This window comes from Blautia coccoides (assembly GCF_034355335.1).
In the GTDB taxonomy this organism is placed as follows: Bacteria; Bacillota; Clostridia; order Lachnospirales; family Lachnospiraceae; genus Blautia; species Blautia producta.
The window spans coordinates 685001-1146373 of the sequence record NZ_CP136422.1 but is presented as its reverse complement, the minus strand read 5'-3'; the positions used below and the strand labels follow the sequence as shown (position 1 = coordinate 1146373).

General features: G+C 44.7%; 375 protein-coding genes, 10 tRNA genes, 1 rRNA gene, 4 pseudogenes, 1 riboswitch and 1 other annotated feature (2 of these 392 only partly in view). Of the genes and pseudogenes, 105 read left to right on the top strand and 285 right to left on the bottom strand.

From position 1 onward, the window contains the following. From BLCOC_RS04905 to BLCOC_RS04895, 3 genes are all read left to right on the top strand, one after another. Window positions 1–1171, top strand: the 3' portion of a protein-coding gene (locus BLCOC_RS04905) for an MATE family efflux transporter (protein WP_115624597.1). It extends 233 nt beyond the left edge of the window; only the last 1171 of its 1404 coding nucleotides appear in the window; its start codon lies off the left edge, out of view; the stop codon is at window positions 1169–1171. Window positions 1172–1259: 88 nt separating this feature from the next. After that, window positions 1260–1898, top strand: coding sequence for a TetR/AcrR family transcriptional regulator (locus BLCOC_RS04900; RefSeq protein WP_115624596.1), 639 nt, complete (start codon window positions 1260–1262; stop codon window positions 1896–1898). Then, window positions 1891–2463, top strand: a complete 573-nt coding sequence (locus tag BLCOC_RS04895; RefSeq protein ID WP_115624595.1) for a DUF6320 domain-containing protein — start codon at window positions 1891–1893, stop codon at window positions 2461–2463. Before BLCOC_RS04900 ends, BLCOC_RS04895 begins: the two co-directional genes overlap by 8 nt. Window positions 2464–2687: 224 nt before the next feature. Here BLCOC_RS04895 and araA read toward each other — a convergent pair whose 3' ends face one another. From araA to BLCOC_RS04755, 28 genes are all read right to left on the bottom strand, one after another. After that, complete coding sequence (gene araA, locus BLCOC_RS04890; RefSeq protein ID WP_115624594.1) at window positions 2688–4184, bottom strand: L-arabinose isomerase; 1497 nt, start codon at window positions 4182–4184, stop codon at window positions 2688–2690. Between the two features lie 95 nt (window positions 4185–4279). Next, window positions 4280–5548 (bottom strand): AfsR/SARP family transcriptional regulator, encoded by a 1269-nt coding sequence (locus BLCOC_RS04885; protein WP_115624593.1) that lies wholly within the window; start codon window positions 5546–5548, stop codon window positions 4280–4282. Between the two features lie 106 nt (window positions 5549–5654). Then, window positions 5655–5909 carry an HPr family phosphocarrier protein gene (locus BLCOC_RS04880; RefSeq protein ID WP_018597868.1) on the bottom strand — a complete coding sequence of 85 codons (255 nt, stop codon included), beginning with the start codon at window positions 5907–5909 and terminating at the stop codon, window positions 5655–5657. Then, window positions 5906–6865 (bottom strand): DNA-binding protein WhiA, encoded by a 960-nt coding sequence (gene whiA, locus BLCOC_RS04875; protein WP_115624592.1) that lies wholly within the window; start codon window positions 6863–6865, stop codon window positions 5906–5908. Before whiA ends, BLCOC_RS04880 begins: the two co-directional genes overlap by 4 nt. Next, the gene (rapZ, locus tag BLCOC_RS04870) at window positions 6844–7734 is read right to left on the bottom strand and encodes an RNase adapter RapZ (RefSeq protein ID WP_115624591.1); all 891 of its coding nucleotides are present in this window, start codon (window positions 7732–7734) and stop codon (window positions 6844–6846) included. Before rapZ ends, whiA begins: the two co-directional genes overlap by 22 nt. Before the next feature lie 21 nt (window positions 7735–7755). Then, window positions 7756–8667: a UDP-N-acetylmuramate dehydrogenase gene (gene murB, locus BLCOC_RS04865; RefSeq protein ID WP_242999037.1), complete on the bottom strand. Its 912-nt coding sequence runs from the start codon at window positions 8665–8667 to the stop codon at window positions 7756–7758. Between the two features lie 94 nt (window positions 8668–8761). Next, window positions 8762–9529, bottom strand: a complete 768-nt coding sequence (locus BLCOC_RS04860) for a tRNA threonylcarbamoyladenosine dehydratase (RefSeq protein ID WP_018597864.1) — start codon at window positions 9527–9529, stop codon at window positions 8762–8764. Between the two features lie 240 nt (window positions 9530–9769). Further along, window positions 9770–10126 (bottom strand): stage V sporulation protein AE, encoded by a 357-nt coding sequence (spoVAE, locus tag BLCOC_RS04855; RefSeq protein WP_018597863.1) that lies wholly within the window; start codon window positions 10124–10126, stop codon window positions 9770–9772. A gap of 162 nt (window positions 10127–10288) precedes the next feature. Next, on the bottom strand, window positions 10289–11314 hold the full coding sequence (locus tag BLCOC_RS04850; RefSeq protein WP_018597862.1) for a stage V sporulation protein AD: 1026 nt from the start codon (window positions 11312–11314) through the stop codon (window positions 10289–10291). After that, window positions 11311–11820 (bottom strand): SpoVA/SpoVAEb family sporulation membrane protein, encoded by a 510-nt coding sequence (locus BLCOC_RS04845; RefSeq protein ID WP_081732719.1) that lies wholly within the window; start codon window positions 11818–11820, stop codon window positions 11311–11313. The genes BLCOC_RS04850 and BLCOC_RS04845 overlap by 4 nt, the downstream gene beginning before the upstream one ends. Before the next feature lie 116 nt (window positions 11821–11936). After that, on the bottom strand, window positions 11937–12527 hold the full coding sequence (locus tag BLCOC_RS04840; protein ID WP_018597860.1) for a GTP pyrophosphokinase: 591 nt from the start codon (window positions 12525–12527) through the stop codon (window positions 11937–11939). Between the two features lie 157 nt (window positions 12528–12684). Beyond that, window positions 12685–15210, bottom strand: coding sequence for a beta-mannosidase (locus BLCOC_RS04835; RefSeq protein ID WP_115624589.1), 2526 nt, complete (start codon window positions 15208–15210; stop codon window positions 12685–12687). 108 nt (window positions 15211–15318) lie between these two features. Further along, entirely contained in the window at window positions 15319–16002 is a 684-nt protein-coding gene (locus tag BLCOC_RS04830) for a D-lyxose/D-mannose family sugar isomerase (protein ID WP_018597858.1), read from the bottom strand. Between the two features lie 83 nt (window positions 16003–16085). Then, window positions 16086–17582 (bottom strand): ABC transporter substrate-binding protein, encoded by a 1497-nt coding sequence (locus BLCOC_RS04825; RefSeq protein WP_029470407.1) that lies wholly within the window; start codon window positions 17580–17582, stop codon window positions 16086–16088. Window positions 17583–17629: 47 nt separating this feature from the next. Then, window positions 17630–18589 (bottom strand): carbohydrate ABC transporter permease, encoded by a 960-nt coding sequence (locus BLCOC_RS04820; protein WP_029470408.1) that lies wholly within the window; start codon window positions 18587–18589, stop codon window positions 17630–17632. A gap of 16 nt (window positions 18590–18605) precedes the next feature. After that, on the bottom strand, window positions 18606–19559 hold the full coding sequence (locus tag BLCOC_RS04815; protein ID WP_029470409.1) for an ABC transporter permease: 954 nt from the start codon (window positions 19557–19559) through the stop codon (window positions 18606–18608). 356 nt (window positions 19560–19915) lie between these two features. Next, window positions 19916–20122 carry a hypothetical protein gene (locus BLCOC_RS04810; protein ID WP_115624588.1) on the bottom strand — a complete coding sequence of 69 codons (207 nt, stop codon included), beginning with the start codon at window positions 20120–20122 and terminating at the stop codon, window positions 19916–19918. 130 nt (window positions 20123–20252) lie between these two features. Further along, the gene (locus tag BLCOC_RS04805; RefSeq protein WP_115624587.1) at window positions 20253–20585 is read right to left on the bottom strand and encodes a PD-(D/E)XK nuclease family transposase; all 333 of its coding nucleotides are present in this window, start codon (window positions 20583–20585) and stop codon (window positions 20253–20255) included. A 179-nt stretch (window positions 20586–20764) separates the two neighbouring features. Further along, window positions 20765–22339: a hypothetical protein gene (locus BLCOC_RS04800; RefSeq protein WP_115624586.1), complete on the bottom strand. Its 1575-nt coding sequence runs from the start codon at window positions 22337–22339 to the stop codon at window positions 20765–20767. Window positions 22340–22343: 4 nt separating this feature from the next. Then, a complete protein-coding gene (locus BLCOC_RS04795) occupies window positions 22344–23714 on the bottom strand; it encodes a M17 family metallopeptidase (RefSeq protein WP_115624585.1) in 1371 nt (456 codons plus the stop codon). Continuing rightward, window positions 23711–26926, bottom strand: coding sequence for an alpha-mannosidase (locus BLCOC_RS04790; protein WP_115624584.1), 3216 nt, complete (start codon window positions 26924–26926; stop codon window positions 23711–23713). The genes BLCOC_RS04795 and BLCOC_RS04790 overlap by 4 nt, the downstream gene beginning before the upstream one ends. A 3-nt stretch (window positions 26927–26929) precedes the next feature. Further along, window positions 26930–28294 carry a family 4 glycosyl hydrolase gene (locus tag BLCOC_RS04785; RefSeq protein WP_115624583.1) on the bottom strand — a complete coding sequence of 455 codons (1365 nt, stop codon included), beginning with the start codon at window positions 28292–28294 and terminating at the stop codon, window positions 26930–26932. Window positions 28295–28310: 16 nt separating this feature from the next. Next, entirely contained in the window at window positions 28311–29273 is a 963-nt protein-coding gene (locus BLCOC_RS04780; protein ID WP_165907159.1) for a carbohydrate kinase family protein, read from the bottom strand. A 94-nt stretch (window positions 29274–29367) separates the two neighbouring features. Continuing rightward, window positions 29368–30279 carry a carbohydrate ABC transporter permease gene (locus BLCOC_RS04775; RefSeq protein WP_018597848.1) on the bottom strand — a complete coding sequence of 304 codons (912 nt, stop codon included), beginning with the start codon at window positions 30277–30279 and terminating at the stop codon, window positions 29368–29370. Between the two features lie 22 nt (window positions 30280–30301). Beyond that, window positions 30302–32038: an extracellular solute-binding protein gene (locus BLCOC_RS04770; protein ID WP_115624581.1), complete on the bottom strand. Its 1737-nt coding sequence runs from the start codon at window positions 32036–32038 to the stop codon at window positions 30302–30304. A 31-nt stretch (window positions 32039–32069) separates the two neighbouring features. Then, window positions 32070–33026, bottom strand: coding sequence for an ABC transporter permease (locus BLCOC_RS04765; protein ID WP_029470418.1), 957 nt, complete (start codon window positions 33024–33026; stop codon window positions 32070–32072). Window positions 33027–33102: 76 nt separating this feature from the next. Continuing rightward, the gene (locus BLCOC_RS04760; RefSeq protein ID WP_115624580.1) at window positions 33103–33894 is read right to left on the bottom strand and encodes an endonuclease/exonuclease/phosphatase family protein; all 792 of its coding nucleotides are present in this window, start codon (window positions 33892–33894) and stop codon (window positions 33103–33105) included. 21 nt (window positions 33895–33915) lie between these two features. Then, a complete protein-coding gene (locus tag BLCOC_RS04755) occupies window positions 33916–34830 on the bottom strand; it encodes a CehA/McbA family metallohydrolase domain-containing protein (protein WP_115624579.1) in 915 nt (304 codons plus the stop codon). Between the two features lie 200 nt (window positions 34831–35030). Here BLCOC_RS04755 and BLCOC_RS04750 point away from each other — a divergent pair, with 200 nt between their 5' ends. The 5 genes from BLCOC_RS04750 (at window position 35031) to BLCOC_RS04730 (ending at window position 41174) form a co-directional block, all read left to right on the top strand. Next, window positions 35031–35492, top strand: a complete 462-nt coding sequence (locus tag BLCOC_RS04750; RefSeq protein WP_115624578.1) for a DUF6669 family protein — start codon at window positions 35031–35033, stop codon at window positions 35490–35492. A 10-nt stretch (window positions 35493–35502) separates the two neighbouring features. After that, window positions 35503–36441, top strand: coding sequence for a CehA/McbA family metallohydrolase (locus tag BLCOC_RS04745; RefSeq protein WP_115624577.1), 939 nt, complete (start codon window positions 35503–35505; stop codon window positions 36439–36441). 4 nt (window positions 36442–36445) lie between these two features. Then, the gene (locus BLCOC_RS04740) at window positions 36446–38224 is read left to right on the top strand and encodes a cache domain-containing sensor histidine kinase (RefSeq protein ID WP_115624576.1); all 1779 of its coding nucleotides are present in this window, start codon (window positions 36446–36448) and stop codon (window positions 38222–38224) included. Next, a complete protein-coding gene (locus BLCOC_RS04735; protein WP_165907158.1) occupies window positions 38196–39815 on the top strand; it encodes a response regulator transcription factor in 1620 nt (539 codons plus the stop codon). The genes BLCOC_RS04740 and BLCOC_RS04735 overlap by 29 nt, the downstream gene beginning before the upstream one ends. A 93-nt stretch (window positions 39816–39908) precedes the next feature. Further along, the gene (locus BLCOC_RS04730) at window positions 39909–41174 is read left to right on the top strand and encodes an MFS transporter (protein WP_115624574.1); all 1266 of its coding nucleotides are present in this window, start codon (window positions 39909–39911) and stop codon (window positions 41172–41174) included. Window positions 41175–41227: 53 nt separating this feature from the next. Here BLCOC_RS04730 and BLCOC_RS04725 read toward each other — a convergent pair whose 3' ends face one another. Beyond that, entirely contained in the window at window positions 41228–42778 is a 1551-nt protein-coding gene (locus BLCOC_RS04725) for a response regulator transcription factor (protein ID WP_115624573.1), read from the bottom strand. Further along, window positions 42693–44483, bottom strand: a complete 1791-nt coding sequence (locus BLCOC_RS04720) for a sensor histidine kinase (RefSeq protein ID WP_029470427.1) — start codon at window positions 44481–44483, stop codon at window positions 42693–42695. Before BLCOC_RS04720 ends, BLCOC_RS04725 begins: the two co-directional genes overlap by 86 nt. Before the next feature lie 259 nt (window positions 44484–44742). On the opposite strand from BLCOC_RS04720, the gene BLCOC_RS04715 reads away from it, so the two are divergent. Further along, window positions 44743–45918: an IS110 family RNA-guided transposase gene (locus BLCOC_RS04715; RefSeq protein ID WP_115622538.1), complete on the top strand. Its 1176-nt coding sequence runs from the start codon at window positions 44743–44745 to the stop codon at window positions 45916–45918. Between the two features lie 245 nt (window positions 45919–46163). On the opposite strand, the gene BLCOC_RS04710 is transcribed toward BLCOC_RS04715, so the two are convergent. The 3 genes from BLCOC_RS04710 to dcuC all read right to left on the bottom strand — a co-directional run bounded on the left by BLCOC_RS04710 (window position 46164) and on the right by dcuC (window position 49698). Further along, window positions 46164–47153 (bottom strand): uroporphyrinogen decarboxylase family protein, encoded by a 990-nt coding sequence (locus tag BLCOC_RS04710; RefSeq protein ID WP_115624571.1) that lies wholly within the window; start codon window positions 47151–47153, stop codon window positions 46164–46166. A gap of 22 nt (window positions 47154–47175) precedes the next feature. Beyond that, window positions 47176–48231 (bottom strand): uroporphyrinogen decarboxylase family protein, encoded by a 1056-nt coding sequence (locus tag BLCOC_RS04705; RefSeq protein WP_115624570.1) that lies wholly within the window; start codon window positions 48229–48231, stop codon window positions 47176–47178. Window positions 48232–48330: 99 nt separating this feature from the next. After that, window positions 48331–49698 (bottom strand): C4-dicarboxylate transporter DcuC, encoded by a 1368-nt coding sequence (gene dcuC, locus BLCOC_RS04700; RefSeq protein ID WP_029470430.1) that lies wholly within the window; start codon window positions 49696–49698, stop codon window positions 48331–48333. A 239-nt stretch (window positions 49699–49937) separates the two neighbouring features. Between dcuC and BLCOC_RS04695 the strand changes: the two genes are divergently transcribed. Further along, window positions 49938–51515: a PucR family transcriptional regulator gene (locus BLCOC_RS04695; RefSeq protein ID WP_029470431.1), complete on the top strand. Its 1578-nt coding sequence runs from the start codon at window positions 49938–49940 to the stop codon at window positions 51513–51515. A 24-nt stretch (window positions 51516–51539) separates the two neighbouring features. Here the strand turns inward: BLCOC_RS04695 and BLCOC_RS04690 are convergent, their stop codons facing one another. The 19 genes from BLCOC_RS04690 to BLCOC_RS04600 all read right to left on the bottom strand — a co-directional run bounded on the left by BLCOC_RS04690 (window position 51540) and on the right by BLCOC_RS04600 (window position 73123). Beyond that, on the bottom strand, window positions 51540–52811 hold the full coding sequence (locus tag BLCOC_RS04690) for an SLC13 family permease (RefSeq protein ID WP_131918388.1): 1272 nt from the start codon (window positions 52809–52811) through the stop codon (window positions 51540–51542). Window positions 52812–53092: 281 nt separating this feature from the next. Further along, a complete protein-coding gene (locus tag BLCOC_RS04685) occupies window positions 53093–53761 on the bottom strand; it encodes a DUF624 domain-containing protein (RefSeq protein ID WP_018597836.1) in 669 nt (222 codons plus the stop codon). Window positions 53762–53861: 100 nt separating this feature from the next. Beyond that, a complete protein-coding gene (locus tag BLCOC_RS04680) occupies window positions 53862–56984 on the bottom strand; it encodes an alpha-mannosidase (RefSeq protein ID WP_115624568.1) in 3123 nt (1040 codons plus the stop codon). A gap of 125 nt (window positions 56985–57109) precedes the next feature. Then, on the bottom strand, window positions 57110–58393 hold the full coding sequence (locus BLCOC_RS04675; protein WP_115624567.1) for a glycoside hydrolase family 125 protein: 1284 nt from the start codon (window positions 58391–58393) through the stop codon (window positions 57110–57112). A gap of 189 nt (window positions 58394–58582) precedes the next feature. Next, on the bottom strand, window positions 58583–59407 hold the full coding sequence (locus BLCOC_RS04670; RefSeq protein WP_029470435.1) for a DNA-formamidopyrimidine glycosylase family protein: 825 nt from the start codon (window positions 59405–59407) through the stop codon (window positions 58583–58585). 15 nt (window positions 59408–59422) lie between these two features. Continuing rightward, a complete protein-coding gene (locus tag BLCOC_RS04665) occupies window positions 59423–59692 on the bottom strand; it encodes a zinc ribbon domain-containing protein (protein ID WP_018597832.1) in 270 nt (89 codons plus the stop codon). A 57-nt stretch (window positions 59693–59749) separates the two neighbouring features. After that, complete coding sequence (locus BLCOC_RS04660; protein ID WP_115624566.1) at window positions 59750–60655, bottom strand: helix-turn-helix transcriptional regulator; 906 nt, start codon at window positions 60653–60655, stop codon at window positions 59750–59752. Further along, on the bottom strand, window positions 60633–60767 hold the full coding sequence (locus BLCOC_RS04655; RefSeq protein WP_256180446.1) for a hypothetical protein: 135 nt from the start codon (window positions 60765–60767) through the stop codon (window positions 60633–60635). The genes BLCOC_RS04660 and BLCOC_RS04655 overlap by 23 nt, the downstream gene beginning before the upstream one ends. A 201-nt stretch (window positions 60768–60968) precedes the next feature. Beyond that, a complete protein-coding gene (locus BLCOC_RS04650) occupies window positions 60969–61385 on the bottom strand; it encodes a stage V sporulation protein AB (RefSeq protein ID WP_115624565.1) in 417 nt (138 codons plus the stop codon). A gap of 1 nt (window position 61386) precedes the next feature. After that, complete coding sequence (locus BLCOC_RS04645) at window positions 61387–62001, bottom strand: stage V sporulation protein AA (protein ID WP_018597827.1); 615 nt, start codon at window positions 61999–62001, stop codon at window positions 61387–61389. Between the two features lie 126 nt (window positions 62002–62127). Beyond that, a complete protein-coding gene (locus BLCOC_RS04640) occupies window positions 62128–62841 on the bottom strand; it encodes a SigF/SigG family RNA polymerase sporulation sigma factor (RefSeq protein WP_018597826.1) in 714 nt (237 codons plus the stop codon). Window positions 62842–62852: 11 nt separating this feature from the next. Further along, window positions 62853–63296 carry an anti-sigma F factor gene (spoIIAB, locus tag BLCOC_RS04635; RefSeq protein WP_018597825.1) on the bottom strand — a complete coding sequence of 148 codons (444 nt, stop codon included), beginning with the start codon at window positions 63294–63296 and terminating at the stop codon, window positions 62853–62855. 14 nt (window positions 63297–63310) lie between these two features. Continuing rightward, window positions 63311–63646 (bottom strand): STAS domain-containing protein, encoded by a 336-nt coding sequence (locus tag BLCOC_RS04630; RefSeq protein WP_018597824.1) that lies wholly within the window; start codon window positions 63644–63646, stop codon window positions 63311–63313. 133 nt (window positions 63647–63779) lie between these two features. Beyond that, the gene (locus BLCOC_RS04625) at window positions 63780–65402 is read right to left on the bottom strand and encodes a tetratricopeptide repeat protein (protein ID WP_115624564.1); all 1623 of its coding nucleotides are present in this window, start codon (window positions 65400–65402) and stop codon (window positions 63780–63782) included. 11 nt (window positions 65403–65413) lie between these two features. Further along, a complete protein-coding gene (locus BLCOC_RS04620; protein WP_018597822.1) occupies window positions 65414–65563 on the bottom strand; it encodes a hypothetical protein in 150 nt (49 codons plus the stop codon). Continuing rightward, window positions 65556–66857 (bottom strand): bifunctional folylpolyglutamate synthase/dihydrofolate synthase, encoded by a 1302-nt coding sequence (locus BLCOC_RS04615; RefSeq protein ID WP_115624563.1) that lies wholly within the window; start codon window positions 66855–66857, stop codon window positions 65556–65558. The genes BLCOC_RS04620 and BLCOC_RS04615 overlap by 8 nt, the downstream gene beginning before the upstream one ends. A gap of 223 nt (window positions 66858–67080) precedes the next feature. Next, window positions 67081–69249: an LTA synthase family protein gene (locus BLCOC_RS04610; RefSeq protein WP_029470438.1), complete on the bottom strand. Its 2169-nt coding sequence runs from the start codon at window positions 69247–69249 to the stop codon at window positions 67081–67083. Between the two features lie 28 nt (window positions 69250–69277). Continuing rightward, window positions 69278–71926, bottom strand: coding sequence for a valine--tRNA ligase (locus tag BLCOC_RS04605; RefSeq protein WP_115624562.1), 2649 nt, complete (start codon window positions 71924–71926; stop codon window positions 69278–69280). Window positions 71927–71969: 43 nt separating this feature from the next. Continuing rightward, window positions 71970–72194: a binding site (T-box leader), on the bottom strand. Window positions 72195–72529: 335 nt separating this feature from the next. After that, a riboswitch (cobalamin riboswitch) is annotated at window positions 72530–72721 on the bottom strand. Window positions 72722–72916: 195 nt separating this feature from the next. Next, complete coding sequence (locus BLCOC_RS04600) at window positions 72917–73123, bottom strand: small, acid-soluble spore protein, alpha/beta type (protein WP_018597817.1); 207 nt, start codon at window positions 73121–73123, stop codon at window positions 72917–72919. A gap of 198 nt (window positions 73124–73321) precedes the next feature. Between BLCOC_RS04600 and BLCOC_RS04595 the strand changes: the two genes are divergently transcribed. Next, a complete protein-coding gene (locus BLCOC_RS04595) occupies window positions 73322–74248 on the top strand; it encodes a CAP domain-containing protein (protein ID WP_115624561.1) in 927 nt (308 codons plus the stop codon). Window positions 74249–74397: 149 nt separating this feature from the next. Here BLCOC_RS04595 and BLCOC_RS04590 read toward each other — a convergent pair whose 3' ends face one another. The 4 genes from BLCOC_RS04590 to BLCOC_RS04575 form a co-directional block, all read right to left on the bottom strand. Next, window positions 74398–74586 (bottom strand): PspC domain-containing protein, encoded by a 189-nt coding sequence (locus tag BLCOC_RS04590; protein WP_018597812.1) that lies wholly within the window; start codon window positions 74584–74586, stop codon window positions 74398–74400. 207 nt (window positions 74587–74793) lie between these two features. After that, complete coding sequence (locus BLCOC_RS04585; protein WP_115624560.1) at window positions 74794–75663, bottom strand: DUF4097 family beta strand repeat-containing protein; 870 nt, start codon at window positions 75661–75663, stop codon at window positions 74794–74796. Next, window positions 75660–76547 carry a DUF1700 domain-containing protein gene (locus BLCOC_RS04580; RefSeq protein ID WP_029470444.1) on the bottom strand — a complete coding sequence of 296 codons (888 nt, stop codon included), beginning with the start codon at window positions 76545–76547 and terminating at the stop codon, window positions 75660–75662. Before BLCOC_RS04580 ends, BLCOC_RS04585 begins: the two co-directional genes overlap by 4 nt. After that, complete coding sequence (locus BLCOC_RS04575; RefSeq protein ID WP_018597809.1) at window positions 76544–76867, bottom strand: PadR family transcriptional regulator; 324 nt, start codon at window positions 76865–76867, stop codon at window positions 76544–76546. The genes BLCOC_RS04580 and BLCOC_RS04575 overlap by 4 nt, the downstream gene beginning before the upstream one ends. 317 nt (window positions 76868–77184) lie before the next feature. On the opposite strand from BLCOC_RS04575, the gene BLCOC_RS04570 reads away from it, so the two are divergent. Then, the gene (locus BLCOC_RS04570) at window positions 77185–77784 is read left to right on the top strand and encodes a DUF4230 domain-containing protein (protein ID WP_115624559.1); all 600 of its coding nucleotides are present in this window, start codon (window positions 77185–77187) and stop codon (window positions 77782–77784) included. A gap of 175 nt (window positions 77785–77959) precedes the next feature. On the opposite strand, the gene BLCOC_RS04565 is transcribed toward BLCOC_RS04570, so the two are convergent. The 21 genes from BLCOC_RS04565 to BLCOC_RS04465 all read right to left on the bottom strand — a co-directional run bounded on the left by BLCOC_RS04565 (window position 77960) and on the right by BLCOC_RS04465 (window position 112294). After that, window positions 77960–79738: an ABC transporter ATP-binding protein gene (locus BLCOC_RS04565; protein ID WP_115624558.1), complete on the bottom strand. Its 1779-nt coding sequence runs from the start codon at window positions 79736–79738 to the stop codon at window positions 77960–77962. Between the two features lie 2 nt (window positions 79739–79740). Continuing rightward, the gene (locus BLCOC_RS04560) at window positions 79741–81477 is read right to left on the bottom strand and encodes an ABC transporter ATP-binding protein (protein WP_115624557.1); all 1737 of its coding nucleotides are present in this window, start codon (window positions 81475–81477) and stop codon (window positions 79741–79743) included. A gap of 94 nt (window positions 81478–81571) precedes the next feature. Beyond that, the gene (locus BLCOC_RS04555; protein WP_165907285.1) at window positions 81572–83263 is read right to left on the bottom strand and encodes a sensor histidine kinase; all 1692 of its coding nucleotides are present in this window, start codon (window positions 83261–83263) and stop codon (window positions 81572–81574) included. Next, complete coding sequence (locus BLCOC_RS04550) at window positions 83256–84050, bottom strand: glutaredoxin family protein (protein WP_115624555.1); 795 nt, start codon at window positions 84048–84050, stop codon at window positions 83256–83258. The genes BLCOC_RS04555 and BLCOC_RS04550 overlap by 8 nt, the downstream gene beginning before the upstream one ends. A 17-nt stretch (window positions 84051–84067) precedes the next feature. Continuing rightward, a complete protein-coding gene (locus tag BLCOC_RS04545; RefSeq protein WP_115624554.1) occupies window positions 84068–85132 on the bottom strand; it encodes a glycoside hydrolase family 172 protein in 1065 nt (354 codons plus the stop codon). 57 nt (window positions 85133–85189) lie between these two features. Continuing rightward, window positions 85190–86158: an ABC transporter ATP-binding protein gene (locus BLCOC_RS04540; RefSeq protein ID WP_115624553.1), complete on the bottom strand. Its 969-nt coding sequence runs from the start codon at window positions 86156–86158 to the stop codon at window positions 85190–85192. 2 nt (window positions 86159–86160) lie between these two features. Further along, window positions 86161–87126 (bottom strand): ABC transporter ATP-binding protein, encoded by a 966-nt coding sequence (locus tag BLCOC_RS04535; RefSeq protein WP_115624552.1) that lies wholly within the window; start codon window positions 87124–87126, stop codon window positions 86161–86163. Beyond that, window positions 87119–87973: an ABC transporter permease gene (locus BLCOC_RS04530; protein WP_029470453.1), complete on the bottom strand. Its 855-nt coding sequence runs from the start codon at window positions 87971–87973 to the stop codon at window positions 87119–87121. Before BLCOC_RS04530 ends, BLCOC_RS04535 begins: the two co-directional genes overlap by 8 nt. Before the next feature lie 11 nt (window positions 87974–87984). Further along, on the bottom strand, window positions 87985–88983 hold the full coding sequence (locus BLCOC_RS04525; RefSeq protein WP_029470454.1) for an ABC transporter permease: 999 nt from the start codon (window positions 88981–88983) through the stop codon (window positions 87985–87987). A 39-nt stretch (window positions 88984–89022) separates the two neighbouring features. Further along, window positions 89023–90957 (bottom strand): ABC transporter substrate-binding protein, encoded by a 1935-nt coding sequence (locus tag BLCOC_RS04520; RefSeq protein ID WP_242999036.1) that lies wholly within the window; start codon window positions 90955–90957, stop codon window positions 89023–89025. A gap of 163 nt (window positions 90958–91120) precedes the next feature. Further along, a complete protein-coding gene (locus BLCOC_RS04515; protein ID WP_165907284.1) occupies window positions 91121–92629 on the bottom strand; it encodes a response regulator transcription factor in 1509 nt (502 codons plus the stop codon). 326 nt (window positions 92630–92955) lie between these two features. Further along, window positions 92956–94347 carry an alanine/glycine:cation symporter family protein gene (locus BLCOC_RS04510; RefSeq protein WP_115624550.1) on the bottom strand — a complete coding sequence of 464 codons (1392 nt, stop codon included), beginning with the start codon at window positions 94345–94347 and terminating at the stop codon, window positions 92956–92958. Window positions 94348–95237: 890 nt separating this feature from the next. Beyond that, a complete protein-coding gene (locus BLCOC_RS04505) occupies window positions 95238–99041 on the bottom strand; it encodes a UvrD-helicase domain-containing protein (RefSeq protein WP_115624549.1) in 3804 nt (1267 codons plus the stop codon). Between the two features lie 2 nt (window positions 99042–99043). Beyond that, window positions 99044–102475 (bottom strand): helicase-exonuclease AddAB subunit AddB, encoded by a 3432-nt coding sequence (gene addB / locus BLCOC_RS04500; RefSeq protein WP_115624548.1) that lies wholly within the window; start codon window positions 102473–102475, stop codon window positions 99044–99046. Between the two features lie 17 nt (window positions 102476–102492). Beyond that, window positions 102493–103305, bottom strand: coding sequence for a Cof-type HAD-IIB family hydrolase (locus tag BLCOC_RS04495; RefSeq protein WP_115624547.1), 813 nt, complete (start codon window positions 103303–103305; stop codon window positions 102493–102495). 203 nt (window positions 103306–103508) lie between these two features. Continuing rightward, the gene (locus tag BLCOC_RS04490) at window positions 103509–105134 is read right to left on the bottom strand and encodes a response regulator transcription factor (protein WP_115624546.1); all 1626 of its coding nucleotides are present in this window, start codon (window positions 105132–105134) and stop codon (window positions 103509–103511) included. Window positions 105135–105140: 6 nt separating this feature from the next. After that, on the bottom strand, window positions 105141–106952 hold the full coding sequence (locus BLCOC_RS04485) for a cache domain-containing sensor histidine kinase (RefSeq protein ID WP_165907283.1): 1812 nt from the start codon (window positions 106950–106952) through the stop codon (window positions 105141–105143). 59 nt (window positions 106953–107011) lie between these two features. Next, window positions 107012–107854 carry a carbohydrate ABC transporter permease gene (locus tag BLCOC_RS04480; RefSeq protein WP_115624544.1) on the bottom strand — a complete coding sequence of 281 codons (843 nt, stop codon included), beginning with the start codon at window positions 107852–107854 and terminating at the stop codon, window positions 107012–107014. 24 nt (window positions 107855–107878) lie between these two features. Then, window positions 107879–108757: a carbohydrate ABC transporter permease gene (locus BLCOC_RS04475; protein ID WP_115624543.1), complete on the bottom strand. Its 879-nt coding sequence runs from the start codon at window positions 108755–108757 to the stop codon at window positions 107879–107881. 77 nt (window positions 108758–108834) lie between these two features. Further along, on the bottom strand, window positions 108835–110205 hold the full coding sequence (locus BLCOC_RS04470; RefSeq protein ID WP_115624542.1) for an ABC transporter substrate-binding protein: 1371 nt from the start codon (window positions 110203–110205) through the stop codon (window positions 108835–108837). Between the two features lie 142 nt (window positions 110206–110347). Beyond that, window positions 110348–112294, bottom strand: a complete 1947-nt coding sequence (locus BLCOC_RS04465; RefSeq protein ID WP_115624541.1) for a hypothetical protein — start codon at window positions 112292–112294, stop codon at window positions 110348–110350. 240 nt (window positions 112295–112534) lie between these two features. On the opposite strand from BLCOC_RS04465, the gene BLCOC_RS04460 reads away from it, so the two are divergent. Beyond that, the gene (locus BLCOC_RS04460) at window positions 112535–112972 is read left to right on the top strand and encodes a hypothetical protein (RefSeq protein WP_018597792.1); all 438 of its coding nucleotides are present in this window, start codon (window positions 112535–112537) and stop codon (window positions 112970–112972) included. Window positions 112973–113103: 131 nt separating this feature from the next. Here the strand turns inward: BLCOC_RS04460 and BLCOC_RS04455 are convergent, their stop codons facing one another. From BLCOC_RS04455 to BLCOC_RS04405, 11 genes are all read right to left on the bottom strand, one after another. After that, window positions 113104–114315, bottom strand: coding sequence for a LysM peptidoglycan-binding domain-containing protein (locus tag BLCOC_RS04455; protein WP_115624540.1), 1212 nt, complete (start codon window positions 114313–114315; stop codon window positions 113104–113106). A gap of 268 nt (window positions 114316–114583) precedes the next feature. Beyond that, on the bottom strand, window positions 114584–115435 hold the full coding sequence (locus BLCOC_RS04450) for a carbohydrate ABC transporter permease (RefSeq protein WP_115624539.1): 852 nt from the start codon (window positions 115433–115435) through the stop codon (window positions 114584–114586). A 16-nt stretch (window positions 115436–115451) separates the two neighbouring features. Continuing rightward, window positions 115452–116333, bottom strand: a complete 882-nt coding sequence (locus BLCOC_RS04445; protein ID WP_115624538.1) for a carbohydrate ABC transporter permease — start codon at window positions 116331–116333, stop codon at window positions 115452–115454. Window positions 116334–116402: 69 nt separating this feature from the next. Then, on the bottom strand, window positions 116403–117710 hold the full coding sequence (locus BLCOC_RS04440) for an ABC transporter substrate-binding protein (RefSeq protein WP_165907282.1): 1308 nt from the start codon (window positions 117708–117710) through the stop codon (window positions 116403–116405). 280 nt (window positions 117711–117990) lie between these two features. Continuing rightward, window positions 117991–119583, bottom strand: coding sequence for a response regulator transcription factor (locus BLCOC_RS04435; protein ID WP_115624536.1), 1593 nt, complete (start codon window positions 119581–119583; stop codon window positions 117991–117993). 11 nt (window positions 119584–119594) lie between these two features. Then, window positions 119595–121382, bottom strand: a complete 1788-nt coding sequence (locus BLCOC_RS04430; RefSeq protein WP_115624535.1) for a cache domain-containing sensor histidine kinase — start codon at window positions 121380–121382, stop codon at window positions 119595–119597. An 87-nt stretch (window positions 121383–121469) separates the two neighbouring features. Next, a complete protein-coding gene (locus BLCOC_RS04425; RefSeq protein ID WP_115624534.1) occupies window positions 121470–122213 on the bottom strand; it encodes an amidohydrolase family protein in 744 nt (247 codons plus the stop codon). Between the two features lie 39 nt (window positions 122214–122252). Further along, window positions 122253–123932 (bottom strand): dihydroxy-acid dehydratase, encoded by a 1680-nt coding sequence (gene ilvD / locus BLCOC_RS04420; protein ID WP_115624533.1) that lies wholly within the window; start codon window positions 123930–123932, stop codon window positions 122253–122255. Window positions 123933–123962: 30 nt separating this feature from the next. Then, window positions 123963–126611, bottom strand: a complete 2649-nt coding sequence (locus BLCOC_RS04415; protein WP_115624532.1) for a family 78 glycoside hydrolase catalytic domain — start codon at window positions 126609–126611, stop codon at window positions 123963–123965. A gap of 7 nt (window positions 126612–126618) precedes the next feature. After that, window positions 126619–127620 (bottom strand): zinc-binding dehydrogenase, encoded by a 1002-nt coding sequence (locus BLCOC_RS04410; protein WP_018597782.1) that lies wholly within the window; start codon window positions 127618–127620, stop codon window positions 126619–126621. Between the two features lie 421 nt (window positions 127621–128041). Then, window positions 128042–129217: an IS110 family RNA-guided transposase gene (locus BLCOC_RS04405; protein ID WP_115622538.1), complete on the bottom strand. Its 1176-nt coding sequence runs from the start codon at window positions 129215–129217 to the stop codon at window positions 128042–128044. 262 nt (window positions 129218–129479) lie between these two features. Here BLCOC_RS04405 and BLCOC_RS04400 point away from each other — a divergent pair, with 262 nt between their 5' ends. Then, entirely contained in the window at window positions 129480–130535 is a 1056-nt protein-coding gene (locus BLCOC_RS04400; RefSeq protein WP_115624531.1) for a Gfo/Idh/MocA family protein, read from the top strand. 99 nt (window positions 130536–130634) lie between these two features. Here BLCOC_RS04400 and BLCOC_RS04395 read toward each other — a convergent pair whose 3' ends face one another. From BLCOC_RS04395 to BLCOC_RS04270, 25 genes are all read right to left on the bottom strand, one after another. Then, window positions 130635–131492 carry a carbohydrate ABC transporter permease gene (locus BLCOC_RS04395; RefSeq protein ID WP_018597779.1) on the bottom strand — a complete coding sequence of 286 codons (858 nt, stop codon included), beginning with the start codon at window positions 131490–131492 and terminating at the stop codon, window positions 130635–130637. Further along, a complete protein-coding gene (locus tag BLCOC_RS04390; protein ID WP_018597778.1) occupies window positions 131492–132532 on the bottom strand; it encodes a carbohydrate ABC transporter permease in 1041 nt (346 codons plus the stop codon). The genes BLCOC_RS04395 and BLCOC_RS04390 overlap by 1 nt, the downstream gene beginning before the upstream one ends. Before the next feature lie 96 nt (window positions 132533–132628). Beyond that, window positions 132629–133963 (bottom strand): ABC transporter substrate-binding protein, encoded by a 1335-nt coding sequence (locus BLCOC_RS04385; protein ID WP_115624530.1) that lies wholly within the window; start codon window positions 133961–133963, stop codon window positions 132629–132631. 381 nt (window positions 133964–134344) lie between these two features. Next, window positions 134345–135361, bottom strand: a complete 1017-nt coding sequence (locus BLCOC_RS04380; RefSeq protein ID WP_115624529.1) for a LacI family DNA-binding transcriptional regulator — start codon at window positions 135359–135361, stop codon at window positions 134345–134347. A 19-nt stretch (window positions 135362–135380) separates the two neighbouring features. After that, on the bottom strand, window positions 135381–137444 hold the full coding sequence (locus BLCOC_RS04375) for a glycoside hydrolase family 31 protein (protein WP_115624528.1): 2064 nt from the start codon (window positions 137442–137444) through the stop codon (window positions 135381–135383). Window positions 137445–137768: 324 nt separating this feature from the next. Then, window positions 137769–138323 (bottom strand): hypothetical protein, encoded by a 555-nt coding sequence (locus tag BLCOC_RS04370; protein WP_115624527.1) that lies wholly within the window; start codon window positions 138321–138323, stop codon window positions 137769–137771. An 85-nt stretch (window positions 138324–138408) separates the two neighbouring features. Next, window positions 138409–139389 (bottom strand): Gfo/Idh/MocA family protein, encoded by a 981-nt coding sequence (locus BLCOC_RS04365; RefSeq protein WP_174717642.1) that lies wholly within the window; start codon window positions 139387–139389, stop codon window positions 138409–138411. 102 nt (window positions 139390–139491) lie between these two features. Beyond that, window positions 139492–140586 (bottom strand): alcohol dehydrogenase, encoded by a 1095-nt coding sequence (locus BLCOC_RS04360; RefSeq protein WP_115624526.1) that lies wholly within the window; start codon window positions 140584–140586, stop codon window positions 139492–139494. Between the two features lie 26 nt (window positions 140587–140612). Further along, window positions 140613–142526, bottom strand: a complete 1914-nt coding sequence (locus BLCOC_RS04355; protein WP_115624525.1) for an NAD(+) synthase — start codon at window positions 142524–142526, stop codon at window positions 140613–140615. Between the two features lie 18 nt (window positions 142527–142544). Beyond that, window positions 142545–143429: an Hsp33 family molecular chaperone HslO gene (gene hslO / locus BLCOC_RS04350; RefSeq protein WP_029470479.1), complete on the bottom strand. Its 885-nt coding sequence runs from the start codon at window positions 143427–143429 to the stop codon at window positions 142545–142547. Between the two features lie 27 nt (window positions 143430–143456). Next, window positions 143457–144218 (bottom strand): class I SAM-dependent DNA methyltransferase, encoded by a 762-nt coding sequence (locus BLCOC_RS04345; protein WP_115624524.1) that lies wholly within the window; start codon window positions 144216–144218, stop codon window positions 143457–143459. Window positions 144219–144444: 226 nt separating this feature from the next. Continuing rightward, on the bottom strand, window positions 144445–145293 hold the full coding sequence (locus BLCOC_RS04340; RefSeq protein ID WP_115624523.1) for an alpha/beta hydrolase: 849 nt from the start codon (window positions 145291–145293) through the stop codon (window positions 144445–144447). 436 nt (window positions 145294–145729) lie between these two features. Beyond that, a complete protein-coding gene (gene bglX, locus BLCOC_RS04335) occupies window positions 145730–147937 on the bottom strand; it encodes a beta-glucosidase BglX (protein ID WP_115624522.1) in 2208 nt (735 codons plus the stop codon). Between the two features lie 633 nt (window positions 147938–148570). Then, a complete protein-coding gene (locus BLCOC_RS04330; RefSeq protein WP_115624521.1) occupies window positions 148571–150172 on the bottom strand; it encodes a response regulator transcription factor in 1602 nt (533 codons plus the stop codon). Next, window positions 150153–151943, bottom strand: coding sequence for a sensor histidine kinase (locus BLCOC_RS04325; protein WP_115624520.1), 1791 nt, complete (start codon window positions 151941–151943; stop codon window positions 150153–150155). The genes BLCOC_RS04330 and BLCOC_RS04325 overlap by 20 nt, the downstream gene beginning before the upstream one ends. 7 nt (window positions 151944–151950) lie before the next feature. Beyond that, complete coding sequence (locus BLCOC_RS04320) at window positions 151951–152853, bottom strand: carbohydrate ABC transporter permease (RefSeq protein ID WP_115624519.1); 903 nt, start codon at window positions 152851–152853, stop codon at window positions 151951–151953. An 11-nt stretch (window positions 152854–152864) separates the two neighbouring features. After that, window positions 152865–153788, bottom strand: coding sequence for an ABC transporter permease (locus BLCOC_RS04315; RefSeq protein ID WP_018597761.1), 924 nt, complete (start codon window positions 153786–153788; stop codon window positions 152865–152867). A gap of 158 nt (window positions 153789–153946) precedes the next feature. Further along, entirely contained in the window at window positions 153947–155455 is a 1509-nt protein-coding gene (locus BLCOC_RS04310) for an ABC transporter substrate-binding protein (RefSeq protein ID WP_115624518.1), read from the bottom strand. A 418-nt stretch (window positions 155456–155873) separates the two neighbouring features. Continuing rightward, the gene (locus BLCOC_RS04305; RefSeq protein ID WP_018597759.1) at window positions 155874–156047 is read right to left on the bottom strand and encodes a DUF4250 domain-containing protein; all 174 of its coding nucleotides are present in this window, start codon (window positions 156045–156047) and stop codon (window positions 155874–155876) included. A 15-nt stretch (window positions 156048–156062) separates the two neighbouring features. Beyond that, window positions 156063–158645, bottom strand: coding sequence for an ATP-dependent chaperone ClpB (gene clpB, locus BLCOC_RS04300; RefSeq protein WP_018597758.1), 2583 nt, complete (start codon window positions 158643–158645; stop codon window positions 156063–156065). Between the two features lie 682 nt (window positions 158646–159327). Next, window positions 159328–160590, bottom strand: coding sequence for a redoxin family protein (locus BLCOC_RS04290; protein WP_115624516.1), 1263 nt, complete (start codon window positions 160588–160590; stop codon window positions 159328–159330). A 44-nt stretch (window positions 160591–160634) separates the two neighbouring features. After that, window positions 160635–161606, bottom strand: coding sequence for a 4Fe-4S binding protein (locus BLCOC_RS04285; protein ID WP_115624515.1), 972 nt, complete (start codon window positions 161604–161606; stop codon window positions 160635–160637). Window positions 161607–161615: 9 nt separating this feature from the next. Continuing rightward, the gene (locus BLCOC_RS04280) at window positions 161616–161762 is read right to left on the bottom strand and encodes a CD1871A family CXXC motif-containing protein (RefSeq protein WP_165907321.1); all 147 of its coding nucleotides are present in this window, start codon (window positions 161760–161762) and stop codon (window positions 161616–161618) included. Next, the gene (locus tag BLCOC_RS04275; RefSeq protein ID WP_115624514.1) at window positions 161762–162445 is read right to left on the bottom strand and encodes an ABC transporter ATP-binding protein; all 684 of its coding nucleotides are present in this window, start codon (window positions 162443–162445) and stop codon (window positions 161762–161764) included. Before BLCOC_RS04275 ends, BLCOC_RS04280 begins: the two co-directional genes overlap by 1 nt. Before the next feature lie 16 nt (window positions 162446–162461). Then, on the bottom strand, window positions 162462–163838 hold the full coding sequence (locus BLCOC_RS04270; protein WP_115624513.1) for an ABC transporter permease: 1377 nt from the start codon (window positions 163836–163838) through the stop codon (window positions 162462–162464). Between the two features lie 181 nt (window positions 163839–164019). On the opposite strand from BLCOC_RS04270, the gene BLCOC_RS04265 reads away from it, so the two are divergent. The 3 genes and pseudogenes from BLCOC_RS04265 to BLCOC_RS04255 all read left to right on the top strand — a co-directional run bounded on the left by BLCOC_RS04265 (window position 164020) and on the right by BLCOC_RS04255 (window position 167120). Next, window positions 164020–164688, top strand: a complete 669-nt coding sequence (locus BLCOC_RS04265) for a response regulator transcription factor (RefSeq protein WP_115624512.1) — start codon at window positions 164020–164022, stop codon at window positions 164686–164688. After that, window positions 164676–165719 carry a sensor histidine kinase gene (locus BLCOC_RS04260; protein ID WP_115624511.1) on the top strand — a complete coding sequence of 348 codons (1044 nt, stop codon included), beginning with the start codon at window positions 164676–164678 and terminating at the stop codon, window positions 165717–165719. The genes BLCOC_RS04265 and BLCOC_RS04260 overlap by 13 nt, the downstream gene beginning before the upstream one ends. Before the next feature lie 160 nt (window positions 165720–165879). Next, window positions 165880–167120: pseudogene (locus BLCOC_RS04255) on the top strand (IS256 family transposase). Between the two features lie 223 nt (window positions 167121–167343). Here the strand turns inward: BLCOC_RS04255 and BLCOC_RS04250 are convergent. The 9 genes from BLCOC_RS04250 to BLCOC_RS04210 form a co-directional block, all read right to left on the bottom strand. Further along, the gene (locus tag BLCOC_RS04250) at window positions 167344–167994 is read right to left on the bottom strand and encodes a TM1812 family CRISPR-associated protein (RefSeq protein WP_115624510.1); all 651 of its coding nucleotides are present in this window, start codon (window positions 167992–167994) and stop codon (window positions 167344–167346) included. 74 nt (window positions 167995–168068) lie between these two features. Continuing rightward, a complete protein-coding gene (locus BLCOC_RS04245) occupies window positions 168069–169604 on the bottom strand; it encodes a TM1812 family CRISPR-associated protein (protein ID WP_115624509.1) in 1536 nt (511 codons plus the stop codon). Between the two features lie 169 nt (window positions 169605–169773). Continuing rightward, window positions 169774–171789 (bottom strand): TIGR03986 family type III CRISPR-associated RAMP protein, encoded by a 2016-nt coding sequence (locus BLCOC_RS04240; RefSeq protein WP_165907349.1) that lies wholly within the window; start codon window positions 171787–171789, stop codon window positions 169774–169776. Between the two features lie 11 nt (window positions 171790–171800). Beyond that, window positions 171801–172175, bottom strand: coding sequence for a hypothetical protein (locus tag BLCOC_RS04235; RefSeq protein ID WP_018597751.1), 375 nt, complete (start codon window positions 172173–172175; stop codon window positions 171801–171803). Continuing rightward, window positions 172159–173535 carry an RAMP superfamily CRISPR-associated protein gene (locus BLCOC_RS04230; RefSeq protein ID WP_115624507.1) on the bottom strand — a complete coding sequence of 459 codons (1377 nt, stop codon included), beginning with the start codon at window positions 173533–173535 and terminating at the stop codon, window positions 172159–172161. The genes BLCOC_RS04235 and BLCOC_RS04230 overlap by 17 nt, the downstream gene beginning before the upstream one ends. Beyond that, on the bottom strand, window positions 173525–175075 hold the full coding sequence (locus tag BLCOC_RS04225) for an RAMP superfamily CRISPR-associated protein (RefSeq protein ID WP_115624506.1): 1551 nt from the start codon (window positions 175073–175075) through the stop codon (window positions 173525–173527). The genes BLCOC_RS04230 and BLCOC_RS04225 overlap by 11 nt, the downstream gene beginning before the upstream one ends. Further along, on the bottom strand, window positions 175068–175646 hold the full coding sequence (locus BLCOC_RS04220) for an RAMP superfamily CRISPR-associated protein (protein ID WP_018597748.1): 579 nt from the start codon (window positions 175644–175646) through the stop codon (window positions 175068–175070). Before BLCOC_RS04220 ends, BLCOC_RS04225 begins: the two co-directional genes overlap by 8 nt. A 21-nt stretch (window positions 175647–175667) precedes the next feature. Next, window positions 175668–177200: a Cas10/Cmr2 second palm domain-containing protein gene (locus BLCOC_RS04215; protein WP_115624505.1), complete on the bottom strand. Its 1533-nt coding sequence runs from the start codon at window positions 177198–177200 to the stop codon at window positions 175668–175670. A 520-nt stretch (window positions 177201–177720) separates the two neighbouring features. Next, entirely contained in the window at window positions 177721–179010 is a 1290-nt protein-coding gene (locus BLCOC_RS04210) for an IS110 family RNA-guided transposase (protein ID WP_115623341.1), read from the bottom strand. A gap of 528 nt (window positions 179011–179538) precedes the next feature. Between BLCOC_RS04210 and BLCOC_RS04205 the strand changes: the two genes are divergently transcribed. From BLCOC_RS04205 to BLCOC_RS04195, 3 genes are all read left to right on the top strand, one after another. Then, window positions 179539–180252 carry a MurR/RpiR family transcriptional regulator gene (locus tag BLCOC_RS04205; RefSeq protein WP_029470496.1) on the top strand — a complete coding sequence of 238 codons (714 nt, stop codon included), beginning with the start codon at window positions 179539–179541 and terminating at the stop codon, window positions 180250–180252. Window positions 180253–180353: 101 nt separating this feature from the next. After that, window positions 180354–180956, top strand: a complete 603-nt coding sequence (locus tag BLCOC_RS04200) for a sugar O-acetyltransferase (protein WP_018597745.1) — start codon at window positions 180354–180356, stop codon at window positions 180954–180956. Further along, the gene (locus tag BLCOC_RS04195) at window positions 180949–181593 is read left to right on the top strand and encodes an HAD family hydrolase (RefSeq protein WP_029470497.1); all 645 of its coding nucleotides are present in this window, start codon (window positions 180949–180951) and stop codon (window positions 181591–181593) included. Before BLCOC_RS04200 ends, BLCOC_RS04195 begins: the two co-directional genes overlap by 8 nt. Before the next feature lie 54 nt (window positions 181594–181647). Here BLCOC_RS04195 and BLCOC_RS04190 read toward each other — a convergent pair whose 3' ends face one another. From BLCOC_RS04190 to BLCOC_RS04155, 8 genes are all read right to left on the bottom strand, one after another. Next, window positions 181648–184173, bottom strand: coding sequence for an FAD-dependent oxidoreductase (locus BLCOC_RS04190; RefSeq protein ID WP_115624504.1), 2526 nt, complete (start codon window positions 184171–184173; stop codon window positions 181648–181650). Window positions 184174–184700: 527 nt separating this feature from the next. Continuing rightward, window positions 184701–186059 carry a C40 family peptidase gene (locus BLCOC_RS04185; protein ID WP_115624502.1) on the bottom strand — a complete coding sequence of 453 codons (1359 nt, stop codon included), beginning with the start codon at window positions 186057–186059 and terminating at the stop codon, window positions 184701–184703. A 332-nt stretch (window positions 186060–186391) separates the two neighbouring features. Further along, window positions 186392–187819, bottom strand: a complete 1428-nt coding sequence (locus BLCOC_RS04180) for a C40 family peptidase (protein ID WP_115624501.1) — start codon at window positions 187817–187819, stop codon at window positions 186392–186394. A 345-nt stretch (window positions 187820–188164) separates the two neighbouring features. After that, window positions 188165–189727, bottom strand: coding sequence for a sodium:solute symporter family transporter (locus BLCOC_RS04175; RefSeq protein ID WP_018597739.1), 1563 nt, complete (start codon window positions 189725–189727; stop codon window positions 188165–188167). 190 nt (window positions 189728–189917) lie between these two features. Further along, entirely contained in the window at window positions 189918–190352 is a 435-nt protein-coding gene (locus BLCOC_RS04170; RefSeq protein ID WP_018597738.1) for a hypothetical protein, read from the bottom strand. Between the two features lie 56 nt (window positions 190353–190408). Beyond that, a complete protein-coding gene (locus BLCOC_RS04165; RefSeq protein ID WP_018597737.1) occupies window positions 190409–190981 on the bottom strand; it encodes an indolepyruvate oxidoreductase subunit beta in 573 nt (190 codons plus the stop codon). Next, entirely contained in the window at window positions 190981–192720 is a 1740-nt protein-coding gene (iorA, locus tag BLCOC_RS04160; RefSeq protein WP_115624500.1) for an indolepyruvate ferredoxin oxidoreductase subunit alpha, read from the bottom strand. The genes BLCOC_RS04165 and iorA overlap by 1 nt, the downstream gene beginning before the upstream one ends. A 61-nt stretch (window positions 192721–192781) precedes the next feature. Further along, window positions 192782–194086 carry a phenylacetate--CoA ligase family protein gene (locus BLCOC_RS04155; RefSeq protein ID WP_018597735.1) on the bottom strand — a complete coding sequence of 435 codons (1305 nt, stop codon included), beginning with the start codon at window positions 194084–194086 and terminating at the stop codon, window positions 192782–192784. A gap of 254 nt (window positions 194087–194340) precedes the next feature. On the opposite strand from BLCOC_RS04155, the gene BLCOC_RS04150 reads away from it, so the two are divergent. Then, window positions 194341–194745 carry a phosphate-starvation-inducible PsiE family protein gene (locus BLCOC_RS04150; RefSeq protein ID WP_018597734.1) on the top strand — a complete coding sequence of 135 codons (405 nt, stop codon included), beginning with the start codon at window positions 194341–194343 and terminating at the stop codon, window positions 194743–194745. Between the two features lie 38 nt (window positions 194746–194783). On the opposite strand, the gene BLCOC_RS04145 is transcribed toward BLCOC_RS04150, so the two are convergent. From BLCOC_RS04145 to hisD, 3 genes are all read right to left on the bottom strand, one after another. Next, window positions 194784–196373 (bottom strand): ATP-binding protein, encoded by a 1590-nt coding sequence (locus BLCOC_RS04145; protein ID WP_115624499.1) that lies wholly within the window; start codon window positions 196371–196373, stop codon window positions 194784–194786. A 508-nt stretch (window positions 196374–196881) separates the two neighbouring features. Continuing rightward, complete coding sequence (locus tag BLCOC_RS04140; RefSeq protein WP_115624498.1) at window positions 196882–198369, bottom strand: APC family permease; 1488 nt, start codon at window positions 198367–198369, stop codon at window positions 196882–196884. Between the two features lie 29 nt (window positions 198370–198398). Continuing rightward, window positions 198399–199676: a histidinol dehydrogenase gene (gene hisD, locus BLCOC_RS04135; protein ID WP_115624497.1), complete on the bottom strand. Its 1278-nt coding sequence runs from the start codon at window positions 199674–199676 to the stop codon at window positions 198399–198401. A 227-nt stretch (window positions 199677–199903) separates the two neighbouring features. Here hisD and BLCOC_RS04130 point away from each other — a divergent pair, with 227 nt between their 5' ends. Next, a complete protein-coding gene (locus BLCOC_RS04130; protein ID WP_115624496.1) occupies window positions 199904–201136 on the top strand; it encodes a MerR family transcriptional regulator in 1233 nt (410 codons plus the stop codon). 103 nt (window positions 201137–201239) lie between these two features. On the opposite strand, the gene BLCOC_RS04125 is transcribed toward BLCOC_RS04130, so the two are convergent. The 10 genes from BLCOC_RS04125 to BLCOC_RS04080 all read right to left on the bottom strand — a co-directional run bounded on the left by BLCOC_RS04125 (window position 201240) and on the right by BLCOC_RS04080 (window position 215014). Further along, a complete protein-coding gene (locus BLCOC_RS04125; RefSeq protein WP_115624495.1) occupies window positions 201240–201818 on the bottom strand; it encodes a helix-turn-helix transcriptional regulator in 579 nt (192 codons plus the stop codon). A gap of 305 nt (window positions 201819–202123) precedes the next feature. Continuing rightward, window positions 202124–203473 carry an MFS transporter gene (locus tag BLCOC_RS04120; protein ID WP_029470504.1) on the bottom strand — a complete coding sequence of 450 codons (1350 nt, stop codon included), beginning with the start codon at window positions 203471–203473 and terminating at the stop codon, window positions 202124–202126. Between the two features lie 29 nt (window positions 203474–203502). Beyond that, a complete protein-coding gene (locus BLCOC_RS04115; RefSeq protein ID WP_018597727.1) occupies window positions 203503–204420 on the bottom strand; it encodes an alpha/beta hydrolase in 918 nt (305 codons plus the stop codon). A gap of 211 nt (window positions 204421–204631) precedes the next feature. Beyond that, window positions 204632–207088, bottom strand: a complete 2457-nt coding sequence (locus tag BLCOC_RS04110) for a GH39 family glycosyl hydrolase (protein ID WP_115624494.1) — start codon at window positions 207086–207088, stop codon at window positions 204632–204634. A gap of 43 nt (window positions 207089–207131) precedes the next feature. Next, a complete protein-coding gene (locus BLCOC_RS04105) occupies window positions 207132–208130 on the bottom strand; it encodes a hypothetical protein (RefSeq protein WP_115624493.1) in 999 nt (332 codons plus the stop codon). 336 nt (window positions 208131–208466) lie between these two features. After that, window positions 208467–209735, bottom strand: coding sequence for a M18 family aminopeptidase (locus BLCOC_RS04100; protein ID WP_029470507.1), 1269 nt, complete (start codon window positions 209733–209735; stop codon window positions 208467–208469). Between the two features lie 171 nt (window positions 209736–209906). Beyond that, window positions 209907–211325 carry an APC family permease gene (locus BLCOC_RS04095; RefSeq protein ID WP_115624492.1) on the bottom strand — a complete coding sequence of 473 codons (1419 nt, stop codon included), beginning with the start codon at window positions 211323–211325 and terminating at the stop codon, window positions 209907–209909. A 95-nt stretch (window positions 211326–211420) separates the two neighbouring features. Next, window positions 211421–213730 carry a xanthine dehydrogenase family protein molybdopterin-binding subunit gene (locus BLCOC_RS04090; RefSeq protein WP_115624491.1) on the bottom strand — a complete coding sequence of 770 codons (2310 nt, stop codon included), beginning with the start codon at window positions 213728–213730 and terminating at the stop codon, window positions 211421–211423. Beyond that, on the bottom strand, window positions 213727–214206 hold the full coding sequence (locus BLCOC_RS04085; RefSeq protein WP_115624490.1) for a (2Fe-2S)-binding protein: 480 nt from the start codon (window positions 214204–214206) through the stop codon (window positions 213727–213729). Before BLCOC_RS04085 ends, BLCOC_RS04090 begins: the two co-directional genes overlap by 4 nt. Then, a complete protein-coding gene (locus tag BLCOC_RS04080) occupies window positions 214196–215014 on the bottom strand; it encodes an FAD binding domain-containing protein (protein WP_018597720.1) in 819 nt (272 codons plus the stop codon). The genes BLCOC_RS04085 and BLCOC_RS04080 overlap by 11 nt, the downstream gene beginning before the upstream one ends. 282 nt (window positions 215015–215296) lie before the next feature. Here BLCOC_RS04080 and BLCOC_RS04075 point away from each other — a divergent pair, with 282 nt between their 5' ends. From BLCOC_RS04075 to BLCOC_RS04065, 3 genes are all read left to right on the top strand, one after another. Beyond that, complete coding sequence (locus BLCOC_RS04075) at window positions 215297–216331, top strand: serine hydrolase (protein ID WP_018597718.1); 1035 nt, start codon at window positions 215297–215299, stop codon at window positions 216329–216331. 100 nt (window positions 216332–216431) lie between these two features. Then, on the top strand, window positions 216432–217799 hold the full coding sequence (locus BLCOC_RS04070) for an MATE family efflux transporter (protein WP_115624489.1): 1368 nt from the start codon (window positions 216432–216434) through the stop codon (window positions 217797–217799). A gap of 82 nt (window positions 217800–217881) precedes the next feature. After that, window positions 217882–218529, top strand: a complete 648-nt coding sequence (locus BLCOC_RS04065; protein WP_115624488.1) for an SH3 domain-containing protein — start codon at window positions 217882–217884, stop codon at window positions 218527–218529. Window positions 218530–218587: 58 nt separating this feature from the next. Here BLCOC_RS04065 and larB read toward each other — a convergent pair whose 3' ends face one another. The 9 genes from larB to BLCOC_RS04020 form a co-directional block, all read right to left on the bottom strand. Continuing rightward, complete coding sequence (gene larB, locus BLCOC_RS04060; protein ID WP_018597715.1) at window positions 218588–219334, bottom strand: nickel pincer cofactor biosynthesis protein LarB; 747 nt, start codon at window positions 219332–219334, stop codon at window positions 218588–218590. A 13-nt stretch (window positions 219335–219347) separates the two neighbouring features. Further along, entirely contained in the window at window positions 219348–220355 is a 1008-nt protein-coding gene (gene asnA / locus BLCOC_RS04055) for an aspartate--ammonia ligase (protein WP_115624487.1), read from the bottom strand. An 80-nt stretch (window positions 220356–220435) separates the two neighbouring features. After that, window positions 220436–221785, bottom strand: coding sequence for an MATE family efflux transporter (locus tag BLCOC_RS04050; protein WP_115624486.1), 1350 nt, complete (start codon window positions 221783–221785; stop codon window positions 220436–220438). Between the two features lie 170 nt (window positions 221786–221955). After that, window positions 221956–223470 carry an arabinosylfuranosidase ArfA gene (gene arfA, locus BLCOC_RS04045; RefSeq protein ID WP_115624485.1) on the bottom strand — a complete coding sequence of 505 codons (1515 nt, stop codon included), beginning with the start codon at window positions 223468–223470 and terminating at the stop codon, window positions 221956–221958. 89 nt (window positions 223471–223559) lie between these two features. After that, window positions 223560–224420 (bottom strand): carbohydrate ABC transporter permease, encoded by an 861-nt coding sequence (locus tag BLCOC_RS04040; RefSeq protein WP_018597711.1) that lies wholly within the window; start codon window positions 224418–224420, stop codon window positions 223560–223562. Window position 224421: 1 nt separating this feature from the next. After that, window positions 224422–225315 (bottom strand): carbohydrate ABC transporter permease, encoded by an 894-nt coding sequence (locus BLCOC_RS04035; RefSeq protein WP_026255710.1) that lies wholly within the window; start codon window positions 225313–225315, stop codon window positions 224422–224424. A gap of 135 nt (window positions 225316–225450) precedes the next feature. Then, on the bottom strand, window positions 225451–226815 hold the full coding sequence (locus BLCOC_RS04030) for an ABC transporter substrate-binding protein (RefSeq protein WP_018597709.1): 1365 nt from the start codon (window positions 226813–226815) through the stop codon (window positions 225451–225453). 170 nt (window positions 226816–226985) lie between these two features. Beyond that, entirely contained in the window at window positions 226986–228938 is a 1953-nt protein-coding gene (locus BLCOC_RS04025) for a glycoside hydrolase family 127 protein (RefSeq protein ID WP_115624484.1), read from the bottom strand. Between the two features lie 440 nt (window positions 228939–229378). Continuing rightward, entirely contained in the window at window positions 229379–230479 is a 1101-nt protein-coding gene (locus BLCOC_RS04020; RefSeq protein ID WP_018597706.1) for a LacI family DNA-binding transcriptional regulator, read from the bottom strand. Window positions 230480–230709: 230 nt separating this feature from the next. Here BLCOC_RS04020 and BLCOC_RS04015 point away from each other — a divergent pair, with 230 nt between their 5' ends. The 3 genes from BLCOC_RS04015 (at window position 230710) to BLCOC_RS04005 (ending at window position 235201) form a co-directional block, all read left to right on the top strand. After that, on the top strand, window positions 230710–232413 hold the full coding sequence (locus BLCOC_RS04015; protein ID WP_115624483.1) for a family 43 glycosylhydrolase: 1704 nt from the start codon (window positions 230710–230712) through the stop codon (window positions 232411–232413). 348 nt (window positions 232414–232761) lie between these two features. Further along, a complete protein-coding gene (locus tag BLCOC_RS04010) occupies window positions 232762–234183 on the top strand; it encodes an MFS transporter (RefSeq protein WP_115624482.1) in 1422 nt (473 codons plus the stop codon). A 28-nt stretch (window positions 234184–234211) separates the two neighbouring features. Next, complete coding sequence (locus tag BLCOC_RS04005) at window positions 234212–235201, top strand: uroporphyrinogen decarboxylase family protein (protein ID WP_029470523.1); 990 nt, start codon at window positions 234212–234214, stop codon at window positions 235199–235201. Between the two features lie 64 nt (window positions 235202–235265). Here the strand turns inward: BLCOC_RS04005 and glyA are convergent, their stop codons facing one another. The 4 genes from glyA to BLCOC_RS03985 all read right to left on the bottom strand — a co-directional run bounded on the left by glyA (window position 235266) and on the right by BLCOC_RS03985 (window position 238386). Continuing rightward, window positions 235266–236504 carry a serine hydroxymethyltransferase gene (gene glyA, locus BLCOC_RS04000; RefSeq protein ID WP_029470524.1) on the bottom strand — a complete coding sequence of 413 codons (1239 nt, stop codon included), beginning with the start codon at window positions 236502–236504 and terminating at the stop codon, window positions 235266–235268. A 123-nt stretch (window positions 236505–236627) separates the two neighbouring features. Next, a tRNA-Phe gene (locus tag BLCOC_RS03995) sits at window positions 236628–236700 on the bottom strand. 215 nt (window positions 236701–236915) lie between these two features. Next, window positions 236916–237809, bottom strand: coding sequence for a fumarylacetoacetate hydrolase family protein (locus BLCOC_RS03990; RefSeq protein ID WP_115624481.1), 894 nt, complete (start codon window positions 237807–237809; stop codon window positions 236916–236918). A 145-nt stretch (window positions 237810–237954) separates the two neighbouring features. Then, entirely contained in the window at window positions 237955–238386 is a 432-nt protein-coding gene (locus BLCOC_RS03985) for an Lrp/AsnC family transcriptional regulator (protein WP_018597678.1), read from the bottom strand. Between the two features lie 272 nt (window positions 238387–238658). Here BLCOC_RS03985 and BLCOC_RS03980 point away from each other — a divergent pair, with 272 nt between their 5' ends. Continuing rightward, on the top strand, window positions 238659–239594 hold the full coding sequence (locus BLCOC_RS03980) for an agmatinase (protein ID WP_115624480.1): 936 nt from the start codon (window positions 238659–238661) through the stop codon (window positions 239592–239594). Between the two features lie 64 nt (window positions 239595–239658). Next, window positions 239659–240345, top strand: a complete 687-nt coding sequence (locus tag BLCOC_RS03975; protein WP_115624479.1) for a site-2 protease family protein — start codon at window positions 239659–239661, stop codon at window positions 240343–240345. Between the two features lie 43 nt (window positions 240346–240388). On the opposite strand, the gene BLCOC_RS03970 is transcribed toward BLCOC_RS03975, so the two are convergent. Both BLCOC_RS03970 and putP read right to left on the bottom strand, forming a co-directional pair. After that, on the bottom strand, window positions 240389–240892 hold the full coding sequence (locus BLCOC_RS03970; protein WP_115624478.1) for a DUF2798 domain-containing protein: 504 nt from the start codon (window positions 240890–240892) through the stop codon (window positions 240389–240391). 247 nt (window positions 240893–241139) lie between these two features. Further along, window positions 241140–242696 carry a sodium/proline symporter PutP gene (putP, locus tag BLCOC_RS03965; protein WP_115624477.1) on the bottom strand — a complete coding sequence of 519 codons (1557 nt, stop codon included), beginning with the start codon at window positions 242694–242696 and terminating at the stop codon, window positions 241140–241142. A gap of 261 nt (window positions 242697–242957) precedes the next feature. On the opposite strand from putP, the gene BLCOC_RS03960 reads away from it, so the two are divergent. Continuing rightward, on the top strand, window positions 242958–244133 hold the full coding sequence (locus tag BLCOC_RS03960) for an IS110 family RNA-guided transposase (RefSeq protein ID WP_115622538.1): 1176 nt from the start codon (window positions 242958–242960) through the stop codon (window positions 244131–244133). A 306-nt stretch (window positions 244134–244439) separates the two neighbouring features. Here the strand turns inward: BLCOC_RS03960 and BLCOC_RS03955 are convergent. Both BLCOC_RS03955 and BLCOC_RS03950 read right to left on the bottom strand, forming a co-directional pair. Then, a tRNA-Gly gene (locus BLCOC_RS03955) sits at window positions 244440–244512 on the bottom strand. A 5-nt stretch (window positions 244513–244517) separates the two neighbouring features. Beyond that, window positions 244518–244588: transfer RNA gene (locus BLCOC_RS03950), tRNA-Gly, on the bottom strand. Window positions 244589–244873: 285 nt separating this feature from the next. Between BLCOC_RS03950 and BLCOC_RS03945 the strand changes: the two genes are divergently transcribed. Genes BLCOC_RS03945 through BLCOC_RS03935 form a run of 3 tightly spaced genes read left to right on the top strand, consistent with a single transcriptional unit; the run spans window position 244874 to window position 247187 of the window. Continuing rightward, window positions 244874–245248, top strand: a complete 375-nt coding sequence (locus tag BLCOC_RS03945; protein WP_026255474.1) for a metal-dependent transcriptional regulator — start codon at window positions 244874–244876, stop codon at window positions 245246–245248. 17 nt (window positions 245249–245265) lie between these two features. Next, on the top strand, window positions 245266–246465 hold the full coding sequence (locus BLCOC_RS03940) for a glycosyltransferase (protein ID WP_115624476.1): 1200 nt from the start codon (window positions 245266–245268) through the stop codon (window positions 246463–246465). Continuing rightward, window positions 246429–247187: a lysophospholipid acyltransferase family protein gene (locus BLCOC_RS03935; RefSeq protein ID WP_115624475.1), complete on the top strand. Its 759-nt coding sequence runs from the start codon at window positions 246429–246431 to the stop codon at window positions 247185–247187. The genes BLCOC_RS03940 and BLCOC_RS03935 overlap by 37 nt, the downstream gene beginning before the upstream one ends. Window positions 247188–247216: 29 nt before the next feature. Here BLCOC_RS03935 and BLCOC_RS03930 read toward each other — a convergent pair whose 3' ends face one another. Next, entirely contained in the window at window positions 247217–250444 is a 3228-nt protein-coding gene (locus BLCOC_RS03930; protein ID WP_115624474.1) for a YhgE/Pip domain-containing protein, read from the bottom strand. Between the two features lie 281 nt (window positions 250445–250725). On the opposite strand from BLCOC_RS03930, the gene BLCOC_RS03925 reads away from it, so the two are divergent. Continuing rightward, the gene (locus BLCOC_RS03925; protein ID WP_018595272.1) at window positions 250726–251298 is read left to right on the top strand and encodes a TetR-like C-terminal domain-containing protein; all 573 of its coding nucleotides are present in this window, start codon (window positions 250726–250728) and stop codon (window positions 251296–251298) included. 177 nt (window positions 251299–251475) lie between these two features. Here the strand turns inward: BLCOC_RS03925 and BLCOC_RS03920 are convergent, their stop codons facing one another. From BLCOC_RS03920 to BLCOC_RS03910, 3 genes are all read right to left on the bottom strand, one after another. Next, window positions 251476–252201 (bottom strand): DUF975 family protein, encoded by a 726-nt coding sequence (locus BLCOC_RS03920; protein ID WP_242999035.1) that lies wholly within the window; start codon window positions 252199–252201, stop codon window positions 251476–251478. A 73-nt stretch (window positions 252202–252274) separates the two neighbouring features. Continuing rightward, window positions 252275–253222: a carbohydrate kinase family protein gene (locus BLCOC_RS03915; RefSeq protein WP_115625542.1), complete on the bottom strand. Its 948-nt coding sequence runs from the start codon at window positions 253220–253222 to the stop codon at window positions 252275–252277. A 146-nt stretch (window positions 253223–253368) separates the two neighbouring features. After that, window positions 253369–254454, bottom strand: coding sequence for a helix-turn-helix domain-containing protein (locus BLCOC_RS03910; protein WP_081732729.1), 1086 nt, complete (start codon window positions 254452–254454; stop codon window positions 253369–253371). A 253-nt stretch (window positions 254455–254707) separates the two neighbouring features. On the opposite strand from BLCOC_RS03910, the gene BLCOC_RS03905 reads away from it, so the two are divergent. Together BLCOC_RS03905 and BLCOC_RS03900 are read left to right on the top strand one after the other, a co-directional pair. Continuing rightward, window positions 254708–255220, top strand: coding sequence for a ferritin (locus tag BLCOC_RS03905; RefSeq protein ID WP_018595268.1), 513 nt, complete (start codon window positions 254708–254710; stop codon window positions 255218–255220). A 1-nt stretch (window position 255221) separates the two neighbouring features. Continuing rightward, entirely contained in the window at window positions 255222–255410 is a 189-nt protein-coding gene (locus BLCOC_RS03900; RefSeq protein ID WP_029470535.1) for a (2Fe-2S)-binding protein, read from the top strand. 60 nt (window positions 255411–255470) lie between these two features. Here BLCOC_RS03900 and BLCOC_RS03895 read toward each other — a convergent pair whose 3' ends face one another. Further along, window positions 255471–256502: a YeiH family protein gene (locus BLCOC_RS03895; protein ID WP_018595266.1), complete on the bottom strand. Its 1032-nt coding sequence runs from the start codon at window positions 256500–256502 to the stop codon at window positions 255471–255473. Between the two features lie 245 nt (window positions 256503–256747). Here BLCOC_RS03895 and BLCOC_RS03890 point away from each other — a divergent pair, with 245 nt between their 5' ends. Beyond that, on the top strand, window positions 256748–257623 hold the full coding sequence (locus BLCOC_RS03890; protein ID WP_018595265.1) for a LysR family transcriptional regulator: 876 nt from the start codon (window positions 256748–256750) through the stop codon (window positions 257621–257623). Window positions 257624–257632: 9 nt separating this feature from the next. Here the strand turns inward: BLCOC_RS03890 and BLCOC_RS03885 are convergent, their stop codons facing one another. The 3 genes from BLCOC_RS03885 to BLCOC_RS03875 all read right to left on the bottom strand — a co-directional run bounded on the left by BLCOC_RS03885 (window position 257633) and on the right by BLCOC_RS03875 (window position 260233). After that, window positions 257633–258706, bottom strand: a complete 1074-nt coding sequence (locus BLCOC_RS03885; protein WP_115624473.1) for an FUSC family protein — start codon at window positions 258704–258706, stop codon at window positions 257633–257635. Between the two features lie 30 nt (window positions 258707–258736). Continuing rightward, window positions 258737–259183, bottom strand: a complete 447-nt coding sequence (locus BLCOC_RS03880) for a MarR family winged helix-turn-helix transcriptional regulator (RefSeq protein WP_115624472.1) — start codon at window positions 259181–259183, stop codon at window positions 258737–258739. Between the two features lie 180 nt (window positions 259184–259363). Beyond that, window positions 259364–260233, bottom strand: a complete 870-nt coding sequence (locus BLCOC_RS03875; RefSeq protein ID WP_029470538.1) for a helix-turn-helix domain-containing protein — start codon at window positions 260231–260233, stop codon at window positions 259364–259366. A gap of 173 nt (window positions 260234–260406) precedes the next feature. Here BLCOC_RS03875 and uxuA point away from each other — a divergent pair, with 173 nt between their 5' ends. Both uxuA and BLCOC_RS03865 read left to right on the top strand, forming a co-directional pair. After that, window positions 260407–261474, top strand: a complete 1068-nt coding sequence (gene uxuA, locus BLCOC_RS03870; protein WP_115624471.1) for a mannonate dehydratase — start codon at window positions 260407–260409, stop codon at window positions 261472–261474. 2 nt (window positions 261475–261476) lie between these two features. Next, window positions 261477–263087 (top strand): mannitol dehydrogenase family protein, encoded by a 1611-nt coding sequence (locus BLCOC_RS03865; protein WP_115624470.1) that lies wholly within the window; start codon window positions 261477–261479, stop codon window positions 263085–263087. A 143-nt stretch (window positions 263088–263230) separates the two neighbouring features. Here BLCOC_RS03865 and BLCOC_RS03860 read toward each other — a convergent pair whose 3' ends face one another. The 5 genes from BLCOC_RS03860 to BLCOC_RS03840 all read right to left on the bottom strand — a co-directional run bounded on the left by BLCOC_RS03860 (window position 263231) and on the right by BLCOC_RS03840 (window position 272272). Further along, the gene (locus BLCOC_RS03860; protein ID WP_115624469.1) at window positions 263231–263590 is read right to left on the bottom strand and encodes a YccF domain-containing protein; all 360 of its coding nucleotides are present in this window, start codon (window positions 263588–263590) and stop codon (window positions 263231–263233) included. A 21-nt stretch (window positions 263591–263611) separates the two neighbouring features. Beyond that, a complete protein-coding gene (locus BLCOC_RS03855; protein ID WP_115624468.1) occupies window positions 263612–264040 on the bottom strand; it encodes a hypothetical protein in 429 nt (142 codons plus the stop codon). Between the two features lie 318 nt (window positions 264041–264358). Further along, window positions 264359–268858, bottom strand: a complete 4500-nt coding sequence (locus tag BLCOC_RS03850; RefSeq protein ID WP_115624467.1) for a diguanylate cyclase domain-containing protein — start codon at window positions 268856–268858, stop codon at window positions 264359–264361. A 223-nt stretch (window positions 268859–269081) separates the two neighbouring features. Then, entirely contained in the window at window positions 269082–269918 is an 837-nt protein-coding gene (locus BLCOC_RS03845; RefSeq protein ID WP_165907291.1) for a MerR family transcriptional regulator, read from the bottom strand. Window positions 269919–269995: 77 nt separating this feature from the next. Further along, a complete protein-coding gene (locus tag BLCOC_RS03840) occupies window positions 269996–272272 on the bottom strand; it encodes a bifunctional diguanylate cyclase/phosphodiesterase (protein WP_242999034.1) in 2277 nt (758 codons plus the stop codon). A 189-nt stretch (window positions 272273–272461) separates the two neighbouring features. Between BLCOC_RS03840 and BLCOC_RS03835 the strand changes: the two genes are divergently transcribed. Continuing rightward, on the top strand, window positions 272462–273949 hold the full coding sequence (locus BLCOC_RS03835; RefSeq protein WP_115624465.1) for a GntR family transcriptional regulator: 1488 nt from the start codon (window positions 272462–272464) through the stop codon (window positions 273947–273949). Window positions 273950–273994: 45 nt separating this feature from the next. Here BLCOC_RS03835 and BLCOC_RS03830 read toward each other — a convergent pair. After that, window positions 273995–274068: transfer RNA gene (locus tag BLCOC_RS03830), tRNA-Arg, on the bottom strand. A 359-nt stretch (window positions 274069–274427) separates the two neighbouring features. On the opposite strand from BLCOC_RS03830, the gene BLCOC_RS03825 reads away from it, so the two are divergent. The 4 genes from BLCOC_RS03825 to asrC all read left to right on the top strand — a co-directional run bounded on the left by BLCOC_RS03825 (window position 274428) and on the right by asrC (window position 279207). Beyond that, window positions 274428–276173 carry an ABC-ATPase domain-containing protein gene (locus BLCOC_RS03825; RefSeq protein WP_115624464.1) on the top strand — a complete coding sequence of 582 codons (1746 nt, stop codon included), beginning with the start codon at window positions 274428–274430 and terminating at the stop codon, window positions 276171–276173. Window positions 276174–276421: 248 nt separating this feature from the next. Then, on the top strand, window positions 276422–277435 hold the full coding sequence (gene asrA / locus BLCOC_RS03820) for an anaerobic sulfite reductase subunit AsrA (protein WP_115624463.1): 1014 nt from the start codon (window positions 276422–276424) through the stop codon (window positions 277433–277435). Continuing rightward, window positions 277432–278226 (top strand): anaerobic sulfite reductase subunit AsrB, encoded by a 795-nt coding sequence (gene asrB, locus BLCOC_RS03815; protein ID WP_115624462.1) that lies wholly within the window; start codon window positions 277432–277434, stop codon window positions 278224–278226. Before asrA ends, asrB begins: the two co-directional genes overlap by 4 nt. A gap of 12 nt (window positions 278227–278238) precedes the next feature. After that, the gene (asrC, locus tag BLCOC_RS03810) at window positions 278239–279207 is read left to right on the top strand and encodes a sulfite reductase subunit C (protein WP_115624461.1); all 969 of its coding nucleotides are present in this window, start codon (window positions 278239–278241) and stop codon (window positions 279205–279207) included. Window positions 279208–279336: 129 nt separating this feature from the next. Here the strand turns inward: asrC and BLCOC_RS03805 are convergent, their stop codons facing one another. Together BLCOC_RS03805 and BLCOC_RS03800 are read right to left on the bottom strand one after the other, a co-directional pair. Further along, window positions 279337–280350, bottom strand: a complete 1014-nt coding sequence (locus BLCOC_RS03805; protein ID WP_115624460.1) for an aldo/keto reductase — start codon at window positions 280348–280350, stop codon at window positions 279337–279339. A gap of 6 nt (window positions 280351–280356) precedes the next feature. After that, window positions 280357–281439: a zinc-dependent alcohol dehydrogenase family protein gene (locus BLCOC_RS03800; protein ID WP_207660200.1), complete on the bottom strand. Its 1083-nt coding sequence runs from the start codon at window positions 281437–281439 to the stop codon at window positions 280357–280359. Between the two features lie 304 nt (window positions 281440–281743). On the opposite strand from BLCOC_RS03800, the gene BLCOC_RS03795 reads away from it, so the two are divergent. Next, a complete protein-coding gene (locus tag BLCOC_RS03795; RefSeq protein ID WP_115624459.1) occupies window positions 281744–282607 on the top strand; it encodes a TraX family protein in 864 nt (287 codons plus the stop codon). 108 nt (window positions 282608–282715) lie between these two features. Here the strand turns inward: BLCOC_RS03795 and BLCOC_RS03790 are convergent, their stop codons facing one another. Then, window positions 282716–283951, bottom strand: a complete 1236-nt coding sequence (locus tag BLCOC_RS03790) for a M23 family metallopeptidase (RefSeq protein ID WP_242999033.1) — start codon at window positions 283949–283951, stop codon at window positions 282716–282718. Window positions 283952–284106: 155 nt separating this feature from the next. Between BLCOC_RS03790 and BLCOC_RS03785 the strand changes: the two genes are divergently transcribed. Both BLCOC_RS03785 and BLCOC_RS03780 read left to right on the top strand, forming a co-directional pair. Then, window positions 284107–284784 (top strand): helix-turn-helix domain-containing protein, encoded by a 678-nt coding sequence (locus BLCOC_RS03785; protein WP_115624458.1) that lies wholly within the window; start codon window positions 284107–284109, stop codon window positions 284782–284784. Next, a complete protein-coding gene (locus tag BLCOC_RS03780) occupies window positions 284781–285746 on the top strand; it encodes an IS3 family transposase (protein WP_165907292.1) in 966 nt (321 codons plus the stop codon). The genes BLCOC_RS03785 and BLCOC_RS03780 overlap by 4 nt, the downstream gene beginning before the upstream one ends. A gap of 238 nt (window positions 285747–285984) precedes the next feature. Here BLCOC_RS03780 and BLCOC_RS03775 read toward each other — a convergent pair whose 3' ends face one another. The 19 genes from BLCOC_RS03775 to BLCOC_RS03685 all read right to left on the bottom strand — a co-directional run bounded on the left by BLCOC_RS03775 (window position 285985) and on the right by BLCOC_RS03685 (window position 305556). After that, window positions 285985–286299, bottom strand: coding sequence for a hypothetical protein (locus BLCOC_RS03775; protein WP_115624456.1), 315 nt, complete (start codon window positions 286297–286299; stop codon window positions 285985–285987). Window positions 286300–286326: 27 nt separating this feature from the next. Beyond that, on the bottom strand, window positions 286327–286887 hold the full coding sequence (locus BLCOC_RS03770) for a Fe-S-containing hydro-lyase (protein ID WP_115624455.1): 561 nt from the start codon (window positions 286885–286887) through the stop codon (window positions 286327–286329). Then, window positions 286888–287730 (bottom strand): fumarate hydratase, encoded by an 843-nt coding sequence (locus tag BLCOC_RS03765; RefSeq protein WP_018595180.1) that lies wholly within the window; start codon window positions 287728–287730, stop codon window positions 286888–286890. A 26-nt stretch (window positions 287731–287756) separates the two neighbouring features. Beyond that, window positions 287757–289358 (bottom strand): FAD-dependent oxidoreductase, encoded by a 1602-nt coding sequence (locus BLCOC_RS03760; RefSeq protein ID WP_029470549.1) that lies wholly within the window; start codon window positions 289356–289358, stop codon window positions 287757–287759. An 11-nt stretch (window positions 289359–289369) separates the two neighbouring features. Next, a complete protein-coding gene (locus tag BLCOC_RS03755) occupies window positions 289370–290044 on the bottom strand; it encodes a 4Fe-4S dicluster domain-containing protein (protein ID WP_026255460.1) in 675 nt (224 codons plus the stop codon). A gap of 125 nt (window positions 290045–290169) precedes the next feature. Further along, window positions 290170–291024, bottom strand: a complete 855-nt coding sequence (locus BLCOC_RS03750) for an FAD/NAD(P)-binding protein (RefSeq protein ID WP_018595177.1) — start codon at window positions 291022–291024, stop codon at window positions 290170–290172. Next, on the bottom strand, window positions 291024–292064 hold the full coding sequence (locus tag BLCOC_RS03745; protein ID WP_115624454.1) for a 4Fe-4S dicluster domain-containing protein: 1041 nt from the start codon (window positions 292062–292064) through the stop codon (window positions 291024–291026). The genes BLCOC_RS03750 and BLCOC_RS03745 overlap by 1 nt, the downstream gene beginning before the upstream one ends. Before the next feature lie 3 nt (window positions 292065–292067). Continuing rightward, complete coding sequence (locus BLCOC_RS03740; protein ID WP_018595175.1) at window positions 292068–293042, bottom strand: 4Fe-4S dicluster domain-containing protein; 975 nt, start codon at window positions 293040–293042, stop codon at window positions 292068–292070. Further along, a complete protein-coding gene (locus BLCOC_RS03735) occupies window positions 293030–293473 on the bottom strand; it encodes a hydrogenase iron-sulfur subunit (RefSeq protein WP_018595174.1) in 444 nt (147 codons plus the stop codon). The genes BLCOC_RS03740 and BLCOC_RS03735 overlap by 13 nt, the downstream gene beginning before the upstream one ends. Continuing rightward, complete coding sequence (locus tag BLCOC_RS03730) at window positions 293464–295452, bottom strand: CoB--CoM heterodisulfide reductase iron-sulfur subunit A family protein (RefSeq protein WP_018595173.1); 1989 nt, start codon at window positions 295450–295452, stop codon at window positions 293464–293466. Before BLCOC_RS03730 ends, BLCOC_RS03735 begins: the two co-directional genes overlap by 10 nt. Before the next feature lie 6 nt (window positions 295453–295458). Further along, window positions 295459–295848 carry a 4Fe-4S dicluster domain-containing protein gene (locus tag BLCOC_RS03725; protein ID WP_018595172.1) on the bottom strand — a complete coding sequence of 130 codons (390 nt, stop codon included), beginning with the start codon at window positions 295846–295848 and terminating at the stop codon, window positions 295459–295461. Further along, window positions 295845–296645 carry a CoB--CoM heterodisulfide reductase iron-sulfur subunit B family protein gene (locus BLCOC_RS03720; protein ID WP_115624453.1) on the bottom strand — a complete coding sequence of 267 codons (801 nt, stop codon included), beginning with the start codon at window positions 296643–296645 and terminating at the stop codon, window positions 295845–295847. The genes BLCOC_RS03725 and BLCOC_RS03720 overlap by 4 nt, the downstream gene beginning before the upstream one ends. A gap of 87 nt (window positions 296646–296732) precedes the next feature. After that, complete coding sequence (locus tag BLCOC_RS03715; protein ID WP_018595170.1) at window positions 296733–297680, bottom strand: L-lactate dehydrogenase; 948 nt, start codon at window positions 297678–297680, stop codon at window positions 296733–296735. Window positions 297681–298325: 645 nt separating this feature from the next. Beyond that, a complete protein-coding gene (locus tag BLCOC_RS03710; RefSeq protein ID WP_115624452.1) occupies window positions 298326–300596 on the bottom strand; it encodes a histidine kinase dimerization/phospho-acceptor domain-containing protein in 2271 nt (756 codons plus the stop codon). Continuing rightward, the gene (locus BLCOC_RS03705) at window positions 300571–301269 is read right to left on the bottom strand and encodes a response regulator transcription factor (protein ID WP_018595168.1); all 699 of its coding nucleotides are present in this window, start codon (window positions 301267–301269) and stop codon (window positions 300571–300573) included. Before BLCOC_RS03705 ends, BLCOC_RS03710 begins: the two co-directional genes overlap by 26 nt. A gap of 261 nt (window positions 301270–301530) precedes the next feature. Continuing rightward, on the bottom strand, window positions 301531–302910 hold the full coding sequence (locus BLCOC_RS03700) for a M56 family metallopeptidase (protein WP_115624451.1): 1380 nt from the start codon (window positions 302908–302910) through the stop codon (window positions 301531–301533). Window positions 302911–302918: 8 nt separating this feature from the next. Then, the gene (locus BLCOC_RS03695; RefSeq protein ID WP_018595166.1) at window positions 302919–303278 is read right to left on the bottom strand and encodes a BlaI/MecI/CopY family transcriptional regulator; all 360 of its coding nucleotides are present in this window, start codon (window positions 303276–303278) and stop codon (window positions 302919–302921) included. A gap of 35 nt (window positions 303279–303313) precedes the next feature. Next, the gene (locus BLCOC_RS03690) at window positions 303314–304747 is read right to left on the bottom strand and encodes a C40 family peptidase (protein WP_115624450.1); all 1434 of its coding nucleotides are present in this window, start codon (window positions 304745–304747) and stop codon (window positions 303314–303316) included. 533 nt (window positions 304748–305280) lie between these two features. Beyond that, window positions 305281–305556 (bottom strand): helix-turn-helix domain-containing protein, encoded by a 276-nt coding sequence (locus BLCOC_RS03685; protein WP_115624449.1) that lies wholly within the window; start codon window positions 305554–305556, stop codon window positions 305281–305283. Between the two features lie 123 nt (window positions 305557–305679). On the opposite strand from BLCOC_RS03685, the gene BLCOC_RS03680 reads away from it, so the two are divergent. Then, window positions 305680–306846 carry an AIPR family protein gene (locus tag BLCOC_RS03680; protein ID WP_115624448.1) on the top strand — a complete coding sequence of 389 codons (1167 nt, stop codon included), beginning with the start codon at window positions 305680–305682 and terminating at the stop codon, window positions 306844–306846. A 198-nt stretch (window positions 306847–307044) separates the two neighbouring features. Here BLCOC_RS03680 and BLCOC_RS03675 read toward each other — a convergent pair whose 3' ends face one another. From BLCOC_RS03675 to BLCOC_RS03665, 3 genes are all read right to left on the bottom strand, one after another. Further along, a complete protein-coding gene (locus tag BLCOC_RS03675; RefSeq protein WP_115624447.1) occupies window positions 307045–316980 on the bottom strand; it encodes a cadherin-like beta sandwich domain-containing protein in 9936 nt (3311 codons plus the stop codon). A 605-nt stretch (window positions 316981–317585) separates the two neighbouring features. After that, window positions 317586–318086, bottom strand: coding sequence for a GrpB family protein (locus BLCOC_RS03670; protein ID WP_165907354.1), 501 nt, complete (start codon window positions 318084–318086; stop codon window positions 317586–317588). 262 nt (window positions 318087–318348) lie between these two features. Further along, window positions 318349–318765, bottom strand: a complete 417-nt coding sequence (locus BLCOC_RS03665) for a helix-turn-helix domain-containing protein (RefSeq protein ID WP_115624445.1) — start codon at window positions 318763–318765, stop codon at window positions 318349–318351. A 163-nt stretch (window positions 318766–318928) separates the two neighbouring features. Here BLCOC_RS03665 and BLCOC_RS03660 point away from each other — a divergent pair, with 163 nt between their 5' ends. From BLCOC_RS03660 to BLCOC_RS03630, 7 genes are all read left to right on the top strand, one after another. After that, window positions 318929–319249 carry a hypothetical protein gene (locus BLCOC_RS03660; RefSeq protein WP_033143642.1) on the top strand — a complete coding sequence of 107 codons (321 nt, stop codon included), beginning with the start codon at window positions 318929–318931 and terminating at the stop codon, window positions 319247–319249. Window positions 319250–319410: 161 nt separating this feature from the next. Next, window positions 319411–320244, top strand: a complete 834-nt coding sequence (locus BLCOC_RS03655) for a rolling circle replication-associated protein (protein ID WP_174717641.1) — start codon at window positions 319411–319413, stop codon at window positions 320242–320244. Then, the gene (locus BLCOC_RS03650; RefSeq protein ID WP_072522834.1) at window positions 320237–321493 is read left to right on the top strand and encodes a tyrosine-type recombinase/integrase; all 1257 of its coding nucleotides are present in this window, start codon (window positions 320237–320239) and stop codon (window positions 321491–321493) included. The genes BLCOC_RS03655 and BLCOC_RS03650 overlap by 8 nt, the downstream gene beginning before the upstream one ends. Before the next feature lie 435 nt (window positions 321494–321928). Then, entirely contained in the window at window positions 321929–323095 is a 1167-nt protein-coding gene (locus BLCOC_RS03645) for a MarR family transcriptional regulator (protein WP_165907351.1), read from the top strand. 1 nt (window position 323096) lies between these two features. Next, window positions 323097–323627 carry a hypothetical protein gene (locus BLCOC_RS03640; RefSeq protein ID WP_115624444.1) on the top strand — a complete coding sequence of 177 codons (531 nt, stop codon included), beginning with the start codon at window positions 323097–323099 and terminating at the stop codon, window positions 323625–323627. A gap of 62 nt (window positions 323628–323689) precedes the next feature. Beyond that, the gene (locus tag BLCOC_RS03635; protein ID WP_115624443.1) at window positions 323690–324616 is read left to right on the top strand and encodes a tyrosine-type recombinase/integrase; all 927 of its coding nucleotides are present in this window, start codon (window positions 323690–323692) and stop codon (window positions 324614–324616) included. A gap of 65 nt (window positions 324617–324681) precedes the next feature. After that, window positions 324682–325683, top strand: coding sequence for a D-alanine--D-alanine ligase family protein (locus tag BLCOC_RS03630; RefSeq protein ID WP_115624442.1), 1002 nt, complete (start codon window positions 324682–324684; stop codon window positions 325681–325683). Here BLCOC_RS03630 and BLCOC_RS03625 read toward each other — a convergent pair. Continuing rightward, the gene (locus BLCOC_RS03625; RefSeq protein ID WP_115624441.1) at window positions 325651–327924 is read right to left on the bottom strand and encodes a tetratricopeptide repeat protein; all 2274 of its coding nucleotides are present in this window, start codon (window positions 327922–327924) and stop codon (window positions 325651–325653) included. The genes BLCOC_RS03630 and BLCOC_RS03625 overlap by 33 nt on opposite strands. Window positions 327925–328279: 355 nt before the next feature. Between BLCOC_RS03625 and BLCOC_RS03620 the strand changes: the two genes are divergently transcribed. The 6 genes from BLCOC_RS03620 (at window position 328280) to BLCOC_RS03595 (ending at window position 335561) form a co-directional block, all read left to right on the top strand. Beyond that, window positions 328280–328807, top strand: coding sequence for a DUF5697 family protein (locus BLCOC_RS03620; RefSeq protein WP_115624440.1), 528 nt, complete (start codon window positions 328280–328282; stop codon window positions 328805–328807). Window positions 328808–328813: 6 nt separating this feature from the next. Further along, complete coding sequence (locus tag BLCOC_RS03615) at window positions 328814–329479, top strand: DUF6100 family protein (RefSeq protein ID WP_115624439.1); 666 nt, start codon at window positions 328814–328816, stop codon at window positions 329477–329479. Window positions 329480–329615: 136 nt separating this feature from the next. Beyond that, window positions 329616–330743, top strand: coding sequence for a hypothetical protein (locus BLCOC_RS03610; RefSeq protein ID WP_242999032.1), 1128 nt, complete (start codon window positions 329616–329618; stop codon window positions 330741–330743). An 81-nt stretch (window positions 330744–330824) separates the two neighbouring features. Further along, window positions 330825–332111 carry an IS110 family RNA-guided transposase gene (locus tag BLCOC_RS03605; RefSeq protein ID WP_040198432.1) on the top strand — a complete coding sequence of 429 codons (1287 nt, stop codon included), beginning with the start codon at window positions 330825–330827 and terminating at the stop codon, window positions 332109–332111. A gap of 537 nt (window positions 332112–332648) precedes the next feature. Next, window positions 332649–334610, top strand: coding sequence for a VirD4-like conjugal transfer protein, CD1115 family (locus tag BLCOC_RS03600; protein ID WP_115624438.1), 1962 nt, complete (start codon window positions 332649–332651; stop codon window positions 334608–334610). Window positions 334611–334628: 18 nt separating this feature from the next. Further along, window positions 334629–335561: an RNA-binding protein gene (locus tag BLCOC_RS03595; protein WP_115624437.1), complete on the top strand. Its 933-nt coding sequence runs from the start codon at window positions 334629–334631 to the stop codon at window positions 335559–335561. Between the two features lie 169 nt (window positions 335562–335730). Here the strand turns inward: BLCOC_RS03595 and BLCOC_RS03590 are convergent, their stop codons facing one another. The 4 genes from BLCOC_RS03590 to BLCOC_RS03575 all read right to left on the bottom strand — a co-directional run bounded on the left by BLCOC_RS03590 (window position 335731) and on the right by BLCOC_RS03575 (window position 338127). Next, window positions 335731–336666, bottom strand: a complete 936-nt coding sequence (locus tag BLCOC_RS03590; protein ID WP_115624436.1) for an HNH endonuclease — start codon at window positions 336664–336666, stop codon at window positions 335731–335733. A 32-nt stretch (window positions 336667–336698) separates the two neighbouring features. Continuing rightward, window positions 336699–337286, bottom strand: a complete 588-nt coding sequence (locus BLCOC_RS03585) for a hypothetical protein (protein ID WP_115624435.1) — start codon at window positions 337284–337286, stop codon at window positions 336699–336701. Window positions 337287–337379: 93 nt separating this feature from the next. Next, window positions 337380–337544 (bottom strand): hypothetical protein, encoded by a 165-nt coding sequence (locus tag BLCOC_RS03580; protein ID WP_165907324.1) that lies wholly within the window; start codon window positions 337542–337544, stop codon window positions 337380–337382. Between the two features lie 265 nt (window positions 337545–337809). After that, window positions 337810–338127, bottom strand: coding sequence for a hypothetical protein (locus BLCOC_RS03575; RefSeq protein ID WP_131918424.1), 318 nt, complete (start codon window positions 338125–338127; stop codon window positions 337810–337812). 714 nt (window positions 338128–338841) lie between these two features. Between BLCOC_RS03575 and BLCOC_RS03570 the strand changes: the two genes are divergently transcribed. The 25 genes from BLCOC_RS03570 (at window position 338842) to BLCOC_RS03455 (ending at window position 366150) form a co-directional block, all read left to right on the top strand. Continuing rightward, entirely contained in the window at window positions 338842–339219 is a 378-nt protein-coding gene (locus BLCOC_RS03570) for a fimbrial protein (protein ID WP_174717640.1), read from the top strand. A gap of 21 nt (window positions 339220–339240) precedes the next feature. Then, window positions 339241–339951 (top strand): hypothetical protein, encoded by a 711-nt coding sequence (locus BLCOC_RS03565; RefSeq protein WP_115624433.1) that lies wholly within the window; start codon window positions 339241–339243, stop codon window positions 339949–339951. A gap of 10 nt (window positions 339952–339961) precedes the next feature. Then, window positions 339962–340927 (top strand): hypothetical protein, encoded by a 966-nt coding sequence (locus tag BLCOC_RS03560; protein WP_115624432.1) that lies wholly within the window; start codon window positions 339962–339964, stop codon window positions 340925–340927. Window positions 340928–340930: 3 nt separating this feature from the next. Further along, on the top strand, window positions 340931–342745 hold the full coding sequence (locus BLCOC_RS03555; RefSeq protein WP_115624431.1) for a lysozyme family protein: 1815 nt from the start codon (window positions 340931–340933) through the stop codon (window positions 342743–342745). A gap of 9 nt (window positions 342746–342754) precedes the next feature. Further along, window positions 342755–343330 (top strand): DUF5038 domain-containing protein, encoded by a 576-nt coding sequence (locus BLCOC_RS03550; protein ID WP_115624430.1) that lies wholly within the window; start codon window positions 342755–342757, stop codon window positions 343328–343330. Next, complete coding sequence (locus BLCOC_RS03545) at window positions 343327–346473, top strand: TraG/VirB4 family ATPase (protein WP_115624429.1); 3147 nt, start codon at window positions 343327–343329, stop codon at window positions 346471–346473. The genes BLCOC_RS03550 and BLCOC_RS03545 overlap by 4 nt, the downstream gene beginning before the upstream one ends. Before the next feature lie 53 nt (window positions 346474–346526). Next, window positions 346527–350180 (top strand): VaFE repeat-containing surface-anchored protein, encoded by a 3654-nt coding sequence (locus BLCOC_RS03540; RefSeq protein ID WP_242999031.1) that lies wholly within the window; start codon window positions 346527–346529, stop codon window positions 350178–350180. Window positions 350181–351069: 889 nt separating this feature from the next. Then, a complete protein-coding gene (locus tag BLCOC_RS03535) occupies window positions 351070–351483 on the top strand; it encodes a zinc-finger-containing protein (protein ID WP_115624426.1) in 414 nt (137 codons plus the stop codon). 15 nt (window positions 351484–351498) lie between these two features. Continuing rightward, complete coding sequence (locus tag BLCOC_RS03530) at window positions 351499–352077, top strand: sigma-70 family RNA polymerase sigma factor (RefSeq protein ID WP_115624425.1); 579 nt, start codon at window positions 351499–351501, stop codon at window positions 352075–352077. A 20-nt stretch (window positions 352078–352097) separates the two neighbouring features. Beyond that, window positions 352098–352787, top strand: a complete 690-nt coding sequence (locus tag BLCOC_RS03525) for a cell division protein (RefSeq protein WP_115624424.1) — start codon at window positions 352098–352100, stop codon at window positions 352785–352787. 615 nt (window positions 352788–353402) lie between these two features. Next, window positions 353403–354647: a DNA polymerase Y family protein gene (locus BLCOC_RS03520; protein WP_115624422.1), complete on the top strand. Its 1245-nt coding sequence runs from the start codon at window positions 353403–353405 to the stop codon at window positions 354645–354647. Window positions 354648–354734: 87 nt separating this feature from the next. Then, on the top strand, window positions 354735–355370 hold the full coding sequence (locus tag BLCOC_RS03515; RefSeq protein ID WP_242999030.1) for a DUF6088 family protein: 636 nt from the start codon (window positions 354735–354737) through the stop codon (window positions 355368–355370). Then, window positions 355357–356268 carry a nucleotidyl transferase AbiEii/AbiGii toxin family protein gene (locus BLCOC_RS03510; protein WP_115624420.1) on the top strand — a complete coding sequence of 304 codons (912 nt, stop codon included), beginning with the start codon at window positions 355357–355359 and terminating at the stop codon, window positions 356266–356268. The genes BLCOC_RS03515 and BLCOC_RS03510 overlap by 14 nt, the downstream gene beginning before the upstream one ends. 229 nt (window positions 356269–356497) lie before the next feature. Beyond that, window positions 356498–357154, top strand: coding sequence for a single-stranded DNA-binding protein (locus BLCOC_RS03505; RefSeq protein ID WP_115624419.1), 657 nt, complete (start codon window positions 356498–356500; stop codon window positions 357152–357154). Between the two features lie 85 nt (window positions 357155–357239). Further along, window positions 357240–357998 (top strand): hypothetical protein, encoded by a 759-nt coding sequence (locus BLCOC_RS03500; RefSeq protein WP_115624418.1) that lies wholly within the window; start codon window positions 357240–357242, stop codon window positions 357996–357998. A 20-nt stretch (window positions 357999–358018) separates the two neighbouring features. Beyond that, window positions 358019–359836 carry a P-loop NTPase family protein gene (locus BLCOC_RS03495; RefSeq protein WP_115624417.1) on the top strand — a complete coding sequence of 606 codons (1818 nt, stop codon included), beginning with the start codon at window positions 358019–358021 and terminating at the stop codon, window positions 359834–359836. Between the two features lie 12 nt (window positions 359837–359848). Further along, on the top strand, window positions 359849–360109 hold the full coding sequence (locus tag BLCOC_RS27725; protein ID WP_115624416.1) for a helix-turn-helix transcriptional regulator: 261 nt from the start codon (window positions 359849–359851) through the stop codon (window positions 360107–360109). Continuing rightward, window positions 360106–362184, top strand: coding sequence for a vWA domain-containing protein (locus BLCOC_RS03490; protein WP_115624415.1), 2079 nt, complete (start codon window positions 360106–360108; stop codon window positions 362182–362184). The genes BLCOC_RS27725 and BLCOC_RS03490 overlap by 4 nt, the downstream gene beginning before the upstream one ends. An 18-nt stretch (window positions 362185–362202) precedes the next feature. Then, the gene (locus tag BLCOC_RS03485) at window positions 362203–362880 is read left to right on the top strand and encodes a hypothetical protein (protein ID WP_115624414.1); all 678 of its coding nucleotides are present in this window, start codon (window positions 362203–362205) and stop codon (window positions 362878–362880) included. Window positions 362881–362945: 65 nt separating this feature from the next. Beyond that, window positions 362946–363470 (top strand): AbrB/MazE/SpoVT family DNA-binding domain-containing protein, encoded by a 525-nt coding sequence (locus BLCOC_RS03480; protein WP_115624413.1) that lies wholly within the window; start codon window positions 362946–362948, stop codon window positions 363468–363470. A gap of 25 nt (window positions 363471–363495) precedes the next feature. Next, window positions 363496–364032 (top strand): helix-turn-helix transcriptional regulator, encoded by a 537-nt coding sequence (locus tag BLCOC_RS03475; RefSeq protein ID WP_115624412.1) that lies wholly within the window; start codon window positions 363496–363498, stop codon window positions 364030–364032. A gap of 14 nt (window positions 364033–364046) precedes the next feature. After that, a complete protein-coding gene (locus tag BLCOC_RS03470) occupies window positions 364047–365102 on the top strand; it encodes an SAM-dependent methyltransferase (protein WP_115624411.1) in 1056 nt (351 codons plus the stop codon). A 12-nt stretch (window positions 365103–365114) separates the two neighbouring features. After that, entirely contained in the window at window positions 365115–365351 is a 237-nt protein-coding gene (locus BLCOC_RS03465; protein ID WP_115624410.1) for a hypothetical protein, read from the top strand. Beyond that, window positions 365348–365593, top strand: a complete 246-nt coding sequence (locus BLCOC_RS03460; protein ID WP_115624409.1) for a hypothetical protein — start codon at window positions 365348–365350, stop codon at window positions 365591–365593. Before BLCOC_RS03465 ends, BLCOC_RS03460 begins: the two co-directional genes overlap by 4 nt. Continuing rightward, a complete protein-coding gene (locus tag BLCOC_RS03455; RefSeq protein ID WP_115624408.1) occupies window positions 365590–366150 on the top strand; it encodes a hypothetical protein in 561 nt (186 codons plus the stop codon). Before BLCOC_RS03460 ends, BLCOC_RS03455 begins: the two co-directional genes overlap by 4 nt. Window positions 366151–366555: 405 nt before the next feature. On the opposite strand, the gene BLCOC_RS03450 is transcribed toward BLCOC_RS03455, so the two are convergent. After that, window positions 366556–367731: an IS110 family RNA-guided transposase gene (locus tag BLCOC_RS03450; RefSeq protein WP_115622538.1), complete on the bottom strand. Its 1176-nt coding sequence runs from the start codon at window positions 367729–367731 to the stop codon at window positions 366556–366558. Between the two features lie 260 nt (window positions 367732–367991). Between BLCOC_RS03450 and BLCOC_RS03445 the strand changes: the two genes are divergently transcribed. The 14 genes and pseudogenes from BLCOC_RS03445 to BLCOC_RS03385 all read left to right on the top strand — a co-directional run. Next, the gene (locus BLCOC_RS03445) at window positions 367992–368159 is read left to right on the top strand and encodes a hypothetical protein (protein WP_165907344.1); all 168 of its coding nucleotides are present in this window, start codon (window positions 367992–367994) and stop codon (window positions 368157–368159) included. 414 nt (window positions 368160–368573) lie between these two features. Next, window positions 368574–369152, top strand: a complete 579-nt coding sequence (locus BLCOC_RS03440) for a hypothetical protein (protein ID WP_115624407.1) — start codon at window positions 368574–368576, stop codon at window positions 369150–369152. Window positions 369153–369182: 30 nt separating this feature from the next. Next, entirely contained in the window at window positions 369183–369404 is a 222-nt protein-coding gene (locus BLCOC_RS03435; protein ID WP_115624406.1) for a DUF4866 family protein, read from the top strand. A gap of 175 nt (window positions 369405–369579) precedes the next feature. Continuing rightward, window positions 369580–370065: an NADAR family protein gene (locus BLCOC_RS03430; RefSeq protein WP_115624405.1), complete on the top strand. Its 486-nt coding sequence runs from the start codon at window positions 369580–369582 to the stop codon at window positions 370063–370065. A gap of 410 nt (window positions 370066–370475) precedes the next feature. After that, window positions 370476–371123, top strand: a complete 648-nt coding sequence (locus BLCOC_RS03425) for a DUF5688 family protein (protein WP_115624404.1) — start codon at window positions 370476–370478, stop codon at window positions 371121–371123. Window positions 371124–371174: 51 nt separating this feature from the next. Then, window positions 371175–373157, top strand: a complete 1983-nt coding sequence (gene ligA / locus BLCOC_RS03420) for an NAD-dependent DNA ligase LigA (protein WP_115624403.1) — start codon at window positions 371175–371177, stop codon at window positions 373155–373157. 54 nt (window positions 373158–373211) lie between these two features. Next, window positions 373212–373379 (top strand): hypothetical protein, encoded by a 168-nt coding sequence (locus BLCOC_RS03415; protein ID WP_165907343.1) that lies wholly within the window; start codon window positions 373212–373214, stop codon window positions 373377–373379. 113 nt (window positions 373380–373492) lie between these two features. Then, window positions 373493–373810, top strand: a complete 318-nt coding sequence (locus tag BLCOC_RS03410; RefSeq protein ID WP_115624402.1) for a hypothetical protein — start codon at window positions 373493–373495, stop codon at window positions 373808–373810. A gap of 92 nt (window positions 373811–373902) precedes the next feature. After that, a complete protein-coding gene (locus BLCOC_RS27870; protein ID WP_465220629.1) occupies window positions 373903–374109 on the top strand; it encodes a DUF3791 domain-containing protein in 207 nt (68 codons plus the stop codon). Further along, window positions 374018–374584, top strand: coding sequence for a DUF3990 domain-containing protein (locus tag BLCOC_RS03405; protein ID WP_243125687.1), 567 nt, complete (start codon window positions 374018–374020; stop codon window positions 374582–374584). Before BLCOC_RS27870 ends, BLCOC_RS03405 begins: the two co-directional genes overlap by 92 nt. A 2-nt stretch (window positions 374585–374586) precedes the next feature. Next, window positions 374587–374823: a hypothetical protein gene (locus BLCOC_RS03400; RefSeq protein WP_115624401.1), complete on the top strand. Its 237-nt coding sequence runs from the start codon at window positions 374587–374589 to the stop codon at window positions 374821–374823. Window positions 374824–374936: 113 nt separating this feature from the next. Next, window positions 374937–375554, top strand: coding sequence for a YkgJ family cysteine cluster protein (locus tag BLCOC_RS03395; RefSeq protein WP_115624400.1), 618 nt, complete (start codon window positions 374937–374939; stop codon window positions 375552–375554). Window positions 375555–375590: 36 nt separating this feature from the next. Then, the gene (locus tag BLCOC_RS03390; RefSeq protein WP_330412156.1) at window positions 375591–375986 is read left to right on the top strand and encodes an ATP-binding protein; all 396 of its coding nucleotides are present in this window, start codon (window positions 375591–375593) and stop codon (window positions 375984–375986) included. Window positions 375987–376141: 155 nt separating this feature from the next. Then, window positions 376142–377152 (top strand): annotated as a pseudogene (locus tag BLCOC_RS03385) (IS256 family transposase); the annotation flags it as partial. A gap of 83 nt (window positions 377153–377235) precedes the next feature. Here BLCOC_RS03385 and BLCOC_RS03380 read toward each other — a convergent pair. The 5 genes from BLCOC_RS03380 to BLCOC_RS03365 all read right to left on the bottom strand — a co-directional run bounded on the left by BLCOC_RS03380 (window position 377236) and on the right by BLCOC_RS03365 (window position 382265). Further along, window positions 377236–378267 (bottom strand): tyrosine-type recombinase/integrase, encoded by a 1032-nt coding sequence (locus BLCOC_RS03380; protein WP_242999028.1) that lies wholly within the window; start codon window positions 378265–378267, stop codon window positions 377236–377238. After that, a complete protein-coding gene (locus tag BLCOC_RS03375) occupies window positions 378260–379216 on the bottom strand; it encodes a tyrosine-type recombinase/integrase (RefSeq protein ID WP_115624398.1) in 957 nt (318 codons plus the stop codon). Before BLCOC_RS03375 ends, BLCOC_RS03380 begins: the two co-directional genes overlap by 8 nt. Next, window positions 379213–379356 (bottom strand): site-specific integrase, encoded by a 144-nt coding sequence (locus tag BLCOC_RS27720; RefSeq protein WP_115624397.1) that lies wholly within the window; start codon window positions 379354–379356, stop codon window positions 379213–379215. Before BLCOC_RS27720 ends, BLCOC_RS03375 begins: the two co-directional genes overlap by 4 nt. Before the next feature lie 52 nt (window positions 379357–379408). Then, window positions 379409–380440: a tyrosine-type recombinase/integrase gene (locus BLCOC_RS03370; protein ID WP_131918435.1), complete on the bottom strand. Its 1032-nt coding sequence runs from the start codon at window positions 380438–380440 to the stop codon at window positions 379409–379411. A 538-nt stretch (window positions 380441–380978) separates the two neighbouring features. Continuing rightward, a complete protein-coding gene (locus BLCOC_RS03365) occupies window positions 380979–382265 on the bottom strand; it encodes an IS110 family RNA-guided transposase (RefSeq protein ID WP_040198432.1) in 1287 nt (428 codons plus the stop codon). Between the two features lie 269 nt (window positions 382266–382534). On the opposite strand from BLCOC_RS03365, the pseudogene BLCOC_RS03360 reads away from it, so the two are divergent. Continuing rightward, window positions 382535–382744 (top strand): annotated as a pseudogene (locus tag BLCOC_RS03360) (transposase); the annotation flags it as partial. 781 nt (window positions 382745–383525) lie between these two features. Here BLCOC_RS03360 and BLCOC_RS03355 read toward each other — a convergent pair. The 38 genes from BLCOC_RS03355 to BLCOC_RS03170 all read right to left on the bottom strand — a co-directional run bounded on the left by BLCOC_RS03355 (window position 383526) and on the right by BLCOC_RS03170 (window position 414172). Next, the gene (locus BLCOC_RS03355) at window positions 383526–384941 is read right to left on the bottom strand and encodes a hypothetical protein (protein WP_131918437.1); all 1416 of its coding nucleotides are present in this window, start codon (window positions 384939–384941) and stop codon (window positions 383526–383528) included. A gap of 66 nt (window positions 384942–385007) precedes the next feature. Beyond that, window positions 385008–385862 (bottom strand): KilA-N domain-containing protein, encoded by an 855-nt coding sequence (locus BLCOC_RS03350; protein WP_115624394.1) that lies wholly within the window; start codon window positions 385860–385862, stop codon window positions 385008–385010. 180 nt (window positions 385863–386042) lie between these two features. Next, entirely contained in the window at window positions 386043–386351 is a 309-nt protein-coding gene (locus BLCOC_RS03345) for a hypothetical protein (RefSeq protein WP_115624393.1), read from the bottom strand. Between the two features lie 12 nt (window positions 386352–386363). After that, window positions 386364–386591, bottom strand: coding sequence for a DUF5348 domain-containing protein (locus BLCOC_RS03340; protein ID WP_115624392.1), 228 nt, complete (start codon window positions 386589–386591; stop codon window positions 386364–386366). A gap of 32 nt (window positions 386592–386623) precedes the next feature. Further along, complete coding sequence (locus BLCOC_RS03335; RefSeq protein WP_115624391.1) at window positions 386624–387298, bottom strand: recombinase family protein; 675 nt, start codon at window positions 387296–387298, stop codon at window positions 386624–386626. 212 nt (window positions 387299–387510) lie between these two features. Continuing rightward, window positions 387511–387699, bottom strand: a complete 189-nt coding sequence (locus BLCOC_RS03330) for a helix-turn-helix domain-containing protein (protein WP_115624390.1) — start codon at window positions 387697–387699, stop codon at window positions 387511–387513. Beyond that, a complete protein-coding gene (locus BLCOC_RS03325) occupies window positions 387699–388124 on the bottom strand; it encodes a sigma-70 family RNA polymerase sigma factor (protein ID WP_165907348.1) in 426 nt (141 codons plus the stop codon). The genes BLCOC_RS03330 and BLCOC_RS03325 overlap by 1 nt, the downstream gene beginning before the upstream one ends. A 375-nt stretch (window positions 388125–388499) precedes the next feature. Beyond that, window positions 388500–388862: a helix-turn-helix domain-containing protein gene (locus BLCOC_RS03320; RefSeq protein ID WP_165907347.1), complete on the bottom strand. Its 363-nt coding sequence runs from the start codon at window positions 388860–388862 to the stop codon at window positions 388500–388502. Window positions 388863–389314: 452 nt separating this feature from the next. Beyond that, complete coding sequence (locus BLCOC_RS03315; protein WP_115624387.1) at window positions 389315–390067, bottom strand: hypothetical protein; 753 nt, start codon at window positions 390065–390067, stop codon at window positions 389315–389317. Beyond that, on the bottom strand, window positions 390064–390951 hold the full coding sequence (locus tag BLCOC_RS03310; protein ID WP_115624386.1) for an ABC transporter ATP-binding protein: 888 nt from the start codon (window positions 390949–390951) through the stop codon (window positions 390064–390066). Before BLCOC_RS03310 ends, BLCOC_RS03315 begins: the two co-directional genes overlap by 4 nt. Before the next feature lie 3 nt (window positions 390952–390954). Then, window positions 390955–392637: an ABC transporter ATP-binding protein gene (locus tag BLCOC_RS03305; RefSeq protein ID WP_165907346.1), complete on the bottom strand. Its 1683-nt coding sequence runs from the start codon at window positions 392635–392637 to the stop codon at window positions 390955–390957. A 687-nt stretch (window positions 392638–393324) separates the two neighbouring features. Then, the gene (locus BLCOC_RS03300) at window positions 393325–394614 is read right to left on the bottom strand and encodes an IS110 family RNA-guided transposase (RefSeq protein WP_115623341.1); all 1290 of its coding nucleotides are present in this window, start codon (window positions 394612–394614) and stop codon (window positions 393325–393327) included. A 189-nt stretch (window positions 394615–394803) separates the two neighbouring features. Continuing rightward, complete coding sequence (locus BLCOC_RS03295) at window positions 394804–395175, bottom strand: hypothetical protein (protein ID WP_115624384.1); 372 nt, start codon at window positions 395173–395175, stop codon at window positions 394804–394806. A gap of 4 nt (window positions 395176–395179) precedes the next feature. Further along, window positions 395180–396400 carry a radical SAM/SPASM domain-containing protein gene (locus tag BLCOC_RS03290; protein WP_115624383.1) on the bottom strand — a complete coding sequence of 407 codons (1221 nt, stop codon included), beginning with the start codon at window positions 396398–396400 and terminating at the stop codon, window positions 395180–395182. Continuing rightward, the gene (locus BLCOC_RS03285; protein WP_115624382.1) at window positions 396387–396848 is read right to left on the bottom strand and encodes a hypothetical protein; all 462 of its coding nucleotides are present in this window, start codon (window positions 396846–396848) and stop codon (window positions 396387–396389) included. The genes BLCOC_RS03290 and BLCOC_RS03285 overlap by 14 nt, the downstream gene beginning before the upstream one ends. 10 nt (window positions 396849–396858) lie before the next feature. Further along, on the bottom strand, window positions 396859–397470 hold the full coding sequence (locus tag BLCOC_RS03280) for a CPBP family intramembrane glutamic endopeptidase (RefSeq protein WP_115624381.1): 612 nt from the start codon (window positions 397468–397470) through the stop codon (window positions 396859–396861). Window positions 397471–397608: 138 nt separating this feature from the next. After that, entirely contained in the window at window positions 397609–398559 is a 951-nt protein-coding gene (locus BLCOC_RS03275) for a sensor histidine kinase (RefSeq protein WP_257414771.1), read from the bottom strand. 323 nt (window positions 398560–398882) lie between these two features. Next, window positions 398883–399620, bottom strand: coding sequence for a LytR/AlgR family response regulator transcription factor (locus tag BLCOC_RS03270; protein WP_115624379.1), 738 nt, complete (start codon window positions 399618–399620; stop codon window positions 398883–398885). A 120-nt stretch (window positions 399621–399740) separates the two neighbouring features. Next, window positions 399741–400103 (bottom strand): helix-turn-helix domain-containing protein, encoded by a 363-nt coding sequence (locus BLCOC_RS03265; protein WP_115624378.1) that lies wholly within the window; start codon window positions 400101–400103, stop codon window positions 399741–399743. Between the two features lie 134 nt (window positions 400104–400237). Then, window positions 400238–400570 (bottom strand): winged helix-turn-helix domain-containing protein, encoded by a 333-nt coding sequence (locus BLCOC_RS03260; protein ID WP_165907305.1) that lies wholly within the window; start codon window positions 400568–400570, stop codon window positions 400238–400240. A 62-nt stretch (window positions 400571–400632) separates the two neighbouring features. Continuing rightward, the gene (locus BLCOC_RS03255) at window positions 400633–401067 is read right to left on the bottom strand and encodes a DNA-directed RNA polymerase subunit alpha C-terminal domain-containing protein (RefSeq protein WP_115624376.1); all 435 of its coding nucleotides are present in this window, start codon (window positions 401065–401067) and stop codon (window positions 400633–400635) included. Between the two features lie 50 nt (window positions 401068–401117). After that, entirely contained in the window at window positions 401118–401903 is a 786-nt protein-coding gene (locus tag BLCOC_RS03250) for a DUF6612 family protein (RefSeq protein ID WP_115624375.1), read from the bottom strand. Between the two features lie 48 nt (window positions 401904–401951). Then, window positions 401952–403010, bottom strand: coding sequence for a hypothetical protein (locus BLCOC_RS03245; RefSeq protein ID WP_131918403.1), 1059 nt, complete (start codon window positions 403008–403010; stop codon window positions 401952–401954). A gap of 38 nt (window positions 403011–403048) precedes the next feature. Continuing rightward, window positions 403049–403366: a hypothetical protein gene (locus BLCOC_RS03240; protein WP_115624373.1), complete on the bottom strand. Its 318-nt coding sequence runs from the start codon at window positions 403364–403366 to the stop codon at window positions 403049–403051. 137 nt (window positions 403367–403503) lie between these two features. After that, window positions 403504–403785, bottom strand: coding sequence for a cell division protein SepF (gene sepF / locus BLCOC_RS03235; protein WP_115624372.1), 282 nt, complete (start codon window positions 403783–403785; stop codon window positions 403504–403506). A gap of 60 nt (window positions 403786–403845) precedes the next feature. Beyond that, entirely contained in the window at window positions 403846–404331 is a 486-nt protein-coding gene (locus tag BLCOC_RS03230) for a hypothetical protein (RefSeq protein WP_115624371.1), read from the bottom strand. 184 nt (window positions 404332–404515) lie between these two features. Then, window positions 404516–404686 carry a hypothetical protein gene (locus BLCOC_RS03225; protein ID WP_165907304.1) on the bottom strand — a complete coding sequence of 57 codons (171 nt, stop codon included), beginning with the start codon at window positions 404684–404686 and terminating at the stop codon, window positions 404516–404518. A 27-nt stretch (window positions 404687–404713) separates the two neighbouring features. Next, the gene (locus BLCOC_RS03220) at window positions 404714–404956 is read right to left on the bottom strand and encodes a hypothetical protein (RefSeq protein ID WP_115624370.1); all 243 of its coding nucleotides are present in this window, start codon (window positions 404954–404956) and stop codon (window positions 404714–404716) included. Window positions 404957–405017: 61 nt separating this feature from the next. Next, window positions 405018–405278: a hypothetical protein gene (locus BLCOC_RS03215; RefSeq protein ID WP_115624369.1), complete on the bottom strand. Its 261-nt coding sequence runs from the start codon at window positions 405276–405278 to the stop codon at window positions 405018–405020. A gap of 103 nt (window positions 405279–405381) precedes the next feature. Next, window positions 405382–405687 (bottom strand): hypothetical protein, encoded by a 306-nt coding sequence (locus BLCOC_RS03210; RefSeq protein WP_115624368.1) that lies wholly within the window; start codon window positions 405685–405687, stop codon window positions 405382–405384. Between the two features lie 10 nt (window positions 405688–405697). Next, on the bottom strand, window positions 405698–406141 hold the full coding sequence (locus tag BLCOC_RS03205) for a hypothetical protein (protein ID WP_115624367.1): 444 nt from the start codon (window positions 406139–406141) through the stop codon (window positions 405698–405700). 47 nt (window positions 406142–406188) lie between these two features. Then, a complete protein-coding gene (locus tag BLCOC_RS03200; protein ID WP_115624366.1) occupies window positions 406189–406470 on the bottom strand; it encodes an HU family DNA-binding protein in 282 nt (93 codons plus the stop codon). Between the two features lie 60 nt (window positions 406471–406530). After that, the gene (locus BLCOC_RS03195; RefSeq protein WP_115624365.1) at window positions 406531–406908 is read right to left on the bottom strand and encodes a hypothetical protein; all 378 of its coding nucleotides are present in this window, start codon (window positions 406906–406908) and stop codon (window positions 406531–406533) included. A gap of 15 nt (window positions 406909–406923) precedes the next feature. Beyond that, on the bottom strand, window positions 406924–408024 hold the full coding sequence (locus BLCOC_RS03190; RefSeq protein WP_242999027.1) for a transcriptional regulator: 1101 nt from the start codon (window positions 408022–408024) through the stop codon (window positions 406924–406926). A 37-nt stretch (window positions 408025–408061) separates the two neighbouring features. Then, window positions 408062–408802: a class C sortase gene (locus BLCOC_RS03185; protein ID WP_115624364.1), complete on the bottom strand. Its 741-nt coding sequence runs from the start codon at window positions 408800–408802 to the stop codon at window positions 408062–408064. Beyond that, window positions 408799–409632: a class C sortase gene (locus tag BLCOC_RS03180; RefSeq protein ID WP_115624363.1), complete on the bottom strand. Its 834-nt coding sequence runs from the start codon at window positions 409630–409632 to the stop codon at window positions 408799–408801. Before BLCOC_RS03180 ends, BLCOC_RS03185 begins: the two co-directional genes overlap by 4 nt. Before the next feature lie 50 nt (window positions 409633–409682). Next, on the bottom strand, window positions 409683–411278 hold the full coding sequence (locus BLCOC_RS03175) for a SpaH/EbpB family LPXTG-anchored major pilin (protein ID WP_165907303.1): 1596 nt from the start codon (window positions 411276–411278) through the stop codon (window positions 409683–409685). Then, window positions 411272–414172, bottom strand: a complete 2901-nt coding sequence (locus tag BLCOC_RS03170; RefSeq protein ID WP_115624361.1) for a SpaA isopeptide-forming pilin-related protein — start codon at window positions 414170–414172, stop codon at window positions 411272–411274. The genes BLCOC_RS03175 and BLCOC_RS03170 overlap by 7 nt, the downstream gene beginning before the upstream one ends. Before the next feature lie 415 nt (window positions 414173–414587). Between BLCOC_RS03170 and BLCOC_RS03165 the strand changes: the two genes are divergently transcribed. Then, window positions 414588–414890: a helix-turn-helix domain-containing protein gene (locus tag BLCOC_RS03165; protein WP_115624360.1), complete on the top strand. Its 303-nt coding sequence runs from the start codon at window positions 414588–414590 to the stop codon at window positions 414888–414890. On the opposite strand, the gene BLCOC_RS03160 is transcribed toward BLCOC_RS03165, so the two are convergent. The 30 genes and pseudogenes from BLCOC_RS03160 to BLCOC_RS03020 all read right to left on the bottom strand — a co-directional run bounded on the left by BLCOC_RS03160 (window position 414887) and on the right by BLCOC_RS03020 (window position 455604). Then, the gene (locus tag BLCOC_RS03160; protein WP_330412154.1) at window positions 414887–416410 is read right to left on the bottom strand and encodes a catalase; all 1524 of its coding nucleotides are present in this window, start codon (window positions 416408–416410) and stop codon (window positions 414887–414889) included. The two genes, BLCOC_RS03165 and BLCOC_RS03160, sit on opposite strands and share 4 nt — an antisense overlap. Window positions 416411–416940: 530 nt before the next feature. Further along, a complete protein-coding gene (locus BLCOC_RS03155) occupies window positions 416941–418275 on the bottom strand; it encodes a uracil-xanthine permease family protein (protein ID WP_115624359.1) in 1335 nt (444 codons plus the stop codon). Window positions 418276–418358: 83 nt separating this feature from the next. Further along, complete coding sequence (locus tag BLCOC_RS03150; RefSeq protein WP_242999026.1) at window positions 418359–420848, bottom strand: C40 family peptidase; 2490 nt, start codon at window positions 420846–420848, stop codon at window positions 418359–418361. Between the two features lie 32 nt (window positions 420849–420880). Then, window positions 420881–421429, bottom strand: coding sequence for a hypothetical protein (locus tag BLCOC_RS03145; RefSeq protein ID WP_131918401.1), 549 nt, complete (start codon window positions 421427–421429; stop codon window positions 420881–420883). A gap of 13 nt (window positions 421430–421442) precedes the next feature. Beyond that, a complete protein-coding gene (locus BLCOC_RS03140; RefSeq protein WP_115624357.1) occupies window positions 421443–422411 on the bottom strand; it encodes a glycosyltransferase family 2 protein in 969 nt (322 codons plus the stop codon). Window positions 422412–422441: 30 nt separating this feature from the next. After that, on the bottom strand, window positions 422442–424001 hold the full coding sequence (locus BLCOC_RS03135; RefSeq protein WP_115624356.1) for an ArnT family glycosyltransferase: 1560 nt from the start codon (window positions 423999–424001) through the stop codon (window positions 422442–422444). Beyond that, a complete protein-coding gene (locus tag BLCOC_RS03130) occupies window positions 423994–424398 on the bottom strand; it encodes a GtrA family protein (RefSeq protein ID WP_115624355.1) in 405 nt (134 codons plus the stop codon). The genes BLCOC_RS03135 and BLCOC_RS03130 overlap by 8 nt, the downstream gene beginning before the upstream one ends. A 10-nt stretch (window positions 424399–424408) precedes the next feature. Next, window positions 424409–425941: an NAD(P)/FAD-dependent oxidoreductase gene (locus BLCOC_RS03125; RefSeq protein ID WP_115624354.1), complete on the bottom strand. Its 1533-nt coding sequence runs from the start codon at window positions 425939–425941 to the stop codon at window positions 424409–424411. A gap of 24 nt (window positions 425942–425965) precedes the next feature. Then, window positions 425966–427039 carry a coiled-coil domain-containing protein gene (locus BLCOC_RS03120; RefSeq protein WP_115624353.1) on the bottom strand — a complete coding sequence of 358 codons (1074 nt, stop codon included), beginning with the start codon at window positions 427037–427039 and terminating at the stop codon, window positions 425966–425968. A 34-nt stretch (window positions 427040–427073) separates the two neighbouring features. Beyond that, window positions 427074–427859 carry a class B sortase gene (locus tag BLCOC_RS03115; RefSeq protein WP_115624352.1) on the bottom strand — a complete coding sequence of 262 codons (786 nt, stop codon included), beginning with the start codon at window positions 427857–427859 and terminating at the stop codon, window positions 427074–427076. Continuing rightward, window positions 427856–429883, bottom strand: a complete 2028-nt coding sequence (locus tag BLCOC_RS03110) for a WG repeat-containing protein (protein WP_165907302.1) — start codon at window positions 429881–429883, stop codon at window positions 427856–427858. Before BLCOC_RS03110 ends, BLCOC_RS03115 begins: the two co-directional genes overlap by 4 nt. Continuing rightward, window positions 429855–432617 carry a YfhO family protein gene (locus BLCOC_RS03105; protein WP_115624350.1) on the bottom strand — a complete coding sequence of 921 codons (2763 nt, stop codon included), beginning with the start codon at window positions 432615–432617 and terminating at the stop codon, window positions 429855–429857. Before BLCOC_RS03105 ends, BLCOC_RS03110 begins: the two co-directional genes overlap by 29 nt. Before the next feature lie 11 nt (window positions 432618–432628). Then, window positions 432629–433183 carry a signal peptidase I gene (gene lepB, locus BLCOC_RS03100; protein WP_165907301.1) on the bottom strand — a complete coding sequence of 185 codons (555 nt, stop codon included), beginning with the start codon at window positions 433181–433183 and terminating at the stop codon, window positions 432629–432631. After that, entirely contained in the window at window positions 433167–433766 is a 600-nt protein-coding gene (locus BLCOC_RS03095) for a hypothetical protein (RefSeq protein WP_115624348.1), read from the bottom strand. The genes lepB and BLCOC_RS03095 overlap by 17 nt, the downstream gene beginning before the upstream one ends. Window positions 433767–433785: 19 nt before the next feature. Continuing rightward, a complete protein-coding gene (locus BLCOC_RS03090; RefSeq protein ID WP_115624347.1) occupies window positions 433786–434403 on the bottom strand; it encodes a hypothetical protein in 618 nt (205 codons plus the stop codon). Window positions 434404–434475: 72 nt separating this feature from the next. Further along, window positions 434476–434901, bottom strand: a complete 426-nt coding sequence (locus BLCOC_RS03085; RefSeq protein WP_115624346.1) for a hypothetical protein — start codon at window positions 434899–434901, stop codon at window positions 434476–434478. A gap of 189 nt (window positions 434902–435090) precedes the next feature. Next, window positions 435091–436029, bottom strand: coding sequence for a hypothetical protein (locus BLCOC_RS03080; RefSeq protein ID WP_115624345.1), 939 nt, complete (start codon window positions 436027–436029; stop codon window positions 435091–435093). A 65-nt stretch (window positions 436030–436094) separates the two neighbouring features. Further along, window positions 436095–439646, bottom strand: a complete 3552-nt coding sequence (locus tag BLCOC_RS03075; protein WP_115624344.1) for an InlB B-repeat-containing protein — start codon at window positions 439644–439646, stop codon at window positions 436095–436097. 13 nt (window positions 439647–439659) lie between these two features. Further along, window positions 439660–443487, bottom strand: coding sequence for an InlB B-repeat-containing protein (locus BLCOC_RS03070; protein ID WP_165907300.1), 3828 nt, complete (start codon window positions 443485–443487; stop codon window positions 439660–439662). A 460-nt stretch (window positions 443488–443947) separates the two neighbouring features. Beyond that, on the bottom strand, window positions 443948–444796 hold the full coding sequence (locus tag BLCOC_RS03065; protein ID WP_115624342.1) for a tyrosine-type recombinase/integrase: 849 nt from the start codon (window positions 444794–444796) through the stop codon (window positions 443948–443950). Between the two features lie 575 nt (window positions 444797–445371). Further along, window positions 445372–446604, bottom strand: coding sequence for a GntR family transcriptional regulator (locus BLCOC_RS03060; RefSeq protein WP_242999025.1), 1233 nt, complete (start codon window positions 446602–446604; stop codon window positions 445372–445374). Between the two features lie 45 nt (window positions 446605–446649). Continuing rightward, window positions 446650–446790 (bottom strand): annotated as a pseudogene (locus tag BLCOC_RS27715) (GntR family transcriptional regulator); the annotation flags it as partial. Window positions 446791–446984: 194 nt separating this feature from the next. Then, on the bottom strand, window positions 446985–447353 hold the full coding sequence (locus BLCOC_RS03055; protein WP_115624340.1) for a hypothetical protein: 369 nt from the start codon (window positions 447351–447353) through the stop codon (window positions 446985–446987). Beyond that, a complete protein-coding gene (locus BLCOC_RS03050; protein WP_115624339.1) occupies window positions 447346–448296 on the bottom strand; it encodes a ParM/StbA family protein in 951 nt (316 codons plus the stop codon). Before BLCOC_RS03050 ends, BLCOC_RS03055 begins: the two co-directional genes overlap by 8 nt. A gap of 172 nt (window positions 448297–448468) precedes the next feature. Next, window positions 448469–448891, bottom strand: coding sequence for a hypothetical protein (locus BLCOC_RS03045; protein WP_115624338.1), 423 nt, complete (start codon window positions 448889–448891; stop codon window positions 448469–448471). A 27-nt stretch (window positions 448892–448918) separates the two neighbouring features. Beyond that, complete coding sequence (locus tag BLCOC_RS03040) at window positions 448919–450145, bottom strand: CHC2 zinc finger domain-containing protein (RefSeq protein WP_115624337.1); 1227 nt, start codon at window positions 450143–450145, stop codon at window positions 448919–448921. A gap of 54 nt (window positions 450146–450199) precedes the next feature. Beyond that, a complete protein-coding gene (locus BLCOC_RS03035; RefSeq protein WP_115624336.1) occupies window positions 450200–451075 on the bottom strand; it encodes a hypothetical protein in 876 nt (291 codons plus the stop codon). A gap of 82 nt (window positions 451076–451157) precedes the next feature. Further along, entirely contained in the window at window positions 451158–453389 is a 2232-nt protein-coding gene (recD2, locus tag BLCOC_RS03030; protein WP_115624335.1) for an SF1B family DNA helicase RecD2, read from the bottom strand. Window positions 453390–453411: 22 nt separating this feature from the next. After that, the gene (locus BLCOC_RS03025) at window positions 453412–454455 is read right to left on the bottom strand and encodes a YqaJ viral recombinase family nuclease (protein WP_115624334.1); all 1044 of its coding nucleotides are present in this window, start codon (window positions 454453–454455) and stop codon (window positions 453412–453414) included. An 18-nt stretch (window positions 454456–454473) separates the two neighbouring features. Then, on the bottom strand, window positions 454474–455604 hold the full coding sequence (locus tag BLCOC_RS03020; RefSeq protein ID WP_115624333.1) for a transposase: 1131 nt from the start codon (window positions 455602–455604) through the stop codon (window positions 454474–454476). Window positions 455605–456313: 709 nt separating this feature from the next. Between BLCOC_RS03020 and BLCOC_RS03015 the strand changes: the two genes are divergently transcribed. Continuing rightward, window positions 456314–456460 carry a helix-turn-helix domain-containing protein gene (locus BLCOC_RS03015; RefSeq protein WP_115625532.1) on the top strand — a complete coding sequence of 49 codons (147 nt, stop codon included), beginning with the start codon at window positions 456314–456316 and terminating at the stop codon, window positions 456458–456460. Window positions 456461–456561: 101 nt separating this feature from the next. Further along, entirely contained in the window at window positions 456562–458061 is a 1500-nt protein-coding gene (locus BLCOC_RS03010; protein WP_115624332.1) for a tyrosine-type recombinase/integrase, read from the top strand. Window positions 458062–458099: 38 nt separating this feature from the next. Here BLCOC_RS03010 and BLCOC_RS03005 read toward each other — a convergent pair. The 7 genes from BLCOC_RS03005 to BLCOC_RS02975 form a co-directional block, all read right to left on the bottom strand. Next, a tRNA-Leu gene (locus BLCOC_RS03005) sits at window positions 458100–458183 on the bottom strand. Between the two features lie 182 nt (window positions 458184–458365). Continuing rightward, window positions 458366–458439, bottom strand: a tRNA-Asp gene (locus tag BLCOC_RS03000). Between the two features lie 35 nt (window positions 458440–458474). After that, window positions 458475–458548, bottom strand: a tRNA-Ile gene (locus BLCOC_RS02995). A gap of 4 nt (window positions 458549–458552) precedes the next feature. Further along, window positions 458553–458625, bottom strand: a tRNA-Thr gene (locus BLCOC_RS02990). Window positions 458626–458698: 73 nt separating this feature from the next. After that, window positions 458699–458770, bottom strand: a tRNA-Glu gene (locus tag BLCOC_RS02985). A gap of 6 nt (window positions 458771–458776) precedes the next feature. Next, window positions 458777–458849: transfer RNA gene (locus tag BLCOC_RS02980), tRNA-Asn, on the bottom strand. An 89-nt stretch (window positions 458850–458938) separates the two neighbouring features. Then, window positions 458939–461373 (bottom strand): 23S ribosomal RNA (locus tag BLCOC_RS02975) (it continues 449 nt past the right edge of the window).

Sequence of the window (461373 nt, the reverse complement as noted above, 5' to 3'; positions counted from 1 at the left end):
TTCTTATATTTCACGTCTGTTGGGAAAAGGGGACAAAAATACGGCTGATCAGGCGGTAAGTACGGCTCTGTACAGCAGTATAGCTGTAGGTGCAGTAGTCATTGTGTGTACCGTTGTCTTTCTGCGTCCTGTACTGGAACTTCTGGGGGCTACGGAGAGTATACTGCCGTATGCAGAAGAATATGCCCGTATTTATGTGGTGTTTTCGCTTTTTAATGTGTTTAATGTGACTATGAATAATATCGTGACAAGTGAAGGTGCCGCAAAAACAACTATGCTCACACTGCTTGCCGGGGCTGTGCTGAATATCCTTCTGGATCCTATCTTTATCTATGTCCTGGATCTTGGCGTGGCCGGTGCCGCGGCCGCCACGGCTGTTTCCCAGATGCTCTCCTCTGTGGTGTATTTGAGTTATATTTTAAGAAAAAAGAGTATCTTCAGTTTCCGCGTCAAAGAATGCTGTTTTTCCCGGGAAATCATTTCTGAAATATTAAAAATCGGTATTCCCACTATGGTTTTCCAGCTTCTGACCAGTCTTTCTATCTCCCTTATCAATTTTCAGGCAAAGGAATATGGGGACTCTGTCATTGCAGGGATGGGTCCTGTTACAAGAATCATCTCCGTGGGCAGTCTCATGGTTTTTGGCTTTATCAAAGGGTTTCAGCCAATTGCCGGATACAGCTATGGCGCAAAAAAATATGGACGCCTCCACCAGGCAATACGTCTTTCTATTCTTTGGTCCACTGTTTTTTGTATCATCTATGGGGGAATTACCGCTTTGTTTTCCACAGCTCTTATCGCCCTGTTTACTAAGGGGGATTTGGAAATGATCCAAATCGGCGGCCAGGCGCTGAGAGCCAATGGCATTTCCTTTCTGCTGTTCGGATTCTACACGGTATATTCCTCCTTGTTTCTGGCACTCGGAAAAGGAAAAGAGGGATTTATCCTGGGTTCCTGCAGACAGGGTATCTGCTTTGTGCCTATTATCCTGATCCTCCCTCTCTTTACCGGTATCAATGGCATCCTCTATGCCCAGCCGGCCGCTGATGTCATCTCCGCTGTGGTAACTGTATTCATGGCACTGCGCCTTCACAGAGAACTCCACAGGATGGAAGACCATGTGACAATGCCGCTTAGTAATCATGCGGCCCACCTTGACAGAGAAATATAAAAGATATTTTAATGTGGTTGACTCCCGGCAGCTTTTATGGGATAATTAATTTAACGATGAGTTAATTAATTATAGAAGGGCAGTTTCTATGGCAAGAAAAAAAATACCGGAAAATTATGAAAAGATGAGGCAGTGTATTATACAGGCCGCAATAGAGATCATGGTAAAAAGTTCCATGGCAGAATTCAGTCTGACTGATGTGGCGGAAAAACTGGGATTGACAAAGGCCGCTATCTACTGGTATTTTCCGAATAAAAATGCTTTGATGGCCCAGGCCGCCCAAAGCATTTACAATACTTATATCGGCTATATAGAAAAAATCAGCAGCAGTGATCTGAGTTCCTATGAAAAGCTGCGCAGGATCGTTCTCGGAGAGGATGACACCATACAGGCTGCCCTCATGTGTTTATTTCCCATTAAGTTTTTCCTGGAATACTATTCGGAGAATCATGTGGTAAAAAACCTTATCCAAAACGGCTATGAGAGATACAACTGCCTTATCACTGCCCTGTTGGAGGAAGGCATCCGCAGCAAAGAATTCCGTTGTGATTTGCCCTCCGAGGAGCTGGCGAAGTTTATCACAGGCGCCATCGACGGACTGGCATTCCAGAACCTGTTGGTCTCATCTGAAAAAACAGAGGTATCCAGAACCATTATATTTTCCGTACTGGATCGTATCTTAAAACCCGGCCGCCAATCATCAGGAAGAGAGGAACTTAATGACTAAGAAAAGAAATCTATGGAGTATGATACTCGCAGTCCCGTTTATTCTTGCAGTTTTAATCTGTTTCATTGTAAACTTTGCCCTGGAACAAACGTTCAGTTGGTCTATCCTGGTGGCTGCCTCCTGCTTCTATGCATACCTGATGCTGTACACCCTGATATTCGGACAAAAGCACCGTATTCTACTCACTTACCTGGTCCTCGGTATTCTGCTGATACCCTTCCTGTACATCATAGAGTATACTGCTAATCTCTATATGACTCAGCCTATATACTGGGCAGCAAAGCTGGGAGTGCCCATAAGTCTTGCCTGGCTGGCCGCCCTTGCCGTTACCGGCCTTTTCAGGACCCTGACACATGCCAATGTTTTCCTGACTATGAGCTGCCTCATCCTTGTGTTTTACTATGCAGAACGTTATACCAATAACAGGATAGATGCTTTTACAGGTTCTTCCCAATCCTGGAGCCTTTCGGATCACTACCCCATCCTCTATTTTGGGGCTGCCGGACTTTTTCTCCTGACCGGCATCGTCATCTCTGCGGTGAAGCGCCTCAGTCCCCGTACATAACCGGGCCATCCGGAAACGAAAAAGAGATATGACATCTGCCTGAACGAAGGCTTCCCTCAAGGAAACTCCACTCATACGGCAATGCCATATCTCTTTTATAAGATCAATTTCCGCTCTCTTATGTTTCTCCTGATCCCCTCAGGTTCCCCATAAAAGCTTCGGTCCTGATTCCTCAGTGACAACAGCAGACAGAAATGCAGGAAACCGATCCTCTTTTTCAATCCTTATCTGAAAAATAATTCTCCTAACTGTAAGTCCCTCTTAAAGCTGCGGATTCTGGTATCCTCATCAATGTAAACCGCCTCAATACCCATAGCAGCAGCCCAGTCACCCATCTGCTCAGACGTGATATCATAAGAAAAGGCTGTATGATGTGCTCCTCCGGCCAGTATCCAGGCTTCCGCACCGGTAGCCAGATCCGGCTGCGGTGTCCAGAATGCTGTAGCTACAGGCAGTTTAGGCATAGGCTTTTCCGTCTTCTTACAGTCCACATCATTGATGATCAGGCGGAATCTGTTCCCCAGATCGATCAGAGAAGCAGCAATGGCCGGACCGGTTTTCGCTGTAAATACAAGACGTGCCGGATCTTCTCTGTCTCCCATGCTAAGGGGATTTACCTTAATGCTGATGGGGCCGTCAGAAATAGTCGGGCACACTTCCAGCATATGAGCCTGCAGTATTCCTTCCTTGCCCGGTACCAGATTATATGTATAATCCTCCATAAAGGAAGTACCTTTTGCCCCTTTCATTCCTGCTGTCATGATCTTCATCAGACGTACCATGGCGGCTGTCTTCCAGTCACCTTCGCCGCCGAATCCATATCCTTTTTCCATCAGTCTCTGGATAGCCAGTCCCGGCAACTGTTTCAGGGAACCTAAATCTCCGAAATGAGTCACGATCGCCTGATAGTTCTTCTCTTCTAAAAATCTCTCGAATCCGATCTCAATCTGTGCCTGTACTGCCACATGGCGTTTGAATTCCTCCGGGTCTCTTCCCTCCAGAAGAATCTCATATTTGTCGTAATACTCTTCCACAAGAGCGTCTGTATCACCCTTTGACACAGAACCCACTGCCTCTGCGATCTCATTTACAGGGTATGCGTCAATCTCCCAGCCGAACTTGATCTGAGCCTCTACCTTATCTCCCTCTGTCACAGCTACATTTCTCATGTTGTCTGCAATTCTCATAACACGGATATGGCTGCTCTCCATAATTCCCACTGCTGTGCGCATCCAGGACGCGATCTTTTCCTGTACTTTTCTGTCGCTCCAGTGGCCCACTGTCACTTTGCGCTCAATACCCATGCGGGATACGATATGACCATACTCTCTGTCACCATGGGCAGACTGATTTTCATTCATAAAGTCCATGTCAATGGTATCGTACGGAATCTCCTGATTGAACTGGGTGTGCAAATGCATCAGCGGCTTTCTGTACTCCTGCAGTCCCAGGATCCAGGATTTTGCCGGTGAGAAGGTGTGCATCCATGTGATAACACCTGCACATTCCTCATCCTGATTTGCCTCATTAAAGGTCTTTCTGATCACTTCATTTGTAATCAGAGTTGGTTTCAGTACCACTTCATAAGGGAGTACCCCTGATTTATTTAATTCTTCTACAATGATTCTGGAATGTTCCGCTACTTTTTTGAGACACTCATCTCCGTAAAGATCCTGGGAACCTGTTGCAAACCAAAACTTATAATTCCTGCCTGTTTTCATTAAACTCACCCTCCTGTTAGGTTTTATCTTTCTTCCATCATAAAACTTGTACGGTTATCTTTACAAGTTGTATTCACAGAAAGGATACAAGTTTTTCAGTTGTATGTTTTGGGCCGCATCCATCTCTCCGGGGAGGAAAAACCATCCTCAAAGTTTTCAAATTCCTCATTTACATCTATCAGGGAACTGATATAACAGCGGATCCTGTTGCTGCCCCCTCCTGCTTCCTTGAACAGACGAGTGATACGCTCCGCCACACAGAAGCAGTTTTCCTGAGTGATTCCCGGAAGCATGATGAGGAACTGACAGGAGCTGTACCTGGTGTACAAGTCCCCCCGGCGCAGGGACAGCTTGATGGCGGTCTGGAACTTTTCCGCTGCCTTGCTTATCTTATCTTCTTTTTCGATGGGAATGCCTGAACTGTCGGTCAGTGTGCACAGCATCAGGAACACGGACATTCCTGTCCTCTCTGTCATGCGCGTGATGATCCTGTAAGTATCAATAAAACTGGGCAGGGAGCAGAAATAAGCCCCTTTCCCTTTTGTCTTCTCTCTCAGATCCCTGCGGATTTCCCACATATCCGAGGGGACACCCTGTATCTGGCTGCTCATAGAATGAAAGCGCTCAAGCATTTTCTCTGAAGGCTTCAAACCAAACTCGTTAAAATACAGGGATGCGGTCTCCTCATAGACTTTCAGTGCCTCCTTGTGACGATTCAGAGCCAGCAGACTGTCGATCCGCCAGAGCTGCCATTCCTCATAGGGATATATGGACGCGGCGCGGGTGCTGATATGGAGTATATCCTCATATTCCCTGCGCTCCTTCAGAATGGAAAACAACTCGCGCATACAGTCAAAGTACAGATCCCTGTACTTTACACCTGCTATTACAGACCAGGCCTCTGCTGCTCCCGGAGGAAGAAACTCCCCTTTGTACAGGCTGCAGGCCTCTTTCAAAAGCTCTTCCTTCTTCTCACCGTTTTCCATGCGGGCTTCCTCAATGGCTGCCTCCATCTGATGAATATCCACAACTGCTTTTATCTTCTCATCCCATCTGCAGATTCCCTTTTGCACCGTTATGTATGAGCCATCCGGCATACCAGCCTTTTTCAGTTGTCTGCGCAGTCTAAAAATTGTATTGTTCAGACTGCTGTTTCCGTTTTCCACAGTATCTTTGCCGTAAAGTGCGTCGATCAGTTCAGCCTTGTCTATCCCATCCTTTAAGTGAAGCATGAGAAGCTGGAACAGTTGTACAAACTTTGCCGGGCTTTTTCTGTCAAAGACCACTGCTGCCCCCTCATAAGAAATAGAAAAACCGCCCAACATTCTTACCCTCATAATACCGGTATTTTTTTCTCTCTCCATCTTTTTATATCTCCTGCAATCCGAGTACCGTTAAAAAAGGCCGCCCTTCATCCAGGACGGCCTCTCTTTTTCATATCTGCTCTCTTTTTCCTTAAATGTTCAATATTTATTTGTTGCTCAAATATTCCTCGATGCTTTTCATAGCTTCGACTTCGTCTTCGCCTTCAACTGATACAGTCACGCTCTCACCAGCGTCTAATCCCAAACTCATCATACCCATGATGCTCTTTGCATTTACCTTCTTTTCCTGACTCTCCAGATAGATATTGCTGGCATACTGGCTAGCTACCTGCACGAGTAATGCAATCGGTCTTGCTTCCAAGCCGTTTGAAATACCGATGGTAATTGGTTTACTGATCATATCTGTTCCTCCTTGTTCCCTCTGAGCTCTTCTGCTATGCTGCCGATCCTACGCAGTCTGTGATTGACCCCTGACTTTCCCACTGGCGGTGTTAAAAACATGCCAAGTTCTTTCAATGAGGCCTGTGGATATTCTAACCTTATCCGTGCTATCTCTTCCAGATTGTCCGGAAGTCTTTCCAATCCAATGGTGTCACGGATAAAAGCTATATCTTCCGTTTGTTTTACTGCAGCATTTACAGTCTTGCTAATATTCGCCGTTTCGCAGTTAACCTTGCGGTTCACGCTGTTGCGCATTTCTTTCAGAATCCTGACATTCTCAAGATTCATCAAAGATACATTTGCCCCCATAAGGCCTAAAATTTCTACGATCTGCGCGCCTTCTTTTACATAAACAACCTCATGCTTCTTGCGGCTTACAACTTTTGCATCTACCTCAAAGGACTGCACCAGTTCCTGAAGCTGCTGAGCTTTTGACAGTGTGGAACATACGATTTCAAAATGATAAAATTTCTCTGGGGCACTGATAGAACCAGCACATAAAAATGCACCCCTCAGGAAAGCCCTCCTGCAGCAATTCTTCTGAATAATCAGAGGATTCACAAGAGCGGCACAGGGCATTGGCTGCCTGTCTGCTGTCAGATACTTTGCTGCCTGCAAAATTCTCACTGTATCTTCCTGACCTCGTACTTCAATCACAAATCTGTTGTTTCTTTTTATTAAACGTTTATCTATAGAAATTTCTTTATCTATTTTAAATGTTTTTTGCAATAAAGTAAAGCACTTTCTTATAACACTTTCATTTTCTGTAGAAAAACAGAGAAACGGCTGGCCTTCCTCTGTCCTCTGTATCTCACCGCAAAAGCTGAAAATGGCTGAAAGCTCTGCTATCTGGCAATGCCTGGCAGGGCTGATACAGCGCTCCAGCTCCTGCTTTACGCTTCCGGAGAATGACATTTCTTCGCATCCTTTTCTATATCTCTATGTTCGATCCGTATCCCGTATTCTTCTGACTTTTTCAGCCGTCTGTATAGTTCATTGGCCAGAGTCACACTGCGGTGTTTGCCGCCGGTACATCCGATGGAAACCACAAGCTGGGATTTGCCTTCGGATATGTAGTTCGGGATCAGGAAACGCAGCATATCCTCCAGTTTATCGGAAAACTCCTGTGCCAGATCAAAGCCCATCACATAGTCACTGACCGGTTTATCATTGCCGCTTAAAAAACGCATTCCTTCTATATAATATGGGTTTGGCAGAAACCTCACATCAAAAACCAGATCAGAATCACCGGGGATTCCGTACTTGAACCCAAAGGAGAGAACTGTGATCATCAAGTTCTTAAACTTCTGGTTCTCCACAAAAATCTTTTCCAGCTCTTCCTTCAGCTCTCTGGTGAGAAGCTGGCTGGTATCCAGGATATAATCCGAAAATTCACGCAGAAAAGCCAGTCTGCTCCGTTCCAGTTTGATCCCCTCATCTACCCTTCCGTTGCCGGAAAGAGGATGAGAGCGCCGTGTCTCCTTGTAGCGCTTTACCAGAGTCTTGTCATCCGCATCTAAAAACAGGATCTCCAGCTGGAATCCCGGCAGCCGCAGCCTCTCCAGAACCTGCTCCAGTTCACTTAAAGCCTTGCCGCTTCTGATATCCACACCTACAGCCACACGCTCTATCTCTCCTGAACTTCCGTCCTTTACCAGTTGAGCAAACTTTTCTATCAGGAGTATCGGGAGGTTATCCACACAAAAATATTCCATGTCTTCCAACATCTTCAGGGCCGTACTCTTACCGGCACCTGACATTCCCGTCACAATTACAAAACGCATATAGAATCCTCTCTGCCTGTGTCAGAACTCACCCAGGAATTTCACTTCCGGCTCAAGTGTGACGCCGAATTTCTCCCTGACTCTCTTCTGTACTTCCTCTATCAGGTTCTTCACATCCTCCGCCGTGGCATCTCCGGTATTGACAACAAAACCGCAGTGCTTCTCTGAAATCTGCGCTCCACCTACCCGAAAACCGCGAAGGCCCGTATCCATGATCAGTTTACCTGCAAAATATCCTTCCGGCCGCTTGAACGTACTGCCTGCGCTTGGCATATCCAAGGGCTGCTTGCTGGTGCGCCTCTCTTTAAAATCATCCATCTGTTCCTTGATATGGGATGCCTCGCCTTTTTTCAGCCTGATCACTGCCTCCAGCACAATATAACCTTTTTCTTTTACAATACTTGTCCGGTATCCCAGATTCAGTTCCCCCCGCTTCAGGCATATTACATTGCCTTCCGCGTCCATGACAGTGACTTCCTCCAGAACATCCTTCATCTCTCCCCCGTAAGCGCCTGCGTTCATGACCACAGCACCTCCTAAGGTTCCCGGAATACCACTGGCAAAGGCAAACCCGGCCAGACTGTTATCCAGGGCTACCACTGCGATCTTAGAGAGGAGCGCTCCCGCTTTTGCCCGAATAACATGGGCATCCACCTCTATATCACTCATATTCTTCCAGAGCTGAATAACAACACCTTGATATCCTTTATCGCTCACAAGCAGATTGCTGCCATTGCCTAAAATGAAAAACGGCAGATTCTCTCTCTTGCAGATATGTAAAATCTTCCGCAGTTCATCCACGCTGTGAGGGCGCAGGTAATATTCCGCAGGTCCTCCGATGCGGAATGTGGTATGCTTCTTCATTGGTTCATAGACATTGACATTGTCACTGCCCAGACACTGACAAAACTCATTTTCTATTTTTTTATTCACTCTCTTACCTCTTGCTTTGATCATATTATATAAATCTTAAGTAACTGTCAGATACTTTGACAGTTACGAGCAAAAACAGTTTCAGACAGAAATTTTATTTTCTGTCTGTCTTCTGTCTCATCCCGATTAAATCTTTTACTACCTCTCCGGCGATCATCAGCCCGGCAACTCCGGGAACAAAGGAAATGCTGGAGGGCACAGGCCTGCCTGTTGACGGCCTGGTCTCTTCCGTCTGCACCTTTTCTTCTTTCAGGCCCATCCGGCGTTTTTTTTCTTTGGGCGCTATTTCCGTGGAAAAAAGCACCTTAACCTTTTTTATTTTTCTCTTTTTCAGTTCTGTGCGCATGACCTTTGCCAGAGGGCACACACTGGTTTTCGCAATATCCGCAATTTGAAAGCAGGACGGATCCAGTTTATTACCGGTTCCCATACAGGATATGACCGGCTTATTGCAGGCTTTTGCCTTCTCAATGAGAAGGATCTTGGCAGAAACAGTGTCCACTGCGTCTACTATATAGTCATAGCCGGAAAAATCAAATAAACTGGCTGTCTCAGCCGAAAAAAAAGTCTCATAGGTGTGAACCACTGCATCCTCATTGATATCGGCAATACGCTCTTTGGCAACCTGTACTTTTTTCCTTCCGATAGTAGAACGAAGCGCTACCAGTTGTCTGTTCAGGTTCGTCACTGCAACCTCATCGTGGTCAACCAGAATCAGGTTTCCCACACCGGCTCTCGCCAGAGCCTCCACCACATAGGACCCCACGCCGCCCAGGCCAAACACTGCGACCTTGGAATCGGCAAGAATCTCCAGCCCCTCTTTTCCAATTAATCCTTCCGAACGGGAAAATGCATGCAGCATACTTGCGGTTCCTCCTAAGTAAAAACTATTTAAGAATAACGGCTCGCTTCACGGGCTCGCTATTCTTTATTGTAACGCCTTGACTAAAAGTCAAGCCGTATCGAATAACGGCTCGCTTCACGGGCTCGCTATTCTTTATTGTAACGCCTTGACTAAAGTCAAGCCGTATCGAATAACGGCTCGCTTCACGGGCTCGCCGTTATTCTTCATTATACTATTAATTCTATCAATTGTATAGAACTAGTTTTTCATCTTTGGCTTAAAAATAATGCTGGCCAGATAGGCGAAGATCAGGGCTGCGGAGATTCCTACGGCACTGGAGGTAAATCCTCCCATGAAGATTCCTATGAATCCCTGCTCTCCGATGGCCTTTTTTACACCTTTCCAGAGAAGGTTGCCGAATCCCAGAAGGGGAACACTGGCACCTGCACCTGCAAAATCCATGAGCTTTTCATAAATCCCCACTGAACCCAGCACAGCTCCGGTACATACCAGAATTACCATGACACGGCCCGGCAGCAGTTTCGTCTTGTCTAAAAGTATCTGAACCAGAGCACAGATCAGTCCTCCGACCCAAAATGCATTGATATAATCCATATTTACTGCCTCCTGTTATCCTCTTTAACAATGCTCCACATAACTGTTCAGCCCCTTCACAGTTACAGGCAAAAATCCATTTAGAATCACCTTCGGCGATGGGATTTTTGCTTGCTGCGGAATGTTTTTTTACGGTCAGCGCAGTAATTGCGCAGACCTACTTTAACAATGCTCCACAACAACAGCCTGGGCGATTCCAGGCACACTTTGCCCCTCATTGTAGCTGACCTTTGACAAGAGTGCTCCTGTAGGGACAAAAAGAACGCGTTTCCACTCTCCCTTCTCAATCTTCGGAAGGATATAGGAAGCAAAAGTCACTGCTGAACAGCCGCAGCCGCTTCCGCCTGCGTGAGTGTCCTGGGACTCCTTGTCGTAGATTTCAATACCGCAGTCCATGTGCTGTTTTTCAATATCAAATCCCTTTTCCTTCAGCATGTCAAAGAGGATATGCTGCCCGATCTCACCAAGGTCACCTGTGATGATCCTGTCGTAGTCCTCCGGCATACGGTTAAAGTCCATCATATTCTGGTAGATGGTATCACAGGCCGCAGGTGCCATACATGCCCCCATGTTCAGGGAATCCTTGAGTCCGAAATCAATGATCTTCCCTGTGGTAATACCTGTGATCCTGGCCTTTCCGCCGTTTGTGCCCAATACACAAGCCCCGCTTCCCGTCACAGTCCAGGTGGCGGACAGGGGACGCTGGTTTCCGTATCCCAGGGGAAAACGGAACTCTTTCTCCGCGCTGCCGAAATGACTGGAGGTGACTGCCACCACATAGTCGCCATATCCCGCAGCTACGGCCATGGAGGACAGTGAGAGCGCTTCACCCATGGTGGCACAGGCTCCGTACAGACCATACACAGGGGTGTCAAACCCCAATATGCCAAAAGAAGAAGCAATGGTCTGTGCCAGAAGGTCACCTACATAAATAGTACGTATCTGCCACTTCTCCAGTTCTGCCTTTCCGATTGCCATGCTGACTGCCTCTTTTTGAAGAACGCTCTCCGCCTCCTCCCAGGACTGGCATCCGAACATGCCGTCCTCTTTGCCAACCACATCAAAATATTTTCCGAGAGGGCCTTCGCCCTCCTTTTTTCCCACAATGGAGGCTCCGCTTAGAATATGAACTGCGTGTTCAAACTGGATGCTCTGTTTCCCCACTGTCTGTTTTCTCACTTCTGTCATCCCACCATCCCCCATAATTTCAGAACATAATAGACAGCACCCAAAACCGCAGAGGTCAGAATACCATAAAGGATCACCGGACCTGCTATGATAAAGATTTTACAGCCAATTCCGAACACCTGTCCCTCTTTCTGATATTCAATAGCCGGCGCCGCCACAGAATTGGCAAAGCCTGTGATCGGCACTAATGTACCGGCACCGCCCCATTTCGCGATCTTAGGATAAATATTAAATCCTGTAAAAAGCACGCTCAAGAGCACCAGGATCAGGGAAGTCCAGCCTCCGCTGATCTCCTTGTCCAGTCCCTGGCTCATACAGAAATTCATGATTCCCTGTCCCAGCACACAGATCGCGCCGCCGCAAATAAAAGCACGGCACATGTTTTTAAAGAGGCTGTGGGTGGGTGTCACCTGTTTGACGTATTTTTCGTATTCTTTGGCCTTTTTCTGTTTTTCCTGCTCCGCCGCAGTTGCCATAACTCTCACCATCCTTTTTTCTGCTTCCATATCGAAAAGCTTTCTGATAGTATGAGATTGTTATGGAAAAAATATGTGCGTGAAAAAATTATTCAAAAAGAGAGGCAAGTCCGCGTATGTGCAGATTTGCCTCATCTGTAGGATTGTCAGCGCCTGTCGTTGTACTGCTCAAATCCCTCTTCGATCTCTTTTAAAATTTTTGCGTATCTCAGAAGTTCTTTCTGAACCTCTGCTTTGTCTTCACGCTCCTGCTTATAGCATACCCTGTGCTCCATACTGGCCCAGAAGTCCATTCCGATGGTTCTGATCTGTACCTCAACGGGATAGTATTCCGTGCTGTCAATAGTGCAGACCTGAATGCCCAGAACCATGTGATAGCTCCGGTATCCGTTCTTTTTCGGATTGGCAATGTAGTCTTTTTCTTTGATCAATATGAGATCATTTTGCTTTTTAAGCTGCTCGGCAAGCAGTTCCACATCTCTCTCAAAATAACAGATTACCCTGGCACCTGCAATATCCTGAAGGTTCTCCTTGGCATTTGTAAAACTGGCGCTGAGTTCCATGCGCTCCAGCTTCTCCTCAATACTCTGTTTCTGCTTGATTCTGGACTGGATATTGTGAATCGGATGGGACGCACTGCCATACATGGAATGGTTCAGCACATCCAGCCTGGCCTTTAAAAGGTTAAGCGCATCCTGATAGGGAACAATTAAATCATAGTATTGTTCATTAGTCATATACCGTCCTCCTTTATGGACAGACCATCCCCCTGTCTGCCCGCTCCTTCTACTATAACATAAACCGGCAGATCCATAAATAAAGACGGGCTGAACTTTTTCTAAAAGGCTTATAAACTGTTATTGTTCCCAGCCGGTTTGTCACTGCATAAAAGATTTACCGGATATCATACACACTGCGGAGTCTGAGTGTGTCCGCATTTCCGGATAGGATTTCCACTTCCTTCGTGTCACCATTCAGATCAAAATAATTGTCTGAGAGGACAAGATCCTCCTCTTCATTGAGGATTTCCACACTTTTCGCATAGGCAGAGGCTGAAACTCTGATAATATTTCCCTCTTTCTCCCAGGTGAGATTGGGATCCTCATACTTGAAATACTTTGGATAAGAGAATATGACTGTACCCTCTGACAAAACCTTTGCTCTGCCTTCCTTTTCCGGCATCTCATGGTCCGCTTCTATGGCCTGGAAGCTGACGTATTCCTGAAAGACATCCACCTTAGGAAACTCTGTCTTGTCCAGCCAAACGGAAGTGAGGGCAGGCACCGTGATCACCTGATCTTCCCTGCGCAGTACCCTTGCCTTCCTGTCACGAAGCTGCCAGCATACCCTTATTTGTCTGTCTTTTAAGGTTTCATTTGTCACATTCAAACGGATAGATTTTTCAAATGTAAAATGCTGCCTGTTCATGTTGGCCTCCCGGGTCATCCATCCCTCTTCCTGACAGGAGATCATCACCGGGGCAAAAAAGCGTTTCGCATAATAATGAAGTGCTTTCCATCTGCCGCCGTAATCGATAGAGGACCAGGACACCACAGGCCAGCAGTCATTTAACTGCCAGTACACAGCCCCCATACATCTTCCCCGGTTTCTCCTGAAATGCTCCACCCCATAGCGGATGGCATCTGCCTGCAAAAGCTGTGACGCATATAGAAGTGTGGTAAATTCCGTTGGATAGCGGTAGGTCTGCTGAAGATAGTTCATGATCTTTCCGTTAGCCCCGTAATTTCTCTGGTGTTTTTCCATCACATAGGAGAAGATATTAAAGTCGTCCGGGTCATCCGTAATCTGTTCCAGGGTCTTTTTAAATGGAAATGCCTGAAACCCGAATTCAGAAGCATAACGGAAAAAATGCTTCCTGTACTCAGAAAAAGGACGGTTTCCGTGCCAGACCTTCCAGTAATGCACGTCTCCTCTGTCAGGATCATTGGGATTGTCAAAAGAACCTCCTGATGAGGGACTGGCAGGCCAGTAAAAGGTCTGCGGGTCGTATTTTGCCAAAACCTCAGGAATGATGCGCTCATACATGAACAGGTAATCCCTCACCTCCGAGGGTTTTGTCACCCAGCATCTCTCATCCACAAACATCTCCATCTCATTATTGCCGCACCACAGGCCAAGGGATGCGTGATGCCGGATCCTTTTTATATTGTCCGCAAATTCCCTGCGGATATTAGCCTCAAACTCAGGCGTCAGTTCATACACGGAACAGGCAAACATAAAGTCCTGCCATACCAGAAATCCCATCTCATCACACAGATCGTAAAACCAGTCCTCCGGATAACAGCCTCCGCCCCAGACGCGGATCACATTAAAATTGGCCTCCCGGCAGGCTTCCAGCAGCTTTCTTGTCTTTTCCCTGCCGGTCCTTCCCAGAAGGTGATCCTCGGGAATGTAATCCGCTCCCATGGCAAATATACATCTTCCGTTTAATTCATGGGCAAAGCTCTCTCCCCACTTATCTTTCTCCCGGTGCATCGTCACCTGCCGCAGGCCTATCTTCTTTTCCCAGACATCTAACACCCTCCCCTGACAGAACAGTGTAACCTGCACATCATAGAGGGGCTGACCGCCCAGGTTGTTGACCCACCACAGTTTCGGGCTTTCAATGACCAGCTCTTTTGGGGAATTATCCAGTGTCCAGGTTCTGCCGCCCGGTTCTGTGATCCTGACTGTGTATGTGAATTCAGACCATTGAGGCTCTACCTGAAAAGAAAGGCGGACCCTTCCCTCTGTGTGGCTCTGCTGTATGTATACGCTGTCAATCCTGGCTTCACGGATACCCAGAAGGGAAATCTGACGGAATATACCTGCGTCGGGAAGGTGTGCGCCCCAGTCCCAGCCAAACATATAGTGGGCTTTTCTGAGATGCATAAAGCCCTCATAAGTGTCGTCATTTCCGATGTTTCCATATTTTTTATAGGCTTCGGCAATGTATTTCAGAGGAGAACGGAATATGATCCGCATCTCATTTTCCTCTTCATGCAGGATATCCTTCACATCGAATTCCCAGATGCGGTGCATATTAAATGCTTTTCCTGCATGTATTTGATTTACATAAATATCAGCAAGGGTATCCAGTCCGTCAAAGTGAAGGACAACTCTCTGGTTATCCAGCATTCCCGGAAGTAATGTAAAACGGCATTGGTATTCATAATCTTTTTCCATAAGCGCACAGATGCGGTCCTCATTATCTTTCCAGAATGGGTCATCTATCCGTCCGTTCCTGAGCAGGTCCGTATAGACCGTGCCAGGCACTTGGGCATCTATCCATGCGGTATCACCCAGACAACGCATCTGCCAGGCTGTTTCCTCTTGTATATGCACCTGTTCCTGACTCTGCCCGAAAGCTGTGTCCCGCTGCGGGGTGCCGCTGCAGGTATTTAAACTCTGTATTTTCATTATCTGCTCCTTCTATACTAAAATATTGGTATATTTCGTCTTCCTTTAAAATAAGCGCCCTGCTCAATGTAAGCGGGCGCTTTTTTTCTTTTCTGTCATGTCTTCAGATCATTTATCTGCCTTTGGGTACTCTGTGCAGAGGAGGCGGTACGGCTGTTCATCCTCCTCGATCTCAGGGAATCTTCCGATCGGCTCATAGAAACGGTTGTCGTTTTCATCGTCATTACACATGGAGACTTCACCTAAAAGCACAGCCCCGGTTCCCGGCTCCAGTTCAAAATCATGGTACATAAAAGGATAAACTGTTATGCTCTCACCGGGCTGCAGCTTCACCTGTGTTCCTGCGGGAACCGTAAATTCCCTGCCGTCGCAGTTTACCGTCACATCCGTATCCGCAAACTGGCCGTCCTCTGTGGAGTTGTAGACACGGATCAGCACATTGCCGCCGCCTCTGTTGATAATGTCCTCCATCTTATCCCAGTGAAAATGCATAGGCGCCATCTGGCCTTCTTTGATATAGAGAAGCTTTTCCGCATATGTCTTTGTGTATTTGTCATTCTTCAAGTTGCCGTTTCGCAGTGTAATCAGGGAAAAACCAACCTCATCGAATTTTCCCAGACCATAATCCGTAATGTCCCATCCCAACATGTTATCCCGGATCTCATCGTACTCATGGCCTTTCTGCTCCCAATCCTCCGGTGTAAAACTGCAGAATGGAGGAAGGGCAAAACAGTGTTTCCGGATCATGGCTTCCATTTCTTTTAAAGCCGCATTAATCTTAGATCTTTTCATGGTTCTGCTTGGTCCTTTCTGGTCCCTGCGCTTCTGCCGGCCTTGTTACGGCACAGGCAGGCAGCGCGGGGGTATGGCTGTTTTTATTTTGTAGCTTTCCACTCGTCAATCTGTTTCTGCATCTCATCGATGACATCCTGGACGCCTGTTGCCTCCAGTTTTTCCTGAAGCTTCGGCAGATACTCGTCAGGGTCCACGCTTCCTGTATACAGGGATTTTCCAAACTCATCCAGCACGTTTCTGAAGCCTGCCACCTGGGTACTCACCGGTTCCAGATTAAAGTCAAATCCGAAGGAAGGGGCTTCTTTGGATGCATCGTTGAATTCTTTGAACGTATCCCATTTATCAAGGGGTTCGTTTTCCAGAACGTATGTGTTGAATAATCCGCCCTGTACCCAATATGGCACTGCATAGTCTTTCTTTGTGACCGGATCCAATTTTACTTTTGTGTCGTAAATGTAATCTTTACCCTCTGCTGCTGCCTTTTCCTCTGCTGTAGGTTCAGCCTTTGTCCAATGAACGCCTTCAATACCGTAATTCAAAAGGTTTCTCAAATATTCATCTGTATTGACCAGATTCAGGAATTCCATTGCCTTTTCCGGATGCGCGGAGTTTTTATTGATAGCTGTCATAGCGCCGCGGGCGGATGCATTGGTGATCTGAGTCTCCATGATAGGACTGGAAACCACTTCATACCCTAAGTCCTTGCCCCAGATCAGATCCGCGTAAGGCTGTCCGTCGCCTTTTGTCACAAAACGTTTGATAGACTTGTCGTCTGTTGCTGTTGCGGCATCTTTGTTGATATAGCCGGCCTCATAATATTTTCTCATGGTTTTCAGAGTGGATTTCATCCTGTCTGTCTCAAACACATTTTTAACGGTCAGGGTGTCATCGCCGTATTCAATACCGATAGGATCCTGGATCTTATCCATATAGGTAGGAGCTGAGTAATCTTTTGTAAGATAGAACGGAACCACCTCCGGTTCATTCTCCTTGATCACCTTAAGCCAGGGTTCCAGATCCTCAAGTGTCTGGATCTCCTCATAGGGAATGTTGTATTTGTCCACATACTCTTTTGTGAATACCCATGTAGGGCAGCTTCCGATCTCTTTTTCACTGGGCACGCCGTATGTCACCCCGCCTACCTTTGCCGCTTCCCAGAAGCGTTCATCAATGGCGTCATACATGTCTTTGCCTTCTTCCTTCAGAAGGTCATCCAGTTCCAGAAAAGCGCCTTTGTTGGCATTCTGAAGGTAATCATTTGACCAGGAACAGGTAAAGCACATATCCCATTCGTCTCCTGTGTTGATGACAACCTGCATTTTCTGGTTGTAATCACCCCAAGCCACATTGTTTACTTTGATCTTTACGCCGATTTTTTCTTCTGTGTATTCGTTTACCTTTTTGATAACGTCAGGCTCGTCTTTTTGCGCATCGCCTACCTGATACCAGACAAGTTCAACAACTTCCTCTCCCTTTTCATTTGTCTCTGCCTTCTTGCCGCAGCCGGACAGCATTCCCGCAGTCATTGCCGCTGCCAGGGAAACTGCCAGGGCGCGTTTTACAGTTCTATATTTCATTCTATTCTCCTCCTCAAATATTTCACTTTTATTGTTTCTTACAATCCCTACTCTTTCACTGCGCCGATGGTCAGACCATTTACAAAATACCGCTGGAAGAATGGGTACGCAAAGATGATCGGCAGCGTTGAGATAACAACGATCGCCATCTTAATGGTCTCTTTCGGCATGTTCTGTGCTATCTGAAGTCCATTGACACCCATCATGGCCTTGTTGCTCGCCAGCCAGTCAATGGAGCTTTCTATCTTGATCAGCAGATACTGAAGTGGTATGAGATTCTGGCTGTCTATATACATCATAGCATTAAACCAGTCATTCCAGTAGCCCAATGTAAGGAAAAGTCCGATGGTCGCCAGTCCCGGCATAGCCATGGGGATAACGATCTTGAAAAACAGCCTCCACTCGGAAGCGCCGTCGATCTTGGCTGATTCCACTACAGAATCCGGTATGGTGGTCTTAAAGAAGGTTCTGAGTACAATGACATTAAAGGTATTCAGACACAGGGGCAGGATAAGCGCCCATATGGTGTCCTTCAGCATCAGCACTTTTGTTACAACCAGGTAATTGGCAACCATACCGCCGGAAAACAGCATGGGTATGGTGATCACTGTGGTAAAAAATTTCTTGAATGCATAGGTTTTTCTGGACAGTGCATAGGCATAGGTACCGGTAAGAAACAGACCGATAATAGTTCCTGCAATTGTGACCAGAATGGTGACGCCGTAGCTGCGCAGAATGTTCTCCCCGGCGCTTACAATATAATGATAAGCATAGAGGCTGAGTTTCTCCGGTACAAACTGGTAACCGTTTATAGCCAGAGTCTGCTCATCTGTCAGTGAAATGATAATGACAAAGATAAAGGGCAGAATACTAATCAGTGACATGACTGCCAAAACAGCGTTCAAGACCACGTTTGTGGGCTTTTTGACCTTGTTGTATTCACAGGTCTCAGACTCGATCTTCTCTATCATTTTTGCTTTTTTACGTTCTTCTCTTTTTGAAGACATTCTCCTTACCTCCTCCCTAGAATAATGCGTTTTCACTGTCAACTCTGGCTACCAGTTTGTTGGCGATCATGATAAGTATAAATCCTACCGTTGACTGGAACAGCGCTGCCGCGGAACTCATTCCTAGCTCACCGTTCGTCTTCAGTGCACGGAAGATATAAGTGTCAAGTACATTGGTAACCGGATACAGCGGACCGGAATCCTGAGGAAGCTGATAGAACAGGCCGAAATCTGATTTGAAGATTCCTCCTACTGCCATGATCAGCAGTATGGTGATGACCGGTTTTAAAAGCGGCAGGGTAATGTACTTGATCTGCTGCCATTTGCTTGCTCCGTCAAGGACTGCTGCCTCATAATATGTTTTGTTGATACCGCAGATGGATGCTAGATATACGACAGTGTTGTAGCCGATGCCTTTCCACTGACTCATGAAGATGATAATGAAGGGCCACATGGATTTCTCCGTATACCAGGAAATCCCGTCAATCCCAAAGTGTGCAAGTACAGAGTTAAAATAACCTTTTTCCGGGTTTAAGAATGCGAATATACAGTAGCTGACAACTACCCAGGACAGGAAGTAGGGCAGAAACATGGAGCTTTGATAGATTTTAGCCATGCCCTTGTTGCGAAGTTCATTTAGCATTAATGCCACAATAACCGGGAGCACGACACCAAGAATGATGAATGCAGCATTGTATAAAACCGTGTTTCTCAAAATGATCCATGCGTCACCGCTGGAAAACAAAAACTTAAAGTTGTCAAAGCCTACGAATTCACTGGTCAGCAGGCTTGTGAAAAAATTACTGCCTGTCAAACGGAATTTCTTGAAAGCTACCAGGATACCGAACAGCGGCAAATACGCAAATAGGAAAAACCACGCGGTTCCCGGAAGGCTCAGCAGCAACAGTTCTTTGTTTGTTTTGACACGGGTGAAGAAGCCTATCTTTTCTTTTTTCTTCTTCTGTTTCAATTGAATACCTCCCTCTCATCCCGTCAAAATCCCTGCCGGCCGGGGGTTTTGGCGTTCTGTTTTGTATATATTTACTATACATGGAAGATAGGGGAAATTATAGTTGAGAAATTGTAGGTTTTCTGGATGAATTCTAGACAAAGGAGTGGAAAAATTAGTGTCAACTGGAGAAATTCTAGGGTATGTTTGAAATTAATGAAATACAGACAGGTTCCATGCCATATTCATGATTTTAATGGAATTTTAATAGAATTTGTTTTGACAGGCGAACGACGGGCATTCGCCTGCAGATATTTTGATTTGTTTAGAATTGATATAACATTGAACAGTTTTGCGCATTTACTGCGTTGACCGCATTAAATGCCGTATTCCTGATACAGCTTTTCAAGCAGATTGGGATTCGAGGCTGCTTCTATGAGTTCCTTTTCTCTGCCGTCCCCGGACAGCTTAAAGGCTAGCTCTTTAAGTCTATTTTTCTCAATTTCCCTGCCTTTCAACTCCCGTTTTTTCAGCAGTTCTTCCATCTGCATATACCTCACCCCCAGATTACGGTTTTTCTTCATTTCTTTGATTCTGCTGTGAATTTCCTGAATGGTTTCATTCTCTGACTCCGCCGCGCATGTATCTGTACTGTTTTCTATGTACTTCAGTAAACGGATCAGTTCTTCTGAAACGCTCTCCTGATTTTTCCCTTTAGTGTTCAGAAAAATCTTCCCCCGGCTTCAGGGATGTGATATCCATCTCTCCCTGGTAATAGCGGCTTCGTTTTGCAAGATTATGCTCATCTTCATTCTGCATCTCTATATTGTACTCTACCTGTACTTCGTCGCTTGCATATATATCCAGTCTCACACTTCTGAAATCAGAGCTGTACAAAATCGTATGCTCTGCATGGACTCTTACTTTTGTGATCGGACGACCGAGTATTGTCTCCAGTATCAGACGACATATTGCCTCATCTTCCAGCGCTGCTGCAAATAAAAACGGATCACATAGATCCAGTTCCTCAAATTTCTTCCTTGCCATGTGATTCCTCCTGAGAGAATATGACACGGAAGATACCTGTCTGTAATATGATTATAGCCTAGGGGCTTTTAAAAAGCAACCTTATTCTTTGCAAATATCCGTTTAACTTTACTTGCCAGTTACTATTTTTCCCGGGCACAGCAGGCACCTGGTGAAAAGGCGGCAAGATTCCCTGCCTTTTAGAAGATTTCCACCCGGACTTTGCAGTCAGTGAAATCAAAACGGAAGCGCACCGCAGCATTGTCTTTCTCCACCATAAAGGTTCCCTTATTGGAACTTCCGCTTCTGGGATATCCGTCGCCGCAGTAGGTAGCCGACAGTGTTCCATAAGTGGAGACCGCAAAATCATATGTACCCCTATAGGGAATCAGCACGCTCAGTGTGTATGTGTTATTTCCTATATAATACATCCTGGTCACTTCACTGTTGGAATCATTTTTCACAGCTCCCACATAAGGCTGAAAGCTTCCGTAAACTACTACCTTTTCGGGGAGCTTGATCCCTGTCTCCGGGTCATAGACTGCTTCCGCTCCGTATTTGATCTGAAGCTCCGGGTTGGCAGCCAGTTCTCTCAGGCGGTGTCCTTCCTGCCAAAGCCGTTTTACTGTATCCTCCTGGCCGAATCCCATGGGGCAGGCGGGACTTTTTTTATTGATCTGATAAAATTTCTGGATATCCCGGTCTCCTCCGTTCCCCCGCTCCATAGTCACCGGCGCATCGCCCAGCATACGCCGAAAGGGAATCTCAAAAAAACCGCACGCGTTGTTCACTTCCAGCCAGCGGTATGTATATTCCAGAAAATGATTCCTCTCTTCAAAGTTCTGATGGGCAAACCAGGCAATCTGGTCATATCCCCACCAGTCCTTAAAGGCCAGCTCTTCCCTGGAATACCGGGCCGGGTCCTCCACCACCAGACCGCCCCAGTTGTCGTATTCCATCAGATAGGGCATTGCCTGTGCCGACCAGCCGTTGGGATTGACGCCGCCCTCACTGAATCCTTCCCGGACAAGCACCAATTCCGTACCCTCACGTTCCAAAAGAGGCATCCGGGTAAATGGCATGGCGTGATAATCAAACAGCAGCTTTCCCCTCCGATTCACCCCATGGGTGTGGGCATCCATAAGAACCTTATGCCGTCTGCCATGGACGGCAGCATACCTGCGTATCATCTCGAAAAGCTCCTGAGTCTTCACCATGCCTCTGTCATTTGCCGTATACAGATGCACCTGCCCCATATGGAGCGCTTCATAACCGCAGTCGATATAGCGCGCTGCCCGGTAATAAAACCACATTCTGGCCTCCTGCCGGTTCAGATCAGGAATTCCTCCATTCTTCTCCGGCTCCTCTCTGTGACTCACAAATCCCGCCGGTTCCCCGGGAAACAAAGTATCTGCCAGACAAAAGCACCTGTCCTCCGGCTCCATCCCAAAATCACGGAACACGAACTCCGGTATCTTCACTGTCTCTATCCTCTCTGTCACCCATTCAAAAATACATGCCTGCAGGATAATCTCCGGGTCCACTTCATGAACTCTTCCTGCCAGTGCCGCAGACTTTGCAAAATGCACCTCATCGTCCTCGGTCATATACCAGATTCCGGAGGCACGTCCCAGGAATTTTACTCCCAATTCCCCTATCACCCGCAGGTCATCCGTCAGCGTCCCGCTCTCAAAAAGTCCTGCCGCTGTCACTGCCCGCGACAGATAATTCTCCAGGACCTCCTTGGAAATCCTGCCGTCAAATCTATAATCCATCCTCTCAGTTTCCCTTCTCTAAAAATGTGACGATTGATGCAATGTTGGCCCCTGTAGCGCCCTCTGCCATTCTCCCGTCCCTTCCCCGCATCACACTGGGGCCAACGGCATCCAGATGGAGCCATTCTACCCCTTCCCGGATAAAAGATTCCAGAAAACACGCAGCCACACTGGCTCCTGCCCCTTTTTCGGGGGCATAATTAGCCAGATCCGCAGTGCTGCTCCAGGCAAGCAGCTCCCGGTAATGGCTGCCCAAAGGCAGTCTCCATACCGGTTCTCCCGCTTCACCCGCAGCATCTATAAAATCACTGCTCATACGCTCATCATTGGAAAACATTCCCGTGACCCGGTCCCCCAGCGCATTATGACAGGAGTATGTCAGGGTAGCCAGATCCACGATCCGCCCGGCTCCCTGCTGCTGGGCATATGCCAGCGCATCCGCCAATATAAGACGCCCCTCTGCGTCCGTGTTGTAGATTTCCACTGTGGTGCCGTCCAGCATGGTGATCACATCTCCCATCCGGCAGGCCTGCGGGCCGATGGCGTTCTCCGCCAGGGGTAGAACTGCTATAAGGTTTTCTTTCGTATCCTCCCGTACAAGAATCTCAAAGGCCTCCAGTACATTGGCCGCACCGCACATATCAAACTTCATTCCCTCCATGGATTTCATAGACTTTAAATGATATCCGCCGCTGTCAAAGAGAATACCCTTGCCCACCAAAGCTGTAAATGCCTGTCCCGGAACGCATTCCCTGATGAGGAGCGCCATTTTTGCTCCACGGGCACTGCCCTGGTTCACCGCCAAGATTCCTCCGAATCCCTGCTCCTTTAGGTCCATATGGTCCAGTATCCTGCAGGATACTCCCAGTTTCCCAGCCAGATTCCTGATATACCCGGCAAATTCCTCTGTTCCCAGGTAATTTGCCGGAAGATTGCCCAGGCTTCTGGCATAGGCAATACATTTTCCTTCCAGCTCCCCGTATCGGACTGCGCGTATAAGCCCGCTGTCCTCTGCCGCGTCACTTTCTATATAAAATACCGCATTTCCAAAATCCTGCAGGATCTCACGCATTCCGAATATATCCTCTTTTTTGAGTTCCTTCATTCCCTCTTTACGTAAACTGTAGGCACCCTGATAGAGAGAACGCACCATGACACGCACCATCTGTATCTGCGTCTCCTCCTTTAAAGGCAGCGAAGCAGTGCCGTCCCCGTCCAGCCGTATTAGAAAGCATCCCTCCCGCTGTCTTCCCAGCCGGCAGAATTGTTCTGCCAGCCGGCAGACATCCATACTCTCCGGAATCACTTCTGTACAGACAGCGGTATCCGCTCCTCCGGGCACAACCCCTTCCGGACATTTCAGAATTATCTTCATAACACAAGATCCCCGCTTTCCGTCCTCTGACCATTCTCTACACGCAGAAGCAGTGTTTTGATCTCATAGGGTTTCAGGTATACACGGATCCCGGATGAGCTCCAGGGACTCTCCGGTTCCTCCATAAGATTACACTCGCACCATTCCTTTACTTCAAAACCGGGGCATATCTCAACTTCTCCCCGCCTCCCATGGAATTCATGGAATCTGAGCACAATCTCCTCTCCGTTTTCCGCCTGCTTCAGCGCGTCTGCCATGAGGTTCTCCCTGTTCCAGGACAAAAGGCTCCCCTGCAAAACTGCGGTGCCCGCTTTCGCACTGATAGGTGAGTTCAGATCAAACGCCTCCTGTTCTATCCCCGCGTCATACCACTCCCGGCAATGAGGCAGCAGCGAGTATGTAAATGTATGGGTGCCCAAATCAGCACTGTAATCCGGATCTGTGGCAGACTTTAAAAGTGTCAGGCGAATTGTGTTTTCTTTCAGGTCATAACCGTATTTACAGTCATTGAGCAGCGCGGCTCCGTATCCTGTCTCCCAGATATCCGCCCATTTGTGGGCTGCCACCTCAAATTTTGCAGCCTCCCAGCTTGTATTTCTTGTGATGGGGCGCCGGATATTACCGTTCTGGATATCAAATCTGGCATCCACAGCCCGGATATCCACAGGAAATGCCGCCTTCATCACCTTCTGCCGCTCCCTCCAGTCCACAGAGGTCTTGAAATCAATCCGCTTTTTGCTGTTGTAGAGGCACATGGTCTGACTGATGGTACTCTTATTGTATTTCCAGGTAAATGACACCTCAATGCCCAGCCCGTGTCTCCAGATCCGGATGTCCGTACATTCGGTAATCTCCTCCATCTTTCTGTCAATAGTAGGCTCAAGTTCCCAGGCGTCAAAGCAGCGCGGTTTGTCCTCAAAGATCTGCAGTACATTGGCACAGGCACCCCGGGACAGCATCTCTCTTTCTGCCTCCCTGTCATAAACTCCTGTGAGCTGCCCTTTTTCATTCCAGCTTATCCTGTAAAAAGGAGTCGAGACTTCTCCTCCTGCCCCATCCTGCTGCTGTGGGCAGATATTTTCCCCTGTAGGCTGCCGGAAAGTCTCTTCTTCAGACTGCAGAGCAGGCTCCCACACAATTTCCGTATAAGAGAAAGGTTTCATATCCCGGACAAGCACATAAGCTCCATCCTCTTTCCACACACAGGGAAGGGGCGTCTCAGCACTGCATTCATCTCCCTTTCTCAGGCAAAATCCGCCTTTGCCGTAATCTCCGGCACACACAGACTCCGCCTCTTTCCGGGGAATCCGGACCACAGAGGTTCTCAGCCAGCCGCCGCTGTTAAATACGGAAAACACCCGCTCCTTACTGCATTCCCGGACGAGAGCAGCGCCGGAGGCCTTATTCACTTCTCTTAAAAGGGACGCGGCCTTTTCATATTCCGTATGGCTGTCAAGATAGACCTCCCTAATGGACGACCCCGGCAGGATATCGTGGAACTGCTGGCAGAGTACGATCTTCCAGGCACGCAGGATCCGTTCAGAATCATAGGGAACGCCCCCAAATACTCTGGCTAACACGGAGCATATCTCCGTATCCCTCAGCCCGTATTCCATTCTGCGGTTCATCCGTTTATTATATGCCTGGGAAGTATAAGTCCCTCTGTGGAACTCCAGATAAAGCTCCCCGTCCCACACCGGAAGATACCCTTCCATGGGGTTTTCTCTCAGCGTGGCATTGAGACCGCGGAAATACTCCGTCACGGACTGGTTTTTTACATGGGGGATTCCCGGCATCTTCTCAACCATTTCTATCTGGCGTATCATATCCCGGTTTGGTCCCCCTCCACCGTCTCCATAGCCGTAAGAGATCAGTAATTCCCGGTTGGTATCCTTGTTCTTATAATTGTCCCAGACACTTTTCACTGCCCTGGGGCCGGAATTTCCGTTGTATGTATAATAATCCTCCCCGGGATCGGAGGTGGTCACAAAATGGGTTGTCACCCCGGTTCCGTCAATGCCCTTCCAGGTAAAGGTGTCATAGGGCAGGCGGTTTGTGTCATTCCAGCTTATCTTGGTCGTCATAAAGGTATTTACGCCAGATTTCTTTAAAATCTGGGGAAGTGCCCAGGAATACCCAAACACATCCGGCAGCCAAAGAAATTCACTTTCATAGCCGAATTCTTTTCGGAAGAAATTTTTCCCCACCAGGATCTGCCGGATCATGGATTCCCCTGAGGCGATATTGCAGTCACACTCCACCCACATGGCCCCGGATGGCTCCCATTTTCCCTCCTTGACCCTCTTTTTGATCTTCTCATAAATATCGGGGTGGTCCTCCTTAATAAATTCATAGAGCTGGGGCTGGGACTGCAGAAAGTGATATTCCGGATATTTCTCCATCAGGCGGTCCACCGTTGAAAATGACCTGGCAGCTTTCTCTCTGGTATGGCACAACCGCCACAGCCAGGCTACATCTATATGGGTATGGCCTGCCATGGTCACATGGACATCCGGTTTTCCGCGGCCGTCCAGACACCCATTCAGGTATCCGGCTGCCTCTGACACGCTTTCATAAAAGCCCCGGCTGCCCGGTTCCGTATAATCTACCAGGCAGTAAGCCTTTACAAGCATATTTAAGATCCACTCTCGGTATTCATTCTCCGCACTCAAAGCTTCATAGGTCTCAAGAGCCGCTGTGGTCAGATAATAGAGGTCATCCGTACCCTGATCCAGCACTCCGATCTGTGCCCTGCATATCTCCATCACATTGTCTTTTGGGATTCCGCCTCCGCTGAGTCCTGTCCACAGCCTGAATTTGAGCTTCAGTCTCTGCCCACAAACCTCCGGGGAAAAGAACACTTCCTTGTGGTTTCCGTCCACAGCCTGATAAGGCTCATCGTTTACATAGAGCAGGCTTTCAAAATTCCCATTATTTCCGGTTCCCGCGGGAGCACCAAAGTCAAAAAGGCCCAGCACTTCCTCCCCGCGAAATTCCTGGGGGATTTCCACCTCTGCTGTCAGCCAGTAATATTTATCCCAGCCACGAAATGAAAATCCCACCCCGACCTCCCCGGCACTCACCCTGCTCTTTCTGTCACTGTCCTCCCAGAACAGAAAAGAAGGGATATCCTGAAGCTTCCGATACCGAAGCTCGCGCAGTTCCTCTGCCAGATTCTTAATCCTGTCAAAATCATGAAAATCAAACGGCATTTTTTACTCCTTTCCAAACAATCCCCCATAGGCTTTGTCATAGGCCTCCAGCAGTTCCCTGGCCAAAGACCAGGAGTTCACCAGCGGATGAAGCATAAGCGCCTGGGCTGCATACTCATAAGAGCCTTTCCTCACAGCCTCCACTGTAAGACACTCATAATTTTTGATCAGCCGCATCAGGATATCACACTGGCGGGGCACCCGGACCGCAGGTACCGGGCAGATCCCCTCTGATGAGACGCGGCAGGTCACTTCCACCACATCACTGTCTGCCAATCCCGGAATACATCCCTGGTTTTCCACAGAGAGCACCAGGTATTTTCCCTCTTTGCTCTGCATCCCCTCGATACAGTCCAGCATCACACCCGCATATCCCATACCGTCAGGAACCTCCAGGCTGCCCTTCTCCGCAGTGGGACGTTTGGCTGCCCCTGATTCGATACTCATGTAAGAATTCTCTCTCAGCTGCATGTAATACAGGAATACCTGAAGTGCTCCCTCGGGGTCCGCATCTATGTCCATGCTTTTCAGTTCCTCCATCATGCGCCTGTTGATCTCCTCGATCGTCTCGCCTCTGGCGGCACCTGCCCTCTGGATATTGGCCAGTGCCTTCTCTCTGTGGTAGTAATAATACAGATACTCATTTGGCAGAAGTTCCATTAGACGCAGAAGCTTGGGATCGAACATGGCAAATTCCTGGATCTCTCCCAGAAAGCTGTCGTCTGCCAGAAGTTTCGGAAGGATCTCTTCCCCCTCTTTCTTCACGCTCCTTATCCAGGACAGATGGTTCAGTCCGAAAAACTCCACATACAGATCCTCCTCCTTTACTCCCAGCCAGGCCGCCATTCGGTACTTTGTGCTGCTGGGCGCATCGCAGATCCCTATCACCCGGTCATAGCCTGCTGACCGGAGCGCCTGGGTCACAAGCCCGGACGGATTGGTAAAATTAAAGATCCATGCGTCCGGGGCATACTTTTCTATCATTCTGCAGTATTCCAAAAGCACCGGGATCGTGCGCACTGCCATGGAAAATCCCCCAACGCCTGTGGTCTCCTGGCCGATGACACCGTGTTCCAGAGCAATCTTCTCATCCATCACACGGGAATGATCCCCGCCCACACGAAGGGTTGTCACCACATAGTCAGCACCCTCAAGAGCCTCCCGGGGCGTTTTTGCCGCCCACACCTTCAGATCTTCCTGTTTCCGCTCCACCACATGACAACACAGCCGTTCGATGATCCTCTGTTTTTCTTCCTGGATATCGTAAAGCACCACCTCGTCTATATGCAGCTTTTTATATCTCTTTAAAAGTCCGTTGATAAATATGACGGTTCTCACACCTGCACCGCCTATGACTGCAATCTTCATATTGATCTCCTTTCGCTTATAGCTGTTCACTCTTCACTTTCTCATTTTCACGACCCTTGGCAAAACGAAGCAGTTCCTTTTCTTCCGGAAAACCGGTATTTCCCCCATGTGCAGACACGGAGAAGGCACCGCAGATGTTACCGTACTGCAGACATCTTTCAATGGCTTCCCCTTTCAGAAAACCGTAGATATATCCGGCATTGAAGGAATCACCTGCACCGGTGGTGTCCACAGCCTCTACCCGGTAAGACGGTCTGTGGTACACCACACCGTCTTTTACTGCAAGGGAACCTTTTTTTCCCAGCTTGATCACTGTCTGTCCGCACTCCCGGGCAAACCGAACGGCTGCCTCTTCCGGCGAGTCTGTCTTTCCATAGTGTTCCGCCTCTGTCTCATTCATAAAAAGGACATCGATCCACGGAAACAGCTCATAGATCCTGCTGCTCCAGCTTCCGGTGGGGTCCCATCCCACATCAAAGGAGACGGTGGCCCCTGTCTCCCTTTTCACCCGGCGCAGCAGCCGTGCATAGGAATCATGGCATTCCTCCCCCTCATAACCTGTCACGTGAATATGCCGTGCCCGGCCTGCTTTTTCTATCTTCACCCTGTCCATACTTAAGTCAGCATTAGTACCTCTGTAAGTGAGAAAGGACCGGTCATGGGCATTGGTAAAGCTCAAAGAGATTCCTGTCCGCTCGTCCTTCCCGGTCACAAGCAGTTCTGTATCCACGCCTGCTCTTTCAAAGGTCTCCCGGATCATATGACCGTAACAGTCATCCCCTACTGCCCCCTGGAAGACCGGATGAAGCCCCAGTTTACCAAGTCCCAATGTAAACAGGGCCGCCCCGCCTCCCACATAAGTCTCCATAGAGGAGACAAGCTCCTCCTGTCCCGGCGCGGGAAGCTTCTCCACTCCGGGAATGATAATATCCGCATTTACGTCTCCGTAGACATAGACATCCCATTTCTTTTCACTCATTTTCTCTGCTCCTTTTGTCTTCATCTGCGCAGCACAACTGCTGCCTGACAGGTAAAAAACCGGCTTTCAGCGCGAACTAAAAGCCGGTTTTCTGTCAACCCTTCACTGCCCCGATCATAGCGCCCTGCGCAAAATATTTCTGCACAAAGGGATATACACACAGGATCGGAACTGTAGTGATCACCACTGCTGCCATCTTCAGGGAATCTGATGTGACAGCTGTTGCATTCTGGGCCAGCGCCTGAGCCACAGAGGTAATATCCTGCTGAGAACTCATGGCCTTGCTCAGCATCTGCTGAAGCACGGTCTGTACCGGCCACTTGGAGGTATCACTCATGTAGAACGCTCCGGCAAACCAGTCATTCCAGTGATTTACCGCCGTATAAAGTCCCACCACCGCGATCACAGGTTTACTTAAGGGGAGCATGATGCGCGAATAAATCTGAAAATAGCTGCATCCGTCCAGCTTTGCCGATTCCTCCAGACTGTCCGGAATCCCCTCAAAGAAGGTCCTGGCCATCAGAAGATACGTCACACTCACCAGGGAGGGCACCACATAAACCCAAAAGCTGTTGAGCAGATGCAGGTTCTTATACTGGATATAAGTAGGGATCATACCTCCGCTGAACAGCATGGTAAATGTGATCAGCATGGTGATCAGCTTATTTCCCGGCAAATCCTTCTGTTTCAGGGAAAATGCCGCCAGAGTAGTCACCGTCAGGCTTAGCACGGTGCCGATGACCGTCCTGGCAACTGTATATCCGTAAGCCCGGATGATGCCGCCGTCCCGGAACACTTCCTTAATATTGTCAAACGTGGGCACTCTGGGCCAGAACCAGATACCGCCCCGGGCGGCATCCTTTCCGTCATTGAATGCCAGTACCAATACATTCAGACAGGGCAGTATAATGATCAGACAGACCGCAATGACTATCATATATACAATAGCCTGCACAATAATGTCTGTCCGGCTGCTCTTGATCTTGCTTTTTTGGCCTTTACTCATCCTTAACACCCTCTCTCACCTGTCAATCATAAAAGTTGACAGCTTTCTTATCCTTGTTATAGACATCCGCCACATAATCCTCAAACTTCTCCACGCCTGCTGCCTTTAGCTGACCGCGGAAGGACTCAATGATATTCTTCACCTCGTCATCAGACTTTGCAAAACATGCCTGGACAAATACTTCATCCCAGTTGAGCAGATCCATCTGTGTCTTGACATCTTCCATTCCCTCTGAGGACAGATACGCCGGCGCGTCCAGTCCCGGGATCAGTTTTTTCACATAGGGGTAATCCTTTGCGACTTCAACACTTCTGGCAAAGGTATCGTTGGAGGACGCCCCAGGCCTTGCCTCGCCGAAATTGTTGATATTGTCTTTGTTGGTGAGCACAAATTCAAAGAAATAGTTTCCGCTTCCACCGAAGCCGGCGCCCACATCATTGAGTAAGTAGTCCATATTTCCGTCACTTAAAGCCTGCTGCACCTCTTCTTTGAGAACAGGTTTTCCGTCAACCATATCGTAGCTTACGCCCTCAACCCCGTACTGGGCGATCATCTGCCCCTCTTTTGTGGAGAGCCAGTCAAAGAACCGGAAGATTTCCTCAGGATTTTCCGCCTTAGAAGAAATCGCCATACATCCTCTGGCACTCTTGCCGTGTGTCACTTTTTTGTTGTCACCCTGGATGTCATTGAGAGGCCCCAGGGGGATCCAGTCATCTGTCTGGTAGATAATATCCGTATAATTGTTCACGTCAGCGATGATCGCAGAGTTATAACTCTTGCAGGCCTCCTGGGCACGGGTGGAATCCATGGTGAAAAATTCCGGATTCATGAGACCTTCGTCTATAAGCTTACGGATATAATTGATCTCATCATAGATGGAATCCCTCTCCGCCTCGTGCTTCACTTTTCCGTCCGTGTCAATATTGTAGTTCTTGCTCACGCCCCAGCGGTATCCCGGACAGATATACTCCAGGGTATCCACAGAGCCGCCCCAGTATTTCGGTCCCAGCGGATAGACCGGATTTCCGTTCTTGTCTTTAAATCCGCCTTCCTTGATCTTCACAAGCAGGTTATAGAAATCATCCTGTGTCCTGATGTCATTCACATCAATGCCCAACTGATCCACAATAGACTTCTGTATGTACATGCCGCCCCGGTAATCCTCCTCGGGGTTGTACTGCAGAGACTTGTCCGTAGCATCTACATTCATCTGCCACAGATACACGCCGTCGAGGTCATCCCGGAAGGTGACATTCTTATAGGAATCCCAGGGAAGGTAGCCGTCCTCATAATATCTAGAATATACTTTTGAATTCTTCATATAATCAGATACATCCGCAAACATTCCCTCTTTTGCAGCCTTTGATAGAAGCGGAAACTCCGGTCTTGTAGAGTTGTCCAGATAGGAGATGATCACATCCGGAATGGTGCCGGAGGCCAGTTGTGAGGCTAGCACTTTCGCGTCGCTGTCACCGGGAGTATATTTAACATCCAGCTTGATCCCTGTCAGCTCCGTGATCTTTTTCATCGTAGGGGTATCGTTTAAATCCTTGGGAAGGGAATTTCCAATGTCATCCACATATGCCTGTACCGTGATGGTGCGGTCTGCGATCCAGGTGTCCGGTTTTCCTTCTTTACTCTCTGCACTTACATTTTTGGCTGTCTCTTTTTCATTTCCTCCGCAGCCGGCCAAAGCACCGGCTGTCATGGCACCGCACAGAGCCAGCGCCAGAATTGTTTTTGCTGCTTTTCGCTTCATACCTCATCCTCCTTTAATTTCTCTGATCACACTACCAAAGTCCCACATCTGTGATCTTCTTACATATCTTATTGCTGATCACAACCAGTATCAATCCCACGACTCCCTGTATAAGCCCGATCGCCGTGGCATATCCAAACTGGCCCCCCTGCAGTCCTACCCGGACCACATATACATCCAGCGTATCAGCCAGCGTCATATTGCCGGGTGTACGCAAAAGCCAGATTTGATCCACGCCTGAGGAGAGCAGACCTCCGATGCCCATGATGAACAGCAGACCTATTGTTCCCCTGATCCCCGGCAGTGTAATGTGCCACATTTTTTTCAGCTTTCCGCACCCGTCCATCTCAGCCGCCTCATACAGAGCTGTATCCACACTGCTGATCGCCGCTAGATAGATGATGGAATCCCATCCGATATTTCTCCACAGGTCCATGGAAAACAAAATCTTCAGGAAATACTTGGCGTCCATCATAAAGAATGTGCCGCCGTCTCCTCCCATGCCTGCTATGATCTGGTTCAGTATACCGGTATCCGGCGCAAGAATCCTCTGGAGCATTGTGACGATGATAACCGATGACAGGAAATGAGGCAGATATGTAATGGTCTGCGTCACCTTCTTAAACTTCATGTTCCTGATCTCGTTGAGCATCAGTGCCAGGATAATAGCGAACGGGAACTCCAGCACACATTTGATAAATCCGATCCTGAATGTATTCAAGATCAGTCTGGGGGCGTCATAGCTTTCAAAAAAGGTCTTGAAATACTTAAGACCCACCCAAGGGCTTCCCCAGATACCCTTGTTAAAAGAGTAATCCTTGAAAGCCAGCACAGAACCGGCCATGGGTACGTAGCAGATCAGCGCGTAATAGATGAGCGCCGGCAGCAGCATCACATACAGAGGCCAGTAGCGGACGAGCCGCTTTCCCAGTGGCTGCTTTGGCCGCTTTTCTTTCTTTTTCTTTCCCAAACTTTTTACCGCTTGCATTTGGTATCCTCCTTCCTTCTGTTGTCTATTATATTTTTTTCCGCCAAATTTCCACAATGGATAAAAATTAGTTATTTCATGGACATTTCTCTTCTCTGCCAGGCTCACACTCCAGCACTGCACAGATGGGATAATGGTCAGACAGCCAGACTTCCCCGTCCCTGTCCTCCCATTTTTCAACATTTTGGCAGACAAAGGGCCTGCCGGCAAATATATGATCGATCCGCTCCGGTGTGTCCTCAGGCTCAAATCCGTGGTAAGTGATCCCAATGCCCTCTGTGACATTTGTAAAAGCGCTGCATCTCTCAAGAACTGCAAGCTCCGGACTGTCCGGCTCTGCGTTAAAATCCCCGGCCAGGATCACAGGAATCCCCGGAAATTCCGGTTCCCGGTCCGCTCTTTTCAATATAAGCTCCAGACCCAGCCTTCTGGCTTCCCCGCCAAGATGGTCCAGATGAATGTTATACAGCCGGAACAGATATTCTTTTCCCGGATCCCCGGTATATGAAAACACAGCTCCGGTACAGACCCTAGGGCAGATGCTCTGGCAATCGTATCGGCTTCCCGGCACATGGGGCTCCCCTGACAGCCAGAAGGTATCCATGGAGATCAGATTCACTGTGTCCCTCCGGTACGCCACAGACACCTGCTCATCCCCCAGTTTTTCATCCCTGCCGCATCCGATCACATAATATCCCTCCAGATTTTCTTTCAGCCACACTGCCACATGGGGAAGGACCTCCTGAAAACAGATGACATCCGGCTGTTCCTTCCGGATCTTTGCTGCGATCAATTTTTTGCGGCTTGAAAAACAATTTTCTTTGTCCTGCCCGAAATCACATCGTATATTAAAAGTAACCAGTTTCATGCATTTTCCTCCCGAAGCTTTTTATAAAAGCCAGAGCCAGACCGGCTGGGACCAGGCTTTTTCCCCTGCTGCGTTCTTCACCACAAGGCGCACATATTCCTCATCCCCGTTCAGCACAAAGGTTCCGCTGCTTAACTTCCCTTCGTCATCGTGAAGATGTCCGCTTCTGTGGGGTGTCTTAAAATAAATATCCGTGCAGTCGCTGCTGGAGGCATGGGCAATATTGTCTTCCACATAAAAGTCATGGATCAGTGGGCCGGTGGAGGCATAAAAGCTTCCGTCCCTCAATGCCTCGAAAATCCCCCTGTGGGTAAGTTCCCGAGCCTTTGCCATGATGAACCCGCCTATGCAGTGCGGTCCCAGTTCATGGGTATCATCACACGCAAAGCAAAAGGTTCTGTTCCTTACGAACAGAAAATGGTCATAATAGGTCTCGGAATTACCGTTGCTGTCCTCAAACTCTGCCACGTGGTTGTAGATTTCCATTCCCAGCAGACCATGGATATTCTTGATATCCGTAGAATCCACTTTTGACCAGTAGGGGTGGGCATATATGGTGACATTGCCGTGCGCTGCCATATATTCAATGATCCTCTGGGGGGTACACAGGGTATTGCCTGTCCTCTCCCTCTCAAAGCGGTAATCATCCGGAATCCGGTTCGTCTCAGGCAGGCCTATGCTTACAAGATGATGATCCTTGCGCTCAGGCAGCTCCAGATCCAGTTCTGTGCCCGGAAATACGAGAAAATCCTCTCGGTTCAACTCCTCATGCACCCCATAGATCCAGTGGTCTGTGATGGCCAGGAAGGAATATCCCTCCTCCCTGTACCTTTGGGCAATATCCTGTGGTTCGCTGTCTCCGTCTGATCGGATGGAATGTGTGTGGAGATTCCCCTTATAAAATTTACCGGACTGATACAATGTTCTCTTCTGCATCTTTTATCCTCTTTTCTCAAAATTCTGCCTCCGAAAATCGGCATGGGCATATTATAAGGCACTTTCTCTCTGAAAAAGAATGAAGATATCTCAGAAAAATAATGGACAATTCTACGATAACCTTAAATCTATTGAATCCGCATTTTATATGTAGTATCATTTACCCAAATTCTATCAACACTTTTCAGGAGGAGACATTTATGCAATTACTTTATAAAGCCGGAGGAACCCTGTCCAAAGATTTTATCGGACAGATTTCCTACACCGTATGCCTGGATCGGAAATACGAAGAGCTGGACATCGAATTTTCTTTTGATAAACAAAAATACACAGCCGCGGACGTGACAGAAGACATGGTCAGGGAGCTGACAGACTATTGCCGCAGCAATTATGGCCTGGAACTGCCTCCCGGCGCTGACCCGGTAGCGGAAATCGTTGAGAATGCCAAGACCGAGATCCATACACTGGCAATGCTCAATGACAAATTCATGGGCTGCGTCCACCGTCAGCTCACCAACAGACACATGCACTTTTGCTCCTCCTCTGCCACAGAGGGCTGTCTGCCTCAGCCGGATCTTGAGGGAGTCCTCAAAGTGACCATACTCGTCTTCAATGTGCTCATGGACAATACAAATTACACACTGCAGGTATCTGCCAGATAAGGAGGTTATCATGTATAAACGAATGGAATTACACAATCACACTACAGAATCCGACGCGTCCCTCACATGTGAAGATCTGCTTCTATGGATGGAGGCAGACCAGGTGGACGCCTTTGGCCTTACTGACCATAATACCATATCCGGACACCCCAAGATGCAGAAACTGCTTTCAGGACGCAGCTCCGGTATACAATGTATCTACGGCATGGAATACACCACCTATTACGGACATATCCTCTGCCTGAACTTAAAAGAGTATGTCCCCTGGGAAACCATTGACCGCCGCCCTGAGCTTCTGTTTCAGGCTGTCCGCAAAAAGAACGCTCTGGCAGGCATTGCCCACCCGTTTTCCTATGGCTATCCCTTTGCCCGGGGTTGCCGCTTTGAGATGGAGCTTACCGATTACAGTTGTGTGGATTTTATTGAAATTTTCAATAATCCTGAACCCCTTCACCAAGTCAATGAAAAGGGGCTGCTTTTCTGGGAAGATCTGGTGCTGAAAGGCTGGCCCATTGCCATGACCTGCGGTATGGATCTGCACGGACGCTGGGAAATGGGAGGCCAGTTCGCAACCTTTGTTAACGGAGAACCGGGAGGAGACGCCGCCTCTGAACTGGAACAGGCCATCCGCAGCCAGAAAACCTGTATCTCCAAAGGCCCTGTTCTGGAGATTTCTATGACTCCTGACAGCCGCGCGCTTTCATTCCATTTGGCTGACACAAAAAAACCGGGCTTTTCCTGCCCGGATGCCTCCCAGTACCTGATCACACTCAAGACCGCAGCGGAAACCTACAAGACGGCCCCTGACCGGATATTCCCCATAGACAGACTAAATGACGCGGAATATGTAATTCCAAAACTATACTATAAGACCACAGAGATTGAAAACCTGGTCTGTGTTTCCCCTGTTCTGCATTTTACAAAGCAGAACCGCTTGTCCGGGATGTGATGTTATGAAATGGAAAGGTATTTACTCGCACCGCATTTTCACGCAGCTTGTTGTCTTTACTCTTTTGATCAGTCTGATCCCCACCTTGTCCATCACAAGTTTTCTGTTCTACAAGCTGGAGAACATGGTCAAGACCGAACTTTCCAATTCCTACCTGCAGATGACCTCTCAGTACATAAAAAATATTGATGAAAAACTGACCCAGTATCAATACAGCCTGGATGTGATCGCAGACAATACGGTGATTCTGGAAGCTCTGGTGGATCAGACAGAAAGTCCTTACATTAAAGGGGAACAGATCAGCAGTGAGGTGACAAAATCCCTGCTCCTGGACCGTCAGAAAGAGATCCGCAACTGTATGCTTTACTCTGATATTGACGAATACCCCGTATACGGAAAACGTGCTTCCATGGTCAAGGAGGCCGGACATGAAGAATGGTTTCTGCAGGAACGTGCCATAAAGGAGGGCGGCTTTAGCTATATCTCCAGCGCTGGCAATGTTCCTGTTCTTTCATTTGTAAAAAACATTGAAGATGTGAACATCCACAATTATGAAAAAAAGCAGCTTGGCTTTCTGAAACTGGATCTGTATATGGATCTCATCTTCAGGCCTGCAGCCACAGCTAATGAAGGGGATTCCTCCTATGAGGTCATTGTCTTCAGTGATGACAACAAGATTCTCTATTCCTCAGCACCCGGAAAGAATTTCCTCTTGAACGCATGGCTTGGAAGCCAGGATACTTCAGAATTGATCGACGGTTTTACCATCAAACAGGAGCATCTGAAGGGATGTTCCCTGAATGTACTTCTTCTGTTTGACAGTCATCAGCTCAAGGCCAAACAGCAGGCGGTTAGACAAATGGTCCTGCCCATCATGCTCTGCGTCACCCTGCTCATACTGTTCTGGTCCTGGCTCTACAGCCGGAACTTTTCAGCCAGGGTTGGCTGCCTGGTACAAAAATTCCACACTGCAGAGACAGGTGATCTGAACATCTACGGGCCTATAGCAGGCAATGATGAGATAGCAGAGCTGGACCGGCAGTTTTCCCACATGCTTGGCAAACTGGATTCTCTGATCCAGAAAAACTACATCCGGGAACTTGAGAACAAGAAAGCGCAGTTGAAAAACCTGCAGCTACAGATCAATCCCCATTTCCTTTACAACACGCTGGAAACCATCAGCTCCATGGCTGCAGTGAAACAGGTATTTGACATCTGTGATATCTGTCAAAAACTGGGAGAGATCTTCCGCTATAATCTCGGAAAGAATTATGGGGAATTTGTGACTGTTGCACAGGAACTGGGCCATGTACAGAATTATATCTTTATCATAAAAAAACGGTACGGCAATCGTTTTGAGGTATTCTATAATATCTCTATAGATACGGACAACGCCATGACACTCCGCTTTATCCTTCAGCCCATCGTTGAAAATGCCATTCTGCACGGACTGGTGAAGCAGACCACTACAGGCACCCTGGAGCTTTCCGTCTGGGAGGAGGAAGACAGTCTGATGATACGTGTGGAGGATGACGGTGTGGGCATGGACATCCAGAAGGTTGAGGAATTGAACCGCTCCATTCATGTAGCTGACAATCTAACGAAAACAGGACTTAACATTGGTATCCGCAATGTCAACCAGAGGATCAAGCTTGCCTGCGGAGACCAGTACGGAATTACCATTAAAAGCACCCTTCACTATGGCAGCCAGTTTGATATACGCCTGCCGCTCATTCGGAAAGGAGAACAAACAGATGAAAATAAACCTGCTGATAGCAGATGATGAGGAGCTTATAAGAAAAGGCCTGATCGCACGTCTTAGTTATCTGGGGTTTGAATTCGGGGAGATACTGGAGGCAGAAACCGGCACTGAGGCACTGGAGGCAGTCAGGCTGCATGATATATCCATTGTCGTCACGGATATCAGGATGCCTGATATGGACGGGCTTGCCTTCATACGGGAGGCCAAGAAGCTCTCCCCTCATCTGCGTTTCATGGTGTTAAGCGGTTATGCCGAATTTGAATATGCCAAGACTGCGCTGAACCTGGGTACCAGTGCTTATCTTCTGAAACCCCTGTCCAACAATGACCTGAAGGAAGAGATGGAGAAACTCATCACACACGTAGAGCAGGACACCAGAATACGCCGGGATATGACCTCCAGAAAAAAGCTGGAGGAAAAGAACACTGCATACACACTGGAAAAGGAGGTCAACGCCCTCCTTCATGAGCCTGGGCGTGACAACTCCGGAAATGACAAATATCCGGCATTCTATCATAGAATCTCCTGCGCCCCGGAAAACCGCCTTCTTCTGGGGATCATCAACATTGAGGAGAAAAGCTGTGAGAACAACTTCTGCAAAGATGACACGGAATTGATCCGCTTTGCAGTAAAAAATGTATTTGACGAGATCCGCTCCCCCGGCAAGGTACTTCTGGTGAACAGTATCATCCACAGGTACCAGATGTACGCTGTCTTTGAGAGCAGGGGTGAACACGCTTCTCTCCGCAGGGAGGTGGAACAGTTCTTCCTGGAGATGCGGGCTGTACTGGAAAAGCAGATGGGTATTTATCTGACCATGGGCACCAGCAGTCAGACCCACAGACTCTCATCAGGAATCTTGGGAGAGGCTGAATCCGCCCTTCGACAGCGGACCATCTACGGTGACGGAAACCTTTACTTCTACGAAGACAACACTGTCTTCTCCGGAAAATCCTTTCCCTCCTCGGAATTGTATTTTCTGGAACAGTATCTGATCCAGGGTAATGTGAACAGCATCCTCAAGCTCCTCTCCCAATTGTTCTCAGAGGAAATGCTTCAAAGCTGCGGTGTCTCCTATGTCCGTATCCTTTGGGTGCGCATCCTGAATCTTCTCCTGAAATACTACGAGCCTGAGATACGCAAGTATATCGGTGTGGAAGACCTTCTGCACAACTTCCGGGCGCTGGATGAGCTATGCCTTCCCCAAAAAATCCACAGCTATATCTCAGAGACCATCTCAGACTGTATCAGCAAACATGGAATGCAGGACGCAAGTTCAAAAGATAAGATTCAGCTTGCTACCCAGTATATCAAAAAACACTACAACGAAAATCTCTCTATAAACGGCCTGGCTGAGCTTTACAACATGAGTCCCAACTACTTTTCTTCTGTCTTCAAAAAGGAACTGGACCAGTCAGCAGTGAACTATATCACAGAGGTCCGAATGGAAAAAGCCAGGGAGTACCTAAAAGACACGGATCTAAGTGTGATCGAGATCGCAGAAAATGTAGGCTATGAGGACAGCCAGTATTTTTTCCGGGTCTTTAAAAAGACGACCGGAGTAACGCCCCTCCAGTACCGTCAGCAATACAGGCTTGATACATCCATGTAGAAATATCTACTTCAAAATGGTGATATATCCATTTCTCCTTTTTCCGATCTGGTGTATATTGAAGAGCGAAAAAAGAAAAAAGGGGTATCTCTCATGAAAAGATTTCACAAGCTTGAAAGTAATAAAATGGCATTCTGTCTGTTCCTTCTGTGCTGGCTGGCCTACTTCACCTCCTATATCGGACGGCTGAACTTCTCTTCCGCCATGACAGCCATGATCGATGAACAGGTACTTGCCGGATCCCAGGCAGGTTTCATCAGTATGGTATATTTCTTCGCCTACGGCATTGGGCAGATGTGCAATGGACTGCTGGGTGACAGGTTTCATCCCGGACGTATGATATTTACCGGACTGGCTGCTGCCGCTGCCGCCAATTTCGTTATGGGATTTGTGGATTCCTTTTTCCTCATGGCCCTGGTCTGGGGGATCAACGGTTATGCCCAGTCAATGATCTGGCCTCCCATCATCCGTATTTTTGCGGAAATGCTGCAGGAGGCGCAGAAGGTGCGCTACTGTATCCACATTGTCTCCTCACAGGTAGCCGGAACCCTGGGGGCCTATCTATTGGCGGCGGCAGTCATGTGGCTGGCAGGCTGGAAAGCCGTGTTTGGCGCTGCGGCCCTCTGTCTGGGCCTTATGGCAGCGGTCTGGTTCTTTGGTTTTGGCCGTATTGAGCGGTACAGCCTGGAACACGGAACAGAGGAAACAAAGACCTCTGATGCTTCCGATCCCACACCTCCAAACACCAAGGCCATACCATTTTCCTCTCTTTTGTTCCGTTCTGGCCTGCTGGCAGCCATATTTCCGGTGCTTGTCCACGGAATGCTGAAAGACGGCGTGGCCACATGGGTGCCTACCTTCATCAGCAAAACTTTTCTGACTTCTCCGTCTCTCTCTGTACTTGTGACAACGGTTCTACCCATGGTAAATCTCACAGGTGCATATGCTGCACAGTATGTATACCGCAGAGCGGGCAGACGGGCCATAAAAGCCGCTGTTCCCTTTTTCCTGCTGGCTGTAGCCGCACTGACCGGTATACGTCTGGCAGGCAGTCTGTCCATTGTCCTGACTGTGATACTGTTCGCGCTTATCACTGCTTCCATGATGGCGGTCAATACCCTGTTTGTCAATCTGCTGCCCTTAAACTATGAAAAGCAGGGACGTGTCTCCACTGTATCCGGATTTCTGAACTCTGTAGCCTATCTCGGCACCGCAGTTTCCACCTTTTTCATCGGGGTTATGGTAGACCGTCTGGGCTGGACCGCAACTGTTACGAGCTGGATCATAGTGACTGCCGCGGCTCTTCTGGTCTGTATCATAAAATCTCTGGGTGAAAACACCCTGTCTAAAAACCTTTAAAAAGCTGAAGTGCCGCCCGGAAATCTCCCGGCAGCACTTCTTTTTTTGTTTTTCTAATATTTTTTCATCTCCCGAAGGGAAGCCGGTGATACCCCGTAGCACTGCTTAAACTTCCTGTAAAAATAACTGGTATCCGTATATCCCACTTCCTGGGCAATGTCATTGATCCTGCGGTTGGTATTCAGGATCAAATCCTTAGCAATTCCATTCTTAGTATTGCTCAGATACTGGGTAAAGGAACACCCCACCTCTTTCTGGAAGATCTGTCCCAGATAAGATGCGTTCATATGATACTTATAGGCCAGCGTCTTCAGGCTCAGTTCCTCTTTATAATTCTTCTGCACTTCCGTCATGATCTGCTTTACCACTGGCGTATACGCAGAATTCTCCGCGTGCAGGTATGTGATGATCTCCGAAATCTCTGAGATAAACATAGTTTTCAGGCCAAAGATATCCTCTGCCCCGTAAATCCCCTCCACCATATCAGACAGATCCTGCATGTTCTTCTCTTCCAGCTTATACTCCCCTTTGATATCCCACAACAGCATGGCGATCTTAAGGGCAGTCTGATAAAGATTATTCACGTCCGCGTCCTTGCGTATATTATTGATGAACAGATCTTCAATATAGTCAATGGCCCCGTCCCTGTCCTTCTGCAGTATCATCTTACGCAACTGTGCCTCATCAATGGCCACATCCTTTGATCCCCGGTTCTTAATGTGGTTATCGTCCACGCAGCTTCCGTATCCGTCCAGCATCCGGTATTTCTGCATCCGCATGGCCTCCCGGTATGCCTCTGGAAGGCTGCTGTGATCACGAAAAGAAGGACCGATGCTGATAAATGTAAAGATACCCAGTTCACTCTCCAGACGGTTCTGCAGATAGGAGAAACGGCTGTGGATCTCCGCCCTGACTTTTCTGGCAGTCTCCCCCTCTCCGTCATCCCAGGTGTAGTCTGTCTGAAAGCCTTCGATCAAGAGCAGGGTGTCTGCCTTCAGATGGATCACTCTGCACTCTTCCTCCTGCAGGATGGACAAAAGCTCGGACATATCGCCCTTGCGCATACTTCTGCTGTCAATCTTCATGACCGCTGCTGACAAAAGCTCTGATTTTTTCACCTTCGGCAAAAGCGCGAGAAAGGTTTTCCGCTCCTCCTCCGATATCCCTCCCTCCAAAAACTTCTGCCATCCGATGCGGTCTTCCATATTCTTTGCTTTATCCCGGTCCATCTCCTGAAGTTTTATGAGTGCGTTTTTTACCACGGTCTCAAGCTGCACCTCGTCGATAGGTTTTAAGATGTAATCCTCCACGTCAAGCTGGATCGCTTTTCTGGCATATTCAAATTCATCATAGCCTGTGAGAATGACAAACCGCACTCTCTCGTCCCTGCTTCTGATCTCCTTTAAGAGATTCAGTCCGTTCATCACAGGCATCTCCACATCTGTCACCACCAGGTCCACAGGCTCCTTCTCCCACAGGGACAGTGCCTCTTTTCCGTTGTGTGCCATATGGACCACGTCAAGTCCCAGTTTCTCCCAGTCTATTATGTTCCTTATTCCCTGAAGGATCAGCTCCTCGTCCTCCACCAGCATTACTCTCTTCATCTGTTTCCCTCTCCTTGACTTTTACCTTCAATATCACATGCATTCCCCGGGGATGATTTGCCGTTAAGAACACACCGCAGGTATCACCGTAGGCTGCTTTCAGCCTGCGGTTCACATTGGTCACCCCAATGGATTTGCGGGTATCCATCTCATTATTGGCAAGCTCACGGTTCTTGCTCTCCATATCCTTCTCAGGCATTCCCCTTCCATTGTCTTCTACATGGATAAATAAATCCTCCCCTGCGCGTCTCGCATAAATATTGATCTCATTGTCATTCTCCTCCATACGGATCCCATGGATGAAATAATTCTCGATAATAGGCTGCAGGATGAATTTAATGACCGGAATATTGGAAAGTTCCGGCCCGCACTCCACACTGGAGTGGAATTTTCCCTGATAACGGTATTCAAACAATTCCAAGTATTTCTTACAGTAATGCATCTCCTGCATGAGAGTTATCACATCTGCTTCCTTTAGCTGGCTTCGGAATGTGACTGCCAGGCTGTAGAGCATTTTCCCCACCTCCCTGTCCCCGTTGCAGATGGCTTTCATGCGGATGGCCTCCAGAGTATTGTACAGAAAATGCGGATTGATCTGGCTCTGCAAAGCCTGCATCTCCGCGTTCTGCTGTTCGATCTCTGCCAGATAGCTTTTCCTGATATACGATTCCAGCTCCTGACACATGAGATTAAAATGCCGGGAGATCATATCCAGCTCGTCTCCGTGTTCATTTTCTGGGAGCTGCACCTTCAGATTTCCTGTCTGCACCTGGTTCATCCCTTGGAGAATTCCGTCCAGTCTCCCGCTGAGTCTCTTCAGATAGCTGCTTATGAGAATCTCCCCGGCAATGACCAGGGCAATCCCCATTCCCAGTATAGCCAGAATATGAACTGCAGGGATGGATGCGGCTGTGTGCTTATCCAGCCTGGTGGCCACTATGTAATCCTCCACACTCTGGATCTGTATGTATGACTTGAGCTTCTTACCTGCGTCCTCCTGCTGAAAATCATCTAAAAGCAGAGAATTTTCACCGGGGTATACCTGATTACCGTTTTTGTAGTACAAGTATAGCTCCGCCATGGGATATTTTTCCTGAAGCTCTGTCATCTCTCCCGTGTCAAACGTAAAGATGATGCATCCTTCTACTCTCATGCTGAGAGGGTCCCTGATCTCCTTCTGAAAAGAATAGGAACCAGCGGATGCCAGTCCTCCATCCAAAATTTCTTTTCTCCGCTCTCTTCCGTTGTCATTCACGCGTATATCATTTTCAGAATAAAAAACTGTTGTCTTGTTATTGTTATAGCTGATAAATTCTATTTTTTTGATATTGGGATAGGCGGAGTACGCATTTTCCACATAGCTGTAGATGTCCTTGTTGTCCAGGGTATTGGAGGAGGCATATGTGTCCAGATGACGCCTGAGATACTCCTCTGTATCATACCGGAAATAATTGAGCAGGTCCTGCAGCTCTGAACTGTTTTGATAAACCGCTCTGTGCAGGTAATCCGCGTCCGAGCTTGCGCGGCTCACTTCCAGAACCGCTTCGCCGCAAAGCTTTCCTGCATAATCCTGGTTTGTCTCCAGAAGTCGGGTTCTGCTGGATGAAATAAAAAATAAAATGAGCACTCCGACGATGAGGATCAGAACTGCCGAATAGCTCAGAAAAAGTTTATGAAATAAATGTCTCGGGTTTTTGTTTTCCATGAATTTCCTCCTACTATTATATAAAGTCATAGTCTTTCTTTACCTTTTCTACAGGTTTGACTATGCTATTTTAAGATACTGTGGATTGGTTATCACCTCCTACCACTTGATGGTTTAAAAAAGGCTCCAACCACAGTCTCTTTGTTTATTTGTTAATCAGTTAGTTACCGCATGACGGTTTATCAAGAAGTAGGTTACGATTGCAAGGAGCCCTGTGGATCTTAAGACAGTATCAATACTTTATATCAGGAGGTCCTATATGATTTACGTAGGAATTGATGTCGCAAAAGATAAGCATGATTGCTTTATCACAAACTCTGATGGCGAAGTCCTTTTCAAGGCTTTTACCATCAAAAACAATCTCGATGGGTTCGACGAGCTTTATCAGAAAATAGAATCCGTTATGGAAGATGCTTCTAAAGTAAAAGTAGGCCTAGAAGCCACTGGACACTATAGTTACAATCTTCTCGGATATCTGCTTGATAAAGGTCTGGCCACCTTTGTTATCAACCCGTTACATACTAATCTGTACAGAAAAAGTCTAAGCCTTAGACAGACGAAAACGGATAAAGTTGATGCCCATACAATTGCTTCTATGCTAATGTCTGACGTGAACTTAAAGTCCTACTCAGACACATCGTATCACAATGAAGAGCTTAAGTCACTTACTCGCTATCGTTTTGATAAAGTTAAAGAACGCGCGAAGCTTAAAACATCTATATCCCGTCTTGTATGTATCCTTTTCCCTGAGTTAGAAAAGCTTGTTCCAACACTTCATCAGAATTCTGTTTATGAGTTACTCTACGAATTTCCTGGTGCAAAACAGGTAGCTAATGCACATCTCACAAGACTTTCAAATCTTCTTGAAACCGCATCTAAAGGCCACTACACAAAAGAAACCTCTATCGCTTTTAGAGAGGCTGCAAGAACCTCTATCGGTTCAAATATGCCAGCTAAATCGCTTGAATTAAAGCACACCATTAAGCTCATTAGAGAGCTAGATTCTGAAATCGAAGAGATTGAAAACGAGATTAAAGTCATCATGGATGAAATCAATTCTCCAATCCTTAGCATTCCTGGAATCAGCTATCGAATGGGTGCCATGATTATTGCTGAAATAGGTGACTTTAGCCAATTCGACTCTCCAGATAAGATCCTTGCTTATGCAGGAATGTCGCCTTCTACCTATCAATCCGGCCAGTTAGATAACTGTTATGCCAGAATGGAAAAACGTGGTTCTAGATACCTTAGATATGCTCTGTTTAATGCAACCGCATATGTTTGTCTATGGGATCCAACCTACAAGGCTTATCTTGCCAAGAAACGAGCTGAAGGCAAGCATTACTATGTTGCAATGTCTCACGCGACCAAGAAACTAGTTCGGCTAATTTATCATCTCGAACGCACTGGACAGCAATACCAAAAAGCAATCTAATTCTTCCAACATCATATCTTCTTGTCAGAGCATCATACTCGATGCTCTATTTGTCATGCAATTTTCAAGGTACTGATTGCGATGAATAAGTCATCGCCACTATACTCAAAACATCTCTGTTTTTGAAACTATTTATTGACTTTCTTTAATAGTTAGTCTTTTATAAGTATAACATAATCCGGTATACCTGTGAAATAAAAGAATCCATGGAAAAGAAAAAGAGAGTTACGAATAACTCTCTCTCTTCACAGTGCGTCTGGGCGGGGACTTGAATAAAATCTGCTGCTGTACCTTCTGATTTCATCTGCCGCAATCTCATTGCGCCCTTGTGTTTTCAAAGCAAATAATGCAATATAGCTGCCTCCCGGCGCCATTTCATCTAAGGTTTTTCTGACTGACGCACGGATATTTTCCTCAGAGACTGTCAAACCATCCATATACTGGGTATCGAATCCACCGATATAGCACATTTTATGCCCGTTTTTCTTTTTTAGTTCAGCCGGATGATTGGATATATGCATGGTATTGGATGCTGTACACCCCATATCTGCTATCTCATCCAGAATCGGTGCAAAATATCCGCAGCAGTGATGCTCATACAACACCCCCATTGAGGTAACCATATCAATGATCCGCTGCAGATGGGGTTTCAGCAATACCCGCCAGGTGTCCGGGGACATAAACATTCCTTTTCCGTGCCCATAGTCATCGTGCATACATAAAATATCAGGTTTATAGTATTTGATGATATACTCGTACATCCGTATTTTATGATCCGCCACAGCTCCGAAAAAATCATAACAGGCTTCCGGCTCTTCTATGAGCGCACAGAGTGCTTCCTGAAAATCCATGACACTGAACATCCTCTCCCATGGGCCAAACACATCATTGATCCTTGTCAGTTTATGTACACGGTCCCAGTCCTTCGTGTCAGCAGCCGCATGTCCCTCCCAATCCAACCTCGATAAATCCGGGAATTTCATATAGTCCTTCCACACTGTAATATCCGGTACCAAATGTATCCCCGGTGTTGGATTAGCCGCCTTGATCTTAGGCTCATAAGTCCAGCTCTGCCCAAACCAGTCCTTTGCCACACCCGGAACATTTGTATATTCGCATACAAAATCCATTCCCAAAGGCGTATAGGTCTGAACATCTGTAATCATAGGCAGAAATTCCGGCTCCTTATGCTGCAGGGCAAGCAGCGTATTCTCTTTGTAGGATAAAACTGCCATTTACTATCCCTTCCTTTCCGGCTCACTGTCCACTGTAAAACATACGGCTGTATCGGTACATCTCGTCATCCAGATCCACATCTCCCCTGACTGGCCTCATGTCACGGATCCGATAAGCGCATCTTCCTTTTTTTCCTCTGGTCTCGATCATTTTTCGGATAATCTGTACCGCCTGTTCATCGGTAATATCGCCGCTGATGTTAAAATTCCCCAGCTGAATCAAACTGTTCCCATACAGTTCCATGATTTCATCTTTATCTGTAGCTCCTTCCTGTCCTTCCCAGGCATCAAAGCCCGCTTCGATAAAGTTCGGTATATGCATACGCACATCTCCGCACGAATGCAGAGCAATATACATTCCCTCCTCATGCACTGCCTGCGTCAGCTTCTTATATTGCGGAATAAACAACTCCTGGTAGATTTCCCCGGAAAAGAACGGAGCACGCTGTGATCCCATATCATCATGAAACAAAATCATGTCCGCATGATAATATTTTTTTGCAATCTTTATCAGTTGAATATACCAGTCAATCAATCTGTCAAAAAATGCAGTTAATGCATCCGGTTCTTCCAGAAGATAGCAGAAGGTATCCTCAAAATTTGTCAAATCTGCTGTTCTTTCAAAAATCCCATTATACACCACAAAGTAAGTAAACCTGTCATTCGGCAGCATGCTGTAAAGCTCTTCTGCATCCTTTTCCCAATCCAATTCATTCAGATCAGGAAATACCAATTCATTCTCCCAGTTTACAATATCGGACAGCCTGCGGGTACCTGGTTTTACCATGGCAGCTTTGGTAAGCGGCTCATACTGCCACTCTACCCCAAACCAGTCAATCCCTCCAAAGGCCCTTGCGGCTGCGTCAGGCATCATATCTGGACAGATTAGATTCATATCCCGATTCATATTCGGCAGCCACAAAGGTTTCTCTCCACGAAACACACGAAGCACATTCTCTCTTGGTGTAATGGGGGTAGAAAGCCTGGGCTGTTCCACACTTGCCGATCCATAACTTCCCGGTATTTTATAAGAACCAATTCGTTTCATCTCCGATTCTGAAAATTTTACAATACTCATACACTTTCTCCTTATTATCTGTAATTTAATCCATGCAGAACCACTCTTAACTCTTTCCTACAATCTGTTCTGTAAATACGCATGTCTGCTGAATAGCTGCTAGACATAAAACAAAAGCACAACAGCGATTGCCGCGATTCCTCCACTGATCACAGGTATTAAATTTCTCTTTACGCAGGTAAGAATATTTACATTTGTAGCTGACGCGATGTAAAGAGAAGCTCCTGCCACCGGTGTGACCGCAGACCCAAGTGCACATCCGATCAACCCCAAATGAAGCAGCGGAAGCGGTGCAAGCCCGGTGGATGTAATGATAGTCGTCATTACCGGTATAATAAGACTGACATTGCCATTGAATACTCCAGTCACTCCAACTACAAAAATCCCCAGAAGAGTGGTGATGGATATGGCAATGGCTGTTCCTCCCCCAATACCGGACAGCCCGTCCACAATCAATTTCATTCCGCCGATACCACTCAGGGCAGATGCAAAAAGTGTACCAAAAACCAGCAGAATACCGGGGCCTTTAAAATAATCACCCATGCCGTTAAACACCACGGAAACATCATTAAAACATTCTCTGAAATTTCTTCTGCAGATTGTGTGTACCACCACTGCGAGAAGCAGGCTGAAATAGCAGGCTGCCACCACACTTATGACAATACTTCCCACGATCAGTTCACTGAATATCAATATGGTCACTAAGGGCACCAGCGGCAGCAAAGCATAAAAATATGGAACGCCTATGTCTCGTATAGATTGAGATTCCATGACCTCTTCGGAAACCTCTGCGTGTTCCCTCTTATCAAAAAACTTTGAAACCGGTATAAATACTGCCATAACAACTAAAAGGACAACCAGCATGACCGGTATCTGGCTGGAAACAAACCACTCCGAGACAGATACATCTTCTATACCTGCCAGAGACAATGCCGTGTACAGACTTGCATCAGAAGGTCCCCAGACCGTCACATATGAAAGCAATACCGCAGACGCGCTGGTAGTCTTTGAGCATCCCACCTTGAGGAGAACGGGATAAAGCGTAGCGATCATTAGTGCAGCAACACTGATACCGCTTGGAATCACTATCTTTATTAGATTACCTACTAAAATCATCATAGCTGCCAGCAGATAGGGCGCCTTGATACGCTTCAGAGGAGCAGCGATCATAGTAGCAAACATATCTGAGGCTTTGATATGTTTCATATAGACAATGTATCCGTATATAGACATGATGATCAATACATTGCCTCCCATTGTCCCCTGCGCACTGGTATTGAGCTTTTCAAAAATATCGAAAAACGCACTGCCGCAGGTGGCTTCCCCCATTACATCCATTCCTGCCAGTGTAAGCCCCGCATATGCAGCAAGAGACAGCGCGAGCAGTGTCACAACTGTATTATACTTCTTCACAATGCTGAAAATAAGCAGAGCCAAAAGGACTGCAGTTGCTAAAATTTTAATCATTTCCGTATCCTCCTTAACTTTTATAATCTAATTGTATAGGGAAAAGAACATTTTTACTATTCCCCCGCAGGTTCAAAAAAAGCCTTTGCCTTTTATGCATGGAGACTATAAGCTTTGTAAACAATAGCAGATAACCGGAAGCACTGAAAGTATACATTCTAAAGTGTGGATTATTTTTTATTACTGTGCTATAATAAAGCAACCCAAGACCCATGTTTTTTCACAGGAGTTGAATTCGGATGACAAACACAACACTATTACTAAATATGCAGATCCTCTCCGATTATCTGGATGATCAGTTTTCTGATTATGTCTTTTATCGAAGCAATGATCCCATGGTTCTGGAGGATGTACGTCTCTATTACGGACAAACTACTGTTTCCGAACACATGGTCTATGTTGCAGCTCCTGAATATCTTGACATCCTGGTAAAAAAGAATTGCAACATAATACTCGTAGGACAGGCTGTCATTCACACAGATCCCATCCATTTTAAAAAGTCTATTATCCATATTCCCAGAAAAGAAAATCCATGTCTTATTTTAGAATTGATACAGGATATCTTTCTGAAGTTCCGGAAATGGTCTGCTAATTTGGACCAGATTCTTACCAGCCATGGGAACATGTATGACCTTTGTTCTGCCTCTACTGAGATTTTTGAGAATCCGATCTATATTCTGGACCACAATAACAATGCTATTGTACGCACTGCATTCGTGGTTGGAATGATGGAGATGAAAATGGATCCTGCCACCGGAAACCTCTTCCTCCCTGTGGAGAGAAGGAATCTGCTGTATCACTCAAAAGAATTCCTTGAAACCTATCAGACACAGACTGCCCAATACTGGATTCCTCCCTGGAACAAGCACAGAGATATCTACATAAATATTTTTGATGAAAACAACCGTTATCAGGGGCGAATTCTGATCAATGAACTGCAGTCTTCCTTTAAGGCCAGCCATCTGAAGCTACTGGAATATTTCTCCTGTTTTATAAAGGAGGCTTTTTTGTCTTGTCATTCAATAGAAAAACCCAAAGACAGTCCTCTGCAAAAGCTTCTGTATCAGTATTTATTTAATGAGGATATCAATGAAGAATATATGCTGGAACAGCTTGACCGTATCGGGTGGCATCAGGAAGACGGATATCTCATAGCTAAAGCATCCATGCCTCAGCAGGATTCCAGCTATGCTTACAGTGCCTGTCTGGATATTACGGAAAATATCAGCGATTGTGTGGCATTCTTTCGTGAATTAGAGCTGTATGCAATATGTCATCTGCCGAAAACCATACACAACCCGACACACTGTTACTCTATTCTCCATGAGATCGGGTTAAAAGGCAGTATTCATTTTGGAGCCAGCAATCTTTTTTATAATATCCTGAAGCTCCCCAATTACAGCAGGCAGGCTCAGGCCGGGCTTGAATACGGTCTGTGGCTGCATCCGGATCAATATTGTCATCCCTTTTCAAAGATTGCCCTGTCTTATATGTTAAAGAATTCTATAGGGGACTTAAATCTAAATATGGTATGTGCATCCAGTATTCGTATACTGGAAAAAATTGACCAGGAAAAAGGCAGTGATTATTTTAATACTCTGAGAGAATATATCCGTTCTAACTGTCAGCCCGTATTGGCAGCCAAGGCCTTATTTCTGCATAGAGGCACACTTACCTACCGTTTAAATAAAATACAGGAGCTGACAGACTTGAATCTGGATGACAGAGATACTATCTTATACCTGGATCTATCCTTTCGTATACAGGATTTATTCCGACAGGAGGCCTCCGGTTCCCGGAAAATACCTGATACCTGAATCTCTTACAATTGTTCCTCTGCGCTACAGCGGCCAGAGAAACGGAATCATCACAATACAGACAACGAAGCACACTGCCACCAGCGGAAGCCCCTGTCTCAGCCAGTCTCCCGTAAATATACCTCCTTCCTCCGCCAGCATGGGGTAAGACGGTGCTGCAATGGGCAGGGCAAACCCGCAGCTGGAAGCAATCATAGCTGTCAGCATGACAGGTTTCAGATTCACACCTAGGCTTGACGATAAAACCAAAACAAAGGGCAGAACCACACCAAAGGTGCCTGTATTATTTAAAAACTGGGTAATCAAAACCACCAGCAAAAATACGGCGGCGATCAGCACTCTGTCAGGAATGTCATCCCAGAACAGTCCGGCAGCATTTTCTGACAGAAGGGAGTCCAGCTCCACCTTCTCAATCCCTGTTCCCAATGCCTTAATCCCCATAATGAACATCAAGATATCCCACCGTATGGCATTGACAATCTCCTTTACTGAAAGAATCCCTGCTCCTCCCAAAAACAGAATAACTGCACAGCCGGCTGCATAAGAGGAGATCAAAGACTTCTGATCAGGAGCCACCGCTAGAATAAAGAACAAAAAGGTCAGGGCTACAAGTATCTGATTTTTTCTGCTTACAGCACTTTTTACGACCGGCTGCACATCCGTACACCCGGCTCTGTCCGGCAGATAACGCTTTCCTATAAAGCAATAATATAAAATCATCAGAATTCCCGCCGGCACGGTCACAAGGGAGATCTCAAAGATACCTATTGTCTCTCCCGGTACAGCATTTTCGTAAGCCGCCTTTCCTATCATGTTCAGAGGAGTGCCCATGACCGTCATCATCCCCCCAATGGTTGCCGCATAGGCAATTGCCATCATGGATTTTGTCTTACTCACCTTCAGGCTGCTTCCCAGAGTAAGTACCAGTGACATCATGGCAACCTGCACTGCAAGGCTGGACAAGATACTGGACAAAGCTGCTGTACACAGACAGAGAACCAGCAGTATCACCCCATCGTTGGTTACTCTCTTTAATCTTTTCTGCATCCAGTTCCCCAAAACGTCTGAAAGCCCTACTCTAAAAAATGCTTCGCTGAGTACAAAAGCTCCCACGAAAATAAACATAGATTTATCGGCAAGTCCCGAAAATGCCTCTGAAGGGGTGATAATGCCTGAAACAGAAAGCACACAGGGGATCATCAGGCCAATCCATCCAAGTCCTGCCTTTCTTGTGAGCAGCAATGCTATCAGCAATACCATAATCCCTACAATAAATATCTGTTCCGCATTTCCCATTTTTCTCCCGCCTTTCCTGCGCTTTTCTGTCACCAAATCATCTGCATATATAAACCTACTGTAACGGCTCAGCTCCCTCACAGAATCGCCTATGGAAATGAGATTTTTGCTTGGCTGCTGAATCACTACAACGTCATTATAGTCTTGTATAATTTTAAGATAATTATAGCATTTACTACAGTTTGCGTATATTCAGCGAGTATTATAAAAAAAGCAGTCTGATTTTACACATCAGGCTGAAAAAAAAAGACACGGTTTCCCGTGCCTTTCAAAAATCAAGATCAACTTTCTTCCAATGCATGCAGAACCTTCCGGTTCATAAACGCAATTAGGAAACCATACAGACTTCCCATAAATAATACAGCGGTACCTGCTTTCAGTTCAAACAGCATCAGGATCACACCCAGAGAGACTATACTTCCCAGTGTGCACACAGGCCTGGTCAGAAGAAGTAACAGAGACGTTTTGACAATGTCCCTGTTTTTCATCCGATAGCGGGACGCCAGCAGATACAGGTTCGGTGTCACCACCAGGGCTGCCGCAAACAATATGACAAACAGGATCATCAGAGGAAAGACAGGAATCTGTACCGCAAAAAACTCAATGTTTATCTCAAATACTAGGATCAGGAACATATGGCCAGCCGCCAGAAGATATTTCTGGCCGCAGTCATCTGTATAGGCTTTCCTGTAATCTCTCCAGGCCCCCGTCTCCGTCCTGGAGAGCAGACGGTTCATGGTGTAAAACAGAGCCGAAAGCGCCGGTCCCATAGGAACCATACACAAAAGAAACAGAGGAAGGCAGGTGCGCACCTGGGATACTCCCACAAAAAGGAAAAACAGGAGTGCCGGCAGGTTGGAGAATAGAAATAAAATATTCGTACCGATCACATACCACAGTTTTTCGCAAAAACCCAATATCTTATCCATCTGGAACACTTCACTAAACATTTTTTCCTCCTTTATGGGTATACATATCATCCGACATGCATATCATCCGACATACATATCATCCGGCATGCATTTCATCCGGTGCACACACTGCAATTTTTTATAATGATATCAAAATCGTCTTGATCTCATACGGATGCAGATGAAGCTTCATCTCCCCTGTGGTCACTGCCTCAGTAAGGGGACGCTCTCTTAAATCCCCCTCCATCCAGCAGGAATACTCAAATCCCGGTTTCACAGTCACGTTCTGGGAACTTCCCGCAAATTCATGGAAACGCAGAACAATATAATTTCCATCCTCAGATTTTTTCACTGCGTCTATTTCCACCTGCTCATTGTCAAAAGTGACAAAGCTTTCAAAATCCACCTTTGTCTTTCCAGCCGAAACTTTCATGGGATCATTCAGCGCACATGCCTCCTGCACCGTATGTCCCTCTACAAAATCCCCGCCGTGAGGCAGTAAGGCGTATGTAAAGGTATGCATACCCTGATCCTGTAAATGGTCAGGCTGCAGACCGGAACGTAAAAGGGAAATGCGGATAACATTATCCTTGATATCATGTCCGTATTTGCAGTCATTCAGAATGCTGACTCCGTAATTTCTCTCGGAAAGGTCTGCAAACCGATGGGCAACGCTCTCAAATCTGGCCTGATCCCAGCTTGTATTCCAGTGGTTGGGCCGCCTCACATTGCCGTACTGCACATCATAGGTCGCATAAGTGGAACGGATATCAACAGGGAAGGCCGCCTTCAGAAGCTGCTGTCTCTCACGGAAGTCCACATCTGTCTTAAAATCAATCCTCCTGGAATCCCGATACATGCTCATATCCTGTGAGATCATGGATTTCATGTACTTCCATTCCATATGGATCGTCAGCTTCAGAGGTCCGCACTCTGTCACCTCAAATGCTGTCAGCTCTGTGATCTCCCTCATTTTCTGCTGATAGTAAATATCAATATCCCATGCATCGTTGTCAAGAGGCTTATCCTCAAACATCTGCAGGACATTTCCCCTCTCCCCTTCTGCCAAAACTTCACGGTCAAAGGTCCTGTCATAAAGTCTGGTTATCTGGCCGTAATCATTAAGGGACACTAGATAGTAAGGTGTCTCAATCTCTCTTCCACGGATCACAAAGCTGTTCTGCTCTTCATTTCCCTGTGCCTGAGGATGGAAACAGATAACTTTATGTCCCATGGAGGGCACCTGTTTTGCCTCTACATATACTGCGTTTTCTCCTTTTTGTACGGGAAGCACGCAGCCCTCCTCATCTGTAAAGTACCCGTCATCTGTACAGGGAACTGACACCAGTTCATCCTTTGTCCATGCAGAGGCGTTCCATACCGTCCAGGTATTCTCTTCCTGCAGAGCTGTGTTATCTGTGAAATCATTCTCCACCTGAACTGCTATGCTCTCTATCTGGGCGTAGTCCTTGTGACAGTCCTCATAAACTTCATGGATAGAGGAGCCGGGAATAATATCGTGGAACTGGTTGGTCAGGATCAGTTTCCATCCTTTTGTCAGACTTTCCTGATCTGCTTTTTCCAGGCTTTTCTCCATCAGCCCCTGCATAACCGTCATCCACTCAGCACGGCGGTACAGAAGCTCCATTTTTCTGTTCATGCGTTTATTGTATCCCTGGCTTGTGTATGTTCCCCTGTGGTATTCCAGATACAGCTCCCCATCCCAGGTGTTCACATACTGGTCTGTGTTCTTTACCGTCTCTTTCAGTTTTCTGAAATATTCCCCTGCTGTGGATGTCTTTACATTGGGCAGTCCCGGGATCTTATCCAGTCTGCGTCTCTGTTCCAGCATATCACGGTTTACACCGCCGCCGCCGTCTCCGAATCCGTAGGCGATGAGCAGGTCTTTGTTCATCTCCTTCTCACTGTAGGCATCCCATACGCCTTTTACGGTCTTTGGCATCAGCTTGCCGTTGTAGGTGTAGAACCAGGAGCCAGGCTCGTTCCAGGGTTCTGGTGTGGTAATGAAATGTGTCAAAACTTCGCTGCCGTCAATACCTTTCCACTTAAAAGTATCGTGTGGCATACGGTTGAACTGGTTCCAGCTTATCTTTGTGGTCATAAACATATCTATGCCGGATTTTTTCAGGATCTGGGGAAGTGCCCAGGAGTAGCCGAACACATCCGGCAGCCAGAGATACTCCACATCCTTACCAAATTCATCCTTGATAAATTTACTTCCGATCAATATCTGGCGTGTCAGGGATTCCCCGCTTGTGAGATTGCAGTCTGCCTCCACCCACATGGCACCGTCTGCCTCCCAGCGTCCCTCTTTGACAAGTTCTTTGATCTTCCCATATATTTCAGGGAAATCTTCTTTTATATACTCGTAAATCTGAGGCTGTGTCTGCAGGAAAATATACTCCGGAAACATTTCCATCAGGCGGAGCACGGTGGAGAAGGAGCGTGAGGCTTTCTCATGGGTATGTTTCAGTCTCCACAGCCATGCCATATCAATATGCGTATGTCCCACACAGTGCACATTCACCAGGGAATGCTTATCCATCCGGTCAATTTTCTCATTCAGCACCCGGTCAGCCTGATGGACTGATTCATAGAATTCATCACTTCCCGGATATGCCCAGTCAATACAATGACAGGCTTCATCCAGGGCATTTCTCAGATCATAGCGGACAGGGTCGTTTTCATTTAGGTTCTCAATGGTTTCCAGCACCATGGTCCCCAGATAGTAAAAATCATCCACTTCCTCATCCAGCCAGGCCAGGTCTGCTCTTTTGATCTGGTGCTCCTGCACTGCCGGTACACCGCCGCCCTCCAATCCTGACCAGAGGCGGAAAGTAAGACTGGTCTCCTTCCCGGTGCACGCTTCCGGGAAAAACACTTCCTGATGGTTTACATCCACGCCCTGAAAAGGTTCCTCATTCAGATAACACATGGACTCAAACCCGCTGTTATTGCCTGCCCCAGTGTTGCCGAAATCAAAAACACCAACTACTCTTTTGCCGGCCCACTCTGCCGGAATACGGATATCCCTGTGCATCCACAGATACCTGTCTCTGCCTGCCCAGTTCTCTCCCTGGGCAATCCTTCCCCATCCGTCAAAGTTTACGGGAACCTGGGGATTCACTGCCTTCTGTTCATCCTCACACATGAGGAAATCTCCTATGGGAGTCACGCCGCGGTATCTGTATTTCTTCACTTCATCCATTCGTCTCTGTAATTTTCTGTCTGTTAAAAACATAATACCCTCCTGTTTGCCTTTCTGCTTTTATTTTACCTGTTTTGCCGGAAATAACAATTTTCCTTTTTCTATGTTTCCTGCACAAATTCTAGGTTGTTCAGAGGCAGGGGGGAATATTTCCACTCTCATCGTTTTACCCGGTATCCCAGATAGTCCAGCATCAGTTCACTGTACATGGCATTTGCCCAGGAAAACCATTTTCTTGTGAAAATCTCAGGGTTATCCACAAAGACCCCCTCATGCATCATACCTTTTCCACCATCTGTCCCCACAAGACGCCTGAGTACACCCAGCTTTTCCTCCTCTTTTTCTGCGGTCAGGCCTTCCATGGCCACAGCAATGTGCCATACATATCTAGAAGGTGTGTGAGGGCTTCCGATACCGGACAGCTTATCCCCTTTATAATAGTAGGGATTGGCCTCGCTCAAAAGAAATCTTCTTGTGTTCTCCGCCACATCACGGCGTCTTGGTATGTATCCCAGATATTCCATGGATAAAAGACTTGGGACATTGGCATCATCCATGAGATTATACTGTCCGAATCCATCGGTCTCGTAGGCGTAAATCTCCCCAAATTCTCCTGTCCTGACAATTCCGTATGTCTCGATCCCCACGGTTATCTCCTCCCGCAGCCGTTCCGCTCTCTGCGCTGCCGCTTCCTCATGAAGGATTTCCCGGCAGATCCCTGCCACATATCCCAGGATGACACAGGCGAACATGTTGGATGGGATCAGATATCCATAGGTACACGCATCGTCACTGGGGCGGAATCCTGACCAGATAAGTCCGCATCCCTCTTTTACAAGAGCGCCTTTTCCGCTCCTTGACAGGGTATCCGTGTAAATGCAATCCTTCCGCTGGAAACGGTACTGCGACCTGGACTCATGGTACTGCTCCCGCTCAAACACATCCATAATGGTTTTGATCCCTGTCAGGAAAGTATCATCAAAATGTTTTGTATATCCCGTATTCTTCCAGAGAAGGTAAGCAAGCTGGACGGGATAGCACAGGGAATCCACCTCAAATTTCATCTCCCATACCCACGGGTTCTGGTCAGGAAAATCTTTCTCCCAACAGTTTCCGTTGTCTGTCTCGTTAAATGCATTGGCATAAGGTTCTCTCAAAATACATTGAAACTGTCTCTTCACAAGACCCGCGATGACCTGGGTCAGCTTCTCATCCTTCTTAGCAGCCAGCAGATAAGGGCGAAGCTGTGCAGTGGAATCGCGCAGCCACATGGCCGGTATATCTCCTGTGATCACATGGGTTGTCCCATCTTCCATCTCTTTTACTGTGGTATTCAGCGTGTTGGTAAAACAATTGCGAAACACCTCTGCCAGATATGGCTCTTCTTTGCATTTTTGTTCTGCTTCTTTGATCAGTTCTTCAATAATTCCGGGATTTTCCATGATAAAGTCCTCCTGTAGGTTTTTATGTAATTTCTCATGTGTTCATCCTATCAAAAACAGAGGATGCTGTATAGTGAAATATCTCTCGAAAATTGTAAACTTTTCTATTCTCTGTTATTGGCTGTATTATGCAATAAAGCATAAAACAACCGGCAGTTCTGGCTGATCCCATAACTGCCGGGTATTTCTCTATCTCTTCTGACATTTCTCACAAAAATATATATTCCCGCCCATATACGCGGCTCTTTTTATCTCTCCTCCACACCGCATGCACGGCTGATGTAGAGAATTTTTGGAGAGCTGGGTAATATACCCTCCCTTGTTTCCGAACAAATCACGTTCCGTATCTCTTCCTCCTCCGTCACACATCTGCCGCAGTGTACCTGTCACAGAATCGTAAAGGCTCCGGAAATCTTCCTCCTCCGCTTCCCGCATGTCAAACCTGGGGTCTATCCCTGCGTTCCAAAGGATGTCCTGCAGGACACCATTACCCAGGCCGGGTATGCGCTGCTCTGTTGCCAGGTAGGTTTTGGCCGATATCTTTTTCCCGGTATCAGGGTAGAGGCTTCGGAAATACTCGTATGTGAACTCTTCATCCAGCGCTGTATATTTACTGATGGAGGAACGGTAGTATTCTTCGCCGCACTCCCCCAAAGGATACACGCCGATAAACGCATACATCTGAACCGATACAGAAAGTGCCGTGCCGTCATCAAACCCTATGAATAACTGATGCTTTTTCGGAAACTCTGTCTTTTCCTCATAATATCTTGGATAAGCGCCGTCTGACAGGATGATCATGCAGCTCTCTGTGTCAATCTCGATCATACCGCCCCGGTTCACCGCTTTTATGACGGACTGCCCCTGGAGCATTTCATCATATTCCTCTTTGTCCTCACGAAAGAACGCAAACTTATGGGGCGTATATCCTGCTTTCACATAATCAATGGTCTTTCCGGCCAGGTTCTCTGTTATCTGCTTTGCTATAGTCCGGCTCTCCGGCAGTTCCAGCATAATTCCTTTCCTCCTTTAAGCCTGCTTCCACCTCTTCAGTGTTGGGAACCAGGACTCCATCATCTTTCTGGCTTCCTCCTGGGTACCGAATGGATTTCCGTTTTCCTCGTTGAATTTCAGGTTGAATCGTATCATATCCTCCATTGTCATATTGTCGGTAAATTCCCCTTCCTTATAACAGTAACAGCAATAGTCCTCATTTCTGCCCCCGTCACTGTTTGTACCGAAGTCCCCGTCCTTTTCCATTGGCATACCGCAGCTCTGACAAAATTTTTTATCTTCCATAATATATGTTCCTCCTGTTTTTCTTACAGGATACTATATGTAATATGACACCCTATGTCATATATCGTAAAGTTTCCGGATTTTTTCAGCTTCTTTTTTTATATGCGCTTTCAGCCATTCCGGTTCCAGAACTTTTGCGTCTGCCCCAAAGGATAATATAAATCCGGTCAGCCATCTGCCCGGTGTGAATGCCGCTTTTACCTCAAATCCCCCGTCCTCCAGACGGATAATATCTTCCTCCGCAAAAAAATCCAGCACCTGAAATCCGGCTGCCTCTGTGAATCTCAGCTTCAAAGCTGTCATTTCCGCAGGCTTTTCCTCTTTCTGCTCACAGACTTCCGCGGCTTTTCTCATGGAGAACTCCTCCCGCTCCATCTGCAGCTCCCGGATACGGTTCAGACGGAACAATCGGAATCCCTGCTTTTTCCTACAGTAGCCGGACACATACCAGTGGCCGCCCTTAAAAGTAAGCCTTACCGGTTCCACGGTCCTTCTGCTCTTGATGCCGGAGGAATTATAATACTGAAAAGTCAGCAGCCTGCGGTGCAGAATGGCGGACTTACAGAGTTCAAAATACTCCTTCTCCTGCTTTCCCGCGCCCCAGGTCTCAAAATCCACTTCCAGCCAGTCCACAGTCTGTCTGCCGAATAGTCCGGCAAGCTGTGAGAGAAGTCTGCTGCTATCCCCCGCCCCAACCGCGTCCAGACTTTGCAGAGCAGTCATGATATGCTCCTGTTCGTCCTCCCCAAGCAGCGTCCTGTCAAGCTGAAACTGCTCCATGAGCCGTATTCCGCCTCCGTGTCCCTTCTCTGTATAGACCGGTATGCCTGCGGCGGATAGTGTATCCAAATCCCGGTATATGGTACGGACAGACACCTCCAGCCTTTCAGCCAGTGCCCCGGCTGTTGTCTCACGGTGTTCCATTAATATGTATAATATTTCAAATAACCTGCTGTTCTTCATCTCTCCATCCTGTCTGTGCCATATTCTCTGTCTGTGCCATATCCTCTGTCTGCGTCATATTCTCTGTCTGCGTCATATTCTCTGTCTGCGCCATATTCTCTGTCTGCGCCATATTCTCTGTCCCTGTCACCTTTTGACTACGACGAAAGGCAGTCTTAGCGGATTACGCTGCAGCCGGCAGCACATTTCCGAATGCACAGATATGGAGCAATCTGCTCCATATCGCGCCGGCAGCTCTTCCGTAACAGGGCAAGTCCTACGTTTTTCTTCCTCCAGTATAACACAGGCCCGATTCAGCCCACAAGATTTGTTCTCACGTCATTATGAAAAACTGGATCAGACTTGCCACGGTCTTTCCAATGGCTATAGACAACACTACCAGCCCTACACCCTTTGTAAGGCCAACCCGCCTTGCCATAATAGCAAATACATTCACCACTTCACCGAGAGCTATGATCCAGCTTCCCAGGAACATGCCGAAAAATATACCGATGACTGCCAGTCCCCATTGTCCGAAAGGCAGGTGGAACTGATACAGATAAAAAATATTTCCCAGAAAAGTACCCAGGATCAGAGCGTCCTCGTAGAGGAGAAGATTGTGGCCTGTATGGGTAACGCCTGCATACCGGGGGATGATCCCCAGTCCGATAATAAAGGCCGCCAGCGCGGTAGCCACAACCATACCGCCGCTTAAACCTATGATGGCAGCAACCAGTTCATAAAACCACATTTCAGTTTTTCTCCTTCCTGTTCTTCTTCTCTATCAGAGTTTTATCCACATCATCCTCATAGACACGCATCTGAACTTCCATAGGTGTGGGATCCTGCGTGATCTTCCCATGCCCGAAATGGTTGAAGAAAAATACCACGCCGAGACCGATTCCAAGAGAATACGTGAACTCCAGAATGGTGTGTCCTGTGGAAATATTGCCTGTGAGCTGTTTGTAGATCTGAAAAAACAGCCCGGATGTGTCCACATCCATATTAAATGTCATAATGGAAAAAGCTCCGCCGAAAAATGTAAGAAAACACACCAGCACGGTCTTTGCCCAACTCCAGACCACGTGTTTATGCTTCTGTGTCTCATAGGTAATGACAATGTTCGTCTCCCCCATGTGCGTCACATCCACGGTCTGCTCTTTATCCTGAACCGCCTCCACCAGCTCCAGGGCAGATATCACATAACGCCCCGGCTTTCCGTCCGGAATGGTGAATACCTTTCTCACCCGGTTCCTGTTCAGTACGCTTGTACTGCTGGAGGACAGCTTTGCCACATCCTGCAGATAGACCTCCGGCTGATGTACCTCCACATTTTTCTCCGTCTGCACATATAAAATATCACTCATGTAAACATCTCCTTTAAACGTGGACAGCCGGACGAAATCTTCCTGACTGCCGTAACTATTACAGGGATAGTATGACATGTTCCTGTGCAAACTATACGCCAAGAAGCACACTTGCAGTGCCGCAGTTCAAATCTTCTCCCGCAGGCGGTTCAGTATTTTTTTCTCAAGCCTGGACACCTGAACCTGGGATATCCCCAGCTCTCCCGCAATCTGTGTCTGGGTTTTTTCCTGGAAGAAACGCATGTAGATCAATTTTCTCTCCTCCGGATCCAATGTGCCCAGCATCTGTTCCAGCATCATGCGATTTAAAAGGTGCTCCTGATCATTTCTCTGTTCCTCAATCTTGTCTTCAAGGGAAATATCCGTGCCGTCTCCCTGATAAATGGTCTTCTGCAGGGACTCTATCTGTGCCCCTGACTCCATAGCCATCACCAGTTCCTCCCGGGTTACCGCAATACGCTCCGCGATCTCCTCCATCTCCGGTTCTTTCCCGTTTTCCATCATCAGTTCCTCTCTGGCTGTGTAAGCCCGGCAGCATATTTCCTTTAAGGAGCGGCTGACCTTCATCATGCCGTCATCTCTTAAAAAGCGTTTGATTTCCCCCGTGATCATGGGTACTGCATACGTGGAGAATTTCACATCATAAGAAGTGTCAAATTTATCAATGGCCTTTAAAAGACCGATGCTTCCTATCTGAAACAGATCCTCTGCCTCCACACCCCGGTTCAGAAAACGCCTTACAATGCTGTGTACCAGACCAATATTTTTCTCTACCAGCGTATCTCTTGCTTCCTTATCTCCCTGGTGCGCACGCCCGATAAGGGCAAGGATATCCTCCATACAGCCTCCTTCTACTCAAAGACCTGACTTCCGGTTCCGATTTTTTTCTTCATCCGGACGACAGTACCCTTTCCCGGTTCTGATTCTACTTCCAGCATATCCATAAATGCCTCCATAAAGGCAAAGCCCATGCCTGAACGGTCCTGCTCCGGCTTTGTGGTAAACATGGGTTCCATAGCCCGCTCCACATTCTCAATTCCCCGCCCGTGGTCAGTCACTGCCACGGTCAGCTCTCTGCCGCGGATGATGCAGTCTATCCTGATCTTCTCTGTCTCCTTCTCATAAGCATGTACAATACAGTTTGTGATCGCCTCGGAGACAGCAGTCTTAATATCCGCCACCTCCTCAAGTGTGGGATTTAACTGGGTGGCAAATGCTGCCACCGTGATCCGTGCCAGCCCTTCGTTGCAGGAACGGCTGTCCATCTCCAATGTCATTTCATTGGTATTCTCCATATCTACCTTCCCCCTTACCTTCTTTTCTGGTGCCAGACAGCTTCCTGGCTGATTTCAATATATTTGTAGATCCCTGACAGTCGCATGATCCTGTTCACTCTGTCATTCACATGGATCGCTGACACTCTGCCCCCGCTGTAATGCAGAAGGCGGTATCTTCCCATAAGCATGCCAATCCCGGAACTGTCCATAAAGGTCGTACCGGAAAAATCAAAGACCAGCTGACGGACATTTCCCTTCTTCAGTTCCTTGTCCACCTCATCGGTTATCTGCGTGGCAAAATGGTGGTCCAGCTCCTGGGGCACATAAACCATAAGACAACTGCCCCTCTTTTTTAACACATCTTCCATACTCATTTCCCCTTACTATTTCAATTTATCCCATCCGGATACTGATATCCGCAGAAATCCCATATTTTCCCGCGGACAACAAAAGGATGTGCATACACTCATGCACACCCTTTCCTTCAAGGTTTCTCTTAGGTTATTCTTCCCCGGTGTCCTCCCAGCCATCCTGGTTGTCACCGCCATCACCGTATTCGTCGCCGTTATTGTCGTCCCCGTTGTTGTCATCCTGGTTATCATCTGTGTATCCGGGATCTGTACCGCCTTCGCCGCCGTCATCCTGGCCTGTTGTATCTTCCTGAGGCTGTCCCTCATCAGCGGGCGCTGAACCCTCTCCGCCGTTTTCCTGCCCTGCTGACGTCTGCGTGGGTGTTCCGCCAATGGCTGTCATATAATCCTTGGCATCACTGGCATAGCTGGTGCCCGGAAATGCATCTATGATCTTCTGATACCATACAATAGCATTGGCATTGTCACCGCTCTTCTGATAAGACTGGGCCAGATAGAACATGGAGTCATAGTCCGGTTCTCCTATATCCTGTGCCTTCAGCAGATTATCAATGGCAGAAGCATAATCCTGATTTTCATACGCAGTGATACCTGCGCTCTTATACCCGGCCTTCACAGTTTCCCCGATGTCATTCATGATCGTATCATACATGGACTTGGCATCCACAGAGAGCAGGGACGCATCCACGCTCTCCAGCGCATTGGCTGCATTCTGATAGCTGCCGCTGTTGTATGCCTGCCATGCTTTGATCAGATTATCATAGCTCTCTGACTTGGTGTTCGCCTGGGCGATCTGCTCATTGGCCGTGTTTACAGACTGGGAGGAGGCATCGATCTCCTGCTGCATCCTGTCTATCTCCGCGGCCTGGGTAGCCACCTTGTCACTGTATTCCACGATTTTTTTGTTGGCCTCATTATTGATCTTCTGTGTCTTGGCAGGAACAATGAGGAACCAAAGCGCAGATGCACCTACAAGCAGTCCGATGATCAGATTGATCAGCGTGTTGGTCACAGTTCTCTCCCTGTATTCCGGGGGCTGTATGATGGTGTCATTGCCCGAGTTATAGATCACCCGACCGTCCTTTTCCTCACGGTTCTTTTCTTTTGCCTTAAATCTCGGCTCCAGACTGGTCATTCTTCCCGTCTGGTCATCCACCTCCCGCAGGAAACGCAGTGTGGTGGTATTGGTCTTATCAATCTTCGCGGCAATTTTTAGCTGTTTTCTGGCCTTCTCATACGCGCCTTCCTTTATATAGATCAGAGAGAGCAGATGATAGCCCTTGATCAGCTTAGGGTTGCTGGTAGGCACTTTTTTCAACTGCATCTTCGCCATATCCAGATTACCGGTACGGCAGTATTCGAGACACTGGTTATATTTCTTAATACTGGTGTTGATGGTGTCTAACCGGTTGGCATTGCTCTGCAGCTTATTGATGTAGTCTGACGCCACATTGCCGTCCGGCATAATATTCTTGCTGATGACCCATTCACTTAAAGCCGCTACCACCTCCCCGGTCTCAAAATAAACCAGCCCCAGAAGATTTCTTGCCTGGATATTGCATTTGTTCATCTTCAGGCTTCGTTTCAGGCAGGTAATTGCCCCGGACAAGTCACGGATCTGTGCCTTCTCCAGCCCCTGATTATAATAGAGATTGGACAGAGCCACTGCCTTTTTCTGGGCGGTCACATTACACCCGCACTTTGGGCAGTAAGGTGAAGTGTTGAGCTGTGCTTGGCATATCATACAATTCATCTGTCTTCTCCCTAATTCTTAGCCGTTCCATTGGTTTCTTTCAGCATTTCCTTCAAAATATCGATCACATCCGTTAAATCCTGCTTGTAAATGTTGCCTTCTGCATCATCCACGTCCAGGCACGGCTGAAATTTCTTCAGTTCTTCCTCGTAATTAATCATTCATTCTCCTCCTTACGTAATCCTTTATCTCCCCGGCAAGATACAAGGAACCCACAACAAACATCAGGCCGTCCCCCTTCAGGGCGTATGCCTTCTCAAACGCCTCCCCCGAATTCGGCACTGCCAGAACATTGCCGCATCCGTTTGCCCTGAAAAGCTCTGCCAGCTCTTCTGCTGACTGCTTCCTGCTGCCCCATATCTCTGTTGTCACCACATTGGCAAATTTAAGTCCGCTGCAGACTCTGTGTATCATATCCTCATAGTCCTTATCCGATACCGTGGCAAAAAGAAGCGTTATGGAATATTCCTCCTGGAAATACCGGACCGTCTCTACAAACTGGGCGATCCCATCCTCATTATGGGCACCGTCCACGATCACTCCCGGAAGTATGGTCTCCATTCGGCCCTGCCATCTGGTATGCTCCAACCCTTTTTTTAAGGTTTCCTTCTCTATCTTATGGATGCCTTTGAGGACGCCCATAGTCTCCACTGCCATTGAGGCATTCATCATCTGGTATTTTGCGATAAATGGAACAAACAGCTCTGTAGTCCCGTAAACTGCCGAATCAAAGGTGAAACCGATCCCCTTTGGCGTATAAGACAAAAGCTTCTGACTCTCAGCCTTTACCTGGTGGCATGGGCATCCAAGCTCCTCTGCGCGCCTGCGGATAACAGCAGCGGCTGTCTCGTTATTGGCATCGAAGATGACCGGCACGCCTTTCTTGATAATGCCTGCCTTCTCGCCGGCTATCTTGTCAATGGTATCTCCCAGATATTCCACATGGTCCAGGCTGATGGATGTAATGACGCAGGCCATTGGGTTCAAAATGGAGTTGGTCGCATCAAGCCTTCCGCCAAGACCGGTCTCCAATACAACAATGTCAACATCCTCATCCTCGAATATCAACATTCCCATGAGAAACAAAAACTCAAAATAGGTAGGATGGTAATCCCCCTGCTCCACAAGACGGTCGGAAAGCTCCTTGACCTTCAGAAAGGCCTCCAGAAATTTTTCATCTGAGACCATCTGCTCATTGATCTGAAATCTCTCATTGATCTTCATCAGATGGGGGGATGTAAAAAGACCGCATCTGTAACCGCCTTCCTCCAGCATGGTGGACAGAAAAGCGCAGACGCTTCCCTTTCCGTTAGTTCCTGCCACATGGATCATCTTTCTATTTTTATCGGGACTGCCCAGCATGTCCAGGCATTTCCTGGTGTGTTCCAGTTTATTTTTCTTTGTGAATTTAGGAATTTCTTCAATGTATGCTGCTGCTTTTTCATAAGTAAACAAAAGCGTTTTCCTTCTTTCTGTCTTTGGTAAGCTTTCGTAACAGTTCAGACAGGCTGAACTGTTGCAAGCCTTATCTATATAGGAAAGTCACCACTTCGCCTTATAAAGACAAGACTGTCTGCTGCAGTCCGGACAGTAGCTGCCGGATTGTAACAGGTCACTTATCATTATAATGAAGTGGTGACAATATGCAAGCAAATTATGTCGGTTCTTTTAAAAGTTTTTAATTCTGTACCGGGTTTTCCGTGTTTGGCACCTCAATGGGACTTTCTCCGGCCCCTGTCCCCGTACCGTTTTCCTCCCCAATAGGATTTGCGGCGGCATCGTCCCCTATACCTGCTGCATTGGGGTCAATCTCTCCTGTGCCTTCTGTATTCTCACCTTCTAAAGGCGGCACCTCCGGGGCCAGCGGCTCCACAGGTACCTTGTAGATCATGCTGTCAGTTCTGGTGAGCACCTTGCGGGTGGAGCTGTTGCTTCGGATCGCCACATCCACCTCATCCCCGTCTTTTAACTCCACATCCGTGAGCAGAAGGGTTGTGGGACTGATATATGTGGCATCCAGAAGTTCTCCGTTCACCTCCACATATGCGGACTGGGTGAAGTTTTCCCCTGTGATATAATACCTGCCGTCAGAAATCTTTTCGATTTTTTCAAGCACAGCGTCTTTTACACCCAGGTGCATCTCTGTCCGAGCAAAGGGATTCTCCCCGTCATAGACATACTGCTTCCCATAAAGGATATCATACTGGAGCGTCTCCAGATCCACCTGATAGTTTTTCGTCTGCCGTCTGGCCTGATGGAAACGGAAGATATTTCCCTCGTGGATCCCCACCCGGTCCATGACCTCTGCCGCCATCTGATAGGCGGCCACATTGGCGTCCTTTTTCTCAAGACCCATATTGTCCCAGATCACATATTCTGTCTGGAACAGATAACGGTTCTTCACATCCTTTACCTTCAGTCCCATGGTTGGAAGATGGTCTCCGTACATGACAAGGACCACATCCTCATCATACTTAGACAGCGTTTCCGTAAGCTCTTTGACAAACTGGTCCATCTCATAGATCTGGTTGCAGTAATATTCCCATTTGTTATTGACAGCCTCAGACTCTCCGCCGGTGACGGTGATCTTGGGGTCGTCGATCATAGGCTCTTCGGGATAATCCCCGTGTCCCTGCACAGATATGGTGTAAATGTAATCCGGATCATCGGAAGATTCCAGGGCTTCCATAATATATTTTGTCAGGTTTCTGTCCCGCATCCAGTCATTGGGATTGGTGTCGTCCTGCTCTGACATATATTCCTCTGAGGTAAAACTGTCAAATCCCAGATTGGCGAAGACATTCTTTCTCCCGTAAAAATTGGCCTCATTGTTGTGAATGGCGTGCGTGCTGTATCCCAGGTTTTTCAGTACATAGGGCGCACTCTCGCAGGTTGTCTCTTTCAAAATACTCTTGTAGGGATACTCGCCCGGCCCAAAATAGCGCAGACTCATACCTGTAATAGACTCAAACTCTGTGTTGGCTGTTCCGGCACCCACGCTGGGGACTTTATAGTAGCCGGAGGAATATTCCTTCATCAGTTTCCTGAACGTAGGGATAGGGTCCTCGGAGATATTCAGGAAATTCACAAGTGTAGGGTCAAAAAAAGATTCAAGCTGCAGGAAAATAATGTTGGGACGTTTTTCCCCTGTTTCAGGCAGGCCGCTCTCACTTTTCTCTATTTTTTTAATTGCAGCCTCCGAATAATCCCTTGGACAGCTGATACCCGTATTGAAAATGGTAGTAGCCAGGCAATAGGGATACCCGTAATCTTCATAGGCAAACGCAATATTTCCAAAATAGTTGGACAGCACCCTCTTTTCAAGTGCCAGCTTGGTGGTTCCCGCAAAAGCCAGCACCCCTGCAAGCACAAGAGGGATATTCAGCTTGTAGGTCATTTTCCCCTGGTATTTCGGTCCCTTCAAAAACAGAAATACCAGACCTATGACGGCTGCCACTGCCAGAACGATCACGATCACAAAAAAGACCGGTGACAAATATTTGTTGGCAATCTTAAACGCATCTGTGAGCAGATGCAGATCCGGACCGGTAAACGGTGTGACACGGTTTGCCAGAAGCACGCCGTTGACGATTCCCAGAACCAACCAGAAGATGGCCAGAAGGGTTCTCATGAAAACCCTCCGGCGCACCAGATAAACTAACAGTGTGGTAGTGAAGATCAGAAAGGAGTTGTACAGAAACACCAGAGGCCTTTCCGTCATGTAGACATATGCCTCACCGACGGAATGCCTGGAGATCGCTTCTATCACAAAATATCCCAGCATGACCACTACCATCTGAATCGGCAGAGAGAGCAGATTCAGATATTTTAACCACTTCTTATTCATAAATTTAACTCTCCTATAGCCTGCGCAGTTACCTGCCAAGCTGTGCAAGTCTTTCCTTTACCTGTTCCATCATATTTGTGTATTTCTCAAGCTTGGCCTTCTCTTCAGCCACCTTGCTCTCAGGCGCTTTGCTCAGGAATCTTTCGTTTTTAAGCATTCCGTTTACACGGGCAAGCTCTTTGTTCAAACGCTCCGCTTCTTTATTCAGGCGCTCAATCTCTTTCTCAATATCCACCAGCTCTGCAAAAGGCATATAGATGACAGCCTTTGATGTCACTGCGGAGACAGCGTCCTCCGCAATCCCTGCTTTGTCAGACTGGATGGTTACTTCACTGGCATATCCCAGAGTTGCGAAGAAGACTCTTCCGTTCTCAAATACCTGAAGGATCTCTTCCTCCTCTGAAACCACAAATACTTTTGCCTTTTTGCTTGGGGGTACATTCATATCTGTACGCACATTTCGGATGCTCCTTACAGCTTCTTTGATGATCTCCACTGCGCGCTCATCCTCTTTGAAACTCCACTCCTGTTTTTCCACCGGCCAGGACGCGATCATGATAGATTCCTCCTCCGGATGCAGGGTACAGAAGATTTCCTCTGTGATAAACGGCATATAGGGATGAAGAAGCTTCAGCGCATTGCCCAGAACTGTTTTCAGAGTCCAGAGTGCTGCTGCCTTGGTGTTGTCCTCGTCATTGTACAGCCTTGGTTTTACCATCTCGATATACCAGTCACAGAACTCCTCCCAGATAAAGTCATAAACTTTCTGGACTGCAATGCCCAGCTCGTATTTATCCAGGTTCTCCGTAACCTCTGTTGCCAGGGTATTTACTTTGGAGAGGATCCACTTGTCTGCGCTGGTCAGTGTGTTTAGATCGATCTCGGTCGGAACCTCCGCTTTTTCCAGGTTCATCATGATAAAGCGGGAAGCGTTCCATACTTTGTTGGCAAAGTTTCGGCTTGCCTCCACTCTCTCCCAGTAAAAACGCATGTCATTGCCCGGTGCGTTTCCTGTCATAAGTGTGAGCCGCAGCGCGTCAGCGCCGTATTTGTCAATCACCTCCAGAGGATCAATGCCGTTTCCAAGGGATTTACTCATCTTGCGGCCCTGGGAATCGCGGATCAGGCCGTGGATCAGCACATGGTGGAAAGGTGTTTTACCTGTCTGCTCCAGTCCTGAGAATACCATACGGATGACCCAGAAGAAAATAATGTCATAGCCTGTTACCAGTACATCTGTGGGATAGAAATACTCCATCTCCTCTGTTTTGTTTGGCCATCCCAGTGTGGAGAAAGGCCAGAGTGCGGAGGAAAACCAGGTATCCAAGGTATCCTCGTCCTGTGTCAGATGTTCACAGCCGCATTTTGGGCAGATCTTCGGCATCTCTCTGGCAACTGTTACCTCCCCGCATTTGTCACAGTAATAGGCAGGGATCCTGTGTCCCCACCAGAGCTGACGGGAAATACACCAGTCCCGGATATTCTCCAGCCAGTGCATGTAGATCTTATCAAAACGGTCGGGAACAAACTGCAGACTGCCGTCCTCCAGAGTCTTGATGGCAGCCTCTCCCATCTCCTTCATCCTGACAAACCACTGGGGCTTGATCATAGGCTCCACTGTGGCATGGCAGCGGTCATGGGTGCCGACACTGTGGGCATGGGGTACCACTTTCACCAGAAGCCCCTGTTCCTCCAGGTCTTTTACCATGGCTTTTCTGGCCTCATAGCGGTCCATACCCGCGTATTTGCCGCCCAGCTCATTGATGGTGGCATCATCGTTCATGATGGTGATCTCCGGCAGACTGTGGCGTTTTCCCACTTCAAAGTCATTGGGGTCATGGGCCGGTGTGATCTTCACACATCCGGTACCGAATTCTTTATCCACATATTCGTCTGCCACAACCGGGATCTCTCTGTCTGTCAGAGGCAGCTTCAGCATTTTACCAACCAGGTCTTTGTATCTGTCATCCTCGGGATTAACTGCAACAGCCGTATCTCCCAGAAGGGTCTCTGGACGCGTGGTTGCGATCTCTACATAGCGTCCTTCCTCTCCAACGATAGGGTAATTGATGTGCCAGAAAAATCCGTCCTGATCCTCATGCTCTACCTCCGCGTCAGAAATGGATGTCTGACATACCGGACACCAGTTGATAATGCGGGATCCTTTATAGATGTAACCTTTTTCGTATAATTTAATGAAAACTTCCTGTACTGCCTGGGAACATCCCTCATCCATGGTAAAACGTTCTCTGTCCCAGTCAGCAGATGCGCCCAGTTTCTTTAGCTGGTTGATGATCTTTCCGCCGTATTCCTCTTTCCATTCCCAGGCGTGCTTCAGAAATTCTTCTCTTCCAATCTCGTTTTTATCAATTCCCTGTGCTTTCAGTTTTTCAATAACTTTTACTTCCGTTGCAATGGCCGCATGGTCTGTGCCCGGCTGCCACAATGCTTCGTATCCCTGCATTCTCTTAAAACGGATTAGGATATCCTGCATGGTCTCATCCAGCGCGTGTCCCATATGGAGCTGGCCTGTTACATTGGGCGGGGGCATTACTATGGTAAATGGTTTCTTGTCTCTGTTTACTTCTGCGTGGAAATATTTGTTATCCAGCCATTTCTGATAAATTCTGTCCTCCAGACCCTTTGGGTCATAAGTCTTGGCAAGTTCCTTGCTCATAATCTCCTCCTTAAATTAAAAAACGCCCTTTACAGACTGCACTGTAAAGGGCGAAATATTCCGCGGTACCACCTTTTTTTCTCACTCATGTCCGTTAACGCAGACTACGCGTGAAGGCCTACTCCTGATTCATCCTTTACAAACCACTTTCTTCAGCCCTCCGGTTCAAAAGCTACCTTCCATCCATTCCCCTGAAACGATCTTACAGCCGGTGGATCGTTCTCTCTGTCAGGCTCCGGGATGTACTCCTCTTTCTCATCACCTTTTCATACGTCCCATCATAATCACATTATCTTGGTTTGTCAAGTGAATAAATTGTGAAAAACAAAAAAATAAGCCCGCTTCTACGGACTTATCGCTCACTTTGCAAGGGATATTTTCCCTCTGATCCTATCCTGGTTCTGTAACTGTTTCGTACAACCCAGTGAACAGTTACCTGATTCCTTCTATAATGAAGGGTGCGGATACACCAGGTAAAAGAATCAGAGGAATCCCTGCCGTTTAATCTGCTGCATAATTCTATAAATTCAGGTTCGGCCTTTCGGCATTCCATAATAAGAATTTCCAATGGAAATTCAGGTTGTAAACTTTGCACGGAAGTTTTCACCCTACTGCCATCAAGCAGGTTTCCTGGCTTATGGTTCATCGCTTAACCGCCTTCTCACATTTATATGCAATGGCATTGTGGCATCGCTCCCCATTTACAGTGACCGCATCGCTCAGGATTTGCACCTGATTCCCTTTTCACCAGCACTGTGCGGCCAGTGCGGATGCACTTGATTATTTTATGGAATTATACATATTTATGTTACCATTGTCAAAGGGTTCAGTCAACCCCCATTTGATGTACTGTTACTATTCAACCTTTCGGCTTCATAGCAACAAAGACATGCACACAGACTGCAAAAACCGCAGTCTGGCGCGTAGCTGCCTCGGGATTGCCTTGCGAATGCAAGGCAACACCTCGCGGGACAATGGAAGGCTGAACTGTTACGATGTACTCTCTGCTTTTTTGCTTTCACGTTTTCTTCTTGTCATAATGCCGCCGATCCGGCCTGTCTCTTTGGCAGAAAGACTCTTCCAACCTGACTCCAAAACCTGGTCAAGAAGACCCAGCTCCTCTGCTATTTCATATTTCAGCATCTCATCACGGGGAATCTTATTCAGATCAATCTTCTCATCATTTTTCTTGCTCATGAAAAGTCACACTCCTTTATAAATAATTAAAGTCTCTTTCAAGTATGACCTGTTCTTTTCTTTTTAAACAAATATGATTAAAAATGTTTTATGCTCAGCGGTATTCCAGATGTTCCCTGTTTCTTTCCTGATAAAAACATGTTACCATTTTCTTTGTAACAATTACATAACATTTTTGTAACAATTAAGGAGGTCTTTATGAAACACAAAATATTACCGGGATTTCTTGCGATGGCTGTGGTAAGCGCCATGGCTATCACCCCGGTCCGCGTACAGGCTGCTTCTATTGAGGATGTAAAGCAGAATCTGAAGAGCAAAGGTATTATCGTAGCAGGAAATATATCCAACCTGGACGAATTGAAACAAAAACTGGAAAGTATGGGCATTGACTGCTCCATTCCCGGCTGGCTGGTATCCCTCTGCCCGGAACTTCCGGGAAACGGACAGCCGGAAATGCCCGATTCTCCGGACGACAATCAGCCGGAAAACCCGGATATACCGGACAACGAACAGCCCGAAAATCCGGACACACCGGACAGTGAACAGCCTGAAGCCCCAGATTCTCCGGATAATGAACAACCGGAAATGCCGGATACACCGGACGGCGAACAGCCCGAAACCCCAGATTCTCCGGACAACAACAAACCCGAAACCCCAGATTCTCCGGACAACAACAAGCCCGAAACCCCAGATTCTCCGGACAACAACAAGCCCGAAAATCCCAGCCTCCCGGACACTGACACAGAGAATGCGGACTTTGTCCGTCAGGTAGTGGATCTTGTCAACCGGGAGCGTGCCAAAGCCGGTCTGTCACCTGTGACAGCCGATACTTCCATCCAGGCTGCCGCTCAGGTCAGAGCAAGGGAAATTGAGAAATCCTTCTCCCACACCCGTCCTGACGGAAGTTCCTTCAACACTGCCCTGACTCAGCAGGGCGTCACTTACCGCGGTTCAGGGGAAAACATTGCATGGGGCCAGAAAACCCCGGAGCAGGTTATGAACGGCTGGATGAACAGCGAAGGTCACAGAGCCAACATCCTAAATAAAAACTTCACCAAAATCGGCGTAGGCTACCACCAAAACGCCTCCGGCATTAACTATTGGACACAGTTATTCACATATTAAATTAAACACATACAATCATAAGTACACACCACACATAAATACAACGGCTGCAGTGTTCCCCACTGCAGCCGTTGTATTTTACTGTTTATGCTTATTTTTGTATGATGATTGAGGCAATAATACTCGATTATTGCCTCTCACTACTCCCCCTATTTCGGTATGATGATTGAGGCAATAATATACGCCACAATCCCCGTCCATACCATCCCAAAGCAGGAAAGTATCACCCACGCAAGCCTCACCAGTGTCGGGTCGATATTGAAGTATTCCGCAATCCCTCCGCACACACCAGCCAGCATATAATTTGTAGATGACCTATATAATCTCTTATCAGACATAATGATTCTCCTTTCATCTGAACCAATTTTTACAATTTCCAATTCCTGTTACCAATTCTCTAATATCAATCTCTTTTATACCTGTTAAATGCCCTCGCAACTACAAGCAAAAGCCTTTGCAGAATCCTCTTAAACGATAGGAATTTTACTTATCTGCGGAATTCTTTCCTACAGTCAGCGCAATGAATGCGCAGTCCTATTGAATAATTAATCCCCGTTTTCAAATAATATATCCACAGTGCCCATTCCGCATTCTATCTCCATATATTTTTGAGCATTGCTGTCACCTGTCTCAAGAGAACTGATACCACTGTGGGATTCACTTCCAATAGTAACTGAGCCTAACCCGCAGTCTAAATCTGTACGATAGTCCTTGCGTTTCCCCGCCAGCTTTGCCGTCATGGTTCCCATTCCGCAGTCCACAGAGCCTGTGTTAAAATCTATAAATGCAATATCCATTGTACCCATACCTGTACCCAGTTCTGCATCGTCTGCCCTGATAATTCCGCTGGTGTCTACCGTGCCGGCTCCCACGTACATGATCAGGCTTTCTGCCTGCAGATCCTGGACCTCCAGCATCCCTGCTCCAATTTGGAATTCCGCGTCCTCAAACCTTTTATTTTCCGGAATTTCTATCTGAATGGGATATTTTTCAATGGAACGTCTGCGGTAGGATCTTTCTATTGAGAGCTGACCGTCGTCTTGGTCAAATTCCACCTTATCCTTATTAGAATAAACTCTTACACGGATCTTATCTTTTGCCGAAGAGCGGATGACTGACACATATGCATACTTTGTATCCACATCCAAATCTATTACCTGGTCTGCATCAAACTCATACTCTTTAACCGCTTTTCCATTCATTGTCTCTTTGATGTCATCTATAGATTCCGTAAAATTAAAATCATTGTCACTGCGTATCCAATTCCTAAAAGGCGCCCAATTAAAACCATTTTCCGCGGCTGTTGTCACCCCATCCCAGGTAGCTCCCATGACGAGTCCTGATAAAAACAGCGCACCGCCTACAATAACCAGTACCAGTGCTGCGATCATACAAAATTTTGTGAATTTTTTCATGAATGGTCACCTCCCCTTTTTCCTCTGTGGATGATCCTCTGGATCAAATCGATCACCCAGCGGAACACTGCCGGCAATACCTTTGCCACGACCAGTACAAATACCATGACCAGCAGAATACCCACGGCTGACATTATCATTCCCACACCGGAAAATGCCAGTGCTGCCGCCGGATTACCCAGCATGTGGATCATAGCGTAAACTACCATGGCAATACCGCCTCCCAGAAGTCCCACGCCGCATCCAAATATGGCCGCGATGATACCGGCTGCACCTGCCACCAGACCAATGGGTAATCCCAGAATGCCAATGCCGATTCCGCCTACTACCGGAATGGCAAGGATTATGAATATGATAATGATTCCCCACATAAGCCCGCTTCTGTTTGTGCGGGATTTTTCTGAGCGGTATCCGCTTCTGCTGTAAGGGCCGTCATATCCCCTGCCGCCATTTCCATACTGGCTGTCAGTGCCGTCCTTCCTGAAGCTCCCCTGTCCGGAACTTTCCTGTCCGCTGCCATTCTGACTTCCGTAGCTTCTCGGGCCACCGTATTGGCTGTCCTTCTGTGTCTGCCCTTCTTTGTCTGTATCGTCTTTCTTACTCTCTGCACCTGCACGCTCCGGCATATTCCTGTCATCAAAAATCCCGTCGCTGTATCCCGTCTCTGTATACTCTCCGTACTCCTTACGGCTCTCACCCAGGTCTGCCTTGATGATAGCGGCCACCTTGCCTGGGCTTCCCAGTTCCTGTATGACAGAGGATTCATTCTCCTCCCCTGCATCATCAAAATAACTATTGTAGAACTCCAGTGCCTCCTCTCTCTCCTGCACCGGAATATCCCAAAGCAGCCGTTCCAGCTGCGCTAAAAATTCCTTTCGATTCATTTTGGTATCCCTCCCTCAAACAATCTGGAAATCTTTGTAGAATAGTTCTTCCACTCTGTCTTATAAAGATTCAGCTGTGCCATCCCTCTCTCAGTCAGCTTATAGTATCTTCGGTTCCTGCCCCCGTACTCCTGATCGTAGGTCTCCAGGCATTCATCCTTCTGAAGTCTTCTGAGTACCGGATACAGTGTGGATTCGGATACCTCCAAAACCTGCCGGACGTCCTGGGTGATCTTATACCCGTATGTGCCCTCTGTCTCCTTGGAGACAACCGCCAGTACAATTGCATCCAACAGCGCGGCGCCTGTATTAAAAACCATATGCTCACTTCCTTTTCTCCGAATAAACCGTCTGCACTTCCGACGGCTGCCTCCCGGCACAAAATATGAAACCCCGGGATACTTAGGATTTGTATAATATTATATTTTTTACAATACTATTTTATATTTAATACTATACGCCATATAATATACTTCTGTCAATAGTATTATACAAAAAACATGTTTTTCTTTTCAAACGTCAAAAAAAGACGTATAATGTAGAAAATAGGCAGATACCCGGCGCATTCCGTTGACTGGATGGCTATGAAAACAGTACAAATGGGAGCTGCTGAATATTATAAAATACGGAGGTAAGAATGAAGAATAAAATAGCAAGGGTGATCGGCGTGGTCTGCGTCCTGATCCTGGTGGTTTTCGGCATATTTCTGGGAAGATACTGGGAGGGGCGCAAATATCAGAAAGCAGATATCTCTGTTTCCGCCATCACTGCCCGTCTGACCCAAGCCAGTGATCTAGCCACCGCACGTCTGGAATACAGGGGTTTGATCCGCTATGAGGCCGGTGAGATCCGCTTTATCACCCAGAAAGGCTTTACCATGATTTACGATGCGCACATCAAGGCAGGCATTGACCTTTCCAAAGCGCAGGTGGATGTATCCGGCGAAACCATCACTGTCACACTTCCCAAAGCGGTAATCCAGGATGTGGTTATTGACCCTGACAGTCTGGAGTTCTACGATGAAAAAATAGCGCTGTTCAATCCTCAGAACAAGGAGGACACGGTAACCGCACTGCAGGCAGCTAAGGAGGATGCGGAAAAAAATGCCGCTGACAGCGACATGCTGACAACGGCAGACGAACAGGCCCGGCGCCTGATCCAGGAACTGCTTACCCCTGTGACTCAGGACAGTGACAAAGAATACAATATTGTGTTCAGCCAGCAGACTGAGAGCTGACAGAAATCGAAGTAGAGAACAGTACATACTATCAACATCACGTAATATATGACAGCACATAAAAATGGGGCTGCTGCACGAAACATGATATGCTCCCTCCCAGGCGACAAGTTTTATTCTTTCACTTGTCTGCCCGGAAGGGAGCATATCACGATCTCGCAGCAGCCCTGCTTTTTTATTCTGCAGCCACAGGCGTATCCTGTCCTGTCAAAAACTGGCTGTTATATAATGCGGCATAAAATCCGTTTTTCTCAAGCAGTGACTTATGGTCTCCCTGCTCCACAATATTTCCGTTATTCATTACAAGGATCACATCCGCCTCTCTGATCGTAGACAGACGGTGAGCCACGATAAAGCTGGTTCTACCCTGCATCATACTGGCAAAAGCCTCCTGGATGTGCATCTCCGTTCTAGTGTCAATGGAGGACGTGGCCTCATCCAGGATCAGCATAGGCGGAAGGCAGAGCATGACCCTGGTAATACACAGAAGCTGTTTCTGTCCCTGGGACAGCCCGCCGCCGTCCTCTGTGATCACGGTATCATATCCCTTTGGCAGACGTTTGATAAAGCTGTGTGCATGGGATGCTCTGGCGGCTGCTTTGATCTCTTCCTCCGAGGCATCCGGTTTTCCCATAATGATATTGTCCCGGATGGTCCCTGTCCTGAGCCAGGTATCCTGTAGCACCATCCCATAGGAACCCCGCAGGCTTTTCCTTGTGATGCTGCGGATATCACGACCGCTGACGCGTATACTGCCGCTGTCCACATCATAAAAACGCATGAGCAGGTTTATAACAGTGGTTTTCCCGCATCCCGTCGGTCCCACGATGGCCACCCTCTGACCCGGCTGTACATGCAGGTTAAAATCCTGTACCAGTTTTGTCTCAGGCGAATAGGAAAAATATACATGCTCCAGATCCACTTTCCCATCTGTATGTTTCAGATCCTCCACATTCTCCGGCTCCGGTATCTGCGGTTCTTCCTCTATGAGCGCGAAGATACGGGAGGCACAGGCCAGCGCATTCTGCAGCTCTGTCACAACCCCTGATATCTCGTTGAAAGGCTTTGTATACTGGTTGGCATAGCTGAGAAAACAGGAGAGCTGTCCAACGGTTATTCCGCCGTTTATAACAGACAAAGCTCCCACCAGGCCCACCCCTGCATATACAAGACTGTTGACAAAACGGGTGCAGGGGTTGGTAAGAGAGGAGAAGAAAATGGCTTTTAAAGAGCAGTCCGCCAATCTTTGATTAATCTTGTCAAAATGCTCCAGGGCTTCTTCCTCATAATTAAATGCCTGCACCACTTTCTGACCGCCGATCATTTCCTCCACAAGCGCAGTCTGATCCCCGCGTGCCTCTGACTGTTGTTTGAACATGATAAATGTCCTCTTGGCAATAAAGTTTGCCACAAAGAGGGAAAGGGGGGTGATCAGCACCACCACCAGCGTAATGCCCACATCTCTGGTGAGCATAAAGAGCAGTGTCCCAAGTATAGTGATGACCCCTGTGAACAACTGGGTAAATCCCATCAAAAGCCCGTCTGAGAACTGGTCCACATCCGCGATCACACGGCTTACCACCTCGCCGTAGGAATGGTCATCCATGTATTTCAGCGGAAGGATCTGTATCTTTTGAAATGCCTGGTTTCTCACATCCTGTACTGTGTGGTAGGCCATTTTATTGTTGCTCACGTTCATGATCCACTGGGCCAGGGCTGTAAACAAGATCACGATCCCTATCTTCTCCAGAGTCAAAAGCACATGGGCAAAATCAACCTTTCCCTTGTCAATAATATAGTCAATGGCTTCGCCTGTCAGGATTGGCACATACAGGGTAAGAGCAACCGTCACCGCTGCCGCTGCAACGGACAGGATCAGAAACGGCCAGTAATGGCGGACATATTTAAGTACCTTCAGAAGAGTTTCCTTCTGCGCTGATTTTTTCTTGTCCATATTTATGCCTCCTCCTGTCTGCTCTCAAACTGTGATTCGTAGATTTCCCTGTATACACTGCAGGTCTCCATAAGTTCCCTGTGGGTTCCCATGCCGGCCAGACGGCCATCCTCCATGACCAGGATCCGGTCCGCATACATGACCGAGGACGCTCTCTGGGATACGATAAACACGGTCATTTTATCCTTCAGATTTCCTATGGCCCGGCGCAGCCTGGCATCTGTGGCAAAGTCAAGGGCAGACGCGCTGTCGTCCAGGATCAGGATTTCCGGATTTTTGACCAATGCCCTTGCAATGGTGAGACGCTGTTTCTGTCCCCCTGAAAGATTTTTTCCTCCCTGCACCACTTCTGTGTCCAGGCCATCCTCCTTCTTATCCACAAACTCCTTTGCCTGGGATATCTCCAGGGCACGCCACAGCTCCTCGTCAGAGGCTCCCCGGTTTCCCCAGAGCAGGTTTTCCCGGATGGTACCTTTAAAAAGTGTTGCCTTCTGCAGAACCATACCTACTTTTTGTCTCAGTTCATGGATGGGGTACTTTCTCACATCCACTCCATTCACTCTTACTTCCCCTGCTGTGACGTCATAGAATCTGGGGATCAAATGGACAAGGGATGATTTTCCTGAGCCGGTACCGCCTATAATGCCTATAGTCTGGCCTTTTTCGGCCTTAAAGTCAATATCAGTCAGGGATTCCTCTCCCGCGTTCTTATATGCAAGCCCCACATGGCAGAATTCTACGGATGGACTGTTCTCCTCTGCTTTTTCCGGTGTTTTTTTACCTGCGTCCTGCATACTGGACTGTATTTCCAGAACACTCTCCACACGGTTTGCACAGGCCAGTGATTTTGTGATCGTTATGATCAGATTTGCCAGCTTGATCAGCTCCACCAGGATCTGAGACATATAATTTACCAGGGCAATCAGCTGTCCCTGGGTGATATATCCCGTGTTGACGCGTATGGCACCTGTCCAAAGCAGCACCACCAATGCACCGTTGATGATCACATAGGTCATGGGATTCATAAGCCCCGAAATTTTGCCCACGTGCTTCTGCATGGCAGTGAGCGTATCATTGCTCTCTTGAAAACGTTCTTTCTCTTCCTCTTCCTTGTTAAACGCGCGGATCACCCTCACGCCTGTGAGATTCTCCCTGGTAATTCCCAGTACACGGTCAAGGGCTGCCTGTGTCTTCTTATACAGGGGAATAGTGATCAGCATGATCCCAAAAACCACTACAGAGAGCAGGGGAATGGTCACCACAAAAATAAGAGCGGCTTTCACGTCTATGGTAAATGCCATGATCATAGCACCGAACACAATACAGGGGGAGCGCAGAAACAGGCGCAGTACCATATTGACTCCGTTCTGCACCTGGTTGATATCACTTGTCATTCTGGTTATGAGGGTAGAGGTTCCCATGGTATCCATTTCCGTGAAGGAAAGTTCCTGGATGTGGGAAAACAATACATGCCTCAGCTTTGTGGAAAATCCCACCGCGGCCTTTGCGGCAAAATACTGTGCCGTAGCGGAGCAGACAAGCCCGATGACGCCCAGGCTTACCATGAGCAGACACATGACAGTCGCATAGTGCCTGTCTCCGTTTCCGATGCCCCGGTCAATGATCCTGGCCATGACAAGAGGCACCAGCAGTTCAAATGACGCTTCCAGGAGCTTGAACAGCGGTGCCAGGACAGACTCTTTTTTATAGTCTTTCATATAGATCAGCAGTTTTCTCATGATGTTCTCCTACCGGTAATTATTTTCTTTCTTATTTATCTTATCACCTCTTTCCCGGAATGACAAACCTTTCCTCCAATAAAATGCACTCCTTCTATCTGATATATTCCGGCACCGGCACATCTTTCAGTATCCTGACAGTGACTTTTGTCCCCCATCCTTCCCTGCTGTAAATAGACACACCACATTCCTCCCCGTAAGTGCTTTTTACCATTGCTTTCACAAGGCGCACGCCGAATCCGCCCTTATCCCCTGCATCGTCTCGCAGCAGGTCCCGGCAGGTTTCCTGGGACATTCCTTTTCCGTTGTCCCTGACTTCAAAGATCAGGTGATCTCCCTCCCGGCGAAGACTCACCCAAATCTCTCCTCCCTGTTCATCTATACCGTACTTAATGGCATTTTCCACCAAAGGCTGGATCAGCAGTTTGGGCATCACACATTCTGACAGTTCCTCCGGAATATCAATCTCATACTGTAGTTTTTCATTTAAAAGCAGTCTCTGGAATGACAAATAGGACGACAAATACCGCATGTCCTCCTGTACTGTAACAAATTCCTTTTTATGGTTGACGCAATACCGCAGGATATCGGCCAGCGTTGCCACCACATCAGCAATCTCATATTCATTTTTCAGGACCATCTTCCAATAGATCATATCAAAGGCATTGTAGAGGAAATGAGGATTCAGCTTTGATTTAAGCGCCAGCATCTCCAGCTTATAGTAATTGTTGCGCTGTCTCTGTACTGTATGGAGCAGTTCCTTAATGCGAACCAGCATATAATTAAAATTGTCAATGATCATACCGAATTCATCCTGCTTCTTCCGCTCCATGGTAAAATCCAGCTCGCCGTTCTGTATCCGTTCCATACCGTACAGAAGCTGTTTAACCGGTCTGAGAAAGGATTTGAATATGGTGAGAGCTATGATCCCCACAAGAAGGGCAATACACAAAAAGACAATAATGAGAATAGGGATGATCTTGTTCAGCTCCTGTGTAACGGCTGTACTTTCAAGAATGCCGCACAGGTTCCAGCCGAAGCTCCCCAAAGGATAGACCACATGATGTTCCTCCTCCTCCCCCTGCGTCTTTAAATATCTTCCGATCAGGTCCCTGTCCTCTGTAAACAGAATACGCCCATCCGCATCTGTCAGCAGCATTTTTTCCTGACGGCTTTTATTCTTGGCTGTAAAGAGAGTCTCAAAACTATCCTGTGTAAACTGAACAGCCAAAAGCCCGTAGACTATATCCCCATCGTGAATATAGCTTACGGCCTCCATCATACGCGGTTCCCCCTCCGGATATCTCCAGAGTATATTTCCATTTGGCATCTCCCGGTATTCCTCCAGATATGTTTTATATGGCTCCGCAGTGTCAAAAACCGCATTCCTGTAAAAACAGTTGATGGGTTCATAATCCTTTGTATAGACGTATACATTTTCAGCCATACTCAGATTTCTCTCCCGCAGAGCTTCCCGCACGATACGCACCTCTGTCATAGAAAAATTATCCGTACCGGACAGAAGCCCGGACAGATAATTCTTGACCCACTGATTCTCCGAAATTCCCAGTATCAGATCTTCCATCTGCCCAGTCTCCTGGCTGCATCTCTCAGAGACCTGATAAACTGTATTTTCAAAAAGCAGATTTGTCTTTTCCGTCATGATCTTCACTGTGCGGTAATACAGTATGCTGAAAAGTACACAGATAAATATGCCGCCTGTCAGGAAAATCAAAATAGTCTTTATCCATAATGTTCTTGGTCTGTTCAGCTTCAGTTTACTCATAATCTTTCGGTACCTCTGTCCTGATTTTCTCGTCTGTATCATAATGCTCAAAATAATTCCTGATTTCATCCATGCCGATCAGACACCGGTCATTTACCGCAATTGTGGGTACCCAGAGAGATTCCTGTTCTCTCCCATGAAGGATATAGAACTTTTTCAGCATTTCCCAGCTTCCCGGTTCTTCACTGCCCACAGGGTAAAAATCAAATTTTTCATACAGCTTTCCGCCCAGTTCCCCATTCCTTGCATCCAGCCATTCTTTTGCCTCCTGACAGTCAGGGCACCCCTCCATGGTAAAAAATACGATACGGGAAATTTCACGGCTCCCCATATGTGTTTCCTGATTGATCCCCAGCAGATATCCCAGCTTTTTCTGCCAGGCTCCTTCCTCCCGTATGGCGGATAAAAGCTTTGCCTCCACCTCGTCCTGACCCAGCAGCATGGTGCTGCCTGCAAAGACTGCAGGGTAGGTCATCTCTGCCGGTTCGCTGGCAGCTTCCATTGCCTTTGTCAGATTATTTCTGTAAAAAGAGTAAAGGACATTGTAAATCTTCAGATCCACCTGATCCCTCACTCCTGCCTCCTCCAGCATGTTTTCCATCCTGATCCTGTACTGCCGTTCCCCGGTACACGCATTGCAGGGATGATCTGTCACAGAACATCCTCCGCACTGGTCATATATGTAGCATGATACAGGAACCGGTATCCTGTTTATCTCCCATACAGCATATGCCCCTCCTGCAAGCAGCAGCAAAAGAACAGCTCCCAACATCATTTTCCCTCTCAATACCGGTTCCTCCTGTCTTATATGATTTCCATATCGTCTCTGCTGCCCAGCACGGAACCACTGGGTACGGGCCTGTCCTGATACCAGTAGGCCACAGATGAAATGTCATCCTGCAGCGGCAGATACCTGCCCCCCGAACGCCATCCCAACGCCTGGATGGTCACTTTTAAATCCTCATCAAAATACACCGGGTCTGTGATATGCCAGCGGTACATGCTGAATCTCTGCTGGGTTTTGTAGGCACCGTCCGTATTGGTGATCTTAGACAGACCTGCATATGGGGTACAGTACGGCCGGTAAACCCCGTCCACCTCAAAGTCATAGGCCCCGCAGAAATAATCCTCCGTTCCTGTTCCGCAGATGGTGGGATACTCCCGGTCGCCGTCCATGAAGAACTTGATCTCGCCTTCTCCCCACCATCCGTTGTTGTTTACTCCCCAGAACATATAAGTGCCCACATACTGTCCTTTTCCCTTCACTCCATCCAGAACAGTATAGTCCTCTTTATATGGAAGGGGATTTGTCCGGCGGTACTGTGCATGGAAATATCCATGGCCTTCCTCCAATTCTCTGAGCTGATAGTCAATCTGGTAATACACGATCACAGGTTCCTCTGCCAGGTTCTCAAGTGTCATGCGGCAGCCCTCATAAAACGGCATGTCCCAATAACAGTTCAGCCCCCTGCGGGGATTCACACACACTGCGAGAGAAGTAAGCTGCTCATACTGCTGCTCATCCGCGCTTGCAAAAAAATCTCCCAGGGGAGCCTCAACGGAAGGAAGCTCCCGGTTGTCCCAGTACATTCTCAGCACCAGAGTCCTGTTTTGCATACTGCTGGTAGTCACCCAGATGTGCTTCACCATACCCTGTCCTTTGATATCAGCCAGAGTAAATGTCTGTCCCGGCTCGATCTGCACAGAGGGCGAAACTTTCCATCCCTTGCCCAGATCCCTTGCGCAGGAGGCCCCGGTTCCCTCTGTGGCCTGCCCTCCGGCTCCCTTCTCTCCTGTAAAGTTCTCAGGACTTACAGAACGTGTCCTGATATCCTGCATTTTACTTAAACTGCTCATATCTCCTATCATGTTTTCCTTATCCTTTCACAACTGTTCTGCTGGTTCACAGTTACATCCTTTCCTAAATTATTTCTGCTCATAGCGGTAACACAAAACGGTATGACCTTCTCCCATGGGATACATGGAGGGGCTTTTTTGTCTGCATCGCTCCGAAGCATATTTGCACCTGGACGCGAACTTGCAGGCAGCGGCGGCAAATTCCTTTGTCTCCAGGTCAGGAAGTACCATATCCTGATCCCACTTCCTCCCCACAACAGGGATGGATTCCTGCAGAAGTTCCGTGTAGGGATGCCCCGGATTCTCTAAAATTGACTTTGCCTTTCCGAATTCAATGAGATTTCCTCTGTACATGGTGGCAATATAATCACTCACATAATAGGCTGTAGACAGATCATGTGTAATATAAATAAAATTCACATGATGGTCATTCTTCAGCTTCTTGAACAAGTTCACAATATTCATTCTGAGGGAGGCGTCGATCATTGCCACCGGCTCATCTGCCACGATCAGCTTCGGTTTTGTGATCAGTGCCCTGGCAATAGATATCCTCTGCAATTCCCCTCCGGAAAACTGATTGGGGAATTTCCCCTGGACATGTTCTATGTTAAGTCCCACTTCGGCCAGAGTCTCACGGATCTTCTCCTCTGCCTCCTCCTTTGATCTCATACCACCCAGACTGCAGGCGGTCTCGTACAGATAACTGTCCACGGTTCTTCTTGCGCTGAAAGCAGTAAACGGGTTCTGGAAGATAGGCTGCACCATTTTCCTGAATTCCTTTTTCTTTTTGTCATATACAGACAGGTTCTCACCGCCCAGGGTAATTTCCCCGCTTCCCGCCTCCAGAAGCTTCAAAACCATTTTTGCAAGTGTGCTCTTCCCGCTTCCCGACTCTCCCACTATGGCCATGATCCATGGTTTGTCTGAATTGATATCAAGGTTTACATGATCCACAGCTACAATATTGGTACCGAAGATCATCCCACCTATTTTAAAAGATTTTGTCAGATCCTTAATGGATAAATTATAATTTTCCACCGCTACCTCCTTCCCTCTGCAAGCAGATGACAGCTGGCCTGATGCCGTTCCCCCACGGAGACGGATACAGGCTGTTCCCTGCGGCACCTGTCCGAAGCTTTAGGACAGCGGGCCGCAAATCTGCAGCCTTGTGGCGGATTTCTCAGACTTGGGGGCAGGCCGGGGATCCCTTCCTTTTGTGTATCATCCCCCAGTCTCGGCAGGGCCTTGATGAGCATCTGCGTATAGGGATGTTTTGGATTCCCGAATATCTCCTGTGTAGGGCCGTCCTCTATCATCTGCCCTGCATACATGATTCCAAGCCTGTCTGTGATCTGATAGTGCACCCCCATGTCGTGAGACACGATGACCATGGAATTTTGGAGTTTCTTCTGCACTCTTGACAGCATAGTCAGGATTCCCCTCTGTACTACCACATCAAGCGCAGTTGTGGGCTCATCCGCCAGCACCAGGTCCGGTCCCAGGAAGGTGGCAAGGGCGATAATGACTCTCTGCCGCATTCCCCCGCTCAACTGATGAGGATAAGCGTCCAGAACCTCATGGGGCAGCTCCAGTTCTTTCAGGTATGCGGTGATCCTTTTTTCCTGCTCTGCCTTTTTCTCTCTTTTTTCCTTTGGAATCACATCGAAAAACTGTTCTCTGACCCTTTTCACCGGGTTCATGACATGCATGGCTCCTTGGGGCACATAGGAGATTTCCCTCCACCACTCTTTTCTGATCTCCCCTGTTGTCAAAACTTTTCTTTCTTTTGAGGACTCTGTGATCAGGGATACCTTCCCGCCGCTGATTTCCAGGGGAAAATCCACCAGATCATACATGGCCTTTAAAAGCGTGGACTTGCCACAGCCTGACTCCCCTGCAATACCCATGATTTCATTTTTGCGGACTTCAAAGCTTACATTGTCCACTGAATTCACATATCCGCTGACCGTCTCGTAGCGGGCACTCACCTGTTCCATTTTAAGCATTGGTACCCCTCCTTTTTGCCCACATCTGCTGTGCTCCCGTCATAGCCAGGAACAGACCGATAAAAATAAGCGCTGTGGATACCACCGGCGCACCGATCCAAATCCACCGTCCTGCCAGCATGGCCTGATGTTCATTTGCCCAGTAGATCATGGTACCCAGGGTTGCTGTGGTGTTGCTAGACATGCCGATCACTGCCAGACTGGATTCCGCGGCGATGGCAACCAGGATCGTATTGATAAAGTTCGCCAGCGACCAGTTCATGACAAACGGAAAAATCTCTTTCCATATGATCTTTCCGGTACTCTCCCCGGAAAACATGGCTGTGCTGATGAAATCCCGCTCCTTCAGGGTCAGCGCCATGGACCTCACCTGTCTGGCAGGCCAGGGCCAGTTAAAGATCACCAGAACCACCGCCACATAAAAAAGCGGGGCCGTCCCCTTGAGCATACTTGATATGAGGATCAATATGGGAAGGGATGGGATTACAATAAAGGAATCTGTCAGAAGCGTGATGATCCTGTCTGCCCAGCCCCCCATAAATCCTGCAAGCAGCCCCATGAAAACACCTATGGCTGTGGCAAAGAATGCCACCCCCATACCTACCAGAAAGGAGTTCCTGACGGAGTAGGCCAAAAGCCAGAAAACGTCCTGTCCAAGTCCTGTGGTTCCCAGCCAGTGCTCTGCTGTGGGATTCATATTTCTGGAATAAGACTGCCATTCCACAGGACTGACTTTACAGAAAACAGGCATGATGAACCCGATAATGAGAAAGACGCAGAGCAGTACAGTTCCCAGCTTCAGGCGGAAATTCCAGTATTTATTTGTTTTGTTCTTCTTTCCTGCCATTCTCTTTCCCCCTAACTATAACGGATTCGCGGATCCAGGAATGGATACAGCAGGTCTATGACAAAGGTTGTCAGAGCAACACTGATAACTGAAATGGTGATGGTACCCATGATCAGGTTGTAATCACTCTGCAGGATCCCCTGATAGATCAGACTGCCCAGTCCCGGAAATCCAAACAGGATCTCTGTCACCAGAGCACCGTTGAAGATACCGCCTATCTGCAGAGCCAAACTTGTAACCTGGGGGAGCATGACATTTGGCATCACATACCGCCTCATGATGCGTCCCTCGCGCAAACCTTTCAGCCTTGCGAATTTAACATATTCCTCTTCATTGGCATTACTCACCATGGTTTTCATGCTGATGACCCACCATCCAAACCCTACCAGTATCAGAGACATGGCGGGCAGGAAGCAGTTCCAGAGTATGCTCTTGATATGTACCCAGTTAAATCCCTCTCCCTGCACCACAAAAGACAGCGGGAACACGGGAAGCAGATAACAGAAAAACATGATCAGCAGCAGCGCGAAAATGTAATATGGAATGGGATACATCAAGATGGCGATCCCCTCCAAAAGCTTTGACAGGGGCTTGTCCTTGCGGAATCCTGCCAAAAGACCGATCAGGTTACCGATCAGCCATGACAAAACCGTTGTGGTCAGCATAAGTCCCAGAGTCCAAGGCAGTGCCCTGGCGATCATCTGCATAACCGGCGTGGGATATGCGGACAGGGATGGACCAAAGTCATGTGAAATGACTACACGTTTAAAAAAATCCAGGTATTGATGCAGGACAGAACCGTCCAGGCCGAAGAGGGAATTCATAGATTCCCTCATCTGCACAACTGCCTCCGGGCTCATGGAACCGGCATTGGACGTCATCTGTCCAATCATCGCCTCCACCGGGTCATTGGGCATGAGCCTGGGGACAAAGAAGACGGTTGTCACACCAATAAAAATTACGAGAAGAAACGTCGCAATCCTGGAGAGAAGAAATTTCCCGAATTTCATTGACAGCCTCCTTACAATTGGTGTTATTCTTGTGACAAATTATTTTGCAGCTTCGATCTTAGTGGTATAGAACCTAAACTGTGACCACCACCACCAGGGACCCTCAAACGGGTTCTCCGAATCCTGGAAATTGGTCCAGTATGTCTCCACAACGGGAACGAATTTTGCAGTGCCGAACATGGGGATGGCAGGCATCTCATCTACAAAAATCTTGAGCATTTCTTCCACTGTTGTCTTGACTTCCGGGTCATCTGCCTCAAGTGTCTGCAGTTTATCAATGGCAGCACTCAGCTCTTCATTGGCGTAACGCTCTTTGTTGCCGGCTGCATTTTCCCCGTTGGGAAGAATATATTTTTGGTGCCAGGTCTGGATATTCTCTGTCAGGTCAGGGATCAGTCCGCAGAAAGGCCAGTACGCACCTGCATCATAATTTCCTGTGGCGTAAGATGTCCAGAAGGTAGAGGAATCCTGCTGTTTTACCTCAGCCTTCACCCCGAATTTGCTCCAGGCATCCGCAACCGCAAAAGCCAGACGCATGGATTCTATCTCAAAGTCCGCAGGTGCCAGAATGATAATTTCAAAGGGCTGTCCTTCCGGTGTGATCCACTGGCCGTCTTTTTGCGTAAATCCGTTTTTCTGAAGCAGCTCTGCAGCCTTGTCTGTATCATATTTCCACCAGCCGATCCCAAAGATGTCGGTGATCTCCTCCTCTGTGGTTGGGAGATTTTCCACACCTTCTGTCTTAAGGAGTTCTACCATTTCCCTGGCCGCGTTCTCATTAAACGGTTTATATCCGTCCTCAAAGGCATAGGTTTTCAGCCAGTCCACCATTGGTTTCTGGTACACATCCGAAAGCGCTGTTGTGGGAGGCACTGCCAGAGGGGAGAACTTCAGTTTTCCGCCGAAGGTCGCCATGCTCACCTGTTTGATATCCATACTCAGGGTCAAGGCCCACCGCACTTCTCTGTTATTGTAATATTCATTAGAGCAGTTAAAGGAAATACCACGCTCGCAGGGGTCGTCCGGTATGGCATAGGGGAATTCCTCTGTCCAGCATTTAGCATTTGGATTCTTTTCCTTTAGAATATCCCAGCTCTCCGGAGAGATGTCCTGCAGAATGTCAATTTCATTATTAACTGCCGCCATGACACGTTTCTCTTCACTTCCGAAATATTTGAACAACACGTACTGGGGTTTGGGTTCCCCGTCGATCACACCTACATCCGATTTGTCCCAGTCCTCTCTCTTTTCGTACAGGAACCAGTTTCCCTGGGCATCGCGTTTTGACAGGGTGTACGGCCCAAGGGAAAGAGGATCTGTGTATTTAAAAGTGGCCGGGTCCTCTTTTTCCCAGATGTGTTTCGGAACTACTTTGAAATTGTTGCCAAATACGATAACCCCCAGTTTCTGCTGTGGTTTTACATTTGGTTCCACAAGTTCCATCTCAACTGTGTATTTGTCAACAGCCTTCATGCTTTTAACAAAGGATTTATACCAGCTTCCCCAACTGAATTCCTCTGTAGTGCTGAGTATGTTGGATGTATACTCCACATCCTCGGCAGTAAATTCCACACCATCCGACCAGGTGATTCCCTCCCGCAGATGGAACCGGTACTTTGTGTTCGTGTCGTCCATGGCCTCAGGAAAATCCGCCGCCAGGTCACAGGTCTGGGCCCCGTTCATGGTATCCGCTTCCCACAGGCAGGGATAAAGAAGCTGATGGAGTCCGCAGTCCATTGCTACACAGCCTGTCATATAGGGGTTGAAGTTATCCGGATCTGTCTGTGTACCGCTCAGCATGTCCACGATCAGCGTATCCTTTCTGGGTGTCCCCACATCTGTCATCTTCTCCCCCGAAGCGGACGGCTGCTCTGATGTTCCCTCTTTTTCTCCACCTGTGCCGCCTCCGCAGCCTGATAACAGCAGAGCCGCAGCCGTGGCTGCCGCCAAAATTTGTTTCCCTTTTCTTCGCATCTCTTTTCCTCCTTTGATGATTGATTTGATGTTTTCCAGTATATCTTTTTCTGTAAAAAAAACTGTTGATTTCATTAGATTTCTTGTAAATATATTTTATATTAAACAGAAAAAAGCAGGAACCATCAGTATTTTGACGGTTCCTGCCCCTCACACAACTCATTTATTTATTCAATATTTTCATTCTGTACTCTTTCGGCGACATTTTCTTGAATTTCTTGAACACACTGCCAAAGTAGGCCGAATCTTTAAATCCCACCAGCTCTGCGATCTCTCCTATCTTTAAATCCCTTTCCTCCATCAGATTGACTGCCGCTTTTATTCTGACCTGATTCAGATATTCCCCCATGGAAATTCCCATATATTTTTTAAACTGGGAACTGAAATACCAAGGATTCAGCGATACATACTCGGCTACCTTCTGCAGAGACAATTCCTGCATATAGTTCGCCTCCATATAAGCAGATGCCAGACGGATATAGGAGGGCACCTTGGCTTTCTCCTGGAAAAAGCTGAGGATCTGCTGCAGATATGCCTCCAGATCAGTCCAGGCCTGTGTCAGAGTGCTGCTGCTTCTCAGGTCTGAAAGCACCTGCTCCTGTTCAGACAGACGCTCCAGCATTTTTCCGGCCTCCTCGGTCTTAATGCGCTCCTCCAGCATATAGCAGAAATGCATCATCTCCCTTTTCATCTGCCCTGGCTCAAAACCCTCTGTCCTGTTCCAAAGCCGCCGTCGGCCTTCCCTTAATATGAGCTGAAGCTGATCCTCCCTCCCCCGCATCAGGATCATCTCAATCTTGGAGAAGGGCAGAAAATCCTCCATATTGATCTCCTCCGCCCGTCCTGTTTTCCTCTGCCATTGTTCCTCATCCCAGGTATACTGCCGTCCGTTAAAGTCCATGTAGGCTTCCCGCTCAAGGAGGGTATGTGCAGTCTCCTGCAGAGTCTGCTGCCCCCACAAAAAACGCTTTTTCAAATAAACAGCACCGTCCCCCGCCTCCACACAGCCTCCGGAAATTTCCTCTTCCTCTGTTTCTGATAAAGGGAACACGATCCACAGTCTGTGTTCATCCACAGCGGCCACTGCATTTCTCTTTCTCAGCCCGATCCTGGCCCGGCAAAGAACTGCTTCCCACTCCTCTCTGCCTCTGTCCCTGTCAGACCACATGGCACAGAGACACTCTGTCTTGTCCGGAAATATACAGGCATCCATATCCTGCCGGTTCTCTGCACCCTTCAGCAGCTTCAGGAACAGACGCTCTCTCCGCTTCTCCTCCGTCTCCTGTGCCCGCTCTTTTTTCTGTTCCTCCACCTTCTTGAATATCCCCAGTATCTCTTTCCGCCTGCAGGGTTTCAGCAGATAGTCCACCGCCCCATTTTTCATGGCCTGCCGGATATATTCATAATCCGTATATGCACTCATGGCGATCATGACGGTCTCAGGACATATATCCCGTATTTTCTCTATCAGTGTGATGCCTGATATATGAGGCATTTTAATATCCGTCACTACCACATCCGCCTGTCCCGGATTTTCCTCAATAAAACGGATGGCAGGCTCCGGGTCTGTAAAACTTCCCGTTATCTCATAATCCGGAAATTCTTCCGCCAGCAAATGGCGCATTCCCTGCAGCACTACTTGTTCATCATCAATCAACACAACCTTCAGCATAGTTATCCACCCGCAATCCTGATTCATTATCTATTGTCCACACGATCCCCATCAGCCTTCTTGGCACTTTTTTGCCATATGCCGCAGATATTAATTTCTGCCAGCCTCACCGCCCTGCCCTCTCTGCTTTTCCAGGCACTTTATGTACACTGTTAAACGGTGAAAACGGCGAGACTGAGGGGACTGAATAATTACGCTTATTATAATATAATGTGGAATCATAGACAATGGAAACTTTATTCCTCTATTTAGCTGTAAAAGTAAAAAGTGCCTGCGGCAGTTATCCGCAGGCAGCTCTTCCTCTCTATGTACCCAGCACAGCAAATTTATTTTTTCTTTATTTCCTTCTGGAAACCAAAGCATTCCTCCGCGGCCACATTACTCAGCACCAGCAGGCAGATCAGGTTTGGGATCGCCATAAGTCCGTTCATGGTATCTGAGAAATCCCACACGATCTGAAGGGTTCTTGTGGCGCCTATAAATGTCACAAAGGAAAACAGCACCCTGTAGATCCTGTTCATCTTTGTGGAGTGCACCAGGAATTCCAAAGATTTTTCCCCATAGTATTCCCAACCTAAAATCGTAGAAAACGCGAACAGCATGATACCGATGGATACCAGATAACTGCCCATTGGCCCCAATGCGCTCTCAAAAGCTTTGATGGTCAGATTTACACCTGTTATGACCTCCCCTGAAGCATCCTTCATTCCCAGCACACCCGAAGACGCAATGACAAGACCGGTCACGGAACAGACCACCAGTGTATCGAAAAAGGTTCCCGTCATATTGATATATCCCTGTCTTGACGGGTAATCCGTCTTGGCTGCCGCTGCCGCAATTGGAGCGGAACCGAGGCCTGCCTCATTAGAGAATACGCCTCTGGCAACACCCCAGCGCATAGCGGATGACATTTTTGCCACAATATTGCCGCCCACACCTCCGGCTACTGCCTTTATGGAAAATGCCATGCCGAATATCTGGCCAAGTCCGTCAGGAATCTGCTTTGCATTGATAATGATAACACCGATTCCACAGGCAAAATACAGCACTGCCATAAAGGGAACCACTTTCTCACATACCTTGCCGATGCTTTTAATGCCGCCCACCAGAACCACCAGCGCCAGAGTTGTGATCACCACACCTGTCACGATATTAGGAATCCTGAATGTGCTGCTCAGTGCATCCGCGATGGAATTGGCCTGTGTCATATTGCCGATTCCAAAGGATGCCAGAACCGCAAAGACTGCAAAAAGTGTCGCCAGCACAGCGCCCAGTCTCTTGTGTTTGAATCCGTTTCTCATGGCATACATAGGTCCACCCACCATCTCGCCGTCAGCGTTCATCTCCCTGTATTTTACAGCCAGAACACTCTCCACGTATTTGGTTGAAAGCCCGAAAAGAGCGGATATCCACATCCAGACAATGGCTCCGGGGCCTCCCATGACCATAGCAGTGGCAACACCCACAATATTTCCGGTACCAATGGTAGCTGCCAGAGCGGTCATCAGGGACTGAAAGGGTGTGATATCGCCTTCCCTGCTGCCCATGCCTTCCTTGTCCGGGTCCTTAAAAATAGACTTCAGGGCAAATCCCAGATTGCGCCACGGCAGGAATTTCAGACGAAAGGTAAGAAAAACACCTGTGCCCACCAACAGTATCAGCATAAAGGGGCCCCACACAAAATCATTGACCGCCTTCAGTATTCCAGCAAAATCCATACGTAACCTCCCTCAGATGCGCCAACGCAGAAAAGGACAGACCACCAACCGTCTGCCCCTTTGCTCCACTGCGTCATCACATCAACGTTTTATTCTTTTTTCATATCATAACATGTGAAGAGGGGTTTGTAAATCTAAAATCACAAGGAAGGGGGGGGATAAGCGGACGGGGTGTTGGGGCGGGGCTGTGCTGGGGTGGCAGCCAGCTTCGTTCCCCTTCAACTAAGCCCTAACTTCGACTAAGACGCTCAGTAAAGATTTCGCGCCTAAGTCTCCGTAAGGGCTGGATTTTCAGGCTCTCTACCGCAATGTCTGCCACCCCAGCACAGCCCCGCCCCAACACCCCTGGTTTTCTCAACCGGCAGGTAAAAAAGATATCCATTGCTGATTGTAGTGGCTGAAAAATAACAAATAGACAGTACATTATTCATTAACTAACCGCACTATGCGCTGGTTTAATTTTCCGATAGAATAGGTGAAAAAGTCCTAGCTCAGCCTGCTGTGCCTGCGTTTTTACATCTGCACTCTTGAAAAACTATTTTCAACGAATAGTGCAATTATTCAATGAACGATATAGCAAATCTATCTCTTTTTTAATTTGCTCCTCACTTAATACCTTGTCGTTTATGCCTATCTTTTTCTCTTCCGGAAAACTGTGGCTGGCCGATGAACAGGAAGGAGTTTAGAGATGGGAGGCGGCAGGAATGGAATGGGAGCGATGTTTTAGTGGAGCGCCGCGGAGATCCACCTGCCCCAGTTACTTAATGAAGAGGCCATTGCCGATGAATTTAGTAAATGGGAGCAGGTTAGCTCCGTGGCAGCGAAACGCTTCGCTCCCATTCCATTCCTGCCGCCTCCCATCTCTAAACTCCTTCCGTCCGCCGCCACCTTTACACCCTCAATTCCTTCTGTAAATCCACCGAATAAATATACCTCTCAGACACCTTCCTCCCCGTCATCCGTTCCAGGGCTTCTGTATAGTAATCAAGCTGGATTTTATACTTTTCAACCAGGTCACTGCCGTTTCTTTGCCGCACCCTGTCTGTCTTGTAATCCACCAGTACAATTTTTTCCTCCTCATAGAAAAAGGCATCAATGATCCCCTGTACCAGGACACTTTCATCTCCCGCATACTCTTCTCTCAGCCTGTCTGCTGAAATACTTATGACAAAAGGCTGTTCCCGGTAAAGCATGCCCTGCGCCTGGGCTTTTGCCATACGTGTTCCCACCGAAGACACGGCAAACTGATACACATCACGGGGTGAGACTGTCCGGCGAATCTCACTGTCTATTCTGTGTTCCGCCTCCAGATCTGCAAGCTGTTCCTCCACCTCTTTCGGAGACCCGGCCTTTGAAAGATTTAGGCATTCAAATACCCTGTGGTATGCCGTACCTCTTCCGGCTCCTGTCAGCCCCTCCTGACGCTTCTCAATAAAGGACGGGATATAGGGAACCATCTCTTCCGCCTCATACCAGGACGTGCTCTCCTCATCCTCCATGTGCAGTCTCTTCACCTCGGAAACAGTCACCTTTGCCGGAATATTTTCCCGTTCAAGATAAGGATAGGAATAGGAAAAGCACTCCTGTATCTGCTCTCTGGCTTCCGCGTCATAGCTGACGGATGTGTCAAAATCCAGAATCTCCTGTTTTTTCATCTTTTGTATCATTCTGGTCTCCGCCTCTTCCAGCGTAAGCTGTGTGGGCGAGATCACCTGTACGAAAAATCCGGCCTCATTGTCATGAAGAGGATTCAGAGCATACGGACGTTTCTCATAGGAGAGGTACACCTCATCCATACACCGGTGCCTTGCAAGCGCGGGAAAGATCCAGTCCAGATAACAGCGGGCTTTTACAAGCTTACCGTAAGATATCCTGCGCTCTTCCTGCTTCTTGACAGGCTCTAAGGCAGTCAGCCGCTTCTCCAGCCTGGAGGTGCAGCCGGTCAGGATCAGCTTTTCCTTTGCGCGGGTCAGCGCCACATAGAGGATTCGCAGCTCCTCTCCCAGATTCTCGATCTGTATCTGCCTCTGTACTGCCTTTTTCAGCAGTGTAGGGGTCCTGGTCCTAAACTTTGCATCTACCCAGTCAGCACCCACACCCAGATCAGGATGCATGACCAGAGCTGCCCTGGCATCCTGCTGGTTAAACTGTTTTCCCATGCCGGAGACAAACACAACCGGAAATTCCAGGCCTTTGCTCTTGTGGATACTCATGATCTTCACAGTATCCTCATTCTCGGAAAGGATGTTGGCCTCTCCGAAATCCACCTGATACTTCTGCAGGTTTTCTATATACCTGACAAAATTAAACAGTCCTCTGTAACTGGTGCTCTCATAATCTCTAGCCTTCTGAAGCAGCATGAGCAGATTTGCCTTCTGCTGCTCTCCGGATGCGCCTGCCCGGATATAGTCAAAAAGTCCTGTCCTATCATAAATCTCCCACAAAAGCTCATGCATAGGCGTGTAGGGAACCTTACTCCTGATGCTCCTGTACAGCTCCAGGAATTCATGCGCTTTTCTGCCCATCTCTCTGTCATCCGTATCTTCAGAATCCCTGAGACTTTCCGCTGCCAGAAGCGCCTGATACATCCCTGTCTTCTCCATTTCCCTGCCCACACATTTGATACGAGCCAGCTCCTCCATGGAAAATCCTCCCGGCAGATTGCGAAGCGCGCCGGTAAAAGGAATGTCCTGCAGAGGATTATCCAGAATACGCAGGTAGTTCAGCACAGTCATGACCTCCGACGCGGAAAAATACCCCGTCTTTGTGGTGACACTGGCAGGAATCCCCTGTGCATTCAGAACACGCTTAAAGGTCTCCGACCAGCCGGACAGGGTCCTGAGCAGGATCACACAGTCCCCATATACCGCAGGGCGGTACTGCCCCGTGATCTTATCGAGGACGGGATATGAACCCACCAGCTCCTGAATCCTTCCCGCCACGGCTCTGGCCTCCAGCTCCTGAACATTCTCACCGGACTCCATAACTTTCCACTCTTCCTCATCTGTCTCCACCATGAGAATCTCTGTGTCCCAGCCATCCTTTCGATTTTTTCCGCCATCCGGCTGTTCGTCTGGATGTACTTCCGGTTTTCGGTCCAACTTCTCTATCTGCTGTTCTTCCGGCTTTCCATCCGGCTTTTCTCCCTGCTTGTTCTCCTGATACGGTGGGAATGACGCTCCGGGATACAGAGCCGCCGCATCGTCGTATTCCACCTTTCCCAGAGCTTCCCCCATAATCTGATAGAAGAGGAAATTCACTCCCGCCAGCACTTCCTTCCTGCTGCGGAAATTTTTATGCAGGTCTATCCTCAGACAGTTTCCCCCTGCTGTGGAATAAGTCCTGAACTTTTCCATAAACAAGTCAGGTCTTGCAAGGCGGAAACGGTAAATACTCTGCTTCACATCTCCCACCATGAAAATATTGTTGCTGCCGTCATCCATCTTAGACACAGCATTTAACAGCTTTTCCTGTACAAAGTTGCTGTCCTGGTACTCATCTATCATGACCTCGGCAAATCTTCCCGCCAGCTCCTTTGCCGCCTGGGTCCTCTCGTCCTTCTCCCCGGAATGGTCCACCAGGATCTTCAGGGCAAAATGCTCCAGATCCGGGAAATCCAGTATATTCTTCTCTCTCTTCTTCTCCGCAAAAGCCTGTGCAAACTGCAGCGTCAGATCAATGAGAACACTCACCGGGCCTCCTGCCATGCGCACATACTCAGCCGCTGCGTCCAGGGAAAGGTAGAAATACTGTTCCTTCAGCTCACCCAACAGGTCCTTTACCTGCTGCCGAAGGCTCTTCGCCAATTCTTTTGCCTCCTCAGATACCTGGGGATCTTTTTTGGCTGAAAGCCTGGCAAAAGAAAGGCCCGAAAACAGTTTCTGCCACTGAGAAAAGGAATCTGTCTGTAGAAGTTTCTGTACAAAAACCCTGTCAGATTCCAGTGCGTTTTCATAATAATACGGCCCGCCCTCTCCTCTGGCAGTCTCCAGGGCCGCTTCTGTCAGACTGAGAGCTTCCTGCAGACTCTTTGTGATATCCTCTTTTATCATCTGCATCCATTTTGCCTGCTCCAGTTCCTCCCCGGAAGAGATGGCATAAGCCTCCTTACAGGACAAAAGCCATTCCTCAGGATAGGGATAGCTGACGGAGAAGGCATAGAGACGCTTTATCATATCCTCAATGCCCTCGTCTGTCTTCCCTGTGGAAAAGCATTCTACAAACCGGAGAAATTCCGGTTCTTTCCTGCTGTACGCATCGTCAAGCACCTGAGCCGCCACATCTCCCTGCATGAGACGCAGTTCTCCCTCCTCTGCCATCCGGTAAGACGGGTCCAGATCAATGAGATGAAAATAATTCTTTACAACATAAGAACAGAAACTGTCGATGGTGGTGATCTGCGCGTGGTGAAGCAGTGTGCTCTGCCTCTGCAGATGTTCATTGTCCTCATCCTCAGCAAGCTTTCTCTCAATTGCCAGGCGGATACGTTCCCGCATCTCTCCGGCCGCCGCCCGGGTAAATGTCACGATCAAAAGTCTGTCAATATCCACAGGATGTGCCGGGTCGGTGATCATGGAAATAATACGCTCCACCAGCACCGCCGTCTTGCCGCTTCCCGCCGCTGCGCTGACCAATATGTTGCAGTTTCTGGAATCTATCACCTTTTTCTGCTCGGTTGTCCACATCACGCCCATTTTTACACCTCCTTATCCACCAAACGCTCTGATTTTTCCCCATCTCTCATCTTGTCCCATATCTCCTCCGGCTTCAGGGCATTCAGTCTCCGGTAGCGGTATCCTGCCGTTTTCTCGTCAAACCCGCAGGCCCCTTTGTATGGACAATACTGGCAGGCATTGCGTTTTCCCATCTCGTAGGGAAGCGTCTCTGCCTCTCCGTTCAGGATCCTGCGGCCGATCTCCTTCATTTTTAAGTTTACATAATTCGATATCAGGCGGAACTGTTCCGGACTGACCGCACTGGAATTCCTTGACAGACTTCCGTCCTTATTGATCGTCACAGGCACACACAGGGAGGCAGTGCCGTTTGCGCTCAGATTTTCATCCAGCTTTTCCAGCACCCCCCTGTCTGAAGATGCCAGGCCGTTCATGCGCAGTTCCTTTAAAATACGGCGGTTCAGGGCCTCCGGGTCTTCCTCTTCTATCTTCTCCACCACGGGGTCTTTGATATTGTAGTAGAAGATACCCGCAGGCACCACCTGTTTGTCAGGATGGTTTCTCTGCTCCAGTTCCATAGCCGCATTCATATACAGCACAAGCTGGAGCTGCAGGCCGTGATACAGGGCCAGCAGGTCAAAGGAAGTGTTTCCCGATTTATAGTCAATAACCTTTACAAGTACCTTGTCCTCCTCCTCGCAGGTATCCACACGGTCAATCCTTCCCAGAAGCTTCATTTTCTCCTCTTTTGACAACGCGATATTGATACTCTCCAGGGAGTCCGCCATGGCGAAGGAGACTTCAAAACGGCTGGGTGTGAAGGCCCCCTGCTCCATCTGCTTTGTCAAAGCCCAGATCGTGCGCTTCATCATCCTTTTTACACGGCTGACCATGTACTCATTTCTGGCACTGCTTTTCAGCACTGTATTTCCATAGTAAGAAACCACTTCCTCCACGCAGGCGTCTGCTATCTCATCCATCTGCTCCTCATCCAGGGCAGTCCAGGAAAGACCGCTCTGGTGCATTTTCTTGGCAAAGCTTTCCAGACCGCTGTGCAGCACATTTCCCATATCCATGGGGCTGAACTCATACCTGGCCCGCTCTCTTAATTCCAGTCCGTATGCCATAAAGTGCGCACAGGCACACTGGGCAAAGAGTTCCAGGCGTGTGGCGCTGTTCTCCAGGGTGGTGCCGTAGAGGGCCTGCGCCACGCTCTTCCCGATCTCATCCTCAGGATTGACTCTGAAGGCGCCTTCCACCATATTCTGCATGGTCTGTTTCCATTCCTCCTGCTGCTGATACCAGGAAAACAGCTCCTTCCACAGAGGCGAAGGCTCCCGGTCCAGAATTTCCTTGAACCCGGATGCCAGATATTCCAGAGCACTCTGGGGATTTTCCACCTTCCATACCGCATCTCTGCAGGGATACTCGGGGACAAGCCCCGGAAACAGCTTCTGCACCGCACCGATCAAAAAGGACTGGGTCATGGGTTCCCCCTCATCATCAGCTCTGCTGTACGACAAAAACAGTTTGTCAGAGGGTTTTGTCATATTCAGATACAGATAGAATCTCTGTGTGTACAGATTCTCCCGATAAGTGGGAGCCAGTGCAACCAAGGAGGCCTTCAGGTCTTCCCTGTTTAGATCCGACAGTATTTTCCCTGCGGCGTCCTCTCTGGGAATCTTTCCGTCATTGACACCCACAAAGAAAAGAACCTTGATGTCTTTCAGCCTGGTCCTCTCCATATCGCCCACCAGCACCTGGTCAGAGCTTGGGGGAATGATACCGATCTTCACCTCAGAAAGCCCTGCCTCCAAAAGCTCTTTGAATTCCCGGAGGCTTACCTTCTCCTCCCCCAGCACCTCTGTCATTTTGTCAAAAAGGTCCATGACCATGGGATAGATCTGGGCATACTCTTTTGCCCTGTCCATGGCGTTTTCTTCCACAAATCTCTTTTGGCTTCTGTCAAGCTTTTCCTGGATACCGCAGGCAGTGATAAATTCATAAAATGCCTGAACACGCTCCCGGACCGTACCTTTTCGTGTCTTCATCTGTTCCGTAAACGGTAATAAAAGCTCCATAAGCCCTTCCCGGATCTTTTCGATCTCAGGAACCTCCTCCGGCTTTTCTCCCCGGTAGTGGAGCACCCATTCCTCCTGCCATTTGCGAAAGCCCCGGATTCCCATACCGAGTACATAGTTCTCCAGTCTGTCCATATCCTGTCCGGGCATGTCCAGCAGTCCACAGCGCAGCAGCCGGAATACACTCTCATAGCTGTAGTTTTCCAGAAGCATATCCACTGCCGAGCGGAGAAATTCCACGAAGGGATTCATGAACACAGACTTTTTCTGATCAATGAAGCAGGGGATATCAAACTTCCCGAAAGCCCTTGCCGCGTGGTCCGCATAGGTCTCCATATCTCCTGTGATGACAGCAAAGTCCCGGCACCTGTACCCCTCTTTCCGCATGAGACGGCGGATGATAAGGGCGGTCTCCTCCATCTCCTGGGCCGGATTCTGGCTCTCTCGTATATGGACTGCCTGCTGCTCTTTTCTGTAGGTATCCTTTCTGAACCGGAACAGGTTCCGTTCCAAAAATTCCATAGGTTTATTGTGGGAAAATCTTCCTTTTCCTGTTACCCAGGTCTCCTCCACCTGACTTCCCACCGCTCTGGAAAGTTTACATAACTTTGACACCGTTTCCCTGCTCAGATGGAAGAGATGATGAGGACTTCCCTGCCGGTAGGCATCCACCCGTTCATCCATAGTCACGGTCACATACATGGTTTCACACAGGGGCAGAACCTTTTCCAGCAGTTGGAGCTGAATGGGGGTAAATCCCGTATAGCCGTCCAGAACCATCACGCTCCCTGACAGCTTCTTTGATTGCCCTGCCACTCTTCCCAGAACCTCCAGCACTTCCTCCTGGGTGATGAAATTCCCTTCCAGATAATCAAAAAACCCCTGGTACAGCACAGAGATATCCTTCAGCTTGTAGTAAAGCTCCGGCTTATCCTTTGCATAGTCCAGCATGGTGTCCATATCTTCTTTTGTCACCTCATACTGCTTCAGTTCTGACACCATGGATTTCATCTGGGAAATGTAACCCTGCTTTTTCATCTTCTCTCCCAGGATCTTCAGTTCCTTTTTCTTCTCCTGGGATACCTTGCGCAGCACCAGGCTCTTTCCGGTCTCCTCCAGTACCTGGGCACAGGATTCCCCTGTCTCCTCCAATACCCGGTAGGCAAGGCGCTCAAAGCTCAGAACATCAATGTTCAGGATTCCCTTTCTCGGGTGCATCATCACAAGCTCTTTCTGTGTCTGCATGGTAAACTGTTCCGGAACCAGCACCAGATACTGCCGTCCCGGATGTTCCATGGACTCCTGTATGATCTTTTGGTAAATATAGTGGGATTTTCCGGCTCCTGAAGCGCCGAAAATAAAATGCAGCGGCATGGACTTCCTCCTTTTTGTCAGTTCATAAAAAACTTCTCTATCACTTCTTCAATCCCGTCTTCATCATTGCTTCGAACTGTGACATAATCAGCCACATCCTTGACCTTTTCTTGGGCATTAGCCATGGCTGCCCCAAGTCCTGCAAACTGTATCATGGATATATCATTATATCCGTCTCCGCAGCACACCATCTCCTCCCTGGATATACCCAGGATCTTCAAAAGCTTCCCCAGACAGTAGGCCTTGTCCACATTTTTGGGCGTTGCCTCCAGGAAGAACGGCTCTGAGCGGAAAATCTGGGCTTCGTGAAGATACTCCTCAGCCATAAGTGGCTCAATGCGCTCCAGTTCATCCGGCTCCCCTGTGAGGAGACATTTATTCACCGGAAAGTTTACATAACTCGGAAAGTCTTTTCTATAAGAGATGGGCAGTCCGGTGATCCTGGATTCTGTCTCCATATAGATATCAACGGGAGTTCCCGCAATGATGCGGTCCTCCTCATATGTGATGATCCCCACTTTATGCCGTACTGCGCTGCGGTAGAGCTTTCTGGCCATTCCCAGGGGAAGGGTCTTGGAATAGATACATTCCTTTGTCTTCCAGTTCACGATCCTGGCCCCGTTAAAAGCCAAAACATAACCTCCGTATTTCTCAAATTCCAGTTCATCCGCCACCGGAGCAATGCCTTTGGTTGGACGCCCGGAAGCAATAGCCACCAGGATTCCCTGTTCCTGCAGTTTTTTAATGGCCGCTTTTGTCCTGGGGGTCACTTTTTTTTCTGTATTGGTAACTGTGCCGTCAATGTCCAGCACAAGTAATCGGTATTTCATTCTTCTACTGCCTCCTTAGCAACAAAAATTGTCTGCAACCAGTGTATCATAAATCGGCAATGGAACCAACCACGTTTTTCTTGTGGCAAGGTTGTGAATATCATAAAAACACCCCGGCAAGATTCTATATTTTCAATAACCGATTCTTGCCGGGATGTTTCTTCATATGATATATATTTTTTGTAATCAAAATCACAAACTGTTTAATCCCTTCTCTTTTCACAATAATTCCTAGGAGAAATGCTAAAATACTTCTTGAAGCATTTGCTGAAATAACCCGCGTCTTCGTACCCGCACTTTTCAGCAACATATGCCACATTATGATATCCCTCATCAAACATTTTTCTTGCTCGAACCATGCGTATCTGTAATATATACTCTCCAATGGTCATCTTGTTCGTTTCTTTGAATTGCTGACATAAGATTGTCTTACTTACTCCGAATACTTTAGATAGTTCCGCCAATGCAAGATCATACCGGTGATAGTTTTCTTCAATATAGTACATCACTTTTACCGGCAGAGACCGTTTTTTATCCACCATCCGTTTTCCCATGGTTTGCATATTATCAGTGATATACCGCAAAACCTCCGCTTGGATCTGATCAACATCTCCTACCGAAAACTTTGGAGGAAACATTGGTAGGAATTTATCATCCTCCGTCACATTTTCTTCTATAAGCTGAAACACCTCATACGCACAGGAAACCATATCATCAGCTCTTCGCAATATAATCTCCGGCCGTACTTCATTCTTTTTCATTTCAGAAAAAGCCTCTCTCACCAGGGACTCCATTGCCGAAATGTTGACCGTACGAATATATAAAATAATTTGTGAGGACCAGTCACCAAAAAATTCACTCAGTTTCACATAACTAAGATTTATATGTGAACTGTTATAAATTCCCGTTTTCCGATACATAAGCATAAATTTCTGTACTAAATTCGCCTCATGTACTGACCCTCCCATATCCCGCAGTTGTTCCTTTGCTGATCCTTCACTGATCAAAAATTCCAGAGGCAGCTTTTGTTTTATAAGATCCAGAAGACATTCCTGCACTTCCAAAACTACAGCCTCAAGCTCCCCTACAGATAGTTTCCCCGTTACAAGTACATGCAGGCTCTCCTTATCCACACTGGTCATACACTGGATTCCCCTATTTTCAAATAATTCCGTTAATATATTGGAAATCATAGAATAATAAAAAGAATCTCCTCTCCCCAATCTGTGTTCTTTATTATCAAAATATGCATCAAGGATAAACAACATCCATCTGTTCTCTTCCTGCAGATCCAGAATTTTCCGGGCCATTCCCTCCATTTCTATCCAGTCCAATTCACTATCTGCTGAAAAAACTTTATCCACAAAATGTGCTTTGACCATAGGTGTTGCAATGTACTGCTTGGTCTCCAGTTCCATGATACGGGCACTACGCAGCCTTTCTGCTTCTATTTGAGAAGATGCTTTATCCAAACATTTTTTCAACTGCTGTTTATCAATTGGCTTTAATAAATAATCAAAAACTCCCAGATGAACTGCCTTCCTAGCATATTCAAACTCATCGTATCCGGTCAAAAGAATTATTTTTCTTTGCAGTTTATCTCCTAAATTCTCATCAGCCAATGTCTGTATGACTTCCAGACCACCCATAACAGGCATATTAATGTCCATCAGTACAATATCCGGACACAAATTCCGAATCAACCCCAGACCTTCTTTTCCGTTTTTGCTTTCCCCCACACACTGATACTCATCTTCCCATTCGGATAAATATCGTTTCATTGCCTGCCTAAAGTAATATTCATCATCAACTACTACAATGGTATGCATAATTTTTTACAACCCCCGGACTCCTTTTTGAAAATCATTAGATTTGATCTTTGGAATTGTCATGATTATACGTGTATAAACCGATTGTTCACTTTCAATCTCTAGCCCGTATTCCGGCCCGAAAAAGAGTTGTATTCTTCGATTTATACTATACAATCCGAAAGAACTCTCCTTCTTTTTATCTGTACTTTTCAGAGAATCCCGCAGTTTTTTTAATACTTCGGGAGAGATTCCAGCCCCATTATCCCATACAAGGAAAATAAGACTGTCTTCTGTCTCTGAAATACTCAATTCAATCTTTCCCATTCCCTGTATTTCTTTTATTCCATGGTAGATCGAATTTTCTAATAATGGCTGTAGCGTAAGCTTTGGAATACAATATTTCTCCATTCCTTCACATTCTTTAATTGTATAGTCCATATATTCTGCATAGCGCAGCCGCTGAATATACAGATATTTCCGCGACAATTCAATTTCCTGTGCAACAGAACTGATATCATTCCCCCAATTTAAAGATAAGCGATAAAACTGCGACATTGCCATCACCGCTTCACCGGCTTCCTCATACATGTGACAATCCACCAGACTTTTAATCATCTCCAGTGTATTATATAAAAAATGTGGTTTGATCTGAGACTGGATGAGTTGAAATTGGTAATTACTTTTCTCCTCTTGATCCTGGTAAATCTGCTGTGTCATCTTCTCAGAGTTTTCCAACATTTGATCAAAAGCATAATACAAATTCTGTATCTCATTACTTGAAAACTTTGTATTATCTTCACCTGCTCTTTTCATCGTATGATAGTTGAGCATTTTCTTGGAAAGGGCACCAATCGGTTCGGTAATACGGTTTGCAATTGAAAAAGCAATACATAGTGAAATCACACAGGCTATCATACCTATTGTCATAGTCATATGAAAAACCATACCCTGGCTCCTCAATAAAGTATCCATAGATGTAACATAGACAACACTCCATTGGCTGTCTTCCATTTTCATAAGGGAGTAGAGTAACGTATCTTGTCCTTCCGTAACCTCACAGCTTCCCTCTTCCTGCAATTGGCGGACTTCATCACCGGTTAGATTCTGGCCTGCCATGAAGTCACTTCCAATCGTCTCTTTATCTGAAGATGATAATACCTGCTGCTTTTCCGAAAGCAAATAAAATTCCACCTGCATCTCATATGGCAGATTTTTCTCAAAAACATCTGAAAATAAATCTTCCTCAATAATAAAAGCAATATAGCCTAAAGGGTCAAGGGTCATCAAGTCCACCACCTGCTTAGAAAGCACGAAGAATTGAAGCCGTTCACCGTTGACTCCATTCATTTCATAAGGGCCATCCAAGATAAGTTTTCGTTCCGCATTGTTAACAGCAAAGTAATCTCTCCCCAGTACATCCTCTACCAACGCAGGAAAAGATTCATCACGAAAGGACAAAAAAGTCCCATCCAAAGTGACAAATATATATTGATAGATATATCGGTTGGTCCCAATGATAGGGATAACCCTGCTGCGCAGCGTACGATTCATATTATAAAAATCCAATTCATTTTCCGGGGCCTGCGGATTGTCTGCGAGAATTTCCATTACAACCGTATCCAGCGCTATTGATTTTTGATAATCTTTCACATGATCCAGCTGTATCTGTAAGCGGTTCATAATATAGACCAGTTCACGGCGATAACTCTGCAGAACAGTTTCCCTAAACACTCTATGCATCATATTCTGTGATCCGATCACAGTCACCATCAATGCAGATATCAGAAGAATAGAATAGCTAAAAAACATTCTCAAACGTACAGACATATTTCTCATAACAGCTCCTCCTTTCAACCGATACCAAACACCTACGGTCATATCCGTCAGCAAACTTACTATGATTTTATAGCACCTGCAGTCATTCCTTCAATTACCTGCTTATTCAAAACAGCATATACAATCAGAGTTGGAAGCATGGACAGTGTAATTGTTGCAAAGGTAGCTCCCCAGTCAACCCCACCCATTTCACCCACAAAATCACTGAGTCCTACCGGCAATGTTTTCATATTCCCGGCAGACATAAATGTATTTGCATATGTAAATTCATTCCAAACATTAACAAAATTAAATGTGAGGATTGTTACAGTTATATTTTTTGACATTGGAAAAATAATATTCTTAAAAATATACCAATAGGATGCTCCATCAATGGCCGCCGCCTCCGTCAGAGAGTCCGGAATCCGTGACATAAAATTTTTGTACAAAAAAATACATATGGGAAGCCCAAAGCCCACCTGAGGAATGATCAAAGCCCAGTAAGTATTTCTCAATTTCAACACATTGTAAACCTGAAACATAGGGATCAAGCATGCAAAAGAAGGAATCATCATTCCAAAAAGGAAGAATGTCATCACCTTTTCAGCACTTCGGAAGCGCATCTTACTTAAAGAATACCCCGCTGGTGCAGACAGTGCAACCAAAAAAATCAATACACCAACGGCTACCAGAAAACTGTTTATAAAATATTGAAATAAATCAGACTGAAATGCCTTCTGATAATTCCCCATGTATATTTTGGACGGAAACTGATACGCAGCCCGCGCTAAATCTGCATCTGTCTTAAAACTTGATATTGCTACCCAGAAAAACGGATAAAGCTGGATCAATGCCACTACCACCAATACTATGAGAAAAATTACCCTGACAGGTTTCTTCATTGCCAACAAATTACTATTCATTTCACACCATCCTTCCCCCTGTACCTAGACATATTTCTGCTGCAGCTTTTTGCCAATATAACGGACAATTCCAACTGCCAGCAATGATTCTACCGCAAGGAACACTGACATTGCACTTCCTACACCAAACTTTGCCATACCAAATGATGTTTTATACATATAAGTAGCAACTAGTTCCGTGGTCGTTCCCGGACCACCTTTTGTCAAAATATAAGAAATATCAAATGCCTTCAGCGTTCCATTGATTAAGAGGACCAGTTCCATAATAATAATATTCATGATCATAGGAATTTTAATTTGAGTATGTAATTTCCACCAACCACAGCCGTCAACAATGGCTGCTTCCACAACAGATGCATCAATGTCCATAAGACCTGAATAGAAAATAAGCATGTGCATTCCCACGAATTTAAAGGCATCCAGCATGATAACAATGAGCAGCGCCCAATCCGCTTCAGACAAAAATGCAATCTGTTTCAATCCGACCAGCCGCATCATTGCCGGTATAACACCTTCCGGTACTATGGAAAACATCCTGGAAAAGATTTGGCAAATAGCCGCTGAGGATATAATACAAGGAACAAAGTATGCCACTCTCAGAACGTTTGTAAATTTACGAATATTACTTAACAGAATTGCCAGTCCTAATCCTATCAACATCTGTATCGTTGTACTACCTGCCATCAAGTACAGATTATTTTTAATTGCGACCCGGAACGTACCGTCACGGAACATATTTATATAATTATTGATTCCATTAAATGTCATGTTTCCGACACCACTGTAGTCATAAAAGCTAAATGCCAAGGAATAGATGATGGGAATAATGACAACAAGAATATACACTACCAGTGCAGGTCCTGAAAATAACCAGGGTGCAATCTGCTTCTTTTTTGCTTTCAACTCAGCTCCCCCTTCCAAATAAACCCGGCCACGAAGTCTCCGATTCGTGGCCGCAAAATCATATTTATTTTAGCCTATTATTGCAAATTTCGTTTAATTGCTTCATCCAGACGTGCTGCCCATTCTTTTGGGGTAAGGTTTCCCAATGTCAGGCTCGGTGTCTCATTTAACAATACTTCAGATGTAGCAACATCAACTACTACATCCCAACACTTTGCAAAGCTTCCGGCATTTGCATAGTTATTCAAAAGTTCAAGCTGGAACTTACTTGCGCCATCTGTACTGGACGGCTTTCCGGGCGGCAGATAACCATGTTCAAAACAACCATCATTATAGTGATCCCATAGGAATCTGAAAAAATTCAGAAACTCTTCATCCTCTGCACACTCTGCTGAGATAGCCATTGGAGTACCGCCATTATAGAATCCATCTTCCGGTGCGGTTACATCTTCCTCACCTAAAGCCGGCATAGTAAAAATACCAATATTATCTAATAATTCCATATTTTCATCGCCAAAAATATTAAGATCCCAAGATCCTGAATAATACATGCCTGCATCGCCATTAACAACAAGCTGAGCAACCGTTGAAGAATCTGCGGTAGTCCAACCTTCCTGGAAATACTGACCAATATCCTCTATAAACTGAGCACCCGCCAGACCGACTTCAGATGAAAAAGCTTCCTCGCCAGCTGCTGCCTCATCAATAAACTCGTTGCCAGTCATCCTGTAAGGAACAAATGCGAGATACCTGAGAAGTCTCCACGCACCATCCATAGCAATGGGGGTCTTACCGGTGTCTTTGATTTTTTGACATACTTCAAGAAGCTCGTCCAGAGTTGTCGGGGCAGAATCTATACCTGCTTTTGCAAAAACATCCTTGTTATAATAAAAGAACTCCGCCTGGCTTTGCCAGCTGACACCGCAAATTTCACCGTCGCTTGTGCTTGGATAATTAAGTGATATAGGGTAGAAATTATCTCTGATACCCAGCTTATCATATATATCACCTACATTGGCAACTGCTCCTGCATCCCACAGCTTATAGAAAAATGAGTCAATATCACAGGTAAACCAGTCCGGTAACTCATTGCTTGCTGCCAGCGTACGGATTTTCTGGTTTCTTGCCTGTTGATCGCTTATGTACTCAATTGTCATAGTAAAGTTAGGATTTACCTGCTCCTTATACATTTCTACGATATCCAACAGGTTTTGCACTCCACCTCCCGTCTCACTTTGGGCAATATAATAAATCTCATACTCTTCGCCCGTTGTTTGGTAACCACTGTCCCCGGTCACGGCATCATCCGATTCTCCTCCAGCCGATGTGCTGTCTTTAGATGCCTGATCGGCTGAACCAGGCGTCTCTTTGCTGCCACATCCTGTAAAGAGACTTGCAAGTAAGCTAAGACCAAGCAGCATACTAATTACGGTTTTTCTTTTCTTCATTTCTTTCTCCTTTCAAATACACGTTTTTTAATGATATATTTAGTTTATCATTCACTAAATTCTAAAAGAATGGAATTTTGTAAAGGGATTTGCAAAATAGTCCAGCTCATTAGTATCTGCTTTAACCAAATATTCTCTAAAACTAATATAGATTTGATTCCTTACCCTTTTCTTCCGGAATATAACCTAAAGAGTTTTTCATTTGAATAAGCATAACACTGTGCTTCGGTAAAAGGACTTCATAGCTTTCCCCCATTAAGTTCAGCTCCACGTTTTTTATTGCAAAATCCGAATATGGTAAAATACATTCCGAACTATAGAGTGTGGATACAATAGTTTCACCATATTTAGGAACAATAAATTTTTTGGTACTATCGTAAGAACGGTTAATAAGCGTTATCGTCAGCACGTTATCTTTTTCCGTTGCCACAGCATCCTCCACAGCAAAACAAAGCTTTCCATTTATATGATTCTTCATTACAGAGAACATCTGTCCGCTGGGCGTCAGAAAGGATTTATCCCACTCCACCCGAATGGCTCCTTCATTTACCGCTTCAAAATGACAGGCCATTTGGATTCCTGAAGGGTCTGCTTCCTCAATCAACATATGAAGCATTGCAGCAGTAAATATTCCATCATTGACACTCTTAGGACGATACCATCCATACCAGACATTCCACTCATCGAAAGAAATCCTCAGCGTATCATTATTTAACTCACTTCTCATTTTGTGTACCAGTTCTCTACACTGTGTATTTACTTTACTAACACATTCATAATATTCTTCCGCATATTTATCTGGATCTGCGAATAGCGGTTGGGCCACATAGGAGTGCAATGACACCAGCGGTGCAATCTGCCCTAATGGTCTGGCCGCGTGTTCCACCCAGTCTTTATTCGGATATGGGCCAGAGGAACATAAATTAAGACCGGGGGATACCTCGAGCATCTTTCTACCGAATTCGATTCCCTTCTTACCATATCCAACCGGAGTATTATCCCCTTCCATATGACCATAACCAAATTCATTACCCAAAGACCAAAACCGAACATTATATGGTTCTCTATATCCTCGTTCAATCCTTAGACGTCCATATTCTGTATCTTCATCCCCGTTACAATATTCTACCCACTGAGCACATTCCTCCGGTGTATTCCAAGTGGGATTAATAGTGATAAAAGGTTCTGCTCCAATCTCACGGCAGAGTGCTATAAAATCGTCGGTATTAATCTCATTAAAATCGTATCCCATTGAGTGTGGCTGTGTTTCCAAACCTAAATAGGATTCAAACGGAGCTCTCATATCGACTGGCAGCAGGCCATCCTTCCAGTTATATTCTCCGGCAAAATTACCTCCGGGCCAACGTAGCAGCTTCACTCCCATTTCCCGCAATAATTCTATGACATCAGGCCGCATACCACGGAAATTTTTTTCCGGAAGTAAAGAAACTGCACCTATACATATGGTTCCGTACCCTTCAAAACTGATGGTGATATTTGCATTTTCATCCAGCTCTGGGGCATGCAGAATCACAGATTTCACTTCAAAGTCTGTCTTGTTATATTCCAATTTTTTATGTATATATATATTGCCGTCTCGATCCGTCAACGCAATCCGTATGACAGTTGGCTGCCAAACTTTTACTGCCAATCTGCATTCATAATTACAATGCTTCTGTAACGATATGCCGCTCTGTCCAATTCCGCTTTCTTCCTTTCCATAATAGTTTACAATAGTCACCGCATTGCATTCATGCCTTCTCTTCATATGATAGTCTTCCGCATGCCGTGTGTAACCTTCACCTGCATGTAAAACAAATACATCTTCCTTCTCGTTAAAGATAATATTGGTTTTCTCTCCGATTCGATACCACTCCGCCGGACAGCCATCGTAGCACCCTGGTTTTCCTGCAAATTTTCTGTTTTTTAACATCTGCGCAGAAATTCCGTTATAAATACAGGATCTGGTGTGTTCCAAATTATTACCAAACAAAAACGGGGACACAGTTACATCTGTATTGAAGTCCGGACACACCTGCACAGTCTTACAATATTCATCAAATTTCTCTTGTCTTTTTTCCAAGCTCATATCAAATCCTCCTGGTATTATTGGGCTTTATTTTGTTTCTTTAAATTAACTTTAGTTTATCAACTCATTGAATTTAAAGAAATGGAAATTCATAAACAGACATGTAAAATAATAAAGTAAGATAGCTATGGCACTATATCCACGCGTCTCCGCTTATAAATTTGTCCTCCTCAAAAGAATCCTTGCATATTTTCCCCACTTCCATAATAAGTTATAAAAAGGAATGCAGGAGGTGCAGCCATGAGCTCAAAGACCAAGATTGTCGTATTACATATGAAAGAAGTCATTTATACCATTATTTTCGTGGTACTTGCCATTCTTCTGGCGGTTCTTCTCTTTATGATGTTCGGAAAAGACCGGAAAGCCGACTCAGCCGCCACTTCAGCCGCTGTCTACCACGCTGGCGTTTATAAAAGCCCCATAACACTAAACGGCAACACATTTGATGTAGAGGTCACTGTGGATGAAAACCACATAAATGCCATATCTCTGGTAAATCTAAGCGAGACCACCACTGCCATGTATCCGCTGATGGAGCCGGCACTGGATGCGCTCTCCAGCCAGATATACGCATCACAGACCACGGAAAACATCACCTACACAGACGAAAACAAATACACCTCAATGCTTCTGCTGGACGCGATCAACGAGGCCCTTGACAAAGCAAAAGCCGACTGAAAGACCATGGCCGGCATAACAGGCCGAAGCTTTTTAAAACGGGGATGTTCCGGAGCATCCCCGTTTTTTTCTGTCATTCACGTCTGCCATTCACATCTGTCATTCAAACCTGCATTTCCCAAGACTGCTTCTCAATTTATAGTAAGAGTTTCCCCCGCATAGATCAGATTAGAATTTGCTATCCCGTTGGCCGCCGCAAGCTGCGAAACCGTAGTTCCAAACCTGAGAGCGATTCCTGACAGCGTATCGCCGTAACGCACAACATAAGTTCTCCCCACATTCCCCGTACTTCCCGAGGAAGATATCTGCAGGACCTCGCCCGGATAGATCAGGTTCGGATCAGAGATATGATTCATAGCCGCAAGCCGCGCAACAGACGTCCTGTACATCCTTGCGATTCCCCAAAGGGTATCCCCTCTGCGCACCAGATATGTGCGGTCTGCTTCCGAAGACGGAGCATTATCCATAAGCGTGATCTTTAAAACCTCTCCCGGGTAGATCAAATTGGGATTACCAATTCCATTCTCCGAAACAATAGCCGAAACACTGGTTCTGTACATCCCGGCTATCCCCCAAAGAGTGTCCCCGCTTCTGACGGTATATTCCACCACAGAGGCAGAAGGCTCCGGCATAGGCACCGGCCTTACCACATTCACGGGTTTCTCTAAAAACATCGCATCCGTAAAATGATCCAAATCCACATATCCGGATATCCCCGCCACGGTACCAGTGTCCGAATACTGCCATCCGGCCCAGGCATCCCAGTTCACCTGTGAGGACGGTGTGGAAACACCATATTCCGCGATCCAGAGAGGATAATCCGTAAGTTCTCCCCCAAACGTAGCCCCGGCATTATAGGCGTCGCTGTACACTACTGTGCCCTTACCGCTCAGGCTCTCCACTGTTCTGACAAAAGCCAGCCCAATCTCATTGGCCTGGGCACTGCTTAAGCTGGTCAGATCCTCAAAATCCATAGCCAGACGGCACTGGAACTCCTTTCCCTGAATCGTATTCACAAAAAAATGGGCCTGATACTCAGCCTGGGAAACTGTCCTGGCTGTCACATAATGATAAAATCCCACATTCAGCCCGGCTGCTCTGGCTCTCTCATAGTTCTGCGCAAAATACGGGTCCGTATAGTCGCACCCCAGGCTGGACCTGATATAAACCGTATCCACCCCGGACGCAGCCACCTTATTAAAATCAATGTCCCCCTGCCACATACTCACATCAATCCCCTGATGTCTCTCCCCTTCTTCCGGCGGCAGCGCAAAAACCGATGTACATCCCAACAACATTAAAACACCAAAAAACAATATATATGAAGATACTTTCCGAATCATACCAATAAAAATCCTTTTTTCTCTATCATATGACCCTTATTCTCATCTGCCACCCTTTCTTCTTGATCCGTCCCGTTTTTTTATAACGTTTTCATCCTCTTGAGCACTAGCTTCTGCGGCGCCCAATAAGCGTCCCAAGCAAAAACAGGAATATCCCGTAGGGATTATGCGCCTTTCAGCACATGATTCCTACGGGATATTCCTGTTTTGGGGTTAAAAATAAATTCCTTATTCACTGACAGGCTCTTATGTCGTAAAAGGGGCACGCCTATCCTTTCACTGCCCCTGCCAGGATCGCATTCTGCACCTGTCTGCTTAATAAGATATAGATCAAAAGCACCGGGAACGTAGCCACTACCATTCCCGCTCCTATAGGTCCCCATTCTGTGTAATACATACCTGCCAGACTCTGGATACCTACCGTGAGTGTCTTATATTTTTCATCACTGATAAAGGTCATTGCAAACATCAGCTCATTCCAGGAAGATAAAAAAGTAAAAATGGCAATGGTGGCAAGTGCTGGCCGGACCAGAGGTAAGATCACCCTGAAAAAAGTCTGATAAATGTTACATCCGTCTATACAGGCTGCCTCTTCCATCTCATACGGCACGGTAGAATAATGATTGCCCAGTACCATGATCCCAAAAGGAAGCGCAAACACAATATAGGGTATAATGATCGCCAGCGGCGTATTCAAAATATTCAACTTCTTAAATACGATAAACAGCGGAAGCAGTGTTGCGTGAATGGGGATTGTCAGCCCCGCCATGAAAAACCAGTAAGCCGCTCCCCGCAGTTTCCACTTCATTCTTGTCACTGCATAGGCAACCATGGAGATGAGGACAGTAGATATAACGATGACCACAACCGCCACCATTATGCTGTTGCCCAGGTATCTCAAAACCTTTCCCCCAAGCAGCGCATTCTCATAGTTTTTTATCAGCCAGTTTTCAGGAGGCCCCATAATGTTGCCGCCAAAGATTTCCTGATTACTCTTGAACGAGAAAAACACCAGCCAGATCAGCGGATAAACCGAAGTCACTGTAAAAAAGAGTAAAAATAACATAAGGATCAATTTCACACACTTTTTGCAGATGCTGCTTTTTAATACTTCTCTCATGTTCTTCCTCCTCCTTTTAATATTCAATGGGTGATGTCTTCACCAGCCGCTGCAGCAGATACGCTATGACAATACACTCCACTACAATAAAGATTGCCGCCGCACTTCCGTACCCGTAGCGGTTGATGACAAAAATACTGTTGAACATCAAAGAGCTGGGCACTTCCGTAGAATTCACCGGGCCGCCGTTTGTCAGTACGTAAATCATGTCAAATGCTTTTAAAGAACCTGTGATAACGAAGATGGCACATGTTTTTAAAGTGGGAAGAATTAAAGGTATCGTAATTTTGATGGCTGCCTTTATCCCTGTCGCTCCATCTATCTGCGCAGATTCATGGATATCCTTTGGAATGGCCTTGATCGCCGTATATAACAGCAGCATATGATATCCTATATTCTGCCAGATGATAGGGATAAATACGCTGAATAAAGCGGTATTCACATCACCTATCCAGTTTTGTGTCAGATTTTCCAGTCCTATCATTTTCAGCAGTTCATTCAAAACCCCGTAATTAGGGTTATAAATTTTAAGCCAGAGCTGACCAACCACTACTGTAGACAAGGTAACCGGTATAAAAAAAATGGTACGAAAGATAATCTCACCCTTTACATGGGACGCCAAGATCAGCGCCAGGATCAAAGCCAATGGCAGCTGGATGAGCAGTGTAAAGATACCGAGAAGGAAGGAATTGATCACCGCCCTGTGAAAAATAGCATTTTGAAACATTTCTATGTAATTATCAAGACCCACAAAAATCCCTTTTCCGATACCATCCCAGTCCAACACACTGTAATAAAGAGAAAACAGTATAGATGCAATCAGCAGGCCCCCAAACAACAGAAAAGACGGAAGCGTAAATATAGCGATTGCCTTTTTATTTCCTAAAAATCTATCCAAAACAGCACCTCCCTGCTTTTAAAACGGCAGCATAATCTATGGGATAGAGATTATGCTGCCGAAATTCTATTATTTCCTGGTTGCCGTCATTGCCTCTATATATTGTTCCGCTGTCGTCTGCTTCGCATAGATCCCCTGCAAAGAATTACTGTGGATATCTGCTGTCTCCGCATCCAGCAGGGTATCCCATGCCAGGCAGAACCCGTCTGCGTTTTCCATCAGATCCGTTAAGTTTTTCTGCATATCCTGCAATTTGACGTCTCCTTCATATTTCCATGTGGGAAGGTGCGCACCGCTCTCGTAGCCATAATCAGAAAATTTCTGGCTCATAAATACGGCAAACTCTACAGCTTCTTCTTTTTGTTTGGATTCAGAGGATACCAATAATGTGGCACTGGCGCCGCCCACGTAAGTATCCTGTTTCTCGGCTCCGCCCTCAACTGTAGGCCAGTTTGTCACTGTCAGATGTCCTGCCAGTGGAGAATCTTCATCTAAATTGGCAACGCCCCAGCTTCCGTTATAGAACATAGCTGCTCTGCCTTCCAGGAATTCATTCTTCGCCTCGTCATTGGTGAGCGCCACTGCGCTGTCTGAAAAGACACCTGCATTGACCATTTTTTCTAACTCATTAGCCGAATTTTTCACAAAATCCTGGTCAAAATTGCCTTCTCCGTTGAGCAGCTTTGTATTTTCATCAACACCTCCGTAGCGAAGGGCAAGTATGCCGAATGGGAACAGCCCCGGCCACTTATCTTTTTCTCCCAAGGACACAGGTGTGATACCGTTTTCCACAAATACCTTAGATACCTCATACATCTCATCCATAGTTTCCGGTATTTTCAGGCCATACTGGTCAAATAATTCCTGATTGCACATAAGTACGCCGATAAAGCTGTCTAAGGGAAGTCCGTATAAGGAATCATCATAATAAAAATTATTACAAATATTGGGCATCATTTTATCCATATCAATAACACCGCTTTCCACATAAGGATCAAGGTTTTCCACAATCCCTGCCTTTACAAAGGACTGGGAAAATCCGCCGCCCCAGGAATAAAATACATCCGGCGCTGAACCTGCTGCCAGGGTTGTTTTCAGCTTTGTCTTATAAGCCTCATTATCCGTTTTATCCTCTTTGACGGTTACATTGGGATGTGTCTCTTTGTATTCCTCCAATGCTTTATTCCAGGCCATTACCTGACTGTCTGTCTCATTCACCATAATGTGGGATACGGTCAGTTCTATTCCTTTTTCGTCCCCGTTATCCGCCTCTTTCTTTTTGGTCTCTGACCCTCCTTCACTTCCGCAAGCCGCCAAAGACATTACCATTGCAGCCGCCATAAATGCTGCTAATCCTTTTTTGCTGTTTTTCCTCATTTTCCTTTTTTGCTGGGATTCCCCAGCAATTCCTCCTTTCTGAGTTCTAGAGCGTGTCTTAAAATTCATTCCTGCAATCTGCACGCTCTAACGTTTTCTTATAAATGTATTATAGCTATTTCTGCGCTTTCTTTTACTTTTGCTTTTTACTATTTCTATTAATATTTTTACCATTGCATTTAAATTTCTATTTTGGAGTGTGTCTTAAACTCAAAAAACTGCACCGCTTCAGAAAGCCGGTGCAGTTTCATTTATAAAGCTATGACTCTTTATATGGGGTCTAACGTTTTTTGGATCGGTATTCATAGGGTGTGCAGCCTACTGCTTTTTTAAACAGGATCCCTAAATAATTGGCATTGCCGGTCCCTACTTTTTCCGCCACTTCATAGATTTTTAAATCCGTCTCTTCCAGCAGGGATTTTGCCTTTTCGATACGCAGGGAATTTATGTATTCCACAAAAGACACTCCCATTTCTTTCTTAAATATCCGGCTTAAATAACTGCTGTTCAGATAAAATTTCTCAGCCGTTCCCGCTAATGTCAGCTCAACATCTGACAAATGCATGGTAACGTATTCTTTTACCGCATAGATCAGACTGGAGGGTCTGACAGATTTTTCATCGTGAAACATATTCATGATCTTTCTGCACATATCCAGGAAACATTCCTGCAGAAGCTTTAATGTGGGGATCTGAAAGATCCGCTGATAATACTCCTTATAATCTTCATGGAAGTCAAAGGACGCTTCTTCCTTTGTATTCATAGAGTAGATATAAAAGACAGCATTTAAAAGCTGCAGCTTCAGATAAAACAGATCCATAAAATTAATATTTTTCCAGTTTTCAAACCAGTGATCAACCAGTTCCTCCACTTTGGCCGGAGAGTCTGTTTCGATATAGGCATACAATTTTTTCAAATCTTCCATAGATATGGGATTCGCGATCCCCTCAAACCGGGAAATTATCATTTCCTCCTGATATTGATTATTTCCGAAGACAATAGCGGAATTCAAACGGTTATTTGCCGTAATATAAGACTTATAAATGTCTTTCAGCAATCCCTCTCCGTCTCCAATTCCATAATAAATGGGGAAATGAAAGGTTTTTTTCCATTTCCCTTCTAATTCAGCCATAAAGGTATCCCATGAAAAATCTTCCTCCCGGCAGAGTAATACTATATGCTCAAACTTATCCAGAACCCAGTAAATATTTTTATGTTCCAGCTCTTTTTCCAGATAACGGCTCATCCAGTCCTTGTTCCCTTTTTCAATCTCCCTGCCAAGCAATATCTGGGAAAAATCATCAAAGCTTATCACTGCAGTCTGATAGAAGCCCTCTTTGCCGGGCAGCAGAGAAGCCACAGCCTTTTCAGACAAAGAGTCCTTGTGCAGATCAGGTTCCAGTAATTTTCTCAAATAATATTCACGTACTATGGGTTCATTCTGCTTTCTGTAGTCTGACAGCTCACGAAACAGCTTATCCTGTGACTGCTGGGAAAAAATGCTTTCTTTTACCTCCAGCGCCACGGTTTCCAGCTCTTTTTCGTCAATGGGTTTGAGCAGATAATTGTCCAGTCCCACCCGTATCCCCCGCTGCGCATATTCAAAATCATCATGTCCCGTAACCGCAATGACTCTCACATTGGGACAGATCCCCTTTAACAGCCCGGCAAAAGACAAACCGTCTAAACCGGGCATGCAGATGTCTGTCAGCACCACATCCGGTTTCAGTTCCTCTGCCAGTTGAAGGGCACCCTGCGCGGTTCCAAGCTCTCCCACAATGGTGTATCCTAATTTTTCCCAATCAATACAATTACGGATATACTGTCTGATCAAATACTCATCATCTACAATCATAAGTTTCAGCTTCTGCATATAACCACCCCTTATCTCTGGAGATTTTTCATAGGAATGTAAATCTGTATCTTGGTTCCCTGGTTGATCCTGCTTGTTATCTTATAGACCATATCATTGCCATAGCAGTACACCAGTCTCCGGATGGTCCCCATCAAGCCAAAGGACTTCCCGGCTCCTGTATTTTTGCCGTTCAGGACACTGTTCAGCGTATTTTCTGTCATTCCGATCCCGTTGTCTTCCACCACCAGGCTTAAATATCCCTTTTCCTCTTTTATCCGCACTGCGATACAGCCCTCCTCCACGAAACCGTGGATCCCATGGGTGATGGCATTTTCAACTAAGGGCTGCAAGACCAGCTTTAAGATCTTATATCCGCCCACCTCCGGCGCCACATCATAATCCACCTGAAGCTTTTCACCGTAACGCATTTTCTGGATCTCAATATAGTTGGCCACCATTTGCACTTCTTTTTCTATGGTGATATATTCATCGCCCTTGCTCAGACTGATTTTATAAAACTGAGCCAGCTCACACATCATGCGATAGGCATCCTCATATCGTTTTAATAAAAACAGGGATTTAATGGAATCAAAGGTATTATAAAGGAAATGAGGATTCATCTGCGTGCTCAGAACCTCCAGCTCTGCCTTTCTTTTCTGCATCTCCACCTGTTTTGTTTTTTCCAGCAGATTCTGGATCTCACCCACCATCTCATTATAAACATTGATGAGATTCTGCACCTCATGGTGCTTTGTCTTTATCTCGATCTGTTTAAAGTGTCCGTTCTTTACCTCCTCCATAGATTCCATTAATTTTTCTATGGGGCGCGTATACCAGTGGGACACGAACAGCGCGGCAATAATGATGATGACCGCCTGGACAGCAAGGAGTATCATAGTCAGCAGCACATTTCCTTTTTCCTGCTGGTGAAAATCGTCAAAAGGAGTCACTCCCATATACGTCAGAGTCTCCGCCTGATACACAGATATCTGACAGCGGACGTTTCCTATCTGCTCCACCGCAGAGTTCCTGCCTGCTTTCACAAGCTCCTGTCCCATACGCTCTGCTTCTTTCTGCATACTGCTGTCTAATGTATCCAGCAGCACATGGCCTTTGTCAGAAAAAATATAAAATTTCATCTGTGACTCATTGTCATCCAGATTCAGCAGCAGCTTCTCCACCATCTCCTGAGAGATATGGATCACCATATATCCGATGGTCTGCATGGAATCAAGGCTCCGTATGGCCCGGGCAAAGGAAATCCCCGGTATTTTATCCGGATTACGGAAAAAATCATCACAGCGGTACATGACATGATACCGCCCGTCCTGCCCAACGTCCTGAAACCAGCTATAATCCCTTATTTTACTGTGCTGCAGGGGATTGTTCCCTGACTTGTCTGAATAACACAAAAATTTTTCCGTGTCAAAAATATAAACAGACTCTATCAGATCGATCTTGGAGATCAGTTCTATCAGGGAAGCCTCAATCTTTTCTATATTGCGGAAATCTGTTATCTCCTCCTTTTCCTTTACCAGCCCCTGCTGTAAATCGGAATCTGACAGACAGATATACGAATATGTATTGATATTTTCGATAATATTTTCCACTAAAGTATTGACACTTGTTAAGTTGGTGATGGCAGCTTCCTGGGTATTCTCATATAAAATACGCTTATTATACGTCTGGAAAATTGCAACGGTGCAAAGGAATACCAGCGTGATGATAGTGATCATCAGAATCGACATTTTAGTCGCAATTTTCTTTGAATAAATAAAATGCTGTATTTTATTCTTCCAATCTTTTATATTTGGCATAATTTTCCTTCTAACGTCATAATTTTCAAAGAATTTTGTAAATTATACAATAGTATTGTCGAAAAATCAACAACGTCTCGTATCACGTCAGTACAATTGGAATACACTTTCAGCCGTTTTCCAAAATACCTGATCCATATCCTCAGATTCCAGGATCTGCTTATATTTTTCCAGCTCTACCATTACATTGTTCACATGGTCTGAGGCGAACATCATCCTGTGCGGTCCTATCTCCCTGTAGATCTCCCTGGTGTTGGAAATCCCTGTCCAACTAGTCTCCAGATAAATATTGGGACATTCTTTCGCCACAAATATAGCCTGGTGGGTATCCCAGTCCATACCGGAATGAGCGATCACAATCTTCAGTTCCGGATATTTCCTGGCTGCCTTTAATATCTTCAAAGGCTGGGAGAACGGAACTCCCGTGCCTGTATGTACCATCATGGGCACCTGCAGTTCATTGGCAACGGAAAAGGCAAACATGCCGTCTTCCGATTCCGGGTCCACCGCATGTCCCACAGGCGTGATCTTCAGACCCACAAATCCCAGTTCCTTGACACATCTGTATGCCTCCTGTCTGTATTCCTCCTTTGTAAAATGAGGGTAGATAGAGGCCAGTCCCCAGAACTTCATTTTTTCGCAGGAGCACAGACGGGCAATACGGTCATGAATCTCCTGATTTGCCTGCAGAGAAAATCTGGGCAGAGACGGCTGGACAATAGCTCCCGTCACCGGTGTGGCTTCGTATCCGTTCAGCAGATCTTCCTCCTTAATATGATGGTCAAAAACACAGTCATCGCCCAGATGGGCATGTACATCGATTATTTTCATACAATATAAATCCTTTCTTTTCCAGCACCCAGCCCTGATCTACAGTTCACGTACGGGAATAATTCCTCCTTTGGATGCAGAGGACACATTCCGGGCGTATTGGTACAGACATCCTGTTATCTTCTTCTGCACGCACGCCTTTGTCCGGCGGCGTTCTGTGAAGTCAACGCCAGGAGCCTCTATGGTCCCCTGCAGTACATCTACCAGGATTTCATCTCCGTCCTCCAGATATGCGATAGGGCCGTCATCAGCGGCTTCCGGGCAGATATGCCCTACAAAACAGCCGTTGTTGGAACCGGAAAATCTTCCGTCTGTGATCAGGCACACTTTGTCACCCAGATCCATTCCCACCAGCAGTTTCATAGCCTTGTACATTTCCGGCATACCTGGGCCGCCCTTGGGGCCTTCATTGCGGATCACCACCACGTCTCCCGCTTTGACCTCTCCGCTCCTGATTCCCCTCAGAGCCTCTTCTTCCCCCTCGTATATTTTTCCTTTCCCGCGGAAGACCAGAGCTTTCTCCGGAATGGCGGAAGGCTTTGTGACCGCGCCTTCCGGTGCCAAATTCCCTTTCAGGATCTTGATGCCTCCCATTTTATGTACAGGGTTTTCTATGGCATGGATCACATCCCTTCTGTGATTGGCTGCGTTCTCTATCACTTCCTGAACCGTTATGCCTGTGCAGGTCTTTTCCTGTGTCCATAAAGCCTCCTGTAACTCCTTCATGAGAACAGGGATGCCTCCGGCCTCATAAAAATCCAGCAAAGTATTACTGCCGGCAGGGATCAAAGGTACCAGGTGGGGAATCCCCTCACATATTTTCCCAAATTCAAATACAGACATCTCAATCTCACCTTCATAGGCAATGGCCAGTAAATGGAGGACCGCATTGGTAGATCCTCCTATGGCCGCGTTCACTCTGATGGCGTTATAAACTGCCTGTTTTGTTATGATGTCCCTTATTTTTATGTCTCTGTGTACCATTTCCACGATCTGCTTACCGCTTTTATATCCCACAGACAGTCTCTCACTATACACTGCGGGGATGGCTGCTGTTCCCGGCAGCATGATTCCCATGGCTTCGGCCAGACATCCCATGGTGTTGGCCGTCCCCAGCATAGCGCAGGAGCCAATGGAGGGCATGGCATGGTCTTCTATCCATTTGAACTTTTCCTCACTGATCAGTCCCTTCTTCAGGGCGCCTTCAGACTCCTGGATAATGGAATGGTCAATGTATTCTCCGCCGTAAGGATTCCCCTCTTTCATACGCCCCGGCAGACTGGGACCGCCGTTTACCAGTATGGTGGGGAGATTTACCCGCATAGCTCCCATGAGCATCCCCGGAATGATCTTGTCACAGCTTCCCAGTAAAATAAGCCCGTCCAGCCTGTGGGCTTCTGCCATGGCTTCTATACTGTCCGCGATCATCTGTCTTGTGGGAAGAATATACTGCATTCCCTTATGTCCCATAGCGATTCCGTCACATGCCCCGATGACACCGAATTCTACCGGTGTTCCGCCTCCTGCCTGAATCCCTTCTCTGACACGCTCCGATAAATTTTTAAATATCACATGCCCCGGGCAGACAGTGCTGTAGGAATTCACCACGGCGATCATGGGTTTTCCCAGTTCCTCCTCCGCGTATCCGTCCGCCTTATATAAAGCCCGTACATTTGCCCACTGCGGTCCCTCTAAAATATCACTGCTTCTTGTATTCATAACCGTACTCCTGCTCTATATGTTAAGTATCTATTTTCTCAGCGTGAAACGATAGTTTCCAGATTCTAACCGGACACAGTATCCGTTATCTGTCTGTTCCACCAAACGGATCCCCTCTTTTTCCACTTCTCCGGGTAGTAAGACATCACTGCCTTCCCACAGAGTCTCTCCTGTGCCGGGAAGCAGCACGACTGCGCTGGTATTACAGGGAACGGTTAAATACAGAGAAAATTCTCTTTCTGTTTTTTCCCATTCCACAGAGATCATCCCATACATAGTTTCCTTCTTTGCGGAGGCGAACCGGAGATCACCTATGGGCTTTGGCGCGATGAGAACCTCCTTGCAGGCCGGTGAAAGCGGTACGATCCCCGTTACCTTTTCGTAAAAGCTTCCGCTGATGCTTCCGAACATAGGCTGGTTATGACAGCAGGAACACTGATAGAACCCGTATTCTTTTTCCCAATATTCCCACAGAGCCGTAGCCCCGTTTGTGAGCATATATCCATATCCGGGATAGGTGGTATTTGTAATCATCTTATATGCAGTGTCCCCATATCCGCTTTCCACGAGTGTTTCAAACAGATAGGGTGTCCCGAAGATTCCTGTATCCAGATGATCTTCGCACTCATCCGCAACGTGTCTTGCCAAATATCTGAAGACCTGCTCTTTTTCCTCATCCTCCACAGCTCCCAGTTTCCAGGCAAAGGCCTCCGTTCCCTGTGCCCCGATACTATACCGGCCGGTCTCCTCATGGAAAAATTCCCGACGGAAGGCCTGTATGGTATTTTCCTTCAGGATTCTGTAAGACTGCCTTTTCTCCTCTTTTTCCAGCACCCCGGCAATATTCTCCATCAGAGAGGCACAATAACCGTAAAAATAGGTATTGACAAACCGGGGCGGAATCAAAATCTCACCCGGTGTAGACCACTCTCCCAGACAATTCTCATCTTCCCCTTCTGCTTCTACGATACCGTTTCGGACACCTGTTGTCAGGAACTCCATCCAGTGTTTCATATTTCCGAAATGCTTCTTCAGTATCTCCGTATCCCCATAGTATTGGTAGCATAACCAGGAAATGATAATATAGGCACAGCCCCAGGCGGGACCGCCGCCTCCGTCCTGACAGGGTACTGTGTGAGGTACAAAGCCTGTCTTTTCGTCCTGGGCATCCGCAAAATCATCCATCCAGGCCGCATAAAAATTCTCCATATTAAAATTATAGATACAGGCTTTCGCCGCTGTCAGCGCATCCCCGCCGTATCCCTGTCTCTCCCTGTGGGGGGAGTCTAAAGGCATACCGCAGTGCATTCCGTTTAACAGGGACCAACGGGAGGCCTGCTGTATCTGATTCATCAGCGCATTGGAACAGGTGAATTGTCCGTCCTCTTCCACCCCTGTATGTACCACAACAGCCTCTATGTCTTTGGTTTCGGGCATTTTCCCCCAGCCCTGTATCTCTGCATACCGGAATCCATGCCAGGTAAACCGGGGCTGATACACTTCCTCCCCGTCTCCCTTTAGGATATATACGTCTTTTTGCTGTTTCCATCCGCTTCCGGTGCTGTAATAATTAATCTTCCCATCCGGCCACAGCTCCTCACCAAAGCGCATGGTTATGGTCTGACCCTCACAGCCTGTCACTTTCATCTTCAGCCATCCTGTGATGTTCTGCCCGAAATCCAGCACATACATATCGTCCTTGACCCTTGTGACGGTCTTGGGATGTATGGTACCTGTCACAGTGTCACCGGACGCCCTCTGTTGTGTCAGAGTACCTCCCGGCTCCTTTGCCGGTGCGGCATGCTTCCATTCCTCCCTGCGCACTCCCGGCCGGTTCCATCCCGGCAGTTCCTGACGCGCGTCATAGATCTCTCCGTAATAAATATTATTATATTGAATGGGGCCTTTTTTCCATGTCACGGAAGTATCGCTGCCGATGGTCTCTCTGGTTCCGTCCTCGTAATACAGCTCAATCTGAAACAACAGCTTGGGAAATCCATACCACAACAGCTTCTCATTGACCTTGTCCCTCTGGTTGTACCAGCCGTTTCCCAGGATAACTCCTATGGTATTTTCTCCATCTCTCAATTCTTCTGTGATGTCATAGGCATGGTAATATACTCTTTTGGTAAATTCTGTTCTGTTGGGCAGCAGAAACTGCTCATTGCATTTCTCTCCGTTAAAAGAGAGTTCATAGAATCCCAGCCCGCAGATGTAGACCGTGGCCTTTTCCGGTTTCTTTTTTATAAAAAAGTCTTTTCTGAAATAGGGGGCGCTCACCTGGTCCTCTGCACAGATCCATTGGGCTTTCCAGTCGCTTTTTTCTAAAAGCCCCGCTTCAAAAAAGTTTATCTCACACCACGGAGATTCTTTCCCTGTCTCGTCCCAGATCCTCACACACCAGTATATCCTCTCTCTGGAGCAAAGGGCTTCGCCTCCATAATGTATTCCCACAGAACAGGAACCTTCCACCCTGCCGCTGTCCCAGCACAAGCCGCGGCCGTTTAAAAGCTCCGCCCTGCTGTGGGATGCCCAGATCTGATAGGCTGTTTGTCTTCGTCCTCTTCCGTCCCCTGTCATCTTCCATGCCAGTCTTGGATTCCTGCTGTGGATCCCCATGGGGTTTACAGAATATTCACAGGTAAGTTTTTCCGGTGCATAACATTTTCTTTCCATCATAATCTCCTTATTTCCATCGAATCACAACACCCATGTACGGTGAACGGTTTTTCATCATCTCTTTATATATATCTGAAGCCTCTTCGTAACTTACGCGATGGCTGATAAGGCTGTCCACTTCCATCTGTCCGGTGGAGAGCATCCGGAAGAACACTTCACTATTGCGCACACAGGTCCAGGGATCATCAAAGCTTGGTGTCACTGCCTGGGAAGAAATATGGGCACCGATGATCTGAAAGCTTCCCGCATTGCAGAAATCGTGAAAATCAAATTTTGTCTCTTTTCTCGGTGAACTCAGCATGCAGAGTTTTCCCTGCTGATGCAGCATCTTAAATTCCTCCGGGATCAGATCTGCATTGCCTGTGGTCTCAAACACAATATCCGCAAGCTCTCCTTGGGTAACCTGCTTTACCGCATCCATGACGGATTCTGTCTCTGATGAAACGGGGATCACTGCCGGGCATTTCGGAAGATATTCCAGCCTTTTTTTGGAACGGTTCACCACTACAATTTCCGTACACCCTCCGGCCAGCAGATAACGGACCAGAACCTGGCCGATAACTCCTGCCCCATAGACCACTACCCGGTTTCCCAGTTCAATCTTTGTCCGTCTGATCCCATTCAGACCAACCTCAGCTATGGCAAAAAAGGCTGCCTCCTCTGAGGTGATGTCATAACGGATCACACGCAGTTCCTCTTCCTTTGCCGTCACATACTGTGCGTGTTTGCTGAAGCTGGCTACTCTTTTGCCGATCCATTCCTTTGAAACCCCTTCTCCTGTCTCCACTACCACACCTACGTTGGAATAGCCCGGAGTCATGGGATAATGGATATAGGTAGACCATTTGGAATCTTTTGGGCATTCCCCGTTTAGAAAGGTAAGCTCTGTGCCGGTGCTGACCAAGGACACCTCTGTCTCGATCAAGACCTCTCCCTTTTCCGGCTTTGGACATTCCCTGTCCTGCAGTTCTACATTTCCTGCTGATGGAAAAATAATTGTTTTGTTCATGGTAATCTCTCCTTTTCTTATGTTTCATATAGCTCTTCTGCATTTAGTATATATTTTTTTTGCTAAATCTTTTCTTAATTATTTTACCGAAATCCTATCTATTTTTACCACTGGATGCACCGTTCATCCTCTTACTATAAACAGGATATGAAGGCTGGATGCAGCACTGGACGGAAATAGTAAAAATAGACAGCATTCCAGTAAAAATATTAAATATTTTTCTTCTGTTCAAGGCTTATAATTCTAAAATGGAATATAAAAAAGACTAACTATTAAAGAAAGTCAATAAATAGTTTCAAAAACAGAGATGTTTTGAGTATAGTGGCGATGACTTATTCATCGCAATCAGTACCTTGAAAATTGCATGACAAATAGAGCATCGAGTATGATGCTCTGACAAGAAGATATGATGTTGGAAGAATTAGATTGCTTTTTGGTATTGCTGTCCAGTGCGTTCGAGATGATAAATTAGCCGAACTAGTTTCTTGGTCGCGTGAGACATTGCAACATAGTAATGCTTGCCTTCAGCTCGTTTCTTGGCAAGATAAGCCTTGTAGGTTGGATCCCATAGACAAACATATGCGGTTGCATTAAACAGAGCATATCTAAGGTATCTAGAACCACGTTTTTCCATTCTGGCATAACAGTTATCTAACTGGCCGGATTGATAGGTAGAAGGCGACATTCCTGCATAAGCAAGGATCTTATCTGGAGAGTCGAATTGGCTAAAGTCACCTATTTCAGCAATAATCATGGCACCCATTCGATAGCTGATTCCAGGAATGCTAAGGATTGGAGAATTGATTTCATCCATGATGACTTTAATCTCGTTTTCAATCTCTTCGATTTCAGAATCTAGCTCTCTAATGAGCTTAATGGTGTGCTTTAATTCAAGCGATTTAGCTGGCATATTTGAACCGATAGAGGTTCTTGCAGCCTCTCTAAAAGCGATAGAGGTTTCTTTTGTGTAGTGGCCTTTAGATGCGGTTTCAAGAAGATTTGAAAGTCTTGTGAGATGTGCATTAGCTACCTGTTTTGCACCAGGAAATTCGTAGAGTAACTCATAAACAGAATTCTGATGAAGTGTTGGAACAAGCTTTTCTAACTCAGGGAAAAGGATACATACAAGACGGGATATAGATGTTTTAAGCTTCGCGCGTTCTTTAACTTTATCAAAACGATAGCGAGTAAGTGACTTAAGCTCTTCGTTGTGATACGATGTGTCTGAGTAGGACTTTAAGTTCACGTCAGACATTAGCATAGAAGCAATTGTATGGGCATCAACTTTATCCGTTTTCGTCTGTCTAAGGCTTAGACTTTTTCTGTACAGATTAGTATGTAACGGGTTGATAACAAAGGTGGCCAGACCTTTATCAAGCAGATATCCGAGAAGATTGTAACTATAGTGTCCAGTGGCTTCTAGGCCTACTTTTACTTTAGAAGCATCTTCCATAACGGATTCTATTTTCTGATAAAGCTCGTCGAACCCATCGAGATTGTTTTTGATGGTAAAAGCCTTGAAAAGGACTTCGCCATCAGAGTTTGTGATAAAGCAATCATGCTTATCTTTTGCGACATCAATTCCTACGTAAATCATATAGGACCTCCTGATATAAAGTATTGATACTGTCTTAAGATCCACAGGGCTCCTTGCAATCGTAACCTACTTCTTGATAAACCGTCATGCGGTAACTAACTGATTAACAAATAAACAAAGAGACTGTGGTTGGAGCCTTTTTTAAACCATCAAGTGGTAGGAGGTGATAACCAATCCACAGTATCTTAAAATAGCATAGTCAAACCTGTAGAAAAGGTAAAGAAAGACTATGACTTTATATAATAGTAGGAGGTAACTAACATTGATAAACATTGGAATTATAGGATGCGGCAGAATTGCACAGGTGCGTCATATCCCGGAATATGATCAGAATCCGGATGCCTGTATTTACGGGGTATATGACATTAATGAAAAACGGGCTGAAGAGATCGCGGAAAAATACCATGCAGTCTCATATAAGTCTTATGAGGATCTGTTAAATGATGATGCCATTGACGCAGTCAGCATCTGCACTGCCAACCATTCACACTGCGAAATTTCCATAAAGGCATTAAAGTCAGGAAAACATGTCCTGTGTGAAAAACCCATGGCTGTCACCTACGAGGAATGCCAGGCCATGGTAAACGCTGCAAAAGAAACAGGAAAGTATCTGATGGTGGGCCAGCAAGAAAGACTGTTTCCCATTCACGTAAAAGCCAGAGAAGTCCTTCAGAGCGGTGCCATTGGAGACGTTTTAAGCTTCCGCACGAATTTCCGCCATTCCGGTCCCGAAAACTGGACGGTAGACCGTCAGAAAGTCTGGTTCTTTGACAAGAAATCCGCTGCTTTCGGCGCCATGGCTGACCTGGGGATACATAAGGCAGATCTGATCCATTATCTGTTAGACGATGTGATCGAAAGCGCTGTGGCCGTGACTGAGACTCTGGACAAAAAAAATCCTGACGGAACTCCCATTGATGTAGACGACAACGCCATCTGCATCTACCGCACCCGGAAAGGCGTTATAGGAACCATGGAGGTAAGCTGGACCTGCTACGGCCAGGAAGACAAGTCCACTGTAATATACGGCACCAAAGGCATCCTGAAAATCAACAGTAACCCACAGTACCCCATCATTCTGGAAAAGCAGACCGGAGAACAGGTTTACTATGATATGACAAACTATAACCCCGGCCAAAACGGTTCCGGCATCATAGATGCCTGGATGACCTGCCTGACCACCAATACCCCGCCTCTGATCTCCGGAGAATCTTCATTTGAATCCATGAAGGCAGTCTTCGCCGCATTAGAATCCGCAGAAAAAGGGTGTGTTGTAAACACAGACAACTTATCAAAACATTCTTCAGAACAAAACTAAATACTCACTGTTCATTCCACTAAAAGAAGACGCCGGATACGAATTTACCCGTATCCGGCGTCTTACTCAGCAAAACTATATAATTTTCAAAATCCCCTTCTATTTAATGGCTCCATCCACCATACCCTGTATGATCTGTTTCTGCGCAAACAGGAACAGGATAATGATGGGTATCATGGCAAGCAGCGCCGCTGACAAGATCAAATCCCACTGCTTCACATAAGAGCCTACAAAACTGCTGACCGCAACCGGCAGTGTTTTGATCCGCCCGTTCAGCCCCAGCATCAGGGAAGGCAGAAGGTAATCATTCCAGATCCAGATACCATTCAGTATCAGAACCGTCACCTGCACAGGCTTCAAAAGCGGAAAAATGATCCGGAAGAAAGTCCCCTCAGGACTGCACCCGTCAATCCACGCAGCCTCTTCCAATTCGTAAGGAATCCCCTTCACAAATCCATGCAGAATGAACACGGACATGGACCCGCCAAATCCCAGGTAAGCGAATATGATCCCCTTATAGCTCTGCAGCATCTGAATCCCGAAAAAGTTGGAGGTTTCCCGGAATGTGGAGAGCAGCGGCAGCATGACCACCTGGAAAGGAATAACCATAGCTGATACAAAAAGCATAAAAATGAAGCTTGACCATTTGGTCTTATTTCTCACCAGAACCCATGCAGCCATACTGGAAAATACAGTCAGCAGCAAAAGGGAAACTGCTGTGATCAGCAGAGAGCTGAAGAAAGAATTCCAGTAATTAAAATTCTGGTTATGTATTACATTGCTCAGATTGGTAAAGATCTGTCCCCAGTGCTCCGGCAGGGAAATGGGACTTGTAATGATATCCGCGCTGCTCTTTGCAGAGTTCACAACGACCAGCAGGAAGGGAGCCAGGATGATGACTGTAAGGATCACACCAATAATTTCTGCGATTCCGGTTCTTATTTTTTGTGCCTTCATTACATTTCAACCTCCTTCTTCTTACTGATGGATACCTGTGTCAGGGACACAATGGCCAGGATGATAAAGAATACCACTGCTTTCGTCTGTCCCAGCGCATACTGGTTCTTGCTGATAGCCGTATTATATATGTTCAGAGCCAGAAACTCTGTGGCCTGTACAGGTTTTCCCGCCAAGATACGGCTGGGCGCTCCGTTGGTGATCGCCAGGTTTAAGTCAAATTGCTTGAACGAATTTACAAGTGTCAGGAAAATACATACGGTAAAGGTATTGGCTATCATAGGCACTTTGATTTTCAGCAGAGTTGTGATCTGACTCGCGCCATCCACATTGGATGCTTCCAGGATATCCTTCGGCACACTCTGAAGTCCTGTGACATAGATCATCATAATATATCCCGCATACTGCCACGTGCTCACGATCAGGATCGCCGCAATAGCCAGATTGGGATCAGTCAGCATGGAGGTGCTGCCCTCAATTACAGTTGTCATAACCTTGTTGAAAATAAACTGCCAAACATAACCGAGAACAATACCGCCGATCAGGTTCGGTATAAAATAAGCCGCGCGGTAGAAGTTTCTGCCCTTTACTTTAGATGTACACAGAAGAGCCAGTCCGAACGCCACCAGATTGACTGCCAGCATGTTGATAACAGTGAAAATAAAGGTCACTACAAATGAATATATATAATCATTGGATTTAAACATACTGATGTAATTGCCAAGTCCCACGAACTTGTCAAATTTGATTCCGTTCCAGTCTGTCATGGAATAGAAAATACCGCAGGCAAACGGGATCAGCACTGTCACCGCAAACGCGAAGATCAGTGGAAACAAAAACAGCACATTGATTATGGAGCGGTGTTTTCTGGTCGGAAGCAGGTAGACACCGGCTAACACAAGCACAGCTCCTGCGATGAGAAGCGGGCCTCTGACCGTGGATGCACTGCCTGAAAAATCCATATAGAGAGCTGCTGCCATACCTATAATTCCCGCAGCCATGGCAAAGATTGATATTGTTTTTTTCAATTGAACATTCATGCCTTTTCCCCTTTTTTAAATTTACCGGCTGTTCTCCCGGGATGTGCCCCGGATCCTTCCGCACACATCCTTATGAAAAACCGCCGGTAAAACTGGTTAATTGCTTCCGTTAGATGCTACATAATCTTTGATCACTGATTCCATGGTGTCTACAAATCCCTGTTTATCCAGCTGTCCTTTGGCATACAGCTCAAATACAGCGCCTGTGGCATTCTGCGCGATGCCTTCCGGCTGTGTCAGCCAGTCCCAGGCATAAGTTTTGCCGTCCTTGATATAAGGAAGCATGCTCTTTGCAAGCGGTGTGCTCGGTTCCAGTGTGCAGGATTTATACGGGGAAACCATTCCACAGTCCTCAACCAGGGCTTTCTGTCCCTCTTCGGTCTCAGCCAGTGCCTTTAAGAATTCCTTGCAGGCGTCGATCTTATCACTCTCATTGTAGATGCCCCAAACAGCCGGTGCATCTACAATGATACCGTCTGTATCCGCTGTTGTGAAAGCAGCCGGTGCCAGTCCGCATGCAAACTCAGCTTCATATGTGGGCAGTGACGGGTCGATCCAGTTGCCCTGTGTGATAAATGCCGCTTTTCCCGTTGCCCACAGTGCAAGCTGGTCGTCATATGTACCGGAGATCAGCACGTTCTGATCTGAGTAGTCAAACAGAAGCTGAAGCCAGTCTGCGAACTCTCCCATTCTGTCTTTGTCAATCTCCCCTGCATTCAGCTTGTCAATAATTTCCTTATCCGTTCTGTCTTTTTCCTGGGAAATGTAAGCTGCCATCATGTGGTTACCTGTGGACCAGTACATCTGTCCTGACTCCGCTGCCACAGCACACACGGATGTAAGCCCCAGTTCATCCTTCATGGAATCTATTTTCTTAAATGCCTCTTTGTAGGCATTGATATTTGTCAGTGTTGACGGATCCACACCGGCTTTGTCCAGGATATCTTTGTTGTATGCAAGACCGATCCCTTCCAGGGCAAATGGCATACCGTATACCTTTCCGTCCTCTCCCTTAAACGCATACTCTGTATCCTCGATCCAGGACTCTCCGTCCAGCGGTTCCAGCCAGTCTTTAAAAGAAGATTTGTAGGAGTCTGCAGCAAACGCAAAGATGTCCGGCATGTTACCTGCCGCATAGTAGTTTTTGAGCTGTCCGTTCACATCTACACCGCCGCCCAGGGATTCGATCACAACTTCCTGTCCTGTCTCTTCCTGGTACTGCTTTGCAAATTCTTTCAAAGCTCCGTCGATCTCTATTTTTGTATTCATAAAACGAATGGCGTCTTTGCTCACATCCGCTGTATCTGTCGTCCCCTGTGTGCTGTCATTGGCCGTGCTGCTGTCATTTCCACTGTCTGAATTTCCTCCGCATGCTCCCAGTGTCACTGTCATTGCTCCGGCAAGTAATGCCGCTAAAATCTTCTTTTTCATTTCTTTTACCAACCTTTCTGAGGATTCTATTTTTATACCTTTTGCGCATAAGGTTTTGATGTTTTGTATCTTACCACCACTTACGCGTAAAATCAATGTTTTTTATAACACACCATGGCCATTTCTCTATTTTTCACAGAATTACTTCCCATTTTCCTATATAAACACTTAAATTTTTGTATATTTTTAACAATAGGTTTTTCGCAAAACCTCTTTTGCCTCTTTCGACATTTTTATACTTTTGCGCATAAGTCTTTATTGTATGACGTCTGCTGTGATAGTTTTTTTCCCTTGTGCATATCTGACAGAACCCAGGAATATAACAAAAATGCCGTATGACCCCGGATTTTTTCCAGGCCATACGGCATCAAAATTTATTTTTCAATTATTGATCTTTTTTACAGAATCACGAATGATCATCTGTGTGGGAAGGACAACCAGTGTCTCTGCGTCTTCCGGCTTTCCCTCCAGCATTTTTACAAGCATATCAACTGCCACCTGTCCTTTTTCCTGGATATCCTGGCGCACTGTAGTGAGTGCCGGCCTTACCAGTGAGGCGTATTCCACGTCATCAAACCCGGTTATAGAAATCTCATCCGGAATCTTCCTGCCCCTGTCCTGAAGGGTATTGAGAAGCATGGATGCATAGTAATCCGAAGCGCATATGATGGCTGTATAGGCAAAGGATCTCTCATACAGCTCCTCCAGATTGTTCTGCCCGCCTCCGTTTCCCGGACATATTTTCAGGAAATTTTCCTCGCCCCCCGAAAGTCCGGCCTCTTCCATGGCCTGACAGAATCCCAGATACCGCTGATGGTCCAGGTTTATATTATTGTCAGCAAGAAAAGCAATTTTTTTATGACCGCATCCGATCACATATTTTGTCATCTCATAAACTGCTTTTTTATCTTCCAGTCGGATGTTAATGCAGTGTTCCAGATCGTTGGTGTCATAATCGTCAATGATCACAATGGGCTTTTTGTAACGTTCCTGCAGATAGGCGATTTCCCCTTCCACAAATCCACAGGTCACCAGTCCGTCCATATTCCAGGACAGGATAAATTTCTGAACCTGCCGGACATCATTCAGTGCATAGACCATCAGATTATAGCCTCTGCTCCTCACACGGTCTTCCACTGCGCCCAGAAGCTCTCCAAAAAACTGGTCCTTGAACGGATTCTCTCTGCCATTGACCTTGACCACCATACCAATGATCTTAGACCGCTTACTGGCCAGATTACGGGCATTGATGTTGGGCATATAATCATACTCCTCCAAAACCTTTTGGATGCGCTCCACGTTGGCCGGTGATACCTCTTTTGTCTTACCGTGAATAACGTTTGACACTGTGGTGGTGCTCACGTTCAGCATATTGGCTATCTCTTTAATTGTAATCATTCCAAAGTCCCCAATCTATTTACAGTATTTCTGCAGTGATCTCTTTTCTGCGGCTTCCTGTATATGTACAGTTACCGCTTCTGTCGATAACAATTTTACCATAATTTTCGGGGTTTTCATAGTCTTTCCCTTTTCCGTCATCCTCGTACCACTCATAAGACGCACCTTCTTTTACAAAGGCAACAGCCTTTACCCGGTCCGTGTCCACTTCATCGGTGCACTCTCCGCCCTCTGAGAGCAGAAGGATCTTATCCGGGCGCAAAAATACCAGCATTTCATAAAGGCCTGCCCTGACATAGTGATGTCCTGCCGGAAGGATCTCCGTATCATAATCCGTCAGGCTGCGGAAACGGAGCAGCGCCATCTCCTCAGGAAGATATACATACCTTCCCTCCGCGTTCTGTGTATAAACAGGCGCGATCATAAGGCTGTCCCCAACCAGGAGCTGGTCCTCCACCTGTGGCGCAAAAGCGTCCTCTGTGTATACAAAGGACAGGGGCATAAAATACATATCCCCGCCAAGGGCAGATTTCATGTATTCACTGTAAATGTACGGCAGCAGCCCGTAGCGGATACCCAGAGTTCCGGCAAACTGCTCCACATGGTCAAATTGGTAAACCTCCTGCATTCTGGTCCCCAGCGCTGTGTGATTTCTCATAAGCGGTGAGAACATGGCAAGCTGGATCCAGCGCATTACCAAATCTTCTGTGGTGTCGGAACCAAATCCGCCGATATCAGCACCGGTGTAGAGGATTCCCACCATGTTCAGGGACGGCATCATCTTCAGATTGAGAAGCAGATGCTGCCACCAGGACTTGTTGTCCCCGGTCCAGATACCGCCGTAGCGGTGCATTCCCACATAGGAAGAGCGGGAAAACATAAGGATCCTCTTGTCAGGACACAGGCGCTCAAGCGCCTCCCCGGCCGCTCTGGTCATATTGTAGCCGAACAGGTTATGAACCTTGTCGTGGCGTACATTTCCCGCGTCGGTGTTGTGATAAAACTTTTTAAAGTCATCCGTATTATTTGCCAGACCGTCCACCAGGCCTGTGAATTTCTGGAACGTATCCAGATCCAGGTTCTTTCCCTTCAGCGCAGCTATGGCGTCGATGGTGTCATCCATGCGGTCCTGGGCAAAGAAAATGCTGGGTTCGTTCATGTCGTTCCAGAAACCTTCTATTCCCTTTTCCAGTAAGAACTGATATTGGTTTCCAAACCACTCTCTTGCATTTTTATTTAAAACATCAGGAAAATGCACCTGTCCCGGCCAAACACCTGCGATAAATTCCTTCCCGTCCTTATCCTTGCAGAAATAACCCTTTTCCACGCCTTCCTCATAGACAGGATAGCCTTTTTCCACCTTCACTCCTGCGTCGATGATGGGCACCAGACGGATATTCTGCGCTTTCATATCCTCTACCAGACCTTCAAAATCAGGAAAACGCTCCCGGTCAATGGTAAAATCCTTATACCGCTCCATATAATCAATATCAAGGTAAATGCTGTCAAGGGGCAGATGGTTCTTCCTGTGTCCCTCAGCCACCTCACGGATATCCGCCTCGCATTTATATCCCCAGCGGCTCTGCTGGTATCCAAATGCCCATCTGGGCGGAATATAGCTTCTGCCAATGAGACCTCTGAATTCCTTTATGATCCCCCGGATATCACTGCCCTCCAGAATATAAACATCCGCATCCGGTTCTTCCAGAGTGATCACCAGTTCATCCATATGGGTATATCCTACATCAAAGCTGATGATGCCCGGGTAATCAAAAAAGACGCCAAAGGTTGTCTCACCGGCGATCACTAAAAAGTTGTGGGATGCGTACAGGGAATGTCTGTCCTCCAGATGGTTCGGTTCATCCGCGCAGCAGCTCTTGTAAAGCCATCCCCTCTTGTTGATACCCCTCACATTTTCACCCAGTCCGTACACCAGGTCCTTTTCTCCAAGTCTGCAGGAAAATGTGAGCCTGCCCTCCTGCTCTGTCCTTTTCAGATAGGGCAGCGTCTCCGTTTCCGCTGTTATCTCCTTTACAACCGCGTCCGTGCAGAAAGGATTTCCGTATGTATATTTCCGTATCATGTCTGTTCCTCCTGGTTCTCCATATTTATTCTGACATCATAGCATATGTGTATTTTCGTCGCAATACCTTTTGCGCATAATTAATATAATGTACAATACTACATTGATTTATTATGGCATATTTTATTACATTTCTATTTCTCATTCGTCTTTATACATAAAATTCATGTAATTCCTTTAGTCAAAATGGTACATCCGTGAGATTTCAATATTCAGCAGTGAGGCTCAAAAAATTTTTCCGCCAAAACTTTTTCTCGCAGTAAAATGGGGAACGTACACTCATGTACGCTCCCCATTGTCTGCTCTGTCTCTTAACTTTAAGACTCACTGTACTCCGTCTGTATTCTCATCTACAGTACCGGAATATTCAAGTATCTCATTTTCCTGCTGCTCAGCTTCCTTCTCCCTGGCTTCTTTTTGTCTTAAATAATACTTATTAAACGGAACCTCACCGTATTTCTCCAGGGCTTTCTCTTCCCCGTATTTTTCCACATACTCCTCAATGGTCAGATCATCATCTGAGACAGTATCCGCAGAGTCAGTATTCTGTTCCTTTTGTTCCGGCATCTCCTGTTCTCCGCTGTTGGTTCCCTTGTCTTTCGGGTCAGATGTTTCCGGTGCATTGGGACTGCTCTTTGCTTCGCCGGAATCCTTTCCCGGTTCCCGGCTGGCATCACTTTTTTCAGGTGCCGTCACAGACACCGGTTCCTTCTTTTTATCTGCAGTGTCTGCTTTTTCCTCTTTCCCGGTTTCCTCCCTGGTTTGCTCCTCTTTTTCTGACTTGCCGTTCTCTTTTGAAGAACATCCCGTGAAACCGGCACTGACAAACAGAAGCACAGCCAAGACTGCAGCAAAGACAGCCCCTCTTTTTCTTATCATTATTGTACTCCTCCCTTTTTCTCTACAAATGTAGTATTTATATATATACTACATTTGCAGTAGGGAAAAGTCAATCTGTATTTTATTATTTTTCCATGGGATAGTGAAGTCCCCATTTTTCACGGACAGCATCCATCTGCTCCATGATGCGGATAGTCTCGCTGTGCGGCATATCCGGGCATTCACAGAGTCCCTCTTCAATGGCCATTTTGCAGGCTCTCACCTCATACTCATAGCCGCTTATCTGCCTGGGCTGTTCATATCGGGCAGTCACTTCACGGTTTTCATTGTAGACCGTGATGGATTCAAAATTATTGATATTTTCCACTACAAGAAAACCTTTTGTCCCGTAAATGATCCCCTGCCTGTCAGAAAGCGCACGCAGAGAACTGTTCAGCACAGACATCTTCCCATCCGGGTAACTGAGAGTTACGCTGCTCTGTGCATCCACTCCTGTGTCTGTCATAATGACTGAAGTGTCAATGGACGAAATATCATCTCCAAAGGCAATGGAGGCAAACGTCATGGTATAGACGCCAACGTCCAGCAGGGCACCGCCTGCCAGCTCAGGCTTCATCATCCTCGGAATACTCTCCAAAAGGTACCCCAGGTTAGCAGTCAGGGTATAGGGTCTTCCAATGGCGCCGGAAGAGATGATCTCCTGCAGCGTCTTTGCCATGGGCATATATCTGACCCACATGGCCTCTGCCAGAAGCAGCCCCTTTTCTTTTGCAAGCTCTGTCATTTCCCTGGCCTCCCGTGCATTTACGGCAAATGCCTTTTCGCACAGGACATTCCTGCCGTTTTCCAACAGCATTTTTACATTAGCACAGTGTTCTGAGATCGGTGTTGCCACGTAAACCAAATCCACATTTTCATCTGCCGCCATCTCTTCATATGTACCGTAGGCTTTTTCAAAGCCGTATTCTTCAGCAAAGGCCTCCGCCTTTTCCAGGCATCTGGAAGCCGCTGCGTACATCTCCACATCCTCCATACAACCAAGTGTCTTGGCCATGGTCGCTGCGATATTTCCTGTACTCAATACACCCACTCTGATCTTCTGCATACCAGTCTCCTCCTGCGGTCTTCATCTGCCGCTTCTTTATGGTTTCACTTCATCTATGGTTCCGCGCTCTCATATACCGGCAAGTCTTCACCTGCCGCTTCTTTATGGTTTCACCGCATATTTTATCACGCCGTCCTGTTTCTGTTCAAATACTTCATATGCCTTCATGATATCTTCCAGACGGGTCCTGTGGGTGATCAGACAGCCTGTATCCAGCTTCTTCGCCGCCAGAAGCTCCATGATCTCCTCACAATAACTGCCGTCCACACCGCCTGTTTTAAAGGTCAGGTTCCTGCCGTACATCCGGGGAAGAGGAAGGATCTGATCCTTCTCATACATGGCAACGATCACCACCACCGCGTTTGGCCTGGCTGTCTTCCATGCAGTCTCAAAGGTATCTGTCCCGCCTGCGGCCTCAAATACCACATCAGCGCCCCTTCCATGGCTCTCCTCCAGGACACGCTGCACCACATACTCCTGTACTTTTCCCGCGGCATCCGCATAGTCTTCGGCACCACGGCGGCAGGTCTCTTCCACGGAACATATGACCACATCGGCAAGCCCCTGCTCTTTTGCCAGCTTAAGCCTGCTTTCATCAATATCTATGGCAATGATCTTCGCAGGGCTGTATAAACGGGCACACATCATAGTACAAAGTCCCGTCGGGCCGGCTCCAAGGACCAAAACCGTATCCGCCGGTTTCACTTCCCCCAGTTTTGCAGCCCAGTAGCCTGTGGAAAGTATGTCCCCGGTAAAAAGCGCGTCTTCATCCGTCACATGGTCCGGTATCCTGGTCAGGCCATGATCCGCAAAGGGAATGCGGCAGTATTCCGCCTGTCCTCCGTCTATGCGGCACCCCATGGCCCAGCCCCCGTTCTCATTCTCGCAGTTGTTCACAAACCCCCGTCTGCAGAAAAAGCACTCCCCGCAGAAGGTCTCCACATTGACTGCCACTCTGTCCCCGGGCTTCACTTTTTTCACTGAGCTTCCAATCTCTGTCACAACGCCTACAAACTCATGCCCCAGAACAGTTCCCGGCACTGCCCTGGGCACGGCCCCGTGCTTAATGTGGATATCACTGGAGCATATGGTTGTAAGTGTTACCTTTACTATGGCATCCCCGGCATCCTGGATCACAGGAACGGGGCGTTCCTCCAGGGACACTCTGCCGTTTCCCTGATATACAACAGCACGCATATTATCTCTCTGCAAATCCTCCACCTCTATCCAAGAGTATCTAACTCATCCATCCAGATCCTCACAGACGCGTCACTGGGCATGCGCAGATCCCCTCTGGGAGATACTGCCACACTTCCCACCTTTGGTCCGTCCGGCAGGCAGGAGCGTTTGAACTGCTGTGAGAAAAATCTCCAGTAAAACTTTTTCAGCCATTTCAGTATCACTTCGTCATGATACATACCGGCAAATGCGATCTTGGCTATCCGGTAGATTTTTGCCGGACCAAACTGGAAACGCATCATATAGTACAGGAAGAAATCATGCAGCTCGTACGGCCCCACCAAATCCTCTGTCTTCTGGGAAATAACACCATCCTTGGGCGGAAGCAGCTCCGGGCTTACCGGGGTATCCAGCACGTCCTCCAAGATTGCCGCCAGCTCTGCCTCCCCGCAGGTATCCGCGTAATAGCGCACCAAATGACGGACAAGGGTTTTCGGCACCGAACCATTCACTCCATACATGGACATATGATCCCCGTTGTAGGTTGCCCACCCAAGCGCCAGCTCTGACAGATCCCCTGTTCCGATCACCAGACCGCCGCAGCTGTTGGCAATATCCATGATAACCTGGGTCCTCTCCCTTGCCTGGGCATTTTCAAAGGTCACGCTGTGGTCCTCATAGTCGTGGCCGATATCCTCAAAATGCTGCAGCACCGCCTTTTTTATGTCAACCTCTCGCAAATCAGCTCCCAGCCTTCTGGTAAGCTCGCAGGCATTTGTATAAGTCCTGTCCGTGGTGCCGAAGCAGGGCATAGTCACAGCCGTGATCTGGCTTCTGCTCAGACCGCACAGGTCAAAAGCCCTGGCTGTCACAAGCAGGGCAAGGGTGGAATCCAGACCGCCGGAAATGCCGAGGACTGCTGCTTTACATCCCGTATGATCCAGACGTTTTTTCAGTCCCATGGCCTGTATGGTGAGGATTTCATCGCATCTTCTGTCTCTGTCATTTTTGTCGTCCGGTACAAAGGGGCTGGGGTCAAAGAAACGGGACAGAGGCGTCTGCTCCTCCTTCACATGGAAATAAATCTGGGTATACTCCTCCTTGGATTCCGGCTGCCAGGTGGAGATCCTTCTTCTCTCGCTTTCCAGGCGATCCACATCAATTTCCCCGTAAATGATCTCATTGGCAAAGCGTTTTGCCTCCCGCAGGATCGTGCCGTTCTCCGCGATCATGTTCTGACCGCCGAACACCAGATCCTGGGTCGATTCTCCGTTGCCTGCGGTTGCATATACATATCCGCATATGAGACGCGCAGACTGTCCGCTCACCAGCTCTCTCCGGTAGGCATCTTTCCCAGTGGTCTCATCACTGGCTGAGAGATTGACAATAAGAGAAGCTCCTGCCATGGCATGAAAAATGCTGGGGGGATTGGGTGCCCACAAATCCTCACAGATTTCTGCCGCCACACACAGCCCGGGTACTTCCACACAGTGGAACAGCAGGTTCTGGCCAAAGGGAACCTTTTCGCCCTGCCAGTCCACATACCCGTCAAAGGCCTGGCCCGGCACAAAATATCTGGCCTCATAAAATTCACCGTAATTCGGCAGATGGTGTTTGGGGACAAATCCCAGTATCCTGCCCCGGTTCAGAACTGCCGCCGCATTGTAGAGCTTGCCTTTATGCTTCAGGGGAAGACCGATAAAGATCAGTCCGTCTGTATCCTGAAGTTCTCTCTGGATCGTCTTCAGCTCCTCCTCCGCCCTGTGTAAAAGAGTGCCCTGCCAGAACAGATCCTGGCAGGTGTAGCCTGTCAGACAAAGCTCCGGGAATACTATGATCTTCGCACCGTTCTTGGCCATTTCCCTGGCCTTCTCCACAATCTCCTGCCTGTTATGTGCACAGTCTGCTACCAGTACATCCGGTGTCGCGGCCGCCACTTTGATAAAACCATCTCTCATATTGTACCTGACCTTTCTCTACCCTCTTTTGCAGCGTTTTAATATACTTTTCAGTTCTTCCACAGAGAATATATAATTTCTGTTGCAGAAATGACAGTTCAGCTCTATCTCTTTTCCTTCGTCTATCATTTCCTGCAGCTCTTTTCTTCCTACACTGATCAGCGCTTTTTCCACCCTGTCTTTGTCACAGTTGCAGTAAAACTGTGTGGGGATGGTCTCATTGATCTCAATATCAAAGCCTTTCAGCAGTGTCTCCAGCAGAGATTCGGGTGTATGGCCTTCCTCCAGCATTGTGGTGACAGAAGTGACATTTTTCAGATTTTCTTCCAACTGACTGATCACCTTTTCTTCCGTAAAAGGCATGAGCTGGATGATAAAACCACCGGCCTGTTTCACCGTATTATCTTTTTCCATCAGAACACCAAGGCCGACAGAGGAGGGAACCTGTTCACTGGTGGCAAAATAGTAGGTCAGATCTTCGGCAATTTCACTGGTCTGCAGCACCGTCTGTCCCACATACGGCTCTTTCAGCCCCATATCTTTGATCACGTTCATGAAGCCAACGCCTACGGCCCCGGCCACGTCAAGCTTTCCCTTGTCATTTGCGTGAAGAATGACATTGGGATTGCCAACATAGCCCTTCACGTTTCCTTTGGAATCTGCTGTCACCGTGATGCCCTCTAAAGGGCCTCCTGCTTTGACCTGCAGGGTCAGCAGATCTTTCTCGCCTTTCATCATGACGCCCATCATACTCCCGGCTGTCAGAAGACGGCCAAGGGCTGCGGTTGCCACCGGACTTGTGTTGTGTGCTGCCCTGGCGTGCTCCACCAAATCTCTGGTTGTGGCGGCAAAGGCACGGATCTGGCTGCCCGCCGCGGTTGCTCTTACTATATAGTCTGCCATGTTTTTTCTCCTTTTATTATAGCTCTCTTATTTTCCGCATTCCTGCGCAATGACATAGATGCGTTCACTGTCCGTCTTTACAGGACTGCGGGTAAAGGCATCATAAGCGGCAAGGAATTTCATGCCGGATGCTTCTATGAGGCATTTGATCTCCTCCAGGGTATAGGCTTTCTGGTAGTGGACCTCCTCGTATTTGCGGTAGAGGATCTCCCCGCTGTGTTCTTCCGGGATGAAAAGGGAGAGATCGTATTCATTGATATTCTCCTCCTCGTCAAAATAGTTATCCCAGATAAAACTGGCGTCCTCCCGGTCTTCCGCTATGGTCTGCTCACCCAGTATCTCCCTGTATTTGTAGGGGGTGTTCAGATCAAACAGGAAAATGCCTCCCGGATCCAGATAGTTGTTCACCAGACGGAACACTTCCAGAAGATCTTCTTTTTCTGTGATATAGTTCATGCTGTCACAGATGGAGACAACTGCCCGCACAGTGCCGTAAAGCTCAAAATCACGCATATCCTGCAGAAGATAGAGGATATCCTGGTCATCCTCGGCTTTTTTCTCCATGGCGATCTCCAGCATATCCGGAGAATTGTCAACAGCTATCATGTCATAGCCGGCGGATGACAGGACCCTGGTGGCATTGCCTGTACCGCAGCCTAATTCCAGGACCAGTCCGTCTTCTATGTTATATTCTCTCAAAAGCCCGGTGAGATATGCACACCACTCTTCGTATGGAATGTTGTCCATGAAGAGGTCATACACACGGGCAAAGCTTTCGTAGGAGCTCATAGGGTTCTTGTGCCTCCGTATTTTTTTCTTATTTATACTATCACGAAAAGGGGGTAGGTGCAAGAGGGGGCGGGGAATAGGGCTTTGCACCGGATTCCCCTGGTAACTGTTCAGCCTGTCCAAACTGTTATTTCCCCTGGTTACGGCCCACAGAGTGACTGTAACTTCCCCTGCTTTTTCACCGGGTGCAGGGCTGATAGATGTGATGATAGGATCAGAGGTGGAATCAGGCCAGTTTTTCTTTAAAAAACTCTGTGATCAAGTCCCAGATCTGTCTCTGGAAGAATTGGATATCCGCGTGATCTGCCCCTTCTATTCCAATGAGTTGTACGTCCGCCCCTTTTTCCTCAAGGGCATCATACATGGCTTCACTCTGGGAAAAGGGTACCGTGCGGTCGCAGATTCCGTGCAGCAGCAAAAATGGCGGTGCCTGCTCTGTCACATAGCTGACCGGGCACGCCTTCAGAGCTTCTTTTTCATGGCAGGCAGCGTTCATGCCTATCAGAAGTGACTCGGGAGCGGACTGCATATCTTTCTGCACATTTACAGGCATCCTGGTGATGTCTGCCGGAAGATACCAGGGGCAGGCTGCCTGCACAGCGCTGGAATATTCCAGATAGTCACCTGTATCAAATTCTTTCCTGTCCCCTGTCAGTGCGGCCATGGCGGTGAGATGTCCCCCTGCGGATTCTCCCATGACACCAAAATGCTCACTGTCAATGCAGTAGCGCTCTGCATGTGCTCTCAAATACCGGATCGCTGCCTTTACATCCTGGAGCTGAGCCGGAAAGACCGCTTCATTGCTTGTCCTGTACTGTACACTGGCAACCACAAATCCCTGTCTTGCCAAATCTGCCAGATAAGCAAGATGGGCGCTTCTGCTCATCTGCTGCCAGGCTCCGCCGCATATCCAGATGATACACGGACTTTTTTTCTTTCCCTGTTCGGGAAAAATGATATCCAGCTTCAGATCTTTGGTGGTGTGCCCAAACCAGTCGCTCACTTGGGCAAAAGTGACATTGGTGTCCACGATATACTGAGGGTCTGTGATTGTTACCTGAATTGTTTTTTTCATTATGGGGTCCTCCTCAATTTTTTACTTGATTTTATTTTATCACAATAGAAGGGATTGGCAAGAGATATGTTGGTATAAATGGGACGGGGGATCCGACGCGGCGGTGGGGAGGGGCTGTCCTTGGAACGAAGCGTTTCGCTGTCCGGAAGCTAACCTGCTCCCAGTCACTAAATTCGTCGGCAATGGCCTCCTCATTAAGTGTCTGGGGCAGGTGGATCTTCCGAACGCTCATCTGAACATCGCTCCAAGGACAGCCCCTCCCCACCGCCGCGTCGGATCCCCCTGGTTTTTGGCTGCCCACAGGGGTGTGAGGTGAAAATTCCTCTCCCGGGAGTAAAGATAAAAAAGAGATAAATCGGGAGAGGAATTGATAAGAATTGATAAAAGAATATAAATTGTAGTTGTGAGGACATTACCGACGGTTAATGGGTTATGGTCATGGCAGGAGGGTGAATTGGGTTTTGTTGGTGGTGGTGCTGTCGGTGCCTATGTAGAGGTCGAAGGTGCCGGGTTCGCTTTCTGTAAGGGCGTGTTCAGTGAGGAAGCAAAGGTCCCGGTCGGTTATGTGGAAGGTTACTTTTTGGGATTCACCTGGCTGCAGGTGGATCTTACGGAAGTGTTTCAGCTCTTTGACGGGACGGACAACAGAGGCGGCTCTGTCATGGATGTAGAGCTGGATCACTTCCGTTCCGGGAAGGGAGCCTTCGTTTTTGATGGTTATGGATGCCTGGATGGTTTCGGTTTTGGTCATTGCGGACTTGTCCAGCTCTATGGGGGAGATGGAAAAGGTGGTGTAGCTCAGGCCGTATCCGAAGGGGTATAAGGGGGCGTTGGGGATGTCCAGGTATTTGGAACGGAAACGGTCTTTGTCAGCTCCGGTATAGGGACGGCCGGTGGAGTATTCGTTGTAGTGGACAGGGACCTGGCCTACGCAGTAGGGGAAGCTCATGGGGAGTTTTCCACTGGGACTGCAGGTGCCTGTGAGAACGTCCATAACTGCGTGGGCGCCTTCGGTTCCAGGCATCCAGACCTGAAGGATGGCTTTGGCTTTTTGGGACAGTTCTCTGATATCCAGGGGTCTTCCGGAGAAGAGAACCACTGCAATGTTCTGATTTACTTCATATATTTTGTTGAAAAGGGTCTGCTGGATCTCGGGTATCTGTATGTTGGCGTTGCTGGTGGCTTCACCGGACTGGACGTAGTGCTCACCTAAGGGCATGATGACAAGGTCTGCTTTTTTTGCGGCTTCAATGGCTTCTTCGAGCATTTTGTGCTGCTGTTCTAAGGAAACGGGTTCCTCAGTCTGCTCTGTGAAGCCTTCCAGATGGATGTCGTTACCGAGTATTGGACAGCCGGGATGAAATGTTGCTTCTGTGTTGTCAAAGGATTCCAGCGCTGCCTCCCGGATGGTCAGGGTGTCTTCTGTATGACCGATGAAGGACCAGGAGCCTGACATACTACGGTTGTCTGTATAAGGGCCGATGAAGGCGATGCGCTGTCCTTTTTTTATAGGGAGGGCTGATTCATTTTTCAGGAGCACGAAGGATTTGCAGGCAGCTTCCCTGGCAAGAGCTTTGTGTTCTTTGCAGAGAATGACTTCCTTTTCCTTGGTTTCGTCTGCGTCTTTGTATGGGTTTTCAAAGAGGCCCAGTTTGTTTTTCAGCTCCAGGATGCGGAAAACTGCCTCGTCCACCAGTTCCTCATCCAGGATTCCCTCCTCTATGAGAGATGCCAGGTTCTCGGAGTAGATGCCGGTCATCATGTCAATGTCAACGCCGGCTTCGGCAGCTCTGACGGCAGCTTCTTTTCTGTCTTCACAGTAGCCGTGGTAAATGATCTCCTCAATGGCTGCCCAGTCGGATATGAGAACTCCGTCAAAGCCCATCTCCTCTCTCAGGATCTGGCGCATGAGCCGTTTATTGCCGGTTGCCGGAACTCCGTCTATGGTGTTGAAGGAGGTCATGACCAGGGCTGCGCCTGCGTCAATGCCGGCTTTGTAGGAGGGAAGATAAAATTCACGCAGGGTATGTTCGGAAAGCTCTACCGTATTATAATCCCGGCCTGCCGTGGGGGCGCCGTACCCTGCAAAATGCTTCACACAGGCTGCTATATTGTAGGGCGCTTTCAGGTCATCCCCCTGGAACCCTCTGACCATGGCCTCGGAGAAAAGACAGTTTAAATAGGTATCCTCCCCGGTGGATTCCATGACTCTGCCCCAGCGGGCATCCCGAACCAGATCCACCATGGGGGCAAAGGTCACGTGAAGGCCGCTGACAGCCGCTTCTTTGGCTGCGGCTGCGGCTAATTTCTCGGACAGCTCCGGCTCAAAGGTGGCACCCTGGCCTAGGGGAATGGGAAATACAGTGCGAAAACCGTTGATGATATCCAGCATGAAGAGAAGCGGAATCTTGTGAGGGTGTTTTTCTATGTAGCTCTTCTGAATCTCTTTTATCTTCGACGCGCCAAGGACCCCTAAAACAGATCCGGCCTGGGAGATGTTCTCCTCTGTGAAGCCGCTCTCCTTCATAGGGCCTGTGATGACTGTGTCGTCCATGTAAAAATTACCGGCCACCTGGAGCATCTGGTTGACTTTTTCCTGCAGTGACATATCTCTTAAGAGTTCTTTTAACTGTTGTTTTGTCATAATCTTTCCTTTCCGTTTTAATCGTATATCGGTAACTATTCAGTAGGTCTGCGCATTTACTGCGCTGACCGTAAGAAAACGTCCAGCGGCCAGGCAAAAATGCCATCGCCGCAGGCGATTCTGCATGGATTTTTGCTCGTAACTGTGAGGGTACTGAACAGTTACGTATATCGTTTATTAAATCACTGCCTGTTCACCGGCCTGATTTTCCCACAGCACAGGTGTAAAAACCTCCGTGTATACTGATGCGCCTGCATTTTGTGTCTGCATTCTCGAAAATCATTCTCAATGAATCATGCAGTTATATAATTTACGATTTACTAGTACTACAGCGAACGCCATATGATAATCTATATGCAATGAAAGCCGCCCCGTTAATCACTCACCTTCCGTTCGCGAAAACCAGGAAAAAGCAGCGGTCTTGGTGGAGACTGGCATTGGGTTCTGCGAGGCTAAGCGGAAGGTTCTACGAAATCCACGATTTACGCAGACTTAGGCGAGAACGTAAGTGAGCGCCTTAGTCGTAGTTAATCGTTAGTTCGGAGGTTCTGGAGCCTCGAGCAGAACCCAATGCCAGTCTCCCCCAAGACCGCTGCTTTTTCCGTCCCCTTTCCGCACCTGTTCGCTGTAGTACTAGAATGTGTTTGTTTTAAATTTTCTGCGGTATTCCAGAGGAGAGCAGCCTGTGTTCTCCCGGAACATCTTTGTGAAATAGGAGAAATTGCTGTATCCTACATAGATGGAAACCGTGTTGATCGGCAGACTGCTCTGGGTCAGCATCTTTTTTGCCTCCTCCACCCGCTTCTGCATCAGATAGGCACTGATGGATATGCCTGCCTCTTTTTTAAAGATTCTGGACATGTAGTCCACATTCAGATATACCAGCTCAGCAAGGGTCTCTCTTCTGATATCCTCCTGGTAGTGTGTGTCTATGTATTCCTTCAGTTGGTCTGCCACAGATTCACTTTTGTTGATGTATTTTGTGTACTCTACGGCCCTGGTCACCAGGTGGGAGGCAAACTGTATGGCACCCTCCACACTCTCCAGGGCTTCCTGGTAATATTGCTCGTTCTCACTTCCGGCAAAGAGCAGATGAGCCTTGATCTCCCTGGCGGCAAGCCAGGAATAGGTGATCTGGGTAATATCCATACGAAAACTTTTCAAAATGTCACGTGTGATCAGTTCCCGCCCTGCAAGCTCTGTGAGGTACTGCCGCATACTGCTGATGAGGGCTTCCGGTTTCTGTTCACCCAGGAGGGTTTCCCATACCGCCCGCTGTCTATTCTGATAGGAAACACATGGCTGCCGGAAATCGGACAGAAACAGGACTTTATCCCATACTGTAAGGCTGTTGTCCCGCATGGCCTGCAGCTGCCCGAGGCAGTCCTCCAGAACGTCTATCTCGGCAATGCCTCCGACTCCGCACCAGATATCCATCTGCATACGCTCCCCCAGGATATCCCGGAAAGAAGAAAATACACCTTCTTCGCTGAGTCTCTCCAAACCCCGGGCAGTGCCCCGGCATATAACCGCATAGCTGTCTTTCCGGCAGGAGGAAACTGCTTCCACTGCCACCTGATATTCTCCTGCCAGTTCCCCCAGAATGTTTTTTATAATAAAGAGAAGAATGTTCTCATCCCAGTGCTGCCTTTTCTCCCTTCCCCTATGGCCGGACAGGTGCAGGAGCGCTGCAAGGAACTTATCCTCCGGTTTATAATGAAGCTGTCTCTTCCTGATCTCTTCCTCTATGGCTGACGGCTTTATCCTGCCGCCAAGCAATTCTGCCCAGAAATTATTCAGGAGGATTTCCCGGCTCTCTTCCCAATTTCTGCTCTCCTGGCGGAAAGCCTCATAATTCAGGGCTTCTTTAGCCCGGTCGGACGCTTTCTTAATGGCAGCGGTAAGTTTTTCAAAGTCAATGGGTTTCAGCAGATAATCCACACTGTCCAGAGCAATGGCACGGCGTGCGAAGTCAAATTCGGCATAGCTGGTCAGGAATACGGCCTGCACCTCGTACGCCTCCCTGCGCACCCACTCCATAAAATCAAAGCCGCTGCCTTCCGGCATGACAATATCGCTCACGATCACATGGATAGGCATCAGCCCCATGACCGTCTGAGCCTGCTGCATGGAGGATGCCGTGTAGATCTGCCCAATATCCAGCAGATCCCAGTCCACATTTTTCTTAATACTCTCTATCACGTATTCCTCATCGTCAACCAACAACAGATTCATAAGTACCTCCAACCGTTTTGTCTGCTACCCCTGAGTCACCGTTTTTCTCATGTCCCCGGAAAGGAATATGTATGTCAACAATAGCGCCTCCAAGAGGGCTGTTGTCAAAATTGATCTCCCCCTGTTCTCCGTAATAGTAATGGAAACGCTTCAGGCAGTTTTCAATCCCCACATGGCTGCCGTTTTCGCTGACTCCCTTTCCCTGCTTCAGCCTTTCCAGAACAGACTTTGGAAATCCCCTTCCGGTGTCGGAAATATACAGATTGATGTATTTCCCATCCTCCCTGTCCTCCGGAAATGCTGTGACTGAGATCAGTATCTTCTCCTCCAGCGTCAGCGCGTGTTTTGCCGCATTCTCCACAAAGACCTGAAGCATGAAGGGAAATATCTCTCCATCCTCCACCTCTTCCTCTATCTCAAAATAGTATTCAAAGCTGTCGGGATATCGCAGAAGCAGTATTTTCAGATAGTCCTCACAGTGCGCTGCCTCCGCCTTTACAGGCACCAGACCGCTGGTGCTGCGGAAGACATACTGCAGATAATCTGAGGTGGTCTTTGTCATCTTCCTGGCATTGCCGTACTGTTTGAAATCAATCATACTGTAGATAAAATTCAGGCAGTTCAGATAAAAATGAGGGCGTATCTGCAGTTTCAGATAATCCATCTCTATCTTCTGCTTTTCCAACTCCTGCTCGTAAAGGGTGATCTTCAGACGCCGGATCTGATGTATCATTCTCTTGAACTTGTCATCAATCTGCTCCAGCTCCATCAGATTATTCTCTGTGATATGGAAGGTATAGTCATCGTCATCATACTTTGTCAGATTATCCGTAAATTGCCTTACAGGTTCCAACAGATATTTTTTCAAGTATAGAAGGATTGCCGCCCCGGCCAGGACCAATGCTGCTGCCAGAACCAGAAGAAATCCCAGGCTGCCCATCATGACGCCCATTATTTTGTCCCCTGATATCTTCATCTGAATGCCAAAGGGCGCCTGTTTCAGCGTTCTGCTAAGTGAATATCCGCTGTTTGCCTCCTGTGGATCCGTCCCCTGCTCTATGCCTTTGCTGGTGATCTGGCCTGCCACCCGGTTCTCCGCGTCTACCAGACGCACATATCCGTCGTCCCCCACGATCGTGTCAGTGAAAGGCTCCAGTATGCTTTTCACATTTACATAGCAGCCCATGTAAGTATCCTGGTTCTGGGCTATTTTGCAGATATAATTTTCCTCGCCGCAGTCCATTTGGTTCCATTTCTTTTTGACCGAGTAGGAGGTATCTGTGATCAGCCCAATCTGGTTCCTGACAGCTTCCTCCAAGTCGTTGTCAATATCATATCCCACCCCTGTCATAGTGAGCATGGTGAACGTATCATTTTCCTTCAGATACAGGAAAAAGTGGTATTCTGTGCCGTATTCCCATGCATAGGGCAGGCAGATCCTCCGCAGATTGCTGACTGCATTGTTTATTTTTACAGGATCGTCCGAATGCTCCATTGTCTCAATATAGTCCCCCAATACAGAATATCCCTGGTTCTTTTCCATGATATTGGAAAACAGGCTCCGGCTGATCCGCAGGAAACGGTTGTCCAGCTCATCTGTATAGAGCTTTGACATTTCATCCATCTCCTGTATGGCCTGCTTTCTGGTCCTTCCAAGCAGCATGGCGCTGACACCCGCGTATACAGCCAGCACCACCATGAGAATGATAAGAATGGCTTTCATCTGCTGGGCCATATTTTTCTGTTTTCTGTATTTCGGAACTTTCGTCATATGCTTTTTATCCTTTCACTGCCCCCAGAGTGATTCCCTCCGAGAAATATTTTTGAAGGAATGGATACACAATAAACAGCGGCAGCATGGCAATGAAGGCAATTGCCATTCGGATGGAGGTGGTGGGAAGCTTTGCAACCTCCGCGCCAATATTTCCCACGACTTTTCCGCTTGCAAGATATTGAATATCCGTAATCATCTGATTCAAAAGGTTCTGTATGCCAAACAGCTTCTGTCCCTGGTTTCCTGATAAATAGTATAAACCATTGGTCCAGTCATTCCAATAGGCAAGTCCGGAAAACAGTCCCATGGTCACAAGAATGGGCTTGCCCAGAGGCAGCACCACACTGGTAAATATTTTCATATGCCCTGCCCCGTCTATTTTAGCTGCTTCAAACAGAGCATCCGGTATGCTTGTGATAAAATAGCTGCGTATCATAAGCACATTGTTGGCACTCAAAAGCAGATTCGGCAGAAGAAGCGCAAAAATTGTATTTTTGATATGCAGATAATTCACATACACCAGATATGTAGGAACCAGGCCTCCGTTGAACAGCATGGTAAAAAATACGAAAAAGGTCAGTGCCCTTCTGTGGGGAAGCGTCTTTATTGTCAGCGGATAAGCCATCAGTGCCGACAGGCTGATATTCAGTATAGTGCCCACGATCGTGACAAAAATGGTGACTCCATATGCGTGCAGTATTTTTTCTCCCTGTTTGATTATGTACTGGTAGGCGTAAAGGCTTAATTTCTCAGGAAAAAATGAGTAGCCGTTGCGGATCAGTGTGTTTTCATCTGTGACGGAAGAGATGAACACCAGTATAAAAGGCAGTACAATGATCAATGTCATAAGAATCAGAATTATATTGATAAAAAACTGATACCGTTTTTCTTTTGCTGAATTTTTCATTCCCTCTCCTCCTAAAACAATGCCTGTTCTTTATCTACTTTTCTCACCACCCAGTTGCTCAGCATAACAATGGCGAATCCCACAATGGACTGGTACACGCCTGCCGCGGAGGACATACTGATATTTCCCCGCTCAATGAGTGCCCGGTACACATAGGTGTCGATCACATTGGTGGTTGGAAAAAGAACTCCGGAATTCATAGGCACCTGATAAAACAGTCCGAAATCCGAATAAAAAATACGTCCGATATTTAACAGAAGCAGGGTGATAATGGTGGGTACCAGACTTGGCAGGGTGATTTTCGTAATCTGCTGCCATTTTGTAGCGCCGTCCAGACTGGCCGCCTCATAGTAGGAAGGATCAATGCCGATAATAGAGGCAATGTAGATCAGACATCCGTATCCCACACCTTTCCAGCAGTTGGCAAATACCAGGATAAAGGGCCAGTATTTCGGCTGCTGATACCACTGCACCGGCTCTCTTCCCATGGCGTTTAAAATCGTATTGTTTATCAGGCCGTTCTCGGAACTGAGCAGTGCGTAAACAATGTAGCTCAGAATTACCATGGACATGAGGAAGGGCAGCAGAATGGCGCTCTGGTATATCTTTTTCATTTTATTGCTGCGCACCTCGCAGATCAATATAGCCACCGCGATCCCTACTATCATATTTACAGCAATGAAGGCCACATTGTAAAGCAGTGTATTTCTGGTAATGATCCAGGCATCCTTTGACTGGAATAAAAACTTAAAGTTATCAAGACCGCACCAGGGGCTTGCAAATATGCCTTTTGCAAAGTTCAGCTTCTTAAAGGCGATCACGATTCCACCCATAGGGATATAGTTGTTGATCAGCAGGTACAAAAGGCCCGGCAGCATCATCAGATATAAGGGCCAGTGCTGTTTATAGACACTGAGCCTGGACTTTTTCTTCATATTCTTCCTCCTCTGTCTTATGAATGGTTTCTTTCGGGCAAAAAGGCTGCCGCACTAAGAGCCTTTCCTGTTTCCTAGGGCGACAGCCTGCTGCCAAAAATGATCCGGTCTATTTATTGTTGCTGTCCACACACCACCGGATAGATAATGAACAGTAACTATTTATTCTCTTCCAGCCATTTGTCAAACTGCTCCTGTTTTGCCTGTATGATCTCATCAATACCGGCTGCCTCCAGAGCATCCAGGAATTCCGGCAGATACGTTTCGGGGTCAGCGGAACCACTGTTCAGTGAACCGGTGTACTGTTTTACAACATTGGCAAGCGCAGCGACCTGACTCTCATACTGGGTGTTGTCAAAACAGAAACCAACTGCCTTTGACTCTTTTGCGGAATCGTTGAATTCCTCCATCTTCTCCCAGAGCTGCGGGTCAGAGCCAGTCCATTTATGGGCGATGAACTGATTTGGCAGTTCCCAGCCCAGATTCAGGCTGTATCCCACATTGTCTGCAGTGATGCCCTCCGGGTAGTTGATGATGCCGTTCTCCTCATCCTCTATGACATAATCCACACCTTCTTCACCCCAGTTCAGCAGATTCATGATCTCCGGGCTGCCATAGATGTAATCAAGGGTTTCCATGGTCTTCTCCGGGTTCTCTGAATTCTGTGCAACGGAGTAGATAATGCCGTTGTAGGTCTGGCAGTTTTTGATGGGATAATCCCTGAACGGAACGATTTCAAAGTCATATCCTGTTGAGCTTTTAAATTCCACAGGTGTTCCCGGATGATAGGCAAAAAACAGGGAGAACAGATTGCCTGCCTTGCAGACTGTACGCCAGTTTTCTGTGTCAGTTCCCGCGTCCTTGCTGATATATCCCTTTTGATACCAGTCATAGAGCATGGAAGTAGTCTCTTTATACCAGTCGCTGGCAAAGAAGTTGGTAATGGTGGTATCATTTTCCTGATCCATGAGCACGCCAAGGTAGTTGGCATCTGACAAGGGGTCGCCCCCGAACAGTCTTGTGGCCGGTGTATCTCCCTCATTGATGGAAAACAGCATGGTCATGTCCGGCTCTCCTGCCTTGACTGTCTCAAATACAGATTCCATATCTTTTGGCTCTTTGATGGCGGATGTGTCTATGTTGTACTTCTCCACCAGGTCTTTTCTCATGAAGACGGCAGGGATGCTGCCTCGTTCGATCTGGTTTGGCACTCCGTACATAAAACCGTCCACTGTGTTGCTGTTCAGCACCTCTTCGCCGTAAATATCCTTCAGATTTTTGCCGTATTTATCCACCAGCTCTGACATGTCCATGATCTGTCCGCTGTGCATGTACTGGATGGCATTGGTGGCATTTGTATAAAAACAGTCAATCTTTTCATCACCTGCAAGCATGAGCTGGAGCTGCTGTGTGGCACTGGCCCAGGGAAGCACTACAATATCCAGATTGGCATTAACTTCCTTTTCCAGAATCTCATTGATCTTCTCCTCGATCCGCTCTTCATCAGCGGGCTGGCTGCCCTGCAGCACCATGGTCACCGTGTAGGGTTCCTTTCCGTCCTCCCCGGATGCTGTCTTCTTGCCTTCGCTGCCGCTTCCGCCTCCGCAGGCTGCCAGTGACAATACCATGGCCGCTGTGAGTACAGCAGCTACGATCTTTTTCTTCATGTGATTTCCTCCTTCACTTCTGTTCCTTTTATACATCCATCTTATTCTTTTCCCTGTTCCTTTTCTATAACTGGTCTGACTTAAAAATATCACTCATTTGACACCTGAATACGTCTGAAGACGTGAATGAAAAGTTTGCGCCTGATATTTTCACTCAACGTTTTCTATATTATAACGAAAAAAAGACCTGTATACCCAGTTTATCACATGGTATACAGGCCGTTCCCTGTTCTTATAAAACAACAAATATAAATAATTTTCCAATATCTACACAGTTACAGGTAAAGAGCCATACAGAACTGCCTTCGGCGATGGGATTTTTACCTGACTGTTGAATATTTTCCTGCGGGCAGCGCCATAAATGCGCAGACCTGATGGATCGTTACAGATATAATCGCTGTCCGTCTTTTGTTATATTTTAAATAAACTGATTTGCCTTTTCATCATAGGCGTAATCAATGGTGCCCAGCTTTTTCTCCAGCTCTTTTCTGTCAAGCTGCAAATCTTCGCACATGTCATCCAGGGAGGAATAGAAATCCCTCAGTTTCATGTTCGCAAAGCTCAAAAGCATCACCGGATCTTTTGGTATCATAATCTCTCTCACCTCTTATGCCCTGCGGGCTGTAAGTTCACCATTTTCCACATCTATGACAATGGTGTCCTCTGTTCCCACATTGCCGGAGAGAATGAGTTTTGCAGTCAGTGTCTCCACGTATTTCTGCAGGTAGCGTTTCAGAGGACGAGCACCGTAGATGGGGTCGTATCCGCCCTCAATAATATAATCTTTTGCGGCATCTGTCAAGCGCAGAGACAGCTCCTGGTCTCTTAACCTGCGGTTCAGATCCTCCACCAGCAGATCCACGATACCGCCGATATTCTCTTTAGTAAGCGGTTTGAACATGATGATCTCATCCAGACGGTTTAAGAACTCCGGACGGAAATGCGTCCTCAGATCTCTCTCAACCATATCTCTGGCTTCCTGGCTGATTTCGCCGTTAGGCTCAATGCCGTCCAGCAGATAGGTGGAGCCAAGATTGGATGTCATGATCAGGATCGTGTTCTTAAAGTCAACGGTACGGCCCTGGGAATCTGTAATACGGCCGTCATCCAACACCTGAAGCAGCACGTTGAAGACATCCGGGTGTGCCTTTTCGATTTCATCGAACAGAACCACTGAGTATGGTTTCCTTCTGACAGCCTCTGTGAGCTGGCCGCCTTCCTCGTATCCCACATATCCCGGAGGCGCTCCGATCAGACGTGACACGGAATATTTCTCCATGTACTCGCTCATGTCAATACGCACCATATTCTGCTCGTCATCAAAGAGTGTAGCTGCCAGTGTCTTGGCAAGCTCTGTCTTACCTACACCAGTTGGTCCCAGGAATAAGAAGGAGCCAATGGGTTTTGTTGGGTCCTTGATCCCGGCTTTGGAACGGATGATGGCATCTGTTACTTTCTGAACACCCTCATCCTGACCAATCACACGTTTGTGAAGTTCCTCTTCCAGACCCAGAATCTTGGTCTTTTCCCCTTCTGTCAGCTTGGCAACAGGGATTCCTGTCCAGCGGGAGATGATCCTTGCAATCTCCTCGTCTGTAACGCTCTCATGTACCAGGGATAAATCCTGGCTCTTCACTTTTTCTTCCTCAACTTCCAACTGCTTCTGCAGCTTTGGAAGTTCGCCGTACTGCAGCCTTGCCGCTTCATTCAGGTCATAATTTCTCTGGGCAACCTGAATCTGTTTGTTCATATCTTCAATCTGTTCCCGCAGTTTGGAAAGCTTCTCCACAGAGGCTTTTTCATTGTCCCACTGGGCTTTCCTGCCGTTAAATTCATCGCGCAGCTCCGCCATATCTTTCTGCAGATCCACCAGCCGGTCCTGGCTGAGCCTGTCGTTCTCTTTCTTCAGGGCAGCCTCCTCAATTTCCATCTGCATGATCCTTCTGCGAAGATCATCCAGCTCTGTAGGCATGGAATCCAGCTCTGTCTTGATAAGAGCGCATGCCTCATCCACCAGGTCAATGGCCTTATCCGGCAGGAACCTGTCGGAAATATAGCGGTTTGACAAGGTTGCCGCCGCTACCAGAGCGCCGTCAGTGATCTTGACGCCATGGAAGACTTCGTACCGTTCTTTCAGTCCCCTTAAGATGGAAATGGTATCCTCAACTGTAGGCTCATCCACCATGACAGGCTGGAAACGGCGCTCAAGCGCTGCGTCCTTTTCAATATACTTGCGGTATTCATCCAGTGTTGTGGCACCGATACAGTGCAGCTCGCCTCTGGCCAGCATAGGCTTCAGCATATTGCCTGCATCCATAGCACCCTCTGTCTTGCCGGCACCTACGATCAGATGAAGCTCATCAATGAACAGTATGATCTGTCCCTCACTTTTTCTGACTTCCTCCAGCACAGCCTTTAAACGCTCCTCAAATTCTCCTCTGTACTTGGCGCCTGCTACCAGGGCACCCATATCCAGTGCGAAAATCTTTTTATCTTTTAACCCTTCCGGCACATCGCCCTGAACGATTCGCTGTGCAAGTCCCTCTACAGCGGCTGTCTTGCCCACGCCCGGCTCACCGATCAGCACAGGATTATTTTTTGTCTTTCTGGACAGAATACGAATGACATTACGGATTTCCGCGTCCCTGCCGATGACCGGGTCCAGTTTCTGCTCCCTGGCCTTTTCCACCAGATCCTGTCCATACTTGTTCAGCGTATCATAAGTGGCCTCCGGGTTGTCGGTCGTCACGCGCTGGTTGCCCCGCACCGTGCTCAGAGCCTGAAGGAAACGCTCTTTTGTAATTCCGTATTCCTGCCAGATTTTCTTCATAGACGGGCTGGGATTGTTGATCAGTGCCAAAAACAGATGCTCCACAGAGACGTATTCATCTCCCATGGCCTTTGCCTCATCCTCAGCGCTCACCAGGGCTTTATTCAGATACTGCCCGATATATGGCTGGCCGCCGGATACTTTGGTTCTGGCATTCAGTGCCTTCTCCACATTGTTCAGAAAGTGTTCTTTCTGGATTTCCATTTTTTCAATCAGTTTCAGGATCAAGCTGTCCTCCTGATGTAAAAGATTATATAGTAAATGCTCCTGTTCGACCTCTTGGTTGCCGAACTCATAAGCTGTCTTTTCCAAGTCCTGAACTGCCTGAAGTGATTTCTGTGTAAATTTGCTGATGTTCATAAAATCCCTCCATTTCGAGATTTGTGCTCTTTGTTATTTGTTCTAGTGCTACTATAACACTAATTATTAGCAGTGTCAAGAGGTGAGTGCTAATTTTTTATTTATTCATATATGTTTGCTATTTCATGTATTCTGTACTTCATTTTTGTGAGGACAAGTAACGGCTCTAAACACTCGCATTTGTTCCTGAAACCGAGAAGAATGTTGTAGTAGTAATCGTTCTCTATGAAGGAAAAACGAACAATGTAAAGCACATTGCCATCCGGAGAAAAGTCTTCATACAAATAAAATTCAAAGGCCCTGTCCATGACAGATTTATGTATGCAAATTTTTATCCTTGTCTGCAATGTTTGTTAAATTCCCGAGAAATTCAAAAAACGGTTTTTAAGGTTCCACCGGAGCTTTGTTGTGGGCAAAACAGATCAGCGGTCATTTAGGCGTAAACATTTCTTTGCCCTCATGAAAACTTTGCCGTCAGGTGATGAATTCTGATACACTTCTGTGGCAGCACCTCTTTGGCCGCACCTCTGTGGCAGCACTACTGTGGCAGCACTACTGTATCTGACCAGCCAAACGGGCGTACCGCCATTTAAGCGGTACGCCCGTTTCTAAACCGGAACATTGTAATTTAAATAACTGCACCATTCCCTGAGAATGATTTTCGAGAGTGCAGGGTATTCCCTTATTTAAGGCTTTCCAACAACTCATTGGCTGTATTTGCCCAGTCATCTTTGGTGGTGGCACCCATTACAGTTTTTATCACCTCTCCTTTGTCATTGAGGAAAAAACTGGTAGGGAAGGCAGTTACGTTCGGCAGAATGTCAGACTGAAGTTTTTCTCCGGGGATGATGTTCATATAAGTCACGCCGGTCTTTTTCACGATCTCTTTTGCCAGATCTAACTGTTCCTGGCCCACCTCTCCTTTATCGTTTACCACATCGGCTGCTATTCCCACGACCTTGAAATTTTTCCCTGCAGCGGCAAATTCCTTGTTCAGCTCCTCAAGGTGGGGCATTTCCTCCAGACAGGGATTACAGAAGGTGGCCCAGACGTTCACCATTGTGACCCCGCCTTTTGCCAGCAGATCCTCCGGCAGGGCTTTGCCGTCCAGGTCGGTCCCGTCCAGTGCAACATTTTGGAACAGTTCGTCGCTGTCCGCATAGCTCAGATCTGCGCTGGAATCGCTTGCCAGCATTGCTTTCGTGCCGTAATCCTTCAAAAGCGCAGAGGCCTGCTCTACAAGTTTTTTTGCCTCCTCGGCAGTGGCGCAGGTGACAGTGTTTCCAAAGAAATAGCCGTCTTTACTGGTACCGGTCAGTTTTACGATATCTTCGGGAGTTACAAAAAGCTCATACAGCGGTGAGTTTTCCTCCGTGAGTCCCCCCACCTTGCCTTTTTCGCTATAGCCATACAGCCCGGTGATCTCATACTCCGCCTTGCCCAGCGGTGTATCCACAGTCACCCTATCTCCCACCTTTTTACCCATACTTTTAGCCATGGATGCCGGAATCACACAACCTCCGGTAGAACCGTCTGCGGGGACCTTGCCCTCTGTCAGCTCATAAGTGACAAACAGTCCGTTTTCCTCCAGTTCAGGCTCACCGCTGAGGCGCAGGTCTTTTGTGTCACCCAGAGTAACATCGTCGATATATCCTGAGATATGGTTTTGGCATTCCACTCCGGGCAGTTCCATCACTTTCTTCCATGTATCATAGCTGAGGAGTTTATCCGTTATAAAGCGGACACTGCGCTCCATCAGTTCCTGCTCTTCCTCGCTGGCAGAATCCTCTTTCACCATATCGTTTACATCCGGGGTCTGGCTCTTACTGTCTGCAGATGCGGACTCGGATGAGGAAGCGGAGGGCGAGGCGGCAGAAGGGCTGCCGCAGGCCGCAAGGGAAACTGTCAGGCCTAAGGCCAGGAATAATGCAGATAATCTTTTCATTTTATTTTATCCTTTCTATTGTTCAAAATATATGTTTATAAGTGTCAGTTTTTATGTCCTTCTTTTGGAACAGAGTTTCCGGCACATGACTCAGTGCAGGAAGCACATGAACCTGTACAGGATGACGCCGCTGCTTTTTTACCAATGCCAAAGCCTTTGGCAAAAGCCCCTTTGGGACATGCCCGGACACAGTCTCCACAGCGGATGCATTCGGGACTGTTTGGCGTCTTCCGGGGATCAATGCCCATCTTGCAGATCTCTTTGCAGATGCCGCAATCCACGCATTTCTCCTCATCCAGACGCAAATGGTAGAGCGAGATGGGGTTAAATACGCCATAGACCGCGCCCAGTGGGCAGAGGAACTTACAAAAAGGCCGGTAGCTGAACATGGAAAGCACCAGGATGGATGACAGCAGAAAGACCTTCCAGTCAAACAGCCAGCCAACGGCAGCCTGCAGGTCGGGATTTCCCGCTACCAGGGGAATGCCTCCCAGCAAGGTGCCTGATGGACAGATCCATTTGCAGAACCAGGGGTCTCCCTGGCCGATGATGTTCACCGCGAACATGGGCAGCAGCAGGACGAACACCGCAAGAATGACATATTTGAGATACCTCAGGTATTTTTCCCCCGGCAGCTTTTTTATCTTTGGCACCAGGATCTTATGCAGCAGATCCTGGACCAGTCCAAAGGGACAGAGGAAACCGCAGACTACTCGTCCGATCAAAGCTCCAACAGCCATTAAAAAACCAATGATATAAAAAGAAAACTGGTAGTTACGGCTGCCGATGACTGCCTGAAGGGAACCAATGGGACAGGCTCCCAGGGCACCGGGACAGGAATAGCAGTTAAGCCCCGGCACACACAGCGCTTTTGTGGGCCCCGTATAGATCTTTGACTGGATAAAACCATTCACATAGCCGTTTGTCAACGCGGCAAATAGGATTTGCACCCAAAGGCGGATGCCTTTTTTCGGCCGCTTGTTTGCTGCTTTTTTTGTAACTTTTTTATTTTTCATATGTTTCTCCTAACCGATCCCAATACATTCCAGGCAGATCGCCGCCGCTTTTTTAAGTACCGTCAAATGCTCCTCCCGGAGTAGTCCGAACACCACAGATACCAGACCCAGGGCAAAGCAGGCGATGCCCATGTATTGTCTTCTTCTTTCTGTCATCAGGCCTCACCTCCCTTCCCCATGTAAACCAGGCGGCCGCCTTTGTTCAGTCCCCAAATCTCATCCGCAAAGCTGGTAATCTTATAGGAATGCGTCACGATGATCACGCATTTATTCTGCACATGGGCCAGATCCACCAGGATATTTATCACATCCCGCTCTGTCTCCCGGTCCAGATTACCGCTTGGCTCATCCGCCAGCAGCAGATTAGGCTCGTGGGACAGGGCACGGGCAATGCCCACCCGCTGCTGTTCTCCTCCTGAAAGCCCCAGCACACGGCGCCCTGCCGTCTCCCGGTCGATACCCACGCTTTCCAGAAGAGCCAGTGCATAGGTACGGTTGTCTTTATGACAGACCCCGCTGATGGACATAGAAAGCTCAATGTTCTCCAATGCAGTCTTATTTAACAAAAGGTTATAGCTCTGGAATATAACGCCTATTTTTTCGGCGCGGTACCGGTCCCTGTCCAGCTCACGCAGATCTTCGCCCTCATACAGGATGGCTCCCTCCGTACAGATATCAAGTCCGGCTAAAAGGGAGAGCAGGGAAGTTTTCCCCGCTCCGGATCTTCCCACAATACAGTAGAGCCTGCCCGGCTCAAACTCAGCATTTAATCCCTGAAATACCGGCTTTGTGGTTTTTTCATAGGTATATCCCACGTTTTTAAGTGATAAAACAGCCATGTTGACTTCCTCCCTATCAATTTCGCTGACGCAGAATGCGCATAGGCTCATACTTCATTGCGAAGCCCGCGCTGGCTGCCCCCGCTATCACTGTCAGGATCAAGGCAATACCCACAAGCTCCGTGATAGTGGTAAAACTCAGCGCTGCACTAATGTGAGCGATCGGCCTATTATCCGTAGCCAGCCCTCCAAAAGATGCACCGCCCATACCGCTGGCAAGGGCCGGCCCGCTCAAAGTCCGGGACATCTGGTCTGCCAACAGCATATCGGTGACCGGCTGGACCAGCAGACTGCCCAGAGCAATGCCGAGGAACAAGCAGACTGCCATGATAAGTGCAGATTCCAAGACCAGCTGCGCTGCAACTTTACTCTTTTTCATGCCCATGGCACGCAAAACGCCAATCTCGTATTTCCGCTCTCTCACTACTAACGAGGAGAGAATAAGCAGAATCGCAGCCCCCAGCACCAGGACTACCCACAAGAAGATCATGGAGATCACGCACATCTGCTCAATGGGTTTCACAAAAGCGTCGTAGGCAACCGTGTCCGTGCTCAGACTGTAATATTCGGAGAGACCGGCAGCATAGGCTTCCCGGGCAAAGGCATCCAGATCCCTGGGGTTTTTCAGGAAAAAATCCGTAAAAAATACAGGCTCGTAAGTATAGTAGGGGTCAGTCAGAAGTTTATAGCAGGTAAAGATTTCATTATCGCTGTCCATCTCTCCCTCACTGTATTCCTGATGATAAATTCCGCTAACTTTAAGCGTCATCTCTTCCAGGGGATTCCCCTGCTTGTCAGTGTAATAGATACTTTTTGCCCGGAAAGTGTCGCCGGGTTTCAGTCCGTTCATCTCTGCCAGCGTGTCGGAGATCAGGCATTCATTATCTGCCGTGGGGAAATCCCCTTCCCCCGCAAGTTTTGCCTGTCCGCTTTGGAACAGCTCAGCCTGGCTTACATCCTCGTACCCACTGAGCGTATACTGTGGGATACGGGTCTTTGCAGGTTCTTCGCCTGCCCGCTGTATCTCCATATCACCGTAGTCGATCGGTGTGGAGGATTTCAGCTCATCTGCCACAGCCTCCATCTGAACGCTGTACACAGTTTTTTTCAAATACTTGGAAGCAGCCATTTTTCGGATCAGTTCATCGGTAAGCTCAGGCTTTCTAAATGTTTCATCTTTTTCCCATGCTTCACTGACCTTCCTTTCATCTACGTTCAGGAGAACTTCCGTACTCAACCGGTTCTTGTACTGCCTTGCGATAGCATCTGCATCGTTGTAGACCACCAGGGCCACACAGCTCATAGTTATGACTAGTAAAAAAATTCCCGCTGCCAGCAGATTCCGCCCTGCATTTCTGTATAGATTTTGAAAAGCGTTTTTTAAAATATACATAAAATGTTCTCTCATTTCTTTTAGGATTTCTTTTAGGACTTCTTTTAGGATTTTTCCCAGTATAGCACAGGCAGTGTTAATTCTGCGGCAAGACCGGATTTTCGAAATTATATTTTTGTTTTGTACAGTCACTGCCTGTGGTATACTATATAAATATAATTTAGAATGGCAGGTGAGCGCAGTGCGTTTATTGATAATTGAAGACAATACCGAACTGGCAGATTTGATGAAGGAGAAGCTGTCGGGATTTGGATATGTATGTGATGTGGCTAATGATGGAGAAAGTGGAGACTTGAAGGCTTCCGATAACGATTATGATGCGGTCCTGCTGGATTTGAACCTGCCGGACAGAGATGGCTTTGAACTGCTGGAAGACTGGCGGAGCCGGGGTATTACGGCACCTGTGCTCATTGTGACCGCCCGGGGCGAGCTGGAACAACGGGTCAAAGGTCTGCAGCTTGGCAGCGACGACTATATCACAAAGCCCTTTGAATTCACAGAGCTGGATGCCCGTATCCAGGCAGTGATCCGCCGTTTCCGGGGACGGGCGAACCCCATAATCCTTATCAAAGGACTGTCTCTGGATCCGGCCACCCGGCGGGTAACGCTGGACGGACGGGAGATTCCTCTCTCCGCAAAAGAATTTGATATCTTAGAATACCTGGCAAGCTGCCATCCGCGTATTGTTTCCAATGAGGAACTGGCAGAGCATGTCTATGATGAGAACTTTGACCCCTTTTCCGGAGTCATCCGGGTCCATATGGCCAATATCAAGAAGAAACTCAAAATAGGAGACACGTCAATCCTGCGCAACGAAAAAGGAAAGGGGTATTACCTGTGTCTGGAATAAAAAAGCAAACCTGGTTTTTGATCGCCGGATATACCATTCTGCTAAGTCTTAGCATTATTGTATGCTTCTATCTGTTTGTTCGCAATTCAAGCGCAGATACCAGCGGGCTGCCGGAAACCCTGTTCTATGCCCCGCAGAGCGGACAGGTTGTCCTGAACAGTTCCATCACCTCAACGGAGCTGCACGATTACTTCCGCTCTGCATTCTTCCGCTATCTGCCCTTACTCATCACCGCTGTCTGCCTGCTGGTCCTTTTGTTTTCCAGTGTGCTGCTGCTTTGTATCCGCGCATTGGAGCGCAGGCATAATAGGATCATTGCCAGTGATTTGCGGGATCTATCTGAATCGGAGCCTGAGCGCATCCGGGAAACGGATCTAAAGGAGGAGTATCAGAACATCCATACACGGCTCTCCGCGTATGAAAAGGACCAGCAGCGTCTCCATTCCTTCATTGCCCACGAGCAAAAAAATCTGATCATGCTCATCAAATCCCGCCTGGATGAGTCCTCTGATTCCCTGCTGATACGGGATATTGGGACACTGGCTCAATCCGTAGATGATATCCTGACTATCTCTGCACATCGAGACGCAAGCCGTGAGATGGTGGACCTGGCTCTGATCGCGGCGGAAGAATGTGATACTTATCGAGACGTTTATCCCAACCTCACCTTCTGCTTTGATGAAGATGCCTCCTATGATATTTTAGGCAAAGAACAATGGCTGCGTCGGGCCGTTGACAACCTGCTGGACAGCGCCGTCAAATACGGCGGCGGAAGCTTGATCCATGTAGCCCTGGAACAGCAGCATGACAGTGTTTTGCTCCATATACGGGATCACGGTATGGGAATGAGTGAGGAAGAGGCAGAACTGATATTTGAACACGGTTATCAAATCAGGGAATTGAACAAGGACGGCTATGGGATCGGACTGAGTCTTGTCCAGCATGTATGCAATCTGTGCGATGGTTTTGTCCGTGTGAACAGCAGGGAGGGTCAGGGAAGTGAATTTGTTTTGGCGTTTCCTTCAGCCTGAAACAATGGGGAAATCAGAATATAGGACATACGCATCATTGAACCATAAGGGCCGCTCTCGCTGCCGCTTAAAATAGGGAGTGTGAAACTTTTTCTGTAAATATGTGATTGAAGGGTTCTTCTATGATAAAATCAAAATAATCATAGGAGGGCCTTTTATTATGGCAAGAGAGAAGAAACCTGTACATCGGGTACAAATGACAGAAGGAAAACGTAACATTATCCATCAGCTCCTGGAAGAATACGATATTCAGACAGCTGAAGATATTCAGGATGCTCTGAAAGATCTTCTGGGTGGAACGATCAAAGAAATGATGGAAGCAGAAATGGAGGATCATCTGGGATATGAAAAATCTGAACGCTCTGATAACGAGGATTACAGAAATGGCTACAAACGCAAACGCGTAAACAGCAGTTATGGCACCATGGAGATTGAGGTCCCTCAGGATCGCAAATCCACTTTTCAGCCTCAGGTCGTAAAAAACGTCAGAAAGATATTTCAGATATTGATCAGAAGATCATTTCCATGTACGCCAAAGGGATGACCACCAGACAGATTTCTGAAACGATCGAAGATATTTACGGCTTTGAAACTTCGGAAGGATTTATTTCTGATGTAACAGATAAGATCCTTCCTCAGATCGAAGACTGGCAGAACCGACCCTTAGATGAAATATATCCGATCCTTTTTATCGATGCGATCCACTATTCTGTCCGGGATAACGGGGTGATCCGCAAACTAGCGGCATATGTGATCCTGGGGATCAATACGGAAGGAAAAAAGGAAGTCCTTACCATTCAGGTTGGAGATAATGAAAGCTCTAAATATTGGCTTTCTGTTCTGAATGAATTAAAAAACCGGGGTGTAAAAGACATCCTGATCCTTTGTGCCGACGGTCTGGCCGGGATCAAAGAAGCCATTGCGGCTGCCTTCCCCAAAACAGAATATCAACGCTGTATTGTCCATCAAGTAAGAAATACCCTGAAATATGTTCCGGATAAAGACAGGAAGGCTTTTGCAACGGATCTGAAGACAATCTATCAGGCGCCAGACGAAAAGAAAGCTCTGGCAGCCCTTGAGAGGGTAACAGAGAAATGGACACCAAAATATCCGAATTCCATGAAACGCTGGAAGGATAACTGGGATTCTATTTCTCCGATCTTCAAGTTTTCAGCAGATGTCCGGAAGGTCATATACACGACCAATGCCATAGAATCCCTGAATTCCACGTATCGGAAATTAAACCAGCAGAGAAGTGTATTTCCGAGCGATACAGCGCTGCTGAAAGCCCTGTATCTAGCCACTTTTGAAGCAACAAAAAGGTGGACTACCACCATCCGGAACTGGGGCCAGGTCTACGGTGAACTGAGTATTATGTATGAGGGACGGCTTCCAGAATAAAAAACAGTTTGGTTAAAACAGGCGGAAAAGCCGCCTGCTATTGACATGCCATCCTCTGGATGGTATATATAAAACAAAGGTGGAATACCTAATTTCTAAGCATTCCACCAAGTCTTATCATAGAAGAATCCTATTTACAGACTTTTCTTCATACCCTCTTAAAATACAATCAGCAGTGAGAGCGGCCATACACTTTTCTTCCTATATCAGCCCTTTATTTTACTCATTCTGTTTCATTTGACAGCTTGACACGTTCTGCTTCTTCATGGAGCATATGCAGGAAAAAAGCCTCCGGGTCACTGATATCCATGTTTTCCATTTGTTGTGCTTTCTGCTGCAGATAGATAAGTTCTGTCAAATCACAAAGTTTCGCTTTGTCATATAATCCTTCTTTATTACGTCTGGGGAACTGCCCATAATATAAACCCTGAATAACACAATTAGATTTTAGCATTGGCAGCAAAATCGTCATAAATGTCATAAGAACCGATGTAGGCTTTAATCCATATGTAATACACATATAGATATGGGAATCCTCCGACACCTCATTTAGCAGTCTCATCATTAATTCAAACTGTACCTTTTTACTGATCTCCTCCCGAATCAATACTTTTTTTACAACCTTCTCATTGATCCCGATTTCGGAAAGCTCTTGAAGAAAACGTTCATAATTACGATTGACATCTTCATTCTCTATGGTAACAGCTATGATTTTCATCCTCCCCATCTCATCCATATGCTCTTTTATGACCGGAATGATAGGAAAACTGGTTTCTATATTCCCCTGCAATTCAAACCCTTCGGGATGATATAGTACCTTATGTAGCTGACCGGCTCCCTGCATGGAAATTGTGGTAATATATGTATTTTCCATCTGCAATCCTCCCCTATTCCCTTTCACGTATTTATGGTTTTTTCATGGAAATATCCCTTTCCCGGCCTAAACTTCTACTTTACCCCAATTTTTTTTAGCCTTGTTACTGCCTCTTTTAAAAGCTCTTCCATTTCTGCTTTATTCATGGGTTCGTTTGAATGTCCGTTTTTATTGCTTGCATGATTGATCCCATTTCTTTCAGCTTTGATGCTTCGATATAATCTTAAAATCCCCTTTAATTCCTTTCGCTCACAATTAGAATATATGGGATTTAAGGGATTTTTACTTATAAGTTCTTCCAGTTTATGGGTTTCTTTCCCATTGTAGGATAAATACCGTACGCGGTCAGCCTCCTTTTCCCAATACTTCTTAACCCCATCCCCATTATCATTCAGATAATGAGTTAAAAATATGTAGCTCCAGTCTTTCCCTTTCACCAGTCTTTTCTCTTGTTTTTTTCCATTCTTATCAAAGCAAAATTTATAGCGTTTCTCAATATCATTCCTAATATCAGGGTCTATCACAACAGGAGTTTCATCCTTATCCTTTTCTCCCACAAGCATTGATGGCATTTTACTTTCAAATAAGGTAAGAGCCTGCTGTAGAAAATCTTTTCTTATACACCATTGTATTAATTCCAGAACAGTAGCACAATTCTTTTTAAAAACTATATCTTTCAGCTCCCTCGGCTCCCTGCAGTCTAAAATCAATGCCCCATAATCTTTTAAAATTTCCTTCAGGACAAAATTCCAAAAAGCATAATTTTCATCAGTGACTTTATTAGAGTTGATATATTTATATGATAATTTTTTCAACTGCTCTAATTCTTTCTGAATCTTTGCAGGATGGCACAATTGTATATGTTCAGCCAGACTGTTAATAACTTCAAGAATCCCCTGGTCATGGCATATCTCAGACTGTAAAAAGAATTGGTTCAGTCGCTTTGCCCTTCCATATCCTGTATACTCATCAATCCCAGAAATCAGATCAAATATCTTATAGGCTTTTGTTTTGTTAACAATTATTTTTTTGTCAGGCCCAAAATAAACGCCCCAAATGCTATGAACATAAAAATCCCTCAGTTTTAAAAGCTGTATAGTGCCAAGCAGAACAGTCATAAAATCACGAAGGCCTCCATTGGAGTCAATATAAAGGTGTACATCTCCTTCTTCGTTTTGTAATTTCTGCTTTAAATCATACAATTGCTCTGTTATCTGAATAGAGCTTCGCATTAATGCCATATTATCCGGTGCATCCTTTATAGAAAATTCTATTATATGTTCTCTATTCCAGACGTCTGTCAAATTGTTAACCACACAATATTTTTCAATCTGTTCCAGATAAAATTCTTTATGTGTTCTTTTCTTTCCATCAGAAAATGTCGCAGATATTTCTTTTTCAACAGCCTCTGATACGATCAGATATATACAGTCTAATTTCTCCGCCTTTTTATTTATTTGGGATAAAAGCAATTTTGTTACCGCTTCATTTGTCTGTATCCCTTTACATTCAAAATACTGTTCTTCATCCTTATATCGATACGTATATTCTTCATTAATCTTCTTAGGATCTACAACACTTAAATTTACCAGCAGAATATTTTTGTTCATCTATTGTCCTCCAACTTTTTCTTAAATATGTCTAATCTGACTGCCGTCTTATCATAAATAAACCATAAAACCCCTAAACATACACCCCTGTTATTAAATTAAAAGTCTTATTTATTTTCATCCTCTCCGTTTCCAACAATAATTCCTTTTAAAGCATCTGCCATAATATTTATCCCATATCTTTAGACTTTTCTCTTCCAGATTGCTTCTTACTGCCGGAATATTTTGTTTTATCATGTTTTCTATTATTGTTTTTATTTCTATCAGTGTACTGCTTTGCATTCCCTCCATAATGCCCGTCACCTTGTTCCTCATATATGATCGGATTTCCCTTTATCACATCATCCACAGAGGGCAGTTGTATCTTTTTTGCATTACGTTCTTGATATTCATTTTTATTTCGCTGAATAGACATATATCTGGTTCTGCCGCTTGGTGGTATCTTTTCAGGATCCTTCATATCCAAAAAGTCACAAATCTGCGGTGCAAGCATAATATCGCTGCCAACAAAGCGTGTCATATCATCCTTTGCCATCTGTATATACTTTTTATACTTTTCCGTCTCTTTCTCCGGTTTATATGGCTGCAGGCACAAACTTTCACCATTATATAAGGCCTCATTATCTAAAATCTGAAGCTCCTTTAATTCTACTGAAATCCGTCCATAACCATATGGCTTTCCTTTTCCAATATTCTGCTGGCTGTTCTCTTCAAGAAGAAGTCCCCACAGTAACATACCAAGCTCTTCTTCTGTAACATTATTAAATTTAATTTTTCCACAAAATTTCACCCCTGCATACAGCGGATTGAAATGTGATGCCACCTTCGGATTTTTCCCTACCTCCCCTCTTACGATATTTTCTTTCAACCAGTATTGTTTGATACCCCGAAGCCGGAAATCATCATTATAAGAAACTTCTTTCTCCCCATGGGATGCTTCAAGATAATCCAAATAACTGGTTGGCTTCGGTCCTCCCAGTATCATGGACTGCTTGTCCGTCTCCTTATAGTCCGTTACAATCCGGGCATCCATAAAGGATAGCCTTGATTTATAGCCTCCTGCTTCTTTGGAAAATCCAAATAATGAGTTACTGTAATCCAGACATCCACTCCTTTGGTCCCCTTTCAAACCATCTGAAATTTTATGTTCATAGAAAACCCTGAGCCTGGGGGTAAATCCAAAATATAATTTTCCGCCCAGCTGAATATAAAATACAGGCTTTTTTCTGCCGTTTTCCGGAAGATTAAAGAATGTCTTACTGACGGCCTCCACCTGATTTTTTCTGCTTTCATAATCACGTCTGAAATTATCAATATCTTCTTCCGGGATTGAAATTGAGTCTTTATTTTCATCTATTTCCGGAATAAGATAGAGGGCCTTTTTCTCCTGCATATAGCCGGTTGACATTAGGTATCCCTGCTTCTTGTACGTTCCCAATCTATCAATGGTACACACCTTATCCTTCTCATCCACCTGATATGATACTGCTTTATAATAAGGCCTATACTTATCGTTTTTTCTTCCTACATAATGCATACGTCCTTTTTTGTCTATTTTCGGTTCAAATTCTCCGTCTTGGTTCTGAAGTTCCAGTGTCTTCAAAAATTCAAAGCCCTTATACCCGCTCTCAATAATTTTTCGTTCACTCAGCACGTAATAATTCCTTTCCCCTAACTCCTTCCTGATACGATCCAGGGAAGTTTTCATAATTATATATTGATGCTTTCCCACATTTTTGATATATCCGGCTTTAACATTTTTCAAGACAGACATCTGTATTTTTTCCCCTCCCGGAAGAGCGATTTCTGTCTGATCATATCCAAGAACATCATTATAAGTCTCTTTATTTAATCCGCTGGCTACGTGCCGGTACATCAGGTATCCATCCTGAATATCATCTTTTACGGAGGAGCAGCTCAAAATCTGTACATTTGAACGTACCAGTCCCCTCACCGTGCTCCCCGGAATTGCATACTGACCATAACAGTCTTTATAAAATTCATTATCTCCGTTGTCAATAAAAATTGGAGTTTTTGCAGTGATTTCATATGTGATAGTTCCGGATTTTCTTTCCTTTTCAATCACATTGTTAGGCTGCAATTTTTCCTTCTTATAGACCCTGTCACTAAGTCCTACAAAATTGTATGGAGCCCCTACATAGCCTTTATATTTTTTCTGATCCATGGTTTCCTCCCTCATTTCATGGAAAGTGGTCTGGTATATTTCACCACTGCTTGGCCGTCTTCATCCGGCTGCAGATATTCTTTTACCACCAGTTTCTTTCCGTTCCTCATAAGATAAGATTTTAAAATAATATCCTTTACCTCGTCTGTTTCAAAGACATGGACTGCCTTCGTCTCACCGTTCCTCTCAAAGATATGCAATTCTTCTTTCTCTTTGAATGCCCGCATTTCCAAAAGTTCTTCCCAGTTGACGATAATACTGTCCATCTCTCCATATTGCATTTGGCTGATCATGTGGACAATAGCAAAATCATAATTTCCAAGAGATACTTTTGCCTCTTCCATCGTCAGATTTTCAACCTCAAGATTTTCAACTATCTGTGCCATTTCTAATCCCCCTGTCTGTGAAACCAATATATTCTTCTATAACAGCGGCACCCTTTACAATTTTACCGGCTTTTAGATCAATTTCTACAATAACCTCTGCGCCTTTACTGATCTTCAAACTGTCACAGGAAAGATAGCCACGTCCAATGCTGCTTCCGCTTCCCACCGGAAGAATTCCCATCCCCAGGTCGCGCAGCGCCATAAGAAGAAGCGCATTTCCGGCGTAGTCACATGCATTTTCCATATCCACACGGATCATCAGGGAGCCATAAGCCGGCTTTTCACTAAAAAGAGCCTGTGAGATCACACCGCCGGTAAACTTATCAATATGTATCCGGGTCTGCTTCTTTACTTTGTCATTATCAGCCGTATTCCCCACAACGCAATCGAAAAATTTTATTTCACCAATCTTTCCTTCACTATGCTTCTCTGCGCAAGTTCCAAAAATATTGTCAATGATCTTTAAATTCATACCTTTATAAACTGCAATTTTTTCCATCTGGCTGCGGATGGTCCCCTTTAGGGAAGAAGCCGGAATGATATACTCTTTCCTGTGATTTACAATATTCTGTGCATCCGGAGCCTCCTCACTGTAGTTAGCTACACTGACCATTTTCACAAGGATTGCGCCTTCTGTGCTTCCTGACAACTCAAAATGAAGACGTTGGTCCTGCTTTTCTGCCTTTTCAATAATTACATCCGTAATATCCTTCATTTCTTTTTCTTCTTTCGGCCACTGCTTTCTGTCATTTTGATCTGTCAGAATATAAACCGACTTTTTTACTGATACAAGCTTCACATAACCACAACCATTACTTTTCTGCCCGCCAAGCTGTATATTCCCACAATGTAATGCTTCTAAAGCCCCTTCAAACGACGTTTCATATGATTTTTCTTTTTCAAATACATATACAAAAAACTCAAACTCAGAGCCTGCTGCTACTGATTCAATCTCAAACTTCTGTCCACTGGAAATTGTCGCACCTTTTACATTTATACTTTGACAGGTTCCCGTCTCCCCATCAATTTTTACATGTGGGCGCAGTTCTGTTTCTACAGCGGCTTTCTTAAAAAAGCCATCGCAAAAACGAATCCGGCTGCTGTCACTGCCTTTTTCATTCACCATTCCAAACATTTCATTACGCAGATCCCCATCCGTAAAGTATTCACGAAATGCGCCTGCAATCCCTGTTGCCGGAATAAAGGGACGTTCCTCAACCGGATGGATCAGGATTTCCCCCTGCTCCTTTTCACCCGTGCCTATATGGAGAGGTTCCCTGCACTCTGCCTTTACCCGATATTTTATTACTCTGTCATATACGCTGCCATAGCAGCTTTGAGAATCCTGGTTATTCTGCATGGTCTTTCTCCTTCCTGTTGACGTATCTGATCTGATTAATAATAAGCTTCAGTTTATATTTTATTTCATCATCACCGGAGAGAATATCCTTTACGCGGATACCAAAAATTTTATTTTCTTTCCACTCCAAATTCAAAATTTCACATAAATCCTTCTGCAAGACTTCATTCACATAGAGATGCAATAGCTGTCGCTTTTGGGTCTGATCCTTCAAACGACTGTCCTTCACTTCTAAATGTTTAATGTAGCGTTCAAGCTGTTCCCGTGCTTCCTGCGGAGTATAGCGAAGCTGCATACACATAGATTCCACAACACCCCTCTTACTCTTTGAAATTCCTTTTAGATTTCCGGTAGACGCATCTTCCACAATATATTTTTCTATTGCCCTTTCAATGCGATACTGTAGAAGACCTTTCGCGGCAATCTCAAGATCCGATTGAATCTCTGCTCGTTGCAGAGACTGTTCTGTTACAGTATCCTCATATTTACTACTATCTGTATTTTCGTCATAAAAAGCCTTTTTATATCTAATTTCACCATAAGAATCCCAAACGGCAATCTGTCCGAACCCTTCATTTCTTCTGATTCCAATTCCTTTTTTTTCAAGACTGCGAAGCTTTTCTTTCTGGAGCATTCCTACTGCTTTTATGTAAAAAACACTTCCTGCCTCATACATCACCGCTGATGGTACAGCTCCTTTCCAGATACGATTGTAACCATATACTTCCCGAATGGATGTCGCACAACGGATAACCGTCAGTTTTTCGCACCCCAGCTCTTTCTCCAGTTCCGGAATATACAAACCTGCCATTTCTCCATACTCATTCACCATCACCATATCGGAAAGAAGAACAAGGAAAAATGTATCGGATATCTGTTTATTTCGTAACTTTTCGTAAGGCATCCCTTCTTTAATTTCAGTGCTTATGCATTTGCACGCTCCATATCCTGCAGAGCGCTTATTACCCATATAAATAATGCCATGGAACACCTGTGCGATCAGTAAGATCAATTCCTCTTCTATATCTTCCGTAAAATTGATATACCCTGCAAAACGCTGGCCTTTTTTTATGTACTGACTTCGGAATATGGCTTTATCACTGTCTCTTCCTGTATTAATATTTAAGTCCTCCCCAGTCTGCACATCTGTATAAAAAACACAGTCCTCATTAATATAACAATAATGCCCCAGAGATGCCCTTTTCGTACCCGGGGCAATATCTCCTGTCATTACATTCTCTATAGGTTTTTTCCCCGGATATTCCTTTTTATCCTCATAGAAGCCTTTCAGAGATGGAATCAGTTCCTTTTTTTCCACCATAAGGTATGCATTCATAAACTGTACCTTGCTTGAGAAAATCTGTTTTTTATATTTCTCAAACTTCTCTCCCTGCGAAAGCAGACTGTTTACAACAAGGCCGCGCAGCGTACTGCCCGGAATATATTTCAGTGTATCCGTCTGTCCATGCTGACTTGTCTCATCATTTGCGATTCTGACAGGGGCAACGTTTTCTATCACAAATCTTATATATCTACTCATCTGCTTTCCCCACCTTCATCTCAATTTTTCCAAAGCCTCGGTTTCTCATACTTCCTGCCCACTTAATCATGGTCAATACGCTGCATACTAAGGCTTCATCCTCTTCAGCGCAGCAGCATGTTCCATAAAAATTTAATCCCTTTTTAATACATCTCGCCATTCGGAGGGAGCCGTCCTTTGCCAAACCATCTTCCAAACTTGTAAAAGTCCGAAGATAAGTAAAAATATTCTGAACCTCCTGCCGGGAAATTCCTTCCGCCAATATTGATTCCTGAAGGGCCGGGTGAAAAATACAATCTGAAAAAATCAATTTCCGAGGATTATTAATGTCATCATTTCCGCGTTCTCCAGCCAAGCACTGTACCGTTTCTCTGATCTCCTCCGGGGATTTCTGCTCCCAATTCAGAAAATTTATCAACTCTTTTCTGAAAAGTCCTTTTAATGTGCTGCCTTTCATATAGGGAAATCCATTGGTATCTGTCTGGATACCAATGTCCTCTCCTCCTGGTATGCTGACTCCATTTCCAAATATTGCATCTGATTCCAAATGCATTTGTATTATTAACTGCATTACCGTACCTCCCATATACCTTTAATCAAGATTTATATATGTATCCAGTATTTCAATCGCGTCAAAAAATAGTGCCCTGTCTATACCATCCGCTGTCTGTGCAAAAATTTTTCTATCCAATCCTTTACCGGTAAAAAGTCTGTTGCTCTTCACTTCCTCATATATTCCCACAAAGCCTTCCAATGCCAGCTCATCCATCAGATTGTTTTTCATATAATACCAGGCAGCCTGCTCTCCCTCTTTTAATGCCGCACAAAATTCTTTGATCTTTCCGCGGGCATATGCAATATCATGGCTTTGAAGACTTTTTATTAATGTTCTAAAATTTCCATAACGGCGGATTTTTTCTTTATCCCAGATATCCTTTTCTGCCCACAGCAGATACGGCCGAAGTTCTAATTGTTTTCCATCTGCAGTCTGATACTGTTTTCTCATCTCAGCCAGGGAATCTAACATAACCCCAAACTCTATATGCCAGTCAATAGCACAGGCAGATGCACTCGCATCTTTCTGCTCATCGGAAAAGGAAGCAATGTATTTTTTTGCATTAGAACAGAGGATTTCTGAAAGCTCATACGCCTTATAAAATGGATATTTTTTATGAACAATAGCCACACCTGCACAGGCAGTATATCCCTTCTGATCATAGTCGTTCTTTTTGCATTTTAACTGCTCAATGAAAATCCTTGCGGCTTCCAGTCCGATTCTTCCCTCTGTCACAAAGCAGACATCGTCCCCTGCAAGGATAATTTTGCGTACAGGAAACATCTTCCCCTGAAGTTCCAACGCAGAAAGATTTCCATTTTTCAGGTTTTCTGCCACTCGGTGAAGCATTTCTTTATATGCTTCCTTAAAATTCTTGTCCACAGACTCACTGAATTTCCTCATATTGCTTTTATATTCTGCCCAGGGCTTCGTCTGATTTTCCCTTCGTATTTTTTCCACCCTTTTTCCCATAGCATTTCCATCAATATGGACTACCGCAATAAAACTGGATTCATTTTTTGAATTTCCCAGATCATCAAACTGCGTTGGGATAGAATATCCTTCCGGTACATCTTCCGACTGGGGATTCCACTTGATTCTATCAACTGCTTCTACTGTGGGAATCGCTTTTCGGAGAGTGGCGTCCATTCTCTCTACCCCGAAAGTTCCCTGATGAAAAGCGGCCGCACGCACAGACTTTTTTACTTCCAGGGCTTCTGACAGACGCTTTAAATTCTGTCCCGGGTCTTCTGTCTCACTATATTGTATTGTTTTAATGAACAATTCCATTTCCGGAAATTCTCTCCGCACAGTTTTTGATATCTCAAAAGCAAACTCCTTGGCAATTTTCTCTGATGGAAACTCCAAAACAGTATGTCCGCCTCCGGAATATACCAGGTTATCCTCCATGGAAAAATGTAATCCTGCTCTGGCGGCGACATCCTCTAAATATCTCGAATCCGTCACCTGAACAATAGCTTCCGAATTCTCAATGTTGTCTTTTAGTTTTGTACTGGCAAATATGTACGCCTGTTTTTGTGATACCTCCAGTATCATTAAATACCGCATAGTATTTCCTCCCTATATAGTCAAGTCTTTTTTCCTTGAAAATCAAGGATTTTTTAATGTTTCATCAATAAATATCTCAGAAGAAAGAACCATTGGAATGGACATTTCTCTGTATCTGGTACGAAAGTAGTGGATTTTGGGTGCACAAAATAAAACGTCTTCTCTTTTCGTTCTACATGGCCTTGTGTGTACCCATCCATCTACGGCAGCGAACCTCCCATGTCTACCAGGATCATCAGACCATTGCTGAGTCCTAACTTCTCTCGTCCCGCCTGTCCATAACCAGGGTGTCAGCTCAGCTCCTTTACAGGGTCATGCCCTCTGGTGAATATTCCTGCCGACTACTGGCTCCATTCTTTGTTTTTTTATTACTGACTTTTTCCTGCAACAGCACCTCTCGGTGGACGTTTTCCTGTTACATTCCATTTACTTGTTTCTTCCAGCTATCATGGCTGGCCTCAGCCTTCCATTCTTTCCTTTCAAAGGCTCAGACCGGCCATGATTCACTGTTTCTTTCTCTTTATGCTGCTGGCTGCATTTTAGGTCTTACAATGTCACTTAACATCTTCTGACCGTCATACTCTATGCCTTTTGTTAGTATTGTATAAAATATCCGGATCAGTTTACATGCCACCGCTATCACCGACTGCATCTTCTTCAGGGGATTCTTTTCCCTCGTCCTGTAATAACAATGGATCTCTTTAAATTCTTTATTTTTCCCAATCACCGATATCGCAGCTTCATACAGCGCATATCTCAAACGCTTTCTTCCCCTGTGGCTGATACGACTTTCTCCATTATGCTTTCCGGAGCTGTCTGCGACAATAGCATATCCTGCCAGTTTCTGCACCTGCTTTGGATTATCAAAACGTCCAATGTCTCCAACCTCTGCAATAAAGCAGCTTACCGTTTTTATTCCAATCCCATTGATCTCCATCAGCTTATCTATATAGGCAATCTCAGAAAGTGTTTCCTCTATCTCTTCCATAAGTTCATCCATACGATTCTTATATATTTCGTAGTCATTCAACAGGTTTCGGATCTCTTTCCTGGCACTTCTTGGTGCTTCCGTATTTCCGATGCTGTGCTCCGCTGCGGTTACCAGGGTCGTTGCCCTCTTTATCCCAGCGCCTTTCAGCCTTGCATCTCTCCATATCTTATTAACACCATCCACGCCAAGCTCTTTGATATCGCAGGGCAATGGTGCCTGTTTGATTACCATCAGTCCGCTTACTGCATCCGGATTCCTGTAAACGTCTTTGATCTCTGGAAAATAGATGCTGAACCAGCGGGCGATCCTGTTTTTGATTCTTGTAATCTCTTCCTGTGTCTGAATACGAAGGTTGGACAAATTTCTAATTTCTGCATAAATCCCGGTTGGAATATATGGATATGAAAATCTTCCTTCATTTACCAGACCTGCAATTGTTTTTGGATCTTTACGGTCATTCTTACTCGGATTATTGTCATCCAGTTCTTTAGACTTCTTGACATGATGCGGATTCACATGTACCGGCTTCATTCCCTGTTCCTGCAGGTACGCTCCAAGGTTCAGCCAGTAGTGACCGGTTGGTTCCATTCCCGGAATCACAGCTTCCATCCCATGTTTCTCTGCTATATCGTCCATCCAGTCTTTGAATGAGGAAAATCCAGCTTCATCGTTGCTGAAGGCAAACGGTTTCTTTGAGTACTCATAATTGCGCCAGCCGAAAGCTCTTGCATAATGGGTTTCACTTCCCACATCAATACCAACGATTAAAGTCTTTTCCGTAATAGATGCAATTTTTGCGTTCTGTGTGTTATAATTCATTTCAAGTACCTCACTGTTTAATAAGATTTTTTACTAACCGTCCAAAGTCAGTAATCTTATTTTACTCTGAGGTATTTTTTTCTCAACCTTCTTTCTCGGAATTCCTTATATTTGAATTATACAAGAAGCTCCTTTAATCTGATCATTTTTTTATCATGTCATATTCCACATATCTTTTATAATCCAGGAGACATTATAGAATTTTCCATATGCGTAGTTCCACAATCTGATATTAATACAACCCACAAATCTATCATTTTTTACAATAAACAGATATGATTTGCGTCTATTTATAGTATATTTTACACTATTTACCAGTTTTTCGCACCTACAAATTACACAATTTTACACAATTGTTCCTGGTTCCTCTTATACTTCAGCTAAATAGCCTTTCTAAATTTAATATCCTTCTATTCATTTAATTGTTCTTTAATGATGAAGCTGCCATTTATCCCCACAAACTTTTATGGTATCCTAAGATAAAGCATCATGCCAGATACCCCTCACCTCACTGAAAGGAGAATTCCTATGTTTTCCTACGAAGACATCCAAAAATACAATGAAACCGACATGCACATCTATAAATATATACTATCCAACTTAGACAAGATCCAATATATGACAATCCGCGAGCTGGCAGGGGAAACCCATGTATCCTCGGCTACTCTCCTCCGCTTTTTTAACAAGAACAAATTTGAAGGATACTCTGATTTTAAAAATGCCTTAAAAACCGAAACAAATGTCTTAAAAACACACACCCCGATGGCGGACTCACAGGAACTCTCCTTCTTTTTTTGCAGAGTAAACTCCAGTGCCTTTGAAAAAAAGCTGGAAATAGCTGTGGAGCTGTTAAATACCGCAGATTATGTTATCTTCGTCGGCATGGGCTCCTCCGGAAGCCTGGCCAGATACGGCGCCAGATACTTTTCTAACTTAGGGAAATTTTCCGTAAGCCTTGAGGACACTTATTATCCGGTGGAGACCTTTACCTGCAGCTTTGCTGCCGTGATCGTACTCTCTGAAAGTGGAGAAACAAAAGAAATTATAGAATTAGTCCAGAAATTCCGTCAAAAAGAATGTCTGATATTAAGCGTCACCAATCTGCCAGGTTCCACCCTGGAAAAAATGTCAGACTGGAATTTTTGCTGTAATATGAAATCCAAGCGAATCCACGGCGGATACAACGCAGCCACACAGGTTCCTGTTCTTTTTGTCATGGAAGCTCTGGCGCAGAGACTGTAAAAGGGCAGCGTTTCAGACAAACTGAACTGTTGCACAAAGGAAACAGCCTGTTACTTGAAACGGAACAATATTTATTCTACTATAGGGTCAGGAGGTGTATCATGAACGAATTAGAAAAATGTATGGCAGGCCAATACTACAACTGCCACGACAAAATATTCCTGGAGTTTAAAAAGACTTCCAGAAAGCTGCTCGCAGAATATAATGCTCTGGCCTATGACCAAAAGCAGAAGAAAACAGAGATTCTAAAACAATTATTGGGCAGTATGGGTACAAACGTCTCTGTAGGACTCCCTTTCCTCTGTGATTACGGCCGAAATATCCATATTGGAAACAATGTCTCTGTAAATATGAATTGTACTTTTGTGGACTGCAGCAAAATCGAGATTGGCAACAATGTGCTCATCGCATCCAATGTCCAGCTCTACACAGCCACCCACCCGGTTGAACTCTCCGAAAGGCTCACTCCCGGCTGGACAGATCAGACAGATTCATATTTCTGCCGTACCTATGCCCTTCCCATCAAAATAGGAAACGGCTGTTGGCTTGGCGGCGGCGTTATTGTACTGCCGGGTGTTACCATTGGGGATGGTTCCGTCATTGGCGCCGGAAGCGTTGTCACCAAAGACATCCCACCCAACTGTGTAGCTGCGGGGAATCCATGCAAAATGATCAGAAAGATAAATGGTGATACAGATGATTAAACTGACAGCATTTGATCTGGACGGCACTCTGGGAAATACGCTTCCAATGTGCCTGAAGGCATTTCGCGCCTCCATCACACCCTATTTGGCACGCGAACTGAGCTATGAGGAGATTGCCAGTACATTTGGCTTAAACGAAGCCGGAATGATGAAAAAAATCGTGGGTGATAAATGGGAACCGGCACTGCAAGATTTTCACAAACTTTATAAGAAAATCCATCACACCTGCCCGGCCCCCTATGATGGAATCCCAGCACTTATTCAATATCTAAAGGCCAATGGTGTCACAGTCTCACTCATCACTGGGAAAGGCTCTGAAAGCTGCTCTATCACATTAAACCAATGGGGACTGGACAATGTATTCTCAGACATTCTCACCGGCGGCGAGACAAGAAACACTAAGGCGGAATCCATGCTTTTTCTGCTCAGAAAATACGGTTTATCCCCCTCTGATCTGGTATACATAGGCGATACAGCATCAGACATCAAAGAATGTCATAAAGCCGGTGTCACATGCCTGTCTGCCTTATGGGGGGACAGCGCCGAAAAAGAGATGATATCACAGGAAAATCCGGACCATGTATTTTACAGCATAGCTGATCTAAAAGAGTATATAACCTCTCACATTTCCCTTTAAAAGCCGAAAAAACCAGGCATGGATACACTCCCATGCCTGGTTTTCTCACAATTATTATTTCATCACTTCCTGATAAGTCGCATGTTTTTCCAGAGCTTCTGTCATCTCTGCCAGACGGCTTACATCACCGATCAAGATGACACCACAGAGCCTGTTATTCAGGAAATAGAATTTCTGATACTGTTTTTTCCCCATATCCTTAAACTCTACGGTCTTATAGATCAGATTGGGATTTTTCCCATTATCTCCTGCCGCGAAGAGCGCGGTCCCCATTCCATGGAAGTTAAGAGCTGCTGATACTGTCTCATATTCCAGATCATCCCCTGCAGCATTAGCTCCTGCAGTCTTACCCTGTTCCACAGCCTGGCTCCATAGTCCGTAATTGATACCCTGATACTGGGCACAGTCACCACACGCATAAATGTCTTCCACATTCGTTTCCATTTTCGCATTGACAACAACAGAGCGCTCCACTTCAATCCCTGCATCCTTTGCCACCGCGGTGTTGGCCCTTACTCCGCAGGAAACCACTACCATATCAGCCGGAAGAACTTCCCCATCTTCCATACGGATTCCAGAGACAAAATCATCCCCTTCAATAGCTGCGATCTTAACGCCGGTACGGATTTCGATATCCTGGTTCTCACTTATCTTCTTCAGAAGCTCGGCTGCAGGCTCATCCAACTGGCGTCCCATTATAACAGGCGCAAGCTCCAGCACAGTCACATGGCATTTCGCTTTCTTCAGCTCCCACGCAGCTTCCAGCCCCAGCACACCACCGCCGATGACTATCACATTCTTCACCTGAGGAAGCACATCTGCTATCTTTTTGGTGTCATCCAGCCTGCGGACAGCAAATACATTCTTCTTATCCGCACCCTTGATAGGCGGCACAAAGCATTCCGATCCCAGAGCGTAGATAAGCTTAGTATATTTCAATTTCATACCGTCATCCAGAACGACTTCTTTGCTGTCTGTATCGATTCTATCCACCCGGCGGCCCAGGATCTGGAATACTCTGTTCTCCTCATACCATGAAGTCTCATGCACAGCAATCTGATCAGCATTCAAATCCGCCATAATAGATTTTGTCAGCATTGGCCTATTATAGGTACTGTATATTTCATTGGAAATCATGGTGATAGACCCTGTCTTATCCCTCTGCCTGATAGCTTCCGCCGCGCTGATCCCCGCAGCACCATTTCCCAGAATGAGATAGAAATCCTTTGTATCCCGGCTAAACGTATTTTCTTCCTCTTCCACCGGAACAAAATGTTCTCTGCCAACTCCGCAGACCGGACAAATATCAATAGAGGAATCAAAAATAGCACCGCATACCAGGCACTTCACCAGCCTGCTTCTGCCTGACTTTCTCTCATTTTCCTTGTCCTGGAGCGTACATCCAAAATTATAACCAAAGTCATAGGCATCGATCAAATCTGCCTCACTCGGTTTAAAACGCACGCGAAAACCGTCAATGGTCCTCATCCGAAGCTGTTCCAGCCGCTCCATCACATGAGGCACGCCTTCACCGCTCCATCCATAACTGCCGAATGCGCTTGCCAGCTTTTTCCCATGTGTCACAGGATACATAGAGATCAACAAATCCCAAATAGGCTTCAAAGCCTCCCCCAAAATAGTGGGAGTACCAAAAAGGATACCATCCGCAAATCCCAGTTCCTCCAGCACCTTCTCCTGCTCAGCATCCACCAGGTCATAGCTGCGCACAGCAATATCCCCGCTGTCCTCCACGCCCTTGGCAATCCTCTCTGCCAGCATCTTTGTATATCCATAAGCGCTTACATAAGGGATGATCACGGTTTTCGTGCTGTTAGGATTCACAACTGTGCACCATTCCTCATAAATATCATACATCTGTTCAAGCTTATCATCCAGCACCGGTCCATGTCCGGTACAGATCATGGACACATCCAGCTTCCGTACCCTTTCCAGCGCTTTCAGCATATAAGGTTTAAACGGTCCCAAAATACAGTCAAAATAATATTTTGTTGCCCGCATATACCCTTCTCTATCCGTTACCTTACTTGACAGTACATCTTCAAATCCATAATGAGACCCAAAAGAATCACAGGTAACCAGAATCTGTTCTTCCTCAATATAGGTATACATAGTATCCGGCCAATGCAGATTAGGCACCACAAGGAACTGCAGAGTCTTGTCCCCAATCTTCATAATCTCATTATCCTTCACCGCAATACCGGTAAAATCACCATTTACAATCTCCTTCAGAAACCCAAGGGCACAACCCGTTGCCACAATTTTAAGCCCAGGGTTCAGCTTCAGCAGATTCTCAATACTTCCCGCATGGTCCGGCTCCGTATGACTCACAACCAGATAATCAATCTTATCAACCGCTGTGATCTCCTGCACCTTCTCCAAATACTCATCCCAGAACTTCACCTTAGCGGTCTCAAACAAAACCGTCTTATCTCCTGCTTTCAGCACATAAGAGTTATATGTAGTGCCGAACTCCGTATACATAATAATATCAAACACCCGCAAGTCCGCATCCACAATACCTGTCCAATAAAAATTCTTTCTAAGCTCCAATGTTTTCAACTCCTATACCTTCTTTCTCTCTTTATTATCAGTCTTACCCCACAACCCCATTATATTCCAAAACTCCCAAAAAAGAAATTCTTATTTACCTATATCCCTCATAATCAAAATATATACCATTTTGCTCCACATTAAAACCCCCAGTTTTGAATTTTTATTATCAACCTCTATATTTTATCTTTTTTCTTTTATATTTTTATCTTTTATGTTTTTATCTTTTCTCTCTCAGTCTTCCGCCCTAATCCCCCAGGGGAATCGAAAGCATCCGGGGCCGGCAGGTGCCTGTATGGGGGGAGCGATGTTCAGTGGAGCGTCGGGGAGATCCACCTGCCCCATACACTTAATGAGGAGGCCATTGCCGACGAATTTAGTGAATGGGAGCAGGTTAGCTCCCCGGCTAGCGGAACGCTTCGCTCCCCCCATACAGGCACCTGCCGGCCCCGGATGCTTTCGATTCCCCGTCCCCCCATCCCACCAAAAAAGGACCCATGCTCCCAAAAGCATGAGTCCCAAACTATGTACGAAAATCAATTAACAATACGTCTAACTGCAATATAAGGTCTATACAACGCATTGCTGGAATATTTAATTCCACCCTGCGGATACGGTGCAGAGTTGGATGCATGTACAATACCGCCGTCGCCTGTCAGGATTGCAACATGTCCTGAATAAACGATGATATCGCCTGCGCGTGACTGAGAATAAGAAATACCGCGTCCGTCTCCAGCCTGTGAATCACTGGTTCTGGAAATGCTATAACCAAAATGAGCGAATACCTGCTGTGTAAATCCTGAACAGTCAATACCATTAGTCAGGCTGTTACCGCCATACACATAAGGATTGCCGATAAACTGGCTCGCATATGCAACAACTGCATCTCCAGTGGCACTGCTTCCGCCGCCCTGTTCCTCTTCCGGCTCTTCATAGGATGGAGTCTCCGGTTCCGGCACATAATTGTTACCGCCGCCGCCATTGTTGCTTGGAGTCTCTATCTCTTCTTCATCGTCATTGTTGTTGTTATTATTTGTATTACCGTTATTGTTGGTATTTGTATTGCTCTCTGTATTAGCTGAATTCTGCTGTGCCTGTCTCTGTGCAGCCGCCTCAGCTTCTTTTGCAGCTTTTTCTTTGGCCTTTTTAGCTTCAGCAGCCTGTCTTGCTTCTTCTTCCTGGATTCTCTGAAGCTCTGCATTCTGCTCTTCGATCAGGCTTCTATACTCATCTGCCTGTGCCTGAACATTTGCAATCTGAGTCTCATAATCGGAAGCAACGGCTTTTTTCTCTTCCAGTGCTGCCTCTAAGTTCACCTGCTGGTCTTCCTGAGCCTGTTTCATCTCTTCCAGCTCAGCCTTTTCCTGCTCCAGTTGATTCCCCAGGTCAGTTACCTGCTGAACGGTATCTCTCAGTTTCTCCAGCTCGTCCCTGTCAAACTGATACATTTTCTCTGTGTATTCGGCCTTGCTGAGCAAATCTGTAATACTGTTGACCTCCAGAAGCATCTGCGCCCATGCATCACTTCCGCCGTTCTCATACAGATACTGGATTCTTTTTTTCATTGCAGCATACTGCTCATCGCGGTCAGCTTCTGCTTCTGCTAAATTCTCTTTTGTTTCTGTGATGGCGCCCTCTTTATCAGAGATTTCACCTTTCAGTATGTCAATCTGTGCGATTACCTGAACCAAATTCTGATCCAGAGAATCAATCTCTCCAAGTAAGCTATTCTTTTTCTCTTCCAACTCCGCTTCCTTGCTCTCTGTTGCGGACAGTTTGCTCTGTGTGTTTGCTTTTTCAGCCTGCACTTCGTCTTTTCTTGCAGCTGCTACCGGCATTACCTGTGCTGCGGCCAGTGCAAAAATAAGGCTGAGACAAAGGAATCTCTTTTTCATACTGCTATGTACCTCACTGTTGGTATTTAATATTTGCTACTCTCTAAGTAATATTTCCGAAATAATTTTCACTTCCCGCTTATGATATCACAAATTTATTACACTTGCAAGAGGAAATCCCTGAAATCTTTAAGTTTTTGTTACAAAAATAAATTTTATAGTAATATTTTATAAAATCAGCCCATATAATTATGCCTTTATAAGGCACATGGACAGTCTGCACGGATTCCCCGTTTTTCAATTTTTTCATAATATACAAAGGCCGTGCCCTCCACCTTTGGTGACGAGGCACGGCCCTGTTAAGTATAATAATGTATTACTACTCTATGTAATTACTCTACAATCCTTCTGACTGCAATATATGGTCTGTACAGAGCATTGCTGGAATACTTGATTCCGCCCTGCGGATATGGTGCGGAGTTGGACGCATGTACGATTCCGCCGTCACCTGTCAGGATTGCAACATGTCCGGAATATACAATGATGTCACCTGCACGGGATTCGGAATAAGAAATCCCACGGCCTGCGCCTGCCTGATCATCACTAACACGCGGAAGGCTGTAGCCAAAGTGCGCGAATACTGACTGTACAAATCCGGAACAGTCAGCACCGTTTGTCAGGCTTGTTCCTCCCCATACGTATGGATTGCCGATAAACTGACTGGCATAATCTACGACTGCCTGACCTGTTGCGCTGTAACCGCCATTGCTGCTCTGGTCTTCTTCAGGCTCGTTATATTCCGGTGTCTCAGGCTGATTATAATCCGGTGTCTCCGGTTCTTCTGCCGGAGGTGTCACATTATTATTGTCTTCCGTATCCCCTGCATTATTGTTATTATCTGAGACATCATCATTGGTATCATTACCTGTATTATTGTTGGAGCTGCCATTATTTACACTTACATCTGTACTGTTCTGGCTGCTGTTTTCTTCCTCTGCATCTTCCTGTGCCTGCTGCTGTGCTGCTTCCTGAGCGGCTTTTTCCTGAGCCTTTCTGGCTTCCTCGGCTTTTTTAGCCTCCTCTGCCTGACGGGCTTTCTCTTCCTGGATCTTCTGCAGCTCTGCATTCTGCTGCTCGATCAGGCTTCTGTATTCATCTGCCTGAGCACGCACATTTGCAATCTGCGTTTCATAATCGGATGCTGTGGCTTTCTTCTCATCAAGAGCACTCTGCAGACTTGCCTGCTGCTGCTCCTGAGCCTGTTTCATCTCTTCCAGTTCAGCTTTCTCCTGAGCCAGCTGATTGCCAAGGTCTGTCACTTCCTGGACAGTCTCCTTCATCTTCTTCAGCTCATCTCTGTCATAATCATACATCTTCTCTGTGTACTCTGCTTTGCTGAGAAGTCCGGTAATACTGTCAGATTCCAAAAGCATCTGTGCCCATGCGTTGGTTCCGCCGTTCTCATACAGATATTGGATTCTTTTCTTCATATCCTCATACTGCTTGTCACGGTTTGCCTCTGCTACGGCCAAATCATCTTTTGTCTTGTCGATCGCACTCTCTTTATCTGTAATCTCACCATTAAGAATATCTATCTGTGCCATAACCTGCACAAGATTCTGGTCAATGGAGTCGATTTCGTTCAATAACGCGGTTTTCTGGTCTTCCAACTCAGATTCTTTGCTCTCTGCTGCTGATAATTTACTCTGTGTCTCTGCCTTCTCAGCCTGCACGTCATCTTCCCTTGCAGCTGCTACCGGCACAACCTGGGTCATGGCCATTGTAAAAATAAGACTGAGAATAAGAAATCTTTTTTTCATTATTATGTACCTCACTAATCATGTCTGAAATTGTAACTACTTGTAACATTTTTGAAATATTTCTTATCTGTCACCCATAATACCACATAATTATTACAGATGCAAGAGGTAAATTTCCAAATCATTAAATTTTTGTTACAAAATGGAACTTTTTCGTAATAAATAGCGAGATATACTTTTAACAACTAGTACATCGTAAATTAAATAACTGCACTATCACTGAGAATAATTTTTCGAGAGTGCAGGCGCAAAAACGTAGGCGTAGCGGGCTACGCTGAGGCTTTTGCACCTGTGCTATCGGAAAATTAGGCCAGCGAATCGGGTAGTTATTTAATGAACGATGTGCTAGGCCTCAACCACAACAGTATTGCTGTCTTCTTTCTCTTGGGGCAGTACCTTTTTAGGTGTGGATACCACCTCCTGATTGTAACATAAGAAAATATCTTCCACTTTATCTTTCTCCATTTTAGGAGTGACCAGACTCACCACGGGCACTACAACAAATCCCACTACCATTGCGAAAGCCCCTGCATTAATTGGGGACGCAATATAATGTAAGAACAGGTTGGATACCGTAATCCCGATCCCCGTTAAAAAGCATACCCATACAGACAGTTTGGTTGTTCTTTTCCAATATAATCCAAATAAAAACGGTGCCAGGAAGGCTCCTGCCAATGCTCCCCATGAAATCCCCATAAGCTGGGCAATAAAGGTAGGCGGGTCCAGAGCAAGCACAACTGAAATAGCTATAAACACCACGATCAGTCCGCGCATAACACGAAGCTGATTCTTCTCACTCATATCCTTTGCCACAGTCCCTTTCAGGAAATCCAGAGTCAGCGTAGAACTGGATGTCAGAACCAGGGAAGAAAGCGTTGACATTGACGCGGAAAGAACCAGTACGATAACAATACCGATCAATATATCCGGCAGTGTGGACAGCATATACGGAATCACTCCGTCATAAATCACTGTACCGTCTGCTTTATATAAGGAAGGATTATCAAAAAGGCGTCCGAATCCACCCAGAAAATAGCATCCACCGGAGATAACAATGGCAAACACTGTGGAGACCACAGTACCGGTTTGGATCGCTTTCTCATCCTTGATCGCATAAAATTTCTGAACCATCTGCGGGAGCCCCCAGGTACCCAGAGATGTCAGGATAACTACGCCCAGAAGGTTTATAGGGTCTGGTCCAAAAAAGGAGGTAAAGGCACCAGACTGCCCGGCAGTTACCGGTACATCACTTGGAATACTGGCAAGCTGTCTCACAGCCTCCGTAAATCCTCCCTGTCCGCTTAATACGGCCCCGATAACAGCAGCAATACCGAACAGCATAATGATTCCCTGTATAAAATCATTGATAGCCGTTGCCATATAACCGCCAAGGATCACATATGCACCAGTCAGAGCAGCCATAACCACTACACATACTGCGTAAGGCACATCAAAAGCCAGCTCGAATAATCTGGACAACCCATTATAAATAGATGCAGTGTAAGGAACCAGGAAAATAAATACAATGGCTGAGGCAGCAATCCTTAGGGCATTACTGTCAAAACGCTTGCCAAAGAAATCCGGCATAGTAGCTGCATGCAGATGCTTTGTCATAACACGTGTCCTTCTTCCAAGAACCACCCATGCCAAAAGGCTTCCGATTATGGCATTTCCTATCCCGATCCAGGTACCTGCCAATCCGTACTTCCATCCAAACTGTCCTGCATAGCCTACAAACACAACTGCGGAAAAATAAGAGGTTCCATATGCAAATGCAGTAAGCCAGGGACCCACACTCCTTCCTCCCAGCACGAACCCAGCCACATTTGTAGCATGTTTTCGGGAATACAGGCCAATACCCACCATAGAGCCGAAAAACAACAGCAAAAACAGTATCTTAATCTCCATCTTTTTATTCTCCTTTAATATATTTTCGCTCACGCTTTAAACCGCAACGGTTTAAACCATTAAAGCAATAATTGCAAAGAAAAAGAGGCGCCGCTCTCCGCTTAGAAAAGCGGACGCTTCTTGTTTTCTTTTATCCAGGTATCTGTTAAGTACCTTCACAGTTACAAGCAAATATCTTCCTATCCGGATCTTATTTCTTCAGATCATTCAGTTCTTCCTCTGTGAACATCTTCATACCTGCATCTTTTAGTGTCTGATATGTACGTGCCTGGTCGGATGTTTTCACCACCATAGCGCCGCCCTCTTTGCCGGTGACCAGTGCATACATATATTCCAGATTCAGCCCTTTAGCGCTTAGAGTATCCATGATCCGGCTCAGTGCCCCCACTTCCTGCTGCAGTTCCACTACAAGCACCGGAGTCAGCACTGCTGTGTACCCCTTTTCCAGGAGTACCTGTTTCGCCCTGGCTGAATCAGACACGATCATCCTGGCGATTCCATAGTCCGTAGTATCGGAAAGCCCCAGCGAGATAATATTAATCTGGTTCTCCTTGAGTGCGTCAGCAACACCCTTCAGTTTACCCGGACGGTTCTCCAGAAATATGGACAATTGTTCAATAAACATTTACGCTACCAATCCTTTCTCTGTCTTCTATATCTATAAAAACAGGGAATTTTCTGCTATTTTAATTCATATCCTGTCAGGAATGCTTTTTTATTTATCTCCACAGTCTTAGGCGGAACGGTCTTTTCAATTACATTGAGCCACTCTTCCCTGGAGTAATCCATATGCTGTGCAGCAACTCCCAGTACAATAACATTAAATACTTTTGTATTGCCCAGTTCTTTTGCCACCTTCATAGCATCCACTGCATAAACCTTGTGTGTCTGGCGGAGAGTATCCAGGATACCTTCTGGGTACTCCGCTACTCCTGTCACAACTGTGATAGGGTCAATCCTCTGGTCATTTACAATGATCACACCGTCTTTTTTAAGGAACTGACGGTAACGCAGCGCTTCCAGGCGTTCAAATGCAATGAGCACATCTGCCTGACCTTCCTCCACGATCGGCTCCTCTACTTTTTCTCCGTAACGGACAAAAGTAACTACACTTCCGCCTCTCTGTGCCATTCCATGCACCTCAGAGAGTTTTACATCGTACCCGCCTTCCACGGCGAGTCCTCCTAAAATACGGCTGGTGAGAAGTGTTCCCTGACCGCCGACACCTACTATCATAATATTTCTTGTTGCCATTACACTTCTACCTCCTCTATTGCATCAGCGGGACAGAGTTGTTTGCAGAGTCCGCAGCCATTGCACATGGTATCATCAATGGAAATCGTTCCATCTTCATTCTTGGTAAGAGCCGGACATCCCGGTCTTAAACAAAGCCCGCATTTTTTACATTTCTCTGAAACCGGTCTGCACTTTGTCTTAAATACATTAGTCTTTAAAAGTACACAAGGTGCCTGGGCAATGATCACAGAGACAGCGTCTCTTGCCACTTCCTCTTTGATGGTCTTTTCCAGAGCCTTAATGTCAAACGCGTTTACCACATTGACATGTTCAATACCAATAGCCTTACAGAGTTTGTAGATATCTATGGCAGGAACCACCTGGCCTTTCAGGGTCTTGCCGGTTGCGGCATGGTCCTGATGACCGGTCATACCTGTTGTGGAGTTATCCAGGATAATGACTGTCCCTGTCGCCTGGTTATAAACCATGTTCATAAGGGAATTCACACCTGTATGCATAAAAGTGGAATCACCGATAACAGCCACCCAGTCTTTCACATATTCTTTTCCTCTGGCCTTCTCCATTCCATGCAGGGAACTGATAGACGCCCCCATACAGATCGTGGTGTCCACAACACTCAGTGGAGCAACGGCTCCCAGAGTATAACATCCAATATCGCCTGCCGCGTGGATTTTCAATTTTTTCAGTACGGAATATACGCTTCTGTGAGGACATCCAGGACAGAGGATAGGCGGACGGGCCGGTACCTGTGCCGGTGCTGCTGCCTCGATCTCCTCTCCTAATACTTTTTTGCGGATCATGTTGGCACTGTATTCTCCCTGCAGGGTAAATACATCTTTTCCTGAACATGCAATGCCCCAGGATTTGATCTGCTCCTCAAAAACAGGTTCCAGTTCCTCAAATATGTAAAGCTTATCAACCTTAGACGCAAACTCCTCTATGAGCTTTCTCGGCAGCGGATGTACCATGCCTAATTTCAGTACACTTGCGTTTGGCATAGCTTCCTTCACATAATTGTATGGAATACCGCTGGTAATAAAACCAATAGAAGTATCATGATACTCTGCCTTGTTGATCTCCAGGCTGTTGGCATCCTCTGCCAGCTTTTTCATTCTCTCTTCCACTACCGGATGGCGCTTGATGGCATTGCCCGGCATCATAACGTATTTCTGGAACTTACGCTCATAAGGAATGTCTTCTCTCTCCACTCTGTCTTCCAGCTCTACAATTCCCTGGGAATGTGCCAGACGTGTGGTGGTTCTCACAAATACGGGGGTATCATATTTTTCACTGAGGTCATAAGCAGCCTTTACAAAGTCTTTGGCCTCCTGGGAATCTGACGGCTCCAATACCGGAACCTGCGCAGCCCTTGCCACTGCCCTGGTATCCTGCTCATTCTGGGAGCTGTACATTCCGGGATCATCTGCCACTACCAGAACCAGTCCTCCGGTTACACCGGTGTAAGCTGCTGTATAGAGTGGATCTGCTGCCACATTCAGTCCTACGTGCTTCATGGATGCCATGGCCCGTACACCGCTGATGGATGCACCAATTGCCACCTCTGTTGCCACTTTCTCATTTGGCGCCCACTCTGCATAGATTTCTTTATATTTTACTATGTTCTCACTGATTTCTGTACTGGGTGTTCCGGGATATGCTGCGGAAACCTTTACCCCTGCCTCCCAGGCACCTCTCGCAATGGCTTCATTGCCAAGCATGATTTTCTTTTCGCCCACGTTTCCTACCTTCTTTCTGAGATTGTGTTTCTTCTATAATAATATATATTCTATTGTAAAACTAATTCTTTCTTAAATCAATCACACGTTTCGCTTTTCCCTCAAAACGCTGGATAGAATTGGGTGATACCAGAGAAACTTTTATATCAAGTCCCAGAACAATACGGATCTTAGACTTGATCTTCTTTTCCAGTTCCTGTAGAGCTGCATAGGAATCCATCATATAATCAGAAAGGACTTCCACTCGTATTTCCAGAGTATCACTGTGGTTCTTTCTGTCCACCACGATTTCATAATGGGGTCCGCACTCTTCAATATTAAGGAGCACTTCCTCAATCTGGCTTGGGAATACATTTACTCCTCTGATCTTCAGCATATCATCTGTTCTTCCCAGCAAGTTTTCCATTCTCACTGTGGTTCTTCCGCACTTGCAGGGTTCATACATAAGTCTCGTGATGTCTTTGGTGCGGTAACGTATAAGCGGCAGCGCCTCCTTTGAAATACAGGTGATGACCAGTTCCCCCTTCTCTCCCGGCGGAAGGACTTCTCCTGTTCTGGGATCAATGATCTCAGGTATAAAATGGTCCTCATTGATATGCATACCGTTCAGCTCCAGACATTCCCCGGAGACTCCCGGCCCCATCAGTTCACTCATACCGTAATTTTGCGTGATATTCATATGATCGCCCCAGGCTTTGTACATCTCCTGCCGCATAGCTTCGGTCATCAGCTCGCTTCCTACCAGCGCGGTCCTCATCTCCAGATCACGCTGTGGATGAATCCCCATCTGCTCCGCAACCTCCGCAATACGCAGTGCATAGGAAGGTGTAGCGATCAGCAGTGTGGTTCCGAAATCCTTCATAAACATGAGCTGCTTCTCTGTATTACCAGTAGAGGAAGGAACAATGGCAGCCCCCAGTCTTTCCAAACCATAATGAAGTCCCAGCGCTCCGGTAAACATACCGTATCCGAAACAAATCTGCGCAATCTCGTCAGGCTGTGCCCCGCCCATACATGCAATACGGCAGACACACTCTGACCAAACATCCAAATCTTTTCTAGTATATCCAACAACCGTCGGCTTACCTGTAGTACCGCTGGACGCGTGAATACGGATCAAATCTTTCTTTGGTACTGCGAACAGCCCAAAGGGATAATTATCCCTCATGTCCTGCTTTGTGGTAAACGGCAGGTTATGTAAGTCTTCCAGGCCTCTTATATTTTCCGGCTTAATGCCTGCCTCATCCATCTTTTTCCGGTAAGGCTCCACTGTATTGTAGACACGCTCCACCGTCTCTTGGAGACGCGTGGTCTGAATCTCTTTGATTTCCTCCCGGGACAGTGTCTCTTCTTTTGCCCAAATCATAACTCTCTTCCCTTCATTTCTCAGCCCTCATCCATTTCAGGGAAACCTGCTGCCTCCCCGCAAAGCTGTCTGTGCTTCCTATCTTATCATATTTATCACGTCAAAGCAATGAAGTATCCGGATTTTCTTAGGAATATTTCGTTATTTTTTGCAGATTTTCTTTGCTCCTCCTGTATTTTATGTTAAAATGTGAAAAACGAGAATGTGTTGATCACAGATTTTAAAACAATAGTATAGAAGAAACGGAGATAAGTATGAAGAAAAAATTAAATGAATTGATTTACGCAATTTCCCGGTATACTGAGATTGCTCTGTCGGCAATCATGCTGATGGTTATCATTGTCCTGATCATACCTATGATCTATAACTTCATCAGTATCCCCCTGCTCAGTATAAAAGCCAGTCAGTTCAACGAATTTCTGGGCAATATCCTGACACTGATCATTGGTGTGGAGTTCGTAAAGATGCTGGCAAAACATACAGCGGAAAACCTGCTGGAGGTGCTCATGTTTGCCATTGCCAGACAGATGATCGTGGAACACCTTGATATGATCGATACCCTGATCGGAATTATATCCATAGCTATTATATTTGCTGTCCGTAAATATCTGCTGCTCAAATCAACAGATGACAAGGAAAAAATTTACGATAAGTTGTAAAACTACAGCCGCTTAGCTCTTGTGCTCTGCGGCTGATTTCATGCCTTTTCTTCTATTCGTACTAACACCTCCCAGTATCCTTTGTGACTGCTGCCCACATGGCGAAGACCTCCCTTGTCTTTCCACTTCTTCATATAATACTTCACCCGGTCTACATTCCAGTGCAGTTCTCTAGCCAGTTCTCTCTGAGAGATAAATGGATTGTTCTCAACTGCCCGCAATAGCTGTTTATCATAGACAGACATATTCAGTGGCGCAGTTTGGGTAGTTTTTCTTTCCTCTTGGGTGGGATTCTGCATTGTTTGGGTAGGAATCCATACCGTTTGGGTAGTGTTTTTAAAAGTTTGGGTAGTATGTTCAGCCGCTCGATCCATAAATTCCCTTTTTTCGTTCTGTCTTTTTGTTCCATATACCGGAAGTCTTTCCATTATAAAAGAAGCATTTAATAGATCTGCTGATTCCCGATACAGATTTACACGGAAATCCATTCCCGATTCCAAAAATTCAGGTTCGCCCACTCCGAACTCCCTGCATGCCTTCAACATTTTGGGCACGCCGCTGCCCCACTGTTCGATGATCTTCATATACGTAAATGCATTGGCAACTGCTCTGTTTCTCGGTCGGGAATATCCCTCTCTCATCTGAGCAAGGGTTAATCCGCCAAACAGCATACCCGGAGATGTAACCTCCAAACGGTCATCATATATGGCAACCTGCACGCATCCGGGATTCAGATAACTCCTGTGTGTCACTGCATTAGCAATGATCTCACGGATACAGATGATCGGCAGTTCATAGTCATCCACTCTGTATAGCCCTGAATATCTTGCCCCATAACGTATATTGCGCAGGACAAAATTATAAGCATCATCAATTTGTTTATAAATAGGCCCTGTGTAATCACGCCGTTCCAGGAACTCACCCCTCGTTGTACCTTTGAACACGGCACATTGTATCTTCGCCTGCAAAAAATCATTGTCGGTCAGCAGCACAAAAGCATTGGTAGGTAATATTTTCCCTTCCTTTTCCGTCAATATCCCCCAGGACAGCAGATTACTTTTAGTCACTGTCTTCACTGCTGCTCTTTCATTCTCCGTACTGCACATCTTCAGCGCGTACTCTCTCATAGAACTGCACAGCGCCTCAATCTGCGTATCTCCCACCAGGCGGGGAGCTGCATAAGTCTGATCAAAACACCGGTTCATCCCCTCAAACTCCAACTCCCGCAGAAGATAGCTGTCCGCCGGCCGTGAAGTTCCTGCAATCCTGACATATGTCCCGGCTTCTTTCCCCAATGATGTAATATAATATGGCCGCTGTCCGCCAGGATAGATCTGCACCACGATCAATGTCTTATCTTCTACTGTCTGCAAGGTAATATCAGGAATGATCATGGGCGTACAACTATCACAAATAGCGTTGGTAATACTGTCCATGTCCTGAAAAACAGTTTCGGGCGGCACCCCTAAAATTTGGTGCGTTCCGTCCTCAATACCAAAAATCAGCCTGCCGCCCGCCGTGTTGGCAAAGGCAACAACTGTCTTCATATACCGCTCACTTCTGGCCGGAACCTCCTGTTTAAATTCCAAATTTTTTGATTCACCGGAATAAATTTCTTCGATTGTCATATTCCACCCTCCCGTATATCAGGAACAGGTAACTGTTCCATACCTTCACAGTCACAGACTAAAACTCATGCGAAACCGCCTTTAGCACTGAAAACCTACCTGCTGCAGTGCCTTTTCCACAAGGGGCCGTCCTATCGTCAGCCCGGTATACACGCAGATTTGCCGAATCATTATATAAACAGTATCAGAATTACTGCTGCTTTACAAGATACGGACAACAATTTAAAGAATGCCTGTTTTGTTATAAGAATTATTCTTTCATAGACATAGTTTATCACACTTTGCAATTACCCTCAATGCAAATCGAACATACATTCTGTTTTTCGTGATATAATACAAAATCTGCCGGTTTCAAACCGTTTAAATTTGTCTCTATTTGCCATAGACTCCCCCCAGAAGCACTCGGATCCCGGTAAGTAAAAACAGCCGGTACAGATCATATTCTCAATCCATACCGGCTTTCAAAAACCATACTCATATTAAACAATATTGTTCCCCTACAAATACCTTACACCACAATAAACGGTATCACATACGCCGCCGCAGCAATGACAACAGCACATATCACCACAGTCCTCCAAATTTTAAATTCTTTATCCATCTTCTGTCTCTCCTGAGGTGTGGGGATTTCTTCCTCCATGATCAGGCGGTTGACTTCCTTCGTCTCATCACTCTGATAACGTTTCCAGCAGAAAGCATATATGATCAGCCCCAATACACACCAGATAACACCTGTCACCAGCGCTTCTTTGTCAAGCTGTGTCATCATGACAAGGTAGATGATCACGCTGATGGGCGCCCCGATCATGATTCCCGGAGCCTTAAAAGGCCGTTTTAAATCAGGGTGTTTCTTACGAAGCCCAAAAGAGGCTGCAATACCGATCACATAGTAGAACAGATCTGCGAATAGACTCACGGATGCTATGTAGATCATGGAGTTGGATGCGATCAAAAAAGCGGAAAGCAGGCCAAGGACAATGATGGAAATATAAGGTGTCTTATATTTCGGATGAACCTTAGCAAATACCTTCGGCATAGCCCCGTCACGTGCCATGGTAAACAGATATCTGGGCGGCACGGCAATACTGGCGTTCAGTGTTGAGAAATCACCGCCGAATGCAATTCCCGCTGCCAAAAGGATCAATGGAAATCCAAGAATACCCGCTGTTTTCATAGCCTCCGCAAAAGGTGCGCTGGCTGTGGATAATGTGGCTATCTGCTCTGTGGGTACGATTCCCACCAGGAACCACTGGAATGCCGCATTGACTGCAAACACAATAAACGGTGCGAGAAACAGGGCACGCGGAATGTTGATCTGCGGATATTTGATTTCCTCACCCATGGCGCAGCAGGTCTCAAATCCCGCAAAACACCACCATATCATACTGACTGATGCAATAAAACCAAGCGGGGTAGACTGGGCAATAAAATCAGGTAACTTCACGAAGTTAGGCATATTCACATTGGGGATCATGGTCAAAAACCAGATGACTGCCACGCCCCAAAAAAAGAACATAAATCCGTTCTGAAGCCTTCCGGTCATCTCCACACCACGGACATTTGTAATAATGAACACTATCACCACCACGGTGGCAACCACACGGTCACTCACAGGTAGATCAATGCCCAGCGCAGAGAAGAAGGTCTTGAAGTAAAAGCTGAAGGCCAGTGCCTCCCCGCTGGTAACGGCTACCAGAGAAATAATAAAGTTCCACCCTGCAAGCATTCCCATAGGTTTTCCTATACCCAGGGACGCATACTGATATGTACCTCCGGCGTAGGGAAGCGCAGACCCCATCTCCGCATACAGCAGTGCCGGATAAATACTGATAAGCATTGCCACAAATGTAGCCAGAATGACCGCAGGTCCCAGGCCGCCCACCACATTGGCGCCTGTGGTGAACAGGCCCACGCCGACCACGGTCCCCACTGTGATCGTGACTGCTTCCTTCATCCCAAAGGTTCTTTTCAAAGTATTTGTATTCTGATCACTCATTGTTCTCTCTCCCTCTTTGTTCTGTCAATTTACTCCTGCTTTCCCTCTGAAAAACGAATATCAGCAGCCTGCTTGTGGCCTTTCAGTCCCTCTCCATCAGCCAGCCTGGACACCAGAGGAGCAATATTTCTCATAGCCTCAGGAGTCATACTCTGCTGTGTACATGTTTTCAAAAAGGTTCCCACCCATACGCCGCCTGTATAACGGGCCGCTTTCAGTGTGGGTAGCGTATGGTTGGTACCGGATGCATAGTCTCCGAACACCTCCGCTGTATTTTCTCCTATAAACAGAGAACCATAATTACAAAGTCCGGGAATCAGAGCATCAGGATTTTTCACATTCAGTTCCAAATGTTCCGGCGCATATTCATTTACTATGTTCACTGCCTCCTCAAGGTCAGATACCACAACCACCTCTCCGTATGTCTCCCATGATTTTTTCGCAATATCTGCTGTCTCCAACAGCTCCAGCTCTTTTTCCACTGCCGCCATCACTGCCTTGCCGAATGCCTCGTCCGTGGTGACTACCATGCCCTTTGCATTGACATCATGTTCAGACTGTGCCAATAGGTCCGCTGCCACGATCTCCGGTGTGCCGCTGCCGTCAGCGATCACAAGCACCTCGCTGGGACCGGCCACAAAGTCGATGCCCACCTGGCCGTAACACTGTCGCTTGGCCTCTGTCACAAAGCGGTTGCCCGGCCCTACGATCATATCCACCGGCGCGATAACATCGGTCCCGTAAGAAAATGCGGCAATGGCCTGTGCCCCGCCCACCGCGTAAATTTCATCCACGCCTGCAATATCCATGGCAGCCAGTGTCTTGGGATTGATCTTTCCCGTGCCTTTCATTACCGGTGAACATGCCGTCACACGCTCCACCCCTGCAGTCCTGGCGGGAATGATCAGCATCAGTGCCGTAGAATAAAGGGGGTAATTTCCTCCCGGCACGTAACAGCAGCAGGATTTTACAGGAATGATCCTGTGTCCCAGAAAAATTCCCGGCATGGGGCTAAAGTTTTCAAGTGGCTTCACAGTCTCTCTCTGTGCCCTGGCAAATGCCTGTATATTGGATGCCGCTGCCTTTAAATCTGCGACTTCCTGGGAGGAAAGCTGCATATAAGCCTCTCTGATCTCCTCCTTTGAAACACGCAGGGAGGTTCTTTCACACTGGTCAAATTTTCTGCTGTACTCCCTGAGCGCTTCATCTTTGTTTGCCCGTACATTATCAATAATCTCCTGTACCATACGGGACAATTCTTTTCTGTCCTCCTCGGTTCTCACCTGGGCTTTTTTTAATATTTTCATGATCCATACCTCACTTTATACAAATTCCATATTTTCTCTTTATCGTGATACCATAATAAATCATAGAGTCCGCTTTAGGTCAATATCCTGTTTTTTAAAAAAATGCCACAAACCTTGAGTATACTCCAGATTTATGCTAGTATAAATCAAAGTAAATAACTCCGTGTTTTTCCCGGAGTGTATCTTAGCCATGAAACGAATATGGATTTTTCAGGAGGTACAGGGCTGTGCGCATAGGAAAAGTATCAGAAAAATACAACATTTCTGTGGATAACATCTACTATTATATCAATTACGGGCTGTTGGTTCCTCCCAAACCAAGGGGGCAATATGTATTTGACGAACAGACTGTCAGGGATCTGGAGTGGATCCTTGGCTTAAAAGAGCTGGATTTTTCTCTGCGGGAGATCCACGTCATACTGTCCCTGAAACGCATCTCAGGATTGGCGGACCCGCAGGATATGGAAGAACTGAAAGAGATCTTCAAGGGGAAACGTGACTTCTGCCAAAAGGAGGTCGGGCGCAAACAGCAGATACTGGAACAACTGGACTCACACATTAAATCCATGGAAGCCCGTGAAAGCATCCCCCAGCACAGTACCGGTGTCCCTCTCTCGGCTCTGCCCCTTCTGCGCTGCCCTGTCTGCGGAGGTTCCCTCTCCCTGTCTGAAGTGGAAATGGACCAGCGCTTTATCTACAAAGGGAACTTATCCTGTACCTGCGGTTACAGCGCCCACATTTCCTCAGGCATCCTCATGACACCAAACAAAAATGAAAACCTGCAGGATACTCCGGATATCACCAGGGAGCTTTACAAGGATCTTCCCCCTGCCCTGATCAGCACCTTTCAGCGCTCCTATAACTGGATGCTGAAACAGATCGAGGAGACCGGCCTGCACGGAAAAGTGATCGCGGAGACTTACATCAATGCCTGGTTTTTTATGCACAACCATCTGGATCATCTACCCACAGACAGCCTGTACATAGTCATAGACAAATATCCGGAAACACTTCTCATGTACAAGCACCTCATAGAACGCCAGAAACCGGAGCTGGACATCCTGTATCTGGCAGATTCCAGCACCCGTTTTCCGCTGAAGGAAAACTGCATAGATGTGCATCTTGATTTCTTTGCGGCAAATGAACATAATTTTTATCATGACACTTTTTTATATGAAAGGATCGCTCCCTATCTGACTGCCCGGGCGGAATTGATCGGCACCTATTTCTACTTTGAAAACGCCCCGAAATCCATGCGTCTTCTCCTGAGCCAATATCCTGAGTGTAGCAGCAGCAACTTCCATCTGGATTATTTTCTTTCCTCCCTGGAAAAAGCAGGCTTTTGTCTGAAGGATTTTGAGGACTGCGGAGCCGTGACGGATTCGGGAAACAATTTAGGATTTGGATTTCATGTGAAGGGGGAGAATATGCATCTGATGCCTTATCATGCCGGAAAATAATAATATACAAGCCGGGGATACTCCCTCTCATCATAAAAAAAGAGGCTTCCGCACCCATGGATTTTCATATACAATCTGGGGCGGCAGCCTCTTTATAGACATTTTAACGAAGGATCAGCCATGCTGTCAGCAGACACACTGCCAGAGCAATCAGTGCACTGCCGAGTGCCAGCAAAATTTTCTGATACAGCCTCTTTCCACTCTCCTGTATCTTATCAATTTCATCCAGTCTCTTTCCCTCGGTAAAAGCTACGATTTCTTTGTAGGTTTGCACATCATTTTCTTTTTTCACCTTTTCTACCTTCAGGGCAAAATACATCGTGACACCAAACAGGATAACTCCGGCTGCCATCCCATAAACATCAAACCACAGGACAAGGGGTACTGCGGAAATGATCGTAACCACTAAGAGAATTGTAAAGATTGTTCCATACCGGTTCAGTTTGTTGATTTCCACTTCTTTGATCTCTTCTTTCATTATCTCGATATCTCCTTTTATAAGTTGATCCAGAGATACATTAAATAATGAGCTTAGTAGGAGCAGACTGTGTATGTCCGGATAACTCTTTCCGTTTTCCCAATTAGAAATCGTCTGCCTGGTTACATATACCTTTTCAGCCAATTCTTCCTGGGATAATTTCATACCTGCCCGATATTTCCTGATCTGCGTATTCAGCTCCAATGTTTCTGCCTCCTCGTTTTTATTTGTTCTCTCGACCTGTATCCAGTATAGGAGTTTTAGGCTATCATTTCTATCAAAGTCCTTTTACATAGCCGTAAATACGTGTGTCAAAAGTATTTTACATCACATGATCCGCACTATATCCCCACTTTTGATGTGCAGATAACAATATTATTATACATCAACTCTTTCCTGTTTGGAAACAGGATAACTCCGGCAGATCACTAAATCCGGTGCATACACAAATCTCTCTGTAAAAGCAGAAAAAGCAGCCCCCCAAAAAATAATAGGCGGCTGCTTTACATTTACTGCGCTTTGGAAGCTCTGCGGCTCTCCAGTTCTTTCTGGATGGAAGGAAATTCCCTGTCCAGCCTGTAGAAGATCAAAATAACTATTAATACGATATAAACCCCAATAGGCACAAAACGGAAAAAGGTATCTATCCCCGTCACCGCAGACGCGGCCTGCACTTCTGCCAGTCCGTCATACCCGATAGCCGTCAGGAAAAATCCAAATGCAGAAGTCAAGATCCCCTGTGCCAGCTTTTCGGACACGGATTTTGCGGAAAACAGCACACCCTGTACACGGACACCGGTCTTCCATTCCCCGTACTCTATGGTGTCTCCTGTCATGGCATTGACCAGGCCCATAATAAAGGCAAACCCAATACCACGGGCAAGAGCAGTCCCAAGAAGAATACTGATATTATGATTCGGGGCAGCACAGAATACGATCTGCGCACCCAGGCACAGTACAGTACCCATGAATGCCAGGTTCCGTTTTGACACTTTGTGCAGAAAGCTTGGAAGCACTATCATAACTATTACCCCCGGCAGATTGGATAAGGTCACGTAGGTACCCATCAGCGCCAGATTGCCCACTACATTCTGCAGATAATATACAGAGATAGAAAGATTAAACATGAGCTGAAGGGAACAGCAGATCTGTATCACCACTGTCATCAGCCAGTATTTATTGCGGAACGCTACTTTCACACTCTGAAGGATATTTTCCGGCTGAGCTTCATTGTCAATGCGCTCTTTTACAAAAAATGCATTCAGATACAGAAAAACAAGGCCTACAAGACCGAATACAAGACTGGCCTTTACCCACGCACCCTGGGATTTCTGACCGCCGAACAGATCCACCAGCGGCAGAATAGCGTTTGCCATGACCATCTGTGTGGCAGCGGCAAAAAGCATCTTGTAGCAGAGCATCTGGGAACGGGATACAGAATCATCTGTGGCATAGGATGCCAGCGTATTATGAGCCAGTCCCACAAAAGTATACATAACCGTATTGAACAGGTTATAGGTCACAAACGCAAACAATACCCGCACCGCAATACTGGTATCCGGAACCAGGAAAACCAGCACGCTGGTAACAACAAGGGGTATACTCCATTTCATCAGAATAGGAATGCAGTGCCCTCCTTTTCCTTTATGCGTGTCGATCCATTGACCCGCGATCAGATCTGAAATCCCGTCAAAAATCTTAGAAGCCAGAATAACAGACCCGATGATCGCCGCATTCATACCGATAACGTCTGTGTAAAAATAAAGCACATAAGAGCTGAACAAGGTATACATGGCGTTCAGTCCAATATCCCCGGAGCCGTACAACACTTTTTCAAAAATACTGATCTTTTTAGACATCTTTTGTCCCTCCTTACTTCCCTAATCTTTTATCTATTCAGGCAATACTGTATGAACTCATGGGCCAGATTGCACATCTTTTCTGTCCAGAACTCAGCGCCGCCGTGGTCTGCACCCTCCAGCAGATATAAGCGGACATCCTTGCCGCATGCTTTCATTTTCTCAAAAAGCTGTACGCTCTGGTATGTATTCACTGTCCTGTCCTTGGTTCCGTGTACGATCATGGTGGGGGCCATTTCAAGCTCTGGTGTAATATAACACTCCACAGAGCCTTTTTGGCAAAGTTCAGGGTGCTCTTTAAGATTTACCTTTCCCATGAGCATTCCTTCCGGGCTGTCTTCCAAATGATGATTCACTGTGGACGGATACCCATCCTCATACATCATACTGATGGAGCCGTAATAATTTAGTATACCCTTCACATCTGCTGAAACTCCCGGAAAAAGACTTTCGTCCAGTTCCCCGCCGTCCTTGACAATTCCGCAGAACATAGATGTATGTCCACCTGAGGAATCCCCGCCGACTATGATCGCATCTGCATCCACATGATAATCCGAAGCATGGCTCCTCATATACCGTATGGCATTTCTTGCATCCTGAACCTGTGCAGGAAACGGGGCAATACCGGAATGGCGGTACTGTACAACAGCTATCACATAACCCTTCTTTGCCAGCCCGGACAGCATGGGGCACTGCATCCACACATCCTGTTCCATCCAGGCAGATCCCTGGACAAATACCATACAAGGGTATCTTTTATCCGGCTCATTTCTGGTAAAGGGAACCAGGATCTGCAGGTGCAGAGGCACATTGCTGACTCTGGCATATTCCACGTCGTGCAGATAACGAACGCCCACCTCGTCTCCTGTTGTCTTTTGCATCACTGCTCCCGGTACCTGCTCTGTATATCCGGGATACTCCTCATAAGTCCATGATTTGATTTCCATTTTGACACCTCCGTCTTTTCTTATCGAAAAGTCTAACATATATTTTGCCCATAATCTCCCGCTCAACAATCCAGTTTTATCATGTATGGCGTTTATCTTTTCTGCATCAACAGCTTACCCAGCCTTTTTAACAGCAATAAATCCATATAAATAAAGCATATAAACAGGATTATTTTCCCAAAATAAAAGGACCGGGAAATTTCCAGTCCTTTTATCTCTTATTTATACATATTAACCTGATTTCATGCGGTTCTAAAAGTGCAGAAAAATCAAGTCTGCCCGTATCCATGACCTGAAACCGTCCGTACTGGTACCTGGGCACTGCCAGCCTCTCCAAATACTCCCTCTGACGCTCTGTAAACTCCTTAGGTGCTCCCAGGCTCATCCACAGATCATAGCTGCTCCCGTATTCCCGGTTCACCACATAGCTTTCCATATCATAACTGCCCTCTTCCAGTCTCTGCAGATGGATCCGGAAACTAAGCCCTCCTTCATCACGGAAACTGTAATATCTGTCAAAGGTCCTCTGTTCTTCCTCAGGAATCTGGGATGTGATCCGCGTCTGTTTGTCATAGTGACAGTAATGATACAACAGGATCCGAATGCGGCGGCAGTCCCTGGAACGGGTAACGGTATAGCCGCTTCCTGATTCCACCAGGATCTCTTCCAGCCCGTTGAGCATACTATATGCCTGATAACCCGCCTTGGGAAGATTCTGGTAGGTTATAAGGCCGTATCCTCCATGAAAAACGTTTGGGTTTGCAAATAGCTTCTCAGAATAATCTGTGAGATAGTTAAAGGCCAGTGCCTTCACAGACCCTGCATTTTCCAGTACATTCTTGACTATAAACGCAGCTTTAAAGCATGTGTCATTTCCCAGGTCTCTCTGCCATATGGTAGAATTCCAACTGTTGATCACAATAGGCAGCCCCGCGCCTCCATTTTCATCCAGGATCTGACGAACCGCTTTTATCTCTTTTGACAGAATATCCGGGTCCTCACTGACCGGTATCGGCTCCCTGCTTTCATTTCCCTCCTGTGAAGAGATCCTGATTTCTGTCTCTCCTTTATCAATCCCTCTGTAATCACTGTGAAAACATTGGAAACTGAATTCATTCGGCATACAGTCATGTTCTGCACAGAACTTCACAAAATCCCGGAGCGTACTGTCACCCGGCAGTGTGACTGCCCCTGTATCCAGCCCAAAGGCGGAGATGCAGGCATCCGGCAGGATACGCCGGATGGCTCTGGCTGTACTGCAGTAATAATCCAGATATTCCCTTTCAGAAAACACGCCGTAAAAGGAATACACCGCAGGAGATGGGGAAAACCTCCACTCTTTGACCTCCAAAATCCCATAACGCTCTATCAGATGCCGCATAAACCCCTCTATCAAAAACACCCATCTCTCCTGATCAAAAGGCAGATTAATACATGACGTCCCGAAAATATTTTTGATATGGGAAACCAGCTTTTTCGGTGTATAGCCAAGCTCAATCCATGGTTTTATACCTATGGCTATCTCAAAATCAAAAATCATATCAATATAAGTAAAGTTCAGATACGGAGTCCCATCCGGCTTCTCGTGATAGACATCCATACTGTCATCCAGTATTCCATGGGTGAACAGATAGCAAAATCCTATCTCTTCCCTGGCCCTGCGCACCGCACTGCGGACAGGTTCCAGCATAAGATCCCTGGCCCAGCCCACACTGGCAGCCTCCCTGTGACAGAGGACACAGGGCGTATTTCCTTTTCTCACATCAATCTCTAACTGCATGGGCTCCTCGATCCGCTTATTTAGCGGCTGCAGCTCTCCCGCATACTGAATATGCCGAAACAGACTAATATAGGACACCTCATCCGCAGCTTCCTGCTGTTCTCCCCCTTTTGCAGTTTCAGAACTTTTTTTTCTGAATACTCCCGGCGTACATCCATACTGCCGCTTGAATCCCTCGATCATTGTATTCGTGTTGGAAAAACCGCAGGCCAGAGCCACATCCGTTATGGAAACGGAGGACTGTAACAGCATATACGCCGCTTTGCTCAAACGCAGGTTTCTCAGATAATCTGAAAAGGCCATACCTGTCAGTCTCTGAAATTCTCTGGATAAATGGCTCTGGGAAAGATAAAAATGAGAGGCCAGTTCCTGCAGTGACATCTCTTCCGCATAATGTTTTCCAATATAGAGCAGAACTTCTCTCATACGCTCTGTCCCTGCCCCGCCCCGTGTCCCTTTTTCTTCCTTCCTCTCAAACTGCTGCTTTAAAATACCCAGAAGCCCGAACAGCTCGCTTAAGATATATAGGCGCCGCTCCCCCTGACTCTGCCTGTGATCCCTGAAGATCAGAGCCAGTTTCACCCGAAGAAGCCCAAACCACTCCTCCTGTTCCGGCTGCAGGTTGCTGATACACCGAACACGCCCCACCTGTGCCTGCAGCATAACTTCCAGGGAAATATATACCGATAACGTATGGCTGCCGGCTTCCCGGTACAGTTCGTGATGCTGAAAGCTGTTAAAAACCACAAGCGCTTCCGGCCCCATCACAAAATTCTCTCCTTCTGTCATCACAGCCAATCTGCCTGACAGCACATACAGGATTTCCACCTCTTCATGGAAATGTGGTGTTCCTAAATCACAGTCCAGTTCAAAACGAATTTCATTCATTTATGTTGTCTCCTGATTCCTTTTCCTGTCGCACCGCCAAAACTTAAAGCGCAATGCTCAGGTGTAGGTCCTTTTTCCCTTTTACATTAAACACGATCCGCCACTGGATCTCTTCCACTTTTTTAAAATGGAGAGATGAATATACTGTGCTTGTCTCTTTACATCTGCCGGCCTGTGAGTCCATTGCAGGACCCTCCATACCACCAATGACTGAGACACTCATTGCTGACGCACTTATTATTTCCTCTCCACATTTTTTTGGTGCATCACTTTGGGATGTATCCTGAATGTAAAAATCCCTGCCTGCAATTTCAGGTGATACTCTATAAGTAAGCATCTGCATATTATCAGGCAATATCATTTCCTCCCTGTCCGGGAACATATGTCCTGAGTTTTCAGGCAATTTTCCGAATTCGCATCCGCAAATCTCCAACCTGTATTTTTCATGCGTCACCGGATGAGTGAAACTTATCTTTTTTCCGGCATCTCCAACTTTTGTGATAAAGTGGTCTGCGGTATATGGCATTGGTTCTGACTGAAAGATAAGGTCAAGAGTGTGGATCTCTGTCTGCCGCTCTGCCTCCCATAGATAAAAGCAGCGAATAAATTTCCATACCCCATCTCTGTCACAGCCATAGTGGTTCATAAAAAATTCTGCCTCCTGGTCAATCCCTCCTCTTTCATCTGAAAATGGATGCCAGCCAACTGCATACATATTCTTCCACTTCAAACTGCTTCCATTTACTTTACATTTCACTTTAAATCTTTCCAAAAAGGGATTCTCTCTTTCCAGTTCATCCATCTCTTCATTTGTCAAGTAAGACGTCCTTCGCTCAAAATTCCATTTTTCAAAATATTGTTCCGCATCGTCCCGTGGGATGGAAAGACAGATATCCATAACCATTCCTTCCGGAAAAACATACAGGGACGCTGCAGATCCCTTCTGGCCTTCCCAAACAAAATCTTTGTTCAATTTTATTTCTTTCCCCGGCTGCCCTGATCTTCTGTTTCTTGAAATACTGTCATCAAAATATACTTCCATAATTCTCCTGATTCCATCGGCTTCACTCTCAGCACGACTCTCCCATTACTTTTCCAGATTTATAAGCTCTAATATCTATATCTATCATACATGCGCGGAATAAAGAATGCAAAGACCTTTTTCAAAAACCATATGAACCGTTTTACACCAATATACAAAAAGGGAAATATACTCCCAATAATCTCAAAAGTATATTTCCCTGGAATTCCATAAATATTTTTTAATTGCTTTTTTTACTTTTAATTGTTTTACTGCTTTTAATTTCCCTCAATCACTCTTGATCACACCTGACGGTTCTTAAATCCCCTATGCCGCATCATGTTATTTAACATCTCATTATTTAAAGAACTTCTCGGCCGCCTGGATCAGATAATAAGTATCCTTGACCCCGGCTGTCTCATAAGGAGAATGCATGGCAAGCTGCGGAAGGCCGATATCCACTGCGTTCAGCGCCACTTTTGTATTGGAGATGTTCCCCAGTGTGGAGCCTCCCAGCATGTCGGAACGGTTTGTGAAGGTCTGGAAAGGCACACCGGCCTCTCTGCATAAGTCCTTGAAGACCGCGGCTGAAACACCGTCTGTACAGTATTTCTGATTTGCGCTGTGTTTGATGACAATACCCTCGTTCATATATGGACGGTTCACCGGATCCGCCACTTCCTTGTGATTGGGATGGACTGCATGGGCATTGTCAGCGGAGAGCATAAAGCTCTTTGCAAGTGCTCTCAGATATTCCTCATAGGACAGACCCAGGCACTCATTTATACGTACCAGTGTGTCATACAGGAAAGTGGAAGCCGCACCCTGTTTTGTTCCGCTTCCCACTTCCTCATTGTCAAGCACACAGTGAACTGCCGCGTACTCTTTTTTCTCTCCCTTTAAAAATCCCTGAAGAGAGGAGAACGCGCACTGCAGGTCATCCAGACGTGATGAGGAGACAAATTCCTCATTGGCTCCCCAGATACTGCCCTTTACACGGTTGTACAGGAAAATGTCATGTCCCAGAATGTCCTCTTCCTTCACACCTGCGGCCTCTGCTATTGACTTCATAAAAGTATCTTTTGATGAGATATCACCATACAGAGGAAGCATATCCACCTGGGCATTATATTTATACCCGTCATTGACTTCTCTGTTCATGTGTATCGCCAGATTGGGGATCATCAAAAGGTCTCTGTCCACATCCACAAATTTTGTAACAAAGGCATCCCCCTCTTTCACAATAACTCTTCCCGCTACAGACAACGGACGGTCAAACCACGGTGCGCAGAGCATTCCGCCGTAGCGCTCCACATTCAGTTTCACATACTTTTTGTCTACTTCCATCTCCGGGTTTTCTTTGATCTTAAAAGTAGGCGAATCGCTGTGGCTGGCCATGATGCGGTATCCCAAAGCTCCTGTCTCAGGTATGGTAAATGCCACGATGGAGGAGTCATTTCTGGTGACAAAGTATTTACCCCCATTTACGATTTCCCATTTATCTTCCTCTCTCAGCTGGGCAAATCCTTCTGCCAAAAGAATGTCCTTCATATTTTTGATGGCGTGAAAGCAGCTTGGGCTTTTTTCAATAAACGCCAGAAGCTGTTCTGCTGTCTCTCTGTACATAAAATTTTCCTCCTTAAATGCTGCCCTATACCCGGGCTTATTATCTTCTATTGTACCTGTCCGGCCGGGTTCTGCCAACAGGAATTTTCATACAACAAACGCCCGGCTGCCCTCAGGCAGCCAGACGCTCTTTCTGCAGTGGTATGAGTTGCCGCACACCCCTGCCCTTATTTATGCCTGCCCCTTTGCTTTGGAACGTTTTGCGATCTGAGGCATAATGAATCCCAGTCCGATCAGTACGAAGGGAGTCACAATGTTCAGCACAAACTGGAAGGTATCCTCAGAGTAGATGCCCAGAATACACGCAAACGCGGTAAACAGGAAGCACCATGCTCCCAGGATCACACCCAGAGTCCTGTTCTTCACAAAACGGTACTGTGCCGGGAACTTCTCCCCTGCTTTCTTCAGGGCAATGTATGCCACAAATACCCACAGATAACGAAGAGGCATACAAACAGAGTTCACCTTTACCAGCCAGCGCACCAGGGTATCCACACTTCCGATACCGATGGCCGGAACAATGATCAAAATGGATACAATGATCATGACCAGCTTGTGGCCGTTTGTATATGTGCCGTGCTTATTCTGCTTGAACATGGATGCAGGGATGTAATTGTCATCCGCATTGTCAAGCAGCATACGAAGAGGCGCGTCGATGGAGATGATCATAACTGTAAACTGTCCGATCAGGTTACAGATCGCATAGACCACCACAAAAAAGTTGCCCAGTCCGTAATACTCTCCCAGTGTCTGGAATGCATAGTATGCACCGTTTGTCATAAGGTCTTCCGGAATGTTGTTGGAGTCAAACATCATACCCATGGCAATGGTTCCCAGCATAGCACAGACAGCAACCATGATAGCCAGGGCGATCATACCCTTCGAGAAATCCTTGGCAGGATTCTTAGTCTTATTAACATACGGAGAAATCTTCTCACATCCGCCCACCGCAAACACCAGGATGGACAGGTTTAATAAGAACTTCGCGTCAAAGGACGGCATAAAGGTCTTCACAGACCAATCTATATCCAGTACATTTGCATGCGTGATCGCAGGAGCTGCCAGCATCATGACCACAAACAGCAGGGACATGATAAACATAGTGGAACCCGCCAGTGTGGAAAGCTTTTTCAGCACATTGATCCCTTTGGATGCTACCCAAACGGCAAACAGGAATAATACCAGACATAAAACCTGCAGCACTCTTGTGTTCATGGAGCTGATCCGGTTGTCCCTGAAGATTGCCCAGCTTGCTGCAATAAAGGAAGCACTTGGCTTCTGGGAAATATAAGGCATGTGGACGATCCAGTATGTCCATCCGGCCATATAAGCCATTCTCGGGCTTATGGTCTCCAGGATCCAGGAGCTGACACCGCCGCCCGCATCCTTGAACGCACTGCCCAGTTCACCTACCATCAGTGCATATGGCACAAAGTAAATGGCAAATATGATCACCCAGGATATGATTGCCTTTAATCCGCCGTATTCAGAGAATCCATTGATCACATTACCGAATCCCCATACAGTGGAAAATGCCATAAATGCAAGGCTGTACCACAAGATTTTCTTTTCACTTTCTTGTTGTTTCATTTTCTACCTCTCCTTGATTTTTTCTCCCGGATTTTATCAGTCTCACCGGGAATCGCCAGCCTGTTCAAGGTACCAAAACAACTGTCTAAATATCGTCAAAATTCGCCTTTTTTGCAATTATCAGTGCCAATTCCTGCAATTCCCATGGCTACTTTTTCCGGTGTAATGGGCATCTCAGAAACCCTCACCCCTGTGGCGTTACAGACTGCCGCCGCGATAGCGGGACAGGGGGTGTCAATTACGATCTCACCGATGGATTTGGCGCCAAAGGGATGGCTTCCTTCAAAACTGCTCTCAAAATCCACGCGGATCTTCCCCACATCGAGACGTGTGGGAATCTTGTACTGCATCAGGGAGTTGTTCAGCATCTGTCCCCGTTCACTGTATTGGATGTCCTCAAAGAGAGCCATACCGATACCCTGGGCGATCCCGCCTTCTGTCTGTACTCTGGCAAGGTTGGGATTGATCGGTGTGCCGCAGTCCACAACTGCCACGTAATCGATCATTTCCACAGCTCCTGTCTCCCTGTCCACTTCCACTTCTGCCATACCTACCATAAACGGCGGCGGGGAGATGGGTGAGGAGGCATTCTCTGTCACCTGAAGGGAGTCATTGTTTCCGAAGGTTCCCCGGATACCGATCTCTTCTAGGCTGACTGCTGCGCTTCCGTCTTTTCTGCACACTTTGCTGCCGTCAAATTCTGTGTCCTCTTTGGGTGTCTCCAGCATTTCAGCACCCAGATTCCAGATACGCTCCCTGAGATTTTCACAGGCCTTCACCACTGCTTTTCCGGCAATATATGTGGTAGCTGATGCGTAAGAACCGGAATCATAGGGGGATATATCCGTATCCACCCCAAACACTACGATATTATCAAACTCTGTTAAAAGGGTATCGGCAGCCATCTGGGAGAGCACTGTATCACATCCCGTTCCCATATCCGTAGCACCCAGACTCAAGGTATAGGAGCCGTCCTCATTGAGCTTCACAGAGGCCCCTCCCACATCAACGCCTGCGATAGAAGAACCCTGCATAGCCATGGCTACACCCACACCGCGCACTTTGCCGTTTTCCATGACACGGCACGGGTATTTATCATTCCAGCCGAACATCTCTTTTGCCCTTGCCATGCAGCGATCCAGAGCACAGCTTGTAACCTCTGTGCCACCGTCATATCCGATGAATCTGCCGCCCTCTTTTGTCATATTTTTCTCACGCAGGACCACTGGGTCCATATGCAGCTTTTCCGCCAGTTCATTAACGGCTGATTCCACTGCGAAAATACCCTGGGTAGCCCCGTATCCCCTGTAAGCGCCGGCTGACATCTGGTTGGTGTAGACAACGTCATACACAAAACGGTACGCCTCCGTATTCCTGTAAAGGGCAATGGATTTGTGCCCGGAAAGGCCCACTGTGGTGGGTCCATGCTCACCAAAGGCACCTGTATTTGACAGTGTATAGACATCTATGGCCCTGATCGTTCCCTCCCTGTCTGCTCCAATGCGGACCTTCAGTTCCATCTCATGCCGAGGAGAGGAACATATCTGGGATTCGTAGCGGGAAAAGATCATTTTCGCCGGCTTTCCTGTTTTCACTGTCACGATCGCCGGATACACCTCAGACACCAGTGTCTGCTTCGCGCCGAACCCACCGCCGATACGCGGCTTGATCACCCGGACTTTAGAGGCCCCGATCCCAAGTGCCCGTCCCAGGATCCTTCTCACATGGAAGGGAACCTGAGTAGAAGACACTATATTCAGTCTTCCGAAATGATCCATATAGGTATAGCTGCGGAATGTCTCCATCATGGCCTGCTGATTTGCCTTTGTATGGTATGTCCGTTCCACCACACAGTCACAGTCCGCCAGGATCTTGTCCACATCCCCGTCACCTTCCTCGGCGTGGGCACAGAGATTCCGTTTGTTGTCAGCGCCCACAGGGAATCGTGACTCCCAGTTGTCTTCCGGGTGGATACAAATCTCATTGTCCTTAGCCTCATGGAAATCCAGAACCGGCTCCAGCACCTTATATTTCACCTTGATGATCTTCAGTGCCCTGTCCACAGCCTTTTCCGTCTCCCCTGCAACAATGGCAGCGGCATCTCCTACAAAGCGCACTCTTCTGTCAAGGATCAGCCTGTCATAAGGGCTGAATTCCGGATATGTCTGACCCGCCATGGTGAATCTGTCCTGAGGCACATCCTTGTAAGTGAGGATACATGCTATCCCCGGAACCTTCATGGCATTTTCCGTTTTGATCTCCTCGATCCACGCGTGGGCATGGGGACTGCGCAGGACTTTTACAATAAGGCAGTCCTTGGGTGCCAGATCATCCGTATACACCGGCTGACCGGTCACAAGAGCCATAGCATCCTTTTTTCTCACCGGTTTGTTTACATAACTCATCTGTCACTGCCCCCTTCCCTCTGTTCCTTCTTATATTTCAAAAACTCCAGGATACTCCTTGTCTGCCCCATAAACCCGGAACACCTGCAGAGGTTTCCGGCCAGATACTCGCCGATCTCCTCCTCTGTAGGTTCCTCTGTCTCCTCCAGCATGGCAAAGACATTCATGATAAAACCCGGATTGCAAAAGCCGCACTGCTCTGCTCCCTGGTCTGCCAGAAAAGAACCGAACTCCTCCGCTTCCTTCTGCATTCCCTCTAGTGTTACGATCTCACACCCGTCTGCGCGGACTGCCAGCATACTGCAGGAAAGCACAGGCTTTTTGTCCATCAGGACAGTACAGAGACCACAGTTTGCAGTCTCACATCCCCGCTTCACACTGTAGCAGCCCTTTTCCCGCAGAAGGTCCAGGAGCATCAGATCCGGTGCTGCCTCCGCCTGGATTTTCCTGCCGTTTAAAGTAAATTTAATTTCCATTTTCAATACCTCCTGCCTCTAACAGCGCCCTTTTTGTCAGGACACGGACCAGATGGGTTCTGTACTCTTTGGAAGCCCGCATATTGCTTCCTGTGGTGATACTCTCAGCCGCCTTTTCCGCCAGCCGCTCAGCCTGGCTTTTCCACTCCTCGGCATCCATGTTTTTCTTATTGACAGGGGTGTCTGTCTTCTCTTTCAAAAGCACCGCTCTGCCGGGTCTTGCTCCGATGGAAAGCCGCATACCTTCCTCGTCAAGACATACCGCACAAGCCAGTACAGGAAAATCTGTTTTTGTATTCCTCTGACTCAGATACACGGACTTCTGGGGATGCTTCTTAATGATGATGTTCACCAGAATATCCCTGTCCGCTTTTCTCTCTGCAAACTCTTCCATGGAAATCCTGCCGCCTTTGTACAGCTCCACATAGGAGTCCAGTGCCAGAAACATAGTGAGCACATCAGAAAATCCAAATCTGCCGTAAATGCTGCCGCCGGCAGTGGCACAGTTTCTGAACTGCACCCCCACGATGTGCCGCAGGCTCTCCCGCATGGCGCCGCCCGTATAGGTGTTTATCCCCGGGTGGGTTTCCAGCGTCCGCAGGGAGGTCATACAGCCAATCACAAATTCCTCCTCTGTCTCTGTAATCCTATCCAGTCCCAGCCCGGACAGATCAATGGCGGTCCCCACACTCCGGTTCATCATCTTCATCCAGACCATTCCCCCAAGCACGCGGGAGGATTTTTTCTGGTTCAGCTCATAGGCTTCCTCCAGACTGTTCACCTTCACATACTCTTTAATCTTCAGCATAATCCATTCCTCTCCGTTTTTTGTCAGTCCGCCGCTTTTTCAGGCAGACATCACTAAAAAACACTGCTGATGCAGTGCTCCCAAAAGTCATTCTATCGCTCTCTTTGAGGGAATTATAACATAGGCCATTTGAGAGGCGCAAGCTGTTTTGCCGCTTCCGGGCAGGATTCATACAAATCCTTTAAATACTGATGACAAATTTCTGCTTTTTATTTATAATGAATAGATAATGTAAAATCCACCGACAGACAAAACGCCGGACAGAAAAGGCAGATGATACCAATGAAAAACAACTCTGACATACGGAATATCCTGATCATATCATTTTTATTTATGATCAGCATAATACCTCTGGGGATCCTGACGGATGCCTCCCAGGAAACCTTTGCCTGCGCCCCGCTTCCGGACAGGGATTACGCTTCTCCCAAACTGGAACTGGGATATGAAACATTGGAGAACATGGCAGATTATATGCTTGTGGAATCCGACATTTCGGAATATCCCCTCTCCGTAAGCATTCCTGAGGGCAGTACGGCTGACAGTATCCTGTCTTCCTTTCTGGAGGCCTATGGACTGAATGAAGAAAACTTTTCTTTCTTCTACTACAACACATTTACACAGGAAACTTATCTTTACAACCCTGACACCCTTTTTACCGCGGCCAGTACAGTAAAGGTGCCCGTCAATATGCTCTACTATGACGCGGTCAACAGCGGAGAGCGGACTCTTGAGGACGGACTCCCCTACAATGCCTCAGCCACAGATACGGACGGTGACGGTTCCACGCCCTATGACTACCGTCCCGGCAGCCTGGTCCCCCTGTCCTATCTCATGGAGGAGAGCATCGTATTCAGTGACAATACCGCAAATAACATTATGATCCAAAACCTGGGAGGGGTTTTTGCTTACCGGAACATGATGCTGAAGTATTCAGATAATACTTACCCGGATGAGTTTTTTACAGGCAACAAACTGTGTGCCGGTTTTTCTTTTGATGTCATGAGTTATCTCTATTCCCATTCCTCTGCGTACGAACCGCTGCTGGAATACATGAAAGAAGCAGCACCCGGGACCTTCCTCCAGAAAAACATTGACCTGGACTTATTCCCGGTTGCGCACAAATACGGAGATTATGGCGGATGCCGCCATGACTATGGGATCATCTATACTCCGGCTCCGTTTCTGATCGGAGTCTTCACAGACCATGTGGCAGATGCCGAGAATCTCATTGCGGAGATCGGCGAGACATACCTCTGCTATACGCTGAGTGTTACGGAACCATCCTACATAAAAATATCCGAGGTTCCGTCCTCATAACGATTCAGCAGCCGGGCCGAACCCCATTGCCAAAGGCGGCTGAAGGTACTGAACCGTTACCCTTCATCATAATATATAGAGACGAAAGGATACTGAAAACATGAAACAGACAACTGACCTGGGTAGGGACAAGGTATGGCTGCTGGTCCTCAAACTGGCGGTCCCCTCTATGATCGCACAGTTCGTCACCGTACTTTACAGTATTATTGACAGGATGTTCATTGGAAACATTCCTAAGATCGGAGATCTGGCACTTGCGGGAGTGGGAATCTGTGGACCCATTGTCACACTTCTCACCTCCTTTGGAACCCTTATAGGGCTGGGAGGCTCTATTCTCATGTCCATGCGTCTGGGAGCCGGACGAAAAAAACAGGCTCAGTCCATACTGGCCCACAGTTTTGCTATGCTGGTGGTTTTCTCCGCTGTGCTGACACTGCTCTTTCTTCTGACGAAGAAGTATCTTCTGCTTTGGTTCGGAGCAAGTGCCGCAACCTTTGTATACGCGGACACCTATCTCACCATCTACACAGCGGGAACGTTTTTCGCCCTCATGGCCATTGGTCTGAACTATTTTATCACTTGTCAGGGATTTCCCGGTGTGGGAATGACAACTGTGCTGATCGGTGCTGTCACAAATATCATCCTGGACCCGGTCTTTATCTTCGGTCTGCATATGGATGTGGCAGGCGCTGCCATCGCCACTGTTATTGCACAGTTTGCATCCTGCGCCTTTGCCTTCTGCTTTCTCATAGGCAAAAAAGTTCCTATTCGGATAACAAGACTCCGAAAGCCCGCCTGGTCCCCCATGATCGTTAAGAGGATCCTGGTTCTGGGTGTTTCCCCGTTCCTGATCCTGGCTACTGACAGTGTCATCATTATTGTTCTGAACGCCATGCTGCAGAAGTACGGAGGCCCCGGTGAGGGGGATATGCTCATCACCTGTGCCACCATTGTCCAGAGCTATATGATGCTCATTACAGGTCCTATGCTGGGAATCTCCAGCGGAACACAGGCTATCCTCAGCTATAATTACGGGGCAAAAGCTGTGGACAGGGTTAAGAAGGCAGAAAAATATATTCTGCTGCTGTGCCTCTGTTTTACCACCGTGATGTTTATCCTCTCCAGGATTGTGCCCGGATACTTTATCAGGATCTTTACCAGTGAGCCGTCCCTGGTATCCCTGTCCACTTGGGGCATCCATGTATTTACACTGCTGATCATTCCCCTCAGCTTCCAGTATGTATTTGTAGATGGCTTTACAGCCCTGGGGCTTTCCAGGACCGCCCTGTTCTTATCCATGTTCCGAAAAGGGGATTATATGCTCTTTACAATTTTTCTGCCCATTTTTTTCGGAGCCAAAAGCGCGTTTTACGCCCAGCCCATCGCGGACGGGATCGCCTCTGTCATGGCGACTGCCGCATTCTTCCTATTTTTCCGCAAGCATCTGGAAAAGCGCCTCCGGCAATGAGCTTCTGCTTTGCCAAAATCTTTCGTTGACATTTTGCTGAAATACTTTAAAATATTAGAAAACAGGAAAGGGGATGTAACTGATGAGAAACAAGCTGAAATATTTTCTCCTGCTTCTGCTGTCAGTTCTGTGTCTGTCCATACTGGGCGCCTGCGGCAAGGACGACAGCGCTGCAGAGGAAGAGGCAGCACTGGATTCCGTATCTGCCTCCATGGACGGAACTGTGACAGCTTTTACCGGAAAAGAGATCAGTATTATTACTTCAGATAATGATAAGCTGACTTTTGATATGACAAAAGCGGAACTTGACTGCAAGAGCGGAATTATTCCCGGCAATGAGGTAACGCTGATCTATGTAGGTCCCCTGGATGGGACGGATACCAGCAAAGTCCGTCTTAGGAAGATCATCACAACGGATGATAATTCAGGCCTTCTGCCTACAGACGGGACAAAAGTGATTTCACCCAGCGGTGACGCGGATGGATTTCAATCCGGCAAGGCCGGTTATGATGAGCCGGATTCCGGCGTCAAGGTAGAGGAAAAGACAGAAACCGTTACAGTAAAAAGCCCTGTAAACGTAAGGGCTGACGCGGCAAGCCAGGCCCAGGTCCTGGGAGTTCTCCAGGGCGGCACCACTGTTACGCGGACCGGTATCTGCGACAACGGATGGCATAGGATCGTCTATGAAGGGGAGACAGGGTATGTGTGGGGAGATTATCTCTCTGACTGAGCATAATGAAACAGACCGGGAAGAATCATGTTCTCCCCGGTCTGTTTTCTTCTATTCTTTATTTTCTGCAAATAAGCCGGTTGATCTGGGCACCCATGTAACCTCCCCCGAAACCGTTGTCTATATTTACCACAGAGATCCCTTCCGCACAGGAATTCAGCATCGTAAGAAGTGCTGAGAGTCCGCCGAAATTAGCCCCATATCCTATGGAGGTGGGCACTGCGATGACTGGGACTTCCACCAGTCCGGCAACCACGCCGGCCAGAGCGCCCTCCATTCCTGCCACAGCCACAATGGCGTTGGCATGACGGAGGCGTTCCTGTTGTGAGAGGAGGCGATGGATCCCCGCTACCCCTACATCGTAGATACGCTCCACATTGGCGCCGAAATATTCTGCTGTCCTGGCTGCCTCCTCGGCAACGGGGATATCGGACGTGCCGCCTGTGCAGACAGCTACGCACCCCTCTTTTGCAGCATCCTCTTTCTCAATGACAAGTATATGGGAAAGAGGGTCGTACTGCACCTGGGGAAGTACCTCCTTCACAGCCAGATACTGGTCCTCTCTGGCTCTTGTACCCAGGACACAGCCATCCTGCTGGTAAAAATGCTGGTAGATGCCAATCAGATGATCTGTGGCTTTACCGGAACAGAACACAACCTCGCCGAACCCGGAACGGATCTTGCGGTGATGGTCCAGTTTTGCATAGCCCAGATCCTCGTAAGGAATCTTCTCCAGCATATGCTCCGCGGTTTCCAGCGGCATCTCTCCGCTTTTCACCTGAAGCAGTATATCTTGAATGTTCATACTTATTCCCTCTTTATAAGATTTCAATGCCGGCTTTGCTGCAGGCAGTCAGGGTCGCTTCGTCCCAAATGGAGGACTGTACCTCTCCCACATGCACTTTCTGCAGAAGGAGCATACAAACTCTGGACTGACCAATGCCGCCGCCGATGGTCAGGGGCAGTTCGTTGTTTAAAAGCATTCTGTGGAACGTCAGGTTCCTGCGCTCATTGCAGCCGGCTTTTTCAAGCTGTTCGCTGAGTGTTTGAGCATCCACCCGGATTCCCATGGAGGAGATTTCCATGGCGCACTGCAGCGGCTCATGCCAGAATAAAAGGTCTCCGTTTAACTTCCAGTCATCATAGTCCGGCGCACGTCCGTCGTGCTTTTCTCCTGATTTCAACAGATCACCTATCTGCATGATGAATATAGTCTTCTTCTCCTTGGCGTAGGCGCTCTCCCTCTCCTTGGGAGTCATATCAGGATACATATCCTCCAGTTCCTGGGAAGTGATGAAGGATACCTCACGGCACAGCTCTGTGTCCAGATTTTCATAGTGGTATTTCACCTCTTCCAGAGCGTTGCAGATGGAATTCACGATCCTGGTCACTGTATCCTTTAGGTAATCCAGATTTCTGTCCTCTGCCGTGATGATTTTTTCCCAGTCCCACTGGTCCACATACGCAGAATGCAGATTGTCAAGCTCCTCATCTCTGCGGATGGCGTTCATATCGCATAAGATTCCTTTTCCCACGTGGAAATCATAGCGGTAAAGAGCCATACGTTTCCATTTTGCCAGGGAATGTACTACCTGTGCATTCATATTTGCATCCGGGATATCAAATGTTACAGGGCGCTCCACACCGTTCAAATCATCATTCAGGCCGGAAGCCGGATCTACAAAAACCGGCGCTGTCACTCTTTTCAGATTCAAAGCCAAACATAGTTTCTTCTGCATCAGATTCTTGATGATACCAATCGCTTCCTGTGTCTCATAGCTGGATAAGCATGAATGATAGTTCTCTGGTATTATTACTTTTCCCATGTTTCTTTCCTCCCGTTTTTATGTTCTATGGAATAACAACTGTTTTTTATTTTATTATAAAAAAGCAGTGTTGTAAATAGTCAATTCCCCTGATCAACCCTCTTGATCCGCTTCCTGTAAGCGGCTGTAAGGATCACCATAGCCCCCAGCCAGGCACCTGTTTCCGCAAAATAGATGCCCTCTTTTCCTATTAAAAGGGGCAGAAGCAGAGCAATGAGTATCCTCATGACCAGCTCTGCGATCCCGGAACACATGGGTATAAGGGTATCACCCATGCCCTGCAGCGCAGAGCGGTATATATGGAGCAGATAGAGAATGATCAGTGTTGCCCCCATGACCGCCAGATAATTATATGCGATAGCCAGCACTTCTGATGCATTGGACGCCTCTGAGGAGATAAATATTTTCAGGATGCTGCGCCCGAAAACAAGGAGGACAGCACCGATGACCACAGCGATCCCTATGGATATTTTAGCTGAGGCGCGGACGCCCTCCTTAATCCTGCCGTATTCCCCAGCTCCCAGATTCTGTCCCACAAAAGAAGATGTGGCATACCCGAAGGAGACTGCCGCCAGCTCCAGAAGTCCGTACAGTTTGTTGGTTGCCGTAAAGCCTGCCACGTACAAAAGGCCGAAACCATTGATCACATATTGGATCACGATGCCCCCGAATCCTATGATCACATTCTGAAATGCCACCGGAATCCCAAGACCCAGCAGATGACCTGCCATCTCCCAGTCCCATTTCCAATCTGTTTTTTCTATGTGCCAGATGCCGTATTTTTTAAGCTGGATAAAACAGATCGTGCCAGAACACACCTGAGCCAGCACAGTTCCCAGCGCGGCTCCCTCCACGCCCCAGTGGAATACCAGCACAAATATAAGATCCAGGATAATATTTACGGCAGACGCACCGATCATGGCACGAAGGGGCGTCTGGCTGTCACCCATGGCCCGAAGGATACCGGAACAGATATTGTAAAGCGCCGTAGCCGCCAGTCCGAACATAAGGATCAGCAGATAATTGTAGGCTGGCTCCCGGATATTGTCCGGAACGCGAAGAAGCCCCAGCAGCGCTGACAGATTGCTGATAAAGAGAGCCATGATCAGGACTGTGATCAGACTCCCTGTCCACACGGACATTGCCACTGCCTTTTTCAGGCGCTTTTCGTCCTTTGCCCCGAAACATTGGGAAATAAGTACGGAAAATCCCTGTGCCACACCTGTGATCCCGCCCATGGCCGTAAAACTCAGCCAGTCTGAGGTCCCCAGCGCGGCAAGAGCCTCCACGCCTACGCCCCGTCCTACAATAACACTGTCCATTACGGTATATAGCTGCTGGAATACATTTCCCAGCATCAGGGGAAGGGCAAAGGAAACGATAATACCTGCCGGCTTCCCGCTTGTCATATCTCTTGTCTTTTGTCTCATCACATTCTCCCCTTACTTGACTTATCCAGCCTGCTTCCCTGTCTTCCAAAACGCTTTTGGCAGCCCTCTTCTTTCTGCTCACAGCGCGGCAAAAAAACACAGCCTGCAGAGATGTATTATATCACTTTTGCAGGCTGTGCGGTAGACATTATTCGATTCTATTTTTCATTCTATTTTCCAAGGCGGATCACATTCCAGGATGCTTTTTTCAGCACACTGGTGACAATGCCTCCGTCCAGTTTGCTGCGGTCATCCGCATTTGCCGGAGCGACTTTTTCCATTCCCAGGCCGTTTACTGCTTTCAGGTCCTCATTTTCCAGAACAATATGCTCCAGAATGCGGTATCCCTCAAAGCTTCTCACATCTGTAGCCAGTTCCACATCCTCTTCCAGATTACGGTTCACAGCAAAGATGGCCACTTCATCTGCCTCTTCATTGTAGACAGCAACGGATTCCACGTCCGTGATCTCATCATGTTTTGCTGTGGCATGTTTCGTGCTGTTCATAACAGGCAGAAGTGCCACACCGCGTCCGTATTTGGAAGCGTGCATGAACGGATAGAAAATGGTCTGTTTCCATGCACCGCCTGCGGCATCTGTCATAATGGGAGCGATAACATTTACGAGCTGCGCAAGGCATGCCATCTTCACACGGTCCGCGTGTCTGATCAATGTGATGAGCATCAGTCCTACCAAAAGCGCATCCTCAAAGTTATAGATATCCTCCAGCATAGGCGGAGCCACCTGCCACGGGTGGTTCTCTGTGATATCATCATCCACGGCGTTTGAGTGGAACCATACGTTCCATTCGTCAAAGCTCAAATTCATGACTTTTTTGCTGCGTTTCTTAGCTTTTACATAGTCACAGGTGGAAATGATGGTGCGGATGAAATCATCCATATCATCAGACTGTGCCAGATAATCATTGCTGTCGTCATCTCTGTTTCCGTAATACTGATGCATGGAAATATAATCCACGTAGTCATATGTATGGGACAGGGTAACTGCCTCCCAGTCAGGGAAGGTAGGCATGTCACGATTGGAGCTTCCGCAGGAAACAAGCTCGATGGAGGGGTCAATAAGACGCATTGCCTTTGCAGTCTCCTCAGCCAGACGTCCGTACTCTTCCATGGTCTTGTGCCCGATCTGCCACGGTCCGTCCATCTCATTGCCCAGGCACCATACCTTGATGTTGTGCGGGTCCTTTACACCGTGGCTGATACGCATGTCACTGTATTTTGTTCCTGACGGATGGTTGCAGTATTCCAGCAGGTTACAGGCATCGGAAATGCCCCTTGTGCCCAGGTTCACTGCCATCATCACCTCAGAGTTTGCCTGTTTTGCCCATTTTGAAAATTCATTAAGGCCAACTTCATTTTTCTCCAGGCTTCTCCAGGCCAGTTCCAGGCGGTGGGGACGTTCTGCCACCGGACCTACGGAATCTTCCCAGTAGAAATTAGAAACAAAGTTTCCACCCGGATAGCGGATAATGGGCACATCCAGCTCTTTTACAAGCTGTAACACGTCCTGACGGAACCCATCCTTGTCCGCTGCCGGATGTCCTGGCTGATAGATGCCTTCGTACACGGCACGTCCCAGATGCTCAATGAAAGAACCATAAATTCTCTTGTCTACAGGTGCGATACGAAATTCCTTATCAAGCACCATCTTTGCACGTCTGCTCATAAAATTAAATCCTCCTAAAATCAGTCATGTACTTATGGGATAACTATATCACTTGTATGCTGTTCAGTAAACTTGTTGTTTCTGCTCCATCACTCTTTTACGGCACCGGCTGTCATACCTTCGATAAAATATTTCTGGAAGCATACGAACAGGATAAAGATCGGCACAATGGAGAAGAAGGAACCTACCACCAGCAGGCTGTAATTATCTCCATAAGGGTTGATCAGAGTGTTCAGGCCAAGGGTCAGCGTATACTTATCGGAAGAACGGATCACCAACAGCGGCCACAGATAATTGTTCCATGCATTCATACCGTTTAAGATAGCCATTGCGGCAAAAGCCGGCTTCATGATGGGAATGATCAGTTTAAAGAAAATACCATACTCTGTGGCACCGTCAATACGTCCTGCTTCGATCAGGGACTTTGGAAGTCCCAGCAGATACTGTCTGAAGAAGAAGATGGTTGACGCGTGAGCCAGGAAGGGAAGTACAATGGCTCCATAATTGTCCATCATTCCCCAGCTTGAGATCTGTTTGTACAGGGGAAGCATAACAACTTCCAGAGGAATGGAAAGGATGATCAGCACGACCACAAAGAGTACCTGTCTTCCTCTGAATTCATAAGCTGCAAATCCGTATGCCACGAATGCGCTGATCAGCAGTGTGAGCACTACCGTGATCACAGTCAGGATAATACTGTTCATAAACCAGGTCCAGTAGTCATGGGATCCTGTGAACAGAAGTACATAGTTGTCAAGATTCATGACAGAGAAGTCCAGATCCAGGTTCAGTCCGTACTGGAGCAAATGTCCGCCCGGTTTAAAGCTCGCCAGGAAAATAGCGTAAATCGGCAGGATGATCAGGACAGCCAGGACCGTAAAGAGGACGAGCATGCCTGCTGTGGCAAATCTGTCTTTTTTTCTTCTTGCTGCGTTTTTATCCATAGCCATATCAGCGTTCCTCCTTCTTGAATGTTCCGGTCACAGTAAGCTGGATCAGGTTGACGATCATAACCACGATCAGCAGGACCAGACCAACGGCACAGGCGTAACCCATGGCTCGTTTTTCAATACCCTGGCGGTACAGATAACCTACAATGGTAAGACCGATATTCTGCGGTGAGTTGTTTCCTTTCCATAACATGTAACTTTCCAGGAACATGGACAGACCTGCATAGATACTGATGGTCAGCACGTATACTGTAGTGGGTTTTACAAGAGGGAAGGAGATTTTTTTGAACTGCTGCCATTTGGACGCACCATCTATGGAAGCTGCCTCGTATAAATCCGTGGAAATACTCTGTAAGCCCGCAAGGAAATAAAGAATATTTACACCGGTCCATCTCCAGCAGGCTACCAGAAGCAGCGCAAAATATCCGGTCCACTGGCCTTTCAGCCATTTGATCGGGGAATGTCCGAAAAATTCGATAACGCGGTTTGCCAATGCTGTATCCATTTCCCCGAAGATCAGGCGGAAAATGGTACCTGCTACCACTACTGAAGTCAGTGCCGGCAGGAAATAAATGGATTTGAAAAATCCAGGTTTTTTCATAAGTTTACTGTTTAAAAGGCTTGCAAACAACAAAGGGAACGGAATCAACAGCGCGCAGGTTCCGATCATATATTTTACGCTGTTCCAGACTGCCTTCAGGAAAATCTTGTCAGACAGAAGCCTATCATAATTTTTTAATCCTACCCATTTATCTTTTAACACATCCTGAAAGCTTAATAGTACGCCGTTTCCAATCGGAAAAATCCAGAACAACAGTACCGTAAGTACAAACGGCAAGACAAACACGTAAGGAGCTGCTTTCTGTGAGTAAAAGAATTTTTTTACTTTGTTCATTTTATACTCCTTTCTCTCTCCTCCAACAATAGAAAGCACGCCTGGCGGACTTTTTATTGTCATGAATAACCATACCCTGGTAAAACCTGCGGCCTGACCCGACGGTCAGGCCGCAAGCAATCACATATTTTTTACTTACTCTGCAAATTCGTTTTCTAAGGAATCCTGTGCCTCATCAAGGGCTGTCTTCACATCTGCGTCAGATTCAAAGATGTCGCTCAGTGTCACGGTACAGAAGGTATTGTTTACGGACGGCATTTTCTCATCTGTGTAGCATTTCAGAAGGCCGATACCGTCTGCCAGTTCATTCAGTGTGTCGAACGGTTTTGTGTTGAAATACTGGATAAATGCATTGTCCGGATTTTCTGTAACTGCTGTGTCTGTCCAGAGAGCTGTGTTTACCGGGTCAAATCCTAATACGTTCCATACTTCCTCGTTGGCTGTCTCGGAAAGTTTGATATAAGCAAATACTTCTGCTGCCAGATCTGCGTTCTCGCTTGTCTCCACAACTGCTGTACCTGTTCCGCCGCCGCCGATGGTCTTAACTGCGTCGTTGTCGCCCCATACCGGAGGAGCTGCGATGGCTACTTTGCCTTTCAGGTCTGTCATGTAGCTTGTGTAACGGCTTGTCTGCCAGAACGGCATGATCGCTGCTGCCACATCACCGGAGTTGAATAACGGATATGCTTCCTCGTTGTCTGGCTGTCCGCCTGCGATGGTATCCAGGGCACCTGCTGCCTGCATGTCTTTCATGTACTGTAAGCACTCTACCATTTTGTCATTGTTTACATCCAGCTTGCCGTCCTCTGTCATGTAGTCTCCGCCCTTCTGAGCCAGCATCAGGTTCAGAGTCCACTGTGCGGTTGTCTCGGCTGCCGCAAATGTTTTTCCTGTAGCTTCTTTATATTTCTCACCTGCTGCTTTAAAGTCATCCCAGGTCTTGATAGTTGTGTAGTCAACACCTGCTGCATCCAGTGCTTCTGTGTTATAGAAAGCTACAGTTGTTCCTACGTGAGTAGGCAGTCCGTAATATTTTCCGTCTTTGGAATATAAATCAAGTCTGGATTCAACTACGTTCTCTTTGTAAGGTGTGATCACATCAGATAAATCTTTCAGGCCAACTTTTCCTGTCATGAACGCCGGGAATTTACCTAACTCGATATCCACTACATCAGGAGCACCCTCACCGGATTCCAGAGCCAGGGATAATTTGTTGTGCATATCATCGTATGCCATGTTGGAAAGAACCAGTTTTACCTTCTTGTCCGGATTTTCCTCATTCCATTTCTCTGCCATATTGGTGTAGAAATCCTGATGGTTCTCAATGAATGTCCAAACGGTAAGAGTTGTGACATCATCACCCTCCACTTCCATCTCTCTTTTTCCTGTCTCCTTGGTGCTGCTTTCTGCTGCGTCGTCTCCGCCTTTGGATCCGCATCCTGCTAACATAGTGCCAATCATGGCTGCGCTGAGTAATGCTGCTAAAACTTTCTTCTTCATTGTTGTTGCCTCCATTTCTTAATATTATAGATACTTTATCGTAACAGTTCAGCCTTCCTTTGTCCCGCCAGGTGCTGCCTTGCATTTGCAGGGCAATCCCCAGGCAGCAAAAGCTGAATAGTAACGCTTTATCAAATCAGAGGACATCTCCCTCTGTATGATACATAAAATTACAGCAGTTCTTTTATCCAGACCAGCATCTCACCGGTCCTGCGGTTGCCCCAGTAACAATAGGGGACTGCCTTTAACGGTATGTCTGTGAGTTCTGTCTCGCATTCCTGATATAGTGTGCCATCCTCCCAGTGGGAATCTGATATTTTCTTACCATTTAAATGGATCACAGTGGTTCCGCCCAGAAGTTCTGGTTCATAGCTCTCAGACAGCTCCTGTCTGGTGTCCACAAAGACAGATGCCAGATTGCTTCCGTTGTCCGTCTCTTCCAAACAGTATACAAGGGGTCCTCTCATCAGTGCCGCCTTGCCGCTGTCTGCCCGCACTTTGGGGTTCGCGTGGACAAATCTCGGTTCTATATGAAATTTCAAAGTGATCTCTTCCTGAGCCAGTTCTCCCCTGATGAACAGATAGCCCTTCTCTTCTTTTGGCGCTTTTATCTCCTCACCGTTTCGGAAAACCCGGTATGTTTTTACCCAGCCCGGTATTCTGAAAGCCAGGACTCCTGTTGTCTTATGCTCCGGACGGATATTGATCTTAACAGTCCCGTCATCCAGGTATCCGCTGTCTATTTTCACACTGCATTTCACACCGTTTATGGCTGTCTGTGTCTCATTGGAGACGTAGAGGTTTATGTACAGGGAATCTTTTCCCTTTCCATACAGGTATTGGCCAAGGGAGGCCAGTGTTCTGGCTATGTTTGGCGGACAGCATGCCACACCGAACCACTTCTGCCGCACAGGCTTTACATGCTCTCTTGAAGTTCTCTCCAGACAGTTGTCCGGCCACACCTCCAGAGGATTTACATAGAAAAAGCTCTTCCCGTCCATGGCGATTCCCGCCAGAACCGTATTGTAAAGGGCTGTCTCTGCCACATCCATATATTTCGCTTCCCCTGTTATCTCGGCCATTCTTCTGCCAAACAGCGCCAGGCCAATGGATGCACAGGATTCAGAGTAGTTGCAGTCATTGGGCAGGTCATAGTCTGTTGTGAAACGTTCCAGAAGCCCGGAAGATCCGATACCTCCTGTGATGAACATTCTCTTCCTGACCATGTTGTCCCACAGGGTTCTGCATGCGGCAAGCAGGGACTCATCCTGATACTCATAAGCCAGATCTGCCATGGCACAGTAGAGATAGACAGCACGCACTGCATGTCCCTCCGCTGTTTTCTGCTCCCTTACAGGAAGATGCGACTGTGAGTACGCGGGGCTGTAGTCCTTGAATTCCGGAAAGATCTGCTGGTATTTTTCACCCTTTTCTTCCTGGAAGAAGTAATTTTCTCCCACACCCCTCTGCTCTACAAAATATTTGGATACTTCCAGATATTTCTTCTCACCTGTTGCCCGGTAGAGCTTCACCAGGGCCAGCTCCACTTCCGGATGCCCCGGATAACCGTGGCACTGTCCGTCCCCCGGACCGAATCTTTCACAGATCACATCAGCAAATCTGGAAACTATTTTCAAAAACTCATCCTTGCCTGTGGCCTCATAATATGCCACGGCAGCTTCGATCATATGTCCCGCTGTGTAAAGCTCATGTCCTTCCTTCAGGTTTGACCACCTGCGCTCAGGCTCCTGGATGGTATAATATGTATTCAGATATCCATCCGGACACTGTGCCTTTCCGATTAACTTAATCGTTTCATCAGCCAAACTCTCCAGCATCTCATCTCTTCCGTCCGAAGCAAGTGTAAATGCAGCGGCCTCCAGCCATTTTGCCACGTCTGTGTCCTGAAAAACAGCTCCCTGAAACTTTCCTTTCTCTTCGCCGGCGGCGATCCTGAAGTTCTTAATGCAGTGGCTTGGCTCTGCATCCGGTACATTGTCATTCAGTGTTTCCCATTGATAAGGGAGAATCACATCTTTTACCAGTCGAATATATTTATCCCAGAACGTGTCCGCTATCCTTATGTCTCCAAGAGGCAGGGACTGTAATTTCTCGCCGTTCATACTCGCTCTCCCTTCATGCTTTTCATTAAACGTTTAAGCGCACATCTTTTACCTCACTCTTATTTTGTTTCAGATATCCGCCTATTTTATTTTTTTCGAGCCATACTTGCTGTTTTAGTTACTTTTACTCAGCGGCTCTGTGTGTTTTTCTCTTTTATAGACCACTTTTCCGATGTTTTCAAGCTTGCTAATATAGATTTATAACCACAATATAATAATTTATATCTCTTAATCTCTCTTTTTCTCGCTTTTACTCTTATTTTAAATATTTACACAACACTTTTAAATTTTAAATCGTTTAAGTATGTGCATCTTGTACAATTCTTTAATGAGATAAAGCCTTTTTTATGCTGTTCTTCTCTTAATTCTTTGTACAAAACCACAAAAAAACAGCCTCCAAAGAACATGCAGCACATGTCTCCCGGAGGCTGTAAAAATTTTCAATTTTCTTTACTTGTACCATTATTTTTAGAACTTGTACCATTGTCCATACGACGTTCCCGGCAGATATTTCTCACCGATCTGCGCAGCAGGCGCTGACATTCCACCTGATAGACCGCTTCTGTTTTCTGTTGAGGAATTTCTTTTTCAACAAGGCCGATCATCACTTCTCCCGCCCTGTATCCAATGTCGTGCAGAGGCAGGGTGATGGTGGTGAGAGGCGGTTTATAATAGCTGGAAAGCTCCCTGTTGTCATACCCCACAATAGAGATATCCTGTGGGATCTTAAGTCCCAGCTCATCTAAACGGTCATAGACACCGCCCGCCATCAGGTCATTCATGCAGAAAATAGCCGTCACCCCTTTTTCCAGCAGTTCATCGGTATACATATATCCCGCAGGCCTTGTCCAGTCTCCAATCTTTACAAGTTCCGGATCATACAGGATCCTATGGTTCAGAAGGGCTTTCTGATAACCTATGAGACGCGCCTGCATATGAAGACTGTCCGCCTTTCCCGTGATCACACCGATCTTCTCATGCCCGTTCTCAATGAGATAATTGACGATCTCCAATGCCCCATGCTCATCATCCACCACGATGGAAGGCACTTTTCCGCTTCTGGTATAACCATATGCCATCACTGCAGGTATGGGAAGATCCTCAGGAATACACTTGATCACACGCTCATGGGCTGTCACATAGATGATCCCCTCCACCTGCTTTGCCATAAGCTTTTTGATCTCCTGCTGTACAATTCCGTAAAAATCTGTTTTTCCATAGTAGGTATCATTATATTTCTTATAGAGTCTTAAGTTGGTCAGCAGTATCTGGTAATCTACTTCCTCACAGTATTCTGTTATCCCGTCTATGATATCCGGAATACTGAAGATCGTCATATCCTCCGCAATAACCCCTATACTCCTGGAATTCTTCGTCTTCAGGTTCTTTGCCACATAGTTTGGCATATAGTCCATCTCCCTGGCCACCTTCAGGACCATTTCCCTTGTATTCTCACTGGCACCCGGCTTGTCGTTCAGAATATTGGACACCGTTGCCACAGAGACATGACATGCCTTTGCAATTTCCTTTATTGTCGCCATAATTACCCCCGTACCGCTCCGTCGGTTCTTTTATTCATGATATGACTGCTTGGAATATCCTCATATCATTTACTTAAACGTTTTATATTTTTATTAAATACTTGTTTTTGCCTGCTTGTCAACCCTTTTCTTTTATGTTATGATGACAATACTCTTATTTTGTTGAATTTTCTGGTAACTGTTCCGTACTCTTACAGTTACATACTTATATCCGCCCAAAAGGAGTTATTATGAAGAACATGCATATACTTCCCTGGGATGATTCTCTCTGCGCAAAAGGCCGGAAAACGGCCTGGCTGCGTCCTTATACCCTGAATTGGGACAATCCCGAATCTGACAGCCTCCACCTGGAATACAGCTACAATGGCACTGACTGGTATCAGTTAAACGGAAACAATGGAATATGGTTTCCTGATTTCGGTTCCAAAAGACTGCATTCCCCGGCTGTTTACCAATTAGATCACGGTACTTACCTGATCGCAGCATCCGATGCCGCAGATGATTCCTGCATACATCTTGTATTTACAACGGATTTTATTCACTATACAGGAGCTGTGTATACCGGAAGGGACTGTGGATTTGAGAAAATATATCCCATTTCCCAGGAACCGAATGAGAACGGCGCAGTAGAAATCCCTGTGGAACTTCTCTCAGAGCTTCAGAAATCATACGGAAAACCGGAACCTGTACTCCTGCACGCCGTAGAAAATGTTGATATCACTGTAAAAGCAGGAGAAGCACCACGCCTGCCTGAAAAGGTCACTGTGGAATATACCAATGGAATGCGGGAAGAACGAAATGTGGTCTGGGACATGTCTGCCGCAAAGGAAACGCAGAAAGACTCCCATTCCTATGAGATTGCCGGACATCTGGCGGAGACCCGGTTCCCCAACCCATTTATTTATCACAGAGCTGACCCTTTTATCTACAAGCACACAGACGGCATGTATTACTTTACCGCCTCTTATACGGATATGGAGCACAATCTGGACGGCAAATACCAGTATCTCTACATCATACTGCGCCGCAGTGCCACCCTTGGAGGGCTGGCAGACGGTTCCGGGACCTATGAGGAAAAAACAGTTTATGAGCGCAGTCCCATAGCCGGGGGCACATTAAGTCCTCACATCTGGGCGCCTGAAATCCACTACATTGATGGAAAATGGTACATTTACTACACCACCACCATCTCTGATGAATCCTCCTGGCGTATACGCCCACACTGTCTGGAGTGCCGTGACATGGATCCGTTTAATGGAAACTGGGAACAGAAAGGCCCTGTAGTCACTGAGGTCAAAGGCGATATTGCCTTCACAGACTTCTCTCTTGACCATACACATTTTGAACATGACGGAAAGCATTATTTTCTGTGGGCACAGAAGACAAACAACATTTCCGACATTTTCATTGCACAGCTCTCCAATCCCTGGACCCTGTGCACTCCGGCGGTCCGCCTTTCCCATCCGGAATACGCCTGGGAACTGCATGGCTTCCCCGTGGACGAAGGTCCGGGCGTTATCAAACACGGCGGCAAAATATTCATCACCTTCTCCGGCAGCGGCACAGATTCCCTGTACTGTGTGGGCCTGCTCTACGCAGATGAAAAAGCGGAGCTTCTGGATGCTGCCTCCTGGAAAAAGCTGCCCTATCCTGTCTTTCAGAGCAGCCGGGCCACCGGCCAGTTCGGCCTGGGGCACAACAGCTTTACCAGATCGGATGACGATACGGAGGACCTCATCATCTATCACGGGCGCCAGGAGGAGCGCTACCTGGTGGAGGAGGACTATCAGCCCCTGTACGACGCAGGGCGCAATGCTTCTGTTGGAAAAATATACTGGGATGAGGACGGGATGCCCAACTTCTCTGTGCCGTCCCAGAGGATCGTGCGCAGGGAAGAAGACCTGCAGGTAACCGCCAGGATCACCATCCAATAAATTCACAAACACCATTTTGTCACGCCCCCGGCCTGGCAAAATGGTGTTTTTTTATCCCCATAAATACTCCGTCCTCTCCCCCTGTCTTCACTGTAAGTCTGAAAAATCCCCTTCTTTATCTCTTTTGCCTTATCAATTACCAAAACAGCCACAAATTATATTGACGTTATTTTTTATAGGTGATATAATCCACATATAACATTTGCAATATATTAATTTGCATATACCAATCAGGAGGTGAACTAAAAAACGGTATCAATATCATTGCAGAAAGAAAAGACTGAAAAATTGCAGCAATAAGCCATTACTTATGATGCCCAACAGACCGGGCAGCAGAAAGGAGAACATATGGGGGACTCAGATGGAGGGAAGAAACGAAACGGGATCAGCAGATCGCTGAAAAGATTTTTTGGTGTAGGGGATTTTGGTTTTTCCTTTATGACCAATATTGAGACCTATTATTTTACTTATTTTCTCACAAACATTGCAGAATTTTCACTTCCGGTTGTGACCATGATCACAACCATAGCCAGCGTGGTGGACGCGGCTCTGTCCTGGATATACGGGGTTATCCTGGACACCTTCAAGCCCATGAAATGGGGACGCTACCGCTCCTGGCTTGTAGTCATCCCATGGCTGGTGCCATTTCTGTATGCATTCCAGTTCATACGCGTTGGAAGCGGCACCGCAGCCGTGGTGATCATCATTATAGCCACCATAACAAGCCATATTGCGTGGAACATACCGTTCGTAGCCAATATTTCCATGATCAACATGGCTTCCAAGACTCCTGAGGACCGCATGGCCCTGTCCTCATCAAGGGCTATCTGGCAGTCCCTGGGAAGAGTGTTCTACTCCTATGTAGGCCCGGCAGTGGTCTCTGTCCTGGCCGGTATCGTAGGAGAGAAAAATTCTTACGGCGCCACAGCGTTCGTATTTGCCGCACTGATGGCAGCAGGTTATTTTGCACATTTTAAAATGTTTGAGGGCTACGAGGAAACTGGTGCCCAGGAAATTGAAAGAATGCAGCGGGAACGCGCTCAGAGGAAAGCCCGCGGACGTCAGGAAAAGGAAAGCGGTCTTCTCAAATGTCTCACCACCAATCCTTACCTTTTAGGCCTGACTGTGGCTGACCTGACAAAATATATCTACAGTTTTGTCGCCAGCGGCATTGCAGTCTATTATTTCACCTATGTTGCGCACAACAAGGATCTGACTGCAACCTTTATCCTTATCTCCAGCCTTCTTGGAGTCGCTGCTTCTTATCTTTCAAAAGCAGCCGCCAAAAAGTTTTCTGCCAGAAACACCGTCATCTACGCCTATCTTGCCATGGCAGTTGTGCTTGTACTGGGATTCCTCTTCTATCGTCAGCCATGGGCGGTTATCCTTCTGGTGAGCCTTGCGCAGTTCTTCTGTACCATGACAAACGCATGCGGACCTGCCCTCTATGCGGACTGTGCCATTTACAGTGAATACAAGACCGGGAAAAACGCCACGGGGCTGATCATGGGTCTCAGCAATATTCCTCTGAAGATCGGTGTGGTAAGCCGGGGTATTTTGATCAGCGCCTGTCTCGCCATTGCCGGCTTTAATCTGGAAACCGTGGAAAAAGGGATCACCTCCCCGCAGCTCGAACGTGGGATCAGCATGGGCTTTACCATCATTCCCGCCATTGCGGTAGCTCTGGGCGCAGTCATTATGATCTTCGGATTCCGCCTCACAAGGGCCAAGATAGAAAAATTCTCTGCCGAACTGGAAAAGCGGAAATAACCCGCATATAAAAAGGAGGAATAATATTATGTTAACTAAACGTCAAAATCTCATGGAAACCATCAGAGGTGGCAGCCCTGACCGCTTTGTCAACCAGTATGAGGCATTCCGCCTCATTCAGAATCCTCTGGGCGGACACAATCCCAATCCCAAATACGGAGAGATGAATGTAAAGAACGCCTGGGGTATCACGCGCTCCTGGCCCAAGGGCACACCGGGTGCTTTTCCTGTACACACACCGGAAAAGGTAGTGATCAAGGACATCTGCCGCTGGAGAGACTATGTACATGCGCCCAGTGTCAAATTCTCTGACGCAGAGTGGGAGCCTTTTATCAAACAGGCTGAGGAGACGGACCGGAGTGAGTATTTTGTCATGCCTTTTGTGGCCCCCGGTCTTTTTGAACAGTGTCATCATCTGGGAGAGATCCAGACAACACTCATCAATCTCTACGAGGAACCGGAAGCTATGCATGAGCTGATCGATTACCTCACAGAATTTGAACTGCAGCTTGCAGAGGAGATCTGCACACACTTAAAACCGGACGGCCTGTTCCACCACGATGACTGGGGCAGCCAGACTTCCACTTTTATGTCCCCGGCCATGTTCGAGGAATTCTATCTGCCGGGCTATAAAAAGATTTACGGGTACTACAAATCCCACGGTGTGGAACTGATCGTGCATCACTCGGATTCCTACGCTGCAACCTTTGTGCCCTATATGATCGACATGGGCGTAGATATCTGGCAGGGAGTCATGACCACCAACCGTATCCCGGAACTGATCGAAAAATACGGCGGAAAAATATCTTTCATGGGCGGAATCGACAGCGCCAAAGTAGATTACGAAGGCTGGTCCAGAAACGTGATCGCCAGGGAGGTAAAAAGAGCCTGCGATGAAAATGGAAAATACTATTTCATCCCCAACGCATCCATCGGACTTCCCACAAGTACCTATGACGGCGTGTATGACGTGATCACTGAGGAGATTGATAAATACAGCAAAGAGGTATTTGGATAACACCATAAAACAAAAACTTGTCGGACAGCGGGTAATTCCCTGTCCGGCAAGTTCTCTTTTCTTATTATGCATTCAGCGGATATTTATCTGTCAGTTCTTTTACAATAGCCTTTGCCTGCTCTTTCTTCTCAGGCTCTTTCACCATGATCGCAATGGCCTCTGCGATCTTATCCATATCTTCTGCGTTCATTCCCCTGGATGTCACGGCCGCTGTTCCCAGACGCACACCACTTGTCACAAACGGAGATTCCGGGTCATTTGGAATGGCATTTTTATTGCAGGTGATGTTTGCCTCATCCAACAGGTTTTCCATGGCTTTTCCGGTAACTCCCGTACCTCTCAGATCAACCAGCATTAGGTGGTTCTCTGTGGTACCGGATACGATGTTGATGCCGCGTTTCAAAAGTCCGTCACACAGTGCTTTGGCATTTTTCACAATGTTCTGCTGATACTCTTTATACTCCGGCTGCAGTGCCTCTTTTAAGCAGACTGCCTTTGCAGCCACCACATGCATCAGCGGACCGCCCTGAATTCCCGGGAACACGGCCTTATTGAAATTGAATTTCTTTGCGATCTCAGCACTGCACATGATCATACCGCCTCTGGGTCCTCTCAGTGTCTTGTGAGTGGTTGTTGTAGTCACATGCGCATACGGGATCGGGCTTGGGTGTACACCTGCCGCAACCAGACCTGCGATATGGGCAATATCTACCATCAGGTAAGCACCTGCCTCGTCGGCGATCTCCCTGAATTTTTTGAAATCAATGATCCTGCAGTAAGCGCTGGCACCGGCTACGATCAGCTTGGGTTTGGATTCCAACGCGATTTTGCGGACTTCCTCATAATCAATCACACCCTCATCGTTTACTCCGTAAGGCACAATATTAAAATACGCGCCGGAGAAATTTGCCGGGCTTCCGTGTGAAAGGTGTCCGCCGTGGGCCAGGTTCATGCCCATCACTGTATCACCGGGCTTCAGCATGGCAAAGAAGACTGCCATATTTGCCTGGGCACCGGAATGGGGCTGTACATTCACATATTCACAATCAAACAGTTCTTTTGCACGTTCTACAGCAAGACGTTCCACTTCATCTACGCATTCACAGCCGCCGTAGTAACGTTTTCCCGGATATCCCTCCGCATATTTGTTTGTCAGCGGGCTTCCCATAGCAGCCATGACTGCTTTGCTCACCCAGTTTTCAGATGCGATCAGCTCGATATGGGAGTTCTGACGCTCTACCTCATCATTAATACACTTCGCTATTTCCGGATCTGTTGCCTGAATTTCTTCCAATGAATACATGTTTTCCAATCCTCACCTTTCTTATAATTAACCTTAGAGTCCGCTGTGCGGATACTTTACCGACATTATCTTTCTTATGAAGATATTTGTTTTCCACCGAAAGACATCTGTCGTGTAAAAAAATGCCCAGAGCCGGAATCGAACCAGCGACACGAGGATTTTCAGTCCTCTGCTCTACCAACTGAGCTATCTGGGCATACGTGAAAATACGGCGATATTGCACCGTTTTCTCAAACAACACTGCAATATTATCATATTCCCTTTTATATTTCAATAGTTTTTTTTATTTTTTTACATTAATCTGGTAAAACATTATTACAGCTCTGTCTGTCCATGCTGTTGCAAAATTCCGTTGCTGTCCACAGATCTGTTTTAACAGACCCGTGGACAGACAACAGGAAAACAAGTGTTTTACACAACGGTATTCCGGATACATCCTATACCTTCAATCCCGCATTCCACCACATCCCCGGGATTCAGGAATCTGGGCGGTATCATTCCCATTCCCACACCTGCCGGCGTTCCCATGGCAATAATGGTACCCGGCTTTAATGTCATGCCTGCGGACAGTTCCGCGATCACATGTGGGATATCAAAAATGAACATATCCGTGCTGCTGTTCTGCCGCAGCACTTCATTGACCCTGCTCTTGATCGCCAGCTTGGGCGGTCTGGGAACATCATCCTCTGTGGCAATAAACGGTCCCATAGGGGTAAATCCATCAAGACTCTTGCCAAAATACCACTGTTTATGACGTGTCTGCACATTTCTGGCACTCACATCATTGATAACGGTATAGCCAAACACATAGTCAAATGCGTCTTCCTTCTTTACATCCTTTGCCTCTTTGCCGATGATAACAGCCAGCTCCGCCTCATAGTCCAAGCTGTCCACCAGTCCCGGGTAAGAGGGAATACTGCCTCCGTCAGGTGTGGCCTCATTCACACGCTTGGAAAAATACACTGCGTAGGGGCGTTCCTGATTAAACTCCTCTTTTTTAAAACGACTGGATTCCACTGCGTGATCCCTGAAGTTCAGCCCCAGACAGATAATATCCTGCTTCGGATGGGGAATGGGGGCGCACCTGACAACATCCTCATAACACAAAAGCCTCTTGTTGGGTTTCTCACAGGCATGTTCCAGGATCGTTCTCTGTTCCCGGGTCATATTCTGGATCAGATCATTCATATCTCTGAAGTGAAGCCCCAGATCCTCAATGGGGATAAAACGATGGAATGCAAAGGAACACATCATACCCAGCCGTTCTTTGTCATCACCCTGCAGTTTATATGTAAGTAATTTCATGTTTTCTCCTCCTCATGCAAAATACCCGTCAAAGATTTCAGCACGTTACAACATAAAATTTAGTTATACATAATAGTATCATAATTTTCCGGTGTTTTCCACTAAAATCTCATAAATTTTTATGTTATTTGCATAAATATTATTCCTATTCCGGCAATTCCTTTTTGGAGAATTTTGACGAGAGAATAACCGACGATACCGTATTACCGAACTTTCCCAGTTCCTTCAGAAGTCCCTCGAACTGTGCTGTGTCCGGAACAAACACCTTCATGGTTGCGCCATAGACACCAATCGTGTGATAGAGTTCAAGCACATAGGGGGAATCCTCACAGTATTTGGCCAGTTTCGGCCAACTGCTGCTTGCTATCTCCATGTTGATGAACGCTGCCATCCCCTTCTGGATCCGCCCTCTCTTTATGATAGTTCTGTATCCTTCAATGATACCCTCTTCCTCCAGGCGCCGTACCCGCTCCGTCACTGCCGGGGAGGTAAGACCTACCATATTTCCCAGCTCTTTCATAGATATTCTGGCATTTCCCTGGAGAATGTTCAGAATCTTTTTATCCGTACCGTCCATACGATCTGCCGCCTCCTGTCAACTGCAGCAATTCAGACAAGCTGAACTGTCACTGCCAATTCACTTTGTCCATTATAAATCTTTCCCCATACCTTGTCCATCAATTTTCCTTGCGCAGGACAATCCTTTTAATATTTTAAGAAAACCCGTTAAAATACTTTAATTATAAAAGCCGGATGCCCCATATACCTTTTTCCTCCCATGTTCCCTCAGGCTTATGACTGCTACAATATAGTCAGTAACAAAAAACACTATCTAAGGAGGCCTTTTTTATGGAAAATATAAACTTACCCATCACAGGAATCTGTTCCTTTGCCAAATATCCCATCTGTACTGACCTTGACACTCTTGACGCTGACATCGCGATTCTCGGTGTACCCTATGACCAGGGAGCAGCCTGGTATGGCGGACAGCGCCTGGCTCCCCGGGCGGTCCGCAACATCTCCACCGCCTACGCAAGAGGGGAAACAGGATTCTATGACCCGGAGGAGGATGCTTATCTCTTGGCAGCACCGATCAGGGTTGTGGACTGCGGGGATGCAGATATGCTGCACGGAGACCGGGAATACTGCTTCTCTTCCATAGAAGACAGTGTGCGCAGGATCCTGAAACGCGGCGCTGCCCCTGCTGTGATCGGGGGCGACCATTCCATTTCCATCCCTGTGGCAAGGGCATTGAGCGAACTGGATGAAACCATCAATATCGTGCAGTTTGATGCCCATCTGGACTTTGCCATGTCCCGTGGACCTCAGAAATACGGAAACGGCAGTCCTATCCGCAGAATGAGTGAGATGCCACATATAGGCAATATCGTTCAGATCGGCATGCGGGGCCTGGGCAGCAGTTCCCGTCAGGACTGGACAGACGCCCGTAACGAAAATACTGTGATCACCGCAAAGGATTTTCACCGTATGGGCATTCAAAACGTGCTGGGGCAGATTCCTTCCGGTAAAACTTTTATCACTTTTGATATAGACGCCTATGACATCTCGCTCATGCCTGCCACGGCTGCCCCTTCACCTGGAGGGCTTCTCTACGATGAGACCTGTGAACTCCTCTCGGGTATCTGTTCCAAAGCAGAGGTGATCGGATTCGATCTTGTGGAAACAGCGCCTTCCTATGACACCCCCGCCACCACCGGATGCCGTCTGGCTGCACTGACCATGCTGCACATCATGGGACAGATGACAAAAAAAACACTGGAATAATTCTCCTTCATTGATTATAATGGTTCAAAACGAACACATTAATATACGATTGGAGGAAATGCTTATGCTTCGTTCCAGTTATTATCTTCAGCAGCTTCAGGATCTCCTATATATCGCCCCTGTTGTGCTCATTGCTATCATGGGCCATGAATTTGCTCACGGCTGGGTCTCTGACCGGCTGGGCGATCCCACACCCCGGATGGACGGCAGGCTGACACTGAATCCCCTGAAACATCTGGATCCATTTGGCACCCTGTGTCTGATCCTCTTTAGAATGGGATGGGCAAAACCTGTGAGGATCAACACCCGCTGTTATAAAAACCGAAAGTCCGGCATCATCATGGTTTCCTTGGCAGGACCTTTCATGAACTTTATCCTGGCCTTTATATCCCTTCTTCTTTACGGGGCCGTGGGAAAATACGGAAGTGCCGCCTCTGCATCTGTGGCTGTATTCCTCCGGCTGTTTTACTATTCGGCAGTTATGAACATCGGCCTGGGTGTCTTTAACCTGATTCCTATCCCGCCCCTGGACGGCTCCAATGTACTGGCTGAATTGTGGCCGGGAGTATCTGCCTTTTACCAGCGCATACGTCCCTACCGCACCTGGATACTTGTCATCCTGCTGGCCAGCGGTGCCCTGAGCAGGCCCCTGGGTATGGCCAATGCCCATATTCTCAATACCCTATGGAGCATCGTAAAACTGCTGCTGAATCTCAATCCATATATGCCGCAGACAGGCCTGTCCATTTGATTATAATGGAGAAGTATCCTGCCCGGAGGAATTCATGTCTTACTCAGACTTCTATGTCCTGCACCGACACGTTCCGGGCACATCCCTTCTTCTCCGGAAACAGATGTCCGAAAATCCATCTCACAAAAGGTCCGGCAAAAAATATCTGCCAGCATAAAGCCATTGGAAAATTCAGGGCAGTTGTCTGCATCCACTTAGCGATCACCTGCGAATCCAAACCTTTGAAGAGAAGCGTGGCTATGAGACTCATCAAAGGACACATGATACACACAGTCACAGCTGATACGGCAAGGATCACAACTGTCATCCTGTCTTTTCCCGGCGTCACAATGCGAAACGCCAGTTTCTTTGCCAGCGGCCCCGCTATGAACATTTCCAGCAAAAATCCTGCTGCCCCCATGATCACCAGTTCCCCAAATGCCATCACAAATACTTCATTTGTAAGCCCTCCTCTGTCCAGTGAAATGTTGTAGACCACCAGGGCATAAACCATCACCACCACCATGATCAATGTAAAAATAATGTCTTGAAACTTTGTCTTCGGCATAATAAAATCCTCCTTATTCTTTAATCAGTCTCCGGCAATAAAAAAGGCAGCGAGATCTATGACTCGTAACTTTCGCTGCGATCATGTCATATAATCTCACTACCATTTTCATCTAATACCGTTATTTATTTTACTGCTACTCTATGGTAACAGAATTTATTTCTCTGTGTAAGCACTTTTTTCAATTTCAGCACTTTACCTTCTGCTGTTCCCTGCACCGGTCTTACATATGTCAGAATGCCTGAAATCATTCCTCTTCTGTCTTCCAATTCCTGACTGCGTCAAACTCGTCCAGGATTTCCTGCTCAGGCGCCTTGGTACACAGGCTGAAGATCACAATGCACAGAACACTGATCAAAAAGCCCACAGCCAGGGAATACAGGCCTGTTGCTGCGCCCAGTGTCTTTCCCTGCACCAGCGGCAGATAATCCCACATAAGGACAGCAGCGCCTCCGGAGACGATACCCGCTGCGGCGCCTGCAAAATTCGTCCTTCTCCAGAACAGGGACATGAGCACAATAGGTCCGAATGATGACCCAAGTCCTGCCCACGCGTTTGACACCAGCCCCATAATACTGTTGTCAGGATTCCACGCAATGGCAAATGCCAGCAGCGCCACAACTATAACTGTGATGCGGCTTATCTTCAGCACTTTATCTTCGTCGGCCTCCGGGTGAAGAATATCTTTATAGATATCCTTTGATACAGAGGACGCTGTCACCAAAAGCTGAGAGTCCGCGGTAGACATGATCGCCGCAAGAATACCGCAAAGAAACAGTCCACCTACAAACGGAAGGCGCAGATCCCCGGTAAAGATTCTGGTGATCATTTCTATAAATACGCTCTCAGAAGACACGGTCCCCTCCGTTCCTAAGATCACCGGATAGAGGTATGCCCGGCCTATGATACCGATAAACACCGCTGCTCCGAGAGACAGCGCCACCCATACAATGGCGATCACCCTGGATTTGCGAAGCTCCTGCTGATTCTTCACGGCCATAAACCTTGTGAGGATATGAGGCATACCGCAGTACCCGAGACCCCAGGCGAGCTGGGAAAAAATCTCCACAAATGTGTAGGGCCTGTCTCCGTTTCTGATCAAACTCAGATATGAGGCATGACCGCCTGCCACCCCGCTGGCATCCAGGAGACTGCCCACATTGCCGCCTCCCACAAGGACGAAGGCAATGACAGGCACCAGAAGAAGTCCCACCAACATCAGAGTGCCCTGAATAAAATCTGTCACACAGACTGCCATGAAGCCCCCCATAAATGTATACGCCAGGATAACCACCGCACCAATCGCCAAAGCCACGTGGTAATTCACTCCAAACACAGAGTTAAAAAGTTTTCCTCCTGCTGAAAGCGCTGACGCTGTGTATACCAGGAAAAAGATCACGATCACAATGGAGGAAACCAGAAGCAGAATCCTCTTTTTATCCCGAAAACGGTTTTCAAAATATGCCGGCAGTGTCAATGAATTATTCGCCTTGATCGTATACCGCCTCAATCTGGATGAGATACACACCCAGTTAAACACCGTTCCCAGAAACAGGCCCACTGCGATCCACGCCTGCCCCGTTCCCAGAGCATATACCGTTCCCGGCAGCCCCATCAGCAGCCATCCGCTCATATCAGACGCCTGGGCAGACAGCGCTGCCACCCATCCGCTGAGACCTCTTCCGCCCAGAAAGTAGTCCTCAGAATTATTGGTCTTCTTCATATAAACTGCACCGATTATAATCATCAAAAACAGATAGGCGGCGAATGCAGTCAGTATAGCCATCATATCACTATTACTCATCCCTTTATCCTCCTACTATTATATAAAGTCATAGTCTTTCTTTACCTTTTCTACAGGTTTGACTATGCTATTTTAAGATACTGTGGATTGGTTATCACCTCCTACCACTTGATGGTTTAAAAAAGGCTCCAACCACAGTCTCTTTGTTTATTTGTTAATCAGTTAGTTACCGCATGACGGTTTATCAAGAAGTAGGTTACGATTGCAAGGAGCCCTGTGGATCTTAAGACAGTATCAATACTTTATATCAGGAGGTCCTATATGATTTACGTAGGAATTGATGTCGCAAAAGATAAGCATGATTGCTTTATCACAAACTCTGATGGCGAAGTCCTTTTCAAGGCTTTTACCATCAAAAACAATCTCGATGGGTTCGACGAGCTTTATCAGAAAATAGAATCCGTTATGGAAGATGCTTCTAAAGTAAAAGTAGGCCTAGAAGCCACTGGACACTATAGTTACAATCTTCTCGGATATCTGCTTGATAAAGGTCTGGCCACCTTTGTTATCAACCCGTTACATACTAATCTGTACAGAAAAAGTCTAAGCCTTAGACAGACGAAAACGGATAAAGTTGATGCCCATACAATTGCTTCTATGCTAATGTCTGACGTGAACTTAAAGTCCTACTCAGACACATCGTATCACAACGAAGAGCTTAAGTCACTTACTCGCTATCGTTTTGATAAAGTTAAAGAACGCGCGAAGCTTAAAACATCTATATCCCGTCTTGTATGTATCCTTTTCCCTGAGTTAGAAAAGCTTGTTCCAACACTTCATCAGAATTCTGTTTATGAGTTACTCTACGAATTTCCTGGTGCAAAACAGGTAGCTAATGCACATCTCACAAGACTTTCAAATCTTCTTGAAACCGCATCTAAAGGCCACTACACAAAAGAAACCTCTATCGCTTTTAGAGAGGCTGCAAGAACCTCTATCGGTTCAAATATGCCAGCTAAATCGCTTGAATTAAAGCACACCATTAAGCTCATTAGAGAGCTAGATTCTGAAATCGAAGAGATTGAAAACGAGATTAAAGTCATCATGGATGAAATCAATTCTCCAATCCTTAGCATTCCTGGAATCAGCTATCGAATGGGTGCCATGATTATTGCTGAAATAGGTGACTTTAGCCAATTCGACTCTCCAGATAAGATCCTTGCTTATGCAGGAATGTCGCCTTCTACCTATCAATCCGGCCAGTTAGATAACTGTTATGCCAGAATGGAAAAACGTGGTTCTAGATACCTTAGATATGCTCTGTTTAATGCAACCGCATATGTTTGTCTATGGGATCCAACCTACAAGGCTTATCTTGCCAAGAAACGAGCTGAAGGCAAGCATTACTATGTTGCAATGTCTCACGCGACCAAGAAACTAGTTCGGCTAATTTATCATCTCGAACGCACTGGACAGCAATACCAAAAAGCAATCTAATTCTTCCAACATCATATCTTCTTGTCAGAGCATCATACTCGATGCTCTATTTGTCATGCAATTTTCAAGGTACTGATTGCGATGAATAAGTCATCGCCACTATACTCAAAACATCTCTGTTTTTGAAACTATTTATTGACTTTCTTTAATAGTTAGTCTTTTTCTATAGTTCTATTATCCTGAATTTTCGCAATTTGTCAAATAGTTCCTGCAATTTAAATTATAACTGGACAGACCTGCTGAACAGCCCCAAAAACACAACAAAAAAAGAAGACACTCTTACATGCCTTCTCGTCAAATAAAAAGAGCGCGAGACGGGACTCGAACCCGCGGCCTCGACCTTGGCAAGGTCGCGCTCCACCAACTGAGCCACTCGCGCATAAGAGCGGGTGATGGGAATCGAACCCACATATCCAGCTTGGAAGGCTGGTGTTCTACCACTGAACTACACCCGCAGGTTATTCTGTTGTTGTGTGTCTGTCCTTAAGACGTTATTTATCATATAATAAATTGTTCCAATTGTCAAGACATTTTTTACAATTTTTTTCAAGGAAATTTTGCCGTTACTATTCACAGGACTTCGCCTCTTCCGGGACTGTAAACAGTAATATTTGAACTTCTTTTCAATCTATGTTATGCTGTAAATACTTATGTGTGCTGAAAAATGCATTTATACTTTTCAGCACAGTCATTCGGACAATCCTTTGTCCTAAATCAAATGAAGAGGAAGGGTGTTGATTTTGAAAATACAAGAATCCGCAGAAAACTATCTGGAAACTATTCTCGTGATCGGGAAAAGGAAATCCCATGTGCGCTCCATTGATATTGCCAATGAACTGGACTTCTCCAAGCCCAGTGTCAGCGTTGCCATGAAAAATCTCAGAATCAACGGCTATATCGAAGTTGACTCCGAGGGATTTATCACACTTACACCGGAAGGCCGGAAAATCGCAGAAAAAATATATGAACGCCACCAGCTCCTCTCCGGCTGGCTGATACGCCTGGGCGTTGACCCCAAAACAGCAGCCGAGGATGCCTGCCGTATGGAACATGTCATAAGCGCCGAGAGTTTTGATGCCATCAAAAGACATACTCACGGTGTCAATAAGGAATAGAAAGCGTTTTATTTGATATGAAAATATTATTGGTAACAGAACAATTCTGTCTGGCAAACAACGGCATGACGATCTCCAGTCAGCGATTCGCACGGATCTTAAGAGAACACGGGCATGAGGTCCGTATGATGGGGTACAGCAGAGAACCTGCAGACGCGGACGGAGAATATGCCTATGCCATGAAAAAGCTCACCATCCCCATATTTGACAGCCTGATCACCTCTCAGGGAATGATATTTGCAAAAGTGAACAGGAAAACCATTCGCGATGCCCTTATGTGGGCCGATCTGGTACACATCCTCTCGCCTTTCGCCCTTTCCCATGTAACCATAAAAATGGCCCGTCTCTATGGTGTGCCCTTTACAGGTGCCTTTCACGTGCAGCCTGAGAATATTACCTCCTCCATCCATCTGAGCAGAGCTGATCTTGTGAATGATGCCATTTATCACTGGTTCCATTTTTATATCTACCGCTACTGCCGTCATATCCACTGTCCCAGCAATTTTATTGCCGGCGAACTCAGCTCCCGTGGTTATCACTCACAGCTCCATGTGATTTCCAACGGCATTGACCCGGATTTTGTATACCGCAAATCCCCCAAAGCCAAAGCTCTGGAGGGAAAATTTGTGGTGCTCATGGTTGGACGTCTCTCCATTGAGAAACGGCAGGATGTACTGATAAAAGCTGTGTCCCGTTCCCGGTACGCAGATCAGATCCAGCTCGTCCTGGCAGGTAAAGGCCCCCGAAAGGACGCCCTGCTGAAGCTGGCAGAAAAAGAACATCTGACCAATCCCATACAGATACACTTTTTTCCGAAGAATCATTTGCTGGAGCTGATTTCCATGAGTGATCTGTACGTACATGCCGCGGACGTGGAGATAGAAGCCATGTCTTGTATGGAAGCATTTGCCGGCGGTCTGGTGCCTGTCATCGCCAACAGCCGCAAATCCGCCACACCACAGTTTGCGCTGGATGAACGAAGCCTCTTCAGAGCAGGTGACAGCGATGACCTGGCTGCTAAGATTGACTACTGGATCGAGCATGAGCATGAGCGGAAGATCATGGAGCACAGATACAGTGAGCTTGGCAAAAAATATGCTCTCGAAAACTGCGTCCGCCAGGCAGAGGAAATGTTCCAACAGGAGATGGAAGAGCATAAAGGAAAAAGGAGGCGTTTCATTTGCCGGAAAAAAAGACCGGATCAAACAAAATCTTGAAAGAGGATGAGCATGTTCTTCACCTGTGGCAGCCTTTTTCTTTTGAAGTAAAAAAAGGCTATGATTACCGGCGCACCAATCCCATCTCCCGCCTTACCTCCTCCCTCCTAAAAACGGTCGCGGTGCCTGTCCTTTCAATATTTGACCGCATTGTGCTGGGTTCCCGCATTGACGGCTGGAAAAACCTGCGCCGTCTTAAAAATACCGGTGCGGTCACTGTCTGCAATCATGTTCACGTACTGGACTGCACTTTAGTGGAGCAGGCTCTCTGGAAAGAGCGCACCTATTTCATCACCCTGGCATCCAACTTTAAAATCCCTCTCGTACGGCACTTGATCCGTATTCTGGGAGGTGTCCCCCTGCCGACAGATGTACAGACCACTGCGGAAATGTTTTCCGAGATGGGAAAAGCGCTGAAAAAAGGTGCCTGTGTACAGATATATCCGGAGGGAATCCTTCTCCCTTACTGCCGGGGGCTCCGTCCTTTCCGAAGAGGCGCTTTTTATCTGGCAGAGGAAAACCAGGTTCCTGTACTTCCCATGGTGATAACCTTCCACAGTCCCACAGGCATCCGCCGGATTTACAAACGAAAGCCTTGTCTGCATCTGCACATCCTTCCGCCGCTCTGGCCTGACCCTGCCCTGCCCAAACGGCAGCAGATAAAGGACCTTCAGGAGCGCTGTTTTTATTCCATGCATAAAAAGATCACGGAATCCCGCTGAATTACCTGCGGTTTCCCGTGATCTTTTTATTATGCCAGACCTTTTTCCTCCAGCCAATCTGCCAGAATATGTTTTCCGGATTTGATCTTCCTTGCACGGAGCTGAAACTCTATCAGAGTAAGCCCGGTAAATACCACACAAAGAATGATCATAAATATCACTGCGTTCTGAATACTCTCTCCTCCTGAGATCGTACTTCTGAAAGCTTCCACCGAGTATGTGAACGGCACCCATTTATGAAGATACGGCACAAAGGAGCCTGAAATCTCCAGCGGATAAGTACCCACAGACCCGGCAAGCTGGACTACCATAAATACCAGCATCAGGAAGCTTCCCACCTTGCCGATAAAATTAGTAAAGAAATACATCACTGACATAAATGCCACACTGGCCAGACACGCAAATCCCATGGTCCTGCCCATCTCTATGGGATCAAATCCGTCAAATACATGAAGAAGCAGTACCATGGCAACAGCCTGCAGGACTGCTATGGCATAAAGCACAGATGCCTTGCTGAGCCACCAGGAAAATCCTGATTTTAATTTCCCTTTGTATTTCGTCAGCGGGTACATCAGGCTGAATGCAATACATCCCACCCATAATCCCACACTCATCATATAGGGGGCCATAGCATGCCCGTTATTCTCCACTGTGGTTATCATGGTTTCATTTGTCTCAACTGGAGCGGCAAACATTTCCACTGTGTTATCTGTAGTCTTTGTATTTTTCACCTGTTCTGCCCCATCCAGAAGGCTGGTACTGAGCGTATGGGAACCGTCAGCAGCCTGGAGAATGCCGTCCCCCAGCTCTGCGCTTCCATCTCTGAGCTGACCGGCCCCCTTCTGGATCTGCCCTGCTCCTTCACTTAACTGAGAAGCTCCATCCAGCAGAGTACTGTTATTTGCCGTAAGCTCACCGGTTCCTGAAACCAGAGAACCGGTCCCATCCTTCAACTGCGCGGCTCCGTCATAGAGTTGACCGCTTCCCGCAAGAAGCGCTTTTGCTCCGTCATCCAGACGTTTTGCTCCGTCCGACAGGGTTCCTGCACCGTCATCCAGGCTGCCGGCTCCCTGGTCAAGCTGACTGACGCCCTCTGCCAGTTCCGGCACCTTGCCCTGCAGCGTTTGGGCACCTTCCTTTACCCGGCCTGCACCGTCACTTACACCGGTGATGCCATCCAGAAGACTGTCTGCGCCGTTCAGGAGCGGCTTCATTGCTTCTGTCCTGAATTGTCCGCCTGCTGCTGCCGCCTGCTCTATTCCTGCCTTCAAAAACGGAGTTTTCTGACTCAGTCCATCTGTTCCCGCTTCCAGCTTTTCAGCACCTGCCTTTGCCTGAGTGGCCCCGGAATGCAGTGCCTCAGCTCCTGTCTCCAGTGCTGCCATCTTCTCTGCAGCCGCTTTTACGCCTCCGGTGTATGCAGCCGTTTTCTCCGCAAGCAGTTCACTGCTGTCACGCAGTCGGCCTACCGCATTCACTACCTGTTCCATCACCTGCGCATCCGCGGCAGATGGCTGGAGGTTCTCTGCACCGGACATGATCTGCCCGTCAATACTGTCAAGTCCTTGAACTGCCGCGTCTGCCGCCGCCGAGACAGATTCCCCGGCTTCTCTCACAGCACTGCTGCTCTCTCTGAGCTGAGCCGCCGCACTTTCCAGGCGGCTGTTGCCCTCATATACGGCGTTTTCATTTTCCTTTGCCACAGCTATGGCCTGGTCAGCAATTGCTGCTGCCTGGCCTATATCACCAGAGGCCACAGCTTCCTCAAGGGCAGCCTCCAGTCCATCAGCAGATACCGGATCCACACTGCCAAGGGCATCCACAGAGGCCTCCAGATCCCCGGCTTTTCCCTGCAGTCCATCTCTCACCCCATACAGTGTTTCCAAAGCCGCCTTTGCATCTGATACATCCACTTTTGACTGTGCAGCAGCCGCTTCCCCTGAATTCTGTGCACTGCCTCCCCCTTCTTTGCCTGTTGTCAGCATAGTGTAAAGCTGGTCCAGCCCCTGGTTCAGTGCGGATACACCATCTGCCAACTGCTGGGAATTGGCTCCGTCTTCCCCGTTGACAGTCTCCATACCGGCCTTCAGCATTCCTATTCCTGTCTTCAGATCTCCGCTTCCGGCCTCTAACACTTCTGTCCCCTCAACAAGAGCCCCTGCGCCTTTATGGAGCTGTTCTGCCGCATCCGGCAGTGTCTCTGTACTCTGACGAAGTGTTTCCAATCCTCCGCAAAGCTCTGCCATGGCTGCATCTGCATTGGATACCCCCACTTTCAGGGACGTACCTCCTGTTTGCAACTGCGTCGCTCCCCCTGCCAGTGCCCCTGTACCCTGCACAAGCTGATCCACTCCGCCTCTCAGCGCAGGTATCTGTCCATCCAGTTTTGAAAGCCCCGCATGCAGTGTTCCCGCTCCGCTCTTCAGTTCCTCTGCTCCCGACACCAAGGTACCGGTACCGTCAGAAAGCTCATTTACACCTGATACCGCTGCCGCCGCACCGTCCTTCAGCTCAGCCGCACCGGAATCCAACTGGCCGGCGCCATCCTTGACTGTACTCACGCCGTCCACATAGGCTTTCAGCCCCACACGCAGGGTGTCACTTCCTTCCCGAAAGGTTAGGGAACTGTCCGCCAAGGTCTCAAGATTATCTGTAATGGTCCGGTTCCCGTCTGAAATCTTATTTACACCATCCTTCAGATCCCTGGAGCCATCAGCAGCCTCCTGCATCCCGTCCCCCACCTCAGCGATCTGGTCAAACACAGCCTGGGTATAAGTCTTTGTCACTTCCTCCGCCACACTGTTTTTCACCTTCTCCATAGCCGTCTCACTCATCTTGGACGCGATATAATTGGTACCCGGATTCGTCTGATACGCAAGCTCCATCTTCTCAGGCTTCTCATCCATCACCGTAGCAGCATTTGCGGAAAAATCCTCCGGGATCGTGATCACCATATAATAGGTTCCGTTCCTGAGCCCTCTCTCTGCTGTCTCTGCATCCACAAAATTAAAGCAAAGCGATTCTTCTTCTCTGAGCTTATCTGTCAGCTCCTCCCCCACATTTAATTCCCTGTCATTATATGAAACCGCTTTGTCTTCATTCACTACCGCCACTGGCAGCTTATCCAAATTTCCATAGGGGTCCCACATTGACCCCAAAAAAAGTGTAGTATAAATCGTTGGAATCAAAACAATAGCCACAACAACCACTAAAAGAAGCTTATTGTGGACCAGTCCCTTCCATTCCTTTCTCAGCAAATCACATTCCCCTTTCTGTTACCAATTTTATCAGCACGCCATCCACACCCTTTTTACCATTCTATGCCCCGCCTTTGTTTTTGCTTGACTAAAATTCTATTAATAGATACCGTGTTGATTTTTAAGGTAATCTGTATTATACTAAAACCACTTGATCCTCACAACCATCAATTCCCCCTCACCCTATCCATTACTAGACATTTCTGCATATATTTGTTGCATTTTATACTTTTTTAACAATTGTCTTCCCACTTGAAACAGTTAGGAAAGGAGGCTCCCCTATGCCCAAAAAACCAGACCGCCGTATCCGTAAAACAAAATCCCAGCTCCGCGCCGGTCTCTCAAAACTCATGCAGCACAAAAGCATCAAAGAGATCACAGTAAAAGAACTGGTAGAAGAGGTCGACATCAACCGCTCCACCTTTTACCTCCACTATACTGACATCTACAACATGCTGGAAACCATAGAAAACGAACTCCAGGAAGAAATACTGAAGATCATCCAGGAACATCCTGTCAGCCCCTTTAACGAAGACAGTTTCCCTTTTATAGAAGACATCTTCCTGACCCTCTGGGAAAACAAAGACATCTGCAGCGCTCTTTTAGGCCCCAACGGTGACATGTCCTTTGTCAGCCGCATAGAGAGCATCATATCCGAACACAGCCTGAAAGTCCTGAAGGCCACCTTCCCGGAAAATATGGACAGCCTGAAATACTCCTATTCCTTCTGTCTGACGGGATGTATCGGCCTGATAAAAACCTGGCTGGACTCCGATACCGGTGAATCCCCCCAGCACATGGCTGATCTGACCTTCCGTCTTATCATGAACGCGCTAAAAGACATTTATCCGTAACCGTTCGTCTTCTTCTGTCACGCCGGCTCTAACCTTTATTCAAAGCCTTACTCTGCCCGCCGACTGCGGTTTTCTACCGGTTTCGGAAAAAAAACGGCCCACCGTCTTCTATATCTCCGCCCCATGCAGTATGATCTGCATAACGCATTGATATAGAAGACGGCGGGCCAAGCCTGCCTAGTGCATCTCTGCATGCTTTCCGAACCAATCGTCCCTGAGTGCCGCATAAAGCTCCGCATTGGTGGCATCCACATATGGCTTCACATAAAAGATACCCGCCACTCCACAGGTCAGTGTACCTATCAGAAACCAGCCGATAAAAGAAAGATCCAGAACAAAGGCTTCCCACTTCTGTCCATACATCATTTCCTTGCTGATCCGCAGTGCCTCCCTGTAATGGATATCTGGCTGCTCCGCCAGAATATAAGGGACCATGCGGTAGGCATAGCTCATCACGATTCCCGGGATCACAAACAGCAAAGTCCACAGAGCAACAAACAGATTCTTCATAAACATAACCAACACGGAATTCCCGTAAAACCCACTCTGAAAGCCAAACAGCAGCTTGGAGACTGGTGCATTATAATCACGGTTCTCCACATAAAATCTACAGGCTCCCACCAGCAGCATCTGAAAGATAAAAACATCAAGAAGGATCACAGCCAGGGAAACAGCCCCTGCGGTAAATGCACTTCCTCCCCAGTTAAAAAATGAATGACTCCAGTCCAGCTTCAAGTGAAGTCCCGGAATCTCAAGAAACGGGCCTCCCGAGCCGTCACCGTTATAGTTACGTCCGTACTTTGTAGCCACAAGAGCTGATATCAAGGATACCAATACTGCCGGCCCGTAATTTTTCAGGAAATTTGCTTTGCCGCTCATCTTCAGATCAATTCTGTTCCACATAATCTCATCCCCATTCCCCGGAACCATTGAACCTGTTTCCGGATAATTCTCACTGTTCCATATTACCATATTTTCATGGAGAATGATACTTCTTTACTGCATTTTCTACCTGAACAATATTATTGATCCCTTCTGTTGCCCCCAGCCTCTGCACTGCCAGTCCGCCGCAGACGTTGGCATATGCCGCTGCTGTCCGCAGATCCATGTCCTGTGACAGGGCGTACACAAATCCTGCCGCAAAACTGTCACCGGCGCCTGTGGTATCCACACACCGGATGCTGGAAACAGCCGGACTCTCAAAGAACATTTCCCTGTTTTTCACAAAACATCCCTTATTCCCACATTTGATCACCACATTCCCCACACCGCAGTCCAAAAACGCGTCTGCGATTTCATGCAGTTCCCTCTTCCCGGTAACCAGCACGGCTTCCTCATAATTCGGGAAAAGATAATCCACACAGGCCAGCGCCTCCCGGATATCCTTCACTGTCTCTTCATTCTTTCTCTTGGTCATATCAGCACAGACCAATATTCCCTGTTCCTTTGCCCTGGAAAACAGCCGGGCAGTCTCCCTGCCGCCAAGCTTTGGAAAAACAAAGATACTGGCAAAACACAGGATTTTTACCCCCTGCAGATAATCCCCCTCCAGATGCTCCGCAGAAAGGCTGCGCAGCGTGCCATGCGGATTCGTCAGAAAACTCCTTTCTCCGCCCTTTTTCACCAGAACCACATTGATCCCTGTATCCACGCCGGGTTCTGTCCTAGTATGATCAAGTCCGATTCCCCATTTACGGCAGTGTGCCCGAATAAGCTCTGAGGCGGGATCGCTGCCCAGCACAGTCAGAAGCTGGACACTTTCCCCTAATTTTGCCAGAATAGTGGCTTCGTTCAGGGCATCCCCTCCTGTCCTCATGGTGATAGCATCAGCCGGACTTGAACCGGTCTCAAAAACACGCTCATCCACCGGTTCTGCCAGCACATCCAGTATGGCTGCCCCCACAACTAAAATTTTTCCATCCATATCTTCTCCCCTTTCCACTTTGCTATTTCTGAGGATACCCCATTTTTCACGCGCTTTTTCTGCAAGCTCTCCTGTTTTCACTGCTTATTCTGCGGTCTCCTGTTTCCTCTACTCACAATATGCAGGCACCAAGCCCTCGTATTTTGTTACTTCAGTGTATTGTCATCCCGGAACTTTGCCAACAACGCTTTAAACTCCTGTCTGTCTCTGATAAAATCAAATTCTTCCAGATTTTCCAGATCCTCCAATAACCCCGTGCGCATACGTTTAAACAATTCCTTCTGCTGCTCCTGGTTTCCCTTCTGTTCGTCCAGGCTGTGATAGAGCCTGCTCTCCCCCAGCTTCCACGGTTTTCCCATAGCGTCCAGCACCTTCTCCAGCATTTCCAGCGTTCTGTCTGCATCTTTTCGTGCAGCCGCAGTTTCATAATCTGCCATATACTTGCCGTACTCCCACAGATCCAGCAGTTCCACTACATCCCTGCATTTCCCCGCATAGTATTCCATATCCTCCCGGCTGCCCTGTTCCTTATGGATCTCCATAAGTGTGATCAGACAGTTCTGCACATCGCCTGCAGCCTGGAGCAGCTTTTGCTGTGCCAGCTTTACTGCCTCTTCCGTTTTCCCCTGTCTCCTGTAAAGGAGTGTGAGCATTGGCCTCTTATCCACTCCCGGATCCGGTATCTGCGTCAGCAGTTCCTCTGCCCTGCTGTAGTTCTCTTTCTGAATGTAATCGGCAACCAGCATATTAAGGGCACTGCCTCTTATCTCCCAGTCCGTCTCACTGTTCATGGCAGTCCTTTCAAATAAACCCAGGATTTCCTCCTCATATGCCGCCTTATCCTTTTCCTCCACGGGAAACATGAGCATGGCCCCCTTCAGAAAACCGGCAAGGTTATAGATCAGCTTGCTGCTGTTTGGATACTCGCTGATCTTCTTCATAGCCAGCTCATACCCTTCTTTATATCCTCTCTCTTTAAGCACTGCGTAAACTTCTCCGCAGAAATGATTGATCTCCTCACCCGTAAGCTCCTCCTCAAAGGACAGCAGGGTATTCAGATCCACCTTCAGAAGCCTTGCCAGAGGCGGCAGCAGGGTGATATCAGGATAACTCACTCCCTTTTCCCATTTGTTGACAGCCGGCGCTGATATCCCCAGATACTCTGCAGCCTGTTCCTGGGTGAGTTTCAGTTCTTTTCTTCTTGTTCTGATAATCTCATTTATTTTCATCATATTGTCCTCCGTTATATACACGGACAGCCGGCGCCAGCTCCCGCTCTTTACAATAGATATTATAACAGATACCCATTCCCGGCACTATTGATTCCTTTTTAATTTTTGATCATAAATTTTAACTGCTGCTCATATTACAAATCCCGGCGGCAGCAAAGTCATAATTTTACCATTGTTGAAACTGTCCAAGCGTGCTATAATCAAAATTGCAGGATACCTGCACAAAATAGTCCAATTTAAGGAGGTTATTACTATGTTAGACAAAAAAGTATCTGAACTGCTGAACACGCAGATTAACAAAGAATTCTACTCCGCCTATCTATATCTGGATTTTGCCAATTACTATAAAGAGCAGGGACTTGACGGTTTTGCCAACTGGTACAATGTACAGGCTCAGGAAGAACGTGATCATGCCGTGCTCTTCATCCAGTACCTTCAGAATAACAGCGAAAAAATTACACTGGAATCCATAGACAAGCCGGACAAGGTATTTGACGCCTTTGACCAGCCCCTGCATGCCAGCCTGGAGCACGAGCATTATGTGACCGGCCTGATTCACAATATTTACGACGCCGCATACACCGTAAAAGACTTCCGTACCATGCAGTTTCTGGACTGGTTTGTAAAAGAACAGGGTGAGGAAGAAAAAAACGCAGAGGATCTTATCCGCAAATTCGAGCTTTTCGGACATGATTCCAAGAGCCTTTATATGCTGGATTCGGAGCTGGCAGCACGGGTATACGCTGCCCCTTCCCTGGTGCTTTGATATGAGTGGGGAAAAATATCTGTGTCCCTGCTATAAGGTCACAAAAAAGGACATCAAAGAAGCCATCAAAGACGGAGCCACTTCTTTCAAAGAAGTGCGGAAAATGACCAAAGCCGGGAAAGGCTGCGGCCACTGTGAGTGTAAGGTAAAAAAATATGCCAAAAAGCAGTTAAAGAAACACGCGTCCTGAATTAAGGCGCAAAAATGCCTGCCGGATCAAGACTCTGCGTCTGATCCGTCAGGCATTTTTTTACCATATTCCAAGTATTCTCTGCATGACCAGACTCACACATGTAATCCCAGCCCAGCAGCAGGCCCCCATAAAAATAGGCTTCCCGCCTGTTTTAATGAGCTTCACCACATTGGTGTTCAGCCCGATGGCTCCCATTGCCATGACAATGAAGAACTTGCTCAGTGTCTTCAGAGGATTGAAGATTCCCGCCGGAACGCCCAGGTTCACAGCGATGGTGGTGATCACAGAAGCCCCCACAAAATACAGGATAAAGAAGGGAAATATTTTTCTGAACTCAACGTTATTTCCTTCCTCTTCTTCCAGATTCTTTGCCCGTACAATGGCAAGTACAAGGGTGATGGGAATGATGGCCAAAGTCCTGGTCAGCTTCACGGTCACAGCTTTGTCAAGTGTGGCGGCGCCCAGATTGTAAAGGGAATCCCAGGTGGATGCAGCAGCGGTCACAGATGAGGTATCATTGACAGCCGTCCCCGCAAAAATTCCAAAGGCCTCCCCGCTGTGTGTGTCAAATCCGATCAGAGCGCCAAAAGCAGGAAACAGAATTGCCGCCAAAATGTTGAACAAAAAGATAACAGAGATGGCCTGGGCCACTTCCTCGTCATCTGCGTCAATGACAGGTGCCGTAGCTGCTATGGCTGAACCGCCGCAGATGGAAGAACCAACCCCTACTAAAGTGGAGATTTTTCCCGGAATCCGCATCACCCGGTGAAGCACATAGGCGATGACCAGTGATGTGGTGATGGTTGCAAGGATAATAGGCAGGGACTGTTTTCCTGTCTGCAGAATAACCGACAGGTTCAGCCCGAATCCCAAAAGGATCACCGCATACTGCAGAACCTTTTTTGATGTAAATGTAATGCCGGGCTGCAAATTTGTCTTATCCTTCAGAATGAGAGTGACTGCCATTCCCAGAAGAATGGCAAAAACCGGTCCGCCAATGACCGGCAGTGCCTTTCCCAAAAACCAGCTCGGCAGTGCAATGGCCAGGCAGAGCAGAAGGCCTTTCCAATTTTTTTTCATAAAATCCATAGTTCTTTTCCCCTTTTCTAAATTACTGTTACTGGTATATCTTACCACGCATTTATAATAAAGAAAAATTATTTATATTTATTTTTCCATAAAAATATTTTATAATATAATCAACACTGACTACCAAATATTCTACAATATAATCCGTACCGGCCACATGATATTCTATAAATAATCTGTACCCGCCACGGTAGCAGGATTACGGTCATATACCCGCAATACAAAGATTTCAGGAGGACAAAAATATGCAGGATTTCCGCATGGAAACGTTTTTAACCGTATGTGAAGAATTGAACTATACACGTGCTGCCCATAAACTGGGACTGACACAGCCTGCCGTCTCACAGCACATTCATTTTCTGGAGGAGTGTTATAATACTCGTCTTTTCACTGTGCAGGGGCGGAAATTATACCTGACAGAGGCAGGAAAGCTCCTTCACGCCTCTGCCCAGACCATGAAAAATGATGAAACCCATCTCCGCCGCAGACTCAGGGATGTACAGCAGCCAAAAAAAGAATACCACTTCGGCGCAACCCTGACCGTTGCGGAATACATCCTTCCCGAAAAAATAAAAAACATCCTGAGGGAAGACCCTGACTGCCGTATGAAGATCACAGTCCAGAATACAAGGGAACTGCTTCGCCAGATTGACACTGGGGAAATAGACTTTGCCGTGGTGGAGGGTTCCTTCCCCAAGGAAGAATATGACTTCCTTCCCTACAGCAAAGAACCCTACATCGCCGTATGTGCCCGGGACTTTCCCCTTCCCAAGTGTCCCTGCATTCTGGAAGACCTGCTCCCATACACCCTGATCACCCGTGAAAAAGGCTCCGGCACCAGAGATATCCTGGAATCCATACTTGCCCAGCAGAATCTCAGGCTTGCCGACTTTGCCCGGGTAATAGAGTACGGAAGCATCGGCGCCATCAAACGGCTGACCGCTGCAGGATGCGGTATTACATTTATGTACAAAAAAGCCGCGGAACACGAGCTCCGCAGCCAAAAATTAAAAGAGATCAGATTGCAGGAATTCCATCTGATGCACGGACTTAACTTTGTCTTCCGAAAAGATACGATTTTTCGGGAAGAATATTCAAAATTATATTCCCTCCTGAAATAGAAAACACGCCTATGCCGCGTCCACAGATTCCATTCTCTGTGAAAGCCGTTCTATTTTACAGCAGAACTTCTCAAAAACAAAGTCAAACACAAGACCATATACAACTCCGAACAGATTGTTTGCCAGCCTCAGCACCATGGACCCAGTCATACCGAACATTCCCATAGCCATGGCAAGTGCTCCGAAGGAATTAAAGACTGTCTGCCACAGATAGGTGGCTGAAAATCCCACACCGATACCCCCAAGAATTCCGATAAACCCGTAGAAGCTCTCAGGGAACACAGCACAGAGTCCAAAAAACAGGGCACAGCCGATTATATTTCCGGGGAAGCGGTGTTTACACCTGTTTATCAAATCCTTCCGAAAGGGCTGCATTACAGACATCATGGCAAATCCTGCCCACATAATTCTGGGAAGGTGCATAAGCTGTGCGAAAAACATGCCGGATGAGATACCGAGAGCCATCCTAAGCTGCCACTTTGTTCTGGCCGAGGAAAATGCAAATTCCCGCAGCAGATCACCCAGCCCTCTCTTATACAAAATCTTCCTGTGGTTTCTGTAAAAGACAAACGCTGTTAAAAGTGCGCCCAAAACCAGCGCCAGGACACGCATGAAATATTCCCGGCCCGACACATCATTCCCTTGGAGAAGCAGATATCCCAGAACCCAGGTGGCATGATTTGACATAATGATATTATGGCATCCCAGGGTAAGGAGCAGGAGCAAAAAGACAAGGTTCAGAAATAACGCCCATCCCGGAGTTACCATATTCGTCACCTTTGGCCCCACAGCCAGAACCCCAAATAAAATGACGATCACTGCACTGCCGTGGGAAGCTTTGATTCCCAGATCCGCGGACCTGAAAACCATCACTGTAAGCAGCACCACCACACCGGCAACACTGTTCTTCTCTCCGAATATCTTTGTATATGCCGTGACAAAAGCCATACAGAAGGCCAGTGTCAGAAACACTTTAAATATATAGATGAGAATATGTCTTCCCTTTTCCCTCTTGTCTTTACTGTTCTTGATCAGTGCCTTGGAACCGGCCTGATTCAACTGTAATTCCTGATAAATACTCAAATGATCAACTCCCTGAATGACAAATTTCCGTTACTGTTTTGTTTCCCCGTATTCCCCGGCCTGATGGTTTACCAGACGTATCAGCTCCATAAGACGGCTGAAAGTCTCCTCTCCTGCCCTGCGCCTCATGGAATACAGGGGTTCCAGATAATACGTGTAAGTGCGCTCCAGCTCTTCCCGCCCTTTCCCGGTGATACACAGATAATAACTGCGGTGGTCTGCTGCACACATCTCTTTCTCCAGAAATTCCTTTCTGCAGAGGCTTTCCACCAGCCGGCTGACCACCGGCTTGCTGATTCCCATACCCGTACAGAGCATATGGGATGTTAGCTTTTCCTTTGAGAGCGCTACCCTGGAGAGCAGATCCAGTTCCTGTGAGGAGGATATCCCGCCTTTTTTTGCTCTCCTTACATGCAGACTGCAGAAAAGCCTGATATCCTGCATCCGCTCCATCATTTCTATCCAATCGTATTCCATTGTCCCTCTCCCGCTAATGAATCTGCAAAGTTACCGTTACGGCTGCTCTGCAAGTACCTGCTGTCGTACCACTTCGATCCATTTCGTTTCATTACACCTTGTCAATTTAGTTTACTTTATTAACTATTTAGATATACTACTCCAAATAGTTTATTTTGTCAACTATTTCCATAATATTTTTTAAAGGGTCACCTGCATATCCTTAAACTCTTTTGGTGATATCCCATACTCTTTCTTGAATGCCCGGTAAAAACTGGAGTAATCCCCGAATCCAAACATTGGATACACCTCGCTGATCCCCACATCCCCCAGTATGGCGTCCTTACAGGCAGCCAGGCGTTTCTTTGTAATATACTGATGGATGGACAGTCCCGTGCTGTCTTTAAACACATGGGCGATATGATATTTGCTCACATAAAAATGCTTGGCAAGACTTTCCAAGGACAGATCCCCGTCCAGATTTTCTTCTATATGATCAGCCAGCCCCTGATACAGGTTCATCTCCTCCCTCTCACTCTTTGGATAATTCTGTTCATGGACAACTCTGTTCAGATGAAGGATCAAATCACTGACACACAGGGATATCTTTGCCTCTCTGCCGAACCTTTTGGAGCGCATTTCGTCGATCAGGCCGAAGACCTTTGAGCGAATGGTATTGAACGTCACCACATCTGTGTGAAAAATATAGTTCTTGGTCACCTTCACATGCTGCATCAGATAGGCATAATCCGACGATGTCTCCATAAGACTGTTGCAGTATTCCTCTGTGATCCAGAACACAAAACGCCGGTAGGGAACCCGCTGGTCCCTGATCACTGCATGATGCCGCTCCTTGGGCGGTATGAGTACAATATCCCCGGGTCTCATAGCGTGATCTTTTCCTCCTATTACCATGTTCACATTTCCCTCCAAAAAAAGGTAGAATTCATAATAATCATGCGCATGGTCCTTTACCTGGGACAAATAAAAATCACTGTAATAATAGATTTCAAAATCCTTTGAGAGCATATACTGCCTGGTGCTGAACGCTGTCTGCAGATTCTTTTTCATAATTGTCACCTCCGTCATATCTAAATGGATCATTTTTTTAAGCTTATCACGAAACCGCAACTTTTGCAATGTAAACAACAAATCAGTCAATTGGCTTTTTCCCCACAATAATTATAATAATAGATATCAAGTAAATGAATCCCAAGCGGAAAAGAGAAAGGATACAAAAAGCTATGGAAATGACATTAAGATGGTATGGTTCCAAATTTGACACAGTTACTCTGAAACAGATTCGCCAGATTCCCGGTGTGACAGGGGTTATCACCACCCTTTACGACACACAGCCGGGCGAAGTATGGAGCAGAGAGCGCATCGCTGCCCTGAAAGAAGAGGTTGCTGCATCAGGACTTCACATTTCCGGTATCGAGAGCGTCAACATCCATGACGCCATCAAGACAGGTTCTCCCGAGAGAGACATGTACATTGACAACTATATCGAAACTCTGGAAAACCTGGGAAAAGAAGACATTCATCTGGTATGCTACAACTTCATGCCTGTCTTTGACTGGACCAGAACAGAGCTGGCACGTGTAAGACCGGACGGCTCCACAGTTCTTGCCTACACACAGGAAGCTGTCGATGCCCTTGACCCGGAAAACATGTTTGAATCCATCGCAGGCGATACCAACGGTACGATCATGCCGGGCTGGGAGCCGGAACGTATGGCTAAGATCAAAGAGCTGTTCGACATGTACAAAGACATTGACGATGAAAAATTGTTTGAAAACCTGAAATACTTCCTGGAGCGCATCATGCCTGTCTGCAACAAATACGACATCAATATGGCGATCCATCCCGACGATCCCGCATGGAGCGTATTCGGCCTTCCGCGTATCATCATCAACAAAGCCAACATCCTCCGCATGATGGCAATGGTGGATGACCCGCACAACGGCGTTACCTTCTGCTCCGGTTCCTATGGCACCAACCTGGAAAATGATCTGCCGGATATGATCCGTTCCTTAAAAGGCAGAATCCATTTTGCCCATGTGCGTAACCTGAAATTTAACTCCCCCACAGATTTTGAGGAGGCAGCTCATCTTTCCACAGACGGAACCTTTGACATGTATGAAATCATGAATGCGCTGTATGACATCGGATTTGAAGGCCCTGTCCGCCCGGACCACGGCCGTATGATCTGGGATGAAGTGGCAATGCCGGGTTACGGCCTCTACGACAGAGCACTTGGCGCTACTTATTTAAATGGACTCTGGGAAGCAATCGTGAAAGGAGCAAGATAGTCATGCAGGTAAATGAACAGGGATTAAAAAATAAAGAACAGTGGGAAAGCCAAGGCTATGACCTTCCCAAATTTGACAGAGCAGCCGTGACTGAGAAGACAAAAGAAAATCCATTCTGGGTTCACTTCGGCGCCGGCAATATTTTCCGTGCTTTCCAGGCAAATGTAGTGCAGAACCTTTTAAATGACAGCGTTCTGGACCGTGGTCTGGTCGTTGCCGAAGGATTTGACTATGAGATCGTAGAAAAAATGAACCGTCCCCATGACGGCTACAGTATCCTGGTGACCTTAAAAGCAAATGGTTCTGTGGAGAAAACCGTTGTAGGCAGCGTTGTGGAATCCCTCACCGTTGACTCTGACAACGACGCTGACTTCAATCGTCTGCGTGAAATTTTCAAAAAGGATTCCCTGCAGATGGCCAGCTTCACCATCACAGAAAAAGGCTACAGCCTTGTGAACGGCAAAGGTGAAATGCTCCCCTCTGTTGTAGCCGACATGGAAAAAGGCCCGGAAAAACCTGAGAGCTACATCGGCAAAGTTGTAAGCCTTCTGTACACCAGATTTCAGGCAGGTGAAAAACCCATCGCCATGGTGAGCATGGACAACTGCTCCCATAACGGAAGCAAGCTTCACGACGCAGTCTATGCATTTGCGAAAAAATGGTCCGAAACAGGCCTGACAGATAAATCCTTTGCAGACTATATTGAAAATCCTGCAAAAGTTTCCTTCCCTTGGTCCATGATCGACAAGATCACCCCAAGACCGGATCCGTCCGTAGAAGAAATCCTGAAAAAAGACGGCGTGGAAGAATTAGAGCCGGTTGTAACCTCCAAAAACACCTATGTGGCTCCTTTCGTAAACGCTGAGGAATGCCAGTACCTTGTTATCGAGGACGCATTCCCTAACGGAAGACCTGAGCTTGAAAAAGGCGGTCTGATCTTCACAACCCGCGAAACTGTGGACAAAGTGGAAAAGATGAAAGTCTGCACCTGTTTAAATCCTCTGCACACTGCCCTTGCCGTATTTGGCTGCATTCTGGGCTATGACCTGATCTCCAAAGAGATGAAGGATGAGACCCTGAAAAAGCTTGTGGAAGGCATCGGATATGTGGAAGGCCTGCCGGTTGTTATCAACCCCGGCATTCTGGACCCGAAAGAGTTCATTGACACCGTATTAGGCGTTCGTATCCCGAACCCATTCATGCCGGATACACCCCAGCGTATCGCTACCGATACTTCTCAGAAGCTGGCGATCCGTTTCGGTGAAACCATCAAGGCATATCAGGCCTCTCCTGAGCTGAAGGTATCTGACCTGAAACTGATCCCTCTTGTATTTGCGGGATGGCTGCGCTACCTGATGGGTGTGGATGACAACGGCAATACCTTTGAATTAAGCCCTGATCCCCTGCTTGACACAGTGCGCCCATACGTTGCAGACGTAAAACTGGGCCAGGCTGTGGACGCAGAGAAGCTGTTAAAGCCGGTTCTGGAAAATGATAAGATATTCGGTGTAAACCTATACGAAGCAGGTATGGCAGACACTGTATGCAGCTACTTCTCACAGATGACAGCCGGTACAGGCGCAGTCCGCAGTACACTGGAAAAATACGTTTAGAATGATCCATCCCTTTTGATACCCTCTGGGGCTGCACGAAACCTCCGCTCGTGCGGCCCCTTTTCTCTCTGTTTTTCCTGATCACCTTGCAAAAAGACGGCACCGTATGGCTCAAACCATACAGTGCCGTCTTTCTTACATTTCTAATATACTTCTGCCCCAAAAGGCATAAGTGCCAGCTTTGCTATTTTAAAATGCTGCATTCCAAAGGGAATTCCCACAATAGTGATACAGAGCACAAAGCCGATCACCAGGGACTCCAGTGCCAGGGGGATTCCTGTCACTATCATCCAGATGACATTGAGAAGCAGAGAGCCTGCTCCTCCACCATACTGTACTTCTTTTCCAAAAGGGAAAAAAGCCAGCGACGCAAATTTAAAACACTGCATCCCCACAGGAATCCCCACGATCGTCACACACCATAAAAGCCCTGCCAGACACCAGCTCAGGCCGCTGATGCAGCCTCCAAATATAAACCAAAGCAAATTACCCAGACATCCCATATGAACACCTCCTGTTCCAGTTTATTCATTTAACAAGTCTCTCAGTTCTCCAAGAATCACTCTAACCCGCATAATTGCGTCATCCACCTGTTCTCTGGCATCGTTGATCTTTCTCTGTACCAGATAATCAGCTACAAGCCCGTCAAAAAAGAAGTCAGCAAACGTAAGAAAGGAACTGATATCCATCCGCAGATCAAGGGGAACCTGAACATCCCTAAGCTCCCTCTGGAATACAAGCAATTGTCTCTTTGCCTCTTCCATATAATCTGTGGCGTCTGACATTTTTGAATGCTTTACCCAGTCTGTAAAAAAACCGCCTCCCAGCATATCGAAAATTCCCCAGTTCTTTGCTCCCTGAAGCTTTTCTCTGGCATTTTCCAGACTGTACAGGGCTTTTTCCCCAGCTGCTGCCGCTTCCTCAATTTCTTTTCTTCTCATTTCGTCTCTCATCTTTCTTTTCCTCCATTTTTTCAGCCGGCTTTTCTGCGGCGGATATCTGGAAGGTGTATTGAGAATAGATGGAACTAAAAAAAGACCTCTATCATGACATCCGCCACAATAAAAGTCTTGCTATCTCATTTGATACGGACACCTCTCGGTATCGGTTGACGATTTCAAACCCGTTCATCTCTGAACGTTCAGCTACTCCCTTTCGATTGCTTGGATAAAATATAGCACAGAGGAGATGAATTGTCAATATATTAACGCAAAAATCCCAAGCTGCCGAACTCATCTCATCTCTGTTTACTGCTCACTGTCCGCTGTTCACTACTCACTGTCCAAAGTCCCGGAATTTGTACCGGGATTCCCTGTCTTCTGGTATTGTTTTTCAAACTCCGGCCTTGAAAGAGGTTTGTTGAAATAATAGCCCTGAATATAAAAGCACTCCAGGTTCTTAAGGATTTCTAGCTGTTCTCTATTCTCTACGCCCTCCGCAACCACTTCCATACACAATTCCTGGCAGAGCGTCAATATATTCTTCACGATAATACGGGCTTTTTCATTGGTGAGGAGATTATTTACCAACCCTTTGTCCAGTTTCAAATGATTGAAACGGATTGCTGAGAGGAAAGACAAATTGCTATATTTTGCCCCGAAATCATCCAGCGCGATGTTATATCCAGCCTGGCAGATCTGTTTTCCTATCTGTGCCACAGTATTGCGCTCTACTTCTCCCATACTCTCTGTGATCTCTATCTCCACATACCGCTTGTCCACACCATAACGGAAGATGATCTCCTCCATTCTCTCTATGAGCTGTTCTTCCAGAAGTGTTGCCCTGGAAAAGTTAAGGGAAACAGGAATCAGTTCTACCCCTCTTCTCTCCCACTCTTTCAGGATTTTGCATACTTCCTCAAAGACAAAGAAGTCTATGTAATGAATCAGGCCGGCTGTCTCCAGATAAGGGATGAATTTCCCCGGCGGTACAATGCCTTTCTTCGGGTCCTGATACCTCACCAGTGCCTCCGCGCCGCAGAGTGTGTTGTTATATGTATCAATCTTAGGCTGCAGGTAAACTGTAAATCTTCCTGCAGAGATCTCTTTTAACAATTCCTTCAATATCCCTGCGCTTCTGTGGACTTCCGCAAAAGGATGCTCATTATAATATTCCTGCTTTGCTATCATTCTGCGCTCATCCGCACTGGCGATAAGGAAATCCAGGCTGATGTCCGTATCTGACCAGGCACTTCCCACAGAAACACTGGCTGCCTCACGCATTCTCTCCCTCATCTTCTTCAGCCGCTTCTCAAAAGCGTCATGGGAAATATTCTCACTCACCAGTAAAAATTCATCTCCGGTAAAACGATAGACCCTTGCCGCAGGGAATTCCTCCTGCATAATATCCGCAGTAAACTGAATCACATTGTCGCCGTAGGCGTTTCCGTAAATCCTGTTGATATCCTTCAAACCATTGATGTCTACGGAAACAATCCCCAGTGAAATCAGGCTTTCCTCCCTGATAGCAGAGCAGAACTCCTTATAACTGTTCCGGTTCAGCACTCCTGTCAGTCCATCGTGGTGCATGAGAAACTCCTGCTCTTCCTGTAATCTGCGCTTTGTGAGTTCATTTGCCACAAAATACTGTATTGTAGTGAGAATAGTGGTATGCTCCGTATTCCTTTTGGGGTTGTCGATCTCCATGTAACCCATCCGTTTTTCGCCGTCCTCCAGGCTCACTAAATAGCAGGAGTCAATGCCAAGGCTCTTCATATTTTTATAAAGGCCGCTGCGCTTCTCTTTCCACTGTTCTATATCCTGTATTAATTGAAGCCTGCCTAATTCCTCCCATTTCCACCCGCCGGGGCTTCCAGGGTATAAATAAGGACTGCCGCTGACACCGGCGGAAAACATATCCTCTTTTTTCCACTCATACACTTCCCGGATTTTGCCGCTTTCCGGTTCACACTCGATCACATATGCCCTGTCCCCTCCATAATAGGAGGCCAGCGATCCCAGCACGTTTTCCAGTGCATGTCCGAAGTCAGCTGCACTGGTAAGTGCAAACATGCCCTGCAGCAATACCGTTTCTCCAGCGCTGCCAAGCTCTGTCTGTGCCGTATTCCGTAACGTGTCCGGAACCCCAGGATTCCCCGGCTCATATTTTTTTAGGTGATCGCTGTAGACGAAGACACCACTCCTGCCCATGGATATACCTGTTTCCAGGGCAGCTCTGGCCATCTGATACAGCCCCTGGAAAATATGCTCCGGACAGTTGTCAAAAATAATACCACAGGATACATTGACCGGATGGCTGATATTCGGAAACATATAGGGAAGGGCAATTGTCTTTATGACATCCTCTGCACACTGCCGCACGAACTCTGCCCTGGGATTGTTATACAAAAAGACTACAAACTCATCCCCGTAAAACCTGCCGATAATGGCATCCTCAATAAACCTCAATTTAAGCTGGTTGCTGATTTCCTTCAGCACATCATCCGCTGCCACATAACCAATTTCATGAACCAGTTTTGTAAAAAAGTCCACGTTAAATACCAGCAGGGCATAAGCCTGCCTCCTGCCCTGGTTTTTCAGCAGCGCATCCCCTATCATCTGTATGGCGGTCTCCTTGTTGTAGACGCCGGTCTGTACATCATACTCCGCACGGAACTTCAGGGCCAGCTCCAGATTTTTCTTCTCGTTGATATCCTCCAGTGTACCATAGACATATAGATCGCCGTTCTGCACATCCCGCACCAGACGTGCCACAGCATTGACCCAGGACAGTCTTCCGCTCCTGTCTTTCCTGCGGTACTCAAAGTTAATGACTGTACTGCCCTCTTTATACGCTCTGCACAGGGCATCTCTGCTCATCATCTTCTGCAGACGCAGTTTGTCCTCCTCATTGGCCATACTTTCATTGTGAAGCACCATCAATTCCTCATAAGTCATTCCCGGAGGATATTCCATGCGCACCTGGCCCTCCACGTACTCCACACAATTCTGGTCAAGATTACAGCGGAAACTGGCGATCACACCTCCGTCGTAGGTGAGCCTGAGCTGCATTTCCTGCTGGTAGACCATCTCCGCCTTTTTTTGTTTTGTAATATCCTCTCCCACAGCAACTGCGCAGCAGGGCCTGTTATTCTCATCACACAAAAGGGCATAGCTGACCCTCTCCCACCACCAGTAGCTTCTGTCCGCGGAACGTGTGAGAATATCTGCCTGTACATGGCTCTGCCCATTCTGGAGCCGGCTGTATAAATCCAGCAGGTCCTGTCTGCTCCTGGGATGTATATACCCATTCTCCAACAGCGCTTCCGGTGCATGTTCCAACTGCCGGAATCCGTGACTCTCCTGTGCGCCCTCCGTCAGAAACAGCGTGCGGGTCCTCATATCATATTCCCATACATTGATATGAGCTTCTTTCAGCGCTGCCCTGTAAACCATCTCCTTATGGGCCAGCTCCCTCTCCAGAGGATTCTCTGTCTGTGTATATCCCCTTGGAAGTATGGCCTGCGCCTCACGGGCCACTACCTGTTCCTCCGGCCGGTTCTTCCAGGCCCCGTATATACAGTATTGGCCCTTGCCGTTTTTCTTTGCCCGGTACATGGCTGCATCCGCTTTGGCAAACAGGGACATAAAATCCGTGCCATGCTCCGGATAAAAGCTGACACCAATGCTGCAGCCGATACTACAGGTGTTCTCGCCATTGGTGTAATGGTCAAATATATTCCGTATGGCATTGACCTTTGCTTCAATAACGCTGTTCTTCTGAATATTGGTCATGAAGACCACAAATTCATCACCGCCGATGCGTGCCACAATATCCTCATGCCTGAATATTCCCCGAAGGCTGCCCGCAGTCTCGTTGAGAACCTTGTCACCGAACAGATGGCCATAGGTATCATTGATATGCTTAAAATTGTCCACATCGATCAGCAGCATGGCTGCCGGATCATGTCCCTGCTGCATATACTGCTCTGCCCTCACCTCGCATTCCCGCCGGTTCAGAAGACCGGTAAGGGGATCCAGGGCAGCGGCTTTCCTGGCTTTGATGATCTCTTTTTTTCTCTGGTCAATATCTGAAATGATACCCAGTATCTTCAGAAGCCTCCCATCCCCGTCCCTGAGCGCTGTGGCATGGACATCCACCCAGAGATAAGAACCATCCCTGGATTTGAGACGGTACTCACATTCCATCTTGTCATTCCCCTTTAAGATGGCTTGAAATCCGCCCCGCAGCCCCGCCTTATCTGCCTCATATACAATATCTGTGGCAAACATAGAATCCGGAAAACCTTCTGCCGGAATCTGATATCCGAATTTCTTCTCAAAGTTAGGAGAATAATATATCTCATAGGTGACACAGTCCAGCTCAAAGATAATATCCTGCATCTGTGAGAGCACGATCTCATACCTCTGCTCACTGATAGCAAGCTGACGCTGTGCCTCCTTCTCCCTGCTGATATCATGGAAGATACAGTGAAACCAGCAGCCCTCTTCTTTATTCTCCATAACCTCCGCGCTGATCCATGCCCAGCAGATAGTACCGCCTTTTTTGACCAGACGGTTCTCATACATGAATACGCTGCCGTTCTTCAATTGTCTGCTGATTTCCCCCATGACCATTTTCCGGTCCCCTTCATAGACCGCATCCAGAATATGGTTGTGGAACCGTTCTGAAAATTCTTCCCTGGTGTATCCCAAAAATTCAAACAGATGATCGTCTGCATCTATCAACGTAAAATACTTGTCATACCGGCAGTTAAATACCCCTCCGCCGATTTTGCTCTTCCCGTCTGAGCTGTTCGCTTTTTCATTCATCCCGATCGGCCTCCTTCTGCCTTCAGTACCCTTTTCCCCAACGCCTGTTCTTATACTCTATTGTATTACAATCCTGCCGTTTTTTAAACTTTTATGGCAAAATCTGTAATATTTTTCCATATTCCGATGCCGGGTGTCGGTAACTTACAGAAAAAAGCTGCCGCACAATTGGCTTCATGCAGCAGCTTCTTTCTGTCAGGCTCAGCCTGCCGAGGGATTTCCTCTATATTTTATCAGTGTTTTCTTCCGTCAAAATGGTCACCTGGGTAATATAATGTTCCATATCCGAGACTGCTATTTCATTCATCCCGATCTCATAGGCATATCCTGTGAGCCTGTAACCATGCTTCTGCGCAAACTCCAGCATACGGCTGTAAAGCCCGGGAAGCTTTTCCCAGCTCCCTATACTGATGCCCCGCAGATAAGTCCCCGGCGGCTTTCTGTAAAATCCCTCCACCTCTGCGAGACTCTCCAACTGGGTATATAACCCGTCGTAGATTTGAAACTCCCCGTGCCGAATCTTCTCCGCAGACAGTAAGCTGCCACAGCTTGTCTTATATTTGCTCAGATCCCATGCCTTCTGCAGATGTTCCAGCAGTGTGCTCATATCAGCAAACTCCCCCTGCTGGACCTGAGAAGACAACGGTGTTATAAAAAGATACTCCTCCTCACAGTGGATCAGATCGATCTGTCCGTCCCTGACCTCCATACTGAGACGCAGCATTTCCTGTTTTTTCTTTAAAACATTCCGCAGAGTCTCCAGGTTCTGAATGGTCTCTTCGATCTCCCCTACTTTTTTCTCCGAGAGTTCTATGAACCTTTGGGCTGTGGGACGGTTCAGGTATTCTTTGATCTCCCCAATGGACATATTCAGTTCACGGAGCGCCAGTATGCTTTCCAGCTCTCCGCTCTGCTGATAAGTATAATAGCGGTACCCGTTCCTGCCTTTGTACGCAGGTGAAAAAAGGCCGATATCATCATAATAGTGAAGGGTCCGTTTATTTAAATGATGCAGCCTGGCAAACTGCCCGGCTGTAAATAATATTGAATTTTGAAACATTTCCAATCCCCCTGACACGTTATCCGTTTTCTCTATAGAATGACTATACCACGTTATGAACAGACCCAAAAGAGTCATCAGCACATATATTTTTTCTCAAATTCATCAGCCGGAATGGGCTTTGAGTACACATACCCCTGTATCATATCGCAGTTTACCCGCCGCAGATATTCCACCTGTTCCGGCTCCTCTATCCCCTCTGCCACAGTCTCTACATTCAGCTTCTTCGCCAGCTCCATCAGACAGGCGATCACATCTCTTGCCTTCTCACTGTGCATATCCAGAAAGAAAAGCCGGTCCAGCTTCAACGCATCCACATCAAATTCCTTCAAGAGTCCCAGGGAGGAAAACCCGGATCCGAAATCATCCAGAGAGCACCTGAATCCCAATTCATGCATCCGGCGGATGCTGTCCTTCACCACATCTATCTGCTCCTCATCCAGGAATATGGATTCTGTCAGCTCAAATTCCAGCAGCTCTTTTCTGACCTTGCAGCGCTCGGCTATGGCGGAAAACTCACTGAGAAAATCCGGTTTCCTGAAATGCTGTCTGGACAGGTTCACAGAGACAGGTATCTGCCGCCTGCCCATGTTCTCCCACTTTGCCATAAGTGCACATACTTCCTCAAATATATACATATCAAGTCTGCATATCTTTCCGTTTTTTTCAAAAAGAGGAATAAAATCTGAGGGGAAGATCACACCTTTTTCGGAATGCTGCCAGCGCACCAGTGCCTCAGCCCCCACAGCCTCGCCTGACTTTGGGCTGACCTTTGGCTGAAGATACACCTGAAACTCATGACAGCGAAGGGATTCCTCAAACAAAGCGTTCATCTCCTCTTCCCACTTCAGGCGTTTTACAATTTTCTCGTCGTAAAAGACACAGTCTCCCCCCGCCTCTTTTTCACCGCTCTGTTCAGCCAGGCGCGCATGGTCCTGTAAAATGGTAATCTCCTCGCCGGGATCGCGGATCACGCAGGCCCCCTGTCGGAATACAATAGGATAGCGGGGGACTCCCTCCTGGGAAGAGGAATTTATTTCCTCGGTCATATCTTTCAGCCTTGTCCGGATAGATTCAGGCTCTGCATCCCGCAGACACAGGAAAAAGCTGTCAGATTCATTCCTGGAAACAAATTCATTTTCGGATGGTCTGATATGACACTGCAGTACATGATGTATATACCGCAAGGTGGCGTTGCCCGCCTCGGTACCGAACCTCTCATTGATCATTTTAAAGCCTTTTACATTCATCATGACAATGGAATAGGCCGAAGGCTCCATTTTACTTGCCAACTCCTCGTATTTCAGGCAGAAAGCCGCCTGATTCATCCCTCCGGTGACACTGTCTTCAAATGCATACCGCTCCAGTTCTCTTCTCCCCGTATTGAAAAAGCGGTAAACATTTACAAGAAAGATAAGAAACACTGCCATGACAAATATAAGGATCAGGAAAAACCTCCATATACTCCCCTCTGAGTTGCCCGAGATCAGATCAGCGGGTATGATGGTCAGCAAAACCCAGTCATTGATCCCAAGCACATCATAAGACAAAAACAATTCCTCCTGAAGGGGAGAGGTAAATTCCAGGATTCCGCCCTTTCCCTTCTGCATATTCCTCCGCATCTGCCCAATCTCAGACAGGAGCTTCTCGTCTTTATTCTCCTTGAAAATATCATCCAACTGCAAAAACGGCTTTAAATCAGTGGGGGAAAGGATCACTTCTCCGCTGCTGTCAATGATACAGCTCAGACTGTTTCCGTCAAAGCTTTTGGATGCGATCATATCCTGCATTTTTTCCTTGCTGCGGGTGCCCACCATGACATACTCCACGGACATATCCACATAAACCGGTACCGAATAGATGATCTCCTGGCCTCCAAGATAACTGGTTCCTGCTTTACCGTCAAAGGATTCCCTGACACAGTCCAGTTTTGCGATTTCTCTCAGCTCTGTCTCATCTATGGTATCGGGAAGTGGCGTATGTATCATTTCTCCCTGCCTGTCAATGACTGTCAGAACATTGAACTCCAACAGTCTGGCCTCCTGTTCAAGAAACTGTACAAGCCCGCCCTCGTCTTCCTCTGTTCCCGAAAGACTGCTCACTACAAAATCCGCCGTCATGGCCAGATCCTGAGATTTATGATGCATGGTATTTCCAATCTCACCCGCCATATGGGTGGTCACATCCTTCAGATATTCCTTGGTGCTGCGGGCCAGCACTTTCTGAAGCCCAACAGCATTCCATACGGTAATGATCAGTGTTATCAGGATAACTGCCGAAATAATCCACACCTGCATCCCGCTTATAAAAAAAGGACCCTGATATGCAGAGCCTCTTGTTTTCCTTCGTCTCATAGCCTCATACATACTCCTGCTATAACTGCCGAATGTTTTCCGATGGTCAGCGCAGTACATGCGCAGACCTGCTGAATGGTCAAAATCATTTTACTATAATTTGATTTTGAAGTGCAATCTTATATTTGTGTACGTATGCATATAGTATTATAATATTAGATATACTTACCGTATAAAGGAGACTTTGCCATGGAACAGAAAAACAGATTATTCGATTTTTTGTATCAAAATCTAAAGGAGCAGATCGAGACCGGAATCCTGCCCTACAAAAGCGCGCTGCCGTCCATGAGCCAGCTCTGCGAAATATACCATGTGGGAATGCGCACAGTCAGAGAAGTGCTGAAAGCCCTGGCACAGGAAGGGATGATACAGACAGCCGAACGAAAGCCCTCCCGTGTCATATACAAGCTTACAGAGATGCCTGAGACAGACTCTGCCCTTGAGCCGTCCGTGCGCACAGCCCTGAAAAACAAATCCTCTATCCTGTCTGTGTACGAGACCATGACTATCCTGATGCCTCCCCTGCTCGCCTTCTCCGCCCAGGTCTGCAGTGAAGAAAAAATGCAGCACTGCCTCTGGATCCTGGAACATGAGAAAATAGCCCGCAGAAACAAATGGCAGACTTACTCCTGTTTTCTCCATGAAATCCTCTCCGCCTCAGGAAGCCTGCTGTTCCGGGATCTGTATATCAGTCTTGAACTCTATGCCCACATCCCATTTTTCTGGGAACACAGAGATTCCATTATCAAGCCGGAAGAAAACAGGAGAAAATGCTCTTATTGGGAAAACGGACTTCTGAGACCGGAAAATGCGGAGGAAGCTCTGCGCTATTTTACCGGGCTCTACCGCTTCACAACAGATAGGATAGAACAATATCTGGACAGGCTTTCACTGGAATATCCACAGGTACAGACAGTTGATAAAAATATATACTCCTGGAATGCAGACCTGGGCCGGGACCATTATTATATGCAGATTGTCCGGGATATCATTGATAAAATAGGGATTGGAATCTATAAAGACAGGCAGTTTCTACCCTCAGAAGAGACTCTGGCACGCCACTATCAGGTCTCCGTTGCCACCATACGAAAGTCCCTCTCTGTCCTGAACCGGCTGGGCTTCTGCAAAACCTATAATGTAAAGGGAACGCAGGTGACTCTTTTTAATGATGATGCCACGTTATCCTGCATGAAGGACAAAAATTACAAAAAGGATACGCTGCTGTATCTTAGCGGTCTCCAGTTCATGGCTCTTGCCGTCCCCCCTGCCGTCAGACTGACTTTTGACCGGATAACAGAGGATGCCATACATTCACTGGAAGAAAAATTCAGGAAACCCAATGCCATTCCCCTTGATCTGATCATGGACTGTATCACCCAACAGATGCCCCTTTACCCCTTCAGAGTCATTTTGAAAGAGGTGAGAAAGCTGCTGCACTGGGGATACTATTTTTCTTTCTACGCAGAGGGCAGCCAGATGTCAAATACTATAAATCAGATGGGACTGCAGGCTTTTAAGTATCTTCGTGAAAATGACCGGGCTGCCTTCGCCAAACAACTGAGTGCCTGCTACTGCTATCTACTGACCTTTGTCCGTGATTTCATGAAAGACTGCGGACTCCCCGAAGCCGGCAGGATCCCTGAACCTGATCTGTCCTTTATCCGATTTTATATCTGAACAAAAAGAAACCCTTGTAAAATCTTCATTTTACAAGGGTTTTGACGTGCGCGAGAGGATTCGAACCCCCGACCTTCTGGTCCGTAGCCAGACGCTCTATCCAGCTGAGCTACGCGCACATCCAATATTGATTGGATAGGTATTTATTTGTTATTGCCTTAGCAACGAAATTTATTATATCTTATGGTGCGAAAAATGTCAATAGGTTTTTGAATTTTTTTTATTCCTCTTTGCTTGCCATTTTACTACTCACAGCTCTGCAAAAAACGCAGTTCTGTGAACAGCAACGCGCTTCGCGATGCACAGATACGGAGCATTCTGCCCCATATCGCGCTGGCCGCCTCGGGATTTTCATGCGCAGGCGCATAAAAACACCTTGCGGGCCAGTGGCTGTGAATAGTGGCTTGCCATTTTTCAGCGGATTGTTTATATTAGAAGGTAAGCGCAATCTACATATTTATAAAGGAGAGATCATCTTATGAAATCATCATCAGACCTGAAGACCATGCTGGCCTCCATTCACCGGAAAAGTTATCCCGCCTACAAGGACTTACGGGGTATCTATTCCTTCGGCGATTATACATTATCCATCGACCATGTACAGGGTGACCCCTTTGCAGCCCCCTCCAGCCTGAGCATAAAGATTCCCCTCAAAACGGCTGGTTTCCCCTCCCATTACTATAGGGAAAAGCATACCCGAATTGCCCTTCAGGACTATCTGAATAGACAATTTGAACAGCAGGTGTACCATTTCAGCTTTAAGGCCAAAGGCTCCGGCAAGAGCGGACTCATCTCTGTCAGCCGCTGCGGCCAGGAGATCCTGGACAGAACCGCCTGTGAGATCACCGCATCGGATCTGACGGCCCGCTTTACCGTAGGTTTTCCTGCAAATGGCAGAACTATCAATGCGCCGGAACTGGAAAAGATCCTGTTTGAATTTCTGCCGGTATGCGTGCGGAAGTCCTTTCTGTACAAAAACCAGAACGCAAAGACCGTGGAGAGCGTCTTCTTTCTCGCAGAGGACCAGCAATACATCCGGGAAGAACTGGAGAGCCGGAATCTGGCCGCTTTCGTGGCTGACGGCGCCATCCTGCCAAGACAGAGCGGTGTATCGGACAAGCCGCTTGCTGACTGCGTCCCCTTCTCTTCCCCGTACTCTATGCGCATTGAACTAAATCTTCCGCACAAAGGAAAGATCACAGGCATGGGCATTCCAGTGGGCATCACCCTGATCGTAGGCGGCGGCTACCACGGAAAATCCACCCTGCTGAACGCCCTGGAATCCGGGGTGTACAACCACATCGCCGGTGACGGAAGAGAATATGTCATTGCGGACCAAACAGCAGTGAAGCTGCGCTCTGAGGATGGACGTTTTGTTAAGGATGTGGATATCTCCATGTTCATTAATGACCTTCCCAACAAGAAAGATACCCACTGCTTTTCTACCCCTGACGCAAGCGGCAGCACCTCCCAGGCCGCGGCTATTGTGGAGAGCATGGAGGCAGGTTCCCGTCTGTTTTTCATTGATGAAGATACCTCTGCCACGAACTTCATGGTGCGTGACACTTTCATGCAGCATGTGATCAGCCGACACAAAGAACCTATCACCCCGTTTTTGGAGCGCGCCGGGGATTTATATGAAAAGGCAGGAATCTCCACCATCCTGGTGGCGGGCAGCAGCGGTGCCTTCTTCCACATTGCTGATACTATTATCCAGATGGACTGCTACCGCCCTGTGGACATAACAGATTCTGTAAAAGAACTGTGTAAAGACTTTCCGCTGCCCCCGGCAGATACCCCTGCGTTTATCCTTCCGCAGAGCCGCCGAGTTATGAGCACCCCTGATTTCCGGGAGCCTCAGGGACGCAGAGGCGGCCGCGGGGCAGAAGGAAACGGACACGGACCAAGAGAAAACCGAGGGTTAAAGACTAAGACACATGACCGCTACACCTTCTCCATCGGCAAAGAATCCGTGGACCTGCGGTATGTGGAACAGCTCACTGACTTTGAACAGACGGCTGCCCTTGCCTCCATCCTGCGCTACGCATGTGAAAACCTGATCGACGGTAGAAAAACCCTGGATCAGGTGGTGAAGCTGCTTCTGCATCAGCTTGAGACGAAGGGCCTCTCCTCTGTCTGCGGAACCTCCTACACCCCATGCGGCCTTGCCATGCCCAGACCCCAGGAGATCTATGCCTGTTTTAACCGTTTCAGAAGGCAGTAGAACAGACATCCGGCCTTCATGACAACAGGATACGGCAGGAAATTGATCAATCTACAAAATATTTCATAAAAACGTGAGGTTCATCACGGCATTGCCAAAATGCTGCGGCTATACTTATCTGCATAAGCAATGGAAACCTTCCGGTACCTATAGGAATACTGGATCGCTGCGTGTTATCTTTCCATTGTCACAGAACGAGTGAGGCCGCAGTTTTGCGCCCTCACACCATTTATGAAAGAGGTGAAATTATGGGTTATTGTTACAAGACGCAGGATCTACAGCAAGTCTTTTCTGCTCTTACAGAAACTTATGACCTTTACGCTCCCAAACTTTTTCTGAAAAAGGGAGCCTTTTCCGACACGGATCTGGTCCGCTATGGCAGGATCACTTCCCCTGAGGAAATCGTATTAGACAGGAAATCCCGCTTCTCTCCCAAAGAAGTGCTGCTTCCCATTTCCCAGACCTTATTCTATTTCACAGAGGACAAAGTGACAGAACCGAATCCCCCCAAAAAGGACGCGGTCATCTTCCTTAGAAGCTGTGACCTTCACGCAGTGCGCCGCCTGGATCATATATATCTGGAAAACGGCCCTGAGGATTCCTACTACAGACAGCTCCGGGACCATGTAAAATTTGCCCTTCTTGGCTGTCCCTCCTGTTTTGACTCCTGTTTCTGCGTGGATATGGGGACAAACAAAAATCTTGATTATGATTTCAGTCTGGATCTTACAGGAGATACCTGGAAAACAGACGTCAAATGGCCGGAACAGGAAGCGCTTTTCCAAAAGTATTCCGTTTCAGAGGAATCTGTCACCCCCTCGTTTGTGACAGAGACAAAAACCCGTGTACATATTCCCGAAAGCCTCACTGCCAAAGCCGCCAAAAGCTCCATCTGGAAAGAATACGACAGCCGCTGCATCAACTGCGGACGCTGTAATTTCTCATGTCCTACCTGTACCTGCTTCACCATGCAGGATCTGTTCTATACAGACAACGGCAAGGTTGGCGAGCGCCGCAGAGTGTGGGCCTCCTGTATGGTGGACGGCTACACGGACGTAGCAGGCGGAGGAAGTTACCGTAAAACCAACGGGGAACGTATGCGCTTTAAAGTCATGCATAAGGCACTGGATTTCAAACAAAGAGCAGGCTATCAGATGTGTGTGGGCTGCGGGCGCTGCGATGACGTCTGTCCGGAGTACATCTCCTTCTCCCACTGCCTGAACCGACTGTCCGATGCCATGAAGGAGGTGGAAGACTTATGACAAAAAATGAATATATTCCTTTCCGCTCTGAAATAAAAGATGTCATACGCCACACAGATATAGAGTATACCTTCCGCATGGAATACACAGGTGATGTAAAACCCGGACAGTTCTTTGAGGTATCCATCCCCAAATTCGGCGAAGCCCCTATTTCTGTCAGCGGCGTTGGGGACGACTTTGTGGATCTGACCATCCGCCGTGTAGGTAAAGTCACAAATGAGGTATTTGAACAGTATGAAGGGGACACCCTGCTGCTACGCGGACCTTACGGAAACGGATTCGACCTGGAAGATTATAAAGATAAAGAGCTTGTCATAGTAGCAGGCGGCACCGGTGTCTCCCCTGTCCGGGGCGTGATCGACTATTTTGCCCGCAACCCCGAGGCCGCAAAGAGCGTCACTGTCATTGCAGGCTTTAAAACACCCAATGATATCCTGTTCCGCCGTGATTTAAAGCTCTGGGAGGAGAACCTCAGCCTGATCCTCACAGTCGACAGCTGTGAAGGCAATCCTTCTTATAAAGAAGGCCTTGTAACCGCCTATATCCCCGGTCTGGAATTTGAGCACATGGAAGACGCCTGCGCCATTGTCGTAGGCCCTCCTGCCATGATGCGCTTCTCCACCATGGCCCTTATGGACCGAGGCTTAAAAGAAGAGCAGATTTGGATCTCCCAGGAACGCAAAATGTGCTGCGGTCTTGGAAAATGCGGCCACTGTAAAATCAATGATGTCTATGTATGTCTGGACGGCCCTGTTTTTAACTTTACTAAAGGCCGACAGCTGCTGGATTAGGAGGTGCAGGGAATGGATGTCAATACAAAGGCTTTAAAGAAAAACGCGTTCCGCGTCACAAAAGAGCGCGGCAAAACAGCCTCCCGTGTCCGTGTACCGGGTGGTCATATGGATGCCTGCTATCTATCCATGATACAGGATATTGCAGAGAAGTATGGAAACGGAACCGTACACATCACCAACCGCCAGGGCTTTGAAATCCCCGGCATAGACTACGCTGATATGCCCAAAGTGAATGAAATGCTCCAGCCCATTATCGAGGGACTGGACATCAACCAGACCGACCCCGGCACCGGCTATCCGGCCTCAGGAACCAGAAATGTGAGCGCCTGTATTGGAAACCGGGTATGTCCTTATGCCTGTTATGACACCACGGCATTTGCAAAGCGAATTGAAAAGGCAATCTTCCCCAATGATCTGCATTTCAAGATTGCTCTCACCGGATGTCCAAATGACTGTGCAAAAGTGCGTATGCATGATTTCGGCATCATGGGCATGACCCTCCCGCGCCTGGATCCTGAACGCTGCGTAAACTGCGGTGCCTGCGTCAAATACTGCCGCCGCAAATCCGTGGAGGCACTGGAAACAGTAAATTACCGTCCAAAGAGAAACGAAGAAAAGTGCATCGGCTGCGGAGAATGCGTTCTGAACTGCCCTGCTTCCGCCTGGACCAGGGATGAAAAGAAGTATTACCGCCTTACACTTCTGGGACGTACCGGAAAAAGGAATCCGCGTCTGGGTGAGGATTTCATCAAATGGGTGGATGAGGACAGTATCATTAAGATCATACTGAATACCTACAAATATGTGGAGCACTATATCGACCGCTCCGCTCCCGGCGGCAAGGAACACATCGGATATATTGTGGACCGGACCGGATTTGAGGAATTTAAGAAATGGGCCCTTGACGGCGTGCAGCTTCCTGAAATCGCAGAGGTCACCACTCCTATGTATTGGAAGGGAGTCCACTATACAAAATAACGCTCTGACATGAACAGGGGGGATGCTGCACGAAACACTCGTGCAGCATCCCCCTTCACTGTATCATGACCGAATCTTCAAAAAATTTTATTATCCGAAATGAAATTGTTCCTCCCGCTGGGCTTTCCATTATTTTGTGATCGTCCCGTCCAGATCCCACAGATCTTCCCAGCCTTTTGCCCCGGCCCAAAGGAATACCTGTCCTTTTACCAGACGGCAGTTCTTGTCGGCAAGGCGGATCTTCTCCATCTCCTCCTCAGTGAGCGGGTCCTCAGTGGTGCATTTCAGATTGCTGATATACTGTGGCTCCTTCACGGAGAAGGGAATCGGCACCTGCCCGCGCTGTACCGCCCATTTTAAACACACCACCGCCGGATGTACCTGATGTGCCTGGGCAATTTCCAAGATTTCCGGCATCTGGGTATCCGCAATATCCTCAGAGGTTCTGTCGCGCTCCGGGCGTGAGGGCGAGCCAATGGGACAATAACCGATAGGCACAATATTGTGCTCCTGTGCGTACGCAAACAATTCCGGCTGCTGAAAGCCCGGATGCAGCTCCATCTCAATGGCAGCCGGCTGTACTCTGCACAGGGGAAGCACTGCTTCTAGTTTCGGTATGGTCATATTAGACATACCGATATGGCGCACGAGGCCTTCTTCCAAAAGCTGTTCACACTGTCTCCACACACTCATAAACTCCTCTGTGGAAAACGGCCTGGAATCCGGGTTTCTGGAATCTCCGTCACAGCCGGGTGCATGGTAATTGGGAAATGGCCAGTGTACAAAGTACAGATCCAGGTAATCCAGGCCCAAATCTAAAAGGCTCTGTTTACAGGATGCTGTTACTTCTCCTTCCCCGTGCATGTCATTCCACACCTTTCCAGTGATGAACAAATCTTTCCGCTCCACAACTCCATTGTCAAAGAGTCTTCTGAGCACTTCTCCGATTTCCTTCTCATTCTGGTAGACAGATGCGCAGTCAATGAGACGGTATCCGTTTTCCACAGCACCATACACTGCATTTGACACCTGTTCTGCAGAATACTTGTCAGAGCCAAATGTCCCCATACCGATTGCCGGCATTCTGACGCCCGTATATAAGGTTCTGTAAGGCACTTTTGCCGGATCTACTCCTTTCCCCATAAAAACCTACCTTTCATCCTGGCTGCCGAATACAACCGCAACCTTGCCGCACTGTCCGCCCGCCATCAGCTTATAGGCCTCACCTGCTCTCTCAATGGAGAATTCATCTGTGATCAAATCTTCCGGATGGATATTCCAGCGCACCAGACGCTCAACCAGCTCTTCCATTCTCCACAGACTTGTCACCCAAGAACCATAAATGGTCTTCTGTCCGTGAATAATATCCGGGCTTGGATTGAAGGTACAGGTTCCGCCCTCTCCAACGAATGCAATTTTGCCCCACTCTCTTGTGGCACGGATAGCAAGCTGACGGCCAGCATCATTGGCACTGGCATCAATGGCACGTTCTACACCGTGTCCTTTGGTCACTTCCAAAATCTCGTCCAGGGTATTCTCGCCCGGTTTGAATACATGGTCCACAAGTCCCAGTTTCTTAGCCAGGTCAATGCGGTAATCATTCATTTCCACGCCGATCAATTGATTCGCTCCCAGTGCTTTGGCAAGCATGAGTGCTGCCAGGCCTACAGGGCCAAGTCCTGTCACCAAAACCGCGTCATTTCCGCTGATACCGATCTTTTCAATCGCCTCATAAACCGTACCGAATCCGCAGGCTACCTGTGCACCGTCTTTGTATGTCAGTTCATCCGGCAGGGCGATCAGGTCTTTTTCTTCTGCCAGTATGTACGGGGCCATTCCGCCGTTTCTCTGCCAGCCGTACGCCTGACGAAATTTGCTCTTACAGGAAATGTAATATCCTCTGCGGCAGTCATTACACACACCGCATCCGGAAATGTGATATACGATCACCCTGTCACCCTTTTTGAATCTGCGGAGGCCTTCGCCCTCCTCCACGATAACACCGCAGGGCTCATGGCCTGCCACCATGCCCGGAATATATCCCTCCGGCCCTTTTCCCACGTGTTCCCTGTAAATGCAGCGGATATCACTGCCGCAGATCGTAGTTGCCTTTGTCTGGATCAATACCTGTCCGTGACCCGGTTTCGGAACATCGAACTCCTTCATTTCCACAGAGCTGTTGCCCGGAAGTATTGCGCCTGCCATCTTTTTCGGAAGCATTTTTACTGCCATAATTGTTGTCCTCCCAACCATGAATTCCAGCGTTTGTGCTGTTTCTTATTTGTCCTTATTATACCATTTTGCGGGAAGGTTATTAGAGATATCTGCGACACCTTGAAATCTTTCATGTCGTGTTTTCGTATATTTTAAAGTTAAATCCTGTGACGACAGCCGGTCTGTGCATAGATGTCCTTTACATATCCTAATATGACAAAACTGTAAGATATTCTTTGAATTTGTAAGGTAAATCGATGGCAGACATCTCTGCCATGCTCTATAATCATCACTGTAAAACACATATTACGGAGGATTTGAAATGAACGAAGCTGCAGTTATAAATAAGACAGGCGCCGCCAAATGGGGATTTACGTCCTACTCCCTGAAAGTTCTGGCGCTTCTGCTGATGACACTTGACCATATTTATTATTATTTGGGAAGCGGAATCCTTCCGATCCCACATATCTTCACCCTGCTTGGCCGGATTTCCGCACCGCTGTTTCTGTTTGCCATGGCAGAGGGTTTTTCACACACACATGACAGGATGGCATATCTCAAGAGGCTGTATCTTGCATCTGTACTCATGTCAGTGGGCAATGACCTGGTCAATTCCTTTCTTCCGCACCCAAATGGTGCCATGGTCATTAACGGCATGTTTGCCACCTTATTTATTGTGGGCCTTTATATCTGGGCCATCGAATTGTTATTGGGAAATATAAAAAAGAAAAATTGGAAAAACATAGGGATTGCACTGGCTATGGTGCTCATTCCCATAGGTTCAGGTATTGGGGTCACTCTGTACATGGGAAATACCGCATCAGTTTCACCCATCGGAAGGATTGTATTCCAGGCCCTGTATACTTTGGTGCCATCACCGATTTTTGTGGAAGGCTCTGTTTACTGGGTGTTCCTTGGAACCGGCTTTTATTTTCTCAGAAATAAGAAAATCGGTCTCTCTGTCTTCTATGTACTTATGTCGGGATTCTTCTTCTTTACCGCAGCCGGCGAAGGAATGACCTATGAGAATCTGTTCATCCTGAATGACCAGTGGTTTATGGTCCTCTCCCTACCTTTTATCCTGCTTTACAGCGGACAGCGGGGAAAGAAAATGAAATACTTTTTCTATATGTATTACCCGCTGCACGTATACGTGCTTGTACTACTGGCCCGACTTTTGGCCTGACACCGGACTGACTCTCGGTCTGACCGAAAAAATTATATCATGAGCAAAAGAGACCTTATCCAAAAGACAGTATAATATCACTGCTGCCTTTGATAAGGTCTCTTCTTTTCACAATCCTGGAAGCTCAGCTCGCGGCTTCTCCGAATCCGTGCCTGCTGCCGGCTGCTCCTTTGCAGTCTTCAAATACTCCAAAGCCTCCGGGTCCTTCATCTGGAGCATTCTTGACCACTCCTTTGTGGCATCATCCCTGACCACCTCTGACTGGTTCTTATACAAAAATTTTACCAATTCATAGACATCCACCCAGATTTCATGATTCCCTTCCCTCTGGGACTCGTCAAAGATAAGCTGTAGTCCAAAATGCAGATGGGTCGTGTCAATATTATTCACATTTTCCTTTGCGCTGTATCCTGTTCGTCCCATATAGCCCACAACATCCCCGGCCTGAACAACACTGCCCACTTCCAAGGATTTGCAGTACGGAAAGTTCTGACGCAGGTGGGCGTAATAATAATATCGTCTGCCGTCAAAGCTGCTGATACCCAGACGCCATCCTCCGTACTGGTTCCATCCCATAGCTGATACATATCCGGATTCCACAGCTATGATCGGTGTTCCAGTCTGCCCCATCATGTCATGTCCCAGGTGCTCTCTCTTATACCCATAGCTTCTCGCCACACCAAAATCATCATAATCGTTATAGGGAAAACTTTTTGCTATAGGACTGAAACCCTTCAGGCCGTACTTTTTTGTCCAGCTTACCTTTCCCCGGTCCTCTGCCTCTATCTGATATTCTCCAACCAACCCATCCAGAACTGCGCCGTAGGCTTCCCGGTAGTAGTCAAAAGAATTGATCTCAGCGGACAGTTTTTCCACTGTAGTCTCGCCTTTTTGGAGCCTTTCGGCAATCTCATCCATGTCTTTTGCCTTATACTGCTTGAAATCACCGCCGTATCTGGCTCCCAGATAAGCCAGCAGATCCACCCAGTTAACATGGCCTTCCTGCCCATAGGTGTCCACATCATAGGCACAGGCTTGCCGCATGGCTTCACTTGTCACATGGAAGTCCACCCACTTTATGTAGTCCTTCTCTGCACTATCCGTTCCGGAATTCCCTCCATTGTCCATTCCGGAATCCTCTGCATTATCCGTTCCCGAATCCCCTCCATTGTCCGTTCCCGAATCCTCTGCACTTTCTGATGCAGAATTATTTTCTGCCTGGGCTGTGCCACGTCCGGCGGCAAATGCGCCTTGTGAGACATCTCTCCAGCAAAGCGCTGCTGTCAGGGTCAGCACAATGACCTCTGCCATAAAACCATATTTTTTCCATTTCTGTCTGTTCATGTCCGGCCCCCGGTCACATTCTGTATCAGTTTATGTGACCAGTCTGAATCTTAGAACCAGGCGGTAAAAAACCACCCCTACGTTTGACCAGAAATGATATGATACCTCTTAAGTAGACAAGATAAATAACCAAAATCTACTTAGGAGGTATTTTTATGTCCAAATCCCCTCATACTTCGGAATTCCGTGCAAAGGTGTCACAGGAATACCTTGATGGATCGGGTTCCTATAATTATTTAGCCACTAAATATAATATCGGGTGTAAAACATTAAAAGAGTGGGTTGCTAAATACAGAATTCATGGAATCGGAGCATTTATCCGTAAAACGGGGAATGCTTCTTACTCATCCGATTTTAAAACCATGTGTGTCGAAGCGGTTTTATCTGGTGATGGAAGCGTAGATGATATCGCTGCTAAATATAACATTTCTTCAAGAAGGGTACTCAGCCAATGGGTTGTGAGTTATAATGCCAATAGGGAACTTAAGGATTATGTTCCGAAAAGGGAGGTCTATATGACAGAGGCCAGAAGAAAAACAACCGTTACTGAACGCAAAGAAATCGTTGAGTATTGTATTAAACATAACCATGATTATAAAGGGACTGCATTCATTTATAACGTTTCATACAGCCAGGTTTATTCCTGGGTAAAAAAGTATGATGTGAATGGAGAAGACGGTTTAACAGATAAACGCGGCCATCACAGAGCAGATGATGAAGTGGATGAACTGGAGCGTTTACGGCGGGAAAATCTCAGGTTGAAACGCCAGCTGGAAGAAAAGGATAAGGCTGTTGAACTACTAAAAAAAGTGAAAGAATTCGAAAGGATGTGAAGCTTGGAAAGCTGCGTTACGAATCAAAATATTTAGCAATCAGACATTTCCATGAAACAGAGCAATGGAGCATTGCATGGATGTGCAAACAGCTTGAAATCTCAAGGGCAGCTTATTATAAATGGCTGGACCGGGAGATTCCGAAACAGGAATCGGAAAATCTTAAGCTGGCAAAACTGATTAAAGAATACGATCAACGCTTTGGCCATATCTTAGGCTATCGAAGAATGACTTCATGGATCAATCGCTTTAACCATACTGCTTATGGAAAAAAGCGGGTACATCGGATTATGAAGAAACTGGGTATACAATCTGTAATCAGAAAGAAAAAGAAAAAATACACATCTTCTCCCCCGGAAACAACCGCAGAAAACAAGCTATGCAGGGATTTTTATGCGTCTGCACCAAACCAGAAATGGTCTACAGATGTAACTGAGTTTAAAATACCGGGCGAAAAAAAGAAGCTGTATCTAAGTGCAATCATTGATTTATATGACCGATACCCTGTTTCCTATGTAATCAGCAGCCGGAATGATAATCAACTGGTGTTTAAAACATTTGATAAGGCGGTGATCTCCAATCCAAACGCAACGCCGATTTTTCATAGTGACAGAGGTTTTCAATATACTAGCAGAGTGTTTCAGAAGAAACTAAAGGAACATGAAATGGAACAATCCATGTCAAGAGTAGGACACTGTATTGATAATGGCCCCACAGAAGGTTTCTGGGGAATTATAAAATCAGAAATGTATCAGATGTATGAAATTACTGATGAAACGACATTGAGACATGCAATAAAGGAATATATGAAGTTTTATAGCGCAGAACGTCCTCAAGACAGGTATCATTGTAAGACACCGTTAGAAGTAAGGAATGAGGCAATCGCTGCTGAACATCCAGAAGAATACCCTATTCCTAAAAACAAGCGAATCGAAAAATATAAAGAAAAATGGTGTGCATAGAAAAACGGCCACAAAAATGTGGCCGTTCATCAGCCCCTCGTTTTAAATATTTCACCTGTCTACTTGACAGGGGGCATATCAAAACGGGGTGGTTTTTCTACTTCTATTTCTATATACAGGCCTGCCTTGTGGGCGGCAGGCCTCTGCGCCATACCTTTTTATTGTATGTTGATCGCTGGTTGCTTTTCACTGGCACATTTCAGGCCGTTACTATTCAGCCTCTCAGCTTCCTAGCAACTCAGGCTTTTTCTCTCGCCTTATCCAGCTTTACATTTCTGAAATAAAGTGCCATATCAATAGAAATCTCCACAATATTCAGTATGTAGAAGAACCATCCCAGATAGAACAGCCAGTCAAGTGATGTTCCTGCCGCTCCTGCTTCCACCCACAGGATTACTTTACGGGCAATACCGAATACGTAACCGATCCAGATAAAGAATTCAAAGAACAGACTCTTTCCTTTTGCTGTTCTGGAAATCCAAGATTTGCGGATTGAGATCGGCCATGATAAGCCGAAGCAGAGTATCATAAGCGCTTCTAATAAGTTTGTCATTATATTTTCTCCATTCCCTCTCTCATTTTACTCTTTATGCTGTGCCAGATATGCGGCTCTTCCCTCTTCGTACAGGTTCTTTCCTTCACTGTCGATGATGACAAAAAGGGGCATATCCTCCACATATAATTTTCTCAGAGCTTCTGCGCCTAAATCTTCATATGCGATCAGCTCTGCCTTTTTGATACATTTTGCAAGCAGCGCACCTGCTCCGCCGGTGGCTCCGAAATAAACGCCGCTGTATTTTTTCATGGCTTCAATGACTTCCGGAAGACGGGCACCTTTTCCGATCATGCCTCTGGCTCCCACGGACATCATGGTCGGCGCATAGGCATCCATACGGCCGCTGGTTGTGGGGCCTGCGGAACCGATGACCTGTCCCGGTTTTGCCGGGGTAGGCCCTACATAATAAATGGTGGCATCTGTGGGGTCAAAAGGAAGCTCCTCACCTTTTGCCAGTGCTTCACACATACGCTTGTGGCCTGCGTCACGTGAGGTATAGATGGTTCCTGTTACATATACGGTATCTCCCGCATGAAGAGTTTTCGCCAACTCTTCGGTAAGGGGCAGTGTAATATGTTTTTCCATTTAGATCACCTCCGTTTTGTGGCGTGTTACGTGGCAGTTGATATTAATGGCACAGGGCATACCTGCAATATGTGTAGGCATGGTTTCGATGTTCAGGCCAATAGCTGTGGTCTTACCGCCGAATCCCTGGGGGCCGATTCCCAGCTTGTTGATCTTGTCCAGCATTTCCACTTCCAGGTCTGCGTAGTACGGGTCTTCATTGGAAGAATCAATGGGGCGCATCAGTGCTTTTTTTGCGAGAAGGGCTGCCTTGTCAAAGGTACCGCCAATACCCACACCTACCACCATAGGCGGACATGGGTTGGGGCCTGCCGTCTCAACAGTCTCCAGGATGAAATCCTTGATCCCCTGCAGTCCTGCAGACGGTTTGAACATGCGGATAGCACTCATATTCTCACTTCCAAAACCTTTTGGACCTACGGTGATCTTGATCTGCTCTCCCGGGACAATTTCCGTATAGATCATAGCCGGTGTATTGTCACCTGTATTTCCTCTGCGAACCGGGTCTTTTACTACGGATTTTCTCAGATATCCCTTGTCATATCCCCGGCGTACGCCCTCATTTACAGCCTCACTCAGATCACCGCCTGTGATGTGCACATCCTGTCCGATTTCCAGGAAGACACATGCCATACCGGTATCCTGGCAAATTGGCACATTCTGTTCGTCAGCGATCTCAAAATTCTCAATAATATTGTCCAGCACACCCTGCGCGATTTCCCAGTCTTCACAGGCTCTGCAGTTTTTGATCGCACATTTTACATCCTCAGGCAGATGCTCATTAGCCTGGATGCAAAGATTTTCAATGACATCTGTTATCTGGCTTGCCATTATTTCACGCATATACGTTCACTCTCCTGTCTTACTTGTTATCTTTCATGACGGGCATACTTAGGAAGCAATAATGGAGATACATCATCGGAAGCAATGCCTGCGTTTTTCAGTTCCTCTGCATATTTTTCAATATGCTCCAGTGTCATAGAGCCAAGTTCTGTCTCTTTTGCTCTGGCTGCCGCTGCCTTACCTGCGTTACGGCCGAATACAATAATATCCAGAAGAGAATTGCCCATCAGACGGTTTCTTCCGTGGATTCCTCCCACGGCTTCTCCTGCTACCAACAGGTTGCTGATCGCTTTTGTAAATCCGTCTCCGCCGATTTCCAGACCGCCGTTCTGGTAATGAAGAGTTGGATATACAAGAATAGGCTGTTTTCGCATATCAATATCGTAATTCATGTACATACGAAGCATGGCAGGAATACGTTTTTCAATAGTTCCTTCTCCGCCGATCCTCTCGATCATGGGAGTATCCAGCCATACGCCGCTGCCCAGAGGCGTCTCAACGCCTTTTCCCCTGTCACTGCACTCGCGGATAATGGATGCAGCGGCAACATCACGGGTCTCAAGAGGATGCATGAATGCCTCACCCTCTGCATTGATCAGCATAGCGCCCAGAGAGCGGACTTTCTCTGTAACAAGCGCACCGTAAATCTGTGCCGGATAGGCAACGCCTGTGGGGTGATACTGGATTGTATCCTGATATAAAAGGGGAGCGCCTGCGCGGTATCCCAGAACCAGTCCGTCGGCAGTTGCGCCATAGTGGTTGGAGGTCGGGAAATTCTGATAGTGGAGACGGCCTGCTCCGCCTGTGGCGATAACTACTGTTTTGGCTCTTGCCACCATGTAATCATCTGTCTCCATGTTCTGAAGAACAGCACCTGCCACCTGACCCTTCTCATCTTTGATCAGCTCCACTGCAGATGTAAATTCCACAACGGGGATCTGTCGGTTCAGCACCTCATCGCGGAGTGTACGCATGATTTCTGCACCGGAGTAATCCTTGCAGGCATGCATTCTCTTTCTGGATGTTCCGCCGCCGTGGGTTGTCACCATATTGCCCTCTGCGTCTTTATCAAACATTACACCCAGTTCATTCAGCCATTTAATGGCGTCCGGTGCTTCCATGACCAGTCTTTTCAACAGCTCCGGTCTTGCTGCAAAGTGGCCGCCGCCGAACGCATCAAGATAATGCTGAACCGGGGAATCGTTCTCTTTGTCAGCAGCTTGGATACCGCCCTCTGCCATCATCGTGTTGGCATCACCGATACGCAGCTTTGTCACGATCATGACATTGGCGCCGGCTTCGTGAGCCTCGATGGCTGCGGAAGAACCGGCTCCGCCGCCGCCGATCACCAGCACATCCACATCATAATCTACTTTATTCAGATCAATATCTACATTTAACAGACGACTGTTGGAGTGAAGCAGGCTGCCCAGCTCTGTAGGTGCCTTCTGGCCTTTGTTTGGCCCGATCTTGATCTCCGCAAAACCGTCTTCTCTGTAATCAGGATGATAAGCCTTTAAGAGAGCATCTTTTTCATCAGCAGTCATACGTCTGGGTTCCATGCCCATACGCTCGTCTCTGGTAGCTTCCACCTTTTTGATGGACTCAAGCATTTCTGGTGTAAACATGGTATCCCTCCCTATTTCTCAATCTCTCTTGTGTTATAAAGTTCCTGCATTTCTGTGATCGGCTTCTGCATCACCTGTTCGATCAGCTCATCATACGCGCCTTCATGGATTTCCTCCACACGTTTTTTCAGGTGCTGCGTCTCAGGCGCAATGTATTTTCCTGTAAGACGTCTTGCCAGAAGGCCCACCATCGGATGAGAAATACCAGCCGGACATCTCACGGAACAGCAGCCGCAGCTAATGCAGTCAAAGGATTCCTCCGCGCATTTCTCGAATTCACCTCTCTGGGCATAGGCAATATACTGCATAACATTTAAATCCTGGGTACAGGCTTTTGTACAGGCATTACATCCGATACAGCTATAGATCTCCGGATATAACTCCATCATGATCTGCTGTGTAGGTTTGATCTCTTCTATTTCATATGTTCTCTTGTCAGTTGGGAAGTAAGGAATACTTGCCACATACATACCTTCCTCCACCTGTGTCTGACAGGCAAGGCAGGTCTTCAGCTCGTTGATTCCTTTGATCCTATAAATTGTAGCACATGCTCCGCAGAAACCATGACGGCAGCCGCAGCCTCTTTTCAGAGTATATCCGGCGTATTCCATGGCTGTCATGATCGTCAGATCCGCAGGCACACTGTATCTCTTGCCGAAAAAATATACATTTACCATTTTTTCCATTTTAGGTACCAATCCTTTCATCTCGGTTGAGGGCCTTCGCCCTATGCCAGAGCGTCCAATCCGTCCGCTTATGTGCAAGCACAACGCTGCCAGCTTGTACGCTCCGGCGCACTGCTCATTGCTAATCAATACTCGTTCGGTAACTCATCTATCTCGTCACAGCGGAAAACAGGTCCGTCTTTACATACATATTTAGAACCGATGTTGCAGCGGCCGCATTTTCCGACACCGCATTTCATACGCAGTTCCAGTGTTGTGTACACCTGCTCTTTGGAAAATCCCATCTCCTGCAGAGCTGCCAGCACGAATTTGATCATGATCGGCGGCCCGCAGACAAGGGCTGTCTTGTCAGTGGTAAATCCCACCTCTTTTAAGTAGTTAGGTACAAATCCCACATGACCGTCCCAGCCTTCCTGTTCCCGGTCAATCGTCAGATATACGTTCACACCCTCTGTCTTCATCCATACTTCCTGGATCTCTTTTAACTGAACCAGGTCGTCTGCGGAACGGGAACCGTAAAGGATATCCACAGTGCCGTAGTTCTCTCTGTTGTCAAGTACATAGTTGATCACCGAACGCAGAGGCGCAAGGCCGATACCGCCCGCGATAAACAGCAGGTTTTTCCCTTTTAATTCTGTCTCTACCGGGAAATGGTTTCCGTAAGGTCCTCTCACTGTGATCTCATCTCCAACCTCAAGGCTGTGGAGATAATCGGTAAGGATACCACACTTCTTGATGCTGAATTCCTGGAATTCTTTATTGGTCGGTGAGGAAGTAATGGAAAACATACCTTCACTGATGCCCGGTGCACACACCATGGCACACTGTCCCGGCATATGCTCAAAAAGTTTGCCGCCCTCCGGCGCGTTCACGCGGAAGGTCTTTACATCCGGTGTCTCCTGGCGGATATCTGTGATAACTCCCACCTGGGGGATCAGGGTATCCAGCGTATAATTTTTATGACAGGTACATTCGCTCATTATTTGTCACCTCCCTGTTTCTGAAAGGATTTGATAACTTTCACAATATTTAAGGAAGCCGGGCATTTTTCTACACATCTACCGCAGCCTACACAGGAATACATCCCATCGTTGTTTGCCGGGAAGTATACCAGCTTATGCATGAATCTCTGACGGAAACGCTGCATCTGACTTGTACGGTTATTTCCGTGTGCCATCATGGTGAAATCAGAGTACATGCAGGAATCCCAGCAGCGGTATCTCTTGATTCCATGTCCTGTGTCGTAATCCTTGATGTCATAGCACTGGCAGGTAGGACATACAAAGGTACATGTACCACAGGCCAGACAAGGTTTGTACAGCTCTTCCCAAAGCTCAGAGTTAAATTTTTCATCTAATGCCTCCCCATTCCATCCTTCCAGGGAAAGGTTTGAATACGGAAGTTTCTCAACAATGGCGCGGATGGAAGCTTTCTCTTCCTCCAATGTCTTCTCGTCTGCTGCTTCTGCTTTGGTCAGAAGGCTCTCCACAGATTTTGTGAGGGTTTCCCCCTTCTCAGTGAGAGGTTTCCAGTAAAGCTCATCTCCCGCCATCCATACAGCCACATCTGCCACAGGCTCTGCACAGTCCACACCGAACACCTTACAAAAGCAGGTTTCCTCCGGCTCATGACACGCCATGGCCACAATGGTTCCGTGCTCACGTCTTGCGGCATAGAAAGAATCCACCGGGTCAGCTAAAAATACTTTATCTAAAACCTCCACACCTTTTACATCACAGGCTCTCATTCCAAATACCACAAAATCCTGTTCTTTCAGTGCTTCCGGCTCAACCGTCAGTTTTTTTCCATCCTTTTTACAGGTATACAGATCTTCACTCTGAGGGAAAAATGCGTCTTTGGGGGATTTCACTGTCTTCAGTGTATCAAGGGCCACCTCTGCATCCTCGCTCCAGGCTCTGAAGTTCACCTGTCCGCTCACTTTTACAGGCAGATATAATTCCTGAGTGCCGGCAATTAACTGGAATAATGCCGCCAGATTTTCTTTTGCTGTCTTATACATACATTATCCCCTTTCTGCCACAATACCCGGCTCTACATCCTCAAATGTAAAGTCTGTCAGCGGTCCTTTTGAATCTGTGTCTTCACCGGCCTGATATTCCCCGTAGAACTCATCAATGTCCTTGATGAATTTCCGGTTGAACAGATGAAGCGGAATTCCCTGGGGACATACACGGCTGCACTCACCGCAGTCTGTACAGCGTCCCGCCACGTGGAAGGCCCGGATGATGTGGAACATTTTCTCTTCAAAGGAATCCACATTGGCCTTCTGGGAACTGTCGAATTTATTACTGTCAAATACACATTTTCTGCAGCTGCATGCAGGACATACATTTCTACAGGCATTGCATCGGATACATTTGCTCAGTTCCTTTTGGAAAAATGCAAATTTCTCTTCCGGGCTCATGGCTTCAATGGCAGCCACACCGTCAAAACGTTCCGCGTCCTTTGTCTCTTTGGATTCCCCTATTATTTCATCGTAGATCTTATGCTCTTTTCCCTTGCACACATGGCATCTCTCCAGCATGGCATCCGCGTAAGAACATGTTTTCTCTCCATAGAGAGTCTGGATGGTAAGGATATCTGCTTCGTCTGTGATCTCCGCACCGGAAATGTTCTGGATTCCCTTGATCCCCATGCTCTTGATCTTCTCAATATCCAGCTTGCCTTTGCAGCCGACACCGATAATATAGGCTTTGTCTCTGTCAACTCTGTGTTCCTTGATGAGCTGGTTAAAGCTGTAAGTATCACAGGGCTTCAGACATACCAGGGTTTTTCCCTCCAGCTTGGAGGCCTCGATCATATATTTGCTCAAATTGGCTCCGCAGAACCCGTTATATACAAAGTTTTCAAAGTCTTCTTCTTTTTCAAAATACGCCGGTTCCGGATTGTAAGGCAGGTCTCCCGCTTTCCAGCCGAGGACACGGGCTACGGTACCGTCCGCTAACAGCTCTTTTGCACGGCTCACTACTTCCTGCATCTCAAATCCTCCAATCTTACGTTCTTGCCCAGAGAGCGGACTTTTTCCACAAACTCATTCATGGTCGTGGAGAATTTAACGCCCTCCGCTGCGGACACCCATTCCACACGGGTACGTCCGTTTTCCACACCGATATAGTCAAGCATGGAGAATAACAGTGTCATACGCCTTCTGGCATAGTAATTTCCTGTGCTGTAGTGGCAGTCTCCCGGATGACATCCGCAGAGGATCACGCCGTCAGCGCCTTTTTCAAATGCCCGTAAAATGAACATAGGATTTACACGGCAGGAACAGGGCACACGGATGATCTTAACGTCTGCAGGGTAGGAAAGACGACTGCTTCCGGCCAGATCCGCGCCTGCATAGCTGCACCAGTTACAGCAGAATGCCACAATTTTAGGTCTGAATTCTTCTTTTGCTTCTATCGACATATTGCATCCACCTCCGCTATGATCTGTCTGTTGGAGAATCCCTGTAAGTCCATGGCTCCTGACGGGCAGGCAACGGTACATGCACCGCATCCCTGACAAAGTGCGTTGTTCACCACTGCAATGCGGCGTGTCTCACGGATTCCGTGGTCATTCACCTCTTTGTCCTCGTAAGTGATGGCACCATACGGGCACACATTTGCACAGGTAGAGCATCCGTTACAGAGAAGTTCGTCGGACTTGGCTGTACATGGGTTAGTCATCAGTTTATCCTTTGCAAGGAGTCCAATGGCTTTCACTGCTGCAGCCCCTGCCTGAGAAACTGTCTCCGGGATATCCTTTGGTCCCTGGCATACGCCTGACAGGAAAATACCTGCTGTGGGGGATTCCACCGGGCGAAGCTTGGGGTGTGCTTCTGTAAGGAAGTTGTTAGTGTCAATGCTGGCTGTGAGCATGGTGGCAATCTTTCTGACAGAAGGATCCGGCTCAATAGCGGTAGCAAGAACTACCATATCTGCTTCCATGAGGATCTGCTTGTTATCAATGAGGTCAACGCCCTGTACTAGTAACTGTCCGTTTGGCTGGGGAGCGACTTTACCCACCTGGCCCTTGATATAGTTCACACCGTATTCCTCCACGGCTCTTCTGTAGAACTCATCAAAGTTTTTGCCCGGGGTACGGACATCAATGTAAAATACAGTCACGTTCACATCCGGATATTTATCGCGGATCAACATGGCATGTTTTGCAGTATACATACAGCAGATCTTAGAGCAGTAGCTCTTACCTCTCTTATCTGCACAGCGGCTGCCTACACACTGGATAAATACCATATTCTTCGGAGCTTTTCCGTCAGACATACGCTCCAGATGGCCCTTTGTGGGTCCTGCCGCATTCATGATACGTTCCAGTTCCAGGGATGTGATAACATCCTTGCTCTGGTTGTACGCGTACTCATCGTAATTGTCCAGCTTGATGGTGTCAAAACCGGTGGCAACTACAATGGCACCATACTTCTCTGTGAGGATCTCATCCTTCTGCTCATAATCAATGGCACCTGCCTGACATACTTTTGCGCAGACACCACATTTTCCTGTCTTGAACTTGATACAGTTCTCTCTGTCAATAACGGGAACATTGGGGATTGCCTGGGCAAACGGTGTATAGATGGCGCTTCTTGTGTTCAGGCCCCTGTTGAACTCATTGGAATTCTTCTTGGACGGGCATTTTTCCTGGCATACGCCGCAGCCTGTACACTTGTCCATATCCACACTTCTGGCTTTCTTGCGGATATCCACAGTAAAGTCACCCACGAAGCCGGAAACCTTTTCCACTTCACTGTATGTATAAATGTTGATCTTCTCATGGGCAGACGCTTCCACCATTTTCGGTGTCAGGATACAGGCAGAGCAGTCAAGGGTGGGGAAGGTCTTGTCAAGCTGTGACATTCTTCCTCCAATACTCGGAGTCTTCTCCACAATATCCACTTCGTATCCGGCCTCTGCAATGTCAAGTGCAGTCTGGATACCTGCAATACCGCCGCCGATGACCAAAGCTCGTTTTGTGACGAGACTTTCGCCTGGCTTCAGGGATGCGTTCAGATTTACTTTCGCGATTGCCGCTCTGGCAAGGATAACAGCCTTCTTGGTGGCTTCCTCCATATCCTTGTGGATCCAGGAACAATGTTCACGGATGTTGGCAACCTCCACCATGTATGGGTTTAGGCCGGCTCTCTCCGCTGCCTTGCGGAAAGTGGTCTCGTGCATACGCGGTGAACAGGAACATACCACAAGTCCTGTCAGTTTTTCATTTTTGATGGCCTCTGCGATCTTGGACTGTCCAGCCTCGGAACACATATACTGATAATCCTCCGCATGGACAACGCCCGGCTCCATTTTAGCCATTTCCACTACTTTCTTAACATCTACCGTAGCGGCGATGTTGCTGCCGCAATGACAGACAAATACACCTATTCTCTGCACTTAACCTCACCTCCTGTATCTTCTAAATGCACTGACTAAAAGCTGCTGTGGAAGTTCCGGGTCCAAAAGCTCAGGGATTTCATCGGCTGTCAGGTAATCCCCGCCCTTTTCACGGACAACCAGCTGTCTTGCCGCGTCAATGAGTTTTCCCGGTTTCACATCCCTTGGACAGCGCTCCACACATGCAAAGCAGGAGAGACATTTCCAAAGGGATTTTGAATTTACCAGGGACTCAATATCTTCATTCTGCACATAGGATACAAACTGATGAGGTTTGATGTCCATTTCATTGTAGGATGGACATGACGCAGAACATTTGCCGCACTTCATACATTTCAGCGGATTGACGCCGCTGATTTCCTTTATCATTTCAGCCTGTTTCTTTGGGGTATTCATGCTTTTGCTGCCTCCTCTTTCACGCCGAGAGCCTCTGCCAGAAGCTCTGTAAAGTAAAATACAGGAAGCTTGCTGCCGCTGGTGCTCTTATTCAGGTTATACAGGCATAACGGACATGCTGTGATCAGCATATCAGCTCCAAAGCCGGATGCGCTGTCCATGATCTTGTCAGACATAGATTTTGACATCTCTTTTTCTTTCAGGGATATGTAACCGCCGCAGCACTCATTCCTGTATGGGTAAATAACAGGCTCTGCTCCGATGGCCCGAATAAAATCCTCAATGATAGCCGGATTCTCCGGATCATCAAATTCCAGAAGTCCACTTGGACGAAGAAGCAGGCATCCGTAATAAGCGCCTATCTTCTTTCCTGTGAGCGGAGCTGTCACTTTCTCCTTTAACGTATCGAAACCTATGCGGTCACGGAGCACCTCCAGAAAATGGAGCACTGTTGTCTCACCCGCATAGGGTTCTTCTAACTGCATATAATTATTTGCTCTGGTACGAATGTCATCTACATTCTTCATATCATCATTGACACGTTTGATCACATGATGACAGGCCGAACAGAGTGTTACCAGATCCTGGCCTTTTTCTTTGGCCTCATTGAGAGCACGGACGGAAGAAAGTTTTGTGGCGATCTCGTCAGACCCCAGCGGATAAACGCCGCCGCAGCACTGCCAGTTTTCAATTTCTTCCAGTTCAAATCCCAGTGCCCTTGCAGAAGCTCTGGCATAAGCGTCCAGTTCCACTGCTTTTGTCTTCAGGGTACACCCCGGATAATAACTGTACTTCATAGTTCCTCCTAATAATCCCGGAAACTGTCCGGTATCCTCATAGTCCCCGCTTGGCGGACCAAAGGATACGGAACAGTCATCCTGTTTCTACAGTTCTATCTGTTTGATAACTTCTTTCAGTGCGTTGGCACTTGCCTGAAGTTTAGCGATTTCCTCTTTATTCATACGCATTGGCACTTTGCCCTGGATACCATTGGGGCCGACCAGAGTCAGGGTGCTCACGCAGACATCCTCAATGCCGTATTCCCCATGCATCATAGAGGAAACGGTTGCGATGGAATCAGATGATGCCAGCAGGATTCCGCAGAGCTTACATACCGCTGCAGATACCGCGTAGAAGGTAGCACCTTTATTTGCGATCACCTTGCCGCCAGACTTCTGAACATAGGTCAGCATTTCGTCTTTATCCAGCACATCTACCTCTTTGCCAAGGTTCTTAGCCAGTTCATAATACTCATCTACACTGACACCTGATATATAGGCACCTGTCCAGGGAATGAAGGAAGTGTCACCGTGCTCACCGAATACATAAGCGTGGATATTTTTCTGAGCAACTTTAAAGTGTTCAGACAGTCCGCAGCGGAGACGTGCAGTATCCAGAATTGTACCGGAACCAATGATCTGATTCTCAGGCAGTCCTGAAATCTTTGTAAATACATAAGTCATAATATCAACAGGATTGCTTACGATGATGTAAAGCGCATTGGGCGCAGCTTTTACGATTTCCGGTGTGATACTCTTTAAAATATTCACGTTAGTCTGTGTCAGCTCAATTCTTGTCTGACCGGGTTTGCGGGCAATACCTGATGTGATGATCACGATATCGGAATCCTTTGCATCCTCGTATTCTCCGGCTACAATGTTGATTGGATCGCGGAAACAGGTACCCTGTGCGATATCCATAACTTCTCCGGCAACCTTTTCTTTGTTGATATCGATCAATACGATCTCTGATGCGATATCTCCGTTAGATAATGTGTAAGCAATTGTTGAGCCAACGCTTCCGGCTCCGATGACAGTAATTTTACTACTCATGCTTGCTCCTTTCCCCTTCCTTTGGGTGGTCCTTATTGTCTTTTTTTTAACAATCAATATTCAAAAAAATGTGAAATCACAAATTCCATCTCCATAAGTATGTTTTTCTGTTAAAACATATTTATTCAGCCCCCCTGGTTTACAGGGCTTTTTAGAAGAATCTGATTTCGCGCTACGGATTAAGAATACCATATTGACAAGAAATTAACAACAACTTTTTAACGATTTTTTGTACTTTTTTGCCTCATCTACTACGTTAGTGTAGAAAAGTACACTTTCAATCATTCTATTTTTTCTGCGTGCGTTGAAAGAACAGAAAATGCTTTATTTTCTTGTATTTTTGCGCGTGCAATGTGTTTTTTGACTATTTTTATCCATTATTTTTTCAATTTTTTTCTTGGGATTTAGTAGATATTTTATGTGTGTATACAAAAAACATAATCTATCATTTTCTGTATTTTTCACATTTTTTTAAAGCGTGCATACAAATGCACACTGTGTTCACAAAAAAGACTGCCCCGGTTGGCTTATCATTTATAAGCCCGCAAGGCAGTCTTTTTATTATATCAGACATGTTAGTCAAATATCTTTTTTATTCTTTAAGCTCCCATATTTTTGTCACAGACAAACTTTTATGTTCAGGTATTAAAGAATCGGAAATTCCACCGTCACCACAAACAGATCCGCATCCACTTCTATCCCAAACACACCTCCGCATGCCTCCGTAAAGCTCCTGGCAATGGAAAGTCCCAATCCGCTTCCTCCGTCAGTACGGCTCTCATCTCCGCGGACAAATCTCTCCGTAAAGTCAATGTCTGACGGAATCTCCTCCTGGGAGATATTTTTTACTGTGGTCCTGGCTGTTCTGCTGTCTGCCTTCAATGTTATGAAAACACGGGATCCATCCAGTGAATATTTGAGGGCATTCTGCAGAAGGTTCTGAAATACTCTGTAAAGACGGCTGCCGTCCGCATGGATCATCACGGCATCTGCCGGGATCTGTGCCTTAACTGTCACAGAACTCTCTTCAATCTGTTCCTCCATATCTGCCAGAGTCTGACGGAGCAGTTTGCCAAGATCCAGATCTTCTAAATTTACAGGAAGCTGCTTAGACGCCGCTTTACTGATTTCAAAGACATCCTGTACCATGGATTTCAGGCGCTGGGATTTTGTATCCAGAATACGGACATAATCTTTCACATCCTCCGGGAGATTCTCCTCCTGCTTCATAAGCTCCACGTAACTGATAATGGAGGTCAGGGGCGTCTTGATGTCATGGGATACATTTGATACCAGCTCCACTTTCATGCGCTCACTCTTCATTCGCTCTGACAACGCTGTATCCATTCCGTTCTGAATATCATTTAACTGCTGTACGGCTTCATACAGATCTGAATCTTCCGGCACTATCAGCTTATCTGTCATATTTCCGTCATGGACTTTCTTTATCTGACGGATCAAATCGCCAATCTCATTTGCAAACTTTTGATTATCTGATGCATATTGTTTCATCATACCCACCAGTAGTACGATCAAAAATACCACAATGGCCACAAGCAGCAATACCGCTGCAAAACTGCCTCCATCATCATACAGATAAAACGCTGACACAAAACATGCCAAAGCCGCAATGACTGACAACACGATACCTGATATCATCACCGGTGAAAATTTACGGATCATTTGTTTTTGAAAGGGGTACTCCATATTTCTTGTCTGAAATAGTTTCTGTATATCCCTGACCAATGTCTTTCTGGGCTTTTTTCTGTTATACCTGTAGTCATTGATGAGGATATACAAGATCCAGAAAAATACCAGCAGCAATATGGGATTTCCGAATAATGTGTACATCATTGGATAGAAAATCTCCGATACATACTCATAATAGTCCCATCCATAATAGACATCCATATAGTTGTTGATCCCTACGATCCCTCCTGCGATCACAAGAACTGCCAGACCTATTTTACACTCCATCCAGACTTTTCCTGTATAAACAGCAAGGAATCTGTCACCGTCTTTTTTGTACTTTCTCAGTACCAGATAAATACCCAGAAGCACAAGGCCCGCAATAAACTCTGCGATTTTAGCAATATAGCTGTCCTTAGCACGTTTCAGATTTCGGACCGTGTCGTACAGGCTGCTTGTTCCATAATAGCTTCCTGAACTGCCGGAATAATTCTCCTGCACATAATTTACCGGGGATTTTCTCACCGCCATACGCACTTCAGCTTTTTTTGATTTGTCATCCACAGTATAATTCTTATACCCCGGAATACGCCATTTGCTGTCGTCACGGTATTCCCCGTTTCCATATACGTCCACAGCTTTTTTGTCTTTGAATACGGAAGCCTTTCCCTCTGCAAAGGACAAGTAAAAATTGTAATCAGAAGGCAGATTTTTTTCTCCGTCCTTCAAAACCCCATCCGCATCATTTGTATATACAGACTTGCCGTTATACCGGATATCGTAGAGCAGGTTCTTATCATTTTTTATGGTCTCATGTACCTGCTTAGCCGATGTTTTATAGTCCCACTCATCCGAGATATCATTCCCGTCCCAGATGGCTTCCGCACTTTCCTCAGCCACACTGGCCATGGTACTTTCCGTTGTGCCACTCCCCCAAAAGATGTCCTCAGAATCTCCGGTGACTACATCCCCATATCTGCCATACCAATTCACCGGGCCTCCTGCGGCCATGGAAAGAAAGATATCCAGATAATCTGACACAAAGCTGCGAAACTCCTCTGTCTCTTCAAAATCTGAGGTAAACGCATCCTTAACACTCACTCCCCGTAAGTTATTCCCTGCCAGCAGGTTCAGGCCAGTCAATCCGCTCTCCATAAGCAGGCAGATACTCAGGAAAAAAGCCGCCCAGGCTGTTATCACTTTACATTTTTTCGATTTTATATCCAATTCCCCACACCACCTTTAAGTATTCTGGCTCCTTTGGATTCAGTTCAATTTTTTCGCGAATGCGCCTGATATGCACCATGACCGTATTTTCCGGGGCAAATGCATCTTCTTCCCAGACACGGCGGTAGATTTCCTCCGCTGAAAATACACGGCCTAAATTGCGCATAAACAGATCCACAATTTTTGTCTCTGTGGCAGTGAGCCGCACGGACTCCCCATCAGCATACAGCACACGCTCCTCAGCGTGATAACAGAGACGGCCGCTCTTAAACTCCTTGGCGGCACTTGCCGCATTAATATCCCCTAATCTGGTATATCGTCTGAGATGACTTTTTACCCTGGCAACCAATTCCTGTGAATTGTAAGGCTTCGTCACATAATCGTCCGCTCCCATGGAAAGTCCCAACACCTTGTCTGTGTCCTCGCTTTTTGCGCTGAGAACAATGATGGGTATATTTCTTCTCTCCCTGATCTTCATAATAGCGGACAGGCCGTCCATACGGGGCATCATGACATCCATCAATATCAACTGAACCTGGTTCTGCGCCAGAAGATCCAACGCCTCCAATCCGTCATAGGCCCGCAGGACTTTGTAGCCCTCTCTCTCCAGTAAAATAGCTATGGCCTTGACTATCTCTCTGTCATCATCTGCCACAAGAATACATTCGCTCATGTTTCCTCCTCCTTAAAGCTTGTATTTATAATACCCCCTCTGTCTTACAAAACAACTGACAGATTCCTTACAGATTTCTTACAATGCTCTAGCAGGCCAGTCATTATGAAGGTTTCAAACTTTATGGACTACTAGCTAAAATAGGAGAAGCACCTGTGGTACTTCCCCTACTGTCTCATAGATTCATATTTCTATCAGTATAAAGCATATTTGACCTTTTTACAAGCCGAACCGGTGGGCATTTCCATATGCATGATCTATCTATTTCCTATCGTCCGGAATGTCTACCACTTTCCAGATTTCTCTATAACTTATTGCAGAAATCTTTACGCCATCCCTGCTATTGCTGGCATGTATTACATTTCCATCGCCCAGGCTAATGGCCACATGATCGGGCACATGATCCCTTGCGTAAAAAACAATACTGCCCGGCACTGCCTCCTCTGGAGGAATATCCCGGCCTTTTTCTGCCACCTCAGCCATATCTTCAGGAAGCAGTATCCCAGCCTCCTGATAAACTGCCCTCACGAATCCCGCACTGTCGGTTCCGCCCAAAAGATTTTTTCCACTGTATATATAAGGTTTTCCCACAAGTGTCCTGGAAAGAAGCGCGATCTGCTCTCCCAGTGTATCTCCTCTTTCCATTTCGGAAGGTAAGACCAGACTCTCTCCCTTGACCCCCGGACTCGTAAAAAACAGTACCGTTGGCAGTATCACAAGCATCAGCGCACCTAATACATTACTGCGTGTCCAGCTTTTCATTTTCATGATCGCCTTAAGCCTGCCTGCTAACTGTTTTTCTGAAAAGCATACATTTGAAGCACTCCCCATCCCCCGGTTTTCTTCCATTCTGATAAGAGTCATGGCATACTGCTCCCTGCTTTGGGGGTGAAGTGTTTTTACCACCTTCTCATCACAAGCCAACTCTATATCACGCTGTGCCAGAAAAAAAAGTATCCACACAACAGGATTTAACCAATGTATACAAAGCGCGGCTGCCAGCAGATACTTCAGCCCCACATCCATTCTTTTGATGTGTATCCACTCATGCTCCAGTACATAAGTCAGCGCTTCCAGATCGGACATATCCATGCAGGATGGCAAAAGGATCACAGGCCTCAGGATACCATACGTCATTGGGGAGGATATGGTATCTAAAGTCCTTATCCGAACATTCCTGATACATCTGTGCTTTGCCTGCCAGTGCTTTACGCCTATATTTTCTGCCGGCAGGGAAGTTCTGGCATGGAGCAGGAAACGGATATGTATGGCTAGAAAAACACAGCCGATAACCAGGATTCCTGCCAGCCAAAGGCATATTGGAATCTGTATCCCCTCCGCACCTGCTTTTGTAACTGCCGGTGCTGCACGTGTGATCCGTCCTATCCCACCTTTTCCTGTCTCCTGAAGTCCCTGCGCCGTAATGGCACTGCTTATCTCGAAAGATCGGCTGCTTTTTTCCAGAACCGTATACAAATTCCATCTGGTCTCCACTGAATAGGGAATAAGAAGCCTGAAGGCTGCAGCCCACCATAAAAACACAAAGGTACGTTTCGGTAGGCGGTAAAGTAGAAACATTCTGAAAAAAACTGCCGTCAATATCAGAAGGGATGCCTGTGTACCCATTATCCAAATACGCATCACACACCTCACTTCAAGTCTTCTACCAACTTTTTCAGCCGGACGATTTCTTCATGTTTCAGCTTTTTATTGCCTAAAATAGAAGCAACCAGCAAATCCGGGGAACCGTCATACATTTTATCTATCAGCTCATTCGTCTCAAACTCTCTGGTCTCCTCAATAGTCACCAGGGGATGGCAGAGAAAGTTAGGCTCTATTCTTTCTATGGCTCCCTTATCTATACATTTCTTTATCACTGTATAAGTTGTGGTCTTGCTCCATCCAATCTGTTCTTTCAGTTCCGCCGCAATTTCTTTCGCGCTGATATCGCCCTTCTTCCATAGCAAATCCATTACCTTTAGCTCCGAATCAAATAACTTTACTGTCATGGCAAAACACCTTTCCTGATATGTTTAATATTATTTTAACCTATCAGGCGTCTAACTGCAACTATCGGCATATAAGCAGCATTATCACTTACCTTGATTCCTCCTTTTGGATAAGGCGAGCTGTTGGCAGCGTGTACAATCTGGCCGCCTCCCATATAAATAGCCACATGCCCTGAGTAGAGGATCAGATCCCCTGGCTGGGCTTCAGAATAAGATACACCTCTTCCGCACTGTTCCTGATCCCCCGTATAGTGTGGCAGGCTGAATCCGAAATGCTCATAAACCTTCATGGTAAAGCCAGAACAGTCCACCCCATTGGTGAGGCTCTCTCCACCCCATACGTATTTGTTGCCGACAAACTGCAGCGCGTAGTTGACCACATCCTGCCCGCTGACACCTCCGTTCTGTGTGCTTCCTCCGACTTGTGTATTTCCTCCGGCCTGTGTACTTCCTTCGGTCTCAGAAGAATCATCGGTCTCAGAAGAATCATCTGTATCAGGGGTAGTGCTGGAATCGGACATCCCTGTGTCAATCCTGCCTGCGTTATCTTCATTGCCTGTTGAATCCCCATCAGCCTCCGTACCGTCATCCGTACCGCCTGTACTGCTGCCGCTTGCTGCGGAGGAATCCTCCGTCTTTCTGTCAGAGTTATCCTTACTCTGGTCATTTCGGGTCTCATCTTCCGAATTTTTCTCATTCTGCTTCTTTGCTGCCTCTTTTGCCTGCTTTTCCTCTTCTTTTTTCCTTGCCTCCTCAAGCTCTTTCAGCTCCTGATTCTGCTCCTCTATCAGCGCTTTATACTGAGCCGCCTGTGCCTGTACTTCTTCAATCTGTTTTTCATAATCATATGCGGCTTCCTTTTTCTCTTCCATAGAAGCCTCCATGGATGCCCTCTGCAGTTCCTGTTCATTCTTCATCTCTTCCAGCTCTGCCTTTTCTGCTGTGAGATTTTCTGATAATTCCCGGACCTGACTGATGGTCTCTGCATATTCTTCCAGACTTTTTCTGTCATAATCATATAGCTTCTCTGTATATTCTGCCTTGTTCAGAAAGTCAGACAGATCCTCTGCTTCCAGAAGAGACAGTGCCCATACTGCTGAGCCTCCGTTCTCATATATGTATTGAATCCTCTTCTTCATAGCCTCATACTGTTTTTCTTTCGCCGTTTCCGCTTCACCCAGCTTGGCGTCTGTCTCTGTGATCTCATTCTTTTTACCTGTTATCTGCTCATCCAGCAACTCAATCTGTGCCAGGACGCTTACAAGTTTCTGGTCCAGCGTATCAATGTCAGACAGCATTTGTTGTTTCTGATACTCCAAATCATTGACCTTTTCATTTATATCGGTAAGTTTCCTGGTATTTTCTTCTTTTTCCGCCTGAAGCTCTTCTTCCCTGGCTGCTGATACAGGCAGCTCCCCGTAATGACATAATGCCAAAGCCAATAAAATGCAGACAATTCTTTTTTTCATTATCTAAATGTCCCTTTCCTTTTTCATTTGTTCTATTGCAATAGAATATATTATTATTCTATTGTAGTAGAATGTATTTGTCAAGATTTTTTAATATTTTTGTAATAATTAGCATGGCTTTGTAGAGGAATGCCGGGACGCAGCATACCGGTAACACTATTTTTTAATTATATGAGAAAATCGAAAGGGATTTTAATAGTAGATGAAAATCACACAGGATTATACGAAAAGTTTTCACAGCTTCCATCGTTATCATAGAGGCATTGCCTTCCAAGTAATACAGCATATAGTCTTTGCCCATTTCCCCATAGACAGGGGCATGACATGGCGGCAATGTAAATGTGGGATAAACACTCTCCCGCTCCCAGAGTTATACCCGCTTCTGAATGACATACCCCAATTATGATGGCTCTATGCTGGTGATCATATGGGTTTCTCCCGCAGCATGAGAATAAAAAAAATAAGCCAGACAGTAATATCCTTATAAATTTTATTGAACTTCTTTTATTTAAACAATATTACAATCGCACTATTTATATTAGTTTTAAGATCTCTGCTATGAGTTCCAGTGTATCAACTTCTAAGGCAACTGATAATTTCTTTAAATTCTCCAACGACGGTATATTTTGCCCTGTCTCATAATTACCCAAAGTCTTCTCACTAATCCATTCTTCATTGTTAAAAAATTTTGCGCTCCTATCATCAATAAAACCTTGTCTCGACTTAGGTATATCTGTTAATTTTTTACGATATTCATATATTAAATTTCCCACTTCAATATTTTGATTATTTTTTTTACGTCTAGTCATGTCGTTATTATATCACATTTGGAACCAAGGTTCCTTACAAATTTAATTTGATTATGTTATATTTTAATCATAGCTTATGGTAATCCATCAAGCCAAATAAAAAATACAAAGGAGGACGTCAATATGACTTCCAAAGTACATTTTAAAGCGTATTCTGTTCGCACAATTAATTCACCCTCCCAAAAAGGGGTCACTACTTATTTTGCATATGTCAACTTCAAAGAACTTCCAAGTGATATCCCTCTTGAAGTAAACCCTCGCAAGCCTAAAATGAATACTGCTGTCGCAAAGGCTTTAATTAACGCAGTAAAATCTCCTGATACAGACTTTGATATCAATAATAGAGGTATTGTGATAGTTGCGAAAAGTTTTAACTTTAACACTACTAATAATGCGATAACTCTTGATCTGGACAATGATCCTGAAAACTATGGTATCCTTGATGGCGGACATACATATACTGCAATTATAGAAAATCGAGATGATCTTTCCGAAGACATTGATAAATTTGTCAAATTAGAAATCATTGTAGGTGATAATCTTACAGTTTCACGTATTGCTGATGCCAGAAATACCTCTGCATCTGTTTCAGATATAGCCTTATATGAACTTGACAATAAATTTGATTTTGTTAAAGAGGCCGTAAAAGACGAGCCATATGCTAATGACATTGCCATCAAAGATAATTCAAAGGAAAGATTGCAAATAGTCGAATTACTAAAATTACTTTTTACCTACAATATATATAGATTTTCAGATTCTAAAGATTCTCCAACCCAAGCATACTCTGGAAAGGCATATGTCTTCAAGGATATTAAAGCAGACTTAGACAATGGTACCGGGTATTATCACAATTTAGCCAAGTTATTACCAGAGCTGGTTCGTTTATATGATCGAATTGAGCTAGATTTCAGAAACAAATATTTAGAATATAATCCATCTGGAAAGTTTGGAGCAGTTCGTGGCATTGAAAAAAAGAAAGATGGAAAAGAGCCTTTTAAAACTCTCTTTCTTGAAAAGGACACAGACTATAAAGTAGCTTCCGGGTATATACTTCCTGTATTCGGTGCCTTCCGCGTATTAATTAACAAAGAGACACTCTCATGGAGGATCTCTCCTTTTAGTCTATGGGATAAAATTGGTGCTGATTTAGTTAAAAATACATTTGATAGCTCACGAAACAATCCTCAAGACGCTGGAAAAAACAGCTCGATATGGTCAAACAATTACGATAAAGTTGAAAATGAAATGTTCCGTCAAATGCTAGCTGCTTCTGAAAATATTAACTAACAATATATAATCCAGCCTATACATAAAAATATCAGATATTTTTAAACACCCTGCCATTAATATGACAGGGTGTATTCTAGTATGTATGGTTTTCTATTGATACTGCTGCAATATAATGAAAAACCTTAACAGAAGGAGCACACTCCCGGCGCTCCTCCTGTTTTTGAAAATTTCAATTATAATTCTGATACTGCTATTCTACTTTTTTCCTCTCTTTTGCCGTTTCACAGACAAAGTCAGGAGAACTGCTGCGGCTGCCAACAGCAAAATAACAAACAGCATAATAGGTGTATTATCTCCGGTTGCCACACTTCCGGTAAGCATATCCTTTATTTTGGAAATAATCGTTTTGGACTCCTCATATTTATAATCATCGGAGGACAGATACGTTGTATTTCCTGCCATATCTGTTATTCTTGCATATACGATAGTTACACCCTTTTTATTCAACGGTACTTTTACAGCAGAACGGTATGTTTTCCAGGTTAATTCCTCTTCTCCCATTTTTGAGATTTCTGTGATCCTCTGTGTGCTTACAGCATATTCCACACTTCTGACACCTGAGGGTTCATCATCAGAGGTGATTCTCATGGAGGGATCGCTTCCTCTCTTTATGGTCTTACTACTCCTGCTCTGAAGGCTGTCCCAGCTTTCCGTGCCAATCTTCAGACTTCCTGTGGGCAGCGTACGGTCAATCCTGATCACGGACTCCACATACTTGCTTTCTGTTCCTGCAGGGGAAACAGCCTTGAAAATCCAGGTGTGCTCACCTTCTTCGGTAAAGACAACCCCGTATTTTCCATCCTCATCTGCATCTATCTTTCTCCATTTGCTCTCCTGATCCTCTTTCCCTTTTTCACAGTAATAGAATGCCGGTTCGCCCAGTATTTTACCTTCATTGGCCACTGTCACGCCTACATCTCCTGCATTCCACCCCTCTGCATCTCCTGTGAGGTTCAGCTTCAGTATTGGTGGATTCTTATCAATATTGGAAATTGTCAGCGTCTGAACCTCTGTCATATTTCCTGAGGTATCCTGTGCCCTGTAGTAGATTATCGTGTTTTCTTCCACGGCAAATGGCTCACTGTATTGCTGCCAGTGTTCTTCATCTCCTACAGAATATTCGATACTGTCAGATACCATATCCGGATGAATGGTCTTTATAGAAACAGTAACCGGTTCTGCCGTAGGATCTGTCTTACTTACCTGTGTTTCAAAAAGCATGCCTGCCGGTACTTTATCATCCACATTGACACGAATGGAATTTCGTACAGACTTGCCCACCTTGTCTTCGGATGTGATCAGGATGTTGCCTCTGTAGGATGGTGATACTTCAAAAGTATAGATTCCTTCCTCTCCCGCCTCGGCCGTATACCCTGTCCCCGGCTCTGATTCCATGACAGCATTTACTTTTCCGATTCCTGAAAGAGCATCCGTTGTATGTACCAGAATCCTTAAGTTTCCTTTCCAGTTGCCGTCTGCTTCTTCGCCCGGTATTACATTACCTTCTTCATCTAATTTTTCATAAGTGATCCCCGTAATAACAGGCGGTGTCATATCAATATTTACAGATATGGGATTACTCTCCAAATAACTTCCGTCCTCTCTAAACAGACGGACCGCAATTCCATTGTCATAGATACCTTCTTGGGCAATCTCGACCAGGTTTTCTTTCCCCTGCTCCCATACGTTCTCTTCGCTCCAGGTGGTGCCATTGTCCGTGGTGAATCTGAAAGAGGCAAATCCTGCATCCTTTACATTTTCTGGCAAATTGATCCTATAGCTCACAGGTGTGCCGTACCAGTCACTTTCCGTTTCCTGATCTGCCCGTACCAGAGTCAGATAATTGTTCTCCTTTACCTCTTTATTATTGATCTTCAATGTATAGGTTCTTGTCTCCATTCCCTCTTCTGCGGATCGCACTTCAATGGTGATCACATTTTCCCCGTAGGAAAGAGGTACCTGGAGGGTTCCGTTCACAGTAGTCTCTCCGTTGATGGTCACAGCCGCTTCCGGATGGCTGCTGGCTGCTGTGATGACAGTTCCCGAAAGATTCTCACCATCTCCTTCATAATCCAGTGTATCCGGATCAAAATCTGCCGTAAATTTTACTTGTTCTGCGCCTAGGCTCTTTAATGAAGCATCTGCCCGGTCAAAATTCTGCATCAGCACTGTTGAGCGCACATAATTACCCGGCTGATCAAATGTCAACTGTCTGGATTCTGTTCCCTCTGCTCCAAGGTTCATCAGTTCATCTTGATTAACTGCCAGATATTTGGTATCTAAAAGTTTTCCTGAAGCGCTGTACAGCCCCACCAGAACATTTACATTCTCTGCTGTTGTCCTGGACAGATTCTTTACCGTGACAGTGGCTTCTGTGGAATTACTCTTTACAGATACCTGGTTCTCTGTGAGAAACTGTTTCCCGTTGTTCTTTGCCATCAGATCCTGGAATCTGATCATTTTGTCATTGTTCAGGACATTAGAATCCATGACCTTGTTGCCATCCTCATCTTCTATCCATAATTTGGCATATAAATTCATAGGGAGTGTGTCCGCGTCTGTAAGTTCATAAGCAAAATTCATGCTCAGACTATCCTTGTCAAGCATCTGTACCTGTTCCTGTGACAATTGGTACACACCTGTTCCTATTGGTTCCTGGGTTTTTCGGGTATCGGAGAGAAGTTTCACATCTGCTGCTACTTCTCCGCCGCTGCTCTTATAAAATCCAAGTTTTACTTTATATCCCGTCTTTGACAGATCATTTGCGCTGTCATTATAGAACTGCATCTGGAACTCTCTTATTTCATCCTGTTCTTTTAAAATATTTACTTCTTTTAAACTGATCCCCGCATCCGGTGTATCCAATACTATGGTTCCCTCTGTATTTTCCTCACCACTCTCAAAGGATGCGCTGACGGTATACTCAACGTTGGCAATATTTTTATCTTCCTCATTGGGTATAGGATAATTTCCACTGACCATCATATCCCGGCCCGGAAGCAGAGATACCGCTTCATCTGCCAGAACTGTATCCCCTGAGGTGATCTTAATCCTGTTTACTGTCTCATATCCCTGGTTCACCACATAGAATGATAGAGGAAGCAGTCCTCCTTTTTGAAGAGCTTCATTTTCATAGCTTACATGGTCCACTTCCATTTTGTTGTTCAGTGACGCACTTCCGCTCATTAGGATTGATGTATCTTCCGCAATATTAACTGGCTGTCCTTCATAGATCGTGGCCAGAGATGCATTGGATGAATCATAATAGGTTCCCAAAAGCATGCTGTTCAGCGTCTTTTCATCCTGGCTCCATACACTGAAGCTGTCTATGGATGTATAATCTCCCGGATCCGCTGCAACGGTTCCAGGTGTCATGACAATCCCTTTATCCGTATCTTTAAACATAGATACATACAGAAGGTCTTTTTCCGTTTCCTGTGAGGAATCCTCCTTCGGTGTCATATCAGATGCTGTCCAGGCGATTCCTGTATGTTCCAGAGATTCCCCTGCTGATTTTACAAATTCAAATCTGCTGCCAAGAGCTGCGCTGCTGTTGGTGTTCATTTCGCTTAAGCTGTCCGGGAAATCCGTCTTGACCACACCATCGCTGTCCAGAATCTTAAAACAGATGTCACCTACCGTAGAATCCAAATCTGCGTCATACTGATTCTGATACCAGGCTGTTATAAACTGGCTTCTGCCATCCACATTTGCAGCAGTGATCTTGGCATTTTCGTTTGTACCTTCACCCAGTGTAAGTCTGATGGAATCTGTAACCGTATCGTCCGCTCTCAGTGCCATAAAGAAGGTATCGCTTATCTCCTCCTCAGAGGATGCATCTTCTCTTTTTACAGTAAACGCGATTCCTGTATGGCCATTTTCATCCATAACTGCCTCAAGAGCGCTGATCGAACCGTTGGTTTCCCGGTAGATGGGTGTGGGTTCTGACCACTTTCCTTTACTGTAACGGCTGTACCACAGCTCATCCATAACATCATTATCCAGGGGATCATCCAAATTGGAACCTGCCATGCTCCGGTAAATAACCACTGCATCTTCACCGTTTGATGCGGCCTGGGGTGCCATATCCGCATTATTATTATCTGTCAGCCGAACAGAATTCCAGGAACCTCCCTCATAAACGGAAGCCACCACCTCCGAATCGTTCATCATCTGAGACATACCCACAGATGCCTCAGCATTAGAATATTCCCCCTGCTGATCCATGGATACAGGGCTTCTCAGCTTCTCCCATGCGGCCACGGCAAAGCTTCCGGTACCTGCCAGTGAAACATTGGAATCCGGCGTCTCCTCACCTGTCCAGTCTACGGGAATTGCCTGGGAGGGCGCATTGCTGCCCTGGCTCCAGTAAACCCTTGTTTGATTCAGATCCGCAGAATTCTGGTCACTCAACGCCACTGTAATTCCTCCGTCCCTGGTCACCTGGGGATATCCGTAAGGATAAGCCGGAGCCAACAGGGTATCAAGAGCCGTATGGTCGTCTTCCAGTGAAAACACGGCTGCACGCTGCAGATAGCTTCTGTCTTCTGCAAGAATAGCATTATCCACCTCGGCGAGTCCGCCGTTTTCAGACAACAGCATAGCATTGGGCGATACATTTCCTCCCCAGTCCGGAAGATCTGCCTGGGCGATCCATTGCTGGATAGCATCCCAGTTTCCGTTATAGAAGGTAAGCGTAGGCATATTGGTGGACGCCAGCACCTTCCTGTACTTGAAGAAAAATACCTTCAGCATAAATTCAATACCGATCACACCTGACAGTTCTGTCCTGTGTCCCTGGATCTGCTTGTCACTCTTCTGATAGGTCCGGCTCAAGAATTGACTGTAATGCTCCAAATTGATCTGTCCGAACATACCTATTTTCAGTGCCAGAATCGCCACATCAAAACCAAATCCCGCAAATGCACGCATATAGGCATTTACCCGCAGCGTGGTGAGAATATCTGAACCAAACTTATTGGTCTCCTGCGAGTAAGCGGCCATGGCCTTATAATCCAGCTCCATAGCAGCACCCAGTGCAAATTCTGCCGTGATGGGGACAATTCCCACCACAGAGTTAAAGGTCCAATGATATCCGAATTTCCCACCCAGTGTAAATCCGCTGTCTGTGATCACGAATTCAAAGGCTCCTGTCTCTATATTAAATATAATATCTCCGGCCATATAACCGGCTGCCCTGCCTCCGAAATCTGTATCTCCCGGTTTCTTCAGCGTTTTATTCATTTTCCCTTGAAACCGCCCTGATAAATTCTTCTCTTTACCCGTAACAGCCGCTACAAAAGCGGATGCATTGGCACCGGTAGTGTCACAGTCTATGGGATTCATGACCATATCTGTATCCATCCCCAGAAGATCTATATCATATCCCGCAAATGCATGGAATACAAAGGGATCCACCGTAGGCGTAACGGTTACCTTAAAGAAGGGTGTGTCTACTCCTGTATTAAACTTCTGAAGCCCCCTGCTCCCTACCTCACCGCCTTGGGAAGCGGCATCACCTGCGGTTGTCTGTTTTAAGTTTACATCCACGGTAAAAGGCTTGAACTGCTTTTCTTCGGTCACCTCAATCCCTATCATATTTGTTACAGGGAACGGCAGCGGTATAGACCTGACCATTTCACCGTTCTCATATAACTGGGATGTAAAGCGTCTGGAGCTTCCCATGTCTATCCCCGTATTCTCATCTACAGGCACCTCATTAGATGCTGTCATCAGGTCTGTAAAGGGATACTTTTTCACTTTAAATTCCTGCCGCCCCAGTTTCTTCTGTTCTTCATCTGTAAGGAAACACTGGAAATCAGAATCTGTATCCAGTCCCCAGCACAACATTTCTGTCTTCAGAGAGATTTTGGGATACTGGTTTGTGCATCCTATGGGTTCCTTTCTGCCCAAAATATCTAAGTCTCCCTTATTGGGATACTCTACCTTCTGTGCAGAGATATAGACTTTCTTTTCCGTATCCGTATTTTTTTCCAGATTTACGATACTGTCTGTAAAGCTTGCCCCTCTCTCTTGGGAATAACTGTCCACTGTTATCAGTCTGGGATAATATGCATCATCCGGTGTTCGGATATCGTACACAAATTCCAGATAGTCACCTGCATGCAGCTGTGTATGGGCATCCTCGTCTTCACTGTATAATCTGGTAACATCATAATAGAATTCCAATTCTCCGTCCTGTCCCAAAGTCGTCTCCAGACGATTGTCCATGCTCCCTTTCTGCACCAGGGGACAGTATTTCTGATTTTTATAAGCACCTCCAGTATAGGTGACCTTCCCCTTATAGGGATCTCCTTTTTCATCTTTCAGATATAATTTTACATGAGCCGCTTCATCCAATGTAATGTAGTTCACAGGATACAGCTCATCTCTTCCCTTGTCCTTCTCAGAGGAAACTAAAACATCCGGCTGAACAGTCCCCAGATAAAGGGTGGTATCCTCAGAACCGGAACGGGCCTGAACAGCATTCTCTATACCGTCCGGGTCATAGATGGCCGCCTGTCCCTGTTCGTTGGTACGAATACTTACCTCTTTTCCGTCTCTTCTCTCGTACGTAATGGTAGTTTCCTGCATGGGAGTAAACTGGAATAAATACAGCTTGTCTTTCAGGGTACTGATCTCTGTCGTCAGACTCATCTCTTTGCCCGTACGGCTGTGCACTGCTTTCACGGTAGCTGTTCCATCCTTTTTGCCGGACATCATGAATACCTGGTCCGGTGCCTGATAAGGACTGGCAAGTTTCTCAATATTTGTATATCCGGTACTGTCTTTTCTGTAGAGAGGCATCACGGAACTGTCATCCGATGACCAGGCAAATCTGTCTGCAGCCATATTCCAGCTACTGCTATCAAAAATCTTAACGGATTTATCCAGAGAGATTTGTCGGTTCATATCCACGATTGCCTGACTATCCTCGTCGGACCAACTGCCGTTATAATTTTTTAAAGTAGGAATCCTTTCCTCATTGGCAATGGCAATACTTGCGCCATTTTCTTCTCTCTCCCCGTCCACATTAAAAGCAAAAGCCCCCTCACGGTATACCTGCACCAGATAAGAATCCGTGGACCACAGCTTATCTTCTGTACCTTTATTTCGTACCTTTGCCGTAACAGTATAAACATCCTTAAGCGTTCCCTCGTCAACTTTGTCAACTGAAAATGCTGCAGATGTCCCCTCTGTGGTACTGTAAATCTCATCCCCGTTCTTTTTCACAGAAAGCTGGAACTCATAATCTTCTTCCGTATCCGATAAAGACCAGGAAACCGGAAAACTGTCTGTCTCACTATCCACCATGTAAAGCTTCTCCGGTGTGGTCAGACGCACAGAGGCAGGAACCGGACTGACTATGATTCCTCCTCTTGCGGACAATTCCATCTGAGGGTTATCCGGGTTGGGTGTATGTACTGCAAAGGTATATACCGGTAATCCGTCTTTTGACACTTTTGTCAAAACATTTTCTTCGATTTCTCCGGTTACGGTTTCCGTAAATTCATATGTTTTGATGATCTTGTCTTCTGCCGGAAGTTCTTTCTCTTTATCTGTATAATCTCCCTCATACAGATCTACAGTATAAACCTGATCATTTCCCTTACCGTTAAGATTACTCATCCAGTAAACAGATGCTTTTCCCTTTTTTCTGGCATGGACTATATCCATCCCTTTTGGAACGGCAATGGCCGGAGGCCCATCATTTACCACTGTGATCACAGGCGTCTGGACTGACACTGCCGGCGCAGCTTTCCTGTTATTAGCTGTTGCCGTAAATTGTACTTCACCTTCGGCCTTAGGTGTGATCACGCCGGTCATACGGTTGATCAGGGCCACATCTTCATTGCTGCTGGTCCATTCGATTCCGGGGAATGTAGGATTCTCTGTGGTTATACTGCATCCGAGTGTGCACGCTTCCTCCTGCACCATATACAGAATATTTCCATCCGGAAGGTTCTGAAGCTCCAATTCCCCCTCCTGAATCAGATTCACTGGTTTTACCTTAAATTCTGCCATATGGTTTGCTCCCACAAGGCAGGCATAATCCGATTTCACACCGGTTACCTGGGGAACCGTCACATCGGCAGCCGCCGGCATAAGAAACAGTTCTGCTCTGTAGGTCTGTTCCTCCGTCTGGGTATTATAGGGCAGGGGAATCTGTGCCGTCAGTTTACCATTCTTTTTAGGGTCTCCCTTTTCGTCCAGCTCCGGGGAGAGCTGATACAGAGTTGCCCCTCCGTCCAAGCTTACTTTCAGACGGTCCACAGACTCTTTTCCTTCTTTGTTGTAATCATTGGCATAATCATTCCAGAGCCAGTCATCATTAGGAGTCTGGTTATCATAAGTTACTGTAACCGTAACAGTCTGGTCCCCTTCGGTACCCGGGTCATAGGACTGCTTGTCCACCGTAATTCCTTTAATGTATTCCTGCACATATTTAGGACCGTCTGTAATGAACTTATTATTGGCAGTATCGAATCCCTCAAACTGAACCGTTCCCTTCCCCATATCCATGGCACCCATATTGGGTTCCTGGCTCCAACTGTAGTCTGCTCTGTTAAAGTTCGGATAGGTACTTTCATTTTCACTGCACATTAACTTTACGGCTTCATACTGATCCTTTGTCAACAGACAGGAAAAAGTATCGCCAAATCTTCTTCCATCATCCGTAGACAAAACACCGTCCTCAAATATACTCACAGGTCCCCCCAAGGATACATTTCCATTGGTCTGTAAAACACAGGGAATCATAGCATCTTCATAATAGATCTGGTCCGTTTCTGCCGGTTTTAAAGTTACCGTTGTTCCCGTTACTGGTTTACACATAGGTTTTAGTGAATACAGTGCGGAATATCTTGTCGTGGGTAATGCCGCTATAGTCTTTTTGTAGCCCCCATTCTTCACGAATGCTGGAAATCCTGTACTGTTTTCACTTAAATCTATATTATAAACCAGATTTCCGCTCTGATACTCCGGATAGGCCCCTATGCTTCCCCATTTATCGGAAAGAGATTGTCCGTCCTCACTCAAGGTGCGCAAATCATAAAAGACGCCCACACCATTGCCATCGTCACTGTCAAGATTCGCAGTCAAAAAGTCAATGACTTTTACATAACTCTGTGGCACGGAAAAACTATAAAAATAAAAATTCTCAGGTTCGGTGGTCGTTGTGGGATCATAGGCAGGATTGGGAAGGCTTCCTGACGTTGCCGTCCACGGACTGCCATCTAAATCTGCCAGATTTCCTTGGATTCCGGCCTTGGAATACTGGAAGCTTCCACCGTCTGTAAAGACAGCGCCTGTTACATTCGTAAACTCAACATAAAATAACTTATTTCCGTTCCACCAGGTACTTTCATCGTTCTCATCAATACTGTTTTTTGTAGGAATGGTAACAGAAGCTGTTGTCTCCCCTGCCGGGATGCGCAAAACACCTTTTTTCCCTTCATAATCCGTACCGTCCTTGGCAACCCCGTCCATTGTCCTGTACTCTACAAAAATAGTATGAGTGACCGCCTCCGAGATGGTAAGATTTACTGTAATCTCCTCACCTGCCGGAGCTTCTGCCAATTCATCCACCGAAAGGGTTACATCTCTGTTGATCACATTTGCCGCATTTTTAGCCTTTATGGTCAGCTTACCCTCATTGAGCTGCATAAGGAGGGAAGATATGGTTGCCTCCATTTCCGGTGTATATTCCCCTGTGTTTTCAGGGAAATAAGTGGTCTGATAATTGGACAGTTCCTCCTCGATCTGAAGCATGGTCTGCACATTTCCGAGAGTCAGCTCTGTTCCATCCACAGATACCTTCTTATCAAGATCAGCTGTTCCTCCCTGCAGATATTCCTTTATCTCTTCCAGAGAATACTCTCTTTGATCCATAATGATTTTTGACGTATTCATAGAGCCGTCTTCATTAAAAATGCCCAGGCTCTCCAGAATGTATTTCGCCTCCTGAGCCTCTATTTCCTGGCCTTCCTCCAGCTTCTTCAGGGTATCTTTTGCATTAGCCTCCTCTGCGGTACTATTAAAAGCAGCAAGAACCGAATCAGACAGTGAAGTGACCCCCATCACCACTGCCATAAACATAGCCAGATAACGCATTTTCTTTTTTCCTCTCATGTCTTCTCCTTTTTCTATTCACTTTTTCTTTCATACTACAGAATTATTATGATCGTAACCAAGCCGCCAAAGTGTGTTTTCCCTAAAATCTTCTTCCGCAGACAATGTACGGAAGCATTTTGAAAATCAATCACACTTAGAGCAGTCTTATCTTTCCTATAAGCTGCTCTTTTTTCTTCTGTTTCTGAATATAATATTTTTCTGAATTAATTATATCATAAACTTAAATTATACTTTCCAACCTCTCACACTACCGGCCATACCGTTCGACACACAACCGCTTCATCCGCCAATCGTGCTCGCGTGCTGCAGTGCCGCCGCTCTTCCTTCCGCCCATGTTATAATGGAGGTATTGTAAATAATAAAAAAGCGCCCATCTGTGAATATGGAACGCTTTACTCAATCTTTTATTAAAATAAATTACGACAAAAAAATAAGACTAACTCTCATAAGAATCAGTCTTATAATCCATGCCGCAGACCGGAATCGAACCGTTTTAAGTAATCAAAAATACCGAAAGAAAGGGGCTTTGGAGACTTCATCACGTCTGCGGTGTTCAAAAAGTGTTCAAACGCTTGTCTCTCTCAAACTGGAATTTGCAAACGCTATATATCTCGTAGAACTTCCGAAATAAACTCTGCTTTCTTTTCAGAATATTCCAATAAGGTATCAATTCCACCGGCTAAAATTTGTTCTTTTAAGTCCGAGTATGCCTGTGCTTTTTCCGGATACTTTATCATATAGTCACGAAACAATATATCCTTTTTCCATACATCCCCTTTGTATTCGACGATATGTAAGTTAAAATTCTTTATATCTCTTTTTATAAAATATAATCTGTCAGATACACTCATTTCCCGCATATATGTATAGCCGCTTGCTTCTATTTCTTGTATTACTATCTTTTCTGGCGGGAAGCTCCTCACCCCTATAATAATATCTATAATCGGTTTTGCTTTTATGTTTGGAATTGAAGTGCTACCAATATGTTCAAAAGTCAGTGTTTTTAAGTGCGGTTTATTTTTTAACATTTTTATTTCATCATTAAAATCATAGCGCCAATGAAGATTATGATTTTCTATATGTACTTTTTCATTCAATATCAACTGTTTTAACCTCCACCATTCCAATTTACTTAACTACTATTCAGTATAATCTAAATATATGAAGCGCACAAGAAAAAAGTATGTAAGACTCTGACATCTCTACATACCCTTTTCCGCACTGTACCGACTTTAAGCATAGTCTGCCGTCCATATTCCCTTGTTCGTGCTTTTCTGCTAACCAGTGTCCCGCAGGGTGCCCAGAGCGACGGTTCCTAACAGGGCGGCGGGTCGGCTGGGCAAGCGGACGGCTTAGAAAGCATTCCTATCCTGCAACATACTTCATGTTTGATTCTCTCCGCCCCTCATATCTCTCTTTTTCTAAGAGTTTGTCGAGGAACTCCGACACTTCTTCCATATCATCACTGTCTATTAAATCCAGTTTCATCAGCACGTCAAGGTCGGTCTGGTTCTTCGGCTGGATAGAAACAGGCTGTGACATATCCACCACCACTTTCAACGGCTTTTTCTTATTTGCCGTTTCAATATCCGTAGTTAGCCCCATAACATGGCTTTTACTCACTCCAAATATCTGTGACAGTTTTTCCCAGATAGATTCATCTCTTGGCGTTCCATTTCCGTTTTCGTAGTTTGTCAGCATACTCTGTGAGATTCCCAGTTCTTTTGCTAGTTCTGCAACCGTGATATTCTTTTCTTTCCGTAATTCTTTAATTTTGTTCATGTTGAACGTCCTCCTTTCTAAGCACATTATATTTCATCAATTTTCCCTTGTCAATCTTTTTATCGGATATTCAGATATTTTCTATTGACATTTCATTTAGTTTGGTTTATCATATGATTATCTTAATATCTGATTTTTAGATATTTCAAAAGGAGGTGATACCATGATTCGAGGAAGCGACTTTATTTTAAATCCAAACAAACTGGAAGAACAGTTCCAGCTTGTAGAAGTTTCCGACTGGGTAGATTTTTCTACAAAAGAAAAGCTCGGCTTCTACTATACTGTTCTCTTTCCAAAGCTGAAATTTGAAAAAGTCAAAGTAGGTGTAAAAACGTCCAGTCCGCTGATTTCCAATGAAGAACTGGAACAGAAAGGGCAAGTCCCTGTCATGTTTGAGGGATTACATACATGGGCGAGTCTCTATAACGGACGGCTTTCTGTCAAAGCAGAAGCAAATAACATCAAGATAGCCGGAATGAAATAGTCTCTCTCCTGTCAGACAGACAGTGCCGGACAGCGTCTTAGGTGCTGGCTGTCTGACTTGGAAAGGGCAGATATTTCTTCTGACTAGACTTGATATATAAAACAACATCTTCCGAAAACAGGAAGAAAACACATTACAAAATAGGATACGAGGTGGATTTCGTGAGCAAAGCAAAGGAATGTTTTGCATACAATACGAAAATCATTGAAACTCCTACCACCAAAGAAGTATATATCTATAAGAATCCTATTTTCAGTCATTCAACAGAAAATGCAGATTTAGAGAAAACAAGCAAACGTAAAACCTTTGATGAGATGTCAGCTCATAAGCAATATGACAGCCTGAAACGCAAACAAAAACATTATGAACAGACACGTTGGGAGATTGCCCGTATCGTGGACTGTAATTTCAATAACAGAACCAAATTTGTAACGCTGACATTCAGAGATAATATTCAAGACATTACCATAACGAACCGAGAATTTAAGTATTTTATCCAGCGATTAAATTATTACCTGTATCAAACCAAAAGACAATTATTAAAGTATATTGCAACGTGGGAGAAACAAAAACGTGGTGCAATCCACTACCATGTTATTTTCTTTGATTTTCCATACATAGCAAAAGAAAAATTACAAGATTTATGGTCGCATGGTTTTATTAAGATAAACCGTATTGATGTAGACAGCAAGGAGAACCGTGGTCGCTATCTCAGCAAATATTTTGGGAAAGACCTTGATGTAAAGGAGCATAAGAAAAAGGCGTTTTTCAAATCACAAAACCTGAAAATGCCGAAAGAAACAAGACTCATGCTGACTGATGATATGATTCTCGAATTACAGAATGAAACTATCATTTTTCAAAAAGAGTACACACGGCAGATATATGATACAAAATCCTTTTTAGCTACTGGTTCTTATTTAAAGGACAGCAGTGTTACCTACATCAAAATCAAAAAAGAAACTATGGGTGTAAGGGGGGATTCTGATGAATAACCCTGTTACATCTTCCGATATTACGTTATTGAACACATTAGCCGCTTGTGCTAATATGACTCCAGATGAAGTCTTCAAAGATTTTGAAATTATGGCAAATAAGAAAATCTTGGAGAATCACAAATATGAAATTTATTACTCGGAATCTGAAAAAAGCTGGCGTACCTATTTACCAGATGACACCAAACCCAACAACCGCCGTCCGATCAAGCGGAAGAGTAAAGAGAACCTTGAAAAAGAAATCATCAGATTTTATATTGAGAAGCAAAAAATCGAAAACCGTGAGAATATCACACTGGAAGAGTTATATACAGAATGGCTCTTATACAAAAGAGATTACACTTCTGTAAAGGCAAAGACGATTCAAGAGTATGTTTCTGAATGGAACAGATTTTTCAAAGACACGGCTCTTTCCAAAATGAAGATAGGAGAAATCAGACCGATTACCCTTATCCGCTTTTTCAGAGAAGCCACAAAAGAACGTCAGCATACCCACAAGAGAATCAGCAACGCCCGTTCTGTCTTAAATGGAATCATGAGTTATGCCATTGAGGAAGAAATCATCTCCCACAATCCTGTCTCTGATGTGAATTTCAAGCAGTTCACCTACAAGCCTGTGGAAGTACAAAGTGACAACGTATTTTCCCGTGACGATACACATAAGCTACTGCATTATCTTAGCTGTATCACAGAGCCTTATTCCCTTGCGATACAACTATCCTTTTATCTGTTTATCCGTATCGGGGAAACAAAAGCAATCCGCTGGGAAGATATTGACTATGAAAACAGAATGGTCTATCTGCACCGACAGGCTACCTGTGAACGGACACTAAACGATGATTTAACCTTTTCCAAAAGAGAAGTAAAGGTAGTCAACCAGATGAAAGGAAATACCTCTCATGGTTTCCGCAAACAGTTCTTGACTGATGAAGCAATCAAGATTCTTCAGAAAGCCAGAGAATTAAATCCGCATGGAGTGTATGTCTTTGAACCCAATGGAGAAATCATGACAACAGACAGCTTCAACCGCCGTTTAAAGAAGTATTGCAAAGAAGCTGGTGTTCCTTACCATTCCAGTCATAAAATCCGTTTCTACAATGCCTCAACTGCCTTTGACGGAAACAATCTCACAACCTTGAGTTATTTAATGGGGCATAGCGAAACGGCAACCACGCTTCACTATTTACGGAACGTCAACAAGAGGAAGAATGACCGCTTTGCTTTTCAAAAACTGGGGATTTCCTCATAAAGTGTTCAAAGGTGTTCAAACTTTTTGAAGCAAAAAAAGAAGAGAAACGCTGTAAATTCAACGTTTCTCTCACTTTTACCTACTGCCGCAGACCGGAATCGAACCGGTACGGGTATCACTACCCACGGGATTTTAAGTCCATGAATACCAATGGAACTTCCCGGAACTATCGGTATCAAAATGGTACTTAGAACCCACTGAAAAGCCCATAAAATAAGGACTTTTCTCTGCAGCACTGATTAAAAATACACTAAAATCAGTATAAAGCAGATTTTCTCGTTTTGCAAGGCAAAAAATACGTTTTAGGGACGATAAGGGACATTTCACAGGATGTTTCTATACAGGAAACAACAAGGTAGCCGTTAATATAACACCACTACTGATTAAGCAGGCGATTAATTTCGTCTGCTTTTCTTTATCAAAGGAGAAAGATTTATGGATTATGAATTAGAGCTAAAACAAATTGTAGATTTTCCACGTTGCAGAATGTACCGGGAATTTATACGTACCTTGATTGCCGACAAGAGCATCCGGACAAACGGATGCTCTTATCTTTTTTACTATATCGTTCTGTGCTCTTACGCAAACTACAGAACATCCTACAATCGGATAGACGGCATCGTATATACCGTCAGTCCCGGTGAGTGGGTGTGTCATATCTCAGAATTACAGGTTTGGTTTCGCTGCCGCTTTCAGCACCAGGTATTATCTATACTTCAGTATTTTGAGGAGCAGCATTACATCACCTATTCTATATTGGGAAAAAACAAAATAATTAAGTTTAAAATCAGTGACTGGCAGAAAGACAATACTGTACTGGAATATAATTATCCTTGTAAAAAAAATGCCGGCTTCTTCTTTTTTACAATAGCCAAGGTCCATGAGTTAATCAGTATAGGGAAATGCTCTGAAATGGATATAATTTTAGATTTATGGATCCACGCTATTTATAACGACCCTTCGGTACAAGGCTCTCAACCAGGTCCCGTTGTATATTATCGTAACAATACCCATAATCCTTTAGTCAATTATCAGAGCCTTGGTGAGAGGTGGGGTATATCAAAAGCATCTGTATCTCGTATGCTGAAAAAATTAGAAGAAAAGGAGTACATTACTCTGATTAATTTTAAGGGGAGGCATGGCAGTGTCATTTATCTCAACAACTATTTATCTGTCATGTTTAATGTAAGTGATGTCATGATTGACAAAGAGGAGGTTGCTATGACTATGCAATTACCAATCCATATCCCGGACAGCGAGGAACCATCCAAATGCGTTTCAAAATGTGTGACAGATGACCAGTTAACAGTTTCAGAAAATAATTTATGCGTTCCGAAACCGCATATGAAATATATCATCCAAAAAGTAGTCGAACTACTGGATTCTCAAGGGATTCCATGCTGCCACTGTGAGAAGACGGAGTATATATTATCTCCTTTATCAGACTGCAAGAGTACAGTAATTCAATATGCTCTAAGTATTATCTGCCCTTTCGGGAATATGAAATACCAGTTTGAATTGACATTAACCTCAAAATCACCGGATGTCCAATTCGCATTGCAACCCCAACAGGAATGTATCAAACAGGAAGGGAGAATATAAGATGGCAATGAAAAAAGAAAGAAACTTTCCTACCCCAGAAGAGGATCCTCGTTTTCACGACACTTATCAATTTCTGCGGCATTATCGGGATGCTACTTACAGCCTGAAGGTTGTGGTACATCAGTTGGAAATGCAGTTCCAGATTGAATTTGGAAATAGCATAGATGAATTTCTGGACTCCATCTATGTCGCTGGCGCTGAGTTAAATGGAACGGGTATAGAAGAACGTGCAAAAAGTATTGAGCGAAGCAATAAAATGTTAAAACTTCTGGATTCTGCAGTAGATTTACTACGTACCAATCACAAATATGGTGAACAATTTTACTGGATTCTTTATTACTCGTATTTGTGCCCTCAAGAATTAAAAAACACAGACAAAATCATCGAAAAGTTGGAAGCACACATAAGCAATATCTCTTATCGCACCTACTACCGGAAGCGTAGAGCTGCGATTGAAGCTTTAAGCACAGTTCTTTGGGGATTTACAACTAAGGAAACTCTTAATATTTTAAACCGATTTTTCCCTGAATAGCGTTAGACATTTTATAAATAGGCACTCATAATGAACATAAAAACACTAAGGAGTGCCTATTTATGAGAAATTTAGAAATACTAATTGCAAACTATTTGAAATACTGTAAGGAAATCAAACAATTAGATTCCAAAACAATTAAAGCATACCGTATTGACCTGACTCAGTTTAGCAGTTTCACTTTAGAATATCCATCTTGTATTGACAAAACGACACTGAATGAATACATATCATCTCTTCACCAAAAATTTCAACCAAAGACAGCCAAACGAAAGATTGCAGTTATAAAAGCATTTTTTCAATACCTGATTTATGAAGAGACAATTGCCTTTAATCCATTTAGCAAAATCAATGTAAAGTTTCGCGAACCTATAACACTGCCACGGATTATACCAGAAGAGATCATTGCGAAATTCATCTCCACCATGTATACGGAAAAACTAGCTGCATCAACCACATACCAAAGTAACACTATCCTTCGTGACATTGCCGTAGTGGAACTTTTATTTGCTACTGGTGTCAGGATTTCAGAGCTATGTACCTTAACCACTCAGCAAGTAGATTTATCATCTTACAAAATATTGATTTGGGGTAAGGGGGCAAAGGAGCGGATGATCCAAGTCGGAAATACAGATGTTCGCAAAGCTTTACTGGAATACTATAATACTTTCAAATCGGACATAGAATCCTCCGGGTGGTTTTTTGTAAACAGGCTCCACCAGAGATTTTCTGAGCAATCGGCCCGTGACATGATTGTAAAATATCTGAACAAAGCATTGATTGACTTACATATAACCCCTCATATGTTCCGTCATTCATTTGCCACACTTCTCTTGGAAGCCGATGTTGATATTCGGTACATACAAAAAATGCTCGGACATAGTTCAATTAAAACTACAGAAATATACACAAATGTATCTATGACAAAGCAGAACGATATTTTAACGACAAAGCATCCGAGAAATTTTATGGATCTTAAGAAGCAATAGACTCCTTATTTCTGTTCTTCTGAACCGAGGATAATATATGATTATCCATGGAGAAGGAGTGAACTATGAATCCACAGGATATTACGATATTATTTCTTGCACACTATGCACCACAGAACGATTTTACAAGTATTCCCGTAGGAATCAAAGATTTTGTCTATGCACAATATCATCACAAAGTATATAAAGTCCTGAAATCTTTTTTTCCTAAACTCCTCTCTTCATGCGACCCCAGTGTTATGTTACAGGACAATATTGAGGCAGATTTTATCTTTTCTTTATACAATAGAATGCCTTTCCGTAATTCAGAAGTATTTGTTTCATCCGTAGCTGAATATCATAACCTTCCCTACTTAGGTGCAAGACCTAATATCCGCGCACTTGCTGAAGACAAACATTTAGCAAAAATGTTGGCAGTATATGCGAAGGTTCCCACACCGGAATGGACTATTTATAATATCGGTGATGAAATACGCAAACCGAAATTTGAACCACCATACTTTATTAAGCCTAGATTCGGGGCAGCATCAAATGGAATTGATGAAAGTTCGATCTGTAGCACATGGGAAGCTGCCAAAAATAAAGTTTTTGCATTACATAGTTTAGGAGTAGATGTAATCCTTGAGGCACAAATCAAAGGAATATATCACACTTGTCCTGTACTTAATAATTTTGGCTTACATAAGTATCTGCCATGTATTGCTCAATATTCTACATTAAAAGATGGAGTCGTTACGTATCAGCAAAAACGTAAAATAGCCCCAGGCCTTTCCAGAAAAGTTTTGACAGATAATGAACTCCAAAAACAAATACAAGAGTATTCAAAACATATGTACTCCTTGATTCAACCGCTCGATTATACAAGATTTGATTATATTGTTGAACGAGAATCTGGAATCCCTTATTTCTTAGAATTTAACGTATGCTGTAATTTGGGAGAACATTCAACAATCAGTCAAGCTGCGGCTGCTAACGACATAACTTATGATGCGCTTATTGCTAACATTACGTATTCCAGTTTATATCGTAATGGATTACTTGACAGTACCTTTGGGAAGGAGCTTTAGGGGATCCATATACCAATACGCCAGTCCACATGGTGAATACAATTTACGCCAAAGTTGTTTGTCGAAAAGATATGGAGACTTTGAAAAGCTTTGGTAGACTTGAAGTGCTTCTTCTGTCTGCTCGGGATGGTAACGGTCCAAATATTTTTCGGTCTGTGCAATTAAACCGTCTATATTCTTATTGCCTGACAAGCATTCAACTAGCAAGCGATTAATATAATATTTTTGTCTTACACGATCTAGTGGGTGTTCCTCAATTTCCGCCTCTAGGTCACGTAGTAAGTTTACAGCTTTTGAGGTATTTCCAGAAACAGCATTAAGGCATGCCATATTGATTGACGTAAATATTTTTGGCATGCTATTTTCTCCTAATGTTTTTGCTAGAAGAAGATTCTGGGATGCCTCTTGATATTTTTCTAGCATTAAATAGCAAATTCCTAAATTATTATAAACAATATGTAGATGAGTCTTTGAGAAGGGCATTAATCCATCTTGCGCTTTTTGGAGTTTTTGGAGAGCCTCTTCGTATTTTTTCTCAAGACATTGCGCATATCCCCAATTGCATAATGTCGTATATAAGCCAAAGTCATCATTATCTCTTGTAAATGCTTCTAATGCTTTTTCATACCATTCGTCTCTATTGCCGTTATAAGCAGATGCTACATTACGGTATAAATAACCTTGCATCGGCGAATTTGGATAGTGCTTGATGAGCTCTACAAAAACTTTTTGAGCCATAGGCATGTTTTCAGCATGAATATAATTTGAAATGAGGAAGGAACCCAATAAATTCTGACGAGATGGTTCTCCCTGTTTTCTTAAACATCTTATCAGTTCTTTTTCAGCAAGTGCTGTATTTCTAGTACGATTTAGTAACGTAGCTCTTAAGGCATTTAATCCTTCGTCTGTTTCATCATATATAATGGAACTTATCCACTGCAAGGCATCCTTATATCTTCTCATTCGGCAATAATTTATGCATGCCAAAAGGCAATCTTCTCGATTCCCTCGTTTGAGTTCCGCAGCTGATAGTAATTCAGGGGATGCTATTTCTCCTACCTTAATTAAACTTTGTAAAAATGGCAGTGCATCTTTCCTCGAAGTACAACCCAATTGTTGAGATAATAAGTAGCGTAACCTTGAATTATTGTTAGAAACACAAAGATAACTATACACAATATTTTTATAAACAAGCTGATCCGCATATGAATCGAGAATTTTTTGTACCACCGGATGCGAGGTCGTACACAATTCCAACTTGCCCTCTTTCCAGGTAATCAAACCTCTACTGACAAGTGATTGAAAAGCCTTATGGCATGTTTGCATAATATTCATAGCAAAGTCATTACCGGATGCAACAACGTTAATTAGTTCTTTTTCATCCATAGGAATACTAAAAATATGAAGAATAGATATCACAGTTTTTTCACATTCTGATAAAGGCTCATCAGGTTTGATGCTATGATTTCCGTAATCTAATATCGCATCAATTATTTTATGAATGTTTTGGTTAGAATTATTCGCAATCATATCCGCATCCCTGTCTTCAATGTGGAGATTATAAAGTGCGGCTAACTCCTTAATGAGTTTGGTATGAGGTCGATCAAACTCAACTTCTTTAAAATTAATTGAATGAAGCCGTAGACTATTTCTAAATTTAAGGAATTGTTCCTCATGACCTTGTATTTGAATAATGATACATTGAAGCACTCCACTATCTATAAGATTGTGTAATAATGAAAACGAATCTTCGCTTAATCGCCCTATTGGATCAAGAACTATTGTGAAAGGAGTTCCCCCAGCTTTCTCCTTTAGCATTGAAAAGAAAGGCAACAGTAATTGCTCAACAGCAGATGGATAATCTCCGGTATAAATTGGCGGTGCTGATTTACTTTCAGCTATCCTACCTAAAAACGAACCAATATATGGCACTCCCTGAGCGATCGATGAAATTACTGAAGTATTATGCGATCCAAATGTTTTATCAAGAAATTTTTGGAATATACTATCAAAAGGGGGTTTTACAAGTTGTGAAAAAATAACATCTTTAAGAGAATTTTCACGTGGAATTGGCAAATACAAAAAAAGTTCAGGTGCAATAAGTTCGCCTTTGATTCTTTCATTAATAAACGATGATATTCCACAGGCAGGGTATGCTTTAATAATGATTACAGGTGTATCTTCTGAATTTATATGATACTTCATTTGCTCAAATTCAGCGGTTCTATTTGCATAACTCATCTTGTCACCTCAATAAAAGATAATCATATATTATCCTCGGTTCATTGTACTTTAATATAGTTTTCTTTCTATTATAGAGCATCTACTCTTCTATATCAATAAACTAAAGAATTTTTCTGGCACAATATTGGCACGGCTATGCGATTGAAACGCAAATTTACCCATGCTACAATAAACACGCTTATAGTTTTCACATTTTTTCAGCACCCGTATGGTGCTTTTTTATTGCTCAAAACAATATGACCACCATCTGACAATGGTTCTTGTACGTATTCTATACGCACAAAATACTTCTTCATCACTAAGAGCATTACGTATTAATTACGTACAGATATTATCAGAAAGGAGAACCAAAATGAAAACCAGGAACGAAATTTACAATAGGGAAGGGGAACGGTTAATACGGATGATCACAACTTACCACGCCCTACTCTATGAGCAAGTTCTGCTGCTTTTTCCGAGAAATAAAGAGTCCCTGAAAACCTTCATCAATAGTCTGATCAAACAAGGCAGGATTTTTTATGACAGGCAACAGAACGTCCTCTGTGACTGTGAGGATTCAGCCCTTCATGTGGACTATGGCTTAATTGCAGCATTTTGGGTGTTACTGGATTTTAAACATGCAATTCTATATCATACAAGTGGGAATTTTCCAGTAAAACTTCATTTTTTTGCCCAAGATGAAGCGTATGAAATCATTTATGCTGCCACCGGTCAGGAAGCATTGCTTAATCATACCTTATCTATAACTCCAGAAAGCGATGCTATACGGCTTGTAATATTAGAAAACCAAAGTCAGGCACAAACACTACAAATCCCCAAAGTCTCTGCTTACTGTTTGGTTTCGACGGATGGAACGGTCAGTTATTATCAGAAAAAGTGAGGTATTATGAACAGCAAAACATTATTCCAACGGTTTGAATGCATATCGGATGAAATAAAACGGTTGCAAAATTCTATATTTGCCCTTCAGTCTACTGATTTTGAAGAATATCGGGATAACTATGAAGAATTAAGTACAAACGCAGCTCTTCGGGCAGAGCGCATCGCTTGCCAGCTTCGTAGTTTAGTATATGTGTCAAATTCAAAATCTAAGGAAAACTACATGAAACAGGCTGCATTGGCACACGAAATCAGTATTCAAAAAGATGGACCACTGATGACGATTCGACTGCCTGGGCTGCTTACAAAAAGAAAAGTTCATATTAACACAGCCTTCTTGAGCGAACCATTAAACTATGCCATGCAGGATTACGTAAGGATACACAGTATCCCCCTCTTTGAAAACTGTGTTGTATGCTTCAGTCAAATTTATGACCGACAGCTCCCTCTTCAGAGAATCCGGGACTATGATAACCTAGAGTTCAAACAAATTCTGGATACGATTGCCACCTATGTACTACGTGATGATACCGGTCTGTTCTGCGATATGTTTCACACAACGCAGCTTGGAGAAAAGGATTGCACCATAATCTATGTAATGGAAAAAAACACGTTTCCCGAATGGTTAAAATCCAGGAAAGATGAGTTGCAGAACATATCGGAAATTTCATGAATTTTCATGGAGAAATTCCTACCCAGATAAAAATACAGGACTCCTTATAAAATAAGGTGATCCGCCCCAATATATCAGGCAGATTTACCCAAGTATGGAGTCTCATGGGTACAAAACTGAACTGAGGTGACCCTTATTGATTCAACCTAACTCTATGAAATATCGCTTCCTGGAGATGATTGCAATCAGCGGCGAGTTTCCATCTTCCCAAATCGGCAGACTGTTTTCCAGTCCATCATATGCTGAAAAAATGATTACACAGCTAAAAGCAGACGGATTTATACGCCTACATTACCGGGATAAACTTCGAGGCTACCGATTAACAAAGCGTGCAAAAGATATCCTTATGGAAAACAACCCCAAACGATTTGATTTCTATTTGAGCGGTAATACAGAAACAAACCGTATAAGAAGTGATCCGCCACGCAGGATGCGCCTTCACCAGAAAGCAGAAACCTATTTGACGTTACAAAACTCAGGGATTCCTGTCTTTCCGGATGAGAAGCCAGGCATCTTCCATGGTGAATCCTCTCCTGTTGCTCTGCAGGATCTACCTATATTTTATTCTTCACGGGAGATTAAAACACTGCCATATGATACCACAAAAATCCGTAATTCCCGAAGTATGGGAATCCTGCTTGGACCGGCTTGCGTGTATGCACTCTATAACACCGGTTCCGCCCTAATGAAATGGGAGTATAAGACAGAAGTACGGCTAAACGCTTTGATGCAGCATCACCTGCAAGGACGTCCGTATACTGGACGTCCTAATATTCGTGCTATCCTTACCGGGACTGATATGGAAACTGCTTTTCATCTAATGACCAGCACTGGCGGATATAAAAAAAGTCTGTTTATGCTGGATACTTCTTTCGAGCATTTTCATTACCTGCCTAATGCTCCTGAAGGAGAACTGTTATTAAAACTGCTGACAGCACCAGATCAAATGCTGCAGCTAAACCGTTTATTATTGTCAGACATGCTCCCGGCAAAGGAGGATTTACCTATTGAGCATGACGCACTCTCAGCAGAGGGTAAACCGGTATTGCTTGCTTACGATTTTGACATGCAGCGAATCACCCGGTTCAATGCAGGGTTACATGCCTATAGAAAACCAGGCATAATCATCTGTTTCGATTTTCAGCTTCCCTGCCTAAAAAAATATATAACTGCAGACATACAGATATCCTGCATTGACCTCCATAAATTTAAAAGGAGCTTCCTGTATAATTCAAATATAGGGAATTCCAAGAAAGAAGGTTGAGAAAAAAATACCTCAGTGTAAAATAAGATTACTGACTTTGGCGGTTAGTATAAAATCTTATTAAACAGAGAGGTATCTAAAATGAATTGTAACACACAGAACACAAAAATTGCATCCATAACTGAAAAAACTTTGATCGTTGGTATTGATGTCGGAAGCGAAACGCACTATGCGAGAGCATTTGACTGGAGAAATTTCGAGTTTACCAGAAAACCTTTGATTTTCAGCAATACACAAGCAGGGTTCCTTACATTTAAGGCATGGATCGAGGAAATACAAGAAAAGAATGGTAAAACCGCTGTAATTCCCGGAATGGAGCCAACAGGACACTATTGGTTCGCTTTAGGAAAGTTCCTGCAGGACAACGGAATGAAACCTGTGCATGTAAATCCCCATCATGTCAAGAAATCCAAGGAACTGGATGATAACAATCCTAATAAAAATGACCGCAAAGATCCAAAGACGATTGCCGCACTGGTGAATGAGGGACGTTTTTCCTACCCTTATATACCAACCGGGATTTATGCAGAGATGAGAAGCTTATCCAATCTACGCTTCCAGACACAGGAGGAAGTTACCCGGATCAAGAACCGCATTGCCAGATGGTTTGCCATTTACTTTCCTGAATACAAAGACGTTTATAGGGATTTAAAGGCAGTCAGCGGGCGGATGATACTGAAGGCAGCGCCGCTGCCGGAGGACATCGGGAAGTTGGGCGTGGAAGGTGTAAACCAAATCTGGAGAGACGCAAAGCTGAGAGGGGCTGGAATGAAGAGGGCAAAGACCCTGGTATCAGCTGCAGAGCACAGCGTAGGCAGTAAGGAAGCACCGGAGGCAGCGAGAATGGAACTGAAAAATCTGCTGGACGACATGGATGTATATACATCAAGACTGGAAGAACTGGTGCAAAAGATAGAAGGTAAGCTGAAAGAAATACCATATATAGATAAGCTGCTGGAGATCAAAGGGATCGGTATGGTGACAGTAAGTGGATTTATTGCAGAGGTGGGCGACATTAGACGTTTTGACAACCCCAAACAGCTGCAAAAGCTTGCAGGCTATGCGATCGTGGCGAACGATTCAGGCAAGCATAATGGAGAGAGCCGTATCAGCTACCGAGGAAGAAAACGACTGAGATATGTACTGTATGAAGCGGCGATATCACTAGTCGGAAAGAATGCGGAATTTCGAGAGATCCATGAATACTATCGGACGAGAAAAGAGAATCCGCTGAAAAAGATGCAGTCAGTAGTGGCAGTGGCATGTAAGGTGATCAGGGTGTTTTATACGATCCTGACAAAAGGAGTCGATTATGACGCTGCAAGGCTGCTGGGTGATATCAAGCATCCGCAGATGCAGACAGCATAACGAAACCAAACGATCCAAGTACTAAAAGCACTGCTCTGTCATGGTTGGATTGAACTTTCAAAGAGGATTGAAAGCTGAATCCAGCTATGACAGAAAAGCTGGAAATATCAGGGATGGACCGGAAAAACGTCCACCGAAAGGTGCCGGTACAGGAAGGATATTAACAGGTCAGTAAGACTTAAAATAAAGAATGAGCCAGTAGTCGGCAGAAATAAATACCATAGGGCAAGACCCTGCAAAGGAGCTAAGCTGACACCCTGGATATGGGCAGGCAGAACGAAGGAAGTTAGGACTCACACCGACAGGTGGGATGATCCTGGTAGACACGGGAGGTAAGCTGCCATAGATGGAGGGGCATACACAAGGCCATATAAAGCGGAATAATGAGACGTTTTATTTTGTATGCCCAAAATCAGCTATTTTCGTACCAGATACACAGAAATACCCATCTTCACGGCTCATTCATCTGAGATATGTAACTAAAAATTCCTTGAAAAATAAGGAAAAAACACTTGACTATATAGGGAGGTTTTTATCATTAAACAGAAAAAATGGAAACTAATCTTTCTGTTACCAATTATTATTTGTGTTTCGTATGCTGGTGGTTACCTCTCCCAATTTATATGTAATTATACACTATGGACAAATGCCGGACATATGGCTGGTGATGGAACAAGCCCTACTCTACCATCCATATCCCTGGAATCCTGTTTCCAGGCACTAACCCTGTTTCCTTACAATATATATGGGATCTGTATCACCATTCTGGCTTTTGGCTTACTTATATTTCTTTTGATGCGGATGGGTTTTGACCGAAACAGTGAGATTCACGACAAAGAGCGCAATCTTAACTATTCTCAAAAGGGAACTTATGGAACATCTGGCTTTATGACTCCAGAAGAAATGTACCGGGTTCTTGAGCTAACTAACGATGTCAAAAAAAACAGAGGAACAATCCTGGGAAAATTAAACGGCAAAGCTGTCTGCCTTCCCATTAAAACAAGGATGAATCGAAACATTGCTGTATATGGTGCATCCGGAAGCATGAAAAGCCGGGCTTTTGCTCGTAATATGATTTTCCAGTGTGTTGTGCGTGGAGAATCCCTTATCATCACGGATCCGAAATCCGAACTGTTTGAGAGCATGTCCGGTTACTTGGAGAAAGAAGGTTATACAGTTCGATGCTTTAATCTGGTTAATCCGGAAAACTCCGACAGTTGGAACTGCCTGATGGAAATTGACGGACAGGAAACCATGACACAAATTTTTGCAGATGTCATCATTCAGAATACGGGTTCGGGTAAGGGCGACCATTTCTGGGACAATGCAGAAATGAACCTGCTAAAAGCCCTGATTTTATATGTTGAACAGGGTTTTCCCAATGAATCGAAAAATATTGGTCAGGTTTATAAGCTCCTGACTATGAGCTCAGAGCGGGAGTTAAACAGCCTGTTTGATTTACTGCCTGTTTCACATCCTGCCAAAGTACCATACTGCATATACAAACAGGCTTCCGATACTGTACGCACCGGAGTCATCATAGGTCTTGGTTCCCGCCTTCAGGTATTCCAAAATAAATCAATCCGTCAAATTACTTCTCATGACGAGATAGACCTGACGCTTCCAGGAAAAGAAAAATGTGCATATTTTTGTATCACAAGTGACCAGGACAGTACATTTGATTTCCTCTCCTCCCTCTTCATGACCTTTGTTTTCATAAAATTGGTCCGTTATGCTGATAAATATGGAGATGATGGTCAACTGCCGGTTCCGGTGCATATATTAGCCGACGAATTGGCAAATACCGGAGCTATTTTATCGCTAAACAAAAAGATTTCCGTCATACGTTCCAGAAATCTAAGCATTTCATGCATTTTTCAGAATCTGCCCCAGATGCAAAACCGTTATCCGTTAAACCAATGGCAGGAAATTATCGGGAACTGTGATACGCAGCTATTTTTAGGATGCACGGATGAGGTAACAGCAGAGTTCATCAGTTCCCGCACAGGTGATGTCACGGTTGGTGTCAGCAGCGAAGCCAAGCAGCTTAATAGTTGGAGGGTATCGGATTACACCCCCGAATACCGTCAGACAAAATCCATTGGAAAGAGGCGCTTACTCACCCCTGATGAAATTCTCCGTCTCCCCCTGGATACGGCTTTGGTTATCCTTCGTGGTCAAAAGGTTCTTAAAGTAGAAAAGTATGACTATACCCTGCACCCAGATGCCAAAAAATTATTTTCCAGGAAGGCAAGTGATCATATCCCAAAATGGCGAGAAAATGGTGAGATATCCGAAAATGATTATAAGCCCAGCCCTCCGCCTTCCAACAGGCGATACAAAAAGGCATCTTCTTTTACACACACTGAAACAAAAGGAAACCAACTATCCACAAACCAGACCGCATCCGTTCAAAAAGAAGACACACCTCTTCAAGAAAATATTTTGTTGGATGAATCCGGTATAGTTCCACTCGACAAAGATTCCATTATGTCATAATCTGAAAGGAGATTATTTATGTCAACAGAACAAACTCTTTTAAGCAACGCAAATATTTTGACCCTTGACTCAGATTCCGTCATCGAAACGCAGCAAAGCAAGGCAGATTTTGTCTGGCATGAGATTCAAAATGCCTATCGCACAAAAAAAATTCTCACGGGCATGCTCGGTGGAATTGAAAAAATGGAAAACGGCAGCCTCATTGCTGTCGTATACTATAAAGACTTCCGGACAGTCATACCCGTGTCGGAAATGATGCTAAATCTGGTTCAGGACGATACACATAATTATGGAGAGATAGCTTTGAGGCAAAATAAGGTATTGAATAATATGCTTGGCTGTCAGATAGATTTCCTTGTAAAAGGTCTGGATGCCTCAACCCGCAGTATCGTTGCCAGCCGAAAAGATGCCATGCTGAAGAAACGCCAGATTTTTTATTTAGATAAAGACTCATCCGGATTACCCAAGATATACCCTGACCGGATTGTCCAGGCTCGAATTATAGCTGTTGCAGAAAAAGTGGTCCGCACAGAAATTTTTGGAGTAGAAACCTCCATTCCTGCCAGGGACTTGTCTTTCGACTGGTTGGGCGATGCCCGTGAACAGTTCTGTGTAGGAAAACAGATTCTTGTCCGAATCCTGGATGTCCAGGCTGAAGATCCGGAACATATTAATGTAAGAGCTGATGTAAAAAGCGTAGAAGGCAACACCAGTATGGAAAACATGAAAAAATGCAAAGTGCAGGGGAAATATGCCGGTACTGTAGAAGACATCCATAAAGGTACTGTTTTTGTCCGGCTCTCAATCGGTGTAAACGCCATTGCACATTCCTGCTATGATAACCGCACTGTCGGCAAAAAGGATGATGTATCTTTTGTGGTTACCCATATTGACCAGGAACGTAATGTCGCAGTCGGAATCATCACAAGAATAATACGCCAGAATCTATAATGATTTTTTAATTAAATACAGCACACCATTGTTCCAGTGTGTGCTGTATAAATCGCGCTATTCTTCACTAAACATTAGGTATATCGGATTGCCATAGGAATCTACAATTACATGTATTTTGTTCCGTCTAACACTGGTAATTAAATTGAATGAGGCTTTTCTAGACCGCTCAAATATTACTGCCAGAAAATGGTGACAGATTCGGATTTGTTTTTACTTCTACTAATTCTGATAATGTCATCTCAGGGATACGATAATGCCCTGCATCTTCTGAAAGAAGCACCCCGAAAGAGAGAGCAGGCTCCATAAATAAAATCACCTCTGCAATTAACTGATTATCAGGATCAGGATGTATTATAAGCAGGTGATGATTTTCATCTCTATTTAACGTTTTCACAGCTTTCAAAAAATCACTTATCTCTTTATGAATAAAACCAACCCCTGGAAATTCCGTGCATTCGTCTTTCATTTTTCCATCAATTGCACTTTTTAGATATTGCTGAATTTGCATAGCACGAGGATCTTTTAAATAATTATTTCCAAGTTTATGTACTGCATACTCAAACGCAATCTTTACTGCCTCCATAAAGAAACGCTTAATTTCAATTATAAAATCATACTGAATAACTGGCTGATAAACCTGACTTTCTACTTGTTCAACCTTGCTCAAGGCATCTTGTATCAATTTTTCTGGCATTTTCAATCTGGAGAGTCTCTTTTGTAACATTTTTTTAGCTTCCTCTTTTGTTGGAGCTATGATTCTGATATTAGAATCATCTTGTTTAATATCCGGGACGGTCATTGGTTGAAATTTCTTATCCACTCTAATTGGTCGTCCATCTTCACCCCTTCCTTCCCTGAATGCGTTCGGAACTTCACCATTCTTTGCTTTCAACCCAAGTTCTTGTCTTTTCATTTTCAGAAGGATATTGTCTACAAAGTAACTATCAACATATGTACCTAACCCACTGTTGCAATCTTTGCAGACATCAAATATTTTTAAGGTCTTGTTTCCGAGTGCTTCTGGAATAATATGCTCTTCTGTCCAACAGTTACCATCCTTAAAGCCCTCTTCTGTAAGTCCACAAAATATACATTTTCTCATAAATCTCTTATCTCCTTTCTTCTGTAAAATAATCAAATGGAATATTTTTTATATAAGCTTTTTAATTTGTATTTCTTTACAAACTGCACATTAGCCAAAATCACTGCCTTTGAAGTCACCAGCCCAAGCGGCACGATACTTATTGAAAACCAGAATACGGCCTTGAAAAAGTACCAATACACCTGGGATTTTGCAAGAACATTCGCTTCAACCAATTCTGGTATTTGCAAAAGAATCTGGTTGATAAATAAGACTATGATTACAGAAGCCAAACTTTTCAATATCTGAGATATATAATAGAATACGGAGATAAACCCAAAATTCTCCAGTTCCTCTTTATTCTTATTAACCAGTACTTTCTTTAGATTACGGTTTTTATCGATGGTCTCGTTTACCAACGGATACAGAATCGGAAAAATATAAGCGACTAAAAGGATAATACATATATGGACATACATTTCTGTTTCTTTGATTTCCCTAATTAATCCTAAAGTCGATTTATATGCTACTACCAGGCAGATTAAAACAACTAACCCTAGAAAAATCAGGATTACTCTCTCCTTTAAGTTAAGACTTTTAAAAACATCCTTTCCTTTGTTCCACTTTTCTTTCATCTTCATCGTATACATTCCTCTCTTCTTTTATTCCATGCTAGTTCGGTTTGTTCTGCTTGCTGCAGCCAAGCCTCCTCAACTCCACATACGGATCCAATGTTATCCATCTGTAAAACTAACTATATTCCTGCTGCAGTAATCTATAGCGGCATTCAGATATTCCTGGCGTAGCAGGGACACCAACGTTGCCACGCCAAAATGTCTTCTAAAAGTGCCTATTGTGTGGGTGACACTATCCCCCTGGTGCTCTTCAAAGTCTGGCATACCACTTCTACCTCATCACCAGTAACATTGATTTTATTCATCGCTCCTACTGTTCCGCTTCCTTTAAAGTTGTCTTTCCCTGCTCTTTCATTCTTGTCCAGTTCCCAAATGCATCATGCTGATAGTTTCTAAGCTGGCTCCCACCTTTCACAACCTCGTTTAATCTTCCCAAGGCGTCATAGCCATATCGCCAATTATATCATGAATGTCGTTCCCATTTGTGGCAGTTTTTCTATACATGCCCACGGGAATGGATATACTCCGATTATCTTGTTCTCAACCATATCTCCAATTGTTTTTTCAATTTTGTTCCAGCTTTAAACCGAACCTGGTACCTAGGTTTTCTATTTGTGCCGTATGTCTCCATAGGCATAAAAAGGCTTGTCCGAAACTCCCCAAAGCCCTCCCCTAAATCAATGCTTGCTCCTGTCTGGAAGCAATTTAACATCTCTTGTTTGATGTATTTCCAAATACATGCAATATCTTCAGTTTGATATCCGTATTTTTTTTCTATTTTCCCAAATATCTCCTGCATCTGAACTTTTCCTTCTATGGATTTGTTAATTTGCAGCTCATCTTTCATAGTATCCACCTTTGTCCTCTCTGTTAATAGTTTTATCCTGTAACACCTCTGATCCTCGGAGTTTGCATAGATGACGTCATTCTCATCCATGCCATGTGGCAATCCAATCTCCACAGGAAATGATGATTTACGTTCTGAATCCGTTTTGCCTCCTCTAAGCTGCTTCCAGATAGATGTCGAGGTTGCCAGTATATATCTTATGATAAGTAATTTTATTGTATTTTACCACAATTACAATATTTATCAATATTTTAATTTATAATTTTAATTATTTTTTATATTTAAAAAACAATTCTCTCATTCTTCTCCCAATTATCTCTTTATTATCTCCTTCTTTTCTCTCTTCAAATGATTACATAAATATTGTTCTGCTTTTGCGCCCAAATTTCCGTTGGCATTTATTTGTCCTATGTTGGCTCAAAACTGGCACACTTCTGCGATTGATGCGTAATTCCATTCCTGCTACAATGATATTGTCAAAATTATAAGCAATAGAAAGCGCAGTAACTTTGGGAATCGCCTCAATTCTCAAAATACTGCGTTTTTCTATGCAGGAGGTGAAATCCTTTAAAACTTCATATGGCTTCTTTGGAAAACAGTCTGATTGACCAGGCTGTTTTTTTGCCGTGAAACGGCTGAGGCAAGAAAACTATAAGCACAGGCACCCGGCTAACACAGCGGGTGCCTATTAAAATCAAAGGAGGACATATTTTTGTGAATATCATAAAGCGCAAACCCAAATGCCCAAAGAAAAAAGCCCCTGCGTATGGGAAATATCTGTACTGTGCATTTCTTTTTATCACACTGTTCCTTATAAATGTGCAGCCTCTCTATGCTGCCACTGTTTGGGACAAAGCAAAGGAAATCATGAAGGATGTCTATAACCAGATTGTATTGATTTCTACTATTGCTGCCGTTGTAACTGCTTCAGTAGCCTTATTATTAATGAATTTTTCAAAATCGGGAAAAACAGTGGATGAATCAAGGGCATGGCTCAAACGGATCGTCATAACCTGGGCTATCTTGAATGGGTTAGGTTTTATTATGGCGTACATTACACCATTTTTTGCCGGCGGTAAATGGAACGGATAATTCCGGAAAGGAGGAGTCATTATGGGAATCCTGGATGGGATAGTCGAATGGATAGCAGAAAAAGTCATGGCAGTGCTGGACCTGATTACTACGTCGGTCCTTGGAGCCCTGGGTTGTTCCATGGATACTTTTTTACGGTATTTTCCTGCTGCGGAAACCATGTATCAGATATTTTTGGCACTAGCAATCGGACTGATCCTTTTAAACTGGGTTTGGCAGCTTTTCAAAAATTATTTTATTGGTGCCGGAATTGAAGCAGAAGATCCTTTGAAGTTATCCTTGCGGACCTTTATTTTTTTATTTTTAACTTTCTATGCAAAGGATATTGTAGATTTGATTCTTGGTATTGCAGGTACACCGTATAACTGGATCCTGACAGAACAGCTTCCACCATTGAAATTCTCAGATTTCAATTCTGTTATAACAGTAATCTTAGGGGTATGCGCCAATGGTGTGGTGGCAATCGTTGCCTTAATTCTGGTACTGATTCTATCCTGGAATTATATCAAGCTGCTCTTTGAAGCGGCAGAACGTTATATTTTGCTTGGTGTATTGGTTTTTACCGCTCCTGTCGCTTTTGCAACAGGTTCTTCCCAGGCAACCGGAAATATTTTCAAAAGCTGGTGTCGGATGTTAGGCGGTCAGTTTTTTTTGTTACTTATGAACGCCTGGTGCCTCCGGCTGTTTACCAGTATGGTCGGTACATTCCTCGCTAACCCGCTCTCACTATAGGAGGTGCAATATGAAATACAGGAAATATTTTTTCCCTTCTCTCTTTTTATTGTCCATGATGTTCCTTCTATGGACCATGCCCGTCTTTGCCTCTGAACTGACAGAAGCTGATGTGGAACAAACTGTAGCCAGCCAAGGACAGGAAACCGTAACCGGCAATATATTTATTTGGTTTCTCTGCGCTATCGCCTTTTTAAAGGTCAGCCAAAAAATTGATTCTTTTTTGGCAAGCTTAGGAGTAAACGTAGGGAACACTGGTGGAAACATGATGGCAGAACTGCTGATTGCCAGTAAGAGTCTGTCCGGCGCTCTTAGAGGTCATGGCGGAAGAGGCAATTACCGCACGAACGCTTCCCCAGGCGCTGCGGCAGTCGGTGGAAATTTTCTTTCAGGTGGACTTGCGGGTTCTGTTGGACGGCAAGCGGAACGCAGCGCAGTCAACGCCGCAACCGGTCACACAGAGAACTCCAGCATTGGCAACACCCTATATCAGTCATCCTTAAATAAGGGTGGTGATTTTGCCAATAGCGTCATCAGCAACATAGCCAAAGGAAATTATGGGCAAGTCGGTTCCATTACCGGCGAAGATGCTGTAAAAGCATATCGCTCTTACATGGGGCTTCCTCCGTCTAATGGACCACAATCTTCCGATGGCTCATCTGTAAATCCGAACAGCCAGACTCATCCAGTTCCTTCCTATAATAATGTAGAAATAGGAGGAGGTCGGATAACCGGGACGGAAACATCAGAGGATAATATCCGGGACTTTGCCATGTATCATGCTGACCAATACATGGCTCCTACACAAGGGGATTATGAAACACTTCAATCTGTGGACGGTGCAACATGGTATAAACAATATGCACAGGATACTGTTTCCAAGACGCCTTACGAAAAAGAGGATAGAAAAATCGCCTACCATGAATCCATTGTGCAGAAACTACCGCCCACACCACCCAGAAAGGATCGGATTTAACATATGGCGGAACAGCATTCCGGTTTAGATGAGGCAGTAGGGGTAGGCACATCTGCCCTCACCGGGGCGAAGCAACTAAAGGCTGCGGGTGCCTTGGCAAAAGGTGCCGCGACTGGCGGGATAATTGGTGCTGCTGTCAGCACTGCTATTGAATGCAGGCATTCCTTGAAAAAAGGGCTTTGCATTCTCATAGCCCTGCTCATGCTACCGTTGCTATTTATCGTCATGCTTCCTGGTTTGATTTTTGGAAGTCTCACAGAAGATAACGGTGCCTTTAACAGCAACACGGTTATCAACGAAAACATCCGGGCAGCTAACACAGCAATTATAGAAGTTTTGAAAGAATGCCATGACCAGACTCTTTCGGACATACATGCCAAAATTTCAAATATCCCGAAGGATGATGTCGCTTCCATCACGGATCCATACGCATACAATATATCTGTCAATGCCAACCTTCTGATTTCTCAATTTTGCGCCAGCAGGAATGATTACAAGGAAATCAATGTCACCGAGTTAAAAAAAGTAATTCGTAACTATGAAGAAGACCTGTTTACTTATGACATTACTACAGAAACGGTAACTATGGAAGTCACGGTGAATCCTGGTGCCGCCGAAGGCAATCCGGACATGGCTGGAGAATCCACCACAAAAACGGTCACGTTTACAAGGCATAACTATACCGTAAAATATGCCGGTGATACCTATTTTGCTGATCATATATTCTTCCTAACCGATGAACAGAAAAAAATTGCCGAGGCATATGCAGAAAATTTAACTACCTTCCTTGGCGGTGCAACAACAGAGGGCATCGCTATCGCCAATGTTTCAGATGAAGTGCTGGCGTACCGTCCTGCAGTGGAGCGTATCGCCGCCAAGTATGGCATGAGTCCTTATGTTGAACTCATACTAGCGGTGATGATGCAAGAATCGGGCGGTCGCTACTTAGATGTCATGCAGGCTGCGGAAGGTGCATTTAACACAAAATATCCTCATGTTCCTAACGGCATAACGGACCCGGAATATAGCATTGAGTGTGGAATCCAGGAACTAAAATATGCTCTGGATAAGGCAGGCTGTACCGGTCCTACAGATTTGGACCGTATAAAACTGGCTCTTCAGGCTTATAATTACGGCTCCGGTTATATTGATTGGGCCATTGCCCGTGACGGCGGATACACAAAAGAAAATGCAATCGCCTACAGTGATATGATGTGCGCACGCCCCAACTGGCACTACAGCATCTATGGCGATAAGGAATATGTGGACCACGTCTTGCGCTATTATACTGTGACCACTACAAATGGTACATATCCGGCAAACGGAATGCAGATACCGCACTACCTGCAGACAGATTATTCCAATATACCGTATGGTGGCGGTTCCATCGCATCCAGTGGCTGTGGACCTACCAGTTTCGCCATGATTGCCAGTTATCTAACCGGAACAACGATTACACCCATTGATGCCATTTCCTGGTGTGGAAATTCCTATTATATGCCTGATGTTGGAACATATTGGTCCTATTTTGCTGCCGCTGCCAGCCATTTTGGCTGTGGTTCCGTCACACAGACCAATGACCCTAACGCTGTCCTACAGGCATTGTCCCAAGGGCATCCTGTAATCAGTTCACAACGAGCTGGGCTTTTTACCAGTGGTGGACACTTTATCGTCCTAAGAGGGGTAACTGCAAACGGAAAGGTTCTTGTCAACGACCCCAATGACAGTCGTTCAAAAAATTATATCAACCGGGAATTCGATATGATGAGTGAAATCCACAGTACGGCAAATGCCTACTGGATTTTTGAGAAAAAATAAGGAGATATTATGAGCAGAAAAAAAGTTTTTCTTTCTATTTTTTTATTTATCCTTTTAATAACAGTGAGTATCATCCTCCCCACAATCTGGAGAATGGATAAAGATGGTCTTAAAAAGGACACGTCCCCTGAAAAAAGTTCCGAGTCCTTTCCGGAAAAACCTTCCCTGAAGGTAACCTTTCAGGATTTTGAAAAGTTTGACAGTTTTCTGGCATCAGTCCAGATTGACTCTCTGCAAGAACAATTTCCGGAGTATCTAAAGCAGGCAGGTTATGAAGGAAACCTAACTGTAACATTTATGCCAGAGGAAACCTATTATCCGGACAAAAATACAACCTGTTTTTATTTTCAATTAACGAAAGAGGATATCCTCACTGTTTATTATAGCGCACCAAGTGGCGCTTTTTCTTTTGGCAAGGAACAGGTGACTGTTCAAACAGATACGATTACCTATGCCAAACCCACAGATGACGCCCTTCCGAAAGTTACCACCGAAGACATTGAGAGTCGTAAGGAAGGCGGATATGCTGATGTTCCATTCCAGGCGGGAACAGAAACCAAAGCTAACGAGGAGGTACTCCCATGAATAATCCAGAAGAACACCAGGTTATTTTGTTTCCCCGTAATTTCATTGAACGCGGAACGATCTTTGGCGGAACTTTCAAAATAAGAAATTTCCTTGAAGCACTGGTTCTGGCTCTTGGTATCGGTATCCCCATTTGCTCTTTTGTTCCTGCTGGACTGTCAGCCAAAATTATACTTTTATGTATGACTGCACTGCCAGCTTCCATGTTAGCCCTCATTGGCGTTGCCGGAGAAAGCCTGACTGCCTTTTTCATCAACGCCCTGCGCTTTTTGTGTAACCGGAGAATCCTTTTCCGTTCCGATATGCTCCCCCCGGATAAAAACCATAAATGGCGTCCCCGGAATAAGGAACATAAGGCACGGGGAAAAAAGCATCAGCCTAAGGAACCACAGAAGGAGAAAACCGCTCAAGGGATTGACCCTGATAGGCTTCCTGAGAAACAGATTAAAAAAAAAGAGCGCAGACAATTTGATACTTCCACAAAACAGGGAATCCGCCTGCAGGCAAAAGAGGATATACGATTTCTAAAATATGAAAAAAAATGGGAAAAAGCTCAGGCAAAGAAGGAAAAGCAAAAATACCGGCAAGCCCAAAAGAAAGCGAGGTGCAAAGAAAAGGAAGCATTAAAAACTGCCCGTCTTAAAAATCCGCCTTCCCAAAATACCCCTCCGGTATCCAAGCCATGCAAAAAGAAACGCCGGATGGTTTTAGAAGATTATCTGCCAATTGAGAAAATTTCAAATGGGATCGTATACACCACAGATCACCGATATATTAAAATTCTGGAAGTTGAGCCTATCAATTTTCTCCTGCGCAGTGCCAGGGAACAACAAGGAATCATTTATAGCTTCATCTCCTATCTGAAAATCAGCCCTGTTAAGCTGCAGATTAAGATGATATCTAAAAAGGCGGATATCAACAAGCATCTGGAACAGTCAGCACTGGAGCTTTCCCGTGAGACTGACCCCCATTGCCGTATTCTACAAGAAGACTATATCCGCTTTGTGAAAAAACTGAGTTCCAAGGAAGCGGTATCCCGAAGGTTCTTTTTAATTTTTGAATATGAACCTTTTAATGCCAACCGGAAAGTAGAAGAAAAAGAGATTCTAACTGCTTTAGAAACGGCTGCCCAGACAGCAAAGACCTTTCTTTATCAGTGTGGTAATGAGGTGAATACTCATGATAATGAAGATGAATTTACAACCGAGGTTCTGTACACACTCCTGAACCGCACCATCTGTGCAGAAAAGCCGTTACCTAAGCGTATTAATGAAGTCCTCAGCCAGTATGCAGCACAGAACCGGATAGAGGAAGTGAACCACATCCGGATGAATGAATTTATTGCCCCAGAAAGTGTAGATTTCAAGCATCCTAATTATGTAATCATTAATGGCATATATTACGCATATCTGCTGGTTCCTTCTAACGGCTATAAAAACAAGGCAGTCCCTGGCTGGTTGTCACTGCTGATCAACGCCGGCGAAGGCATAGATATTGATTTTTACCTGCATAAACAGGCCAAGGATAAAATACAGCAGCAACTGGGACAGCAAATCCGGATTAACCGCTCGAAAATCAAGGATGCTTCCGACACAAACTCAGATTTTGATGATTTGGATTCCGCTATACGAGCAGGATATTTTTTAAAACAGGGATTAGCAAACAACGAAGACTTTTATTACATTAATATCCTAATCACCATTACTGCTTCCCATCTGGAGGAACTGCAGTGGCGCATTCAGGAAATGAAAAAACTACTGCTCTCCCAGGATATGGACCTGCAATCCTGCTACTTTTTACAGGAACGTGGCTTTTTATCCACTTTACCTCTGGCAAATCTGGACAAAAAACTGTTTGAACTTTCCAAAAGAAATGTCCTGACTTCAGCTGCTGCCAGCTGCTACCCTTTTGTCAGCTATTCTGTCTGTGATGACAATGGAATTCTATTCGGTGTCAACAAACACAACAATTCGCTGGTGATTGCAGACATCTTTGACAGCAAGCAATACAAGAACAGTAATATCTGTATCTTGGGGTGCTCTGGAGCTGGCAAGACGTTTACCATGCAGACCATGGCACTACGTATGCGCAGAAAAGGGATACAGGTTTTCATTATTGCGCCGTTAAAGGGGCATGAGTTCTACAGGGCATGCCAAAATGTAGGCGGTGAATTTATCCAGATATCCCCCGCCTCCCGCAACTGTATCAATATCATGGAAATCCGGAAAGTGGACAACTCCGTGAATGAGCTGTTGGACGGACCAACCATGGATGCTTCAGCTTTGGCTGCAAAAATCCAAAAGCTCCATATTTTCTTCTCTTTGCTCATACCTGATATGAGCCATGAAGAGAAGCAGCTATTAGATGAAGCACTGATAAAGACTTATGCTCAAAAAGGCATATCACATAAAAACGAAACCCTGTTAGACCCCGACAATCCGGAGCAATACAAAGAAATGCCAATTCTGGAGGATGTATATAACATTCTGATAAAAAGTGAAGACACGAAACGCCTTGCCCATATTTTGAACCGACTGGTTCATGGCTCTGCATCTTCTTTTAACCAGCAAACCAATGTGGATCTGACCAATAAATACACGATATTAGATATTTCCGAATTAACCGGATCCAGTGATCTGCTTACAGTCGGAATGTTTGTGGCTCTTGATTATGTTTGGGATAAAGCGAAGGAAAACCGGACTGCAGAGAAAGCGATTTTTGTAGATGAAGTCTGGCAGCTAATTGGCACCTCCAGCAACCGGCTTGCCGCAGAGTTTGTTTTGGAAATTGCTAAAATCATAAGAGCCTACTCCGGAGCAGGTATCTTTGCAACACAGGACTTGAATGACTTTTTTGCTCTGGATGACGGCAAGTACGGAAAGGGTATTATCAACAACTGCAAAACAAAAATTGTACTCAATATGGAAGACGAAGAGGCGCAACGTGTACAATCCATCCTGCATCTGTCAGAAACTGAAGTAATGAACATTACCCATTTCCAAAGAGGAAATGGACTCATATCAACTAATAACAACAATATTACCGTTGAGTTTAAAGCTTCCACCCTAGAAAAAGAGTTGATTACGACAGACCGCCAGGAGCTTCTTAAAATTATTGAACGACAAAAACAATATGCAAGTTAACAGGACAGCACCTTTCGCTGTCTTTTATTTTTTCAAACTTTAGGAGGATGTTTATGATTAATGAAACAAAAAGATATAATACAAGGATAATCGCATATCTCATGGCTATCCTTTTAGCCTTGTCACCGTTTGCCAGCATTCCGGTTCAGGCAGCCGATGGAACCTTGACTTTTAATTCAGGTCCTACCATCCCTTATGGGGATTACTTTACCACACATATGAGCTTTGATGGAGATAACACAGCTTATTGCTTAGAGCCAATGAAAAGCACACCTGCTCCCGGAGAATACGAATACGATTATCTTCCTAAAAATTCTATAGTGCGCCAGGCACTATATTATTTGCCTGGCGGATATGGTTATGACGCTAATATCAAAAAGCAACACTTGGATGACTGGAGCACCGATAACGCCTATGTGATTGGTCATTTGGTCGTTGCGTATTTATATGCTGGCAAAGATGCAAACAGCGGCGCCTTCTATGGCGCACCACAGAGCTTCATCGATAAGGCAATCGCTGTCACCAGCGCTATCGAATCACTGCCAGCGCCCCCGAAATCTTTTAAAGCTTTTATTGTAATAGGCTATGGCAGCCAAACGATAGCGGGAAGCTGGTACGAACGCCCCAATGGATTTCTGGAAATACGCAAGTCTTCTTCCAATGATGCCGTTTCCAAAGATAATGAAAATTACAGCTTAAAGGGAGCCAAATATGGTATCTACAAAAAAGATAAGCTTGTGGAAACTTTAGTAACTGATGAAAAAGGTTATGCAAAATCCGGAGAACTTGAAGAAGGAAATTACACTTTAAAAGAGCTGGAATCTCCCGTTGGCTTCGCCATTGACACTCGGGAATATAAAGTGTCCGTTACCGCAGAAGAAACTCAGACCGTGAAAGTCCCAGAAAATCCGACCAATAACCCAGTTGACTTACTTTTACAAAAACTGGACGCAGAAACTGGCACAAATCTCCCCCAAGGGACTGGTACTCTAAAAGATGCAGAATTTACATTCAAGTTTTATGAAGAATTATCTGATACAGATCCTGCACTCAGCGGAAAAAAACCAAAACGTACCTGGGTTTTAAAAACAGATGCCAAAGGAGAAATCCATTTTACGAAGGAATATCTGGTTTCTGGTGACGAGTTCTACTACGATAATGATGGAAAAGCCGCCTGCTTCCCTATTGGTACTGTTACTGCCCAGGAGACTAAAGCCCCCAGCGGATATAAAATCAATGATACTGTATTCGTCCAAAAGATTGTTGGCGATGGAAAGAAAGAAACCATCTCTGTATACAACGTGATAATTGCTGAAGAACAACTCCTCCGGGGCGGTGTTAAGATACAAAAAAGAGATTGGGAAACAAAAAAAGCGGAGGCTCAGGGTGGGACATCCCTGGAACATGCGGAATTTACTATAACCACGCTAAACAATAATCCGGTTCTAGTGAATGGGAAGTCCTATGCACCCAACCAGGTAGTGATGACCCTCAAAGCTAATGCCGCAGGAATTGCCTCTACGAAAAAAGATGCTCTCCCCTTTGGGCATTACCGTATTGATGAGATAGCACCGCCTGAAGGATACTTAAATACCGGAAAAATATCCATTGAGTTTGATATTGTGGAAGACGGTAAAATCGTGGAACTGACTTCTGAGGACAATTCCATCCTCAATCAGGTCATACGGGGTGATTTGGAATTTGTCAAAGTGTCCGACGGAGACTTAAACCGCCTGGCCAATGTTCCATTTTCCATCACATCAAAAACAACCGGTGAAAGCCATACACTGGTAACGGACAAAAATGGCTATGCCAGCACATCCGCAGAGTGGAATAAACATACAGCAAACACCAATCGGGGCGAGACTTCAGAAGACGGAATCTGGTTTGGCAGCTCTGCGCCGGATGATTCCAAAGGCGCCCTTATTTATGATACCTATATCATAGAAGAACAGAAATGCAAGGTAAATGAGGGTATGAACCTCCTAAAGTTCGAGGCAACTGTCTATAAGGACAAGGTTACCGTTGACTTAGGGACTCTGACGGATGACCAGATTACCATCGCTACCACTGCAGTGGATGACGAAAGCGGTTCTCACATGGCAAAACCAGAAAAATCCATTACGTTAGTGGATACTGTAGAATTTGAAGGGCTAAAAAAAGGGCAGGAATATAAATTGGTAGGTACGCTCATGGATAAGGAAACAGGAAAACCAATCCAAATTGATGGAAAACCAGTGACCGCAGAAACTACCTTTCAAGCAAAAAAATCTACTGGCTCTGTAAAAGTAAAATTCACTTTCGATGCCACATCCTTAAAAGGCAAGACAGTGGTTGTATTTGAGGAGCTATATCAGGAAGATTTAAAACTTGCAGTCCATGCGGATATTACTGACGAGGATCAGACCGTCTACTTTCCAGAAGTGAGTACCTCTGCCAAAGATGCAGATACTGACAGCAATCTTTCCTGCGCAGATGAGGAAGTAACCCTGATAGACACCATGACTTACAAAAATTTAGTTCCTGGAGAGACATTTCATGTAACCGGAACTTTAATGGATAAGGAAACTGGGAAACCGGTAGAAGCAGATGGAAAGCCGATAACCTCCACATTGGAATTCACGCCCAAAAAGTCTTCTGGATCCGTAGACATCCCATTCACCTTTATCGGTTCCAAACTGCGTGGGAAAACTGTTGTTGTATTTGAATCTGTCACTTACAAGGACAAGGAAGTCGCAGCCCATGCAGATTTTGAGGATATCGGGCAGACCATTCTTTTCCCGGAGCTTGCAACTACTGCCTCAGATAAAGAGACCGACAGCCATCACGCTGCTGCAGATAAAGAAGTAACACTTGTAGACATGGTCGAATACAAAAATCTGATTGCTGATGGCAGAACCTATCATCTGTCAGGTGTTTTGATGGATAAAGAAACTAAAAAAGTTTTGGAAGTGAATGGCAAACAGGTTACTGCCGAAGCAGAGTTTATCCCCGAAGAACCATCCGGCAGCATAGAGCTGACCTTTACCTTTGACGGTAGTGAACTAAAAGGTAAAACAATCGTAGCTTTTGAGACTCTCACTGTAAATAAGAAAGAGGTCGCTGTCCATGCAGATATCACGGATGAATCTCAGACCATCTACTTCCCGGAAATCAGGACTTCTGCTAAGGATAGAGAAGATGGTGATCAAGAAGTGGCGACAAACACAAAAGTTACTATTGTGGATACTGTGAGTTATAAAAATCTTATAAGTGACGGCAAACATACTTACCGCATAAAAGGTATCCTGATGGATAAAAAAACCGGGAAGGCATTACTGATCGACAATAAGCAGGTGACGTCTGAGACAGAGTTCATCCCCAAAAAGCCGGACGGCAATGTAGAATTGAGCTTTACATTCGACTCCAGGACACTTGCAGGACACGAAGTTGTCGTCTTTGAACAGCTTCTCTACGTTCATGGGAAAACGGAAGTCTTAATTGCCACTCATGAGGATATAAACGATAAGGGACAAACCGTAAAAGTTACTGAACTCCCCAAAGAGCCACCACCAGAACCCCCATCAGAAAATACAACAAAATCAAGCCCAGTAAAAACGGGTGACGAAACTCCTTTTATTTTCTACCTGATACTGGCTTTTGCTTCCCTTGCTCTCATCTCAGCTGGTGGTTATCTGTTTTATAAGAAACGCAGAAACAAATCATAACGTAAAATTTTTCTATGCGGTCCGGATCTGTATCCGGACCGTTTTTGAGGTGAAATATCATGCAGGATTCTCATATAAAAGTAGACGCCAAACACACATATCGCTTTTTATCCCTCTGTGAGGGGAATTGGCATGCCTGTATTTATGTGAACTGTCAATGCTGTTCCTATGCGCATCCCTGTGAAGCTGCAGATTTTCTTTTTCTTCCGGACGCTGAAGGAAGACCTTGCATTTTTCCCATGAGCGCCGCACATTTTCTCTTTGCACGTGTCCCGGAAGCAGATGAATGTCTTCTCCATATTACATTGAGGGATTTTTTGTTAATGTACAAAAATTTATTCGAACCTATCAAAAAAGGAGAAAGCTGCTGCCCAATAAAGCAACTGTTGAAGCAGGAAATAGACGCATGTTACGACTGGTAAGTTGCGCATTTCCGCATTAAGGCGTAATGAATACTATGAGGAGGTGTCAACTATGTTCATTAAAATAATTTTGATAATCGATTGGATACTAAAAAATTTCATATTTCTGCCTATGGCATTTATTCTGGCATGCAACTTTTTCCCCGGCGGTTAAATCCCCGTAAACACCGACTGATTTACCGCTTTTGTATAGCTTTGGTTATTTTATTTATGACTCGTTACTTCCTGGATAAGTTCATTTTTACAGGAATTAATTACAGCCGTTTTTCAGACAGCATACTGTTTCCATTGATTAAGGCTATTTTTTATCCTGAATACTAAAATTTACATTTTAAAGGATTTGGTACTTATCCTGCATTGGTTTTACGCCTCAATCTCTGTGCAGCCGCTGTCTTACTATTTAAAATGTAAGTAGAAAATACGTAAACCAATACGTACAGCAGATATTAAGAAAGAGGTGACGAATATTGAAAAGCAAATCCATCCGCTGTCCCTACTGTGGCAGTGCAGCTATATTAAAAGATTCTTCCTATGTTTACGGTCCTGGGGCAAGGCAGGGTAAGGTTTATGTCTGTTCCAGGTATCCCACATGTGATGCCCATGTAGGCGTAAAACCCGGCACAATACGCCCAAATGGAACTTTAGCTAATAAAAGCCTGCGTCAAAAACGTATACAGGCACACCAGGTTTTCGATCAGATTTGGTTAAATGGTATTTTTTCCCGTAACCAAGCTTATTCCTGGGCATCCGATAAACTGGGGATACCTATGGAGGAGATGCACATCGGTAACTTTGACATATACCGTTGTAACCAGCTCATTCAGGAATCGAAAAAAGTATTAAAGAATAACCGCAAACTGCTCCACGCTGCAATAGGATGAAAGGTGGTGTGGCAAATGAAAACAGAGTATGTGCCTACAACTTGGCAAGCTCTTGTCGAAAAGAATCTGCACTTGGTAACTAAAGTCATACGTGGATTGTCTATAAGCAATTCATCTATGCCAGAGATGAATGCGGATGAACTTTATCAAGTAGGGTGCCTAGCACTATGTAAAGCAGCGATGCGTTTTGACGATGGGCGTCCATTTGAACCATATGCAAAAACAGTCATACGCAATGCTTTACTGGATCAATATCGTTTGGCAATGCGCTATCACCAACGAACCTGTTCCTTGTCCGAAACCTTGACAGATACAGACGAAATCTCATTTGAAACTTTACTGCGTTCAGGCACAGGAAACCCGGAATCTGAAATATGCGAAGCAGAGACAGATGCCTATTTGATGATGCTGGAAAAGCAGAATACTGGAATCATGAGTAAAGGAATTGCCACTTTATTGTTGACCGCAAAAGGATATAACAGTACAGATATTGCACAGCATTTCGGTGTACCTGCTAATCACATACGTGCATGGAAGAGTAAAGCTGCCGCCAAGCTGCGTTGTGACAAACAACTTTACGCCCTGTTAAATTGAATAAGTGAGGAGAGAACGATATGTTGACATTATACACAACCGTAGGATATTTAAAAATGACAAAAACTGCAGAAGGTATTCCTACACCAGCCATTATAAATAATGGGCAGGAATACCGGCTGTCCGAACATGAGCTTACCATTTGGAGCTGTCTCGCCTTCCAGATTCTGCATGCACATGAGCTGGAACAACTATATGCTAAGTATAGGTCAGGTATGAAACATCCGGATGCACAGACATTTGCAGGCAGTTTGAATCGACTGCTTCTCCGCGGATTAATTGTTAAAGGAACGGGGCTAACCGGTATTGATGCATTGTATCAGCTTCTCGGAGAATTATATATCCACCCTGTAAAGGATAGCTGCATAATCCGCCTGTTCACAAGTCTAAAATTATCCTTTACAGGCAAACTGCCGCTCACCGCCCTTCCTCGATGCTTTCACAAGAGAGCGATTCCTCCACTTGAAAAAATGGTTCTCAAATTGTCAGCACGAGTACCACTATCAACTGCAGAACTGCTCTCCTGCTTTGATAACAAGATTCATAAACCGGGAAAACTTTTAGATGCATTGGATGAGCTTTATAATAATGAAAGTGTCACTTACCGGACGTTGGCTGAAGATGCCCAAATTCACCATTTGCAGCTGCCAGTATTACAAGCAATTGGAAATCTATATTTAAACCGACAAATTCTATTCCAGCACAAATAACAAACTATATCACACTTGAACCAGAAAGGAGTTTTCATGTCAGGATTATTATTGTCAAAGCTGATTGTCCAATGGGCAATCGGGGTTTTTTGCATCATATTGGGAGGAGCCTTTGGGCTGCATTTTCATGATAAGCTTTTATTATATATGAGTGTAATCATAGGAATCTGCTGCTTTCTCCGATGTTTTCTCCTTTACCGCCTCATCCGCACCAATTCTTATCAAACCTTGGAGGGTCTCTGTATAAAAAGAAATTATTCCTTACTAAAAAAAACTCAACAAGTCACCTTCAAGGATAAAAATGAATGTGAACACCAATTTATGTTAGATAAGCGTGTAAAATTACTCATAGGACATCGTTACCGCTTATATTTTCGCTTGCCCTCACATACCTCATCTAATACAGAGGACATCTCACAATCGCTTCAAAACTATTTGGGGATTGAGGAACTTTCCTCCACGATCCCTGTGAAGTAAACTATATTTTCTGGCGCTGCTGCTTTTGCTTTGCAGCAGCGCCATTCTCAAATCATAAAGCTTTTAAGTCTTTTATCTATATTCCTTTGATTAACACATATACTACTATAAAATACTGGTCAAAGGTAAGGTACTGGCATGGCACATAATACCATTTTGCATTCTGATATGAATAATTTCTATGCTTCCGTAGAATGTCTGTATAACCCTGCCCTTCGTGGAAAACCCATGGCAGTAGTCGGCGATGCAGAAGCGAGACATGGGATTATTCTCGCCAAGAATTATGAGGCGAAGCATTATAATATCAAAACAGGGGATCCTTTGTGGATGGCCAGGCAGAAATGTCCGGACATTATTTTTACAGAAGCCCACTATGACCGTTATATACGCTATTCGCAAATGGCACATGAAATCTATGAAGATTACACGGACAAAATTGAATCCTTCGGATTAGATGAATGTTGGTTAGATGTTTCCGAAAGCTATAGATTATTTGGCAGCGGCGAACAGATAGCAAATACAATTCGAGAGCGCATCAAACAGGAACTAAATCTGACTGTAAGCATAGGCGTATCTTACAATAAAGTTTTTGCTAAACTCGGAAGTGATTTAAAAAAGCCAGATGCTACTACGATAATAGGAGATGATTTTCGCCAAAAAATCTGGCATCTGCCTGCCAATTTGCTCCTATATGTAGGACACGCAACTTACAAAAAACTCTTAAACTATGGCATCAGCACCATCGGTGACCTCGCAAAATGTAACCCAGCTTTTCTGGAACAGATTTTAGGCAAAAATGGATTAATGATTTGGGCATTCGCTAATGGAATGGATTCGTCTCCTGTAAGCAAGGCAGGTACCCGCCGTGTGATTAAGACCATAGGTAATAGTACCACAGCCCCCCGTGATCTGATTACAGATGATGATGTCAAGATTATTTTATATATCTTGTCCGAAAGCGTTGCTGAACGTATGCGTCAGGAACGATTTTACTGTCGGGGCGTCCAAATACAAATACGTGATAATTCACTCTTATCCTTTGAACGTCAGGGGCGTCTGCCTCTTCCTAGCTGTACAGCACACGATATTTTTACAAAAGCTTATTCCCTGTTTCAAAAAAACAAACCAGCGAAACCCATACGAAGCTTAGGTGTCCGTGCTATTAATTTAATCACCCAGGAATACTGCCAGCTATCCTTCTTAGATGAAGCAGTCAAACGTCAAAAACAGGAAGATTTAGAACGTACTATTGATATTATCCGAAACCGATTCGGTCATTTCTCTATTCAGCGTGGAATCATGCTCCTGGACCCATTACTTGCCAATTTGGATCCGGTGGCAGAGCATATTATCTACCCTGAATCTTTCCTGAAGGCAAAATAGATAGTATAGATCCTAATTTTTCCGTCCATAATATGTAATATTATTTGACATTCTTTATATAAATATTGTATTATGGAGGTGAAAGGAGTGGATGCTATCATGTTGGAAAATTATTTGAAGGAAACCTATGGCTACAATGAACCTATTTTTGTTAATGAATTGAAATTCGATAAAATGACAGACAATGCCCTGCGCCAATATATTACTCGTCTAGTAAAGAATGGACAGCTTGTACGCTACGATACAGGTATCTACTATTTTCCGAAAAAATCCAGAATACTGAAAAAAAGTTATTTGGACCCCCAGAAAGTAATTTCCCGAAAATACATCCAAAACAGTTTAGACACCTTTGGTTATTTTACTGGGGCAATTTTTGCGAATCAGCTTGGTCTTACAACGCAGATGCCTGCCACTATTGAGATTGTTACCAATAAGGAATCTACAAATGGCCGCACAGTCACCATTGGTAATCTGACCGTTCGGATCAAACGTCCAGCAATAACTGTAACTCCGCAAAATGCTGCAGTATTACAATTTTTGGATGCTGTGAACCAAGCGGAAAAATATTCCGAGTTGTCTCAGAAAGAAACCATCCAGATTTTGATAAATTATGTCCGTGGAAGCGGCTTTACACAAGAGGATTTATCCTCTGTTGTACCAGCGATGACTGGCTATACTGCCAAAAAACTTATAGAATGGAGGATTATCTATGCTTTTACATGAGGATAAAGAAACTTTTGAAGAACTAATCGGCGGAGCTTCAGATGTTTTTCACATACCAGCTTATATCATAGAAAAAGATTATTATGTTACGCTGGTCTTGCGTGAACTCTCCAACCGTATTCCTGATATGGTATTCAAAGGAGGCACCTCACTTTCCAAGTGTTATCAACTAATCGACCGATTTTCTGAAGACATCGATCTTTCCTATACTGCTTCATCCGGTGTCCCTGGTGAGAGCAGGAAACGCCGTTTAAAGAAGGGGGTTATAGAATCCATAGAGGCTCTTGGCTTTTGTATATCCAATCTTGAGGAGACACGAAGCCGGCGTAATTATAATTGCTACAAAGCAGCCTATTCCAGCCAGTTCGGTATCCAGACAGTTTTAAAACCGGAGCTGGTAATCGAAACCTATGTTGCCCTGCTCCCCTTTCCCACCTGTCAGCGCCCAGTTGACAGCTATTTACATAAATTTCTTGATAATGAAGGTCTTCATAACGTAGCTGAAGAATACCAGCTGTTACCCTTTCCCATTATCACCCAAGAAATTGAACGCACACTGATCGATAAAATATTTGCTATTTGTGATTACTATTTGGATGGTCAAATTTCAAGACATTCCCGGCATTTATATGATATACACAAGATTTTACAGACCGTTTCTCTAGCAGATTCTTTTCCAGCGTTGGTAAAGGAGGTACGGCAGCTGCGGGAACCTCTTCCAAACTGCCCCTCTGCCAAAGAAGGGATAGAAATCCTGAAGTTATTAACTGAAATATTGGAAAGAGAAATTTATAAAGAGGATTATGAAACCATTACAAAAGGACTTTTGTTTCAACCTGTCTCTTATGATGAGGTATGCACCAGCCTGAAAGATTTTATCAACAAATCATACTTTTAACTATATATTGTGTTTTTTATTTGACTATATCAATATCTTGTGTTATTATGTACCTGTATATAAGATTTGTGTTATCCCCAATGCGGGAGTCCGGACCATTCATCCGGGACACACGAAGTTTAAGTTTGGAAATTAGTGTCATTATGTTAGCCGTATTATGCGGTTTCATAATGGCACTTTTTTTATTTCACAATTTTTTATAGCCCAAAGCGGCAGAAAGGAGAAATGTATGTCATCAATCATTCACATCATGGGGAGACCAACAAAGGACCCCGTCATGCAGCAAGCTCAAAACGGAGGAAGTGAATATGTTTTGTTAGATGTTGCTGTTACCCAGAGGAACCAAAAGGGAGAGAATGAAACCATTTTTTACAATTGTTATTTCAACAAGTTTCAGGGACAGCGTCTTCTGAATGCAAAGGTCAAAAGCGGAACCTGCTTATGGATTTATGGCCCACTGGAATTACAGTCTTTTATCTACCAAAAAGGTCAAAAACAAGGTCAGGCAGGCATAAATGCCAAAATTTCTGTATCTGACTGGCAGTTTGTAATTGCAAATCGTACAGAAAATAATCCGGCAGCACCCAATGCCAATCCCCCTGCTGGCAATTATAATGCAGGTGGTATGCCCGCATCAAATCCAGGGATGGCTCCGCCTAACAACGGTTCTACTCCTCAGCAAGGCACCGCACCTAATTACAGCGCTCCTCCACAGCAAAACTCCGCCTATCAGAATTATCAGACACAGGCGGCACCGGCAAATCCTGGGTACACAGGTTATTATAACGGGGAACCACCCCAGCCTCCTGTTGCCCCGGCTCAAGGTAATTTTAATAATGTATCAGAAAATTACCCCACTGGAGCGCAACAGCTTCCATTCAAATAATCAATTACTAATAAAATCAAAGTCGAGGAATTGCTAAAGACACTTTCAGCAGTTCCTCTTTTTTTCTTAAAGAAAGGATTCCATTATGAAAAGAAAAAAAAGTCAGGAAATGATATTTTTGCGGCTGGTTATCTTACTGTTATTTTTATTAGCCATCTTTATACCAGCTCCCCAAAACCGCTATTGGATGCTATGCCTGATTATCGTGGGTGTATTAGGAACGATTGTGCTGTTCTTCCCCCGCTTAATGCCATTTAAAAGACTAAAGAAAAAAATCAGGCTAAAAAAGCCTAAGCGTTCCACAATTACTGCAGATGAACAGATGGAAACATTTCTCCTATGCCAAATAAGCCATCGGATTACCGGGAAACTGAAGTCCGCTTATCCAGAAGCTACCTGGGATTGGGAGCAAACACCCTCTGTTCATGATTTCGTTGAAGGAACTCTTTTACGTATTGTGACAAAAGGCACGAATAATTTCAACCATGCCGAACTGTACGTAGATCAATATGGACAGCTCCATATGCAGATGATGATGATCGAGACCCTGGGAAAACAAACAATGGCAGATACAGAAAATTCGATTGATCCCCAGTCTTGGTATGACTTAATTGGAAAGCCACTTTTAGACAAAGTTATTCAGGACGTATACCCCAAAGGCTATCAGAAGCTATATATCAGTAGCCAAGGAGAACTTTATATTACTAAAGGTGACCAAAAAGACGTAAAAGATATTTTTGAATATTTCCCTCCGAAACCATACTGGACCATACTCGCTTCTATTTTGAACGAGGACGAATTAAATGCCACGGCAACAGACTTTGGACTGGAAATCAACTGGTGACAATAAAGGAGGATTGAGTTATGTCTGCATCTAAATTAATTTCCAATTGGACTTTCAATAAAAGAAAACTTCCGGAACCCTTCCAGGATTATTCTGATTCACCAAGATTCACGAATCTTGCCTCAAAATATTGTTCGCAACTTAAAAAGCAATGCACTCTGCACGCTTCCATGCTGCGGGCTGTCCTGGCTTTTATGGATATTGAGGCTCCGCTGAACGGTACAGAACCTGAAGGCGCTATCGGAAGCCAAAGTAACAATTATACAGTCGCAGAGTATCCAAGCCGTATGGGCGAACTGCACGCAGTTGTTTATAACCGTCTCACCGGGAAGTTTATTGCCGGAAGATATGATAAGCCTGTAGATCAAAGTAACTCCCCAAATAAATATATTTTGAAGGAGGATGGAAACAGTGGTGCTGCTTTATTCTTTGCGCTACTCCCCACTGCTTTAGAGGATGAAGAGTGTAATGAGTATTACCAGAAACTAAAGGTGCACCGTCTCAATGGGTACGTAGACCTGCGTGCTGCTGCTGAAGTCGCTGCTATATTTTGTGATAACCTTTACCGCAGGCTCCGATACGGAGATTCTCTGACAAGCGGCATTGCTTTGCGGGCTGAAATTAGCGGCTCTGGTGCCATATCCCCTTTGAAAACAATGAATGTGGAAAATGGAACTTATGCCCCAACCAATGTTATCTCAGGGCGGTTTCAGGTTTTCACTCCGAAAACTCATATAAAACCTCAATATATTATCAAGCCTGAAGATTTTATTGCCAAATATCCGCTTACCGAAACACGGATTCTTAGCCCCTCTGAAGAGTCAATGGTGCCGTCTATTGCAGACTGGTACATCATCCCAGAAGAAATAAAATTAATTTGCGAACACGCTAAAGCAACAACATTGAGCCAACAGCCCATGCGTAATTTTTTATTACGTGGTCCTTCCGGTACTGGAAAGACAGAAGGTGCCAAAGCAATAGCTGCAGGACTTCACCTGCCCTATTGCTGCTTTACCTGTTCAGCAAACACGGAGATATTGGATCTGCTTGGACAGATTCTTCCGGACTTGGGGGATGAAAATTGTTCAAAGGTGGATTTCAGATACCATCCAACCGTCCAGGAACTCTTACTGGATCCGGTCACCGTTTATGAGAGATTAACCGGTGTCTACGATGAAACAGCGACAGAGGATAAAATCCTACAGATGCTCTGGGAAATCTATATGAATCATATAGGCGATCCTGTAGCAGCACTCTCCTACTCGCCCAGTTTCCGTTATGTTGATACACCTCTTGTAGAAGCAATACGTAATGGCTGGGTAGTTGAGGTCCAGGAACCGACAGTTATTGCAAATCCCGGAGTATTGGTTGGACTCAACTCGCTTCTGGATCGTTGTAACTGTGTGACACTGCCAAACGGTGAAATCATCACAAGGCATCCGGACACAATTATTGTTGTTACCACAAATATTGAATATGCCGGATGTAAAGGAATAAACCAATCTGTGATTTCAAGAATGAACCTGATTATGGATATAGATGAGCCAGATGAGGATACGTTGGTAGCCAGGGTTCTGGGAATCACCGGTTGTACTGACAAATCAGCTGTTGTGACGATGGCCAGGATTGTAAAATCCATATCGGAATACTGCAGACAGAACCTGATTACAGACGGCTGCTGCGGAGTACGGGAATTAATCTCATGGGTACAGTCTTATATGATATGCAAGGACATTGAGGCAGCGGCAAATATTACTGTTCTCTCCTCTGTTTCTGCTGATGTAGACAGCCGAGAAGAGATTCGTCAGAATTGTATAGATACCTTTCTAGCGGCTTAAAGGAGGCATACGATGCAAAAAATCACAGAAATAACCACTCAGGATTTTTTCATGAGAAATCTCCGATATCTCCGAAAATCCATGTCAAACCGAATGTCCCAAAAATCTTTAGCAAGAATTTTGAATCTTCCACCGTACAGTATTAGAAACTATGAGCTTGGGCGGACATTCCCCAATGCTCATGCTGCTTATGTCATTGCAGCGTACTTCCATTGCACAGTCGAAGACCTGTTAACAAAAGATTTAGAAAGAAAAAGGAGGGATAATTTTTGAGAAGTAATTACCGACTGCTCCAAAAGCAAATACGTGAACTTGAGGACAGTATATCAGATGAGGACTTATTTACGTCCTCCCTCTATCAGTCACATCAAACATCACTTGCGGAAGCAGCTACCAAACGTTATAAGTGGGGATTGTCTGTCTTAATTGCCTGGGATGAAAAAAGTGCAGACATTGGGCATACGGACAACAATTCAATTTTTATCAATGCTGCAAACATGATTACCCAAAGCTTTCCATCACGGTTTCTGCGTGACCAAAGCCTAACAGGGCTTAATGGGCATGAAATTGGACATCTTCTATACACTGATTTTGTATCCAGAAACATGTATTTGAATTCTTTGCAAAATGGAACTTTTTATCCAGATGCCCCCACCATAACCGAGCTGCAGTATCAGAAAAACCTGGCAGCAATCACAGAGGCAATGGAAGAAAAGCAAAAGGCCGTTTGTTTAACACTCACGCAATGCGCAGCGTACATCCACAATATATTAGAAGATATATATGTGGAGAACCGGATGTGCACAGACTTCCCCGGCAGCTTTAAACGGGGAATCCAGCTAAACAATTTAAGGATGTGTGAGCAGGTGCCGCCTATTGAAAAGCAACAGGACGATGGATACAAGGATTTTTCTGTCCTTTGTAATCTGTTGCTTCAATACTGCAGGGCCGGTACGGTCAACAACATAACGGATTACACCGGACCTTACCTGGAGGATTTGGAAGCCTGTACGACTCACGTTGACTTCTCTGTTTATGAAGATGACATAAAAGAGCGATTAAGGGCAACCAATCATATCCTGGTCATTTTGTGGAAGTATATCGAACCTCTTGTTGAGGAAATGGAAGACGCTCTAAAGCATCAGGACGAAAATTCTGCCAGCGGTAGTCTGGCGAATACGCTTGAAAGCCAGATACAAAATGGTCTGCCGCTGCCTGAGACATGCTGCAATAATGCTCATGAAAACACCGGTGGCAAAGCTCTGTCTCCAGTAAAAATACGACAGGATAAAGAAGAAATCAAGGAAGTGCTACAAGAAGAAACTGAAAGAATCCAGCTTGCCAAGACTACTTCTATTGTAGATGGCAAAAACCCTGGCATTACCTATAACCAACAGTACGCCGGCAGTGGATATAAAAAGGCTGCAGATGACCTTTTTTCCATTCTGCATAAAGTTGCTGAAAAAAAAGCCATCGTACAAAGCGAACAAAAACTCTCCGACGAATTACAGGCTGAAGCTGATAAGCTGCACTATGGAAATGCCCATAAGGGTATCCATCTGACTATAAACAGAATCACTGATGTACCAGACTATATGATAACTGGTTACCAGCACATAGCACCAGAGCTTCTGCGGATATCTAAACGTCTCCAAAAAACGGTGGCACCTATCCTGCGTTCTGAAGCTGAAGGCGGCAAGCAAAAATACCTGCTTATGGGAAAACGGTTGGATATGAGGGCTTATCACCGAATCGACGGCGCTCTGTTCAGCAGAACCCATCTGCCCACTGACCGGATGAAACTGGCAGTCGCCTTTCTGGCTGACGAAAGTGGTTCCATGGCAGGATACAACCGAATTACCCATACCTGTAAAACCGCTATCGTTCTTGAGGATTTCTGTAAAAACCTCGGTGTTCCCATTACAATTTATGGGCACAGCACAAATGAGCGTGGTGTCGCACTCTATTCCTATGCTGAATTTGATTCCTTAGATAATCAGGATTGCTTCCGCATCATGGACATGAGCGCAAGAAATGGCAACCGAGATGGAGCTGCTCTTAGATTTGTGGCAGAACGGTTACTGACACAGCCTGCAGAGCAAAAACTGCTTATTATCTCCTCTGACGGTCAGCCTGCTGATGCAGGCTACAGCGGAACGGAAGCTGAAGCAGACCTTAGAGCCATCAAGCAGGAATACGCCAGGAAGAGGATCACTATTTTTGCTGCAGCTATAGGTAATGACAAAGATAATATCAAACGGATTTATGGTGATCATTTTTTGGATATTACAAATTTAGAAGACCTTCCAAAGAACATGGTACAACTTGTAAAACAATATCTTATTTGAGAAAGAAGGGATACGTGAATGACTCAGAATTACCAAGAAAGGTATACCGACCAGATTTGTAAACTCCAAACCGGCAAAAACCTTATTGCTTTTTATGACCGCCTGCGTTATGCATCTGATACACATTACGCTCAGCTGCATGCTGCAGGTGAGTATACAGAAAATAACCGGAAGGTACATTCATTAATTTCAGTGAGTATCCAAGATTACTCCAATGGTACAGGCGCCCAAAATATCATTACCCAGTATAATCTGGCACCAGAACAAATCCAGTTTCTGTTAACCAGAATAACAGCGGGTTTTCTGGAATATTTCTGGACAGACACAAAAATTTTTGGCATACCTGATGAACAGGGGCTAAGTATTGCAAGAAAATTCACCATTGCCAGAAGACCTTTTGATGCAAATAACCGCCCGATGAATAATCCCTGGAGTATCCAAATTGTGAACGGGAAAGGTGTACGTGTTACAAATTCGACCGGCGGTGCTTACCTGCAGGCTAATTCTTTTGTTCCTGAAAAAACGGCTTCTATTATGCTGACAGACATGGGACTTTTCTCCCTCCTGAAGCGTGTGGATTCTTATATTAATGAATGGGAACATATTATTGCACAGAATCTGATTTCGCCTGGAAAGCAGCGGCTGGCAACACAAATACAAAACGAGCAGTCTGCACTTAATCAAAATGCTGCGTAAAAAATAAATGTGTACGAAAGGAGCAGGGTCCCCTGCTTCTTTTTGTATCAGAAAGAAGGATAAAAATGAAAGCTGCAATCGTAAGGCATGTGGATTCCCATGGGCGAATTGTTATTCCCTCGGAAATCCGAAGCACAATGAATATTAATCCGGGAGACCCACTGGGGATAGAAATAGATGGGCAAAACATCCAGTTCTATAAATATTCCCCTTTTGAACCAAATGATAAAGAAATTAAGGCTTTCCTCAATATTCTTTTCGAGGTTGTTCCCTGCGGAGCGTTGGTATGTACAGACAGCATGATCCTTGGCGTAAAAGGTATTTGTATTTCCACTCGCTGCCCAATTCCGGAATTGCTGGCAGAACATGTGAGAAAAGGAGAAGAAATCATCCTCACTGAAGACTCCTATATAAATATATTTCCACAGATCAAAGAACCAATGGCCGCTTTATTCCCAATTAAGGGATCCGATTCAGGATTATCAAATTTAGCCCTGGTTCTCTTTCCTCGCAAGAGAAAAGTGCTGACTGCTATGGAATTAGGAAGCGCTAAATTAGTGGCTGCTACTTTAAGCCATCGTTTAATTTAAAATCTGAAGAATAAGGAGAAAACATATGATACATTTAAGTGCACTAACAATGGAACAAAAGGAATATGCAGCTGAGCATCACAATCTGGTTTACAGATTTTTGCGATTAAACCGCTTAGATGAATCTGAGTTTTATGATGTTGTGATTTTTGGCTACCTGAAAGCCGTGCGGGAATACCTGGAAAAACCAGAATTGTCACGTTTCAAATTTTCTACAATCGCATGGCGTAAAATGAAAGACTGTGTGATTCAAGAGTACATTTATCAGAATCGTTCAAAACGAAGAGCAAATATGGCTGAGTATCATGAGGATCTTGAATCAAACTCGTTGGACACTTTTCTTCCGGACAGAATGTCTATGATTGCAGAGACAATGGATAATCAAACACTCCTTGTCAACCTGCTTGCTCTTTTATCACCAAAGGAGAAAACTATCGTACATTTAAAAGCACAGGGCTACACATACAGGGAAATCGCAAAATTATGTAGTATGACTCCCTATGTAGTAAACCACTGTTTTTATAATATGCGTAAAAGGCTCCGGGAAATTGCACTGATATAAAAGAGGAGGTATATATGGATAATCAGGCTGTCCAAAAGGCTATACAGCTTTTACAGCAGGAATTCGGTTCAGATTGGCAATCCATTGTACAAACAATCGGAACTGCAGATCTACGAAAACGTGTTGGAAAAGATTTGACTTCATTTATGGCGTTTCCTACACGCGGTGAAGGAGGCGACAACCACTGGCGAGGCAACTGTTCCCCAGAGGTTATTGCTTCCGTCTTAAACTATGTTCTGGAAAATAAACGCTATTATGGAAAAGACATTAATTCCTTCACGCTACTGGATCCCATGAGCGGGTCAGGCACATCCAAAGCTGTTGCAGACCGCTATCATGTAAGATCACTTTTATATGATCTGAATCCTGCTCCTGCGGCAGGTCGGGGAAACTGGAACGCACTGAAACATGAGGTGGATGACTCTGCAGATCTGATTTTCTTTCATCCACCATACCATGACATTGTCAAATACAGCGGAAATATGTGGGGAAAGCCTCATCCAGACGACTTATCCCGATGTGAAAACTATGAGGACTTCCTGGAAAAGCTAAATTCTTGTATCCGGAAATTATTCCTTGCGCTTAGGAAAGACGGACGCCTTGCAATATTAGTTGGTGATATACGGTCCAAAGGAAATTTTTACAGTATCCAGCATGACATCATGCGGATGGGCAGTTTTGAGTCCTTTATAGTAAAGGGGCAGTTTAACTGCGTTTCTGATAACCGGACATATAGAAAACCTTTCATACCTATCGTGACGGAGTATATGCTGATATACCACAAACAAGATGCCCTTGCGATTCCCTTCAGTTGGAAGGTGGATAACCAATTTTCTGTAAGCAATGTGGATATCGAGTCTTTGACCTGGCATCATTTAATCCGGATGACTATGGAAAATGTGGGCGGCACCGCCAGTCTTACTGATTTGTATCAGTTACTTAGAAATCACCCAAAGTCACTGAGAAATGCGCATTTCCAAGAACGGATCCGAGCAACTTTATACGAACACCCAGAGGAGTATATTTTAGTATCCCGTGGCTGTTACTGTTTAAACTATGTGGTTGCTTAAAAGGAGCTTATAATGAAGAGAACAAATGAATCCTTAATTGCTTTCTCAAACCGTGTATTTGGTTTACATGTTTCAGAAGAACTGGCAGCTATGCGTGATGCATTCTGCCCCTCAAAGCATTATTATCACTGCAGTAACACTTGTCCCATCTACAACACTTATTTGATTACAGGGCTCTCCTGTAATCAAGCACTGGATCGGTATCCAGATGTATGTGTACAACTTATTGAGAAAGGAGTCATGAAATGAATAACCAAAAATTTATATCAATTACGAGCAAAAAAAAGAAACATCGTATTATAACGGGTACATTATCCCTGCCTTTAAAGTTAGGTGACCGGGCATGGATTTGCTATGGTAATCAGATTGTCACTACTTCTCCTGTCCAATGCATCTGGGCGGTTTCAGCAGACGGCATTCTGTTTGAAACATATAACACTACTTACCAATTAAACTTTATTAAGGCAAATACTGAGGTGATGTGCGCTTGACATCAAATATTTATGAATTAGGGAGCAGTTTGCAAAAACTGCTCTCTACTCTGAAGAAAAATCGTGAATATGTAGGGACTGCCATCCTGAAGACGCAGTATAAGAACGCTTATGAAGAGCTGCTGCTGAAAATCAGCCAAACGGCTACTGCATTTGCAAAGGACGTAGTGCTAAAAGGAATTATCCTCAATCCTGATATTTCCCTGGAGAAACAGGTTTCTGCCATAAACCAAGCGATAGCCGATTCCGGGCTGTTGAAAGAAATGGGGAAGAGCCTCTCCAGAACTTATGACGTGGAAACTATCCATCATCTGGCACTAGAGTTACGCCGCCTGGTGGAACTGGCACTCTGGCCATACATTAATCTACAGACCTGTCTAGTTGTTGATCTATTTGATTTAGATAAAGACCCAGTCATCTATAATACGCTGACGCAGCGAATATATGAAAATGACACCTGGACGGATTCCCCTATAGATTTACAAGGAAAACTGCTCATTTACTCAAAATCAACATTGGTTGGAAAAGAAAATGATAGTATATCATATGAGCAATAGGAAGCCAATAGAAATTGCTTTGAAACACACTGAGGTGCAAAAAGCACACGGGATTTGCAAACAGAATAAATTTGAAACGGATTTTGCAAACCGCTACCATATCCGTTATACAGATGGAATCAGACTACAGATTCTCTGATTTCATTTATGACCCAAAACCGCTAATGACCTTGGACCGTCCATTTGGGCGGTCTTTTATATTGTAAAAGATTAACTAATACGATATAATTTTTATATCATAAAATAAGACTAACTATTAAAGAAAGTCAATAAATAGTTTCAAAAACAGAGATGTTTTGAGTATAGTGGCGATGACTTATTCATCGCAATCAGTACCTTGAAAATTGCATGACAAATAGAGCATCGAGTATGATGCTCTGACAAGAAGATATGATGTTGGAAGAATTAGATTGCTTTTTGGTATTGCTGTCCAGTGCGTTCGAGATGATAAATTAGCCGAACTAGTTTCTTGGTCGCGTGAGACATTGCAACATAGTAATGCTTGCCTTCAGCTCGTTTCTTGGCAAGATAAGCCTTGTAGGTTGGATCCCATAGACAAACATATGCGGTTGCATTAAACAGAGCATATCTAAGGTATCTAGAACCACGTTTTTCCATTCTGGCATAACAGTTATCTAACTGGCCGGATTGATAGGTAGAAGGCGACATTCCTGCATAAGCAAGGATCTTATCTGGAGAGTCGAATTGGCTAAAGTCACCTATTTCAGCAATAATCATGGCACCCATTCGATAGCTGATTCCAGGAATGCTAAGGATTGGAGAATTGATTTCATCCATGATGACTTTAATCTCGTTTTCAATCTCTTCGATTTCAGAATCTAGCTCTCTAATGAGCTTAATGGTGTGCTTTAATTCAAGCGATTTAGCTGGCATATTTGAACCGATAGAGGTTCTTGCAGCCTCTCTAAAAGCGATAGAGGTTTCTTTTGTGTAGTGGCCTTTAGATGCGGTTTCAAGAAGATTTGAAAGTCTTGTGAGATGTGCATTAGCTACCTGTTTTGCACCAGGAAATTCGTAGAGTAACTCATAAACAGAATTCTGATGAAGTGTTGGAACAAGCTTTTCTAACTCAGGGAAAAGGATACATACAAGACGGGATATAGATGTTTTAAGCTTCGCGCGTTCTTTAACTTTATCAAAACGATAGCGAGTAAGTGACTTAAGCTCTTCGTTGTGATACGATGTGTCTGAGTAGGACTTTAAGTTCACGTCAGACATTAGCATAGAAGCAATTGTATGGGCATCAACTTTATCCGTTTTCGTCTGTCTAAGGCTTAGACTTTTTCTGTACAGATTAGTATGTAACGGGTTGATAACAAAGGTGGCCAGACCTTTATCAAGCAGATATCCGAGAAGATTGTAACTATAGTGTCCAGTGGCTTCTAGGCCTACTTTTACTTTAGAAGCATCTTCCATAACGGATTCTATTTTCTGATAAAGCTCGTCGAACCCATCGAGATTGTTTTTGATGGTAAAAGCCTTGAAAAGGACTTCGCCATCAGAGTTTGTGATAAAGCAATCATGCTTATCTTTTGCGACATCAATTCCTACGTAAATCATATAGGACCTCCTGATATAAAGTATTGATACTGTCTTAAGATCCACAGGGCTCCTTGCAATCGTAACCTACTTCTTGATAAACCGTCATGCGGTAACTAACTGATTAACAAATAAACAAAGAGACTGTGGTTGGAGCCTTTTTTAAACCATCAAGTGGTAGGAGGTGATAACCAATCCACAGTATCTTAAAATAGCATAGTCAAACCTGTAGAAAAGGTAAAGAAAGACTATGACTTTATATAATAGTAGGAGTTGATAATATGTCTGAAAACATTGGTTACGCTGCATATGACCTGACCAGGAATGAAGAAATCCGGATCCACTCGCCAAAAGAATATGTTGAAGGTGAGATTGTTGAACTCAAAGCAGGGAACTATATCCATGAGTGTAAAATATTGAAAAGATTACCTGAAGAATCAGATAAATAGTTCCCTTATGGAACAGATTTTCTGCATCCCCGCATGTGCTATATATGGCATTTTCCGTTTGACCAACACAACATATGGTGGTATACTAAAAATGTAATCATTATTTGTGTAATCCGAATCGGATATTTCACATGCAGTTTAGGTTTGTAATTATGTCAGAGGATAATTCTGCCCATGACAGAATCTCTGGCATTTTATATTTTGCATTTATTGCAGCAATGAGAGAATGAACGCTATTGTGTCCATTCTCTTTTTTTGTGCCGAAACACGAAAGGAGGGAAACGGGAAAATCCAACGGATGCACACATGAATTTAAAGAAAGGAGATAAATATTATTGGAAATTTTAAAATTAAAAGTATTCTCAATCAACATAATTACACATATGAGATTATGGGATTGGGGGGAGGTGAATAATGGCAAATATATGTAGCGATGATCTTTATTTTTATTCAGACAGCAATCCCGAAGGATTGCAAAACCTTTGGGAAGATATTGAAGCCTCAATTAATACTTCTCCTACTGATGCTTGGATAGGCCGTTTATTTCAATGTAAAGGGATTCCAACTACCGGTATCTGCCTTTATGGAACGGTGACTTACAAAGAACGCAATATAGACGGAATACTTTTGGAATTAAGCACCGCATGGTCTCCTCTCTATGATGCGTATCGAACGATTGCAAGCCATTATAAGGTCTCATTCGTATGTAGGAGTATTGAGCCCGGAGTAGGTATCTACTTTAATACAGATACAGAGGGGCGCTTTTTTCCTGAAGAATATATGCTCAGCATTAACGATGAAAACGAATTAACTCCTTTAGGGAACAAAGTGTGTGAAGTATTAGAAGACTGGTCTCTCTTCAGCTCAAGCCAAGAAATATTGGATACCTTTGGGAGACTAGGATATGATGCCAGCTCCTTTGATGAACTGAAAATGCTCTTAGAAGAACAGGATATTTATATTCATTCCTTTGAAAATCCTTATGGAATCTAAACTGTATTATTAATTGGAGGCGCTGTAAAAATGAACGAACTAAGTTTGAGGAAAATCATGGAGAATCCAGAAACCTGCGAATATTTTGCACAGACATTATTTGACCATCTCTCAACAGATGATGAACCCCTGGATAAAATAGGCTACCAACTCTGCAAGGCACTCTTAGAAAAGGACACAGAAGCTGTATTAGTCGCAATCTGCGGATGGTCTACCGACTCTCTGATTTCACTTATGACAGGAAACTGGTAAATGCACGTATTAAATTGACGGTTGGGATGGCATGGAGGTGCTTTTTCTTACAAATAAAGCCGGCGGTCTCCTTCCAGGCCCTAATGTGAGAAATTATCTTTCACCTATTTACAAAAGTGACTGCGACAAATTGGAAGGGGCACAAAAATCAATATTTTATGGAGGTATACTGACAATGATAAAATGTAAAACAACTATACAATGCATTGATTTAAGACGAATACCAGCAATTACTGAGTTTCGAGGAAAATATGCTTTTCTCAGTAACTTTTATCATGCCCCAATAACCTATCGGGGACACAGATATGCGAACAATGAAGCTGCCTTTCAGGCACAGAAAACCATATACACAAAAGAACAGCAAAATTTTTATATGTCTCACTTATCTAATCCTGCAGTCGCAAAACAACTGGGACGTAAGTTAACACTGCGTCCAGACTGGAATCAGGTAAAAATAAGGTATATGTACGAAATATGCTTTGCAAAATTCCTTCAGCATCCTAATCTGTTGCAGGCACTGCTTGCGACGGGCGATTCAGTATTGATTGAAGATAATACATGGGGCGACCGGTTTTGGGGTTGTGTTGACGGTTTCGGTGAAAATCATTTAGGAAACATCCTCATGGATATTCGTAGTAAGCTGAATACAGAACTGGGATAATTCCTTAAGCATACCCATAAGCATATATCCGAAGTAAACTCTTAACCTCTATACCCTACTATAATATAGAAGTGACCAGCATCTTTACTGATGGTGTATGACAGAAGATATATGTACACTATACAGCGTTTTTTTCATTTGACTACCACAACATATAGTGTTATACTGAAGATGTAATTATTATTTGTGTAATCCGGATTGGATATTTCACATGCAGTTTAGGTTTGTATTTATGTCAGAGGATAATTCTGCCCATGCAGAACCTCTGGCATTTTTATTTTGCATTTATTGCAGCAATGAGAGAATGAACGCTATTGTGTCCATTCTCTTTTTTTGTGCCTAAACACGAAAGGAGGGAAAATGGAGAATCCAACGGATACACAGCTTAACAAAGAAAGGAGAAAAAAATCATGAATCTTGAAACAACTAAATTAAAGAACCCTTTGACACACTTTACTGATTTTGATGATGTAAAAGACCAAATTCTGTATAAGTTAGTGTCTAAAAATGCAACTGAATTTTCGGGTCGTCCCTACATGCCTTACCTTGATCTGGCAATTATCTTTTTCATTGCATTAGATATAACAGACGATGGACTTTTAAGTATTCCCATTAATAATGATTTGCTTCGGGTATGGGATGTAGATACCAAAGCTCTTATGGCTTGTGCACAGAAAAACACCCCAAATCTGTTTCCACTCTCATTTGAGTCAATGGACTCTATGATAGAGGAACATTCTGATGAAATATCATTACAGGATAATGAGAATTATCTACCTTGTTTTATTCTCTCTAATGAAACACGTTGTTTTGGTGCAACGTCCATACTTTATGATGGTGTTCTACATCTAATCAGGGGTCTACTGAAAAAGAATTATTTTATAATTCCCAGCAGTATCCATGAATTACTTATTCTTCCTGATGACGGCACTAAGGATAAAGATTACTTTCGTGAAACGATTTGCTTTGTAAATGAAAAGTTGGTTGCCCCCGATGAGCGTCTGTCTGACCATCCATATTATTACGATCGGAGTCTTGGCAAGCTGTTAATTCCGTAACCTTACATTACACAGAAAAGGAGAAAACAATTGATATCACAAATAAAAGCAATGAAAAAATTAGTATCCTGGCTTAACATCCAGAGAAATGCATATTACAACTCAGATTCCCCAAACGTATCGGATTATGAATACGACAAAAAATTTGAGGAGCTGGAACAACTTGAAAAGAAGAGTGGAATTGTATTATCCGATTCTCCCACGCAAAGTGTCGGGTATATGCCCGTCAGTGAACTGGGGAAAGTAAAACTGAAGACCCCTCTCCTGTCACTGGATAAGACTAAACAGACAGAAAGGCTGTATCATTTTATTGGTAATCATGCGATACTCCTTATGCTGAAGTTGGACGGACTGACTGTGGAACTTGACTATGAGAATGGACGACTGGTGCAAGCATGTACCAGAGGAGATGGGATGATAGGTGAGGACATCACTCATAATATCCCTGCTTTTAAAAACGTCCCTCTCTCCATTCCGTACCAGAAAAAACTCCGCCTCAGTGGTGAAGCGCTTATTCTAAACAGTGATTTTGAATTGCTCAAAGATACTCTGCTTGACAGTACCGGAAAGAAATATAGTAATACCAGAAATTTAGCCTCTGGCTCTGTGCGCTGTCTGAATCCGGAAACCTGCGCTAAACGCCATGTACACTTTCTGGCTTTCAAAGTCTTGGAAGGGCTGGATGAATCTTCTGATTGTAAGGATTCTAAACACTTCCGATTATCGGAACTTCAACAGTTAGGATTTGATTTGTGCCCTTACATATTTGTGGAAAACCCGCACTATCAAATATCGGATTTAAAAAATGATATCCAGAGTCTCCAGGAACTTTCTGAACAGCAGCACCTTCCAATAGACGGTATTGTTGCAAGTTATGACAGTATTTCCTACTCAGAAAGCTGTGGACGTACCGGACGCTTCTATAAAGATGGGATTGCATATAAGTTTGAGGATGAAACGTATGTAACTGTACTGCGTAAAATCTTATGGACACCAACCCGGTCCGGTATCATATCTCCTGTAGCAATTTTCGATACAGTCAATATTGATGGCTGCGAAGTGTCAAGAGCTTCTCTGCACAATCTTTCCTTTATAAAAAATTTAGAATTGGTTCCGGGATGTCGCATCTTAGTGTCAAAACGCAACATGATTATCCCTCACATAGAAGATAATCTGGACCGTGGCAATTATCAGGAATCTATTCCTGCCTTTTGTTCCTGCTGTGGTCATAAGACCCGGATTTATACACGTAAATCACAAGATGGACATCTGGTTGAAACACTGCACTGTGATAACCCAGCATGCGAAACTCAACAGCTGCGGAACATGGTACATTTTGTGGAAAAGAAAGCCATGAATATTCAGGGGCTCTCTTCTGCCACATTGGAAAAATTTCTGGAAAAAGGCTGGATAAAATCCTTCCAGGATATTTATCATCTGGATCGCTACAAAGATGAAATTATTCAGATGGATGGATTTAGGAAGGCTTCGTACACAAAACTGGAAAAATCTATTAATGACAGTCGAAATACTACATTTACACGCTATCTGGTGGCAATGGATATTCCTCTTATCGGGCGTACCATAAGTGAAATTCTGAATACGCATTTCGACAGTGACTTGAACGCATTTGAAACTGCAGTTTTACATGGGTATGACTTCACACAGATTGAAGGAATCGGCTGTGCATCTAACAATTTCCTCCATATATGGTTTGCAGATGAACGAAACCTGAAATTATGGCGAGAATTACAGACTGAAATGACATTTGAAGAAAGAAAGGAACAAAATATTATGAAAGAAAAGACTATCTTTACAGGAAAAATCATCGTTGCAACAGGGAAACTGGAACACTTTACACGTGACCAGATTAACACAAAAATCCTCGAGCTTGGAGCCAAACCAAGCAATTCTGTCTCTAAAAAAACGGACTATTTGATTGCTGGTGAAAAAGCCGGAAGCAAGCTGTCCAAAGCACAGAATCTGGGAATAAAAATCCTTACTGAAGATGAATTTCTTCAAATGATTGCGTAAGTGTTTTCAAACTTTAATAATGGTGCACGTTTTTTATGCAGAAAGGAGAAATCGATGAAAAAAGACACTGATGATGTGCTGGATATCATAGACTGCATCGAATCAAATATATGCGGTTTTAAAATTTTAGATGGTGACGATAACTCCATCATTCTAAGATCAGATAAAACTGGCTGTGATTTTGAAATCGTTATAAAAGAATTTGAATCCGAAGAGAATTAAAATCCCTGCACCACTTACTCAGTACACTGAAAACAGCAGGAATTTTAACAGATTCCGCAAAGCAGTCCCATACCATAAATGACTTATATACCAACTAGATAAAGGAGTTTATCATGCGAAAAACTGAAAACGGAACCTTACAAATAAACCAGGTCATAGAATGGATGATAGCATGTCCTGGATATTTCCAGATTATATTCAATAATCAAAATCAAGAAGAGGAAATAACAGTCCAAGCTATACATAATGTAATAACCGAGCAAATCCAGAAAAACGAGCATGAGTTTGCTTTAGTTACTTTGCTCAACAACCGCCATGTGCCCTCTGTCAAAACCGCTATTTTTTTAGCTCTGCTGAAAATGATAAGCGATGATTGGAAAGAAACAGAATATGAGCGATTTTTACACTATGCACTTGAATATCTGGATTAAATAATTCACTGACTGTATTGGCAGATCTATCTGCCAGTATAGTCAGGAAGATAAAATACTTTTTAATAAAAATATTGGAGGATGACATTTCTATGAGTATTCAATCTGATACAGAAAAACTGTTTATTCAAACACTGGAAAGTTACGCCGCGTCTCATGGACTTACTGGAGCAGAGGCTATTCAGCTATTCCAGAAAAATCAGGTTTTTGAAAAAATACCTTTACAGCACGAACTACAGTTGGATTTCGACCAAACCAATCAATTTGTGGACACAATTTATAGAAGGAACTGCTTTTAGGCATATATTGTATCATGGTTCGAATATCGCTTTTGACAAAATTTCTCTTTCTAAATCCCGCAATCGAAGAGATTTCGGACGAGGATTTTATTGCACTATTTCGGAGGAGCAGGCTGCCGAATGGGCAAAGCGTATGTATATACGAAACTTCTCCGGGAAGCAATATGTTTACCAATACATTTTCCATGAGTCCGGAGAACTGAAAATCAAACACTTCACTGAACTAGATACAGACTGGTTGGAATTTATGAAAGATAATCGTACAAAAGACGACATCCAGCACTCTTATGATGTCGTTATAGGACCAGTTGTTGATAACAATATGATGGACACAGTTCAACTTTATATCTCAGGAACTTTAGAAGCATACGAAGCAGCCTACAAGCTTCGTTATAACAAGTTTAGTAATCAAGTATCTTTTCATACTGAAAAAGCCTTAAAGCATCTTTTCTTTGAAAACTGCAAGGAGGTTTAAGTATGTTTAGAAAATATTTTTTCTATGGCAAGGATATCACCATGAATATGTGCATCCAAATTCGTGATGTGATTAATATTATTATGAACACCACCGGGATGAATTTTCCTGACGCCGCATATGCATTTTATAATTCTAAAACTTATACGGTTTTGCATGATATAGAAAACACACTCTGGGCCGAATCAGCTGAATATATAGCAGACTGCTATTTTGAAGAGTATAGTCCGAAACATTAGTTTGAATAATAGCCCACCCGAACTGATCAGGTATTGAAAGACACCTGTGACTTTTTGCAAATGAATTACTATGTATCGCAGAGCAGCATACATGAAATACTAGGAGGATATTTATGAACAGAAACGAGATTGACGAATATATGAAAATGAAAATCGGAGTAGACGAACCATTTAAGTTTCATTGCACGCAATGCGGGAAATGCTGTTTCAATCGAAATAAAGAGGCAATTTTAATAACAGGCAAAGATATTTTTAATATTTCTAAAAGCCAGGGTCTTACCCCTGAAGAAACTGTTAAAAAGTATGGTCTTGCCTCCATAGGTAGAGACTCCAGGCTTCCTATCGTAAGATTAAAAACTGTAGGACTTTTACAACAGTGTGTTTTATTGAAGGACAATAAATGTTCCATTCATGATAGTAAACCCGTTGTCTGCGCCATGTTTCCCATCGGAAGAATGTTAAATCTTAATCCAGAGGGAACCGATGGCAGGAAGCAGAAGATTGAATATCTTTTCGTCAACCCAGAATGCGGCGATGATACAGAAACACATACTGCACGTGAATGGCTCTATAAATTTGGAATCTCTCTGGAGGACACTTTCTTCGTTAAATGCAGCCAAGTGATATCAAAACTTACACCACTTTTGCAAAGAGCAGAAAAAGAGTTTAATGAAAAAATCATGCAGGATCTATGGGATATTGTCTTTGGCTTACTGTACGTAAGTGCTTAAATTTTTTCTATCATACCTAAAATTTAAGCACTTACGATGAAGATAAGGACACTGGGCTGTTACTTTAAGGATTTGGAAGTGGCGAACTACTATTTTACCCGTGTGGGAACAAATTCCCGTACCCTTATGGGTATACTCAATGAAAATTACGTGTATATCAATCTCAAAAAACAGCTGGATTTTCCGGCAGAAATTGCTTTTAAGACGCCAGCCTTTGCAACCTTTAAAGGCGAAGAGATTGACTTTGTGGCACAAAGCCTGCAATCAAGCACCCGGTACCTGATTGAGGCAAAATCCGGGAAAGGAATAGCCACCACTTCCCTAAAAGCACTGGAACAGGGAAAAGCAGACCGACTGCTCTACCTGAAAGGTGATACGATAGGCGGTGTGGATGGAAAGATAGAAACCTTGCCAATTTACCTTTTGGAATAATTTAGTTTTAAATAGTATAAAGCTCTAGGAACTGCTTGTTTAAGTAGTTCCTTCTTTGATAGGTAGTGTAAATTAGTTTGTGTCTTTGGTAAAAAATGGCTCCTTTTGGGTAAGAATTAAGATATGACAATTCTTATCGAAAAGGAGTATTTTTTATGCCAGTAGCAAAGGAACAAATACGACAGATTATTTCAGAAAACAACATTAACAGCGTTGCAGATGTATATGCACTCCTGAAAGACAGTTTTAAGGATATTCTTCAGGAGCTTATGGAAGCTGAGCTGGATGCCACACTTGGATATGAGAAAAACCAAAAAGGGGAGCTGCTTACTGACAACAAGAGAAATGGACATTCTCCAAAGACTCTCAAAAGCCAGTATGGAGAATTCCAGGTAGATATTCCCAGGGACCGCAAAGGGGAATTTGAGCCGAAACTCATACCTAAATATCAGCGCGACATCTCTGGCATAGAGGAAAAGGTGATCTCTCTTTATGGCCGCGGTATGAGCACAAGGGATATCCATGACCAGCTCCAGGACCTCTATGGCATTGAAATGTCAGCGGAGATGGTCAGCAAGATCACGGATAAAATACTTCCTGAAGTCAAGGAATGGCAGTCACGCCCGCTGAACCCCATATATCCATTTGTCTTCATGGACTGCATCCATTACAAAGTACGGGAGGACGGCAGGATTTTGAGCCGGGCGGCATATGTAGTGCTTGGCGTGACGGTGGAGGGATATAAAGACATCCTGAGCATTACCGTTGGGGCAAATGAAACCAGTAAGTTTTGGCTTGGTATGCTGAATGATCTGAAAAACCGGGGTGTAAGGGATGTATTGTTTTTCTGTGTGGATGGGCTCCCGGGCTTTAAAGAAGCGATCCAGGCTGTCTATCCACAGGCTGAGATACAGAGGTGTGTGATCCACATGCTGCGCAATTCTTTTAAATATGTGAACTACAATGACCTGAAGAAGTTTTCTTCCGATCTTAAGGCAGTGTATAATGCCCCAAATGAAGCGTCCGCACTCTCTGAACTGGAAACCATAAAGGAGAAATGGGGAAAGAAATACCCCTATGCGATCAGTAACTGGGAAAACAACTGGGAGGATGTCAGCTCTTTCTTCCAGTTTTCCGGAGACATCCGGCGTATCATGTACACGACTTATACCGATAAAAAAACTATGCCGGTATTTTTCTGAAATCCTGAAAACCAAAAGGGATGACAGATAAGATATCGGCATAGTTTTTATAGCTTATAAAGTTGTTTTAGTACTGACTCATCTTTCCATTTCTTTTCGTCCGCTCCCGAGGGATTGGCCTTTTCAATAGCATCAGCTAATGTTTTCAAGGTTGCAAACGCATAGAATCCGCTAGTAGTTGAGATATTTTCATGCCCCAGTAGCTGCTGAATATATGATAAGGGACATCCGGCCTGATACAAGTCCATTGCCCTTGTTTTTCTTAGCATATGAAAATGAATTTCTTCAGGCATCTTAATCGTATTCCTGCTTATATCCGCATATTTCTTCAATAAATTTTGCATCGTATCATCTGAAAGCGGATGCCTCACCCCATGTGTTGTTGCATAAAACAAAGGCATATCCATTTTTTGTATGGTATGGAATTCTTTTAGGTATGCCGTCAGATGTTCTATGGTCTTGCCCATCAGTGGCACATTCCTATACTTTACACCTTTTCCCAGTATCGTTACATATGGGACTTCTGCATCAAGATGGAGTGATGATAGTGTCAATCCTATAAGTTCACTGACACGTAATCCCGCATCATAACCGAGTACCATGATCATCTGGTTTCTCCGGCCAATCTTTGTTTCAACAGGTGGTGCTTTAAGAAGTGCCTTGGTCTGCCCATCCTCAAAGTATTCGATTGCCTTTCCTGAAACAGTGAGCCCTTTTACCATTTTTGCATTTACATAGATGGCAGTCATATCCGTTGATTCTTCAGATGCATAAGCGAGCAATGACCTGATTGCAGTCAGCCGTAGGTTACATGTCTTTTCGCTCAGGTGCTGGCAATCCTTCATAAATAACAGATAATCTTTCAGGTTGCTTTTGTTAAAATCTTGATAGCATATATCCACTCTTTTCACCTGTTTCCCTTCCTCCAGGAAATCAATATATCTATTTAGCGACCGGCGGTAAGCTTCTACCGTATTTAAACTTTTTTTACGGATATTTGGAAGTTCATTGTTCAGGTATTCTGACGCACTATTCCAGAAGAAAGAACTGTCTTTATCTGCGGTTACTTTCTTACTCACACGTATTCACCTCCGGTAATAACCCCTCAAACAAGGATGATTTCTTTACGATTGCATCATAAATATCAGGGACAAGGTGGAAATAATAAAGGGTATTTTCTATTTCCTGATGTCCCATGTATTTCATTAAATATGGCAGCATTACATTTATGTCCTTGCCCTCCTGAAGCCAGCGGTTCATGTTTGCATAGGCAAAATGATGCCTGACATCATAAGCCCTTATGCTCACACCATCGCATTTCTTTTCCGGAAAAGCTGTATACCAGATTTTTAGGAAATTTTTCTGAAATCCATCTGCACTGTAAGGGCTATCTTTCCGGGAAGGAAAGAAGAACAGCCGGCCTGGAAAAGCAGCATTCATACTCCTGTCATAGCTCCCGAAATATTCAGACAATTCCTGTGAAATAAAAATCCGTCTGCTCTTTGGGCCTTTTGATTGGAGGATATCTATGTAGTTTTCTGCCAGGTGTACATTTTCACTTTGCAGAACCCGCACTTCTTTGCATCTAAGGCCGCAGCAGTAGAGTAACCGATACATTGCTGGCAGCACCATATGTCTTTTAGGGACATGACAGTCGTACTTTATACTGTCGCATACATCGAAAAAAGCATCCAGCTCATCCTCTGTAAATAAATATGGTTGAACAGGCATTGGCAAAGATACTTTTCCCGGAGGAATGATATATGCAGACGTGTATGCTAAACCAATAAGATACCTTGAGAATTCCCGGAGGGAAGCGGCTATATTATATAGGTTCCCCGGCGTATCCGCATATCTGTTTAAAAAGGTATTTACAGTATCTTTGCTGGGAATGCTTTCATCAGGGGCATGGCTGGTTGAGAAAACAAGGTATTTATTCAGATGATATTTTGCAGTGGTATAGGCATACCCATTCTGGATTTTATATTCTATAAACTCGTTTAATAAATCGGATAGTGTTTTATTCATTTGTGCCCTCCTCTAGGAAGCGGTAACGTACAAGCGGCCATTGCGGCCTCGTCTGTAGATAGATAAACAGACACAGTATTCGGGTCGGTATGTCCAAGGACAGCAGAGATATTTGGCATAGGGACTCCGGACCTTAGCATGACGGAAGCTGCATTGTGCCTTGTTGTCCGGCTTCCAGTAACCCTGTTGTCCCTAGATATACCGGCTAATGCCTCTTTTTATAAGTATCTCCCTGATAGAGGAGCCTTCTCCGCTTAAGCGTGTGAATGGTGCCAGTTCCCTGACAAAAAGATGTTCGGAATTACATCCAGGGCGCTCATTTAATAGATAGTCAACGATGGTATTGCCATAAGAATTACGGAGCGGGATATTTAATGCTATTCCCGTCTTCTGCTGTTTTATATAGATGATATCTTTGTCCCAATCAATATCGGAAAGCTTGATATTACAGACATCTACGGCCCTAAGCCCTGTTTCCAGCAGCAATAAACAAATGGCTTTATTACGTTTGGTAAGGCTGCCATCCGATAGTATTTCATTTATGGCATCTGTTTCCAGACTATTATATATTTCTATTATCCTGCGTTCACGTGGAAGCCTGGTCGGAAGCTCCATTATAAGGTGTTTTATATCTGGATAGAGGGAAAGAAATCTTTTGAGACCTGACAGGGCACTTGTAATAGTATTCGGTTTAAAATAGCCGTGTCCATATAGGTATAAGATAAATCCCCTGATATCACCAGAGACCATCTTGTTAACGGAGCAGTATGATTTTTCTTCACAATAGATTAATAGATAAGAGACGATCCTTTTATAGGTACAGATAGTATTAGGCTGGAGCAGGTCTTCTTTTAAGAGCATAATGAAGCAGTTAAGTTCATTCTTAAAGGATTCTGCTTGTATCCTGTCACTGGCGGACTCCCCCTTTTTCCTTGAGATATCTACCTCGCCATTAGTGATATAGGATTTTATAAGATTTATTACCCTAATTCGTTCACGCTCTTTAAGAAGCGAATACTTTCCAGTATACTTGTTTTTGTTATTACCGAGGTATTCTTGAAATAATTCCTCTGTTGGTTCTGTAATCCCCTTTTTTTGTGCGATTGAAATAAGAACGTGGAATTTTCCCTGATATCGCAGAAGTGTTTCGATACTATAGTCTTTTTCCTTTAACGATTCTAATGTGCTGCGTAAAACTTCTTCTAACTTAGTTTCTTTTGGCATGATAATGCACCTCCCTATATAGTCAAGTGTTTTTTCCTTATTTTTCAAGGAATTTTTAGTTACATATCTCAGATGAATGAGCCGTGAAGATGGGTATTTCTGTGTATCTGGTACGAAAATAGCTGATTTTGGGCATACAAAATAAAACGTCTCATTATTCCGCTTTATATGGCCTTGTGTATGCCCCTCCATCTATGGCAGCTTACCTCCCGTGTCTACCAGGATCATCCCACCTGTCGGTGTGAGTCCTAACTTCCTTCGTTCTGCCTGCCCATATCCAGGGTGTCAGCTTAGCTCCTTTGCAGGGTCTTGCCCTATGGTATTTATTTCTGCCGACTACTGGCTCATTCTTTATTTTAAGTCTTACTGACCTGTTAATATCCTTCCTGTACCGGCACCTTTCGGTGGACGTTTTTCCGGTCCATCCCTGATATTTCCAGCTTTTCTGTCATAGCTGGATTCAGCTTTCAATCCTCTTTGAAAGTTCAATCCAACCATGACAGAGCAGTGCTTTTAGTACTTGGATCGTTTGGTTTCGTTATGCTGTCTGCATCTGCGGATGCTTGATATCACCCAGCAGCCTTGCAGCGTCATAATCGACTCCTTTTGTCAGGATCGTATAAAACACCCTGATCACCTTACATGCCACTGCCACTACTGACTGCATCTTTTTCAGCGGATTCTCTTTTCTCGTCCGATAGTATTCATGGATCTCTCGAAATTCCGCATTCTTTCCGACTAGTGATATCGCCGCTTCATACAGTACATATCTCAGTCGTTTTCTTCCTCGGTAGCTGATACGGCTCTCTCCATTATGCTTGCCTGAATCGTTCGCCACGATCGCATAGCCTGCAAGCTTTTGCAGCTGTTTGGGGTTGTCAAAACGTCTAATGTCGCCCACCTCTGCAATAAATCCACTTACTGTCACCATACCGATCCCTTTGATCTCCAGCAGCTTATCTATATATGGTATTTCTTTCAGCTTACCTTCTATCTTTTGCACCAGTTCTTCCAGTCTTGATGTATATACATCCATGTCGTCCAGCAGATTTTTCAGTTCCATTCTCGCTGCCTCCGGTGCTTCCTTACTGCCTACGCTGTGCTCTGCAGCTGATACCAGGGTCTTTGCCCTCTTCATTCCAGCCCCTCTCAGCTTTGCGTCTCTCCAGATCTGGTTTACACCTTCCACGCCCAACTTCCCGATGTCCTCCGGCAGCGGCGCTGCCTTCAGTATCATCCGCCCGCTGACTGCCTTTAAATCCCTATAAACGTCTTTGTATTCAGGAAAGTAAATGGCAAACCATCTGGCAATGCGGTTCTTGATCCGGGTAACTTCCTCCTGTGTCTGGAAGCGTAGATTGGATAAGCTTCTCATCTCTGCATAAATCCCGGTTGGTATATAAGGGTAGGAAAAACGTCCCTCATTCACCAGTGCGGCAATCGTCTTTGGATCTTTGCGGTCATTTTTATTAGGATTGTTATCATCCAGTTCCTTGGATTTCTTGACATGATGGGGATTTACATGCACAGGTTTCATTCCGTTGTCCTGCAGGAACTTTCCTAAAGCGAACCAATAGTGTCCTGTTGGCTCCATTCCGGGAATTACAGCGGTTTTACCATTCTTTTCTTGTATTTCCTCGATCCATGCCTTAAATGTAAGGAACCCTGCTTGTGTATTGCTGAAAATCAAAGGTTTTCTGGTAAACTCGAAATTTCTCCAGTCAAATGCTCTCGCATAGTGCGTTTCGCTTCCGACATCAATACCAACGATCAAAGTTTTTTCAGTTATGGATGCAATTTTTGTGTTCTGTGTGTTACAATTCATTTTAGATACCTCTCTGTTTAATAAGATTTTATACTAACCGCCAAAGTCAGTAATCTTATTTTACACTGAGGTATTTTTTTCTCAACCTTCTTTCTTGGAATTCCCTATATTTGAATTATACAGGAAGCTCCTTTAAGAGGATGATACATTATATAAAAAAACTATGCCGATAATTTTTTCTGCCATCCTTTTGATTGCTTGGATTTCAGAAAAATACCGGCATAGTTTTTTTATCGGTATAAGTCGTGCTATGCCGATATCGGCATAGCACGACAAATATAATAGAGGGTTTAAACCGGCAGTACCGGAAAGTGACAAAAACAAAAAGTGTGTTCCCAAGTGATACAGCGCTGGAAAAAATGCTGTATCTTGCAAGTGAAAATGTGATAAAAAAATGGACCCAGAGATACCGTAACTGGGACCAGGTACTGAACCAGCTGATTGTTCTTTATGGAGAAAGGCTCAGCCAGTATCTATAAGAAAAAAGAGCCGGAACGGCAGCGCATACATGTATTGACCGTCCCGGCCTTATTCCTTCGGCATTAGCAGTATTGCCAAAAATCCCCACTCTTATTCCAGAGGCCGGGTGTGGGCAGCGCCCACGTTTTTAACAATCACTGCTAATGTCCTGATTGTAATGCAAAAAAATAGAAAAAAACGTATAAACAGTATAAATCTGGGAATACTATAATTAGAAAAAAAAATCGACACAGCAAAAAAACAGCTATCGACAAATATCTTATACATATCTAATTCTTATCAGGAAAATTTATTTTCCGTAGACACAGAATTTTTTACGCCCTCCTTTGATAAATACATCCGCATCTGATTATAACTATCACGAACCGTCAATATAACATTTATGAGAGTTTGACGTTTTTCTCTTATTACAGGTACACTGTTGAACTGCGCACAATACCTCATATTTCTGCCCGCAATCGGATTACGCTGTCCGTGTGAGAAATTATGCGCTTGTATTTTATACAATAAGTTATCCATTTGATAGATTACTTCTTGTTGGAAATGTCTTCATCATCAGACCTCTTATGCTTGCTTTGGGCACTTGCCCCAAAACAAAGGCAAGCAGAGCCTAAACACAGCCAAACTACAGCAGATGTAAAAGCCTGAATTGAAAAACTTAGAAGCAGAAACCATGTAAAATAACACGGAAGCTATATAGTATAAAATCACAGTTATTTTATTTCCCATAACATTTTCTCCTCTGCACCTTCTAATTTGTCTGTCTCTCAAACTGGAATTTTATTTTTCAAATTTTGCATCTTCTAATCTATTAACTTCATACTCATTGCAAATTCTATTTAATCTTATTACTTCGTTTATATTGCAAATTTCATCTGCATTTTCTGTATAACTGAGACCGTTGGCACACAGCTCATTTATTAATACACTCTTAGCTTCCTTAAAAACATCTGCAAATAATATTATACTCTTTTTGCTTACAGCAAATATATAATAATTTTCATATTCTATAAATCCAAATCTGCCCTTAAAGAAAAAACTTTTAATAAACTGAATTATATTTATTATTGGAGTATCCTCAAAAATATATATAGGTAATTGTCTAACCATCTTACGAATTCTTTTGGCTTCTTTGTCCATAAGCTTTGTCTTATAAAAAACCATCTTACACACGGTATTTGATATTATATTGTAGAAATCCTCTTCATTTGTTATATAAAGTGGGTACACCATCTTCTTCACACCTATTTGTCCATAAACACAGACTACGTGTATCTCTTCAAATCCTCCGATAGTATGAAGCACAAACAACTCTTTATAATCCTGTTTGTTTAACAACTCATATAGTTTCTTCTTATTCTCCACTGGTTTAATAGTTATTTCTTTATTAACATTAATTTGAGCTGGTTTAGCGGTTAAATATTCGCCTCCTTCCTCTATTTTAATTTTCATTACTCCAATAGTAGTTATTCTTGCTATAAGTCTAGATGAAATTTGTGAATCACTTAAAATATTTGATACCTTTTGAAAAGCCACTTTATGTATATAATCAAAATCATCCATCTTCTCAAAATCTATGCTCCCCTTTATTACACTTTCAATATCACTATTATTATCATTTTCCCTGAATAAATAATTAACCAAAATATCAAATCTCTTATTAGGTGATATTAATGAACTGTTCTCCGGATTATCAAAATATATTTTCAAGCGTTTTGCATCATTTATTTCATTCAAAGGAATCAACTCAGGATTTACATTTAGTGCAATCCTTGCTATGGTTATTATTACACCCTGCATCATTTCTGCTTCATCTTCTGAATTAATCTTACAATTAATACAACATAATTTTCTAAAATAATTATAATAGGTTCTATTTCTGCTTTTCAACTTTTCTATTGCGTCATTATATGCTTTGAGTCCATTATCAATGCACTCATATATAATCTCAACATTTACAGCCGTTCTCTCTTGCATTCTTCTTATATATTTAAATAAAACCTCTAGAAATTCTTTACTTCTGTTATGTAACCATGAATTTTTCTCAAGCATTAAAACAATTTGACCGTATGTTGTCATTGAATATAATTGACTGTGTACAAATTCATGGTTAACAACAGCATTTTTTCTATCAGATCCTAAATCCTTCTCCACAGCTGTACCATTTGTAAATCTAAATTGTCCTTCATCTCCCACTACCATTTACTCCTTATTTAAAACCCGATTAATAATTCCTATCTGGTTAGTACACTAGATATATAATCAGGTAATATGTTTACTTTCATCATTTGTTTTGATATGTTCTGCTGCATTTAAAATTCCAAGTTGATATTCAGCTATTTCTTTTAATACTTTAAATCGTTCCTTTTTATCCTTTCCTTCCCGTATCATATGTGCATTATGTGTTTCTAAATTTGATAAAACAGTTAATTCATTAACGGTGGCGTAATCCCGGACATTATTTTTACCTGCCAGCTCAGGATTTGCTTCTCTCCATGCCTTTGCTGTAAACCCGAAGAGAGCCACATTCAAAATATCCGCCTCCTCCGCATAAACCAGCCATTCCAAGTTTTCTTTGTAAGTATTTTGTGGAATTAAGTAATTTTTTACAGCGTCAGTCTGGATCAGATAATTATTCTTAGATAAAAATCTTTTTGCATCCCACTCAATCTGCTTTTTATCATTTTCTTCCTCTTTTAATCTTTGAAACTCTTTAATTAGATATAATTTAAATGTGGGGCTTATTGCGCTGGCAAACTCAAATGCAATATCTTTATGGGCATATGTTCCACCATATTTGCCACGTTTTACATATAATCCAATTGCCCCGGTCTGTTCTACCCATTCTGATATGCTGGGCGTGAATGTAAGTAATCCTGCTTGCTTTTTAAAGTGTTCAGATTCGAACACTTTAAAATTTGGATTATATAATTGCTCCCATACTGACAAGTATTCTAAGGTTGTTCGGTTCCTTAGCCAGTTTCTAATAATATCTGCTGCTCTTGACTGGTCTGATTTAGCTCCCGCTATATTAGTAATGCAGATATAATCATCCAACTCTTCAGCAGAAACAGCGATAGGTACATTTTGGACTGTAATTATTCTGTTCTTTGTCATATCTTTTTTCCTCATTATTTCAGACGTAGTTCCTGTATCGTATTTTAATTCTTTATTTTATGCATTTACAACTTCTAATTTGTCTTTATGCACATTATATCATGTATCATGCCCCTCTGGAAACCACTATAATTTCATAGCCGTCGTTTCTGCAAGCCTTTTTAATTTTGGATATAATCATTATACTACAGCTCTTTTCCTGTATTCCGTCAACTGATTTTCAGACAATTTAATAAATGCAGTTCTTTCTTTTTCCGCCAAATATTTACTCCATAGAAGCCGATGAATTTCTTTTGCCGGAAGTCCTTGGCACTGTGATTCTATCATTTTGATAAATGGATAAGCCATAGTGGAACGTAAGGATATGCCAGATTGTAACAAATTACCCTCGGATTCATATACCTCATGCAAACATTCCAGCATAATTTCAAGGTCTGTCACTCCTGGTACTAAAGGTTTTATATAGTTCTTTTTCTGTATTGCTTCCATATATAATGCCTCCTAAATCCTAACCTGCAGCCCGTTCAAATCTATATGAGGTAATCCCACCAGATACCACTCATCCGGATAACTTAGCTCTATGCGTACAGGAATCCATATCCCCTTTGCCTGAATCTCAAAACACTCGCCACAATGCAGACCACCATAGTATTCTTCCAAACCAAAACGGATATCGAACCTTTGGATTTCAGTATTGTAAACCAATACCCCTTCCCTTGCATCTCTCATATAAAAATCCTCCTCATAATTTCTTCCATAATTTATTTAAAATTCTCCTGCCTTCCTTCTTCAGCAACGTTGGGATGTGTTTTATAGTATTCATCCCGATACCGATAAAACGTGGTGTGCGAAAGATTCAGCTCCCGCCGCAGTGCTGTAGGACCAATCTCTTTTCTGATAACCCGCTCAAATTGCTGATTGAATGTATCAGTATCAATGGCTGCGGGTCTGCCATAATCGTCCCATTCCCCACGCAGTTTTTTCGCCTCAATGCCTTCCCGCTGACGCTTCTCTTTTTTCTCCATTTCCGCCTGTGCCATAGAAGCATAAAGTTCCAGCATCATATTATTGATTGTCTCCAGCATCAGTTTCGCCAAGGTATTTTCCATTTTGGAAATATCCATCAGTGTTGTTGGCAGTTCCAGGACCATCACCCGCACTTCCATATCTCTCAAACGCTGCAGCTGTTTTAGGATGTCGTTCTTATTCCTGCCGAGCCGATCCAGCTCTGTAACAATCAAAACATCCTCTGGGCGGAGTACATCTTCTACCAAAACAGTATAACGGGGTCGGTTGAAATTCTTTCCCGTCTGCTTATCTGTAAAAATATTAGTGAGCGGCAACTGATGCTCCTCACAGTATTGCCGGATCTCAATAATCCCCCTGTCTAAATGTTGCTCTTTGGAGCTGGTCCTGTGATATCCGTAGTAACTCATTCACATTCCTCCCTAAATCGTACCGAATTGTCCACATCTAAAATGGGATATACCAAAAGTTTTCCACCTGACATTTCGGGACAAAATAGTGCTACTGATTGCCAATGCCCAGAAAGTATACTTTTTGGTATATCTATAGTTACGATTTAAGAGCCAAAAAGCGCAAAGAAAACGGCAGCCTCCACTGAAGAGACTGCCGCAACTATGACCGGTTATTTTGGTTCCTGGTAACGCCGGATGCATAGAATCGTCCGTTCAATCAGTTCCTGGTAGAGATCTTCATCGAAAACTCCATAAACCAGTGCCTCTTTGATAATCAGAGGCTTATACATCTGAATAATGACAAGCTCCGCTTCTCGATCTCCATTTTGCGCCTGCTCTAATAGCGTAGCAAAATCCATTACCTGCCTCCCATCCACCCCTTGATTTTGCGGATTGCATAGTAGTAAATATCATTCACCCGTCCAAGTGGTTTACCGGTGCAATCACTTATTTCTTTAAATGGCCGCTCCTCAAATACTCTTAGATAAATAACTTCGCGTTCTTCTTCACTGAGTCTCCGGATAGAACGGATTAACCTATCATCCTCTAAACTATCCCAAACAGCATTCCAGCCAGCATCTTGCATGTTTTCCCTGCAAAAGCTATCCACCTGTTCTTCAAAAAGGATACTTGGTTCGTTACCCGCTAATTCCTCTAAGTAGCTTTCGTTAATCACCCGCCTTTCCTTTTTATACAAATATTTTTTCCGAAACAGTTCCAGGGAACGGACCAAATAGGCTGCGAAAGTATTTTCGACTTTGCTTCTTGTATATGCATCGCTCATTTGTACCCTCCAGAATCTTTTATTATCCTGAAATAATGCACAGGGCGGTGAGCGGCACCGACAAAATTTAACTGATTCATATAAATAAAAAAACAAGAGACCGAATCCAACATAGCCCGATTCAGCCTCTTTGTACAAGACCGCTAATTTTGATTTCAAAGGCATACAGCCCTAAGCGAATGCTATTTGTGGTAGATAAACTATACGCATGTTTTTTACATTCCATATTTTCATCACCTCACATCTTCACAATACTGGAAAGCCTTGGTGGGGTTGCAGCACTGAAGACTACACCTTGAAACCCAAAAAACCTCCTGTCTCTGAATCAGGATGGCAACATCTTCGCATACCTACTTTTCAAAGAATTTTTCAAAATCAGGAGTCATCTTTAATACTGATATTTATTTCTCTCAAACCCTTTTTTACACCTTCCATTGATTTCAACAACGCCCTCATCTCTTTTGTGTTGCAGTCTTCTATCAGATACCAAAATCTCTGGCGCAACATGCGGCGTTCTGAAACCGGAGCAAGCTTCAATAGCTGCTCTCCTTTCGGTGCATCCAAGCTTTTCATAATGCGTAAGTATGTCTCCATACCTGCTATACGAATGTGGGCTTCTATCTTGCTTAAATGTGATACCGATATATCTGCCAACTCCGCAAGTTCCTCCTGGGTCAGTCCACGTTCAAGTCTAAGCCGCTTAATCATATCTGCAATCCACCAATATTCTTCCTTCATATGTATCTCCTTATTTGCCATCATAAGTATTTTAACTTTTAAAATTACTTTTGATAATTGACTATGCAGGAATATTTCTCCAATAAAATCAGACGTAACTATTCCCCATATATGAAGATTTTACCCCGAAACCATTTATTAGGTAATTGGAAATAATGGTATATTTTACCATATAATTAAGTGATAAACTTATCCTTTGGAATCTGTATCTCTAACAATTCCCCAAAGACTTATGCTCAATTCGCGCTTTTCTGACTTTCCTCTCATTTGTCTCCTAAAGATTTCTTTTATTTATTAAATATTTATAAACTATCATGTACAATATGCTCTTCTATACCCTGATATTTTTAAAATAACGAAAAAGATCAAGGGTTCCAGTTCCTCACTGTATACCAATACTCTAGTTCATCCCCTTCTATAAAGTTGTTAGGACTTTCTATTCAACTTGTTAACTATAAATCTATACCACTAATCTTTTTCTTCATCAAATGTAGAAACACCAGTATGATTATTCCAAACCAAAGGATTTGCTGCACAATACTTCCTGCCCCTATGCTTGCCTCTGCAGTCAATGCAAAATATCCCGGTACACACATACGGACAACGGAAATCCTCGCTATCATTGACATTGCCGCATAAAGTGCGATTCCTGCGATTGTAGCTGCCACTGCACCGTATTTTATTGACACATACATTGTAACAATAACCGAAATGATTATATAAATGCAGCCAGACAGGCAGGTGATTAATAGATTTATGTTATCCCTGTCTAGTATCACCCATTCCGGTGTGACATACGCCGTCTGTCGTACCAGACAAGCATAGCTGATGATCGATATCATAATATTCGTCGCAAAATAAAACAAAACCAAAATCACCGATGCAAAAGTTTTTGCCATAACCAGTCTCTTACGGTCAGCCACCCTGGTAATTTCCAACAGTATCTGCCCATCTGATTTTTCACCGCCAAGTATACTGGAACCGATATACATAAAAAAGATAAGGGGCAAACCTATCAAAAACAAAAGCTGCCAAATGGCACCAATATACTGGATAAGATCAAAGGTTCCATTGAAGGAAACCCAGCTCCAATTTAATAAAATGCCCAATCCATACAGCAATGAAATCCCATTAAAAATAAGGACTATCAAGAAGCACCTCCTTTTGTGCATTTTATATAATTCTACCTGAATTAATTCTCTCATGCCCTTTCCCCCTTGAATAATACATCTAAAGTCATCTTCTGCAGTTCAATATCTCTTATTCGGACTTTCTTTTCTACGAGATATTCCATTACAGAATTAAATAGTTGCTCATCAAACCAAAAGCTTAACGTCTGATTATCCATACTGCACTCTATGTCTGGCAGGATATTATTTATCTCTTTCGGAATTTGATTCTTTGTATAAATCACTACCTTTTTTCGGTCATCATTTTTATAATTCGTAAGCTGTCTGTCCGAAATAAATAAATATCTCTCACAGATGTCTTCTATCTCTGAAAGCTGGTGCGAAGAGATAAGAACCGCCATCTTCCGTTCCCTGCTTACCTTGAGAATAAACTCACGGATTGTTTGAATTCCAACCGGATCCAAACCAACAAATGGCTCGTCTAATATAAGGAGCTTTGTATCTCCCAGCAAAGCCAAAGCAAGACCCAGGCGCTGTTTCATCCCGAAAGAATACTGCTTCACCTTTTTCTTGTCATTTTTCAAATCTACAAGATTCAGGATGTCTTCAATCACCTTTTTTTCTTCCTCTTTCCTATATCGTTCACCTTTGTACCATTCCTGTATTTTAATATTTTCATAGGCATTCAAATTCTCGAACAGCTTGCAGTCCAACAGATATCCAATCTCATCCATCATAGCTTTATCTGTATGGTACCCTGTTTTCCCTTTAAAAGAGATTTCTCCAGAGTCTATCTTTATAAGCCCTAAAATGCATTTCATCAATGTTGTTTTTCCCATTCCGTTTCTACCTACCAGCCCGACAATCTCTCCTGGCCTGATTTGGAAAGACACATTTTCTAATACGGTATGGTCACCAAACCTTTTATTAATATTTTTTACCTCTAATAAATAATTCATTTTCTACTCCTGTCCCGCAGCATATAATTTATAAAAGTAACCCTTTTCCTCTATTAACTCATCCCATGATCCGCTTTCAATAATCATTCCCTGGTTCATGCATAGAATGCAGTCTACCTTTTTCAAAAATTCCGCTTCCATTTTATGAGTAACAAATATAATTGTCTTCTCCTCCATAGCAAACAGATTTCCTACTATTGTTTTAGCTGTTTCCCGATCCAACGCCGAGGTTATTTCATCTAACAAAAGAACAGGGGAATTCCTAAGAATTGATCTTGCAACCGATAATCTTTGTTTCTCACCTCCTGACAAGCTGCTTCCCCCCTCTGAACAGTCCGATTGTATCCGCTCCTTTAGCTTTTCTTTTAACACCGTAGCTGATATCGCATGATCAAATGCTTCCGGTGAATAATCCTGATACAGCCGTATATTATTTTCGATTGTGTCATTAAAAATAAAGGTATCCTGGTGAACCAAAGATACCAGCTTTGACACCATTTCCTCACACTCCGTATAATTCAGGCCGTTTATATATATATCGCCAGAAAGTGGTTCCAGTACATTTGCGATTATTTTCAGCAGTGTCGTTTTTCCACATCCGCTCGGTCCTATCACAACATACTTCTTTTTAGGCTCCAGACTCAGTGATATTTTATTTAAAGAAAAGGCTCCGTCATCTGTATCATAGGATATACTTCTGCACTCAATACCAGAAAATACTGGTTCTGAAATATCAGGTTCCTGATTATTTTCCTGCACCACCCTTTCTGTCATATGCTCTAGCTTCTGTCTGACTGCCAGGCTTCCACTCATCTCGACTAATGCAGATGCCACCTCCCCAATCGGCTGCATAATGATATTCATTACTTGTGTGATTGCAATTAACTCACCTACAGAGATAACATTCTTAATTACCAAAAAACCGCCAACGGAGAAACTTATGGCAATAATAAGATAATTTCCAGTAACCATTGTCTGGTTATACAATCCCAGCTTTTTCCTCAACTGAAATAGTTTACTTTCCAGTTTGTTTAAGGCTGCGAAGTAATTCTTCTGCACATGTTTTTCTATGTTGTAGGCATGTATAACGTCCATCCCTTCACAATAGTCTTTTAACTGCCCAATAAACTCTCCTTTATCATGGGCATACTCTTCGCTGATGGGATCAATATTTTTACCCAGCAATAATGGAACGAACAAAATAACCACAGAACAGACGAGTAGTAAAATACCCATTGGAATATTCAGAACAAAGAGATAAGTGACTGCCACTGCCAGCACGATTACATTTCTAATCAACACGAATATGTTATTAAAATAATATTCTTCTACAAAATTAATATCATTCTCAAAAACACTGAGTTTTGATCCAATAGAAGTCTTTTTAAAATCTTTATATCTTTGGCTCAATATTGCTTGAAACAAATCTTTTTTCATGTCCAAATGCAGTTTCCGTGATATCTTTGCCTCCAACAAAACAGAAAAATACCCAAAGATGAAGTTTGCCGCCAATAACCCTACCAGTAACATAATCATCCTTTGTAAGAGGCCGGCTTGCCCTGTGGTCATAGAATCAACCAGATTCTGTACGATATAAATAAGCATGACACTTAATAAACTGCAAAGCAATGCAAGCAAAACAGAGCCTAGTAAAGAGTATTTTTGTTTCCATATATATTTTTTCATCGTAAGGTTCTCCCAAAAGCAGGGTGCCCATGACATTAACCATGGACACCCACACCCTTTTTACTTATGCACTCCATTTCTTTCCGTTGTATCCGATGCTTCCACATACAACAACGCCTACGGATGCACATCCAGCTTTGTTCACTTTTTTTGAAAAGAATAACATATGTACTACCTCCCTATATAGTCAAGTCTTTTTTCCTTGAAAATCAAGGATTTTTTAATGTTTCATCAATAAATATCTCAGAAGAAAGAACCATTGGAATGGACATTTCTCTGTATCTGGTACGAAAGTAGTGGATTTTGGGTGCACAAAATAAAACGTCTTCTCTTTTCGTTCTACATGGCCTTGTGTGTACCCATCCATCTACGGCAGCGAACCTCCCATGTCTACCAGGATCATCAGACCATTGCTGAGTCCTAACTTCTCTCGTCCCGCCTGTCCATAACCAGGGTGTCAGCTCAGCTCCTTTACAGGGTCATGCCCTCTGGTGAATATTCCTGCCGACTACTGGCTCCATTCTTTGTTTTTTTATTACTGACTTTTTCCTGCAACAGCACCTCTCGGTGGACGTTTTCCTGTTACATTCCATTTACTTGTTTCTTCCAGCTATCATGGCTGGCCTCAGCCTTCCATTCTTTCCTTTCAAAGGCTCAGACCGGCCATGATTCACTGTTTCTTTCTCTTTATGCTGCTGGCTGCATTTTAGGTCTTACAATGTCACTTAACATCTTCTGACCGTCATACTCTATGCCTTTTGTTAGTATTGTATAAAATATCCGGATCAGTTTACATGCCACCGCTATCACCGACTGCATCTTCTTCAGGGGATTCTTTTCCCTCGTCCTGTAATAACAATGGATCTCTTTAAATTCTTTATTTTTCCCAATCACCGATATCGCAGCTTCATACAGCGCATATCTCAAACGCTTTCTTCCCCTGTGGCTGATACGACTTTCTCCATTATGCTTTCCGGAGCTGTCTGCGACAATAGCATATCCTGCCAGTTTCTGCACCTGCTTTGGATTATCAAAACGTCCAATGTCTCCAACCTCTGCAATAAAGCAGCTTACCGTTTTTATTCCAATCCCATTGATCTCCATCAGCTTATCTATATAGGCAATCTCAGAAAGTGTTTCCTCTATCTCTTCCATAAGTTCATCCATACGATTCTTATATATTTCGTAGTCATTCAACAGGTTTCGGATCTCTTTCCTGGCACTTCTTGGTGCTTCCGTATTTCCGATGCTGTGCTCCGCTGCGGTTACCAGGGTCGTTGCCCTCTTTATCCCAGCGCCTTTCAGCCTTGCATCTCTCCATATCTTATTAACACCATCCACGCCAAGCTCTTTGATATCGCAGGGCAATGGTGCCTGTTTGATTACCATCAGTCCGCTTACTGCATCCGGATTCCTGTAAACGTCTTTGATCTCTGGAAAATAGATGCTGAACCAGCGGGCGATCCTGTTTTTGATTCTTGTAATCTCTTCCTGTGTCTGAATACGAAGGTTGGACAAATTTCTAATTTCTGCATAAATCCCGGTTGGAATATATGGATATGAAAATCTTCCTTCATTTACCAGACCTGCAATTGTTTTTGGATCTTTACGGTCATTCTTACTCGGATTATTGTCATCCAGTTCTTTAGACTTCTTGACATGATGCGGATTCACATGTACCGGCTTCATTCCCTGTTCCTGCAGGTACGCTCCAAGGTTCAGCCAGTAGTGACCGGTTGGTTCCATTCCCGGAATCACAGCTTCCATCCCATGTTTCTCTGCTATATCGTCCATCCAGTCTTTGAATGAGGAAAATCCAGCTTCATCGTTGCTGAAGGCAAACGGTTTCTTTGAGTACTCATAATTGCGCCAGCCGAAAGCTCTTGCATAATGGGTTTCACTTCCCACATCAATACCAACGATTAAAGTCTTTTCCGTAATAGATGCAATTTTTGCGTTCTGTGTGTTATAATTCATTTCAAGTACCTCACTGTTTAATAAGATTTTTTACTAACCGTCCAAAGTCAGTAATCTTATTTTACTCTGAGGTATTTTTTTCTCAACCTTCTTTCTCGGAATTCCTTATATTTGAATTATACAAGAAGCTCCTCTTTTTCGTATTTGAATTTTTTAGCATATGCAAGGATGAATCCAGAAACCTATGTTTTATCTTGTATTCCTTTTTATTTGTTCATAAATCTTTGTGTTTGCGCTGAGTCCTGTTCCAAAATTCCAGTTGAAATACAGATAAATAACTTCTCCGTCCGTTAACAGCAGTTTTATCGGTTTTGCAGATTTTGAGAAAAACAGGCGCGCTTGTGTCGCAAACATCTTTGCCGAGAGGACTTCATCATCTCCCAGGGTGACTTCGCGTATCATCTCCCAGTTTACCGTTCTCCAGTCCCCCAGCATAATCCCATCCGCCAAAATGTGGAATTCTCCCTGATGGGCAAGCAAATATTTCAAATGGAAGTGCTGCATTCCTCTCCTGGAACAGCTCAGTATTTCAGACTTTGTTCCTGCATAAAATTTATCCATACAACTACCTCCTGACCTTCTCCAGCATTGCAGAAAATGTCTCCTTATAGAACTCTTTATACATACTGCAGAATGGATCTGGTGACTGGATACTGCCATCTACAAGGTATGCCCTGGCCCTGCATCCGCCACCGCAAAGGAATTTGAACTCACATACCCTGCACTCCGCAATATCATTTACGTCATTCTCCCAACATTGCTTCTGGCTCTTATTTACTTTCAATATCGCTGTTATTCCTTTTTCAGTAAGGTTTCCTATTTTGAATTTATCTTCCATCAGCATATGACAGGGATAAACGCTGCCATCTGTTCCAACAGAGATTATATTGCATCCGGTTCCACAGTGTTTTTTTCCTTCCAACGTATTGTCTATTGGCACATCATCTATATTATAGTTTGAGAAATGCTCCGAAATATATTTCAAGTCTTTATTTGAGAGTGTATAGCCTTCGTACATTTTCTCCCGTCTGGTTGTAAAGATACTGAAACTGATTTCTGTCTCCAGCTGCTTCGATAGCTCTATATAATCCAACATCCGCCCTGCATTTTTATGATGCAGAGTTGGAAGTATGGATACCTTTAACCCTGATTCCTGCATCTGTTTAATATGATCTACAATCTTATCAAAAATCCCTTCGTCTCTTAAATATGCATGGCATTCCGGAGCGTATGTATCCAAGGAAACTGCCATTGTATCTAAGTATGGGGCAAGGCCAGTATAAATCTCCCTGCCGCCAACAGTTCCATTTGTAATTAAGGTGATTCTCTCTATCCCACAGCTTTCTTTTGCATGTTTCACTAAATCAACAATATCCTTCCGGAATAATGGTTCCCCTCCGGATATGACAAGATTTTCTACACCAGCTGACCGCAGTTCATCCAAAACCCTCATCATCTCTTCAGTAGAAAGGTCATCCCCTTTGTTTCTTGCTTCATTATCTGAATAACATCCCAGACAATGCAAATTACACTTATTGGTGACATGTATATATGCCGTCATTATAGTTGCTCTGTTCTTATCAAAGGGACTATCTGAAATAAATTCATTTTCCATCAGAAACTGATATAGCGCCTGATCCGTCGGCACCGACGCCGATACTTCTGATAATCGCTGGTACTGTTCTAAACCATCTTCATCTACTCCGACCACTGCCCCATTTTCTGTATTGATAATCATGTGGATTCCCATGACATCGCATACAACATTATTCTCATTTAGAAACATTTACTTTTCTCCTCTCCCGTAAAACATTAAACAGAATGCTGAAGCCCATGCTTAATACAAAAATCATTATGAAAACGAAAACATAAGAGGAAACTCCACTGCTGATGCTGATATCGGATACGGATAAGTTTGATGATTCCGTCATCTTTTTTGAATTTTCTATAATGTTTTCAATATAGTTCTGATTCTGACCCGCCACTACATACGCAAGAACAGCTATCACCACTCCTGAGATACCTGCTATGAGTCCCTGCTGCTTCACTTCCCGGAAATGAGTTTCGGCAATCAAACTTGCTATTATCAAGGAAATAAACACACATGGGAGCAGAACCACCATCCCTAAAAAGTTCAAAATGTTCATCGTCTGCAGATGGTTTATAACGTATATCACATCTACCGCCAACAAAACGCCCGAAATAATTAATGCAATCCTACTAACCTTCTTCATTTCGATCCTCCTACAAAATCAACACTATCAAATTATAAATGGTGTGTAATACTATTGTATATGCAATAGTATTTGTCTTCACCGCAATGCAGCCAAGCACGATGCCCATCGGAAACCGTATCAGCAGGTTTGCTATCAAATCCTCGTTTATATGTAAAATAAAAGAGAACATAATTGCATTTACAACAACCGCAATCCAGGTTTTATACCTTGTATTTAAAAGACCCAGGATAAGCTTCCTATAAGTAAATTCCTCTCCCAGACTGACTGCCGTGTAATGTAATATAATGACTGCCATCATGGGAATGGATTCAAATTCCTTCCTGCAGATTATGCCATATAAAACTGCAAATCCAACCAAGAACAGAATTGCTTTCCACCTTTGCTTCATCTCTTTTGGAGACTTATTACGCTCTGGCATCAGTGTTTTCTGGCACAACTTGGGAAACAGGTAGAGCGAAATAACCGTTGGCATCGTCAAACCCACAAGCATGCTTCCTTCCATTATCCTAATAGGGAAGAATCCAAAGCATATCATCAGGAAGAGAAGCATAAATGCGGAAATCACTGAAATAGCAATTGCAATCAGCAGTGAATATTTTCTTTTCCAAGATTCATTCATCTGTTTTGTGTTCCTCTCTTAAGATGTTTGTAGTATATCTTAAAAACTGCTGCTGTGCCTGAAGTTGTAGTATTTGGTAAAAAACAATGTAGTATTTGATAAAAAAATAGCTCCCGATGAAATTTCGGAAGCCTAAAATCAACTATTTTCAATTGGAATTACAATCAGTGCGGTATACTGCCCTCCCTCATAGCCAAAATCATAATACCCTTTGAGACGGTCAACACGCTCCTTGATACTGCTGATGCCTATGCCATATCTTTCCTTACCCTTTTCTGATCTGATCAGTATATGGGTAAAATCCGTCAGGATCTGGTTCGAGGTATTCTGAAGATTAAATATCAGCTTACCATTATTATACTGTATCACAATATCAATTTTTCTTTCCTTATCCTTCCCGATCCGGAGCACAGCCTCGATTGCATTGTCCAACAGATTTCCTAAAATGGCGCTGACATCCAGTATATTGTTATCCTTAACCTTCAGATCACTGGGAATTTGAAGGTTAAGATTGTATGTGATGCCATGTTCCTTGATTTTTTGTATTTTAACATTTAATATTGAATCTACCGCCACACATCCAGTAAATTCATCGTGGCAAAGAGCCTTTGTCTCCAGCAATGCACTTAACTGTTCTTTGGCTGCCTGGACGTCGTTCTTTACTATACAGGAATCAATGGTAATCAGGATATTTTTCAAATCATGCCTCATCCTTGCAAGTTCCTGCTGATTCGTAATCCGCTCCTGATAATAATGATTTTGTTCCTCAATTACAGAAAACCTGTGTATTTCATAGTTTTTCTTGGCAATCCTGTCATATATGACAATATAACTCAGATTGATGAAAATAAGGCATACACAGCTCATGATCTTTGGCAGGTAAGGCATATCTGCCGAAACGTAGATAATAATAAGTGACGCCAGTGGTATAATGGACAAAAGCAGGTATTCTTTTTCTGTCAAGCCCTCGCTGTTTTCTTCCCGGAAATACATCAGGATCTTTATAATTACAATGACAAAGAGGCAGAACAGGATGTTGATCAGGAAATAAACTGCCATCCATTTTAAATACTCTGTCTGTATATCCATCCCACCCTCGCCATTGAGAGTCGAAAATGTAAGCTCGCACAGAGTCAGGCTAAATGTAAAAGACAAAACATGGTAAACCTTCTTCTCAATCGAACCAAATAAAGCCGCTGCGGTCAGTATAAAGAGGAAAATAAGCAGCATTACAATCCGAACCAATATCTCCCCGGGTAAAAATTTGATTGCAAGCATATAGAAAACGGTGAGCGCAAGAAAAAGCCTTTTTCCCAGCCGGAAACCGAAAAATCCTGTGAAATATATATAAGCAGTAGCACTCTGTAATATTGTTATTAAAATAACCAGAAAATAAAATAAACTAATTTCAATTATGGACATATGCCAGCCTTCCTTTTCACATAGAGGCTATATGCCTCCTTCACTGCTTTCTTCCTCCCACGGCTGATTGGAACCATCTCTCCGCTAGTCAAATGAACCTCTTCACTTGAAATGATATGGACAAAGTTTAAGTTTATTATCGTCCCCTGGTTTACTTTAACGAAAACAAAAGGATTCAGCTGTTTCTCAATATCCTTTAACTTTGCGTAAAATAAATCCTCTGGCTGTTCCTCCCTGGTAATTACCCGGAGCATGCGTCCATTCTCCGAAATGATAGAAATGATTTCTTCACAGTTTATTTGAACCTGCTCATTATTGCGCTTGAAGAACAGGCTGGCATGATTATTCAAAATCTCATCCACAGCGGCCGAAAATACCTGTTCAATCCTTTCATAATCAACTGGTTTTAGCAGGTACCGAAATGGGGATACCTCAAAGCTGTCCATGGTGTACTTATCATAACTGGTCACATATATAATCAGCATACTGCGGTCCCTGTCTCTGAGTTTCCTGGCCGTTTCTATTCCATTCATCCCATCCATCTCCATGTCAAGAAACAAGATCTGCGGTCTTGCTTTTTCGGTCTCTATCACCCGCAGCATCTCTTCGCCAGACTGATACACGTCTATGTCCACTGTGAGATTGATATACTTTTCCGAAATTTTCATCAGATATCTCTCCAGGGTACCGCAATGGCTTAATTCGTCATCGCAAATCGCTACCTTCATCACACTGCAGTCCTCAATCTTTTGATTTTTCTGATATTATACACCGGTCATCCAGCATAAGCAATTCCATACATATCAGCTTATATCCTCAAAATAAATCCCGGTATCTGTGTGGCTCACTTATTTTTTCCTGAATTTCGGAGTATACTCTTCTCGAATTACTTCTTTCAGGCTTCCCATAGTATGTAATATAATATTCATTTCTTTTGTATTGCAGTCTTTGACCAGACGCCAAAATTTCTGCTGCAGCAAACGTCTTTCAGATTTCGTTTCCAGTAAAGCCAGTTGTTTTTCCTTAGGGGCATCCAATGTCTCCATAAGTTTTAAATACGTCCGAATGCCCGCCGTCCGAAAATGTGACTCAATTTGGGCAAGATGCGAAACGGATATTCCTGCCATCTCTGCCAGCTGTTCCTGGGTAAGCCCCCGCTCTTTCCGGAGTTCCTTTATCATATCTGCTAACTGCCATAATTTCTCCTGCATTCTGCCATCTCCCTTGTCATAGTTTAAACACGGAGAACATTATACACAGCTGGTTTCCCATTTATTTCACCTTCATCTCCCATTCATCTCCCAATTTTTTCTCCGCCCAGCAGCCATTTTTCACCAGAAAACTTCTATTCAATATCCTCAATTCCGAGTCCATATCCAACTGCAATTTTCGTTCTAATTATATCATACCCCATTTTTTTTCTGATTTTCCAAATGGTATTTTCCACCGTTTGATATGGAATATTGGAGCTGTCCTCTCCCCACACCGCTGTATAAATGATACGCTTCGGAAAAATAAACTTTGGTCGCTGTGCCAGTAAATACAGCACTTCAAACTCTTTTGAGGTAAGTGCAACAGATGCTCCCTTATATATGACGCTATAACTCATGGGATCAATCTTCAACTCTCCAATTGTCAGTTCAGGCTCATATTCCGGAAAAATTTTTTTACGCATCATAGCACCTCCTTTGTTATCAGCCATCTGCTTTCCTGGTATCCGCTCGTTTTCTTAACCCTATACTATTCTAACTCTGCCTGCAAATCTGCTGTTGCTTTTTCCCATCTCTTAGTCATTCGTATATTGGAAAGTTCGTCTAACTTCACAATACCTTCTTTAACTGCTTTTAACAGAATCTCTCTGGCTGTCCCAATCCCTATATTCCTGATATCCAGAAGTCGCCCATTAAGGATCTTACTTCTTAGTTGATTTCTAGTACGGATGCCAGCCCGATCAAGAGAATTGTAAGCTCTTACTGACAAATGCAGTTCCTCCACTTTTTCATCAATGTGTTCAAAAATCTCTTTATCTAGTTCTCTTACTTCCTCTCCTGAAAGCAAACCAATTTCCTCCATAATAACCAGTTTCTTCCTCAACTCTATACTTTCCTCATAGGAAATTCCTGACGATATTCCAATCTTAACCTTCTCCAGATAATTTTTTACTAACTGCTCCATAAACTATACCTCGTTACGTTCATGCTGTGATCATCTTATAGACAGCATGCCTACTGCGCTGCTGGAACTTTTATTTCCTGGTATTCTTTAAAATCAGGCAAATTCAATTTCACTCCCTCATCCGTTGCAAGGATTTTGCTTGTCATATCAACAATTGCGCTGACTTTTTCTCCCTGCGCTGACAAATCCATACCAAAGTTCATCGTCATTTCTTTCATCTCACCATTTTCATCCGCAGTTATCGTCCCTTCAATATCTGAAAACTCATATGTTAAATCCTGGGACATTGCATTTTCAAATGAAGTGAGTGATTTTTCTAAGTAAGCCGACATTTTATCAAGATTACCCTTAAAAGCAAAGACCTTCGTATCACCTTTTTCTTCCATAGAAACATCCTGGAACATATCAGCAGCAAGTTCCCGATAATTTGTGCTGGACTCCAGCTGCTTTTTTATCTCCTCAATATCCATAGCATATTTTAATTTTGAACCGCTCACGTCCATATAATAATATCCTTCTGCGTAATAAGTCTGCATCTGCATTTTTTGTCCGTTTATTTCCATATCAACAGCCATCTCCATTGTCAGCTTATCATTCTTACTGTCTTTGGTTTTGACAGCGATTTCCATTGGCATATCGAACTTCTCACCTTTGTTCTCCATGTGAATGTTCATTGATGAGGTCATATCTATATCCCCTGCTTTTGAAGCCTGCTCCATCACTTTACTCAACTCTGCCTTAGGATCCTGCTTGCCGCAACCCACCATGCTGCTCATTGCCACTGCTGCACACATGATAAATAATAACCCTCTTTTTCTTATCGTTTTCTTTCTCACTGCTATTTCTCCTTTCTTTCTCCCATTAAATATACAATATATTCTTCTTCAAAGTCCGTTTTTCTCCACATATTCAAGGAGAATCGAACAAAGTGTAACTGGATGATCCAGTGTCTGTTCATTGAGTTTTTCTTTCCAGCCCTTTACTTCAAGCTCATCCAGCAACAGACATAGTAAGGCGCCTGTTTCATAAGGCATTCTGTTAGCCAGAAAACTTTTATCTATGCCCTCTTTCTCTAACAGAATGTTGGTTTCTGAAAAGGGTACATCCTTCATATTATCAAAATACATCACGCCATAATCATATCCTACCATCTCAGATGCTTTTATCCCAATATACTGAGCGGTTCCCTCTGCTGTCTCCATAGACAATTCTGCTTTCAGGTAGTCTGTATTATCTGCAATACGTGCCCTCATTAGCTTGGCATACTCTTTTGCATACTGGAGTAATTGTGCCTTTGATAGTTTTTCTTTCGATAGTTCCGTCTGTATGTCCGTAAGCAGTACATTTTCCTGTTTCAATAATTCCAAATCCTGCTCCGATAGTTCCTTGGAAAAACGGCTTCCACCTGCCCACTTATCTTGCATATAGTAATGAAACGCTTCATGTGTAAGTAATGTGATGAAATGCTTGGAAGAATATGATGCTTCTACAGATTCTTCCTGGTTGTATCTTAAAAAATATACTTCATTGCCAAACAGCTTATAATGTTCTCCTATGCCATTAAAAGAGCCAATGTTAAATCGTATCGGTATTGTCTCTGGTGTTAGTATACAAAGGCGGTATACCGCAAGCTGTGAACTCCCTGGCATGGTGATTTTGGCTGCTAAAGGACTGTGAACCTCTTCTTTAGGATTAAAAAGATACAGATTCCCCAGACGTTTATTCACCACAACGACCGTCTTATCTTCCAGGTGGTATCCCTCCCATATATTTTCTTCCTTATTCTTTTTGAAGTATGTATCTATTTCGCCTATGATTGCCTGGTCTGTTTTGTTTAGGCTTGTATAGCTTGTTCCGAAATGGTTAATCACAATAGGTACTGCCAGAACAGCCAGAAGGATTCCCAAACAAATTAGTAATCTCTTTTTCCTTAATTTTCTCATACGCTTAAGATTTTCCTCTTATGTGATTTTCTCTTGTTTTACTCCTGCTTCATGTAATCAAGGAACCTTATTTTTATATTGAAAGCACTTAACATTTCCACCAGTTTGCCTGCCACTTTATAATCTAAAGCAATCGTAAACAAATTAGGAAAGAGCACCTCTTCTATTAACTCATCTTTGATTAACCATTGGACTGCAGCCTGGCTCTTTTTGTTATCAGGTCCATTGCCTTCTAAAATAATCAACAAATTAGCCCCATACTCTTTACAATATTCCACGGCCATATCGCGGTATTTTTCACTGTACAAACGTGCATCCTTTTCACCTGGAAAATGCATAAATAGAACAGTATTCATAATGCCCTTTCTATCATTTAAATAAATCCATTCTGTGTTGTCTTTTTCGTGTTACACTTCCTGTTTTATTGGTGACACTCTCAATAGTACCCAGTAAGGTGTAGGTTATGACTGGGGCTGTCCCCTAACCTTATTAATCAAACGTTATTATCCTCACCAATGTATATGTTCTTTGGAGCCACCAGATATATGTCCGGTGCAACAGACACAACCTGCAAATCCAAAGCATATGCTGCCCCAAAAATAAAATCCATAACTCTTTGCTTTTCGTTTCCATGAAGTTTCATTAAATTCATAATTACCAATTGATATATACTATGTTTGATTATTTCATACTTATCATCTACAACAGGTGTTAATACTAATACTTTGCTGTTCCTTTTATTCCGGCTATTCTGTTTTTTCTCCTTTGGATACATCCTTCTTTCTCCACTCTGGTTTACCGCACCATACTCGCTGCTCCTATATATTCATCTATATCAATCATGCACAGGCACTACATTCAGATTTTTGATTTCAAAAAGAAACTTCTTTTTTATGATTGCCGGAAACCGGGGACCAACCCAGTAAAAATACGTTTTCTCCTGGACTGTTTCCAGTTTTAAATACTCCCCTTGTATCGCCAGCTTCCGGATATCCGTTACCAGAAAAAAACGTTGGTTTACAGCAACTCCCTCTTTTTCAAATACAACCTTGTCCAAGCAGTGCCTGTGATGCCATGATACGCTGATTATCATCACTGGAATGCATAAAAGAAAACCGGTCAAAAAATAGTTTATATAAATCCATTCTTCTATCCCTGTTAACTCCGTAATCCAACCGGATATAAAAAAGCCTGACAAAATCAATAAACAGAAACATGTGGTAGATAAATATTCTTCGTGAATGACTGCACTTCTATTAAAATAGAAGACAGCCTGATACATCTCCCGTTCATTTTTCTGCAATATATTTTCTCTGTCCATACCGTATCTCCCCATGTTCCACTGACATATCCTGATTATGCTACACTTCTTCTTTATGGTCAGACATTTCCATATTGTTATCTGACTGCCTCTTGCTATCTTTCTTTTATATCTGCAGTATTTTCACATATTTATAGATGCGAAAAATGCCTGCATATCTCTTATTCCTTTTAACAATTTTCAATTATAAATTCTTATTGCCCTTGAACAGATCACTGTGTGTATCCAATATATGGGTTTCTTCCCACAGCCGTACCTTTTCATTGAACTCGAGCACACGGTGTGCCTGTACGAAAGCCATTGCTGTCATCCCGCAGATACCGCCCAGTATAAAACCTATTAACCCAACACCCAATTTTTCTGCCCCCTTTCTCTTGATGGTTTAAGTAGCTTTGTTCTTTGCGCCTAAACATAAAGTCCTCAACAACTCTGTTCTTCCACAATTCTTCAAATCATTATTTCCGGTTATATACTGATAAACCTCCGCCCACTCCTTTTGAGGATATTCCTCTTCCGGTATTTCCCTTACCACATTCAAAACAGCTATCCAGTTATATTCACAATGCATGTCCGAAAGATAATCCAGTTTTGTCTTCTGATATAAGTCATCGATCAATGCTGCCATGTCTTCCACCCCACTTATGGAAAGAATTTTTACAAATACTACCTTAATTGCGGTTATTTACTCATCTAAGGTCCAATCCATACTCCCGGAGAGTACACACAACCAGTGCAATTTCAAACTCATTAAATCCCATTTCCATTAAATTTAATTTTGAGCAAGCCGCCACCTGATACACATCATGGATGTCGTTTTTATAAAACCTATTTTTTATTGTTGCCGGCAGACACCAACAAGAAATGGATTCTGTTGTGGTATCCGGAGCCGTGTCCTGGCATTGCTGACCTTTTAAATCATATCTCTGTTTCATTTTTTCCTCTTTCATCTTGAACTCCCCCATCCGGGTTCCTGGGGGTATGTTTCCATGTGATTTATCTACAATATCCGCCTTACCTTGAATGATAAATATGCTCTCTGCATAGCCCCATTCAAGACCTGTCCACTTTCAAAATATCAAAGGAAGCATGATCCTCGATGAATTCCCTTTCCACCTGAAACCCTGCATCTTTCAAAACCTCCAATGTGCCACTTGGTCCTTCACCCCAGTAACCGGAGGACAGTCCGGAAACAATCGTCAATGTGTTCCCCATATTGTCAAATAACGTTAATTCATACGCAACCTTCTCTTTGTTCCCAAGCATTTTAGCCCTTACAATCTCTCCAAGTATGGATTTATTTGCATAATAAGCATAAAGACCCTCTGCTGTTGTATCTGCTTCTATCCTAGAAACCATGTCCACTCTCCTATTCTGTTAACTGTCTGAGTACGCTCTTTTTTTCAACCAAACAATCACATAAATTCTCCGCTATATTCCGTAAATCCTGTGTATCATTTATAACAGATAAACGTCCTGCCCCTCTCTTACTGCCACCTTGGTAATATTCCCAAAGCAGCTCCCCTGCTTCGTATACTACCAGCATAACGCTCTCCTGCTCACAAGCCAGGCTTTGGAGTCTGTCCAGGGTCTCTGGTCCTGTCGGTGCCATAAAACAGAGTAAGTCCACGCCTCCATGTAAAAAGCTAGCTACATTTATTAATGTAGACAACGATTTTGTCAGGGTTAGTTCCAGCCGATATGGCTTTTTCTTGCGGATGTCATAGAGCATATTCCGATATGACCACAGCGTTTCTTTTTCATCTGCATAAATGAGCACATTTATTTCCAAACTTCCAGCTATCTGCCGCATATTTCTCACTCTCTATCTATTCTTTTACAACCCCCCAATATTTCTATTTACTTCGTTTCCCTGAGGCTTTCCTTCAGCGATTTTCCTGGTTTAAATTTTAAGCCTCTTTGTGCTGGTATCTCCATCGGAGCACCCGTCTGCGGATTTCTTCCGCTTCTTCCTTCTCTTAACACTGTGTCAAAAGTTCCAAATCCGGCAAACTGGATTTTTTCATTCTTTGCCAAAGTCACTTTCACAATTTCGCTAAAAGCATTCAGCGCCTTTTTGCTCTGCTCATCTGTCAACTGGGCTTTCACTGCTACCGCTTTAATTAACTCATTTTTGTTCATTTTTGTTCTCCTTAGTTTCATGCCACACTTGGTAATTTCACACAAAGTGCGGTCTCATTTTTAAACAGCCTTATCCGTCATGTCCTTTATATTTTCATTGAGCAATTTTTCCTTCAAGTCTTCCCTGCTTTTAAATGGCATAGTGCCGCATTTCAGCCCATGAATACAGCCCTGCCAATCTCCATGCTGCTGATACATTATTTCAACAACAAACAATCGGCTGAATGTTGGGCGTCCTTTCTGCAAACACTGTCGTGGTGGCTGCATTTCTGCCTCAAAGTATGGTTCATTGACACGCAGTCTGAGCTGGGCTACCAGATTATCCCACCCTGAAAATGGATAAAACTCTGCAAGCTCAGCATTTGTATAGTATCCCTCCAGCCTATTGTCTTTTTTACTTATCAAAAGATAAATCATCGGGTGATTTTTATATTCCATCAGGGCTTCCTCCTTTCAATATTGGACAGCTCCCTTCTGACAATTCTTTATCCTGACCAACCGAAGTCCTAGTATCCTATTGGATTCCGCTGCCGTTTCCACGACAGGGATTGTATCTGAAAGACAGCGCCCCTGCCAGACAGGTTTCTCCAAAAACTCACAGCCATCATCCAGTTCCCTTAAGTTCGTGAACACTTCAAGGCTGCCATTCACCTTTTCCACCTCAAAAATCAAAGGATGGCTCTTTCCCCATCCGGGATTTTCCGTGTTTTTTTCCTGCCATAGCTTATATGCTTTTACGAATCCATCATGGACTAAATGTTCCGCTTCCAGGCGGACCTCCACTGCTTCCTGAAAACTTTCAAATTTTCCTAAATAATAGGATCTTCTCTTGAATCCAATATCCACTCTGTATTTTCCCTGTTTATCCTTATACACGCCCCGAAAGCCACTGGTATTATCCTTACGGCTTTTTCTTTTTTCAAGCACTTCCACGCAAGTCCCGTCAATCCTATGCAGGGTATTCTTTATGTTCTTCTGAATTTCATCTCTGAGGCATCCACAACTACGATAACGACCATGGACAAGCGCATCCTCTGTCACATCCAGCTCCCTTTTGCAGCTGCGGATACAGTGCCAGTAAATCGACCCCTTTTTATCCCTGGCTTCTGTTGGGTATAGTGCCTTTAGCCGTCCAAATTCTCTGTTTGTCAAATCTTTCCGGTTATGCAACTTTGCGTGAACTTTGCTTCGGCAGCTTTGTGTCTTGCCTGCTTTTAAATCATGTGCCGATATTATTCTCAGGGTTCCGCAAGAGCAGCGGCAGTTCCACATTACCCTCCCATTACGGTTAGGCGCCCTGTTAAGCACTTTCCACTCTCCAAAATGACGACCGGTGAGGTCTTCAGCAATTGGTCCATTTTTTGCAGTATCCTTTGATACACAGCCACAGTTTGTCACAGTAAGCCGCTTCAGTTTTTTTGAGCTTACATGTATCTCTCCGCCACACAATTTGCAGCGGCATTTCCAGACAGCGTAGCCTCTCTCACGCTCTTTTATCTCCTCCAATACCTCCAAGTCTCCAAATATCATTCCTTTCAAATTTTCTTTCGACAATCACCTCACCTCCAATGTCAGCCATTCTCTGTCCGATTCACTTAACGCGTTCACAATAAACAGCATACCTCTGGTAATTATGCCGATAAGGATGACAAGTGATTAAAGTAACCAAATCCCGCCCCGGTTGTATCAGGATCATATCGATGTCCGTGGGCTTTAGGATTTTTATCTCCGATACCTGATAAATCAATGTATTATGGAAATTTTTGATAATTACTTCATCTCCGGTTTGAAGAACTTCGATATCCCGGAACATAGCAGCCCTGCTATAGCCTCGGTGCGCTGCAATGACTGCATTTGTATTTTCTCCTCCCACGGGCAGTGAAGTCTGTGAAAGATGCGCCGCACCCCTTGCCATATTTTCGTCTGTCGCCCCCAAATATATAGGAAGTTCGATTCCCATACGGGGAATTTCAATACTACCGATGATGTCCTCATCAAATCCCCACTGCCTTAAACTAAAGGCTACCTGTTGGTAGGAAAATGGATCCACCAGCTCCTCTTGTCCAGACCGGTATAAATCATTATTATATTCCTGTACTTTTTTTAGCAGTTTTTCAAAAAAACTGTTAGGCTTTCCAGCTATCTGATTCTCCGGGTCATTTTGATCCGGTTCCTTATTTATCTCTTCCACCCGTTCTTCAAACTCCCTGATTCTTTTTTTTGATTCCAGATCATACATCTGTTGTGACAAAAGTGGATAAAGCAGTATCCCGGCGCCTATAACAGCAAGTACAATTCCCATCCGAAAGATACCTTTTCTTTTTATCTTCATCGCTTCTGTCTCCTCTTTCTGCGTACAACCCATACAATGCATATAAGCAGCAGTACTGTAACTAAGGAGGTTACCGCTGTAAGAATCAACATTCTTTGCTCTTTTGTCAGGGTTTTCTTTATGTCCTGGACTTCTGTTTTTTCTTCCGGATGGTATTCCGTGCGCACTCCACGTACTAAAAGCCGATGGCTATTTACCCCATATGGGGTACAAGTAAGAAGCGTCACGTAGTCTTTCCCGGATATACTCTGCAAATCTTTGGTATTCTCTGGCTCGACTACTTTAATCTGGTCTACCAGATAAGCCAGAGTTTTATCCAATATACGAAGATAGAATCTGTCACCCTCCTTCAGTTCTACAAGATCAGTAAAGAATTTTGCTTTAGACAGGCCTGTATGTCCCGTCAGGATTGCATGGGTGCCCGATCCCCCTATGGGAAGGGAACTTCCTTCCAGATGCCCGATTCCTTTTTGCAGGGTTGCATCACTGGTGCCATGAAAAATTGACAACTTTACATCGATTGCAGGGATTTCCACATATCCCATAATACCGTCTATATTCAGAAGCTCCTTATAATTATCCTGCAATGCCATGCCGCTTCCTTCTATGAATGGATCTTTTAGCACTGTGCCTTCCAAGCTGTCATTATATTCTTTCGCTTTCTTCCATTCCTTTTCAATTTCCTGATTACCGCTTGCTTCTACGGCCTGGTCATAAGTCTCAATGATATAAGATGCATTTTTCTCTATCAGCCAGTTACTCACGTATGGATAAAAGAAAATTCCCAGTCCGGTAATAATAAGCAGTATGATTAAGATAGCTCTTTTCATTTGTCACCTTTTAATAATGGCAGGGGAAATCCCCCTGCCATGCAAATGCATTATGCACTGTGCTTTCTCTTTTTCAGAGATACCACGATTAAGCCAAATGCAGCTGCCAGAACTGCGATACCAGTTGCTGTAAAGAGGATGGTGCCGATACCGCCTGTTTTTGGAAGCGTAAAGCCTTTATTGTTGGCTACTGTAACTACCTTTTCATCCTTATGGCTGTTTTCATCTATTGTTACAGGTCTCGGTTCTGAAAGCAGATTATATCCATCGGGTGCCTGTGTTTCAACAAAATAATATTGTCCGTAAGCCAGTCCGCGAATGATTGCCTTACCGCTTGCATCAGTGGTAACTTCCTCTATTCTTGTTGTAGCAGTTGTGCTGTTATAAAAATCAACATAGACAACCTGTAAGTCATTACCACCAACTGTAATTGTATACTTTTGAACGGTATTATCTGTTTTTTCTGCCTCTGTGGCTTCTCTGGCTACTTTAAATTTTGCTCCTGGAAGTTTTGCATTAGTCTTGCCATCTACTTTATAGATAGATGTTCCACCTGTATGTACTTCTGGTCTATTATCTTCTGGAACATCAGTAGGCGCAAATTCTTTTCCTACAGAGTTTTTGTAATCCAATACAACATTATTAGGGATTTCTGTTCCAAGAATTGCGCTATTATTGATATTAGCCTTAAAATACACCCGGATTTCTGCTCCCGCTTCCCAAGTTCCTAAAAGTTCCATCACGCGTTTTTTACCTGCATCTGTCAGTTCAACCTTCAGAGTTCCACCTTTTGTTTTTGTTGGCTCTGTCAGCGTATAGTCTGCTCCTTTTGTTAATGCTGTAGCTTTTTCTGTACCGGTTTTATCTGCCACTTTCACTTCTACACTCCCTGCAACATAAGAAAGCGCTGTGTCCAGTACATCTGTCAAAGAATATTTCTGTGCATAGACGTCTGTATCTTTCCCATCAGTAGATTTGTAGTATAAGTCTTCCGGTATCTCTCCACGTATAATCCACTGAACATCCTCGTCCATATCAGCTGTATCACTCTTTTTGTCAATTTCTGTAACGTCTTTATTTACTTTTGGACCCTCTTTTACATTGTTTTTCGGGTATACATGGATATCATATAACCATCCATTTCCTTCAGGATTTGTAAGCGGTACACTTAAATAGAACGGATCAGATTTTCCATCTGCAGCGACAGCTGGGTTATCTTTTTCTATAATTAAATATTTACCATCCTTACTCGTTCCTGCGCCAAACCTATGGCTTGTTACTCCATCAGCATCTGTTGTTACTATTACAGGTGTATTTCCTGTTGTAATTGCAGCGATTTCGGCTGCTGTTGGAGCTTCTGAAGTTTCTTGATTATCTGGGACAGACCATATTTCAAATTCCACATTTCCCAATGGCGTTCTGTCATTTAGAGAACCATCAGTAATTTCTGTACCATCACCTTCAAGGTCTCCATCTGCACTTGGAGCATACTTATGAATCGTAACTTTTCTCTCTGAGCTATTGTCCGGCAAAGATGTAACTCCATCCGGATTAGCAGCTGCCGCTGATGTAGCAAGTGTGCTGACCAGCATCAGGGCTGTTATCATTGCAGTTCCCAATTTTCTTAGTTTGTTCTTTTTTAACATTTTCTTCTCCTTTTCTTTCCCGTGCATCCAAACATGGCAAGACCGGTAATAACTATTCCCAGACCGATAAAAGTAAATCCTGCTGTTCCTCTGCCACCGGCCATGGGCAGTACCTTTTTCTTGTAGTTTGGCAGCATCCGTTTCTCACTGTCCTGTGTATCTGTAAAAAAAGCTGGGGGCCTATCTGAGCCTTTTGCTTCAATTACCACTGTATTCGCAGCAACATCTACCTGAATCCGCCACTGCCCTAATGGCAGTTCGTATGCGGGGTTAGTAGCCGTCTCCACGAGCTGATAGCTGCCGCTTGGCAAATCTTTAAATTTTACCAGACCATCTCTATTGCTTATAGTTTCTTCCAGAAGCGTCCAGCAATCCGCTATATCCTTAGTTACCATTTCCTTATGCGCGTGGTCAGCGTTATTGTTCCTGCACTCATAAAGTGCAAATTTAACTCCTTCCAACACAGTCTTATGATTTGTCCCGTCTACCTTTGTAAATTCAAAAGGTAGTGCCAGAAGGGTATTGGCAAACTCGTTGCTCTCCGTCTCCAGCGTTCCTTTTTTATACACTATTTTCTTTATTTCCAGGTCATCGGAACTTTCTTTTTTGCCGATTGTGACCTCTGCTTTGACGATTTCACTGTCATAGGTATAGTTTGGATCACCATCGTTATTCTCGCTGATCACATAGTGATATAAATAGTTTCCGTCTGCGTCCTTTGGCGTATCAACTGTAATTTCATTACCAATTGAAAACGGATCAAACATAACTTTTTTTCCATCTGGTCCACCATTTACTGCTTCAATTATCCCAATATCCGGCTCATTGGGGTACGCAGGGTCATTCTTCAACACAAAATTGAATTTCCCTTCTGGTACTTCTAAAATCTCTTCACCACTTGCATACCTTAATTTTTTTACTGCTTCTAAGCTTACCTGGATGGGAGCTAATGAGTCCTTCTGCTCCAGTTCTATATCCTGCTTAAATGAGACAGAAATAGTGGCATTCTGTCCAAGCTTTTGGCAATTTTTTAATAATTCTTCTGCTTTTGTAATTGCCTCCTCTTGATCCACTACATAGATGATATCTGAATCATTTCCTGTACCTACCACAATTTTCTTAGTGCCGGGTGAGCCGCCCTGGTTTCCCTCGGTCCATTTAAGAGTCAAACTATCCAGACTCCCACCTTCTGCCGGAGGGGTAACTGTTAAATGGACGCTATCTGCTTCATCTCCTCCCAAGACATAAGAACCGTTAATTTCCGGCGATAATGTTCCTTCGCCCAAATCAATCACACTGCCTGACTTATTCACAAGCGCAATTGTTCCATCCGTAAGAATGAATTCAACAGGTTCTGGGTTGACTAAATACCCATTCGGAGCCCCATCTGCATTTTCCTGAAAATAGTATTCTCCAGCTTTAAGATCAGGTACGGATATCTGTCCATTTTCATCTGTGGTATATTCACCCAGTTTCACATCCTTATCAGCCTCACTACCTTTTTTATATAAGGAATATTTTGCCCCTTTCTTAACTGCTCCGTCATCCAGACCCAATTTTTTCAAGTTCACAGAATGTTTTGTTTCAATGGAATCTTTCTCTACCTTTGTATACAACTTTACCTCAACAGGTAAAATCCATCCTAAGGTTTGTGATGTTCCTGTTACTCTATCTGAAGCTGCGTTTCTTACCGTGTGATAACCCATCCCTTGTTGCGCCTGGTCTATTCCCAAGTCAAGTGAAAATACACCTGATTTCCTTATGCTGTCAACTTTTATGCTTGGAAGAGTTCCTGATATATTTGAAACAAGTTGAGCATCCGTTTCTTTATCCGTTTCATGTTTTGCTCTTAGAGTCCCAGATTCATCATAATAATACAAAAGGCCATCATCTAAAAACCCTGTAAACAAATCAACCCGTTCAGACCCTCTATACAAGTCAAGCGGTATCTCTACTTCGTAAGTACCACCGGTATCAGCCATAATAAACGAAAAACTATAATCGTTTAAAAGTGAAGAGTTATTTGATAATTCAGGCTGAAATAAAATACGTCCTCCAACCTGAACAGGATACTGTCGGATGGGATTTCCCATGAAACTAAAAACTAAGTTTTTCCCTCTAGTTCCATAATAAATCTGGTCTTCTAAATTAACTTCACCCCCATTAATTGCACTTGTAACGGAAATAGGTCTTATATCTTTGATTTGATTAAACGATAAATCTATTTTTGTACAAGATTTCAACATCGGAATACCGATTATAGACTCTATTCCCTTTTTATTTGCCTTAATTTCGCCATTGAAATTATTCAAAAGTTCTTTCATGGTGGTATACGGGTTATTCTCTAATGTATAGCCATCCAGAAAAGCTCCACTCTGCGCAGTAATAGAGTCATAAATTGCCTGTGCAAAATTCCCGTCTTCGATACCCGCATTTTTAATATTCTCCACTGTAAACACAACGGCTGAACTCTTTGGTGCTGTAGCCACTGCTGACTCCTGCGCACTGGTAACTGTATCCTCAGCAGGAGGTATTCCATCTGTCTCATTCTCAACAGCCGGAGTTTTCTCAGTAACCGGTTCATTTTCCAGAGGCTTCTGATCTGGTTCCTCTGGTACGCTGTCCACGTTCTCTTCCGGCGCAGGCTGCTCTTTCTGCTCCTCACTCTCCGTCGGCTTAGGAACGCTGCTCTCTTCCTGCCCTCCCGGTGAGCCATGTCCCGCCTCCGGTTCTTTAACACTTGTTGTGTCCTCTTCCGGCTTAGGAACCCCTACATCTGTTTCAGTTTCCTGCATGGTTCCACCAGCCCGTACTGGCACTATGTCGCCCATTGCTGCGCTGAAACATATAATTGTACATAAAAGCAGTGCAATGGTGCGTTTGATATTTTTCAAAAAGTCTCCTCCTTTCTTTTGCTCGGATTTCGCCTCCTTGCCTCTTTAATCTTTGTTTCGCCGCCAATCCCTTTCATGTAAGAGAGGTCTCTCTTACACTGAGATACCATATGGTATCTCAGGCCTTGCCTGATGCTTTTTGTATTAAACAACCTGTTATCCGGCATCACCCCCTTATCTGCTTGAAACCTACTATGGAATACTTTTCTATTTTTCCGTCTATATAACGCTATATAGCGTTATTTTAGCATATTAATATGTATACGACAAGCATTTTTAACGCTATCCGACGTTATTATTTCGATTTTTGACGCTATACAGCGTTATTATGTTCACTAAAATTCTGTATACTTCTAATCATAAAACTGGCATTTCCTGTGAATGCTAAATCATAAAACAAAGGAGTGTATCTTCCATGAATGAACATAAGAATATAGAACATACCATGAAAATAATTGCCAATTCTGAAGCCTTCCGGGATAACATCATCCGGCTGCGCAAAGAACACCACTACACCAAAAGTGAAGTTGTCCGCAGGATGAACCTGCTTGGCAGCACCATTCACCGCAATACGTATGCGTCTATTGAGAATGACCACCGGAATATCAAGGTTACTGATCTTGTTGCCCTACAGCAGATCTATCAGGTCGATTTCTCAGAATTCTTCCGGGATGTGCCACCTTATGAAGCAGATCCGAATCAGCTTCCCACAGATTAATGCCTTGTTTCCTCAACCAACTGCGCCTGCGTCAGATGGGAATACTGCTTGACCTTATCCCAGGAAAGGCGCAGTGCTTGTACCATCTGTTTTCCATATTCTTTATCAGCCCAGTAGCAGTGAACCGCATGGCGGTACTTGATATTTTCTGTTACTGGTTCGATATTTCTTGCCGTATTTTCTATAAGCAGCGCTCGTTTCTCTTCGGTCATAACCCGCCATAAATCCCCTCCTGCCCGAAAGCAGTCATCTGTCGGGTCATCCTTTGGGTCATACGCATACATAGAACCAGAAAGATCCAACGGCGGTTCCATTACCTCCGGCTGTGCCGCCCACTCTCCCATACTGTTTGGGCTGTAAGCCGGTGCACCGCCATAGTTACCATCTGTACGCATACAACCGTCCCGATGGTAATCATGAACTTCAACTTTTGGTCTGTTGACCGGAATCTGGTTGTAATTCACACCCAGGCGATATCTTTGAGCGTCTCCGTAGACAAATAACCGTCCCTGTAGAAACTTATCCGGCGAAAATCCAATACCGGGTACCACATGGGCCGGGGTGAATGCTGCCTGCTCCACCTCAGCAAAATAGTTTTCTGGATTCCGGTTCAGTTCCAGCACCCCCACTTCGTGAAGAGGATATTCACTGTGCTTCCAGATTTTTGTAATATCAAAAGGATTTTCGTAATGATAGAATGCCTGTTCTTCTGTCATGATCTGTACATACATCACCCATCTCGGATAGTCTCCTTTTTCAATAGCACCGAACAAATCCCTTCCATGGCTTTCCCTGTCTTTTGCGATCAGCATCTCCGCCTCTTCATCTGTGAGGTTTTTAATCCCCTGCTGTGTCTTAAAATGAAACTTGCACCATACCCGCTCATTTTTTTCATTGTAAAAGGAGAATGTGTGCTCTCCGTAAAAATGCATATTCCGAAATGATGCCGGGATTCCCCTGTTAGACATTAAAATCGTGGTCTGATGGAACGTCTCCGGGAGCAGCGTCCAAAAATCCCAGTTATTCTGGGCAGAGCGCATACCAGTCCGTGGGTCACGCTTCACTGCACGGTTTAAGTCAGGGAAGTTATGCACATCCCGCAGGAAAAATGTAGGCGTATTGTTGCCCACCAAATCCCAATTGCCTTCCTCTGTATAAAATTTCACCGCAACACCACGGATATCACGCTCTGCGTCCGCAGCTCCCCGCTCCCCTGCCACAGTGGAAAAACGCACAAACACATCTGTTTTCATTCCCTTTTGCAGCACCTTTGCCCGTGTCCACCGAGAAATATCATGCGTACAGGTAAAGGTACCGTAGGCACCCCACCCTTTGGCATGCATCCGCCGTTCCGGGATGACCTCACGGTCAAAATGCGCCAGCTTCTCCAGCAGCCACACATCCTGCAGCGCCACTGGTCCACGGGGACCTGCGGTAAGGGAATTTTCATTTTCTGCAACTGGAGCCCCCGCTTCATTGGTTAATTTTTTTTGCTGTTCATTCATCTCTGTTTTTCTCATGTAGCTCCTCCTATTTCTTATCTCATGCCCTTATGCAATTTTTGAGGTTTCCTCCTTATTTTCGCACTGTTCCAAACCATCAGTGTTCCAGAAAGCGCAAATATACCCAGCCAGAAAAGCCTGTCCGATTCATCTCCTGTCTTTACAGGCGTTGATTTCTTTCCACCAATATGCACTCGTTTGTTTCCTTTCCAGTGACTGGTTTTTGATACTGATTTGCAAACTAAATATTACCTGCTTTATTCTGGGTTATCTCATTAACAGCCCATATTTCTGCTTTTAACCCATCCCACCTTCTTCACCATTCAGAATGCGGACTGTTACTGTATAAGCTGTACTATCAATTTGTAGATGAAGTTATATGGTATCGCTTATTCAGTCATTACCAAATGCTAGTATCTAAGTAGATACACATCCGCATACTGCACCCCAAACTGGTTATATTTCTCATTGCTGTTTCTAATGGCAGAATTTGAAAGCTTTCAACATAATTAAATAATCCATTTTATGCTGTAAATGCAAACTGTAGCTTATTCCTCTACCTTCTTAATTTCCATATCTTTTGGTAGCATAATGCTCAATACAACAGAAATCACAAAGACTACAGCCACACAATTACCTGCAAAAACATCCCTCGCAATTTGTGGGAAAATGCTCCAAATCTCTGTTTCACTAGCGGTTGTAAACCCAATCCCAATAGCCAAAGACAATGCCGCAATAGTGATATTCCTCTGGGTAAACCCCGCTCTTGATAGCATCTGGATGCCGCTGACCATGATGGAACCAAACATCATGACGGTACATCCCCCCAGCACCGCCTCTGGCAGACTGGAAAAGAAATTCCCAATAGGCGGCAGCAAACCAGCTAAGATCATACATACGGCACCAGTCATAATCGTAAAACGGTTCACAACCTTTGTCATGGCAATCAAACCCACATTCTGGCTGAACGATGTCACAGGCGGACATCCAAATATGCTGGAGAATGTACTTGCAAAACCGTCACAGGCCAGGGAACCAGAGATTTCTTTTTCGGTTATTTCCCGGTTCAGTCCCGTCGCTACCATAGCGGTGGTATCACCAATCGTCTCAGCGGCGGACACCAGAAAAATAATAGTTACGGCAACGATAGCGGATAAGTTAAACACTGGTCTATAAGGAAGGGGATGCGGCAAAGCCAGGAAGCCTCCTGAAAAAACAGCCGACAAATCTACCTTTCCCATAAATATTGCTAATATGTAACCAACAATCAATCCAAACAAAACAGAAAGCTGTTTCCAATAAGATTTCGCAAAAATGTTAAAAAGCAGACAGGCTGCCAAAGTGACTACGCCGAGTGTCAGATTCTGTGCAGAGCCAAAATCTTCTGCATACCCTCCTCCGAAAGAACGCGTGCCAACTGTAAACAGCGAATACCCAATAGCGGTTACTACCGAAGCCGCTACTACCGGAGTGATGATCCTCTTCCAGTATTTTGCGAAGAGCCCCAGACATCCTTCGATTAATCCTCCAACGAGAACAGCACCGATAAGCGTAGGATAACCATATGTCGCGCCCACATAGGACAGGATTGTAACAAAGGTAAAGCTTACGCCCATAACAATTGGCAGTCTGGCTCCAATTCTCCACAAGGGGAACAACTGGATCAAAGTTGCGATTCCTGCTACAAACATCGCATTCTGTAAAAGTATCGCCAATTCTTTATCCTTAAGCCCTGCTGATGCTCCCACAATGGTAATCGGTGCCAGGTTTGCCACAAACATTGCCAATACGTGCTGTAATCCGAAAGGAATGGCTCTCCCTAAAGGCACTAGACCATCCAGCTTATAAATGTTTTGAATCCCCACATCTTGTTTGCTTCCCATAAAACTACCTCCCTAATATTTTTTACCCCTTATTACAATTGCTACCCACTTTCATTTTGCATGCCCGCCTCATGAATGTATCTTTACTCTTTTAACAGGTATACATTTGCATACTGTACACCGAACTGATTGCACTCATCATGACTATTCCTGTAGATATCAATATGCCCGTAAGGTGTCCCTCTGTCTTCTACTGTATAAATCTGTCCGTTAATCACCAACTTGGTTCCGAATGGGATCCCTCCCATAGCAACGGTTCTTCCTTGCGTTGGTTCTGTTCCGGATGCAGTAGGTCCTCCTGCCCATTGTCCGCAGCATAGCTCACAATTGCAGTATGAAGTCAATTTAAAGTTTCCTAAAAGCTCTCCCAGCTGGCTGCTGGATGCAGTCTGAGGCTCCACCGCCATTCCCGAATCTTCTGCTCTTTGATTTACAGAAGTAATAACTGCATCATCCGTATCATCTATGAACCGGGTTGCCCATACAGCATTCCCAGTATCTACCTGACCTTCCACAATGCCAGTATTTGTACTTTGCGCCTCTATGGTTTTTCCATCACCAGCGTACATGACTACATGATAGATATACCCATTTTTTGCATAGAAGATTAAGTCACCGGGTTGGGCATCCTCCACACGGATCTTAGTGCCGTATTGTGCCTGATCTTCTGCCACCCTTGGCAAGCTGTATCCATAATAATTATTAAAGATGGTTTGTACAAACCCAGAACAATCCGCTCCATTTGTCAAGCTTGTCCCACCCCACACATAAGGGTTACCGATAAACTGCCTTGCAAAATTTACAACTGACTCCCGGATAGCGCTGGATATCTTCCCCTCTTTGATGGAAGTCAGGGTATAATACAGTGCTGGGTTTTCTTGTGGTTTCACAGATTCTCTGGCGGTCTTGAGTGTTTCCTCCCCAGCCTTTTCCACAACTTCTTTAGCAGCATCTCCAAGTAATAGCTGTGTACGTGATACAAATCCCCTTACATCACCAGACTCTATGTATATCCAGGGTTTCTCAATATCTGCAAGTATATAAGCCATTCCGTTTTCGGGAAGAACCCCTACAACCTGTGCCTCTTCGTTATCCCCAGCACGAATATTCGTTTCTCCTGTAGCAATCACCAATCTTTTCTCTACAACCGTCTCTTTCACGGTTGTTCTGGTGTAGCTCAACGCTGTATTTTCAATTGGTTTCACAACTGCTTTTGCAAAAGTAAGCTCGCTTTTTTTCAACTCCCCAAGCAGTGCTTCCTTTTCCTGCTCCAGCCGCTCCTGAATATCCACAACCCTTTTCCGTTCCATTTCTCTTGTTTCATTGCCTACAGACTCTTCGTTTGAAAAATCCGAAATCACAGCTTCCGATGTTTTCTTCTCCGTCTGAGTCTTCTTTGTTTCTGGCTGTTCAATCTCCTGATTCTCTTTTCTAATTTCATCCAGCTTCAAAGAATAAGCCACTTGCCCGTTATGTGTTAAATCCGTAATAGCAACCGTATAACGTGCGCTTTCCTCTGCATCGTTTCTTTTATAAATTTCTCCAGCCTGTACTTCGCTACTGCTTGTCTGCACCGCTTGCGTCTCTGACGGAAGTTCTGATGATGGCTCTGTCTCCTTTTGTTCTTCTTGCTCTATCACCTCTCTTTTCTGTAACGATTGAAGTTCAAGTGTAAGACTGACATGCTTCTCTTTTTTCTTATTTACTGCTTTTTGAGCTTCCTCCCCTAAAAGAAGAGATTCCCTTTTTACAAATCCCCTGACAACACCCGATTCAATATAAATCCATTGGTTTTCCTCTTTTAAGAGAAAACATACATCCCCTTTTGCCATTTGCCCTACTACCCTGGATGTTTCATTCATCTCCTCATATACTTTTACCGATTCTATATTCGCCAGGGCATAAACTTTTTCCACCGTAACAAAGCGAAAATCTTCCATAATAGTAGGTGCTTCAATAATCTCCTGTGCCTGAATTAAGGCATCGTTGGTCAAATATTTCGTATCGCTCCCATCTTCTGGTTCGACGGCTTCCGGTTCTACAGGGCTTTCTGCCTGTGGCTTCTTGTCATTCTCCGGTTCCTCCGTTTCATTTGGTATCTCCGTTTCATTTGGTATCTCCGTCTCACCTGGCGTTACTGGCTCTTCAGGCGTTTCTCCTTCCTCTGGCTTATCTGGCTCCTCGGTCTCCTGGGGCGGCTGTGTTTCTTCTGGGGGCTTCGTTTCTTCTGGAGAAGTGCTTTCTTCCGGAGGTACTATTTCTTCAGGGGGCTTCGTTTCTGGTGATTCAGGATCCTCTGAAGGGGTTATGTCTTCTGGAGGGTTTGCCTCCTCTGGAGAGTTTCCTTCTTCTGGCGGCATAGTCCCCTCTGTGGATGGCGTCTCTGAGGGAGCAGTTGGTTCGGCTGGTTTGAATGTTTCCGTAGCTGCCAGGCTTCCACTTTTCTGTACCAATTGGCTGACAGGTACCTTCTCTATGTTTTTCGCATTGACTTCTACGGAAACACCCGACGCAAATAAACTAACTGCCAACACACAGGTAACTCCGTTTTTCAATAGTTTCTTATAATGCATTTCATTACCTCCTCTTATGTCTACCCTCTCTTCTATCCTCTCCCACCCTCTATCACATGAGGCTGTTCATCCTTTTCATCACCTCCACAAATAAGGGTTATGTTTCTTTGCTGATATACCACCTCTCTATCAAATGCTAAATCGCGTACGACAATCCTTCCCCGGTATGTTCCAATCTCAGGTTTTTTTGATAATTCAACCATCGGAAGATTTGTCCCTGGGTATAGAATATCGGACTGATAAAATAATTTTTCTTCTATATAAATTAATATTTGGTATCTGCCATCCATTTCTGGTGGAATGCATAGCTGTAAATCTGCTGTGCAACCTGAGACATTAATAATATTATTGCTAAGAATCCCGGACCTGATTTCAGACTCTTCATAAATAACAGAATCCGGAACCTGGAAGCTTGCCTGCAGTATGTCCGGCACCTCATACTCCGGCAAAACCAGAACTCCCAAACAGGCTAGATTAGTTATCCCTAAACACCAAACCAAAATTCGTCCTCTTCTGCATGTTTTCTGCAGTCTTTGCATCTGTGTGACCAGCCACTCATTATACTGTTCACCAATTTCCATCAGTTTCATTTCCCTATGCACGTTCCTTCTCTATATAAATGGGACGCTTCTTACATTCCAGATAGGTCCTTGCCAGATACATGCCTAAAATCCCAGAGCTAAAAAGCTGGATTCCACCTAAAAAGATGATGATACAAGCCATGGACGGCCATCCTGCAACTGGATCTCCAAACAACAATGCTCTTATAATAAGGAACATAATCGTTATAAACGAAATAACACACAGAACAATTCCACCTATAGAAGCAAGAGCCAGAGGAACGGTAGAAAATGCAACTATTCCTTCCAAAGAATATTTAAATAACTTCCAGAATGACCATTTGGTCTCTCCTGCACTCCTCTCCACATTTTCAAATTCCAGGTATTTTGTCCGAAACCCTACCCATTCATATATCCCCTTAGTAAAACGGTTATATTCTCTCATCTGCAAAATTGCATCCACCACTTTACGTGTCATAAAGCGAAAGTCCCTTGCTCCGTCCACTACCCCTGTATTGGAGATCCGATTCATGAGTCGGTAGAATCTTCTGGCAAAAAAAGAACGAACCCGTGGTTCCCCTTTCCGGCTTACACGCCTGGTAGCAACACAATCATAGCCTTCTTCTACCACAGCCCGATACATAATTGGCAAAAGAGATGGTGGGTCTTGCAAATCCACATCCATTGTCACCACATAATCGCCCCTTGCATTCTGAATCCCTGCATAGATCGCCGCCTCCTTACCAAAATTCCGTGAGAACGAAAGATAATGAATATGGGTATCTTTTTGATGAAGTGCCTTTGCTATCTCCAACGTAGAGTCCTTGCTTCCGTCATCGATAAACCAAACTTCCCAGTCCATAACGCTATATGTTTCCTTTATCTCGTTTATCACCGGCAGTAATGTGTTATAAAAAATTGGCAAGGCTTTCTCCTCGTTGTAGCAGGGAACTATGATACTACACAAAGGTATTTGTTCATCACCACCTGTTAATAACTCCATTTAGCCATTCCCCCTTTCCTAAGGTATGTTCTATAGATTTTGAACATCCGACTGTATAAATAACAGACAATAGGCAACAAGCAATACAACAGATAATGCTAAAAAAGTCATATTGGCAGCCATCGCAACACCTCTCCCCGTTTTACTTGTGTGTTCGTCCTGCAGCCAGATTCCCAGTCCCAACACGGAGAAAAGAAATGTAGGAACAATATAGCGAAAATTCATACTACAGATAAACGGATAATCAAAGGTGAATTTTACAAAGAATCCAACCAGTCCCCAATAACCGATTCCACAAAATCCTTTCATTGCCTTATCCATGGTTCCTTTATGTATTAACGTCCAGATAAATAGTACACATATTCCAATTCCCAGAAATATACTGAACAGCACCAGAACAGTGGCCACTATCATATAAGGCTTTAGAGGCAGTTGAAATGTCCATTCATCCAAAATCGAAGTCCGAAACATTTCCAGCCAGGTATTATGTTGTTCCGCCGGATCACCGATATACCAAGGATTTTTAAGTATAGGTGCCAAAGACGGGATTCCAAGTCTCTGCCACAAATTGTAATTTCCTATATACTGCCACATATCGCCCTCGCCCAACGGCTGTACATAATTAAATGGGATATCAAATAACACTTTACAGCGCACTGGCCAAAATAATCCCAGTGGGAAACACAGTATTCCAAAACCAACGAACTGCCCTATCAAATTTTTCAAGTTATCTCTCTTCCTAATAGTAACCATCAGGAATACAAATCCAATCGCCGGAGAAAGCAAGCCTACAGATAATTTTGTCATCATTCCCAAACCGATAGATAAAGCAATGCACAAGATATAACGCATTTTCTGCTCCTTATGCCATCGGACAGTATAAAGAATAGCTATAGCGGAAAACAGTACCGCCAGGGCATCATTGTTTAAAGAAAGGTTCAAAACAGCGAATATAGGATGAAATGCCAGCAGCCCAAACGTAAGAAATAAGGCACTGCCCTTCAGCGAAAATTCTTTCAATATTCTGTATCCTGTATATGATGTCATACTTGAATAAAACAGGGTCAGTAGCTGCAGGTTTTCTGCACAGGCATCATAGCCCATTCCAAACATAGCGTTAAATTTCATCCATACTGCGCACAAAATATGATGCAAAGGCGGATTATAAAAACTCCATACCTGTCTTGGATCAAAATCTGGTAGCTTTTTAAACTTCATAAGGTATTGAATATAACCAAAATGTCCACTTCCTATGGCATCTCCATTCCATTCTCCAAAGAAGTGAGTATCATGCTGCGCTTGATTATAAGGAACAATAAGAACTAACATTCCTCTTATCAAAAAAGCAGCTAAAAATATCCCAACAACAACCTCTGCTTCCGTCAACTTCTTCTCCCACTTCCGGTATCCCAAAAAACAGATAATCAGTAAAAAACCCATAAGGAATATAAAAAAACGGGATTGAAGTATTACTTCCCGAAGAAAATCAACTGATGAAATCACCCAGAATGTCGCACATAACAACAGAATTCCTAATACACATTCTGCTCCATTACTATCTTTCTTTTTTAAATTTAATATTTCATACATGGGCTGTATTCCCTTCTCTTTGCTCCATCAGCAATTTACGGCTGATGAAGTTATATACCATCACTACTGCTGTAGCGATAAATTTTGAAATCAGATAATGGAGACCTGCCAATTCTACAAATCCTGCCATGCAAACTTCATTGATACCCAGACCGATAATACTTAATATTACAAACAAAGCAAATTCTTTTCTGGCTTCCATTTGCCCCATGGCAAAAACAAATTTTCTGCTTAACAGATAGTTGACTGTCACAGACACTGTGAATGACAAAATCCCCGAAACGAGGTAATGCATACCCAGAAGTTCTGTGGCTAAAGCAAGCAACCCGTAATCTACGGCGAAACAAATCCCCCCTACCACTCCAAACTTAAACATTTGTATAATTATCTGTTTCATTTCTTACCTCTTAATTTTTCTCATGGTATGATTTTTCAGTATTGATATTCCAAATTGCTGATTTATTTCCTCCATTCAGAATATGATTCACTGCCGCAAAAGCAGTTGCCATGGAGTGATCCATGTTATTGTATCTGTGCTGCCCGTTTCTTCCGATACAATACAGATTCCTGCAGGAATCCATACTCTCAATCACTTTTTCAATCTGGTTATACGTGTCAAAGTAAGCAGGATATGCCTTTTTCACACGCTCCCGGTGGGTTTTCTTTACATCTTCCCAACCTGAGATAAGCCCTATGGAAATCAACTCATCAATAGCAAAATTAACGCAGGCTTCCTCCTCCATTTCCCAGAAAGCATCCCCCTCAGTACAGAAATACTCCAGCCCAATCCACACGTTATGTTCCACATCTTCTAACAGATAAGGCGACCAGTTGTTAAAGATCTGTATCCTGCCCATTTTTACACCTACGTCCTGAACATAAATCCAACAATCTGGAACAATATTATTTAGTGTCTTTATCTTTGTCTCATTTTTTAGGGACAATTTATCTACCAAAAGCCCCACTGTTACGAAATCACGGTAAGGCAGGCCTTGGGCAATCGCCCTAATACATCGGGGAATTGCTTCTCCCATGCATCCTACCAAATCTTTTAATGACATAGATGAAAGCAGAAAATCTGTGTCTGCTATTATTGACTTTTCCCCCAGAAAATAGGAAACGCTTACCACTCTATCCCCGGTCAGAGACACCTCTTTTACTTTTGCACCTTTTATAATTTTACCGCCCATCTGTTCAATCTTATCCGCAACACACTCCCATAATTGACCGGGTCCATATTTTGGATACCAGAATTCCTCGATCAGTGATGTTTCCTTCTCACCGGACGAGAACATGTTTTGGATTAACGCAAGAATGGAAAGCCCTTTTACTCTTTGCGCCCCCCAATCAGCTGAGATTTCTTTCGGATGCCGTCCCCACACCTTCTCTGTATATCCCTCAAAGAACATAGAATATAATACCTTTCCAAAACGGTTAATATAAAAGTTCTCCAGAGATTCTTCAGGTAATTTATGTACACAGGAGAGAAGATAGCTCATGCCAGCTTTTAGAGTCTGGACAAGACCCATGTTTATAAATGTTTCTGGTTTCATGGATATAGGGTAATCAAAAAATTTCTTATTATAATAAATTCGGGATACCCGCTGCCTTACCAGCATCACTCGATCATCCCTTTCTGGATTCGGCCCGCCTTCCGCAAGCGGTCTTTCCCTATGAAGTATGCTGTCGTCATAGGAAGGCGACCCTTGCAAGGGCAGGATTTCCTTCCACCACTCCATTATCCGCTCATCCTTAGAAAAAAAACGGTGTCCACCAATGTCCATTCGGTTTCCCTGATACTCTACGGTCCTGGAGATTCCACCGATCCATCTGGATTCCTCCAGAACAGTAACCTCAAATTCCTCCTTGGACTGCTTCAATAGTTCATACGCTGCCGTCAGTCCTGCCGGTCCCGCCCCTATTATCACTACCTTCCGCAACTTGTCTTCCTCCTGGTATCTTATTTACTCTTCATCTGTTACGTTGAGCTTTTTGAAAAACTCCGCAAATCTGTCCGCCGCTTCAGCCATTTCCTTTTTCAACTTATCGCAATCTTCTCTCACTGGGCCGGACACCTGTTCTGCTTTTTCACGAGCCCTCATCAGTATTTTTTCACGCCGTTTTTCTGCCTGCTCCAGTACCTGTTTCGCTTGGACACGGATTCCTTCCGCTTCGATCTGCGCACTTTCCAGTTCATCTTTAGCATTTTGAATCAATTCACTTACTTCTGATTTCTTCTCTTCCTCCAGTTTTGACAGCTGAGATAATTTCTCATCCAATTCCATCTGTTTTACAGAACGTGCTTCTTCTATAATCCTCTCAGCTTCTTCTCTGGCATCATTGATCATCTTTTCATTTTCTTTTTGGATACTCTCCCTTTCTGCCTGAACCTGGCTCTTTATACTCTTTACATAGGCATCTGCTGTCTCCTTGGCTTGCCGAAATAGTTCTTCCATTCCTTTGGCAGATGTTTTTTCACTTCCGAATGCATCCTTACTGTTCTGTATTTCCTCTTTCAGTGAATCTCTCTCACGGGTAATTTCCTCTAATTGAGAAAGTAATGCAGCAATATTGATCTCCTCTCCTGCAACTGAAGAATCTGCTGGTATACCCGCCCCTTTAGATACATCGCCTCTGCTCCTTTCCAGTTCCTCTGATAACATAATGATTCGTTCTTCTTTTACATTTATCTGTTTCTGAAGTTCTTTTATAGTTGTCTGAAGACTAGTGATCGTTTTCTTCAGGTTTGACACTTCTTGATCCTTCTCTGAAATTTCACCGCTCAACTCACTAAGCCTGGCTACATTCATTTCCTTCATTTCATCAATCTGTTGATTTCTAAGGAAAATTTCCTGCTTTAAGCTTTTGATTTCTGTTGTTGCCTGTTCCAGCTCTTTCTGTGTTTCCGTAAATTCCTCTAATTTTCTTTCGGCTTCCTTTTCTAATTCCTCCACAGCAGACTGAAGCATAGATACATATTTTTCCACTTGCGTTTTGTCATATCCACGCCTCTCTTCTGCAAAATTCACCTTTTTCATGATATATATCTCCTTTCTTATTCTTTCTTAATTTTTATTGAATCCTTACCGCCTGCACCACATAGCGACTATCCTCATTTCCATCCCCATTACAGGTAGACAGAGTTAAAAGCTTGTCCTGATTATTGAATTCCCATTGTCCAGTGGCAATTCCTGAATTCAAACTCATGCGTTCCAAAAAATCCACGAATCCATTATCATTACCAGAAAACAAGGTGTAACACTCACTGCTCACCGTTGCTGTCTGTGCAGATATAATCTGATAGCAATAGTCAGCCTTTTCTGTCAACACCCATATATAAGGGCTTGTTTCTATCGCTCCATCGAGACTAAACCTTTTAAGTTTTCCAAACATACTTCCATCCGCCATATTATGTCCGAAAATAATACTGTTTCTATCCGTAAAGTCCGGTGAATTCTGAGAATCCAGAAAAACCGAACCGGCATATTCATAACTTCCTTCTGCATTTCTATGTAGGTAATATTGATTATCATTCCCCTGCATAATTGGATAGCTGATATCTACTGCTTCCACATATAACCATCCCCGCACATTCTCTCCCAGCCTCCGCTTTAGGCCACCAAAATTTAAATCCAGCGGAGCCTTCTGCCTATTTTTTTTTATATAGCTAACTATTTCATCCTTTTCATTAATTACTTCATGTTTTACAACTGCCACATCTTCTTTTAATTTTTCATAATAATTTTCACCATCCTGGTACTTTTGGTGACTGTCGAATATTTGGTAGCCTGTACATGCGGCAATTATCAATAAAAGAATCAAAATGAAATTTAATAAAACATTCCTTCTTCTTTTCATCCATTTTGATTTCCTTTCTTTTTTCTTTTCTTTATGGCATCCAGCCTCCAAAAATAAAACCAGTCCGAAATTCTTTCATACGGAAGTATGCTGATTAAGATACCAGCTAAAAGGAGCATAAAAATGCGACTGCTTACCATCCAGACATACCAAAAAATATGTTGGAATCCCATTAATGTGAATTTTCCGAAGTAATATTCATAAACTCCAATTTTCTCATTTGTCTGATCCACAAACAGGAACTGCATCTTATTCTTTTCCACATTTGTGTAAATAACACTTCTACCAAATTGCCAACTGCCAGAATAAGTGTTGTCCATAATTAAGAGATTACCTGTTGTCCTGTATTCCCGGGGAGATTCCGCAGACCTGCCTATCGCTATGTAGTCATTTAAATCCTTCCCTCGTTCCTCTATCCTTACATAGTGTACTTCCTCAGCAATATTTCCCTCATTGTCCAGATAGTAAATGTTATCTCCTGTTTTTCCATAATATTTGCTTGTGTTGCTGTTCAGCAGTTCATATTCAACAATTGAACTACTGTCCACTTCCTCTATATGACTTCCGTAACCAACGCTCTCATACTCCAAAGGAATTATTACCTGACCTCTATAATCAACAATTCCTACATGATTCCGGCTTTCAGTGACACGAAGCGCGCTAACATGACCATTAAAAAATTCAATATTCTCGTACAGAAAATCTAAAATCTTATCTCCAGCTGCATTGAAAGCACCATATTTTCCATCCTTTTCACAGATAAAAATCTTTTCCTCAGCACTCTCTTTGTTATTATTCTCATCGTTGAATGAGATACTTGTGAGCCCCTGCGAAACCACTACACCTGTGTTTGTGATCAATGTTCTTCCATCATCCGCCTGATAGACAAAATAGGAATCTTGAAAAACAAACCTTGCCCGCTCATTGGGTGAATTAAGAAACTTATCTTTATCTCCTTTCTTCACACGAAATATTTCCGTGTTATGAAAATTTTTAACTATGTATTCAGAACCTGCATGTTCATATGCAATCAGACTGTCTGTCAAAATACACTCTGATTCTTTGGATACATCGCAGAGGATGGAACCTGTTCCGGCATTATAAATACGGAAAAATTTCTCACCCTGATCTATGACCAGCTTCGCCTGTTTTGCAAATTTGGGCATGTTTGCCTGTACACGACTGCCTTCAAAAGTAGTCAGTACATTTCCCTGCTCATCTTCCAAGGTACAGACATCACCTTCCAAATGCAGTTTTGTGTTATCCCCGACTTCATAAAAATTGACAACTTCATAACTGCCTCCTGGGCCTTCGTAATCTTCAATCCCGCTGTCTTCTCTAGCCGGAGCATCATCTGGTATCTGTGGTTCCTGCTCATCCTGTTTGACTGACACTGGTACTTCAGGCACATCCGAATTTGATTTTTCACTTATCTCCTCCGAGGGTTCTTCCTCTTCTGCTGGCAACTCTTCTGATGTCTTTTCTTCTATTTCTTCCTTATCTAAATTCCCATTAGCAAAAAAAGTACGGGTAATCAGCCTTGTATTTTCCTCAGCTACAGCAACATATTTCCCATCATCCTGCAATTTGACGGAATCATAGTCCAAGGGAATCACAGTCTCTCCCGATTCCGAAATCACACCATACGATTTATGCGTGTAAGAACCGCCGTCCATAACTACATTTGATATTTGTCCTGTCCCAGCGATAAACTGATCTTCCTGGGCCCGCTTCAAATATCCATACTCCTGTGGAATTACCGTTTCATTCTTCCGATTTACGATTCCTACCTTATTTTTTTTAATAACCCAAAATAGTCCCCCTTCCTGTCTAAGCCCAGTAATAAGACCCCCATCCCAAGGATCAAAGATGTTGTTCTCTATTGGAATTACAACTTCGCCTTCCAGATTAAGCGCACCGGCAAGGTTCGTTTTTGCATCTACTACAAGAATCAAGCTACCTGACTGATCCAGAGTAACATCCGTGTAATTTCCATCAATCCACTGTATCTGGCTTGTATTCACTTGTATCAGACACCTGCTGACCAACATAACTGCAAGCATCAATGCTGCCAGTCGAAGCAGCCTTTTCCGGAATATCTTCATTTCCGAGAATAGATTCTTTTTGTTCCGCATTGCGCTCGCCCTTCCTTTCCTCTCTTGCTGCAATCCATCCTTTTTTTGCATTAGATACAAAAATCAGTAATATTGCCAAGCTTACCAAACTTACTGCAAATCCAATCTTCAGACCGGGAACTGCGTATTTAAAAATAATTTTATGTTCTCCATCCTCTAAATCTATCTTTAGAAATCCCCCTTGCACGGTTTCCGTCTTTTGCTTTTTACCATCAACATACACAGACCAGCCTTTATCATACGGAACTGTTGTAAAAAGCACATTCCTCCCATTGTTGGCTTTTACTCTGCCCGCAATATATCCTTCCTTCCATTCCGTGACATCCATGCTGCCAGACGATAAATCCTCATACGCGCGGTCCATTTCCTCCTGATCAAACGCATACATAGACATGCTGATTTTCCCGTACGTAGGACAATCCTCCTGCATACCGACTTGAATAGTAACCCGGTCACCCTTATTTACATTTCCCACATGATAAAAAGAAGAACTTAGGTCTTTATAGGCAATTGCCACTTCATTGACCATAACTGTAATCTTGTTTGAATAAGCAGCTTGCAGTCTGATATATAAGTCTTCGTCCTCTTCGGCCACAGCCTCAAATACAACATGATCATTTCTAATTCCTTCTGGCGAGAGATAACTGAATTGTTGTTTTTCGTCAAGTGATTTTACCTCGATATCATTTACTTCCTTTAACGCAAATTTTTGTTCTGTGAATATTCGGTATTCTTTACCAGTCATTAACTGAATTAGTTCCATTTGGTTTTGGAAAAAATCCTTAGTTAAAGATGACCAGTCATTTACTCCTTTTTCGCATAAATATCCAATAGGCAGCACTTTTTTGTTTTCATATACTTTAACTTCTTCTCCTTCATCAGTCTCGTTGTAACTATGATCCAGACGATTGGCATCGTTTTGTATTATCAAATAGTTTTTAATTCCAAAAAGTGTATTTAAAACCGGTGTCCCGCCCGCAGGAGAATAAGAATTACTGCTGGCAGAAAATCCAATTGATTTTAGCAACGCAATGGTATTAATATTGGTCGTAGAGCTAAATATGCCACAGCCTCGAAGATTATATGCCGCTCCTTCATTTTTCACCGTAGGATTAGACAATTCTGCACGATACTGGTCATTTGGCAGTTTATCCGCTGCTTCTTGAATGGCCTCTTTGCTACGGTAAAAATCATCTGAGATGACGCCTCCCTGCTTTACATATCCGTAATATGCGCTGGTGCTTATTTCTAAACACATGGAAAACAATAAAAGATTCCTCCACAGCTTTCCCTCTTCCTTCCGATAAAGCATCCAAAAACAAGAGTAAATTATAACCGCTGATAATGTAGAAATAAGCATTTGTGTAGTCACATTATCATTCTGTAAAAAATAGAGGGTGCTGTAAATCAGAAGCATACCGGCGCCTACACAAACCAATTGCCACCTCCTGCAATCCTTTAGCCGCTGAAATGCCTGACATGCCAAAAGAAGCAAGAAGAAATGAAGCAAAAAGACAAACCGATTAGGAATTCCCACCTGATAATGGAAACCATGCCAAATATAGTTCAATCCTTGGTTATTCAGACTAATCACCAGGAAGATTATCAGCCATGCCGCTTTTATTTTTTGGATGGGTGCAATATCTTTTAATAAAAAATATAAAAAAACCAGTCCGATAACAAAAGTTCCACAATAAAGGTTGGCTGGATATGCTGCTTGGTTGTTTATGGATAACGGGTCCGAAAACGCAAAGATGCCACCTTCCTTGCCAGCAAATATCTCAGAAAATTTTGCCATCCACTCAAAGTCCGGGAAGGATGAACTGCCTGTAGTCTTGACAATCCCCATATACGCTGGCAGGAGCACTACACACGCCAGTCCTGCTCCTAAGAGCGATGCTCCAGCAAACTGTATTCCTCGTTTTAAGAATGCCAGGTAAGAAGAATGCGTTTGAAATAAAAACCAAATAACGGCAAATAAACAGACCATGAAACCAATATAAAAGCTACACCATAAGGACAATGCAAGAGCCAGTGTATAGAGTTTCCATTTTCCTTGTTGGATCAATTTCTCAAGCCCCATCAGTAAAATAGGAAGCAGCATGATGCTGTCCAGCCACATAATGTTATATCCATAGCCAATCATGAATGTTGACAGTGCATATCCAAAGGCAAACGGCAGAATACTTACTCTTCTCTTGGCAACTTTCCACTCCAAATAGTACGCGAAAGTTCCAGCTGCAAGTGCAGTTTTCAGCATAATAAGCATATCCATAGCAGCATCCATCTCTCCAGATGGAAATAGCAAAATCAGCAGATTCAAAGGCGAGGAAAGATAATAAGTCCACAATGCATAAAAATTAAACCCAAGCCCTCCTCCCGCAGAATAAAATATTCCATCTCCGTTTAAAATCCTGTCACGATACTGTCCAAACAAAGGATAGTACTGGTGGATAGCATCATTCATGAGTAAGGAACTGTCACCAAATGGCGCATATCCCCTGGCCATCGCAATTATGAGCAATACGGTGCTTACGCCAAAAAAAGCCATCAGACTAACTTTATGTTCACTGATCCAATCCCTGAATTTTATCTTAAAACTCGTTTTATCTTTTGACTCCATTTCAAATTTCCTCACTCATTGTATTTTTCTTTTTTTACCAAACTAGCCCTAAATACCACATGTCCGTCTATCTTTTTTGAATCAATTGTTCCTATTTCACTGTAACGGCTATCCATAGATACTTCCCGGTTATCACCTAGGACAAAATACTGTTCTTTTGGTACAATCACTGGATATACATTATCACCAATCTGGAATGTCTTCTCCTTACAGTAGGGTTCCTCCAACGGGTGTCCGTTGATATACAAAATTCCCGTATTACTATCTATGAAAATTTCATCTCCTGGCATTCCGATTACCCTTTTTACCATTTCATTTTCATAACCTTTTCCTGTTCGGCAGATTACAATATCACCTCTGGCTGGCTGATAAAAAAGCTTAATGCACAGAAGAATATCTCCTTCCAAAAGAGTTGGCTGCATACTTTCACCATGCACCACTGAAAATCCACAAACTGCACCATTGATGATAATTATGGAAAATATCAACACCAGCATCTGCAAAACTGTAAACAGCAATCGTTCAACCCAACATTTTATTCCTGACTTACTAATTTTGTATCGCAATTGTAATTCCTGCCTTAATAAGCCCAATACTTTCCTTCCCATCCTCGTCGTATACAAAATAGGTCAATGTTGCAGGATATGCCCCCTTCTCAAGGCTTTTAGTCAGTTTAATCTCACTGATATATTGCCCTGGATAAATCAGGTCATCACAGCGATATATTTCCTCCTCTGAATCATCCAACTCAAGAACGACCTTGCATGGAAAACTATTACTTGGATTATTTACAATATCAATTACACCTTTAGATACTCCATTCGTAAATACCGGTGTAGAGCGCACATTTATGGTAAACATAGAATCTTCTATCTGCTGCTGAAGCAAGTCCCCATACTCACCTTCCTTCATCCCTTCCGGAATTTCACGGATCAATTCCCCTTCTGCGGCTGCAATTTCCTCCTCATCTGGCAAAGAAGAACTGTTATATTTATGATTCATCGCAGCGGCTCCAGCTCCTAACACTACTACAGCCAACACAAGGAATATCCACTTTTTCTTGCTTTTCTTTTCTAACTCCTGCACTTCCGGCTCATCTATCTTTTGAATTTCCTCTTCATAAGCCTGATTTATTTCTTCTAATGTCATTTTTATCCCTCCTGCTTTTCTACTTAATCAGTTCTGCACTTACCGCATGCTCACCTACTACTGTATCTTTCGACTTGCTGTCATAAAACGTATATACTATGGTAACTGGATAATTCCCCGACTGTTCTGGCACTTTAGATAGTTCCACTTCCTCCAGGCTCTCTCCGGGTTTTAAAATTCCAGAAGTATAATAGACTTCCCCTTTTGCCTCATCTTGAATGGAAATCTTGATAGGATATGCACAATACGGAGGATTAGCCAAACGTAGTTGAATCTTGTTTCCATCCTCTATGTTCAGATTTGTATTAACGTATATATATATTTCATTGAAGTCCACTTCCTTGTTATTCCAATCTTCTTTTTCAGATTCTGTAAGAAATGCAGGCATTCCATTTTTTATTTCACTAGGATTCTTTCCTTTTAGAAAATGACTGCCCGCCAATACTGAGAAAGCAATAACCAGCAAGATGAGAACACCCGACAAAACTTTTCTTCTTTGCTTAATCCATAACAAAAACCCCTGATTACTAGTAATCTTAGAACGTTTCCTGGTTTTATTTATATTATCTCCAGACTTTACGGATTGCTCGAACTCCTTCTCCAGTTCTTCTAATACTGAATTCTTTTCCATACTCATACCTTTCCACCAATTTATTTGCGACAAAAAAGGATGTAACTCTCGTTGCTGAATCACACCCTTTTATAAGACTTACCTTTCAGCATTTTTACCTTTTCTCAAATTAATGATCACAATTATGCCGCCGGCTGCTAACAGGAAAATCACCAGGTTTTTTCCGCTGAAAAAGTCGCCCGTCTTGGCATTAGCTGATACTTTATCGTTTAACCCATTTCCAACATTATTCGTGGACGGTTTCGTACTGTTTAAGGTAGCGCCCGAACTATTGGTTGCCTGACTTGAATTCTTTAATGATTCGTCATTTTCCACATGTCCTTCTACATCAATTTCCTCTTCTCTTTGCATTTCAGCTCTTCCACTTGACATGGACGAAATATTAGTTTCAGCAAGCACTGACTTCTGCATTGCAAAAAGCCAAAAGAGCGTCAGCATCATTAGACACAAGTTTTTAACGATAAACTTATATCTTCTTTTTTTTGCTGTTTTTGTGTATTGCATCTCTTACCCTCTCTTTCTAATTTCATTCGTCTCCATAAAAATCAAGGGTTTCATCTACATGAAAATCCCTTGGAAAAATATTGAAACTACTATTTCAACCCTTTTCCAAGGGAGCGGAGTAACCCCCGCCCCGTTTAAAACTTTAATTTGATCAGCCAATACATCTATGTACTTAATCTCTACTTGTTTTTAGTATGAGAGCCCATTGCTTCTTGCACCATCCACACTATAAGTTAAAGAAAGTTTATAAGATGTGTGAAGCTTCTGCCCATCATCATAGTTACCGGCAAACTGTGTAGATACTCCAGTCGCTTTTCCATCTGCATCTGTAAATGATAATTCTGTCATAGATGGGTTCACCGCCTGCTCATTACCCGCAATACTGCGTGTGCCTGCTGCTAAATAGCCAAGATCAGTTGCTGCATTAAGTTTTGCAAAGTCATATCTTCTGTCGGAACCTGCAATTGCAGATGAATCATCATCCTTGCTCATACCTCTGACCTGTAAATGTACACCTTTTACAGCATTCGTTCCTTCAGAGAATGTCCCATCAGCAGCCACGAGTTCAAATTCTTTAGTTGTAGGATCATTACGCTGACCAGTTACAGCAACTTCTTTTGGAATTACATCACCGTCTGGGGAGACATAACAGGACTGGTTGTATATTTTTCCCTTTACGCTAAGTCCTTCTGAAGTCAGCTGGATATTTGCGTCCTCTCCATCACCGGCAGCAAAAAACGATAATTTAGTGGGTGCTGTAATTAACAGATTTGTAGAATCCGCATCAACATCTCCCCATGAAGACGGAAGGTTACTGGTAGCGGTCATAGTTGGAACATCTGTCGTGATTGTCTGACCGTTTGATACAGTCTGAGTCGGCACTACTGTTGATGCCATATGAGACTCTGAATACGTTGGCAAGCTAGGATCAATCGGATTTCCGCTTGTATCAATCACTGCATCCTTTGTAATGTATCCATCCACGTCAATGTCTGCTTTTGATTCCACTGTTGCCTTACCTGCTGCCTTATCCTCAATTTTGTTTTCAGCAGCTGAAACTCCTACTGCCATTGAAGAAATCATGGCGCAGCTTAATCCTAATGCTGCAAATTTTTTTAATCTCCTCATTTTTTTTCCTCCTGTTTGATTTTGTATTGGCTTTATGATTAATGCATTATGCACTTAATCCTGTCTTATTCTGCGTCCCCCATTGCGAAAGAAAGACGCATTTTGTGATATCCGTAAAGAATGGTATTACCATCCCGATCGTTTATCACATCCTTAGGGATTTGATAATATCTTTTAGTATTTGATCCATTTTCATAATCACTGGGTACCTTTAGCTGCAGGGCTGTATCTCCTCTTTTAGCTGCGAACCAAAATACTGGAACTGTTGAATAATCAACTTCTTGCTTTAATTTAATCCTCGGATTGGAATCAATCTTAGCTTCCGCTTCAATACATACGACTGGCTTTGTTACAGACTGGTTCATCTGTTCAACAGTCATATCCGCATAGGATTCCAAAGTATAAGAAGAAACACCGTCTTCTATAATTCCCATGTATCCAACATTGGCCTTATGGTTTTCTCCGCCATAATTTTTTACGATTAAACCAGATGATGTTTGTAATTTAATTGAATCCATGAAAGTTTCACTTTCATTTGTCAACTTAACAGTGGGGGCAATAAAGCCGTGATTTGCTTCATTGATTCCATCTGTATAAATATTAAATACAATTCTTGTGGGTACTGTTACTTTTAGCTGATTTACCTTAACTGGAATATGTACTTCCCCGTACATACCCTTTTCTCCAGCATCCGAAGGAGTTATGCCCGTCCCTGTTAGATCAAACGTATTGCCATATATATTTTGATCGCTATAATTTGAATCAATATACTCGGTATCCTCAGAATTCTCTGCTATGCCACGGACATATTCATTGCCATCTGTATCAGTCACTTGTATCTTTCCTTGGAGCCAAGTACCCTCATTATTGTCTAACATCACAATTCTCAGATAATTTGATGGTAATAAAATATCCTTTCCGTTAACCACAAGTTGTTTATCTGCTTCTGAAACCTCATGCATTGTCAAGTCAAGAACTTTAACTTTTCCGTCTGTTCCGGTTACTGGATTTTTCTCTTTTGCAGCACTGACAGAGAGAACCGTTACGCCATCATTTATTTTGACTTCATGAACATCATTTCCAAATATAAGTCCTTCGCCACTCATGCTGTTGAACAGATTTGTCATTGTTGCTCCATCGCTGCCAAAAGTAACTGTTCCATTAGAATCCAGGTTTAAAATTTTTGCTTGCACTCCATTGACAAATACATTGAATTCTTTTGTTTTATTTCCTTCAATAGACACTTCCTTTGTAGTAGTCCCCTTAATAATCAACTCATGTGTGTGATTAGCGTTACATCCTTTAAACGCATCGCCTGTCACTGCAATAACAGATCTGCTTGCAACAAAGCCTGTATCAATATCCTCGCCTTTCTTATTCTTTAAACTTTCCTCTGTTAAATCCAGAACAATTGGACATACATCAGAAATCGTATTATCCCACAGAGCTGTCAATGTTATATCTTGTTCCGGCATCCGGAAGATATCATCCGGATTCAATATAGTCTTTTGAGAAGATCCTACTGTAACAGCCAAATTGCTCTCCCAACCAGCAAATATCCACCCTTCGCCCGGGGAGTTTAATCCATCAGGTTTTTTAACTATTACATAAGCATCTTTTCTATATGGGCTGCTCTCATCTTTCACCTCGCCAGAACCATTTCCTGCCAGGTATGAAACCTTATAAGTCGTTTCCCAATGCGCGTATAATTCCGTGTTTTCAACAGGCGTAAATGGAGCTTGTACCTTATTACCGCCTTCCGCCTTTGTATACCATCCTAAAAATATATAACCCTCTGGATGTGTAGCAGATGGAAGTTCTCCCAATGCATCACCAATCAAAACCTCATCAAAATCTTTTTCTGGAGTTCCTCCATTGCCATTGTATGTGACTGTGTAAGAATTTTTTGCAACCCACACAGGATACAAAGTCATATTTTTTAATTCTGTTAATGCTTCACCTGGCTGATACATAGCTTCTGCTGCGTTTACCTCAACACTCCAACCACCAAATTCTTTACCAGCCGGTGCATCAAAATTTGGTTTCGTAAGCGGCTGATTAGGATTCTGTGTTGGGTCATTTTCTAGTATGGTAGCATCTGCCATCTCAGCATCCGAATAATATACCTGTTCGTAGGTCTTGGAATTTTCAGAATTATCAGCTTTGTAGATAATTTTCCTTCCTGGGATAGTTATACTTCCGGTAATAACATGGCACCTTTCAGTTATGGTTTCTTCTCCTGTAGGCGACGTACCATTTGTCATAGATATTTCCTGTTCTTTATGGAAATAATCTCTCAAACGAATATTTTTTATTACTTCTCCAGGCTCTGCTGCAAAATTATAAAAATACATTTGAAACTCATGATAACCATATCCCGTCCCATCATTTGTCGGCGTTAACGCACCATGATCAGGATTTCGATACCATTTATATCCACGGCGATGAGTTATTAAATCTAATCCATCATCCTCAGGCAATTGATAATCCGGAATTATGTCATCTGTACTCTCTGGCATATTCTGCAGTTCCGGAGCTGGGAGTCTTGACGGCCATGACCACTCTAAAACACTTCCAGTGATTTCTACATGCTTTGCCATATCCGTCAACAAGCGGGCATTCAATGTGGCATTATAGCGGCCTTTTGCTAATGTCGGATCGGTATCCGCAACAGTGTCATATACAATGTAATCAACCCAGTTCCCATCCAGGTGTTCATCACCTTGGTACACCGGATAAAGTGTTACATTCTGGATCTTATATCTTCCATTTGCATCCTTTTCCTCCAATGACATACCCGGGCGATATTGAATTTGATTTATAGAATCTGAATAGATACTCCACCCCAAAAAATTCTTATCTTCAACAGGTGTAAACCCAACTTCTTCTAAAGACAATATTCTTTTTCCAGTAAGTTCTTCATCCGTCATATACTGTTGAATATAAGTTTCTGTTCCCTCAGCATTTGACTTGTAAGTAATTGTTCGACCTGGTGCACGCAACTGGCCTCCTGTTACATTGCCTCTGACAAGCGGAACTTCCTCTTCCCCGTTTGATGGATATAGCAATAATGTAGATTCACCAAGTGAAGGGCTGTAATAATCTTGCACAATAACATCAAAGGCTTGCCCCGGGATTGCATTCACATTCGCAAAATTAAGATTAAATGTCTTATAACCTGTTCTGTTTTCGCCTTGTATATATGCTCCATGATCGCTGTCCCTATAATAGCGGAAAACAACTCTTTGCTCTTTCATGTTTTTTTCCGCATCTTCCGTGACTGGATTAAAAGCCCCCAGCTCTGGTGTATTACTTAAAGTAGGAGTTGGAAGATTACTTGACCAAAACCATTGTACTGCTCCACCTTGTATCCCTGTGGTAGTGTCACTGTTGCCTGTCATTCTTGCTGTCATAGTTGCATTGTATGTCCCATTTTCTCCGGGTGTCATCGTTTCATCGAAAACAGTAAAATCCATTCCATATTCATCTGCTGGAACCTCAGGAACATATTTTTCTTCACTGACCGCAAACACCTGCATAACTGTTGTCAGAAGCACTAAACCACATAATATTAATGCTGAAATTTTTTTAAATATTGATTTCTTTTTAATCGTCATCGTAACCACCGCCTTAATAAGTAATAAATGCTTCCAACAATTCTACATCTTGCCATGTAATTACGGTTCTTCCTGTTACTGCTTCACTATTCATATCTCCCATAAGTGGTTGATAGGAGTATTTATCCAATGCCGCTTCGCCAATCACGTAATTGGTCAGCAATTCAATATCGCTATTTCTAATCGACGCATTCAAATCAACATCCCCTGATGCAATAACGATACAGCTGGCTTTCTTTCCCGTTTCTCCATAGCTTAAAGTGACCCTTAAAATGCCAGATTTACCGACTTTTGTAGATGCTGCGATTCTTGAGTTTTCAGTGGTCGGTTTTACAACAGCAAGTGGCAAGGTTTCAATAGCATCCTTATCTTTATCCTCTGTCAATACCTCTCCTGACCAATCGTACACATAAGATCCATTTATTCTAGTTCTCGTATATAGTTCATATGTATATGTGAGCTTTTCCAACTGCTCCGGCGTCGCCTCTTCTCCATTTACCATTACCTTCGGGAAATTCTTCGTCAATGTCTCGCCTGCTTTGTTGATTACTTTTATAACTGCATCCTGCCCCTCGTCCACGCCTTCAAATGTTATATCAACACTGTCGTTTTTCCAAACAGCCGTTAAAACTACATTTTGACCAGGCATTATAAAAACATCTCCTCCTGCCAATCGTGTAGTCTCTACACCATTTACAGTTACTGGAACATTACTCTCCCAACCATCAAAAAGTTTATTTTGCGGTGGTTTTACAGCATCCTCTTTTACTGTAGTAACGTTTTCGCCTTCCTCAAACAAGGTGTTTAGCGGCAAAGCACCATTACCCCCATTAAGCTGATAAGTAACACTATATTTTGCAATCCACTTACCTGATAGTGTCATATTGCTGACAACAGTTATCTCCTGACTAGGTTGATAAGTGTTCCCAGACTCATCTTCCCATCCGCCGAAAATATAGATTTTCCCTTCACCTTCCAATCTTTCAGTTTCAGGTGCACTAAATGTATACGTCTTTTCGTGAATCACTTTAGCATCACTTGGATTCATCACTTCTGTTGAAACATCCTGTGGTTTATTAATTTCATACTTAATGGAATACTCATTTATACTTTCATCCCATACTGCTTTCAGTGTTACATCTCCACTTATAGATATTTCATCGTTTACTTGGTAAATATTCCCCTCTCCAGCATCCCATCCAGCAAATTTATAGGTTTTTCCATACGCTTCTAATATTTCAGTTGTTGGTGCCTTTATCGTATATGAACTGTCATGGGTAACGGATTCACTATCTGGTTCTTTTACCTCTGTAGTAACGCCTTCCGGTTTATTTATGTCATACCGCACCGTATATTCGTTGGCATTCCAATGCGCAAAATAAGTACCCCCGGACTGTGGAGTATGCTCCATACCAGCATCACCTATTTTTTCTCCACCTTCTTTTTCGGTATACCATCCCGCAAAACCATACCCATTTTTAGTTGCATTTGGCAGTGTTATTTTTTCTCCTATTCTAACCGAATCAGTCTCTCGATCCACTGTGCCGCCATTACCGTCATATTTGATTTCATAATAATCTGCGTTATAATAGAAGGTAATCTCATGAGCATTCTTATAGTCCGACACATTGTAATTTTTTCCAGCAATTTTTTTTCCACCATCAACGCTGTACTCCCCTGTAAACGCAAATCCATGTGCAGATAAATCCGGTGCGTAAAAAGTCTTTGCCGCTACAGTATTTGCTTCCCAGATTCCATTATCATATGCGATAGTGTTCTCATTAATTTTGTACGCATTTCCGCTGGCCGATGGCGCACTGGTCGCAGTAGTTGCTTCAGTAATTGCCGCACCACCTGTGTATGGCAATTCACGTCCATTCTGATCAACTAACTTAACTTTTGTCGTATTAAAGAATTGTCCCGGTGTATCAGCTATCCAATACAGAAAACCATCTGCCGCAGGTATCCATGTTGTGTAATCCGAATTTCCTCTTCTATAATTTTCTGCAACACGAATCTGTGACTTATTCTTTTTATATACTTCTGATTGAAAACCACGTAAATCTCTTCTATATTCTGAGTTCACTATACGAGCAAAATTATTTCTGCTATTATCTTGTCCATGCCAATTTGTATTAACATGGCCTCCCGTATAAACCGGATCTGTGTAGCCTTCGCAATGAGCAATTTCTCCTAAATTGCTCATTGGGCCTATTGTTGTTTTTCCATGAAATCCATTTTCATAACCAGACAATCCGGACTCAACAATTGCATTACCCTTTATTCCAGCTGCCATGTTATTCCATCTGATATTTGCAACGTAAGGATTTACCCCTGTATTCATATAATTGTTTGCAAGTATTGCAGCTCCTCCTACATACGAATAGTTTGTAAGCAATTTGCCACCTTTCAATACGCCATTTCTCAACATCTCATGCAATTCGTCTATCGAAAATACTCTGGCTGTATTAGTACCGTTAAAAGTGGCTCTATCTCTTGGTGTCAATATGCCACACTCCCAAGCCAATCCTTGAGCATAATTGTCTACAATTTCTCCACCGGTAATTACCCAATTACCGCCCCTTCCATCATAGACATCAACAACAGCCTCATCATTATCCATATTGTGCCAAATTTTTCCTCCAGACATTTCAAAATAACCGTAGGAAGATATTTGTACTGCAGCACCTGCACCACCACGACATTCTTCAATAATGCCACCTTCCATAAAAAATCTTCCCCCATTTTCCAGGAGCACTCCTCCACCAAGATATGAACCTGCTACAGTATAAAATCCCTTTATGATTCCGCCATCTTTCATAATTAAATTCGCATCATCATACACTCTTATAGCCGCCGAAGAAGAGTCAAGATAATTTCCAAACAATGTGACATCCTCAAGAACCAATTCTGATCCTTTGTTAGCCAGATAGAACACACTCCCGTTAAAAGCAGCCGTTCTGTTCAACGTTCCACCGCCATTCAATGTAACCGTAACAGACTTCGTTACATTAATGGTGCTAGTTACATTCAAGTTACCGACGACGTTGATTGAAATATTACTTGTTGCATTTTCTATACTTGTTTTAAGTTCAGCAAAGTTTGAAACCGTTATCACCCCAGATTCAGAAGCTGCTACACTAAGCTCAGCTTCTACTCCCTCGGCAGCATCGCCTTGTAATTCCTGTTTCGCTTCCTCCTGCTCCATCCCTTCCTGCGAAGATTCCTCGCTCATCTCTATATTTGAATCAATATCATTAATGTTCAGATTTTCTTTAACCTGCCCGTTTTCTTTATCCTCATTAGATTCTGTATTTTTTTCTAATGTGATTTTATCTTGCGTCCTGACCCAGTAATATTCGACATTCTCGCCATCTTCAGAAGTTCTCAGTGCTTTACACAGGCGCCATATATAGAATTCGCCACCACTGCCATCATAAAGCTGAGCCCCCTCTGGTATTTCTTCCATATCATTTGTTCCAGACATATAAATTGGAACTTCCTCTGTATTTTCTATGTATTCCGAAACATAAATCATGTTATTTTCATCAAATGCTTCTAATACATCTGTGTATCCCTTCTCCATAAGAAAATCTCTAAATGCCAGAAAACTAAGATCCCATTGCTTCACAGCCTCTTCAGTGGGAAGATAATTAAGCAATTCATTTACTGCCTCCGTATTTTCATAAAGTAAAACAGTTTCTGCTTTTTCAGAACCACCCTCCACCGCAAAAGCTCCTGAAACATTCCCAGCTATTACTGACAATGTCAATAGTCCTACTAATCCTCTTTTGCAAACGGAACCTATATTCTTTTTCTTTTCCTTCCCAGACTCCTTCATGCCTGTTCTCCTTTCCCTCATATAGAATTAAGCTACAACATAATTATAGTTATGTTGTACTCATACCCCGGCGGAGAGCCATTCACGCACCATAAAATTTCAAAAAAATAACCGATACGAGCGTGATGTATCGAAATTAATAAAGGATGGCATAAAAAAAGCCTTTTGATTTTTAAACAATCTTAAGGTTTTAATTCGAGTACGCTCTTTCACATAAGTCCGGTATTTCGTGTATTCAATTTCCTTTAAATCCTGCTATAATGAGCTGGTATTCCTGCTAAGTTTCTGAAATGATGGATTTTATTCATTACGTTTGTGGAAATCAGAGAAAATCACTGAAATGTAAGTAGAATATAGAAAAATATGTATTGACGATTTTTGTCAAATATGATAAGATAGTTCCAATTACAGATGGTTTTAGCAATTCATACAACATAACTATAATTATGTTGTTTTTTTATTATAAGACTAAGCTTAAACTTTCTAGCCGTTTCTTATACACTGCTCCAGTGGTAGCAGTATATATCCTTGTCGTCTCCACGCTGGAATGCCCCAGAATATCCGCAAGGCTTATGATATCTCTGTATGCTTTGTAATAGATTACTGCGAAAAGATGCCGTAGGTTATGGGGAAATATTTTCTTTTCCAAAACCTTTATTTCAGATCCTAACTTCTTCATCTCCCGCCAGATGTTGCTTCGGTCAACTGCCTTGCCTCCAGATGTGATAAATATACTCCCACTCTTTATTTTCATCTTAACAATATAACAAAGCAGCTTCTTTTTTAACTGCTCCGGTACAAGAATGATTCTGACCTTTCCTTTATTGTGGATTTCAATCCGTCCTGTTTTTACTGCTTTGACCGTGAAATATTGCAGTTCACTGATGCGGATTCCTGTAGAACAGATGGTTTCCATAATAAGGGCCAGCCGTATTTTCCCCGCTTCATATGCCTTCTGTACCATATTTTTATACTCTTCCTCTGTCAGATCCCGTTCTTCCTCTCGAAAAACCGGCTTCTGTACTTTAATCCGCCTTACTTTAAAATTAAATGCACCTATAAACATCAGGAATTGATTTAAAGCTGCCAGCATAGAATTAACACTTGTAACGCTATACTCTAAGAGTATTGATTCTTTATATTCTAGTACCCTCTCCTTTGTTATAATGTTATCAATCCCAAGATATTTTATAAAATGTTTCACGTCTCTTTCGTACTTTTCTACTGTAGCCTTGCTTCGTTCCTCTTCCAGTAAGTATCTTACAAATTCTTCCAACAGCTCATTAGTAGCGATTAATTTCTGTTCCATATAACAACTCTCCTTTTCTTTAACAGTTATTATTGCCAGAAAACTATCCGCATATATCTTATTCTATCGTTATTCCATTTTTTTCTAGTGACTCTTGCCTTTGATTTCTGCCTTTCATCCAGTAATAAACTATTAAAATACCATTTACCATAAATTTAAGCGTAAAAAAAGCTCACCGGTTAGTATACCAGTCAGCTGAATCTGAAAATACCCGCCTCTGCCCTTCCAATGGCGTATCGATGTACATAACAGAAACCCATCGTGCTCAATCATTCGGAATTCGTTGCATATCTCCCATCATGAATGATATTCTTTTTAGACTGGTTCTTCTGCATTTCCTACTGTAGTTCTTTTTATCGCACATTGCTCCCACCCCTTTGTATGTACAAATGTCTAGGCGTTTTGCTTGCATTTATTGGTATCAATATTATTTTATCATTCTCTAGTATTTCTGTCAATTTTTAACATTTTTCAGGAAATTGCATATCATCGATATGATATATTATACCTTTCACTTAATTTAAGCCTAAATATCCTTGTATAAATAAGTATCAATTTCTCATCAATTAAAGGCATTATAAAATGGAAAACGGTATCTCTATGAAATTTTCCCTGGCAATTTTTCTTGCGTATTGGTAATAGTTCTGACACCCTGCATATACCCACTCTGCTATAGAACTCTCTTGTTTAATCAGCTGCTCTTTAGCTGCCTTATCTTTCTCTATGTCAAAGTTTATCAAATATCCCCAGGCGAGTTCATTTTTTAAACATTCAAAGACAGGCAACGCAGCCGGCAGTCCGGCATATTTTAACATAACTTCAAAACAACTTGTAAGTCCTTGATTCAGGAACTGACCTTTTAAATCCGCTTTATCTTTTTCTGTCATCACCTCTTCCGCACGGTGCAAAATAGGTCTGCTTATGATTATAATCAGCTGCAAAGCTTCAAAGTAAGATACAATATTCTTTCGCATTTCCATATCCTTAAAAAATAGCTCTCGGCTCGTCAAATCAAAGCCCTTGACTTTTGTCCCAACACCATTAATCGTTGAAACCAGCTCAAGTCTCCCCAAAATTTCTATCGCGTTTCGAGAAGTTATTACTGACACACCATTTTCTTGTGCAAGCTGTGCATAAGACGGCAAGATATCTCCATTCTTATATTCCTCCCTTCCTATTTTAGATATCAGAATCGATGCCAGCTGTACATAATCAGATTTTCCTGTGAGCGACCAAGTGAAGTTAAAAGCACTGTTCACATCTTCACTCTCTATTTTTTTTCCAATCCTTGTTAAATATCTGTCACTTTTTTTCTTCATCATCTGACAGAATAAACCAATCTGTTTCTTCAGTTTTTCATGCTCCTGTGCAATAACTAGTTTTTCAAACTTTTTGAACGTAGTTTTAAAAAAAGGGGCTATAGCCTGGAACTTTAGTTTATCCCATTCACTACTGCTGACCGGAAGCTGTACGTAAGAAATTAGCGCAGCAAATAATTGTTCCAGCAAATGGTTATTCGGTAAGGCAATAATCAGCCGGAACAGCTGCAGAATACCAGCTTGCAGCTTTGCTTCTGTCTTTACAGATAAGTTCTCGGCAAAAAAGCCAACAAGCCCTGCAATCTCATTGCGGAGACTTCGAGAAAGCATTTTTTGAATATAAACAAAAATCTCCGGCATTATCAGCTCCATAAAATCATAGACCTGTAAAACCGCCTCCTTTCTTCCCACCACTTCAGCTAAATAAAATTTTTGATATTTGGGATTATCGATATCAAAAGAAATTACCGCCTGTTTTCTTGGTTCCATTGTCACGTATCCATGTTCCTGCAGCAAATGTAATGCTGACCTCACTGTATTCCTCCCGACCCCATAAATATAACAGAGTTCCTTTAAGCTCGGAAGTACATCCCCCTTTTGGTATGTACCTGTGTAAATCTGTACAATAATATCTCTATATACGCTATAGTAATAGGTGTCCGTCTGTTTTTCCATTTAGCATTCCCCATTTTCATCTGTTTTGTTTATTATACCATTAGCCAGGAAATCTGGCAAAGACAGATAGACACCTCAATCTTCAAGCCATCTCCCCGGTACCATAGCAATCCACTTTAGCCGCAGATATACATGATTTACTTAATCAGGAATGAGTTCTTATAATATAACATTTTTTCTCCACACTACATCCTTCAGCCGTCTATGCTGCGAAATGCATCCAACGTATTCAAAATATTTTCAACTGCTGAATCTTCCAATTCCAACATATTGTCATCCTCAGATATGCTAATTTCCATCCGCTCCTTTTCCATGATTTGCAAGGTTTTACTTGCCTGTTTTACTTCTTCGGATACCAGCTGTTTAATCAACTGACGCAGCTCTATTACACTTAATGCCGAAGTTTCATTACTCTTTTTCCCACTGACATGTTCTAAGATAGCATCCACAATAAGCTGTGTCATACCTTTCCCGACTTCATTGAGAATCGCTGCAACTTTTATATGGTTTTCATTCTTACTATCGAATCCTATAGTAAACTTATATGGATTTTTTTTACTCACATAGTTCACGCCCCATCGTCATTCGATATAAAATATCAAATCCAATCGCATTTGCTTTCAAATCCTCAACAAACCGATACTTTCCTAACCGATCTGCTTTCTCCAGAAAGTGTCTCAGAAGCAATGCACCACCACCAATAAAAATCGTATAGGTGGATTTAGTGTCAATCCCCCGTTCCCGGATGCTGGCCAACAGATCCGTCACAAAATCCTGTACCAGATTTTCTACCCGCTTCACAACCGAATCCTCATAATATGCCGTTTCCCTATTGATGATGCTGTCTATGTCCCCATCTTCCAGAAGCATATCATACTCGCTATTGATCTTGGAGCGTATTTCATTGTACATCGTGATTACTCCCATCTCCAGTGAATCACAGTAGTCCATATCTGCTTTCCCACGGCGCATCAAAAGATAGTCTGTGGTAAATCCGCCGATGTCTATCCCCACTGCTTTTGGAATTGTATTGATTTCATTCAATACAGTAACCAGAGCCGCATAATCCTGGGGAAAAGCACACACTTTCCTGATGCACACATGATAATGCTTGCCATTATAATTAATATCCTGGACCGTGCCAGCACCTTTAAAATACGCCTCATACCTATCACAAAGCTCTGCATAATGTTTTGGAGGCAGACCAATAGGTAAATCTACTTGTACCATATCCTGTTCTTGTACCTTTCCACTATGTTCCAATTCCATTGCAATGGCAAATAAAGTAAGTACATAAAAACGGTTATCTGATGTTTTATCCCTCTGGTATGGAATACGCTTTTCACTCAGTGTGTAGTATTTTTCTCCATATTGTAAAAATTTCTCACCTCTTGCCGGTTTTTTATCCAGCACATTTATGCCGGATGTAAAAACAAAATGCAGGCTTTTGATATTCCTGTTTCCATGATCCACCGCAATCCGAAGGTTTTTAATTGGTCCTGTCATAAAATGTCACTCCTTTTCTCGTTTTCTACTTATTAATTACGTATAGTTCTACGTAAAGTGCAACTAAAATATCCGGTGCATTTAAAAAGGCACCAGCCATAAGCCAGTGCCAATGTTCCTTTAACTTTCTCATTTCTATGGGTTTTTCTTGTTGCCATTAGTATTTCATCTGCTATGCCACTTCTGTTTCTAACGCATCAGTTTCCTCATTGAAATATTTCTCAAACAAATCTATATACCGTTTTTGTGCCTCTGAAATAAGTGGTCCCTGCAAAGAAGCATATGACCATAAGAGCAGTTCTTCCTCTTCCACGTGATATTGCTCCCTTGGTTGAAAAGTTCCACAGATATATGACGGCACACATGGCTTTATAATTTCTTCTACAGCCGATTTCGTCTTTGCCTGAAGGATAAATTCTGCCTTCTTGCAAAATACTGCCTCTACAATTCTCGGTATAAAGCCATCCTGCTCGTACTTTGAAATAATACCGCGGAGTTTTATAATCGCCTGAAGCCGCATAGATGTTAGGTCTTCTGTTATATCCTCATCTGTTAGTAAGCCAGCAATATACTTTGCGTATTCAAAATCAATCATGGTTTGTTATCCCCCTTTATCATCAATTTAATTTTCCTGTAATGCATAATAATAGTCATCGATACCTTTGATATTCCCATTCCATTCACCATTTGAAGATAGATCCCATACCATCCGTCTATATGGCAGTCCCAGGTGCTCACATATTTCGTATAATCTCTGGCAGCCGCTTTGAATGATGGATCTTTTATTTATCTTCTTTGGGCATGCTACTTCCTTTTCTCCATATCCATGTACACAGACTGACAGACACCCACTTTTGTCACAGGTTTTACACGCTTCTCCATAGTCATTTTTACATAATATCTGCATTTTTTTATCCATATCATAAGCCTCGCATACTTCCTGTATTCCATATCCTTTTAGTTCTGACAGCAATGGTTCCAAATTTCGGTATTGGTTCACTCCGGCTACGCAGGCATATGTTTCTCCTGATAGGTAATGTGCAATAGTTCCTTTTAAAGCTCCTTCTGTAATATGGATAACCTTTTTATCCAAATCACCAATCACATGTACCGGGCTTCCGGAAGATACGCCTTGGCTATAATTTACGCTGGACAGCCAGATATACTTCTGTCCTTCTTTCGGTCTGTCCAGGCGGATTTGAAAGCCTTGAATTTTATCGTGGACGCAAACCGGTATTAAAAAACCAGTTCTTTTAGGGCTTAGATTAATGGTCCATTCTCCGTCCTTATCCAGATAAAAGCCTGGAACACCTTCCACGACACATCCTTCTGCCATCAGTTTCTTAACCAGGCTTTTGTAGCCAAATACTGGTATGCTGCGGTACCTCTGCGTATCAATCTGTTCATCTGTCAGCCCCCGTGCTTTTAAATCCTCCCGATGCTTTTCGGATAAATTCATATAGGATAAGAGCAAGGAGTAAGTCCGGTTCCGCACCTCTAAAGGTGCCAAATCAGCGTTCTCTACTGCTGACACCGGAAGTGCTTTTTCCTGTTGCCTTACCTCGTATTGATTTGTTGTTCCCAAATGCAGTGCAGAACAGATCTCATCAAATGCCTCCTTGTGTGTGACATTATATAAATCTCCATACAGCCTTAGCATACCACCTGATGCTCCGCACCGGTTACAGCGGAATACCTGTTTTTGTGTATTGATATTCAGCTTTCCTTTTCTTTCCCCACAAAATGGGCAGTCCGCATACCAGGAATTTGACATTTTTCTCCTAATACGCAGATTTAGTATTCGTGCCACATCCGTTATATTAAATGGAAATTCGGATACATCATGCATGGATTCCTCCTTGTCCCTGCAGCCAGAAATGCCGGCTGCAGGTCTTTTTATTATTTAGCCCGCCAAGGGCATTGCCTGTTCCATTATTTTTATAGCCGCAGCCTGGAGCAGATGGTTCGCCCCAGTATATGACTCCGCGTACCATTTCACGCTTCCTGGATTGTCCACAGCTAGCTGACCCATTGTCTTTCCATTGTGGGTGCCAGTAGGGATGACAACCTGAACCGCCTGTTCATAAGACAGTTGCCTGACCAGCTCTTCTACTGGAAGACCCGGTTGAAATGTTGGCACTGGCTGTCTTGCTACCGTATTGGCCTGCTGGTAAAATCCATTCATAGCCGGCATGGGTCCTGTTTGCTCCTGATACTGCATGGCACAATTGCCTTGCTGTACTGAAGGCTTTTGGACCCCGCTCTGCGGTATAAATGCCTGCCCCTGTGAATGCATTGCTTCCTGCATGGCAGGCTGGGAGGCAGTAGCAGATGGTGCAGGAATCCCGGCATCCACCTGTTGTGGATCGTTTTCTTCCCCTACATCTGCAAACTGCATACCAAAACCAGCATCTGCAAGCGCCCGCCCGATTGCTGCAGTCTCAGCCATCTCCAAAAACTTGTCTCCAAACTTTGGATCTTCACTCCGGAACTTCTGGGAAAAAGAATTCGAGACGTACTGCTCTTCGGGGTCGTTCTTGTCCAAGTATATCCTCGCTTCCACAATCGCCATATGATCGGCAAGACTGACAATCTTACTGATGATCTTTCCAACGGGATAGGCAAGCCGAAACCATAATTTCCTATACTTTACATCCAGGTATAGCTGCTCCTCCTGTCCTTCATTTTGGATAGTCCTCATATATTTCAATGGCTCAAATCCCTCTACATGGTTAAGTGCAGCCACAGAATCCGACTGGTTATACAATAAATCTTTCATGCTGTTGCTCCTTTCCAATATAAAAAGCAGCCTTTACCATATACATAGTAATAACCTGCCTTTTCCATTAATCTGTAATTTTTTATACTGCTAATCTTAATTGTTCCATTTCTTTTTCTGGTAGCTTCTGGTATTGGTGATAATATCCTACAATGCGTTCCCCAAGTACCGTGTTTCTCGAACCACTGTCATTTGTGTGAATGGCTTGACACACTGCACTCCACTCGCCAACAATGTATACTTTAGATTTTGCCCTGGTGACCGCTGTATAAAGAATATTTCGCTTTAACATCCGATAGAATCCCTTTACCCATGGCAGAATGACAATCGGATATTCAGAGCCTTGCGCCTTATGCACTGTAGTTGCATAGGCCAATTCAATCATCTCTATCTGCTCTACATCATATTCCACTGTTCGGCTGTCAGAAAACTGTATCACAGCTTTGCTTTCTCCATCGGAATCCACAAAACAATCCATGAGCATGCCCATGTCCCCATTACTGGCATCCGCAGTATTTTTATTTTGCAGTATCTTGTCATCCGGACGGAACACATGCTCCCCGACAGCCAATTCCTTTTTACCGCTGACTCCAGGGTTCACCATTTCCTGCAGTACCTTATTGAGCTGATTGACGCCTGCCATGCTCCGTCGTCGGTAAGGTGTCAATATCTGTACCTGATCCAGCCCATGTTCTGCCACTTCTTTCGCAAAAATTTCTGTAACCTTTTCCGCTGCAGCTTCTGCACCCTTACATGCAATAAATTGAAAATCATCGTTTAAGTAAAGCTGCGTCTTATTCTCCTGCATAAGTTCAGCATTGACAGGGATAGTGCTTTCAGCTCCCTGCCGGTATACTAAATCCAATACCGTAACTGCAATCAGACCGCAGCCTATTAGCTGTCGGAACACATCACCAGCACCAACTGAAGGCAGCTGATTGACATCCCCAATAAACAAAACCCTTGTCCCCGGCTTCAAGCGCAAAAAGAAGTCAAAAGCCAGTTGCATATCTACCATAGACGTTTCGTCTATGCTGATAAATCCTGCCTGGAAATACTCAAAGTCACAATTTCCCATATCTCCCAGAAGACCCATTGCCATATGCATGGTCGTGGCATCTTGATTTCCCGTTGCCTCCGACATACGTCTGGCAGCCCTTCCTGTGGGAGCCATTAGCTGGATATCCTCTTGTGATAATTCCTTATAGATAAACAGGATGACCTGAAGCACGGTAGTTTTCCCTGTTCCCGGTCCTCCTGTGATAATGGATAAGCGGTTGGAAAACACCATCTGTACGGCTGCTTTTTGTTGTTCGGATAACTCTATCCCCAGCTCCTTTTGTGCCTTGTTAAGAAGCGGTCCAATATCAACCGGCATATTTTTTTCCAGAAGCATTTTGGCTATCATAGATGCAGTCAGGTTCTCCGTATCAAATTGCCGGGTAATATATACCCGTTCTTCATCCACTACAATATCTTTTTGCATAACCAGGCGGTAAAGCACGGTCTCTATCTCCCGTTTTGTGACAACCGGATAATCAAAACCGTAGTTTAGTGCTTCTATACAGTCTGCCACTAACTTCTCGCGTACCTGAAACAAATGTCCATCTGTGATCACCTCATGGAGAATGTAGCTGATACACCCGGAAATCCGCATAGGGTCATTCATGGTGCATCCACATTTCTTTGCAATCTCATCTACAGTCAGGAAACCAAATCCCTCAACTGCAACCAGCATATAAGGTCTATGACGGACAATATCCAGGGACTGTTCATGATAGTGCTGCAAAATCCGCTGTACTTTCTTCGGCGTGATTTTAAACGGTGCCAATGCCGTCATCAGCTCACGAAACAGTTTGTTTTTCCCAAAACCAACTTTGATCTCCTCTAATTTGCGTTCACTGATTCCTTTGATTTTAAGCAGCTGATCCGGATCATGCTCCATGATCTCCAGGGTATCCAGCCCAAAGGAGTCATATATCATTTCAGCCGTCTTTTGGCGGATTCCCTTCAAAGCGCCAGATGCAAGGTACCCGATGATACCCTCCCTGGTACGGGGGACCACTTCCAAAAAGCTTTCCACTTGGAACTGCATCCCATGGTTTTTATTCTCCCATGTGCCAATCATCTCCACCTCGATTTTATCGGATAACGGAAGTGAATAACCTACGGCGCTAAAGCCAATGTTCGCTCCCTTTGTGTGGTAGCTGTCCCTGGCAGACATCGGAACAGACGTATCAGTAGTCATAAATACCGCCACTGTATATCCGTTCTCTTCATTTTGATAAATTTTATGCTTAAACCGACATCTCATTATTTATGTCCTCCGCTTCTTGTTACGCCGCCTCCTTCTTTACCCGAAAAATCCGGCTTTCACTTGTCTTTGCATATTCCTCAAAGATATCGGGATGCTGAATTTTCAGTTTTTCCATGTCATCCTTTGCAATCTGTGTCCGGAGCATCGGATTATAAGTAATCCGGTAACGGCAATCTGTTCCCTCTACTATAGCTTTGCAGCCTTGTCCCAGCTCCTCCACAAATGGGATAGAAAGCTGCCGCTGTTCAGACTCGATTTCACGTTTTCTTTTTTCAAGTATTGACTTCTCTTCAGATAGTTCCAGATATCGCTCCAGCTTTTTAGCACTTCCAATCGTCAGTTTTTGCTCAGGAAGCGACTTATCTCCATATCCCACAAACCTTCGGATGCTGTTTAAAATCAAATCCGGCTTTCCATATAGCTGCGGCTCTACCCTTTTCTCTACATACTCGTTCCAGAAGAACTCTTCCTGCTCAATGATCTCCTGCTCTTCCTCCATGTCCCGGTCAATTTTTCGGATAAAAAATTCATTTGCATTATTACCATATAGACACGCAATATAAGCCTGGTTAAGATTCATGACAGCGAGGTAATGGCGTACCTGATAAACATAGTGAGCTGGTATCCGACCATCTGCCCACTTATCCTGGCTGTTATAGTTACAGGTCTTACACTCTAAGATACCAAATGTGCCATCCGGAAAGCGAATGAAATAATCCACGTCGGCAAGCATAAAAGGATATTTTGGATGTCGAAACATCTTATGGACTGGAAATACTTCCAGTCCTGTTTTTGCTGAAAAAATCTTTGCAACTAAATCCTCCAGCCGGTGCCCTACTTCCAATGCAACCCAGTTATTGCTTCCTTCTTCGATTACTGGCTTTACACCGATTTTGTCATTGTATAAGTCAAATGCAGTGGCAAACGGGGAGATTCCCATAATAGCCGCCACATCACTGCCTCCTATTCCTTTTCTTCGGTATTTCAGCCACTCTTCCCTCGTAAGCTTATCTATATCCACAACCACTTGTGCCTCATATTGTATTACACTATTCTTTTCCAAACTGTCCACCCCCCATTCTTACCACTTAACAGGTATGCAAAGATCATACTCCGCCCAGTCATACGAAAGGACTTTAGCGATATCTTCCTCCAGCCGGATAATCTCCTGGCTTTTCATACCCTCACAGGCTGCGAAAAAAACAGCTTCATTGAGCGCATAGTAAAGGTCATGTGCACTGCAGGGTACATCTCCGTTTTGGGCTTTAAAAAGCTCTACTACTTCATTTTTAATTTTCTTTTTCATATCCAGTTTGTTCAAGATTCCCATAAGGCAATTCGCTGGATGGTGAATTTCAATATCCATAAGCTTTGCAAAATCCATCAAGGTTTCTTTATATCTGGAAAAAAGAAGTTCCAGGTTTTCCTCAAACTTTTTAATACTCGCTCCTTTATGTGTCAACCGGATGGGATTTCCTAAACTGATTGTCTGGTTTCCACTCCCACATAAAAGCATGGGATAAAGATTAGCACCGCTTGCAGCCACATCAGAAGTCGTCAGACGCAGTGCCAGCTTGATAACTTTCATGGAAATACCATGCGCATCAAGCGCCTTTTTATAAACTTCCAACACTTCCTCATCTTCCAGTTCCCACATAGCAGTAACAACGGAATGGTCATAACTGCCTGAACCTTCCACATAAGTGCTGCCTGGATATTTTTTATTCAAATACTCTACTACTGTCTCAAATACATCCTGCATTTCCAGGATGCTGTAATCACAATAATCACCACCATGGACCGCCGACACTTTTCCATCCGCAATCTTTATCAAAGCCTCTCCCTTTGCCACCTGTAGACAGTAATTGACCACCTTGGAATAATATGCCTTATCCAGCTTCCGAAGACCTGGGCCGGATATGCCAGCCCGTTTCAGTATAGTTTGAATTGCACAGTCACGTACCGGATAGGTCTGTCCGCGCATTTTCAACATCAATTTCGTATGATTTTTAGTATCATTCAGAATCTCCTGCTCTCTTTCTTCAATTTCCTCTTCCATGTCCATTTTTTTCAAGGGAACTAATCGCAGATCCTTTGTTGGTTTCCGTATCCAGGATGCACTCCCGGCACGCTCCTTTAGAAAATGCATCAGCTCCTCCACGTTGGCAAATGTGGTCTGAAACCCATCTGCATACACTCTTGCTTCTTTCATTTGTTTTCCACCTTTCTTAAATTTTTTATATCCATAAACAGCTGAAGCTGTATCTGGCAGACTAATTTCCCAAAAGTACAGATAATATCTTTTTATTCCCGTATATAAAAAATGGATGATTTAAGAAACACTTACATTTCCTAAATCATCCAAGAACACATAAAAAAAGCGCCATCTGCCCATTTACTGCGCAAAATGACACTTAATACAAACCTAAACAACTTATGCCAAGCAGATGCTCTTTGCTCTGCTCTCATGATTCAGGATTCATCATATCCCGAATTTCACCTCAAAGGGTGTGCATAAAATTAACTATAGGCGTATAGTAGCACAATATATTGTTGTTGTCAATCAATTCAATGGCATATCTGGTATAATTATCGTTTCTATTGACTATTTTGCATTACAAAATTCATAAATTTTTGATAATTTTTCCAAATTTTTTATTTCTTTTCGTTATTATCCCTTAAAAGCACCTTGAAAACTCCATACACATCCCTGCAATGGATATAGGCGCTGCAGATAGTGTGCATCCTTGCACGCCTGCAGCTTGATGTCTACATAGTAACACCTTCTACGTGGTCTCAAAGGGCACAGGAACTGGTTGTGGCGGGTGAAAAAATATATAGAGGTGATACATTTGATAAAAAAATCTGAAACATATGCATCCGTATTCAAAGACTATCCGGATGTAGTAACCGTAGAGCAAATGGCTGAAATGTTGGGTATTAGTACAAAAACAGCATATCGATTGCTAAAAAACAATGTCATTCAACATTTTATGATCGGGCGGATTTATAAAGTACCTAAGTATCATATACTTACCTATTTAAACCTTCTTGAACCTCCAAAATAAAATTTGACAAGACAGTGCCAAATTTATGCCTACATGATATAATAATTATATCAGTAGTGGGTGTAAAATAACTGTTACCTCAAAAAAGGAGGTAAAATGTCATGGTAGCAGGACATCTACGAGAAAAAAATGGAATATACCAAATGGTGCTAAGCTATAAAGATAGTTCAAATAAATGGCGCACCAAATCAATCAGCACGGAGTTACCGGTAAAGGGAAATAAAAAGAAAGCTGAGATGCTGCTGGCAAAAGCCAAGAAAGAATTTATACCACCCATTTGGGACAAACATGCACTTTTAATTGATTTAATCAAACATTGGGTAAAATATGCCTCTCTTGAGACTGAAGTGTATGCAGAGTATAAAGAGTACATTGAAAACTATATTACACCGTATTTTACGAATCACACTATTTCTATTGGTGGCTTATCTGCAAAAGATTTAGAAGCGTTTTTTAATGAACTCATAAAAAGGCGTAAAAAGGCAGGAAGTATGAAGTACCTGCTGAAAACCACCCATCGCATTATATTAAGTGCATTGGATTATGCAGTTCAGTCAAAATGGATTGCACATAATGTGGCGGATGATATTGACCCTAACACGGGTCAGGCAGAGATTCTTTTTGCCGATTTCATTTTAGAATGGTTGGCCATAATAAAGTACAAAGTACAGATTACAACTTATGCCGGATATGAGTCCAATGTAAAAAAACGTATTGAGCCTTATTTCCGCGAAAAGGGTTACACACTAAATGATCTGTATGAAAATCCTAAGTATATACAAGACTATTACACATATGAGCTTGAGAAAAACAAGGTTAAACCCAACACAGTTATACGGCGGCATGCGAATATCCATAAATGCCTGGAATATGCTGTCCATATAAATCTGCTGAAAGGTAATCCAGCTGACCGTGTAGAGCGACCTGAAGAGAATGATTTTTCTGCTCAATACTACAATTCTATTGAGTTAGCAGAAATGTTTAAAGTCTTTCGTGGAGATCCTATAGAAATATGCGTAATACTGGCTTCCTTCTATGGTATGAGGCGAAGCGAAGCCTTGGGTGTAAAATGGTCCAGTATAGATTTTGTGAATAAAACTATATCTGTGAGACATGTAGTTACAGATATTTATTTAGACGGAAAATGCCAGCACATTTCCAAAGATAAAACAAAATCAAAATCCAGTACCCGTAAACTTCCGCTTGTCCCGCAATTTGAGACTGCTCTGGTGGAGCTTTATAAAAAGCAGCAGATCCAACGAGAACTATGTGGCGAGGACTACAGCCTGGAATACCTTGATTATATCAACAAAAACGATATGGGTGAGAGATTGAAGCCAGGATATATATCGGACCATTTCTCATTAATCCTAAAGAAAAATGGACTGCGTAAAATACGTTTCCATGACCTTCGCCACAGCTGCGCTACCCTATTGTACGAGAACGGGGTAGACTTAAAGTCAATCCAAGAATGGTTAGGGCATAGTACGATTGGAACTACAGCAAATATCTATACACATTTTGATTATACAAAAAAGATAGACACTGCTAACGCAATCCTGGGAAATTACCCATTGGTATCGGCAAATGCATATTATTAAAAAAAGACTCAAACATAATGTTTAAGTCTTCTAAAAAATGCCGGTGACCGGACTTGAACCGGTACGGGATTGCTCCCGAGGGATTTTAAGTCCCTTGCGTCTGCCTATTCCGCCACACCGGCAAATGTACATCCATCATTTTTATGTTCCCAAAACTCAAGGGATATTTTGAAGGGATGCAAATACACTTACCAAATATTAAGTTTTAACCCCGCATAAACACTGGGTTTTTTGCCGAAAGAGACTTGAAAACCTACTGGATTTTAAGTCCCGGGCGTCTGCCAGTTCCGCCACTGCGGCAAAACGACCCAGAAGAGACTCGAACTCTCGACCTCCGCCGTGACAGGGCGGCGCTCTAACCAACTGAGCCACTGGGCCAAAACTTTATGAAACTATAACCTTTAACTAATAAATGGACCTTCGGGGACTCGAACCCAGGACCGACCGGTTATGAGCCGGTTGCTCTAACCAACTGAGCTAAAGGTCCAAAGAGCCGATGATCGGACTCGAACCGATAACCTGCTGATTACAAATCAGCTGCTCTGCCAATTGAGCCACATCGGCGTACCTGTTTAACCTATTGTTTCACTCTATCCTTCACCAAATATGCTGAAGCTTCCTTACTTATGTTCTTGAGTGACTCCAAGGGGATTTGAACCCCTGTTACCGCCGTGAAAGGGCGGTGTCTTAACCGCTTGACCATGGAGCCAAAAAACTCCCCCTGTTGGACTCGAACCAACGACACTGCGGTTAACAGCCGCATGCTCTACCGACTGAGCTAAGGAGGAATAGATACAACGATACACCGTACCTTCAAAACCGCATATACAAAACACAAAAACCTTCTTTTCAAACCCGCCGTTTGCACTTTCGTGCTCAGGTCAAGCCCTCGACCGATTAGTAGCAGTCAGCTCCATACATTGCTGCACTTCCACCTCTGCCCTATCCACCTCGTCGTCTTCAAGGGGTCTTACTTCTTTATGAATGGGATATCTCATCTTGAGGGGGGCTTCACGCTTAGATGCCTTCAGCGTTTATCCCTTCCAGGCTTGGCTACCCTGCCATGCAGTTGGCACTGCAACAGGTACACCAGCGGCCCGTCCATCCCGGTCCTCTCGTACTAAGGACAGCTCCTTTCAAATATCCTACGCCCACGCCGGATAGGGACCGAACTGTCTCACGACGTTCTGAACCCAGCTCGCGTACCGCTTTAATGGGCGAACAGCCCAACCCTTGGGACCTACTACAGCCCCAGGATGCGATGAGCCGACATCGAGGTGCCAAACCACTCCGTCGATGTGAACTCTTGGGAGTGATAAGCCTGTTATCCCCAGGGTAGCTTTTATCCGTTGAGCGATGGCATTCCCACTTAATACCACCGGATCACTAAGCCCTACTTTCGTACCTGCTCCACCCGTCGGTGTCGCAGTCAAGCTCCCTTCTGCCTTTGCACTCTGCGAATGGTTTCCAACCATTCTGAGGGAACCTTTGGGCGCCTCCGATACTCTTTCGGAGGCGACCGCCCCAGTCAAACTCCCCGCCTGGCATTGTCCCACCGCCGGTTAACGGCGGCTGGTTAGAAGCCCAATACTGCAAGGGTGGTATCCCAACAGTGGCTCCATGGCAACTGGCGTCACCACTTCTTAGCCTCCCACCTATCCTGTACATGCAATACCGGACCCCAGTACCAAACTGGAGTAAAGCTCCATGGGGTCTTTCCGTCCTGGCGCAGGTAACCAGCATCTTCACTGGTACTTCAATTTCACCGGATGCATTGCCGAGACAGCGCTCAAATCATTACGCCTTTCGTGCGGGTCGGAACTTACCCGACAAGGAATTTCGCTACCTTAGGACCGTTATAGTTACGGCCGCCGTTTACTGGGGCTTAAATTCAATGCTTCGTCTCCTGACATCTCCTCTTAACCTTCCAGCACCGGGCAGGCGTCAGCCCATATACCTCACCTTTCGGTTTCGCATAGACCTGTGTTTTTGCTAAACAGTTGCTTGAGCCTATTCTCTGCGGCCAGGTCTCCCTGGCACCCCTTCTCCCGAAGTTACGGGGTCATTTTGCCGAGTTCCTTGGCAATGCTTCTTCCGTCGGCCTTAGGATTCTCTCCTCATCCACCTGTGTCGGTTTACGGTACGGGTACGATATGAACAATAGCGGCTTTTCTTGACGCATGGCTCACACACTTCCCTACTTTAGTTCGGTCCGCATCACGCTTTTGGGTTGTCTGACGGTTTTTCCTATCAGACCCCTCCTTCGCTTGCCCCGGGATACCATTCCCGGGTTGTGCTCTCCACACGTGTCCCCACAGTTCTGTCATATCGCAGTACAGGAATCTCAACCTGTTGTCCATCGGCTACGGCTCTCGCCCTCGCCTTAGGCCCCGACTTACCCAGGGCAGATCAGCTTTACCCTGGAAACCTTAGATATTCGGCCACAAGGATTCTCACCTTGTTCTCGCTACTCATTCCGGCATTCTCTCTTCCATGCAGTCCACAGCTCCTTACGGTACTGCTTCTTCCCACATGCAATGCTCCTCTACCAATGACTATGTCATTCCTCAGCTTCGGTGTCGTGTTTTAGCCCCGGACATTTTCGGCGCAGGACCTCTCGACCAGTGAGCTATTACGCACTCTTTGAATGTGTGGCTGCTTCTGAGCCAACATCCTGGTTGTCTTTGAAATCCCACATCCTTTTCCACTTAACACGCACTTTGGGACCTTAGCTGGAGGTCTGGGCTCTTTCCCTTTTGACTATCCAACTTATCTCGTATAGTCTGACTCCCGGCAATCAATTCTATGGCATTCGGAGTTTGATATTCTTCGGTAGGCTTTGACGCCCCCTAGGAAATTCAGTGCTCTACCTCCATGAATCTGTGCCGAGGCTAGCCCTAAAGCTATTTCGAGGAGAACCAGCTATCTCCGGGTTCGATTGGAATTTCTCCCCTATCCACACCTCATCGCCACCCTTTTCAACGGATGTGCGTTCGGTCCTCCACTACCTCTTACGGCAGCTTCAACCTGGACATGGATAGATCACCCGGTTTCGGGTCTGCACATACTGACTCTGGCCCTATTCAGACTTGGTTTCCCTACGGCTCCGCGTCTTAGACGCTTAACCTTGCCAGTATGCACAACTCGCCGGACCGTTCTACAAAAAGTACGCGGTCCCTCATATAAAGAGGTTCCACAGCTTGTAAACACAGGGTTTCAGGTTCTCTTTCACTCCCCTCCCGGGGTCCTTTTCACCTTTCCTTCACAGTACTATGCACTATCGGTCACTAAGGAGTATTTAGCCTTACGGGG

Coding starts and splice junctions, on each gene's coding strand:
- BLCOC_RS04900 (WP_115624596.1), top strand. CDS start 1,260: ATGGCAAGAAAAAAAATACCGGAAAATTATGAAAAGATGAGGCAGTGT.
- BLCOC_RS04895 (WP_115624595.1), top strand. CDS start 1,891: ATGACTAAGAAAAGAAATCTATGGAGTATGATACTCGCAGTCCCGTTT.
- araA (WP_115624594.1), bottom strand. CDS start 4,184: ATGAAAACAGGCAGGAATTATAAGTTTTGGTTTGCAACAGGTTCCCAG.
- BLCOC_RS04885 (WP_115624593.1), bottom strand. CDS start 5,548: ATGGAGAGAGAAAAAAATACCGGTATTATGAGGGTAAGAATGTTGGGC.
- BLCOC_RS04880 (WP_018597868.1), bottom strand. CDS start 5,909: ATGATCAGTAAACCAATTACCATCGGTATTTCAAACGGCTTGGAAGCA.
- whiA (WP_115624592.1), bottom strand. CDS start 6,865: ATGTCATTCTCCGGAAGCGTAAAGCAGGAGCTGGAGCGCTGTATCAGC.
- rapZ (WP_115624591.1), bottom strand. CDS start 7,734: ATGCGTTTTGTAATTGTGACGGGAATGTCAGGTGCCGGTAAGAGTACG.
- BLCOC_RS04860 (WP_018597864.1), bottom strand. CDS start 9,529: ATGCTGCATGCATTTTCCCGTTCGGAAGGATTAATTGGAAAAGAGGGG.
- spoVAE (WP_018597863.1), bottom strand. CDS start 10,126: ATGGATTATATCAATGCATTTTGGGTCGGAGGACTGATCTGTGCTCTG.
- BLCOC_RS04850 (WP_018597862.1), bottom strand. CDS start 11,314: ATGACAGAAGTGAGAAAACAGACAGTGGGGAAACAGAGCATCCAGTTT.
- BLCOC_RS04845 (WP_081732719.1), bottom strand. CDS start 11,820: ATGGAAGCAGAAAAAAGGATGGTGAGAGTTATGGCAACTGCGGCGGAG.
- BLCOC_RS04840 (WP_018597860.1), bottom strand. CDS start 12,527: ATGACTAATGAACAATACTATGATTTAATTGTTCCCTATCAGGATGCG.
- BLCOC_RS04835 (WP_115624589.1), bottom strand. CDS start 15,210: ATGAAAATACAGAGTTTAAATACCTGCAGCGGCACCCCGCAGCGGGAC.
- BLCOC_RS04830 (WP_018597858.1), bottom strand. CDS start 16,002: ATGAAAAGATCTAAGATTAATGCGGCTTTAAAAGAAATGGAAGCCATG.
- BLCOC_RS04825 (WP_029470407.1), bottom strand. CDS start 17,582: ATGAAATATAGAACTGTAAAACGCGCCCTGGCAGTTTCCCTGGCAGCG.
- BLCOC_RS04820 (WP_029470408.1), bottom strand. CDS start 18,589: ATGTCTTCAAAAAGAGAAGAACGTAAAAAAGCAAAAATGATAGAGAAG.
- BLCOC_RS04810 (WP_115624588.1), bottom strand. CDS start 20,122: ATGAAGAAAAACCGTAATCTGGGGGTGAGGTATATGCAGATGGAAGAA.
- BLCOC_RS04805 (WP_115624587.1), bottom strand. CDS start 20,585: ATGGCAAGGAAGAAATTTGAGGAACTGGATCTATGTGATCCGTTTTTA.
- BLCOC_RS04800 (WP_115624586.1), bottom strand. CDS start 22,339: ATGGATTATAGATTTGACGGCAGGATTTCCAAGGAGGTCCTGGAGAAT.
- BLCOC_RS04795 (WP_115624585.1), bottom strand. CDS start 23,714: ATGAAGATAATTCTGAAATGTCCGGAAGGGGTTGTGCCCGGAGGAGCG.
- BLCOC_RS04790 (WP_115624584.1), bottom strand. CDS start 26,926: ATGCCGTTTGATTTTCATGATTTTGACAGGATTAAGAATCTGGCAGAG.
- BLCOC_RS04785 (WP_115624583.1), bottom strand. CDS start 28,294: ATGAAGATTGCAGTCATAGGCGGTGCAGGTGTGAGAACCGTCATATTT.
- BLCOC_RS04780 (WP_165907159.1), bottom strand. CDS start 29,273: ATGAGTGAAAAGAAATGGGATGTCTATGTCTACGGAGACGTAAATGCG.
- BLCOC_RS04775 (WP_018597848.1), bottom strand. CDS start 30,279: ATGAGTAAAGGCCAAAAAAGCAAGATCAAGAGCAGCCGGACAGACATT.
- BLCOC_RS04770 (WP_115624581.1), bottom strand. CDS start 32,038: ATGAAGCGAAAAGCAGCAAAAACAATTCTGGCGCTGGCTCTGTGCGGT.
- BLCOC_RS04765 (WP_029470418.1), bottom strand. CDS start 33,026: ATGCAAGCGGTAAAAAGTTTGGGAAAGAAAAAGAAAGAAAAGCGGCCA.
- BLCOC_RS04760 (WP_115624580.1), bottom strand. CDS start 33,894: ATGAAACTGGTTACTTTTAATATACGATGTGATTTCGGGCAGGACAAA.
- BLCOC_RS04755 (WP_115624579.1), bottom strand. CDS start 34,830: ATGCAGAAGAGAACATTGTATCAGTCCGGTAAATTTTATAAGGGGAAT.
- BLCOC_RS04750 (WP_115624578.1), top strand. CDS start 35,031: ATGCAATTACTTTATAAAGCCGGAGGAACCCTGTCCAAAGATTTTATC.
- BLCOC_RS04745 (WP_115624577.1), top strand. CDS start 35,503: ATGTATAAACGAATGGAATTACACAATCACACTACAGAATCCGACGCG.
- BLCOC_RS04740 (WP_115624576.1), top strand. CDS start 36,446: ATGAAATGGAAAGGTATTTACTCGCACCGCATTTTCACGCAGCTTGTT.
- BLCOC_RS04735 (WP_165907158.1), top strand. CDS start 38,196: ATGAAAATAAACCTGCTGATAGCAGATGATGAGGAGCTTATAAGAAAA.
- BLCOC_RS04730 (WP_115624574.1), top strand. CDS start 39,909: ATGAAAAGATTTCACAAGCTTGAAAGTAATAAAATGGCATTCTGTCTG.
- BLCOC_RS04725 (WP_115624573.1), bottom strand. CDS start 42,778: ATGAAGAGAGTAATGCTGGTGGAGGACGAGGAGCTGATCCTTCAGGGA.
- BLCOC_RS04720 (WP_029470427.1), bottom strand. CDS start 44,483: ATGGAAAACAAAAACCCGAGACATTTATTTCATAAACTTTTTCTGAGC.
- BLCOC_RS04715 (WP_115622538.1), top strand. CDS start 44,743: ATGATTTACGTAGGAATTGATGTCGCAAAAGATAAGCATGATTGCTTT.
- BLCOC_RS04710 (WP_115624571.1), bottom strand. CDS start 47,153: ATGGCAGTTTTATCCTACAAAGAGAATACGCTGCTTGCCCTGCAGCAT.
- BLCOC_RS04705 (WP_115624570.1), bottom strand. CDS start 48,231: ATGAGTATTGTAAAATTTTCAGAATCGGAGATGAAACGAATTGGTTCT.
- dcuC (WP_029470430.1), bottom strand. CDS start 49,698: ATGATTAAAATTTTAGCAACTGCAGTCCTTTTGGCTCTGCTTATTTTC.
- BLCOC_RS04695 (WP_029470431.1), top strand. CDS start 49,938: ATGACAAACACAACACTATTACTAAATATGCAGATCCTCTCCGATTAT.
- BLCOC_RS04690 (WP_131918388.1), bottom strand. CDS start 52,811: ATGGGAAATGCGGAACAGATATTTATTGTAGGGATTATGGTATTGCTG.
- BLCOC_RS04685 (WP_018597836.1), bottom strand. CDS start 53,761: ATGTTTAGTGAAGTGTTCCAGATGGATAAGATATTGGGTTTTTGCGAA.
- BLCOC_RS04680 (WP_115624568.1), bottom strand. CDS start 56,984: ATGTTTTTAACAGACAGAAAATTACAGAGACGAATGGATGAAGTGAAG.
- BLCOC_RS04675 (WP_115624567.1), bottom strand. CDS start 58,393: ATGGAAAATCCCGGAATTATTGAAGAACTGATCAAAGAAGCAGAACAA.
- BLCOC_RS04670 (WP_029470435.1), bottom strand. CDS start 59,407: ATGCTGGAACTGCCGGAGAGCCGGACTATAGCAAAGCAGATAACAGAG.
- BLCOC_RS04665 (WP_018597832.1), bottom strand. CDS start 59,692: ATGGAAGATAAAAAATTTTGTCAGAGCTGCGGTATGCCAATGGAAAAG.
- BLCOC_RS04660 (WP_115624566.1), bottom strand. CDS start 60,655: ATGAAGAACAGCAGGTTATTTGAAATATTATACATATTAATGGAACAC.
- BLCOC_RS04655 (WP_256180446.1), bottom strand. CDS start 60,767: ATGGCGCAGACAGAGAATATGGCGCAGACAGAGAATATGACGCAGACA.
- BLCOC_RS04650 (WP_115624565.1), bottom strand. CDS start 61,385: ATGTGGTTTTATGAACTGGTTGCTGCCATCATAGGTTTAAGCGGCGGT.
- BLCOC_RS04645 (WP_018597827.1), bottom strand. CDS start 62,001: ATGAGTGATATTTTATATGTGCAGACGGAGAAAAATGTGGAGGTACAT.
- BLCOC_RS04640 (WP_018597826.1), bottom strand. CDS start 62,841: ATGGAGGATATCCTTGCCCTTATCGGGCGTGCGCACCAGGGAGATAAG.
- spoIIAB (WP_018597825.1), bottom strand. CDS start 63,296: ATGGAGAATACCAATGAAATGACATTGGAGATGGACAGCCGTTCCTGC.
- BLCOC_RS04630 (WP_018597824.1), bottom strand. CDS start 63,646: ATGGAAGATGTGTTAAAAAAGAGGGGCAGTTGTCTTATGGTTTATGTG.
- BLCOC_RS04625 (WP_115624564.1), bottom strand. CDS start 65,402: ATGAATTGTATGATATGCCAAGCACAGCTCAACACTTCACCTTACTGC.
- BLCOC_RS04620 (WP_018597822.1), bottom strand. CDS start 65,563: ATGATTAATTACGAGGAAGAACTGAAGAAATTTCAGCCGTGCCTGGAC.
- BLCOC_RS04610 (WP_029470438.1), bottom strand. CDS start 69,249: ATGAATAAGAAGTGGTTAAAATATCTGAATCTGCTCTCTCTGCCGATT.
- BLCOC_RS04605 (WP_115624562.1), bottom strand. CDS start 71,926: ATGAGCAAGGAACTTGCCAAGACTTATGACCCAAAGGGTCTGGAGGAC.
- BLCOC_RS04600 (WP_018597817.1), bottom strand. CDS start 73,123: ATGAGCAAGAAAAATGATGAGAAGATTGATCTGAATAAGATTCCCCGT.
- BLCOC_RS04595 (WP_115624561.1), top strand. CDS start 73,322: ATGAAACACAAAATATTACCGGGATTTCTTGCGATGGCTGTGGTAAGC.
- BLCOC_RS04590 (WP_018597812.1), bottom strand. CDS start 74,586: ATGTCTGATAAGAGATTATATAGGTCATCTACAAATTATATGCTGGCT.
- BLCOC_RS04585 (WP_115624560.1), bottom strand. CDS start 75,663: ATGAAAAAATTCACAAAATTTTGTATGATCGCAGCACTGGTACTGGTT.
- BLCOC_RS04580 (WP_029470444.1), bottom strand. CDS start 76,547: ATGAATCGAAAGGAATTTTTAGCGCAGCTGGAACGGCTGCTTTGGGAT.
- BLCOC_RS04575 (WP_018597809.1), bottom strand. CDS start 76,867: ATGGTTTTTAATACAGGCGCCGCGCTGTTGGATGCAATTGTACTGGCG.
- BLCOC_RS04570 (WP_115624559.1), top strand. CDS start 77,185: ATGAAGAATAAAATAGCAAGGGTGATCGGCGTGGTCTGCGTCCTGATC.
- BLCOC_RS04565 (WP_115624558.1), bottom strand. CDS start 79,738: ATGGACAAGAAAAAATCAGCGCAGAAGGAAACTCTTCTGAAGGTACTT.
- BLCOC_RS04560 (WP_115624557.1), bottom strand. CDS start 81,477: ATGAGAAAACTGCTGATCTATATGAAAGACTATAAAAAAGAGTCTGTC.
- BLCOC_RS04555 (WP_165907285.1), bottom strand. CDS start 83,263: ATGAGTAAACTGAAGCTGAACAGACCAAGAACATTATGGATAAAGACT.
- BLCOC_RS04545 (WP_115624554.1), bottom strand. CDS start 85,132: ATGATAGGAGATATGAGCAGTTTAAGTAAAATGCAGGATATCAGGACA.
- BLCOC_RS04535 (WP_115624552.1), bottom strand. CDS start 87,126: ATGCTTAAAATGGAACAGGTGAGTGCCCGCTACGAGACGGTCAGCGGA.
- BLCOC_RS04530 (WP_029470453.1), bottom strand. CDS start 87,973: ATGGCAGGAAAGAAGAACAAAACAAATAAATACTGGAATTTCCGCCTG.
- BLCOC_RS04525 (WP_029470454.1), bottom strand. CDS start 88,983: ATGAAATTCGGGAAATTTCTTCTCTCCAGGATTGCGACGTTTCTTCTC.
- BLCOC_RS04520 (WP_242999036.1), bottom strand. CDS start 90,957: ATGCGAAGAAAAGGGAAACAAATTTTGGCGGCAGCCACGGCTGCGGCT.
- BLCOC_RS04515 (WP_165907284.1), bottom strand. CDS start 92,629: ATGCTGAAGGTTGTGTTGATTGATGATGAACAAGTAGTGCTGCAGGGA.
- BLCOC_RS04510 (WP_115624550.1), bottom strand. CDS start 94,347: ATGGATTTTGCTGGAATACTGAAGGCGGTCAATGATTTTGTGTGGGGC.
- BLCOC_RS04505 (WP_115624549.1), bottom strand. CDS start 99,041: ATGGGCGTGATGTGGACAACCGAGCAGAAAAAGGTGATAGATTCCAGA.
- addB (WP_115624548.1), bottom strand. CDS start 102,475: ATGCCGCTGCATTTTATTTTCGGCGCTTCAGGAGCCGGAAAATCCCAC.
- BLCOC_RS04495 (WP_115624547.1), bottom strand. CDS start 103,305: ATGAAATACCGATTACTTGTGCTGGACATTGACGGCACAGTTACCAAT.
- BLCOC_RS04490 (WP_115624546.1), bottom strand. CDS start 105,134: ATGCATACCATTGTAGTAGTTGATGATGAATATTACTTTAGGCAGGCA.
- BLCOC_RS04485 (WP_165907283.1), bottom strand. CDS start 106,952: ATGAGAAATATGTCTGTACGTTTGAGAATGTTTTTTAGCTATTCTATT.
- BLCOC_RS04480 (WP_115624544.1), bottom strand. CDS start 107,854: ATGAATAGTAATTTGTTGGCAATGAAGAAACCTGTCAGGGTAATTTTT.
- BLCOC_RS04470 (WP_115624542.1), bottom strand. CDS start 110,205: ATGAAGAAAAGAAAAACCGTAATTAGTATGCTGCTTGGTCTTAGCTTA.
- BLCOC_RS04465 (WP_115624541.1), bottom strand. CDS start 112,294: ATGAGCTTGGAAAAAAGACAAGAGAAATTTGATGAATATTGTAAGACT.
- BLCOC_RS04460 (WP_018597792.1), top strand. CDS start 112,535: ATGAGCTCAAAGACCAAGATTGTCGTATTACATATGAAAGAAGTCATT.
- BLCOC_RS04455 (WP_115624540.1), bottom strand. CDS start 114,315: ATGATTCGGAAAGTATCTTCATATATATTGTTTTTTGGTGTTTTAATG.
- BLCOC_RS04450 (WP_115624539.1), bottom strand. CDS start 115,435: ATGAGAGAAGTATTAAAAAGCAGCATCTGCAAAAAGTGTGTGAAATTG.
- BLCOC_RS04440 (WP_165907282.1), bottom strand. CDS start 117,710: ATGAGGAAAAACAGCAAAAAAGGATTAGCAGCATTTATGGCGGCTGCA.
- BLCOC_RS04435 (WP_115624536.1), bottom strand. CDS start 119,583: ATGCAGAAGCTGAAACTTATGATTGTAGATGATGAGTATTTGATCAGA.
- BLCOC_RS04430 (WP_115624535.1), bottom strand. CDS start 121,382: ATGCCAAATATAAAAGATTGGAAGAATAAAATACAGCATTTTATTTAT.
- BLCOC_RS04425 (WP_115624534.1), bottom strand. CDS start 122,213: ATGAAAATAATCGATGTACATGCCCATCTGGGCGATGACTGTGTTTTT.
- ilvD (WP_115624533.1), bottom strand. CDS start 123,932: ATGAATACAAGAAGCAGTGATATTTTAGAGGGACCGCAGTGGGCAAAT.
- BLCOC_RS04415 (WP_115624532.1), bottom strand. CDS start 126,611: ATGATGGAAAGAAAATGTTATGCACCGGAAAAACTTACCTGTGAATAT.
- BLCOC_RS04410 (WP_018597782.1), bottom strand. CDS start 127,620: ATGAACAAAACAATTATTTTTCCATCAGCAGGAAATGTAGAACTGCAG.
- BLCOC_RS04405 (WP_115622538.1), bottom strand. CDS start 129,217: ATGATTTACGTAGGAATTGATGTCGCAAAAGATAAGCATGATTGCTTT.
- BLCOC_RS04395 (WP_018597779.1), bottom strand. CDS start 131,492: ATGAAGGCACAAAAAATAAGAACCGGAATCGCAGAAATTATTGGTGTG.
- BLCOC_RS04390 (WP_018597778.1), bottom strand. CDS start 132,532: ATGAATGTTCAATTGAAAAAAACAATATCAATCTTTGCCATGGCTGCG.
- BLCOC_RS04385 (WP_115624530.1), bottom strand. CDS start 133,963: ATGAAAAAGAAGATTTTAGCGGCATTACTTGCCGGAGCAATGACAGTG.
- BLCOC_RS04380 (WP_115624529.1), bottom strand. CDS start 135,361: ATGATTACAATTAAAGAGATAGCCAATATGCTGAACGTGAGCACCACC.
- BLCOC_RS04375 (WP_115624528.1), bottom strand. CDS start 137,444: ATGATACGGAAATATACATACGGAAATCCTTTCTGCACGGACGCGGTT.
- BLCOC_RS04370 (WP_115624527.1), bottom strand. CDS start 138,323: ATGATAAGAAAAAGAGGGGCTGTCTTTGCTGCAGTCTTGGCTGTGCTT.
- BLCOC_RS04365 (WP_174717642.1), bottom strand. CDS start 139,389: ATGCAGAAGATCAGAGTGGGTGTATTGAGTACAGGAAATATCGCAGCG.
- BLCOC_RS04360 (WP_115624526.1), bottom strand. CDS start 140,586: ATGCGTGCTGTTGTATATCAGGGAAACGGCAGAGTGTCCCTGGAGGAA.
- BLCOC_RS04355 (WP_115624525.1), bottom strand. CDS start 142,526: ATGAGAGATGGTTTTATCAAAGTGGCGGCCGCGACACCGGATGTACTG.
- hslO (WP_029470479.1), bottom strand. CDS start 143,429: ATGGCAGACTATATAGTAAGAGCAACCGCGGCGGGCAGCCAGATCCGT.
- BLCOC_RS04345 (WP_115624524.1), bottom strand. CDS start 144,218: ATGAGCTCCTACGAAAGCTTTGCCCGTGTGTATGACCTCTTCATGGAC.
- BLCOC_RS04340 (WP_115624523.1), bottom strand. CDS start 145,293: ATGAAAAAAACAATTCAGGTAACAATCACAGACCCTCAGTATATCGTG.
- bglX (WP_115624522.1), bottom strand. CDS start 147,937: ATGACAAAACAACAGTTAAAAGAACTCTTAAGAGATATGTCACTGCAG.
- BLCOC_RS04330 (WP_115624521.1), bottom strand. CDS start 150,172: ATGAATCTGTTGTTGGTTGACGATGAGGAATACGTGATAGAGAGTATT.
- BLCOC_RS04325 (WP_115624520.1), bottom strand. CDS start 151,943: ATGACGAAAGTTCCGAAATACAGAAAACAGAAAAATATGGCCCAGCAG.
- BLCOC_RS04320 (WP_115624519.1), bottom strand. CDS start 152,853: ATGAAAAATTCAGCAAAAGAAAAACGGTATCAGTTTTTTATCAATATA.
- BLCOC_RS04315 (WP_018597761.1), bottom strand. CDS start 153,788: ATGAAGAAAAAGTCCAGGCTCAGTGTCTATAAACAGCACTGGCCCTTA.
- BLCOC_RS04310 (WP_115624518.1), bottom strand. CDS start 155,455: ATGAAGAAAAAGATCGTAGCTGCTGTACTCACAGCGGCCATGGTATTG.
- BLCOC_RS04305 (WP_018597759.1), bottom strand. CDS start 156,047: ATGATACCAAAAGATCCGGTGATGCTTTTGAGCTTTGCGAACATGAAA.
- clpB (WP_018597758.1), bottom strand. CDS start 158,645: ATGAACATCAGCAAATTTACACAGAAATCACTTCAGGCAGTTCAGGAC.
- BLCOC_RS04290 (WP_115624516.1), bottom strand. CDS start 160,590: ATGAAAAGATTATCTGCATTATTCCTGGCCTTAGGCCTGACAGTTTCC.
- BLCOC_RS04285 (WP_115624515.1), bottom strand. CDS start 161,606: ATGAAAAATAAAAAAGTTACAAAAAAAGCAGCAAACAAGCGGCCGAAA.
- BLCOC_RS04280 (WP_165907321.1), bottom strand. CDS start 161,762: ATGACAGAAAGAAGAAGACAATACATGGGCATCGCCTGCTTTGCCCTG.
- BLCOC_RS04275 (WP_115624514.1), bottom strand. CDS start 162,445: ATGGCTGTTTTATCACTTAAAAACGTGGGATATACCTATGAAAAAACC.
- BLCOC_RS04270 (WP_115624513.1), bottom strand. CDS start 163,838: ATGTATATTTTAAAAAACGCTTTTCAAAATCTATACAGAAATGCAGGG.
- BLCOC_RS04250 (WP_115624510.1), bottom strand. CDS start 167,994: ATGGAAAATACATATATTACCACAATTTCCATGCAGGGAGCCGGTCAG.
- BLCOC_RS04245 (WP_115624509.1), bottom strand. CDS start 169,604: ATGAACAAAAATATTCTGCTGGTAAATTTAAGTGTTGTAGATCCTAAG.
- BLCOC_RS04240 (WP_165907349.1), bottom strand. CDS start 171,789: ATGGATCAGAAAAAATATAAAGGCTATGTAGGGGCTCCATACAATTTT.
- BLCOC_RS04235 (WP_018597751.1), bottom strand. CDS start 172,175: ATGGCACAGATAGTTGAAAATCTTGAGGTTGAAAATCTGACGATGGAA.
- BLCOC_RS04230 (WP_115624507.1), bottom strand. CDS start 173,535: ATGCAGAATAACCAGGATTCTCAAAGCTGCTATGGCAGCGTATATGAC.
- BLCOC_RS04225 (WP_115624506.1), bottom strand. CDS start 175,075: ATGAGTAGATATATAAGATTTGTGATAGAAAACGTTGCCCCTGTCAGA.
- BLCOC_RS04220 (WP_018597748.1), bottom strand. CDS start 175,646: ATGCAGTTAATAATACAAATGCATTTGGAATCAGATGCAATATTTGGA.
- BLCOC_RS04215 (WP_115624505.1), bottom strand. CDS start 177,200: ATGCGGTATTTAATGATACTGGAGGTATCACAAAAACAGGCGTACATA.
- BLCOC_RS04210 (WP_115623341.1), bottom strand. CDS start 179,010: ATGAATTATAACACACAGAACGCAAAAATTGCATCTATTACGGAAAAG.
- BLCOC_RS04205 (WP_029470496.1), top strand. CDS start 179,539: ATGTTTTCCTACGAAGACATCCAAAAATACAATGAAACCGACATGCAC.
- BLCOC_RS04200 (WP_018597745.1), top strand. CDS start 180,354: ATGAACGAATTAGAAAAATGTATGGCAGGCCAATACTACAACTGCCAC.
- BLCOC_RS04195 (WP_029470497.1), top strand. CDS start 180,949: ATGATTAAACTGACAGCATTTGATCTGGACGGCACTCTGGGAAATACG.
- BLCOC_RS04185 (WP_115624502.1), bottom strand. CDS start 186,059: ATGAAAAAGAGATTCCTTTGTCTCAGCCTTATTTTTGCACTGGCCGCA.
- BLCOC_RS04180 (WP_115624501.1), bottom strand. CDS start 187,819: ATGAAAAAAAGATTTCTTATTCTCAGTCTTATTTTTACAATGGCCATG.
- BLCOC_RS04175 (WP_018597739.1), bottom strand. CDS start 189,727: ATGGAGATTAAGATACTGTTTTTGCTGTTGTTTTTCGGCTCTATGGTG.
- BLCOC_RS04170 (WP_018597738.1), bottom strand. CDS start 190,352: ATGTTTATTGAACAATTGTCCATATTTCTGGAGAACCGTCCGGGTAAA.
- BLCOC_RS04165 (WP_018597737.1), bottom strand. CDS start 190,981: ATGGCAACAAGAAATATTATGATAGTAGGTGTCGGCGGTCAGGGAACA.
- BLCOC_RS04155 (WP_018597735.1), bottom strand. CDS start 194,086: ATGATTTGGGCAAAAGAAGAGACACTGTCCCGGGAGGAAATCAAAGAG.
- BLCOC_RS04150 (WP_018597734.1), top strand. CDS start 194,341: ATGAAGAAAAAATTAAATGAATTGATTTACGCAATTTCCCGGTATACT.
- BLCOC_RS04145 (WP_115624499.1), bottom strand. CDS start 196,373: ATGACAATCGAAGAAATTTATTCCGGTGAATCAAAAAATTTGGAATTT.
- BLCOC_RS04140 (WP_115624498.1), bottom strand. CDS start 198,369: ATGAGTGATCAGAATACAAATACTTTGAAAAGAACCTTTGGGATGAAG.
- hisD (WP_115624497.1), bottom strand. CDS start 199,676: ATGAAAATATTAAAAAAAGCCCAGGTGAGAACCGAGGAGGACAGAAAA.
- BLCOC_RS04120 (WP_029470504.1), bottom strand. CDS start 203,473: ATGTCTAAAAAGATCAGTATTTTTGAAAAAGTGTTGTACGGCTCCGGG.
- BLCOC_RS04115 (WP_018597727.1), bottom strand. CDS start 204,420: ATGGAAATCAAATCATGGACTTATGAGGAGTATCCCGGATATACAGAG.
- BLCOC_RS04110 (WP_115624494.1), bottom strand. CDS start 207,088: ATGAATGAAATTCGTTTTGAACTGGACTGTGATTTAGGAACACCACAT.
- BLCOC_RS04105 (WP_115624493.1), bottom strand. CDS start 208,130: ATGGAAGTATATTTTGATGACAGTATTTCAAGAAACAGAAGATCAGGG.
- BLCOC_RS04100 (WP_029470507.1), bottom strand. CDS start 209,735: ATGTACAGAGAGACAGCAGAACAGCTTCTGGCGTTTATTGAAAAAAGC.
- BLCOC_RS04095 (WP_115624492.1), bottom strand. CDS start 211,325: ATGAAACAACAAGAAAGTGAAAAGAAAATCTTGTGGTACAGCCTTGCA.
- BLCOC_RS04090 (WP_115624491.1), bottom strand. CDS start 213,730: ATGAGTTATGTAAACAAACCGGTGAGAAAAAAGGATGCTATGGCTCTT.
- BLCOC_RS04085 (WP_115624490.1), bottom strand. CDS start 214,206: ATGGAAATTAAATTTACTTTAAACGGCAGGAAAATCCAGGCGGAGGCA.
- BLCOC_RS04080 (WP_018597720.1), bottom strand. CDS start 215,014: ATGCTGAAGATTAAAGAGTATGTGAAGGTGAACAGTCTGGAGGAAGCC.
- BLCOC_RS04075 (WP_018597718.1), top strand. CDS start 215,297: ATGAAAAACAACTCTGACATACGGAATATCCTGATCATATCATTTTTA.
- BLCOC_RS04070 (WP_115624489.1), top strand. CDS start 216,432: ATGAAACAGACAACTGACCTGGGTAGGGACAAGGTATGGCTGCTGGTC.
- BLCOC_RS04065 (WP_115624488.1), top strand. CDS start 217,882: ATGAGAAACAAGCTGAAATATTTTCTCCTGCTTCTGCTGTCAGTTCTG.
- larB (WP_018597715.1), bottom strand. CDS start 219,334: ATGAACATTCAAGATATACTGCTTCAGGTGAAAAGCGGAGAGATGCCG.
- asnA (WP_115624487.1), bottom strand. CDS start 220,355: ATGGGAAAAGTAATAATACCAGAGAACTATCATTCATGCTTATCCAGC.
- BLCOC_RS04050 (WP_115624486.1), bottom strand. CDS start 221,785: ATGAGACAAAAGACAAGAGATATGACAAGCGGGAAGCCGGCAGGTATT.
- arfA (WP_115624485.1), bottom strand. CDS start 223,470: ATGAGCAGACGTGCAAAGATGGTGCTTGATAAGGAATTTCGTATCGCA.
- BLCOC_RS04040 (WP_018597711.1), bottom strand. CDS start 224,420: ATGGCTATGGATAAAAACGCAGCAAGAAGAAAAAAAGACAGATTTGCC.
- BLCOC_RS04035 (WP_026255710.1), bottom strand. CDS start 225,315: ATGAACAAAGTAAAAAAATTCTTTTACTCACAGAAAGCAGCTCCTTAC.
- BLCOC_RS04030 (WP_018597709.1), bottom strand. CDS start 226,815: ATGAAGAAGAAAGTTTTAGCAGCATTACTCAGCGCAGCCATGATTGGC.
- BLCOC_RS04025 (WP_115624484.1), bottom strand. CDS start 228,938: ATGAACGGCGAGAAATTACAGTCCCTGCCTCTTGGAGACATAAGGATA.
- BLCOC_RS04020 (WP_018597706.1), bottom strand. CDS start 230,479: ATGGCGACAATAAAGGAAATTGCAAAGGCATGTCATGTCTCTGTGGCA.
- BLCOC_RS04015 (WP_115624483.1), top strand. CDS start 230,710: ATGAAGAACATGCATATACTTCCCTGGGATGATTCTCTCTGCGCAAAA.
- BLCOC_RS04010 (WP_115624482.1), top strand. CDS start 232,762: ATGGGGGACTCAGATGGAGGGAAGAAACGAAACGGGATCAGCAGATCG.
- BLCOC_RS04005 (WP_029470523.1), top strand. CDS start 234,212: ATGTTAACTAAACGTCAAAATCTCATGGAAACCATCAGAGGTGGCAGC.
- glyA (WP_029470524.1), bottom strand. CDS start 236,504: ATGTATTCATTGGAAGAAATTCAGGCAACAGATCCGGAAATAGCGAAG.
- BLCOC_RS03990 (WP_115624481.1), bottom strand. CDS start 237,809: ATGAAATTACTTACATATAAACTGCAGGGTGATGACAAAGAACGGCTG.
- BLCOC_RS03985 (WP_018597678.1), bottom strand. CDS start 238,386: ATGGACGGTACGGATAAAAAGATTCTGAACATTCTCCAGGGAAATGCC.
- BLCOC_RS03980 (WP_115624480.1), top strand. CDS start 238,659: ATGGAAAATATAAACTTACCCATCACAGGAATCTGTTCCTTTGCCAAA.
- BLCOC_RS03975 (WP_115624479.1), top strand. CDS start 239,659: ATGCTTCGTTCCAGTTATTATCTTCAGCAGCTTCAGGATCTCCTATAT.
- BLCOC_RS03970 (WP_115624478.1), bottom strand. CDS start 240,892: ATGCCGAAGACAAAGTTTCAAGACATTATTTTTACATTGATCATGGTG.
- putP (WP_115624477.1), bottom strand. CDS start 242,696: ATGAGTAATAGTGATATGATGGCTATACTGACTGCATTCGCCGCCTAT.
- BLCOC_RS03960 (WP_115622538.1), top strand. CDS start 242,958: ATGATTTACGTAGGAATTGATGTCGCAAAAGATAAGCATGATTGCTTT.
- BLCOC_RS03940 (WP_115624476.1), top strand. CDS start 245,266: ATGAAAATATTATTGGTAACAGAACAATTCTGTCTGGCAAACAACGGC.
- BLCOC_RS03925 (WP_018595272.1), top strand. CDS start 250,726: ATGCCCAAAAAACCAGACCGCCGTATCCGTAAAACAAAATCCCAGCTC.
- BLCOC_RS03920 (WP_242999035.1), bottom strand. CDS start 252,201: ATGTGGAACAGAATTGATCTGAAGATGAGCGGCAAAGCAAATTTCCTG.
- BLCOC_RS03915 (WP_115625542.1), bottom strand. CDS start 253,222: ATGGATGGAAAAATTTTAGTTGTGGGGGCAGCCATACTGGATGTGCTG.
- BLCOC_RS03910 (WP_081732729.1), bottom strand. CDS start 254,454: ATGATGAAAATAAATGAGATTATCAGAACAAGAAGAAAAGAACTGAAA.
- BLCOC_RS03905 (WP_018595268.1), top strand. CDS start 254,708: ATGTTAGACAAAAAAGTATCTGAACTGCTGAACACGCAGATTAACAAA.
- BLCOC_RS03900 (WP_029470535.1), top strand. CDS start 255,222: ATGAGTGGGGAAAAATATCTGTGTCCCTGCTATAAGGTCACAAAAAAG.
- BLCOC_RS03895 (WP_018595266.1), bottom strand. CDS start 256,502: ATGGATTTTATGAAAAAAAATTGGAAAGGCCTTCTGCTCTGCCTGGCC.
- BLCOC_RS03890 (WP_018595265.1), top strand. CDS start 256,748: ATGCAGGATTTCCGCATGGAAACGTTTTTAACCGTATGTGAAGAATTG.
- BLCOC_RS03880 (WP_115624472.1), bottom strand. CDS start 259,183: ATGGAATACGATTGGATAGAAATGATGGAGCGGATGCAGGATATCAGG.
- BLCOC_RS03875 (WP_029470538.1), bottom strand. CDS start 260,233: ATGAAAAAGAATCTGCAGACAGCGTTCAGCACCAGGCAGTATATGCTC.
- uxuA (WP_115624471.1), top strand. CDS start 260,407: ATGGAAATGACATTAAGATGGTATGGTTCCAAATTTGACACAGTTACT.
- BLCOC_RS03865 (WP_115624470.1), top strand. CDS start 261,477: ATGCAGGTAAATGAACAGGGATTAAAAAATAAAGAACAGTGGGAAAGC.
- BLCOC_RS03860 (WP_115624469.1), bottom strand. CDS start 263,590: ATGGGATGTCTGGGTAATTTGCTTTGGTTTATATTTGGAGGCTGCATC.
- BLCOC_RS03855 (WP_115624468.1), bottom strand. CDS start 264,040: ATGAGAGACGAAATGAGAAGAAAAGAAATTGAGGAAGCGGCAGCAGCT.
- BLCOC_RS03850 (WP_115624467.1), bottom strand. CDS start 268,858: ATGAATGAAAAAGCGAACAGCTCAGACGGGAAGAGCAAAATCGGCGGA.
- BLCOC_RS03845 (WP_165907291.1), bottom strand. CDS start 269,918: ATGTTTCAAAATTCAATATTATTTACAGCCGGGCAGTTTGCCAGGCTG.
- BLCOC_RS03840 (WP_242999034.1), bottom strand. CDS start 272,272: ATGAGACGAAGGAAAACAAGAGGCTCTGCATATCAGGGTCCTTTTTTT.
- BLCOC_RS03835 (WP_115624465.1), top strand. CDS start 272,462: ATGGAACAGAAAAACAGATTATTCGATTTTTTGTATCAAAATCTAAAG.
- BLCOC_RS03825 (WP_115624464.1), top strand. CDS start 274,428: ATGAAATCATCATCAGACCTGAAGACCATGCTGGCCTCCATTCACCGG.
- asrA (WP_115624463.1), top strand. CDS start 276,422: ATGGGTTATTGTTACAAGACGCAGGATCTACAGCAAGTCTTTTCTGCT.
- asrB (WP_115624462.1), top strand. CDS start 277,432: ATGACAAAAAATGAATATATTCCTTTCCGCTCTGAAATAAAAGATGTC.
- asrC (WP_115624461.1), top strand. CDS start 278,239: ATGGATGTCAATACAAAGGCTTTAAAGAAAAACGCGTTCCGCGTCACA.
- BLCOC_RS03805 (WP_115624460.1), bottom strand. CDS start 280,350: ATGGGGAAAGGAGTAGATCCGGCAAAAGTGCCTTACAGAACCTTATAT.
- BLCOC_RS03800 (WP_207660200.1), bottom strand. CDS start 281,439: ATGGCAGTAAAAATGCTTCCGAAAAAGATGGCAGGCGCAATACTTCCG.
- BLCOC_RS03795 (WP_115624459.1), top strand. CDS start 281,744: ATGAACGAAGCTGCAGTTATAAATAAGACAGGCGCCGCCAAATGGGGA.
- BLCOC_RS03790 (WP_242999033.1), bottom strand. CDS start 283,951: ATGAACAGACAGAAATGGAAAAAATATGGTTTTATGGCAGAGGTCATT.
- BLCOC_RS03785 (WP_115624458.1), top strand. CDS start 284,107: ATGTCCAAATCCCCTCATACTTCGGAATTCCGTGCAAAGGTGTCACAG.
- BLCOC_RS03775 (WP_115624456.1), bottom strand. CDS start 286,299: ATGACAAACTTATTAGAAGCGCTTATGATACTCTGCTTCGGCTTATCA.
- BLCOC_RS03770 (WP_115624455.1), bottom strand. CDS start 286,887: ATGGAAAAACATATTACACTGCCCCTTACCGAAGAGTTGGCGAAAACT.
- BLCOC_RS03765 (WP_018595180.1), bottom strand. CDS start 287,730: ATGCGTGAAATAATGGCAAGCCAGATAACAGATGTCATTGAAAATCTT.
- BLCOC_RS03760 (WP_029470549.1), bottom strand. CDS start 289,358: ATGTTTACACCAGAAATGCTTGAGTCCATCAAAAAGGTGGAAGCTACC.
- BLCOC_RS03755 (WP_026255460.1), bottom strand. CDS start 290,044: ATGGAAAAAATGGTAAATGTATATTTTTTCGGCAAGAGATACAGTGTG.
- BLCOC_RS03750 (WP_018595177.1), bottom strand. CDS start 291,024: ATGAGCGAATGTACCTGTCATAAAAATTATACGCTGGATACCCTGATC.
- BLCOC_RS03745 (WP_115624454.1), bottom strand. CDS start 292,064: ATGTATAAGACAGCAAAAGAAAATCTGGCGGCATTATTCCAGTTAATT.
- BLCOC_RS03740 (WP_018595175.1), bottom strand. CDS start 293,042: ATGCAGGAAGTAGTGAGCCGTGCAAAAGAGCTGTTAGCGGACGGTACC.
- BLCOC_RS03735 (WP_018595174.1), bottom strand. CDS start 293,473: ATGTCGATAGAAGCAAAAGAAGAATTCAGACCTAAAATTGTGGCATTC.
- BLCOC_RS03725 (WP_018595172.1), bottom strand. CDS start 295,848: ATGAATACCCCAAAGAAACAGGCTGAAATGATAAAGGAAATCAGCGGC.
- BLCOC_RS03720 (WP_115624453.1), bottom strand. CDS start 296,645: ATGAAGTACAGTTATTATCCGGGGTGTACCCTGAAGACAAAAGCAGTG.
- BLCOC_RS03715 (WP_018595170.1), bottom strand. CDS start 297,680: ATGAGTAGTAAAATTACTGTCATCGGAGCCGGAAGCGTTGGCTCAACA.
- BLCOC_RS03705 (WP_018595168.1), bottom strand. CDS start 301,269: ATGAGCGAATGTATTCTTGTGGCAGATGATGACAGAGAGATAGTCAAG.
- BLCOC_RS03700 (WP_115624451.1), bottom strand. CDS start 302,910: ATGCGTATTTGGATAATGGGTACACAGGCATCCCTTCTGATATTGACG.
- BLCOC_RS03695 (WP_018595166.1), bottom strand. CDS start 303,278: ATGACAGTAAAGTTATTTGATTCGGAGCTAAAGGTAATGGATTTGCTA.
- BLCOC_RS03690 (WP_115624450.1), bottom strand. CDS start 304,747: ATGAAAAAAAGAATTGTCTGCATTTTATTGGCTTTGGCATTATGTCAT.
- BLCOC_RS03685 (WP_115624449.1), bottom strand. CDS start 305,556: ATGACTAGACGTAAAAAAAATAATCAAAATATTGAAGTGGGAAATTTA.
- BLCOC_RS03680 (WP_115624448.1), top strand. CDS start 305,680: ATGACTTCCAAAGTACATTTTAAAGCGTATTCTGTTCGCACAATTAAT.
- BLCOC_RS03675 (WP_115624447.1), bottom strand. CDS start 316,980: ATGAGAGGAAAAAAGAAAATGCGTTATCTGGCTATGTTTATGGCAGTG.
- BLCOC_RS03665 (WP_115624445.1), bottom strand. CDS start 318,765: ATGAACAAAATTAAAGAATTACGGAAAGAAAAGAATATCACGGTTGCA.
- BLCOC_RS03660 (WP_033143642.1), top strand. CDS start 318,929: ATGATTCGAGGAAGCGACTTTATTTTAAATCCAAACAAACTGGAAGAA.
- BLCOC_RS03650 (WP_072522834.1), top strand. CDS start 320,237: ATGAATAACCCTGTTACATCTTCCGATATTACGTTATTGAACACATTA.
- BLCOC_RS03645 (WP_165907351.1), top strand. CDS start 321,929: ATGGATTATGAATTAGAGCTAAAACAAATTGTAGATTTTCCACGTTGC.
- BLCOC_RS03640 (WP_115624444.1), top strand. CDS start 323,097: ATGGCAATGAAAAAAGAAAGAAACTTTCCTACCCCAGAAGAGGATCCT.
- BLCOC_RS03635 (WP_115624443.1), top strand. CDS start 323,690: ATGAGAAATTTAGAAATACTAATTGCAAACTATTTGAAATACTGTAAG.
- BLCOC_RS03630 (WP_115624442.1), top strand. CDS start 324,682: ATGAATCCACAGGATATTACGATATTATTTCTTGCACACTATGCACCA.
- BLCOC_RS03625 (WP_115624441.1), bottom strand. CDS start 327,924: ATGAGTTATGCAAATAGAACCGCTGAATTTGAGCAAATGAAGTATCAT.
- BLCOC_RS03620 (WP_115624440.1), top strand. CDS start 328,280: ATGAAAACCAGGAACGAAATTTACAATAGGGAAGGGGAACGGTTAATA.
- BLCOC_RS03615 (WP_115624439.1), top strand. CDS start 328,814: ATGAACAGCAAAACATTATTCCAACGGTTTGAATGCATATCGGATGAA.
- BLCOC_RS03605 (WP_040198432.1), top strand. CDS start 330,825: ATGAATTGTAACACACAGAACACAAAAATTGCATCCATAACTGAAAAA.
- BLCOC_RS03595 (WP_115624437.1), top strand. CDS start 334,629: ATGTCAACAGAACAAACTCTTTTAAGCAACGCAAATATTTTGACCCTT.
- BLCOC_RS03590 (WP_115624436.1), bottom strand. CDS start 336,666: ATGAGAAAATGTATATTTTGTGGACTTACAGAAGAGGGCTTTAAGGAT.
- BLCOC_RS03585 (WP_115624435.1), bottom strand. CDS start 337,286: ATGAAGATGAAAGAAAAGTGGAACAAAGGAAAGGATGTTTTTAAAAGT.
- BLCOC_RS03580 (WP_165907324.1), bottom strand. CDS start 337,544: ATGCCAGACTTTGAAGAGCACCAGGGGGATAGTGTCACCCACACAATA.
- BLCOC_RS03575 (WP_131918424.1), bottom strand. CDS start 338,127: ATGAAAGATGAGCTGCAAATTAACAAATCCATAGAAGGAAAAGTTCAG.
- BLCOC_RS03565 (WP_115624433.1), top strand. CDS start 339,241: ATGGGAATCCTGGATGGGATAGTCGAATGGATAGCAGAAAAAGTCATG.
- BLCOC_RS03560 (WP_115624432.1), top strand. CDS start 339,962: ATGAAATACAGGAAATATTTTTTCCCTTCTCTCTTTTTATTGTCCATG.
- BLCOC_RS03555 (WP_115624431.1), top strand. CDS start 340,931: ATGGCGGAACAGCATTCCGGTTTAGATGAGGCAGTAGGGGTAGGCACA.
- BLCOC_RS03550 (WP_115624430.1), top strand. CDS start 342,755: ATGAGCAGAAAAAAAGTTTTTCTTTCTATTTTTTTATTTATCCTTTTA.
- BLCOC_RS03545 (WP_115624429.1), top strand. CDS start 343,327: ATGAATAATCCAGAAGAACACCAGGTTATTTTGTTTCCCCGTAATTTC.
- BLCOC_RS03540 (WP_242999031.1), top strand. CDS start 346,527: ATGATTAATGAAACAAAAAGATATAATACAAGGATAATCGCATATCTC.
- BLCOC_RS03530 (WP_115624425.1), top strand. CDS start 351,499: ATGAAAACAGAGTATGTGCCTACAACTTGGCAAGCTCTTGTCGAAAAG.
- BLCOC_RS03525 (WP_115624424.1), top strand. CDS start 352,098: ATGTTGACATTATACACAACCGTAGGATATTTAAAAATGACAAAAACT.
- BLCOC_RS03520 (WP_115624422.1), top strand. CDS start 353,403: ATGGCACATAATACCATTTTGCATTCTGATATGAATAATTTCTATGCT.
- BLCOC_RS03510 (WP_115624420.1), top strand. CDS start 355,357: ATGCTTTTACATGAGGATAAAGAAACTTTTGAAGAACTAATCGGCGGA.
- BLCOC_RS03505 (WP_115624419.1), top strand. CDS start 356,498: ATGTCATCAATCATTCACATCATGGGGAGACCAACAAAGGACCCCGTC.
- BLCOC_RS03500 (WP_115624418.1), top strand. CDS start 357,240: ATGAAAAGAAAAAAAAGTCAGGAAATGATATTTTTGCGGCTGGTTATC.
- BLCOC_RS03495 (WP_115624417.1), top strand. CDS start 358,019: ATGTCTGCATCTAAATTAATTTCCAATTGGACTTTCAATAAAAGAAAA.
- BLCOC_RS27725 (WP_115624416.1), top strand. CDS start 359,849: ATGCAAAAAATCACAGAAATAACCACTCAGGATTTTTTCATGAGAAAT.
- BLCOC_RS03485 (WP_115624414.1), top strand. CDS start 362,203: ATGACTCAGAATTACCAAGAAAGGTATACCGACCAGATTTGTAAACTC.
- BLCOC_RS03480 (WP_115624413.1), top strand. CDS start 362,946: ATGAAAGCTGCAATCGTAAGGCATGTGGATTCCCATGGGCGAATTGTT.
- BLCOC_RS03475 (WP_115624412.1), top strand. CDS start 363,496: ATGATACATTTAAGTGCACTAACAATGGAACAAAAGGAATATGCAGCT.
- BLCOC_RS03470 (WP_115624411.1), top strand. CDS start 364,047: ATGGATAATCAGGCTGTCCAAAAGGCTATACAGCTTTTACAGCAGGAA.
- BLCOC_RS03465 (WP_115624410.1), top strand. CDS start 365,115: ATGAAGAGAACAAATGAATCCTTAATTGCTTTCTCAAACCGTGTATTT.
- BLCOC_RS03460 (WP_115624409.1), top strand. CDS start 365,348: ATGAATAACCAAAAATTTATATCAATTACGAGCAAAAAAAAGAAACAT.
- BLCOC_RS03450 (WP_115622538.1), bottom strand. CDS start 367,731: ATGATTTACGTAGGAATTGATGTCGCAAAAGATAAGCATGATTGCTTT.
- BLCOC_RS03445 (WP_165907344.1), top strand. CDS start 367,992: ATGTCTGAAAACATTGGTTACGCTGCATATGACCTGACCAGGAATGAA.
- BLCOC_RS03440 (WP_115624407.1), top strand. CDS start 368,574: ATGGCAAATATATGTAGCGATGATCTTTATTTTTATTCAGACAGCAAT.
- BLCOC_RS03435 (WP_115624406.1), top strand. CDS start 369,183: ATGAACGAACTAAGTTTGAGGAAAATCATGGAGAATCCAGAAACCTGC.
- BLCOC_RS03430 (WP_115624405.1), top strand. CDS start 369,580: ATGATAAAATGTAAAACAACTATACAATGCATTGATTTAAGACGAATA.
- BLCOC_RS03425 (WP_115624404.1), top strand. CDS start 370,476: ATGAATCTTGAAACAACTAAATTAAAGAACCCTTTGACACACTTTACT.
- ligA (WP_115624403.1), top strand. CDS start 371,175: ATGAAAAAATTAGTATCCTGGCTTAACATCCAGAGAAATGCATATTAC.
- BLCOC_RS03415 (WP_165907343.1), top strand. CDS start 373,212: ATGAAAAAAGACACTGATGATGTGCTGGATATCATAGACTGCATCGAA.
- BLCOC_RS03410 (WP_115624402.1), top strand. CDS start 373,493: ATGCGAAAAACTGAAAACGGAACCTTACAAATAAACCAGGTCATAGAA.
- BLCOC_RS27870 (WP_465220629.1), top strand. CDS start 373,903: ATGAGTATTCAATCTGATACAGAAAAACTGTTTATTCAAACACTGGAA.
- BLCOC_RS03400 (WP_115624401.1), top strand. CDS start 374,587: ATGTTTAGAAAATATTTTTTCTATGGCAAGGATATCACCATGAATATG.
- BLCOC_RS03395 (WP_115624400.1), top strand. CDS start 374,937: ATGAACAGAAACGAGATTGACGAATATATGAAAATGAAAATCGGAGTA.
- BLCOC_RS03390 (WP_330412156.1), top strand. CDS start 375,591: ATGAAGATAAGGACACTGGGCTGTTACTTTAAGGATTTGGAAGTGGCG.
- BLCOC_RS03375 (WP_115624398.1), bottom strand. CDS start 379,216: ATGAATAAAACACTATCCGATTTATTAAACGAGTTTATAGAATATAAA.
- BLCOC_RS27720 (WP_115624397.1), bottom strand. CDS start 379,356: ATGCTAAGGTCCGGAGTCCCTATGCCAAATATCTCTGCTGTCCTTGGA.
- BLCOC_RS03370 (WP_131918435.1), bottom strand. CDS start 380,440: ATGCCAAAAGAAACTAAGTTAGAAGAAGTTTTACGCAGCACATTAGAA.
- BLCOC_RS03365 (WP_040198432.1), bottom strand. CDS start 382,265: ATGAATTGTAACACACAGAACACAAAAATTGCATCCATAACTGAAAAA.
- BLCOC_RS03350 (WP_115624394.1), bottom strand. CDS start 385,862: ATGACAAAGAACAGAATAATTACAGTCCAAAATGTACCTATCGCTGTT.
- BLCOC_RS03345 (WP_115624393.1), bottom strand. CDS start 386,351: ATGGAAGCAATACAGAAAAAGAACTATATAAAACCTTTAGTACCAGGA.
- BLCOC_RS03340 (WP_115624392.1), bottom strand. CDS start 386,591: ATGAGAGATGCAAGGGAAGGGGTATTGGTTTACAATACTGAAATCCAA.
- BLCOC_RS03335 (WP_115624391.1), bottom strand. CDS start 387,298: ATGAGTTACTACGGATATCACAGGACCAGCTCCAAAGAGCAACATTTA.
- BLCOC_RS03330 (WP_115624390.1), bottom strand. CDS start 387,699: ATGGATTTTGCTACGCTATTAGAGCAGGCGCAAAATGGAGATCGAGAA.
- BLCOC_RS03325 (WP_165907348.1), bottom strand. CDS start 388,124: ATGAGCGATGCATATACAAGAAGCAAAGTCGAAAATACTTTCGCAGCC.
- BLCOC_RS03320 (WP_165907347.1), bottom strand. CDS start 388,862: ATGAAGGAAGAATATTGGTGGATTGCAGATATGATTAAGCGGCTTAGA.
- BLCOC_RS03315 (WP_115624387.1), bottom strand. CDS start 390,067: ATGAGAGAATTAATTCAGGTAGAATTATATAAAATGCACAAAAGGAGG.
- BLCOC_RS03310 (WP_115624386.1), bottom strand. CDS start 390,951: ATGAATTATTTATTAGAGGTAAAAAATATTAATAAAAGGTTTGGTGAC.
- BLCOC_RS03305 (WP_165907346.1), bottom strand. CDS start 392,637: ATGAAAAAATATATATGGAAACAAAAATACTCTTTACTAGGCTCTGTT.
- BLCOC_RS03300 (WP_115623341.1), bottom strand. CDS start 394,614: ATGAATTATAACACACAGAACGCAAAAATTGCATCTATTACGGAAAAG.
- BLCOC_RS03295 (WP_115624384.1), bottom strand. CDS start 395,175: ATGGATAAATTTTATGCAGGAACAAAGTCTGAAATACTGAGCTGTTCC.
- BLCOC_RS03290 (WP_115624383.1), bottom strand. CDS start 396,400: ATGTTTCTAAATGAGAATAATGTTGTATGCGATGTCATGGGAATCCAC.
- BLCOC_RS03285 (WP_115624382.1), bottom strand. CDS start 396,848: ATGAAGAAGGTTAGTAGGATTGCATTAATTATTTCGGGCGTTTTGTTG.
- BLCOC_RS03280 (WP_115624381.1), bottom strand. CDS start 397,470: ATGAATGAATCTTGGAAAAGAAAATATTCACTGCTGATTGCAATTGCT.
- BLCOC_RS03275 (WP_257414771.1), bottom strand. CDS start 398,559: ATGGATATACAGACAGAGTATTTAAAATGGATGGCAGTTTATTTCCTG.
- BLCOC_RS03270 (WP_115624379.1), bottom strand. CDS start 399,620: ATGAAGGTAGCGATTTGCGATGACGAATTAAGCCATTGCGGTACCCTG.
- BLCOC_RS03265 (WP_115624378.1), bottom strand. CDS start 400,103: ATGCAGGAGAAATTATGGCAGTTAGCAGATATGATAAAGGAACTCCGG.
- BLCOC_RS03260 (WP_165907305.1), bottom strand. CDS start 400,570: ATGATGCGTAAAAAAATTTTTCCGGAATATGAGCCTGAACTGACAATT.
- BLCOC_RS03255 (WP_115624376.1), bottom strand. CDS start 401,067: ATGGAGCAGTTAGTAAAAAATTATCTGGAGAAGGTTAAGATTGGAATA.
- BLCOC_RS03245 (WP_131918403.1), bottom strand. CDS start 403,010: ATGAGAAAATTAAGGAAAAAGAGATTACTAATTTGTTTGGGAATCCTT.
- BLCOC_RS03240 (WP_115624373.1), bottom strand. CDS start 403,366: ATGAATACTGTTCTATTTATGCATTTTCCAGGTGAAAAGGATGCACGT.
- sepF (WP_115624372.1), bottom strand. CDS start 403,785: ATGTATCCAAAGGAGAAAAAACAGAATAGCCGGAATAAAAGGAACAGC.
- BLCOC_RS03230 (WP_115624371.1), bottom strand. CDS start 404,331: ATGGACAGAGAAAATATATTGCAGAAAAATGAACGGGAGATGTATCAG.
- BLCOC_RS03220 (WP_115624370.1), bottom strand. CDS start 404,956: ATGGCAGCATTGATCGATGACTTATATCAGAAGACAAAACTGGATTAT.
- BLCOC_RS03215 (WP_115624369.1), bottom strand. CDS start 405,278: ATGAAAGAGGAAAAAATGAAACAGAGATATGATTTAAAAGGTCAGCAA.
- BLCOC_RS03210 (WP_115624368.1), bottom strand. CDS start 405,687: ATGGTTTCTAGGATAGAAGCAGATACAACAGCAGAGGGTCTTTATGCT.
- BLCOC_RS03205 (WP_115624367.1), bottom strand. CDS start 406,141: ATGCGGCAGATAGCTGGAAGTTTGGAAATAAATGTGCTCATTTATGCA.
- BLCOC_RS03200 (WP_115624366.1), bottom strand. CDS start 406,470: ATGAACAAAAATGAGTTAATTAAAGCGGTAGCAGTGAAAGCCCAGTTG.
- BLCOC_RS03195 (WP_115624365.1), bottom strand. CDS start 406,908: ATGGAATATAAAAATCACCCGATGATTTATCTTTTGATAAGTAAAAAA.
- BLCOC_RS03185 (WP_115624364.1), bottom strand. CDS start 408,802: ATGAAGATAAAAAGAAAAGGTATCTTTCGGATGGGAATTGTACTTGCT.
- BLCOC_RS03180 (WP_115624363.1), bottom strand. CDS start 409,632: ATGAAAAGAGCTATCTTAATCATACTGCTTATTATTACCGGACTGGGA.
- BLCOC_RS03175 (WP_165907303.1), bottom strand. CDS start 411,278: ATGTTAAAAAAGAACAAACTAAGAAAATTGGGAACTGCAATGATAACA.
- BLCOC_RS03165 (WP_115624360.1), top strand. CDS start 414,588: ATGAATGAACATAAGAATATAGAACATACCATGAAAATAATTGCCAAT.
- BLCOC_RS03160 (WP_330412154.1), bottom strand. CDS start 416,410: ATGAGAAAAACAGAGATGAATGAACAGCAAAAAAAATTAACCAATGAA.
- BLCOC_RS03155 (WP_115624359.1), bottom strand. CDS start 418,275: ATGGGAAGCAAACAAGATGTGGGGATTCAAAACATTTATAAGCTGGAT.
- BLCOC_RS03150 (WP_242999026.1), bottom strand. CDS start 420,848: ATGCATTATAAGAAACTATTGAAAAACGGAGTTACCTGTGTGTTGGCA.
- BLCOC_RS03145 (WP_131918401.1), bottom strand. CDS start 421,429: ATGGAAATTGGTGAACAGTATAATGAGTGGCTGGTCACACAGATGCAA.
- BLCOC_RS03140 (WP_115624357.1), bottom strand. CDS start 422,411: ATGGAGTTATTAACAGGTGGTGATGAACAAATACCTTTGTGTAGTATC.
- BLCOC_RS03135 (WP_115624356.1), bottom strand. CDS start 424,001: ATGTATGAAATATTAAATTTAAAAAAGAAAGATAGTAATGGAGCAGAA.
- BLCOC_RS03130 (WP_115624355.1), bottom strand. CDS start 424,398: ATGAAACAGATAATTATACAAATGTTTAAGTTTGGAGTGGTAGGGGGG.
- BLCOC_RS03120 (WP_115624353.1), bottom strand. CDS start 427,039: ATGAAAAAGGTGAATTTTGCAGAAGAGAGGCGTGGATATGACAAAACG.
- BLCOC_RS03115 (WP_115624352.1), bottom strand. CDS start 427,859: ATGAAAAGAAGAAGGAATGTTTTATTAAATTTCATTTTGATTCTTTTA.
- BLCOC_RS03105 (WP_115624350.1), bottom strand. CDS start 432,617: ATGGAGTCAAAAGATAAAACGAGTTTTAAGATAAAATTCAGGGATTGG.
- BLCOC_RS03095 (WP_115624348.1), bottom strand. CDS start 433,766: ATGACATTAGAAGAAATAAATCAGGCTTATGAAGAGGAAATTCAAAAG.
- BLCOC_RS03090 (WP_115624347.1), bottom strand. CDS start 434,403: ATGAGTATGGAAAAGAATTCAGTATTAGAAGAACTGGAGAAGGAGTTC.
- BLCOC_RS03085 (WP_115624346.1), bottom strand. CDS start 434,901: ATGCAATACACAAAAACAGCAAAAAAAAGAAGATATAAGTTTATCGTT.
- BLCOC_RS03080 (WP_115624345.1), bottom strand. CDS start 436,029: ATGAGGAGATTAAAAAAATTTGCAGCATTAGGATTAAGCTGCGCCATG.
- BLCOC_RS03075 (WP_115624344.1), bottom strand. CDS start 439,646: ATGACGATTAAAAAGAAATCAATATTTAAAAAAATTTCAGCATTAATA.
- BLCOC_RS03070 (WP_165907300.1), bottom strand. CDS start 443,487: ATGAAGGAGTCTGGGAAGGAAAAGAAAAAGAATATAGGTTCCGTTTGC.
- BLCOC_RS03065 (WP_115624342.1), bottom strand. CDS start 444,796: ATGGAACAGAAATTAATCGCTACTAATGAGCTGTTGGAAGAATTTGTA.
- BLCOC_RS03060 (WP_242999025.1), bottom strand. CDS start 446,604: ATGGAACCAAGAAAACAGGCGGTAATTTCTTTTGATATCGATAATCCC.
- BLCOC_RS03050 (WP_115624339.1), bottom strand. CDS start 448,296: ATGACAGGACCAATTAAAAACCTTCGGATTGCGGTGGATCATGGAAAC.
- BLCOC_RS03045 (WP_115624338.1), bottom strand. CDS start 448,891: ATGATTGATTTTGAATACGCAAAGTATATTGCTGGCTTACTAACAGAT.
- BLCOC_RS03040 (WP_115624337.1), bottom strand. CDS start 450,145: ATGCATGATGTATCCGAATTTCCATTTAATATAACGGATGTGGCACGA.
- BLCOC_RS03035 (WP_115624336.1), bottom strand. CDS start 451,075: ATGAAAGATTTATTGTATAACCAGTCGGATTCTGTGGCTGCACTTAAC.
- recD2 (WP_115624335.1), bottom strand. CDS start 453,389: ATGAGATGTCGGTTTAAGCATAAAATTTATCAAAATGAAGAGAACGGA.
- BLCOC_RS03020 (WP_115624333.1), bottom strand. CDS start 455,604: ATGAAAGAAGCAAGAGTGTATGCAGATGGGTTTCAGACCACATTTGCC.
- BLCOC_RS03015 (WP_115625532.1), top strand. CDS start 456,314: ATGGCTGAAATGTTGGGTATTAGTACAAAAACAGCATATCGATTGCTA.
- BLCOC_RS03010 (WP_115624332.1), top strand. CDS start 456,562: ATGGTAGCAGGACATCTACGAGAAAAAAATGGAATATACCAAATGGTG.